Here is a 461373-nt window from a genome sequence, read left to right on the forward strand (position 1 = left end):
CGTTCACAAACGAACGTTGTCCGCAGCGTGTACCGTCCATAAGAATAGATTGATGAGGCACCAGTAAAATCTCGCATTTTACTGGTGTTTTTTTGTTTAAATATTTCTTAATTTCAGTAGAACGGACTTCCGGTCATTACCAAAATATGATAACTGTATAGGAGGAAGGAGCGTTCTAGTGAAAGAAAGAATACGATTATTAGATATTTTACGAGGTTTTGCCATACTAGGCACCTTGGGAACGAACGTCTGGTTTTTTGCGTATGCAGGGGATACCTTTGCGACAGATCAGATTGCGGATGAATATGAAAATGGTAGTTTTCTAGAAAGTCTTGTCTCCATGTTCGTTTATGGAAAAATGCTCTCGCTGCTCACGATCATGTTTGGTGTTGGATTGGAGCTGAAATACCAGCAGGCAAAAAGGAAGGACACGCCTTGGCCGGGTACTTATTTATGGATTCTTTTATTTTTATTTATCGAAGGCTTTGTTCATTTTACACTTGTGATGGAATATGATGTGCTCATGAGCTATGCCGTTACGGGGCTGCTTGTGGCTTACATTGTACGGGGAGGAAGCAGGCGCATCAAAAAGGGCATGGTGTTCTCAGGTGTGATTCATCTGCTCGTGATGTCATGTCTGATGCTGTACTCCCTCTCTGAAATGGAGTCAGCGACCGATGATCAAAGCGGTGAACCAGCGCTGGAAGAGCAGCTGCCAGAGACATGGATTTCGCAGGTTCAAGAACGGTTACAACACTTCTTCATGTACCGAGAAGAAGCGGTCTTTATTATTCCAATGAACACATTTCTGTTTTTATTAGGTGTGCGGATGATGAGAGCCGGTGTATTTTATGCAAATGAACGCGGACAATCTCTCCGGAGAATATTGTTCCGAATTGGACTGTGGGTTGGTCTGCCGCTGAATGCACTAGTCTTCGTTCCGAACGATCTAGTGGAATTTATGGTGCGCTACGCCTTTTCACCATTTCTCTCTATTTTCTATATAGCTGTCATTGCGAAGCTCCTCGCACGCACGGAGTCATGGTTCATGTGGAATTGGTTTGAATATGTAGGGAAAATGGCGCTTAGCTGCTACATTCTGCAAAATGTCATCTGCTCCATTCTTTTTTATAGCTGGGGATTGGGTCTTGGCGGTCAAATCAATGCGCCTCTTATTGTATTGGCATGGCTGTTGATTTCACTTCTGCAAATCGCGATTTCAGCATTTTGCCTAAAGGTTTGGAGAATTGGACCAATGGAATATATCCGTTCACGGGCACTTCGCAGGGTGACGATGAAACAAGCATCATAAAGGGGAGAGCACAATGTTTTTTAAAAAAATGACGAAAAGAGAACAAGCGAATGCACATAAAGCTGCTGTGCCGGCATTTGTCTTTTATCTTCTAGCATTAGGAGGGCATGCGCTGTACGCGTTTTTCCAAGGTGACAGACCACCGGTTACTTTTGTCATTCTCATGGCGGGTATCTTTGTTTTTTTCACCGCAGACTGGCTATATAATAAAAAGCGTTCATAAAAAAAGCCCTCATCGCGAGGGCTTTTTCCTTACTTCAGGCTTTTATATTGGCCTTTTAAATTTTTGCGGATGTACTGAATGATTTTGCGTAGTTCGTTGGCGTGCGGTCTGCCAAACGGACTTGTTTGTCTTTGCTGATAGAGCACTTGACCTTTTTCATTTAATAAGAAATAGGCGGGTTCACCGTGCACCCCGTGGTCTTCATATGGGGCATCTTCCCCGTGATAGTGGACTTCATATGCTTTTAATGACGTGAGGTCATGGTCATACATGATCGGGAAGGACAGTCCCTCTTTATCCGCAAATGCCTTCAAGTCATCAGGGTTATCCGTGGAAATCGCCATCAAGTGAATATCCTTGTCCTGAAAATATGATTGCTGCTGTTCGAGCTCTTTTAACTCTTCTACACATACCGGACACCAAGATCCTCTAAAGAAAACGATCAGGTGCCAGCTTTGATGCTCCTCTAAATGTTTGTCGAAATCAATGTGATCGCCCTGTATTGTTGGAAGTGAAAAGTTGGGCATTTTATCTCCTAATTTGAATGAACTCATACTGCTTCCTCCTTTTTCAATGACAATGTCACTTGTTTCATGTATAGCCATTTTTGAGCGGCCTGAAACGTGTCTATGTGTTTGAGTAGGCAGAAGACATCCGAAAAGGCGTATCTAATGAAGGCGGTTGCAGAAGTGGGAGCTTTGATAGGAGATATTTAAATCCGACACTTTTTTTAAAAAATGTCGAAAAACGTATTGCCATATGTAATTACTCTATGATATTATAAATCTCGTTGTTGCAAAGGTCTCTGAAACTTGTTAGGATGCGATGTTCCAGCTTTTTTAAAGCGATTGGTTTGGCGCAATACAGCTTCTTCAGATTCACTTTTCACAAACCGAGAGCCATTAGCTCAGTTGGTAGAGCATCTGACTTTTAATCAGAGGGTCGAAGGTTCGAGTCCTTCATGGCTCACCATGTATTGGCCCGTTGGTCAAGCGGTTAAGACACCGCCCTTTCACGGCGGTAACACGGGTTCGAATCCCGTACGGGTCATTGATTTACTTTAGCGTTAAGCTAATTTTTTCCTCACTTGCTTGAAGGAGCACCACGATTGCTTTTTCGGGCAAGTTACTGAGGTCCGGTAGTTCAGTTGGTTAGAATGCCTGCCTGTCACGCAGGAGGTCGCGGGTTCGAGTCCCGTCCGGACCGCCATTTATACATATTCATCTTTTTGATGATGGCTCGGTAGCTCAGTTGGTAGAGCAACGGACTGAAAATCCGTGTGTCGGCGGTTCGATTCCGTCCCGAGCCACTTCCAAACGCATCTGCAATCGCAGGTGCGTTTTTATTATGAAAAGAAGGCATAAAAAGGGAGAAGCCGGACCTAGGTAGGGCCCGGCTCCATAAGAAGAAGACGTTACATCTATATAGACGGCTGGTGATTGGAAAAGTTTCAATAAAAAAGGAAAAAGTCATCAATTTTTTCGGGCGGCGCCTTCCTATCCAACGTTTACTAGAAAAGAAAGCCGTTATTATTTTTATCTTTGCCACGTAAAACGTTATAATAGACAGTGAGCCTTTTTTTCATAAACGAAAAAGGCGTAATGATACATGCAAAATGGAATGACATAGATGCTAAAAATGCAGGAGGAAATCACAATGGAAAAAAAGATTCTTGTCGTAGATGATGAAAAACCGATTGCTGATATATTGGAATTTAATTTAAGGAAAGAGGGCTATGAGGTTCATTGTGCATATGATGGAAACGAAGCCCTTGAAATGGTAGAAGAAATCAAGCCGGACATTATTCTGCTCGACATTATGCTGCCGAATAAAGATGGTGTTGAAGTATGCCGTGAAGTGAGAAAGAAATATGACATGCCGATTATCATGCTGACAGCAAAAGACTCTGAAATTGATAAAGTCATCGGCCTGGAGCTTGGCGCAGATGATTATGTGACGAAACCTTTCAGCACACGTGAGCTGCTTGCCCGTGTGAAAGCGAATTTGAGAAGACAAACCGCTGCTCCGCAGACGGAGGAAGAATCTGAATCAAATGATATTGAGGTTGGATCACTTGTTATTTATCCAGATGCGTATGTGGTGTCTAAGCGCGAGGAAACGATAGAATTAACGCACCGTGAGTTCGAACTGCTTCATTACTTAGCGAAACATATCGGACAAGTCATGACACGTGAGCACTTGCTGCAAACGGTATGGGGCTACGATTACTTCGGGGATGTCCGTACAGTAGACGTCACAGTCCGTCGTCTTCGTGAGAAGATTGAAGACAACCCTAGCCACCCGAGCTGGATCGTGACAAGACGAGGCGTCGGCTACTATTTAAGAAACCCAGAGCAGGACTAAGATTCTTATGAGTAAAGTAGGTTTTTTCCGCTCGATTCACTTTAAATTGACCTTGATTTACGTGCTGCTGATCATCGTTGCCATGCAGATCATTGGCGTGTACTTTGTGAAGCAGCTAGAGCAGTCCTTAATTAATTCATATGATAATTCCTTGAATCAGCGAATCTACTCGTTATCGTATTACCTAGAACAAGATTCATCGAAGAGCAAGGCAGAATTAAAAGAGGATGCTCAAAAGATATTAAACGATTTTAACAACAAAGATGAGTCTAATGAAATCTCTGAAGTCAGCTATATTGATGAAAGCAGAGAGGTCATTGCCTCTGTCAATAACGGCAGCCAAGAGATTGCCGGAAAGAAAATCACTGATCAAATCATTAGCCGTATTTTTGCGGTTGGCAAAGACTATGAGAAAAAATTCTATGACCCTGAGTCAAATAAAAGGGTGCGTATTTCTGCGACAGCCGTAAAAAATGAGAACCAAGAGACCGTTGGTGTGATTTATGTTGTGTCTTCAATGGAAAGTGTGTTTAACCAAATGCGAACCATTAACACCATTTTAGCGACTGGGACACTGATTGCACTTGGGACGACTGCTCTACTTGGTATCTTCATCTTTAGAACGATCACTCATCCTATTTCAGATATGAGAAAGCAGGCGATCGAGCTTGCCAAAGGGAACTTCTCCAGAAAGGTCCGGAAGTATGGACATGACGAGATTGGCCAGCTTGCGACAACCTTTAACCATCTGACGAGAGAGCTGGAGGAAGCTCAGCTGATGACGGAGGGGGAGCGGAAAAAGCTTTCTTCTGTCATTGCCTATATGACGGACGGTGTCATCGCAACGAATCAAAACGGTGCGATTATTCTATTAAACAGCCCCGCATTAGAGCTGTTAAATGTTTCACGTGAAACAGCTTTAGAGATGCCGATCACGTCTTTGCTTGGCTTAGAGGAAACTCATACATTTGAAGATTTAGTCGAAAATCAAGATTCCATGCTGATAGAAATTGAGCGCGAAGATCAGCTGTCTGTATTGCGTGTTAATTTCTCCGTCATTCAGAAAGAGCATGGGAAAATTGATGGCTTAATTGCGGTCATTTATGACGTCACAGAGCAGGAGAAAATTGATGCGGAACGCCGTGAATTCGTCGCGAACGTATCGCATGAGCTGCGCACACCGCTGACGACGATGCGAAGCTATCTTGAGGCACTGGCTGAAGGTGCGATTGGTGATAAAGAGCTTGCGCCAAGATTTCTCAGTGTCACGCAAAATGAAACGGAGCGCATGATCCGGCTTGTCAATGACCTGCTGCAGCTGTCTAAGTTCGACAGCAAGGATTATCAATTCAATCGTGAGTGGACGAACTTTATCAGGTTTATCTCGCTCGTCATTGATCGTTTTGAAATGACGAAGGAGCAGCATGTCGATTTTATCCGCAACCTGCCGCAGCGTGAAGTATATGTAGAAATCGATCAAGATAAAATTACACAGGTGCTCGATAATATCATTTCCAATGCCATGAAATACTCACCAGAGGGTGGACATATCACGTTTACCGTTGATCTGGATGAAGAGAAAGGCCTTGTGTTATTCAGCGTCAAAGATGAAGGAATCGGTATTCCGAAAAAGGATATGGATAAAATCTTTGAACGTTTTTATCGGGTAGATAAAGCAAGAACAAGAAAGCTTGGCGGAACCGGCCTCGGTCTTGCGATTGCAAAAGAAATGGTTCAAGCTCATGGCGGAGATATTTGGGCTGACAGCATTGAAGGAAAAGGGACAACGGTGACCTTTACCCTTCCGTACAATGAAGAACAAGAGGATGATTGGGATGAAGCGTGAGACCTTTAAAACCATAATATTGACAATCCTAATTGCGATCAGTCTTGTATTTACGTGGAATATCTGGATGTTCCAGCCCGTCATGCAGGATCAGGCAGATACCGGCACAAAGGTCGTGGAAACGAAGAAGATTTCAAGCGACGAGCCTAGAAGTCTCATTGATGTCGTGAAGCCGCGCGAGATGTTCATCCATTCAAATGGAGAGCATTTTAAAGTGGATCAAAAGGAACTCTTTCAAAACTTTTGGAATGATGTGAGCCTTTGGGATGTCAAAGAGATTAATGATGTGTCAGATCAATATTCCGAGCAGAAATTTAAGAATTTCTTCTATGGACGCGAAGGACAAGGGAAGACATTGGATCTTGTGTTCAATGATCCGATTCCGATTGATATTTTCCAAGCGCTCTTTAAATGGCCGAACAAGTCCATTGAATACAACTCGTTTGATCGGATGATCGTGCCGTTCGCTCAGCAGGATAAGGCGAATAAAAAAGTATATTTGGTCTCATACAGCAAGGAGACGGTGCTTGAGCTGACAATTGAGTCCGCCAATTACCGTAATCTAATGAACAGTATCGCAGCGGCTCAAAACGAGATGCCGCGCTATGATCTTTATACATTCTCGACGAATTCTAAACGAGATTTCCTTCTTCCGAGAAAGCAAAAGCAGCTTGAAGCGAAGATGTTCTTTATCGAAACGATTAAGACAAACAAGTTCAAAGACGCTTTGTTTACGGACCCGAGCCTTGTCGGTGAGGAATCTAATTTAAACCGGACAGTGTACACAGATGGCACAAGCCGCCTTGAAGCCAATCAAAAAGACCACCGCATTCAATATCAGCACCGCAATATCAATTCCAGCACTGTTTTCCAAACGGGGGATTTGATTAAGCGAAGCGTGAAATATTTCAATGATACGGGAAGCTTTACTGATGACTATCAATATTTTGGTATCAACAGCAACCAACAGCTGTCCTTTAATATGTTTATGGACGGTCTGCCGATTGTGAACAGTACAAAGCATCCATTTGGGATGACCTCCCTTGAAGTTCAATGGGCGAATGATGACATTTTGAATTACAAGCGTCCAAACTATATTCTTGGCAATAAAGCGAGTCAAAGTGAACAGGTCAAGCTGATGAACGGGACAGAGCTGAAGGACTTGATCATCAAGCAGACGAAATATGATGATCTGGAGAAAATTGAACAGATTTTCCCTGCATATCAAGCTGCTTCAACTCCATCAGATCAAGATCAAGCGATGTTTGTCTGGCTGGAGCCTGTATGGTGCATGAAATATAACGGCAAAACCGTGATTCTATCGAATGATCTTTTGACAGAGGGGAGCGAGAATCATGGAGTGGAATAAGACCAAAACGATCTTTATCCTAGCTTTTCTCGTTCTCGATATCTTTCTAGGTTTTCAATACTTTGAAAAACGGTCAACCGATCATTTTGCGATTATCGAAAAAACGGATACGCTGGAAGAAATGAAGGCAGACGGGATCAAATATGGCAATCTATCAGATGAAGCGAAGATTGGATACCGCATTACAGCTGAAAAGAAGCAATATACGAAAAAGGATGTCGACGGATTAGCTGATCAAAAGGCGAAAAGCACATTCCCGAAAACAGAAAAAGATGATCCTGTCACGCTGCTTGAAATGACCTTCAACAAGCCAGTTGCCTTGCCGAAAAAGGATATTAAAACAGCGGCGACGAACCTTGTGAACCAGCGTTTGCTGGATGGGAAGAATTATAAGCTGTGGAATATAGATGAGGAGACAGGGAAAATCGTCTTTTTCCAAACGTATAAAGGGAAATACATCTTCCAAGAAGGCCTTGATGACACCGAAACCATCGGGCAAATCACCTTAAATCTCAATGATCAAAACGAAGTCGTCTCTTATCAGCAATCGATGGTGACATCGATTAATGAAGTGAGAAAAGAAACCCTTGTCCCAGCACTTGAAACCGTGAAGGACTTATATACGCAAAATATGCTGAGTCAAAACACGACCGTGAAAAAGGTAGAGCTTGGCTACTATACGCAATACCCAGGGGCAAGCACGCAAGTCATGGTTCCTGTATGGCGGGTGGAGCTTGAAGGCGTATCAGCAGGTTCAAAGAAAAAGACAGAGGAAGAATATTTGATCAATGCCATCGATGGCTCAACACTTGATCATATAGAGAAAGATGACAAATCTTCAATGGAGTGAGAGAACATGAGCTTGCAGTTCAGTGTACTAGCGAGCGGAAGTACGGGGAACGCTTTTTATTTAGAAACAGACGAGCATGCCTTTTTGGTGGATGCTGGTTTAAGCGGCAAACAGATGGTCGAGCTGCTTGGCCAAATCGACCGCAAGCCTGAGGACTTGGACGGCATTTTTGTGACACACGAGCACTCCGATCATATTAAAGGGCTTGGTGTCATGGCAAGAAAGTACAAGCTTCCTGTCTATGCAAATGCGAAAACATGGAAGGCGATGGAATCTCATATCGGAAAAATTGATACAGAGCAGAAATTCCATTTTGATATGGAGACCGTTCAATCCTTTGGCGGCCTTGATGTCGAGTCATTTGGCGTCTCACACGATGCGGCAGAGCCTATGTTTTACGTGTTCCATTATGGAGGGCGCAAACTTGCCCTCATGACGGATACAGGCTATGTGAGTGACCGCATGAAAGGTATTATTAAGTCAGCCAATACGTTTGTGTTTGAGAGCAATCATGATGTCGGGATGCTGCAAATGGGCCGATACCCATGGAGCATTAAGCGCAGAATTCTAAGCGATGTCGGACATGTATCAAATGAAGATGCTGCTCTTGCAATGACAGATGTCATTGGAGATGCCACCTCACGCATTTATTTGGCTCACTTGAGTCAAGACAACAACATGAAGGATTTAGCCCGTATGGCGGTCCAGCAGACGCTTGAAATGAAGGGCTTTGTTGTGGGGGACGGCTTTGATTTATTTGATACGGACCCGAAAAAAGCAACCCCGCTTTGCGCCGTATGATTTTTATAATCGTATGATTAAGATAAGAGCTTCTTACCAACACTATATACATCATCTATTCACTGAAAGGAAGGAAACATAGTGGATTATCGCGATGTAGAGTGGAAGCCGAGACGAAGCAGAAAAGGATATTTTCTTTCTGGTTTGATCGGTGTATTGGTAGGAGCTTTTTTAATGGGATTCTTTTTCCCCTATGTATCTGGACAGAGCGGCAGTCCCTTTGGATGGCATCAGAACGGTGATGGGCAAGCATCACAGGGTCCTTTAAAGACGGTGAATGTAAACGTCAATGATGCTGTCACGAAAGTGGTGTCTAATATGTCAGATACGGTGGTCGGCGTCATTAATATCCAAAAGTCGAGCTTTTGGGAGGAAGGCGGAGAAGCAGGCAGCGGGTCAGGTGTGATCTATAAGAAAAAGGGTGACACGTTTTATATTGTCACAAACCATCACGTCATCAAAGGCGCCAACCAGCTTGAAGTGAGCCTCCATGACGGGACAAGAATTAGTGCCAATCTTGTCGGCAGCGATCAGCTCATGGATTTAGCTGTTCTCACTGTCAAAAGTGATAAAATCAAGAAAACCGCAGCCTTCGGTAACTCAGATCATGTGAAGCCGGGTGAGCCAGTCATCGCCATTGGAAATCCATTAGGGCTTGAATTCGCAGGCTCTGTCACACAAGGAGTCATTTCAGGCACAGAGCGTGCGATCCCTGTTGACTCAAATGGAGACGGACAGACGGATTGGAATGCAGAAGTACTGCAAACAGACGCTGCCATCAATCCTGGAAACAGCGGTGGTGCTTTGATCAATATGGACGGAAAGGTGATCGGCATCAATTCAATGAAGATTGCTGAATCAGAGGTAGAAGGAATCGGGCTGTCTATTCCAGCGAATCTGGTCATTCCTGTCATAGAGGATTTAGAGCGCTACGGAGAGGTAAAGCGTCCGTATCTTGGCGTCGGCATGAAATCATTAGCGGATATTGCGAGCTACCACTGGCAGGAAACATTGAAGCTGCCCTCCAAGGTCACATCTGGGGTTGTTGTCATGAGTGTTGAGCCTTTATCTCCAGCAGGAAAAGCGGGACTAAAAGAGCTGGATGTCGTGACCTCCTTTGATGGCAAGAGTGTACAAAATATCGTAGATCTTCGTAAGTACTTATATCAAAGGAAGGTCGGCGACAAGGTAAAGGTGCAATTTTACCGAAGCGGGAAGAAAAAATCAGCAGAAATCAAACTTTCTCAAACCGACCGATATGGCGGCTAACCAGTTCCAGTAAGGGACTGGTTTTTTTTGCATGCTCATCATATGATAATGGAGAGGGGGCGGTACGATTGATTACACTACAACGGATGTCACAAACTGATTACGATGTATTGATGGAGAAAGCCATTCAGCGGTATGCGGAAGAAAAGGTACTCGCAGGAACATGGAAGAAGGAAGAATCACTTGCGAACGCAGAAGAACAATTTGACAGGCTTCTTCCAGAAGGACTTCAGACAGAGCATCATGAGCTGTGGAATTTCTTAAACGGAGATGAAGCGATTGGCTGGGTTTGGCTTTGTTATGACCCGAATCACCCGCAGCATGAAGGATTTATTTATAACTTTATTTTGTTTGAAGCTTATCGAGGAAAAGGTTTTGCAAAGCAGGCCATTGCTGCATTAGAGGAGCAGGCAAAGTCATTAGGTGTGCAAAAACTCTCGCTCCATGTCTTTGCTCACAATCAAATCGCCCGTTCGCTGTACGAGAAAACGGGATTTGCAGAAACCGGTATTTATATGAGTAAACCTTTATAAAAAAGAAGAAGTACCGTGCAGAAAGCGTACGGTACTTTTTTATGAGGACATCATGGCATCCTGAGCCGTGACTCTGTATAAATCGACTTTACACTTCACGAAAGCGCGAATGATCGCTGGAACTTGAGCTTCTGAACGAATTAACAATGAGGTCTCGTCATCACTGATCACAAGATCTGTTCCGACAGTTTGTAGGTACTGCGTGAGAACAGGTTTCACCTCATCATCAATCCATGCATGCTTGAAGGTTGCACGTATGTTTGAGGATGTGATGGTTTTCTCTTGAGGATGAGTATGTGGGGACACTAATTTTCCTTCAGAAATGAACGCCGTTTTGGTACAAATACTATTGGTGAACCTTGGGCGGTCAGCTGTTAAAAAGACGGTTTTCCCTTCATCCTTTAATGTTTCAATGACCCGCTGAATGTGGAAAATCGAATCTGCATCAATATCGGCAAAAGGCTCGTCGAGTAAAATAAATTCCGGCTGATGGGCAATGGCCTGCGCCATTCCAAGCCGCTTTTTCATACCAGGTGTGAAGGCACCGACCTTCTCCTGATGATCGTGATGTAAGCCGACAAATTCGAGCAGTTCTTCATAATCACTCGTCTTCTGGCGTGTTCCGGTGATTTTTGATAAGTAAGCAATATGCTCAAGAGCCGTAAGACCTTCATATAAATCCGTATATTCAGGCAGAACACCGATATGCTGTCTCACTTTTTTTAGCGAAGGCATATTCATCACTGTAAACGTACCAGAGGTAGGGCGGGAGATGCCGGTAATGATATTGAAAAACGTCGTCTTACCAGATCCCTTTGGTCCAATGAGGCCGAAGATATCGCCCTGATTGACATCAAGATTAATATGATCTAATGCGACTTTTGTACGATATTTTTTTGTGAGCCCTTTTGTATGAAGCATCTACACATCCCTCCTTTGAAACAATAGTGCAGTTCCAATGAGTAAGATAACGGTCAATGCCGTGTTCATTAGGACATAGGTCAGCGGTTCACTCCAGCGCGCATAATAATAAGGCGTCATATATTGGAACCAATGAATCATTCGTTCTGAAGAAAGAACAGAAATCATACTGACGATTGGGAAAAGAAAGGAAAATAACATACCGACAAACATTGATTTCTGCGGTGTTGGAAAGAGCATGGACAAAAATAAAGCACATGAGATACCGACACTGATAAAGGTTAAGATTTTTAAGGCATCTGAGAACAGAAAACGGTGTGAAATCACCATATTCAGCACATATGTCGTCATAATACAGCTAAGCCAAAACAGCATCAGTCCAAGATATTTCCCGATGATAATGTTCAAACGGGTTGTTTTACTGACGAGAAAACGAATGGTTTTCAAATGAATTTCGCGGCTTAAAATATCATGAGACAACAAAAAAATAAGGAAGAAACCAAATAAAGACATCACCAGTTCATTCCCAATAGAATAAGGATCCTTTGCCAGCTCCCATTGTTCCTGATGAGCAGCGATAAACGGAAGACTTGAAACAAAAGTAGATAAAATGAAAATAATAACAATTGTTAAAATAGATTTTGTGCTTTTGAAGAGCTGCTTAAACTCATTCATACAGATGGTCCACACACGCTGTACCTCCCTTCACCTTTATTATACCCCTAGAAAAGAAAGACACCATATCTCGCTCTTTAACATTTGTTTAAATTTCATAAAAAGAAGACTCTTCCAGCACCAGTTGACTCATTTTTAAAAATGTTCAGAAAAATATCTTGATTTATGAAAAAACATCATGTATGATAGCTTTAATTCAAGATAGTTATACAGGCAATGACGAGAGAAAGTACAATCATCAATTTTTTCACAGAGAGCTTCGGCAGCTGAAAAGAAGCAAAAATAATGATTCGAAAAATGGTCTCTGAGCCTCGTGCTGAACATATCTATGATATTAGTAGGTGACGACGAGAGTTGGTACTCGTTATCAAAACCACAGTATATGAGCCAGATTGGAGCTTTGTACTTGTAGAGGCTGTTTAGCGCGAGCAAACAGTAAATAAAGGTGGTACCACGAGACAAATACCTCGTCCTTATGATTCAAAGATAAGGATGGGGTATTTTTTATTGTCCACTTTTTTCATACAATTGTTCAAATGTTCCACGTGAAACACCACATCCATTTTTTCAAATGAAAGGGAGATTGACATGAGTGAACATGCATTGGTTTTACAATCAGATTTCGGCATTGATGATGGAGCTGTCAGTGCAATGTACGGAGTGGCAAATACGGTCAGCAGCAGCATCCGTATTTTTGATTTAACACACAATATTCCGCAGTATGACATTTGGGAGGCTTCTTATCGCTTGCTTCAAACCGTCACATACTGGCCGGAAGAGACGGTATTTGTTTCCGTCGTTGATCCGGGCGTTGGATCAGAGAGAAAAAGTCTTGTCGTCAAAACGACAAGCTCACACTATATCATTACCCCAGATAACGGGACACTCACGCACGTTGCCCAGGATATTGGCATTGTGGAAGCCCGTTATTTAGATGAAACCATTAACCGGCTGCCAAAGTCGGGAAAATCACATACATTCCATGGGAGAGATATTTACGCTTATACAGGGGCGAGAATTGCATCAGGTGTGATTTCTTTTGAAGAGGTTGGGCCAAAGGCGAATATTGATGATATTATCCATCTTCCAGTCGTTCAGGCCTATGCCGAAGAAGATGTGATCACAGGCACGATTGATATTTTAGATGTGAGGTTTGGAAACCTATGGACAAACATTCATCACACGCTATTTGAACAGCTTTCAATTAATTACGGCGATGCAATAGAAGTTACCATTGCCAACGGGCCGAAAAATGTGTATAAAAATATCATGACCTATGGACGATCTTTTGCCGACTTAAAGGTAGGCGAACCACTCGTATATGTCAATTCACTCGACCATTTAGGCGTGGCGATCAATCAAGGGTCATTTGCAAAGGCTTATAACATCGGTACAGGCACAGGCTGGCGCCTTTCGATTCGCAAAGCTCCGCGCATTATATACGAATAAGAGGAGGATACATCATGGCAGGAAAACAACTTTCAACGAAAACTGTCGTTGCCATTGGAATTGGCGCAGCCGTCTTTGTGATTCTAGGACGATTCGTCTCCATTCCAACTGGTATTCCGAATACACAAATTGAAACCTCATACGCATTCCTTGCATTAATGGCCGTGCTATTTGGTCCTGTTGCAGGCGCACTGATTGGTTTTATTGGCCATCTCATTAAAGATGCGACCACATTTGGCCCTTGGTGGAGCTGGATTATTGTATCGGGTGTCGTTGGTTTATTGATCGGCTTTATTTCTAACCGTTTAAAAGTAGAAGAGGGCGACTTCGGCTGGAAGAAAATCACGCTCTTTAATGCCGTACAAGCAGGCGCCCAGGCATTAGGCTGGTTTATCATTGCTCCTGTACTCGACATTGTGATCTATGCAGAACCTGCGAACAAAGTGTTTGTTCAAGGCATCGTGGCAGGGATTTCAAACATCATCACAGTTGGTGTACTAGGAACCATCATCATTGCAGCTTATGCGAAAACGAGAAGCAAAAGCGGCAGCCTATCGAAAGAAACATCATGAAGCAAGGTGGAACACATAAATGAAGAAACCGATGATTCAATTCGAACATTTCGGATTCAAGTATCGCAGTCAGGCAGAACCAACATTAAAGGATATCAACCTGACCATCTATGAAGGAGAAAAAGTTCTCATCGCAGGCCCGTCTGGATCGGGAAAAAGCACACTAGCCCATTGTATCAATGGGCTAGTTCCTGCGTCTTATAAAGGTTCTATGGAAGGAAGTCTTCACATCGGCGGGAAAAATGCAGAGAAAGAGAACATTTTCTCCCTCTCACAGCTTGTCGGAACGGTGCTTCAGGACCCTGATGGACAATTCATCGGGCTGACCGTTGGAGAAGACATCGCATTTACACTTGAAAATGATCAAGTCACACGCGAAGAAATGAACACACGTGTCGAGGAAGCTGCCAGATTAACAGAGGTAGACGGAAAGCTGGCATCGTCCGTGCATGAGCTGTCAGGCGGGCAAAAACAACGTGTCGCCATTGCGGGTGTACTTGTCAACGATGTCGACATTTTACTGTTTGATGAACCACTTGCAAGCCTTGATCCCGCAACAGGTAAAGAAGTCATCGACCTCATTGACCGGCTGCAAAAACAAACGAAAAAAACCATCGTGATGGTTGAGCACCGATTAGAGGACGTCCTCTTCCGTCATGTGGACCGCATTATCGTTGTCAATGAAGGAACGATTGTAGCGGATATGACACCAGATGAATTGCTCGCCTCAAACGTATTAGAAGCGGCGTATTTACGTGAGCCTTTATATGTAAAGGCGATGAAATATGCAGGCATTCCGGTTGCGCCAGGAGATCAAATCGCTGATTTACAGCGTCTCACCTTAGACGACGAGGCAAAAGAGAAAATCGAGCAATGGATGGAAGCATCTGAGCCATCAGTAGAGCAGATTGCAGCACAGGATTTACTAGAAGTGCGCGAGCTGTGCTTTGACTATCCAACAAGACCAAACACGCTGAGCAACATCTCTTTTACCGTCAAAAAAGGAGAAATGATCAGCATCGCAGGAGCCAATGGAGCAGGCAAGACAACATTGTCTAAGGTGCTTTGTGCATTTGAAAAGCCAACGAAAGGGTCAATTCTTTTAAATGGTGATGACATCACAGGAGATACGATCAAACAGCGCTCCGAACGAATCGGTGTTGTTATGCAAAACCCCAATCAAATGATTTCAAAACAAATGATCTTTGATGAGGTGGCACTCGGGCTCGTTTTAAGAGGCGTAAAGGAAGACGAGATCAAGGAACGGGTGGAGCGGGTCTTGAAAGTGTGCGGACTGTATCCATTTCGGAACTGGCCGGTCTCAGCCCTCAGCTTTGGACAGAAAAAACGCGTCACCATCGCGTCTATTCTTGTTTTAGAGCCAGAAATACTCATCCTAGACGAACCAACCGCAGGACAGGACTTTAAACATTACACAGAGATGATGACGTTTTTAGAGCAATTAAACCAGCAGGGTGTCACGATTTTCATGATCACCCATGATATGCACTTGATGCTTGAATACACAACAAGAACCATTGTCATTTCAGATGGAGAAAAAATCGCAGATGATACACCAGCCAAAGTGCTGACAGATCAGCTGCTTGTTCAAAAGGCGAGTTTAAAGGAAACGTCGCTGTATGAACTGGCGCTGAAAGCAGACTGGCCAAATCCAAATGAACTCGTGGATCGCTTCATTGAGGTTGACAGAAAGGAACGAATGACATGGCTGTAGACATGCTGTCCTATATCGATCGCCCGTCGCCGATTCACCGGCTGACAGGTGCAACCAAACTCATTTGCTTTATCCTCTGGTCATCCGCAGCGATGCTCACGTATGATACAGGCGTTTTAGTGTTTATGCTAGTTGCTAGTATCGTGTTCTTTCAGCTATCGAACGTACGATTTCGTGATATTTCCTTCGTGGTGATTGTCCTGGCGATTTTCCTACTGATCAATAACATCGCCATTTACATCTTTGCGCCCCAGCAAGGTGTCGCCATCTACGGAGCGAAGCACGAGCTATTTCATATTGCCGGCTGGTACAATGTCACACTTGAACAGCTTTTCTATCAGTTGAATATTACGCTAAAATATGTGACCGTGATGCCAGCAGCGCTTTTATTTATTGTGACAACAAATCCAAGTGAATTCGCCTCATCTCTCAGCCGAATTGGGGTCAGCTATCGGATTTCGTATGCGGTAGCGATTGCTCTTCGTTATATTCCAGATATTCAGCGGGATTTTCGCACGATCGCGATTTCTCAGCAAGCAAGAGGCATTGATTTATCGAAGAATGAAAAACTTGGGAAACGAATCAAAAATGCGCTATCGATTGTGATGCCGTTGATTTTCTCCAGCTTGGAGCGGATTGAGACGATTAGCAATGCGATGGAGCTGCGTGGGTTTGGAAAGCATAAAAAGCGCACATGGTTTACGGCAAAAGACTTTCAAAAAGCAGATTATGCGGCGTTATTGTTTGTTGGTGTGGTGCTGATCGTGTCGCTAGTGATTACATTTGTTAGAGGAACGAGATTTTATAATCCATTTTTATAGAAAGAAGCCTTCACAGGAGTGGAGGCTTTTTTTGTTTGGTTTGTGGATAAAAGATGTGGGAAATGGTAAAAGACTATTAACATGTGAATAAATCGGTTATATTGGACAATGAGCGAAACACTTGTGAATAACCAGAGAACTTATTGGAGGAATCAGAAACTTATGAACAAAACATTTTATGCGTGTGCAGAACACATAGAAACCGTATTAGACATGTACATAGATGATCATGAAACGCCGCCGGAATTCAGAAAAATCGAACATACACACAGTTTATCCACAACCTGTGAATTGTGCGATGAACCTGCAATATATATAGTGGGGAACGAATGATCGGACACAAAATACACAAATTTTATCCACAATTGTTGATAACTTATATGAATAACTTGTTCTTAAGGTGGGGATGACCTGTGAATATATCAATTATCACAGTAGGAAAATTAAAAGAGAAATATTTAAAGCAAGGCATAGCCGAATATACAAAACGATTACAGGCTTACGCAAAAATCGATATCATTGAGCTCGCGGACGAAAAAGCACCCGAGAATCTCAGCGATCAAGACATGAAAATCATCAAAGACAAAGAAGGCGAACGCATCCTAAGCAAAATCAACCCCGACGCCCACGTCATCGCCCTCGCCATCGAAGGAAAAATGAAAACTTCCGAAGAATTAGCCGATACAATAGATAAGCTGGCAACATACGGAAAAAGCAAAGTATGTTTTGTTATAGGCGGATCCCTTGGCTTAAGTGATGCCGTCATGCAGCGCGCGAATGAGAAGTTGTCGTTTTCGAAAATGACGTTCCCGCATCAATTGATGAGGTTGGTGTTGGTGGAGCAGATTTATCGGGCGTTTCGGATTGTTCGGGGGGAGCCTTATCATAAGTGAATGAGGTTTTATTTACAGTTTTTAGAAAAATAAAGTGGCTATAAAAATTAAACAATAACTTGAAACTTATAAGGACGGTGTTAAAAATGTCTGAAGTGAATTATGAAGAATTTGAAAAATATGAAGAAGAAAGTGAAGAAGATTTAAAAACAGTTCCTGAAGCTTTTTCAGAAGCAGTAATTTGGGGAACAGATTGGACAGTAGAAACTATTAATTCTCAACTAAGCAAAGGTAATATTGATTTAAACCCTAAATTCCAGCGTAGAGACGCATGGAGTGAAGTGGAGAAATCAAGACTAGTAGAGTCATTAATGCTGGGAATTCCTGTTCCGCCAATAATTCTCGCTGAAAAAAGAGACCGTAGAGGTAAGTATATAGTAATTGATGGAAAGCAGAGACTCCTTGCGATTAGACAATTTTGCGTAGACGAAGAAAGTGGTTTTGACAAGCTAAAGTTGAAGAGACTTCAATTTCTAGAAGAACTAAATGGAAAAACCATTGAACAAATTGAAGGCGATTATAGCTATGTTGATTACAAAAATCAATTTGAAAATCAAACAATTCGAACAGTTGTTATAAAAAATTGGCCAAATGAGGAATTCCTATTTACAGTCTTCCTTCGATTAAATACAGGAAGTAAAAAACTTTCGCCACAAGAGTTAAGACAAGCACTTCATCCGGGGCCATTCTTAGATTTTTTAGATGATGCAACTGCAAATAGTCGAACATTCTGGGAACTCCTTAATAATAACGAACCTGACTCCCGTATGCGTGATGTAAAACTTGCATTAAGGTATTATGCTATTAAAAATAACTTAGAAAGTAATGTAGGTAACATAAAATCGTTTATAGATAATACTTGTCTGTTATTAAATGAAGATTGGGAGAAAAGGGAGTATGAAATCAAGGAAAACTTTAAGGAGTTAGAAAAAGCCATCAATCTATGTATTGATATTTTTGGTAAAAGTGCTTTTAGTAGATTTAACGGAAAGAAGTACAATAATAGATTCAATAGACCTTTATTCGAAGTATTTACTTTTTACCTATCGAATATGGAAATATATAAAGTTGTTAAAGAGAATAAGGAAAGCTTTAAAAAAGAATTTGAAAACATTAGTACACATGATGTTAATTTCAATGAGTCCATTTCTTCTTCTACTAAAGAGTTATCTAGGGTTGAATATAGGTTTAATAAGATTGCTGATATAATATCAGCCTATACAGAATTTCCTATCTTAAAGTTAAAGAAATCTGATGGTTTTTTGAGAAGAGTGATGGAGGAATAATGGTGGAAGATGTTAAGACCTATTCCGTTAGATATTATAATTTAGAAAGTAGATTAAATGATTTAGAAAATCATTATGTATCACAGTTGTACGAAAAGTCTTTCTTAGATTTAAATCCTAAGGAATTAGACATGTGTAGAGGTTATAGAGTATTATGTCACGCTGAAGTGGAAAGTTATTTAGAGGACAGAGCTTTAGAGTTGTTAAACCACTCACGAAGTAACTGGTTTCAGCATAATAAGATTAAAACAAGTCTATTGTCTTTGTTTGCTCATTACAAATTTCTTGATAATCCTGAAATCAACGGGTATAGGGATGTAGGTGAAAGAGGTAATAATAGAAAATATATGAAGTTAGACGAGAAGATAGGAAAGCTATGTGCAGATTTTAAAGAAGAAAAGATTAAAATGAATCATGGACTTAAACAAAAAAACCTCATCAATCTGCTTGTTCCATTAGGGATAGATGTATTTGAATTAGATACAGCATGGCTCAGTACTATGGACTCTTTTGGCTCTAAAAGAGGAGAAACAGCGCACACTTCGGTACATACCCAGCAGCCGATAGATTTAACTACAGAGAAAAGTGATTTAGAAATAATCAAGCATGGATTAAGGGAACTGGATGAATTAATTGATAATATGCTAGAAGAGTAGTCTGAAGGAATGTGCTATTATGCTTATTCCTTTTCCCCTTTTTTAACAGAGTTTTTATGTGATATAGATATGACCGAGATGATTATTTCCCAAAAAAGGGGGTGATCAAACGCAAGAACACTGACTGAACTTATGCAGCTTAAAAGATGATATGAAATAGGACACAGTCGAATTCAGTGAAAACTTAAAAGGCACAAAAGGCTGCACAGCTTTAGCGTGTAGCTTTTGCTATTTTTGATAATAAACTCGAAATATTCCAATTGATAGAAGAATGGTAAAATAATACATGGTGAACTAAATAAAAGGTGGTGACTTTCCCTGAATAAAATACTTGATGCAAAAGTACTTATAAATGCTAATGATACAAGAGCAAAACACTACCGGGAACTCCGCTAACAAAATGGTAAATTTAAAAAAGGCACTATGGGGAGTATTTTGCTATAGGAGAGCGATTAGGTATTCATTAAGAATGGGAAGTATGGGTAAGTCTACAATTATTTCAGTTATGTCTTGATGAATGGATTAAAATAGGATGAATGATGAATTAAGCCTATGAATAATTAAATTTGTGAAGAACACTAAATTCTATTAGAGACAGATTTAAATCTACAATTCTTAAAATTCAGGGACCGTATAACGGATAGAAATATAAGGAGATGGATAAATGAGTGTATTTTCAACGGCATGGATTGATGGGAAAATTGAAAATATTGATAAATTAATACAGGAAAATGATGATAGAGAATTTATCTTTATTTTAGACACAAATTTTGCAATCATGGCCAGATACTATATTACAGATAGAAAAGGTTTTAATAGACATTATGAAAAACAAAAAGGTGACTTTGAAAAAAGTAATTAAGACAGTTAAGAATAATGCTAAAAGAATTATATATGCACTCGCATGTGAGGAAGCATCAAGATCAAAAACTACAGGTAATTTAGACTTTGAAAAGTATAAAGTAATGGTAGATTGTATAGGTGAATTATTTAATATGGATTTTAGAAGCGATTTATTATCTACTAATGAATTGCTGACTGTGGATATAAGATTTAGTAAAACACCGCTCTTACTTAAAAATGGTCTGTTTAAAAAGCAAGCAGTGATAACTTATACAACTATATTAAAAGCATATTTATTAAAACATTTTGATGATAGAGATAAGAAAACGAAAATTAAAGAAATGTTCCACTTTATGGCTGATGAAATAAATGTAATCTCACCCATTGGTACATCTTTTGTTATTCACTATTTAGGAGAAGAACCAAATATATTAAAAAAACTAGTCCTTCTATAGGGATAGAGAAAATTTTAAATAAAATATATGCAGCGTCAATTGATATGCTTCTGCCAACTCAAGTTTCCCAACTGGCGGAAATATCCAATTATCGAGAAGTACCAATTTTTGTTACTTTCGATAAAGGTATAAAGTTGTTGTTTGATTCATTACTTGTAATGGGAGAAAATCAATTAGCAAATGGAAAGAGAGTTCCGGAGTATTCAACCAAGATTTTTTATAGTTCAGGTTGGAAGGATGCAGATATCTATGAATTATGTGAGTATGTCTTAAAAGTTCAAAGGAGTAAGAGAAAAATAGTTGATAATCAGGAAAATGAGTTGATTAGAATTAATCATTTGGCAACTAAACTTGAAAAAGTATTAATGGAAAAGTTAAAATATAAATCGCATTTAGACTAGTAACGATGAGTTTTATCATAAGAACGATAGTTTTTTAAAACCTATTTCTAAAATAATAACTAGTTAAGGTACAGAGAATTTCCTGTTTTCTATAGATTTATTATTTAAAGATTTTCTTAGTTAAATATCGAATTATATAACATGAAAACAAATATTCAAAAATATGAAACCACAACAAGAAAAAGGGGTTATTTGAGATACAGATACTGATCATATGCAATCCATCCATACTTAAAGGAGACTTTCATGGGTTTTAAAGCTGACTTTAAACGTGAAATGCGTAACGTAGTAAAAGATGTAGAAAAAGAAATACATAAAACGTGGAAAATTGATTACAAAGGGCATTCTATAGAAATTATAAACCAAATAAAAGAAGAACAACTAATCATTGATGGTGTGACAGTTGATAGAAAACAACGAAAAAGTGTATTGTCTCATATAATTCCATATTCAAAATTGTCGGGGATATTGGAGCTTCAAGATGGTACAAAACACAAGGTGTCCGTTAAACTTGGCGGGTATGTACGATTTCGTTGTATTGTGAAAGTAGATCATGAAAAGGTTTTAGATGATTCAATGAAGATAGACTTTCTACCGTGGGATCATAAAGAGAAAATCGTCCCCTTTATTCAACAACAAATTCGAACACATCATAAAATAGTAGACGACCGTTTACCTGATGAAGATTATTTATTTTATGAAAATGAACCACGATTTGCTCCCGGTTTATCTGATTATTATGTAGATGAACGACCTGCCCCTTTTTATGTGACGAAACTATTGAAGCTTTTTGAAAAACAACTGAATCATCCTACAAATGAAACTAGAAAGAAGACTTACGAAAAAATCATTTCTGACAATATGGCGAGCCGCAGTAGTGAATTAATCGAACGATTTCAGCAAACACAATGGGATGAGTCTCTTGTACAGCAAGAAGCGTTATGGCTTCTTGAACACGCAGCACATCGGGAGGTTGTAAAATTTGCGGTCACGATACTAGGATGTACGACCTGCGAAAAATACAAAGAGCTCTTATTCACAATAGGTATGCACGAAGAATTTACTTCTTATGTCGCGTTTGCATTGAAGAATGGCACAATTCAAGGAAACGAACATGTTTGGCGTCTTGCAAAGTCCGTCGATGGATGGGGAAAAATTTCGGCTGTTGAGCAATTGGAAGCATCGACGCCAGAAATAAAACGATGGTTATTAACAAAGGGCTGCGAAAATACAATCATGAATGAATACTTAGCCTATACTTGCGCTCTTAATGGTGATCTGGAAACAGCTTTATCCGAAGATGAAATTCCTAAAGAATTATATGATGGAGCGAGTCTCATCATTCAAGCACTACTAGAAGATGAGGTTTCTATCTACGGAATCGAAGAGTATCCAAATGCATGCTCAGTTCTCTGCTGTTTTATTCACCATGCTCATAAGCACTGCCAAGCAATTGAGGACTTTTATCCAATATTGAAAATAAGTGAGTTTTTAAATGATAATCAAGATATTTGGGGAGAGCGTTTGAATGATTCATGGAAACAGGACGATTATAGGGCTATCCAGGAAGCTGTTCAACCGTTTATCAATGACAGTAGATGGCCAAAGCTTGCAATCGATGCGTTACAACAGGGTTTTAGCTCCCAAGCACTTAAAGTCGCTCTCTTTTATCGTTTAGATGTGATTGAGCATCTATTTGCCTTACTTGAGAAAGATCCGGCAAATAGTGAAATATACTTTGCTGTGATGGACACCAATTATCCCCAGTATATTAGAAAGCTTTGCACATTTGCAGAAACACATTTTACGTTATCAAGTCTTTCAGATGATGAAGTGGCTTGTCTACAATATATTGTGCAAGATTTATATGAACACGAAGGTGTAGGATTACCATTGATTCAAGCCGCACTTAGATCAGATGATGGAAATTTACAGTATCATGCTTTAAGTGTATTAAAGGAATGGTCTCCTTCGTATTCGCAGCAAGCGGCCACAAGGGAATTGATTGAACATATTTCCATTAAGACGGATGATAAAGAAGATCGAAAGTTAGCCAAACATTTGTTAAAGAAATAATATTTGATTAACTAGCGCATAACAATTCAACGGGGATAAAACATAAAAATATTAGAAAGCAGGCACACCATGCACACAATCAAAAAAATAGGCCAAACCTTCTCCTACATCACACCAGTATCACTCACTGACCGCCCCATCCTAGGTATGTTCGTAAGCAATAACAAAACATTAATGATCGATGCTGGTAATTCAGAAGATCATGCGAACTATTTCATCCAAAAAACCTTAGGAAACGAGAACGCTTCGCCCGATATGGTTGTCCTCACGTATTGGCATTGGGATCATATTTTTGGTCTGCCGGCGCTGCCTAATTCGGTTTCGATTGCTTCTGCAAAGACCAGAAAGGAAATGGAGAAGCTTCTTCCGTTTTCGTGGTCTGATGAGGCGATTGATGAACGGGTGAGGGAAGGAACGGAGATTGAGTTTTGCGCAAAGGCGATAAAAGAAGAATATCAGGATTATCGAGATATTCAGGTAGTTTTACCGGATGTGACGTTTGACCATCGGATGGAGATTGATCTTGGCGGGGTTACTTGTGTCGTGCAACATGTTGGAGGCGATCACGCTATCCAACATAAAATAATATTCTAATAACCTTGGTAGATAATAACCTCATTTAAAGGCATCACGGTGAGCCTTATCATAAGTTAGTGAGGGGTGAGAAGGCTAAATTTAGCTGTACAAGCAGCAAAAAAGTACTCTAATCCTTTTCCATCAAACATCTCCATTGCACTGAAATGGAAGATATAACCACTCTGCAAAAAACCGATTAAGCCTAAAGCGGCGGGAGTGATCTAGTAAAATAGAAAGTTTTATGGGCTCTCAAACAACACATGTTGACATATCGTTATTTATCAATATAATGGTTTGTATGGAGCCAATAGAAGTTTTCAAAGCCTTATCCAATGAATCAAGATTGCAAATTTTACAATGGCTAAAGGAACCTGATCGTCATTTTACACCCCATGAAGGGATTGATATGAATACTACAGGGGTATGTGTTAGTCAAATAACAGATAAATTGAAAATGACGCAATCAACAGCATCTCAATACCTTTCAATTTTATTACGAGCTGGATTAATTACGACAGAGCGTATAGGTAAATACACGTATTATAAAAGAGATGAAAATGCCATAAAAAAAATTGCTGAGATTCTAGAAAAAAATATTTAATAAATGAACTGAATTCATACATCAGAATTCAGTTTCATTTATTAAATACAAATCGACTTATCGTAATATGTTTTTTTGTCTATACATATTAACAATTCTAGATATGTGAATGTATTATATATAAGGAGTGATTTACATTGTCAAACACTGTAAAGATTTACATTTTAGCTATTGTCAGTTTTTTAGTTGGTACATCAGAGTATATTATCTCTGGTATTTTGGATAATATTTCTGAATCATTAGGGATTACGATAGCTGCAGCTGGCCAGTTAATTACGATTTTTTCTCTTGTGTATGCCATCTTCACCCCAGTATTAATGGCTTTAACATCGGGAATGAATAAACGCAAGTTAATGTTATTTTCACTTAGCGTTTTTATTTTAGGTAATATTCTTGCATTCGTCCTCCCTGGGTATCAATTATTTATTGTGTCAAGAATTATTATGGCTCTTGGAGCGGGGATGGTCGTAGTTACTGCATTAACAATTGCTGAAAAAATTGCACCAAAAGGTAAGCAAGGTACCGCTATTGCTACAGTAGTAATGGGATTTACAGCATCATTGATCATTGGCGTTCCACTGGGCAGAATGACTAGTGATTTCTTTGGTTGGAAAGCTGTATTTGGAGGAATAGCCTTACTCGGATTATTAGCCATGGTGATCATTTCTCTTACGATTCCAAAAATCCAAGGGGATAAACCTGTACCTTTAATTCAACAACTCGCTCTTTTTAAAAAACCAAAAGTAGTGTTGGGATTAGCCATCACCTTTTTCTGGCTCGGTGGTTATTCAATTGCCTATACCTATCTATCCCCTTACCTTTTAAATATATCGGGTGTAAGCAGCAAATTGCTGAGTGGAGTTCTCCTTGTATTCGGGATTGCTAGTCTAGTTGGGTCAAAGTTTGGTGGATTTAGTACCGATCGATGGGGTGTGAATTTTACTCTGATTAGTGGAATGACATTACATGTCATCATGCTCATATTGCTCTCACTAGTTACGCATTCTTATGTTGGAGTATTACTCATTTTAATATTATGGTCATTTGCTGCATGGTCTTCTGGTCCGACTCAACAATATCACTTAGCTACAATGGAGCCAGAGTCATCAGGTATACTATTAGGTCTCAATCAGTCAATGATGCAATTAGCGATGGCTGCAGGTGCAGCTATTGGAGGTATCTTTGTAGAGAGGGTTTCTCTATCTTCTGTTACTTGGGCAGGTGCTTTAGGCGTTGCAATCGCGATCATTGTAACAATATTGGCTTCGCGTGCTACTTCGAGTAATGAAATTCGATATACTTAAACAGTAGAACGATGGGAAAAAACGTGATTTTAAAAAATAATGACAGAAAGTAGGAAGCACCTTTGCACTCAATTAAAAAAATAGGTCAGAGTTTTTGGTACATCACACCAGTAGCACTCACCGACCGCCCCATCCTAGGCATGGTCGTAGGCAATAACAAAACATTAATGATCGATGCCGGTAACTCAGAAGATCATGCCAAATACTTTATCAAAGAAACCTTAAAACACGAGAACGCCAAGCCCGATCTCGTTGTCCTCACGCATTGGCATTGGGATCATATTTTTGGTCTGTCAGCGCTGTCTGATTCGGTTTCGATTGCTTCTGCAAAGACCAGAAAGGAAATGGAGAAGCTTGTTCCGTTTTCGTGGTCTGATGAGGCAATCGATGAGCGGGTGAGGGAAGGAACGGAGATTGAGTTTTGCGCGAAGGCGATAAAAGAAGAATATAAGAATCATCGAGATATTCAGGTGGTTTTACCGGATGTGACGTTTGACCGTCGGGTGGAAATTGATCTTGGCGGGGCTACTTGTGTCGTGCAGCATGTTGGAGGCGATCATGCGGCAGATTCCGTGATCGTGTATGTGAAAGAAGAGAAAATTCTTTTTCTTGCTGATTGCATTTATCCAAAAATGTATGCCGAAAAAGTACATTACACGGTGAAAGAAATATTGCGTCTTTTAGATGAGTTAGAAACTTTTGATGCAGAAACGTACATTCCTTCACACCAAAGACCGTGGAGAAAAGAGGAGTTTCGTCAGGAAACAGACAAACTTCGGATGATAGCGAAATTCACTGATCAATGTGGTGGAGATAAGCAGAAAATCACGAAAGAATATCAACATTACGTGAACAGAGAACTGAAAGAAGAGGAATTAGAAACCATTGATTACTTTGTAAATGGTTATTAAATAATCACTAAAAAAAGTCTCATTTGAGTAATTTCCCTCAAACGGGACTTTTTTTGCATCATGTATTGTGACAGACTTATTTTTGGCATTGATCATAAAAACAATCCCCAAGTAGGCTTGAGTTTTCCTTATTAGGAGGTAAAAAACAGATGGACAAAATAACTGACCCTTACGACACTTTCAAAACCAAAATATCCAAGTATCCAATCGAACAAAATCATTGGCAAGCCTTCAAAGAAGGAACAACGATTAAACAATTAAAAGCAGGTACATGTATGATCAAAGCTGGCGATCCGGTGAAGCATGCTTATTTTTGCATAACGGGGCTCTTCCGTCTGTTCTATTTGTTACCGGATGGAAGGGAGTACAATGTGGCTTTTACGTTGGAAGATGATTTTGCTACTTCTTATGCAAGTATGATCAACGGGCAGCCTTCTCCTTATTCGATTGAAGCGATGGAGGATTCGATCGTGATTGAAATTCCGTATGATCTGCTTCAAATGTTGATGGATAGAAGTCATATGTGGGAGCGCTTTGTTCGGGTTAGTGTAGAAAGGCTGTATACGAGAAAGGAAGAGCGTGAGAGGGAACTGCTATATTTGCCCGCAATTGAGCGATATCAGGCGTTTTTATTGAAATATCCTGGGTTACATCAACGTATCGCTCAATATCATATTGCCTCATATATTGGCATTTCTCCGGTTTCGCTGAGCAGGCTGCTCCATACAGCTGAACATTAACCTATGTTAATGCATACTCCCTAGATCTGACGTACAATCATCACATCATAGAAGAATCGGGGGTATGATGATGAAATATATGATGGTTGTTTTATTAGAGTTCTATCCATCTTGGCTTGCTTTACCACGAGAGGAGCGAAGAACCCATGCGGCTTCGCTGCAAGAGTTGATGCAGAAATATGAGGAACATGTGAAGGTGCGCTTTTTTGATGCTGAAGCTCTTCCGGGTAAGGATTACACAGATTTTGTGATGTGTGAAACGGATGACCTGAAATTCTATCATTTTATGTGGGAAGAGATTAGAGATTCTATTCCTTACACAAGTGGTTATGTCAAAATTAAAGAGGTCATCATGGGAATGGAAAATGCTTTTCAAACATATGAAAAGGAATCTCTGAAAATGAATCAGTAATAGAAAACCACCTGCTATCAGGTGGTTTTTTGTACATTCTTTTTTTTGGTATAATCAGAGGTAATGTTAGAACGGATAAATTTTTGAACTGAATCGGAGGTATATATGAAACAGCTTTACATGAAGCAGAAAGTATTTAGCCTGAGCGGCAGGTTTACGGTAAAGGATCAACAGGAGAACGATGTATATGTGGTCGAAGGCAGCTTTATGAAGATGCCGAAGACGTTTACCATTTTGAATACAGAACGAGATGAAATCGCTGTGATTACGAAGAAAATGTTTACCTTTTTACCGAAGTTTCTAGTAGAAGTTAATGGTCAAGAGGTATTGACGATTAAAAAAGAGTTTACGTTCTTTAAAGCAAAATATTCAATTGATGCTGCTGGGATCGAAGTGCAAGGTAACTGGTGGGATATGAATTTCCAGGTGCTCCAGAACGGCGAAGTGATTGGTCAGGTGAAGAAGGAATGGTTTACTTGGGGTGACAGCTATAAGGTTGATATTTTGAAAGAAGAAATGGAGCCTGTGATGATTGCGCTCGTTGTTGCGATTGATTGTGTGAAAGCTGATGAAGCAGCGTCTAGGTCTTCGTCGTCGGCGACGACGAATTAGTAAGAGAATATCAATAAAGCCTCGAAGAGCTTAAAGTTCTTCGAGGTTTTTTATTTTATTGAATCTTATTATTCATAAATTATGAATTTTTTAGGTTATGCTCTATTATTTAACTTTAATGTTATAATAATCAAATAAATTGATTAAGGAGTTTGAAGAATGAAGAAAAAGACGTTATTCATTATCGGTAGTAGTGCAGTTCTTTTACTTATTATTATCTTTTTGGTGGCTGGACGTTCAACAAACCCAGCAGATTTGGCGAAAGAATTTAAGGAAAAAGTGGAAAATGGAGATGCAAATGGCTTAGTTAAATTAGTAAAGCTTCAAAAAGAGGAGATGTCATGGGACAAGAAGGATGCCGAAAGCATTATTAACTATCTAAAAAATGAAAATAAAGAATTTGAAAATCAAGTAGAGTTATTAGAGTATCAAGCAAAGTATTATAATTCAGACGGTAAGGATGGTACATTTACTGAGAGTCTATTTGGAAAAGCTTTTTTGTCTATGGGTCCATTTTTTATAGAAAAAGAGAAAGGTCTATTTGGGCGCGAGAAATATACACTTAAGGCAAGAGCTTATAAGGTAGAAATAGAAGCCATGAAAGGGGCAGAGCTCTCTTTTAATGGTGAGAAAATCAATTTAGAAAACAACCATTCTAAACTTCTGGGCTATTATGGACCAGGTGTGTATAAAGTAAAAGGAAAAAAGAAGTTTAACTATACAACAGTAAATGATGAGGAGGAAATCACACTTTTTGATGCTGATTCTTTTGAAAAAACAGTGAGTCTTAATTTTTCAGGCGATAATGTAAATGTTTCATCATCAATGCCTAATACTGAAATAGTGGTAAATGGAAAAGGAACTGGAGAGGAAATAGAAGAAGGTACTACGTTTGGTCCTGTAAAAGATGGGATAACCCTTCAAGGTAAAGCTGAATTTCCTTGGGGAGTGGGCAAGAGTAAAGAATACGAAATAAAAGTTGAGGAAGATACTGACTCATCTTCTTTTGGTGGATCAACGAATCAATATGATTTAACACCTAATCCAATTATTGATAAAACATTTAAAGAAAATATTAAACAAGTAATAAATGATTTTGCAAAACAGAGGGTTGAAGCTAAAAATTCAAAGGACGCAAATAAGTTAAAAAATGTGTCTGATAATCTTAAAAAAGATTATATAGAAGTGATTGCTGATTATGATTCAAATAATTATTATGAAGGAAAGGCACTAGGAACTAGAATTGATTTTTCTAAAGCAACCTATGAATTAGGAAGTGGCGGTTCACATTTGATACATATTCCAGTGGAGTTTCATGTTAAAGAAAGAGAAGTGCTTGAATATGTTGACAGTGAAAGCGAAGAAAGATTTTCAGAAGTTGAACTTACCTTGGAATATATTGAAGATAAAAAGACCTGGTTAATTAGCAGTGTTGAAGATGATTATTCAGCTGATGATGAATATATGACTAGCTCAGAAGTAGAAAAAACAAGTTTTTAGTTTGATCAAGGAAAAAATCATAAAATAATTATGATATTTTAAAGAGAGTCATTCTGTGATTATCTAATTGAAGAAGAGTGCTTCAAAGCACTCTTCTTCAGTTCTATTTAGAACAAATCACAATTCTTACAAATACTAATGGAAACTAAAAATGAAATCTATAGACGAAATAAAAACAACGAGGTGAGCACACTGATCACATTCCAATACAAAGTATTTCTAACAGTCGTCGAATGCGGTAGTTTTACAAAAGCCGGGGAGAAGCTTGGGCTGACGCAGTCTGGGGTGAGTCATAATATTGCGAAGCTTGAGTCGGAATTAGGGATTGTGCTGCTTCGGCGGAATCGAAACGGGCTTTCGTTAACGGACGCAGGTGAGCGGGTGATGCCGCATATCCGGCAAATCATGCATCATGCGGCATTGCTTGAGCAGGAGGCGGCGCTGATTCAAGGGATGGAAGTAGGGAGCATCAAGATTGGGACATTCCCCAGTTTTTCTTCAAATGTCCTTCCACGCCTTATTCATCGTTTTACGCAAAGCTATCCGCATATCAAGCTGGAGTTATATGAAGGCGGTTATGAGGAGATTGAGGAATGGATTGCTTCAGGGACGGTTGATGTTGGTTTTTTAACGCAGTCATCGAGGGAATTTGAGACCGTTCCACTTTTTCAGGATGAGTTGGTGGTGCTCATACAAGAGAATCATCGCTTTCATACGAAGAAAGTGATTGAAGTGGACTCGCTACATGATGAAGCCTTTATCATGCCGAAAGCGGGCTGTGACATACTCGTTAAGAAGCTGTTAAAAGAAAGAGGCGGCGTGAAGCCTCATGTTCTGTTTGAAATTGAAGACAACAATACGCTCATTTCTATGGTGCAAGAAGGGCTTGGGATCACGATCATTCCCAAATTAGTGTTGCCGCCGCACATACCTCATACGAAAGTCATTCCACTGGAGACGAGCGTCTTTCGTGAGGTCAACTTGGCGCTCAAATCATTCAAAACAGCTTCCCCATCGGCCAAGAGGTGGATCGAAACGGTCAAAAATCATTTTAAATAGAATCAGCTTGAACAGGAAGTCCCCATTCAAGCTGATGTTTTATAAAGTCAACACGCCGCGGATCGTGATGACAGCTGCGCCTGCCACTTTGATCACCGGCTCTGATTCATTTGGAATGACTGTGATACGAAGCAAGCCAGGTCTGCCGATGGCATCCCCTTGGGCAATGTTCAGGTGAGTGATTTCTTGCTGAGAAATGATACCCTCCAAATAAAGATATCCAGCCAACGCCCCATTTGCTGCCCCCGTCACAGGATCTTCGGGTATACCAATCCCAGGTGCAAAATCCCTCGTATAAAGATCGCATTCTTTTGAGGGGTGAAACGTATAAAGGTGGGTTGTCGAGATGCCATGCTCTTTATTCATTCTAGCTAAAGCCGCTAAGTTTGGTGCCGCTTGATCAATGTCCTGTTGGTCCTTCATCGGAACAAGAAGATGCCAGTTACCGGTGTTTGCTAATTTGATAGGATAGGAAGGATCAAGGCGGTCACTGCTCACACCAAGCATGTCACTAAGCTCTTCTAAATCGATGACAAAATCTTGCGTCTTCGGTGTCACCTGCGTCATTTCCACATTAACGACTTTGCCGTTTTCTTCATTCCATACAACAGGAACATTGCCGATCTTTGTTTCTAACACAACCCCTGATCTCTCTTTAGCCAGTCCTAGCTCCGTAGCCAGAAGCCAAGTCAATCCAACAGTCGCATGCCCGCAGAAATTGACCTCTTCCGTCGGGGTGAAGTATTTGACACGATAATCGGCTTCCTGATCATGGGCAGGCAGCAAGAAGACCGATTCCGGTAAATTCAACTCCTTGGCGATGCTCTGCATGTCATCTTCTGTTAAAAATTCACCATCCAACACCACCCCAGCGGCATTTCCTCCAAATTTCTCAGTTGTAAACGCATCGACATGATACACTCTAATGTCTCTCATCTGACGAACCCTCCTATACACTCTTGTTACGTTAATCATAAGTTTGTTTGATGCATTCGTAAAATGAATCTTTTTGATAGTTTAAATCGGAAGTGTTCATGTAAGAAAGGAGGGTTCCCTGTACCTATTAAATTGGTATTTTGATAAGTCTTTAGTCATGTTATTAACTCTTGTATCTATACTAGATGAAATGTATAATATTTGTATATAAAAACATTAATAGGAAAAGTGAGGATATATTTATGAAAATGGTCCTGAAATTAGTAGCTTCTATTCTATGTGTGATGATGTTGAGTTTTCATATACAAGAAAGTGTGAGTGCCACAGAGGGTGGAACGAAAACAACGGTTGATCGTTATCAATATGGTGATAATTATCTGACAGGTAAAACAGCGCCAAACGCAATCGTTGCATTCGCAGATTGGGGTGTTCCGAGTAACTGGAAATCTAAATATATGCACTACGCAAAAGCAGATAGTGCCGGAAACTTTAAGTTGTTTTCTTGGAACTTTAGTTCAGGCCAAACGTTTGAGTTAGATACATATGACCAAAATGGAACAATGCTTTCTTCAAACAAAGTGTATGTTTTCAAGGAATCTTTTAGCTCATTAGATCCGATATATGATACTTCTCAGGAGTTAACTGGGAAAACTGTGAAGAACACAAAAGTAGAGGTCATGAAAGATGGCAAAGTGATTGCCTCAGGCACATTCAATGATGCCATTCATTTAAAGCTGCCTCCCCTAAATGCAGGTACATTCCTAACAGTGAAAATGACGACTGGCAGCAATATTGACGTTTACAAAAAAATTGTGAATCCTAAGAAAATCTCACTTATTCCTACGACAAAATGGTCTAAATCAGTGAAAGGCCAAACAGGAATTCCTTATGCAAAGATCGTCTTTAAAAATCAAAAATCAAGTGACATCATTCAATCGATGACTGCAGATGGTGATGGCAACTTTGAATTGAGTTTAGACAAAGACACAATAAAATTATTAAATCAAAGTAAATTTCAAGTGTTGGAACCTTCTTATGATAATGCTTTGTATGAGACCACTTTCCAACTGAGATCAACCGCTCCAACTATTGATCCATTTACTCAGCTTTCAACTTCAGTGGGCGGAACTGCAACTCCTAAAAGTATGATCAATATTTTAGATGGAGAGGGAAGAGTCATTGGGGAAGGTCAGACAGACTCTAATGGCGTCTATGATGTTCCTGTTTCAAAGTTAATCGGTGGTGACTTAGTTACAGTCAAGTCGTTCATGGCTGATAATCCGAGTGAAACGGATCAATCTCAGGAAGATGTACAGAAAGTTTTTGTGGAAGAAATCGATGATTCAAGTGATACCATTAATGGCATGAGTACGTTTGGCGATCAAGCTATTGTAGAGGTGCAATCTGATTCAGCGAATAACACAATAAAAACAATGTCGAAACTCAGCGCTAGCACAACGAAAAAGAAATTTGGACCATTCAACATTACGCCGGGCAAAGATTTTAAATTGAAAACGGGGAAATTACAACAAGGGTCTAAGGTAACAATCACGTTGCAAAGTGGAAAGAGAAAGGTTTCCCTCCCAGCTTTCACCGTCAAAAAAGTCGTCACCTCTCCACTTGCAGCATCCCAAGTGAAGGTGACGAACAACAAAGGGAAAAATGATACAGTGACGATAAAAGGAATCAAAAAGCAATCAGTCATCAAAATATTTAAACAAGCCTCTGGCGGTAAAGCGATTGCCCAGCAGACTGCTTCAAGTTCGAACATGGCAATTTCCATCAAACAATTGGGCCAAACAAGTGGAACGCTTTATATCAGTATGAAAGAGCCTGATTTAAAAGAAGGAAATCGAGTACCAATTCGTTATCAGGGTGAAAAGTCAGACGTTTTAAAAGCCAGCCAAGTCAAAATCAATAATCTTAAAAATAAAAATGACATCATTACAGTCAGTAAATTGAAGAAAAAAGATGTGATTAAAGTCTACTCAGCAGGCGGGAAATTACTAACCACATCAAAACCAGCTAACAGTTCATCCATCAAATTGTACGTCAAACAAGTAGGAACTAAGAGCGGTAAAGTGTTTGTCACGCGCAATAGTGATAAGATGCTGGAAAGCGGAAAGCAAGCTATTTCTTTTAAAGGTGAGCCGTCTGCTTCGTTAAAAAGCAACCAAATCAACATCGTGAACAATAAAAAGAAAAAAGACGTGGTCACGGTCAGTAAACTCACAAATCAAGATGTTGTTAAAATCTATCATTCTTCAGGAAAGCTTATTGGGAAGTCAACAGCTACTAAAGGCAAAGTTGTAAAAGTCACTTTCAAACAACTAGGTGCTAAGGGAGGAAAACTATACTTCACCGTCACTGGGAAAGGCATGTCGGAAAGCAGTAAAACGGTAAAGGCGTTTAAAGCTGAAAAGTAGAGTTTAATCTTACAATTTTAAAAAATCGTCATTCATTTCTAGGATGACGATTTTATTTTTAATAGCCAAACATTTAAATTTCAATGATTGGAGAGTGTTTATATTGAAAAAAGTACAGTGTTTTATCCTAATGGCTGTCATCCTTTGCAGCAGTATGTGGTCCGCGACTGTTCAGGCACAATCCGGATATTTCAACACGTATACAACGTATTCTGCAATGTCAGGTTCTGGGTTCTATACTTCTATGCAAGGGATGGCTGTAGATCGTAATAATAATATGATTTATGCTGCAAAAATAAATACGTCAAATCACTTGACGCAATTGTACGCCATTAAAATGAACGGCTCGTCAAGCAATAGAACTTTGAAGCTCCTTAAAAACTCTGACACCAACAGTACTAGCAATGACTTAGGACATGCCAATGACTTAGCTGTGAAAGCTCAAAAAGGTGATGATCAAGTTAGCTTATATGTAGCGCCTATGACCGATGGTGTAAAGTATGTAAAAAAGATAGTGAAGTTAAGTGTGAACACGAAGAAAAATACGTACAAAGTGGCTAAATCCTATGTCCTTCCATACCAAGGGGCGAATTTATCAATTAGCGGTATCACATATTCTGTTGGAGCGGACAAGTTTATTGTAAGGTCTGGCAATCGCTTTTTTATTGGGAATTTTAATGACCAAAAAGGACAATTTGAATATGAGGCAACGTTTACATTAAATTATACGAAAGCGATTGTAAATCAATCAGTGGTTGATGTTTCTAAGTACATTCTTCAAGGTATTTCTTTCTACCAAGGAACATTATATGTACCATTATCTAAGCCAGACTCCAATGGCGGAGCTTCTAATGTGAGTGTCATTCTCACATACCCGTTAAATATCAATCAAATGCTGAAAGAGCAAAAGGAAACACCTGCAAAAGATTTTTCAAAAGAGTTGTTTACTAGAAAAGACCTTTCATTCCGAATTACGAGCAGTGCATTTACTCTTTTTGAAATAGAAGCTGTTGATTTCGATGACGGAACGTTATATTTTAATACCAATCGCGGGAAGAATGGCACACAAGAAGATATGATCGCAACGTTCAATGATTATAACTATTACAAGTGATAGGTTATTTGCAAAAAGCCCCTCAGCTTATGAGGGGCTTTTTCCATCTATCACCCATAATAATTATTCGCTTGAATAAAAAATTGGGACTGCATGTAGTTATAGGTGATTTTCGAGAAGTCGAAGGGCTGGCCGTTTGTGAGATGAAAGACCGTCTCGACGCGGAGGGCGGGATCGTCTTGTTTGAGGCCGAGGTGTGTCGCTTCGGTTTCATTCAATTTGCCTACTTGTAAGTACATATCGGAAAAACCGACTTTGAGCCCCAAACCTTCACTGACGAATTTAAAAACAGAGTCGGCAGCAATTTCTGTGTTGAGATAAGGAATGATCGTTTTTCGGTAATAGGATTCTTCTAAACATAAGGTTTGTCCATTGATGTAACGAATTCGTTTTAGATAAAAAACATCCTCTTCTTGTTCAATGTTCAAATTAAGTGCAGCTTCTTCGGACGGCTTGATGGTATCTAGCATTAAAACCTCTGATGTCAGTTGAAATTCCTCTAAATCTTTTTTAAACCCTTGGTTGGATAAAAGGCTGATGTAGCCCTTGCGCCGGTGTCTTCGAACAAAGATGCCGCTGCCCCTCACTTGATAGATAATTCCTTTTTTTTCGAGTAATTCTAACGATTTGATAATGGTACTTTTGCTCACAGCAAATTGGCTCATGAGTGTTTCGAGTACAGGGAGCTTATCCCCTTGCTGCAGCTCATGGGTGACAATATATTTTTCAATATCGCTCGCAATTTGTTGATACTTTAACATGGCCATTCCTCTTTGTTTTCACGATTTATTGTTCTTGTATTATAGCACATACCAAATTTCCTTTGATATGCTATTTGAAATTATATATGTATTGATAAATTGTACCGGTATAATTATAATGTACATATACTAGCAGTGATAAAGGGGGGGGTTTATATGTCAAAAGTGAGGGATTATCAAAAGCTTGCAGAAGACATCTTAGAGGCAGTTGGCGGAGAAGAAAATGTGGTGAGTGCTGCAAGATGCGCCACGCGGCTGCGTTTGGTTCTGAAACGTTCGAATCCAAAGGCAAAGGAAGCAGTTAATGCAATGCCTGGCGTCATTACCGTGGTGGAAAACGGCGGTCAATTTCAGGTCGTCATCGGTCAGCATGTTGGTGAGGTATACGAGCATTTTTCCAGCCTTGTTCAGCTGCAGCCGTCTGATGATGATCAGGTAAATGAAAACAAGGGAACGGTACTGAATCGTGTCATCGCGACCATGTCTGCTGTGTTTGCACCATTTGTGTATATTTTGGCCGCCGCTGGTATTTTACAAGGTGCACTTATCCTTATTAATTTATTATTTCCAAGCTTCTCGAAAACCGGAACGTATGAAGTCTTTAGCTTTATTTCATGGGCGCCGTTTACGTTCTTGCCTATCTTTATCGCCATCACAGCAGCCAAGCATTTTAAAACGAATATGTATATCGCCGTAGCGTGTACAGCAGCGCTTGTCAGTCCATCTTGGACGGAGATTGCTGGACGCGTAGCATCAGGGGAAGGCGTTACTTTTTTAGGCATAGCGTTATCTGAAACGGTTTATACGTCATCTGTTTTGCCGCCGCTATTCTTGGTATGGATCCTTTCATATGTAGAGAGATTTTTAAACAAACGTATTCACGAGGTGGTCAAACCGTTATTTGTCCCATTTATTTGTATGGTCGTCATGGTTCCGTTAACCATTCTATTAATTGGTCCACTTTCGACAGCCGGTGCAAATGGGATTGCAAACGGATACAATTTCTTAGCAGAACATGTCCCAGCTTTAGCAGGTGCCATTATCGGAGGTTTCTGGCAAGTGCTTGTCATTTTCGGTGTTCACTGGGGCATCACGCCAATGGTGCTCGCCAACTTTGAACAATATGGACGTGACTCCTTCCAGGCATATCAAACCATCGCTGTTATCGCTCAGGTCGGCGCAGTGTTAGGGGTTATTTTAAAAGCAAGAAACCGCGAAACACGAAAAGTCGGGGTTTCAGCGGGAATTACAGGTCTCTTTGGAATTACTGAGCCTGCGATTTATGGGGTCACCCTCCGTTTCAAGAAACCATTTATTTTCGGATGTATATCTGGAGCGATCGGGGCCATTGCTGCCAGCTTCTTTACGCCTTATTACTTTGCGTATGCGGGGTTGCCTGGTCCACTGACGATTGTAAACGGAATTAGTTCAGATTATCCAACATCGATCATCGGCATATTGATTGGTGTCGCAATTGCGCTGATCTTACCAGTTGTGCTCATTCAAATGTTTGGTTATGGGGAAGATACAGTGGAACAGACAGCCGGTGCAACGTCTGATAAAGATCAAGTTGGAGAAAAAATGAATGCTTCGATGAATAATGAAGAAACAATCCCTGCACCGCTTGCAGGGAAAGTGATCCCGTTATCTGAAGTGCCTGATGCCGTATTTAGCTCGGGGGCGATGGGTAAAGGGTTTGCGATTGAACCGACAGACAACAAACTGTATGCACCGTTTGACGGCAGTGTCGTCATGCTTGCGCCAACAAAGCATGCAATTGGACTGCGTTCAGAATTCGGAGTGGAGTTACTAGTTCATGTAGGAATTGATACGGTTTCCCTAGATGGCTCAGCATTTACTCTTCATATCAAAGAAGGCAGCAAGGTGAAGAAGGGTGACTTGTTAATGACATTTGATCAAGAAGCCATTGAAAGCAAGGGATTAAAAACAATCACACCCGTCATCATCACCAATACACAAGCGTATGAAGATGTGATTGTAGAAGAACAATCGACATGTCAGCCAACAGACGTCATGATCACAATTGTGAAATAGGAGGAATGAATAATGACATTACCAAAAGATTTTCTATGGGGCGGAGCATTAGCTGCACATCAATTTGAAGGTGGATGGAATGAAGCAGGAAAAGGCCCAAGTGTTGTAGATGTGATGACAGCAGGTGCTCACGGAGTACCGAGACAAATAACTGAGACGATAGAAGAAGATAAATTTTATCCGAACCATGAAGCGATCGATTTCTACCATCGTTATAAGGAAGATATCGCGATGTTTGCCGAAATGGGTTTGAAATGCTTACGTACATCGATCGGCTGGAGCCGGATTTTCCCTAAGGGAGATGAAGCGGAACCGAATGAAGCAGGTTTACAGTTCTATGATGATGTTTTTGATGAACTGCTCAAGCATGGCATCGAGCCTGTGATTACGCTGTCTCACTTTGAGATGCCGCTCCATTTAGCAAGAGAGTACGGCGGGTTCCGCAGCCGAAAAGTCGCTGAGTATTTCGCGAAATTCGCAGAAGTGTGTTTCAATCGATACAAAGACAAGGTCACATACTGGATGACATTTAATGAAATCAATAACAAAATGGATGTCAACAACCCACTATTCCTTTGGACAAATTCAGGGGTATCAGTCAAAGAAGGCGAAAATGCCAAAGAAGTCATGTATCAAGCAGGACACCATGAATTACTTGCAAGTGCATGGGCAGTAGCCAAAGGAAAAGAGATCAATCCTGATTTCCAAATTGGAGCGATGGTGTCTCACGTGCCAATCTATCCATATTCCTCAAATCCAGAGGATGTCATGCTCGCAGAGGAATATATGAGACAGCGCTATTTCTTCCCAGATGTACAGGTGCGCGGCTACTATCCGAGCTATGCATTAAAAGAATTCGAACGCGAAGGCTATCACATTCCATTTGAAGAAGGCGATGAAGAAAGCTTAAGAAAAGGGAAAGTGGATTATCTAGGCTTTAGCTACTACATGTCGACAACGGTTAAAAGTGATACGGTGTCTGATCACAACGGAGACATTGTCAACGGAGCCCTGCCGCATGGTGTAGATAACCCTTATATCAAATCAAGTGACTGGGGCTGGTCCATTGACCCGACAGGCTTAAGATATACATTGAATCGTTTTTACGATCGCTATCAAATCCCGTTATTCATCGTAGAGAATGGATTTGGTGCAATAGATCAAGTGGAAGAAGACGGTTCTATTCACGATCCAGAAAGAATTCAATATCTCGCTTCTCATATCGAAGCACTAAAAAAAGCGATTGAATACGACGGTGTGGACCTTATTGGCTACACACCTTGGGGCATCATTGATATCGTGTCATTCACAACAGGCGAAATGAAAAAACGCTACGGCATGATCTACGTTGACCGCGACAACGAAGGAAACGGCTCAATGAAGCGCCTTAAAAAAGATTCGTTTACTTGGTATCAAAACGTCATCGCAACGAATGGTGAAGAAGTGTAATAAAGGAAAATAGAAGCCCGGACGAGCGTGTATTCGCTTGTCCGGGTTCTTCTGTTTCTTTCGACAAAAATGGTGAGTATATCCTTTTGTTCACAAGAAATAAGTCTTATAATTTAGTAAGAATATTTATGGGATGGAATAGGAGAGATCGTAAATGACGAAATGGTGGATGGTTCGTGCAGGTGACCAAAATGAGTTAATTTCAATATGGGAAAAGGAAGGTATTGCATCGATTGGGTGGCCGAAATTAGGTAATCCAAAACAATATCAAACAAAGCAAGAGATGAATGATCGAGCTGATGTCATATTCGCCGAGAACAAACCGTTTACAAGGAGAAGCTGGGTTAGTCAGATATGGAGGTTCAGTAGAGAAATTAAAAAGGGAGATCGAATCATTACATATTTAAAAGAGAGTCGTGAATATCGAGTAGGTACGGTGACTGCTCCGCATTTTTTTGATGAAGCAACTGGAGATAAAATGTATCCAAATCATATTAAGGTGAATTGGGAGTCAACCGCCGTTAAACGAGATTCCCTCAGTCAACCAGCTAAGAACAGCCTCGGTTCTATATCAACTGTTTTTCGTGTAGATGATTGGGGGCAAGAGATTGAACATTTACTAAAGAACCCTACTTCTATTGCAGTATACGAAGATGAAACAGCAGAAGATGAAATTATTGAAGATTTAGTCAGCAAAGCAACTGTTATGATTGCAGATAAGGTAGATAAACTGGATCCGTGGCAGATGCAAGATCTAGTCGGGGGCTTACTGCAAGCCATGTCATATAATGTTCGCGTAAGCCCAAAAGGGCCTGATGGTGGTGTTGATGTATTAGCTTATAAAGATGCATTTGGATTTGAAAAACCTATTATAAAAGTACAAGTTAAGCATCGGCAAACCTCAGCTAGTTCCCCAGAAGTACAACAATTATTAGGGGCTAATCCCATGAATGCAAACAGTTTATTCGTTTCTACTGGTGGATTCACTTCAAATGCCAAAGCTGTTGCGAAGCATAATGAAGTTCACCTAGTGGATTTAGAAGAACTTGTAGATCTTATTGTACATTGGTATGAGCATATGCCAGCTGAGACAAGATCTTTATTACCTCTGAAAAAAGTGTATGTACCTGAGTGATTTTTTATTGCCTACGCTTCAATAACGCCTGAATACAAAGGAAAAAGAGGATAATAACAATAAAATAGTTCATTGGGTTTTGAAAGATATTGATGTTCAAGGATAATTGTAGAAAAATCCAAAAGCCGAAAATCACCATAATTGCATAAATGATTCCTTTATACACTTTGATTCTCCTTTCGTTTTAGTTGGCATTATCTCATATCACTGAAAAGATTGAACAGGGATTAATGTTCTAATAGTTCTATCACATAGTCTGGTATAAAGGCCAACTAATGTTTATAAAATAGTATAAAGTAAGGCTAGACAGAGCAAAGTGCATTGTCTAGCTTTATTTTATTTGACCGTTAAATAGAGAGTCTATTCCATTTTTTATGTCATTTAGTCTATTTTTCCGTTTTGAAGGTCACGATAAAATAGACTTTATGATCAATAATGGAGGGAGTGACTTCTTCTGGGCAAGATACTTGATGCAAAAGCACTAACCAGTGCCATGGACACAAGGGCAAAACACTATCAGGAACTCCGCGAACAAATGGTAGATTTAAAAAAGGCATTACAAGGTGTGGCCAATCTCGGTGATGATTTCACTGGGAAAGGTGCAGATAATATTAAAAGTTTCTATAAAGAGCTTGCTGGAAATGTAGACATGTTTATCAGCTTCATTGATAAACAAAAAGCCTTTCATGAAGGTGTTTCTGGGACACTGGATGATACGAGCTTTGGCGGCGATACCTTTGTAGAAGAACACTTTTTAGACAACGCAGTACATATGGGCATCAAGAATGCCAAAAGCATTGTGAAGGATCAAAAAAAGGCACTCAAAACGATTTTTCAAGACATTGATGACCTCATTTCCCTAGAGGTATTTGATAGCCAAACCTTTGATGAAAAAATAGAAGATGCGGAAGATGAACGAAAAAAGACGGTCAAAGAACTAAGAGAGCTTGATCAAAATTTAAAAGATGAATATGCTTTGTCAGAGACAGAGCAGCAAGCTACAATGGCATTGTACGCTGAAATGATGAATTCGACAAATGACGGAAAAGCGATTTCGCCTATGAATTTTGATAAGAAAGCATATCAAAATAGCGACATCTACAAGGCAAAGAGCGATATTGAGAAGCAAACTTCTGAATATCTGAAAATCAAAAAAGAACAAGAAGAAGCCCGAAAGATTGCGAAGGAACAAGAAGCGCTCGCCAACCGCCCTTGGTATGAAAAAGCCCTAGATTATGGCGGAACCATCGTGAATGAACTGACCGGCGTGAACGATGCAAAACGTGCCGCAACAGGCGTTGATCCAATCACAGGCGAGGAGCTCACGGCAGGACAGCGAGTCGCCGCAGGAGGCATGGCAGCCGCAGGCTACATCCCAATCGTCGGCTGGGCAGGACGCATTTTCAAAGGCGGGAAAGCAGTCTATAAAACGACCCAAGCCACATCAGCCGCAGTCAGGGCAGTCGACATCTACAAGACATCACAAAAATCCTTTGACGCCCTAAAAACATCTCAAAAAGGCTTATATGGACTCACCGCCACCAACGGCTTCAGCGAAGCGATCACAGGCCGAGACATGTTTGGAAACAAGATCTCAAAAGAACAGCAGGAAGCGAGTATGAATGCGGCGCTGGGGATGCTTTTGCCGTTTGGTAAAAAGAGCATCAGTGGTAGTCTGAGGATCGGTGAACAAAAAGTTGCTGAGAAAATTATAGCAGAAAGAACCAAGGGATTAGATTTAAGGAAGCACCCTATACAAAGAAAGCAGTTAAGCGCTAAGAAGATGAAAGAGTTGAAAGACAAATTTGAGAATAGGACGATTACGAAATTAGAATACGAAAATTATAAATGGAATAAAAAGTTTGCCAAACATAGAAACACTGGTGTGAATGAGTTTTGGTATCAGGAACGTCAAAGGATTTTGAATAAAGAGGAACCAACCAGAAACTGGGATAAGCAGCAATTAAGTGATATTCTAAATGGTAAGAAGCCTAAAGTAGATGGAAAAACTGTGCAAGGTCACCATTCTTACAGTGCATCACAATATCCACATTTAGCGAACAAAGGTGAAATTATATATCCAGCTACACCAAATGAACATTTTAATGGTTGGCATGGAGGTAATTGGAAGAACAGTCTGCCTGGAGAAAGAATTAAACCTATTGACGATTTCTAAACTATGGAGGAGAAAATAAATGCCTAAAATGAAAATGCGAATAGAGAAAGATGATAATCAAATCAAATATATCTCGATTCTAAGAAAACATACAGATAAAAGTATTTCTGAAATAAAAGAAGCAATAAATAAAAATGATTTTATTTTATCTTATAATTTATTAGATATTGATGAATTAAAAGAGATGAAAAATATGATCAGTTTACTAGAAAAAGCTGGAGCTAGAATGCATATTTATGAAGATAGTCGAGAGGTTAGTGTTGAATTTTTAGATAATCTTATTGAATCTTATTTGGATACAGAAAAGTATCTAGAAGAAGTTGACGAGCAAATAAATGAAGATTAAATTTTGTGGCTTTGAAACAGATGACGAGTTGGACTGTATAAATTAGTCACTATAAACCCTTAGTATGAATGTATTAACTTATATGAAGTATTCATATGAATTTAAGGAAAATCAATTTGGTAACTTAGCAATAATACTCCCAGAAGAAATGAGTATTTTCGCAGATTTTATACAAGATATTTCAACAGTAGAAGAAGCGGATGAGTATTTAGGATATATTCAAAATGTTACAGATGGAGAATACGAAAACTTTGAAATTACATTGAATGCTACAAGTGTAATTATCAAAAAAAAAATGAAACAATAGTTGAACATCATTATAGGATTGAAGAACCTCATGAAAATAAAATTGAAACGAAGGAATTCATAGAGCTTTTGTTGATTTGGAAAGAGAAGATACCAGAAATATTTGAAGATTAAATATTGCTATTGACGAGTAGAAACATAATGATTCAATCACTTGATTAGTCCTTCAGGCTACAAGTGCTTTTGTTTAATTAGAAATCTGAAGATGTTTGAATACAAAAAGTACGGTAACCCTAAAATGGTGATTTCTATGAATAACAACAGAAAATCAAAAATCAAAACCTTAAAAAGAAAAAGCAGAAGAAAACACTTAATAAACGAATTAAGCTATATGACACTTCCAGAACACCCCTTTTTAGATATTGAAGAAAATCAATTGTTTTGTCAGAAGGTATTTGCTTTCCTTCAATCGAGAGAACATAAAATCCAAATACATGGAGAACACTATCGAGAGCATGAAATTGAAGCACTTAAAGTGAATGTGAATGAAGTCTTTATTCATTTAAACCGCCTTCTTGAGCAAACAAAATTTTCAAGTGGGTATGGGGATTTTATTTTTAGCAGAATATTTCCGTTTTGGATTATGCATCGAGAGAACAGAATATTTTTATGAGCTAAGTATTTGGGGGCTGCGATGAACAGAATTGAGACATCATTTAAGGAGTGGCAGTTAACCACTCCTTTTTTCTATCGATGGTGTCATACGCTTGATCAATGAATTCCCTTCAAATTTAAGCAATTCACTATCTTTACCTTTCGCATTCGTATAAAATAAGAGCAGTGAAAAATTGAAGAAATGCTTGATACATGAAGGGCGTGTAAGCTGTGAGCTGCATGACATGATGAGATGTATGAACGTGAAGGCTGCAAAGCTGTTCTTCCTCACATATGAGATCTTGTAAGCGTAACCTTTATTTGTCACTTCATTGCGATGGTGTTAAGGGGTGTGTCAGGATGAGGAATCCGTATGTGAGAACGGCTTCTAGTCTGTATATTAATTATTTTTTATTAGGTATGGTCAATATTATTTTGGCTTCAAATATGCCATTTTTAATCAAACAATTAGATACCAATAGTGCGGGAATTAGTTATATGATTTCGGCGCTTGGCATTGGCAGGGTACTCACGTATGGGTTATCAGGCGTACTGTCAGATCGTTTTGGGCGGAAGCCGGTCATTTTGGTTTCTGGTGTGCTGATGGCGGTGTTCCTCATCGGAATCCCATTGTCTCCGAATTATCAAATCGCGTTTGCGTTTGCGATTTTGGCAGGGGTCGCGAATTCGGCAATGGATGCAGGAACGTATCCTGCGTTAATGGAGGCTTTTCCGCAAAACTCGGGATCTGCGAATGTGATGGTGAAGGCCTTTATCTCCATTGGGGCAACCATTTTGCCACTGGCGATTTTCTTTTTAGCAGAGCATGATTTGTTTTATGGAATGGCATTTTTTGTTCCTGCTCTGATCTATCTTGTGAATGTCTTGATGCTGTGGACCTTGCCATTTCCGAATCATCGCAAGGTGGAGCAAGTCCAGGTAACGGAGCATGACGGACTTCCGCGCTTCTCGACAGAGCCTACATTTTGGAGAGAAGGGATCGCGCTCATTGTGATCAGCTTTACGTCAAATGGACTGTATGCGCTGCCGCAAATTTGGCTTCCTACGTACGGTGAGGCCATCTTGGGGATGACATCGGGCAGTGCTGTAAAACTGCTCAGTTACTATAGCATGGGCGGGCTGCTGTCTGTCGTGATGCTCGCGTTTCTGCTGCGCCGCTTTGTCCGGCCGGTCACTGTACTGCTGATCTATCCAATCATTACACTTGTTTCCATTTGTGTGCTCTTGGTCGTGAAATCACCAGTTATAGGAACCGTCAATGCTTTTGTATTGGGATTTTCAACGGCAGGAGTTTTTCAGCTGACGTTAACTGTGATGGCTGAATTCTTCTGGAAAAACAAAGGGACGATGACTGGGATTATCTCTACAGCGGGCGGCGTGTCGGCTATCGTCATCCCGGTCGTAACAGGTTTAATTCAGAGTCACGCGTCCATTTTACAAATCTTTATGTTCGATGCAGTGGTGGCTGTTGCGGCCATTATCGGCGCACTGTATATCCTGTATCGATACCGCCAAGTCATGGCACATGATTAAAAAAAGACGACCTCCGCAGGAAGTCGTCTCAGCGTGTAGGCAAATCCTCGCATCCTTTGTCAGGCCTCTGCGCCGGTACTCACGAATGTTAAATCCGTTCCTATCACGCTGAAAATAAAACAAAGGGCTAAAATGGTGATCATTTTAGCCCTTTGTCTTTTTTATTTTAGAAACGGTCATTTTCAAAAAGAATTTGTTTTACTTGATCAACTGGCATATCTTCACCAGTAAAGAGTTTGTAAGCAAGTGCACCTTGCCACAGCATCATTCCAAGACCGTTAATGGTTTTGGCGCCAGCTTCCTGTGCTTGTGCAAGAAGCTTTGTTTTTTGCGGGTTGTATACCACATCTGTCACGATCAAATCTTCACGAAGTACATCAAGTGTATCATCGATAATGCTGAGTTGATCTAGTGGTTTCATGCCAAGGCTTGTCCCGTTTGCCAGGATCGCACTTTCTGCTACTTCACGGCGGAACGCGTCTTTGTCTTCAAGTGGGAAAATGTTTGCTTTGACACCGAAAGATTTCATTTCGTTGTTGATGTAATTTACATTTTCTTCTGCTTGAACAAAGTATTGGTCATTACGAGCAAAAATGCTAATTTCACGAATGCCGGACTGTGCAAGCTGAATCGCAATCGGAGTTGCTGCGCCGCCAGAGCCAACGAGTGTGACCTTTTTGCCGGCTAATTCAACGCCATGTTCAATTAAGTTTCTCACATATCCAAGACCATCTGTGTTGTAGCCGATGAGCTTACCATCTTTGTTTACTACAGTGTTACTTGCACGTGTATATCTTGCAGAATCATCTAGTTCGTCTAAGTAATCTAGTACTTTCATTTTGTTCGGCATAGAGACGTTAAATCCAGCTGCACCCATTGCTTTCATACCGTTTACGGCTGCTTCTAGTTCATCATTCCCTACTTCAAATGCAAGGTAAGCATAGTTGATACCTGTTAATGTATAGCCAAGGTTATGCATACGTGGTGAAAGGCTGTGCCCGATTGGTGTAGCAAGAAGACCGACTAATTTTGTTTTTCCATCAATATTTCGTTCATGTATGTTTGTCATGATTGACATCTCCTTTAATTATCTAAATAATTTTTTCATGCGTCCAAGAACAAAGACCGCTAGTAATACGCTAATAACCGCAATGATTATATCGAAAAATAACGTCATTTTAATATCGTACGAGCTGACCAATCCACTTGTAATGAGCGGCACGAGAATAAACGCTGAGCTTGCCGCAATGTTGACGTAGGATGAAGCCGTTGCTTTATTTGTCGGGAACAATTTCATCATAATACTCATCGCCAGCTGGAAGATTCCCGCTGTAAATAGTCCTAAGAAGAAGGTGCTGACAATGACAATGCTGTACGTTTCGATTTGGAAAAGTGAAAGCATTGCAAGGAACGCCCCAATTGGATAAATGATCGCCACCATAATCGGTGAAATGAATTTATCTAAGACGACCGAAAGCAATAGAACAGATACCAGTGCACCAATACTAAAATAAGAAAGAAGCTGTGTGGCTTGTTCTGTGCCAAGTCCGATTAATTTCAACCCGAGCTGCGGAAGCCATGTCTGCCATACGACAAACAATGCAGTCGATGTGAATCCCATCAGTACAACAGCTAAGCCTTCGCCAAGCATTTTTGGTTCTTTCTTCAGCTGATCCTGTACTGGAAGAGCGTCTTGTGAAGAAACTTGCTTATGGTTCGGGAATGGCATAAAGATTAAGTAAATCCCTACGAGTAAATAAAGAAGCCCTAGTCCAAAGAACGCCCAGCCCCAGAAGATGTCATGTGCCACTAGGAATGCCAAGATAAATGGAAGAACAGTCGCCCCAATGGATACAGACGCTTTTACTAAAACAGAAGCCGAACTTGCTTTTTTAGGAAATGACTCTGACAAGGCAGGATAGGTTCCTGAATCAAGCAGTGAGTTGGCAATACCTGCTGAAATCGCAAAGATAAATGCCAGTGTATAACTTGTTGTCGTTGGAATACCGATTAAGAATAATAAGTAAAGAAAATTTCCTGTAATAATGACAGGCTTACGTCCCCAGCTGTCGGCTAACCGGCCTGAGAAAAAGAGCGCAATGAGTTTACCAATTCCGATCGCCGATACAAGCAAGCTGATTTTCGGAATATCTACATGGTAGCGTTCAGATAAGCTGTCCATGTTGGAAGCTACAATAATGTTGATCATGCCAAGCATGAAGTAATTTAAATACATGCCAAGTGACGATTTTATATAAGGATTTTTCATGTTCCCACTCCTATATTTGAAACCCCTTTAAGGTCAAATTCTTTGTATACCCTTTGTTATTGTTTCCTTCAAAATGAATAATATGAAGCCCATCACAACACCCCTTATGTGATTGATGAAAAAATAATGAATATTCATCTGTTCTTCAATCAAGTACATCGTTCTACTAAAATGTAAAAAATAATAACAGCTTTGATTAGGAAGTGAAACTTCATGATTTGATCAGAATCATAAAAAACCACTTTTAACTGTTTTTTGATAGAAATAATGATATGACGAAATAGGTATAACGATATACTAAAAGAAGCAACGAGATAAATATACTCCTGCATTTTAAATGTGTCAAGTTTATGACTTTGTGATTTAAAAAAAGAAAAATGAAACAAAGAAATAGTTGACTTGATCAATAAAAAAAGAGAACTGCTGCACACAATTCTCTTTTTCATCATGATGGAGAGGTTTCTCTAATATGAAGTTGAGGCTTTAAAATCAATCGCTGCAGCTCTTCATCCTGTTCGTTCATTTTATGATATAAAAGGTTCGCTGCTTTTACCCCGATGGATCGGGGGAAGGAGGATACAGTGGTGAGCGGCGGATGGTACATTTCCGCTTCAGGAACATTATCGAATCCAACGACATCGATATCTTCACCAGGCTGGATGCCCCGTGCTGACAGTGCTTGAATGACTCCAAAAGCGACTAAGTCACTAAAGCAAAAAATAGCAGTAGGGGGCTCGGGCTGATCCATCGCTTGGGCGAGTGCTTCTTTCCCGCCTTCGCGAGTAGGTACTATATCAATAATAAGCGACTCATCAATCGTCACATTTTCTTCGTCATGAGCTCTTTTGAAACCTTTCATCCGCTCAATCCAAGTCGAAGAGGTCTTAATGCCGCCTAAAAAAGCGATGCGGCGATGTCCCTTTTGAAGAAGATGATGAACCGCCATCCAAGTACCTTGTTCATAATCAACACCGACATAGTCACATTGCACGTCTGATAATTCACGATTTGCCAGTACTTTTGGGGTGCGAATTTGATTTAATTGTTTGACCGTTCGAGCAGAGCTTTTCGAAGCTGGGTTTAAAATAATCCCGCCCACTCGGTGCTCTACCATGGTGGAAATGAGCCGCTCCTGTTTATCGACACTGTCAAAGGTTGTACCAAGTAAAACAGTATAGCCCAGCGATTCAAGTGTGGTCTGTACGCCAATTAAAAACTCCGAAATAAAGGTGTTAGAAATATCCGTCACAATCACACCAACGATATTTGAGCTTTTTGACCGCATGTTAGCAGCAACGCGGTCGTATACGTATCCTAAGTCCTCCATGGATTGCAGTACTTTGTTTCGAGTGGCTTCAGAGATTCTAGGATTATTTCGAACAACGAGTGATGCCGTTGAAGTCGAGACACCGGCATGCTTGGCGACTTCCTGTAATGTAACACGCTGTTTGTTCATTTTTTTCATTTATCTTCACCAACTTCCATGGATTGCTTAACTTTGTTCATGATCAAGAGGGATTTCTCCATCAAACGAGCCGAACATCTTTTGATTTATTATACATGAATCAGGGGGGATTGATGAAGTGAAGACATATGCGTACCGCCGTAAATCATAAAAGATTACCATTGACAGCTTTCTGAATGAGGCGTAAAATATAAAATTATTCAGAAATAGCAACATTTTAATTAAATAACGAAGGCTATGAATGCTGTGGGTCACACTATAGCAGGAGCAGCTTCTGGAGAGACCGCATGTGTGTGCGGCGCCGAAGGGTTCACAATCTCAGGCAAAAGGACAGAAGAGTACGAAATATTGTATTTGTGGTGCATGGATGATGCCGTGTATGACTTTTCTCTATTTTGCTATTCTTTTATGACCGTGAGATTGGAGCGCATCCAATCTCTTTTTTTATGGACTTTTTTAAAGGGTTCATTATTTCAGTATAAGATCGTGTCGTAGGAGGGTGTTAGCATTGGCACAACAAGAATTAAAACGAGATTTATCAAACCGTCATGTGCAATTGATTGCCATTGGCGGAACCATTGGAACAGGGTTGTTTTTAGGATCTGGAAAAGCTATTCAATTGGCAGGTCCATCAATCATTTTTGCTTATTTAATTGTCGGAATGGCCATCTTTTTTGTCATGAGGGCACTTGGAGAATTGCTTTTATCGAAGGCAGGCTATCAGTCATTAACCGATATTGCAGAGGACTATCTCGGCCCGTGGGCATCCTTTGTGACAGGGTGGACATATTGGTTTTGCTGGATTATGACAGCGATGGCGGATGTCATTGCGGTCGGGGTGTATGTGCAGTATTGGTTTGACATCCCGCAGTGGATTCCTGCCATCATTTGTTTGTTGATTTTACTCGGGTTGAATTTGTTGACGGTAAAGCTTTTCGGAGAAATGGAATTTTGGTTTGCACTCATTAAAGTAATTACGATTCTATTACTGATCGCTGTTGGAATGGTTCTTTTAATCATTGGTTTTCAAACAGATGCTGGACCGGTGACAGTAACGAATTTATGGTCTCATGGCGGGTTATTCCCGAATGGTGTCACAGGTTTCTTATTGTCATTCCAGATGGTGATTTTTGCGTATGTGGGAGTTGAACTGGTCGGTGTGTCCGCAGCAGAAACAGCCAATCCGCAAAAAAACATCCCTTCTGCGATTAATAAGATTCCATTAAGAATCCTATTTTTCTATGTGGGTGCGATCTTTGTTTTACTATGTATCAACCCATGGACTGAGCTCAGTGCATCAGAAAGTCCTTTTGTGAAAACCTTTGGACTCATTGGGATACCAGTAGCAGCAGGGCTCATCAACTTTGTCGTCCTGACATCTGCGGCATCAGCTTGTAATAGCGGTATGTTCTCGACAAGCCGCATTCTGTATAATCTCAGTCATCAAAAGCAGGGTCCAGCTTCCTTCGGACGTTTGAACAAGCATGCTGTCCCAAGTAATGCGCTATTCGTTTCGACGATTGTGGTATCGGTTGGAGCTCTTTTAAGCAAGCTGATTCCCGAGCAAGCTTTTGGTATTGTTACCACGATCAGTGCCATTTGTTTCATTTGGGTATGGAGTATTATTTTAATTTGTCATTTGAAATATAAAAAAACAAAGCCTGAACTGCATGCAGCATCTACCTTTAAAGCACCGTTCACACCTTTTGTGAATATATGTGTTTTGGTTCTCTTCGCTGCGATTCTAGTGATCATGCTGTTTGCAGATGCAACACGCCCCGCGCTCTTATTAACGCCGGTCTGGTTTTGTTTCTTACTATTGATTTATGCACGAAAGAAACGCCGCGCGTCATAATGAACGGAAAAAGCACAGCCTTTGCATGAGGCTGTGCTTTTGTTCATTTAACGATTTCTAATCTTTAGCACATAATTTGCATTCAAAATGATTAAAACAAGTCCAATGACCATGATTGAGAACAGCTGAGAGTGATTGGCTCCAAGGGAATACACAATCAAAATAAACATGGCGCTGGTCAATAGGATATTCATCATTTGATACGTATGAAACAGTCCGTCAAGCATCACATGCTTTTCGCCTTCGTCCGAAATGGCGAGCAGCTTTTTACTGTAGTCTTTGTCAGATGGACTTGGCAGGTTCCGATTAGGGTAGACAAGCTTTAGAACAGATATCGATATATATGAAATGATAACGGTGACGATAAATAAAGCAGCATTGACGAGAATCAGCCAGAGTGGCTGCTCGGTGACGATCGCGATACCGATGGCAACAATGGAAAAAATGGTACTTACCGTATTGGCTAAAGTCAAATCAGTAAAGGTCCGATATTGTTTTGCTTCCAGTTCATCCTCCTCATCTCCAGAGACCGAAAGAGACACTCTTTTTTTCATACGTGAAATCCCTGAAAAACAATAAATAATCAATAAAATCGTCAATCCACTGATGACAAGAGTCGCTTCAAATGCAACATCAAGAAGTGTCATCTCAAATTCGGCTGCCAGCAGACAGTAAGCGCCGAGAAAGCCAAGGAGAGCACCTAAGAGCATTTTGTATACAGTTTTCATGAGAGTTCATCCTCCTCGAATAGAAAAATACGTTCAATGGGTTCCTGAAAAATTCGTGAAAGCTTAACCGCGAGCAAGAGAGACGGCATTAACTCATCTCGTTCCATTAAGCTGATGGTCTGACGAGAGACCTTTGCACGCTTTGCCAGCTCAGTTTGGTTTAAACCATCACGCGCACGAAGCTCTTTTAACCGATTTTTCATTCTGTCACCTCAATTTTGCTTGAAATCTTTCCTTGATTGTAAAGCATTATATTCATTTTGACAAGTGAAGTTGTCAAAATGATAAAAATAATTGTCAGAAGGATCATCTTTATTCAAAAGGAGAACCATGATACGCTAAAGGAAAGAGAAACAGAAAACAGGTGATGTCCGTGTTCATTGATCAATTAAAAAATGACTTACATCAATCACAGCCGTTGTTCATTGGAGAAGAGACAGCGTTCAAAGCAGCAGTCCTTATCCCTTTGGTGCAAGTAAATGGAGAATGGCATATATTATTTGAGGTACGATCGCTCACCATGAGAAAACAGCCGGGGGATATTAGCTTTCCTGGGGGCAAGCTTGACGGCAGCGAAACTGCACAGGAAGCTGCACTGCGAGAAACACATGAAGAGCTGGGCATTCCGCCAGAATCGGTCGAGATCCTTGGACAGCTTAGTCCTTATATCGCTTCTCCATCCTTCGTGGTATACCCATATGTTGGTATCATTGATGAGCAAAAAGTGAAACACTCCTTTAATCAAGAAGAAGTAGAGGAGACTTTTACCGTGCCTCTATCATGGCTCAGCCAATATGAGCCGTACTTGCATCATGTATCCGTTCAGCCAACACCAGGCGAGGACTTCCCTTATGAAAAAATCATGAATGGTGAAAAATACAGCTGGGGAAGCCGTTCGATTGAGGAATGGTTTTATGATTACAAAAACTACACCATATGGGGATTAACAGCCCGCATATTAAAGCATTTTGTGACCGTTGCAAAAAGAAATTCCTAGAGAATCGCTCTCTAGGAATTTGTTGTATTCAGGCGTTCCTTCGCTGTTTGTTGTCCTTTACTTATTGAAATAGGGGATTTTGCTTGGCTCAGTCCATAGGAAGGCATGTTCACGTAGATGGATTCATACGAGCCAGCTTGAATTTGGTATGTCTCATGATAAATTCCGACCGCGTCATTATTTCGTGCTCTGTGGTTAAATTCTTTCCAAGCAGCCAAATGCTTCTTCATCTTGGCATAGGCAAGGAGGTCATCGGTTGATTTCCAATATTGAATCATCGCTGTCGTGCGTAATCCGAAGTAATTCTCTGTTCCAAGAAACCCAAGCTCATCTTGATGGGTATACAGCTCCTTGATCATGCCAGGCATTGCCATGAACACAGGCAGCCATTGATGAATGGCCCAGCGTTTGTTGATTCTCATTCCGATGATGAACACAACAATCGAATCAGAATTGTCCGTTGTAAATCTGCCAGCACGTATGTCCTTTTTCATTCATTTACCCTTCCTTCTTCATCGAATGGAATGTGTCCACGCACCAATCAATTCCTGCTTGAGCCACTCTTTTCCCATAATCTAAAGTAAACAGCCAATACTTCGCATCCGCTTCATCTGGATAAAGCTCTTGAATGTTTTGTTCAATTGAAACATAAGTTTCATAACGAATACGGAGCTGCCGCTCATAATCCTGTAAAAGCACCAATTTTTTCTCAAACGAAAGATATTGACCGAAGAATAACTTTAATAACACCTCATTACGCTCTGTTGGTAACTGATCGAGCGGCTGCGCCAGCCACTCTCTTAACGTATTCAGTCCTTTTTCAGTCAAATGATATTCCCGCTTGTCTGATCGGCCAGAAGTAGCAGCAGGTGAAACTTCCGCAAGGCCTTCCTCGACTATTAACTTTAAAGCTGGATAAATTTGTCCATAACTGATTTTCCAAAAATGATGCAGGCTTCTATCAATTAATTGCTTCACTTCGTATCCTGACTTACAATCAGTCGTTAAAATACCTAAAATCGCATACGTCGTATCATTGTATTTTTTCATATCAGCACACCTATCTAAAAGATATATCATTTAGATATATAATATGCGATATCTACTGGTGATACAAGAGGTTTTAGAAAAAATCCAATGAAGGAGGTGAAGAGATCGCTAGGAGATGCATCACAATATATTGATAGAAAAAATAAAAATCCGTCAGATCAATGATCAGAGGAGGTATGTATGAATAGATCAAAAATCTGGATCGTAGGAATTTTAGCGGTACTAGTCATCGTTGCTGTCAGCTGGATAGCATACCAAGCAAATGCAAAAAAGAGTGTATTGAACAACTCTTACGCCTTTGTATATAAGACAAGGGATCAAGTGAACTGGTTCAAGGTAACGGAGAGAAAAGGGAAAGTCACTGGTTATCTGAATGAAACCATTTTGGAGGAAAACCCAAAAAGACACTTTGATCCCAACCTATTTATCAACAAATATAAATTAACTGGTAAAACTGTTGAAAACGGTTACGAATTTCAAGTGAAGCAAGAGAAAGAGACGATCACATATAAAGTTCACCTTGATGAAAAAGATCTTTCTGTGAAAAAACAAGGTGAAAAGCAAAGCATCACCTATAAAGCAGTTGATCAAACAAAACTACGTGCTGTTCAAAAGGACATTCATGACCGATATGATGAATTGATGGAGGACTCTGAGAATAGATTCCATGATTATGTAAGAAACTTTATTAAGAAAGTAACAGGCGCTTATGGTTATCTATATACAGCGGAGGATGGTTCATACCAGCTATTTCTAAAAGTAAAACGGATGTATATGCAGTCTGAATGGGCAGGTTCTTTTTTGATGAGAACGGTCCCAGGAGATGGTGGTGAACCATATAAAGAAACGAAACATACAGCCGGTGGTGTTTCAGATGGGATAATGTTTGATTTGAGTACTTATCCTGCAATTGAAAAGGGGTTTATTTTAGGGGAAACTGATCGAGATGCAACATCAATTAAATTTCCTTTTAAAATGGCAGGCGGTACAATAGAATTTAAAGCTGTCACGAAAGAGGAATATCAAGAACAAACGGAAGCATTCAAAAAGCAGGCTGAAGAAAAGAAAAAATAGATGATGATAAACCAGATAAGTCATTTTAAACTTATCTGGTTTTTAGATGGAAGTAGTTTTTGGTGAGTGATAAAAGGATATTTATTGTATAAAAAAACAGGAAGGTTACTTCAACAATGAAAGAAGAGTAATTTGGGTATAAAGACCTTAATAATTTTTAGAAAAATAAATGTTGACGCTTTCATATAATCAATATATACTAAAAACAAATCCAATATGAATAAATTAGACATGTGACTGGTCATGCAGGCAGGATCTAAAAACGATGAATTTCTTTTATTTGTCGTTTTAGATCCTTTTTTTGTTGCCAAAATATAGGTCTCGTGTATGGGAAAAGGGGGAGAAGAAAAAATGAATTACACACAAGTTGCCAAAGACGTTTTACAGCATGTAGGCGGCAAAGAAAACATTGCGCACCTTGAACACTGTTCAACAAGGCTTCGCTTCACACTAATCGATCAGAAAAAAGCAGATGTACCAGCACTAGAAAAAACACCAGGTGTTATAGCTGTCAGAATGTCAGGACAATGCCAAGTAGTCATTGGGAATGATGTCATTGAAGTGTATCAAAAGGTAACTAGTTTAATAGGCAGCACCTCATCAAGCCAAGACGTGCCATCCAACCAGCCAAAAGAAAAAAGAAAAGCAGGCACAGTTCTGTTAGATTTCATTGTCGGTGTCTTCCAACCGCTTGTACCAGCTATCGCAGGCGGAGGAATTTTAAAATCATTTCTTCTCCTTTTCTCTTTATTAGGCTGGATGGATGCAAAGGGACAAACCTATCAAATACTGAACATGGTAGGTGATGCACCACTTTACTTTCTGCCTTTACTAGTTGCTGTAACGACGGCGAATAAACTAAAAGTAAATCCACTGGTCGCTCTATCAGCAGTCGGTGCGCTCCTTCTGCCGAACATGACGGCGATGCTTACAGAAGGTGCGCAATTACTTTCATTCGATGTAAAAAATATAGCTTATGCATATCAAGTGTTTCCGGCAATCCTTTCTGTATTGCTTTACGCGAAAATGGAAAAATTCTTTACACGGTTTTCACCAAAACCAATTCGGATTTTCTTCGTTCCGATGATGTCATTGGTCATTACTGTACCAGTTACGCTACTTCTGTTAGGACCGATTGGTTTTACAGCGGGGCAAGGCTTTTCATCTATTATTCTTGCGATGTTTAATACGGTAGGCTGGGTAGCTGTCGCAATTTTAGCAGCGGTCCTCCCATTCATGGTTGCTTCAGGCATGCACAAAGCAATGGTCCCTTATGCAGTCACAACGATGGGAACCCTTGGGAAAGAAGCACTTTATTTACCGGCATCACTTGCGCATAATATCGCGGAAAGTGGAGCGTGTTTTGCTGTGGCACTTCGAACAAAAGACAAGGTACTCAGATCAACAGCCATTTCGGCAGGAATATCAGCCTTTTTTGGCATCACAGAGCCGGCGCTGTATGGTGTGACACTGCAAAATAAGCGAGTCCTTGGAAGTGTTATGATGGGTTCGTTTGTTGGCGGGATTTTCATTGGTTTAGTTGGTATACAAGCCTTTGTGCTTGTTGGCCCTGGGTTAGCAAGCATGTCGATGTTTATATCAGATGAGCTCCCGCGAAATTTGATGTTTGCTATCATTGGAGCGGTCATTTCGTTTATTGTCGCCTTTATCGCTGCTTTTGTATTAGGTAAAGATCGAACTGTAGAAGAAAAGACAAAGGACCAAGCTGGGTTTGCTGAAAAAATTGGAGCAGGAGAAACATTCAAAAGCCCTGTGATTGGTCAAATGATCTCTCTATCTGAAGTGAAAGATGATATTTTCTCTTCAAAGGTCATGGGAGAAGGAATTGCCATTGTACCTTCAAAGGGAGCACTTTATGCACCAGTAGATGGAGAGGTAACCTTACTGTTCGAAACAAACCATGCACTTGGTATGAAGACGGACCATGGAGTTGAAGTATTATTCCACATCGGCATTGACACCGTTCAGTTGGAAGGACAGTATTTCCATCCAAAGGTGCAGGCTGGAGATCGTGTTCAAGCGGGTGATGTATTGATTGAATTTGACCTAGAAAAAATCATGGAAGCAGGGTATGATCCAGTAACTCTTGCTGTAGTCACAAATACAGATCAATATGATATTAAGGTACAGCCATTACAAGAGGTCAATCGTCAAGATACATTGATGGTTGTTACACAATTAGGAGGATAATCATATGAAAAAAATCAAAGGTTTTCCAAAAGGATTTTTATGGGGCGGCGCCATTGCTGCTAACCAGGCAGAAGGCGCCTGGAATATAGATGGAAAGGGACCGTCTGTTGCAGATATTGCAATGTACCGTTCCAACTTGAGTGTAGAAGATTATGAAGGTCATCTTGCTGTTACCACTGAAAATATAGATCGTGCGATGAAAGATCCAGACGATAAAAAATACCCAAAGCGCAGAGGTGTTGATTTCTATCATCACTATAAAGAGGATTTGGCTCTCTTTGCTGAAATGGGATTTCAAACACTTCGCATTTCTATTGCATGGAGTCGTATCTTCCCTACTGGAGAAGAAGCGGAACCGAATGAAAAAGGGTTGCAATTTTATGATCGTGTATTTGCAGAAATGAAAAAACACAACATAGAACCGATCGTGACACTCTCTCATTATGAAATGCCATTAGCCCTTAGTGTGAAATATAACGGCTGGGTTGAAAGAAAAGTAATCGACCTCTTTGTGAAGTTCGCCAATGTTTGTTTCGAACGTTATAAAGATGATGTGAAATATTGGCTCACCTTTAATGAAATTGATAGTATTCACCGCCACTCTTTCATTACAGCGGGAATTATTCCTGATCGCTGCCCAGAAGGAAAAGTAGAAGAGACGGTGTACCAAGCACTTCATCATCAATTTGTCGCATCTGCTCTTGTAACAGCAGATTGCCATCGTATCATCCCAGGCAGCCAGGTAGGATGTATGCTGACAAAATTGACAACGTATCCGCATACGTGCCACCCGAATGATGTGGAACAAGCTTTGAAACAAAACTTAGAAAACTATTTCTATGCAGATGTTCAAGTATTTGGCGAGTATCCACCAATGATCAAGCGCATGCTTGAGAGAAAAGATATTCATATTCAAATGGAAGCAGATGATCTTATCATTTTAAAAGAAAATACAGTAGATTTTATCTCATTTAGCTACTATATGTCTTTAACGGAATCAGCCCAAGAAGGATTAGAAGAGACAGAAGGGAATACCATTCGTGGAGTCAAAAACCCTTATCTTCCTTCAACTGACTGGGGCTGGCAAATTGATCCGGTTGGTCTAAAAATTTCTTTGATCGAATTGTATGATCGCTATCAAAAACCTCTTATCATAGTCGAGAACGGCATGGGTGCAAAGGATGTAGTTGAAAATGATGGCTCAATCCATGACGACTATCGTATTAACTATTTTAAAGAGCATTTCCGTCAAATGAGAGAAGCCATTGAAGAAGGCGTCGATCTCTTTGGATATACGAGCTGGGGCTCGATTGATATTATTAGTGCAGGTACATCACAAATGTCAAAACGTTATGGCTTCATTCACGTAGATCAAGATGATGACGGGAACGGGACATTAAAACGATCTCGAAAAGACTCATTTTATTGGTACCAAAAAGTCATTGAGACGAACGGAGAATCGCTTGATTGAACACCACAATCATGAAAACAGGTGATGACGATGTTTAAAATCAAAAAAGTTTTAAACTCGAGTGTGGTCCTGGCTGAAGATCAGAACCAACAGGAGATGGTTTTGTTCGGCCGAGGAATTGGCTATGGACAGAAACCAGGTCAAATGATAGAAGAGAAAAAAGCGGACCAAGTCTTTATGTCAGTCGATAACATGAGAGCAAAAGAATTTCTTCAACTGTTAGATTCAATGCCGCAGGAATTAATCGATTTAACTCAGCACATCGTCAAATATGCAGAAAAACGTTTAAACTCAAATTTAAATTCAGGTGTTTATTTTACCTTAATGGATCATTTGAATTTTGCAGTGGAACGTCAGAAAAAGAATATTAATATTACGAATCGCGTGTATTGGGAAATCAAAAATTACTATACAGAAGAATTTGAAGTAGGAAATTACGCACTTGAGTTAGTCAATGACACATTGGACATACAATTACCAAAAGAAGAAGCTGCCAATATCGCCTTTCACTTAATTAATGCATTAGGTGAAGAGTCCGAGTCGAAAGATGGTATGAAATACGCCAAGATGATCGGAAGTATTGTCAATCTTGTGCGCTATACGTTGAATATGGAAATGGATCAAGAGAATATTCATTACAGCCGGTTCATTACACATGTGAAATTCTTCGTAGAAAGATTTTATGCTGATAAATTATTATCAGATCAAGAAAATGAGTTATTTGAACAAATTGCACACTTATATCCTCAAGCGATGGATGTTGCTTTTAAAATCAAAGACTATATTAAACAGGTGCATAGTATCGTCATTCCTAATGATGAGCTTACTTATCTTGCGGTACATATACACCGCCTCATATCTTATCAGCAACTAAAATAAATGTGGAACCACTTGCCTTGATGAGGCGAGTGGTTCTTTGTATGACCAATGTTTATATTAAGTTCCGATAGGTCGTTCTGTTGTACTAGGATTGCCATCATTTAATGAATTGAAAGCCCCTGCTTGTCCTAAAACAACGATGGTCAAAGTGATGATCAATAAACTCATTTTTTTCATTAGAATTCCCCCAGTCAATGATAGGATGTTTCATGCAATCAGCTTCCTTTAAAAAGAGATAGGCTTGATGAATGGCTCCCAGCTCTTCAAAGTGTTTAGCAGCTAATGCACTTAATTCACAGACTCCTTCAGCATCTTTTAATTTTTTAAGAATGCTGATTTCATCGAAACAGGCTTGAGCTTTTTGAGCCATATCTTCAGTGAAATATAGATGGTAAAGCAAATTCATTTTTGCTGTATAGATGGGGCATTTCTCTGATTCATGTTTTTGGTTCACCAATTCGAAGTAATAGAGAGCTTGTGTCCTTTCATCGATAGAAAGCAACTCTTTCATTAACATGTACATGGAGTGATGAAAGTAACACGAAGAGAGATAGTCTTCATCACTAAGAGCCTTTTCTAGGGCATCAATACATTTTTTTGATTCGCCAGCTTCGGCGTACAAAATGCTGATATTATGATAAAGCTGTGATGTTAGAAAATGATCGTTGAGCCTGTCTGCGATGTGTAATGCTTTTTTGTAGTAGTCTTCTGCTCTTATAAAGTCACCAATGTCCATATAATTAGCAGCGGCGATGACAAAGACTGCAGCTAGTCTTCTCTCATATCCTTCATGACTTTTGAAAATATCAATAGCATTCTGAATATAGTGTAGAGAAATCAGGCTTTGACGAAGCAGCATATATAAGTTAGCGATTTTCGTATGAAATTCTGCTACTTCTATTTCATCAGGAATGTGTTGTAGTTTTTTCTCGGCAATTTTAAACAGTCCAATGGCTGATGCATAGTCTCTTTTATATGAAGCGTAAAGGGCTTTGTATAGGTAAAAATAGTATTCAATTAAGTCGTTTGTTTTAGAGGGGCAATCTGGCTCTGGCTGTTCCTTCAGTTTTGTACCTCTTCGTTCATATAACATGAGCTTATACTTGCCTTCTAGCAATGAGTAATAGGTCAAGACCTCCTGATTTTCTTCCATTTTTTGAAGTAATTCTTTTAATTCTGTATACATTGCTTTTGCACTGTGTACATCATGCTTGCGAATTGCAATTCTCCAATCATTTAAACGATTCCCCACCTGTTCAGCAGAAATGATAGCCATGGAAATTTCACCTCTTTAAGATCCTTTCACCTGTTTCATAAAAAACGATATCACAATTTTTGGTAAAATATAATCGTTTCTGCGAAGTGATTGACAAGAGGTAATAAAAAGGACCTAAGGTCATGTGATGTACGATATTGTAAGGGTGATTGCTTGTTAGCACAAATGAATAAAATCTCTTTTTGGAAATCTAAAAAAGGGATATATACAATGGATTTTATGATAATGAACGAAAATATCGCTCGTATATTTGAAATAAAGAAGTTTTAGCTATTTCAGAGGGAAAATGGAAGGTCGATCTAGGAAAGAAAATCATGTATGATGTTGCTAGATCATGAGATAAGAAACTGATAGATGCAGCCAAATGTAAGTATTAAACACAAACTCAGCCCTTTAGAAAGGATGTTGAAATGAAAAAAAGATTTCAAAGTTAAATAGACAAATCACAGTCATTATTGCGACTCTGTTACTTGTTTTAGTGACTGTTTATATGTCAAAGAGATACTTTTATAGCAAAGAAATTGGGCTGCTGACAGAATTTTGTCAACAAGCTGGCGGCAAAATCATCTTAGAAACAAATAGTTTGTCTATGGATTACTCCTTTGAGTGCCAGAAAAAGTAGAACAGGCAGTTTCCTGCCTGTTTGTACTCAAATTAAAAACCTAAATCTTGCAGCCATTGATTTAATCTCATTTCTCGTTTCTCGGCAGTTGAAAGGTCATATCTTCCTAATTGTAAACTGTCTGCAATTTCTCCGTCATTCATAAACATGATTTTTTCAGAACGAAGAGCCACCTTGGGGTCATGTGTGACAAGCAGCAGTGTTGCTCCTTCAGCGTGTACTCTTGAAAAAATATTCATCACTTCCTTCGTTGTACTGGAATTAAGAGCACCTGTTGGTTCATCAGCAAAAAGTATGTCTGGTTCATTCATGAGCGCTCGGCAGATAGCGGCTCTTTGAAATTGTCCTCCCGATACTTCTGTCAAATATCTATTTGCCAAATGATCAATATCAAGTTTTTCCATTAAATATTGAGCTCGTTCATTCAATTCTTGTCTTGGCTTTTTTTTTGCTAAATAAGCTGCAGCAATGATGTTGTCAAATAGATTAAGATTTTTTAATAAGTGGCTGTGCTGAAAGACAAACCCCATCTCTGTTAAGCGCAGGGCACTTAACTGTTTGTCTGTCATTTCTGATAGTGATCGGCCTTTATATTTGATCTCTCCTGTTGAAGCTGTTTCTATGCCGCTAAGCTGATAAAGTAAGGATGTTTTCCCACATCCAGAAGGTCCCATAATGGTTACGAATTCCCCACGCTTTATCGATAAATGAATATTCTTAAGAATGGTTTGTTTTTCTCCTTTTAATGAATCGATATGCAATGACAATCGCTTCGTTTCAATCAAGTGTTCCATGTGAAACATCTCCTTATAAAAGTGTTTGCCTTGTCGTTGGACTGGAAAAAAACGTCTTCAATAACCAGGTGGTCAAAGCTAAATTGACAATAAATAGTGTAACGGGGTACACAACTGACACCCATTGCGGTGACAGCCACTGAAGGCTCGACGCCCCTAATGTTGCTCCACCTATACTCATCAAAGCAGGACCAATGGTATTGACCGCGATTGTTCCAATAAAGGCGCCAAAACACAGAACAACGATAAAACTCGTTATATATTGTGCTGTTATATCTGTTATAGAAAATCCAATTGTTCTTAGCATATGGTTTCGGCTCGAATCTTTCGCCTTTAACATGTGCAGGAACATGAATAGCATTAAGCTGGCTGTTCCAAGGGCAGCTAATGCAGCAAAAAATGCAATGACTTTTACAATAGCTGCTGTGCTGCCGATCGTTTGATGAACGTATTCTTTCATATCTGTCACTTTTGCAGGAGATACCTTTTTTTCAAATATTGTCTTTTTCTCTGCAATATTTACTCCTGGCTTTAGTTGGATTTGAATGGTTTGCCAAAGAGCTGTTTGAGGAAATGGCTGTGATATTGCTTTTGCTGTTTTGCCCCCATTGGTTACGTCCTGATAAATACCTGTCACCGTTCTTTGGATTTCATGCCCATTATTTACGAGAGTGATTCTTTCTCCTATCTTTTTCTGAAGTGAATCTGCATTTAATACGGATAAGGCAATTTCTTCATTCTTTAAAGGCTGACGCCCTTTTAAATAGGTGAGAGGAAATGCTGAGAGCTCACCTGTTTCTAAGTAGAGCGTTTCTAATGTGTTCTCCTTTGATTTCACCTGAAGAGAAGTAGTTTTATAGATGGCTGCTGTTTGTATGCTCTGATCTTGACGAATCATTGATTCTAGTTCGTTTGTATTTTTCGCTAGATGATTTCCTTGGCGTATATCCATTCGAAGGTCACTTTTACCAGAGCCAAGGTATGTGATGAAATCCGGTGATTGTAAGGTATGCCATAGCTGAATAGGCATGAGCATTAAAAATGTACAGAGTGCAATAATACAAGAAATCGTTGTGTACAACTTCTTTCTTGATATCAGATCTTTTAAACCAAGCCAAATATTGATTGGTATGAACCTGCTTTTCTTGAGGTGCATAGGTATTTTTTTCTTATGATTCGGTGAATTAATAACGCCTTGAAGTGCTTGAGCAGCTGATATTTGACCAAACTTTCTTAGGACAGCATAGCTGCAAGAGATGACGATTATTGCCGTCGCAATAGAAACAAAAAGCGGGATTAACCAATGAGCAAAAGAAGGCTGATTCCCCATGTAACGGTGAATATTGGTTGTAAACATATCACCAAATATAAGCGTTAACACATATCCTGCTATACACCCTGCACAAGCAAGCGCGGCATACTTACCAACGTATAATTGCTTGATTCTTGTTAAAGGGATCCCAAGCACCTTCAGTATGCCAATTTCACGTTCATCCTCTTCTATTGAAGCCGTCATAGCAAGATGGAGTGAGAGAAGGGCTATACTGATGAGCAGTAGGCAAACAAGCAGGAGAATGGCAATGACCATTCCATCTGTCAATGCATTCAGCATACGCAGTAAAGGTAGTGTGACAGATGGACCTTGTTGTGGCAGTTGTGATGATTGATAGATTGCTTGAAAGGTATCTGTCTGAGCGGCATCATGTAGTAAAAATTCGATTAAGTACTCTTTGTGATGAAACACTTGATTTATTGCATCCCAATCCTCGTTATGAAGAAGAAATCTTTTTGAACTGACAAGACTGGGGTTCATTTGTGCATCTCGCAAGAACGCTTTGATGCGAAAGGGGAATTGATTAGCTCCTTTCTCAATCAGTAACGTTTCACCTATGTTGAGCTGATACTTTTGTTGAAAATAAATTGGGACAGCCACTTCACCTTTATTGACAGTGAGCTTTTCGTTTTGTTCATTTAGAAGAAAATCAAAGTTGCGATTTTGCTTCACAAATAAATGATCCATCACACCTGCTTTGGCAGGCTCATGTCCGAACCTGATGTTTGCATGTTCAATTGGTATCATTGGGACGATTTGATGGGCTTTTACCATGGATTGCTTGCTCGAAAATGCTTCAATGTCTTTTTCATTTAGGTCGCCGTCATGCATTTGGACAAAGTCTGGCGCTTTGGCAGAATGGAGCAGGTTAGAAATGGAACCATTCAGCTGTACAATCATTTGAGCTGCACTTGCTGCGAGAAATGAAGTCATCATGATGCAAATGGTTAAGCCGATTGAAATGAGACGGTGTCGGGTTAAGTCTTTCTTTATAAACGCTAATCTCATGAGGCTGCTTCTCCTTCATGCTGAAGCATATTTTTTGTTAAGCAGGCTAGTGCAAACATGAAAGTACTGACGATGAGCACCGTCACATACATGGTGGCTGAAAACGTATTGAACAAAAATCCATACATCATTTGGCCAAGCGGAGCAGCACATTGAGAAACCATTGTCAGATTGGCCATCACTTTTCCTAATTGATGATTTGGTGTTTTCTTTTGAACATGTGAAATCACAACGATTGAGATTATAGTTAGCAGCATAGCAATTGGAAGACATCCTGCTAAAAAGAGAAAATAAGCTGGATAAGTACCAAATTGAAGAGCTGTTTTAGATGTTGAGAACGCCACAGGCAGCAAGATGACTGCGATGACAAGAAGCCAGCGATATAAAGTAGGAATGCGCCAATGCTTCGCTACAAGTCCAACTAGCAGAGCCCCTGCGATGACAGCGAACTCAATCAAGCCCATGCCTATTCCATACATGATGTCACTGCTCTTCATTGTGACCCTTAAAATGATTGGCCCCCCAACAATAAAAAATGGTGTAAGGATGAAATTTAACATTGCAGCAAGCAGCATGGCTCTTTTTAAAAATGGCTGGCTGCCAATATAAGAAAATCCTTGTTTCATATCTTTTATGAGCACTTTGCCCGTAGACTCTGTCAGCGGACTAGGGGAGAAGGAAATGTTTAACCTTAAAAGCATGCAAGCTGATAGAAAAAATACGATGGCACTTGCACCGATAATGGATTGGCTTCCAATCATTCCGTATAAAACTCCTCCGATAATAGGTGCGAGAACACCTGAAAGTGCCTGAACGCCATTGACAATGCCGTTTGCTTGTTCTAATTGCTCTTGTTTCACTAGCTGTGGAATGCTGGACATGACAGCGGGAGCATAGAACGTACTCATCACGCCAAGCAGTATCATGACAGCTCCGATCATATAGAGTGAATCATTTCCCGAAAATAACCAAAAATAAAAGGCAAGAATCATCATGCCGGTGAGGACATCAAATAAAATCATTAAGTTCCTTCTGTTAAACCGGTCAGCGATTGCACCAGCTAACGGGGAGAGAAGGAGCGGGATATTGGATAAAGCGAAAAGTAAGGCATATAAATCAACTCGATGCGTCATATCCAATACGTGTAAAGATAGAACAAACCGAATGAGAGAAGATCCGAAAACGGAAATAATCTGTCCGAGAACGAGGTAGATAAAGTGGGATGACCCTCTTTTGGATAACAAAGACATGAATATCACTCTCCTTTTAGACCGACCGTCAGTCTATAATGTATGCAGGATTGGTATTGAAGTGACCAATCACTGATTATTTTCATCCAGCTCTCCAGATAATCGCTTTAGCAGGAATGAAAAGCTCCCCTTTTCTGCATGCAATGAGGACTCGAGTATATCAATAAAAGCTAAAGCGCGTTGTATACTTTCTTCGGCTGTCCATTGAAAAAGGCCTTCATCAAATATGACCTGTGCAGAAGCAAGAAGAAATTCAACCGTCTCTTGCGGATACTTCGTTTTGAATGTCCCTTCCTCTACACCTTGCTGAATGACATCTGCCAACACTGGTGATAGTTCTTTAATGGCTTTGATTAAGCTTTTTTGATGCATTTCTGCATTAGAAGGCTGATGGAACTGATCGATCATGCCCTGTTTATGACTTCCTTGCTGAGGTGATTGCGCCATGATGATACGAAATAGTTTGTCAACGACTGGAAGGTCTGGCTCATCTGCAATACGCTTTGCTACGATGATATCTTCTTTGATGATCCTGTCAATAATGGCATCCATTACTTCTTCTTTGGATGCAAAGTAGTAATAAAAGGTTCCTTTTGCGATGCCAACGGCTTTTAATATGTCAATAATCGTTGTCTTCTGATAGCCTTTGGTTGAAAAAAGCGCTTCGGCTGCGTTTAATATGTCATTTTTACGTTCCTCAGGATGTTTAACGGTTCTCATAAAGCCATCCTTTCTTTTAACTAGACTGTCGGTCGGTCCTTTGATTTGATTAAACACTTTTCAGGGTGTCTTTGTCAATGGCTGGTTTTTAAACACTTTGCATTTATTGTTCAAAGACACTATGATACATTGAATGAAAAAAACCTTCAGGGGAGATGACAAATGCAATTTTTGACCAGTGAATTGGCTCAAGAAATGGTTGAACGTACGATGCATATTTTACATAAAAACATCAATGTGATGAATGCAGATGGTGTCATTATTGGTTCTGGTGAACGAAACAGGATTGGCCAGAAACATGATGGTGCACGGCTTGTACTGACAAGCGGGAACAGTGTGGAAATTGACCAGGAGACCTCTTTGCGCTTAGAAGGGGTGAAACCTGGGATTAACTTGCCTATCTGCTTCCATGAACAAGTAGTTGGTGTGATTGGAATTACTGGTGAACCAGAGGAGATTCGGCATCATGCCGAGCTGGTGAAGATGGCAGCTGAACTGGTGTTAGAGCAATCTTTTCTGCTTGAGCGGGTTCAATGGCGTCATCGAATAGAGAGTGAAATTGTCAATCAGTTGATTTCATATTCTGATGTTGGGGATCATCAGCTGAAAAATCGAGCTGCTTGGCTGGGGATGGATTTAGACAAGCGCCGAATGGCTATTGTTTTTCAGCCAGTTCCATCCTCAGAGGATGCTGTTCATAAATTGATGCATGCGATTCAATATGATAAGAATGCGGATGATTTACTTGGCATGACCTTTTGTCATGAATTGATTCTTTTAAGTCAGCCCATACCTGAACATCGAGTAAAGCAGGCGGCAGGTCATCTGCAAAAAACAATGCAAAGAGCAGTAGGAAGCCAAGTGTTAGTGGGGATAGGGACTGTCGCTGAAGACATCAGCCAGCTGCCAATTTCTTTTCAGCATGCGAGAGAAGCCCTGAGGTTAGGGAAGGCTCTTGATCCGGAAGAAAGTATGTATTTCTTTGAATCGTATCAGCTGGAAAGCTTATTCATGAAGGTGGGAATTGCTGAAAAGAACAGTCGATGGACTGACTTTTACAAGCCTTTGACACATGAAGCAGAGCTCGCCCATACATTAAGGGTTTACATTGAAGAGGGCGGTGATTTGCAAAGAATTGTTGATCGTTTATTTATTCATCGGAATACATTGCGTTATCGTTTAGACAAAATTCAAGGATTGACCGGAAAAGACCCTCGTCATGTAAAACAGTTAATCGAGCTTTATATGGCGCAGCTAATGACTCAACTATCTTGATTGTGCAAATGCACAATTCGGAAGAGTGGTCAGTTAAAAAAGTTCATCCAGATTCACAACACAATCCCTTAGGGTAAACGCTTACAATTGGAGAAAGATATTTTTAGGGGGATTGAGAATGGGTGGAGATGTGACGGTAAGTACTCTGGGAGCCATGGCGGCGCTTGTGATCGCGATTGTTCTCATTCTAAAAAAAGTATCACCTGCTTATGGCATGCTGGCTGGTGCATTCATAGGCGGATTGGTTGGCGGGGTAGACATTGTTCAGACCGTCAACGTTATGATGGAAGGAGCTAAGGACATGATTCCGGCTGTCCTTAGAATTATGGCCGCAGGTGTACTGGCTGGTGTTCTCATTGAATCAGGTGCAGCGTTATCTATCGCTGAGGCCATCGTGAGAAGGCTTGGTGAGGCGAGGGCACTATTAGCACTCGCTCTTGCAACGATGATTTTAACAACAGTGGGCGTTTTTGTAGATGTTGCGGTTATCACGGTAGCGCCCATCGCACTTGCCATTGCCAAACGCGCAAAGCTCTCAAAAACGGGAATACTCCTTGCTATGATTGGAGGCGGGAAGGCAGGAAATATCATGTCACCGAATCCGAATGCCATTGCCGCTTCAGACGCTTTTGGTGTACCTCTGACTTCAATGATGGCAGCAGGTGTCATTCCAGCTGTGTTCGGGTTGGCTGTTACATATGTATTAGCTAAAAAGCTTGCAAACAAAGGGACACCCGTTCTTGAAGAGGAAACTGGGCAATGTAAAGTTCAAATACCTTCTTTTTTTCAAGCACTGGCTGGTCCGCTGGTGACCATTTTATTGTTGGCTTTAAGGCCGCTTTTTCAAATCAATATAGACCCAATGATCGCTTTGCCGATTGGAGGAATTGTAGGCGCTCTTTTCATGAAAAAAGGGAAATTTCTCAATGATTATGCGATGTCGGGGCTTCATAAAATGTCAGGTGTCGCAATCATGTTATTAGGGACAGGTACATTAGCAGGAATCGTATCAAATTCTTCCTTAAAAGATGTGTTTATTCAGATACTTGATGCATCGGGTTTACCTCCATATTTACTTGCGCCAGCTTCAGGGATATTTATGTCAGCCGCGACCGCTTCGACAACAGCAGGAACAGCGGTAGCGAGTGGTGTGTTTAGCGGAACACTGATTGGGCTTGGTGTATCTGCTCTTTCAGGGGCAGCCATGATTCATGCTGGCGCAACAGTGCTTGACCATATGCCGCACGGGAGCTTTTTCCATGCAACAGCTGGAAGTGTTCAAATGGATATTAAAGAGCGTTTGAAGCTCATGCCTTTTGAATCGTTAATCGGTTTGACGTTAACCGTTGTATCAACCATTATTTTTGGCGTTTTCCAGCTGTTTGGCTGAGGACATGACAAGAAAAGAGGGGCTTTAGGATGAAAATTGTGATCGCACCAGATTCATTTAAAGAAAGTTTATCTGCTTATGAGACAGCATGTGCCATTGAACGAGGATTTCGTTCTGTTTGGCCAAACGCAGAGTATATCAAACTGCCGATGGCAGATGGAGGAGAGGGGACCGTTCAATCGTTGGTTGATGCGACGGGCGGGCACATTGTCAATCAAGTGGTCACGGGCCCGCTTGGTGAGCCAGTGAATGCCTTTTTTGGCATGTTAGGAGACGGTCAGACTGCTGTCATAGAGATGGCTGCAGCCTCTGGTTTACATCTTGTACCCCGAGAAAAACGTAATCCATTATGGACGACATCAAGAGGAACTGGTGAATTAATACTTGCAGCGCTGGATAAAGGAGCGAAGCACGTGATCATTGGGCTTGGCGGAAGTGCAACAAATGATGGCGGCGTTGGAATGATGCAAGAATTAGGTGCAGATTTCCTTGATAAAACAGGACATTCCCTGACGTCAGGCGGCGGGGCACTTCATCAATTAGCTTCAATTGATTTATCTGGACTCGATCCAAGACTGCAATCCGTCCGTCTGGAGGCGGCTTGTGATGTGGATAATCCTTTAACGGGTGAGAGAGGAGCGTCTGCTGTTTTCGGTCCTCAAAAGGGAGCAGATGAAGAAATGGTTCAAGTGTTAGACAAGAATCTGGCTCATTTTGCACAAGTAGCTGAAAAGCAGTTCAATGTCTGCTTTGGAGATGCAGCAGGGGCAGGAGCGGCAGGAGGGCTTGGTGCGAGTTTATTAGGCTTTTTAAAAGCTGATTTGCAAAGAGGAATCGATATTGTGCTGAAGGCTGTTCATTTTGATGACGTCATCAAGGAGGCAGACCTTGTCATTACGGGAGAAGGCCGAATTGACCGGCAGAGCATTTATGGAAAAACCCCAATCGGCGTAGCCAAAGCAGCAAAGCAGTATAATCTGCCTGTGATTGGTATTGCAGGCTCTCTTGCAAACGACAGTGGAGTCGTACACGATCATGGAATTGATGCACTGTTTAGCATTGTTCCAGGTATTACCTCTCTTTCTGAGGCGATACAAGATGCGGATATTCATGTAGAAAGAACAGCTCGGAATATCGCGGCTGTGTTAGAAATTGGAATAAAAAAGTAAATGATGAAAAATGTTTCCTTTTCTATCACAATCCTTTCTATCGAAATGTGGTAAAATTGTTATAAATGATGTAGAAAGTTGGAGGAAACAAAAATGTCTAATCTACCAAATTGTCCTTCGTGCAGCTCACCTTATACTTACGAGGACGGCAGTCTGCTGGTTTGTCCTGAGTGTGCGCATGAATGGTCACTTGAACAAGAACAAGCGGCAGAGGAACAGCTTGTGGTCAAAGATGCGAATGGGAATCTGTTAAGTGATGGGGACACGGTCTCTGTCATTAAAGACCTAAAAGTAAAAGGTTCTTCATCCGTTTTGAAAATAGGAACGAAGGTCAAAGGCATTCGTTTAGTTGAAGGCGACCATAACATTGATTGTAAAATTCCTAGCTTCGGCGCAATGAAATTAAAATCAGAGTTTGTGAAAAAGATATAATGTATGAAAAGAGGCTGTAAGAGGGTCTCTTTTCTTTATTTATAGGTGAAAGGAATAATCTCAAACAAAATTCCATACATATATACCTGTTGAAAAAGGTTCATTTTTTAAAAAATCAAGCCTCTTTTCACATAAAAATCCGCAGTTTTCTTAACTCTACCTTAAAAAAGGCAGATGATTCGCTAAATTTTGGCTAATCCCCTTCACAACTTTTGGGCATTGCTGTACCATATGGAAGTGTTCTTCTATTTTTGACGGATCATGGTGTTTATCAGGAAATAGAATGATAGATGATACTTAGACAAAGAAGGAGAGGTAACGTGACGAACGTTTTAGAACTGCATAATGTATCTAGACATATTAGCGGGAAAAAGATTGTTCAAGACTTGAGCTTTTCTGTCCAAGCGGGCGAAGTCTTTGGCTTCTTAGGACCAAATGGTGCAGGGAAAACAACAACCATTCGTATGATGGTCGGTCTTTCTCCCATTACATCTGGTGACATTCTGATTAATGGTCATAGTATTCAAACATCCTATCAGCATGCCATCCAACATGTCGGTGCGATTATTGAAAATCCAGAAATGTATAATCATTTAACGGCAAGACAAAATCTTGTTCACTTTGCCCGAATGAATGGGAAAGTGGATGAAGCGCGAATTGATGAGCTGTTAGAGCTAGTCAGCTTACAGCATGTGAAACATAAGCGTGTGCGTACATTTTCATTAGGAATGAAACAGCGATTGGGCATTGCGCAGGCACTCATACATAGACCGAAACTGCTAATCTTAGATGAGCCGACCAATGGACTTGATCCTGAGGGGATTCGAATGATACGAGATTACTTGAGAAGGCTTGCGAAGGAAGAAGGGCTGGCTGTGATTGTTTCAAGTCACCTCATGTCAGAGATGGAATTGATGTGTGATCGCTTTGCAATTATCCAAACCGGAAAGCTGATTGCGATTGAGGATCAGCGTGCTGAGACGAAGCAGGATGATTTGGTTAATTATCGAATGAAGGTAGCAGCCGGGGAGCTTGAAGGAGCACAGAAGCTCATTGATGCATTTGAGGAAGGCGTCACTGTAAGAGAAGAGGAGCAGTACTTATTTTTCTCTATGCCAGAACAAAAAATGCCAGAATTAATCCGTCATTTGAGCAGCGCGTCTATTCATTTGTACGAGATCAAAATTGAAAAACAAACCTTAGAAGATAAGTTCTTAAGCTTAACAGGTAAAAAGGAGGCAGACGTATGATTCGCCTCATTCAAAACGAGTGGATGAAAATCAGTTATCGTGTTGGAACTTGGATTATGGTTGGGCTTCTTGTGTTAGGTATGGTTGCCACGCTGATCTTTGTAGTGAAAACAAATGACAAAGATCATGCTTCAGGTGATTGGAAAACCCAGCTAGAAATGATGAATAAGGAAAACAAGAAGGAGCTCAAAGAGACAGAGAATGGTTTCTTTAAAAGAGAGCTTGAAAAAGAGATCGCTATTAATGATTATCGAATCAAGCATAACTTGCCGCCGGCTGATCAGTTTAGCCACAGTGTATGGGATTATGTGAAAACAAACGCCAATTTACTTCAACTAGTCGGTGTGTTTGTGATCATTATTGCTTCCACCATTGTGTCGGCTGAATACAAGCATGGTACAATTAAATTATTATTGATTCGTCCACCATCAAGGCTAAAGATCCTAATATCTAAATATATTACGGTGCAGCTGTATGCTCTTTTACTTGTTGTGGTGCTATTTATTTTGTCATTCATATTGGGTGCTATTTTCTTTGGACTTAACACTGATTATGTGAATTTGGTGTATCAAAATGGTGAAGTGATTGAACGTTCGCAGTTTGCAAATATGGTCTATTATTATCTTGCTCATTGTGCAATGTTTGTCGTTTTGGGAACCCTTTCGTTCGCCATTTCTACAGTGTTTAGAAGTGAAGCTATCTCCATTGCCATTAGTGTGTTAGCGTATATTGTGGGTGGATCAGTCACAGGTATTTTAATGCTCTTCTTTGATTGGTCAAAATATCTGTTATTTGCAAACGATCCATCCCAATACTTTATGGAACAGGTTACTCTTATCGAAGGTATGTCTCTAGGATTCTCACTAACCGTCCTAGTCATCTATTGGGCTATTTTCTTAGCTATTGCCTTAATCGTCTTCCAAAAACGAGAAGTAAAAACAGGTTAATTTAATTTTTTAGGAGGTTTACACATGATTAAACGTAAAGGTGAAAAAATTATGGGGATTATTAGTATTGTCCTCAATGCCATTGGTGTCGGGTTTGGGGCATTAATCCTTTCTGTGGGTCCATCATTTTATGATGAAATCAATGAAGTGTTAAAAGAGGAAGGGGAAACATTGCCGATTGAAACGCTTCAGGCTTCGGTTCATGCGTTTGGTACTCAGTTCATGGTCGTTTCCGCCATTGCGGCTGTGCTTTCGATTGTAGGTGTGATTTTCTTGAAAACCGACCGTCGTGCCGTGCTTTCAGGTATTCTTTTCTTGGTTTCTGCTGTGACTCTTTTAATTGGAACAGTTGGCCTTGCATTCGCTCCAATGGTTCTATTGTTTATCATTGGATTAATGTCTCTTATTAGAAAGCCGAATGCAGACATTCACACAAGTGAATATCCTTCATAATGAAAAAAGACATGCGTCGCTGTGCGCATGTCTTTTTTATTTAAATAATGCCTATCAGTTTGGCAGCGATCAATAAAACAATACTGAATCCCCACATCCAGAAGAAAGAGTAGCGAATATGTTTCCCCATATCGACTCCTGCAAGACCGATCGCAAGCCATACGGCTGGAGCGAGAGGACTGACAAAGGTTCCTATGATGTTTCCGATCATCATGGCATACGCCGCAGAAGTGCCCGTCACGCCGACCTCAGATGTGATTGATTCGACAATTGGCAGAAGTGCATAATAATAAGCGTCTGTACTTGTCAGCATATCCAGTGGTACCCCAAACAGCCCGACAATGATATGTAAAAATGGAAGCAGGAAAGCAGGTAGAATCTGAATGCTGTCCACAGCAATAGCTTTTAGCATTCCCGTTCCTTCGAGAATTCCTAGAAATGAACCTGCGGAGAAAATAACAGCGGCCATCATGAGTGCACTAGGTGCATGCGCCTTGATTCTCTCCATTTGTACATCCACTTTCGGATAGTTAATTAATAGTGCAAGAGAAAGACCAATCATAAACATATAACTAGCCGGAATCACGTTGAGCACAAGAAGGACAACTACGGCTATAAACAGAATGAAATTCACCCAAATCAAGTGATAACGTTTTAAAGCGGCATCACCTGTCTCGCTAATGGATTGAATAGCCCGGTCCCAATCTGCGCCTTCTAATTGAACAGCAGCGATTTCATTTGCGGCGATTTTCACCCGAATGCGTTTTTCTTCCCTTTTTCCTAAAATAAATGCCATTCCTAATACGAGAACGACCCCAATGAGCTGAATGGGAATGAGCGGCACCCATAGTTCAGATGGGTCCATATTCAACACACTTGCTGCCCGCCCTGTGGGGCCTGCCCACGGCACCATATTCGTTAAGCCAGCACTTGTCCCGATCAATAACAGCAATAAGTACGGACTCATATGTAATTTTTTATAAAGTGGAAGCAGTGCAGGTACAGTTAATAAAAATGTAGTCGCTCCTGCTCCGTCTAAATGAGCGATGACTCCTATTAGAGCTGTCCCCATCGCAACTGTGACCACATTTCCCTTTGTCAGTTTAATCAGCGTTTTTATTACAGGTTCAAAGAACCCTGTATCTTGCAAAATACCAAAAAATAAAATGGCGAAGATAAACATGGTCGCCACCGGCAATACTTTGATAATCCCTTCCTCAAAGAAGGTTTGAATGTCATTGATCCCAAATCCCGCAATGAGCGCCCCTATTAAAGGCACCATGACCATGGCGACAATTGGACTTGCTTTCCCCCAAATCAGCAGCACAACAATCGTTAAAATAATCATCAATCCAACAAACGTTAACATAAGCCCCTCCCCCTACAAATAAAACGTTTACATTTGTCTATACTTTTCATCCAATGCATTCCCACAGGTGCATTGAAAAAAAAGGGTATCAAATTTATGAGTATTAAGCAACCGCTTTCATACCTATACAATGGTAAAAAAGGATGGAGGGACCAGTCGTGGCGCGGCATCAAATATTGTAAAAAAATTTAGATAAAAATAACGATTAAAGTTCACAATAATTAATATGGGTATTTAGACTTATTAAATTAAAAAGCGTCCATTAAATGGACGCTTCTTTCAACGATTTTTCAGGATGACATACTCGTAAGGATCAAGTTGAAGCTGCTCAGGCACTTGCTGTCCAGTCAGCATATTCTCATAGCTTGCCTCTGAATCTAGTGACATGTTCTGCTGCTCTTCTGTAAAATTCATCAAAAACACATAGTCCTGCGACCCGTCTGTTCGTTTTTGTACACTGACTCCTTCTGGAATTGCAGTGGATAGGACGGGCTGTATGCCAATACCTGCGATAAGGTCTTCGTAAAACTCATCATAAAAAGACTGCTCATTTTCTGAGGCTATATAGTATGCTTTCCCTTTTTCTAATGAACGGACAGTCAGGGCTGGCTGTCCTTCGTAGCAGCCATTTTCAAAATGCCCTAACACAGAGGCCGTTTCAGGATGTACAGATTCGCAATATTGTCCGACATGATAGGTGCGTCCATTCCCTGTGGTCATTAACACATGTTCATCAGGCATCAATGTGTTGATTTCCTCTGCCCAAATGCCAAGTACATGGCGGAGAGGGCCAGGAAAACCGCCGAGGAAACAGAGATCATTTTCGTCGACTATGCCGCTCCAGTAAGTCGCGATAAAAATGCCGCCCGCTTTGACAAAGGCTTCAATTTTTTCTGCAACGCCTGGTTTGATCATGTAGAGCATTGGCCCAATGAGCACACGATAGGATGAGAAATCCTTTTCCATCCCGATTATGTCAACAGAGATACCCTTTTTCCAAAAGCTTCGATAGTGAGTTTGACAAGCCTCTACATAGCGTTTGTTTGTATTATTTAAGCCTTGCGCATCATCAATGGCCCAGTGATTTTCCCAATCATAAATGATGGCGACCTCTGGCTGAACGGATGTGCCCGCAATTGGGTGCAGCTGCTCCAGTTGTTTCCCTAGATCAGCTACCTCTTGAAACACGCGCGTATGTTCATGACCAGAATGATCAACAACGGCACCGTGGAATTTCTCAGAGGCGCCTCGGCCTTGCCGCCACTGGAAATAAAGCACGGAGTCTGATCCGTGGGCAATTGCCTGCATGGCAGAAAGGTGTGCCATGCCTTTATGTTTGACCTTGTTCACTTCATGCCAGTTCACAAGGCTCGGCGTACTCTCCATGACGAGAAACGGCTGTCCGTCCTTTAAGGAACGGTACAAATCATGTACAAAGGCAACGTTCGATGCTAATTCGGCCGTTGTTTCTCTGCCGCTGTGCCAAGCAGGATAGCTATCCCATGAGATCACATCGACCTCTTTTGCAAATTGATGATAATCCAGCCCAAGAAATGGACGCATATGCGGATAGTCGCCCATAAAGTTCGTGGTTACTGGGATATGAGGCGTCAATTCCCGCAGCGGCTTAATTTCATTTTGATAAAAATTGATCGTTTGTGCTGTGACAAAGCGCTTCCAATCCAGGTTCATGCCGTGAATCATGTGCTCCCCGTGTGGTGCGGGTGATTCGATTTGTGACCAATCACTATACGTGTGGCTCCAAAATCCCGTCCACCATGCTTGATTCAAAGCCTCAAGATCGTGGTTGTATTTGTCCTTCAAATAGTCTCGAAATGCTTCCTGGCACAGCTCGCAATGACACTCGCCGCCGTACTCATTCGAAATGTGCCACATGATCAGTGCTGGATGATCCTTGTAGCGTTCCGCAAGCAGCCGGTTGAGTGTATTCGTTTTTTCTCGATAAACCGGAGAGGTGAAGCAATGATTATGGCGCAGTCCATGTAAGTTACGCTGACGATTCGCTTCGACGCGCAATACTTCTGGATATGTTTGTGACAGCCAAGCAGGTCTTGCTCCACTTGGCGTTGCGAGAATGGCGTGTGCCCCCTGTGCTGCCAAGCGTTCCATGATGTCATCCAGCCATGCAAAGTCATACTGACCCTCTGCTGGCTCTAGCTTACTCCATGCGAAAATGTTGATGGAGAATGTTTGACAGTGTGCAAGCTTCATTAATCTAAAATCTTCGTCTATGATCTCTGGCATATGGAGCCATTGATCTGGATTGTAATCGCCACCATGCAAAAAGCCTTTCACATTTGGGTGAACGAGTGGATAACGCTTTCCCATTTTGTCACGTCCTATCCTTTTAGTTACGGTGTCATTTGTTTAAATACATCAAGAGAAGGCAGTGCTTTTCCGTTGAAATCAAACATCGCTTGATTTTCCCACGCATTTCCGATAGTCCCGGTTGTTTGGATATAAGCGAGCCCGTATTGACTAGACCACGGAGCGCCTTTTGCTGGAATCCAAAGCGGCTCCCAATAAAAGAACCCCTTCCCGCGGTTGTTGTTTACTTGTGAAATTTTTTCGGATAGATCTCGTATAAAAGATGCCTGACCTTGAGGTGAGGCTGGATAACCGGCTGTATTGACAGAGTCTTGGTTAAATGAGTTATCTAGGTTGTCACCGTTTGCTGTTGTAAAGCCGTAAGCAGTTTCTACCACGATGACGTCTTTGTTATAGCGGGCACTAATATCATTCATATTGGACGTAAGCCCGCTAAAGCCGCCGTCCCAATACGGGTAATAAGATAAACCGATCGTATCGAAGGAGACGCCTCGTTTTGTGATTTCATCAAACCACCAGCGGGATGCACCATTGTCTCCGCCATGTGCAAGGTGAAGCATGATTTTGATGTTTGAATCGACAGAGCGGACGGCATTTGTGCCAGCTTTTAGCAGAGCAGCGAGCCGGTCAAATTCACCACCGCCTTCACCCCAGCTTTTTCCGTTTGGCCACAGCATACCTGAGTTCAACTCATTCCCGACCTGAACCATATTCGGCAAGGCATTTTGCGCTTTCATCGCTTTGAGCACATCACCAGTGTAAGTGCCGACCGCTTTTTCTAAATCGCTTTGTGAGAGGGATGCCCACGCTTTCGGTTTGAATTGTTTACCGGGGTCAGTCCAGAAATCACTGTAGTGAAAATCAAGCAGCACTTTCATGTTTTGTGCTTTTGCACGTTTCGATAAAGCGATGGCTGTATTGAGATCATTAGTGCCGCCGTTATAAGCACGGCCTTGATTGTCATATGGATGGTTCCACAGTCTGATACGCACATAGTTGACGCCTTTATCCTTTAATAGCTTGAGCGGATCAACCTGCTGTCCGTTCTGGTTGTAGTATTTGCCGCCGCTTTTCTCCACTTCTGCAAGCATCGAGATATCGGCTCCCTTGATGAAATCACCTTGCAGTCCATTGATCGGTTTCACAGAAATCGTATCGGCCCTTGCTTCAGGCAGAATACCTAATCCCATCAGAAAGAAAACGACAACAGTGACAAGCAACCATTTCTTCATCAAATCTCCCCTTATCCTTTTGTCCCGCCTTGTGTGAGACCGGACACAAATTGTTTTTGTAAAACAAGGAACAATAAAGCGACTGGAATCGCAATGAGTAAAGCCCCGGCTGCAAAGGTCGTGTAGCTTGCACCCATTTTGTCTGACACAAGATTGTACAGACCGATTGGGAGCGTATACATTTCGGGTGAGCGGACAATGACACTGGAAATGATGAAATCACCCAGCGGACCTGTAAATGAGTTGATTGCGACAACAGCTAAGATGGGCTTAGCGAGCGGCATAATAATTTGGATGAAAATCCGGAAATGCCCTGCGCCGTCCATTCTGGCTGATTCATCGAGATCCTTTGGAATCGCATCAAGATAGCCTTTCATTAAATACGTATTCATCGGAATTTGTCCACCTGCATAAATCAAAATCAGGGCAAGGTGGCTGTTAATGAGTCCAAGCATTTGAGCAAGAACAAAAATCGCTATCAGCGCTGAAAATTGAGGAATCATTTGCAGCAGCAAAAAGAGCATCAGCCCATTTTTCCGTCCTTTGAAGCGGAATCTGGAAAAGGCATAGCCTGTAAAACTGACAAGAACGAGCGTTAAAACCATTGTGGCAATACTGATCTTCATTGAGTTCCAATACCATTTTGCATAAAGTGCCCCCTGACCGAAGAACAGCTCGGTGAAGTGGCTGAACGTTGGATTCTTCGGAAACATGCTTGTACTCATGAGGCTGTTCCCAGGGTTAAAGGAAGCACCGATCGTCCAAAGCAGTGGATATAGAATACAAATGGAGGCAATGAAAAGGATAAAATAAGTGATGCTCAGGCGAATGAGCTTGTTTTGTTTTGATCCCATATCACATCATGTCCTCCTCTTTGAATGAATTCGTTCTCTTAAACTGCCAGAGTGCAATGGCGATGACAAAGATTGAAAGTAAGATCGTGACAGCGGCAGCGAGTGCATATTGAGAAGACTGCATCGTGAGTTTGTAAATCCAAGAAACCAAGATGTCCGTTCCCCCAGCAGTTGAGCCAGCGACAGGCGGTCCTCCGCCATTAAATAAGTAGATGATATTAAAGTTGTTAAAGTTAAACGTATATTGCGTGATTAATATAGGCGCAATGGAATAAAGGACAAGCGGTAATGTGATGGACCGGAATTTCTGAAAGAAGTTTGCCCCATCAATGGTCGCAGCTTCGTATAGATCCTCTGGAATTGCTTGCAAAACACCGGTTGTCATAATGAAAACAAAAGGAAATCCAAGCCAAGTCTGCATCGCAATGAGGGCAATTTTGCTCCAAAATGGATCTGTCAGCCATGGTTTTGGATCAATTCCAATCGATGCAAAAAGTGTGTTGTTAATGGCTCCAAATGTATCGTTGAACAGTCCGGCAAACACCAAAATGGTCACAAAACCCGGAACAGCCCAAGGAAGAATCAAAATCGTTCTAAAAAACCTTTTTCCTTTTAAATCCTTCTGATTAAGCAGAACCGCTAGAAAGATGCCGATGGCACATTGAAGGGTGGACGCAGCCAAAGTCCATACGACGGTCCAGCCAAGTACATCAATGAAGGTGTCTCTCCAAATATCAATTGAAAAGATATTTTGAAAGTTCTTGATCCCTACCCAATCGATCAGATTGGCAGGAGGCGAGTGGTATAAATCGTAGTTCGTAAAGGCAAGCGCAAAGCTGAACATAATAGGAAAGACAACAGAAAAAAGAAGTAAAAAGAAAGCAGGAGTGCTCATTAAGTAAGGAAAGCCTTGGTCGATAAGCTGATGATATTGAGCTCGGATGGAATGAAGCGGAACCCCTTGATCACGTTTCTTTCCGTTCATAAAAGCATCACGCATCATGAGTACGTAAAAACCGATACCAAAACCAGCTGTTAACAGGGCAATTATCCCTTTTGCCAAAAGGAAAACAGAATTGTCACGAGGCAGCATCGTACCAAGTGTGAACAGCCCCCAAAAGCCAATATTGAATAAATCATAAAATACGATGAAAAAAGAGACGCCGAACAGGAAAAAAAGTGCCCCTTTGCCGTACTGCTTGTTGTATATCTGCCCCATCCCGGGTATTAAGGAGAACATTAGCGCCCGTCTCCGGTGTGTCTTTGATTCCACTATGTGTGTGCGGTCTAGTTCAAGGTTACCCGTCACGTCTAACACCTACTTCATATGAAATTAGATCAAATACGGGCAGCTTGATAGACGTAAAGGCTACCCGTGTTTGATGATTATTTAGAGTGATTTGCTTTAATTTGAGAGTCGATTTGATTGACGGCATCATCAAATGCCTTTTTCACATCTGTCCGGCCGGTTGCAATGAGACCTAATGCGCTGTCAATCGGCTTCCACACTTCTGCCATTTCTGGGTTGTTCGGTGTCAGTGTGGCATATTTCGTTTGTTTTGAAATAGCATCTGCATTGGCGTTTTTAGTAATGATTGGATCTTTCATCAGCTTTTTCACTGGTGGAATTTCCTCTGTCACTTCGAATCGCTTCTTCGAATTTTTTTCATTCGTGATAAACTCAACAAATTTCTCAGCAAGTTCTTTATTTTTAGAATAAGAGGAGACGTTGTAGCTCTTTACACCTAAGAATGAGCTCATATGCTTTCCGTTCGGGAGTGTTGGCAGCTCTGTTACGCCATAGTCAATTCCAGCTTCTTTATATGGACCAAATGACCATGGACCAGAAATGACAGCTGCCGCCTTTTTCTCTGTGAATAAGGAGTTGAGGACATTGATTCCTTGTTCACCAATGATGCCTTTTGGGAAAAGTCCTTCGCTAAAGAATTTTTGAATGTATGCTCCGCCTTCGATGGCGCCATCGTTGTTCAGACCAATGTCATTGACATCATAAGAGCCGTCGCTTTTCTGTTTGAAAATATAGCCCCCTGATCCGCCTAACACACTTTGTGCATAGTAAATTTCATCCCATTTCGCAACAAAACCGTATTTCCCGTCTTTTGTCAGCTTTTTCGAAAGGTCATACCAGCCATCAAGTGTAGTTGGTGCCTTTTTGACAAGGTCTTTGTTATAGAAAAGCACTGTCGTTTCAACGGATTTAGGAAGGCCATACAGCTTGCCGTCTATCGTTTGTGATTGAATGGATTCGTCTGTGAAGGAATTGATCACTTTTTGATCAGGTTTGATTTCCTGTAATAGTCCTTCAGTGACGGCTGATCCAATTTGATCGTGAGGCATCGTGATGACGTCTGGGCCTGTCCCAGCTGCTCCATCAAGGCGGAGAGCTTCGATTTGGTCGGCATACGCTTTTTCGACCACTTTGATTTTCACATCGTTTTGTTTTTCGAATTCTTTTACAGCGTCTTGAATCCCATCAGACTTTTTGACATCCTCCCATACTAGCAAGGTCTTTGTACCTGTAGATGCTGGCTGAGTCCCGCTTGAATTGTCATCTCCTGGCCCGCATGCTGAAAGCAGAAGCACAGCAGTACCGACAACTGCTGATAATGTCGCCCATTTTCCCTTTTTCATTGGTAATCCCCTCTCGTTCTTTTTTCACAGATGATAAGAAAACGCTTTCTTAATGTGAGAATATCAACTTAAGTAAAAAAAGTAAACATATTTTAATAAATTTATTAAGTAAAATTTTTTACTCATATAGAGAGAAAAGAAGCCCTCCACATTAGGAGGGGCTTCCAGTTGATTATATGGTGCTTTTCCGAAAGACAGGTTCTGAGGCAATTAGCACAGTTTTAGGTAGTGTTCTGCCGTCCACAAGTCTTTCTAAAAGTAAATCGATCGCTGTTTCACAAAGTAATGACGTATGGATATGATACGTGGTGAGCGGCGGCGACACATATTGAGACACATGAATATCGTTGATACTAAAGACGCTGACGCGATTCGGCAGAGAAAATCCTCGCTCATTTAATGCTTGTAAGCAGCCGATGGCAAGAGGGTCACTAGCGACACAAAAAGCGGTGGGCAGATCATCACCGAGCTCGTCAATCGCCTTCATCATCAGCGAATAGCCTTCATCTACTGAGAAATGGTGACCGATATAGACCAATTGCTCATCAAGCACATTGCGGGTCATCATGTATTCACGGAAAGTCGTTTCACGAATATCTGGAATATGCACATTCGTATTCAGATCAAGGTCTGTGCCGCCAATGAACCCAATAGATGTGTGCTCTTTTTCGATAAAAGAATCGATGATCCTTTCAACAATTCGTTTCAGGTTCGGCTTTACAGAATCAAAACGGTCTTCATCTGGTGTCGTATCAATAAAGACAATGTGCGGAGTGATTGCATGTAATTGGTCAAGTTCTGACGTTTTAAAGCGGCCGATGGCGATGATTCCTTCTGTAGCAGAATCAATGGAATGTAGCCCATCAGACGGATTGTAAGCGGTCACATTTAAGCTCCGAGTATTGGTGAGTTCCTCAATGCCGAGTCGAATGGATTTAAAATAAATATCTTCAAGCTCTTCCTTTTCAGTCATCCAATAGAGAAAGGCGATTTTTTTTAATGAATGTTTGAATGTCTTCTTTTGGTAGGACAAAGCTTCTGCGGCGGCATATACTTTTTCGCGTGTTTGATCGGTGACAGATAGGTTGGGATCTTGGTTCAGTACGCGAGATACCGTTGCAATGGATAAGCCTGCTTTTTCTGCAATGTCCTTTATTTTAGCTGCCAAATCAGCACCTCCTATAGAAAATATCTCCTCTTAGTATAGAGTCTTTAAAAAAATTAGTAAATATTTTTATTAAATTGTTTTCGTTTAGGCGGTTCTTTACGTGCTGGAAAGGAATTAGTAAGATATATATAGGTAAGGTGTTGGATTAAGATTTCTGATAGGAGAGGGACCGATGTATTACGATGCACTGAAGACATTTGTGACAGTGGTGGAGGAGAAAAACTTTACAAAAGCAGCCCAAAAGCTGCGAATTTCTCAGCCAAGTGTCAGTCTTCATATTAAGAACTTGGAGCAGGAATTCCAGACCGTTCTGCTGAATCGTTCACCAAAGCAATTAACCGTTACACCAACTGGGGATATGCTGTACCATCGATCAAAACAAATCATTCGTCTGTATGAACAGGCGAAGCAGGACATTTATGAGCATCACCACCTGGCAAGAGGAAAGCTGACCATCGGGGCGAGCTTCACCATTGGTGAGTATGTGCTGCCGCAAATATTGGCGGAGTTTCATCAGCTCTATCCGCATGTTGATATTGAGGTGGTCATTGATAATACAGAGGCGATCGCTAGACATGTCCGTTTATTCCATGTTGACATTGGTTTGATCGAAGGACAGACCAATGACAAAGAGCTTTCTGTAGAAACTTTTCTAGAGGACGAGCTTTATATTGTGGCGCCATTAGATCATCCTTTTGCCAAGAGAAAAGATGTCACCATTGATCAATTACAAAACGAAACATGGATCACGAGAGAAGAGGGATCAGGGACAGGAGAATATTTACAGCATGTCCTGAAATCAAATGGACTGAAAGCGCGAACCTTTGTAACCTTTAGCAGCAATCAAGCGATTAAAGAAGCTGTGATCCATGGAATGGGTCTTTCTGTTTTATCTAAATATGTCCTCCAGCGAGGCAGCATTGGCGGTGAATTGGCTGTTATTTCTGTCAGAGGCATGGATTTCAAACGAAAGTTCTCCTATGTCGAGTCACCGATGACCGGGGGAAATAAAAATAAGGAATTGCTCGTTGAATTGTTAAGGAAAGAGAAAAAGGACGCTTCTCCTCAGTAGGAGAAACGTCTTTTTTTATAACCCTTTAATTTTGATTTCATCGACTGGAAGGAAAATCTCACCTGTATCTGTATATTTCATGGTGATCTGATCGCCCTCTTTTAAATAAATGACGAGAGGTTCTTTTTCAGATGACATAGTGTAGCTTTTCCCATCGTCTAGCAGGAAGGTGACGGTTGTATAATCACCGGTCTTTTCTTTGTAGACTCGTTTGACCTTCCCTGCCACTTCTTTCTTTTCTTGCTTAGAGGAACTGTTAACAGTACCGCCGCCTTTTTGAAGAGCTGTCTTATAGGCTCTTAGTGCTTCGTTTGGTGTAGAAGCGTACGCGGCGATTTCTGGATTGGCTGCAGAAACGATAAAGTAGTTTTGCAGGAATCCATTTGAATCGAGAACAGGTGTGAGCCAGCTGGCTTCCCCATAGAAATTATAGAGAATTGGCATGCGGCCTTTCCATTTCTTCTCGATGAATCGTTTCTCAATAATTTGCAGAGCGCCCTGAGAATCCATGTAGGATTCTTCAAGATTTCCGGTATAATAAGTCGCTTTTCCTGTTCGGGCATTTGTCAGGGCATATCCGAGCATGGAATCAACGCCCTCTTTTGGACTTGTGAAATCTGTGAAGTAATACATATCTCCTTTTGAATCAAATACCGGGCTCACATTGGCTTCCGTTCCTTCATCGGAAGGCAGCTTGACATCTGACTTTCCAAACATACTGTTCCAGAACCCGTGAATATAGTTTCCGAAATAGCTGTTTTGCAGACTGACCGCCTCTGGTGAAACAGCACCGTCGATAAAGGCAGGTACTTGATCTAGAGCATATTTCTTCGTCGCACCTGTTTTGGCATCAACAACGACGACACCGGAAGCTTTAAAGCCGTTTCGGGCAGAGATGAAATCGCCATACGTTTGAATGTAATAAGGCTTGCCGTCATCATTGATTTCCAGCTGTGTGCCGCCATAGAAAATCAAATCTGGGTACTGGAGACGGATATGCCGCTCAATTTCTTTGTTGAAATAGGAGGAAGGCGTATAGACCATCTCCGTCTTCACGAACTTTGGATTAGCAGAGGAGTCGGTCGCACTTAATGTAAAGTAACCCGGCGTGCTGCCTGCACGAATCCATTTAAAGAAGTCCGAGAACTCCACTGGAGCGATGTATACATACTCACCGTTGACCTTCTGAATTTGCAAGCTGCCAAGCTCATAGTAGCTTGTGTTTGGCACCTGTCCGAACGATTTCTTCATTTTGTTCCGGGCAAATTGAGGCGGCACACTCGCAGGTGTTTCTTTTTCATCAAATGCTTTGATTTCTACTTTTTGCTCCATTTTGGAGACATCGAATTTCTCATTCGCATTGAATAGAAAAGCTGTCGCCATGTAAACACCGAGCAGCAATAGAATAAGAAACAGCACGCCTTTGATTTTACGCTCCAATCCCACTGACAAAAAGGCGCCTGCTGCTGTCACAACAAGTCCAATCAGCCATAGAGATGAAGGGTTACGGTCTAAATTGGTAATGTAATAGAAAACAAAAATACCGATCATGAACAGCAAAGCAAGGCCAGCAATCCACATGAGCGGCACCTGCTGTTCTGTCCCTTTCTTTCTAACGATCAACCTGAGTGGTGTGAGCAAAAGGGTCAAGACAAGACCGATCACAACCGAAAATAACAAAATATATCCCACAAACAGATCTCCTTTCAAATCAATCACTCTTTTAGTATATACGAGTGAGGCAGGGAAAAGATTCATCGGATGGAAGGTTCATCTAAATGCCAATCGAGTTGATGGCAGATTGAACATCTTCTTTCAGTTCGTAAAATTTGAGTCTTTGTTCAATTTTTTCTATTAAGGTGTCTATGGCTTCACCTGACATGTGCGTATGGATGCGCTGTTGCTGTTTATACACTTTGACCAGAAGGTCGTCAATTAGATCTAAAATTTTTTCCGCTTCTTGGCGATCTTCTGCAAATTCATTTTGAAGCTGATGCCGGATGGCTCTGATAAGTGCCGTTTTCTGTTCTTCTTTGATCTTTGCTTTCAAAGCTGCCAGCTCTGCTGGTGTCATGTCTTCCGTGTCAAAGTTTGCTTTTGAGAAGATGGAGCTTGATGTATGCGTATCTGTCATTCTTTGCAAAAAACGATCTGCATCTGTTGGTTGTTTCTTTGAAAATTCCATTTATCGTACTCCTTAAGAAATACCCATGTTCTTCGCCAGGGCTGTATCTGCATCGTGGTATTGTTTTCCTAGCTCGCTCATATCGTCTGATATTGAGTCCAGCCATCTTTTTAAATTCATAGCGTTATCAATCGCTGTATCATACTTTTTGACCGAATAGAACTCATTCTCAAGACCCTCTGTTTTTAAGTGGCGAATCACAGCATCCACATCTGAAGCCGTCAGCTGATCATAAGAACCAAAGCCAACAATTTGTTTATACCTTGAGCGTACCCGTTCTACAGATTGATCCACTTTGTCATCGAGTTTCTCGATTTTACGAATGATTTGCTGCATATGGTGATCGGCATATGTCGAGAATTTACGCCCTGTGTTCATGAGAACGTGGGACTTAATTAAAATCGCCACCACACTATGAGGATCAACATTTGATTGACTCAACTGATGTAACATGGCCGTGGTAAGTGAAGGGTTTTTTCTCAACATATCATCAATGGTTTGAACGGAGCCGTCTGGCGAAAAGGTATAACGATCTAAGCCATGGCTGCCAGCGATTGCTTCAAGGAATAAATTCGCATCCAGTGAAGGATTCACACTCATTGCCCGATTGAGGAGGTCTTTCATGAATTGGACGGCTTTTGAGGAGTCCTCGGAGTAATCGACACCTTCGGGGAGAGCGGCATCATACATCACTTTCACTCGACCGATTTCTGTCGTATGCCGATTTAAAAGAGAAAGCCCGTCATTGAGATTGATATATTCTGTTAATCTACTGCGGTAATCGCCTTTTAATGCTTTAGCCTGTAGACCATCTGATAGATTTGGATAAATATTTGGATTCTCAAATGTGACCCCGCCTTGAATAAAGTCGTTTTTGACAAGAACATAGGAAGCATTTGACCCGCCGAGTGAATGACCTGTCACATACATTTTGGCATTCGGCATTTTCTTATGTATTTCTTTCGCATATCGATCCGCTTGAACCATTTGATTCTCTGCACCATGCTCAAATGGAATATTTTTAATCAGATACTTTGTATCTGAAACCATCCAATCCTGAACAATTTCATTTGTATAGGCGGTTGTGCCTGTTGTCAGCTTAGTCGTCACTTCCTGTGAACCCTTCGATCGACTAAAAGGAGGCAGCTTCGTCAAAATGGTAGAAAGAAGATCATCTGACTCTTTTTTTCCATGTTTTTTAATGGTATCTTTATATTGGTCTGCACCAATCGGTTCAGAACCACGGTATGCGATGACGGCGTTTTTGATTTTGGTGAGGTCTTTGCCTTTACCGGATCGAATAAAGTCATCCATTGATACCAGAGTTAATGAGTTAAGTCCTTTTTCTGTTTCTCTATAGTCAACGACATACATTTTTCTACCATTGCTAATTTTTATTTCTTTAGATTTTTTATAGTTTTCTATACTATAAGATCTTGAAGAAATTAAATTATAATCCTCATCTGTTAGTGCATATGACCTTAACTTAGACAAAGTCGTCACTCCTGTAATTAATATATTAACAACAATGTAAATTATAATATACTATGGGATAAATATCTATTTTAAGTGGAAAAAATATTTAACTATGATTAGAGGTAAATTGAAGTTGAAAAGGTGGATATTATAATATGAAAAGCCTTAAAGTTTTTTTGTCTGTTTTTATCATTATCATTATTATTATTTCAGCCGTTTTAATTATCCAGCATAAACGAGACCAACCCGATGATGCAGGAGGGAATAACAGTATGCAACAAAAAGAGAAAAGCGACCAAGAAAGAGCAGAAGAGTATGCAAAGAAGATGAAGCCAAAAATTGAAGAGGATTTACGTGAGTCTGATATTCACGGATTTATAAAAAAAATCACCTTCAAAAATCAAGTAACGATCAATCCGATGGGGCACATCATTATTAGAGGATATATCAATGATGAACCCGAGAGATTTAGTTTCGAAGCATTGTTGAGATATGAATCTGGTAAGGTTGATTCAATGAGTTATGACCCTGATTTATCAGACCGCTTTATAGATTGGGAAGAATATAAAGATGAGCCGGAAGTGAAAGAAAATTACCTTAAAAGTTTTACTAAGGAGGAACGTGAACAGTATCTGAGAGACATTGGAGAAAAAAAGTAAAACAGGTATTTATGTACCTGTTTTTTTATGTTTCATTCATAAAAAGGTGGAAGTGCTAGATATGAAAAATACAATAAAACTTGTTGCTGTAATAGTTGTGATCATTCTTGTCTCAGTGATTTCGTTAATCGTTCAGCACAATAAGCAAAGTCAATCAAATGTAAATGTAGAGGTAAAAGAAAAAAGCGACCAAGAAAAAGCAGAAGAGCTTGCAGAGGAGATGAAACCTAAGATTGAAGAGCATTTACATAAAAGAGACATTCATCATTTTATTAAAACCATAACGTTTGAAAAAGATGTGACCATCAATCCTATGGGGGATATTACAATCGATGGATATATAAATAATGAACCGGAGAAGTACGGATTTTCAGCTTCTTTACAATATAGAGCTAAAAAAATAGGTTCAATGAGTTATGATCCTGATTTATCAGATCGCTTTGAGAACTGGGATGACTTTGATCCTCAAGTAAAAGAAGATTTTCTAAATAGTCTTTCAGAAAAAGAACGGGAACAGTATCTTAAGGATATCGGAGAAAAAGAGTAATAAGATCAACCTGCTAATATTACCCAAATAGTTGAAGCAGGCATATGCTATCATTCACCTAACAACACTATTAAAAGGGAGAGATTTCACCCATGGCAAATACAAAGAAATTGATCTTAGATGTAGATACTGGAATCGATGATGCGATTGGGATTTTGCTGGCAGTGAAAAGTAAGCAGTTTGATATTTTGGGGATTACGACGGTATGCGGGAATGTGTCTGTCGATGCGGCTACATTGAATACGTGTAAAGTGCTTGAGCTGGTTGAGGCAGATAACATTCCTGTCATCAAAGGTTCAGCAACCCCTCTTTTAAGAGCGCCTCATTATGAACATCGGGTACACGGAGAGGATGGAATTGGCGGGGCTTTAAAGGATGTCCAGCCAAAGAAAACAGCAGATGCTGGTTTTGCGCCTGATTTTATCATTGAACAAGTGCTGCAGTATTCGGAGCAGGTCACGCTTGTGTTGACAGGGCCTTTAACGAATTTAGCCCTTGCGGTGAAAAAATGCCCTGAGCTGATTCATCATGTGAAAGAAGTCATTTTTATGGGTGGTGTCGTGAAGGGGCAGGGAAACGTCACACCAGTTGCGGAATTCAATACATATGCAGACCCAGAAGCAGCGAAATTGGTGCTGGATGCTGGGTTCCCTTCGTTGACTCAAGTGGGGTTAGATGTCACGAGACAGGTCTTGTTAACGGATGAGAGAATCGATGCCATTCAAAATGAAACGTTGGCAGCTTATATCAGAGAGAGTACAAGCATTTACCGACAGCGCTATTTTGAGCGCAATGGTGTGTGGGCGTGTGCCATGCATGATCCGCTTGCTGTAAGTCTTGCCATTAACAAGGAGCTTGTAAGCACACAGGCTTTTCATGTAGAAGTGGAGACGAAGAGTGAGTTTTGTGACGGTCAAATGATCTGTGATTTTCAGCACCAATGGGAGAAAGAGCGCAATGTCCAAGTGTGTACAGATGTAGATGCTGAAGCTTTTTTTGATTTATTGATCAAAACGATGAATTCATAAAAAAGAAGTCTGTGCAAACAGGCTTCTTTTTTATAATATGGAAACATGAGGAACATGATTAAGGAAGGAGTGAAGTCAATTGGCTTCTGTCAGTTTAAGTAGTATTGAAAAAATACGCGCAGCAAGCAGAGGATTGCCGCCAAAGCTGAAAGGAATTGCAGAACATATTACGAGTGAACCTGGCGATATTATTCATTTGTCTATTGTCGAGCTTGCCAAAAAGACAGCGAGTTCAGAGGCAACGATTTTTCGTCTTTGTAAAAGGCTTGGATTTGAGGGTTTTCAAGATTTGAAGATTGCAATTGCCCAGGAAATAGATCAAACAAAGCCTGATTATGTAGATGAAGAAATGAGTCTTGATGATGATACGGCCGTTTTTATGCAAAAGGTTTTTCAGGCAAATATATCTGCATTAAAGGATAGCTTTCAATTACTGAATCCAGAGGATGTAGAAAAAGCCATTCAAATCATTCATGAAGCAAAGCGCTTAGAGTTTTATGGGAGTGGCGGGTCCGGACTCATTGCAACAGACGCTTTTCATAAATTTATGAGGACAGGCATCAACTGTATTGTTCACACCGATTCCCATTTTCAAGCGATGTCTGCCGGTCTTCTCGACCAGCACAGTACAGTGATTGGTATATCTCATTCTGGCCGGAATAAAGATTTACTCGATGCAATGAAAACAGCAAAGGAAAAAGGAGCGAAAACCATCGGTATCACAAGTTATCAGCGCTCTCCATTGAGCCAGCTTGCCGATGTCACCTTGTATACTTCGACGCAAGAAACGGCTTTTCGAACAGAAGCGATGTCTGCAAGACTTGCTCAGCTCACTGTCATTGACGTACTATACTTTGCACTTGCTCACTTAAGACAGCAGGAAACTTTAACGAATTTAAAACAAATGAGAGAAACCATTTCACAAAAAAGGGTGTAATGGTTTCAAAAATAAATTTTTCTATTAGTGAAAAATGCCGTTGTGGTAACGATTTTGAGCTTTTAAGTGAAAATAATTTTCTTTTTAGTCGTTGAATGTCGAAAAAATTATTCCTATAATGGGATTTAACAGGTATATCAAAACAATAAAATATGATTTCAAATCAATGATTGGGCGTGATACAGATGAAGGGAAACCAGGCGGTAATTGGTTTGGATATTGGAACAACAAGTACAAAGGCGGTTCTGTTTGGACCACAGGGGAAAGTGATAGCAAAGCATTCGGTTCCTTATGATCTCATTCAGCCCCAGCCAGCATGGGTTGAACAGGACCCTGAACATATATTAGAAGCCGTCATTGCAAGTGTAAGAGGTGCGTTGACGAAAGCAGCATTTGATGCAAAACATCTCATAGGCGTCGGGATTAGTACAGCGATGCATTCCTTGATTGTGATGGATAAGGATGGCAAGGCGTTAACGAACAGTATCATTTGGGCAGATAACAGAAGTGCAGAACAAGCGAAGCGAATCACTTCAGACATGGACGGCTTCCAAGTGTATAAAAGAACCGGTACACCGATCCATCCAATGTCACCGCTTTCAAAAATACGGTGGATCAAGGAAATGGCACCTGATGTCTTCAAGAAGGCAGCGAAATTCATTTCTATCAAAGAATATATTCTTTATCATTTCTTCGGTCAGTATGTCGTCGATTATTCAATCGCTTCAGCAACGGGACTGTTCCGTTTGGAAACGCTTCAATGGGATGAGCAGGCGCTGCGTATTGCTGGAATTGAGGCTGATCAATTGTCTGAACTTGTTCCCACGACGTATCAGCTGAGAGGGCTTCAGCCAGAGATCGCCCTGCGAATGGGCATTGCGGAAGATACACCATTTGTTGTTGGTGCGAATGATGGGGTTCTAGCGAACTTAGGTGTGGGAGCGATTGGAAAAGGTGAGGTGGCTGTCACGATTGGGACAAGCGGTGCAGTCCGTACGGTCGTGGACAAACCAATAACAGATGAACAGTCAAGAACGTTCTGCTATGCGTTGACTGATAAGCATTGGGTGGTTGGAGGACCGACGAATAATGGCGGGATCATGCTGAGATGGCTGAAGGATGAATTTGGATCCTCGGAGGTAGAGGTAGCAAAGCGTCTTGGAGTGGACCCTTACGACCTGATGATTGATATTGCGAAAAAAGTTCCAGCCGGCTCAGAGGGACTGCTGTTTCTGCCATTTTTAACAGGTGAGCGTGCACCTTATTGGAATCCAAATGCGAGAGGCACTTTCTTTGGGATCGGTCTTCAGCATAAGCGGGAGCATTTTATAAGAGCTGTGTTAGAAGGCGTCATTATGAGTGTGTTCTCAATCGGTGTTGCCTTAAGGGATTTAACCGGTTCAGCAAAGGATGTCAGGGCGTCGGGCGGATTTGCGCGATCTCCGTTGTGGCGGCAAATTTTAGCGGATACGATGGGCAGGGAAGTACTTGTCCCAGAAAGCTACGAAGCATCAGCACTTGGGGCGGCTGTGCTCGCACTTCATAGTTTAGGTTATATGGAAGAGATAGAAGAGGTTCAAGATTGGATTCGAATCTCTGCCCGTCATGAACCAAATATGGAGAACAATGAAACATACATAGAACTGTTTTACTTATATGAGCGTCTCTATGACAAACTCAAGGATGAATTTGATGTCATTAGTGCGCTTCAATTAAAACAAAATCATTAAACATCAGGGAAAAGGTGGGAGAGCATGCTTTTATTCATCGTGATTGCCGCAATTGTCCTTTTACTCATCCTCATAACAGTTGCTAAGTTGAATCCGTTTGTGAGTTTAATTATTACCTCTATGTTAGTCGGTTTTGCCACAGGGATGGACCTGCAGGAAATCATTCAATCCATCAAAACGGGGTTAGGCAATACGTTATCATTGCTGGCCATAGTTCTAGCGCTTGGAACCATGCTTGGGAAAATGATGGCTGAATCAGGTGGAGCTGAGCGGATCGCTCACACATTAATCGGCCGGTTTGGGACAAAAAATGTGCATTGGGCGATGATGTTTGTTGCCTTTATTGTGGGAATACCTGTCTTTTTCCAGGTCGGATTCGTTCTTCTCATTCCTTTATTGTTTACGATTGCGATTGAAACGGGCATCTCGCTCGTGACAATTGGGATTTCGCTCATTGCTGGCTTGTCTGTCGTTCACGGTCTTGTGCCGCCTCATCCAGCTGCCATGGCAGCTGTCGGCATCTATCATGCCAACGTGGGGAAAACCATTTTCTTTTCCATTATTGTCGGTTTGCCGACAGCTATTATTGCTGGGCCGCTGTATGGAAAGTGGATTGGAAAGCGGATTCATAAACCAGTTCCAGAGCTGCTGAGAAAGCAATTTACTGAACGCAATGAAGATCGAAAACTTCCCGGCTTTGCAAATACGATGTTTACGATTTTGGTGCCAGTGATTTTAATGCTTCTTGCCACACTGGCGGATATTATTTTACCAGAGGACAATATTTGGTATCAGGTATTTAAGTACATCGGAGATCCAATTACAGCACTGCTGATTGCAACGGTGTATTCTTTCTTCAGCCTTGGCTTTGTGCAAGGGATGAGCCGTGACAGGGTGCTTTCCTTTAGTAATGAGTGCTTAGGACCGATTGCTTCTATTCTGCTTGTCATTGGAGCAGGCGGGGCTTTCAATAATGTGCTCATCGATTCGGGTGTTGGTGATTATATTGCAGATTTAGCAAAACACTCGCCGATCTCGCCAATTTTGCTTAGCTGGCTGATTGCTGCGGTTATTCGTGTAGCAACAGGATCTGCTACGGTCTCCATGATGACTGCAGCTGGTATTGTCGCACCAATTGCTGCATCTATGCCGGATGTGAGCAGAGAGCTTCTAGTGTTAGCTACAGGGGCGGGTTCATTGATTTTGTCTCACGTCAATGACTCTGGTTTTTGGCTGATCAAAGAGTATTTTGGTATGACCATTAAAGAAACGTTTTTGACATGGACGGCTATGGAGACGATCATTTCTGTTAGTGCCATTGCACTTATTATGATCATTAATATGTTTATATAGTGAAACGCAACAGCCTGATTCTTCGGAATAGGGCTGTTTTTGCTTTTGGCAATACCACCTTTGTCAGATTGGGGTAAAATAAAGATATTGAGAAGCGGGAGGCGGACACGATCGAACCATTAAAACACGTTTATCATGAATTATTTATTGAAGAATTAGCGGAGAAACTTGCACAAGCGTCGACTGGGTTTGATGCTGGAGAATTCCAGCGGCTTGTGTTTCAAAAGGATTGGCAGCAGCTTGAGTTAAAAGGCAGAATGAGAAGAGTCACTGAATCGATGCATGCCTGTCTGCCTAAGGATTATGAGCAGGCAATTGAGGTGCTGCGTCAGACAGCCCCGCATTTTTCAGGACTTAGTGCGCTTGTATTTCCAGACTACGTCGAAACATATGGCCTAGCGCATTGGGATATCTCGATCAAGGCGCTCGAATTCTTTACGCCTTTTTCCACTTCTGAATTTGCCGTTCGGCCTTTTCTGATTCAGGGTCAAGACAAAATGCTGGCGCAAATGCTTGTATGGTCACAGAATCAAAATGAGCATATTCGGCGGCTGGCGAGTGAAGGATGCAGACCACGTTTGCCATGGGGATTAACTGTTCCTGCACTTAAAAAGGATCCTTCGGTTACGCTGCCTATTTTAGAAAACTTGAAGTCGGACCCAGCGCGCTATGTGCAAAAAAGTGTAGCGAACCACTTAAATGACATTTCAGCGATTCGGCCTGATCTGATGAAGAAGACGGCTAAAAGCTGGTATGGAACGAATGAACATACGAACTGGATCATCAAACATGCATCTCGTACCTTACTAAAAAAAGGCGATCCAGATATCATGGCTTTGTTTGGCTATGGGGATGATCCATCTGTTCAAGTAACAGATTTGAAGGTAGTGCAAGACCCTATTCGTATTGGAGAGAAAATGACCTTTCAATTTACACTTCAGGCGGCTAAGCCACTAAAGCTGCGTGTAGAGTATGCCATAGACTATGTCAAAGCTCGGGGTACCCGCAATCAAAAGGTATTTAAAATCACAGAGTTTGAAACAAGTTCAGCGTTACATAGAGAATTTATCAGGTCTCAGTCCTTTCAAAATATGACGACGAGAAAGCACTATGAGGGAACCCATACTTTAACGATTATCATCAACGGCATTCCAAAAGCGTCGATTGATTTTGAGGTAACAGAAGATAGCAGCTCATAAAAAAACCCGCCATTTCGGCGGGTTTTGGTATTTAAGCCTTCTTTTTCATTAAGAATGAAGCGATGATGGCAGCGACTAAGAAACCGATGCTGATAATGGAGCTAGGCAGGTTTTCTTGTCTGAATAGGAACAAAACAAAGCTCAAACTGAGTACAAGACCTGCAAATAAAGTTAGATACGGAAACAGCCACACCTTGAAATACGGCTCCTGTGGATATTTTGGACGCAGCTTCAGATGTGCCATACAAATGCTGATCCAAATGAGTGAAACAGCAAAACCAGGAATAGCCAGCATGTAGCTGAAAATTTGGTCTGGATATAAGTAAGCAAAAAATGTTCCAATGAGAAGAAATAGAACGGTAACCCATAAACTTAAAATGGGTACGCCTCTTTTGTTGACCTGTGCCAGTTTTTTCGGACCGCCGTCTGATTTAGAAAGAGAATGAATCATTCTCGTCGTTCCATAAATTCCAGAATTGGCCGCAGATAGAACGGCTGTAATCAAGACAAAATTAATGAAGTGAGAGGCGCCCTGCATACCAGCAGCAGAAAAGACTTGGACAAAAGGACTGTTATTTGGGTCAATTTGATTCCAAGGAATGAGTCCGCAGATGATCAAAATCGGCAATGTGTAAAATAAGATAATCCGCCACATCATACTTTTGACTACTCCAGGCAAGACCTTCTCCGCATCCTTTGTTTCAGTAATGGTCAGCCCGATCAATTCAGAGCCTCCATAAGAGAAAATAACCACTAAAAGTGATGCAAAGATCGCACCCCATCCATTCGGGACGAAGTTTTGATAGTTGGTAAGCGCTGGTGTGCTTTGTTCGTTTGGAATGATCCCAAATAATAATGCTGCACCGAGAATAATAAAGACAATAATAACGAAAATCTTCATTCCAGCGAACCAAAACTCAATTTCACCAAAGTATTTTACATTATTTAAGTTAATTCCGATGACTAAGAGTGAGCAAAGTAAACAGAGTGACCATAACGGCACGTTCGGCAGCCAGTATTGAAGCAGACTGCCAGCTGCAATAATCTCAATGACACATACAGTGAGCCACATAAAACAGTAAACCCACCCGACGACAAATGAAAAACGTTGACCAAGCGCAATTTGTATAAGGTCGCGAAGATTATTTCCCGGATACACAATGGCCATTTCGGCTAATGCTGCCATTACAATGAGGAGCAGCAATCCGGCAAATACATAGGAAAAAATGACCCCAGGGCCTGCTAAACCAATTGTATCGGCACTTCCTTTAAAGATTCCTGTACCAATGACCCCGCCCATCGCAATCATGCGAATGTGACGCGGTGATAAAAGCTTTTTTAATTCTTGTTGCTCCTGATTCGCGCTCATGACGTTCTCCTTTTTTAAAAATGCTTATGTTCCATTTTCTTTTTTCAAGACGTCAGTGTCAATATAAAAAAAGAGATTTTTCAGACAAAAATAGAGGTTGATTCTATCAAAAAATATATTTATATCCATAATTAACTTATTTTATACATATCTAAAAACGAAACTTCAAATAAATGAACATTTGCCTTATTTATTACATAAACAATTTTCAGTTTTTGTCGATATATCATTTGTATTACTAAAGTCCTAATAAAGAATTGTTTATAACTGTAAAATATTTCAAGAATGTTAGAGTTGAAAGGAGTTATGAAAGATGTTTAAGAGAAAAGCAAATGATTCATCGGCTGAAGTCCTTCTGAGTGAAAGCAGCCAATTAATAGAACGAATTGAAAAGGGAGACTTTTCAGCAAGATTAGATACTGCTGCATTTTCTTCTAGCCAAACGATAGAAGCAGTGGCACAAATGAATGAAGCTTTGCAAAAGATGCAGGATGCCAATGAAAATATTCAAATGCGGATGGATTTAGTGACAAAAGCCATTCAAGTTGGCTTATGGGATATGGTCGTCATCGCTGGAGACCCGGTCAACCCAAAGAATGAATTCACATGGACGGATGATTTCCGCAAAATGCTCGGCTTTCAAAATGAGCACGATTTTCCAAACCTATTAGACAGTTGGGCATCTCGAATTCATCCGGATGAACAAGAATATACATTAGATGCATTTGCTTCGCATTTATTGGATCATTCAGGGCGTACGCCGTATGATATTGAATATCGCTTAAAGTTAAAAAACGGGGATTATCGCTGGTTCAAAGCAACTGGAACGACCGTTCGTGACCGAAATGGTGTCCCTCTTCGTGTGGCGGGAGCTCTTTTTGATATTCATGATCAGAAATTGAAAGAAGAAGAGATGCAAGCATTTGTCACAAGATATGACTTAATCAACCGTGCGCTTGTCGAAGCTCCTTGGGACATGGTGGTAGAGGCCGGCGATCCAGTCAATCCAAATAACGAATTCTGGTGGTCTCCGCAGTTCAGAACAACTCTTGGCTTTACAGACGAAAAAGATTTCCCGAATGTTCTGAGCAGCTGGAGCGACCGTCTGCATCCTGAGGATCAAGAAATGGCTTTACAAGCCTTTGCAGATCATTTAAATGACCACTCTGGACGCACACCGTTTGATATTGATTACAGATTGCAACGCAAAAATGGTGAGTACCGCTGGTATCATGCAGGTGGTGAAACCATCCGTGATGAAAAAGGTGTGCCTCTTCGTGTGGCAGGAACCATTCGTGACATCACGTTAGAAAAAAACAAAGAGAAAACAGCAGATGAAATGGCTTCACAAGTAGAACAGCTTTCAAGTTCTATTAGTGAGATGGTTTCGGGCATTAGCTCTGTGACAAATCAAGCACAGGAGCTGGCTGTCGCTCAAGAGCAGTCAACGTCTGCCGCACACTTAGCAAAAAATAGTGCAGATGAGACAAAAAATATTTCTGACTTAATCAAAGAAGTGGCAAACCAAACGAACCTGCTTGGTCTAAATGCTGCGATTGAAGCAGCTAGAGCTGGTGAACAAGGCCGCGGATTCTCTGTCGTTGCAGATGAAGTACGAAAGCTGGCGCTGCATAGTGCCAATGCAACGGAAAATATTGAATCTAGTTTAACGGATATGAAAACACAAATTGATGAAATTCTTGAAAATATCTCGAATATGACAGCTCTTACGCAAACTCAGGCTGCTTTAACAGAGCAAGTGAATGCTGCAGTCGATGAAGTGAATCACATGTCTCAGCGTCTTGTGGCGTATTCAAAGAGTATTTAATGAAAAAAACCGCCCTCTCATAGAAGGCGGTTTTTTTCATTAAATTTGATCTGCTGGGAAAACAATACCTGCATCTTTTCTTGCGGCATCAAGAACTTTCATCACGGAGAGACTTTCATCAAGCCATGCATAGCACTGTTCATGATTTTTTGTTTCAATGATCTGCTGGAAAGCTTCTGCTTCATAAAACAGACGATTTGGATTCGTTTGTGCATTGAGTGAGATGACCCTGTCATCAACATGCAGCAGCACTTCCTCGCACCCATTCGCCCCATTTTTCACATGAATAAAGCCTTTTTCTCCTTGAATCAATGCAAAGTTCATGCTGCTTGTATCCTTACTGCCGACACTTGTCGCAATAAAATCATTGTAAGTGAACGTCAAAACACCAGATGTGTCAATACCGTTTGGATGGCGGTTTGCCTGATATCGGACTTGCTCTGGTGATCCAAAGAGGTTCATGATGAAATGGACATTATAGATATTAATATCCATCAGCGCTCCCCCAGAGAACTCAGGGTTAAAGACATTTGGCGTTTCGCCGGCTAGCAGCTGATTATATTTGCTTGAATATTGACTATAATTGCATTGAACCAGTTTGATTTTACCTAATTGATGAAGGTGTTTTTTGATCAAATGATAGTTTGGCATATGAACGGTCGTAATGGCTTCAAATAGGAGAAGCTGCTTTTCCTTTGCGAGAGCGATTAAGGCTTCCAGCTCTTTCACATTAGAGGTGAAAGGCTTTTCGCATATCACATGTTTTCCGTGTTTCAATGCAGCGGTTGCATGCTCGCTATGTAAACGATTCGGTGATGCGATGTAAACGGCTTCTACGTGAGGATCTTCTAGCATAGCAGTTAGATCCGTATAAGTTGTCTGCACCCCAAATTTGTCTGCGAGCTTCTTTGCCGTTGCTTCCTTTCTTGAATAGACAGCGTGACAAGAAGCACCGTCGAGCTGTTCAATCGCTTGCAGGAAGCCTTCCACAATGATACCTGTTCCGATGGTTGCGATGTTCATTCTCAAAACCCCTTCCACTCGTTAAGCTGACTCTAGTATAACCGATGTTTTCATTGAACGTGTACTGAGATACCTGAGCGAAGGTGTGCCAGTGATCAACACCGGCACACCTTTGGCAGCCCTTACAATCAGCTGATATTTGCTAATGTTTGCTTTGTTAACAATTGAATAGCTGCCTTCCTTTTTTTTAACTCTTGAATAGAGTGCTGGATATCTTCGACTTTTTGCTCGAGCAGCTGTTCAGCTTCTGTTTTTGACTTTTTTTCGAAAAGTGATTTGATAATTTCACGAATTTCTTTAAGTGAGAAATCTAGCTTTCTCGCTTCGGTGATAAATGACAGCATGAGTACATATTTTTTATCATATAGACGATAGCCGTTATGCGCTCTTTTGGGCTCTGGGAGCACCCCTTCATTTTCGTAAAAACGAATGGTTTCAATATGTACTCCAGACATTTTTGACAATTTACCTCTCGTAAACGTAATCATTCCCTGCACCTCCTTTCTTTGCTATTCATCATACAATTAGATTTGCTCGTTTCAAAACATTCTATAGTGGTGGACAATTTTTCTATTTTACTTGTTTCAAATGGGTGATCAGCACGATGAATAGAATGCGTTATAATAGAGTAGACTCATGTGATATTTGTTACAGATAAGAACAAGTAGACAGCGTGAAGAAAAAACGATAGGCTAAAATAGGTAAATAGTAATGAAATAACCTGTCATCATCGTAATGGTGGCTCAAAATGGTGACAGCACGTTTTTGCTGAGAAAAGGGGACCAGTGAATGTATAAATTAGTCGCAATTGATATGGATGGTACGTTATTAAATGATCAACATATGGTGCCGGATGAAGTGTTTGAAGCCATTCAACAGGCTAAGGCAGAAGGGATTAAAATTGTTTTATGTACAGGCCGGCCAATTGGCGGGGTAAATCGCTATTTAGCTGATCTTCAGCTTGATCAAGAGGGAGATTATGTGATCGCCTATAATGGAGCGCTTGTTCAAAACAGCCATACAAATGAAGTGGTGTCAGAGCTGACATTATCCTATGATGACTTAACTTCGTTATATGAATTGAGCCGTCAGCTGGACACGCCGATGCATTATTTCGATTCAGCCAATTTATACACACCGAATCGCGATATTAGTGAATACACAGTGCTTGAATCCTACTTAACAAAACTGCCGCTGAAATATATGCCTGTTGAAGAGGCAGATTCATCGATGAGACTTCCAAAAATGATGTATATTGATCAGCCAGAACGTTTGGAAAAAACGATACAAGCCATTCCATCTGAAGTGAAGGAAAAATATATGATGGTAAAAAGTACAGATTTCTTCCTTGAAATCCTGCATCCTGATGTGAGTAAGGGAAATGCCGTGAAGCTTCTAGCGAAGGAGCTGGGAATTCCTCGTGAAGAAGTCATGGCTATTGGGGATAACGGGAACGACGTCTCAATGCTAGAGTTTGCGGGCTGCGGCGTCGCTATGGGAAATGCCATTGAAGATGTTAAAGCCGTAGCAGATGTTGTAACAAAATCTAATAATGAAGCCGGAGTAGCACATGTCCTGCATGAGCTGGTTTTAGGAAAATAAGAAAAGAGCGGTCTGCCAGTGCGGTAGCCGCTTTTTTATATATTGGAGAAAAAGTAAACAAGCATACGTCTGCTGCTTAAATTCGTCTTTTGCAGCATCGCTTTCACATGATCATGAACGGTATGGGGTGAAATATATAACGTACTCGCAATTTCCTTTGTCGACTGGCCCTTTAATAAGCAGTCGAGGACGTTCATCTCTCTTTCTGTCAGCCTGTACGTTTTCGCTGCATAAGGAAGAATATCATTTGTTTGGGCTCGTTTGATGTGAATCATGACAGCCTCCTCCTGCCTGTCAGCCTGCGCCAATCGAAAGGCTTGAAGGGAAAGAAAGGCCCCCGTAGGCATTCTTGTGATGCTTGCTGCTGTTTGATCGGTGCCGCCGTATAAAAGTTTAGCGCCTAATGCTCTGAACGGGCGGGGCATGACGGCTTGGTCATGGATTTGTTCAAAGGCTTGAAATGTACGAAGCCAATGGAGCCCTGTCTCATTTCCATAAAGAAGCTTGTAATGAGTTGAAAGAATGAGAAATCCTTGCTGCTCCGCCGCATCATCATCTTCAATGTCTCTTTTTTTGAAAAGCTCATCTCTCAGCTTGGCTGCAAGTGCCGGTGTTAGATCGATGACTGCTTGTATATCTCGCTTCTGAAAAGATTCCTTGCCCTTTTGACGATAAAGGCTGGCGATACCCCAGCATTCTCCTTGAATCACAAGGGCTGCCCGCAATTCATCAGACCAACCGTTAGGTAACAAAATATGCTGATAGCGCTCGCTGTTCAAATATGCCCCACTTTGGATGAGACTCGCAGCATGAATAGGGCCTGTGGCTAGAAACTCATGCTGATGCACGTCCCTTTTTAAAAATTCATTTTGAAAGAGCTGGTCATGAATTTCTTCAATCGGTTCATCAGTGTAGGAACCTGTCGAGAGGAGAGTGGCTGGATCGATGGTTGTGATACAGACGGCATCAAAATCAATGACAGCAGCAAGCTCGTCCCGAATGTGCTGCCTTATCTGCTGAAAATGAGTGGCTGGATTGACCACATGATCTCCTCCTCAAAAACCCCCACTTTTAGGGATCGTTTTTTCTTGTGCCTCTTTTTACAATAAAGACGTCATATCGTTAGTGTACAGGAAACGATGGAAAGCGGAAAGGAACTGGAGGAGAATCATATGAAAGGAAACCAGCATTGGCACGACCCTGTTGCTGAATCATACGCAGCAACGATTTCACATAAAGTACCCGGCTATCACCTTTTGCATGAGTTATCAGTAGATGTATTAGAAACTGAAATAAAGGGAGCGGCCTCTCGTATTCTAACTGTCGGAGCGGGTGGGGGCGAAGAGGTCATCAACATGCTTCAGAGAAAAGAAGACTGGCTCATCACAGGAGTCGATCCGTCTGCATCTATGCTGGATATGGCGAAACAGCGGGTTTCACAGCTCCATATGGAGGCGCGTGTCACCTGGTATGAGACCACATTAAACAAGGTGTCTGCTAAAGCTGTTTACGATGCCGCAGTGAGCCTGCTCGTGATTCATTTTGTAGAAAATCGGCTGCCATTTTTACAGGAGATTGCCCGAAGGCTTCAACCAGGGGCCCCGTTTGTACTCGCATTTATACAAGGAAAGATGAATTCCAGCGCATTTCAGCAAGAGCTTCATATGCTGTCTCTTTTCATGGAGCGGCAAGGTCTAGGAAAAGAAGTGTTTTCGTCCTTTAGTGACAGGGTGGGACGTGCAACATATCCTGTGCCTGAGGAGGAGATGAGAGGACATTTAATTGAGGCGGGGTTTCGAGACATCAGACCTTATTTTCAGGCAGGAATGATCAAAGGGCTTGTTTGCAAACGAGGTCGTAGAGAGGCGGATGAGAGATGAGATCACAGGTGATGGTAATTGGCGGCTATGGACATGTCGGACAGCAAATATGTCTTCAGTTAAGTGAAGTGTATCCAGGGCAAATTGTTTCGGCGGGCAGGAGCTATGAGAAGGCCGAACAATTTTCACAGCAGACAAAAAGAAGAGTCCGTCCTTACAAACTAGATGTTAGTCAGCCATTACATTCTGACTGGATGGATGAAACAAAGCTGGTGATCATGTGTCTCGATCAAGATGACACGTCATTTGCTGAAACCGTCCTGCGGGCAGGTATTGATTATATCGATATTTCTGCAAAGGGGGCGTATATGGAGCAAATGGCACAGCTGGATCAGCAGCAAATCAGTGCCACGGCTTTGCTCAGTGTAGGCCTCGCGCCCGGTCTTACAAATTTATTAGCTGCGAAAGCGGCTTCTATGCTTTCATCAGTGGATCAAATAGATATTGGGATTATGCTTGGGTTGGGGGATCAGCATGGAAAAGCCGCGATTGAATGGACGATTGATCATGTCCATACTGAATATGAACTCACTGAGCATGATCAGCGGAAAAGAGTGAAAAGCTTTACTGGAGGCAGACAGGTCAACTTTGGTGAACCGCTTGGAAAGCGGTATGCCTATCGATTCCCCTTCTCTGATCAACAGACATTGCTTTCCACACTTCATGTGCCATCTGTGACGACAAGGCTTTGTTTTGATTCACGTCTCGCGACGGGTGCATTGGCCTTCACAAGGAGCCTTGGACTGACGTCGTTTCTTACACTGCCGAAGATGAAGGACAGAGCCATTTCAATGATTCAATCTTCTCAAGCGGGTACAGATCAATATGCAGTCAAAGTGGAAGCGGCAGGGACGGATGGGAAAAAGGTTCATCATGCAGCGCTTGGTATAAAAGGACACGACGAGTCTCAAGCAACAGCTCAAGTCGCCTGTGCTGCGGCCCTGCATTTATTGAACAGGCGGTTTCAGCCAGGAATTTTTCATATTGAAGAATTATTTTCACTAACATTTGAGAACGTTTATTTTGCTTTGATGGATCAAAAAACAAAGAAAGAGCAGGCATTAGCGATAAGAGCCAGCCTTTTGACAGCATAAAAGCAGCGTGCAGACAAACCCTCGCATTCGGTGTCAGGTCTGCGTGCCGGTGCTCACGAATGTCAAATTCGCTCCGCGCCGGTACTCGCCCTTCCTCGACTGCAAAGGTTTTCTATCACGCTGAAAAAAAGACTAGCATTCTGCTAGTCTTTTTATGATGACGTCGACACATCCCCTTTTTTCTTAATGCTTGCTGTGATGAGCTGTGTCAATGTGTCAGAACCTTTTTTTGAAAGGTGGACACCATCAGACTGAAAATAGGATGGCTGGCCAGTAGCGGCTGAATGCCAATCGACTAAGGTGACGTTTTGATCTTGATCAGCCACTCGCTGAATGACCGCATTCACATCATTTTCCCATGACCTTGGAACCCTCGTATTCACTAGGAAAATATGTGCCTTTGAAAAGTTTTGAATGAATGCTTTCAGCGTGTCCTCAGTAAAATAACCATTTGTGCCAAGTTCAATGATAACAGCGGCATCAGATTGATTAAATGATTTGTATTGAGGGGCGATGCTGACGGCTTCGTTCATCTGTCTGCCAACTTTCCCATCGATGGTGATTTGTTTATATGCTTTTTCAAGATTCGGCGCAATGTCTAGCATGACAGAATCACCAATGGCAAGAATTTGGTGAAATTGTTTTTGATCAACCGCTTTTTTCTCGTGCTTTTCTTTCTTTTTCTTCGCTTTTGATTCCGATGGTTCGGCTGTTTTTTTCGGTGCGGTCTTAATTTGCGTCACTTCCTTCACATGTGGGGAGGAAGTGGACGAGTTAGACATGCCAATGATAAATAAGATCAAAAGAGCTGCGGTGATTCCAAGGAACACCTTATTAGATGTAGACCACTGTTTGATTCCTTTTTTCCAAATAGACCAAGAGGAAAAATATTGTCTGAAGCCATGCTGGCGGATCGGTTGTTCGATGAAGCGATAGGAAGCTTCAGCAACTAGTAAAATGGTGATGAGCTGCATTGTGACACGCGCTATGGAAGGCTGTCCAATTTCAATGACCGGTGTGGTCAGTACGATAATGGGATAATGCCACAGATAAATACCATAAGACCGCTTACCTAGCCAGACGAGTGGCTGAAAGGACAGCCATTTCCCTATAAGACTTGCAGGGTGGCAGACGCACGCAATTAAGATGGCCGCATTCAGACAGAATAAAAGCATGCCGCCCTGATAGAGAAAGGCATCGAAATCGTCCACTGCATAAACACAAAGAAGGAAAATCGCAAACGAACCGAACCCGGCAATATGTAAAATACGTCTGCCAACAGGAAGTAATTTTTTGCTGGATAGTCTTTGCATAGGCCACACAAATGCCAGGCTACATCCAATCAGGAGCGCAAATGCACGAGTATCTGTTCCATAATAAACCCTGCTTGGATCGGTATCTGGTGAATAAAGAATCGCCATCCATAAGGCAGAGACAAGTGCAAGTCCAAAGGTGATCATAGGAAGATGCGATCTGTTTTTTACCCATTTCAGCCCTGCAATCAACAGTACCGGCCAAATGATATAAAATTGCTCTTCTATTGCCAGAGACCACAAATTTTTCAGTGGAGATAGGGCATTGAAGCTATCAAAATATGAAAGCTGATGAAAAATGTACCACCAGTTACTGACATAAAAAAAGGACGATATGGCATCGCCACGAATGGACAATAATGCGTTTGATCCAGCAATCGCGCACCAGCTGACGGTTATAAAAATCATGATGTAAGCGGCTGGAAGAAGCCTCCTGATCCGTCCCATCCAAAATGGCAAAAGCTCTTGATAGCCTAAATCCTGCTTATGTAACAAGATCGTTGTTATCAAGTAACCAGAAATGACAAAAAATAAATCAACGCCAAGAAACCCGCCGCTTGCGGGTCCGATATGTAAGTGATAAGCAATGACTGCCAATACAGCAACGGCTCTTAGTCCATCTAATCCTAAAATATAACGAAAACGATTTTCCTTGCTGTTCATGAAAATGAATCCCCCATCAATTGAAAAAGAACCTGTATTTAATAAAGGTTACTCATATATTGTATATATAATAGACGTTAACGCATAATATTTAGTTTGAATTTATTCAATAAATTTTTATTGTAAACCAGCATATATTAATATATAACATTTTTGGTTTTATATTGACTTAAAACCATAATATAGAATAATATATGAAAAAAAAGGAGTGGTGTTGAATCAATAGTTTGATAAAAAGATTTTTGATAATATTAATAGTTCTTTTAATTTATTTTAAGTGTTTTGAATTGCACTCAAAAAATTTAAACTTCACTATTAATATTCATCAACAGATTCCATGGGGCACAAAGTTAACAAAAAAATATGTGGAAAATAATAGAGGAGGAGAAAGTGTACGAATAGCAATAATTGATAGTGGGATAGATGGGACACATCCTGATTTGGTAGGTAAAGTTAAAAAAGGACTAAACACAATTGGCACAGGAGGAGAACAAGAGGACAGTTTAGGGCACGGTACTGCTGTAGCTGGAATAATCACAGCTAATGATAATGAAATTGGACTTGTGGGTATAACGCAGAATGTAGAGTTATATCCTGTTAAAATTCTAGATTCAACAGGCAAGGGTTCAATAAAAAATTTTGTCAAAGCTGTTCAATGGTGTATTGATAATAAAATTGATGTTATCAATGCTAGTTTTGGATTAATGAAAGATGATCCAGCTGTTAAGAAGATTATAGACAAAGCAATACAAAAAACATAATTATAGTAGCTGCTGTTGGTAATAAGTATGGAAGAAAAATGGATTACCCAGCTGCTTATGAGAATGTTTTTTCTGTAACCGCTGTGGATAAGCATAAGAAGGTAGCTGAATTTTCATCTAAAGGAAATTACGATTTTGCTGCTCCGGGTGTAGATATACCAGTTCTTAGGCCTCATAACAATTATGCAATTGAAAGTGGCACCTCTTTAGCGAGTGCCCATATTACAGGTGTAGTAAGCTTAATTTTACAGTACCGGGAACGTTTTAATATTAATTCTGAAGAAAGTTTAAACCAACAAATATATAAAATCTTAAAAAATGGTATTGAAGATTATTTAAATAAAATTGTTTTTTAAAACAGGAAACTCGGAGGTATAGTTTAGGATGAATAAAATAAGTAAGTTAATCTCAATTGTTATATGTCTATCGCTGGTTATAACTTTGTTTTTCCAATTTCCAAATAAAACAGAGGCTGTTACCACAAAAGATTTTCATGTTTTAGAAGATAGCAATGAAAAATATGTAATTTCACAGGAACAAGAGGGAGTAACTGGTATTCTAACTCTAAATAAAAAAACAGCAGAAATCAGTTATCAAACTGAAGAAATTGGTAGTGAAGGTGAAAAGGTTTCAAAGGATTATGAAGTTGACTTGCAGACACTTTTAAATGATAATTTAGATGTTACGTTTAAAGATACAAAAGATGATAAGAAATATGAAGTGAATTCTGAAGATATTCAAGCATCTTTTGCATTTGTTATTCCTATTGGTATTGCTATTGGGGCAGTTCTATTAGAACATTTATTAGCTTTGGGACTTGCAGTAACAGTAGTAGGTGTTACCTATATTGCTTATTCTGAATTTATAAAAAGGAAAGACAATAAACATAATCACTTTATTGCTTATCGAGACAAAGATAAACCTCATTTATTTATTGGAAAAGGTGTAAGTCGTGCAAACGCTGTAAAAAGATTAGCTCAGAAAAAAGATACATGGTCTACTTCCAAAAGCAATGCACAATCTATTGCTAAAGCAGCCAGTCCGATTGGAAAAGTAATAGGTGCGGAAATTGACAAAAAAGGAAAAAATAAACACTATCACTATCATCCAGTTTATAAATTAAAAGGTAAATATGAAAGAACTGGAGCACATGCTTTTTTTGGCGCTCCTAGATAAGAAGTCCAGATAGAGGAGGTTTTCGATGATTGTCCTTAATCGTCAACCAAAAAAGAAGGAATACAATGCGCTCATCGATTTATGTTGTGAAGTATGTGATGAGTTCCAATTAGTTTTTAGAAAAGATTTTGCTGATTTTGCTGATTATCGTGAAATTCTAGATAAACTTTCTCCATCTCTTAAAGAAATGAAGGAAGAGTCTGAATGGGCTACCACGATTCTAGGAGATGGTCAAACAGCATATGTTTATTATTATTATGCCAATGAACACACAAAAAATCTGTTGAAAGAACTTTCGAACTCTCTATACGGGTGGATTCACCCTAATTTACTGGAGGATTTATCATTCTTCAAAAATGGGAAAGAGTGGCTGGTTTCAAGCTCACATGAAGAGGAGAGCTATATTTTTCCTGAAAACGAAGAAGAAATTGAGAGTTTAAAACAAATCAAAGGCCTTAGATGGACTATACAAGAAGATGATGAATAAGTAATTTTAACGGCTTTTCCCTAGAAGGGAGAAGTCTTTTTTATTCTAACGAACTCTTTTATACTCAAAACCAAAATCCCTGTCATAATAAAAGTAGAAGGAAAGGGGATGTATTGAATGAAAACGATTGAAAATGATCAGTTATTGGTTCAGATTCATGAAAAAGGAGCGGAAGTCAGGGAGGTGCTTGACAAGGAAAGCGGGCGTCACTATATGTGGTCTGGTGATCCAGCTTATTGGGGCAGGGTGTCGCCTGTCTTGTTTCCGATTGTTGGGCGATTAATGAATGATCAATACAAGATTGACGATCAAACCTTTGAGCTCACACAGCATGGGTTTTTACGTGATGTCAATTTTGATTTATATGAAGAAACGGAGCATACGGTGACCTTTCAATATGAATCAAGAGGCCGGCACGTGAAGCAATACCCGTATGAATTTACAGCGCGAATTCGTTATGAACTATTGGAAAATGGACTGAAGATTTCCTGGGAAATTGATCATGACGGAGAGGATACGATGTATTTCTCCATTGGAGGACACCCAGCATTTCGTATTCCGCTTGTTGAAGGTGAGCAAACACCAGATTATTCACTCACATTGACACCTTCCACTGAACATCTCCCTGTGCAATATGAACTGCGGAATTCACTTGTCAGGGAGAAAGAAAAAGGCATTCAGCTTGAGCCGATCCAGCTTCGCCCAGAGCTTTTTCAGCATGATGCGATGATCTTTAGCCATATCAATCGAGTGTCATTGACTTCAGGGGCAGGTCACGGAGTTGAGGTCGATCTCACTGGCTTTCCTTTCGTTGGCATTTGGTCGCCTTATGATCAAGAAAAAGGAACGATGGCTCCTTTTGTTTGTATTGAGCCGTGGTATGGCATCGCCGATAGGGAAGGGACGAATGGACAGTATAAAGAGAAGTTTGGCATTCAAACATTAGAAAAGAATGAGACCTTTCATGCCGCTTATACAATTTTCTTTAAATGAACATTTGTGCATGATGAGGTGAACAATTTGTTATGATAGAAGAAAAAAGGGGGCGTATGAATGGATCGAGAGAAACAACAGCTGAGTATTGAAGCGGCAAGGCTTTACTATTTGTCTGATTACAGCCAGCAGGAAATTGCCAAGCAGCTCGACCTGTCGAGACCGACCGTATCTCGGCTGCTTCAATATGCGAAAGAGAAGGGATACGTCCAGATTACGGTGATGGATCCGTTTGAGGATTTAAATGAGCTTTCTTCACTGCTCAAGGAAAAATATGATCTGCTCGAAGCTCATGTGGTATTTTCGCCAAAGGACGACTATCCAACCATCACCGATTATTTGAGCCGATTTGGTGCAGATTACTTGCAAGAGACGGTGAAAGACGGCGATATCGTTGGCGTGAGCTGGGGAACGACTATGTATCAAATTGCACAAAAGATGCAACCTAAACAGGTAAAAGGTGTAGAGGTTGTCCAGCTCAAGGGCGGAATCAGCCACTCTCATGTGAATACATATTCTGCGGAAACCATCCAGTTGTTTGCTGAGGCCTTTCAAACAGCACCGCGCTATTTGCCGCTTCCTGTTGTATTTGATAGTGCTGCCGTCAAGGAGATGGTTGAGCAGGACAGACATATTCAGCGAATTATTGAAATGGGCAAGCAGGCAAATATCGCTGTGTTTACTGTTGGAACGGTAAGAGATGAAGCACTTTTGTTTAGACTAGGTTATTTCCGTGAAGAAGAAAAAGCGCTCCTCAAGGAATCCAGTGTTGGAGACATTTGCTCGCGTTTTTATGATCAAGATGGACGCATTTGCAGTGAAGCCATTAACAACCGCACAATTGGCGTGGAGCTAGATGATTTAAGGACAAAAGAACGATCCATTCTTGTCGCTGGCGGTCATCGAAAGGTGGCTTCTATACACGGTGCACTAAGAGGGAAATATGCCAATGTATTGATCATCGATCAGCACACAGCGAGGGCTCTTTTAAATGTCACAAAATAGATGAACAAAATTTCATAACCATGTTTACAATTGTTCATTCGTCATATATGATGAAAGTATCATAATTAAAAGGAAGTGTGAAGCATGACGATAGCAAAGCTCATTGATCATACAGCACTAAAACCAGATACAACTAGAGCTGCAATTATGCAGTTACTTGAAGAAGCAAAGACTCATCAATTTGCATCTGTTTGCGTAAACCCAACTTGGGTATCTCTAGCGTCGAAAGAACTAGCCGGAACAGGTGTTGATGTATGTACAGTCATCGGTTTCCCGTTAGGCGCAAACACAACAGCAGTGAAAGCATTCGAAACAAAGGATGCCATTGAAAACGGTGCAACAGAAGTGGACATGGTCATCAATGTTGCGGCATTGAAAGACGGCGAATATGATGTGGTTGAACAAGATATTCGTGCAGTTGTAGACGCAGCAAAAGGCAAAGCATTAGTGAAAGTCATTATTGAAACATGTTTACTTACTGATGAAGAAAAAGTCAAAGCTTGTGAGCTTTCAGTGAAAGCGGGCGCAGATTTTGTGAAAACATCGACTGGATTTAGTACGGGCGGTGCAACGGCTGAGGACATTGCATTAATGCGTAAAACAGTAGGACCTGACATCGGTGTGAAAGCATCAGGCGGCGTGAGAACAAAAGAAGACGTTGAGGCAATGACAGCTGCAGGTGCTACCCGTATTGGCGCAAGTGCAGGCGTTTCCATTATCAAAGGGGATCAATCAGCTCCTTCGAAAGACTATTAATTCATACGATCCTATGGTAGGATAACATTCATGACTCATAAATGATGAAAAAGTCATATGCGGAAGGAACTCACTTCTGGGAATTTCTTCCGCGTTTTGTTTGCGAAATAGGGTTTGTTCCATACAAGCGCATTAATGTAAACGAATTCATTCAAGGAGGAAAAACATGAAATACGTGATTGGTATCATCGGTTTGCTAGTGATTCTCGCCATTGCATGGCTGGCTAGTAATGGAAAAAAACGAGTGAAATTCCGTCCAGTAATTGTCATGATTGTACTGCAATTTATTTTAGGTTATATTCTGCTCAATACAGGTGTTGGAAACTTTCTAGTCGGAGGCTTTGCAAAAGGATTCCAAATGCTTCTAGGCTATGCCGGCGAAGGAATCAACTTTGTATTTGGCGGGTTAATGAATGATAATGCGTCCACTTTCTTCATCAATGTTTTACTGCCGATCGTCTTTATCTCGGCGTTAATCGGTATTCTGCAGCATTGGCGTATTCTTCCGCTTATCGTACGCGGAATCGGATATTTGCTTAGTAAAGTGAACGGTATGGGGAAACTAGAATCTTACAATGCAGTAGCGTCTGCGATTTTAGGTCAATCAGAAGTCTTTATTTCTATTAAGAAACAGCTTGGATTATTACCTCAGCAGCGTCTTTATACATTATGTGCATCTGCAATGTCGACGGTATCGATGTCGATTGTTGGTGCGTACATGCAAATGATTAAACCAGAGTACGTGGTTACAGCACTTGTGCTGAACCTATTTGGTGGATTTATTATCGCATCAATCATCAATCCATATGAAGTGTCTAAGGATGAAGACATGCTTGAAGTCGTTGAGGAAGAAAGACAATCCTTCTTCGAAATGCTTGGCGAATACATTATGGATGGTTTCAAAGTAGCAATTGTTGTTGCTGCAATGTTGATTGGATTCGTTGCATTAATTGCGATGATTAATGGTATCTTTACAGCAGTCATCGGTGTTTCTTTCCAAGATGTACTTGGATATGTCTTTGCTCCATTTGCGTTCCTTGTCGGTGTACCTTGGAGCGAAGCAGTACAAGCAGGAAGCATTATGGCAACCAAAATGGTATCGAACGAATTTGTTGCGATGCTCGCTCTATCTGGAGACGGCCTGCATTTCACTGCTCGTACAGAAGCGATTATTTCTGTATTCCTTGTATCATTTGCGAACTTCTCTTCTATCGGTATCATTGCTGGAGCAGTCAAAGGCTTAAACGAAAAGCAAGGGAACGTTGTCGCACGCTTTGGATTAAAGCTGTTATTCGGTGCAACTCTTGTCAGTTTCTTAACAGCAGGCGTTGTCGGTTTGATTTACTAATTTAAAAAAAGGAATGGTGAAAACAATGAGAATGGTAGATATCATTGCGAAAAAACGTGACGGAAAAGAATTATCTTCAGAGGAAATTTCTTTCTTTGTCAAAGGTTATACGGACGGAACAATTCCTGACTACCAAGCAAGTGCCTTGGCTATGGCGATTTTCTTCCAAGATATGACGGATCAAGAACGTGCAGACTTAACACTCGCTATGGCGAACTCAGGAGATACAATTGACCTGTCTGCCATTGACGGTATTAAAGTAGACAAGCACTCAACAGGCGGTGTAGGCGATACAACAACGCTTGTACTCGCTCCTCTTGTTGCGGCACTAGATGTACCTGTTGCGAAAATGTCAGGGCGCGGTCTTGGGCATACAGGCGGTACAGTGGACAAGCTTGAAGCGGTCAAAGGCTTCCACGTAGAAATTACAAAAGACGAATTCATCGAGCTCGTGAACCGTCATAAAGTAGCAGTTATTGGCCAATCAGGCAACCTGACACCAGCTGATAAAAAATTGTATGCTCTTCGTGATGTGACAGGAACGGTTAACTCAATTCCGCTTATTGCAAGCTCCATTATGAGTAAGAAAATCGCTGCTGGTGCAGATGCGATTGTACTTGATGTAAAAACAGGTGCTGGTGCTTTCATGAAAACACCAGAAGACTCTGAGAAGCTTGCAAAAGCCATGGTGCGCATCGGAAACAGCGTAGGCAGACAAACAATGGCGGTTATCTCTGACATGTCTCAGCCGCTAGGATTAGCGATTGGAAATTCCCTTGAAGTGAAAGAAGCGATTGACACACTCCGAGGCGAAGGTCCTGAAGACTTAAACGAGCTTGTGCTCACATTAGGAAGTCAAATGGTCGTTCTTGCGAAAAAAGCAGACACACTTGATGAAGCAAGAGAAAAGCTGATTGAAGTGATGAAAAACGGCAAAGCACTTGAGAAATTCAAGGAATTCTTAGAAAACCAAGGTGGAGACAGCTCAATTGTGGATCAGCCTGAAAAACTGCCGCAAGCACCTTACAAAATCGAAGTACCTGCAAAAGAATCAGGTGTCGTAGCTGAAATCGTCGCGGACGAAATCGGTGTTGCAGCGATGATCCTTGGAGCAGGACGCGCAACAAAAGAGGACGATATTGACCTATCTGTCGGCATCATGCTGAACAAAAAAGTGGGCGATCGTGTTGAAAAAGGAGATTCACTTGTGACTCTCCATGCGAATCGTGAAGATGTTGCAAATGTCATGGAGAAAATTTATGACAACATCCGCATTGCTGATCATGCTGATGCACCAACTTTGATCCACACGGTCATTACTGAATAAAGAAAAAGGACAAAAGTGATTCGTCGCTTTTGTCTTTTTTTATGCTTGTCATTTTCTATTGAAATAAAAAAATTCACTTTATGAAACAAACCTCTTGCAATCATCAAACAATGGGTGTATATTAATTGACGAGTCAATGATTGATATATCAAGTAATTGATTTCTGAATAGAAAAGAGGGGATGGCATTGACTGCATTTTGCTCTGAAGAGGCAGAGGTATTATATCGTTTGCAGTGCGTGAACCGTATGATGGGCGTGAAGTTCGAAGCATGCACGGGCATCAGCCAATCAAGACTTGAGTTGCTATCGCTGTTATTCCAAGCCGATGAAATCAGCCAATCAGATTTGCAGAAAAAAGTAAATATTGATAGTGCAGCTGTGACGCGTCATTTAAAACAGCTAGAAACAAAAGGAATGGTCACACGCAGAAGAAAACCAGAAGATAATCGAGTCACACTTGTCCGCTTAACAGAAGAAGGCAGAACGAGAATCGAAGCTTCTAAAATAGAAAAAGAACGATTTATCTCAGAAATGCTTGAAAACGTAAGTGAAGAAGAACGAAGGCTTCTCACTGATGTGCTCATCCGTATACAACAAAACATCGAAAAGATTCAAACAACCTAAAGGAGTGTTACACATGGCTACAACATTAAAAACAAACGATTTTATGGAAATTATGAAAGGGCGCCGCTCTATTCGTAACTATGATCCAGCTGTGAAAATCAGCAAAGAAGAAATGACAGAGATTTTAGAAGAAGCAACAACTGCACCATCATCAGTAAATGCACAGCCTTGGCGCTTCATGGTTATTGACAGCCCAGAAGGAAAAGAAAAGCTTGCACCACTTGCAAAATTCAACCAAACTCAAGTGTCAACATCAGCAGCTGTCATTGCAGTATTTGCAGATATGAAAAGCAATGAATACTTAGAAGAAATTTATTCAAAAGCAGTAGAGCATGGCTACATGCCGCAAGAAGTGAAAGAAAGACAAATTGCTGCATTAACTGCACACTTTGAGGTTCTTCCGGAGCAAGTGAACCGCGAAACCATCTTAATTGACGGTGGGATTGTGTCTATGCAGCTTATGCTTGCTGCACGTGCACACGGTTATGATACAAATCCAATTGGCGGATATGATAAAGAAGTCATCGCTGAAACATTTGGATGGGATAAAGAACGTTATGTACCAGTCATGCTGCTATCAATTGGGAAAGCAGCCGACGAAGGCTATGCATCTTACCGCTTACCGGTTGATCGTATTGCTGAGTGGAAATAATATCTTTTCAAAAGGAGACGATCAAATGATTATTATTCATGCAGGGATGACCATTCATCCAGAAAAAGAAAACGTATTTTTAGAAGAAATCAATGAGTTAATGAAAGCTTCACAGGCTGAAGAAGGCAATGTTTCCTACAAGCTGTTCAAGGATACAGAAAAGGAAAATACCTTTTTAATGGTAGAAGTGTGGAAAGATGACGCTGCGGTTCAGAGCCATAATGCAAGTGCTCATTTCCAGGCTTTCGTCGCGAAGGCAAAAGAATTCTTAGCCGCTCCACTTGACGTGGTTGCATTTCAAGGCCAGCAGCTTTCATAGAAAAACAACAAACACCCTAGGCGGTTAACGCCTAGGGTTCTTTTATTTTCGACAAATGGTTCCACCCCTTTCATTCACGTATTGTGCATTTTCCACAAAATTTCTGAAAATAAAATGTTTTTCGACTTAACTATATTGGAATATGCTAGAATTAGATATTATTTATTACCAAAATAGGGAGGAACCAATATGAAAAAAGGGAAATGGACGAAAATTGCACTAACCGCTGTCCTAAGTTTAGGCACATTGACAGCTTTCAGCACCCCTCTATCTGCCCACACCACAGAAAAATCAACATCCTCTGATGGCGGTCATTATTCAGGTATTCCATTTGACTCAAGTGTCGTGAATGAAGACCGTCTTGTCAAAGCCTTGAAAAAACAAGGAAAGATCAAAAAGAATGCCAATGAGGCAGAAACCCAAAAAGCATTAAAGAACTATCTAAAGAAAAAAGAAGAATCAGCAATGAAACAAAGTGCCAGCACCTTAACAGAAGAGCCTGAATTCCTGAAAGAATACAAACAAGAGGTACATAACAAACTTGCCAAAAAGAAAAAATTAAAGAAGCATAAAGGAAAAGAAAGCAATCAAGTAAAACCGGTCAAAAAGGAAAAGTATAAAGGTGACGTCCGCAATGATAAAGTATTGGTTTTATTAGTAGATTTTAAAGATTATAAGCATAATAGTATTAAAAAAGAAGAGACTGATATGTACTATGACAAGTACGATCAACAGCACTATCAAGATATGCTTTTCGGAAAAAATGGCTACATCGGTCCTGATGGGAAACGGAAAGTATCCATGAAGCAATACTATGAAAAGCAGTCCGGCGGGAGTTACACAGTCAGTGGAACAGTTGCAGGATGGTATACAGCGAAGCATGAAGCAGCTTATTACGGCGGGAACGTACCTGACGATTCAGGCAGTGACGGCAGACCGCGCGAATTGGTGAAAGAAGCACTCGAAGCAGCAGCAAAAGATCCGAATATTGATCTAAGCGAGTATGATCAATGGGACCGCTATGATATTGATGGCGACGGTGTTTATAACGAGCCAGACGGCATCATTGACCATCTGATGGTCGTTCACGCCGGCGTAGGTGAAGAAGCAGGCGGCGGACAACTTGGCGCTGATGCGATTTGGTCACACCGCTGGTCACTTGGTGATGTATTTGAAATTCCGGATACTGAATCGGAAGTTGGTCAAGGCGGGAAATTAGGCGCATTGGATTACACCATCGAGCCTGAGGATGGCGCAGCAGGTGTGTTCACACATGAATTCGGACATGATCTTGGTCTTCCTGACGAGTACGATACACAGTACACAGGCAGAGGAGAGCCCGTTTCTTACTGGTCGATCATGTCAAGCGGAAGCTGGGCAGGTAAAGTTCCTGGTACGGAACCAACAGGCTTTAGCCCATATGCGAAAGAAATGCTTCAAAATCTGCATGGAGGCAACTGGCTTTCTGGACAAACCATCGATGGTAAAACATTAAAGAAAAGCAAAACAGTATTAATTGATGAAGCAGCAACAAAAGGAACGAACCATGATGCCGTTCGAGTCGATTTACCAGATAAAGAGATTGTCGTTACGACACCTGCTCAAGGGAAATATTCGTATTTCAGCGGAACGGGTGACAATTTGAATGCAACCATGACGACAACAGGTATTGATTTGTCAAAAGGAAGCAAAGCAGAGCTGACATTTAAAGCATGGTACGATATTGAAGAAGATTATGATTATGCGTATGTCGAAGTGCGTGAAACAGGGACTGATCAATGGAAGACCATCGCGGGTAACATCACGAATGATCGAAATGAAGCAGGTGCAAACGAAGGCAATGGCATCGACGGAAAATCAGACGGCTGGGTAGATGCAGCTTTTGACCTGTCTGCTTACGCAGGGAAGAAAATCGACCTGCAATTCCGTTACACAACTGATGCAGGCTATTCACTTCCAGGCTTATTCGTAGATGACCTGAACATCACGGCAGATGGAACGAAAGTATGGTCAGATGATGCCGAGGACACGCCTACTTTTACCTTTAATGGATTCTCAAAATCTAATGGAAAACAATATGCAGCACAATACTATTTACTAGAGTGGCGCTCTTATGCTGATGTCGATAAAGGCTTAAAGCATATTAAACGCGGGGCAAGTCTGATGAGCTATAATAACGGGTTGGTCGTTTGGTATGTCGATCAATCATACAGTGATAACTGGGTAGGAAAACATCCGGGGAACGGCTTCCTTGGCGTAGTAGATGCAGATCAGCAAGTATTAAAATGGAGTGACGGTTCCATTGCCGCAACAGGGTTCCAAGTACATGATGCAGCATTCTCTTTGAATCCAAGTACGAAGCTGAATATAGATTATACAGCAACAACGGGCTTAACTTTGCAAGATCGCTACATTCGCCCGGCTCGTACATTTAGTGATAAAAAGAACTATGTGAATCCAAACAACCCAGATGCAGGACGCGATGTACCGACATATGGGTTATCCTTTAAAGTCGTTGGACAAAGTAAGGATCGTTCTGTTGGAAAGGTGTTAATTTCGAAAAGTAACTAAATAGAAAGCCGGATTCTACCATTGAATCCGGCTTTTTGATATATAAGAAAAGGATTGTGAGGGCACGATTGTTTTTTAAATCGAATGTCTGTTCTTTTTTATTTTGATATCCGAATGAAACCATTATATAATAGACACTGGAAGGTTTTTCTTTCAACCATGATTCTTTTTAGCTGTTAAAACAAAGGAAAGGATGAGCGTTACCAATGAGTTGTGTCACTGCCAAGCAATTAAAGGTGATTCGAGGGACGATGCAGACTTTTTGCAGCCATTTGGAGTATGCTGGCCACGGTAAGCTTCATATCAATACCATCATGGCTTTTATTAAAAAGGAATTCGGCGTGAGAAAAATGAAAGACATTCCACAAAGTCGCTTTACAGAAGCGCTAGAATTGATACAAGACTTTGATTTATACACGGACAAAATAGAGATTCGTGAACGTCTACCAGAAAGGAATTAACTAAATTGAATATTTTAGCAATGATTTTAGTAGGAATTGTCGCTTTAGAACACATTGTCATCATGTTATTAGAAATGTTTTTTATGGAATCAAAGATGGCGAAGCGGTCTTTTAAGCTGCCAGAACACTTGCAAAAAGATCCAAATGTCAAAGTGATGTTTGCCAATCAGGGGCTTTATAACGGGTTTTTAGCTGCAGGACTCATTTGGGGGCTCATTCTTGGATCGAATACCGTTGGATATATGATTCAGCTGTTTTTCATTCTTTGTGTGCTCATCGCAGCAGTATTTGGCGGTGTAACATCCAATAAATCAATTATCATCAAACAAGGAGTACCAGCACTGCTTGCACTCATTGCACTGATGCTGGCGATCTAATCTTAAATAAAGCCGCCCCTAGTGAGGGCGGCTTTTATCTTTTTCGAAGACCCATCAAACGAATAATGGATGTTAGACAAAGGGCTACGGCAACGGCCAAAATGATTTTTCCGTACATGACCCCCGTTAGGTTCATCAAAAAGACGGCCAATATAATACAGAGCGTGATGATGATCATCACAATCGAATAGGTTTTCATCTCTTTTTCACTCCTTTAAAAATCCCTCATGTGACGAGAGAACTGTCAATCTTTCCTCATATTATATCACTCAATGACAATTTTACATGAAATTCCCTACCAATAGAATGTGACATATTGATTAGATTTGGAGTCATACCATAATTTTTAGAAAATCGGATATAACATAATGAGCTGGTCTAAAGTCATATTGCTTGATATTTAATTGTGCAAAATATAAAATAGCCACAGGATAAATCGAAAGGATGATCAAGATGAGTAAGAAAGTGTTATTAGTATCAACAAGCAGCCCGGAAATGAATGGACACCCAACAGGTTTATGGCTAGAAGAGTTAGCAGAGCCATTTCATATTTTTAAAGAAAATGAACTAGAAGTACAAATTGTTTCTATTCAAGGTGGCACTGTACCAATTGACAAAAATTCAATTCCTGAAGGTGTCCCAGCGCAATATCAAGATGTATATGAATTACTTCAAGACACAAAGGCGCTTACAGATGTGAATCCCGCTGATTATGACGGAATTTTCTTTGCTGGAGGGCACGGGCCTATGATCGACTTTGCGTCTAATCAACTGGTAGCGGATGCGATCTTAGCGGTTTCAGATAAAAATGGTGCGATCGGAGCCGTTTGTCATGGTGTTTCAGCATTCGTTGATGTGAAGGACCAAAATGGCAAATCATTTATCGAAGGCAAAAAAATCACAGGCTTCACAAACGAAGAAGAGGAAGCCGTTCAGCTGACATCAAAAGTTCCATTTTTATTGGAAACAAAACTTCGTGAGCAGGGGGCAGCGTTTGAAAAAGGAGATGCCTTTGCGCCATTTGCTGTTGTTGACGGACAAATCATCACTGGACAAAACCCGGGATCAAGTGCAGAAACAGCACGCTTGTTTGTCAAAACCATTGCATAAAACGATCAAAACCAGTCGTAACTCATGTGGCTGGTTTTTTTGTTATAAAAATGTCCCAAAAAAGACCAAAACAATTATTAGAATAATGGTAAAATAATCACAGGGTAAAAAACCCAAATGAGGAAAAAGGGGATGTTCCTGTGAGAGCATTTTATGTCAAAATCACTGCAGCTTTACTGTCTGTTTTACTCGTCGCAACAGGTTTGTTTTCACCAGCATTAAAAGCAGAAGAAGCACCGAAATCAGAAGGGAAAATATCACCACTGACGGAAAAAGCGATTCAGCAAGTGCAAGAATCGTTTTTGAAGCAGGATGAAGGAATCGCTATTCAACAGAAGCAAGTGAAAAAATCATTTAAAGTGAATAAGAAGAAAGGAATCAGTATCAAACGAAAAGCTGCTAAAGAAGGCAAAATGCGCACGTCTGCCGTTCGCTCCATTGATGGACTAGCTATTAATCAATCGGCTGTCTTAACAGAGGACGACCCAGTTGATTTATGGTTTTTAAGCACATCTTCACCTCAGGCACTCATCAGCCGGATTACCTCTTCAAACCCTGATTATTTTGTTCAATTATTTGTTGTTGATTATGAAACAGGACAAGCCTACCCGACAGATTTAATTCAACCGGCAGGCAGCCTGCTTGGATTGACCAATTTACCAGCAGGTGATTATGCATTCGGTATTACAAGCGGCGGAGAATTTGGAGACTCCTACACGATACAAGTGAATGCAAAAAACCCGCCCAATTTCACGGGGGCTGTATCCCTTTCGTCCACCTTGCAATATTTTGTAGCTGAGTATGCAAACGGTGATGTTTTCGCAAATGGTACAAAAGTGTACAATAAGCAAACAAAGACCGCCGATTATAAATGGGAGCGTGTGTTTTACTTCTCATATGATGGAAAATATGAACAGAGAACTCATTCTGTTGACAGTGTAAAAGTGAAAAGTATTTCGGCACCAGTGTCGTACTCCGCTCCATATGCAAGTTCCTCTGAGGCCATTCTCGTCTACTTAGATGTGGAGACTTTATTTATGTATCATGAATCATCGTTTGCTAGCGGGCAGTACTACCATAGTAGCTTTGTTGATACACTCGGGAAGACAACACCAAGACGCTTAGATATTGATGATATGACAAATTACGGTGATCATATTTTAGCTGTAGATTTAAAAACAGGAAAGCCGATTGATTTCTTCAGTGTGCTGAATTTCTACTATGCTGCAGGGATCGAGAAGCTGCCAACAATCAGAACGTTGAATTAAGAAAGGCGGTTGACATCAAATCGCCACATGTGTAGAGTAAAGATAATTAAATGACAAAAGTCCACTAGGGGAGTCATGTATGACTGAGACAAGAGAAAATCTTGGACCCTTTGAACCTGATCTAGTTCGTACTAGCGGAGGGAAGTGGAGCTGGACCTTGTCTTATTCATGATTGAATCGATAAGAAGGCCGCTCCATTTGGGGTGGCTTTTTCATTTATTCAACTGAAGAAGAGGAGGCTTTTTTTATGACATTTTCTACGCAATTAAGGAAAGAAGCAGAACCGTTATTTGAAGCCATTTATCAGCATCCGTTCGTCAGAGGCCTGGCAGCAGGAAAGCTGGAAAAGGAACAAATCATTCATTACGTCAAACAAGATGCAGAATACTTACAAGCATTCATTAAAATTTATGCAGCAGCGCTCAGCAGATGTACAGACAGGGAGGATATTGCGTTTTTCCATCAGCAGATTGCGTTTGTACTAGATAGTGAGACGCACCCTCATCAAAACCTTTGCCGAGTGGCAGGGGTAGCATATGATGAGCTCCAAGGTGCTTCTTTGGCTCCGAGTGCTCACCACTATATTCATCACATGCTGCAAGTTGCGCAAGAAGGTACGCTTGGTGAAATCATCGCTGTCCTGCTTCCATGTCCTTGGACATATTGGGAGATAGGGAAACGAATGCTCACAGATGTGCAGCCAGACCCTTCACATCCGTTTTATGAGTGGATCACGTTTTATGGAGGATTAACTGATTCTGTTACAGGTGAGCTTTGCAAGCGGCTCGATCAGTTGGTGGAAGCAGCAAGTGAGAAGGAAAAGGAAAAAATGAAACAGCACTTTATCTTAAGCTGCCAGCTCGAGTACAAGTTTTGGGAAATGGCCTTCACTGTTGAAGAGTGGCCAGTTCAACTGGGGGTGCATTCATCATGACATGGAAGATGAAAGAAGTCGTCCTTGCGGTGATTTTATCCGTTGCGTGCGGTGTGATCTATTTAGGATGGTCCACGCTATACTTACCGATTACAGCACTTGTTGGCCCAGCAGGAGGCAACATCATGTTTGGAATATGGGTCATTGCAAGTCCAATCGTTGCATATATCATTCAAAAGCCGGGGGCTGCTCTGATTGCAGAAACAGCCGCCGCTGCTGTGGAATTATTGACCGGCAGCCACTTCGGACTTTCAGCTCTGTTAATTGGTGTATGCCAAGGACTCGGAGCAGAAATCGCCTTCGCTCTTTTTGGTTATAAACGATATCGCATGTGGACACTGATGCTCTCTGGTGCCTTTGCCGCTATCGGAGCGATGGCGTACAGTCTCGTGGCAAATGGCTTTGGTTATTACACGCCTCAAGTTTTACTTATGACCCTTGTGACTCAAATGATCAGTGGAATGATACTTGGCGGCTGCCTTGCGAAAGTGGTGGTAGACGCACTATCCAAAACAGGTGTACTGAATCAATATGCCATCATGAAAGAAAAACGAAACAAAGGTGAACAGCATGAATTCATTTCTCGCGTGCAATGAACTCTCTGTCCGTTTTTATGAACAGCCTAAGCCCGTTTTGCATCAAATCTCCCTTACGATTCAAAAAGGGGAAAAGGTGCTTATTTTAGGACCGAGCGGAAGCGGGAAATCTACGCTCATTTCGGTTCTGGCTGGAATCATTCCAGAGCATGTGGAAGCAGACATGCAGGGGGAAGTGGTGCTGCAAAGACATACAGGCGTCATGTTTCAAGATCCAGACTCTCAGTTTTGTATGCACCGCGTCAATGAAGAAATTGCCTTTAGCTTAGAGAACCGTTCCGTCCCTCGTGAAGAGATGGATGACATCATTCAGCAGCTCATGCAAAAAGTCCAACTGGATGTCGATCCGCATACAGAGATTCACACTTTATCTGGCGGCATGAAGCAGCGATTGGCACTTGCTTGTTTACTCGCATTACAGCCGGATGTTCTATTCTTTGATGAACCAACCGCACAGCTTGATCCGGCAGGTAGAATGGACATATTTCAACTGCTGCAGCAGCTTGCAGCCGATCAGCAGCAGACCATGATTTTTGTAGAGCATGTGCTTGACGGTGTCATCGAATGGATGGACCGGGTGATTTTATTAGATGATCAAGGCAGCATTTTAGCAGATGGAGCTCCAAAAGATGTGCTCACGGCATATGAGGAAGAAATGAAAGAGGCTGGAATTTGGCGGCCCAAATTATTTCCCGAGAAATGGTCCACGATCATTCAAGATCCATTTCATCCACTGAGTCAAACCTTTATGCAAACCTTTAAAGCACGAAAAGAGCAGCATGAAAAGGTGCCATCAATCGAACGAAAGACAATGATTCGTACAGAAAATCTTCAATTAAGCTACGGGAAAAAAAGGATTATGAGTGATCTCCAGCTTGATATCAAATCAGGGGATTGGGTGGCGATCATTGGGGAAAATGGAAGTGGAAAAAGCACACTTCTCAAACATTTGGTTCGTTTAGAGCCAACGAAAAAAGGCCACATTTTCTTAAAAGATACACTCCTAAAAAAGTGGTCAGACCGAGAACTATATGAAAAAGCAGGCTTTGTGTTTCAAAATCCGGAGCTTCAATTTATACAAGACACAGTATTCGATGAAATTGCCTTTGGCGGCAGACAGCGAAACTGGCCAGAATCAGTCGTACAAGAAAAAACGGTTCAGCTGCTGAAAGAGTTCGGTTTAGAGAAGCATGCAAAAGCACATCCCTTCACCTTAAGTTTAGGGCAAAAAAGAAGGTTAAGTGTTGCCACAATGCTCCTTTTTGATCAAGATGTATTGCTGTTAGATGAGCCGACTTTCGGGCAGGATGAAAAAACGGCGAAGGAATTGATGAGGCGTTTAAAACAGCGTCAGCGCCAAGGCACGACCATTGTGATGGTCACACATGATATGGAGCTTGTCGATGAGTGTGCCGATCAAGTGCTTCTGTTTCATCAAGGGAGGCATGTGTATGATGGCACCCCTTATGATTTATTTTCAAATCAAGAACTTGTCGATGCTTATCAGCTGAGAGCTCCTTTACATTATCGCTATGTGGCAGAAAGAAAGGACGTGCTGACGATTGCAAAGTAATCACTCCTTTCTTTCTACTGTGAATCCAGTCATGAAATTACTCGCTCATCTGCTTGCGATGTGCTGTCTCATGGCGATTTCTGACCCTAAAACTACCTTTATCATTTGGCTGTTTGCTCTCAGCATTGGAGTTGTTTTAGGTGGATGGAATATGAAGTATCTCGTTACAAGGCTTGTCCCTTATCTGCTCTTTTTTATTCTGGTGTTTTGGATGATGGCGGCCTTCGGCAAGGGGGATCATACCGTTTGGAAGTGGGCGTGGTTTCATATCACAGAGGAGAGTTTAAGAAATGGGCTTACCATCGCTTTTAGAATGCTGGGATTTGTGACATTTGGTCTCCTTTTTACGTCCACAACAGATTTGACGGCATTTATGATGAGTCTGATTCATCAATGCCGAATGTCCCCAAAATGGGCGTATGGCATGCTTGCCGGTTTCCGGTTTATTCCGTTATTTCAAAGTGAATTAAAACAAATGAAAGCTGCACACAAAATCAGAGGCTACAAGCAAAAAAACAGCTGGAAAGCCTTTATGCGTTATGCATTGCCCCTTTTTACGCAAGGCGTACGAAAATCAGAACGCTTAGCGATTGCAATGGAAGCCAGGGGCTTCACAGGGACGAGAGAGCGAACGTATTATCATATCATCAGCACCTCATGGATTGACTATATGTATCTTTTTCTCATCGGTATCAGTGTCTTCATGTGCATTTACTTTGTTTAAAAAACACCCACATTCTCTTGATAGAATGTGGGCTTTTTATATGTCTTAGGTCATTTGATTGATATTAGTACACATTACAGGCTGTAATAGATCATATAACGAACCGATAAAGAAGGTGTACTGAGAAAAAGAGAGGATGAACGTAAGCGAATGTCACAGAGAATTGATAACATAATAGACGCTTTACCAATCATTGGACTTGCTATGAGAGAGCAGCTAACCTTTTCTGTCTTAGGGAAAGAGAAGGTTCTTTATTATCAGCAGCATGGGAATATTGATTTAGGATTTAAAGCTGGTGATACAGTAGATGCTGGATTCCAAAACTTTGCCATGCTGAAAAATGGAAGAGAACCATCGTTTATCCAAATTCCGAAAGAAGTATACGGGATTCCAATGGATATCGTAGCCGTTCCAATTAAAGATGAATCAGGTCAAGTGGTTGCTGCCTTCTGTGTGGCATATGACCAAACAAATCAACAACGATTAGAGCACATCATGACGGAGAGCAACGAAGCTTCCGAAAAACTAGTCGCAATGGTACAACAGGTTGCCGCACATTCAGAGGAACTACAAGCGACAAGTGAACAAATTCTACAAAATACGAAAACCACTGTCGAAAATTCCTCTAAAATCAATCAAGTGTCCAATCTCATCAAAGGTATCTCTGATCAAACGAACTTACTTGGACTCAACGCATCAATAGAAGCTGCAAGAGTGGGGGAAGCAGGAGCAGGCTTTGGAGTGGTCGCAACAGAAGTGAGAAAGCTGTCAACTCACGCGAAACAGGCGACAACTGATATTGAAACAGCCCTAAAAGACGTGCAGGGGTCAATCAAAGGAATGGAAGAGGAAATTGCGCAAATTGTCGCTTCCTCTGAGCATCAGGCAGAACTTGTTGGCACTTTTACAAAAATTATTGAAGGCCTTCATGAAACAAACGAAACAATGAAATCATTGGCAAACGACTTAGTGAACTATCAAGTGAAATAAAAGAGCGATAAAACCTCCAGCTGAATCGGAGGTTTTTTTATCATTTCAAGGTGAGAAACTTGTTAGGATTATGACCGTTTTATCGCTGACAGGCAGGATACACTTCTGTATGATAGAAAAAGAGAGACTAGTTTTGTCATTAGACCTATTCATAAGGAGGAAGATCATCGTGACACAATCAGCGAAGCTGAAAGAAATACTTGCACCCTACCGTCCATTGTTAGATGAAACGGAAAAACCAATGATTCAATTGCAGATGAAACAAGGAAAAACAGGACCATACGACAGCAAAATAGCTGGTGATCCTTATTTCCCAAAAAACGACGAATATCCAGTTGACGGCGAAGGACATCCTATGAAACTTTTGGCACAAATTAATTTCGGCCAGCTACCGAAGCTGAAGGATTATCCAGAAACAGGACTTTTGCAAGTTTTTATTTCTGTGCATGATGATCTTTTTGGGATGAATATTGACCATAAAACAGAGCAAAAAGATTTTCGCATCAAATTTATTGAGGAACCTTTCTTGGCAGAAGAAGAGTTAATGACTGATTTTTCTTTTGTGAAAATTCCAGACGATTTTTATTTTCCTGTAACGAAGGAAGGCGCAATTACAGGTGAATTAGCAAGCGAAACGATCAGTGTAGGAGATTTCCGCTTTGAAAAAGTCACAGGAAAGAACAGCTGGGATCTATTCGAAGATGCAGATGGTGTTAATGGCGATGAAGCAGATGCCCTGCTGGATGAATTTTATGAAACAGCGAGTGGCTTTGGTCACAAATTGGGCGGGTATCCGGGGTTTACACAAGAAGATCCGCGTACCTATGTAGATCAAGAACATACCGTTCTGTTATTACAAATTGACTCAGATGATGAAGTAGATTTGATGTGGGGAGATTGCGGTATTGCCAACTTTTTTATCAAACCAGAAGACCTTAAACGAAAAAATTTCGAGAATGTCGTCTATAATTGGGATTGCTCCTGATTTTGTAAAAAACACACTTTAAACACTCTTTTTAGAGTGTTTTTGTGTATGTTTTTAGACTTTTTTGCCCCTATTTCGTCATTTTTGAGAGGTAATATGTCATTCTTTCTAGTTGACCGTATCAAAAAAAAATGTAAAATCATCTTAAAGTCCTCTTTTTTGAAAATAATAATAACATGACATATGAATCAACGATAAAATGCTCGAAAAAGCGGAATGTACTGGGGGGTATCAATTGATCATTTCTAAAGTAATCAATAATAATGTTGTCAGTGCGTATGATGACGAGCAGCATGAGCTGGTCATTATGGGCAGAGGGATCGCGTTTCAAAAGAAAAGCGGAGACCCGATTGACGAAGAACGAATCGAAAAAGTATTTTCTATTCAAAATAAAGATATATCAGAAAAATTCAAAACCCTGCTTTATGATATTCCAATCGAGTATATGCAAGTGTGTGAGGCGATTATTGAGCATGCGAGAACAACCCTTAACAAAAATTTAAATGACAGCATCTATGTGACGCTGACGGATCATATCACCTTTGCCATTGAACGTCATCAAAAAGGAATGGACATCAAAAATGCCTTGCTCTGGGAAATCAAACGGCTGTATAAAGATGAGTTCAGATGCGGTTTAGAAGCTATTCGGATCATTGAGGACAAGCTGAGCATCCATCTTCCTGAGGATGAAGCAGGCTTTATTGCCATGCATATTGTCAATGCAGAGCTCAATGAAGAAATGCCAAACGTGATTCAAATCACCAAACTCATTCAAGACATTTTAAACATCGTTAAGTATCACTTTCAAATTGATTTGGACGAAGAATCATTAAATTATTTCCGTTTTGTGACGCATTTGAAGTTTTTTGGTCAGCGTCTGTTTAACGAAACACAAATGGAAAATCAAAATGAGTTTCTGTATGAAGTGGTAAAAGAGAAAAACACCGCAGCTTTTCAATGCGCAGAAAAAATTAACGAGTATGTTCAAAAAGAATACAACCGAAGTCTCATAGAAGATGAAATGCTATATTTAACTTTGCATATAGACAGAGTAATAAAAAGAAAATAAATTCAAAAAGAAAGCGTTGACATCACAAAATTAACATGATAATTTATAAATATAAACTAAATAACCCACAATCTTTTAGGATTGTTACTGGTCAAGCAGGCAAAACCTAAATCATTGTCCCTATCTTTGATAAGGCGTGATTTAGGTTTTTTTATATCTAAAGACTTATAAAAATTAAATAACGATCAATCGCTATGAAGGATTGTTACTGGTTAAGCAGGCAAAACCTAAATATCGATTAATGTCTGAATCGCTATTTCTCGGACATTAATGGATGTTTAGGTTTTTTCTATATCAAGATGAAATCAACGATTGGAGGGTAACACAATGAACCACAAACAAACAGCAAAAGAAGTGCTAGAACTTGTCGGCGGTGAAAAGAATGTTAAACACGTCACGCATTGTATGACAAGACTTCGCTTCAACTTATACGATGAAAGCAAGGCAGATAAAGAGAAGCTGCAATCAACAGACGGCGTCATGGGCGTGAATCAAAGCGGAGGCCAATATCATGTCATTATCGGCAATGATGTCTCAAATGTCTATCAAGCGATGGTCGCTGATTCAGGTCTATCATCTGATGTAAAGTCAGGCGGTACAGAAGAAGCGTCAAAACAAAATGTGATATCAAAGCTTTTCGATTTTATCTCTGGTGTCTTCACACCGATTCTTCCAGCCATCGCTGGGGCCGGTATGATCAAAGGGATTTTGGCACTGATGCTCACATTCCAGTGGATATCAGATAAAAGCAGTACGTATGCGATTTTAACAGCCATTGGAGATGGAGCCTTTTACTTCTTACCGATTTTGCTTGCTGTAAGCGTAGCCAAAAAAATTGGCACAAATCAGTATATCGCGGCTGCCATTGCAGCAGCAGCACTGCACCCGCAGTTAACCGCTTTACTGGGCGCGGGAAATACAGAATTTCTAGGCTTGCCAGTGGTTGCCGTTGTGTACTCTTCATCGGTGATTCCAATTCTACTCACCATCTGGCTTGGTTCATATGTTGAAAGATTCGCAGAAAAATATAGTCCGAAATCATTAAAGATCATCCTTGTTCCAACAGTCACACTTCTAGTCGTTGTACCAGTTATGCTCATCGCGGTTGGACCGCTTGGCGGGATTATCGGAAGTGGCCTTTCAGGTGGAATTGATTTATTGTTCAAACATGCAGGTCTTTTGGCAGGACTCTTGATCGGCGGATTCATGTCACCATTGATCATTACGGGCATGCACTATGCACTGCTTCCAATCATGATCAACAACATTACGTTAAACGGTTTTGACTACATTCTTCCAATGATGTTTGTAGCGAATATGGCACAAGCAGGCGCAGCATTCGGTGTCTTCTTAAGATCAAAAAACAAAACATTCAAATCATTGGCGATGTCTACAAGTATCACAGCCTTAATGGGTATTACTGAACCTGCTATGTATGGTGTGAACATGCGATTGAAAAAACCGTTCCTTGCAGCCCTTATTGGTGCAGCAGCAGGCGGCGTGTTCATGTCAATCTTTAAAGTAAAATCATATGTGATATCTGGATCAGCAGGCCTTCCAGGTCTCCCAACATTCATTGGACCAACATTTGTCTACTCAATCATCGGTTTAGTCATCGGATTTGTTGTAGCAACGATCATGACACTTGTTCTAGGATTCAAAGATGTACCAGTGAAAGATGATACAAAAGCAGACAAACCAGAAGAAAAGAAAGATACAGCAGCACTTCAAAATGAAGTGGTACAAAGCCCGCTTGAAGGTCAACTAAAGCCACTCAATCAAGTAAATGATGCAACATTTTCTAATGAAATTATGGGTAAAGGTGCAGCCATTGTACCAACAGCTGGGCGTGTTGTAGCACCGTTCAACGGCAAGGTTGAAACCATTTTCCACACAAAACACGCCATTGGCTTGAAGAGTGAACAAGGTACAGAACTTCTCATTCATGTCGGGATTGACACGGTAAAACTTGGCGGAAAGTATTTCACAAGTCATGTGCAGTCAGGTGATCTGATTCAAGCAGGAGATGTACTCATTGATTTTGATATCGAGGGCATTCAGCAAGAAGGCTATGATGTCACCACACCTGTTATTGTCACCAACACAAACGATTTTGCACAAGTTGATGCGAAAACAGATGGAACGATTACAGTGAAAGAGACACTGCTTACAGTCAGTGTAGAAGAAAAAGAGGAGGGTATTCAACATGAACAAGTTAGAAAAAACATTTCCTAAAGGTTTCTTATGGGGCGGCGCTGTTGCAGCCAACCAAGTTGAAGGCGCATATAATCAAGATGGAAAAGGCTTATCGACAGCTGATGTATCACCAAATGGTATTATGCACCCATTCGATGAATCAATGAAAGACCTTAACTTATATCATGATGCAATCGATTTCTACCATCGCTATAAAGAAGATATTGCACTCTTTGCAGAAATGGGATTCAAGTGCTTCAGACTATCCATTTCTTGGCCGCGTATCTTCCCAAATGGCGACGATGCGGAACCGAATGAAGCAGGCCTTGCTTTTTATGAAAAAGTATTTGATGAACTGCATAAGCACGGAATTGAGCCAGTTGTCACCATCTCTCACTATGAAATGCCGCTCGCACTTGTGAAAAACTACGGCGGATGGAGAAACCGTAAGCTTGTCGATCTTTATGAAACATACGCGAAAACATTGTTCACTCGCTTTAAAGACAAAGTGAAATATTGGATGACATTCAATGAAATCAACGTTGTATTACATGCGCCTTTCACTGGCGGCGGACTTGTATTTGAAGAGGGTGATGACGAGAAAAGCATTCAATATCAAGCAGCGCATCACCAATTTGTTGCAAGTGCTTTGGCTGTCAAAGCAGGACACGAAATCATTCCTGATGCGAAAATCGGCTGTATGATTGCAGCGATGACAACTTATCCGTACAGCTCAAGACCAGAAGATATGTTTGCTGCAATTGAGCAAGACCGTAAAACATTGTTCTTCTCAGATGTACAGGCAAGAGGTTATTACCCAGGTTACATGAAACGTTATTTCCTTGAAAATGACATCAACATCGAGTTCCAAGAAGGGGACGAAGACATTTTAAGAAACCATACAGTGGACTATATTGGCTTCAGCTATTATATGAGCTTTGTGACAAGTACAGATCCAGAAATTCTTGGACAAGTGACTGGCGGTAACCTATTTGAAGGTGTGAAAAACCCTTATCTAGAAGCAAGTGATTGGGGCTGGCAAATTGATCCGAAAGGACTTCGTACAACACTGAATCAGCTGTATGACCGCTATCAAAAACCATTGTTTATCGTAGAAAATGGATTGGGTGCTGTCGATCAAGTAGAAGAAGACGGATCCATTCAAGACGATTACCGAATTGATTACCTCAGAAGCCATTTGCTAGAGGCGAGAGAAGCGATCGCAGACGGTGTTGACCTGATCGGTTATACAAGCTGGGGCCCAATTGACCTTGTCAGCGCATCAACGGCTGAAATGAAAAAACGCTACGGCTTCATTTATGTTGACCGTGATAATGAAGGAAACGGTACATTAGATCGAAAGAAAAAGAAAAGCTTCGATTGGTATAAACAAGTGATTGCGACAAATGGTGAACATTTGGATGCATAAAAAAGAAAAACCACTCATGCCTTGAGTGGTTTTTCTTTTTTGGTTGAATTTAACAATTATGCTGAAAAGTATGATATTTTTGTGAAAATTGTCGTAATATGTCGACTAGTAATGGTTGATATGAATTTGGAAATATAGGATAATTATCCCTGTTGTGGAATAACTGTATCGAGAAATCGGGGGAAAATATGTCTAAAATTAAATTTTTATATGTAGCTATTATTTTTGTAGTTGCATCATCATTATTTTATGTTCAAGATGCTCAAGCTTATAGAGCAGTGAAAACTATTTCTAAGGTAACGGCTAAAGCGGATTTACCATATTGGTCTGATTTTAAAGGTTGCGGTAAATTTAAAGCCCAAAGTCAGACAACACGTACAGGCTTTAAGAAGCTTCACCATGATGTCAGTTTCTATACTGTTGGTGGAAGTGTTTCTGCTCCAGGAACGGGAGCTTCAGGAAGTGCTTCAAGTAAGTCTTATAGTAAGTCAACGAAAGGTAAAATCTACACTACTTCAGGGAACGTTTGTGCAGGTGGATTAGCTATTTATCTAGGTATGTATACGACAACTGAAGTAGATCAAAATAGCAGCAGAACTTATACAGCTACAGCTAAAATCTAAATCTAAAAGTTTATTCGATTCAGTTATTCCGCATTTATTTTAATATTAGGAGAATACATCATGTATAGAATACTAATATTTATCGTCTCAATTATATTGATTGTAACGGGGTGTAGTCAAAAGAGAATATGTCTATGCAAAGAAAGATATATAACAAAGACTTTGTACGTACCATCCACTCCTATATGAAGAGTGAGTCAGGAGGTCAAGTCTTTGAGGTCAACAGCCAACAACAACAACCATCTGAACTAATTCATAACACACTAGCACTTTATCAAAAAACTCACGGGCACAATAGTAAACCAGTAGAATGTAGGGAAGAAAAAAATCAATTTTTCTGTAAGGTGGCACTTTCTCAAAATGTGAATAAAAGTAAATTTTCCGAGAAAGATATCACCGGTATGGATTCCTATTTAAATTTATTCTTATTATATGATACTTTTACTAAAATAAAGGATTCTAGCGGTGTTAAACTAGTCAAAGAAACCTTCTCCAAATTGGATAAGCCGTCTCCGCAAGATAAAATAGAGTACGATTATTTTCTAATCTTGACATCATATTTTGATCATAAGATACCTTCATTTTTAGAAAAAGAAATTCAATCTGATTTGGAACAATATACAAGTCTTTCTCTATTTGATTATGACGAACCTATCATTCTTTATGCATCTCTTATATTGGCGAATATGGTAGAGATAGAACCTAATGTCAAACATTTAACGAATATTTATTTTAATGAAGATAACCAAAAAACCATTTTGTTTAGAGATGAAATTACATATTGGTTTCATTTTCAAATCATTCAGTTATTACAGGATATGAATCATAAAAAAAAAAGAATGAGCTTACTTTTAACATTCCTTCAAATTATAAGCCTTTTCCTTCATTATTTTACTCATTAGATTCTTTAAGGAATCTTTATCTAATGTCAAACATTTTTTCTAGTGCTGATCTTGATCAAGCAGAAGAATTTAGGAAAATTCTAACTAATCGATATGAAGGGTTACTAGAAGAAAAAGACCAAATAAGCAGTTATCAAAATCAGTTCTTTGCAAAACAAATCACGAACGAATTAGGCTTATCGTTTGACGAAACATTGATTCCTAGTGGTACATGTCAAAACATAGAGAACAGTAGTGAAATGTACTATTGCTTTAAGCTTAAAGGAGAAAAAGCTGATAAAAGTACTGTGCAGTGGAGCGATTCAGATGATTTATTAACAACACTTATGAAATATGATATTGTAGATATAACTCAAGAAGATAAGAATAAATTGGTAGATATGTTTAATGAAGTTATTTCTTATCAAGGAAATAACTATCACATTATTCTCAATCTATATACAGATCTTTTATTACGCTATAATCTGGATGTGCCAAAAGTTCAAATTAAGAAAAAAGTTAAAGCCTCGCAATGTGGCTTAGGTTATTGCACATCTAAAGGAAGTTACGATTTTGAATTAGGTGTTTATGGAAATCACACACTTAATTTATTAGAGGGGATTGAGATGGCTAGTGAACTTAGATAATAAGGGAGATACGTCGATTTTAAAAGTCGACAATCTCGGCTTTCAATATGGGAATGCAACCATCTTGAAAAATTTGTCTTTACATATTGAAGGCCCTGGCCTTTATGCCCTACATGGAGAAAGTGGTAGTGGGAAGACGACATTTATTAACATTATTGCATTGATTCAAAAACCGAGTGCCGGGAAGATGACTTTGTTCAATCAGTCCATTGATTTTACAAATCAAGAACAGATTGATAAATACCGTAAGAAAATTGCCTATTTCTTTCAAGATTTGAACTTAATAGAGTCTTTAACTGTCAGAGAAAATCTACATGTCATCTCTTTAATTAATGAACAAGAAATCTCAAATGAAAGATTAACAGAACAAGCTAAGAAACTTAAAATGAGCGAAAAACTTGATGTCATCGTGAGTAATCTATCAGGTGGAGAAAGGCAGCGCGCTGCTTTTTTGAAAATCATGCTGTTTAATTATTCATTGATTCTACTAGATGAACCAACAAATAACCTTGATAAAGATAATATTCAGATGATGCTTGGTATGTTATCTGAATTGAAGAAAACGAAGACCATTTTAGTCGTTACACATTCTGATACCGTTGTGCAACATGCTGATGTTGTCCTTCGTTTTGAAGACTTGAATAAAAAGGACCCATCCATATGAAAACATCATTCGTCTTTGAGTATTTAAAAAAGAAACATCGATCGACCCTGAGAAAATTAGCTGTTTTGAATTTTGTTTTACTGATGTTAATCTTTTTCTCTATATTTACTATCCTGATCTCAGCTGATAATATTTATAAAAACGTATTGACTAATGATCGTCTATCAATGGTTTTAATTAATGGATATTCGAAAACTGGTGAGTATCAGTACGATACAGATAAAATTAAGCGTATGCCGAATGTCAAAGACATTGTCTATGAATATGACGTCTCGTTATCTATTGAAGCAAATGGAGAAACGGATATATTGTCGGCTTTATCATTCAATCCGACAACAAAAGAGGCTGTGAGTTATGAAGGAGATCTAAAAGAAAACACTATCCTGCTTCCAGAAAGATTTAAAGGTAAAAAAGTAAAAGTTTATGATGGTGAAGTAGAACCATTAAAAGCGAATATTGAGTACTACAAAGGAGAAGGGAACTATTTCTTAAAAGATTACAGTTACCTATCACGTGATCTGTATAAAAAGCTGAGTAATCAAATTAAGATTGGTGAGAACTACGATGGTGTTAGAACACTCATTGTTAATTTAAATAAAACCGAGGATATTTATGAATTTGTGAACCAGTTCGATCGGATGTTTGATGAAGAGGATGTTTTTGTATACTACCAAGCACAAGGGTTAGAAAAGCTAGTTGCTAATTCAAAATTGTCATTTTTGCTGCTTGTCGTATTTCAGATCATTTTATTTGTGGTGATTGCATTTATTTATCGAGGTCAGATGCATACACTGATTAGTATTTTGAATCGAGATTTGTTGTCCTTGTATTTAAATGGGATGTCACCAAAGGATATTATCAAGCAATTCTACCGTAGTATAGATAAAATGAACCTAAAAGTGTATATTATTGCGTTGTTATTCATTGCTGTCTTGGGAGCTTTCCTGCTTGGACAATTACCGGGAGAGATCATTCTATGGATTGGCGGAACAGCAGTTGGACTTCTAATTGTCTTGGTTCTATTAAATAAATGGTTTGTGCGATACATTATCACAAAACGTATGAAGAAAGAACTATCACAAGAAAATATCGTATCTAGATTACGTAACTAAAAAAGAACTGCATTGGCAGTTCTTTTTTTAACCCCTAAGCTTAGAGAGCTTAGAACAAGATGTTTTATTTCCACACTTGATCAGCAATCTCAATCACATGACGCAGCTTTTCCCATTGCTGCTCTTCTGTTAACAGGTTGCCTTCCTCTGTTGAGGCGAATCCGCATTGTGGGCTCAAACAGATTTGGTTAATGTCTACATATTGAGCCGCTTCCTCAATGCGTTTTTTAATCTGTTCAACTGGCTCAAGCTCTCCGTATTTTGAAGTGACAAGGCCTAGTACGATTTGAAGGTTTGGGTTCTTCACATATCGAAGGGGCTCAAATCCGCCAGAACGATCGTCGTCAAACTCTAAAAAGAGACCATCAAGATCTAAGCCGGCAAAAATTGTTTCTGCCGCTGCTTCGTAACCACCTTCAGCTGCCCAAGTTGATTTAAAGTTACCTCGGCAAATGTGCATCGTGATCACCAAATCCTCTGGGCGGTCGGCAACAGCTTCATTGATTGTCTTCGCAAACGATTCACGAAGTTCATCTTCTTCTCGGCCAAAGGCTTTGATTTGTTCGTGGCCTTTTTCGGAAAAGAACACTGCCCATGCCGTATCATCCAGCTGCAAGTAGCGGCAGCCTGCATCATAAAAAGCACGGATGGCTTTCTTATACGCTTGTGCCACATCATGGTGGAATTCCTCTAAGCTGTCATACACTCCTTCTTCAAGCTTTCCACGGAAAAAGAGCATATTCGGACTTGGAATCGTCATTTTAGCCGTATGATCACCAGCGATGCTGTGAAGGAAACGATAATCCTCCAGCATTGGATGATCTGTAAAATCGATCTTGCCTGTTACCTTGATCCCTCTAGCTTTTGTCGTTGTGTTATGGAATTGAATGCCTTGATCTGCTTCAAATCCTTCAACTCCATCGAGTCCTTCAAGAAAGTCAAAATGCCACCAGGCACGTCTGAATTCACCATCTGTGACAACCTCTAACCCAATTTCTTTTTGCTTCTCTACAATACGTGTAATTTCTTCGTTTTCAATTTGTCGGAGCTGCTCTGCTGTCAGCGTACCGTCTGCTTTTTGCTTGCGTGCTTCCTTAATGCGCTCTGAACGAAGTAAACTTCCTACTTGATCTGCGCGGAATGGCGGTTTCGTTGTTTTCTTTCCAATGGTTTGTACTTGTGTCATGCTGAATCCCTTCTTTCTTCAGGTTAAAAAATCAAATAAAAAAGCTCTTCCTTAGATAAGGAAGAGCATCATATACTGTGAGAACTCTGCCTTATCTTCAAACAAGCATTTGCTTGCTTAAGGAATTAGCACCATTCTGTTCCTAGGAACAGCGGTTGCCGGGTTTCACAGGGCCAGTCCCTCCACCACTCTTAATAAGGTTACCTTTTGATTCAATTTTCTTAATAAACACAATTATTCAACGTTTTCAGGGAAAAGTCAATGGTTTTTACAATTTAATTTCCTACATGAACAAATCAGCGACAAGAACACCAGCTAGTCCGACAAGTGAAAGCACGGTGACCATCAATGTCCACGTTTTAAAAGTTTGAGCCATTGATAGGTTAAAGTATTCTTTATAAATCCAGAAACCCGCATCATTCACATGAGAGAACGTGATACTGCCGGCACCTGTTGCGATCACCATTAATTCAGGGCTGACACCCGTCAGGCCAATCAGTGGTGCAGAAATGCCAGCCGCCGTGAGACCGGCGACAGTGGCTGATCCTAAAGAGACACGAAGGACAGCAGCAATGAGCCAAGTCAGAAGCAGGGGAGAAAGTGTGCTTCCTTGCATGATCCCTGCAATGTATTGATCGACACCGCTATCAATGAGCACTTGTTTAAAGGCACCGCCGCCTGCAATAATTAATAGAATCATAGCAATAGAGCCGATAGAATCCGTGATGGACTTCATTACATCCTGCATGCTCTTTCCTCTTCCAAGCCCAAACGTGTAGATGGCAAGCAGCACTGAGATTAATAGTGCAATCGCCGGTTCGCCTAAAAACTCAGCAGTTGGCAGCAATGGGGAGGATGGGAAGAAAATTTCTAGAAATGCTCTGAATGTCATAAGCAATACAGGCAAAACAGCGGTGAAAATGCTAATGCCGAAGCTAGGCATTTCTTCTTCTGTGAATTCCTTTGGATTAAATAAGTTCTTTGGGATATGTGCGTGCAACTGATCTTTTTTAAATAGTTTCGTAAACAGAAGTCCGCCTACTAAAACAGCAGGAATCGCTAAAATAATCCCAACCAATAAGGTTTGTCCCATGTTTGCCTGAAAGACATTCGCAATGGCAGTCGGTCCTGGGTGAGGAGGGAGGAAGCCATGTGTGGTGATGAGTGCAGCGACGAGCGGCATACCCACATACAGCACAGGAAGTCTTGCAGCTTGAGCGATTGTAAAGACTAATGGAATTAAGATAATGAATCCGGTTTCATAAAATAGAGCAATTCCAATCACAAACCCAGTCAGCATCGTCGCCCATTGGATTTTTCCGATGCCAAATCGGTCAATGAGTGTCATCGCGATACGCTGAGCACCGCCAGAATCAGCCATCAATTTCCCAAGCATCGCTCCAAAACCGAGAACGAGTGCCAGGTGTCCGAGCGTACTGCCAAGTCCTTTTTCGACAGAAGCAATCGCTTCTAGTGGTGTCATCCCTTCTAACACAGCAACAATTAAAGAAACAATAATCAAAGAAATGAAAGCGTTTAACTTAAAGACAACCATGAGTAAAAGCAATAACAAAACGCCAAGTCCAATAAACACTAACGACATGATCTTTCCTCCTTTGTGGTGCATAAGGGGGCGCAAACACCCCCTATGCCTTATCCTTCAAGTATGTCTACAGCTTCTTTTAACGTATCCTTTGACCCAACATTTCCCGGGAAAATCACATAAGACATGAAAGGGAATTTACTTTCTTCTCCTGTTTGCCAAACGGGGATACCTGGTTTGATTTGACCTGCCACGGTCGCACGTTTCACGCTAAGTCCTCTTGTCCCAATATCGCTGGAGGTAATTCCACCTTTGGCAATAAGATACTTAGGACGAATGGTGAGACGCTGGACAATACTTGTCACAGCATCACTAATCTCTACAGAGAGCTTTAGTTCTTCCTCTTGGCGATCATCCCCAAGATCAAGCCGTTCTCTTCTTGTATAAACAGCCACAGATTGACCACCTGCCAACAGTGTTTCAGTTTGCTGAATAACGCGGTTAATTTCTTCGCGAAAGGCATCAGGCTCTAACACGAGGTGGGTATTAAATTCAATAAAAGCCATCTTTTTATTTTGTTGCAGCGCTTTTAATTGTTCTGTTGTTTTTTTTACATGAGAACCGATCATAATGAGACCACCATGCGGGCTTTCTTCTTGTATCAAGGCATCTTTTGTTAATAAGGCTTGATCTCCTATACCGCCAAGTACTTTTGTGAGCGCCGCCGCACTTCTAAACATCAGCTGCTGTCCTGCTTGAATGGCTTCAATGAGAGCGGTGACAAAGACTTTGACATCGTCATAATCCACCGCGTTTACAACCACCTTTTTGAAATCCTTCACACCCCTGAGCTGATGTTTGATTTGATCAATGCGTAAAGCACGCAGATCAGCTAATGAAATGTAGGTCGTGTTCTCTTTTGTGAACATTCCTTCTGACTTTTCTTCAATCCATTCTCCAAGATGAGATGATTGAAAGCCGAATGTACGGTCTCTTGCAAATTCTGTGTCACCAGCAGGAATTAATTCATGTCCTTCCTGTACGTAATGAATATTGTCGATCGTAAAGCGTCCACCTTCTTGGAAAAAAGGAAGAAGGATTTCACCATCGAAATGGCGGGAGCTTTGCTGTTCAATGGTTATTTTGAGTACTTCGGTTTCAAGCGGAAAGTGTCCGCGAAGAGTAGAATCCCCTCGGCTGACAATGACGAAGTCCTGATTAAGACGTTCAGCCACCTTTACAATGGTTGCAGCGATTGTTTCGTGCACAGCGGCAGTTTCTTTCTCTGTCATACTGCGAGAATTGGTCAAAATAAAGAACATGCGGCTATCTTCAAGAAAACCAGCCTCAATGCTTTCTTCTGACCAATCGGTGAAAACAGAGACGCCATGTACGGTTTGAATCCCTGTTGGATCATCGTCTAATACAATAACTTTATGCTGAAAGCTGCTCAGTGCTTGTTCGTATGCTGATTGAATGGCCTTTGAATCTGCTTTCGGAATGGCATTCAGTATGTCAGTGCTTTGTTTCATGACCATCTCATCCTTTCTTTACTTCGACATGAGCCATTTTTTCGTAATATTGAACGATGCCGCCATGATCAAGCCCGGATTTTCCGTCCGCTTTGAGGGCGTGGAAGATTTCGAGCAGCTGACTAGAAAGCGGAAGAGGAACACCGATATCGTGAGCAGTTTCCATGACATTGGTTAAATCCTTCAAGTTGATGTCGATGCGTCCGCCAGGTTCAAAATTTCGTTCTAAGATGAGAGGAACTTTTGCATCGAGCACGGCACTTCCTGCCAGTCCGCCGCGGATCGCTTCATACATCTTATCAATGGCAATGCCTGATTTAGCAGCTAGAACGAGCGCCTCGGACATGGCCGCAATATTTAAGTTGACGATGATTTGATTGGCAAGCTTCGCTGTTGTCCCGCTTCCATTTGCCCCAACTAATACGACCTCAGTGCCCATCGCAAGCAGGACATCCTTCACTTGCTCAAAGATGGATTCTTCGCCGCCAGCCATGATGGCGAGTGTTCCGTCTATTGCCTTCGGTTCTCCGCCGCTGACAGGTGCATCGATAAATTCCACCTGCTGCTGTTTGGCAAGAGCAGCTAAGGCCCTAGAGGTGACAGGAGAAATTGAGCTCATATCTACGATGACAGTGCCAGGTGCAGCTGTCGTTAAAATGCCTTGATCACCTGAAACGACTGCCTCTACATGCTCTCCTTTAGGAAGCATTGTGATGATGATATCGCTTTCAGAAGCTGCCTCAGCTGCTGAAACAGCACCTTTTGCTCCGGCTTCTTGTAACGATCGAATCGCTGCCTCATTTAGGTCAAAAACTGTCAAAGTATGACCAGCTTTTAATAGATTGAGTGCCATAGGTTTCCCCATAATACCTAGTCCAATGAATCCAATCTTCTTTGTCACGTTGTCCGCCTCCTATATAGAAAACCCTTACAAAAAGCGCTTTCTTTTCATTTTGTTAGTATATATACTATCTTTTAAATTTTATAGTAGTAAATAAACTATTGTTCATTTAATGTACATGACGTGATAGGAACGTGTCAACGGAAAATATGAAAAAAGTCACAAAAAAAGACCGGAATCAGCTCCGGTCTTTTGTGTTTATGTTTTATTTTTAGCTACGGCTAAACGAGATAGTTTCACGTTTTCAATGGCATTTGATCCTAGCTCTAAAACAGCGGTGACGTATAGTACATCAATGATCACAAGCTGGTTGATACGGGAGATCATGGAGTCTGAACGATAGGTTGTCTCTCTTGAAGAGCTAAGCAGATGAAAGTCAGACCGCTTTGCGAGCTCAGATTTCGGATAGCTGGTGATAGAAGCAACCTTTGCCCCTTTTTCTTTTGCAAACTGTACGGCGTCAAGAATTTCTCTGCTCTCTCCTGAATGGGAGATTGCGACGATAAAATCGTGTTCCGTGGCGTGTGTTGCAATCATATTCATCATATGCGGATCACTGCATAGGCTCACTTCAAAACCAAGCTGCAGGAACTTATGATAAGCATCCCCAGCAATAAAGCTGGACGCGCCTGCTCCAAAAAAGACGGTTTTATGTGCCTGTTTCATGTGTTCAATGAATTGTGTGACGGCATGATCTTCTAAAATATGCTTCATATCTTGTATAGAGTTTGTTGTTAACTCTATGACCTTATGTTTAATGTCAGCTACACTATCGGTTGCCTCGATCTCACCGTATATGGATTGAGGTGTATTGGTCGCGATATCCTGTGCGACATGGACACGAAACACTTGATACGATTCATAGCCAATTTTTCTTAGAAACCGAAAGATCGTCGTTTCACTTGTGCTGCATTCAGCAGCGAGTGCACTTATAGAATGAAGCACAACTTTCTGAGGGTTTTGTAAAATGTAATTGGCAATCTTTTTCTGGGTTGGGGACAAACTATGAAACGTTGTCCGAATGTGACTAAAAATATTCTCTTCTATGATAAACACCACACTTCATCTAGCATTCTACATTAAGCATACAGGAACTTATGAAAACGGTAAACAAACCCGATGTGGAAAAATGAAGAATAATATGGAAAAAATACTTCTTTTGGTTCTTTTGTCATGGTATACTCATTTGGTAATAGACAAAAATGGGGGTTTTTACTATGACAATGAAAAAAGGCCTAACGATCAGCCTGCTCATTTTCTCACTGATTGTTTCCTTGTTTGCGCCAGTTGGATCTGCTGATGCCAAACAAGCAAAAAAAGCAAAAGTAAGTACACACTATTATAAGAAGAAAAAAACATTCAAATATGCACAGGTGAAAAATCTAAGCAAGACGCATATGAAAACCATCAATCGTGATTTAAAAGAAGATATCGCCTTTTCTTATTCTACTTACTTGTACTTAAAGGACGAAGCGAAAAAAGAAGGCTACGGGAAGGTCACGTATGAGAGAACGTATAAAACGAAATTTAACAATGGTAAGAAACTGAGTATCTTAAACTATGATTACATGTATAACGGTGGAGCGCACGGAGACACGATGGTTTCCAGCATGAACTATGTGTTAACAAAGAAAAAAACAAAGCAGCTGTTCTTGACAGACGTTGTGAAAACAAAGAAAAAGCGTACGAAAGTAAGAGATTATATTTATAACTACACAAAGAAACATAAAAGCAAATTCTACGCGAACCTGAAAAAAAGCGACATTGAAATCAACTACAATACGCAGTATTACTTCACGAAAAAGGGAATTGCTGTTGTCTTCCAGCCATATGAAATTTCACCTTATTATGTTGGAATTCCTATGATTCAAGTGCCTGCGAAGGTATATAAATAAAAAGAAAAACGACCAGATTCAGTGGTCGTTTTTTGCTGTTTATTCAACAAAAGAGCCCCCTCATGAGGCTCTTTTATTTGGATCTATACTTGTTTAGGTGCATCGTTTAGTGGGTGACGGCGTTTTCCGTTGTAGTGGCGGCGCATACGAAAGATTTCAAACTCCGAAAGCTCTGCGCTTTTTCTTTTTTGGGTGCGGTTATCTTTTTTGAAAGAGAATAGTAAGTAGCAGCAAAGTGAAGCGATAATCAATAAAATCATCATATGACATTCCTCCAATTCATCCTATTCTTTAAGTGTAGACAGGGTGAGTGATGTTTATAACTGAAAATAAGCAGCAGACTTGGTTTAGTTCTTAAGGTTCATTCAATCTGCTATTTTAGGTCTAAAATACTGGTTGTTTTTAACTATTATATTTCCAGTTATTTCACTCGTCAAGAAGAATTTTTTCTGGGGTTGTCTCTATTAGTACGAATAAGTGTCATAAAAGTTTCAGAAAATTGTAAACTTTTATTAAAAAACCGTTCCCGAACAGGAACGGTTGTAAACATGTCTATGCTTTTTCTTCAAATAAACGGGCAATTTCAACGATAACTTCGGTTGCTTTCACCATGTTTTCAACGGAAATAAATTCATATTTACCGTGGAAATTTTCCCCGCCAGTAAAGATGTTTGGCGTTGGTAGACCTTTATATGAAAGCTGGGAGCCATCTGTGCCGCCGCGGATTGGTTCAATGACCGGTGTTACTGAGCGATTTTCCATGGCTTCATGAGCAATGTCCACAATATGTTTCACCGGCTCAATTTTTTCTCTCATATTATAATATTGATCCTGAATGCTGAGGGTGATGCTGTTTTCTCCGTACGTGGCTTTTAAGTCATTTGCTATTTTTTCAAACAGTGCCTTGCGATTGTTGAATTTCTGTTTATCAAAATCACGGATAATATATTGCAGCTCAGCTTCTTCTACTTCCCCTACAAATTTCGTTAGGTGGAAAAAGCCTTCGTAGCCTTCTGTATATTCTGGAGATTCTTCAGAAGGAAGTTTATTGTGAAAGAGCATCCCAATTTTCGCAGCGCTGACCATTTTGTCCTTTGCTGTTCCTGGGTGGACGTTGTTTCCTTTAATGGATACTTTCGCGCCTGCTGCGTTGAAGCTTTCATATTGCAGCTCGCCAAGCGGTCCGCCGTCAATTGTGTACGCATAGGAAGCGCCAAAGGCATCAACATCAAACTTGTGAGGCCCTCTGCCAATCTCTTCATCTGGCGTAAAAGCGACGCGGATTTTCCCATGCTTGATTTCTGGGTGTTCGATGAGGTAATGCATAGCTGTCATAATTTCTGCGATACCAGCTTTGTTATCTGCACCAAGCAGGGTTGTGCCATCTGTTGTAATCAGCGTATGTCCTTGGTACTTTTGTAAATTTGGAAACTGTTGTGGAGATAAAACGATATGTAGATCTTCATTTAAGGTAATGTCGCCGCCTTGATAGTTCTCATGAAGCTGCGGTTTTACATTTTTTCCGGTGAAGTCAGTGGCTGTGTCGATATGAGCCAAAAAGCCAATGGTCGGCACGTCTTTGTCTGTGTTAGACGGGATTGTTCCCATGACATAGCCGTTTTCATCCATAGTCACTTCTTGAATCCCGATGGATTTCATCTCTTCAACAAGCTGTCTCGCCAGGTTCAATTGTCCTTCAGTAGATGGGCAGCTTTCCTTTTCTGCATCTGACTGCGTATCTACCTTCACATAACTTGTGAAACGCTGAATCATTTCCTCTTTCATCTATACGTCACTCCTTTTGTAGAATACGTCCATTTTATCACGTCTTGAATGCGCTTCATAACAAGAAAGGCTTTCTCTGGCAATTAGAGAGGAAAAAGGCCTACTTTCATTAGGTAATGTGCTGAATGGTTCTTTAGGGTGATTTTTTCGGGTGTCTTTTTATTTATAATGAGGACATATAAAATCATCCATTTGTACGTTAAATTGGGAGAAAGGGGTGCGAAAGTTGGATTCTAGTCAAACGCTGGCACTCGCTCAAAAGTTTCAGGAAGCGGCTGATGAGATTCGGCAGTCCAAGCAGCTGCTGGAAAATCGGCTGAAGGCAGTAGGATCAGGCTGGCAGGGAGAAGCAAGGGATAAATTTGATCAAAGCTTTGAAGAAACAACGGCACGCTACGATCAATTTGAAAAAGATTTGCTTGAAACAAGTCAGGAACTGCGGGATGCAGCAGTCAAAATTGAGGAGCGTAAAGCTGAAATTGCCAGAATGGAAGAGCTTGAGCGAAAGAGACGAGAAGAACGGAGAGAAAGAAACCGAGAAGGGAGATGATGTGATGGCACGTGACATTGTGGTTGATCCAGATCAGCTGACTGGGCTGGCGAATGATTTTGTAGGCGAGCTGTCAGCCATTGAAACGAAGCACCGCGATTTACATAGTGAACTGGACGGGCTGATTTTAGGCTGCGATCCTCGGTATAGAAGCTGTTTTTCTGGTGTCGGGGATGCATGGGGAGCAGGACAGGCATTAATCAGCAAATTGAGCAGTGATGATATTGCCATTCGACATGCAACGGATAAAATGGTCGAAGCAGATGATATATTGCGGAAATTGTACAGTATCTATGATCAATATGGTACACTCACGAGCTTAGCTGGTATCGTGATGATGCAGGCGAAATATTACGGGCTTGGGATGACGACTTTCATTAAAGAGAATGGCCGATATGCAGCGCAGCATTCAAAGCTGCTGCTTGATCTGACCAGCCGGGTAGAAGGAACGAGATTTGACCGGTTAGCAAGGATTTGGCTGAGTAAAAAAGAATTATTAAAAAGATCGAACTGGCCGATGGCTGACTTGGTCCATAAGAAATTCACAAAATTTTATCCTGACGATACAGTTGCGTTCACAAACAGTGTCCGTGATTTTACAAAAGGAAGTATTAATTGGAAGGACACGGCTGCGATTAAGTCTGTTCTGAAAAATGGTGCAAGATTTGCGAAAGGAAATGCCATCATTGCAACAGTTGTCACTGGTGCAACAGAAACGGTTGGCTGTGGATTGAAAATTGCCGAGAACTATGCAGAATTCGGTGATCAGCCAGAAGTTCTTAAGCGTGAAAATGCAAAGGCTGTTGGAAATGCAGTGAACAATACGGTCTTTATCGCTGGCGGTTCTGTCGCAGGTGCCGTTGTCGGCGGTGCTCTTGGAAGCTTTGCAGGTCCGATTGGAACCGTTGTTGGGGGAGCCATTGGTTCAGCAGTAGGTGGATTTATTGGAGAAAAAGTCGCCAAGCTGACATCCGGTTTTGCTGAACAGATGGCAGTGAAATTAAAGGACCCGATTCATGCAGTCGTGGATAAAGGGAAAAAAGCATTCGAACTGGCGGGTCAAGGTGTGAAAGCAGTGAATGATACCATTGATCAGGCAAATCAGGTGATACATAAAGGGATAGAAAAAACAAAAGAAACCGCAGATTCGCTCATAAAGGGTGCAGGCGATTTCTTTAAGGGTGCATTTTCTTTTGGATAAGGAGAGATCAAGTTGGATCAGCTAAGTCTAAGTATTGAGGAACTCATCTTTAGTTTTTACAGTGAAGGCTATTTTGAACAAGGGATGTCCTTAAAGGAGGCCTATTATCCTGAAGTAGAGGACGAGCGCTTGGGGTTTTTATTTGAAATTGCGTGCCGCTCTTTGCTTGCAAAAGGTGTACTGGAATTTCGAAACAGACAATACCGTTATAAAGCGGAATACCGTCATTTCATCCAGGCGATGAATGATGCCTCTCACACGATCAAGGCATCTAAATTTGGAGACACAGATGAAGAAGTCAGCACCTCTTTTCACACAACACAGGCGGGTGTATATGCGCATCATACGCTTTATGATCAACAAGTGCATCAGATTCGCAAACTAGGCAGCGATCAGCAGGCAGAGGAGCAAGTGACAGCCTTTTTCAACATACAGATGAATGATCACCCTGAACCTGTCATCAGCCTGCAGGCAGAGGAATTTGAAATGCTGTTAGAACAGGCAAGCGAAGCGAAAAATAAGTGGCCATCTTTCCTGAATAAAGCGGAGAATCAAGAGCTCGTGAAGGCATTTGTTTCTGATGTACAGACGAGAAAAGGAAAGATGGACTCTCTCATGAAGGTCGTCTATGACAAAAATAATACGCCTGATGTGGAGTCGATGATATTTGTAATTCCAGGTGAGAACCAATCGTGGCTTGTATCAGGAATAAAAGAAAATCAATTTCGCATTGAGACGGCTCATCAAGACGGGTTACGTTCTATATTCTAATGGAGAAAAGGAGAATGACGCTTGAATCCAAGTGAAGTAATAGAAGTAAGGAGCAGACCTTTTTTAAGAGTATGGGCATTCTTAGCAACGGGCGGCTTCGGTATCATCGGTATTTGGTTATTTTCGGAAGCTCTTACATTTGAATCGAACTATACATTGTTTTTATTTTTAGGCGGACTATTAGGTATTGTCTATGGCTGGATCTCCTTTTTGATGATTTTGCCTGCTTTTACGAAGAGGGGAAATGTGATTTTTCGCATTCAGCGCGGAGAGAATGGCGCTGTGCTGCACCGGGAGCGAACGATCTCTTTTCAAGATATTCAATCAATTGACATGCGCAGGCATCGTTACAGTATAAGAGGATTTCTTTTCATGGATGTGCTCATTCGGAAAGTAGATGGGAAATTGATCAAAATTCCGGCGTACAGCATTTTAGATGAAGAAGTATTTGAGCAGAGCGTCAAACAGGAGATCTATCCATATTTACATCAGACAGCCCAAGAAAATTGGAGACAGCAGCATGGCCAAGGAGAAGAAAAGACCGACTAAGCTGTTTTTGTCAGAATTCTATAGGATGAGGCGCCACTTTTTCGAAGAAATCGTGTATGATGTCAGTAAAGACTGAACACTCGAAAGAGGTGATGAGAGATGGATAAAGAGATGGTAATCGACCTCGTCACAGAACAAATGGCACGGATTCGAAAAGAAAAGGATTATACGCAGGATCGTATGGCGGAGGTACTTGGTCTATCGAAACGGCATCTACAGCAGGTTGAAAAAAACAGGCTGCGTCTCAACTGGACGCAATCCGCGGCCGTATGTGCATTATTCAGAGATAGTGACATTTTGAAAGGGACCCTAGGGGATGACCCGCTCGAGATTTTGGAAGTTGTGGCACATGATGAATTACATCTATCAGTAGAGCGTACGATTGGCGGCAAGGTTTGGTGGAGGACGTCTGTCAAAAAAGGCACGTTTCGCCTTCAGCAAAATGTACTTAGTCAGCATTACCGCATCTTAGATGAGGAGAATTATCGCTATTATAGTTCGTTTAATAAAGAAGAAGCGAAGCGGCGGCTAGAGGAATTAAGCCAGCTGTCTTCTCCATATTGAGATTGAAAAGGAAAGAGAGGCACCTGTATATAAGGTGCCTCTCTTTTCTGTGTTTATACTTTTAGAGTGTTTTTCGCCCGAATAAAGGCAACAAGCTGTTTGATTTCTTCATCATTTAGGGGAACGCCGTCTACATAAATGGTTCCTTCTTTTGCTTCCGTCAGTTCAATTTTGATATCAGAGATTTTGCGTTGTATCTCTGGCTCGTCCGTTCTACCAAGTAAAAAATCAATGGACGTATCATACAAATCAGCCATCAGCTTCACTGCTTCAAGCGAAGGTCGTCGGTACCCAGATTCGTAACCGGCATAGGTGCTTTTGGCGATACCTAGGCGATCTGCCGTATGCTGGAGAGACCATTTTTTCTTTTTTCTAAGGGTGGTTAAACGATCGAGTATCATACATGAACGCTCCTTTATTTACAACAACAGTATATCATATTTTGACATAGAATGTACGCGTTATGCGTAACAATTTCTTGATTAATTCGCGTTATGTGACTATAATGGCAATGAAGGTACGCGTAAAGCGTATATTATAGAATAGCACAAGCTAGCTTATAATATGTGTGACAAACGAAGTAATTTTACGAAAGAGGTGGACCTGTTGAAGAAATTATTGCTTTTAACGACTGGTGGGACGATTGCATCTGTAGAGAGTGAAAATGGTTTAGCTCCAGGTGTTAAAGCTGAGGATCTTTTGAGCTATTTAAACGAAATTAATGCAGAATATACAATGGACACAAAGTCCCTAATGAGTATAGATAGTACAAATATGCAGCCTGAATACTGGGTTGATATCGCAACAGCCATTTATGAGAATTATGATCAGTATGACGGATTTGTCGTTACTCACGGAACCGATACAATGGCCTATACATCAGCAGCGCTGTCTTATATGCTGCAAAATCCTGATAAGCCGATCGTGATTACAGGTTCACAAATTCCGATTACTTTTAAGAAAACAGATGCGAAGAAAAACATCACAGATGCAATTCGCTTTGCATGTGACGGTGTTGGCGGCGTGTATGTCGTGTTTGATGGCAGGGTCATCCAAGGAACACGTGCGATCAAACTAAGAACGAAAAGCTACGATGCATTTGAAAGCATTAACTACCCATATATTGCATCGATTGAAAACCATCAAATTGAATACAATAGCAAAGTAAAAAGATCGTCAATGAAACCGCTTAAATTAGACGCATCCTTAAACACCGACGTTTGTCTTTTGAAATTGCATCCAGGTCTAAAGCCTGAATTCTTAGATGCAATCAAAGGTGTATACAAAGGAGTCGTCATCGAAAGCTACGGCAGCGGCGGAATTCCTTTCGAAGGAAGAAACCTTTTAGAAAAGATCAACGAATTGCTGGAAGAAGGCATTTCTGTTGTCATCACCACTCAGTGTCTTGAAGAAGGAGAAGACATGAGTGTGTATGAGGTAGGACGCAAGATCAATCAAGATTTGGTGGCACGTTCAAGAAATATGAATACAGAAGCTATCGTGCCGAAACTGATGTGGGCACTAGGCAAAACAACAGATCCAAGAGAAGTCAAAAAAATTATGGAAACGCCAATCGCAGAAGATTTAGTGATTTAACTATTCTATAGAAAGCAGGTCATAAGAGATGGTTCAAGCAACTTATCGCTATGAGAAGGATTTTCTTGGTGAAAAAGAAATTCCAGCAGACGTGTATTATGGGGTTCAAACCCTCCGTGCAAAAGAGAATTTCCCGATTACAGGATATCGGATGCACGAGGAACTAATCAGAGCCTTTGCCATCGTGAAAAAAGCAGCAGCTCAAGCCAATATGGAAGTTGGACGTTTATATGAGGGAATTGGAAATGCCATCGTTCAAGCGTCTGATGAAGTCATTGAAGGCAAGCTGCACGAGTACTTTATTGTCGATCCAATTCAAGGCGGCGCAGGAACGTCCATGAATATGAATGCCAATGAAGTGATTGGAAACAGAGCACTAGAAATCATGGGACATCAAAAGGGAGAATACATTCATTTAAGCCCAAACACACATGTGAACATGTCGCAATCAACGAATGATTCATTCCCAACGGCAATCCACATTGCTGTGCTCAAGCAGTTAGACATTCTGCTTGAAACGATGCAAGTCATGCAGGACGTCTTTCAAAAGAAAGCGAAAGAATTCGATCATGTGATCAAAATGGGACGTACGCACCTTCAGGATGCTGTTCCAATCCGTTTGGGACAGGAATTTGAAGCTTACAGCCGTGTGCTGAGCCGTGATATTAAGCGAATCAACCAATCAAAACAGCATTTATATGAAGTCAATATGGGTGCAACAGCTGTTGGGACAGGCTTAAACGCAGATCCTCGTTATATTGAGATCGTGGTGAAGAAGCTCGCTGATATATCTGGTCTTCCTCTTGTAGGCGCAGAGCATCTCGTGGATGCAACGCAAAATACAGATGCTTACACAGAAGTATCCGCCGCTTTAAAAGTATGTATGATGAACATGTCTAAGATTGCCAATGACCTTCGCTTAATGGCATCTGGTCCGCGCGCAGGTCTTGCTGAAATCGCATTGCCAGCCCGCCAGCCTGGATCATCCATCATGCCTGGGAAAGTCAATCCAGTCATGGCAGAGCTCATTAACCAAATCGCATTCCAAGTCATTGGGAACGACCACACGATCTGTCTTGCTTCTGAAGCAGGCCAGCTTGAGTTAAATGTGATGGAGCCTGTTCTGGTCTTTAACTTGCTTCAATCTATTAGTATAATGAATAACGGATTCCGCTCATTCACAGATCATTGCTTAGCGGACATTGAAGCAAATGAAATACGTTTGAAAGAATATGTAGAAAAAAGTGCAGGCGTGATCACTGCCGTGAACCCTCACTTAGGCTATGAAGCAGCCGCTAGAATTGCAAGAGAAGCCATTTTAACAGGACAATCGATCAGAGATCTTTGCTTGCAGTACGATGTTTTAACGGAAGAAGAACTTGATATTATCTTAAATCCATTTGAGATGACAAAGCCTGGCATTGCGGGTGCAGAGCTCCTAGAGCGATAATAATATCAAAAATTTTATTTTATTAATATGTGGAATTGCCTGTGAAAAAGAGAAAAACAGGCAATTCACTTCTTTCGAATTGACACACTTTTTTCACAATATTTTGAAAACGCTTAACGCACGCACAAAGGGAGGAAACACAATGAAATCACCACGTCTACCATCTATTTTAGAAGTCGTAGCTGTACTTGGCTTGTTTTTAGCGATTGTTTTATCATTTACTCTTTACTTCAAATTAGATATTCAGTTAGCATTGTTTATCTCATGGTTTATGGTTATTGCTTTAGGTATTCGATTGGGGCATTCATATAAGGATCTCCAAAATGCGATTACAAAAGGGATATCGAATGGGTTAGAAGCCATTTTAATCTTAATTGCAGTAGGTGCACTTGTTGGAACATGGATTGCAGGTGGAGTTGTTCCTACGCTCATCTACTATGGTTTAGAATTTATTCATCCTAATATATTCTTATTAGCTACACTTGTCATCTGTGCAATTATGTCCGTTGCAACAGGAACTTCTTGGGGTACGGTTGGAACGGCTGGGATTGCGATGATCGCAATTGGTGAAGGCCTAGGTATTCCACTTCCGATCGTTGCTGGGGCCGTCCTATCTGGTGCTTATTTCGGAGATAAATTATCCCCATTATCAGATAGTACAGTGCTCGCTTCTTCTCTTTCAAAAGTGGACGTGCTGGCGCATGTTCGAGCAATGATGGTTTTATCCATACCAGCCTTTGTGATTACAGCGATTATGTTTACGGTTACAGGCTTTATGTATGGCGGACGCAACATTGATCAAGGTAAAGTAGAATTTTTGAAAGATGCCCTTCATGATACATTCACAATCAACATTTGGATGATCATCCCAGCAGTAGTGGTTGTATTACTGCTCGTATTAAAGAAACCTTCAATGCCTGTTATAGCCATTGGTGCTCTTTTAGGATCTATTTGGGCGATGGCTTTCCAAGGAATGAATCCAGCTGATGCGATTGGTTCAGCATACAATGGCTTCTCTATTAATTCAGATGTAGATTTCTTAAATACGCTGTTAAATCGCGGCGGTATTGTGAATATGCTTGGATCTCTAGTAGTCATTATTCTCGGACTTGGTTTTGGTGGAGTACTTGAATATCTCGGCGTCTTAAAAGTGATTGTCGCTACTTTCGAGAAGAAATTATATAATGCAGGGAATGTCACCCTATCTACACTGGTTGTTGCGTTCTTCGCAAACATTTTTGGCTGTGCGATGTATGTTTCATTAATCCTTACACCGAAAATTATGGAAAAAAGCTATGATAAATTAAAAATAGACAGACGCGTTCTATCTAGAAACGCTGAGGTCGGGGGAACAATGACGTCTGGTATGGTCCCTTGGTCAGATAACGGTATTTACATGGCAGGAATTCTTGGCGTATCGACATTCTCTTATTTACCATTTATGTGGTTGAGTTTTGTTGCCATTGGTCTTGCAATCATTTACGGATATACAGGTAAATTCATTTGGTACGTGAAAGATCAACAAGAAAGAGAAGAATCGGCCTCATAAGCCGTTTGCAAAAGCCGCTCCTGAATGGGGCGGCTTTGTTTGTCCTAGGACCGTGAGACTATATGTGACATATAGCAAACGAACAGGAGTTTAGACCTCCTATAAATGAGGTCGAAAGGGGTAGTGTGAAGCAGAATGAAAGCATATTTATCCCATAAAAAGGGCACAAATCCCTATTCAAACATGAGTCTTTGAACCTTATAATAACAATATTGGAAAAAGTGCTATTCACCTTGCGCTCGTTTAGAGAGACTCTAAGCAGCGTTTTTATTTTTTGACAGGAGGAGGAACCCATATGAGCTTATCGGATATGCTGTCTGCCCTTAACGGTGGCATTTCAAATAAAAAAGCAGAAATTGAAGAGAAAATCGCTCGACTCAAAAAGGCGAAAAGCAAGGTTGAACGTGAACAAGATGCGGCAGAAACAGATTTAAAGCAAATCAAGCAGCCAAAGCTTGGGACCTCTTGGAAAGGTGAGCGAAGCCAGGATTTCAAAACAGACCGAAATGAAGCACATGATGCGCTGCAAACGATCGTGAACGACCAATACCCACGCTACGTGAGCCGTATCGAATTCAAAATCAGTACATTAGAAGCAGAACAAGCTGCGTTATCCTTTGCCAGTTCCTTAGCTGGAGACGCCGCACGTCTTGCTGAAAAAGGAGAAGACGCAGTAGAGGACGCAAAACGCTTGATCTCAAAAGCATGGAGCAGCTTGTAAACGAGTTTCATGCTGAACAAATCTGGAGGATATCACAATGGGACAAATTAAGTTAAACTACCAAACAGTTATGGATAAACTAGATGAAGTCTCCCAAGCCGTCGAAGCTTTAGCGATGAAAAAAGCAGCAGATAAAGCGGGTGAAAACAGCCTTGAATTTGTAACCAAGTGGACGGCACGTGAAGCAGAAGTGAGCGAAATGGTCTCAAGCTTTAAAGAAGCCTTAATTAAAAATGTTCAGGATACACGCTCTAACGTGAAAACATTAAAAGAACAAGACGAAGCGATTGCTGCAAAATAATCAGCACAATCGCTTTTATTTATGGGTACCATTGACATAATGCGATTGTGGTATTAAAGTCTCATATAAAATTCAGGGTGTAAGACCTTGTATTATTCCGTTTTTCTTCCAAACGGGTCGCTAAAAGGACACCTTTTCCCTATTTAAGCCTGAGGCTTTTCGCCTTATACTATACTTAATGAAAGCAGAACGATAGAAATGTCAGGATTGGAAAAATCAAGTGAGTCGATGGTTTCCAAAGGCGCTCACGCCGTGCTTTCGTATGAGGTCAGATAGAGGTGGATGACATGAGTTTATCCGAGATGCTGCACCATCTGCATATGGGAATTGAGAACAAACGTGCAGAATTTGACGAAATGATCTCTCGGTTAAAGACAGCCAAAAGTAATATTCGAACAGAACAAGATCTTGCCCAGTCAGATATCAAAGAAATTAAGAAGCCTGCACTAGATTCGTCATGGAAAGGCGAGAGAGGAACCGACTTTCATCGCCACCGGAAAGATGCTTACAGCGTGATGCACGACGTCGTCAACAATGAATATGAAAAATATATAACAGAGATTGATCAAAAAATCTTACACTTTGAATTGAAAAAAATGGAGCTGGCTGTTGCCAGTAACTTTGCAGGAAGAGCTCAGGACGTGATGGAAAAGGGCGAGGATTTTGCAAAGGATGTTAAACATTTGATTGAACGGGGCTGGAAAGCTCTTTAAAACCATAAACGAAACAGCCGTCTCTTAAAAGGCGGCTGTTTTTTTGTTTAGTCACATCCACCACCGCCGCTGTCACCTGAATCACTCCCACAGGAGGCTTCAGAAGCGTGATGGGTATACGAATCAGTATAAGTGCTCGTCGTTGAGCTATGATGTGCAGAACGCTTAGCAGATGCACGTTTATCATTTGATGCGAACAAGCTGGCAATGATGGCTCCTAAAAAAGCTAATATGATAATGACAACAAACATAAAAGCATCCCTCCTCTAGTTTCATATTCATACGAATGAGCCATATCAAGGTTCCCGATTTGAAAGAAATACTGGGCAAAGAGTTCTATTTTCGTTTATGATGATAGGCAAAAGTAAATGCCAAGGGAGGAGAGCCCATGCTATCTCTACGTCAGGAGGAGCTTCTGAAACGATTGATGCAAGCGGAGCAGGAACTGACAAGTGAAGAAATTGCACGTGTGATCGGAGTCACATCACGAACCATCCGCACAGATATGAAAGCGCTTAAAGTGATCTTAGAAGAACATGGTGCCGCACTGCATATTAAACGCGGGGCAGGGTATACATTGAGCGTTGAAGATTATGGAGCATTTCGTACATTTTTGAAAACCTCACTGAGAGAAAGGAATGAGAAGAAGGAACCGTCCATTCCCAATCAGCCTGAGGACCGTGTGGCTTATCTATTAAAAAGGCTGCTTCTGTCAGAAGACTATATCAAATTAGAGGGATTGGCAGAGGAATTATTTGTGAGTGAATCTACAGTGAAAAATGATTTGAAAGCTGTCAGGCACTTGTTTTCATTGCATGGACTTTCTATATCGCACCGGCCTAAATATGGCCTTCGTCTGACAGGCGATGAAATGAAATTAAGATATTGTATGGCAGAGCATGTGTTTCAGCAGGAGCATGCGAATGCTGCATTGTTACCTGAAGAAACGTATCAATTGATTCAGGACATCGTGCGTTCACGTACAAAAGCTACCGGACTTCATCTATCAGAAATCGGTTTAAGTAATTTAGTGACCCACATTGCCATCGCATGCAAACGAATTGAAGAAAAAAAGCTGGTCAAGATGCCAGAAGCGGAATTGAAAGAAATTCAAGGGCAGCCAGTTTTTCAGGTAGCTCAACAAATGGCAGAAGATATTCGCCGCGTATTAGCGATTGATTTTCCGTTATCTGAAATGGCGTACATTGCGATTCACTTAATGGGAGCAAAGATGATGGCATATGGAGAGGCTGGCCATACGCTATTTCATCTGCTGGACGAAGACCATTTTCGTTTCACTCACCAATTGCTTGCTTATGTAGAGGAGCACATGTCACTTGATATTCAGTTTGATAAGGAGCTGATCGTTGGATTAAGTCTTCATTTGCGTTCTGCCATTCATCGCTTTAGATACAATATGAACATCCGAAATCCTTATTTATCAGACATTAAAAGGCATTATCCCATTGCGTTTGAGGCGGGTGTTTATATGGGCAGATGGCTGAAGGAAAAAGAGGGTGTTGAGATTCCTGAGGATGAAATCGGATATTTGGCACTTCATATTGGGGCTGCAATCGAGCGGACAAAATCACAGCATGTAAAGAAGACATGTCTTATTGTGTGTGCGACGGGTGTCGCCAGCAGTCAGCTTCTTCTTCATAAACTCACGGCAGCTTTTAACGGAAGGCTGGAGATCGCTGGAACTGCAAGTGCCGGGGAACTTCCTTCGTATGATTTAAGAAGCATTGATTTTATTATTAGTACCATTCCGCTTCAAAACACGTTGCCGGTACCAGTCATTGATGTACATACGATTCTAAGTGACGATGATATTGTGCGGCTGAAACGATTTGTGCAGAATTCACAGGATACAGGAGTTTTGCGGTATGTGAGTCCGGCGCTGACATTTTTTCAGCAAGATCTCCAATCAAGGGAAGAGGTTCTTCAATTTTTTGTGAACGTGCTAAAGGAGCAGCATCGAATCCCAGAAGAGTTCGAACAATTATTGTTAGAAAGAGAGCAAGTATCACCCACATCTTTCGGTCATTTGATTGCGATTCCTCATCCAATTAAACCGGCAACAGATGACACGTTTTGTGCGATCTGTACGTTGAAAAAGCCGGTGCTGTGGGGAGAAGATCGAGTACAAGTCGTATGCTTGTTAAGCATCCAGAAGACGTATCAAAAAGAATTACAGTCGCTTTATCAATTTCTTGTGCGGCTGACAGAACGGAAGGAAGTGGTGGAACAGCTCATCAAAGCCGCTTCATTTGAAGAACTGACAGCTGCGCTTCAAGTATTGGAGTATCCAAATGAAAAAACGCGGCACCCATTTCCGCATCTGTGAGGAAAAAGATTAGATGTTAATGAAAGCGCTTTTAAAATAACATCAAAAAGGAGGATGATCACGAGTTTTTGCAAAGGGGGAGACGGATCATGAGCTTCAAGGAGAAAGCGGCAGATGTTATGGGGCATGTGGCTTATCGCATCACCAACCAGAAATATATTATGGCGATTAAACAAGCATTTGTAACACTGATGCCGATCATCATTACAGGAGCTTTTGCTGTACTGGTGGCGAATATGATCATGAGCCCGGAGACAGGGCTTGCTCATTTTGAGATATTCAGGTTTTTAGCAGAGCTTCAGCCTATTATGAAGGCAATCAATTATGCCACGCTGAACTTTTTAACCATTGGGGCTGTGTTCCTCATTGGGATTGAGCTTGGGAAAATCAACGGTCACAAGTCTCTGTTCCCAGGATTGATGGCATTGATTTCATTTATATCTGTTATTCCAACGACACTTCTTCTTGAAGTCGATGGATCGATGCGTGAGGTTGTTGACGTGTTGGCAAGACAATTTTCTGATCCAAAAAGCTTATTTTTAGGGATGATCATTGCGATCGTATCTGTGGAGATTTTTTGTAAGCTGACCGAGGTGAAATGGCTGCAAATCAAGATGCCGGATTCGGTTCCGTCGAATGTGGCAACATCTTTTTCGTCACTTTTCCCATCGATCATTACAATTACAATCATTAGTTCATTCGGCTTTGCATTTCATCGTGTGACAGGCATTTATTTGCATGAAGCAGTGTATAACGTGGTGCAGCGTCCGTTAGAAAGTGTTGTACAGGGGCTGCCTGGGATTTTAACGTTGATGTTTGTGGCGCAATTCTTCTGGGTGATCGGCATCCATGGCAATCAGATGATTAAGCCGATCCGGGAGCCGCTCTTATTAGGATCGATTGCAGTGAATATGACAGCCTTTCAAGAGGGGAAAGAAATCCCGAATATCATCACGATGCCGTTTTGGGATGTGTATATGAGCATCGGTGGTTCAGGTGTGACCATTGGCCTTTTAGTTGCGATTTTTATTGCTGGGAGAAGGGAAGAGATGCGAAGCATTGCCAAGCTCTCATCAGGACCCGGACTGTTCAACATCAATGAACCCGTTATTTTTGGATTACCTGTCATGCTAAACCCTGTGATGGCGATCCCATTTATCGTCACGCCGCTTGTGACAGGTACGATTGGGTATATTGCAACGGCTACAGGATTCGCTGGAAAAGCGGTCGTGATGGTGCCATGGACGACACCGCCGCTTGTAAATGCATGGCTGTCCACCGCTGGCAGTATGGGCGCTGTCATCACACAGCTTATCTGTATTGTGGTGGCTGTTTTCATCTATTTACCGTTTGTTCTCTTGTCTAACCGCAAGCCAGAAGCAGCACCAGATTCAGAATAAACATTCAGACGAAGAAAAGGGAGGCGGCGACATGAACAGAATTGAGATTCCAAGTGATTTTATCCTAGGTGCTGCGGCTTCTGCTTGGCAGACCGAGGGATGGAAGGGAAAGCGGGCGCATCAGGACTCGTACATCGACTTATGGTATAAGGAAGGATATCATGTGTGGCACGAAGGCTATGGTCCTGCTGGTGCGACAAACTTTTACGAGCGCTACCCTGAAGATGTAGCCTTAATGAAAGAGATTGGGCTGACACATTACAGGACATCGATCAACTGGTCGAGGTTTCTCATAGATTACGAGAATGGGATAGTGGATGAGGCATATGCTCGTTACATTGATGATCTGATCAATGAATTAATCGCAGCAGGTGTAGAACCAATGTTTTGCTTAGAGCACTATGAGCTTCCTGCCGTTTTGTTTGAGAAGTACGGCGGATGGTCATCAAAGCATGTTGTCGAGCTGTTTGTTCTTTATGCAGAAAAGGTGTTTGAGCGCTACGGAGACCGGGTCAAGCATTGGTTTAGTTTTAATGAACCGATTGTTGTCCAGACACGTGTTTATCTAGATGCCATCCGATATCCGTTTGAGCAAAATACGAAGAAATGGATGCAGTGGAACTATCATAAAGCTCTGGCAACAGCAAAAGTGGTGAAGCTGTTTCAGGAGATGGGGTTGAAGGAATCGGCAGGAGCCAAAATCGGCGTGATTCTCAATCCAGAAGTGACGTATGCAAGATCGTCTGCCCCGCATGACCAAGAAGCGGCACGTATGTATGACTTGTTTTTTAATCGAGTGTTCTTAGATCCTTCCATCAAAGGGGAGTATCCAGAGGAACTGATCGATGTGTTGAAAAAGCATGATATTCTTTTCGATTCCACAGAGGAAGAGCTTCAGATCATCAAGAATCATACGGTGGATGTCGTTGGGCTTAACTTGTACTATCCGCATCGTGTCAAGGCACCGAGTAAGGCTTGGAACGAAGGAACACCTTTTCATCCATCCTATTATTACGATATGTTTGAGCTTCCAGGGAGAAAAATGAATCCTTTCAGAGGCTGGGAAATCTACCCGAAGATTGTCTATGATATGGGGATGAGAATAAAAGAAGAATACGGAAATATTGAGTGGTTTGTGGCCGAAAATGGCATGGGTGTCGAAAAGGAAGAACGGTTTAAAACAGAAGACGGTATCATTGATGATCAGTATCGCATTTCATTTATCAGCCAGCATTTGAAGCGGGCACTTCAAGCGAAAGCAGAAGGATCAAATTGCACAGGCTATATGCTTTGGGCATTTACAGACAATGTCTCACCGATGAATGCCTTTAAAAACCGCTACGGATTAGTCGAAATCCAGCTGGAGAATGAACGAAATCGTCAGCTGAAAGCATCTGCGTATTGGTATCAGACATTAATCAAAACTAGGGAACTGACAGTTGAAACAGAAGTCATTTATCAATAGGAGTGATGAGAAATGAAACGAATCATTCTCGCTTGTGCAGCAGGAATGTCAACGTCCATTGTGGTGTCCAAAATGAAGGCTGCCGCAGAAGCTAAAGGACTGGATTACTATATTTATGCTATACCTGAAGGAGCCATTGCGGATGAACTAGAAGAGCATGGAGAGGATGTACAGGCGATTTTACTTGGACCGCAAGTTAGTTTTATGAAAAAAGCAGCAGAAAAAACAGCGGCACCTTATCAAATCCCTGTCGATGTCGTCAATGTGAGATTATACGGAACAGCAAACGGAGAAAAAATTCTAGAGCATGCACTGAAACTAGCAAATGAATCTTAAGTAATTGGAGGAGAAGCAGATGACGGTATTAGAGGAAATGCAGGGAGCAGCCTTTCAAATCATTGCCCATGCAGGCGAGGCAAGAAGTCATTATGTAGAAGCGATTCGTCTAGCAAGAGCTGATGATTTTGAAAAAGCGCAGCAGTTGATCGAAAAAGGGGAGGAAGCGTTTCGAAGCATCCACAACCTGCACTTGTCGCTGATTCAAAAAGAAGCGGCAGGTGAACAGCTTCCGTTTTCTTTACTGCTGATACACGCAGAAGATCAAATGCTCACAACAGAGACCATCCATCTGCTTGCCATCGAAATGATCGAAATGTGTAAAAAAATGAATACTCTGTCAAAATAGTTGTCAATGAATAACCAATTTCTGTTATAATCATTCGGTAGATAAAGAGAAAGCAGGATTGGTGAATGAAGAAAACATGTATGCTGATGACGATTGGTCTTATGCTGCTGCTCATTTCGGGCTGTATGGGAATGAAGGAGCAGGCGGAAGGAAGCCAGCAAGTCGTCAAAGAGGAAAAGGGTCCATTACAAACAAAAGAGATTCAGCAGAAAAAAGAAACGGCAGTGATAGAGGCAAAAACCTGGATGGAGCAAAAGGAGCCGGTCGAGCTTCCGATTTTGATGTATCATAGTATCTCAAGCGGCAACTCGTTACGTGTGCCAAAGAGCGAATTTGCATCTCATATGAAATGGCTGAAGGACAACGACTATGTCACACTGTCGCCAGAAGAGGCGTACCGCGTTTTCACAACAAATTCGATGCCAAGTAAGAAGAGTGTCCTCATTACATTTGATGATGGATATACGGATAACTATACAAAGGCATTTCCAATTTTAAAGCAGTATGGAATGAAAGCAACGATTTTCATGATTGAGCAATCCATTGGCCGTCCAAATCACTTAACGGATGAGCAAATGGATGAGATGATGGCACATGGGATATCGATTGAGAGTCATACGATTCATCATTTAGAGCTCAATCGATTATCAAAGCAGCAGCAGGAAGATGAGTTAAAAGGATCAAAGACATTCTTCGATCAGCGGTTTTCTCAGCGTACGAGAATGGTCAGTTATCCTGTCGGGCGCTATAATGAAGAGACGTTGAAGCTGGCGAAGGAAGCTGGATATCAAATGGCTGTCACCACTGAACCAGGACATGCGAAGAAGGAACAAGGCATGATGTCCTTGCACCGCGTCCGCATTTCACCGGGACTTTCACCAGAAAGCTTTGGCAGGCTGGTCGAAGGGAAGTAACGATCAATGTTTCACATGAAACATTTTACGACAAGTTTCACCAAAATGAATCACCGCCCATACACCTTGACATGATATGTCTTGGTTTCAACTGTTATTATAAGAGACACTTAGATAGACAGAACTTTCATGACCAGGGGAGTTCTGTTTTTTAAAATTGTCATTCAAACCCTACATCGTAAGAAACACCTCAATGAAAGACTCAAAGTATCAAGCCCGCCAATGAAGTAACAAACAAATTTGCTCAGCAACGCAAAACTTAAGAAATCCTACATAGAAAAACCAATTGAGAAAAGAAAGGGAGAGGGGAATATGTCAAACTTTTTTGGAATCGACCATGTTCAACTAGCTGCTCCAAAAGGCAGTGAAGAGAAAGCTCGTTTGTTTTTTGGCGAAATTTTAGGGATGAAAGAAATACCTAAGCCTAGTAATCTAGCTAAACGCGGAGGTGTCTGGTTCCAATGCGGTCATCATCAGCTTCACATTGGCATTCAGGAACATTTTCAAGCTGCAAAGAAAGCTCATCCCGCTTTTCTTGTAAAGAGTCTATCGGAATTAAAAGAGGCATTATTGAAGCATCATATTCGTATAAGTGAAGATGAGCCATTGGAGGGAGCCAATCGGTTTTATGTAGAAGATCCTTTTGGGAATCGAATTGAGTTTTTAGAGAGAAGAGACTAGAAGACAAAAAGAAGGCTGTCGAGGAAATCTCGACAGCCTATTTGTTATTGATAAACGGGATAGCCCGTCATTTTGATATCTTTTCCGAGTGGTTCTACGGCGAGTTGATCCAGTTCAATGGCATCACTCATGAGGCGAATGCCCTCGCCTCCAAAAAAGGAAGGGGAAAGTCGTCCGCCAATGAGCTTAGGCGCCATATAGATGATCAATTTGTCTACAAGCTGCTGTTCTAAGAACGAGGCGTTAATCTGGCCGCCGCCTTCAATCATGAGAGAGGAGATATTTTTTTCTCCCAGCACTTGAAGCACTTCTTGCAGGGGCACCCGCGTGTCGCTGTCTGTCATGAAGACACGTACGCCAGCTTCTTCTAAAGCCGCTCGTTTTTTCTCATCGGCTTGCTTTGTTGTAAAGATCCATGTAGGTGCCATCTGATCGGTGACGATCTTTGCTGTCAGTGGTGTTGACAGCTTAGAGTCTAAGACAATTCGAATCGGATTGTTCCCATTTGGAATCCGCGCAGTTAATGAAGGATCATCGTGAATGACGGTTTGAGCACCGACCAAAATCGCATCATTGATACTGCGGATATGGTGAGCGTCATAACGGGATGTCTCAGATGTAATCCACTTGCTGTCAGACGTGGCAGAGGCGATTTTTCCATCTAAGGTAATGCCTGCTTTGAGCGTCACGAAAGGTGTTTTTTTCGTAATAAAGTGGTTAAACACTTCATTCATCAGAATGGATTCCTGTTCAAGTACGCCCGTGATGACTTGGATACCCGCGTCTTGTAAAATGGCAATCCCGCGGCCAGCGACAAGCGGGTTTGGATCAAGTGCCGCCACGACAACGGTTTCGACGCCGGCTTTTACAAGTGCTTCCGCACAAGGGCCTGTACGTCCATGGTGGGAGCAGGGCTCAAGGGTCACATAAATCGTGGCTCCTTTTGCCTTGTCCCCGGCCATGTTAAGTGCATGAATTTCAGCATGCGGTTCACCGGCTTTCATATGAGCGCCGACTCCAACAATTTCATTCTCTCGCACAATCACAGCCCCGACGAGCGGGTTCGGAGATGTCTGACCTTTCATTGCCCGTGCATTATCAAGGGCTAGCTTCATATATCGCTCATGATGTGGCAATCGTACGCACCTCTTGCTCCGCCTTCATGTGACCTGAGCGGTTGATTTTTGTCTGCAAGTATTTTTCGTTAAATTCAGAGACATCTCCCCAAAGCGGAATGCGTCCAGAAAGAGATAAACCTGCATGGCTGATCGCATCTGTCTTTTTCGGGTTATTGGTAATAAGTCTGACCGGCTTTGTACGAAGTGTTTGAAGAACGGCAATGGCTTCTTCGTATTGACGTGTGTCATCTTCAAAACCAAGTGCTTCGTTCGCTTCTACTGTATCGTAGCCGTTTTCTTGAAGAATATAAGCCATGGCTTTACTGAAAAGACCAATGCCGCGGCCTTCATGATTGGCTAAGTAAAACAGGGCTCCTGCTCCATTGTCCTCAATCATTCGCATAGACTGCTTCAATTGGAATCCGCAGTCGCAGCGCTTGCTTCCGAAAATATCGCCTGTGTGGCAAATGGAATGCATGCGGATAAGAGCTTCGTCAGCGTGCTCGAAATCCCCATATACAAGAACGCTTGACTGCTGATGATCAGCAAGCTGGCGGGACGAGAGGCTTTCAATTAAAGCTTCATCCGACAATGGCTCTTTTCCATCATCTTTTAACCATGAATACCAGTTAAACATGACGGTTCTGCCGTCTAAATTCACTGGCAGTTTAATGGGTCCAGTGATATATATATACCCGTCTTCTTGCTGTACTCGTTTGATTTTATCTTTTAATATGGCTGTTTTAAGCTCTGTGTGTTTGTCCATATTCTGCACCTTCTTTTTAGTCTGTTTCTTCAATCTGTAAACGAACGAGAACGCCAAATGGATCAACAAATTCGCTGCTTTTTCCTGTCGTGTTGACTTGAGTGCCTGCTTTTGTCAAGCGTTCGATGACGGATTGTCTGTCTGCTTCTTCTGGGAAAACCAGTGTATAGCTTCTAATTCCTGAGAAACGTGGATCAATGGCTCCTTTTCGTCCGCGTCCCCATGCATTAAAGGCAAGGTGGTGGTGGTACACACCAGCGGCGATAAATAGGCTTGCTGGTGGAGCCATTCGGATATGAAAACCGAGCGTATGGACATAAAAGGAATCTGCTTCTTCTGGGTTGAGATGGAAATGCAAGTGTCCCATCACTGTGCCCGCAGGGAGTCCTTCCCATGTGGTATCAGCGGCTTCCTGCAGGAGTCCATCTCCATCAAGCGGTGCATTTCCGCCACCTTTCAGTTCTCCATGCTCACCTACCCAAATGTCCTGAGGACGGTCCGCATAAATTTCTACGCCAATGCCGTCAGGATCACTTAAATAAATGGCTTCACTGAAAAAGTGATCGCTTGCTCCAATTAAAGGATAGCCTTTTTTGATCACATGTGCCAGCCATGTGCCCAGGTTTTTTCTGGTAGGTAATAAAACAGCAAAATGATAAAGTCCTGGCTCATGATCAGGCTTTTCTTTGAGCTGTGCATCTTCTTTTAACAAAAGAATCGGTTCCTTTGCATTGCTGCCAAGTGTCACCGTGGAATCGGTCTTTTCTAATATAGTAAATCCTAAAATGTCTGTATAAAAAGGTAAAGAACGATCAAAGCTGGACACATGTAATTCTGTCACACCCAACCTTAGCTGCTCAATTGTCTTCAAGCTCGGTCATCTCCTTCATGGTATATGCATCGGCATGTTCAAATGTTTTTGAAAATCTATAAAAAATGAATACCTTGTTACTTTTAGTAACTAAACTATATAATAGTTAGTGACTTATTTCAAGTAATTAATTATGTTATAATGAAAAAAAGATAAAAAAGCAGGAGGGAGTAAGATATGGCTCAAGTAGATGGCTGCCCAATTACAGATGCCATGGAGATTCTAGGCAAGAAGTGGGTCATTCTCATCATCAATCAGCTTCTGACAGGGCCTAAGCGTTTTTGTCAGCTTGAAAATGAAATGAACATCAGCGGAAGATTACTATCAGAAAGGCTGAAGGATCTAGAAGCTGAGGGGCTTGTTGAGAAAAAAGTATACCCCGACATTCCAGTGCGGATTGAATACGAATTAACGGTGCAAGGGAAGAAAATTGAACCGATTATTCGTGAAATGTATGCTTGGTCTTTAGAGCGTAAAAACAGCAAAATAGAGGAACATGTTCCTTCTTAATCCATTTCGATCAGTGTGTCTGATCGAAATTTTTGTGTGTGATTTTCCAGAAAACTAAGACAATAGTATGAAAAATGATATTGACAATTATTTCACCCATTATATAATATCAAGGAGAAGAGGGTTCTTTTCCCTGTAATGGAATGGAGGTTATGCCATGGTATTATGAATGGGACAGATTGCCTAAAACTCTTATCAATCCATCATTTAGAAGCAGACATCTTTGACTTTAGGAAGCAAAGATTTATTTTTTCAACTCAATTGATAATGATTATCATAATCATCTATAAGTGTGTTCCAGCACTTATGAAGGTTATTTTTTTTTATTGTCTATTGAGAATAATTATCAATATCATTTAGGAGTGATCACATGAAAGTCATTCGTTCAACATCACCCGTATTATTATTCCTTAGTTTTGTTCTATTATTTGCTCTAGCTCCTGTTAGCTCAGCCTCAGCAGCTGGCTTAGCAGATGGTCAATATTCAGCGCAATATGTGGTATGGAAGGCTGATAGCGATTCGACTTCAACAGCGAATACGTATTTCGAAAAACCAGCCAAGCTTGTCGTAAAGGATGGAAAAATCAAAGCGCAAGTCACGTTAACGAATAGCTCTTGGATTACAAGCTTTAAGACGCTCGATCAAGGTGTCTACAAAGATGCGAAGGTGATTAGTACAAATACAGCTGCGAATAAGAGGACAGTAGAATTCAATGTGAACAGCCTGACTGAGGTCGTACCAGCAAAAGTGAGTGTGACTGTACCGGCTATCGGATATACAGGCAATTACGACATTCGTCTCAAGTTTGATGCGGCATCTGTTCAATAAAAAGGGAGGAAATTCGCTTGATGAAAAAAAGAATGAGGCTGTCAGTCTTCATGGCGGTTTTTTTACTGGCACTTATGCTGCCTTTTTCAAACGCACAGGCTGCCGCATTAAAGGATGGTACATACTCCGTCAATTATACAGTGCTGAAAGCTGAAGGAAATGCGGTCTCAATGGCAAATGATTACTGGCTGAAGCCAGCAAAAGTGATAGTGAAAAATGGGAACCTGACAGTGCAAATGACGATTAAAAATAGCAGCTGGGTAACGGAATTTAAAGTACCAGGAAATGGCGGCTATGTCGATACAACCGTTCTCTCAACAAATAAAAAAGCCAATACAAGGCTCGTTCAGTTCCAGGCTCAAAGCTTGTCTAAACCAATCACGTCAAAAATTCATGTCACTGTGAAATCTGCTGATTATGATCATGATTACACCATTCAGCTGAAATTTGATGAAAGCAGCATCAAGTCACTTTCGTCTAACAGTGCAAAGCAATCAGCGGGTGCAGCAGAAAGTCAGCAGCCATCAAAAGAATCAACGAACAAAGCTGATTCATCCACAACGAAACAAGAAGAAAATCCTCAAACTGGTGATACAAGCCAAATAGGGTGGCTCCTTGTGCTTGTCTTATGTTCAGGCGGGTTTTTAGCAAGAAAGTGGATCATCAAGCATTAACGGAAGGAAGTGTCACCATTTGAAACGTCTTTTTCATCTAAAGGCAGCCATTCTGCTCGTTTTATTCAGTTTGTTGACTGCGTTTCAGATTCCTCAAGGAACAGCTCAAGCGGCATCATTTGTTGATGGTGAATACACAGTCGGATTCACCATTTTAAAAAACGGCAGCACAGAAGCGTCCATGATGGATACCTATACAGAAAAGCCAGCTAAGCTGATTGTGGAAAATGGCAAGAAAACAGCCTATGTCACACTGAAGCAAAGCAAAGAAATAACAGATTTCAAGGTCGAACAAAATGGTGCTCTCGTTACCACTGAAACGGTCAGTGAGGACGAAGCAGCCAATACACGCGTGATCAAATTTACTGTCGACGACTTATCAGCGAAATTAAACGGCTGGGTGAAAATTTACTGGGATTTAGGCGGCTTTATTTATGACGAAGCATATGACGTACAGCTTGCATTTGATCAAAGCAGCCTAACACTCGTTACGCCTGCAAAACCAGACGATAATGAAACAAAGCCAGATGACCAAAACAGTACAAAGCCAGATGGTAACGAAACAAAACCAGATGACCAAAACGGTACAAAACCAGACGATCAATCGACAACACCAGGCAATAACAATGGCACAAAACCAGATGATTCTGCGCAAAATCAATTAAAAGATGGCGTATATCGTATTAATTACAGTGTGCTAAAAGGGGATACGGATGAGGCATCTCGAATGAGTGATTACTTCTCACACCCTGCATCCTTAACTGTCAAAAATGGAAAGCAAACCATTTCCTTTACGGTGAAGGACCATAAGTCTGTCGCTTCTTTAAAAACAGAGAAAAACGGTTCTTATCAAGAAGCCAAAACAGTCAGCAAGGATGAAGCAAAGAATACAAGAGTGGTTTCATTTGATGTAGATGATTTGAAAAACGAGGTCAAAGGAAAAGTACACATTGTAGTAGCAGCCGCTAACTATGACCAAACCTACGATATTCGTTTTCAATTTGATTCAAAGAGTATCGCTCCAGTGAAGGACGGGCAGGTGGTAGAGGAAGAAAAACCAGCTGCACCAGAAACACCAAAACCAAACACACCAACAACAGAAACAAATAACGGCGGAGCAAATCAAGAGACGGCTCAGCTAAAAGATGGTGTATACAAGCTTCCTTTCTCAATGAAGAAAGCAGATAAGGATGAGCTTTCTCGCATGAACGATTACGTTGTGAGTCCTGCGACACTGGTTGTAAAAAATGGCCGCCATTTCGTTTCATATACAGTGAAGAACAGCTCAGCCATCACGTCATTCCAAGTAGGAACAGGCGGAAAGTTTGAAGAGACTCTTGTTGCGAAAACAGATGAAAAAGCAGATACACGCGTTATTCAATATGAAGCAAAAAGTTTAAGTGGAGCTCAGGCTGCACGCGTAAAAATTGATATTCCAGCTGCGAACTACCATGAGCAGTATGATGTCAAACTTGTCTATGACACAAAAGGAATCGCTCCTGGTGAGGGAAGCGGAATTTCAACAGTCATTGGAGACGATGAGAGTATCGGCTTTGTCAAAAATCCAAATGATCACGATTCTCAAACAAATCAACTTAAGAATGCAGCACCTGAGGAAACGGGTGCGGAGCAGATGACATTTACGCCATCAGATGATCAAACCAAATCTGAGTCTGGACAGCTGAATCCGAAAACGGGAGATACCTCTCTTCTTTGGGTGTATATTCTTTTATTCGGCGCTTCGTTATTCGTACTCGTTAGAAAATATCAAACACGGACAAGATAGTTCGTTTTATTTTAAGTGAGATGCGCCATTTATGTCGGCGCATCCACTCTCTTTTTTCGAAAGGAGGCTTCTGTTTTTGAAGCATCGAATGTTATGTACCTTGATCGCTGCTCTCAGTGTGTGCGTGATCTTATCGGGCTGCTCACAGTCAGCAGAAAGCTCAGCAAAAGGCAAAAAAAGCGCTGAATCAAGTGAGCGCATTGTAGCAACGACTGTAGCTGCTGCGGAGATCATGGATGCTTTAGAGGTGGATCTTGTCGGGGTGCCAACAAGTCAAAAATCCTTGCCAGCTCGTTACAAAGGACTGCCGGAAGTCGGCAATCCAATGAGCCCGGACATGGAAATCATCCAATCACTTCAACCGACAGATGTCCTGTCTGTCACAACCCTTCAATATGATTTAGAGACACCCTTTCAGCAAGCAGGTGTCCCTGCTACATACTTAAATCTTGAGAGCATGTCCAACATGGAGAAGGCCATCACGAAGCTTGGAGATCAGTATGACAGAAAGAAGCAGGCTGAACGCATTGTGTCTGAGTTTGAGCGAAAAAAGAAAGACATTCAAGAGAGGACGAAAGGAAAACGCAAGCCGTCCGTTCTGATTTTGCTTGGTGTGCCAGGCAGTTATTTGGTGGCGACAGAGAATTCATATATTGGTGATCTTGTGCGTATCGCAGGAGGAAAGAACATTGTGGAAGGCGAGAAAATGGAGTATTTGGCATCCAATACGGAATATTTACAAAAAGCCAATCCAGATATCATTCTCCGGGCCGTACATGGGATGCCAGACGAAGTCGTCAAAATGTTTGATGAAGAATTCAAAACAAATGACATCTGGAAACATTTCAATGCGGTCAAACAAGACCGGGTGTATGACCTCGAAGAAAGCTTATTCGGGACAACAGGCAATTTAAAGGCAGCAGAAGCATTAGATGAATTGACTCGTATGTTGTATCCGTCATAAGCGGCGAATCTTAATGATAAAAGGACGTTCAAGATGAAAAAAACAGGGATTTTATTTCTGATAGTCAGTCTCTTACTGGTCTGCGTGTTTATTTATTCAGCCATTACTGGGAGCATTCATGTCACCCCAATTGAATTATTAGAAGGGCTCATCACCGGTCAACATGCACAGGTAGAAATCATTAAAGATTTGAGAATTCCCCGCATGCTTATCGCGATGTTTACAGGGGCCGCCTTATCTGTCTCCGGTGTACTGCTGCAGTCGGTCATGAGGAATCCGTTAGCTGATGCCGGCGTCATTGGCATTTCATCAGGAGCCAGCTTCTTTTCATTAATGGCGATTACAGCGCTTCCTCAATTTTATTTCTACTCTCCTTTATTTTCGGTATTAGGCGGAGCTATTGCATGTTTCCTCGTGTATGTTCTGTCTTGGAAGGGTGGTTTAAGCCCAATCCGCATGATCTTGGTTGGGATCGCCATCAATGCCATGTTTACTGGAATGGCTGAAGCATTTGTGACCATTTGCAGCTATTTCAATATCACGATTAATCAGTCGGGACAGTCGAATCTCACGATGAAAACGTGGGGAGATGTCCGTTTAATCGGTGTCTATGGTGTCGCCGGCCTTATCGTTGCACTCTTCTTCAGCAGGTGGTGCAACCTCCTGGCTCTTCAGGACAAGACAGCGAAAAATTTAGGATTGCGTGTGACCAGAATGCGCCTTTTGATTTCCATCACAGCCGTTTTACTTGCGGCGGTGACAGCTGCAGTAGCGGGCGTGATCGCCTTTGTCGGCTTGCTCATTCCGCACATTTCAAGAAGGCTTGTCGGCTCGGATCACCGGGTACTGATTCCATTTTCTGCGTTAAGCGGGGCTTTGCTTATTTTGACGGCTGATACGCTTGGCAGGACGCTTGTGGCGCCAAATGAGATTCCTGCTTCTACGATCATGGCCGTGATTGGCGGGCCGTTTCTAATCTTTTTATTAAGAAGGGGGGACCGTCTCCATGGACATTCGTGAGGTGTCATTCTCATATGACCAGCAGAAGGACATCGTTCAATCAGTCACAACAAAGATTGAAAAGGGGAAAATCACAACCATTATCGGTCCAAATGGCTCGGGAAAATCCACACTGCTTTCCTTAATGGCGAATAATCATTATCCAAATAAAGGGCAAATTCACTTAGACGGGCAAACGCTGAATACGTTCAAGCCAAAGGAGCTGGCAAAAAAGCTCGCTGTCGTCCATCAGCAAAATGAAGCGCCGCTTGATTTAACGATCGAACGGGTCGTGGCATTCGGCAGAACGCCGTACCAGACGATGCGCGGAGGAGACAAGGAAGAGGATGAGAGAGCGATAGAGTGGGCGCTGTCCAGTACAAAGCTAACAGACAAACGAAAGGTGCCGCTCGCCTCACTGTCAGGTGGAGAGCGGCAGCGTGTATGGATTGCGATGGCACTTGCGCAAAAAACACCGATCCTTTTCTTAGATGAACCGACAACTTATTTGGATATTTACTATCAATTTGACATTCTTGAGCTGATCCGTGAACTGAATGCCGTGCATGGATTAACGATTGTCATGGTGCTGCACGACATGAATCAGGCTGTCCGCTACAGCGATATTATCATAGCGATGAAGGATGGACAGGTTATCAGTGAAGGACAGCCAAACGATGTGTTAACAGAGGAAAACGTGCGTCACATTTATGATGTGTCCGTCACGATTAGACAGGATGCAGAAACAGGGATGTACATCGTGCCTGTTGGTATATAAGCTGGGCAAAAAGCAGGTGAGACAGTGTGAAACGAGGAAAACGGCTTTGGCAGCGGATGCTGACGATCGTTTGTTTAGGCGTATTGATTTATAGCGGGACAGCCATCGGCTTCGAACTTTTCGGTTATTATCAAAATCGCCAGGTGCTTGCAAAGGCACAGACGATGTATGGATATGAAGAAGATATGACTGAAAAACGGGAGCAGGGAAAGATCCGTTCGTCATTTGATGAGCTGCGGAAGGTGAATGAGGACATTGTCGGCTGGATCAATATGAAAGACACGATGATTCAGTATCCGATTGTTCAATCTCACGATAATGCGTTCTACTTAACTCGCAATTATTTAAAAAACGACACCCGGGCAGGCAGTATCTTTATGGATTATCGTAATGATGTCCTGCATGAAAGCCCAAATACAGTGGTGTATGGCCATCGGATGAGGGATGGATCCATGTTCGCTGGACTCACAAACTATCTAAAAAAAGATTTCTTCCAAGAGCACCGGACATTTCAGTACGATACGCTGTATCAAAGCTATGAAGCGGAGATTTTTGCTTTGTATGAAACGACGGTTGACTTTGACTATATTCAAACCGATTTTCAAGATCTTGGCGAATATGCGCACTACTTGCAAGCTGTGCGGAAGAAATCAATCTATCAAACGAAAACAGACGTGTCCACAGATGACCTCATCCTCACCTTATCGACCTGTGATCATGTGCTAGCACCTAAAAGCGGGCGTCTCGTGGTACAGGCAAAGCTAAAGGAAGTTTACTAGAAAAGGAGAGACAGACGGTTGAAATTTTCACATGTGATCTTAGCGGGACTCGTCATGATGCTTCTCCTCGGCGGATGCAGTCAGGCAGCACCTGTAGAGAAAGGGAGCGGGCAAGGAGCGCTGAAGATAAAGGATTTTACCGGAAGAACGCTGTCGTTTGATGAATCCCCTCAGCGTATCGTCGCATTGTCGACCGGGGACATGAGTATTCTGTACGCTTTAGGCGGTGAGGCGGTCGGCCGGCCAACCGCCGAGTTACCAGACAGCTTACAAAAGGCAAAGTCCGTACAAACGATTGGCACAACGCATCAATTTGATGTAGAGCTAATCACAAGCTTAAAGCCTGATGTGGTGCTTGGAAATGAACAATTAAACAGCAAGGACATCTCTACAATAGAAGGAATTGATTCACAGCTTCTTTTGACAAGCGCCAATTCAGTGAAGGACATCCAGCGTCAAATCTCGCTATTTGGGGAGTTGCTTGGGAAGCAGCAAAAGGCTAAAGCACTCAATGATCAAATTGATGAGCGGAAAAAGCAAGTCAAGCAGCCTAAGAAAAAAGTGAAAACACTCGTTGTGTACGGTGCACCCGGCACATATATGGCGGCACTTCCCCAATCCTTGAGCGGAGATTTGCTGCACATCGCCGGGGGCGCAAACATCGCTGAGAATGAACCGGCACTCGAAAAATTTCCTCAATACGCCCAAATCAATGCAGAAAAGGTGATCGAAGCCGATCCCGATCTCATTCTGCTCATGACACACAGCAATCCTGACGATGTGAAAGCGGGCTTTATGAGTGAAATGAAACAGAATGCAGCATGGCACGACGTATCAGCTGTCAAGAATGGCCGCGTGGAGATTCTGCCTAGTGATTTATTCGGGACGAACCCAGGCGCAGACGTTATAAAGGCGATTGATGAACTAGAGAAGAGATTGAAGCGATTGTCATCATGAAGGTGAATGCAGAGTTAGATTTTCAAAAAAGACAGTCGAGACGAAGATGGCTGATACCGGGACTGCTTTTCTCGCTAGGTGTGGGCATATGTCTAGGGCTTGCATTAGGTTCTGTTCAATTATCGCTGCCAGATTTGATCGCTGCTTTGACGGGATCAGGCCAGCCAGTCCATGAAAAAATCGTCATGGATTTACGTCTGCCTCGCGTTCTCATAGGTTTCATCGTCGGAGCCTGTCTTGCAGCATCAGGGGCCATTTTACAAGGAGTCGTCCGAAATCCACTCGCTGACCCCGGGATCATCGGTGTGACTGCTGGCGGTGGGTTAGCTGCTGTACTCAGCATGATTGTGTTTCCTCAATTCACATATCTGCTTCCAGCGGCTGCCTTCCTAGGGGCTTTATTAGCGGCACTTGTTGTGTATATATTGTCGTTCGATCAAGGGGTTTCACCACTGAAATTGATTCTGGCGGGTGTGGCAGTTAATGCCCTGCTTGGTGCAGTCATGAATGGATTTATGGTGCTTTATAGTGAGCGTGTGCAGGCCGTTCTGCCTTTTTTATCAGGAGGATTAAATGGACGGAGCTGGCATCATCTGAGCTTTGTGTCACCTTATGCGATTGCTGGATTGTGTCTTTGTTTTTTTGCGATCAAGCCAGCAAATCTTCTTTTGCTTGGTGATGAGTCAGCACAGCTGCTCGGCCTTAGAGTCGAGCGAACCCGATTTTTCTTAATTGCACTTGCGGCGCTTTTGGCGGGTGCAGCTGTAAGCGTGAGCGGTTTAATTGGATTTGTCGGTCTTGTCGTCCCTCATTTTATCCGCCTTTTAATTGGAGATGACTACCGTTACCTGCTGCCGATCTCAATGCTTGGCGGCGGCGTACTTGTGGTCTTTGCTGATACAGCAGCACGGGTATGGTTTACACCGGTTGAACTGCCTGTTGGTATTCTGCTTGCTTGTATTGGTGCACCTTTCTTCCTCTATTTATTAAAAAAGAAAGGGAGGGGTTAAGTTGGATGTGATTGCGATGGATGACGTGAGCCTCAGTCAAGGAGGCTTTCGATTGTCGTCTATTTCAGCAGTTGTGCCTAAAGGAAGTGTAACAGGAATTATTGGACCGAATGGGTCAGGGAAGTCGACGTTTATTAAAGCGGCCGCACGCCTTACGTCGATTGAAAGCGGCATGATTTATATTCACGATATACCGCAAAAAGAAATGACAGCACAGGAGATTGCACAGGAAATCGCCGTTCTGATGCAGACGAGAACGGCCATCCCATCGATGACAGTACGTGAGCTGGTCGCACTTGGACGAAGTCCGCATCGTTCGATCTGGAAAAAGAGCTCGAAGACAGATCAGGAAGCGATAGAGTGGGCGCTTGATGTGACAAATAGCCGCGTGAATGAAAACAGGATGCTGCATACATTGTCAGGCGGAGAGAGACAGAAGGCGTATATTGCCATGGCACTGGCTCAGAAGACAGAGACGATTATTCTGGATGAGCCTACCACTTACTTAGATATTGCGCATCAGCTTGATTTACTGGAGCTGCTCAAACAGCTGAATGAAACGCATGGGATCACCATTTTAATGGTTCTTCATGACCTGCAGCAGGCAGCAAAATATTGTGACCGCCTGATTGCAATGAAGCGTGGTCAGGTTTACCAAATAGGGACACCAAAGGAAGTATTAACAGAAAACTTTTTTAAAGAGGTCTTTGGGATTCAGGCAGAGGTTCACCTAGATGGAGAGCATCCGCTCATTATCCCAATCGCTTCGATCCAACAACAAAAGGGAGATGAATCAAACATGATCATTGTAAACAACCAGGTTAGAGTAGAAAAAGGCAGTGCAGACCACCTCGTCAAGCGTTTTAACAAGCAGGGACAAGTAGAATTCATGGAAGGATTTTTAGGCATGGAGGTCTGGGTCACACAGCAGACAACCGATTACGATGAAGTGACTATTCATACCCGCTGGAATCGAAAAGAAGACTTTGTGAACTGGACAAAATCTCAGGCATTTGGTGATGCACACGCTCATGGAAAAGCGAAACCTGAAGGCCTATTAAAAAACAAAATTACGTACTATGAAGTCCAAGTGACAAGACCTGCTTTACAGAAAAAAGCTTAAAATAGAAACAAAGCGCTGCGGCTCACATGCAGCGCTATTTTTTTGCAGTTGTTTATTTCCCGTCACATATTCTTGACAAAGTATTCAAACAACTGACACAATACCATCCAAATTTTAGGTAAAATTTACTTTATTTTTGAAGCGTATGGGTGTAAAGTACAGGTATAAATAACTAACCGAATGAAAATCAAGAGTAAAATTTCACCGAGTGAACCATTTCAAATGGACTTTTATTTGTGAAACATTGAACAAATAGTGAACATTTTGTGAAATGGTGAGCATGAATCGTTCGGCATGTAAAAGTAAGGGAGGATGTAAGGCTGTGAGTGAGCTGTTTTTAGCAAGATTTCAATTTGCTTCAACGACATTATTTCATTTTATTTTTGTTCCTATGTCAATAGGTTTGGTGTTTATCGTCGCATTGATGCAGACCCTTTATGTCGTCAAGAAAAAAGACATCTATAAAAAGATGGCGAAGTTTTGGGGTCACCTGTTCTTACTTAACTTTGCAGTAGGTGTGGTAACAGGGATTCTGCAGGAATTCCAGTTTGGGATGAACTGGTCAGATTATTCAAGGTTTGTCGGTGATGTCTTTGGTGCACCGCTTGCCATTGAAGCGCTTTTGGCCTTTTTCCTTGAATCTACATTTATTGGACTTTGGATATTCGGCTGGGATCGTCTGCCGAAGAAAATTCATTTATTGTGCATTTGGCTTGTTTCCCTTGGTACGATCTTTTCGGCGTTTTGGATTTTACTCGCCAACTCATTTATGCAGGAGCCAGTTGGATTTGCCATTAAAAATGGCCGTGCAGAAATGAATGATTTTGGCGCTCTTGTGACGAACCCGCAGCTTTGGGTTGAGTTCCCGCACGTTCTGTTTGGTGCGCTGGCAACAGGAGCTTTCTTTATTGCAGGAGTTAGTGCCTATAAAATGATCAAAAAACAAGAAATTGCCTTTTTCAAAAAATCATTCCAGATTGCAATGGTCCTCGCTTTAATTTCTGGTTTAGGTGTGGCGTTCTCTGGACATGATCAAGCGAAGCATTTAATGAAATCACAGCCAATGAAGATGGCAGCAAGTGAAGCCCTGTGGAAGGATAGTGGAGATCCAGCGGCTTGGACACTTTTTGCCAACATTGACACAGATAAAAAAGAAAACTCTGCGGAGATCAATATTCCGTTTGCCTTAAGTTATTTGGCTTATCAGAAGTTCAGTGGAGATGTTCCGGGCATGCTGACACTTCAAAAAGAATATGAAGCCAAGTTTGGCCCTGGAGACTACATTCCACCAGTGAAAACAACATTCTGGAGCTTTAGGATCATGGTCGGTGCCGGCATGCTGATGATTTTTGCTAGTATGATTGGCTTATACTTAAGCTTTAGAAAGAAACTCGAAACAAACAAATGGTATTTACGCTTCATGGTATGGATGATTGCGTTCCCGTTTATTGCGAACTCAGCCGGCTGGATCATGACTGAGATCGGGCGTCAGCCGTGGACCGTCTTTGGTATGATGACGACGGCTCAATCGATTTCACCGAACGTATCGTATGGCATGCTGTTATTCTCAGTCATTAGCTTTACGGCGATGTATCTGATTCTTGCTATTGTGCTCGCCTACTTATTCATTCGAGAAATTAAAAAAGGTGCACATTCTGAAGAAGATACAGATCAAAAGGATGAAACGGACCTGTCTACAGATCCATTTGATGGAGGCGCATATCATGGCATATCTTAACGAGATTTGGTTTATTCTTGTCGCAGTATTGTTTGTTGGTTTTTTCTTCTTAGAAGGATTTGATTTTGGTGTCGGGATGTCCATGCAGCTGCTTGGAAAGGACGCGCACGAGCGCCGCATTTTAATCAATACGATTGGTCCTTTCTGGGATGCGAATGAGGTCTGGCTGATTACAGCTGGCGGTGCTATTTTCGCTGCATTTCCTCACTGGTATGCCACGATGTTCAGCGGATACTATATTCCGTTTGCGGTTCTTCTCTTAGCGCTCATTGGGCGCGGGGTCGCCTTTGAATTCCGAGGGAAGGTTGAGAAAGCCTCTTGGATTAAGGCGTGGGACTGGGTGATCTTCTTTGGCAGTCTGCTTCCGCCGTTTTTGCTCGGTGTGTTATTCACGAGTATTTTACGCGGGATGCCAATTGATCAAGACATGAACATGTACGCTGGATTTACGGACTTTGTGAATCTTTACTCTGTGATCGGCGGGTTAGCTGTGACGGTTCTTTGCCTGCTGCATGGCTTGATTTTTGTCACACTTCGTACAGAAGGTGACTTAAGAGATCGTGCAAGAACACTGGGCCAGCGTGTCCTGCTCATTGCCCTCCCTGTTCTTGTTATTTTTGTCGGTGTGTCCATCATTGAAACAGACATTTATACCGTACGCCCGATCATCACCATTCCGTTAACTGTGCTGATTGTGGTTTGTTATATAGCTGCCCTTGTTTTGATGAGAAAAGAACGTGATGGCTGGACATTCTTATTTACAGGAGCAGGCATCATGGTGACGGTGGCCATGCTGTTCACTGCATTGTTCCCGCGCGTCATGATTAGTTCAATCAGCCATTCGTTTGATCTCACAATTCAAAACGCTGCATCTGGATCTTATTCACTGACGGTCATGACGATTGTTGCCGTTTCTTTGCTGCCCTTTGTGCTTGGGTATCAAATTTGGAGCTATTACGTCTTCCGTAAACGTGTAAGCGGTAAGGAGCCAATGACCTACTAATGGATAAACGTTTGCTTCAATTAAAAGGAATGAGAGGGCTCCTTGCCCTCTTAGGTATTGTGTCACTCATCCAAGGAGCAAGTATTATTTTCCAAGCACAGTGGCTGGCACATGCCATTACAACGCTGTTTGACGGGAAAAGCCTCTCGCAGGCAACGCCTTACGTCCTGCTGTTTCTTGCTGCCTTTGTTGTGCGGCACGGTCTCACCTTGATTCGGGAGAAGGTCATGTTTACCTACTCTTCCCGAATTGGAGCAGACGTCAGAAAGCAGCTGCTAGACCAACTCTTTCGATTAGGGCCTGCCTTTGTAAAGAAAAAAGGGACAGGAAAGCTTGTCACATTAGCAATGGAAGGAATTGCTCAATACCGTCAGTATTTACAGCTGTTTTTGCCGAAAATGGTGAACATGGCAGTGATTCCGGCGATGGTCCTTATCTATGTGTGGACATTAGATGAAACATCAGCCGTCATTTTAATTGTGACGCTGCCAATTTTAATTATTTTTATGATTTTGCTAGGCCTTGTTGCTCAGCGTAAAGCGGCCAAACAATGGAGATCGTATGAGAAATTATCCAATCATTTTACTGACTCTCTCCGCGGCCTTGAGACGCTTCGTTACTTAGGGATCAGCAAAAAACACTCCCGTAATATTGCGGAGGTGTCAAAGCGATATCGAAAAGCGACCATGAGTACGCTGAAGGTCGCCTTTCTGTCATCGTTTGCCCTCGATTTCTTTTCCATGCTATCGATTGCAACCGTCGCTGTTTTTCTTGGCTTACGTTTAATTGAAGGAGAGCTTCTGTTATTGCCGGCTTTGACGGCGCTTATGCTGGCACCGGAGTATTTCCTGCCGGTACGTGAAGTGGGAAATGATTATCATGCGACGTTAAATGGAAAAGAAGCGAATGAAGCGATGCAGGTCATTTTAGAAGAAAAAGGCTTCCGCGCTCAGGAGACACAATCTGTGCAGCTGAAAAAGTGGGATGAACAATCCGTGCTCACGCTGCAAGATGTTTGTGTTCAGCATGATGAACATGCCCCTTATTCCATTCAGGATGTAGATCTCACTGTCAAAGGGAAGAAAAAAATCGGCATCATTGGTGCCAGTGGTTCAGGGAAATCGACATTAACCGATGTCCTCGGCGGCTTTGTTGAACCGTCTTCAGGTCAAATTACGCTAAACGGCCAGCCGCTTGTTCATTTACAGATGAACGAATGGCAAAAGGAAGTTGTCTATATGCCGCAGCATCCCTATTTATTTCACATGACATTAAGAGAAAACATTCGTTTTTATGAACCGAATGCTACAGACGAAGAAGTGGAAAGAGCTGTGCATGAGGCTGGCTTATCTCAGCTGGTTACGCAGCTGCCAAATGGACTGGATGAGGTCATTGGAGAACAGGGAAGAGAGCTAAGCGGCGGACAGGCGCAAAGAATTGCGCTTGCTCGAACTGTGCTGGGCCAGCGATCCATTATGCTGTTAGATGAACCAACGGCGCATCTCGATATTGAAACAGAGTATGAACTGAAGAAAACAATGCTTCCACTGTTTGAACATAAACTTGTGTTCTTAGCGACACACAGGCTCCATTGGATGCCGGACATGGATGAAATCATTGTCATGGATCAAGGAACCGTCGCAGAAATGGGGACACATGAATCATTAATGCAAAGAAAAGGCGTGTATTATCAATTGGTACAGGAGCAAATGGGGGCGGTCACACATGGTCAGTAAAGGCTGGTTTATACTTTATATCAAGGAGAATCAAAAGCTGTTTGCCTTGGTTTTATTTTTAGGAGCCATTGCGGTATTCTCTGCTTCTATGCTGATGTACACGTCTGGATTTCTCATTTCAAAAGCTGCGACAAGACCTGAGAATATACTCATGGTCTACGTCCCAATCGTGGCTGTACGTACCTTTGGTATTTCGCGCTCTGCTGCCCGCTACGCAGAAAGGCTGGCAAGTCATCAGCTCATTTTGACAATGATTGAAAAAATGCGTGTACGCCTCTATGACATGGCTGAACGAAGTGCCAAACAGACAAAGCTGGGGACAGGTGAAATGCTTGGTCTCTTGTCAGATGATGTGGAGAGATTGCAGGACGCTTATTTAAAAACCATCTTTCCATCTATCGGTGCACTGCTTTTATATGCCGCATCCATTGGAGCACTTGGCCTTTTCTCATGGCCTTTTGCTGGACTGATGCTGCTTTATATGGCACTTCTCGTATTCGTTTTCCCATACGTCACAGTGCTTGTGAACCGGGCAAGACAAATTCAAATGAAAAAAGGCAGAAATGAACTGTACAGCCATTTAACAGATGCAGTCATGGGCGTTAGTGACTGGCTGTTCAGCGGCAGGCAGAAAGATTTTGTGGATGGATATGAACAGAAAGAAGCACAGCTGTTAGCACTTGAAGCAGCGAAACACCGATTTATCCGTGTGCGTCAATTTTTGGCACAGCTCTTGATTGGAGGAGCTGTCGTGCTTGTTGTGTATTGGAGCGGCTCGGTCGTTCAGTCAGGATCCATGTCACACACACTGATTGCAGCCTTTGTACTTGTGCTGTTTCCATTAACAGAAGCCTTTCTTCCGCTGTCAGATGCGGCAGGTGATATTCCCGTCTACCAGCATGCTGTCAGCAGATTGCATCATTATGAAAAGCAGTCATATGAAGGAGAAGCTGAGAGCAAGGCAGTGGATCAATCAGCCCTTTCTCACGATGAAGCTGTCTGTTTTGATCAAGTGTCCTTTCGGTATGACACGCATCAATATGTCCTTCAAGACCTGTCCTTTTCTCTGAAGCAAGGGGAATCACTCGCGCTTTTAGGAAAAAGCGGTGCAGGCAAATCGACCATTTTAAAATTGTTAGAAGGGGCAGTCGTTCCAAATCAAGGAGCGGTCAGCATTCAAGGGAAATCGGTTCAAAGCATTCAAGAGAAGGTGTCTGCCTATGTGTCTGTGCTCAATCAACAGCCTTATTTATTTGATACGTCTGTTTTAAACAATATTCGTTTAGGATCTCCAGAGGCGACAGAAGAGCAGGTGAAAGAAGCAGCTAGACAAGTGCAGCTGCATGATTACATTGAGTCTTTGCCAGAAGGTTATCACACAGGTGTTCAGGAGACAGGGGTTCGATTTTCAGGTGGAGAAAGACAGCGTATGGCGTTAGCTCGGATATTGCTGCAGGACACGCCGGTAGTTGTATTAGATGAACCGACCGTCGGGCTTGATCCGCGGACAGAGCGTGAATTACTTGAAACCATCTTCCGTGTGTTAAAAGGAAAAACAGTTATTTGGATTACCCATCACCTGACTGGCTGTGAGGCATGTGACCGCATCATGTTTATTGAAGACGGGCGCATTGAGATGCAGGGTCAGCATCAGGATTTACTGAAAGAAAACCCGCGCTATCAAAAATTGTATGAGATGGATCGTCCGTTTTCTACTATCTAAATAAATGACATGACAAGAACGTTCGGACAGGAAATCTCTGCCCGAACGTTTTGTGGTTTAAGGGTTTACTTTTCCAACACCGGCATTTGATACAACTTCTGATTTCACATTGTTCACGTTAAGCAAAGAGTAGTTATAAGGAGGGTTATACGTACCTGTTGAAGACGTAGGCAGACTGCCTGTGCTGTTAATATACGAGTTGTTGATGACATGCCATGTACCAACTTGACGGCTGTCCCAGCTGCCGATCGCATTGTTCGTATTTTCAAATACGTTGTGTTCAATTCTCATCTTCGCGCCCATACGCGAGTTGATCGCTGTCGTTTGGATGCCTTTATAGTAGTTGTTATAAACATGACCTTCCCCATAGCGCATAGATGGTACACGAGAGTTTAGATTTTCAAAGCGGTTGTTGTGGAATGTGATTTTCCGGTTGTAGTTGTCGTTATCAGAGCTGCCCATGAGCATTGTTTTCCAGCTGTCATGAACATAGTTCCATGAGAAGGTAATATAATCGGAATCATTTTTTACATCAAATAAACCATCATAATCATCTTTACCAGAGTTTAATGTATTGTACAGTTCATTGTGGTCAACCCATACGTTTTTAGCACCGCCTTCAATCCCGATGGCATCTTTGTCACCGATTTTGCTGTGGTGGATTTTCAAGTTGCGGATGATGATATTATTGGCACGCCATACTTTAATGCCAATCCCATTCAATTCGCCGTTCGTCCCTTTACCGACGATCGAGACATTATTCGTATCTTTCACATCGATTTTATTGGCTGATGTATTAGAAGGGGTAATCGTCCCGTCTACAACAATTTTTAATTTTTCGTTTGTTCCTTTATTTTTGAGGGCAGCCAATAGTTCATTTCCAGTTTTGACTGTGACGGTTTTACCGCCTTCACCGCCTGTTGTGCCGCCATTTAATGTGGAGAAGCCTTGTTGATTAAAGTTGGCCATAATAGAAGGACTTTCTGGATATTTGGCTGCTGCCTTTGCCTCCCCGTTTGGTGCAAATAACGAAGTGACGAGGCCAACAGCTAATACACCGGCTAACATTGGAACTTTTCTCTTCAAAGTCAACATCTCCATTCTATTTTATTTTAATGAAAACGTTTCCAAAATAAGCTGTGATTCAACCAATCCTCCTTCCTTCACAAGCATTGCTTCTTTCGGAATGTAGGATGAGCATAGCATGCAAAAAGGTATCATCGGCTAAGGATAGGCGCAGCGTATTCCATGATTTTCTAGGAAGCTAAGCCAATGATTATTTCATTTTCATCTTCATGAGATAAGGACCATTGTCGATAGGTATGAGGATGACATCTTGATTATGGAGAGGAGGCTCTCCGTTTCGTAGAAAATCAAGATGATTACGAACGCATCATTTTGTTAGAGAAGAAGGAATGCCATAATCATTACATAAGAAAAAATTGGATATAAAACGAGAATCATAGAAGATATGCTAAAAAATAAGGTCCATTTTAAACGATATTGTCATCCGTGTCGTCTCATGAGTAAGAGAAGAAAAGGAAGGAGGGGTGTGTTTGGAGCAGACAGAAGAGACATTATTGATTCAGCGGGCAAAACAGGGAGATGATGCCGCGTTTACAGCCCTTTATCGGCATCATTATTCCTTTCTTTACCGATATATGTTGAAGCTCACCCTTCAACAAGAGCTGGCAGAGGAAATCATGCAAGAAACGATGCTGAAAGCGTATATGAAACTTTCTTCATTTAGAGGAGATGCCTTATTTTCAACCTGGCTCATTTCGATTGCATCTAGGCAATTTTTAGATCACCAGAAGAAAAGAAAACGTGAACAAATGAGAGAAGGAAAAGCGAATCAGGAAGCCATACGCCGCTTTAAATGGGACGTTCAGCAAAAGGGGAACACATGGCATGACATGTGGGATGCTTTAAATGAATTAAAGGCTCAGGAGAGAGCCCCGATTATTCTCCACTATTATTATGGATTTACCTACCCAGAAATAGCTTTAATGCTCGGAATGAGAGAAGGCACTGTGAAATCGAGGGTCCATCATGGATTAAAGAAAATTCGAAAGGAGTGGGATTTATGAAGGAAGATCGTTTGACCGAACGTTTAAAAGAAGAGCTTAAGCAGCTAGACGAACAAATTGAAGTGGAAAAGCCAAGTGAGCTGGCTGTCATGATGATGCTGAAACAGGCGAAGGAACAAGAGAAAAGGCGTTTTAAACAAGAAGTGCTGGCATACATTCTGATCAGTTTGACCATTCTGGCACTCTTTGCAGCTGCCATTACCCATCTGCCTATCATCTTCATTCTTCTCCAAATAGTGAGCGTCCCCATCTGCTTTGTTGTTGGCTACAAGGAATATCAACATATCAAAGGAGGGTCTTCCTTATGAGTCAGACGGAAATGATCATCTTATTGTGCGTCTTGCCGTTATTGTTTGCACAGGGCTTTCTTTTATTTATGGATGCAAAGAAAAGAGGGCGTTACAAGTGGTTCTGGGGCATTGTCGGTCTCATTAACTTTCCATCGTCTTCTATTTTGTATTGGCTTTGTGTCGTGTTACCTGATCGAAAAAGAGGCGGGAAGCCCCGAAAAGATTGAGTGCATCCGATCAAACTTTTGACCCTTTTTTCGTTGGAAAACGAGCTAGAAATTTATCATGATTCATGTATTTGTCAAAGAAAACGGGACGAGAAACATTCGCTTGTTCGTTTCTAGCACATTAGTCATTCCTTGAGCGCTTATTTTTAATGACAATCGCTGCGGCTGCTTGATCTATCTCAATTCGGCATCATTTTCATCTGTTATCAATATTGATCAGATTTTACAATTGGTGTTAAATTAGTCTCAATATGCGTTAGAAAATCTAACAATTAAATGTGTGAAGATATCTACAAGGAGGCAGATGCGACATGTTGACCTTAGATCGAGCAGCACAAACAGCACAAAGCTACATCCACCGTGTGTTAGAAGAGGTGGAAAAACGAAATCCCGGAGAAGAGGAATTCCAGCAAGCCGTAAAAGAAATTCTGGAATCACTCGTCCCAGTTTTTGCAAAGCATCCAGAGTATGAAAAACAAGGCATTTTAGAACGGCTCATTGAGCCTGAGCGGCTTGTGGTATTTCGAGTGCCATGGGTAGACGATGAGGGCAAAGTACAAGTCAATCGAGGATTTAGGGTTCAATTCAATAGTGCCATCGGTCCTTATAAAGGAGGCATTCGCTTTCATCCAACCGTCAATGCAAGCATTATCAAATTTTTAGGGTTTGAACAAATCTTTAAAAATGCACTGACTGGTATGCCGATTGGCGGAGGGAAAGGCGGATCGGATTTTGATCCTAAAGGGAAGTCTGATGGAGAAATCATGCGTTTCGTTCAAAGCTTTATGAGTGAACTCGGCCGATATATTGGACCTGATCAAGATGTGCCAGCAGGTGATATTGGTGTAGGAGCACGCGAAATTGGCTATATGTTCGGACAGTACAAGAAAATGCGCGGTGCTTATGAAGCGGGTGTACTCACGGGGAAAAGCCCTGGATTCGGAGGCAGCTTAGCGAGAAAAGAGGCAACAGGCTACGGACTGGTGTACTTCATGGAGGAAATGCTGAAAGCACATGGTCTTCAATTTGAAGGACGTTCCGTTGTTGTGTCGGGCTCAGGAAATGTGTCTATCTATGCAATGGAAAAGGTAATCGAATTAGGCGGTAAGGTTGTGGCTTGCAGTGATTCAAGCGGAGCGATTTATGATCCTCAAGGAATTTCGCTTGAGACCATCAAGCAGCTCAAGGAAGTCGAGAATCAGCGGATTGGGGCATACATAGACATTCACCCGCATGCTGAATTAATTGAAGATTGCGAACAAATTTGGTCCGTTCCTTGTGATATTGCGCTGCCATGTGCAACACAAAATGAAATATCAGAGGCGCATGCACAGCAGCTTGTGGCAAATGGTGTCATCGCTGTAGGAGAGGGAGCCAATATGCCATCCACTCTTAAGGCGGTCAAAGTATTTGAAGAGAATCGTATTTTGTTTGCGCCAGCAAAAGCGGCCAATGCTGGCGGAGTAGGTGTATCAGCACTGGAAATGGCACAAAACAGTGCAAGAATATCTTGGACATTTGAAGAAGTAGATGCTCAGCTGAAACAAATGATGCAGTCTATTTATCGTCAGTGTACAGAGACAGCAGACGAATATGGACACTCAGGGAACATCATGGTTGGAGCAAATATTGCAGGATTTCGTAAAGTGGCAGATGCCATGATCGCACAAGGCGTGATTTAACTCCTGCTCTCCCGCACCTGTTTATTTCATGACAAGATGGGGAATCGTCTTTTAAGGATGACAATAAGGAGGCGCGGGAGAAATGAAAAAATGGCTGAAACAAATTGTCAAATGGGCACCTGTGATTTATCCATTGGTGAGAAAAATATATAAAGAGCGAAAAGCATCTAAACGTCGTAACGTATCAGCCGGATAATCCGGCTTTTTTTATGCAAACATACAGAGCCTGTGTACAGGGACATTTGATCATGCAGCAGGTACGCATGAAAAAAGATTGGTTGTCTTTACCCAGCTGATTTCTTCATAAAGAAGGCGGGTACACGATGGTGTACGCCTTTTTTTTCGTGGTTTTCGCAAGTATCTTTCAAAAAGATTCATAGGACATTAGATATGGTTAGTTGTATAAATAGGGGCATTTGTCATATATATGAGTTGGCAATTTTTATTTCTTTTCAGTAGAATATGAGTAATGAAGAGAACTGCAAGCGTATACAACTTGTCCAGACAAGGCAGATTCTCCACCCCTACATAAGGAGGCCGATCTGATGCTGAGTAAAAGACTGGCGCACATCTTAAGTCAGCTCATGGCAGCTGAGACCCCGCTCACAAGCGCTGCACTTTCTGCCAGTTTACAAGTGACAAGCCGCACCATTCGTACAGACATCAAAGAACTGAACGACCGTCTTGCCCCTTATCAAGCAGCTGTAACAGCTGTTAGAGGAGCCGGCTATGAGCTGCTGATCAACGATGAGAATGCCTTTCGCCGTTTTATGAAGGAGGAGGTCGAGCAGGAAGAGCCGCTTGCTGTGCTGCCAGAGGAGCGTGTTCGGTTTATTTTAAAAAGGCTTCTTTTGGCAGAATCCTATGTGAAGCTGGAGGATTTACAGGAGCAGCTGTTTATTAGTAAATCAACGATGAGCAACGATGTGAAATCGGTCAAACGTAAGCTGGAGCCCTTTGGTCTGAAGCTGGAAGCGAAGCCGGGCAAAGGCTGCCGAATCAAGGGATCAGAGATGAAAATCCGTTATTGTATGTCAGAATATTTATTCAATGAATGTCGTTCTTATCAAACGATGATGAACACAGCTGTTACCATTTTGCCAAAGCATGAACTCGAATTGATTCAGAAAACAATGATCAATTATATCAATGAGGAAGGTATGAATCTATCAGACATTTGCATGAATAATTTAATCGTTCATGTCGCCATTGCCTGCAAACGAATTAGACACGGAAACTATGTATCTGTTCTTCCAGAGGAAATCAACGACATTCCGCGGGCAAAAGAATACAAGGTCGCTAAAAAAATGGTGGAGCGTCTAGAAGGGCTGCTGGATGTCTCATTTCCACAAGAGGAAATTGTCTATATCACCATTCATTTGCTAGGAACAGCCAAAATGGTACAGTCCTTTTCCTCGAGCGGTCAAAAACAAATAGTAGATGATGACACGAGCCGGCTTGTACAGCTCATGCTGAAGACTATTGATCAAAAACTGCAGCTTGATTTAGCCGGTGATACGGAACTAATGATTGGATTGAGTCTGCACTTAAAGCCTGCCATCAACCGATGTAAATATGGAATGAACTTAAGAAATCCGATGCTTGATGAAATAAAAGCGGGGTATCCCCTTGCTTTTGAAGCGGGGATTATCGCCAGCAGGGTTCTTGAAGAAGAGGAAGGGCTGAGTATTCATGAGAACGAAATTGGATATATGGCGCTTCATTTTGGTGCGGCTTTAGAGCGGAGGAAAATGGAGATCCCGCCGAAGCGGTGTCTCATTGTCTGTGCGTCTGGTGCAGGGAGTGCAAGGCTGCTGCAGGATCGTTTGCGGTCACAATTTGGATCAAAGCTGACCATTTTAGGAACAGCAGAGCTATATTCGCTTCCGCATGTCTCTTTGCATGCCTTGGATTTGATTATTACAACGATCCCAATTCATATGGATTTACCGGTTCCAGTCATTCAAGTGAACACCATTTTGGGAGGCGGTGATTTTTTAAAAATTGAAGAAGCCCTGACGAGTGAAACAAGGGTGACATTGGCCTCTCAATATATGAAAAAGGAATTGGTTTTTACAAAACGCGCCTTTCAAACAAAGGAAGAGGTCATCACCTTTTTAACGCAAAAAGTCATCGATATGGGCTTAGCGCCAGCTGAACTCACACCATCTGTCATGGAAAGAGAAGAGGCTGCCCCTACCTCTTTCGGACATTATACAGCGATTCCGCACCCGATGACGCCGCTGACAGATGAGACGTTTTGGGCGATATGTACATTAGAAAAACCAATCATTTGGGGAGAGAAAAAGGTTCAATTTGTCTGCCTGCTTTGTGTCGAAAAAGAGAATGCCAAAGATTTAAAAGGCATGTACCGCCTGCTGGGGGAGCTTGTGCATAATGTGAAATTCATTCAGCATCTGATCGCCTGTGATACATTTGAAGACATGCTTGATATCATGTATAAAAAGGCTCCATCGTACAAGAACTAACTGTGTGATACTAACTTTTTCCGCTTCCTAAAGGAAAAAGTATGGGTGTTTATGAAAGCGGTTTCATAATAAGATGAATGTGTAAAGAATAGCTTCACACTTTGAAAAGGGGGCGTTTACACATGAACATCTTATTGGTTTGCGCAGCAGGTATGTCTACAAGCTTACTTGTCACAAAAATGGAGAAAAGCGCACAAGAACAAGGAAAAGAATATCGTATTTGGGCAGTATCAGGAGATTCTGCGAAAAATCATATTGATCAAGCCGATGTGCTTTTATTAGGACCTCAGGTTCGATATTTATTACCGCAAATGAAAAAGCTCGGAGAAGAAAAAGGAATCCCAGTAGACGTGATTAATACTGTGCATTATGGCGTATGTAATGGCGCTGAGGTTTTAAAATCTGCTGAACAGTTAGTGAACGGATAAAGGGGGCGGAGGGGATGAATGGATTCAACCGATTTCTAGAAGAGAAGGTCATGCCGTTTGCAGGGAAGATTGCCGCTCAAAGACATTTACAAGCATTGCGTGACGGAATTGTTTTAACCATGCCTCTCATTATTGTCGGTTCACTGTTTCTCATTTTAGCCAACCTTCCGATCCCAGGATACAGCGATTTTATGGCAAGTATCTTCGGAGCAGAATGGGCCACGAAACTATCCTATCCTGTGAATGCAACCTTTGACATTATGGCACTTGTTGCGACCTTCGGGATTGCTTACAGGCTTGCTGAAAAGTATGCCGTTGATGCGCTATCATCTGGTGCGATCGCTGTTGCGGCTTTCCTTTTGGCTACACCATATCAAGTACCTTTTACACCTGAAGGCTCAACAGAAGCTATCCTAGTAGGCGGGGGAATTCCTGTCACACTGATGGGCAGTAAAGGTTTATTCGTTGCCATGATTATTGCCATGCTTTCAACCGAAATTTACCGCTTCATTGTACAGCGGAACATTGTGATTAAAATGCCTGATGGTGTACCGCCAGCAGTCAGTAAATCGTTTATTGCACTTATTCCAGGTTTTGTGGTCATCACCCTGATCTGGGTCGCTAGACTTGTGATTGAGATGACACCTTTTGAGAGTATTCATAATATCATCACGGTCTTAATTGGCACACCGCTATCGATTCTTGGTGGCAGCTTAGGCGGCAGTATCGTTGCGATGGGTGTGCAAATGCTCCTCTGGGCATGTGGTATTCACGGAGCCACCATTGTCGGCGGCGTCATGGGGCCAATTTGGCTCGGTGCAATGGATGAGAACCGTCTTGCATTCCAAGCAGGAGAAGTACTGCCGAATATTTTCACAGCGCAGTTCTTTGAAATCTTCATCAACGTCGGCGGAAGCGGCGCAACGCTTGCTTTGGTGCTGACCATGATCTTACGCGCCAGAAGTAAACAAATGAAACAGCTTGGCCGCCTTGCCATTGGGCCAGCCATCTTTAACATCAACGAACCGATCATTTTTGGAATGCCGATTGTCATGAACCCAATGCTCCTCATTCCGTTTATCCTTACGCCAATCATGATGATCATCACCACATATATCGGAATGAGCACAGGGCTTGTGGCAAAACCAGCCGGGATCGCTGTCCCATGGACCATGCCGCCAATCATTTCAGGCTATCTCGCCACAGGAGGCAAAATCTCTGGTGCTGTCATGCAGCTGATTAACCTTGCGCTGTCATTTGCTCTATACTACCCATTCTTTAGAATGTGGGATAAGCAGAAATTGAAAGAAGAAAGTGAGCTAGAAACAAAAGCATCAACTGATGAAAATGTCGTCAGCATGTAATAGAGGGAACAAGGGGGATGCGGCCGATGGAAATGGAACAAATTGTGTTTCAACTCATCCTGCACGGCGGAAATGGCAGAAGCTCCGCGATGGAGGCCATTACATGTGCAAAACAAGGAAACTTTGATGAGGCGAAGCAAAAATTGCAGGACGCACAAGACGCGTTAAATGAGGCGCATCACGCACAGACAGAGCTGATCCAAGGAGAAATCAGGGGCGAAAAGACGGATATTAGCCTCTTAATGATTCATGCGCAGGATCATCTCATGAACGCAATGACCGTCAAGGAGCTCGCAGCAGAAATCATCGAACTCCATGAAAAAATGAAGCAACTCGGAGGTGTCAATTCATGAAAGAAGGAATCAAAATTGTCACAATAGGCGGTGGATCGAGCTATACGCCTGAGCTCGTCGAAGGGTTTATTAAACGATATCATGAATTACCTGTAAAGGAATTATGGCTTGTGGATATTAAAGCGGGTCAGGAAAAGTTAAACATCGTGGGCGCTCTGGCGAAACGTATGGTTGAAAAAGCGGGTCTGCCGATTGAGGTACATCTGACTCTTGACCGCCGGGAAGCCTTGAAGGATGCAGATTTTGTGACGACACAATTTCGTGTAGGACTGCTGGAAGCACGGGCAAAGGATGAGAGAATACCGCTTAAATACGGCGTCATCGGTCAGGAAACGAACGGACCAGGCGGTTTATTTAAAGGCCTTCGGACCATCCCAGTCATTCTAGACATTGTGAAGGATATGGAAGAGCTTTGCCCAGACGCATGGCTTGTGAACTTTACAAATCCAGCCGGCATGGTCACAGAAGCTGTTTTACGCTACACGAATCTAAAAAAAGTGGTCGGTCTATGCAATGTGCCGATTGGGATCAAAATGGGGATTGCCAAAGCGCTTGATGTGGACGTTGAACGCATCGAGGTACAGTTTGCCGGTCTCAATCACATGGTCTATGGATTAGACGTATATTTAGACGGGGTCAGCATTATGGATCAAGTGCTAGATGAACTAGGAAATCCAAACAGCCAGTGGTCCATGAAAAACATTGAAGCGAAAAACTGGGAGCCTTCTTTTGTGAAAGGATTAGGGGTCATCCCATGTCCGTATCACCGCTATTACTATAAAACGAAAGATATGCTGGAAGAAGAGCAAAAGGCGGCTCAAGAGAAAGGAACACGAGCAGAGGTTGTACAGCAGGTCGAACAGGAATTATTTGAGCTCTATAAAGATCCTGATTTGTCGATTAAACCACCACAGCTCGAAAAAAGAGGCGGGGCCTATTACAGCGATGCGGCCTGTAACTTAATCAGCTCCATCTATAATGATAAGCACGACATCCAGCCAGTCAATACAGTGAACAGAGGGGCGATTGCCAGCATTCCGGCTGAATCAGCGGTTGAAGTAAATTGTATCATTACGAAGGATGGACCAAAACCAATCGCGATAGGTGATCTGCCTGTAGCTGTGAGAGGGCTCGTTCAACAAATCAAATCATTCGAGCGTGTGGCAGCAGAAGCGGCTGTGACAGGAGATTACGAGACAGCTCTTGTGGCGATGACCATCAACCCGCTCGTCCCATCTGACGACATTGCAAAGCAAATTTTAGACGAAATGCTCGAAGCGCATCGTGAGCATTTACCGCAATTCTTCAAATCAGTCAATGCTTAACACATAATGGCCCCTTCATGGGGTCATTTTTTATGATTGCCCCATATGGAAACTGGAGAAAGAAGTGTATGATTAGAAAAAACAGCATGTATGGCTTCAAAGAAAGGACTGTTGGAATATGGTTGCAATTGGTTTAATGTTTTACGGGTTTGTCGTACAGCCTGTCATGAGTTATTGTACAGTAATCTTGTTTTTGTATGGTCTTATTGCTTCATTTGTTGGCCTCATTCGGCATAAGGAATACGTGTGGATCTATGTTCTCCGTCTGCTCGTTTGTTTTACCATTCCGGTGACCAATCTGTTGATGTATTTTGCAACGATTGGAGGAGATGCAAGAAAATTTGATTTCCAGCCAATGCCGCTTGTTTATTATCTTGTCTTTATCCTAGAAATCATGATCATCTTTTTGCCAGAGATCTTTTTACTGATCGAAAAAAAACGGAGCATCAAAAGGAAACAGTGGATATACACAGGGGCGATTGTTGGGGTGTCGGTCTTGTTTTGGTGCACGATTTGATGGGAAGCAGACGGGTCAACTAAGTCTATTTCGCCTTTTTTTCTGTAACTTCTTTCGTCTGACCTTCACAAAAGTAATGGAAAGAGCAAGGATAGAAATCCCAAGCGCCTTAAATAGAAACCGAGTGAGGAACGGTGAATCGTCGAAACCAGTGGCGACGATCATCGATCCGATGCAGATTCCAAAGAACGCTAGTAGATAAGTAAAAAACATACCATCACTCTCCTTATTCATGTGTATTTACCATTATAAGGGATGAAGGAGAGGTGGATAAACAAAAAAGAACCCTTCATGAAGGGACTGACCCCCGTTTTTGAGACAGGGATCAAAACACCTTTATACAGCCAATTGCCGATAGTTGATCGGTGATTGGTTGTTTAGTTTTGTTTGAATACGAATGTTGTTATAATAATAAATGTATTCTTTGACAGTGCGTTCTACGATGGTGGTCGTAGTTCGATCAATGCTGTTAAGATAGAACGTTTCAGACTTTAGCGAGGAATGAAACGATTCGATGGAGGCATTATCAGCGGGCGTCCCTTTACGGGACATGCTCATGGTAATGCCTTTTATATGAACAGCTTTCTGATACTCGTAAGATGTATACACAGAACCTTGGTCGCTATGTAACACACAGTTTTCAGGCAGTGCTGGGAGCTGATCAAGTGTGTTTAAAATAAAGTCTGTGTCCTGCTTATCACCAATCGTAAACGCAATCACTTCTCCATTATATAAATCCAATATACTGGAAAGGTACAATTGTTTCTGTCCATAAGGCAAATACGTGATGTCCGTTACTAGTTTTTCAAGAGGACGATCAGACTGAAAGTTCCGATCCAGTATATTACCGGCCACGGCATAGGGCTGCCCATTCTTCTTACGCTTTTTCATTTTAACCCGGCACTGCCACTGGTTTTTCTGCATGATACGTTGAACAGTTTTATGGTTAATACGCATTCTCACTTTTAGTAAGGCTGTGATTTTTCGGTATCCATATCGATACTTGTGCTCTCGGCACAACGTGCCGATTTGCTTCTCTAGTTGTTTTTTAGAATGATTCTGAGTCAGATCTTTTTTCCATCTATAGTACGAAGCGCGAGAGATGCTTAAATGGACACAAATGTCCTGTACTGTCATCATTTTGCACAATTCTTCTACTAGTTTGATTGACGTTTCCTTATCAACTTCCTTTCCAATTCGTTGTACTTTTTTAAAACTTCATTCTGTTGACTCAGATAGCGATTTTCTGCCTGCAGTCTCTCTAATTCGGAAGAGTACTCGGGACCCTTTCCATAGGTATATTGTTTTCCAACAGGCTGTTCGAACCGGTGTGTATCCCCAGCCTTATGCCACCTCACCCATGTCTGAACCTGCGTTTTATTTTTGATATTCAATTCCTGCATGATCTCTTTCATAGATACGCCTGCCAATCTCATGTCTACAGCCTTCTGCTTGACTTCAACCGGATAACTCACTCTTGTCCCCATAGAAAAAACACCTCCATGTTTTATTTCGGATTACAACGATCCGTTTTCAAACTTGAAGGTGTTTTTTATTTGTCTCATCTTATGGGGTCAGTCCCTGAATGAAAGGTTCTTTTATATGCTTATGCTTGCTTGACGACTGAGTCAACTTCAACTGTCCAGCCGAAGATGTCTGGCTGTGTCCCTTTTTGGATGCCAGTAATGGCTTCGTACAATTTCTTCGATACTTCGCCTGTTTGACCATTTTGGATCACATATGGCTGATCATGATAAATTAATTCTCCGACAGGAGAGATGACAGCTGCCGTTCCAGTCCCGAAAATTTCTTCAAGCTCGCCAGATTGATGTGCTTCAATTAACTCATCAATTGAAATTTTGCGCTCTGTTACTGGAATTCCCCAATGCTTTAACAGCTCAAGTACAGAGTTACGTGTGATGCCTTCTAAAATACTGCCGTTCAATTCAGGCGTCACGATTTCTCCGTTGATTTTAAAGAAGATATTCATGCTGCCGACTTCTTCAATGTACTTTTTCTCGACCCCATCAAGCCAAAGAACCTGTGAAAATCCTTTCGTTTCAGCAACCTGCTGTGCCTTAAGGCTTGAGGCGTAGTTTCCAGCTGTTTTGGCATTTCCTGTTCCACCCTTAACGGCACGGACAAACTCATTTTCAACTGCAATTTTGACCGGATGAATGCCTTCTTTATAGTATGATCCCACTGGAGATAAGATAATGAGCAGCTTATACGTGCTAGACGGTGCAACGCCTAAATATGGCTCAGTGGAAATAATGAATGGACGAATATACAAGGAAGTGCCCTCTGCATCAGGTACCCAATCCTTATCAATACGAATGAGTTCATTTAAGCCCTCTAATACTGTTTCTGTATCAATTTGCGGAATACACAGGCGGTCATTGGATCTGTTTAAGCGCTCCATGTTTTTTTCCGGACGGAATAAGAGAATTTTTTGATCCTCAGAAACATAAGCCTTCAAGCCTTCAAAAACAGATTGACCATAATGGTAGACCATCGAAGCTGGGTCCATTGGAATGGCCTGATAAGGGATAATTCTTGGATCGTACCAGCCTTTATCAACTGAATAATCCATCACAAACATGTGATCTGTGAAGATTTTTCCGAATTCAAGTTGATCAGATTGAGGTTTTGGTTTTTTTGTTGAACTAAGTTCAACGCGGATGGGTTGTTTTGGCATTGTAAATCTCCTTGCTGTTTGATTATTTGAAAATTCTAATAATATGAAATAATTATGATTCTATTCTATACCTTCACAAAATATTAGCAATAGGTTTTCTGGAATTCAGACAAGAAAAATCTGTTAAAGCGCTTTCCTTCTCTCTGCTGTCAGTTTGACTTCTGTCACCCCTTTTAAAAAAAGAAATAAAATCCAAATGCATTATTAACTGATTAATCTGACAATTTAAAAACGAATGGTTTTCCTGTAAGATATTCTTTCAACCATACACCTTTTGACTAGTACATTGCAAGGGACATCGTCATATTTTAATCCTCTTTTTTTTAACCGATAAAGGAAGAAGAGAAGAGAAAGGAGCAATAACAAGATGAAACGAGCGATACCAGGTATTTTACTCATTTTATTCATGACCGTGATCAGCTTTGGCTGTCAGGCGATGACAGATGAGGCTGGCGCTAAGCAAAGCACAGCCTATTACGTAGCGGTAAACGGAAACGACAAAAACCCGGGCACAAAGCAAAAACCTTTCCGCACGTTGAAAAAAGCAGCAAGTATGGCGAAGGCTGGGGCAACCATTTACATGAGAGGCGGTACATACAAAGAAAAATTGATTGTCCGCCATTCAGGAACAAAGAAAGCACCCGTTGTCTTTCAAGCTTACGGAAAAGAAAAACCTGTAATTAGCGGGGCTTCCCTTAAAGGAAATCAAGCCGATGGAGGACTTGTCACGATCGATCAAAAAAGCTACATCACCCTCAAAGGCCTGACTGTAGGACATCTTAAGACGAATCAAGAAGATTTGACACCAGTTGGTATTTTCATCAAAGGAAGCGGTAAAGGCGTCAAACTGCTTAATAACCGAGTGTATGACATTCAGACGAAACATAAAAATGGAAATGCACATGGAATTGCTGTCTATGGGACAAAAGCTCCTGCAGCGATTGAAGACATTGAAATCAAAGGAAATACCGTTGAAAAATTAAAGCTGGGCTTCAGTGAAGCGCTTGTGCTAAATGGAAACGTCAAAAAGTTCCGTGTGACACATAACACGGTCCGGCACACTGATAATATTGGTATTGATTTAATTGGTTTTGAGAACGTAGCACCCTCCAAAAAGTATGATCAAGTGAGAAATGGGGTCGTCTCTAGAAACAAAGTATATGAAATTACGAGTGCAGGAAACCCAGCCTATGGCAGCGACATCTCCGCTGGCGGAATTTATGTTGATGGCGGAAAAGACATTGTGATCGATCATAACATTTCACATCACAATGATCTGGGGATTGAAGTCACAAGCGAACATAAAGGAAAAATGGCAGACCACATCCGCATCGAACACAATCAAGTATATTTAAACCGTTATACAGGCATTTCTATTGGCGGCTATGATAAGAAGCGGGGCGGTACAACCAATACGACGATTTCACATAATATTTTGTACAAAAATGACACAGCCGGCTTAGAAGGCGGTCAATTGCTAATGCAGTATCAAGCAGTGAACAATCGAATCACGAATAATATCATGTCAGCTAGTGCCTCGCATTACTTGGTCGTGAATCTTTATCAAGTGAACCAAAAGAATACCTTCCAGAAGAACGTTTATGATGACCGCAAAGGTGCGAAAGCATCACAGTGGATTTGGCGCGGGAAATGGATGGAAGGCTACAAAACGTATCTCTCTAAAAGCGGTCAAGATAAAGGATCAGCACATCTCAACCCACAATTTGTGAATGAGAAAAAATATGATTTCCGTCTAAAGAAATCATCACCTGCGAAGAAAATCATCGGAAGCTGATGATATTTTAGAAATTTTCAAAAAAGTCATTGACATTGATGTGACATCACATTAAAGTAAAGAAGACATTTCAACGAAAACAAATTTCATAACGGATCTCTTATCAAGAGAGGCAGAGGGACTGGCCCTATGACGCCCAGCAACCGTTTCTATTTTAGAAATTGGTGCTAATTCCTGCAAAGCTGTTACAGCTTTGACAGATAAGAGAGGAAGACTTCCCGATACATGTTTCATGCAACGGTGATCAAGCCTCTCTTTCCAAGAGAGGCTTTTTTTCGTCTCTTTTTCGAATCAAATGCCTGTTTTACAGGCGTATTTCCACTTTTTTACCTAGTTTTCCGATGTGAAAAATAAAAACAACTTGAGGAGGAACAGCAATGAAGCGTAAGCATTTTACATCATTTCTTGTTTTATTAACGGCATTGACCGTCCTGTTAACAGGCTGCGGCGCCGGATCAAGTGCAGGCTCAAAGGCAAATACGAACGAAAAGGTTTCCTTTGACAATGTACCGAAGCGATTTGCAAAGGGACAGGGGGCAAAAATTAAAGTCATCCGCAAAATTGGAGGAGACGATCATACAGCTCAATTTTTAGCTGGAACGAAGGCGGAAGGTGAAGCACTCGGCTTTACGGTAGATGTCTACACCGCAAATGGTGATACAGCGAAATTCCATGATGCCATCTCTCAGGCGCTGGAAGAAAATTATGATGGCTTTATCATCTCTCACGGGGACGACGAGGCGACAGTCGCTGATGTGAAAAAGATCACAGCGAAAGGCATTCCGGTTGTAGCATTTGATTCGAATCCTAAGCTGAAGGACATCAAAGGGGTCACAGTGACGTCTCAAGATGACGAACAATTAGCAAAAAAATCATTAGACGCGCTCGTGTCTGATTTCAAAGGAAAAGCAAATATTGCGTACCTCTGGGTAGATGGATTCCCGCCAATGGTGAGACGAAATAAGGTCTATCAAGAAACGCTTAAACAACATTCAGGGATCAAGGAGCTTGACCGCTTTGGAATTGCCTCCTCTGATACGTCTGTTCAAACGCAAAATGCAGTAGCAGCCATGCTGAATAAGTATCCAAAGGGCAAGCTGGACGCTATTTTTGCCACATGGGATGCCTTTGCCATTGGGGCAGCAAGAGCGTTAAAGGAAGCAGGAAGAACAGAAGTGAAGATTTACGGAATTGATGTGTCAAATGCGGATCTTCAAGAAATGACGGCGAAGGACAGTCCGTGGAAGTACACAGCAGCGGTTGATCCGAAGCTCATCGGTGCAGTCGACGTGAGGATTCTTGCGAAGAAAATAGCTGGTGAGAAAACACCATCTTCCTATGACCTTGAGGCCTCTCTCATCTCGCAAAAGCAGCTTCAGCAAGCAGGAAAAGCCATTAACATGGTCAACCTTGCAGACGAAGTGAAGGGATTCGGTTCATCGACTGCTTTTGAGGAAGATTGGATGAAGACCTTGAAGAAGCATTATACAAAATAAGCGACGTGCACTCTCTTTTCATAGAGGGTGTTTCGTTTTTCAGATGATATCAAGAGAAGGAGGACACCTATGACAGCGCCGCTTGTTCGTATGAAAAATATTTCAATTGAATTCCCAGGGGTCAAAGCGTTAGATCAAGTGAATTTCACATTAAAAAAAGGGACGGTCCATGCACTGATTGGAGCAAATGGTGCTGGGAAGTCAACGTTAATGAAGGTTCTTTCTGGCGCTCATTCCCACTTCGACGGGACCATCCACATCAATGGCCAGGCGGCATCCATTCAAACCCCAAAGGATGCATCCTCATATGGTGTGCAGACGGTCCATCAAGAAGTGGATACGGCTCTTGTTCCCTACTTAAGTGTTGGTGAGAATATGATGATGCATGAGATTGAGAAAAAAACATTTGTCAGCTGGAAAGAGCTGCATCGCAAAGCGGCTCAGCTATTAAAAGAAATGAACATCGACATTTCCACAAAACGCCTTGTCAGCGATCTGACCCTTGCCGAAAAACAGATGGTGCTCATTGCCAAGGCCGTTTCCATTAAATGCAGCATTTTAATCTTAGATGAACCAACGGCTCCGCTTAGTCATGCAGAAACAAGCAAATTATTCTCAATGATTGATCGGTTGAAACAGAATGGGACGGGGATCGTGTTTATTTCTCACCGTATGCCTGAAATTTTCACCATCTGTGATGAACTGACTGTGATGCGAAATGGAACGGATGTCGCAGCTCACCTTGTCAAAGACATAAATCCGCAGCAGGTCATTGAAGAAATGCTAGGTGCACCATTAGAGGAGCAATTCCCGCCTCGCAGGCCACTGAAAGATGCACCAATTGTGCTTGAAGTGAAAGAGCTAAACGATCAACATAAATTAAACAACATTCACTTTTATGTCAAAAAAGGAGAAATTCTCGGGATCGCAGGACTTGTCGGTGCTGGAAAAACAGAATTGTGCAAAGCCCTTTTCGGTGCCTCAGAAAAAAAGACGGGGACCGTGCAGCTTCATGGTCAAACCATTCGCATCACATCGCCTCATCAAGCGGTGAGAGCTGGAATGGCTCTTGTGCCGGAAGAGCGGAGAAAAGAAGGGATTCTGACCGAAGAGAGCGTGGGGTGGAACTTAACGGCTGCAAGTCTTCACTCATTTTCACGGATATTCAGCTTCTTACATCGTTCGAAGGAAAAGCGGGAAGCAGGCGACATCGTCAAACGGCTTGGTGTCAAAACGCCGTCTCTTGAAGCAAAGGTGAAGCATCTATCTGGTGGAAATCAGCAGAAGGTTGCTATCGGAAAATGGCTGCTGGCTGAGGCAGATGTGTATCTCTTTGACGAACCAACCAAAGGTGTAGACGTTGGAGCGAAAAAAGATATTTTCACTTTGATTGCAGAGCTTGCCGCCCGCGGAAAATCTGTCATTTATGCGTCGAGTGAGCTGTCAGAGATTGCAGGTATCGCTGACCGAGTATACGTGCTGTATGATGGCAGCATTGCCCGGGAAATGACCGCACCGACGACTGAAGAGGAGCTTTTATATCATTCAACAGGAGGACAATCATGAGCGAACAACAAATTCCGGCCCCTGTGCAGCAAATCAAAAAACAGCGCCCATCCTTTCATCTGTTTGATTTCTTTTATCGATATGGCACAATCTTAACCATTGTCGTGTTGATTGTGGTATTTGCGGCATCGAATCCAGCGTTTTTGCAATCAGGAAATATCATCAATATTCTACGATCTATTTCGATAGTGACCATCATTGCGGTGGGCTTAACTATCTCATTGGCAGTAAACGGCTTTGATTTATCAGTTGGATCAGTCGCTACGCTATCAAATGCGATTGTCATTTCTATGTTCGTATGGTTCTCGCAAAACCCACTAATTGCAATCCTCTCTGCACTAGCGGCATCTATCATTGTTGGTTTGCTAAATGCATGGATGATCGTCAAAATGAAAATACCAGATATGCTCATGACATTAGCCATGATGTTTATCATTCAAGGGCTGGCTCAAACGTATACGAAAGGGGCGACTATTTCTGAAAATATGGTGCTTCCAGATGGCACGTTCTCAACGGGAACGATTCCAGCCTTTTTCAGCAAAATTGGACAGGTGCCATATATCATTCTGATTATGGCTGCCATTGTACTATTTGCGCATGTTTTCATGTCCTACACAAAGCACGGCCGATTCATGTACATCATCGGTGGGAATAAGGAAGCGGCTCGATTGTCTGGCATACATGTGAACAAATACAAAATTGCGGCCTATCTGCTTTCTGCTTTATTTGCAGCGATCGGCGGTATCGTACTGGCTTCAAGGGTCATGACAGCAGAAATTAATGCGGGTGCACCATATTTAATGGATGGAGTAGCGGCTGCTTTTATCGGATTTTCCGTCATGGGAGCAGGTAAGCCAAACGCATTTGGCACTTTTATCGGGGCTGTACTCATCGGTATTTTACAAAATGGGCTTGTGATGATGTCTGTCCCTTATTATGCAATGGATATTGTGAAAGGCTCTGTGCTGGCCCTTGCACTGGCGCTGACATATTACAAACAACGAGCCTAACTGCGTATTTTTTAAAACCATTCGAGTCCTCTCTCCGTCTAGTAAACGGAAAGCGGTGCAGCTGCCGTTTCCAAAAGGAGATGACAAAAAGAAAATGAATATGTCAGCAACTCATGTAGAAGATTTGAAAAATGTCATGGAAGACTGGAAAAATGAACTATTAGTATATAAATTTGCGTTAGATGAAATGGATACAAAGTTTTCAATTATCAGCCAGGAGTATAATTTAATCCATGGACACAACCCAATAGAGCATACAAAATCACGAATTAAATCCTTTGAAAGCATAGTGAATAAACTAGCAAGAAAAGGATGCGACATCACGACACAATGTGCCAAGGAGCATATCCATGATATCGCAGGTGTCCGCATCATCTGTTCTTTTATTCAAGATATCTATAACATTATGGATGTATTGAGGCAAAGAGAGGATTTAAAGATCCTTGAAGTGAAGGATTATATTCAATATCCGAAACCAAATGGCTACAGAAGCCTTCATTTAATTGTTGAGATACCAGTCTACTTAACAAATCGTGTGGAGCATGTGAAGGTTGAGATTCAGGTGCGGACCATTGCGATGGATTTTTGGGCGAGTCTAGAGCATAAAATCTATTATAAACTGCAAAACGATGTTCCTCATCAGCTGACTGATGAACTGAAGGAAGCCGCAGATATTGCCCATTACTTAGATGAAAAAATGCAGAATATTAAACGAGAAATTGATTAGCACATCAAAAAGCAGCTGTTTTGATCACAGCTGCTTTTTTTCATATTAAGGGTTGGTTCCACGGTCTCTCTTTTGAATAATATCTTGAGATTGTGCTGATTGACTGTCTTTTTGAATGGAAGTACCAACAGAAACACCTGTTATCAAGAGGGTTAAAATCGCACTTGTGATGAGCCATTTCTTCATCATATATCACTCCATTTTCTTAACAAGTTTTCAAGGACAACGCCTTGTTTCTAAAATAAGAGGATTCTTCATGAAGCCCAAGATCCGTTAAGTAAGCTGCTGCATCCTGACAAACAGCTTCAAGGTCAACAAGGAAATTCATTGATTCTAATTGATCGCAATAAGCCTTGATTTGCTCAATCATGTTGTCTGGCTGAATCATAAGTGTTTCTAAAATGGATAATTTAAGTGAAATGTTTCGTTGTTTTAAATTTTCTGCTTTTTGAAGTGAAAGCTGTACATAATAGTGGAACAAACCTGGCTTTTTCAGCTTAAATAGTGCTTTTGTGTAGGCGTACATGGCAAGTAAATAGCCGCCTGGAGAAGAAGTTTCGAATGATTCTATCATTAAAGCCTTTTCTAGGAGTGGCACAGCTTCACTGTATTCATTTCTAAGACTTTTAATAAAGGCTGCATTGCAATAGGCATGTCCAAGTAAATCTGGATCATCCATCTGTTCTAGTGAATGAATGACTTCTTCGAACAGCGATTCTGCCTCATCATATTTCGACTGATCCGCATAATTCAAAGCAAGCATCATTTGACAGCTGATTGATTTTTTCACATAACATGGATCTGCGTCGTAAATAGATGAAGCCATCTTTAAGTGGTGGATGGAGAGAAGCGTGGACCTAATATTATAGTAAAGACACCCTGTTTTATAATGAAATTCGGCTTTTTCAATGTCATCGTGCACGAGATCTAATTTATCCTCGGCCAATTTTAAATGGTGAAATGCCGTATCCTGATTGCCTCTGCGCATTTCATACATCCCTTTAAAGAAATAGAAATAATAGCTGAGCATATCATCCGTACGGATGGCATTTTCATCAACAAAAAGACTATGATCTAACGAAGCTGTATCTTCTATTAGATCTTTAAAACGGTACTCTAGCAGTTGATAGTAAAGTAAGACGTCCTGATTTTCTTCCATTCGATCAAACGCTTGAAGAATGTCTTCTTTTAACTGGATAGCACCTTGTATCTCTCTTTTTTTCATCATGACATACCAATCATTGAGCATATTCGCTACATCAACGGACGACAAAACACCTGCTTCTGCCAATTCATATCCTCCTTTCTTCATCTATCAGTCACCGTTCTTCTGAATCCACTTCCCATATTCCAGTATCTTCTTATATTTTAAGCTCTCTCGTGCAGTTTGTAAAACATGTTTTTTGATGTAAATTCAACCATTAGTGAAAGAAATAGGGAGCCAGTGCTCTTTTTGTATACGCTTACATTTTTTTAGGTAAAAAGAGGGTTTTGAAAAAAATATATTACAATATCAATAAAGAGAGGAAGCAAGTATTTGAGTTTGCCTTCGTATGCAAGGGAGAAACATCATTTATCCAGGCACTGCCTCGTTTTTTGTGAGATTATCTTACATCATAATTGTGAATGACTCTTCTTTTAGAATAAAATGAGTTATTCGCAAAAAAGTAAAATTTAAAGAGACTATTGATCTAGAATTGTATGGATCTTTGGTATTGATAAAAAATATCACACACTATAGCTTTAGCGTGGTATAGTATTATTGTTATTGCGAATATTTAGACAAAACTGACAATGGGGGTCGTGTTTTATGAAGAAATCGATGTTATTGATCATGGGACTAATTGTTGTGCTTGTCATGGCAGCCTGTGGATCAAAATCGGACAGTGGTTCGGGAGAAGGCAAAGGCACATATAAAATTGGGATAGATACAACTTATCCGCCATTTGAATTTGAAAAGGGCGGTAAATATGAAGGGATAGACGTTGATTTAATTAATGCAATCGCGAAAGACCAAGGTTTCAAAGTGAAGCTTGAAGCGATGGACTTCTCAGGCATCATTCCAGCGATGCAGGCAGGACAGCTTGATGTTGGAATGGGAGGAATGAGTATTACAGATGAGCGTAAGAAGAAAGTAGATTTTTCAGATCCTTACTTCGACGCTGGACTGACAGTTGTTGTGAAAAAGGACAGCAGCATCAAATCTATTAATGATTTAAAGGGGAAAAAGCTAGCTGTTAAAAATGGGACAACTGGTGCAAAATTCGCATCTGATAACGCTGATAAATATGGGTATGAAGTCGTTCAATTTAATGACAGCCCATCTATGTTCCAGGAAGTATCAAACGGAAATGCAGATGCCTTAATTGAGGATTATCCTGTCATTACGTATGCGATCGCACAACAAGATTTAAAATTGAAAACAGTTGGAGACCGCTTGAATGGAGACCAGTATGGTATCTCTGTCATGAAGGGGAAAAACCAAGACCTATTGAAGAAGATCAATAAAGGCCTTGAGAACCTAAAGAAAAACGGTGAATATGACAAAATTATTGATAAATATTTGAAGTCATAACACAAGCGAGGCGCGCTCCGAGCGCGCTTTCTTTATGTGTCAGCCGTATGTGAATTAGGGAGGGAGAAACGTGGATACTATTATTAATGCATTTCCGTATTTAATGAATGGTTTGCAAACCACTTTATATATCTTTGTTGTTGCCATCATTTTAGGGTTTATCATCGGGTTAATTGTGGCATTATTCCGTCTGTCACCATTTAAAATCTTAAATTTCATCGCACTCGTTTTTGTGAATGCCATTCGAGGTACACCATTTATCGTACAGCTATTCTTCATTTATTTTGGTTTAAATACACTTGAATTCATTTCACTTGATCGAGTGCCTGCAGGAATTATTACAGTAGCGATTAATGCAGGAGCTTATTTCTCAGAAATTATTCGTGCAGGGATTCAGTCTATTGATAAAGGACAAACAGAAGCTGCGCGCTCTTTAGGCTTTACAGGGGGGCAAAACATGCGCTTTATCGTCCTTCCGCAGGCATTCCGCCGCATGCTCCCAGCGATTACAAACCAGGCCATCATCAGCTTGAAGGATACATCTCTCTTATCTATTATCGGGATTGCCGATATTATGCAGCGAGGACAAGTTCAAGCATCGGCTACATTTGATCCATTGAATGTCTGGCTCATTGTCGGTGTCATTTATTTCGTGATCATTTATTTACTTTCTCTACTGGCTAGCTACGCAGAAAGGAGATTTGATATCAAATGAGTATGATTACGGTGAAAAACTTAAAGAAATCCTTTGGCGATCACGAAGTGTTAAAGGATATTAATGCAGTCATCGAGGAAAAGGAAGTAGTGTGTGTCATTGGTCCTTCTGGATCAGGGAAAAGCACGTTTCTAAGATGCCTCAATAAATTAGAAGATATCACGGCTGGAGAAGTCGTTGTCCACGGACACACGATTACAGATCCAAAGGTGAATATCAATAAAGTACGACAAGAAGTAGGCATGGTGTTTCAGCACTTTAATTTATTCCCTCATAAAACCGTTTTAGAAAACATCACGATTGCACCGATCAAGGTAAAAGGTATCGAGAAGAAGGCAGCAGTCGAAAAAGCGTTAGACTTGCTTGAAAAAGTCGGCTTAAAAGACAAAGCCAAAAGCTACCCTAACCAATTATCTGGTGGACAAAAACAACGTGTCGCCATTGCGAGAGCGTTGGCAATGGATCCGAAAGTACTATTATTCGATGAGCCGACATCAGCTCTTGATCCTGAGGTCGTAGGGGATGTATTAGCTGTAATGAAACAATTAGCTGTCGAAGGCATGACAATGATTGTGGTCACACATGAAATGGGCTTTGCAAGAGAGGTGGGAGACCGTGTCATCTTTATGGATGGCGGATATATTGTCGAGGAAGACAAACCAGAAGCTCTCTTTGGAAACCCGCAGCATGAGCGTACAAAATCATTTCTTAGTAAGGTGTTATAAAAAAGAGTAAGGGCATGTATATGCTCTTACTCTTTTCTTTATGAATAAGTGGAAGATAGATTTAGCGGCCCCATTTCCTAGGAAATATTAGCGCTGGAAGAATTCGATCCACTCTTGGTCTGGCCCTCTGAAAAAGAAGTAGCAATATCCATTTGGTAATGTCGTGATTTCTTCATCAATTAATTCAATTTGCAGCTTTTGAATACGATTGAATTCAGCATGAATGTTGTCTGTTGTGAAGGCAAGATGATGGACCTTCCCTTCAGATGGCAGGTCACTGCTGTAGCCTTGGATGAGCTCAATTTCGGTTTCGGTTTCATCTTTAAAACCGAGAAATGCAAGCTCAATCACTCCATTTGTATGAGTGATGCGGTCCTTTAATTTCATGCCCACCACTTTTTCATAAAAATCAATCGACTGATCAATATTCGAAACCATAATACCTGTATGATCTAAGCGTAATGTCGTCAAACGAAGTGCCTCCTCTATGTCATGTTGATATTTTTCTCCTCATCTTATCATAATAGAAGTAACGTATACATTCATATGGTAGGATAGAGAGAGTCAATTTAGGATAAGGATGACACAAATGAAAAAAATCTCATTAAAACAAACATTTGCGGAACAAGTGAAAAAAGGATATCCGCTCATTTCCAAAGATGCAGTATCGCATGTGAACGGTGTACGGGAAGGCGAGCTCATTGAATGGGTAGATGAGCGGGGCGCTTTTTTAGGAAAAGGGTATTATGGTGTACAAAATAAAGGAATCGGCTGGGTACTAACCTTTGATGCGAACGAAAAAATAGATCAAGCTTTCTTTGTCTCTAGGATTGAGCAGGCGGCGAAAAGCAGAACGCATTTATTTCGTGATGCACAGACGACTGCTTTCCGCGTCTTCAACGGAGAGGGTGATGGAATTGGCGGCGTCACAATTGATCATTATGACGGATTCTACCTCATCCAATGGTATAGCGAAGGAGTCTATACATTAAAGGAAGATGTATTGGCTGCACTTGAGCACGTGTATCCAGACTATAAAGGCATTTATGAAAAGAAACGATTTGATACGTCTGGACAGTATATAGAAGATGATGATTTTGTGAAGGGAGAGAAAGGTGAATTTCCTCTCATCGTGAAAGAAAACGGCATGAACGTGGCGGTTTACTTAAATGATGGCGCGATGACGGGTATTTTCCTTGATCAGCGTCATGTGAGAAAAGCGATCCGAGAGCGTTATGCAAAAGGAAAGACTGTGCTCAATACGTTTTCTTACACAGGTGCTTTCTCAGTGGCAGCTGCGCTTGGCGGGGCGAGCCGTACGACAAGTGTGGATGTTGCAAACCGCAGCTTGAAAAAAACATCTGAGCAGTTTGAAGTCAATGGTATTGATGTGGACGGGCAGGATATCAAAGTCATGGATGTCTTTAAATATTTTCCGTTTGCAGCGAAAAAAGGCTGGACCTATGATCTCGTCATCTTAGACCCGCCTTCCTTTGCACGAACGAAAAAGCACACATTCAGTGCGGCGAAGGATTATAAGAAGCTATTAAAAGAAGCCATCCAAATTACAGCTGAGAACGGCGTCATTGTGGCATCAACGAATAGCAGTGCATTTGGCATGAAGAAATTTAAAGGGTTTATTGCACAGGCTTTTAAAGAATCAGGGCAAACCTATCGGATACTTGAAGAATATACACTTCCTGAGGATTTCCGTACAACGAAGAATTATCCCGAAGGAAACTATTTAAAGGTTGTCTTCATACAAGCATAAGAAAAAGCCATTTCCGATAAGGAATGGCTTTTTTCTATAAGGCAAACGACATAAGGATAGGTGCTGCACATAATGTAATAATGGCTGAAATAATCATCGATACACTTGAGATCGTCCCTGAGACGGAGCTCATTTCAAAGGCCTTCGATGTTCCTGCACCGTGTGCACCTGTTCCAAGCAGGACGCCCATGGCAATGTCATTATCAATGCGGAAATAACGGATCACCATTGGACCGATAATCGACCCAAACAGTGCGGTTAAAATGACAAACACAGCCGTAACGGACGGCATGCCGCCGATCATTTCTGACACACTCATTGCTACAGGTGTTGTAACCGATCTTGGGACAAGGCTCTCAATAAGGCCTGTGTCCAGATGAAACAACTTGGCGATAAATGCCGTTGATAAGATCGCAATGACAGAGCCGCAAGCCACATTCAAAAGAATTTCCACTGCATGCTTCTTCAGGATATGAAAATACTTATATAAAGGAATGGCAAAAGCAACAGTCGCAGGCTGCAGCATATTCGTGAGCCATTTCCCGCCTTGATTATAAGCATCGTAAGGAATGTTGACGATTAACAGCAAGACGACAAGGACAAGCGGAGTCACAAGTAATGGGGAGACATAGACCTTCGGATGCCGTTTGTACACCGCTTTTGATCCGAGATATAAAAGAACTGTTAAAATCAGAAATAGTCCGCCAACTAACATAGTTTTTTCCGCTCCTTTCGTTTCGCAATCATTTGCGTCATGATACCAGTTGAGAGCATGACCACAAACGTACTAATTAAGACGACAAGAACAATACTTGTGCCAGATTGAGAAAGCAGTTTTCCATAATCAATGACACCAACTGCTGATGGAATAAAGAAAAGCAGCAGTTCTCCGAGCAGCCATACGGCGCCAAGTTCTATCCATTTTAATTGAATGATCTTAAAATGAAGTAATAAGAAAATGACAAGAATGCCTAAGATCGTGCCCGGAATTCTTAAATGCAAAAAGGCCGCCAGCACATTCATGAATTTCGCAAAAATAAACAAGGCCATAATCTGAAGGGCAGCAATCAGCGGCGTTTTGAGCAATTTCACTTTCTGTTCACTCCTTTTTCTATATAAATTGTTCAGTGTTTCACAAAAACATGACAACGTTCCAAGTGATGAGCTTACTTTAAAGTGTACAGCACGTTCAGTTATAGGTAAAATACATATATCGAATAGTAATTATTCCTTTTGTCTATAGGGAGGATGAATCAGGTGGACATCAGACATTTAACATATTTCTTAGAAGTGGCAAGGTTCAAGAGCTTCACGAAAGCATCGCAGTCCCTTTACGTATCGCAGCCGACCATTTCCAAGATGGTCAAAAACCTGGAGGATGAGCTGGGGGTGCAGTTATTTTACCGTAATGGCCGGCAGGTTGAAATGACAGATGCTGGCCAAACCATGTATACACAGGCGAGTGAAATCACGCAGTCATTTCAGAATTTAACGAATGAATTAAATGATTTAATGAATGTGAAAAAAGGGCATATTCGAATCGGACTGCCGCCGATGATTGGGTCAAGTTTCTTCCCGAATGTCATGGGGGAATTCCGCCAGCAATATCCAGATGTCACATTTCAATTGGTTGAGCACGGCTCCATTAAAGTAGAGGAAGGGGTCGAGGATGGGTCGCTTGATATTGGTGTCATTGTTCTGCCTGCAAATGATAAAATTTTTCATACGTACACCATTATTAAAGAGAACATGAAGCTCGTGACGCATCCATCCCATCCGATGGCTGGTCGTGAGGAGGTACATTTAGCTGATTTAAGGGAAGAGTCTTTTATTTTCTTTAGAGAAGATTTTGTTCTGCACAGCCGGATTTTGAATGAATGTATGAATGCGGGATTCCGGCCAAATGTCATTTATGAAACGTCTCAGTGGGATTTCATTAGTGAAATGGTAGCTGAAAACTTAGGGATTGGACTTCTGCCAGAACGAATCTGCCGTGATCTTGATCCTGAAAAGGTAAAGGTCATTTCCCTAAACCCGTCGATCCCGTGGCATTTAGGTGTCATTTGGCGTAAAGACCGCTATTTGTCGTTTGCGGCAAGAGAATGGTTAAAGCATACGAAATCCTATGTGTGGGATGCAGAGTAAAAGGGAGGACGATACGGATGAAAACAAGCTGCGCGTCTCATTTATTGGAGAAGGTTCGAGAAAAAAATCCACTCGTTCATAATATCACCAATCAAGTCGTGACGAATTTTACAGCGAATGGACTGCTTGCTTTAGGTGCTTCGCCAGTCATGGCAAACGCCAAAGAAGAAGTGGCTGAAATGGCGCAATTAGCGGATGCACTTGTGCTTAATATTGGCACACTGACTAGAGAGACGGTGGAAGCTATGATACTCGCTGGACAAGCCGCCAATGAAAAAGGTATACCGGTTTTGTTAGATCCTGTCGGCGTCGGTGCGACAACGTTTCGAGCGAATGCCGCTAAACAGCTGTTAAAGAAAGTGAAAATGACCGTTGTCAGAGGAAATGCTGCTGAAGTGGCTCATTTACTTGGAGTGGATGGCTGGGAGTCAAAAGGCGTTGATGCGAAAGCGGCGAATGGAGATGTATCGGCATTAGCCAAACAAGCGTCCATTGCACTTCAGACAATAGTGGTAATCACAGGAAAAATCGATGTGGTGTCAGATGGAGATGAGGTGCTGTCCATTCATAATGGACATGAATGGCTCACCAAGGTGACGGGAACCGGCTGTTTGCTGACGTCTGTCATTGGGGCATTTTGTGCAGCAGGTGAACAGCCGCTTCATGCGTCGGCCGCTGCATTGCTGTTTTATGGTGTCGCCGCTGAAAGGGCAGCTCTGAGCGCAAAGGATAAAGGACCGGGAACCTTTCAAATGGAATTGTTAAATGCATTATCACACACAACCGGCGAAGATGTGCTGACACTAGGGAAATTAGGGGGAGTTTCACATGACAAAGGCTGAGCAACAGCAAATCAAACAGCAATTATCGGTTTATTTTATTATGGGCACAACGAATACAACGAGGCAGCCGCTCGATGTTGTGAAAGAGGCCATTCAAGGCGGAATCACCATGTTTCAATTTCGTGAAAAGGGTGAAAAAGCCTTGCAAGGTAAAGAGAAGAAACAATTGGCTCGTCAAATTCAAGCGCTTTGCCACGAAGCAAATGTTCCTTTTATTGTGAATGATGATGTACAGCTAGCGATTGATCTTGATGCAGATGGCGTTCATGTTGGACAAGAAGACACAAACGCAAAAGACGTCAGAGAAAGGATCGGGAATAAAATATTAGGCGTGTCGACGCATAACCTAAATGAAGTGAAACAAGCCATGAAGGACGGAGCAGATTATGTCGGGATGGGCCCAGTCTATCCAACGGAAACGAAAAAGGATACACGCAGTGTCCAGGGTGTGTCTTTGATCACTGAAGTCCGCCGTCATGCCCTTCAAATTCCGATTGTAGGTATCGGAGGGATCACATACGAAAACGCTGCACCAGTGATACAAGCTGGGGCAGACGGTATAAGCATCATTAGTGCTATTAGCCAGAGCGCCGATCCAAAAAAAGCAGCAGAAGAGCTGAAATCACTTGTTGAAACAGAAAAAGCATCCCTTTAACCTGAAGGAGACATGGATTGGATCAATTCATGTCTTTTCTTATGTCTGGAAAAAAGACAGGAGAGAAACAATTGTGTACAATCACATTAGTTTGATTATTTTCGAAATGACAGGTAAATAAAGGAGAATGAACATGGAAGTGCTCGATACGTATTTTCGCCGATATGATGAAGCAGGAAAAGGGAAGAAGCAGCTGGATGAATTGCTGGCATTGTTTTCTGACGATGTCATGATTGTCTTAAATGGCGCCCAAAAGCCTGGAATTCAAGCGTTCACACAGTTTTTGAACACATTTTTCCACGTGCATGAAGACATTAAGCATATGTGGGATGGGTGGATGAAAAGAGAAGACGGAAAGTATGAAACAAACTGGGCCGTTTGCGGAAAGCTTTCGGATGGCCGTGTCTATACAGCAGAAGGAATTGATATCGCAGAGCTGGACGACCAAGGAAAGATCGTTTATTTAGAAAACGTTCCGAAAAACCCAGAGTTATTCCAGCGCTACTAAAAAGCCGGCTGAGCAGCCGGCTTTTCCTTATGAATCAGTATCCATATGCATGCCTGTATGTGCTTTTACTTGAATTTCTGTAAAGGTGTCTTCATCTGCTTTTTCAGAAGAGAATATCGTGCCTAAGTAGGCGGCAAGGAATCCGAGTGGAATCGAGATAATTCCAGGGTTCGACAGCGGGATGAGCGGCTCTCCTGTGAAGATGGCTGCTCCTGACGGATCCCAGACGCTTGGGCTGAGCGAGACAATGATCAGTGCGCTCAGAAGGCCTGTTAAGCTTCCTGCGATGGCACCCGTAGAGTTAAATCGTTTCCAAAAAACAGTGAAGATAATCAAAGGTAAGTTCGCACTTGCCGCCACTGCGAAGGCAAGAGACACAAGAAAAGCGACGTTTAAGGACTGGGCAAATAATGCAAGAATGATAGAGAGGATCGCCACGCCGATTGAAGCAAAGCGCGCCGCCTTCACTTGCTCCCGCTCACTCGCTTTTCCTTTGCGGATAATCTGACTATAAAAGTCATGGGCAAAAGCAGATGCGGCGGATAAAACAAGCCCAGTCACCACTGCCAATATGGTTGCAAAGGCGATAGCGGAAACAAAGGCAAATAATAAATCTCCTCCAAGGGCTTGTGCCAGAAGAGGTGCGGCCATATTCCCTGCTGTATCTGCTGCCGTGATCGCTTCTGTTCCAACAAAGGCAGCAGCGCCAAAGCCAAGGAAAACCGTCATTAAATAAAAAATCCCGATGATCCAAGTAGCAGAAAGAACCGATTTTCGCGCAGAAATCGCATCCTTTACTGTATAAAAACGGATCAAAATGTGCGGCAAACCTGCTGTTCCAAGCACTAAGGCGAGGTTAAGAGACAAGGTTTCTAAAGGCACATCATATTTATTTCCCGGGTGAAGAAACGATTCACCAAGCGGGGTTGCAGTTTTCATCTGTTCAAACATTTTCAGCAGACTAAAATCAAACTTTGCAAACACAAGCAGAGAAATAATGAGCGTCCCAAGCATGAGAAGCACAGCCTTTGTGATCTGTACCCAGCTGGTCGCAATCATGCCGCCAAACACGACATAAATGGTCATCAGGACACCCACGATCAGCACCGCGATCCAGTAATCAATGCCAAGAAGCAGCTTGATTAATGCACCTGCTCCAACGAGCTGTGCAATCATATAAAAAGTGGAAACTGTAATGGTATTAAAGGCGGCAACCCCTCGGATGGCAGGGCGTTTAAAACGTGCAGCGATCATATCGGCCATCGTATATTTCCCCAGATTTCGAAGCGGTTCAGCCACAACGTAAAGAACGACAAGATACGCTACTAGAAAACCAATGCTATAGAAAAAGCCGTCAAATCCGTTTAACGCGATCATTCCAGCAATCCCTAAAAATGATGCAGCAGACATATAGTCTCCAGCAATGGCAAGGCCGTTTTGAAACCCAGTCAGACCTCCGCCTGCTGTGTAAAAATCACTCGCATTGCTTGTTTTTTTCGCAGCAAAATATGTGATGACCAATGTGAGCCCTACGATCGCTACGAACAAACTAAAAGCGGTCATGCTCATTCGTCATCACCTCTTGATTCAGTTTTTAAAGCGCTTACATAATTGTCGAACTTAGCTGCTTTTTTCGCATAAAGTCCACATAAAACCCAGGTCATGACAAATTGTGTGAGGGCGAATAACCAAGCCCATGAGATCGCGCCAATTGCCGGCGTGTTCAAAAAGGTGAAGTAGGATGTAGCAACTGGAAGTGAAAAGTAAAAGAGAAAAAAGAAAATCGTCATCGGTACGATAAATCTGCGTTTTTCCTCAAGAAGTTTTCGAAAATCCTCTGAAGCGGCAACCTTCTTATAATGAACTTTTTTGTCTGCCATTGTTTCCTCCTTTGTACGAATTAGGGACAAGGTACTCCAATGCATATGAGACGATCTGGCTGTTTATGACAGTATATCATAAAAAAGGCACCCGAAAAGGGTGCTTTCTATCGATAATTTGCAAGAAATGTTTGTCTCGCTTTTTCATATGTTTCTGCGTCAAAATGATCTCCGCATTGATGAATACACCAAGGCTCTTCTTGTTTTGCAATCCCAACTTCATAGCCCTTCTGAGTGAATTCAAAGGACTGCGAGACATCATAAAAATGAAAGCCGTCAAAGAGGTCCTCACGCCACCTCACATCGTATTGTGTTGCCATGAATAGACCATCAATGGCCGCAGCTTTGATATAATCTTGCGCTTCGGGCTGCTGACGGTCTCTTTCAAACGAAAGCAGCTGATAGGTGTCGTGACGATATTCAATGACTTTTCCCCTGCAATCAGAACTCTCCCACCAAATTCCATTGTCAGGCACGTTTTCTGCTCCAATCACGCCAACCATGCCAAGTGATGGATTTTGTAAAAAAAGCGGGATGAGTTCAAGCAGCATATGCTGTTTGACAATCAAGGTATCCTGATGAAGATAAATTTTAAACTGAGCTGGATGAGTGATGGCTTCATTGTATGCAGAGGTCATACTTGATGCATGTCTGATTGGTAAGACCTCCACATGGTATCCATGAGGAGCTGGAAGTGAAGCGAGCTGCCGGAAGCAAGCTTGAAACATCGATTCATCATTCACACATAAAACAAACAGAATCGTCGGATTACTCATGAAATGGAACCGCCTCGACCACATATTGATAGGCTGTAGCAGAATCGTGAAAATCAGAACGAATGCCGTGTTTCATGAGTAATTCATGTAGATCATTCAACACGCTTGCATAGGAAGGATGCTGTACGAGTATGGCCTCGAATTCACGAATGCGAAAACCCGCTGAATGAAAGAGTGCATGTATTTCGTGAAGGGTGAAGAAACGTAAATGTGTTTGATCCATTAACCCTGCATCTGTATAAGTAAATCTGCCGGCTAGTAATTCTAAAACCGTTGAAATGTGGCCGATATTTGGAATAGATGACAGGATGGCACCCTCTTTTTTAAGGAAGGGCTTCACCTTTTTTAAAACGGCCCAAGGGTCCAATAAATGCTCGAGGACGTCTCCGAAAATAATGCAGTCAAATTGTTCATGTTGATAAGGGAGAGCCATCTGTTCAATATTACCGCAGAGAACATGATCCAGCTCTTGCTTAGCCTCTTTTGCTGCATCTTCAAATGACTCAATACCATAAATGGTCCGGCCCTTTTGTTTCAGGACTTTTCCAAGCTTGCCTGTGCCGCATCCGATATCCAATAAAGACGTCCATTCCGCGCGGATACGGCTGACGATGACCGGGTTTACCCCATGATAATACTGATCCTTTTTTTGGTGATAATACGAAAGGGAATCTGAACTCACGCTCTACCCACCTTTCTGCTTTCTCGTTGTTTTCATGCTTAATATATGGGTGAGCAGCTTGGTTTTATAACGTGAGAAGGACAATTTTCATGAATGGCGGTTAAAAAGGGATCATATAAAGAACAGGAAATGGACTGTCCTCCTAATATAGAAAGACAGAACCCCATTGAGTGAAGGGATTGGTATGGAGAGGTGTTCAATTATTGTAGCGTATCGTCATGAAAGGATTTTCAAAAGGTCAATTGACAGGTCAGAACTTATAGCCAAAGCAGTCTGAAAGACAAAGGATAACGGCGTTGATTTACGGTTTGTTTATCATCTTCTGATCACCGTTGGATGTTAAAAAAGCTTGTATTTCTTCGATGCCTAGTCCAATTTTTTTCGCTTCCTGAATCAAATAAACCCACTCTTCGTCAACTCTTCTTTTCACTTGCGTATCCATAATATCCTCCAGTTCAATAAGACATATTCACTGCAACCAATGACTTGAACAAACCGTCTAGTAACTGTACGTGTGGTTGAAAACAGCGCAAAATAAATTTTTGTCGAAAAATGATGACATTTAACCTATTTTGTAAAATCTATCACCTACCACGTCCCTAAAAAAATGACTAAAAAACCCATAAATATTGAAATCTTACTTCTAATAATAAACAATTGTAAAGTCAGTTGAAAGATTATAAATTAAAATAATGATAAAGACCTAAAACATTTGACTCATATAAACCAATTGCGTTGACATTTGCCATCGAGTAGAACAAATTTCATCTTTACAGGACATACATATTGTTCGTTTGGGAAGTTCTTCTCAAGATGGTATTCTAAAAGAAACAGAAACCACCAAGAAGGAATGAAGAAAGACATGTATAGCCTTTTTCAAAAGTATCAAGAAGTTGTCATGTATCTTGTGATGGGTGTGTGTACAACCATTGTCAATATCGTCAGCTTCTATTTATTCGTTGAGATGTTTTCCATGGATTACAAAACAGCTACGGTTGTTTCATGGGTATTTGCTGTTCTCTTTGCTTATATCACCAATAAGAAGTATGTCTTCAAGCAAAAGGCTCGTGACACAAAAAGCCTCATGCGTGAGCTTTCTTCATTTTTTAGTGTCCGTCTCATGTCTCTAGGTGTAGATCTGGGGCTGATGATTTTATTTGTGAGCCAATTGGCGCTCAATGAAACCGTCGCAAAAATTCTCGTCAACTTTGTGATTGTGGTGGTCAATTATGTCGCCAGTAAGTGGTTCGTCTTCAAGAAAACAAAAGAAGATGCGATTTAACACATAAAAAAAGATAGGTGATGTAAAATGAGCAGCAGGCCAGACGACTTATATGATGCCATATATCAACAAACAGAAAAGCAGCATGAACAAGTGCTGAGGCTAGTCAAAGAAATGACCGCACATCCAGAAGCGTTTTCGGAACAAGAAAAGGAAAAGATCAACCGAATGGACATTGCGCTTCAAACGGCAACGGACATTTTAGAAAATTTAATGACCCCTGATACGCAAATGACCATTGTTTTAAGACAAGGGAGAATTCATGTTGACCTGTCAAAAGCGTAAAAGAAGCAGCCTATGATGCAGCGGCTGCTTTTTATTATGCATCGCTTGTTTCCCGCAGTTGCTTTGGAGACATGCCGATTTTCTTTCGAAAGACTTTATTCAAGTAATTCGCATTTCGGTAGCCGCACTGTATGGCGATTTCTTCAATCGAGTATTTCGTTGTTTTTAGTAATGTTTCCGCCTTTTCTAACCGGATATTGGTTAAGTAGTGAATAGGTGTGAAGCCAGTGGCCTTTTTGAATTCTCTCGTAAAATGACTTTTGGATAAACGTGCCGCAGCTGCCATATCGTCTGGGCCAATTTCCTCGTGAAAATGATGGCTGGCAAACAAGGCCGCTTGGACGATGGGCTCAGGCCATTTCTCCATTTGTCCCTCAAGCTTTGGCAAATATGAATACAGTTCCATGACAAATTGATAAGCAAGGCTAGACCCCTCAAATGGATTGGTAATCCGTCTTTCACTGGCTTCATCATAAATTTTCTTCAGCAGGCGGATCGGTTTGGAATGAGGATGAAAACGCATGACCTGCTTTCCTTGATCTATAAATTGGTCAAAGCAAAGATTGCAGGCTTCCCCATAAAGCGTCAAATAGAGAAATTCCCAATGCTCACTGTCCTCTGGAAAATAATATTGATAGGCACTAGGGCTTTTCACAAGAAAGGCCTGCCCCGGCAAGACTTTGAACCGCTTCTGTCCGATTTCAATCATGCCATGTCCAGACAGTGTGAGCTGAAAGATGCACTTGCCCTGATCCTTCCGCTCCACGCCATTCCAGCTGTATAACGAAGATGATTGAACCTCCCAGCCAACAGACCATATTTGTGCCGGCAATGTAACATCAGAATGGTGAAAACGAAATGCAAATGCTTCCTTCTTCAAATTGGAAAACCTCCTTCGCAGCAAAAAACAACCTTTTTCTAATTTGAATCATGGTACACCTCATATCACATCGTACCATTCGCAGCAAAAAAAGGGTATTTTTTAACGATTTTTTTACCATTGAACTGACGCAGTTCACGCAACTAAAATAAGAGTATCAGAAGAGAAAAGGGGAATGGATATGATCGATATGTTACGCACGGCATTTCACCAACAATTTGGGGATAGAGAAGAAGAACTTCGCTATTTTTTTGCCCCGGGAAGAGTGAACTTGATTGGTGAACATACAGATTACAATGGAGGTCATGTATTCCCTTGTGCGCTCACTCTCGGTACATATGCAGCATGTGCAAAGCGGACAGATGGCCGCGTGAGAATGTATTCCTTGAACTTTGATGGCGATGGTGTGAAAGAATTCGACCTTTTTGAAATCGCTTACTTAGAATCGGATGGCTGGGCGAATTATCCGAAGGGTGTGTTCCATCAGTTTATCGAAGCAGGGATGAAGATAGAAGAAGGCTTTGACATTGTATACGGCGGCAATATTCCCAATGGCGCAGGCCTGTCTTCCTCTGCCTCGATTGAGCTTGTCACCGCCGTCTTCATCAATGAATGGCATTCATTCGGCGTTTCAAATGCCCGTCTTGCCCTCCTTTCGCAGCGTGCAGAAAATGAATTTATTGGCGTCAATTGCGGCATCATGGATCAGTTTTCAATTGCTCTTGGAAAAGAAGATCACGCCATTTTGCTCAATTGCGATACCCTTGATTTTCAATACAGTCCGTTTCGGCAAGAGGGACTGGCGCTTGTCATTGCCAATACAAACAAAAAGCGGACACTGGCAGACTCCAAATACAATGAACGCCGGTCAGAGTGTCAATCAGCTTTAAACGATTTACGAAAAGAAATCGATCTTGCCCACTTATGTGAGCTCACGGCAGATGGATTTGCCGAACATGCCCATTTGATTCAGGATGAAACATGCCGCAAACGTGCAAGACACGTAGTGACAGAAAACGAGCGGACCATAAAAGCAGTCAAATTTCTGAAAGATGATAAAATGGATGAAATAGGTGCGCTTATGAAGTCTTCTCATCTTTCTTTAAAGAATGATTATGAAGTGACTGGATTTGAACTAGATACACTTGCAGAAGCCGCTTGGCTCCATCCTGGAACGATTGGCTCTCGTATGACGGGCGCGGGTTTTGGCGGCTGCACGATCAGTATTGTGAAAGAAAAGCAGCTGGCATCATTTATAAAAGAAACGGGTGCGATTTATCAAGAGAAGACAGGCATTCAAGCCTCTTTTTACACAGCTGGAATTGGAGGCGGCGCAAGAGAACTCACGAAGGAGGAAGTGTAATGACAATTTTAGTGTGCGGGGGAGCAGGGTACATTGGCAGCCATGCAGTAGCGGCTCTTTTAGCGAAAGGTGAACAAGTGGTGGTAGTGGATAATTTGCAGACAGGCCACAAAGAAGCTGTTTTGAAGGGAGCTGTTTTAGAAGAGGGAGATTTACGAGATCAAGATTTTTTAAGACAGGTTTTCAAAACACATCAAATAGAAGCGGTGATGCACTTTGCCGCAGATTCACTTGTCGGCGAGAGTGTAACAGACCCGCTAAAGTACTATGACAACAACGTTGGAGGAGCGACAGCCTTACTTCAGGTGATGAATGAATTTGATGTGAAACACATCGTTTTCTCTTCAACCGCTGCCACATATGGTGAACCAAAGCGAGTGCCGATCGTTGAAACGGATGAGACGAATCCAACCAATCCTTATGGAGAAACGAAACTAGCCATTGAAAAAATGCTGAAGTGGTCTGAGCAGGCATATGGAATGAAATACGTTGTGCTTCGCTACTTTAATGTAGCTGGCGCTCATACAGAAGGACTTGTCGGAGAGGATCATCAGCCTGAGACACATCTCATTCCGATTATTCTGCAAGTGGCTTTAGGAAAACGAGATCAGATCATGATTTACGGTGATGATTATGAGACAGAGGATGGCACGTGTATTAGGGATTACATTCATGTCATGGATTTAGTAGACGCGCACATCTTAGCTGTTGATCGTCTGCGCGCTGGAAAAGAAAGTGCAACATATAACTTAGGGAATGGCACTGGTTTCTCCGTGAAGCAGGTAGTAGATGCTGTTAGAAACGTCACGGGGCATGCGATCCCAGCACAGGTGGCTGACAGACGCGCGGGAGATCCAGCAAAGCTGATTGCTTCTTCTGAAAAAGCGCTGCAAGAATTAGGGTGGACACCTCAATATGCTGACCTTCACACCATCATTCAAAGTGCGTGGGATTGGTTTCAGAAGCATCCAGACGGCTACCAGAGTAAATAACGCATAACAGGCAGGCAAGAGAGGGGACAGAGAGAATGGCGGTTGATATTTTTGAAAAACTGGAACAGCTGATTCAATACGGGATCAATCATGAGCTGATCACACGACTAGATATCGATTATACGAGAAATCGGCTGCTAGAGGTGCTTGGGCTGGATGAAGCTGAGCCAAGAACAGTCTCATGGGAGGCGGAGCTTGAAGACATCTTAATGCCGATGCTGGATTGGGCAGTTGAGACTGGCCTTATCCCTGAGGGGACGGATACGTATCGCGATTTACTAGATGCGAAAATCATGGGATGCTTGGTGGCGCCTCCAAGTGTCATCTACGCAAAGTTTGAAGAGAAACGCCAGCATGAAGGGCCAGAGGCGGCTACAAGCTGGTTCTATGAAATGCAGCAGCACGCACACTATATTCATACAGGCAGAATCGCCAAAAATGTGCAGTGGTTTACACCAACAGATGATGGCGTGCTGGAGATCACAATTAATCTATCAAAGCCGGAAAAGGACCCAAAAGCAATCGCTGAAGCCAAAAAGCTTAGTCAAAAGCAATATCCTCTTTGTCTCCTTTGTAAAGAAAACGTTGGGTTTGGGGGGCGGATCAACCATCCAGCGAGACAGAATCACCGGATTATTCCTGTGAAACTCACAGATGAATCTTGGTTTCTACAATTTTCACCTTATGTGTATTACAACGAGCACTGCATTGTGTTCAAAGGCGAACATGAGCCGATGAGCATCACCAAAAAGACCTTTGAACGATTGCTTTCTTTCATATATATATACCCGCACTATTTCATCGGATCGAACGCCGACCTTCCGATTGTCGGGGGCAGTATATTAAGTCATGACCATTTTCAGGGCGGTGCGCATGAATTTCCGATGGCGAAAGCGGAGGTGGAAGATGTCTTTTCTCTGAATGCCTTTCCGAATGTGAGGGCCGGGATTGTGAAATGGCCGATGTCTGTCATCCGGCTTCGAAGCAGCGACCGGCAGACGCTTGCAGACGCCGCAGACTTTATCTTAACCAAGTGGAAAATGTATTCAGATCAAGAAGTGGAGCTGCTAGCTCATACTGGAGAGACGCCACATAATACCATTACACCCATTGCACGCCGCCATGGCGATGACTATGAATTAGATCTAGTGCTGCGCAATAATCGTACAAACAAGCGGCACCCGGATGGAATTTTCCACCCGCACGAAGAAGTCCATCATATTAAAAAAGAGAATATCGGATTAATTGAAGTGATGGGTCTTGCAGTTCTTCCTGGTAGATTAGCAGAGGAATTAAGCCAATTAAAAGAAGCGCTCTTATCCAAAAACCCCCTTGAAGAAATCAAAGCCCGCCCTGCTATCACGAAACACGAAACATGGGCAAAGCGTCTGCTTGAAGAGAACACCTTTACAGAGGACAATACAGAAGCCATTTTACAAAAAGAAGTCGGTATGATTTTTTCTCGTATTCTCTCACAGGCGGGTGTGTTTAAAAGAACCGAGCAAGGGAAAACAGCTTTTAAACGTTTCATTCATACACTCATATAGGCAGGTGATTAGATGATTGAACAAGTAAGAACATTAATGGAAGAAAAACAGCTCGACGGTGTCTTGATTCAAAAGCGTAATAACTTCTCCTGGCTGACAGGAGGAAGAAGAAATCACATCGTGTTAAATACACCAGAGGGCGTGTGCAAGCTTCTCGTGTTAAAAGACGACATCGTCCTCATTGTGAATCAAATGGAAGAAAAGCGGATCATTGAAGAAGAGATGGCGTATATCGATCACCCATTTCAAGTGGTAACGATGGACTGGTTTGAGGATGATACGGCACACATTCAAACACTCACAAAAGACAAACGGATCGGATCAGACATTCAAATGGATGGATTCGAATGGATCGAGCCGGATTTGTCGCAAGTCCGATCCATTCTTTCTGCATCACAGCTCCGCCAATATGAAACTCTTTGTCATGAAACAGCAGTCATTGTAGAGAGTGTCTGTAAAGAAATCGTTCCAGGACAGACGGAGCACGAAATCGCTTCGCTTGCGGCTCAAAAAGCGATCGCGCAGGGAATGACGATAGAAGTACTGCTTGTGGCAACAGATGACCGAATTCATCAATACCGTCATCCAATTCCGACAGACAAAAAACTTCAAAAGCATGCGCTTGTTGTTCTTTGCGCTGAACGGCATGGACTCGTGGCGAATGTCACAAGGTCTGTTTACTTCGGTCAGCTTCCAAAGGGGCTTGAAGAGAACAAAGAGCGGCTTGCACGAATTGACACGGTCATGAATGCCGCCACGCGTCCTGGTAAGACATTGGGAGATGTATTGAAAGCAGGTATTGCTCAGTATGAAAAAGAAGGCTTCTCTGATAGCTGGAAAAAGCTTCATCAAGGGGGAAAAACGGGCTTTGTATCTAGAGAAATCATTGCAGTTCCCTCATCGAAGGAAGAAATTCAGCTGCAACAAGTGTTTACTTGGAATCCTTCATTGCCTGGATTGAAGTCAGAGGATACGATGGTCGTAGAGAAAGAGGGTAACCGCTTTTTAACCTATACAGGCAAGTGGACATACATTGACGTTGAGCATGAAGGGGACATCTATAGACGCCCTGATATTTTAGTAAGAGATGAATAACTGCAGAATGCCGGCGCTGAGCCGGTTTTTTGCTGGAATTGATTTAGCGGGATTCCACATATTCATCATGATTGCCAATTCTTACACCGTATAGTCAGAGGATCGATACTTTCTTTTCTTGTCAACTTGCGTTAAAATAAGTAAGGTTTTTGTTAAATGTGGGGATACCTATTTTGAAATTGTTTACCTAGATAAAATTTCATTAAGTTAAATTGAAATTTGACCAAACTTTTTATTGTGGTAAACCTAAATTTGACAAAGTTCTTGATTGTTTGTCCTTTGCCTTCAACTCTCAACTTTTCAAAATCCTAGAAATTTATTGTGTGTGCAATAATATAAATTTATGTCGAATTTATGACATTTTGAGAGAAATCTGTTGAAAAATAAATGAACTTTTGAAAAAAGGGAAGCTAACTCTAACAGATTTTGATAGCATTACAAAGGGAAGAAAAGTTTTCGAAGGCAGATGGCTTTTCACAATTATTCAGCAATTTATACATTATTTAAGGAAGGATGGTGATCTTCTTGTTCAGAGCCATTAAACCTATGCTTTTATTAGCGATGCTCGTGAGTGTTTTTGTATTAGGAGGTTGCAGCAATATCGCTGTTTTAGATCCTAAAGGACCAGTCGCAGCACAACAAAAAGACTTAATCCTTTTATCTATTGGATTCATGCTCTTTATCGTTGGTGCGGTATTTGTACTGTTTACCATCATTTTGGTTAAATACCGTGAGCGTAAGGACGTTGGAAACGCCTCTTATAACCCAGAAATACACGGGAATACGCTTCTAGAAGTTGTCTGGACAGTGATCCCAATATTAATCGTTGCTGCTCTTTCGATTCCAACTGTAAAAACAATTTACTCTTTGGAAGAGGCACCTCAAGCAACAAGCCATAAAGATCCACTTGTCGTTTATGCGACAGCTGTCGATTGGAAATGGATCTTCAGTTATCCAGAGGAAAATATTGAGACAGTGAACTACTTAAACATTCCAAAAGATCAGCCGGTTTTATTCAAAATCACTTCCGCTGATACAATGGCATCACTATGGATTCCTCAGCTAGGCGGGGAGAAGTATGCGATGGCTGGAATGGAAATGGAACAATATCTTCAAGCTGATGAAGTAGGCACATACCAAGGAAGAAACGCCAACTTCACAGGCCCGGGCTTTGCTCAGCAAAAATTCAAAGTCAATGCGATGACGCAGTCTGACTATGATAAATGGGTAAACAAAACGAAGAAAGAAGCACCAAAGTTAACGAAGAAAACGTATGACTACTTGATGCTTCCTGATGCTGCAGATGTGCAGACATTCTCATCAACACATTTATCCTTTGCGAAGCATGGAGAGGATTCTGAATATGCACTCCAAGCACGCAAACGTTTAGGTTATCAATCAGTTTCTCCGCATTCCAAGACAGATCCTTTCGAGAATGTGAAGAACTATAAAAGTAAACTAGAAAAAGAATAAACTGACTAAGGAAAGGAGGAGGCCGTTATGCATTTAAAATGGGATGAGTTTTTTGTAACTGGAGACCCATTAATTCTTGGTGCGCAAATTTCTATCGCTCTCACTTCCATTGCCATTGTGTTTGTTTTAACCTACTTTAAAAAGTGGAAATGGCTTTGGAAAGAATGGCTGACATCAGTTGATCATAAAAAGCTTGGAATCATGTATATCCTTGCTGCTGTGATTATGTTCTTCCGCGGTGGGGTAGACGGACTGATGATGCGCGCGCAGCTGGCGCTTCCTAATAATACGTTTTTAGATTCAAACCACTATAATGAAATCTTTACAACGCATGGTACGATCATGATTCTATTCATGGCGATGCCATTTTTAATTGGTTTAATCAACGTCGTTGTTCCTCTTCAAATTGGTGCACGTGACGTTGCATTCCCTTATTTGAACAACCTTAGCTTCTGGACATTTATGGTCGGAGCAATGCTGTTCAACATTTCCTTCGTTATTGGAGGATCACCAAGTGCAGGCTGGACGAGTTACATGCCGCTCGCCGGAAATGATTTCTCACCAGGACCTGGACAGAACTACTACTTGCTCGGGCTCCAAATTGCAGGTATTGGTACACTTATGACAGGTATTAACTTCATGGTGACCATCTTAAAAATGCGTACAAAAGGTATGACGCTCATGCGTATGCCAATGTTTACTTGGACAACATTGATTACGTCTGTCATCATCGTGTTTGCATTCCCTGTACTAACAGTTGCTTTAGCACTTATGACATTTGATCGTTTATTCGGTTCTGCATTCTTTACACTCGAAGCAGGCGGTATGCCGATGCTTTGGGCGAACCTTTTCTGGATTTGGGGACATCCTGAGGTATATATTGTTATCCTGCCGGCTTTCGGTATTTTCTCAGAAATCTTTGCGACGTTCTCAAGAAAGCAGTTGTTTGGTTACAAAGCGATGGTTGTATCGATTGTGGCAATCTCTGTTCTTAGTTTCCTTGTGTGGGTTCACCACTTCTTTACAATGGGGAACAGTGCAGCGGTTAACTCATTCTTCTCGATTACAACAATGGCGATTTCTGTACCAACAGGTGTGAAAATCTTTAACTGGCTCTTTACGATGTATCGAGGCCGTATCAGCTTTACATCACCAATGCTTTGGGCACTTGGTTTCATCCCGAACTTCGTAATCGGTGGTGTAACTGGGGTTATGCTTGCGATGGCAGCTGCGGATTACCAGTACCATAACACGTACTTCCTTGTATCCCACTTCCACTATGTATTAATCGCAGGTACTGTATTTGCTTGTTTTGCTGGTCTTGTTTTCTGGTATCCAAAAATGTTTGGTTACAAGTTAAACGAAAGAATCGGCAAATGGTTCTTCTGGGTATTCATGATCGGATTTAACATCTGTTTCTTCCCGCAGTACTTCTTAGGACTGCAAGGAATGCCAAGACGTATTTATACGTATGGACCAGAAGATGGCTGGACTGCACTAAACTTTATTTCAACGATTGGTGCATTTATGATGGGTATCGGATTCATCATCCTTTGCTACAACATTTACTACAGCTGGAGACACTCAAAACGTGAAGTGTCTGGAGACAGCTGGGGAGAAGGACGTACACTTGACTGGGCGACATCTTCTGCAATTCCGCCGCATTATAACTTTGCAGCACTTCCAGAAGTGACAACACCAGATGCATTCCATCATTGGAAGCAAAACAATGTGGACGTTCATCCTGAAAAAGAATTCAAGAAAATTCACATGCCGCATAATTCAGGCAGACCGCTGATCATGTCTGCATTCTTTGGACTTGGTGCATTTGGTCTTGTATTTGAATGGTACTGGATTGGCGTTATTGGCTTAATCGGTGTATTCGCAACGATGATTTTACGTTCATTCGAGTATGACGATGGCTACTATATTCCTGTTGAAGAAGTCATTGAAACAGAGAAAAAGAATAAGGAGGCGCAGAAGTAATGGGACATAATGATAGCAGCTATGCAAATGCACCGCTTGAATATCAGTCTGAAACCGGACGTTTAAACATCCTTGGTTTCTGGATATTCCTTGGCGCGGAAATCGTGTTGTTCTCAACACTTTTTGCGACCTACTTTGTTCTACATGGCAGAACAGCTGGCGGCGTTTTACCAGCTGAGCTGTTTGATATGAAGCTTGTATTGATCATGACATTCCTGCTATTGGTTAGTTCATTTACATGCGGGATTGCTGTTCATGAAATGCGCCGTGGAAGTACAAAAGGGGTTGTCATTTGGACGATTCTCACACTGCTTCTAGGTGCAGGCTTCGTTGGATTTGAGCTTTTCGAGTTCTTCCATTATGTACATGAAGGTGCGAGCATCCATACAAGTGCGTATTGGTCTGCATTCTTTGTACTTTTAGGAACTCACGGACTACACGTATCGATCGGTATCTTCTGGATTACCGGGATCTTGTTCCAAATTAAAAAGCGTGGATTAACTCCACAAACAGCAGCGAAGATTTTCATCTCAAGTCTATACTGGCATTTCCTTGATGTTGTATGGATTTTCATCTTCACAGCTGTTTACTTGATCGGATTAGGGGGGCTTTTGTGATATGGCTGGAAAAACACATTCCTCAGCAGAGCACGAACACTTCCCTTGGAAACACGTAGTTGGCTTTATCCTATCCATTGTGCTGACAGTCTTAGCATTCTGGATTGCGATTGGAGCTGAAATTGGCAGTTCCGCAAAACTATGGATTATCTTTGGTTTTGCGTTCATTCAAGCATTCTTGCAGCTGTTCATGTTTATGCACATGACAGAGAGCGAAAACGGAACTGTTCAAGTCGGAAATACTTTGTTTGGTCTGTTCTGTGCGATTATCTTCGTCATCGGATCTGTTTGGATCTTTGCGGCTCACTACAGCCACGGAGAGAACAGTAAAGACGGGTATTCACCGTCTGCGCCAAAGCAGTCTGAGCATTCAGAGAAATAATAAAAAAACCACTCATCTCTTGAAGGTGAGTGGTTTTTATCATGATGGTGATAACGCTTCCAATAGTTGGGCGATATCTATCTGCTGCTGAATCTCTTGCGAATGAATGGAAGTCCGTAGATGAGGAACGCTGCAATGTGAGCCAAAATCACGTTAATGGCAAAGAATGCGATCATGAAGGTGTGTCCTGCTGGAGATAAACTGCTTGTCATGTAAAGACCGAAGAAAATCCACATAATCATAATGGGTGGAATAGATGCTAATGCAATTTTTCTGTTTTCCAGCCATAAAAACAGGGGTGTAGCCGTTGCAATACATAGGTACGCAAAGAACATATCCATCGTATCCAACTCCTTTGTAAGTTGATATTCAAATCAAATGAGAGGTCAGGATGCAATTGTGTCTGTTTTTAGGATATATTGTGAACATTTTGTTACAAGTATTATACCACAATTGACTTTGAAGTAAACGTAATAATTGGAAAATGGGCCTTATTCCATACAAAATGGTTTTATTCCTCTTTCCTCAGTGCAGCTTATGCTCGTTTGATGTTTACTTGTTATATTGCCACATAGGTCATTGAATTTTCCCCTTAAAATCTGTAAAATAAACTTTTTAAAGGACTTGAGATCGATTGAATGAAAAGTGTATAGAGGGATTTTTTCCTATTGTTAGGATGAAAAGTATTTCATTTTTTGAAAATTGAATGGAACCTTTCGGATGTATCTTCCGTCATATTTAAGGTGAGTTGATTTTGTGAAAATTTCAATCTAATATAAATAAGGGCTTTTATGTTTTGTAATAAGGGTGGTTAGTTCATGAACAAGCAGAATACATCTCCTTACTATCAAGGAGATTTGATTTTTATATTTTTAGCCTTCTTTGCCATCAGTGTCATTGCGATTTATGCTGCGGGTCAATTTGGGCAGTACGGATCTAATGCATGGACCAGACAGATCATATACTATATGGTCGGAGTTATATGTATTGTTGCTATTAATTATTTTGACTTAGAGCAATTAGAGAAACTGAGCTTATATATATTTATAGGCGGCATTATGCTGTTAATTCTTCTGAAAATCGCTCCTGCACAAATCGGGGGTCATGATTTTGCCCCAATCAAAAATGGTGCAAAAAGCTGGTTTGTGTTACCTGGAATAGGGACATTTCAGCCTTCAGAGTTCATGAAAATTGGTTTGATTATGATGCTCGCATCTGTTATTGGAAAGTCTTCACCTAGAGGAAAAAGGACATTAGAGGATGATATTTTCCTTCTATTAAAAATTGCCGGCGTGGCAGCTGTACCAGTTGGACTGATCTTCTTGCAGGATGCAGGGACTGCGGCTGTTTGTATGTTTATTGTTGTGGTGATGGTGTTTTTATCAGGGGTGAATTGGAAACTGATTTCTCTCATCGGTTCAGTGGTTGTACTATTGGTTGCCGCTGTGTTAGCCGTCATCATTCTCTTCCCTGATTTTGCGAAAACAATCGGCATTCAACAGTACCAAATTAACCGGATTACCGCTTGGCTGCCTGATAGTTCTTCGGCAGCCAACCAAGCACAGACGCAGGATGCATCTGGATCTGATAAATATCAAGTAGAGCAGGCGATTATGGCCATTGGTGCAGGGCAGATTTTTGGGAATGGCATTAAAAACTTAAAGGTCTACGTTCCTGAAGCACAAACGGATATGATTTTCTCCATTATAGGTGAAGCCTTTGGCTTTATCGGCTGTGCGTTTGTTGTGATCATGTTCTTCTTCTTGATTTACCGGCTTGTCGTACTGATTGACCGTATCCATCCTTATAGCCGATTTGCGTCATTCTTCTGCGTAGGATATACAGCATTGATTGTAATCCATACGTTCCAGAATATTGGCATGAACATAGGCGTGATGCCGGTAACAGGGATTCCACTCTTATTTATCAGCTTTGGAGGAAGCTCTGTCTTGTCCGTTCTCATTGGATTCGGGATCGCCTATAACGCAAGCGTTCAATTAACGAAATATCAAAGTTATTTATTTAAATAAAACGAGTAAGGGCAGTCTAAGTATAGGCTGTCTTTTTTTATGCGAGTTTTAATTTTTGAAAAGCCCTATGTCTTTGCCTTATGATAGAAGAAGTGAAGGAGGTCTTCGAATTGAACAAAACGATAGAAACCATATTAAATCATCGATCCATTCGTTCGTTTACAGACGAGCGTTTGACAGAAGAAGAGGTGCTGACACTGATCAAAAGTGCACAGGCTGCTTCAACATCAAGCTACGTACAGGCGTATAGTATTATTGGAGTGACAGATCAGGAGAAGAAGGCCAAGCTTGCTGAACTGGCTGGGAATCAGCCATACGTTGAGAAGAACGGGCATTTCTTTGTCTTCTGTGCAGACTTGAAACGCCATGATCATATTGCAAAAAAAGCAGGGAAGAATCATCAGGAGGCGCTTGAGAATACGGAAGCCTTTCTCATTAGCGTCATCGATGCGGCATTGGCTGCACAAAATGTCAGTGTTGCTGCAGAATCAATGGGACTTGGGATCTGCTATATTGGCGGACTGCGTAATCAGCTGAGAGAAGTCTCTGAAGTGCTTGAAACGCCATCTTATGTGCTGCCGTTATTCGGTCTGGCTGTTGGCCATCCAGCTAATCAGTCGTCACAAAAGGAACGGCTGCCAGTTGAACTAATCTATCATGAAAATTCATATCAGCAAGATGAAGCGCATGTGGATCGTTATTTAAAAGAATACGACGATCGTATTTCCGCATATTATGAAGCACGAACAAACGGTGAGAGAAAAGATACTTGGTCTGAGCAGATGCTGCGGGGCTTCAGCCAGCCAAAGCGTGCCTTCCTTGGAGAATTTGTGAAAGAGAAGGGCTTTAATCGAAAATAAATAAGAAATCCCCCTTTCCATTAAGAGAGGGGGATTTCTGTAAGAGGTGCAGCATAATGAAATTAAGTATACTGGATCAATCTCCTTTGATAGGAGGCGCTACGCCTGCTGAAGCACTGAAGCAGACGGTTGAACTGGCGAAGCAGGCGGAGAAGTGGGGTTATCACCGTTTTTGGGTATCAGAGCATCATTTTTCAAACCGGCTTGCAGGATCGAGTCCAGAGGTGCTTCTCGGCCATTTATCAGCCGTTACGTCGCACATACGCATTGGCTCTGGCGGCGTTATGCTCCCGCACTACAGCGCCTATAAAGTAGCAGAGAACTTCAGGGTCCTCGAAGCGCTGGCTCCTGGCAGAATCGATCTTGGGATTGGACGTGCCCCTGGTGGTATGCCTATTTCCTCCATTGCCCTTCATCATGGGGAGCGAAAGCGTCTAGGCGACCAGTATCCTGAGCAGGTAGAGGAATTGAAGGTCTATTTACATGATCTAGCGGATGAATTTTACCCGCTGCCTCATTTGACTGCTTCTCCGAAGGTAGAGACCGCGCCAGAAGTATGGATGCTTGGTTCTTCTGGAGGGAGTGCAAGGCTTGCGGCGAAAGCAGGTGCAGGCTACACGTTTGCGCTTTTTATTAATGGTGAAGGCGGAGAAGACTCTGTGGAGCAATATATCAACCGATTTGAACCTTCAGTATTCGGTGATCAGCCGCGTGTCAGTCTGGCAGTCTTTGTTTTATGTGCCGAAACAGAGGAGCAGGCAGAAAAACTGGCTGTCAGCTTAGATTTATCTTTACTTGCCAATGAACAGGGGCTGAATCTTGAAGGCTTTCCTTCATATGAAGAGGCACAGTCGTATTCCTACAGTCCTTATGAACAAAAACGAGTGGCTGCCAATCGTCAAAGGATGGTCATTGGAACACCAGCATCTGTGAAAAAGCAGCTGACCACACTCGCGAAGGCTTATCGGACAGATGAATTGATCGCTGTGACCATCACACATCACATGCAAGACAGGCTCACATCGTATCGTTTATTAAAAGAAGCCTTTGATGCATAACGTATGTATATTTATCGCCTGCGGAGCCAGTACAAGGGGAAAAGGAGCATCATGGTGAGGAAGAAGGCGGCTGACACCAGCAGGCTGAGCGGATAGATACAGGAAGCATAAACAGTCAGCTCGCATGCTTGTTGAAAAGGACGAGGCTGCTTCGTATGTAAAAAGGTTAGAAAATAAACCAATGTGATCGTCAGAAAAAAAGCAGTAAAAAAAGAAACGATCCATAGCCATATCAACATGAGTTTCTCTTCCTCCATATATGATCGAAAAGCCTTGATGAGCTTATCCGCTCATACAAGGCTTTTCTTGTGATTCACATTTATTCAGGGTAAATTTCGAAAGGTTCTTTCGTTTGAACGGTATCTGATTTTCCTTTCAAACTTGCATACGCAAGCATTGTATACTCACCAGATTCAAGCTTCTGTCCTTGATTGATTGTGCCATTCCATTTTACGCGGTGCTCGCCTTTATCAACATGTTGATAAACACCAGCTTCACCTAAATACTCTCCATCTGTTGAGTAGACAAGGAATGCAAGGTTCTCAGCACCGCCAGGCAGGTAGCTGCTAATGACATAGCTTCCAGCACGATTGTCCGGCTCTACGGAAACAGAAGTGACGCGCGGATAATCAGGCTCTTTCACAATCAATAAAGTAGGGATTTCCGTGATCTTTCTGCCATTTTCGCGAATGGTGATGCTGCCTTGGTACGTCCCTTTTTTGGTTTTTCCGTAATTCACCTGGACTGCGGAAGTAAAGGATCCAGTGGAATTCCCTTTGACGGTGATTTTTTTCGTTCCGTTTGTACTAATGCCGCTGCCATTGAATTTGTAATCAATGGTATACGTTTTCGGTGCTTTTGAAAGGTTTTCTACCTTAAATTTCTTCGTTTTGATTTGAACGCCTTTTTCCTTTAAGAAAGTGCCGTATGAATAGCTCGCATCAGAAACGATAGAAGACGCTTGAAGTGATTCCATGATTCGAACGCTGCCTGTTCCTTGTGTGTTATGAGGGAATGGGCTGCCATTTGCGTCAAATAGTTTTTCTGCTGTATTCATCAGCAATGCTTTGATTTGTTCAGTTGTGTACGATGGTTTTGCTTGTTTGATGATCGCTGCAACTCCTGCCACATGCGGAGATGCCATACTTGTTCCTTGCTTAGAACCATATCCGTAAGGCTGAGAAGGATCATGCGTTGGGATCGTACTCACAATGCTGACACCGGGTGCTGATAAATCTGGCTTAATCATCCACGTATCCACAACCGGTCCGCGGGATGAGAAGTCAGCGACTTGCTCACTAAGTTCTTTGACAAATTGAATGGAGAAAGCCGTTGTATCGTTTCCAGCCTCAATGGCTTTGATAAGCGCTGTTCCTTCAGCTTTTGACAGCTTAATTGTAGGAAGTGCGAGACCTGGTACGTCGACTGGAATTTCTCCATCGGTATTGTTATACATCACAACGCCGATTGCACCAGCGGCTTTTGCATTGTCGACTTTATCCACAAAAGCAATGGCACCACGTTCAATTACGGCCACCTTTCCTTTCACATCGATGTCTTCAAATGCCTTTTCGTCACCGATTCCTGCTTGGACGAGTGTGACTTGTTTTTGGTCAAGCGCTTTTAAATCACTCTCTTGGTAGTATCCCATGACTTTTGCAGTAGAATAATTCGGGAATTTCACATTGTAAAGGCTGTACGGAAGCTGGGTTGCTCCGACAGAAATGGCTTCTCTTGACGTGCCGGGAGAACCGACAGTCCAGTTGTTAGGACCGCTGTTTCCATTCGAAGTAACAGCTACAACGCCTTCAGACATGGCCCAATCGAGTGCAATGCTCGTTGCATAATCAGGGTTATTGACACTGTTTCCAAGAGAGAGGTTCATGACATCTGCTCCGTCAGTAACAGCCCGGTCGATGCCTGCAAGAACGTTCTCAGTTGTTCCAGATCCACCTGGTCCAAGTACACGGTATGCAAGAAGCGTGGCATCCTTTGCGACCCCTTTAATTTGTCCATTTGCCGCAATCGTTCCTGCAACGTGTGTGCCGTGATCTGTGGATTCGCCTCTAGGATCTCCTTTAGGTGTCTCTTGCGGAGAATAATCATTATCAACAAAATCATAGCCTTTGTATAAACCGAAGTTTCCTTTTAAATCAGGGTGGGTATAGTCTACTCCAGTATCAATGACTGCGACTTTGACCCCTTTTCCAGAATAGCCGGCATCCCATGCTTTTGGTGCACCGATAAATGGAGCGCTCTTATCCATAAGCGGGGAGACATCTTCGTTTGGAAGCTGGATGCTTTCCTTTTTCACTTCATCGGTTTTATATGTAACATCCGGATAAACGGCTTTTACTCCATCAACTGCGAGCAGCTTCGGGATTTCGTTTGCAGGAAGTTTCATAGAGAAACCAGAGAAGACTTTTTCATATTCTTGACGAACACTCGCTTTATCTACCTCTTTGAGTGCTGCGTTCTTTACTTTTGTTCGAGATTTTTTGAGGGAGGCTTTTGTTTGTGATTTGCCTTCTTGCTTGGCTTCAACTAAGGATTTTTCCTTTAATTCAACAATGACAGTGGTTTGTTTTCTCGAGTTGACATTGATTTCACCGAAGATTTCTGCTTTTTCTAGTTCCATCTTTTTGTTAGATGGAGCAGCAGCCGCCTGTTGACCGGTAAAGAATGTGGATAAAATAAAAATAGTGGAGAACAATAGAACAGAAGAACGAGATATGACCTTTTTCATTAATTTTCCCCTTTCTAGCTGTGTTTTTAGGGAGATAGCCTTTCTTTTTGTGGATAAATAGGAAAGATTCACTGCCCGTTATTAAGTATTCAATACGTTGAAAACAATTCCTTTACTAAAATGGTCTTATTTTACATAGTTATAAAGAACTATTTTGTTTATAAAGTCGCACTTATTCACAAATGTCTGTTGATAACTCGATTATTCAGATACATATATGGAAAATAAAAAATTTGCATACACAAAATCTAGTGAGAGGGTGTTGATATGTGGATAAACCCTGTTGATAAGGTGTGCTTATCTTTGGGATAGCGTGTGTATAAAATTTTCAATGAAACATCCAGGCACATGATGATCTTCTGCACTTTTCAACAAAACTTCTGAAAACTAGTTGGTTTTTTCACCCAGATTGTGACAAACCTCTCTTTTTTCTCGGGATATGATAGGAGCAGTTGTTTTGCTAGAGCTGCTAGATTCTAAGAAAAGCGGAGGGATGTTCAGTGAAGAAATTAAAAAGCTGGTTGAGCGTATGGTTTGGTTTCATGATGAATGTGCTTGTGAACCCTGGTGTGATGATGAAGAATCAAGGGTTTCAGGCGGCCGCGGCGGATGCCGGATTCTTTCAAGTAGTGAAAGAGAGAGAGCTGGAGAAGCTGGCAGAAGAACATAAGAAGAAACGCAGGGCAGAGAAGCGGTTTACTCAAAGTCTGATGATGCTTGAAGAGAAGACGATGCGAGAGGCGCGTGCTGGTCCGCTCTTACCTTTACAGAAAAAGTGAAACAGGGTAAAATCCCACTTAAGAAATGTTATCTGCTGGGAGAGGATACCCCTTGAAGATATATAAAATATTGAATAACAACGCAGTGGTTGTGAAGGAGGGCGATCAGGAGAAAATTGTGATGGGACCCGGAATTGCTTTTCAGAAGGGGAAAAATGACGTCGTTCCTCTTCAAAAGATAGAGAAAATCTTTGTTGTGCGTGAAGAAAATGAGAAATTCAAACAAATTCTTGCCACATTGCCAGAAGCGCATATTGAGGTGGCAGAGCATATCATCAGTTATGCAGAGGGGAAACTCATGATGCCGCTCAGTGATCACATTCACATATCACTGACTGATCATTTGTCCTTCGCCATTGAACGCCTTCAAAAAGGCATTGTGCTATATAATAAATTGCTTGGTGAGATCAAAGTCTTATATAAGCAGGAATATGAGATTGGAAAGTATGCCATTCGTTATGTAAAGGAGCGGCTTGGGGTTGAACTGCCGGACGATGAGGCAGGATATGTGGCACTTCATATTCATACGGCCAAAATGAATACGGAGTCCATGAAAAAGACCGTGAAATATACAACGATGATTAAAGAAATGATCGAGCATATTGAAAGCTATTTTCAGCATTCAATTGATGAGGATAGTATTTCCTATCAGCGGCTTGTGACACATTTGAGGTATGCATTAGGCAGGTTGGAATCGAATGAGGCATTTCAAATCATGGACGAAGACATGCTGATTTTTATCCAAACAAAGTATGATACGGCGTACCGGTGTGCACTTGGACTCGCTGATTTGTTAAAAGATGAATATGGACTTCATCTCCCTGAATCGGAGATCGGCTACATCACGCTGCATGTCCAGCGTCTGCAGGAAGCCGAATTGGTTTAAAATGATCGTGCCTGCATGCAGGCTTTTTTTTATGCACACTACTCTTATTAGTGTATATGGGTCATTGGATTTGAAAAAAGAGGTTGACGCATGTCACAGTCTTATACTATGATGAAAGCGTCATCAAAAATTGATATCGCGGGATTGTGACTGTCAGGCAGGCAAGACCTAAAATTTGCGTAACGAGGGGACGTGTATGTCCTTTACTCGTTGGTGAATTTTAGGTCTTTTTTGCTTTAAAAAAGGAGGAGACATCATGGATTATCAAAAAACAGCTAAAGAATTAACGAAACTGTTAGGCGGCAAGGAAAATGTCATCAGTGCAACGCATTGTGCAACAAGACTCAGATTGGTGGTGAAAAATGAGGATTTGATTGACAAAGAGGCCATTGAAGAACTTGAAGGAGTGAAGGGGGCCTTCTCAAGTTCAGGGCAATTTCAAGTCATTTTTGGAACGGGATCTGTCAACAAAGTGTATGAACCATTTGTTCGTGAGACTGGTCTTGAGACTGGCGACGAGAATCAAAAGCCTGTCAGTCATGATGAAGCAGTGAAACAAAAAATGAATCCACTTGCGCGTTTTGCAAAGACGTTATCAAATATTTTTGTACCGATCATTCCAGCAATTGTGGCAAGCGGTTTGTTAATGGGTCTCTTAGGCATGATGAAAGCCTTCAAATGGGCTGATCCAAGCTCAGCGATCTTCCAAATGCTTGATATGTTCTCAAGTGCAGCCTTTATCATTTTACCGATTTTAATTGGGGTCAGTGCAGCGAAAGAGTTTGGCGGAAATCCGTATTTAGGGGCTGTCATTGGGGGAATTATGATTCACCCGAATCTGCTTAATCCGTGGGGATTGACGGAAGCAAAACCAGAGTATATGCATTTATTCAATGTTGATATTGCTCTTCTTGGTTACCAAGGGACGGTCATTCCAGTGTTATTGACCGTATATATCATGTGCCTTGTTGAGAAGAATTTAAGAAAAGTGGTTCCGAACAGTATTGATTTACTTGTGACCCCATTTGTGACCGTGATTGTCACTGGATTTGTGACGTTTATTGCAGTTGGACCGCTTGGAAGAATGCTTGGTACAGGAATTTCGAGTGCACTGACATTTATTTATGACCATGCAGGATTCTTAGCAGGACTCATTTTCGGCGGTGCTTACTCTTTAATTGTGCTCACAGGGGTTCATCATAGCTTCCATGCGATTGAGGCAGGATTGCTGAATGATATTGGGCGTAACTATTTGCTGCCGATCTGGGCAATGTCCAATGTCGCGCAAGGCGGAGCAGGATTGGCTGTCTTTTTCTTAGCCAAGCGTGCAAAGACAAAAGAAATTGCCCTTCCTGCTGCCTTCTCTGCTTTTTTAGGAATTACCGAGCCTGTCATATTCGGTGTAAACCTTCGCTATCGTCAACCATTTATTGCGGCGATGATTGGAGGCGCATTGGGCGGGGCATTCGTCGTTTTCACGAAGGTAGCAGCCAATGCTTATGGTTTAACAGGCATACCGATGATTGCGATTGCAGCACCATTCGGTCTTCAGAATGTGGTCAATTATGTGATTGGTATGTTAATCGCTGTTGCTGTTTCATTTATTCTCACTATCATTTTTAAAGTAAAAGAAGTCGAAAAATAATCAAGGAGTGGTCACAGTCATGACAACAACTGACGCAGCACTTCGTCAAAAGATAGCAGACCGTATTCGAAACTATGAGCATTTGGTCAAAAAGGATGTGTACCGGCAGCATTTTCATTTGATGCCGCCAGTCGGTCTTTTAAATGATCCGAATGGGCTGATTCAGTGGAAAGGAATTTACCACGTTTTTTATCAGTGGCAGCCATTCAAAACGGGGCATGGTGCAAAATTCTGGGGGCATTATACATCGACAGATCTAGTCAATTGGCAGCACGAAGAAGCCGCTCTTGCCCCAAGTGATTGGTTTGATCAAAACGGCTGTTATTCTGGCAGTGCATTTATAGACGATGGGCAGATGCATGTGATGTACACTGGAAACGTTCGGGATGAACAAGGGAACCGTGAGACGTATCAATGTTTAGCTGTTTCGGAAGATGGTATTCACTTTGAGAAAAAAGGTGTCGTGGCAACGCTCCCTGAAGGGTTCACAGCCCATTTTCGAGATCCGAAGGTATGGAAGCGAAATGGCCAGTGGTACATGGTTCTTGGTGCACAAAGCTTAGACCTGAAAGGACACCTTGTCTTATTTACCTCTGATACGTTAGATAATTGGACGTTTCAAGGCACGATTGCAGGCAGCGGAAAGAATGGTTTAGACAATTTCGGCTATATGTGGGAATGTCCAGATCTGTTTGAATTAGACGGCCGGGATGTATTGATCGTGTCACCACAAGGACTAGAGCCAGATGGCTTAAAATATCACAACACACATCAATCAGGCTATTTTGTTGGCACATTGGATGATCACTCGTATCAATATACACACGGAGCGTTTGAGGAACTGGACCGTGGCTTTGACTTCTATGCGCAGCAAACCTTTCTAGACGAATCAGACAGACGACTTTTAATCGGGTGGATGGGGGTGCCTGATCAAGGAGAAGAGCATCATCCGACAATTTCTTATCAATGGATACACTGCCTCACGATCCCGAGAGAACTCCGTTTAGATGAGGACGGACATCTGATTCAAAAACCAGTAAGTGAACTTCAATCCATGCGGACCAATGAACAAGAGCATGTTTTTCATATTAAACGTTCTGTTCATTCCATCCCTGTAGAGGATATTACGAGCGCAGAGGTATTCATTGATCAAATTGACACACAAAAAGGGTTTGAATGCTGTATCCGTGCAGCTGCACGCATCATCTATGATAAAGAGGAAGGGAAGCTGACATTAGAGCGGGATCGATTTGAAGATCGATCAAAGGAAGTTCGTGAAGCACTTATAGAGGAATTACACGACCTTCATATCTTTATTGATGCATCGTCGATTGAGATCTTTGTAAATGGTGGCCGAGAAGTTTTTACTGCACGTTACTTTCCTTCCCCGGGAAATAAATCGATCTCCATCAGTGGAAGAAATGAAACAAAGCTGAAACTGAAGACTTGGCATTTACAAAGAGAAGCAGGTTTTTGATCTGCTAAACAAGTAGAGAAAATGTCTACGTCTGCTACGCCTTGGTTAATTCCAAAGACAAAAAGAAGCCACTCCTAGACATTGATGTTTCAAGAGAAGAATTAGAGGAAACAGGTTGTCATCACGAGAGAGTTATCAAGATGTTGGATCGAGTAGACAATAAGAAAATGTACCTGTGTGAAAAAGAGACTAATACGAATAGTCTCTTTTTTAATTTAAAAATTCACTCAAAATTAACATGTCAATTCATTACATATTAAATATCCTTAAAATTCTATTTATGTTTACATAATCCATATTAACTAATATTATGGTAAATGTGGACCGCGCTAAAAAAGTAATTGGAGGTAGTAATACGAAAAAACGTAATGTTATTGTCACATCCTTGTTGTCAGCATCCGTGTTATTCACTGGGTTTGGATTGGGGGGAAATGCGCAAGCGAAAGAGGTATACCCTTCTATGAACACTGAAAGAGCCAAGCAAGAAATAGAAGAAATGAAAGCAGAGGGAATGACCTCTGAACAGATTAATGAGCTTTACGAGATGAGCAAAAAGGAATATGATTCTGTATCTACGGAAGCAAAAGCAGAAGCTATATTCGAAGAGTCGCAGAAAGATATCGATCAATACATCAAAGATGGAGTGATCGACGAGTATTTACCTAAGTACAATGAAGAGAAAGATAAGATGAATGTCAATGCAAAGTCCAAGACATTAGGAACTAAAGGAGATGTGTTGGTTAGCTACGACTTGGATTCAGGTAGTTCAGCGATTGGCTTTGGACATGCGGCTGTTGTGTCGAGAACTAAGACAAATACCGTAGAATCTTGGCACAAAAGTTGGAGTCCAATTAAACAGCATGGAGTTAGATTCTATAATAATACTTGGGGAAATAGAAAAAAGGTATATGGGCTGTGGGTGAAGAAGTCTAATAATACCAAATATGTAAATGCAGCTAAGTATGCAGAAAAACAAGCTAATCAAAAGAAGCCATACAATTTGAACTGGTTTGACAAGAAAACTACAAAAAAATTCTATTGCTCTCAATTAGCTTGGAGAGCTTGGAAAAATCAAGGTCACGATATCGACCATTATAAAAACGATTTAGTTGTGTCTCCAATGGAATTAGTAAACTCTAACAACACGAAGATTTTTTATCATAAAAAAAAGTAAGTTATTGAGCAGTCGGGGATTTTCCCCGATTGCTTTGCTTGTTTAAAATCGAAAGGAGATGATTGAATGAAATACTTTAAGTTATTTTTATTAGCTTGTGCCATAGCAGTTGTTTGTTCAGCATGTTCAAAGAAAGAAGAGGCTGTGGGAGACTCTTCTAAGGGAGAACTGAGCAATATGAAAGATAGTAAATTTGCTGTAATTCATTCAAAGATGATGGACAGAGGATGCGAGATAGTAAACTACAACGATACAGGGAGTAAGCTATCAAGCGTGTCATTAAAAGACTGCGTTGGATTTACTTCGTCTACTCAGAGTGATAATAATATGTACTTCTCATCTAATAGGTCTAATTATCATGTATTAATAGATAAGAATAATGGTGAGGTAAATCACCTACAAACAAAATCACTTTCAAAATCTACAGATGACGAGGGTGCATTCTTTATTAACTACTCTAATGGGTATGTATTACACGACATTAACGTTGGTTTTACAGAGAATGGCTTAGTAGGAGAATTAGTCTACTGGAAAGAAGATGGAGGCAATAAAAAACAGGTTGAACTTGAAGGATCGTTGACTTCAGCAGTATTTGAAGATGGGAAAATATATGCCGTTATTAATAATAATAACGATAGTGTTATAGCTTCTTCCATAGACTCAAAAAATCATAAAGAAAAACGAAAAGAGATAGACATGGCCTCGGTCTTCTTCCCTGACAACAATGAATCTTTGAAGTCATTAAACAATAAAGAATTGTTAGTTGCCGTAAATGATGCCGTTGATAGTAAGAAAAATTCTATGTTGGTTATACTTGACAAGAAAACTCTAGATACGAAAAGAAAGATTGTCATGGATAAAGGTTTCACTATCTACAAGATCAATGTAGACAAGGAGAGAGTTACGATAGTTTCCTATGAAGGAGAAGTCAAGACATTCAACAAAGACCTCAAAGAGATATCGTCTGAAAAAATTCCACTTCATTTTAAATCAGATGACGAACGTTTAGAAGAGGTCAAGATTTTAGGCGGCAAGATTTATGCATTGGTAAGAATGTTTGATAGAGATAAGGATGGAGTTATTGGCAGAATTATTGAATATAATATTGAAAGCAAAGACTCCAAAGAAATATCTCTAAAATCTGATAGAGATTGGGAAATGACAAGCATGGAAGTTATAAGATAGCTGTATAGGAGAGTGGAGTATATTAACTTACATTATCTTCAACCCATGGGTCTTGTGTTATTCACATTGCCGTTGTTGTATTTAACTTGGGGGGGTATTGGCTATTTAATTTTTAAGAAGGTTTATGTGGTTCTAATGATCACATTTATCACATCAACCATTTTCATATTTGCCTATACTGGTTTTGACATGTCAAATATGTATTGGGTAGGGATTATGACTTTTATATGCATGTGTACCACTGTAATTACAAAAATTATTCGAGACGTGTATTATGGCTATAAAAGAACATAGTAACCAGTCAAAGCTTGTGTTCACGAACATGAGCTTTATTTATTTTAACATTTGTATTAATTATTTTTTACATACTTGTAATAATGAAAATAAAGGGAAAATGATAGGGGGAGGTCTGTTTGGCAGAGAAAGTAGCAAGCCCACTTGTTGCTAAGATGATCGGTGATTGGAACGGAACAGGACATACTAAATGCAGAAAGTAAAAGAAAAGAGATTGTAATAGCCCGCAAAAATATGGAAGAAGACCAAAATGTCTTAATATACTTTAGCTTGATTGATGCCAGGTACAAAATGATGGTTCAGGAATAGAAAGAGGATAAACTCAATCGGAACTGTCGTTCATTTTTGCAAAAAATAAATGTTGCTTGTGAAAAAATGTTCGGATTATGGTAGGCTTTTTTTCATTAAAACACTTCATCATACTTACGCAAAAAATTTTAGAAAAACATGGATTTCTCTACAATCTAAGCAGATCAATGATCTGCTTTTTTCTAGTGAGATCAGCCTGTATCTTAAAGCCTATAACGTGTATATACAAGGTTGGCCTAAAGCGGTTTGATGACGTTTTACATATATGATAACAGGTGGAATTATGGTATCATTTTAAAATATATACAGCTGAGGCTGACGTTTATCCAAATGCGGTAGGACAAAAAAAGGGGTTGTTTACTTGAATTCAAAACAGCAGCCGACGACTAGAAAACGCTTGGAGACAATGGCAGATCATGTTGAAGATAAACGTGAAGAATATAAAGAATTGCTCATTCAAGTTCAATCTATTCTCGGTGAACCTTCTTTAGAGCAGGAAGAAGTGAAAGAGAAGCTGTCAGATACGTATAAACAAATGAAAGAATATGCTTTATTTGTTGAATCCATTGAAGCCTTTATTCGAAAAATGGCGAAAGAGTCCGATCAGCAAAAATAGGCATTCATGTATGGATAAAAGAGTGTACCTGCGTGCGGGTACGCTTTTTTGTATTATGTCTGATTATTCAGGAATTTAAATGAAAGCGTTGACATTTGTATTGTCATGATCAATAATAAATAAAAAATTCATCTGAGCATGTACAGGAGGAACGATATGAACCATACAACTAAGAAATGCCTGATCACCTTTATGATTGTCCTATTTTCTATGAGTTTTCTTTTTCCTTCCGTTTCTTCTGCCCGAAATCATACGTCGTATGCTGCATCAACTGCTTCAGTCCCATCTGGTCAATATTATCGTTCACAAGAGGTAGCTCTGCATTCTCACGTTCAAAAAGCTTCTCTTTATTACACAACAGATGGCAGCCAGCCGACAACTCAAAGTCAGTTATACAAAAAGCCCATTCATATCGAAACTGATACGACTTTAAAAGTAAGCGTTTACAAGAAAAACCGCCGCCTTTCCACGTCTACGTACAATTATCGCTTTGTCACACGAGAGGACATTGCATCATCTTTTTTATCTTTCGAATACAAAGGAATGCCTTATCGGCTGTATATTCCAAAAAACCATAAAAGGGGTAAAGCCTATCCTCTCGTCCTATTCTTACATGGAGGCGGGGAGAGGGGAACAGACAATCAAAAGCAGTTACTTGCGAATGATGGTGCAGTTTTATGGGCTTCTCCTGAAGTCCAAAAGAAACATCCTTCGTATGTACTTGCACCTCAGGCGCGAGATGCTGTCGATGGAGGCTTTGCTTTAACAAGAAATTTGCAAAATGAAATTGATCTGACGAACGTGTTTCAATTTTCACCAGATTTACACAAAGCTTATGATGTCCTTCAGCATGTGTTAACTTCTTATCAGATTGATCAGAAAAGAATTTATGCGACGGGTTTATCACAAGGTGGATTTGGCACGTACCAGTTGAACATCACATATCCTCGTTTGTTTGCAGCAATGATTCCTATTGCGGGGGGAGCAGATCCAAGCAAGGCAGGAATTTTAGCAAACAAGCCAATATGGGCATTTCATGCAGAAGATGATTCCATTATCCCTATCAGCTATGCAAGAAATACCATTCAAGCTATTCAAAAAGCTGGCGGCCAGCCGCTTTATACGGAGTATGCAAGTAAGTATGGATATGACCATGCATCATGGACGCCTGCTTATGAGACGCCAGGCTTAACAGATTGGCTGTTTGCACAGAGACGAAGCTTTCGATAAACAAAAACCGATTCACCTCCTAACAAGGCGAATCGGTTTTTTCTGTTTTATTTGTCAAAACGATGAGCAGAATGCTTTGTTGGTCCAATGTATTCGTTTAGCTGGAAAGAGCCTTTAATGGCAGCCGTGATGAATTCTTTTGCTGCATAAATGGCTTCTTTCACGTCTGATCCATTCGCTAGTTCAGCTGTGACTGCTGCTGAGAATGTGCAGCCTGCGCCGTGTGTGTATTCTGTGTCGATTTTATCTGTTTCAAGGCGTTCGAAGGTTTGTCCATCATAAAGCAAATCGATGGCTTTGTCTTCGCTTAGCTTACCGCCTCCAGTGATGACCACATACTTTGCACCAAGTTCGTGAATGCGTTTTGCTGCTTCTTCCATTTGTTCGATCGTTTTGATCTCGCCGATTCCGCTTAATTGACCTGCTTCGAAAAGATTAGGTGTGATAACGGTTGCGAGTGGCGTGAGCTTTTCACGCAGTGCTTCCGCGTGCTCTGGGTAAAGGACTTCGTTTGCACCCTTACAAACCATAACAGGATCAATGACGACATTTTTAAGGTCATATGTTTTGATGGTGTCAGCTGCAAGCTCAATCACGTCGACGGTAGGAAGCATACCCGTTTTCAGTGCATCTACACCAATGCCTTCTACAATGGTAGAGAGCTGCGCGCGAATTGTCGCCGTATCAATTGGAAACACCTGATGATCCCAATGATTATGTGGGTCCATTGCAACGACAACGGTTAAAGCTGTCATCCCGTAGACGTTTTTTTCTTGAAACGTTTTTAAATCTGCTTGGATACCTGCACCGCCGCTTGAATCCGAACCTGCGATGGTGAGTGCTTTATTCATAGACATAGTTGCTGAACCTCCAATGTGATGTGTAGCAGTTATTGTTCTATCCCTTATTATAATCAGCTTTTCCGTTTATCACAATGAAACGGCATAAAAAAGCGTTCCTCTCTTCGGAACGCCTCTCTTTCTTACCTTTTACAAATCACCAATTTCCCTTTTTTCATCTCGTCTAAAAGCGTTAAGGCTAACTCTTGATCGGCCCCAGTTGACATCATTTTGGCCATCAGTTCATCATCCCGGGTGCGAATGACATTGGCGACTTGATCCAAAATTCCTTGATCGACCGCTGTCATGCTTTTGGCGTCTGTATGCTCTGTTACGGTATCAGAGCGTTCTGGGTCGTAGGCAAAAACAAAAACAGCGTCCTTTGATGATCCCGATGAATGAATGTGGTCAATGGTCTGTTTTGCTTCTTTACTATTCTCCACCGTGATATATTCCATCATCATCACTCCTTTTCATCAAAAATTCCCATTTTCCCATCAAATCAAACCGCCTTTTATATCATGAGAAGTAAGTCAATTTATGTTTTAATGGAAAAAGACGAATCTATTAAAGGAGTAAGCTGCATATGAAGATTTCCTTATTAATTGTGACACATAACCGGCTCAGCGCACTGTGTGAGCTGCTTGAATCCATTACAAGACAAACCGTACCGCCTTTTGAAATTGTTGTCGTCAATGATGCAGGAGAGCGAGTCGACATCATTCAGGAACTTTACCCTGAGCTTCCGATCCGCTTGATTCATTTAGATGAGAATGTCCAGCATGTGAATGCCAGAAATGTGGGAGTGCGGGAGCTGACAGGCGACGTCATCATGCTGAGTGACGACGATGATTACTTCACACCTTGTCATATCGAACGCATGAGCAAGGCGCTGGAGGATGCCGATTTTGTCTTTTCTGATGCAGAAATTGTATCATTTGAAGAAAAAGGCGCGACCCGTTTTCCACTGTCGAGACGTTTGTTTGCTTATACAGCAGATATTGAGGATATGCGTGTCTTTTCTACATATGTTCCTTCAGGCAGTATGTACAAACGCTGTATACACGATGAGATTGGCTATTTTGATCCAGCGATGCATCATTATTGGGACTGGGACTTCTTTTTGCGTGTATCACAGCATGCCCGAGTGAAACGAGTGCCAGCTGCGAGCGTGATCTATGCGTTTTTTGACGGCGGTGGAAATCAATCTAGTGATCTTGGTGAAACAAGGAAAAACTACTTAGATGATTTAAGTGAAAAGCATGAACTGGGCGATCTGCCGACAGCGAACTTTGCGATATTATTAGAAGAACCAGCGATGAAAAAAAGAGAATCAGAGAGTGAGATTGTGTGGGATGGAAAACCGATGATCTCCAGACTAGCGCAGCAAGTAGAAGGAGGAAAACCACAATGAAGCCATTTTTAAATGATAGCTGGTGGGCTGTGATGAAAAGTGAATTTGAACAGCCGTATTATCAGGAATTACGTGAATGGATGAAGGAAGAATATCGCACGCAGACTGTTTTTCCAAAACCAGATGACGTGTATCGTGCTCTTCATTTGACGTCATATGAAAAGGTCAAAGTGGTGATTTTAGGACAAGACCCTTATCATGGCCCAGGGCAGGCACATGGATTAAGCTTTTCTGTTCAGCCGGGCGTCAAACATCCGCCATCTTTGAGAAATATTTTTCAGGAGCTAAAGGATGATCTTGGTTGTCCTGTTCCAAACCACGGCTCACTTGTCAGCTGGGCAGAGCAGGGTGTGCTGCTTTTAAACACTGTGCTGACTGTGAGAAAGGGCGAGGCGAATTCTCATAAAGGCAAGGGCTGGGAACGTGTGACAGACCGCGTGATTGATGTGCTGAATCAGCGTGAACAGCCCGTCGTTTTTGTGTTATGGGGAAGACATGCTCAAAACAAGAAAGAACGCATTGATCAAAACAAGCATTTTATCATTGAGTCACCTCATCCAAGTCCTTTTTCTGCAAGAAACGGCTTTTTTGGCAGCCGGCCGTTTTCAAAGGTAAACGCGTATTTAAAGCAAATGGGGATTGAAGAAATCAATTGGTGTATCAAGGATATTGAATGAAAATAGGACGAGGGGAGAGACCCTTCGTCCTGTTTATTTTAAAAATTTACGAACCAAGTCGAGTCCGTTTTTCGCATTTGGATAACGGAAGGAAAAATCGAAGCGATTGGTTTGCCGCAGGACACTTTTTTCATGCGTAAAAGTAAAGAAGCTGTCCTTCCCGTGATATCGCCCCATGCCGCTTTCGCCGACGCCTCCGAATGGCAGATAAGGTGTAGCGACATGCATAAGCGTGTCATTGATACATCCTCCGCCAAATGAGAGGTTGTCTAGAATATAGGTTTCTGTTTCTTTATTTGTTGTAAATAAGTAAAGCGCAAGCGGCTTTGGCCTTGCTTTGATCATATGAACTGCTTCATGCAGAGAATCAAAGGTCATGACAGGCAGAATCGGTCCGAAAATTTCCTCCTGCATGACAGGATCCTCCCATGTGATGTGGTCTAAAATGGTCGGAGCGATTTTGAGCTCCTGTTCATTGCGCTGTCCACCTGTGACGATCGTTCCAATTGAGAGAAATTGTGTAAGCCTGTCAAAATGACGCTGGCTGACATTTTTTCCAAAGTGCGGATGCGTTTCGGGATGTTCACCATAAAAGTCACGGATACAGGCTGTCATTTCTCGCAAAAGTTCCTCTTTGATGGATTCATGAACGAGCAAATAGTCTGGTGCAATGCAGGTTTGCCCTGCATTGGTGAATTTTCCAAAGGTGATCCGCTTCGCTGCTAATTTGATGTCGGCATCAGGCATGACGATGCTGGGACTTTTTCCGCCAAGCTCAAGTGTGACAGGGGTCAAATGTTTTGCGGCGGCTTCCATGACGACTTTGCCGACTGCCACACTTCCAGTAAAGAAGATATAATCAAAGGGCAGCTTCAGCAGTTCTGTACTGACTTCAACACCGCCCTCTACGACAGCCGCATGGTCTTCTTGAAATACATGTTTGATGATAGTGCTGATCACTTGTGAGACTGCCGGCGTCAGCTCAGACGGCTTTAAAATCACAGCATTTCCCGCAGAAATCGCGCCGACTAATGGAGAAAGGGCCAATTGGAAAGGATAGTTCCAAGGAGCAATGATGAGCACACTTCCATAGGGTTCCTTGATGATCATGCTTTTTGATCCGATATGAGTCAGCGGTGTTTTCACGCGAGTTGGCTTCGCCCATTTGTGAAGGTGCTTGAGGGTATGATTGATTTCTTCATACACTATCCCGATCTCTGTTGTATAGGCTTCCTGTTCGGATTTATGTAAATCATGGGCTAAGGCCTGTAAAATATCCTTTTCATGCTGTTTGATTGCTGCTTTTAAGTCTTGAAGAATGCGGATGCGTTCTTGAACCGCTGGCTTCTGAAAGACTTTTTGTTTCTGAAATAGAGCAGTGAGCTTGTCCATTATTCAATCCTTTCATAGACGATGTTGTTTCTTTTATTATGTGTGAATGAAGATGACGGGTCAAATAAGAGAGTCGTGAGCGCACTGCTTTGAAAAAATGAACCCATTTGGTTTGTTCATTTGGTAAAATAATGTTGAAAAGAGATTTTTTTAGATTGGAGGGTCTACCCTTGAATATTCATATATCAAGCCTGCTTCAAAAAATGGAGGAAGCGGTTCAAAAAGCAAAACAAAGTGGGAATGATGAAGAGGTGAAACGTCAAGTGGCGGCCATTTCTTCACTATGTGATGTCATTCTCGACGCACCATCACAGGTGCAAATGCCGCAGTCGCCGGTCATTTCACCACCTTCATCGATACATACACCATCAGCACCATCTGTGTCTGCAGATCAAGCCATGCTGGAGAAACTCATGGGCACAAGTGGCGCGAAGAAATTTCAGCAAAATGATGAGGGTCAAAAAGAGAAGAACGGGAACGGCGACTCTATTTTTGATTTTTAATGGTCTTGTCACGACAAAGGGAAGGTGATCGGTTTGAAACTATTTTTGGGCGCCATTCAGTGGATGGCATTTTTTATCGCAGCTTCTATTGCCGTACCAATTGCGATTGCACAAGCATTTGAATTGAACCAAGTGCAATCGGCGGAGCTGATTCAAAGTACTTTCTTTTCACTTGGTCTTGTTGCAATGGTGCAGTGTTTATGCGGCCATATGCTGCCGATTAATGAAAGTCCAGCAGGGCTTTGGTGGGGTGTGTATACCCTTTATGCCGGCATGACAGGTACAATCTTTGCGACGTATCCTGAAACCCTGCAAGCATTACAAGGGGCTTTAATTTTTAGTGCTGTTTTCTTTTTTATTTTTAGTCTATTTAAAATCATCAATTGGCTCGCGTCTTTATTTACGCCAGTCGTCACAGGCATTTACCTGCTGCTGCTTGTTGTGCAGCTAAGTCAGCCAATTATGAAAGGGCTGATGGGCATCGGCTATCGGGGAAATCAAGTAGACGGGCTTGTCTTTTGCTTATCGATCTTGATTATTATCCTCACCTTCATGATCAGCCGCTCAAAATGGCATTACTTGAGACAGTTTTCTGTGTTATTCGCACTTGCAGGCGGATGGCTGTTATTCGCTCTACTCGGATTGGCGAAGCCGGTTCGAATTCCAGAACAAATCATCGAGTTTCCGAAGCTGTTTCCATTCGGTATGCCGGTCTTTGACAGTGGATTGCTTGTCACGTCCTTTTTTATAACGATTTTACTCATTGTGAACATGCTGGCAAGTATTCGAATTGTGGAAAGCTCAGTGAAGGCATTTGGTGAACTGCGTGAGCGGAAAAGAGCACGTCCTGCCGGTTTTGTCGCAGCATTTGGCCATTTACTAAGCGGTCTGATCGGGGCGATTGCGCCTGTACCTATTTCTGGGGCAGCCGGATTTATCCAGACAACCAAAATTCCTTCGAGAAAGCCTTTTTTCATAGGAAGTCTGCTTGTTGTTCTTATTAGTTTGTTTCCCCTGCTCATGAGCTTTTTCTCTGCATTGCCATCACCTGTGGGGCTTGCTGTAAACTTTGTGGTCTTCTCTTCTATGATTGGGATTGCGATGTCGGAGTTTGATCAGTATGAGAAAGAAGAAATTCCGCGCATTCGCTTTGTTCTTGGGATTGCTGTTTTAGCAGGCGTAGGGGCGATGTTTGTGCCTCAGGGGGCCTTGAAAGGGATGCATCCTGTGCTCATTTCATTATTAAGCAACGGTCTTGTTCTAGGCACACTCATTGCGATCGTGGTCGACCAAGTCTTGTTACGAAAGAAAAAGAAATCCGACAATCTCGTGTCAACGTAAAGGGAAAGTTGAATGTCGCCCTTCACCCGCGCTATGATAAATATAATTGACGAGATAAGGAGAATGACGAATGAAACTATTTTTCATTTTAGGTGCCATTAACGCCATGCTTGCTGTTGGACTTGGAGCCTTCGGTGCGCACGGTCTAGAAGGGAAAATCCCTGAAAAATATATAGAAATATGGAATAAAGGTGTTCAATATCAGATGTTCCATGCGATAGGACTATTTATTGTCGCCTTTCTTGCAGATAAGCTATCAGGTGTTTCCCTAGTTCCAACCGCTGGCTGGGTGATGCTTGCAGGCATCCTTTTCTTCTCAGGAAGCCTTTATGTGCTGGCATTGACGCAGGTGAAGATTCTAGGTGCCATTACTCCTATTGGCGGAGTAGCATTTATCGCCTCTTGGATCATGCTTGTCATTGCAGCAGCAAAAAATTTATAAGCCAATAAACCGATGCTCTCATAGGGGCATCGGTTTTTTTCTTAACTCCAGTAAGGGGTATAGTTGGGCGGTGCTTGATAATATGGGACGTAGTGAGATGGAGGGACAGGATGCGTTTGAGACTCTTCCTCCCGGTGGCAAAATGGTCCGATAAACACACTTGGTTTCACAGGCTTTATCGCCTGCTTCCACTGTGTTTCGTTCATGCAATAAGTATGGGCCATGATGTGAGAAGGGGTGAGGGTGAGAAGGTCTGAGCCTAGGATCACTTCAGGTGTAGATGCGTTAAAAATAGCTAACAAATGAGTTCTGTCTTGGAGAGCGACTTCATAGTGCCACCAGCCTTGAGGCACGTTTGCCACCTGTCCAGGTGTGATGGTGTAGGTGTGCAGTTTTTTTGTAAATGGATTCAGCATCGATACGGCAGCAGAACCGGCTATACAATAAACAAGCTCTGCGGCATTTTGATGATAATGAGGCTCTACGACTTTGCTTTTACTCAAATATATATCCAGCAGGGACACTTGATCCAACGAGTTTAATTGTTTTTTTCCTAACACATTAATCAGGTTATGCTGATCGAATTTCACAAGGGGGCTTTGATTCAGGTCGTATGAAAATTTGACATTTGGTGATGTATAATCCAGCTCAACAGTCATTGATGTCACCTCTAGGCTTTTGATAAAAACTACTAGGCATTTTATGAGCAGCGCCCTAGAGGTGTGACAAAAACCTAGACAAAAGAAAAAAGCAAGGGCACCTGAGCCTTGCTTTTGCCATGCTTGACGTTATCTCGGAGAATATGTTGACATCGAATAAGGATAATCATATTGAATTTCTCCATCAAACGTAATGTAATCAAGATAGATTGTTAATAGTAAGTATCGTGTTCCTGTCTTATTATCACTAATGATAATGTGGTCACGCCCTGCAGCTTCTATGACGCCTCTAAAAATCTTCGAATTCCATTCCTTGCTCGCCTCAAACGTCATATAAATCGTGGCTACCTTGCCGCGGTTCAATCGTAAAATATTTTCAATATAGGACTGCTCAATAGGCAGCTGCCCGGTGACATTCTGCTGATAAACCGGTCCAGAAGGAATTTGATAGGGCTGACCGCCGCCCTGCGTTCCTTGGCCTCCTTGTGAAGTACCGGTTGACGGCATTGGTGAAAACCCCTGCTGCATTTGACCCTGCGTTTGGGGAGGGACTGAATAACCCATCTGCTGCGCAGGATACGGATTTGCTCCATATTGTTGCTGGCGGAAATCTTGACCTTCGAAACCCGAACCTTGCCCAAATTGATTTTTCAATTTCATAACGTTCCTCCTCTTTCCTCATGGTGTTCTAAACAGAAGGCGCTAAAGCACCTGTTGTTTCCATAGCATTCTTTCTCTCTTTCACACTATGAGACAGGAGGGGAGAATATGTACATTGAACGAAAAAAAGGAACTGCTATGCAATTCCTCAGCGTGAAGACAATCCCTCGTATTCTATCGGTACTCGTCCTGTTTACATGATCCAGTTTATCGCGTGCTGAATATCAAATAAAAGTGTCATGATGAGAAAAAACGCGGCGGGCGGTGTAATCACAATGATGAAGGCTTGCCATAATCTGAGCTTCATCACAGCGACAATGCCTAAAACAGCCATTCCCAATATCCACGTCTTAGCATATGCTTCCGTAAGAGGTAAAAGATCGAGATAATACCATACTTCATAATGCTGATCTAAATATGGTGAGATTTTAACAAACGTATACGGACCTAGCATCCCAACAGTGAAAATCCAACTAAGTGAAAATAAAGCAGAAGGGAAAAAGACCGTCAGTGTGCAGGCTTTGAGTATATCTCGATACGCCGTTTGACAGCCGAAAAAGAGACGTCCTAACCACTTGATGATGAGGACACCGAAAAATAGAATCATATTGCCTGCCAAAATACCATATCCCGCTCCTTGTAACAGAATAAAAGGGAATGGAATATGATTGCCCATATACTCGCTAAAATACCCTTCGTAGATCCAGCCCGTACCGGCGATACTTGCAAGGAGCATCATCAGCCAAATGGGAATATTGGAATGTTGATATGAGCGAATAATCGTTTTTGTCGCGACGAAAATTTTAAAAAATCGAAAAAATCCTTTTACTTCCTCTTCTTGGGAGTGATCATTCTTCATAGCTTCCAATGTTCTTTACTCCTTTAATACACACAAATGATTACTTATATTACCAAAAAGTTCGCATTTTTCAAAGATAGATCAATAAAAAAATACAATTTTATAAAAAATAGGTCACTCTACAGTCTCTTTAAGAGGAGACACATATGATAAACATAGTTTGAAAGAGACCGAGGTGAAAACTTTGACAAAAGTAACTGTCATTATGACGAGCTACAACAAGGCGGCTTACGTCGGCAGATCGATTGAAGCGGTCCTGCAGCAGACGCTGTCAGACTTTGAACTTTTTATCATGGATGATGGATCAAACGAAAAAACCCTTGCTGCTATTGAACCGTTTCGCAAAGATCCCCGCGTTCATTTTATCCAAAGCGGTGTCAAAACGCTGGAAGAGAGAACAGCGAAAACTCGCTACGCCGTGCTGATTAATCAAGCATTAGAACTGGCAAAAGGGGAGTATATTTCCTATGCCACAGATGACAATGTCTACGCCCCGGACCGTTTAGAGAAGCTCACTCATTATCTAGATGCCCATCCAGGTAAGGATATTGTCTATTCTAGTTCTAAAGTGATCTATTTAAATAGCAAAAAAGAGCCAGTGAAGGAAACGATTCGGCCGGCGCAAACAGTGCAATGGAATGCCCCCTGCGCCATAGATCATTGCTCGGTCGTGCATCGTACATCCATTTTATCAAAAATTCATGAGGAATTTGGGTCTTACTGGGACGAGAGTCCGCATTTTTATCGAATAGGGGATGCCCGTTTCTTTTTCCGGTTAAATCATTTTTATCCGTTCTATCCCTTTGATGAAATATTAGATACAAATTACATTACAGAACAGTCCATTCATTATCAGCTGGCAGAAGAAGAGAAAAGTGCCTTTATTCAAGCACTTCCCGAGCAGTCCACCTGCTGGGAGCTTCGCAGTATATTAAAACAAAGACATGGGAGGTGACCTGAAGTGACGCACTATATTCATCATTATTGGCAGGTGTATTTTGAGTATGTGAATCTGATGAAGGATTTGTCCTACAAGCAAATTCCTCTTGGGCTGATCAGTAATTTTTATCAATATATCAGTCCTGAAGTGAGGGAACGCATGGAAGATGAGGCATTCGGTCAAGAACTGACAACCGCTTGTCCATTACCGGAAGAGATTCAGCCATTTTTTGATCAGCATAAACAGCAGATCAAGCGTATTGATTATCGTCCGGCGAATGGAAAGGTATTGCTTCACTTTGAACACCTGCGTTTTACGGAACAAAATTACACGCGGTTCCATCCAAACCAAACGGTGGTGCTCGCTCGCTGGAAGAAGGCGGATTATTACGGATTACCCGTGATCAGTAAGCCGGAATTAGCCGGAGAGGTTAATAAAGAAGCCCACGCTGAATATATTGAAAAAGCAAATGCTCTTCTTAAACCTTACGCTCACCACCCTGTCTTTGGCAATGTCTTTTTTAGAGAAAAACTGCGAAAGGACATTGTGCAATTTATTGATGTCATTGACCAGATAGAAATGCTATTTCAAATGCAGCCGATTGCAGCTGTTATTGTTGGAACGACAGAGGATGTCTACAGCCGCGTACTCGCTTTGCAAACAGTGAAACGCCAGCTTACGAGTATCTGTCTTCAGCATGGCGCGCTTATGGGAGACGAAGCCTTTTTACCGATTTTTACGACTTGCCATGGGGTGTTTGGAAAGTATGAAAAGGATTGGTATGTAGACAAAGGCTGTCAGCCGGAACAGGTGGAAATCACAGGTCATCCGAGGTTTGATTTGGTGAAGGAGCGAACGCCGCTTCAACAGGATCTCATTTTTCGTAAATTGAATTTCAGTCCGGCTAAAAAGACTGTGCTTGTGGCAACGCAGCCGTTTTCTGAAGCCTTTTATGGCGATGTTCTTAAAACGATCGCCAAACGGAAAGACATTCAGCTGATCATGAAGCCGCATCCTTGGGAAATTGCTCGAAATCGATTAAATGACTATGTGTCTATTGAACGAGCGGGAAATCATGTGAAATTGATTAAAAAAGAAATTGATCTGTATGACCTGCTGCCATATGTGGATATCGTGATTACGCTCACATCCACAGTTGGTCTTGAAGCGATGCTTTTTGAAAAGAGTGTGCTGATCGGGAAAATGACAGAAGGCAGAAGATACCCATATTACGAGTCGCTTGGCAGCTATCATATGGAAAACCCTGTTGAACTAGCTGAGAAAGCCATTCGTATTTTGTCGGATGAACAAGAGATGAAACTGGCAAAGCAGCAAGGAGCACAGTTCATTAAACAGCATTATCCGCATGCGCGATCTATCGATGTTCTGCTTTCTCTGCTCAAAACAAAAACTGGTGTGGATTTTCAGAGATGAAGATAGGGGTGTGCAAGCGATATGGGAAAAAAGAGAGCACAATTTCTTCCTTATGCTCTGCCTTTCATTGAGCAGGAGGAAATTGATGAAGTCATTGGAACATTAAAGTCCGGCTGGCTGTCAACTGGACCAAAAGTAAGACAGTTTGAGGAAGAATTTCAGCAGCTGACAGGTGCAAAACATGCGATCGCTGTCAATTCATGTACGGCTGCTTTATTTTTAGCCTTAAAGGCAAGAGGGATTGGGACTGGGGATGAGGTGATTACAACCCCTCTGACATTCTGCGCAACAGCTAATACGATTATCCATACGGGGGCAGCGCCTGTATTTGTCGATATTGATCCAGCGACACTCAACCTGGATGCAGAGAAAATAGAAGCGGCCATTACACCACATACAAAAGCGATTGTTCCTGTTCACTTTGCCGGTCAATCGTGCGATATGGACCGAATTTTAGCGATTGCCAAAAAGTATGATCTATTTGTACTTGAAGATGCTGCCCATGCTCTTTACACAACGTACCACGGTCAGCCCGTTGGATCCATTGGTGATGCGACCGCTTTTAGCTTTTATGCAACGAAAAACCTAGCGACTGGTGAAGGCGGCATGCTGACAACAAATGATGATGCGCTTGCTGCTCGGATTAGAAGACTAGCGCTCCATGGGATGAGCAAGGGAGCGTGGAATCGTTATGGAGAAAAAGGAACGTGGTATTACGAGGTCGAGGAACCAGGCTATAAAATGAACATGTTTGACGTGCAGGCATCGTTAGGGCTTGTTCAGCTAAACCGTCTGGATGACATGCAGGCACGGAGAGAACAGATTGCAAAAGCATACAATCAGGCTTTTCAAAAAGAAGCGGGTCTGATCCTGCCGCCTGTGCATCAAGAAGGAAGACATGCATGGCATTTGTATGTACTGCAAGTGAATCCAAAAGAAGCATTCATCACGCGGGATGAACTGATTGATCAGCTGCAAAAGGAATATAAAATCGGCACGAGTGTTCACTTTATCCCTGTTCACTTGCATCCATACTATCAGGAAACATATCACTATTCACCAGAGGATTTCCCTGAGTCACTCGCATACTACAAGCAGACGCTCTCACTGCCGCTCTATCCAAGTATGAAAGATGAAGATGTGCAGGATGTTATCACAGCGGTGTTGTCTATTTTAAAAGAACAGAGGGCATCATCATGAAGGTCGTTCATGCTGTAGATGATCAGGTGCTCGCTGCTTGGCTGGAGAAATACGGTCAACAAGCGGAACAAATGAACGGCTTCAAGCAGTTTGCTCTTGTTAATGGCGCCCAGCTCAAAGCAGTCCTGTTATATGAATGGTCTAAATGGGAAAGCGGCATTTTTGATCAGCATATTTTTCATGTGAAGTTTGTAGAAGCGGAGTCAGCGTCTTCTTTTCAAGAATTGATGGAGCGTTTCATCAATTGGATGAGAACTGAAAAATGCGATTTTTTCTTTTTACGTCTTGAAGCGTCTGATCTTGTAAAAAACCGCATCGTTCAAAGGCTGTCACATGTGTACTATGTGGGCGGTCTCACTCGTCTTGAGTCGCCGCCTGTTCAAATGGAGCTTCCATCAACAGGTGAAGATGTGGTTATTAGTCTGCCAGATGAAAAGGATTACGATGAGGCGGTCTCACTTGCTCATCAGGCGTTTGGGAAAAGCCGGTACGCACTTGATCCTTTTTTAGATCAGAATGTCGTCCAGCATTTCTTTCAGGAATGGATGAGAAACAATTTACTCGGACGTGCAGATATCAATCTCACGGCAAAGGTGAACGGTGAAGTCATTGGATTGATCCAAGGTGTAACAAAGGGCGATGAACTAGTGCTTGATTTATTGTCCATTAGACCGGATGCACAAGGAAAAGGGATCGGAAAAAAGCTCGTGATGGCGATAATAAAAGCCTCTTATGAGAGAGGGCATCGGTTTATGTCTGCCGGAACTCAGATGCATAATACAACAGCGATTCAGCTGTACGAAAAGCTAGGCTTTAGAACAAAAAATGCCTTCTTGTATTACCATGTGTGGCCGAAAAAAGGAGAGAGGTAAGATGGCGCATTTCTATATCGGAGATCGCAAAGTAGGGGGTGGTGCGCCTGTCTTTATCATTGCAGAGGCAGGCATTAACCATGATGGAAAGCTGGATCAGGCGCTTGCTTTAATTGATGTGGCTAAAGAAGCAGGTGCCGATGCGGTGAAGTTTCAAATGTTTCAAGCTGATCGGATGTATCAAAAGGAACCGGGTTTGTACGAAACAGCCAAGGGGGAAGAGGTGTCTATTTTTTCTTTAGTGGAACAAATGGAGCTGCCGTCAGAATGGCTCCCGGTGTTATTGTCACGTTGCGCGGAAAAAGGGCTGATATTTTTAAGCACAGTGTGTGACGAAGAATCTGCGGATCTATTGAATCAAACCGATCCGCCGGCTTTCAAGCTGGCATCCTATGAAATCAATCATCTGCCTCTTATGCGTCACACGGCATCTTTTCAAAAGCCCATCATATTCTCAACAGCCGGGGCAACCATTTCGGATGTCCATGAAGCATACGAGGCGATTACAAGCGAGCAAAATCAGCAGATCGCTATCATGCATTGCGTAGCAAAGTATCCAGCACCTAGAGCTTACACGAATCTGCGCGTGCTTCAAACTTTGGCTGCGGCATTTCCCGACGCAGTCATTGGCTTTTCTGATCATAGTGAGCATCCAACTGAAGCGCCTGTAGCTGCTGTGAAGCTTGGGGCAGCAATTATTGAAAAGCATTTTACAGTCGATAAAACGTTACCTGGGGCTGATCATTCCTTTGCGCTTGATCCTGAAGAATTGAAGGAAATGGTTCAGCATATTCGAGCGGCAGAAAAGCAGCGGAATTTAAAAGAAGCTGACATTCATTCAGTGCCAGAAGAGCTCCTTGGCAGTTCTTATAAAACGACAACAGCTATTGAAGGCAAGATTCGTGAATTTGCGTATCGAGGTATTTTTACGACAAAAGGCATTGCGAAGGGCGAGACATTGACCGCAGAAAATCTAGCCGTGTTACGTCCAGGACAAAAAAGCCAAGGTCTGCATCCAAGGTATATGGCGGTTTTACTTGGCGCAAAGGCTGTCAGAGATATCCCAGCCCATACAGGGGTTTCGTGGAAAGATGTACTCATGAAGGAGACGCCAAATGATCAATGATGTCCTTTTTGTCATACAGGCGAGAATGGGCTCAACAAGGCTGCCAAAAAAGGTAATGAAACCGATCGGCGGTATGGCGCTGATCGACCTGATTGTTGAACGAGTAAAGCAATCAGATCATTACAATCACAAAACGCAGAATCTCATGATCGCCACAACAGTTGAGGCAGAAGATGATCTGCTGGCTCATTATTGTCTCTCCAAGGGCTATAAAGTATTTCGTGGCAGTGAGACGGATGTACTGCAGCGATTTGCGCAGATTGTCCGTCATTTTGAACCGCAAACCATTGTGCGTTTAACAGGAGATAACCCATTTATAGATCCAGTCCTTTTGTCGAAAATGCTTGAAAAACATAGACAAGAGAAGGCTGATTACACGTATACGGCTGGAACACCACTCGGTATTTCCGGGGAAATGATCGACGCACAGATTTTAAGTGAAATCGACAATTTTCCCCTTACGCAGCCAGAGCGTGAGCATGTCACGCTCTATATCAGAAAGCATCCTGAGCAATTTCACCTGCAATTATTCACACCGCCCAAAGAACTTGCATATCCTGCTTATCGATTCACGATTGATACAGAAGAAGATTATGTGTTTGCGACCCGTTTACTAGAGAAAGCTGGCGGCTCCATTGCTGTGCCTACGGCTGAACTCATCACCATTTGCGAACAAGACCCTGATATTGTTCGGTTGAATCAATTTGTGAAACAGAAGGATGCTGAATGAACAAGAAAATCATGATTGTTGTGTACGGTGGGTTTTTAAGAGGAATGGGGCATGTCGTCAGAATGAAACGGCTGGCAAATCAACTGTTTCAAGAAGGAAACGACATATCTTTCTATACAAATGAACAGATCTGTGTAGAAATGCTCTCAGGTCCAGATTGGCACGTTCATTTGGTGCAGGAGTCGAAGGCATTCCTTCAGATGGAGCAGGACATAAAAGAGCTGAATCCAGATCTTCTGCTGATTGATGTACTTGATTGTGACCTCCAATTTCTTCGATTGATCAAAGCGTCCTCCGGCTCTGCAAGGCTGGTTTTATTTGAAGAAATAAGAGCAGAAGCTTGTCAGCTTGCCGATGCTGTCGTGAACGGCATTTATGGCGGTCTGGACGAAAAGCACATGCAAGTAGATGGGACAGAATATTTTTATGGAACACCTTATTTATTGTTAGATCAAGAGATAAGCCGATTAAAAGACACATATGAGGTTCGAAAAGAATGCAAAAAGGTGGTCATCAGCCTTGGGGGCAGTGACCCGCGCGGATTGTTATCAAAGGCTGTATCAGCACTCCTCGAAGCTGACCACTTACACATCTTAGCGGTTACAGGAAAAGCCTCCCGCATTGAAAAACAAATAGAGGCTGAGCATATTCAATTCATTCGTCATACAGATCAATTACCTGCGCGCCTTTCGGAAGCTGATCTGGCAATAGTGGCTGGCGGGATGACGTTATACGAGGCAGTTTGTATCGGAGTGCCCAGTATTGTCCTTTCACAAGTCGACCACCAAGCAGTGACAGCCGCTCGTTTTGCACAAAAGGGAGCCTGCCGTCATCTTGGATTAGGTGAACTTGTGGATGAAAAAGATATACGATGTGCTGTGGAAAGGCTGTCCGGCAGCTATTTTCTCCGCAGGAGCATCCATCTCAATGGACGGACACTCATCGATGGAAAAGGAACTGAACGAGTGAAAAACATTCTTATACACCTCATGAATCATCACCAAAAAGAACATAAGGATGTGTAGATGTGAAGGGAGTTATTTTAGCAGGAGGAAAGGGATCACGACTGGCGCCTTTAACGAAGATTTTCAATAAACATTTATTGCCGGTTGGTCCATATCCAATGATTTATTGGTCATTGTTCAAATTGAAGGAAGCAGGGATTTTAGATGTGATGGTCATATCACAAGAAGAACAAATCCCGCTGTTTCAAAAGCTGCTTGAAAGCGAGCAGGAACTGGGGATGAACATCGTATATCAGGTACAGCCTGAAGCGTCTGGGATATCAGACGGCTTATCCTATGCAAAGCCCTTTGTCAAAGGGGAGAAGTTTGTGCTGATGCTTGGTGATAATGTATTTGAGGATTCGCTAAACCCTTTTGTTGAAGCCTTTCAGCGGCAAGATAGAGGAGCCAAGGTTTTGTTGAAAGAAGTGGCAGATCCAAACCGGTTTGGCATTGCAGAAATTGATGCCACGCGCCAACGGATTTTATCAATAGAGGAAAAGCCGGAGCATCCGCGCTCATCTTACTGCGTCACGGGCATCTATTTTTATGATCAAGAAGTCTTTCAATATATTGAGAGAATCTCGCCGTCAGATCGAGGCGAATTAGAGATTACAGACGTGAACAATCTCTATATCTCAAATAGCCAGCTGACCTATGATATGTTAAAAGGGTGGTGGATTGATGCAGGAACACATGAATCTCTCCACGAAGCATCTGCGAAAATGTTTGAAACGATGAAGAAAAAAGAGGGATCCGAATGACGAAGTCTTATTTAATTACAGGCGGAGCGGGTTTTATCGGACTGAATTTTGTGAAGCTGCTGCTTCAGGATACAAATGTCAGGCTCACCGTTTTTGATAAATTAACATATGCCAGTCATCCAGACGAGATGGATGAATTATTAAAGTTGTCTCATTTTCGGTTTATTCAAGGGGATATTACCCTTCAGCATGAGCTGGATCAAGCATTTGACGAAGTCTATGATGCGATCATTCATTTTGCGGCAGAATCGCATGTTGATCGCAGCATTGAATCGGCAGAGCCTTTTATTCAAACAAATGTCCTCGGAACGTATCGTATGCTTGAAGCGGTCTTAAAAGGAAAGGCGAAAAAGCTCATTCATATTTCAACAGATGAAGTATATGGAGATTTGGAGCCAGATGATCCTGCTTTCACAGAACAAACACCACTTTCACCGAATAATCCTTATTCAGCAAGCAAGGCGAGTTCAGACCTGCTTGTGAAATCCTATATCCACACTCACCAATTACCCGCGATGATTACACGATGCAGCAACAATTACGGACCGTATCAGCATGAGGAAAAATTAATACCGACCATTATTAGAAAAGCAGTCAATGGAGAGAAAATCCCGATTTATGGAGACGGCCGGCAAATTCGCGATTGGCTGTATGTAGAGGACCATGCGAGAGCTGTGAAGAAGGTGCTCGAAAACGGCACAGCCGGGCAGGTATACAATATTGGCGGCGGCAATGAGAAAACAAATCTCAATTTAACCAAAACGATTCTATCGCAGCTCGGAATCAGTCATGATCAAATTGCGTTTATTCAAGACCGAAAAGGACATGACAGACGGTATGCCATTGATGCCAGTAAGCTAAAAGGCGAGCTCGGCTGGACGCAGGAGACGTCATTTGAAGAAGGTATCGAAAAAACGATCAATTGGTATCGAACCAAATACGATCAAAGCGAAGAAGGGTGACGGATGAAAGTTTTAATCACCGGTGCAGGCGGCCAATTAGGGAAAGAAATGAGCAGACAGCTCAAAGAAAAAGACATGACCGTCATTGCCTTAACGAGGAACATGCTCAATATCACAGACCAACAGGCAGTTAGACATGCGATGAGACACTATCAGCCTGATATTGTTGTCAGTGTAGCAGCCTATACATCTGTTGATCAATGTGAAACAGAAACCGAAAAGGCGTATCTTGTGAATGGCATTGGCGCCTACTATACAGCCCTGGAAGCAAAGCGCGCAGGCGCTGATGTGTTACATGTCAGTACAGATTATGTGTTTGACGGGCAGGCGGACACCCCTTACCAAGTCGATGCACAAGCAGATCCTCAAACCATTTATGGAAAGAGTAAGAAGCTTGGTGAGGAATTGATTCAGCTTGTGTCAGACGAAGTGAAAATCATTCGTACCTCGTGGCTTTACGGACATGAGGGGCATAACTTTGTGAATACCATTCTTCGGCTCGCTGAAACGAAGGATCATTTGCGCATTGTGAACGATCAAATAGGGTCTCCTACTTATACAAAGGATGCAGCCGAGGCCTTGATTCATTTGTTTGATCAGAAGGCAGGCGTGTACCATGTCAGTAATCGAGAAAGCTGTTCCTGGTTTGATTTTGCGTCAGAAATTGTGATGAAAAGCGGCTTGTCCGCTACAATTGAGCCGATTTCCACTGAGGAGTACGGCTTCCAAACGCCACGTCCAGCCTATTCTGTCTTAGATCTTCAAGTGATTGAAGCCACAGGCTGGCAGCCGAGGCATTGGAAGGATGCACTTCACGAATATTTGCAGAAAGAAGGGAGATGGCAACAGCATGATTGATGGTGTTCAAACAAAAAAACTCATGAAACATTGTGATGACCGCGGCTTTTTTGCAGAGCTCATTCGAGATGATGAACCGATGCTGAAACGCTTTGGTCAGGCGTCCTGGTCGAAAAGCTTTCCAGGCGTAATCAAAGCCTTTCATTATCATGAAAAACAAGACGACGTTTGGTTCTTCCCGGCAGGTCATGCACAGGTCGTGTTATATGATTTGCGTGAGGACTCTCCCACAAAGGGGCAAACCGATGTGTATTATATGGGGGAAGACAATCCGATGCTGCTTCTCATCCCAAAGGGTGTCGCGCATGGCTACCGTGTACTAGGTGAGACGCCGCTGCAAATTGTGTATTTCACAACAGAATCGTATGACCCGAAAAACCCAGATGAAAAGCGAATCGCCTGGAATGACGAAACGATCGGGTTTAATTGGGAAACGACATTTAAATAGAGAACGGGGGCCTTTCGCAGGAGAAAGGTCTTTTTTTGTTGAAATACATTCTATATGTGTCATTTTATGTATATGTACGAAGCTGATAAGAAAAGGGATGTGGATGAGTTTGTCTAAAAGAATTGCGTTTGTAACAGGAGCAAGTACAGGGATTGGAAAGGCCATCGCCATAAAGCTTGCCGCTCAAGACAATGTAAAGATCATCATCAATTCTAGAAATCAATCCTCACTAGAAGAAGCGCAGCAGCACATTGGGCGTATGGCAGAAACAAAGGAGCCGGTGGCTATTTTCTGTGGGGACATGTCAGATGAAGGAGTGAGGGCTGAGGCTTTTACGAAAATAGAAAAAGAGTTTGGCAGACTGGATGTGTTGATTAATAACATTCCAGGGGGGAAGCCGGATACCTTTGATTCATGTGACAGCGAGCAGATGATGGTAGCATTTTCTCAAAAAGCCATTGCGTACATTGATACGATGAAGCGTGCGGCAGCGATGATGAAACGACATGAATATGGCCGGATCATTCAAATTGTCGGGAACCTATGGAAGGAGCCTGGTGACCAAATGTTTACGAACAGTATGATGAATGCAGCGATTATTAATGCTAGTAAAAATGCTGCCACACAGCTTGCACCTTCAGGGATCACAGTGAATTGTTTAAATCCGGGATTTATAGCTACAGATCGGTATGAACAATTTATCGGAAACATGATGCGTAAACAGGCATTATCGCGGGAAGAAGCTGTACAGGCTGTAGCGTCAGGAATTCCAATGAAAAGAGTGGGGTCAGCTTATGAAATGGCTTCATTGGCCGCTTTTATCGCATCAGAGGAAGCCTCCTATCTTACAGGACAACAAATATCCGTCGATGGTGGTTCGATGAAAAGTATATGACATCAAAAAACCCGCTATATGCGGGTTTTTTGATTAAAGCGAATCGGAAGGATGCGAAGCCGGTCGATAAACAGGGCAAGCTGTTCAATTGGAGCAACCATTGAGATGCGGACATGACGGCTTCCATGTGCTCCAAACACACCCCCTGGCGTGACAACAACATCAGTATGTTCGAGTAAATAGTCAGCAAATGCATGAGAATGTTCAAAATCATCAGGGATGGGAGCCCATAAATAAAAGGCGCCAGCTGGACGTTCGATGGACCATCCTAGCTGCTTTTCGGCCTGACGGATGAAGAAGTGAATTCGATCAAGGTAGACCTCTTTTAATGATTGTATGTGACTGTCATCACTTTGCAAGGCGACGGTTGCGGCTTGTTGAAATCCGCCATACATACTGACAAACACATGATCTTGGAAGGCGTTAATGGCTTGGATGATGTCCTCATTACCTACAGCAAAAGCGACTCTCCATCCTGCCATATTAAATGTTTTGGATAGAGAATATAATTCCACTCCTACGCTTTTCCCAAGAGGAGCGTTCAGAAAGCTTACTGGTTTTTGCTCATAATGAAATGAACCATAGGCAAAATCATGAATGACATGCAGTCCGTGAGCCGATGCAAAATCAGCAGCCTCTTCAAAAAATGCATCATTTGCCACAGCACCTGTTGGGTTATTCGGATAATTTAAGAAAAGAACCTTTGCCTTTTTAAGCACCTCCGGATCAATTGAAGAGAGATTTGGCAAATAGCCATTTTTCGATTCAAGTTTGATGCAGTAGGGCTTAGCGTCTGCCATCAAGATCCCAGAATGATATTCTGGGTATCCTGGATCGGGGATGAGGGCAACGTCCCCAGGGTCAAGCAGACACTGACTCATGACATAAAGGCCTGTTTTCCCTCCATTGAAAAGAGCAACTTCTTTCTGTGGGTCTATCTCAGTGCCGAACTCCTTTTTGTAGAAATCTGCAATGGCTTGCTTGAAAAAGTCGAAGCCTCTAAAAGGTGCATATTGCTGAAATTGCAAAGTGGCTGCTGCCTCTTGAAGGGCGCTTACGATATGTGCAGGAGTAGGAAGATCGGGATTTCCCTGACCAAGGTTTATGATGTTGGCTCCGTTTTGTGCTTTTTGCGCAATTTTCTCAAATACGGTTCCAAATTTCTGTTCTGGCAGCCGTTTAATCATGTTAGATGGTAAGATCTCCACCACGTTACCCTCTCTTTCTATCCCTTGACTAATTCATCCATTAAATGAATGGCAGCTTGCTTCTGTAAGTTGCGGATGGATGCGGCAACATCCTGTGAGGATGACCCTTTTAACTCAAGCGACACGATGCCGTTAAAGGCTTCAAATAAAGATAGATCGACAAAGGTGCCTTTGGACGGGACGGATTTATTGACGATCACAGTATCTCCAACTAAAGCATCCTGCGGAATATGGATATGATCAATGGTGATATGTGTGGCCTCTGCCGGTATGTGTCCGCTTTCTTTGAAATGCTGAGGGTATAAATGGCAGTCTGCTATATAATGCGTATGTCCAGAAAGCAGCTCTTTTGGCAGCGCCGCTTTTTTTCCATCGACTAATACATCGATCAGCAGCTTAGCCATATCCACCCCAAACACTTTTTTGATATTCGGAATCATATTCCAGCCAGCAAATCTAGCTGCGGATTCGATCAGTCCCGTTTCTCGATTTTTCATGAGCTTGATCTCTGTATGGGTCGCACAGTTTTCAAGGCCCAGCCCTTCATTTGCCTTCTTTGCTGCCTCAATGATAATTTGCTGGGCTTCATTGTCTAGGATCGAGGGAGTAATATGAGCCGTTTCTGTAAAACCGATTTGAGGGGTCTTGTCATGAATGACAAAAGGGATATATTCCCCCTCCACCACGAACCCTTCTACACTGACATAATCGGAATAGCCATCCTCCTGATACCAATCCTCGTAAGCGCCCTCTAAGTACGTTTCAGCGACAAATGGTGCTTCATATGTCACAGCGTTTGGGACGGGAATTGTTTGCAAGTAGGATTGTACGTTTAAAAAGAGATCATCACTGCCGGCTTTGTCATGAAAAAGGGTCACACCAATGGAGCTTGCTAAATATGTAGGCTTTAAAATAAGTGGTGTCCCGATATGTTCAATAGCTTGCTGGAAATCAGCTAAAGTCGTGACAGGCTGAGTTTTCACCGCTTTGACACCAGCAGCGTTAAATGCAGCCCTCATTTGGCTTTTATCACGTGCCATTTCAGCTGCTTTTACCCCAGCGCCGCGCAGCCCCAGCCGCTCAGCTGCTTTTGCCATTGGAGCAATGAATAATTCATTATTGGTGGTAATGGCATCAGCTTTGAAAAAGGAAGCCACACGGACTAGGTCATCTACCACTTCTTCCTCTGATTTCAAATAATCATCATGTGCCCAGTAAATAGAATCAGGGTGTTCAAAAGAAGGGTGTGTCTCAAAATAATCACGATCTTTGATGACGGCAATGGAGTATTTTTCGATTAGTTCAGCGTGACCCTTTGTAATGGCAAAGGGTCTCGGGATATAAGAAACGATATGATAAGATGCTGCCACGCTTTCATAAAACATATGGGGCGGGCATCCTCCTAAGTCAGCAATGACAAGTACGGTTTTTTTACTCAATGAAAGCACTCCTTTTTATCTAGCGGTGTATCCGCCATCTGCTGTGACAACACTTCCAGTCATATAGCTGGATAGATCAGAGGCGAGAAACAGCATCACGCCCGCAATTTCTTCGGGTTTTCCGAGACGAAGCAAGGGATTCACCTTTGCTTTTTCCTTTTTGACAACCTCAAGACTTTCTGAATGATTGTCTAAAAAGGATTTTTCATTTAATGGCGTATCAATGATGCCTGGGGCGATACAATTCACCCTGATTTGATGAGCGGCATAGTCGATCGCCATCGATTTGGTGAGCTGGATGACACCGCCCTTTGTTGCGTTGTATGCAGGAATGTCAGGCCAGCCAACGAGACCTCCGACAGATCCAGTATTAATAATACTTCCGCTTTTCTTCTCAAGCATATGCGGCAATGTATGCTTACTCATGAGAAATACACCAGTCAGGTTGACCTGTAGAATGTGGTTCCAATCCTCCAGTGTCATCTCGTGAATAGGTGAGACAATTTCGATGCCTGCATTGTTAATCAAAACATCAATTGTCCCGAATTGGCTCAGCACGGATTGAACGGTTTTTTGACAGTCAGACTCATTCGTAATATCTGTTTTGAAAAACGCAGCATGTTCATGAGGCAATGATTCAACGAGTTGTTTACCGCTATCTTCATTGATATCAGCCACTGCTACTTTTGCTCCGTGCTCAAGGAAAAGCTTGACGGCGGCAAGCCCAATCCCAGACGCACCTCCTGTAATCAGGACGATTTTTCCGGCAATGTTCATTTCTTCACCTTAGACGCTTTTGGCTTTAAGCGGTTATAGCGTGGAGGGAAGAAGAGATTAATAGACTTTGATGCTTCTGGCTTTGGATTAATGGCGCCGTGATCTTCTTTTGGATCACAGAAGTAAGTCGTGCCAAATTCCATCTTTTCTGTAAAGCCTTCAATTGTCATATCATACCCACCGCTAATGCAAATCCCGATTTGTTCATTACGGTGCTTATGAAAAGGCATTTCCCCGCCATTTCCCGGAATGTTGGCAATCATAAGCTCCATCCAGTCCTCTACAAAAAAAGTCACTTCCATACCAGGAAGTAAATCACGCGTTTTGAAAATGTCTAAGAAATAAGTAGGAGGAGCCGTATATTCTTCGCCATCTTTTAATCTCTTAATATCAATGGCGATCACTTCTTCATCTGTCAGATTCGATGCGCCGTGAGGAACGAATGGTGGTGCAATATAGGCTGATTCTAATGGGGTCAGCAATTGGGTCGATTGGCCAACCGTCATTTGAAGTTCGCCTTTTAATACGATGCCGATTTGTGCTTCTGGATGCTCGTGAGGTTCGATGATCGTGTGAGGAGGGACGTGTGAAATTAACACTTCCGTATCGCCTCTGACAGTAGAATATTGGATGACACCATTATCCCATTCTCGTTTTTTCGCTTGAGGAAAATATAATTCTTGCACCTTTTGTTCAGTTGTCATGTTACATCTCTCCTTTTCCGAATATAGACCAGCTCATAGGAATGCTTTTAAATGTTCGAATGAAGGTGAGCCCGTATGTAGCTCTTGCCACCTCATTGGTTAAAGCGAAATCAAATTCTCCGTCTCTTACTTTTTGTGCGGCTGTACTTGTAGAATTGACAAGCTCAAATTCAGCATTTTGATGAATAAAATATTGAATCAAATTCACAGGTGCAGGATGAGAAACAATTTTTAAATGGTGAAGCATTTGTTCTTGAAAGGGGAAATCTGGTCTGACAGCCAACCCATACATGGGCGTGTCACATCTGAATATTTGTAAAAGCTGTAGGTCAGGTCTCATGTAGAAGTGTTTGATTCCTTCGTATGCGTGTGGAACGAGAGTGTATTGGAGTGCGTTAGAGAGAGTATGTTCAATGCAAGTTTCGAATGTGTCGTAAAGGGATAGTTTCGTATGGGTGCCGAGTGTAGTGGTGGAATGAGAGATGAAATGTTTTGCTGCATATTCACTGCTTGTCCCCTTAGGGCCTAATGTATTGACTGTAAACATCTTAGGTGAAACGATGGGCTCTTCTTTGAAATGAAAAACATCATTCTTTAAGATCATGTTTACCATCCAATCTTTTTCAAATTTTTACTAGATTATAAAAAATAAAATTGGCAATTGTCAACAAAATTTATAAAAAATGTATTTTATGATGATATTAAAAATTGATCTAAAAAACTGCACATATCAAGATGTGCAGTGAAATGAGCTCACGTTTCAAATGTATTTTTATGTTTCTGCTGTAAAGTTTTTTCGCGTTTATAGCTGACGAAGCTGATGAGAAAACCAACAAGCGTAATGAGTGCACATACAAGCCCTACCGTATGATAGCCGAAATGGACATAAACAGGTCCCATCAGAGCTGATCCAAGCATAACGGCAAGATTGGAAGCAAGGCTGTAAAAAGCCATCACTTTGCCTCGGTGGGTTTGGGAGCAGTCGCTTAGGACGGTGCTCAAAAGCGTGACAGATAAACTTTGCATGGCACCCCAAATAAATAAAGCAAAAATGAGCAATGTCCATGAGAACGGTGCATAAGGAAGCAAGGCAAGAACGAGCGTAATGCCGCCCAGCACAAAGAAAAGTGAGCGTGTTTTGCCAAACCAATCTGCTAATTTCCCAGTAAACATACTCATGGAAAAGCCAACACCATAAGCCATGATCAGAAGTCCAGCTGTTGATTGCCCTCCGGAAAACAGACTTTGCAGGTAAGCTCCTAAAAATGAGTACATGCCATAAAATCCAAGCATGTTACAAAATGTCACGGTCAAATAGGCAGGAACACGTTCGATTTTCAAAGCCCCCCATAAAGCGCCTGATTTCTCCCTAGCTTGAGGTGCCTTCTTATCAGCTGCTGCGACTTGTTTTCGAGATTCAAGGATGACGAGCAGCAGGACAACGAGGCTCATCATGGCGAAAATCCAAAATGTCCAGCGCCAGTTCAAACTTTGACCGATAAAGGCGCCAATGGGCACACCAAGGACAAGAGAAAGAGACCAGCTCGATACAATGAGTCCCATCACTTTGCCGCGATATTCATATGGAACCCGGTCGCCCACGAGAGCATAGGCTGTTGGCACAAATACACCAGTCGCCAGCCCAGAAATAGCACGGCCTGCAAAAAACAAGGCCAAATTTGGGGCAGCAGCACACATCACTGTTCCAATCAAAAAGAAAGACAGCCCAATAATCAAACACAGCTCTCTTGAATACCGGTCCCCTAAAGGAACGAGCAGCGGAGCCCCAACCAGCACAGCTAACCCATAAATGCTGATGGAAAGGGCGAGAATATCAAGAGAGTGCTGAAAGGAGTTTGATAAATCAGGCAGCAGTGGTGAAATCACCAGCTCTTCCGATCCCGCCGCAAAAACGCCAAGTGTGAGTGCAATGGCAAGTGTGATGGGAAATGTTTTAGAAGCCTGGCTGTCTAAAGATTCTTTCATCAAGTGATCCCTCCATACTTGCTTTTTCATTCAATTCCGTTAAAATAAATTCTACCATTATTTAGTTTTATTTTACATTTCGCATCATAAGTATTATCATAAAATACTTTTCAAATGGAACGATTTTTGGACAGGAGAGGTACGAATGAAAATCACCGATGTAGATGTGCATATTTTAAATGAATTGAGAGAAGATGCCCGCTTATCCATGAGGGAATTGTCCAAACGAGTGAATTTATCAGCACCTGCGGTAGCAGAAAGAGTGCGTAAATTAGAGGATGCAGGGATTATCGAAGGGTATTCTGTTCAGGTCAATTATAAAAAATTAGGGCTTCTGATTGACTGCCTGCTGGAAGTTACGGTGTTAAATGGGGAGTATCAGCGTTTTGTGACTTTTATGAATGAGCATCCACGCGCCTTTTTTGCTTATCGAGTGGCAGGGCAGTCTTGCTTTTTCATTAAGCTGTCAGTTTCTTCTCTTGAAGAAATTGAAGCCTTTATTCAAGAAGTATCTGGATTTACAAAAACTGTCTCACATATTGTCTTGTCAGAGCAGTCTTTTTCTCATCCCATTCAGGAACGCTTGAAACAAATAGAAGAGCCAAAAATGACCGTGGTGAAATAAAAAATTTTCAGATTGTTGACAAAGGGCTAAAATGATTTTTATTTTAGCCTTTTGTATTCTTTTCAGCTTTTTATGCTGAAATATTTGTATAGTAATAATTTGAGATTAAAGGAGTTCATTCTTTTGAAGCTTTTAAAAGTAATAGATTACGCAGCATTAATGGATATGCACAGAACAAGAAGCAAAGAAAGTCACTATAATAATTTGCCTATTGACGTAGGTAATAGGGAACGTTTTTTTAGTGCTCAGCCAATTGATTTACAATTTCACATCGATAACCATACAGCAAACTTAGAAAGTGGAATATTTTCTTTTAATTCAAGCATCAAATCTGGTGAAGATAAGAATGACAAGGTTTCTGGGGAAGTGTTTTTACGAAAAGAGTCAAAGCACAAGCCTAATGTAATCTTTGTACATGGATGGAGAATGGATTCATACGACAGAATCAAGAAGATTTTTTACAATAAAATCGTTAAACATTATGATTGGAATATGTATTACTACACGCTGCCTTATCATTTCGATAGGGAACCACAAAATTCAACATATTCTGGTGAACACATGATTAGCGCCAATATAAGTCGAACAGTGCAATCCTCCCAGCAAGCTATTGTTGAACTTAGAGGGCTGATTAAATGGATCAAGGAAAATGAAGGTGGGGACATAATCGTAGTTGGTATGAGTTTAGGAGGATGGCTAACAAACTTATTAGCAACAGTCGAGAAAGACGTGAATATTGTTGTATCAGCTTTTTATGCGAACAATCTTGCGCATTCCATCTGGAACACTCTTCCTGGGAAGTATATACGAAGAGATCTGGAGGAACATGGGACAACGTATGAAGAACTCGACAAAGCTTGGGATATTATGAACCCTAGTAAAGCAAAACTTCTCGTAGACAAAGAAAATGTACTCTTAATATCAGGAAAATATGACATGTATATTGACATAAACGATGCTGATACTCTGTGGAATAGATGGAATCAACCTAAAAGGCACGTATACAGTTGTGGGCATGCTGGAATTGTACTATCTAGAAATAGAATAGCAGCTGACACACTTCAATTTATTGAAAGCAGGCTAAAGAAATAAAATGATGTTACTCCACACTGTATTGTTGTGAGTTAGGAGTTTTGTTTCTTACTTATCCTGAAAATGAAGATGTGATCACCTTTCTAAACAAATACATAAAAAAGCTTCGGAAAGATCCGAAGCCTTAAGAGTTTATCATACATGGAAATAAGACGCCAGCTGCTCGTTTGCTAATCGGTTTCCAACAAAGAATGAACCAAATTCGCCGTAGCGTGCACTGACTTCATCAAAGCGCATTTCATAAACCAATTTTTTAAATTGAAGCACATCATCAGAGAAAAGGGTAACGCCCCACTCATAATCATCAAAACCAACAGAACCTGTAATGATCTGTTTTACTTTCCCAGCATAGCTTCGGCCAATTAAACCGTGGCTTCTCATAAGAGATTTACGCTCATCCATGGAAAGCATGTACCAGTTGTCATTGCCAGAACGTCTTTTATCCATTGGATAGAAGCACACGTATTGAGAAGAAGGAAGCTCTGGATATAAGCGCGCACGTACATGCGGGTTCTCGTAAGGATCTCCGCCATCGCCGCCTCCTGCTAAGTAGTTGCTGAGCTCAACAACTGAAACATACGAATAAGCTGGAATCGTAAACTCTGCTAGTCGTGTTTTGTTGAATTCAAGTTCAATTTCACCTAGTTCTTCCATTGTCGGACGTAAAATCATGAGCATAATATCTGCTTTTTGGCCGACAATACTATAGATTGTTTGGCTTCCAGCTTTATCTTGCTCAGCTGTTTTCCATTTTTCCAATAGACCTGTGAATTCATGAATGATGGCTTGGCGCTCATCACTTGTCAGCAGCTTCCAAGCTGTCCAGTCGATTGTTCTAAAATCATGCAGCGCATACCAGCCATCTAGTGTTTGAGCTGCTTCATTTGTTGTATGTTGTTCGCTCATTTCTTTCACTCCTATTAACAGTTTTCCATCTGTTCCAACTATAACATAGTTTGTCCAAATGGAGATGTGATCAAAACTTGAACGAAGAAAACAGCTTTTCTCAAAATTGATTAAATTAGTTTGAAAAATAAGAATTTAATTTGTAAGCGCTATAATACAAGTTGGTAGTTTGAATTTAGGTAGAAGAAGAGTATGCTTAAAAGAGAACGCTTTTTTTGTAAAATCAAGGAGGGTATTGAAGTGGCAGATATTTTTTCAACAGTTCAGGAAAAGGTTGCAGGTAAAGGAGTAAAGATCGTTTTTCCTGAGGGAATGGACGAACGCATTCTAACAGCCGTTCAAAAACTAGCAGATGGCAAAGTATTGCAGCCAATTGTGGTAGGAAAAAAACAAGAAGTTGAAGCTAAAGCAAAAGAATTAGGTCTTACACTTGATGGTGTTGACGTGTATGATCCTCATACATATGAAGGTTTTGAAGAGCTTGTACAAGCTTTCGTAGAAAGACGTAAAGGCAAAGCAACCGAAGAGCAAGCAAGAAAAGCATTACTGGATGAAAACTACTTCGGTACAATGCTTGTTTATAAAGGTCTTGCAGACGGGCTTGTGAGCGGTGCGGCACACTCAACTGCTGACACAGTGCGTCCAGCACTTCAAATCATTAAAACAAAAGAAGGCGTAAAGAAAACATCTGGCGTCTTCATCATGGCTCGCGGCGAAGAGCAATATGTGTTTGCTGATTGCGCAATCAACATTGCTCCAGACAGCCAAGATCTAGCTGAAATTGCGATTGAAAGTGCAAACACAGCAAAAATGTTTGATATCGAACCACGTGTGGCAATGCTTAGCTTCTCTACAAAAGGCTCAGCAAAATCAGACGAAACAGAAAAAGTATCTGAAGCAGTTCGCATTGCAAAAGAAAAGGCACCTGAGCTTGTACTTGATGGAGAATTCCAATTCGATGCAGCTTTCGTTCCTTCAGTAGCAGCGAAAAAAGCGCCAGATTCCGTCATCAAAGGCGACGCCAGCGTATTTGTTTTCCCTAGCCTCGAAGCTGGAAACATTGGCTACAAAATTGCACAGCGCTTAGGTAACTTTGAAGCTGTAGGTCCTATCCTTCAAGGTTTAAACCAGCCAGTAAACGATCTATCAAGAGGCTGTAATGCCGAAGACGTTTACAACCTTGCGCTTATCACAGCAGCTCAAGCACTATAATGATCTCGACAAAGGCAGCCAGTACGATAGATTCGTGCTGGCTGTTTTTTTGATGACAAATGTGTACAATATAGGGGAAAAGAAAAAATTTTGATCGTAGATAAAGCCGATAGAATGGGCAGGTGCTATAATGGACGATTTCATACATAAGCTTCAGCATAAGGTCGCGGGATTAACCGAGGCACAAAGGAGAATTGCAGATTATATCGTGCACAATCCGATGGAGGTCGCGTTTTTAACTGTAGATAAATTGGCGTCAAAAGTAGGGACGAGTACAGCGACCATCATGAGATTCTCTGCTGCTGTAGGGTATTCCGGTTTCTCCGAGCTTCAAAAAGAGCTTCAATCAAATATGAAGCATAAAGCTGCCCCTCAAACGAGACTTGAAGCGAACCTCAAACATTCAAATAAAAGTAAGCTCCTGCATAATCATGTAGAGCTGCAATTTCAAAATATCCAGTACGCTTTAGACAATATCACAGAAGAAACCTTTCAGCATATTGTTGAAAAAATAGCCAGCTCCCGCCAGGTTCTGTGTACAAGTGTCCGAAGTGGAAGACCTGTTGGTGAGTATCTGTCATTTGGAATCAATCGGCTCTTGGGGAACTGTCAATATATTGATGCGGACAAAAGCGACTGGGTCGATGAACTCGTTCATTTTCAATCTGATGATTTCATTATAGCGGTCAGCTATCCTCGCTATGCAAAGCGTATAAAGGACTTGCTGGAGGCAGCGAAGTCATATGGGGTGGAAGTGCTTTTAATTACAGACAGCTACAGCTCTCCACTAACTAAGTATGCACAATATGTATTACCGTGTTCCTCAGCAAGTGCGGGCTCTCATAACTCTGTCGTATCTGCTATCTTTATCGTAGATTACATTTTAAGTGCCTTAGCCATTAATGATCCTGAAAGGACAAAACCTCGTTTAGATCAAATCAATCATATGTTAACGAAAATGAGTTATCACACAACACATTAGTCGTGTGGTGACTCATTTTTTTTATTTTAAAATTTTCTGAAAGCGCTTTACTAAATAAAAATGAGATGGTATGATCTTATCACAAAAGTAATATATATTACTTTATATAAAAATAAATGTAATGGATATAACTCAAAGGGGATGATGGAAACAATGGGTACTGTTCAATTCGTGTCAAATGATCTAATAGATCGGGCAAAAAAACTGAACTCGACCTTGCTGGCAGATGTGATGGGAAGCACCGGCGCAATGGATCATCAAATCAAACCAGTTGCAAGAGGCATGGATATAGTAGGTACAGCTTTTACCGTCAGCTTACGGCCAGGGGATAATTTATTTCTTCATCAAGCGATCTATTCTGCGAAAGAAGGAGATGTACTGATTGTTGATGGAAAAGACCATAAGGGTCATGCATATTTAGGGGAATTGATGGCAGGTGTAGCAAAGGCTGCAGGAATAGAAGGAATCGTGATTGACGGGCTTGTTCGTGACAAACTCGCTTTAGAAGAACTGGCTTTTCCGATATACAGTAAGGGGTTTATGCCAAATGGACCTTTTAAAGATGGTCCTGGGGAATTGAATCAAATCATCTCGTGCGGCGGTGTCAAAGTAGCACCAGGTGACTTAGTCATTGCTGACGATGATGGAGTCGTCATCGTTCCAAAGGAAAAGGCGGAACACCTGCTGACACTAGCGGAAGAGAAACAAGCGTATGAAAATCAAAGATTACAAACGATTCAACAGTATATGAACGAAGGAAAGCAAGACATCAGTCTCTTAGCACCGGCATGGCTGGAAGGCAGAATGAAAAAATATCAGGGATAGGGGAATCTGTGATGAAGATAGGCTTTATTGGATATGGAGAAGCTGCATATGAGTTATCAACAGGATTGAAAACAGAAGGATTAGATCAATTTTATGCGTATGATGTACTATTACAAAACGAGAAATTGGCTGGCGCGTTGAAGGAAAAAGCATCGCAGACAGGAGTTCAATTAACCAGCAGTATTAGTGAAGTCATTGAGAAATCTAATATTGTCATTGCTGCTGTGCCAGCGAATAAAACCTTAGAAGTGGCCCAATCCGTATCGGGAAGTTTGAAAGAGAATCAATTATATGTAGATGTATCGGCATCAACACCAGACATCAAAAAACAAGTGGCAAACGAAATTGAAAAGCAAAAAGCTCTATTCGTAGATGCTGCCATGCTAGGGCCTCTTCCAGTTAACAAACACAAGGTTCCGATCACGGCAAGCGGCAGTGGAACTGACCAATTCATGAAAGTAATGAATGCTTATGGCATGAATATTAAAAAAATCAGTGACCAGCCAGGAGATGCTTCGGCCTTGAAGCTGATCAGAAGCGTTTATATGAAGGGGATCGTTGGTCTCATGGTTGAATTTTTGGAAATTTCAAAAAAGTACAACGTGGAACATCAAGTGATTTCTTCACTAAGCGATACAATGGATAGCAAAAGTTTTGAAGAGACCATGAACCGTCTTGTGACAGGGAGTGCACTTCATGCGAAAAGACGCGCGATCGAGCTTCTTGGCTCGATTGAAATGTTGGATGAAGCAGAGGTTGATGCCAGTATGTCTCGGGCAGCACAACAGAAGCTAGAGAGATTAGCAGACTTTCAATTCGCTGAACGGTTTAATGGGAAAAAGCCGGCCAGCTGGGAAGAAGTCATTGACGTGATGCAGCAGGGGCAATAAATTGTAAGCGTTTTATTTAACGAAGGGGAGGCGAAAAAACGATATGGGTTTTATTGCGTTGATTGTATTCATAGCTGTCATCATTATATGGAATGTCGTCGTGAAGCGGAATATGGGAGAAGCCATGCTATTAGGCTTTATTGCAACCACATTATTTGGCGGATTGGATGCATTAAGACTTTTCTGGGATGGATTAAAATTTGCATCCACATATGAGGTGCTCTATGCAGCTGTTGCATTTGTATTCATGGCCTATTTAATCGAAAAGCTGGAATTAATTCATGCACTCTTGCGAATCTTAAATTCGGTTGTAGGAAAACTTCCCGGTGGAGCGGCTTATATGAGTACGTTAGGTTCAGCAGTCTTAGGTGCACTTTCAGGTTCAAATTCTGCAAACACAGCGGCCACTGGCTCTATCACAGCCTCTTGGATGATTAAATCAGGCTGGAGCCGAACGCATACAGCGACCATTTTAGCAGGGAATGGCGGACTTGGGGCGGCACTGCCTCCGAACTCTTCAATGTTTATCATGCTGGGGTTTGCACCAATTGCAGCCCTTGTATCTGAGGGAGATTTATATATTGCCCTATTAATAGGAGGGCTGTATCAAGTCGTATACCGTTTTATTCTTGTGTATATTCTGGTGAAAAAGAATAAAATTCAGGCCATGCCGCCAGATGATATTCTTCCTTTTAGGGAAGCTGTGAAACAAGGGTGGAAGTCGATCTTTATTTTTTTCGGTGCCTTGATTCCTATCATTGTCACGATAGGTCCGCTGGCAAACTACTTGAAAAGTAATCCAAACATTGGACCAGAGGCAATGGATCAAATTTCTTTAATTACGTGGATTCCGATTCTCATGATGTTGATTAGTTTAACAATTGGGAGAAAAAAGGCGTCTGCACTAGATTGGTCTCAGTTTTTCAAGTCGGCTATACCTAAGTTTACAACGATCGGTGCCTTGATGCTGTTTGCTGTTGCTGCTAGTCAGGTGCTTGCTGAATTAGGATTGGCAGAAGATTTGACGCAAATCACATCAGTGCTTACCATTCCGAAATGGCTCATGGTGCTCATTGTGGGTATTCTTGTCACGCTGGTGGCTGGACCATTATCTTCTACAGCCACATTAACAGCTGTTGGACTTGTCTCATTTTCAGCTTTAGTCTCAGTCGGAGTGGATCCAGTTGTGGCTGTTGTCGCCATTCTTGCTTTTTCATCAACAGAAGGCGCTTCCCCGCCGGCATCAGGATCAATTTTCATTGCTTCTGGTCTTGCAGGAGCCAGACCGGAGAAAACGTTTATACCGCTGATTCTCTACTATATGCTGCCGATCGTAGGAATTGGCTGGCTCATCGGAATGGGAATACTTCCAGTATAGAAAGGAGAAACACATGAGAGCATTGATGGAATTTTTATTTAAAGTGCTGCTTGTCCTGTTCTTAACGTCAGGAGCCCTGTTGGTATTCGGTCAAATACTAGGGATTCTTTTGCAAAAGGGAGATATGATCATTGCAAGTACGAACCTATTCAAAAACCCAACATTGGTGCTAAGTGCCTTTTTTAGTCTTGTTGGTTTCTCTCTCCATTATATTCCTGAAAAGAAAGACACCTCATTTAGCGATCATCCATCAGCATCAGCATCAGCAGGTGAATCGCTCAAATAAGCAATAAAAAGCTGGATTCAGTAAATGGATCCAGCTTTTTGTGCGCGGGAAATAGGTATTAAAACCCAATACATACGATTCATTTTTTGGTAAATTCACTTTCAATCATATGCCTCTTGTGATAGTAAATGGTAACATAACGGAGGACTATTTAAGGAATAGAGGTGTTTGACCATATCTGGAGCAATCATCGGATATAAAGCAGCCTTGTATTCATTAAAGGCAGATATATCTATCAAAAAAGAACAAATCATCGAACTCAATATGTGCCGAAAAGAAATCAAAGAGGCAAAATGGGCCCTGTCAGATGCCAGCAAAAAAATCACTCATCCAGACCTGACATCACATACATGGTTTGGCCATTTGGCAGACACGTTTGATGACATTCGAGACGAAATGGCTTCCGCTAGTCAGGAAATAAAAGGTGTACAGCTAACCAATCTATTAAATCGAATCAATGAGAAAATCAGTGATTTAACATCGGATATCCATTCGTTAGAACATGAAATTCATTCGGTTGAAAGAAAAATAGAGAAAGAAAAGCAGAAACAACTGGAAGAAAAAAGAGGGTAGTCACATGACGAGAGAAATTAAAATAGATGCCAGTCAGGTCAAACAAGTATTACAGCATGCAAAGCAATCAGGCGCTCAAATGAATGCAGCCCTTCCAACCACCATCAAAGGGAGAAATCATCTCCTGACGGCAGACACATTAGAAAAGATCAATCAGCAGCTGAACGAATTAAGTACATCCTATATAGGCATTCTTCAGAAACAGCTTGTACAAACAGAACAAGCGGTGAACACCATGATTGAAACGGACAAGGCGCTTGCTTCCAGCAGTAAAAGAAAATAAAGGAGAACGCAATGAAAACCCTTGACGCCTTTGCGCTAATAAACGGAATAGATCAAACGCTGAATGCGTTAAAGCAGCAGTCACAGCAAATCAGCTTCCTAGAAAAACAAATCAATCACATCATCTCACTCGATGGCGCACTAAAGGGAGAGGCGGGACAAGCCATCTGCGCCTTTTATACAGAATGCCATATTCCTTTCCTGCAATTCTTCCAGGCCGTCATTGAGGAATATAGCGCCGCATTGAAAAACACAAAGCAGACTCTTCACGCACTAGAATCAAATGAGCACGGCTATATATCACAAGCATTTATCGAACATGATCTTGATCAAGGCTTAAAAAAAGCTGAACGAACGATTTCTGAAATTGTATCAGAGGTAAACCATGCCATCGGCAGAGTTGGTCATATTGTTCATTTGCCAAATGTAGACGAATCAGTGTTTCAGCAGAACTATCAAAAGGCATGGCTTGAGACATCAAGAACTATTGGTTTGCTTCATGCATTTGACAGGGAGCAGACAAGTGCTTTACATGAAACCAAAAGCTCCCTTCAAACAATGAAGCAATACATAGATACCTTAAGTACCATGTTCACCGGCCCAAAAATCGACATCACGAGCTATCAAAAGGGTTCTATTTTCAAAGATGGAAAAGAAGAAAAAGTAAGCAGTACCATCAGTGGATTGAAAGATAAAATAGACAACCCAAAAGACAATCCATTGATGATCATGCTGAAGAAACTGAAAGAGAAACAACAGGCGAATGTGGAGACGGTTGTTCGGAATGACAACCATAAAAACATCAGTAAACAAGTCACAGCAAACGATCCATCGCTTACGACATTACAAAAGGAAGCTGTGAACGGGAAAAACAAGATTCATAGAGATATCAGAGTCATAAATGGTAGACTATACAACGTAAAAGACATTAAAAAGTTAAAAGAATTCGACATCGCAGATGAAGTCGTCACGGATCCGTCGGATATTGATTTTATTGGTGGAAGATACACCGTTTATGCCAATAAACAAATCATCCGAACGTATATCGCAAACGGCGAAATAAGAATAGAAGAAGTCGACCAAATTCCAGAAAGCCGCAGCCGTGGCAACGCTAAACGCATATTAGACGGTGAAGTCGTCTCAACCACCGAAAACATCATCTTAGAATACAGCGGCATCTACGACGGCTACCGAGCCGTTACTGGCAAAGACCCAGAAACCAGCCAAAATATCAGCAGCACAGACCAAGCACTATCCGCCGCCTCTATCATCCCAATAACGAAAATAGTGAAGGTTGGGAAATATGTTTTTAGGTTGGAACAAGGGAAGAATGTGAAGAGGGTTAAAACACCTACTTACGGTAAACAATCCGTACCAAAAGGACCGTACCGTGAAGTAAATGGTTTCCCTGCAAAAGTAAAATCAGGAGCTCAAGAAAAACATATTCCAGAAACACCAAATTATAAGCAAGAAATAGCAAATGGAAAAAAGAAAAGCATTTTTTACGGAGATAATAAAAAGGCACAGGAATTGCTGGATAAATATGCAGGGACAGGCAAAGAATTGGGTAAGAATAAAGAAAGGATAGACTTTGGCCAAGCGATAGGAAAATACTATAATATTGATACTGGAAAGTATGAAGAGACTAATAAGGGAATGATACATTATGGGAAAGATGGTGCTCACATCGTACCAGCGAGGCCTTAAAATGATGAATTGGAGGTAAAAAATGGGTTATGATTCTTTGATTGGAACATTAATAAAGTATGAGAAAAAAGATATGATATTGGAATGGAAAAGTGGATTGAAACTCTTAGGAAAACTAGATACAGTTTTTGAAACAAATAATATGTTAGATGAAGATGATATTCATTTTACAGAATATATTGCTGCTGCATTCCAAGTAAATGATATTCTATCTCATCCTAATGAAAACAGTGGCAGTGTATACGATTGGTTAATTCAAGAGAAAAGCTCTTTAGTTGAGATATCTCTTTATGATGATCCACCAAATAAGATTTTGGTAGATGGTCAAATAGTATGGGAATTGGCAGATGAGTAACAATTGACAAGCCCTCGGTAAGAGGGCCTTTTTATTATTTATGAGTTAGCGAAATATGCTTCAAGTTGATCGTTGGCAAAACCGGTTTCTGTAGGTTCATAACTGGGGCAGTTTGGGCTGAAATATGATAGCGCATGTGTATCATCAAAGATCAATAAATATTATTAACAGTAAAGTACCATTGAATGATTTAAATAAAACCTTGAAAATAGGAGCGTTCAATGAACAAAAAACAACAACTAACGAAACAAATCCAAACAGTCATTAACATCCTAGAAAAAGAATATCCACAAGAGATCAATCAAGGTGTTCTCCAATTAATATACAAAAGATATAAAAATGCACAAAGGATCATTCAGAACAATGAAGATCTCCAAAAGATTTTGATCATTGGCGGGGTGAGAGCTTATTTGGATAGTTATAATGATTATCTAAACCCCTTTCTAGATGAATTACATAAAGCAGAGAGTTTGCTTAAAGAAATGCTGTCATAGATAGGACGGTTGTCTGTAGTACTGGAATCAAGTCTTGTATCGGGCAGCAAAACAGAGAAAGGAATGACTATGGAACATAAACAAAACAAAAAAACATCCAACTGGCTATTAAGTATCAGTGTTCTGATTGTTATAGGAACAGCTTTGCTGAGAGGAGTTTCTTACTCAGATGCTGATTATCGCGGTTTCCCTATTGATTGGCTAGTTCTGCACGGACATCATGCTTTTGAATTTCTATTGTGGGGTTTTATACTTGACGTGGTCATTTTCTATTTTCTTTTAAAAATGCTTCTTCGTTTGTATAAAAGGGTGATGAAAAAATCAGCAACTTAAAATAGAGGAGGCCTTAAAAATGATCAATTTACCCCAAATCCCACATCTGCACGTGAACAAACCAGCCAGTGGCATACATATCAAAGAGGCAGAATCCCAGCTAAACATGCTGCTGCCCCATTTTTATAAGGAACTGCTGAAATATACAAATGGATGTTCCATTGGCGGTGAGGTGCTGCTATACGGCACTGAGGACATTGCGGAACGCAATGCAACATGGGAGGTTCAGCAATATGCGAGCGGCTATGTGGCGATTGGCGACGATGGTGGCGGACGAGTACTTCTCATGCGGCTGGCTGAAGAGGAGAAAAAGGTATGGATCGTGGATGCTGGTGTAATGGACCCTCAGCATGCAGAGCTCCTGACCGAAAACTTTCTGAAATGGGTGAGTGAGGGCTGTATCATAGAAGTGTAATCTCATAAAGGAGATGTTCACATTGCCTTGGAATCCATGGATTACTGCTGGTTTTGTGGTTATGATATCTCTGTATATTTCAACATGAAAAGCAAGAACAAGAAAACCAAATCATCCAACTGAAACGCTCTGTGACGCCAAATGTCATAGAGCTTTTTGCATTCTCCCTCCATTCATCACATGTTATAATAAACACAGTTTATGTACGAGAGGATATGCAGGAGATGAAAAATGAACCTATTGAGTTACTGACACAGCCGAAATGGCGGATTATCGATCAGTCGAGTCTTGGTCTTTATGTGGACCCGAAGCAATCCTTTGCGATGGATGATACGCTTTGCGCGTCGGTGGGGAAGGGCCTTTCACCAGCGACAGCCCGTTCTTGGGTGCATCACAATACGATTGTGCTTGGGATTCAGGATACAAGACTTCCATTTCTCCAAGATGGCGTAAAGCTGCTTGAGGAAGAGGGATATCGAGTGATTGTGCGCAACTCAGGCGGTCTTGCTGTGGTGCTGGATGAAGGTGTACTGAATGTGTCTTTAATCTTTGCGGAACAAAAGAAGGGCATTGATATTGACCGCGGATATGATGCGATGGTGGAATTGATTCGCCGGATGCTGTCTATGTATGATGTGGACATTGAAGCCTATGAAATAGTCGGCTCTTATTGTCCAGGCAGCTACGATTTAAGTATCAATGGAAAGAAATTTGCAGGCATTTCTCAGCGTAGATTACGCGGTGGGGTTGCTGTGCAAATTTATTTGTGTGCAGATGGAAGCGGGCGTGAACGTGCCGACTTGATCCGCCGTTTTTATGACGCCGCCTTAAAGGATAAACGGCAAGAAGTGAAGGCAGTATTTCCTGATATACAGCCGGATACGATGGCATCCTTATCAGAATTAATCGGTGAACCAATTGATTGTACGCTTCTCATGCGTTTATTACTAGAGGAGCTTCAAAAGCTTAGTGATCAGCTGACATCCTCGGGCCTGAACGCAGAAGAACAGCTGGAATTTGAGAAAAACATGACGCGGATGATTGAGCGGAATGAAAAGGTGTTTTCATAAATATCAGCCTTTTCATCTTGAAAAGAGTAGAGGTGAAGTGATGGAAACAAAGCTTGAAAAAGCCATTGAACTTCGAAAAAGTGGACATCTTCAAGAATCAAATGAAATGCTGTCTCATCTTGCAGAGGAGTATCCAGACGATGCCTCTATTCATTATCAATGTGCCTGGAGTTATGACCTGTTAGGAGAGGAAAGGCAAGCTGTCTTTTTTTATGAAAGGGCCATTGAGTTAGGATTGTCTTCAGAAGAACTAGAAGACGCTTTACTAGGGTTAGGAAGTACATACAGAAATTTAGGAGAATATGAAAAGTCAAAACAGATATTCCTAAAAGGGATGGAAACTTATCCGGGCAACAAAGCCATTCAAACGTTCTATGCCATGACTTTGTATAATTTAAAGGAACATAGCAAAGCGATGGAAATATTACTGAACTGTTTAACTGAAACGACAAAAGATCCTGCTATTTTAAGTTATCGAAAAGCGATTGATTTTTATTCAAATCAGTTAGATAGGATATGGAAATAATAGTTGATTTGGCTGCTTGAATAGATTTGGAGGGGCAATGTGATGAAAAAATCCCCTCCTTTGTTATGAAATTTTATATGTGATAGTCATTTATGGCGTAAGAAAGAAGGTAAATTTGTTGTCGTTATTCACCACGTATTACCCGCTGTTGATGCTTTGTGTTTTGTCTGTGTTGTATGTGATGTATCGTATTCAGCCGCTGGCCTCTACTGTTAAAAAAATCATCATTGTGCTCTGTGTGTTAACAAATGCTGCCTATATTTGCTGGCGTCTCTTCTTTACACTGCCGCATGAAGGTACATTTAATATGATAATGGGCATCTTGCTTGTAGCCTGTGAATGTATTGGATTTTTACAGCTGCTTGTGTTTTATACACTTGTTTGGAAGCCTTCAAATCGAAAACAAGTCATGATCAGTGATTTGGACAGGCTGCCAACAGTTGATATTTTCATAGCTACATATAATGAACCAATTGAAGTGCTGAAACGCACGGTGGCAGGCTGTTTGAATCTGTCTTATCCAAAAGGCAGCGTCCACATTTATTTATGTGATGATGGCAAGAGGGAGTCTGTGGAGCAGCTTGCATCTGAGTTTGGCGTTCATTATCTGACAAGAACAGATAACAAGTTTGCTAAGGCGGGTAATTTAAACCATGCGATGTCTCAAACGAATGGGGAGCTGATTCTCACACTTGATGCTGATATGGTCCCCCTTCCTGCCTTTTTAGAAAAGACAGTGCCTTACTTTCATGATGGAGCGACTGCGTTTGTTCAAGTTCCACAGGCGTTTTATAACGAAGATCCTTTCCAATATAATATGTTCTCGAAGGATCGAATTCCAAATGAACAGGACTTCTTTATGCAAACCCTCCAAGCTGGTAAGGATCGGTTCAATGCGGTGATGTATGTCGGGAGTAATACTGTATTTAGAAGAACGGCCTTAGAGGAAATTGGCGGATTTGCTACTGGAGTGATTACAGAAGACATGGCGACCGGAATGCTTCTCCAAGGGAAGTTCAAATCTGTGTCTGTCGGAGAAGTATTAGCCGTCGGTCTGGCACCTGAAAGCTGGCTTGATCTGTTAAAGCAGAGAGACCGGTGGTCGAGAGGGAACATTCAGTGCGCCCGTAAGTTTAATCCATTGAAGGTTCGCGGCTTAACGCTTATGCAGCGAGTTCTTTATTTAGATGGCATTGTGTATTGGTTTAACGGTTTGTTTAAAATGATTTACATTCTTACACCAATATTGTTTTTATTATTTGGTATTCAAAGTTTCTGGGCAGATTTCCAGTCCATTTTTATGTTTTGGCTGCCGGCGTTCTTTAGTTCGTATTTAGCGTTTAAACTGGTGTCGAATCAAAAAAGAAGTATGTTTTGGAGTCATATTTACGAAAGCTCTATGGCATTCCATCTGGCTGGTGTAGCTTTAAGTGAGCTGTTTTTGAAGAAGAGGGTTGAATTCCTTGTCACGCCGAAGGGAATTCAAACGGACAAGAGACATTTTCATTTGAAAACGATGATTCCTCATTTGATCTTCTTGCTGCTCTCATTGCTTGTCCTTGTGAAAATAGGATACGATATGAAGGTAAATGGGACGATGAATGCTGATCTCACGTTGATTAATATTTTTTGGGTGCTTTATAACGGTGCAGGTCTATTCATGGCACTGATTGTGGCGTTTGATCGTCCGCGTTATCGAAAATCAGAGCGGTTTGTCATAGAAAAAGAGGGGCAGCTCTGTTCTGATCATCAAGATGAGTCGATTGCTTGTTTTCTACTAGATATGAGTGATTCAGGTGCGCGTCTATCCATTCCATTGGATCAAGCTTCTTCTTTAAATCAAGGACAAATGCAATTGTTCTTTTCAGAGGATCAAAGTGTGGCGTGTGATGTGGTTTGGAGCCATCCAGATGGAGACAAGCTGATGGTTGGTGTTGCTTTTACTGATACAGAAAAATCAGAGTATCTATCACTGATCCGCTTCTTATTCACACGAGAGCATGTATCGATAACGGATCGTGAGAAAAAATCCTATGCTGTTCGGACATTTCTCCGCTTTGTAAGAGAAACGGAGAAAGTACCAAGGGCTATAAGGCGCAAATGGGTGAGAAGACCGTTGCAAAGCGTGACAGGCACGCTGTCCTATGAGGGCCGGTTAGAAGAGAAGGTGCCGGTGAACATACATGATATTAGTTTATCTGGGTGCAAAATCGAGTCTGAAGCTTCAATTGAATTACATGAGAAAGTGCTGATCACCATTGACACAGAATCTCTCACAGATCAGCCGGCGATTGCAGTCTGGACATCACAAAGACGCGGCCGCACAATGGCCGGACTCAAGTTTGTTCAGCCTGAAATCAAGCAGATAGAAGAAAGAGAGGGAGTGGTTTCTTGAAATCCAAAAACGGCGGTTACCTCTATTTACTATGGCTTCCTGTCATCATGGGAGCCGGCTACGGCATTTCGCTTTTAGTGCCATTTCTTCAGCCTGTCCTGACACTTGGCATCGCAGGTCTTTATATTTTTATGTTTGGTGATTTTCAGGTAAGGCAGGTCAGATATATTTTTATGTTCGTGTTTTTGATCAATGTCCTTTTTAGTATGATGCTATTTTTGGGCATTTAAAAAAGTGCTTCCCGAGGCGGGGAGCACTTTTTGTTATTCTGCCATTTTTTCGAGGTTGCCGTTCCGGTCCATTTTAAAGGTTGGTGCGGCACTATCGTCCTCTTCAAACAAAACTAGTTTTCTTGCACGGTTCATGATTTTCACGAGTGTTTCATAATCTTCTTGAATCGTGAGCTGATCCTTTTCAAGCTTTTTCACTTCAGCTTCTAGCTGCGAGACTTTATGAGAAAGCTCATTGTTTTCTCGTTTTAAGCGGCTGTTTTCCATACGTAAGGCAGTGGATTGCTGACCATCGCCTTCATAACGGCGTAAGAAATCAATGATATCGTCCATGGTTAATTCTTGATGCTGCCTAAATGGATTTGCTTCCGGCTTTTTCTCTGCGGTATTTGGGGCAGGAGCAGCCTGTGACAATAAATGTGATAAACTAGCTAACTCTTCATTGTAGCTTTGATCCACAAACTGAAGCTGTTCGGCTGTTTCAGCAGCTGGTGCAAATGTTTCTTCCTTTGCTGGCTCCAATTCCTGTGAGAATTCCTCTTGAGTGACCGTTTCTTCTACTTGCGGCTGATAAAGTAATCGTTTTTTCGCAGGCTGGCCATTGCCAAGTGCGCGCATCCGTTGTTTTCGTTGTTTTTTGGCAAGTGCCAGCGCTTTTTCATATTGGTGCCTGACGACAGCATTCCATCTAAAACCGCATGCCGCTGAGGTGCGGTTCAACTTGTCTCCTACTTCTTCAAACGCATTTAGCTGCGTACTGCCCTCTCTGACGTGACGTAAGACGGTTTCTGCCAGGAGGAGATCATTTTCCTCTGACCAAGCATCTTGTCTTTGTTTTGACATGTGTTTAAACCCCCATATGATTTGATGGTATTAGATTAGCCAAGTTCAAGAAGGTTTATACAAGTTTGCTAAAAGGATAGTGGAAAATACTAGCTTTTATGTAAGCGGATGATTGGGGTGGCAAAGCGTCTTGCAAGTCCAGCCGCTTCGATGTACAATGTTGGGTGGTATATTATTCACGATTGGCTGTCCAACTGTTTCATATAGAATGAAGTATCATCATTGAAAGGAAGCGTAAGACCATGGCTAATGAGTTTCGCGTATGTGACGATTGTGATGCGACGAACCTAAAGACGTTATTGCCTCGACTCAAATCGGTTGATCCTGATGCAAAAATTGAGATCGGCTGTCAATCCTATTGTGGTCCAGGACGAAAAAAAGCTTTTGCGTTTGTGAACAATCGCCCATTATCCGCACCAACAGAAGATGAATTACTCGAAAAGGTTCAAAAAAAAGTCAAATAAATGTCACTGAATGTGTTCAGTCGACCTAAAAAGAGGTCCGTCCCTGTCAGGTCGGGCTTTTTACGTCCGTGCAATCTTTGAGAACACATTCACCAGCAAATTCAAGGATGTTTTCGGGAAAAGTTACCCGATATAATAGAAACACGTCTTAAAAAAAGAGGGACGAAACGATGGCGTATCCAAAAGGGAAATTATCTGAGGAAAAGGTATTTAAAGATCCTGTGCACCGTTATGTTCACGTAAGGGATGCATTAATATGGGATTTAATAGGAACAAGAGAGTTTCAGCGCCTGAGACGAATTAAACAGCTAGGAACTACTTATTTGACGTTTCATGGTGCAGAACACAGCCGATTCAATCATTCACTCGGTGTATACGAGATTGTGAGACGAATTGTGGATGATGTGTTTAAAGGGCGGCCTGAATGGGATGAAGGGGAGCGCGAGCTTGTACTTAGTGCAGCCTTGCTTCATGACCTCGGACATGGTCCATTTTCTCATTCCTTTGAAAAGGTCTTCCACTTAGACCATGAATCGTTTACAAGAGATATTATTTTAGGGCAGACGGAAGTCAATGAAGTGCTCTGCCGGGTGAGTGATGATTTCCCGAAGCATGTGGCTGAAGTCATTGCCAAAACGTATCAAAACAAACAGGTGGTCAGTTTGATCTCAAGTCAAATTGATGCCGACCGAATGGACTATTTGCAGCGTGATGCCTACTATACAGGCGTCAGCTACGGCCACTTTGATATGGAACGTATTTTACGTGTGATGCGCCCGAGAGAAGATCAGATTGTGATGAAGCAGAGCGGGATGCATGCGGTTGAAGATTATATTATGAGCCGCTATCAAATGTACTGGCAAGTCTATTTCCACCCAGTGACACGCAGTGCGGAAGTGATTTTAACGAAAATCCTTCATCGGGCAAAAGAGCTGCATGAAACGGGTTATATTTTTACACATGCCCCCGTTCACTTTTATTCAATCTTTGAGGGGAATGTCACCACAGAGGACTATATTAAGCTGGATGAATCCATTGTCTTATTTTATTTTCAGGCGTGGGAAGATGAAGAAGATCACGTGCTGGCTGATTTGTGCCGCCGTTTTATGAACCGCCGTTTGTTCCAATATACAGAGTTTAATCCAAATGAAGAAATGACGAAATATTTCAAGCTGACCGCCTTGTTCAAGGAGGCAGGAATTGATCCTGACTATTATTTAGTGGTCGATTCTTCCTCTGACTTGCCCTATGACTTCTACAGACCAGGGGAGGAAGAAGAGAGGCTGCCAATCCACCTTTTGACGCAAAGCGGTCATATTAAAGAACTGTCGAGACAGTCGGATATTGTTGACGCCATTTCCGGTAAACGAAGAACCGATCATAAACTTTATTTCCCGATGGACTTAATTGTAGATATGTCGGAAAAAGCTGAAGAAAAAAAGGCGATCATGAAGCTGCTTGGTTTGGGATAAGGAAGTACTGAAAAAGGAGATGTCGGGAATTTGTTGAAAGAGCATGCAAAGTTGATGAAGGTATTCTCTGAATCAGGGGAAATCGTTGGTCGGAAGAAGCTGCAAAAGATGATTTACATAGCAAAAAAGCTAGATTTGCCTTTTTACGAGAAATACGATTTTCATTTTTATGGCCCCTATTCAGAGGAGTTGACGCTCAGAATTGAAGAGCTGTGCAACCTTGGATTCTTGGACGAAATGAAGGAAAAAAAGGGCGGATACTATCAATATCGCTATTCGCTGACGGACAATGGGAAAGAGTTTCTCGATCAGTGTGAAGTGGACATGCCTGACCTCAAAGCGCTGACGCAGCAGATGAACGAGCAATCATCCCGTTTCCTAGAGCTTGTCTCAACGATTTTATATTTTGATAACCTGCCAGAAGATGAGGTGAAGGAAAAGGTCTTCACCATTAAAAGCAAGCAGCGCTATACGGACGAAGAATTTGAGGCGGCCCTTGCTTATATTGATCAGTTGAAGGAATTGAACTAGTTGAACAAAAGCCCGACTTTTAGGGCTTTTTTTGTTTTGTAAGACCCAGACCAAAAGCGCTATTTTTCGATGAAATGTGTGTCAAAATATCCGAAAAATTAGTGAAAATGACGTAATTCGACTTTCTTCCTGTGCATCTAATTCCCTGTTTTTGACTGAATAGAAGGAAAATGGTGAATTTTCAGTGAATATATAACCTTGTGAAAAACAAAGGAGGGATAGGAATGAAAAAGCGTTCAGTCTTTTTGTCATTTTTATTGGTAGGTAGTTTGTTACCGGGGGTAAGTTCAGCTTCAGCACCAGTAGCGAGTGCAGGTCATGGGCATGATCATGGTCATGCGCCGTTCGAAACCCATATTAGTGAGGGGTTGCCAAAAGCAAAAGATTTTAAAGATTTGACGACAGCACCTCCAATTGAACGAGATGTGACAACAAAGGTATTAGATGAGTCTGGTAAGCAGGTAGGCTCGAGAACCTTTAAGGCCAATACAGGAGATTCTATTTCAACAAAAGCAAGCACAGGCAGTCAGAAGGTCACTGTCTATGCGGTCGCTGATGCGCAGTATCGTGCGAAATATAGTGACTGGCAAACACGGATTGTCAGCATCATCGAGCAAGCAGATGTCACGTTTAACCGTGATCATGATGTGGACTTTGTCGTACAAGCCGTAGGATCTTGGACGTCTTCGGGATCAAATTCATCACAAATCCTTTCCAACCTTGCGCGCAGCTTTGATGGCAGAGGATACGATTTTGTCACTGGATTTACAGCAAATCCAAACTTTGATGCTGGCGGAATCGCTTATGTCTACAATAGTGCACCAAGCGGAAGTGCATTCGCCGTTAACCTTGATCAAGGAACAGCGAACACTGCAAAAGCGGCTACGCATGAATACGGTCATAACTTTGGCTTACCGCACGACCCTCAAGGAAGCGGCATTGTCTGCTTAATGAATTATGATTATTCCTACACAGTCGATTTCTTTGATGCGGCTCATAAAAATCAAGTGAATCGTAATAAAGCTTGGTACAGATAAATAAAATAAGAGACAAAAGGACAAACACCCATGTGCTTGTCCTTTTTTTATGCTTACAGGTCGCTGATGCGTTTTCCTGCTACGGCATAGTGTTCTTTTTTCATTTCTTCAATAATAACAGAGACTTTTTCTGCCCCTGCGCCTGTTGTTTCTACAACGGCATCAGTGACTTTCTCCACAAGAGCTCTTTTCTGCTCGTCTGTTCTTCCTTCAAGCATTTGAACGGTGACAATCGGCATGGCGAAAACCTCCTTTTTCCTTTAATGCTACGCTTCCCTTTAGTTTAAGGGACTTCTTATAGTATACTGAATGAAGTAAATCATTGTATAGAAAGAAAGAGGGATTCATGCCTTTGAACCAATTTCTTGTTTATCCATTAGAACTTATTCCATATGTCGCCATTACGCTTGTTGTTGCATTTACGATGCACGAGCTGGCGCATGCATATGTTGCGTACCGATTCGGAGACCCGACGGCTAAGAATCAAGGGAGACTGACGTTAAATCCACTGAAGCATCTCGATGTATTCGGAACGATTTTGATCTTTGTGGCCGGGTTTGGCTGGGCGAGACCTGTACCGGTGAATCGTTACCATTTTAAAAAACCGCGCTTAGCAGGGATTTGTGTCTCCATTGCTGGGCCATTAAGTAACTTGGTGCTGGCGTTTTTGGGCTTTTTTGTGTATGTGCTTCTTCAGAAATTTGGCGGGGAGTGGATCATGCGCTTTGAGCCGGGAGTCGATAATTTCTTTTTAATCTTTATTAACTTAAACGTCATCTTGTTCCTATTTAACTTATTACCACTTCCGCCGCTGGATGGGTATCGAATTATTGAGGACGTCGTCAGCCCCCGTATCCGGGCGAAAATGACGCAATTTGAACAATATGGGATCATTATTTTTCTCATATTCGTGATCACACCGCTGGGACAGTTTGTGTTTGGTCCATTGATCGAAATGCGGAATCAAATCATACAATTGTTTAATCTTATTTTGAAGCCGCTGCTTTAGGAGGTTTAATAAATGGAAGGTAAAAAGAAGAAACCAATTGGTTTTAACATCATTAAAAAAACAGATGCAACCGACGGACATGGAGGCTTTGGGGCAGGTGCACTCAGCCTTGATAATATCTCGCCAGTCATCATTGATGTAGAGGAAAAGGAAGCTGTCATTGATATTGGTGCCATGCATGCAAGAAGTGCCGTCGAAAAAGGAATTAAATTTTTGAAAACAAAAGAAGAGGTGCCGAACGGAAAACCGTATTGGCTTGTATGGGTGACGATTGACCGCAGAGAAGAAGGGCCTTATTATGCAGGTGTGACGGCTTGTGAAATGACCGTTGACCGTTCGATCCGCCGCGGGTATAAGTCACTTCCAGAGCATGTGAATTTAATGGATAAATCGATGAAGCGAAAAATTGTCGTTAGTCATATGGATGACGTTTCCAAAAAGGTGCTGGCTGATTTCTTAAAAGGTCATAATCAAGCGCTATGGGACGCATCAACAGATGAATTAAAAGAAGGATTGGCTGTCCCTGAATAATTGTGAAATTTTTGTGAAGATTGGCGGATGGCTACCAATTCTCTCCGGTTTTTGAGTAAACTGGTGTTAAAGCTAGGACATGGAGAATCCCGAGATGCAGATCTCGGGGTTTTTCATGCCTTTTTTAACGTTTCAGCCACTTTTCCCACCATTTCTTTGGCTTTTGATCTTGAACTGGTTCCTGCTCAGAGGCTTTGTTCTCAGCACCATAGCAGACCCCTGTCGGCTCCGTTCCTTCTATAAAATAGGTGAATACCTTTGATTCACATCCTGGACCTGCGAGGTCGCCGGTTTTTGGATTAATATATACTCCTTTGACACCGTCTGGCGGCATGAAGGAGGAGGCTGGCTGCTTCGAGAGAGCTGATTCCATAAAGGAAGCCCATATTTTTTTCGCATAGGCCGTTTCTTCGACTGAGTCAATGGTGCGGCCTTTATCATAGCCTGTCCATACACCTGTGACGAGCTGGGGAGAGAAGCCGATCATCCAGCTGTCGGCGCCTGTAGTCCCTGATTTTCCTCCGTATGTTCTTGTAAGATCCTTTATAATGGTGCGGCCAGTGACACTTGTATAACCGTTTAATTGATCATTGAACATGCCTGACATCATGTCGGTGGTGACAAATGCTGCTTTTTCATCAAGGATTTGTTCTCGTTTTTGTTTCTCTTCAAAAAGCACATTGCCTTTTGCGTCGGTTACTTTCGTAATAAAGGTTGGTTTGACGCGTTTTCCGCCATTGACCAGCATGGCGTATGCATTGGTCATTTCAATTGGTTTCACAGGAGACGTGCCCAGGGCAAGAGAGGGGACTTGATCTAGTTTTTCCTTGATTCCAAATGTCTTGCCAGCACGTACAAGCTGCTCCATTCCTAAAAATAGATGGGTCTTTACAGCGTAAATATTATCAGACAATGCTAAAGCTTGAAGCATTGTAATGCCGTCATTGGCGTAATAGCCGTGATAATTGCTTGGTGAATAAGCGGCATTGCTGCCTTGATCATCCAGTTCAAACACCGTTTCCTCACTGCGCATGACGGTTGCGGGTGTAAACCCGTTTTGCAAGGCAATGTAATAGAGAAGGGGTTTCATGGTTGAACCGGGCTGTCTTTTTGCTTGTGTCACCCGATTGAATGGACTTTTCTCATAATCTCTCCCGCCTATGAGGGCAAGTACATGCCCTGTTTGGGGATGGATGGCGGCAAAGCCGATTTGGATTTCTGATTTGGAATTCATCGTATTTTTTAACGTCTTTTCTGCGATTTTCTGTAATTCTGGATTGAGAGTCGTTTGGATATGAAGCCCATAGGTTTCAATCTGTTCCTCTGTTAATCCCAAGCTTTGTTTCAACTCTCGAATCACATCGTCATAAAAATACGGGGCTTGCTTTGCTTGCAGCTGCTTCTTTTGCAAAGGGCGATAGGACAGCTTTTCTTTCGCAGCGTCATCGGCTGCTTTTTTCGTAATCATGCCATCCTCGTGCATTTGTCTCAAAATCATATTCTTTCTTGCGCCGGCTTTCTCCTCATTCACATAAGGGGAATAGAGAGAAGGCCCTTTTGGGATACCGGCAAGAAGGGCAGATTCAGCGAGGGTTAAGTTCTTTGCTTTTTTCCCGAAATACAGACGTGACGCTGCTTCCACACCGTACGCTCCGTGACCATAATAAATGGTGTTCAAGTATCCTTCTAAAATCTCATCTTTTGTATAGTTTTGTTCTAAACGAATCGTGTAAAAGGCTTCATTCCACTTCCGCTTCCACGTTTTATCATGATCTAAATACAGATTTCGTGCATATTGCTGGGTGATCGTGCTGGCACCTTGCACCTTAGCCATGGCACGAATATCGGCCACCGCAGCACCTGCCATCCGTTTCACATCAAAGCCATGATGCTCATAAAAGGTTTTATCTTCAACAGCGACAACTGCCTGTCTGATATGAGGAGACATCTCCTTTAATGGCACCCAATATCTCTTTTCTCCAAAGCTGGATTCTCCAAGCTTTGAGCCATCAGCTGCATAAATGGTCGTGGATTGGGGAACTTGAACAGAAGGGGCACCTTGCCATTTAGCTATTAATAGAAACGTCAAAAAGACGGTACCTGCAAATAGAAAAGCGAGCAAGCCGATAAAAAAACAGGCTCGAATCGTTTTCACGGTCATGCGGATTTTTTTATTACTCATGATTGTGTCCATGCAAAGCCCCCATTTTGACGGTTTTTTATCAGTATGGAACAAAGAAAACCGTTTTAAACAAGCGATTGCAGGAGCGCTTTAAAAAATGAAGAGAACTCATGCGGTTCTTTACAATTTGATATGAATCCACTATACTTTTTTCTTGGACAATCGATATAGTCAAAGCCGATAAAAGGCGCTAACAATAGATGTTTGTTTATTATTGGATGAGAGGAAGATGAACAATGAGCGAACTTTGGTATACAGAGAAGCAAACGAAGAATTTTGGTATTACATTGAAGGTGAACAAAACCCTTCACACAGAACAAACAGACTTTCAGCATTTAGAAATGGTGGAAACAGAAGAGTTTGGCAATATGCTGTTTTTAGACGGCATGGTGATGACGTCTGAGAAAGATGAGTTTGTATACCACGAAATGGTGGCACATGTTCCTCTTTTCACTCATCCAAACCCGGAAAATGTTCTTGTTGTAGGCGGAGGAGACGGCGGTGTCATTCGTGAGATCCTCAAACACCCTAGTGTGAAAAAAGCGACACTTGTTGATATTGATGGAAAGGTCATCGAATACTCGAAGAAATTCCTTCCTTCTATTGCTGGGAAACTAGACGATCCTCGTGTAGATGTGAAAGTAGGAGACGGTTTTATGCACATTGCTGAAGCTGACAACGAGTATGATGTGATCATGGTTGACTCGACTGAGCCAGTTGGACCAGCTGTGAACCTGTTCTCTAAAGGATTTTACGCAGGAATCGCAAAAGCACTCAAAGAAGACGGTATTTTCGTTGCACAAACGGACAACCCTTGGTTCACACCTGAGCTGATTACAAATGTACAGCGTGATGTAAAAGAAATTTTCCCAATTACAAAGCTTTACACAGCGAATATTCCAACGTATCCAAGCGGTCTTTGGACATTCACCATCGGTTCTAAAAAATATGATCCACTTGCTGTAGAAGACAGCCGTTTCTTTGATATTGAGACGAAATATTACACAAAAGAATTGCACAAAGCGGCATTCGTTCTGCCGAAATTTGTGAGCGACTTAATCAAATAAATCAAGCGAAATGGACATGCGCAAATGACGGTTTGCGCATTTTTTGAAGCGTAAAAGGAGGAATCTTGCATGAGATTCGACGAGGCTTATTCAGGAAAAGTGTTTATTGGAAGTCATCCGACATGGGAAGATGCAAAGGTCATTTTATACGGCATGCCGATGGACTGGACAGTCAGCTACCGCCCAGGTTCACGTTTCGGTCCGAACCGCATTCGTGAAGTATCGATCGGTCTAGAGGAATACAGCCCTTATTTAGATCGTGAGCTGCATGAGGTGCCATTCTTTGATGCGGGTGACATCCCACTTCCTTTTGGGAATGCACAAAAGAGCTTAGATTTAATTGAAGAGTATGTCGACAGCATTTTAGAAAAAGGGAAGTTTCCATTAGGAATGGGCGGCGAGCATCTTGTGTCTTGGCCGGTTTTCCGTGCGATGTATAAGAAATACCCTGATTTGGCCATCATCCATATGGACGCACATACAGATCTTCGTGAGGAATATGAGGGTGAGCCGCTCTCACATTCAACACCGATTCGTAAAGTTGCAGGACTGATTGGACCTGAAAATGTATTCTCTTTCGGCATCCGTTCTGGGATGAAAGAAGAATTTGAATGGGCAAAAGAAGCGGGTATGCACATTTCTAAATTTGAAGTACTCGAGCCATTGAAGCAAGTATTGCCAAAGCTAAAAGGGCGTCCAGTATATGTGACGATCGATATTGATGTACTTGACCCAGCACATGCACCTGGTACAGGAACGGTAGATGCTGGCGGTATTACATCAAAAGAGCTGCTTGCATCCATTCATGCGATTGCAGGATCTGACGTCAAAGTCGTTGGGGCAGACCTTGTCGAGGTAGCACCTGTATATGATCACTCTGACCAAACAGCGAATACAGCGAGTAAACTTTTACGCGAAATGCTGCTTGGATTTGTGAAATAATCAGTTGATAGAGGAGCTTGTCATCTCATGTGGACAAGCTCTTTTTTTACATTGGTCAAAAAATAAAGGAGGGAGCTCATGTTTTCGTCAATATTGATGGTGTTCCTCGCTTTATGTGTGTTAGGGGCAGGCTTTCTCACATTGAAACGAGAGCTCGCAGCTGATCCGCCTGTTTTTGCTTCAAAGAAGGAAGCAAAGGAAGAGATGCTGGGGCTGTTTCACGATCGAGGCTTTTTCTATCTGACGGCCATTGCGTTATTCATGCAGGTGGTTTTTAAAAAGGATCAAATTGCACCATTTGATTTTTTTCAGGCATTTTTGGCAAGTTCAGGCATACAGGCTCTTTTTTACTTAATGAAAAGAAAAGACTTAGGTGTAAAGGCTGGACTTGTCGTAGTGGTCAGTTGTATTTTTCTTTTTTTCTAAAGGGATGGCTGAAGATGAAAAACGAAGTTTAATCGCCATGAAGAAGAGAAATGATGGTATGATAGGCGATCATGATTATGGTATACTATTTTAGTTAAACGGGTCTTAGCAAAGGAAGTGCAAAATGACACAAAACCAAATTTCAATTCATGTAAAGTCAGTGATGAAACCAGAGACGGAGCCGGCTGAAACGATCGAATTCCGCACGACTGGAACGTACCAAGAGAAGAATGACAAAACGTATCTCACTTACCATGAAGAACATGAAATGGGTCAAGTAAAAACCGTTGTGAAAATGAGTGAAAAAGAAATTTTTGTGATGAGATCAGGGGCTATTCAAATGAAGCAGCGCTTTCTCATTGGAGAAACGACCGTCACACATTACACGATGCCATTCGGTACACTTCAGCTAGATGTGCACACACATGGTATTGATCTCGATGTGGACAAGGGGCTGCTGCACATTACGTACGATATGCTGACAGGAGAAGATCAAAAGCATTTACATACATTATCGATTTCGTATAAGGAGGATTTACGTTCATGAATATCGCAGAACAGGTCAAAGATGCGTTAAAAGAAGAAATCATAGCGGCAGTTGTCAAAGCAGGACTTGCCGATGAAAGCCAGGTGCCAGATGTCCTTTTAGAAGTGCCGAAAGACAAAACTCACGGAGATTACTCTACCAACATGGCGATGCAGCTTGCCCGCATTGCGAAAAAAGCACCTCGTCAAATCGCAGAGGACATCGTCAATGCGTTTGATAAAGGGAAAGCTTCCATTGAAAAACTGGATATCGCGGGTCCAGGATTCATTAACTTTTATATGAACAATCAGTATTTAACAAAGCTCATTCCAGCTGTTCTTGAGGCAAAAGAAGCTTATGGCGAAACGAATACAGGCGGCGGTCAAAAGGTGCAAGTCGAATTCGTCTCAGCCAACCCAACAGGTGACCTTCACCTTGGACATGCCCGCGGTGCAGCTGTAGGAGATTCCCTTTGCAATATCCTTGATAAAGCAGGGTTCGATGTGAGCCGTGAATACTATATCAACGATGCAGGGAATCAAATCAATAACCTCGCTTTATCTGTAGAAGTACGTTATTTTGAGGCGCTCGGTCTTGAAAAAGAAATGCCTGAAGACGGCTATAGAGGAGAAGACATCAAAGGCATCGGACAAAAGCTTGCGGATGAATTTGGTGACCGTTTCGTACATGAACCGGAAGAAGAGCGGATGAAGTTCTTCCGTGAATACGGCTTGAAATACGAATTAGAGAAATTACGTGTAGATCTTGAGAATTTCCGTGTACCATTTGATGTATGGTATTCAGAAACCTCTTTATATGAAAACGGAAAAATCGAACCAGCGCTGGAAACACTTCGTGAAAAAGGCTATGTCTTTGAAGAAGACGGCGCAACATGGCTGCGTTCAACTGATTTTGGTGATGACAAGGACCGTGTGCTGATTAAAAAAGACGGCAGCTTCACTTACCTGCTTCCAGATATCGCATATCATAAAGACAAATTGGACAGAGGCTTTGACCAGCTCATTAACATTTGGGGAGCGGACCATCACGGCTATATTCCTCGGATGAAAGCGGCGATCCAAGCACTTGGATATCCAGCTGACAAGCTTGAAGTAGAAATCATTCAGCTTGTGCATCTTTACAAAAACGGCGAAAAGATGAAGATGAGTAAGCGTACAGGAAAAGCCGTCACAATGCGTGATCTGATTGAAGAAGTCGGCTTAGATGCGACTCGTTATTTCTTTGCGATGAGAAGTGCGGCGACACATATGGACTTTGACCTAGATTTAGCGATTTCTACGTCTAACGAAAACCCTGTGTACTATGCACAATATGCACATGCGAGAATTTGCAGCATGCTGCGTCAAGGTGAAGAAAAAGGCTATGAACCGAACCTTGAAAAAGCCGATTTCTCTCACATTCAATCGGAAAAAGAATACGATCTTCTAAAAATCATTGGCAGCTTCCCAGAAGTTGTAGCAGAAGCAGCTGAAAAGCGTATTCCGCACCGCGTGACGAACTATATTTATGACCTTGCATCAGCCCTTCACAGCTTCTACAATGCCGAGAAGGTCATTGACGCAGAAAATGAAACAAAAACAACAGCACGTCTTTCACTCATGAAAGCAACACAAATTACGCTTGCGAATGCATTAAAACTAATTGGTGTATCGGCTCCGGAAAAGATGTAATGAAATGAAAGAAAGCCCCACTCTATTGAATGAGTGGGGCTTTTTCGTATAAAACCCCGCTATCCTCAAGAGATAGCGGGGTTTTGAAAATTATCCAAGCGTATTAATTATGTTTTTTACATCTACTTAACGAAGGGAATGAAGGGTTGGATCACTTTTTCTAAAAAAATTTTAAAAAAGATAATGGCATAGAAAAAAGCCCCGCCTATTCGGGTGCTTTTTGGCCTTAAGTTATGAATGAATGCGCAGCTTCACGTCTCCATTTTTACACGTTAGCTGAACGTTTCCGCCAATTGGGAAGGTGAAGACTGGCTGTGTATGTCCGATATCGACGTCGTAAATCACTGGGATGTGTTTGAGCATTGGATGCTTATCTAGGATGAATCTTAAATGTTCCTCTGTCATGTTGGATTTCTTCTGAAAGCGCCCGATGATCAACCCTTTGATTGATTGTGCATGCTGTAAGAGGGAGGTAAGGTCTCTGGCGAACATTTCAGGGAACACCAACTCATCATCCTCCACAAATAAGATCGCATCCTTTACATTCGGCATAAACGATGTCCCTTGCAGTAAGTTCAGTGTACAAAGGTTTCCGCCAAACAAGGTGCCTTCAGCTGTTCCTTCCTGATATATGTTCCATTTCGTCGGATGAAACTGTCTGTTCGCTTGATCGAGATACCACGCGTCATCACTCCATTTTGTCGAAGGATTCACATCAAACGGTTCGCTGCCGTTCATCAAGCAAGCTTGAAACATAGCGGTCTGCTCCTCCTGTCCCTGTTCCATTTGAAAGCTTGAGAAATGGGGGCCAGAATATGTCACCATATCACATTTCGCTGTAATGGCGTTTGCAAGTGCAGTGATATCACTATAGCCGGAAAGGACTTTAGGATGCTGACGGATCAGGTCGTAGTCAATATAAGGCAAAAGTTCATTGCAGTTAAAGCCTCCGATGGCTGTCAAAATACCATCAACCTCATCATCTTTGAACGCCTCATGGAGATCAGACAAGCGGTGTTCAATAGATGATGAGGAATGAAGGTCACATTCAAACACGTGCTGTCCAAAAGAGACAGTGAAGCCTAAAGGCTCTAAACGTTTTTTCGCTTGAGCAATTCCTTCTTCTGATAAAATGCTGGCACTTCGGCTTGGGGCAATGACACGTATATGGCTCCCTTTTTTAAGAGGTGAGGGGGTATGCATAAACAGATCTTCCTTTCCATCACATATTTCTTTATTATATCGGATCAAATAGCGAAAGTCTGTAAAGGCTAGGAGAAAGGAATGGGTCGTGCGTTTCATACAAGCTGTGCAAAGGGTATGGAAGAGAAAAAGACAGAATGAGGGCGGAGAATGTGAAAAAGAGAAGACTGGAATTTTTATTTTTATATTTTATGATATTCGGGGCATATGTGGTGTATTGGTGGACTGTGCCGGCGTGGAGCGTTCAGCTGTACGCAGCGATTTATATCGCCATTATTTTATTTAGTATCATCTCACTCATGCTGGAGAACCGTACATCACAGCACACGTTGTTATGGATATATGTGCTCATTTTTTTCCCGATCATTGGCTATATGTTCTATCTGTTCTCAGGGCAGCTCTATGTAAAGGGTCATTTATTCAAATCAAAGAGAATGTATAACCGCGAGAAATTACGCAGAATCTCTGAGCTTGAGAGTAAGCCGAATGAGTCACGTTTAACCGATAATCAGCGTGCTTTTTTTCATTACACAGAAAAAGCAACAGGTATGCATGTGAACACAAATAGTGATATGGAGATTTTAAAGAATGGGGAGGAGACGTTCCCCAGAATTTTTGAAGAGTTAAAAAAGGCAAAATCGTTCATTCATATTGAATATTACATGTTCAAATCCGATTTCCTCGGCCACCGGATGATGGAGATTTTGATTGAAAAAGTGAAAGAAGGGGTAGAGGTCCGTTTCATATATGATGCGGCAGGCAGCATCCGCTTCTCCCGAAAAGATATTAAACGCTTGAAGCAGGCAGGGGTCAAGGTTGCTCCTTTTCTACCTTTAAAATATGGATTCTTTAATCAAAAATTCAATTTCAGAAATCACCGAAAAATCGTCATTATTGATGGAGAGACAGGGTTTGTCGGGGGGTTAAATGTCGGCAAGGAATACGTAGGACGAGATGAAAAGATCGGCTTTTGGCGTGATACGCATGCCATGTTAAAGGGTGAGGCTGTTCAGACCCTTCACTCCGTTTTTATGCTGGATTGGGAGTATGTATCAGATGAAGTATTAATTGATGATCCAAAGTATCATACGCCGCATTCTGTGACAGGCGATGATGTCATTCAGGTTGTACCAACTGGACCTGATATGAAAGAAAGTATGAGTGATTTATATGATGCTCTTATTTCTAATGCGAAACAATTTGTCTGGATTGCCACACCTTACTTTGTACCAAACGAATCGATTCGCACTGCGCTCAAAATCGCTGCCACAAGAGGAGTGGATGTACGGGTGATGGTACCGGAGATCAATGACGGTTTTCTCACGCAATATGCCACACGATCCTATTTTTCTGAGCTTCTAAAAGAGGGCATCAAGGTGTATCACTATCAAAAAGGGTTTATGCATCAAAAGGTGATGATTGCTGATGGAGAACTCGCCTCCGTCGGTACCGCCAATGTTGATATGAGAAGCTTTCAGCTCAATTTCGAGGTCAATGTCTTTACAGCTGCGAAAAAGCCAATTGAACAATTGATGGCCCACTATGAGGAAGATATGAAGGAATGTGAGCAAATGGGTCCTGTACATTTTTATAAAAGAGGCTTAAAAGAGCGGTTGAAGGAATCATTTGCCCGATTGTTTTCTGGCGTATTATGAGGATTTCCAGTCGAAGAAATCATTTCCTGATCTAGTATTTTGCAGAGGATTCCTCTATAATTGAAAATGATTATCAATTATAGAGGAAATGAGGTCCTTTTACATATGCTAAAACGTTTTTTCGCCTATTACAGGCCCTATCGCGGTCTGTTCTTTTTAGATTTCTTTTGCGCTGTCGCAGTTGGATTAATGGAACTTGGTTTCCCGCTAATCGTGAACTACTTCATTGATACGTTATTACCAACAGGGAACTGGACAGTCATTGCCTGGACCGCACTTGCTCTGTTTATCATTTATGCCCTCAGCTCGGTTATGCAATTTATTGTGTCGTACTGGGGACACATGCTTGGCATCAATATTGAAACAGATATGAGGAAGAAGCTGTTTGATCATTTTCAGCGTCTCTCATTTAAGTTTTTTGATAACAACAAAACGGGTAAGCTTATGTCTCGGATGACAAATGACCTCATGTACATTGGGGAGGTGGCTCATCACGGACCTGAGGATTTGTTTATTGCGATTATGACGATTCTTGGCGCCTTTGCTGTCATGCTAATGATTAACTGGCAGCTTGCTATTTTAACCTTCCTGATCATGCCTGTCATCATTTGGCTTGCCCTTCATTTTAATAAAAAGATGACACAGGCGATTACACAGCTGAACAATGACATTGGAGACTTTCATGCAAGGGTTGAAAACAATATCGGCGGTATTCGTCTTGTTCAAGCCTTTGCCAACGAACATTTTGAGAAAAAGCGTTTTGCTGAAAACAACAACCGCTTTCGGAAAGCGAAGCTTCTTTCATATAAAATCATGTCGGTTAACGGCTCAATCAGTTACATTCTGACACGTCTTGTGACACTGTTTGTCCTTCTAGCAGGGACATGGTTTGTTCTGCAGGGTCAATTAACGGCAGGTGGATTTATCGCGTTTGTTCTGATTACAAACGTCCTATTCAGACCGATTGATAAGATCAACACAGTGATTGAAATGTATCCAAAAGGAATTGCAGGCTTTAAAAGCTATGTCGATTTACTTGAAACAGAGCCAGATGTGAAGGATACAGAGGGAGCTCGTGATGTATTTGGGCTGAAAGGTGAAATTGAATATCGAAACGTGACATTTGGCTACGATGAGCACAGTCATGTGTTAAAGGATATCGATTTGAAGATCAAACAAGGAGAAACCGTTGCGTTTGTCGGGCCTTCAGGAGCCGGAAAATCGACGATCTGCAGTTTGCTGCCACGTTTTTATGATGTGGATGAAGGGGAAATTACGATTGATGGCGTGAGTACAAAATCGATGACCCTCTCTTCTTTAAGACAGCAGATCGGCATTGTGCAGCAGGATGTCTTTTTATTCTCAGGCACCATTCGAGAAAACATTGCGTACGGCAACCTAGAAGCCAGCGATGCAGAGATTTGGGAGGCTGTACGTCGTGCGCATTTAGAGGAACTTGTTCAGCGTTTCCCAGAAGGATTAAATACGGTGATAGGCGAGCGCGGCTTCAAATTGTCAGGCGGTCAAAAGCAGCGCTTGTCAATTGCGCGGATGTTCCTAAAAAATCCTTCGATTCTTATTTTAGATGAAGCCACATCAGCACTTGATACAGAAACAGAAAAAGCCATACAAGATGCACTAAGCGAACTGGCTGTCGGCAGGACAACACTCGTCATTGCCCACCGCTTGGCAACAATTAAACACGCCGACCGTATCATCGTCGTGACAGAGGAAGGCATCCAAGAACAAGGCCGCCACCAAGACCTCATCCAAATGGGCGGCGTGTACAGCAGACTGCATGAAGCGCAGTTTGGTCATTGAAGAGAAAGCCCTTTTGATAAAGGGCTTTTTTTGTTAGGATAGAAAAAATGCGTGTAGGAAGGATCTGATGGGATGAAGAGGCTTCGGCGATTACAAAAGGGCGATAAGATCGGTATTTTTTCACCTTCCAGTCCTGCATCAGCGACCTCGCCTCTTAGGTATCAGCGGGCGAAGAAGTGGCTTGAGCAAAAAGGATTCATTGTGGTTCCAGGATCATTAACAGGGAAAGAGGATCACTACCGTTCCGGTACAATTCAAGAACGAACTGATGAGCTGAATGAGCTGATGGCTAGAGAGGACTTGGCGTGCATCATGTCAATGATTGGCGGTACGAATTCAAATAGTTTGCTGCCTTATCTTGATTTTGAGCTGCTGAATCAACATCCAAAAATCATGATCGGTTATTCAGATGCGACAGCGATTCTACTAGCGGCGTACGAAAAAACGGGCCTGCCTGTTTTCTACGGGCCTGCGCTTGTTCCTTCTTTTGGCGAGTTTGAACCGTTTGTCGATTATACATATCAGTCATTTGAGGACATCTTGATGTTTCCTCAAAGCATTCCTTATCAGATTGAAAAACCGCCTTTTTGGACAGATGAACGAATCAATTGGGAAGAAAAGACGCGTGACAAAAAGCAGCGTCCGAATGATTGGCTGTGCGTCATAGAGGGACAGGCAGAAGGCAGGTTGATTGGTGGAAACCTGAATGCGATGTACGGCATTTGGGGAAGTGAGTTCATGCCAGCCATCCAAAACGGAGACATCCTTCTCATTGAAGATTGTATGAAAACCGCGTCAGTTGTAGAAAAGAACTTTTCTTTATTGAAAGTAAATGGAGTGTTTGAACGGGTGTCAGGGATTCTTTTAGGAAAACATGAGCTGTTTGATGATGAGGGTACGGGCAAAGAGCCTTACGAGATTTTACTTGAGGTGCTCGGAGAGACGAAGAGACCACTCATCGCTGATTTTGACTGTGCCCATACGCACCCAATGCTTACGATGCCAATCGGGGCACAAGTGAAAATAGATGCAGCTTCTAAACAAGTTTGGCTGACAGAAGAGTGGATATAGCAAAAGAGCAGCCCGCGGCTGCTCTCCCAGCATGTAGACAAACCCTCGCATTCGGTGTCAGGCCTGCGTGCCGGTGCTCACGAATGTCAAATTCGCTCCGCTCCGGTACTCGTCCTTCCTAGGCTGCAAAGGTTTTCTATCACGCTGAAAAGAAGACAAAGGGCTAAAATCAACATCATTTTAGCCCTTTGTCAACCAATCTGAAAGAGCAGCCCGCGGCTGCTCTTCTTTATGAAACCGTCTCTTTTTCAAACGGCTGAAGGAGATCTTGCGCTTTTTTCCCCTCTACGACAATTAAGTAGTCAGATTCTAAATGAGTGAGCCTGAAAGTTTCAAGCTCTACGATGTTCTTAATGCTGCACATTGTTTTTTTAGAATACACATATATACGATGCTGAGCCTGCTGGCACTTTTCATAAAGAGAAATAAGCTTATGTAAATTCAACGCTTTCGCAGCGATTCGGATTGAATAGATTTGAGACATCTTCATATCCTCCTGTTAATTACTTTCTCACAATAGCTTTGTTACCCCCATTTGCACAAAGGTAAACCTTTCTTTATGATTTCCACTCAATGGTTCCTCCGCCCGTCCGCCGATTGCCCCTTATCGCAGACAGCTCTTCGACTAGACGGAGCAGAGCCTGATCCTTTAATTTTGCTTCAATCATGAAATCTACATCCCGGCCATACGGTTTTAATGCTTGGAAAAGCGGTAAGACAAAATTCATATCTACTCCATCTGCATGACTGCGTATAGCTTTTTCTGATTTTGGTGAAGACAAATGGATTTTGGGCGGAATGTCAGTGTTTGTCCACGTGTCGAACATTCTTGGCAGGATGTCATCGAGTGCGGCATCGTCATCTTTATTTGCCACGTGATGATGGTAATCAAAAACAAACGGAATATCATGCTTTTCACATACACCAAGCGTTTCGAGCGACGTATATGTTTTGTCATCGTTCTCAAGTGTCATTCTCGCTTTGATATGAGCTGGAAGCTGTTTGATATTTTCATCAAAGCGTTGAAGAGCCGATTCTTTATCGCCGTACGCCCCGCCTACATGAATGTTCATGTAGCCTTCCTTATCCAGCTTCATCGCCTCAAGCATCTGATAATGATACGTCATATCGATGACGGCATTTTCTGTAATGGAAGGTTTGGGGCTAGTAAACAAGGTGAATTGATTGGGGTGAAAGCTGACCCGTAAGCCGTGCCGTTTCACCAGCTTGCCGATCTCAAGAAATTCTTTGCGAAGAGGTGTCACAAAGTCCCAGAGCACCTCTGGATGGGTCGCGAGCGGGACGATCGAGCTTGAAAAACGGTAAAGCGGGATATCATGAGCAATGGCGAAATAAAGCGTTCTTAATGTATTCACGAGATTGGCCTTCGTTGTTCGCAATAAAGCTTCTTTTCTTTCTTCCTTAGCGAGCTTGCTGTATCTTGCAAAGGTCAGCGACTTGGCAGGAGAAGCTTCCCACAAGGTGACGGCATTGGATACATAACCAAATCGATAACGCATAGGTCATCTCCTTTATAAAAAATACGAGAACATGGCGGCAACCCACTCAAGCGGCCGAGTGAAAAGCGGGCGCTTTGACAATGTTTCTTCTGTCAAGATCTCAGAAACCTCCATATGCTCCCGAATCTTTTCTTCTACGTGTGCAGTAAAAGCGGGATCATCAATGGCTACATCTACTTCTTCGTTTAAAAACAAGCTGCGTTTATCAAAATTCGCGGTACTGATCATACAGCGGCTGTGATCAATCAAAATGGCTTTCGAATGATAAAACCCTTTATAAAAACGATAAACAAGACATCCAGAGGCAATGAGGTCCTTCAAATAATGAAAGCCAGCCTCTTTGACAAGTGGATGATCCGCTTTCATTGGAATGATGATTTCAACTGTGACGCCCCGCTTTCGTGCATCAAGCAGCGCCTTTAGAAGAGGGGCTGATGGAATAAAATAAGGCGTACAGATGATGATCTGTTTCCTTGCCTGCTGAATATCTTGGAGAAATAAAGCTTCTAAAGAAAAACCGGCAGTCGCGCGTGTTGTGCATTGTAATGTTCCCGGTTCCAATGCAGGGAAAACCTCATATTGCAGCTGATGAATGCCAGACGAACGGTACAAATCATTCAGAAATACATGCTGTAGATCTGCGACAACCTGTCCAGTCATCCGCAAATGATAATCCTTCCAAATGCCAAACCGGCCTTTCTTCCCAACATATTCATCGCCTATATTAAATCCGCCAATATAGCCAATTTTCCCATCAATCACCGTAATTTTACGGTGATTTCTCATGTTTAGACGGTAAATCAAAAAAGGAAAACGAGGCTTATTTAAAAAGTAAAATTGAATCCCGCTTCTTTCTAGCATGTCAATCGCCTTTTGATCAAACGGATAGGAGCCTAATCGGTCGGTCAGCAAAAAGACGGAAACGCCTTGCTCTGCTTTGGCTTTCAATGCTTGTAAGACCCTTTGACCAATCTTGTCGTTCTTTACAATAAAGAACATCATATGAATAGAAGAAGAGGCCTGCTGTATATCGGTAAGCAGCTGCTCGAAAAATGGTTCGCCATCATGATAAAAGGTGGCATCGCCGGTTGTTTGGTCAAAAGACCGTTCAAATGCATGCGTAGAAAAATATTTCTTTCCCATATAAAGGTCTAACATGACGAGCAAAACGATGGCAATGAGTACGAGTAGGATGATCAATGCGATCATGAAACTTCCTCCTTTTTTGCATATTTCAATAGTGTACCCAAACGCGCAAAAAATATTGACTGAATACTCATTCATTATTTATGATAGAGGTACAACATGGAAACGGAACAAAGTGGGTTTTGGGGAATGAAAGGGGGAGCAAGATGAATAGCCTTTTAATCATCAACTTGATCGCATTTGCGGCGGTGACCGCTTACGCAGTGTATTTGTTTGTTTATCTCATTCGAACACGAGCGGCGTATATTCGTCTTGGTAAAAAAGAAGAGTTTCAACAAGACATGAAGAAACGCTTAGAGCGTGTTTGGGTCAATGTATTTGGGCAAAAGAAGCTGTTAAAGGACAAGAAGAGCGGCATCATTCATGTGCTGTTTTTCTACGGATTTATCCTTGTACAGTTCGGAGCCCTTGATTTTATTCTGAAGGGGCTTATTCCAGACAGCGGGCTTCCTTTAGGTCCGGTGTACGGCGTCTTTACGTTTTTCCAAGAGATTGTCACACTTCTCATTTTAGTGGCCGTTGTATGGGCGTTCCATAGAAGATACGTGGAGAAGCTTGTTCGTTTAAAACGAGGCTTCAAATCGGGTCTAGTGCTTTTATTTATTGGCGGCTTAATGCTGACAGTGTTACTTGGGAACGGCATGAACATCATCTGGCATGGACACTCTCTATCACCAACTGAGCCAATCGCTTCTAGTATTGCTTTCTTGCTGGGCGGAATTTCACCTCTGGCGGCTGCCATTGTTTTTTATGCCGCATGGTGGGTGCATCTTCTTATTTTGCTGACATTCTTAGTATATGTTCCGCAGTCAAAGCACGCCCATCTGATTGCAGGGCCTGTGAACGTATTTGTCAGCAGATTAGACCCGCCAGGCAAGCTGCAAAAAATCGATTTTGAAGATGAGACACAAGAGACCTTCGGTGTGGGGAAAATTGAAGACTTCCGTCAGTCTCAGCTCATCGATCTTTACGCTTGTGTGGAATGTGGGCGCTGCACGAATATGTGCCCGGCAACAGGGACAGGGAAGATGCTGTCTCCGATGGATTTGATATTAAGGTTAAGAGATCATTTAACCAATAAAGGGGCCGCTATTACATCAAAGACACCTTGGGTCCCGCAGCTAGCCTTCAAGCAGACAACAGGAAACCAGCTGGCACTGCAGGCGAGAGGAGCAGGTGCGGAAGAGTCGGCTGCCAGCTCGATATATCATCCTTCTCTTATTGGAGAGGTCATTACAGAAGAAGAAATCTGGGCATGTACGACGTGCCGAAACTGTGAAGACCAATGCCCTGTCATGAATGAACACGTTGATAAGATTATTGATATGCGCAGATATCTTGTGCTGACCGAAGGGAAAATGGACGCGGATGCACAGCGTGCCATGACAAGCATTGAGCGCCAAGGGAACCCGTGGGGGCTGAACCGGAAAGAAAGAGAAAATTGGCGTGAACTGAGAGAAGATGTGCATGTGCCGACAGTGAAAGAGCTGAAAAAAGCAGAGCAAACCTTTGATTATTTATTCTGGGTTGGGTCAATGGGGGCATATGACAATCGAAGCCAAAAGATTGCGCTTGCCTTTGCGAAGCTACTCAATGAAGCGGGGGTCTCCTTTGCGATCCTAGGCAATAAAGAGAAGAACTCAGGTGATACACCAAGAAGACTCGGAAACGAATTTTTATTCCAAGAGCTTGCTGCAAAAAACATTGAAGAATTCCAGAAAAACGGCGTTACAAAGATCGTCACGATTGATCCACACGCCTATAACTTATTTAAAAATGAATATCCAGACTTCGGACTTGAGGCAGAAGTGTACCATCATACAGAATTACTCGCAGAGTTAGTGAAAGAAGGGAAAATAACACCTGTACATGAAGTAAACGAAGTGATTACCTTCCACGACTCTTGCTACCTAGGCAGATATAACGAAGTGTACGACCCGCCAAGAGACATTTTAAAAGCCATTCCTGGTGTGACGCTGAAAGAAATGGAGCGCAATCGTGAAACTGGTATGTGCTGCGGAGCAGGCGGGGGCTTAATGTGGATGGAAGAAGAGACGGGTACCCGGATTAACACTGCACGAACGGAGCAGGCGTTACAGGTACAGCCGTCCATCATCAGCTCAGGGTGTCCTTATTGCTTAACGATGCTGGGAGATGGGACGAAGGCGAAGGAAGTAGAGGAGCAGGTAGGCACATTTGATGTCGCCGAACTTCTTGAAAAATCAGTGTTTGGTGAGCCTGGAAAGCAGGTGTCGTAAACATGACAGGCCGATGAATAGGATGTTCATCGGCTTATCCATGGCGCTGTTTCATCAGCTGCCTAAATGATATGTAAGCGGTAACAAATGGGGAGGGGCATATATGAGTACGACGGTCATTGTATCTGGAGCAAGAACACCATTTGGAAAACTAGGCGGTGCTCTCAGTGGTTTGACTGCCGCAGAACTAGGCGGTATAGCGATCAAGGCTGCACTGGAAAGAGTTTCGGGTTCTCATGAAATAGATGAGGTCATCATGGGATGTGTGTTACAAGGAGGGCAAGGGCAGATTCCTTCAAGGCAAGCAGCAAGATATGCTGATCTTCCTTGGTCTGTTCCAACACAAACCATCAATAAAGTCTGTGCATCCGGAATGCGCAGTGTGAGCACGGCAGATCAAATCATTCGAGCCGGAGATGCTGAGGTCATCGCAGCGGGTGGTATGGAATCCATGTCTAACGCTCCTTATCTGCTAAAAAAAGCGCGATGGGGCTACAAAATGGGAGATGGTGCAGTACAAGATGCGATGATTTTAGATGGGTTAACCTGTTCGTTTACAGGCGTTCATATGGGTGAGTATGGAAGTACGGCTGCAAAGGAGCTCGGCATCATGCGCGAAGAGCAGGATCTGTGGGCACTCAGAAGTCATGAACGGGCCATCGAAGCGCAAAAAAACGGCTTTTTTCAACATGAAATCACCCCCGTCACCGTCAAAATAAAAACGGGAGAACGGCTGATCACAGAAGATGAGTCTCCGCGGCGTGATACGTCATATGAACGGCTGTCAAAGCTCATGCCTGTTTTTGATCAGAAGGGGACCATCACCGCTGGAAATGCACCAGGTGTCAATGATGGTGCAAGTGCGCTCCTTTTAATGAAAGACACGTATGCTGCACGGCATGACGTAAAGCCAATGGCAGTCGTTCTCGGTCATGCTCAGGTTGCTGTAGAGGCGAAGGATTTTCCGAAAACACCAGCCTTTGCTATCGAGAAGCTTTTAAAGAAAACAGGAAAGCGCCTAGAGGATATTGATTTGTTTGAAATCAATGAGGCCTTTTCAGCTGTGGCTTTGGCATGTGAAAAAATAACCGGGCTCGACCGGCGGAAAATGAATATCAACGGGGGGGCTGTCGCACTCGGTCATCCGATTGGGGCAAGCGGAACACGCGTCATATTGACATTGATTCATGCATTAAGACAAAGAGGCGGAGGCATTGGCATTGCGGCGATTTGCAGCGGAGGCGGTCAAGGAGACGCCATCATGATAAAGGTAGATGAAAAGGGAGGTGTTTATTGATGAGTATAGAAGAGACCGTTATGGTCGTTGGGGCTGGTCAAATGGGATCAGGCATTGCCCAAGTGTTTGCTCAGTCAGGCTATACAGTCCTGCTCCATGATGTATCAGAAAAGCAGATTCATCGAGCGATTTCCTCCATGACCAAACAACTGACGAAGCGGGCAGAAAAAGGAAAGCTGGCACATCAGGCAGTCCGAGATATTACGCAGCGGCTTGCCGTTTCCACAGATTTAAAAGACATGCAGCAGGCTCATTTAGTCATAGAAGCCGCATCAGAACAAATGAGTGTGAAAAAACAAATCTTTGAAACACTTGATCAATTTGCAGAGGCTGAGGCCATATTTGCGACAAACACGTCTTCCTTGTCGATCACAGAATTAGCAGCTGTGACGAGCAGACCGGAGAAAGTGATTGGCATGCATTTTATGAATCCGGTTCCTGTCATGAAACTGGTTGAAGTCATTCGAGCACTGCAAACGAGTGATGACACATATCAAGTTGTTTATGAAACAGCGAAGACATTAAACAAAACCCCAATTGAAGTGGAAGACTTCCCGGGGTTTGTATCAAATCGCATATTGATGCCAATGATCAATGAAGCCATTTACACCCTGTATGAAGGCGTAGCAGATGCAGAAAGCATTGATGACGTGATGACACTTGGGATGAATCATCCAATGGGGCCGCTTCGTCTAGCTGATTTCATCGGACTTGATACATGTTTATTTATTATGAATACCCTTCACGAGGGACTTGGAGACAGCAAATATCGGCCTTGTCCTCTTTTGAAAAAATACGTGAATGCAGGCTGGCTGGGCAAAAAAACAAAGAGAGGTTTTTACACATACCACGACCACTCATAGGGGGAGTCAAGATGGATGTTTTGCTTACGGATAAACAGCGTCTCTGGAGAGAACAGACAGCAGAATTTGCACGCCAGCGTATATTCCCTGAAGTAGAAGCCATGGAACAAGGCCGGTTTCCAAAAAACCTTTTAAGTGAAATGGGACGGCAAGGCTATCTTGGGATTCCAATACCAGCTTCGTATCAAGGCTTAGGAGCAGATTTTACAACGTATATCATCGCAATCCATGAATTATCGAAAGTGAGTGCGACCATCGGTGTCATTGTGTCCGTTCATACATCTGTTGTGACGATGCCTATTTTGACTTTTGGAACGAAGGAACAAAAAGAAACTTATGTGCCGCCGCTTGCATCCGGGAAGAAGCTGGGCGCCTTTTGTTTGACTGAACCAAAGGCTGGATCAGATGCCTCCAGTATTCAGTTAAGAGCAGAGCGTGTGGGCGACGATTATGTATTAAATGGGACGAAAATCTTTATCACAAGCGGCGGAGAAGCAGAGATATATCTTGTCTTTGCGGTGACTGATCCGGCTTCTGCGAGAAAAAATATATCGGCGTTCATTGTCGAGAAAGATACGCCGGGATTTACGATTGGAAAAGATGAGAAAAAGATGGGACTGCACGGTTCAAAAACAGTCACGCTTCATTTTGATGGCGTGCGGATTCCAAAAGATCAGCTGCTCGGTGCAGAAGGAGAGGGCTTTCAAATTGCCATGTCCAGCCTAAATGCAGGGAGAATCGGAATTGCGGCTCAAAGCCTTGGCATTGCAGAAGCCGCTTTAACCGAGGCAGTGGTCTATTTAAAGAAGCATCCAGCAGGTCTTGAAACGACCATTCGGCTGGGCGATTTGGCGGCGAAGCTTGAGGCGGCCAAACTGCTCGTCTATCAAGCGGCTTCTTTCAAAGAGGCAAATCGACCGGTCACAAAGGAAGCATCAATGGCAAAGCTATTTGCGTCAAAAACGGCGGTAGAGATCAGTACAGAAGCGATCCATTTGCTAGGCATGGATGGTTATACGAATCGCTATCAAGCAGAACGTTACTTTCGTGATGCGAAAATTTGTGAAATCTATGAAGGAACAAGTGAAATTCAAAGGCTGGTCATCTGTAAACAGCTAATATGAAACGAGGTGGCTCACGATGCAGTTCCAATTAAGTGATGAACATGAAATGATTCAAAAAATGGTGAGAGACTTTGCGAAAAATGAAGTTGAGCCAACAGCAGCAAAGCGAGACGAAACAGAGACATATGATCCATCTATTTTTCGCAAAATGGCGGAGCTCGGTTTGACGGGTATCCCTTGGCCGGAAGACGTGGGCGGAATTGGCAGTGACTATTTAGCCTACGTCATAGCAGTTGAGGAGCTTTCAAGAGTGTGTGCCTCTACAGGTGTCACTCTGTCCGCTCATACATCTCTTGCTTCATGGCCAATCTATACTTTCGGAACAAAGGAACAAAAAGAGAACTACTTAAAGCCGCTTGCAGAAGGACAGAAGATAGGAGCATACGCGCTTACTGAGAGCGGTTCTGGTTCAGATGCTGGCGGAATGAAGACAATGGCCGTAAAAGCAGGCAGTGAATATGTCTTGAACGGGGCGAAAATTTTTATTACAAATGGGGGCATTGCAGATTATTATATTGTGTTTGCCGTAACAGACCAAGAAGCTTCGTCTCGAAATACAACTGCTTTTATTGTAGAAAAAGAGACACCTGGTTTTTCCGTTGGCAAAAAGGAAAGTAAACTGGGCATACGTTCTTCGCCAACAACTGAAATTCGATTTGAAGATTGCCGAATTCATGAAAGGAACCGGCTCGGTCAAGAAGGAGAAGGGTTCAAAATAGCCATGATGACACTCGATGGCGGCAGAAACGGCATTGCTGCACAGGCGGTTGGGATTGCTCAAGGCGCTCTTGATGCGGCGATTGATTATGCCAAGGAGCGTAAACAATTTGGCAAACCAATCATTCAGCAGCAAGGGATCGCCTTTAAGCTGGCTGATATGGCAACAGCGATTGAAGCATCAAGGCTGCTTACTTATCAGGCGGCATGGCTTGAAACGAAAGGCCTCCCGTATGGAAAGGAATCAGCCATGTCCAAGCTCTTTGCCGGTGATACAGCGATGAAGGTGACGACAGAAGCGGTTCAAATCTTCGGCGGGTACGGCTACACAAAGGATTATCCAGTCGAACGATACATGCGTGATGCGAAAATCACTCAAATTTATGAAGGAACACAGGAAATCCAGCGTCTGGTCATCTCAAGGAAACTGCTAGATATGTAGAAAACAAGCAAAGACCGCCTGAACGTGAGGTGGTCTGTTTTCGTTCGTCATCAGTTTTCAAATGTAAGCGCATTGTCAATGTTCATCCATATCATCATCGTGTTATGTTAAAATTAGGGAAAATATCAATATGGAGGTTATGAACTCAACAATTATGGGCATTTTGGCAATCGTCACGATGGTGATCTGGATCATGGTGTCCGCGGAGCTTTCGAAATCTCCAAAAAAGCAGGAAGAAAAAGAAAACAGCCGCAGAAAACTAATCGTACTCATGTCTGCTGGAATGTTATTCACGATTCCTATCGTTGTCTCACTCATTCAGAACATCCCATTTTAAAACAGACGAGAAAAAACTGAACGACAAAAAGCATGCCGTACACACTCTAGGTGCTCCCCGTGAGAAAAATCAAAAATTAACATCAATAAAGGTGGCATAAACTCCCCTAATTTGTTTATAATGAGAGGTATGGTTTGTCGTAAGAATAAGGTATAAATACTTATTATTTCACTGATAAATGGATACATACATGTAATAGAAAGGGAGTGTCTGACCTTGAGTTTGAAAGAATACTCACAGGAACAGCTCAAACAAATGTCTTTAGTTGAACTTGCTTATGAAATTTTCAGAGACAGCAAAACACCAATTACGTTTTCCGAGTTAATAGATGAAATTGTCCGTTTGCAAGGAATACAAAAATCCGATCTTGATGATCGACTTGCTCAATTTTATACAGACTTAAATATAGATGGCCGCTTTATTTCGTTAGGTGATCAGAGATGGGGACTTCGCAGCTGGTATCCAGTTGATCAAATCGAAGAAGAAGTTCAGCCAGCTGTGAAAACAAAAGCGAAAAAGAAAAAATCAAAAGCAGCTGTCGTTGAAGACGACTTCGATGAGATCGAAGAGGAAGAAGAAATCGACGAGCTTGAAGAAGACCTTGATCTTGTTGAAGACGACGATGATCTCGACCTAGACGATGATGAAGAAATTGAAGAAGATCTTGAAGACTTCGACGAAGATGATGATGAAGATGATGACGGCTTAACGGAGATTGATGAAGACGATTTAGACGATGATGAGGAAGAGAAATAACCCTCTCAAACCGGTCCTCAAAACAGGACAAAACCGTCTTGACTTTCCTGAGCGAACTATGTAGTATGTATTTTGGGCTCTCTAAAAAAGAGTACGTAAAGATACGTTCATTTACGCTCCCTTTCATTTATTTGAAAGGGAGCTTTCTTATTTTTCAAGAGATTTAGGGATACACTCTAAAAAGGATGAAGCTGTGCATGTGTAGACATGCAAGGGTAAAAAAGAGAGGAGCATACGAAATGACAAAGTATATTTTTGTAACAGGAGGAGTTGTTTCCTCACTTGGAAAAGGAATCACGGCTGCATCGTTAGGCCGCCTTCTGAAAAATAGAGGGATGGATGTTACCATTCAAAAATTCGATCCATACATCAACGTAGACCCAGGGACAATGAGTCCATACCAGCACGGTGAGGTTTTTGTCACAGATGATGGTGCGGAAACAGACCTTGACTTAGGTCACTACGAGCGTTTCATTGATATTAACTTAAACAAGTACAGCAACGTCACAACTGGTAAAATCTATTCTACTGTTCTGAAGAAAGAGCGCCGCGGTGATTACTTAGGTGGAACAGTACAGGTCATTCCCCACATTACAAATGAAATCAAAGACCGCGTGTACCGTGCCGGAAAAGAAACGGGTGCAGATGTGGTCATTACAGAAATCGGCGGAACAGTAGGAGATATCGAATCCCTTCCATTCCTTGAAGCCATTCGGCAAATGAAGAGTGACATCGGCCGTGAAAACGTGATGTACATTCATTGTACCCTTGTTCCTTACATCCGTGCAGCGGGTGAATTGAAAACAAAACCAACACAGCATAGTGTAAAAGAGCTTCGCAGTCTTGGTATTCAGCCAAACGTCATCGTGGTCAGAACGGAAATGCCAATGACGCAAGATATGAAGGACAAAATTGCGCTATTTTGTGATATTGATACAAAAGCTGTTATCGAATGTCAGGATGCAGACACGCTATACTCCATTCCGCTTGATTTACAAAAACAAGGGCTGGACAAGCTAGTATGTGAACATATGAAACTTGACTGCCAAGATGCGGACATGACGGAGTGGACAGCGCTTGTTGATAAAGTGCAAAACCTTTCGAAACAAGTCACAATTGGTCTTGTAGGGAAGTATGTTGAGCTGCAAGATGCTTATATTTCAGTCGTTGAATCACTTCGTCATGCTGGTTATGCGTTTGATGCAGATGTTCAAATTAAATGGATCAATGCAGAAGAAGTGACAGCAGAGAATATCGCTGATTTCGTACAAGATGTTGACGGTATTATTGTTCCTGGAGGCTTCGGAGACCGCGGAGTAGAAGGGAAAATCATTGCTACACAATATGCCCGTGAAAACAAAGTGCCATTCTTCGGAATCTGCTTAGGAATGCAAGTGGCATCTATCGAATACGCAAGAAACGTACTAGGCCTTGAGGGAGCTCATTCAGCGGAAATTGATCCTGAAACAGCATTCCCAATCATTGACCTTCTTCCAGAACAGAAGGATGTAGATGATCTAGGCGGAACACTTCGTCTCGGTCTATACCCTTGTAAATTAAATGAAGACTCAAAAGCATTTGCTGCATACAATGACGAAGTGGTCTACGAACGCCACCGTCATCGCTACGAGTTTAATAACGAATACAGACAGCAAATGGAAGCAGCAGGCTTTGTCTTCTCAGGTACAAGTCCAGACGGACGTCTTGTTGAAATTATTGAGCTGAAGGATCACCCTTGGTTCCTTGCTTCTCAGTTCCACCCAGAATTTGTTTCAAGACCGACAAGACCACAGCCGTTATTTAGAGATTTCGTTGGTGCTTCACTTCAAGCATCTGAATCAAAATAAAACAAAAAACTGCCGAGAATATCACTTCTCGGCAGTTTTTTTATTCATATTCCTCGACGATTTCCTTCACAGTAAACGATAGAGCGTGGTAGACGTATAAGCAGGTCATTAAAGCAGGATAACCAAACCTTGTCCCATCTTCAGCGGGCACAAGCGGTTTCTTGAGCTGGAAATCAATGTGGACATCACAATGCTCTTCAATCGTGGACGGCTCCTTTTGTGCCGGTCCTACACCAACAACGGGCGTACCTTGTTCGTGCAGTTCTTTGACAAGAGATTGAATTTCTGGATCTTCTGGGTCTGAATAAAATAGCAGCACCCTGTCACTTGGATGAAGTAAGCTGCGCTCCTTTTGATCGAGCGGCAGTACCTTCGCACCGGGAAATGGCTCCTTGCTTTCAGATGCCTCTAGGGCGACAGCAGCCAGTTCATTCTTTCCGTGAAAATAAACGGCATGTCCACTGACCACAGCCTGTGCAAGAAGGCGTGCACCGTCCTCAATCGCTTCAGCCTGTTTTTCTCCAATACGTGAAAAAATACCTGATAACTGGGTCGTAAAAATTTTTAACAAGACTCATTTCCTCCTTCGGTCAGATCATTTTATAATAGAATATAAAGAGAATATTAGGAAAAATGCTCAGAAAATGTCGTAAAGTAAACTATTATAATTAAAGGAAATGTGAAAATCAAACAGAATTATTTAACAACAGCTCTTTTTATGGCGAAAAATGAAAGTAATGGGGTGTAACAGATGAATGAGAAAATTTTAATTGTCGATGATCAGTACGGTATTAGAATATTATTGAATGAAGTGTTTCATAAAGAAGGCTATCAAACCTTTCAAGCTGCCAATGGACTTCAGGCATTAGATATTGTGAAAAACCATAGACCGAACCTTGTCCTGCTTGATATGAAAATTCCCGGAATGGATGGTATCGAAATTTTAAAACGAATGAAATTAATTGATGAAGACATTCGTGTCATCATTATGACAGCCTATGGAGAATTAGATATGATCCAAGAATCCAAAGAACTCGGTGCATTGACGCACTTCGCTAAGCCTTTTGATATTGATGAAATCCGAGATGCTGTTAAAGAATACCTGCCGCTTGAAACAAATGGCTAGATGGAAATGATTGAATCGAGTCATTCTGTTGCCGATTTGTCGAATAATTGGTATTCTAGAAAAGAAGAAGAAAGCGATCTGACTTTGAAAGTTTACATATGGCGAGAAATTCTGGTCATGCTAGGGTGGAGAGCTTTTTTTAGCAAGCAAATTAGCTACATAGGGAGGATTTTTCATCATGCCTTTAGTTTCAATGACAGAAATGTTGAAAGACGCAAAGGAAAAAGGTTACGCTGTTGGACAGTTTAACTTAAATAACTTAGAATTCACGCAAGCGATTTTACAAGCTGCTGAGGAAGAGAAATCTCCTGTTATCTTAGGAGTATCTGAAGGAGCAGGACGCTACATGGGCGGCTTCAAAACAGTTGTCGCAATGGTTAAAGCGTTAATCGAAGAATATAATGTAACAGTTCCTGTTGCGATTCATTTAGATCACGGTTCAAGCTTTGAATCTTGTGCAAAAGCGATTCATGCAGGATTTACTTCTGTCATGATCGATGCTTCTCACCATCCATTCGATGAGAATGTGGAAACAACTGCGAAAGTCGTTGAACTTGCACATTTCCATGGTGTGTCTGTAGAAGCTGAACTTGGAACTGTTGGTGGGCAAGAAGATGACGTCATCGCTGAGGGCGTTATTTATGCTGATCCAAAAGAGTGCCAAGAGCTCGTAGAACGCACTGGTATTGACTGCCTTGCACCTGCATTAGGTTCAGTACATGGTCCATACAAAGGTGAACCAAACCTTGGTTTCGCTGAAATGGAAGAAATCGGTAAAACAACTGGTCTTCCACTTGTTCTTCACGGCGGAACAGGTATCCCAACTGCTGACATCAAGCGTGCAATTTCACTTGGTACAGCAAAAATCAATGTAAACACTGAAAACCAAATTGCTTCTGCGAAAGCAGTACGCGAAACACTTGCTGCAAAAACAGAAGAGTATGATCCACGTAAATATCTTGGACCAGCTCGTGACGCAATTAAAGCGACTGTTATCGGCAAAATGCGCGAATTTGGTTCTTCTAACCAAGCATAATTTGATGAGAACCGAAAGCCGCCTGAGTCACAGGCGGTTTTCTCCATATCTTGAGAAAGCGCAATCAAATTTACATTTCAGACAATTTATTGATAGGAGAGTGGCACAGTTATGTTATTTTTCGTAGATACAGCGAATATTGAAGATATCAAAGAGGCGCACGAGCTTGGCATTTTAGCAGGCGTCACAACAAACCCTAGTTTAGTAGCGAAAGAAAAGGACGTCTCATTCCACGACCGCCTTCGCGAAATCACTGATGTGGTATCAGGTTCTGTCAGTGCAGAAGTGATTTCCTTAAAAGCAGAGGAAATGATTGAAGAAGGAAAAGAGCTAGCTGCCATCGCACCGAATATCACGGTCAAAATTCCAATGACTACAGATGGCCTTAAAGCTGTCAAAGCATTAACAGACCTTGGAATTAAAACAAACGTCACATTGATTTTTAGTGCAAACCAGGCACTTCTTGCAGCTAGAGCTGGTGCGACGTATGTTTCTCCATTCCTTGGCCGCTTAGATGACATTGGCCAAAATGGTCTTGATCTCATCAGCGAAGTGAAAACTATTTTTGATGTTCATGGATTAGATACACAAATCATTGCTGCATCTATTCGTCATCCGCAGCATGTGACAGAGGCTGCGCTTAGAGGTGCTCATATCGGCACAATGCCGCTGAAAGTCATCAAGCAGCTGACGAAACACCCATTAACGGATGCAGGCATTGAGCAATTTTTAGCAGACTGGAATAAATAAATGATTGTGGCAGGCGGGATCGTCTCTCGTTTGCCGCAGTTTTCCTTATAAACGCTAAGAAATGTTTTGTGCAAAGAAGAGAACATCACAGCCTCGCAAAGCTTCGATTATTTTTCTTCCGACAAATTTCGTTTAACCTGTATTCTTTCTCTTGATATTGGCTAAATTTTGGACAAGACCTTTTAAAGCGCGACATCCACAAACAGTATAACTCCAACAGTGATCTTCTTTAAGAAGGGAGACAAATATGGAAAAGTTAAACATTGCCGGCGGTGATCCCTTGCGCGGGACCGTACATATTAGTGGTGCGAAAAATAGTGCTGTGGCACTGATTCCTGCCACGATTCTTGCTGATTCTCCAGTAACCATTGAAGGCCTTCCGCATATATCAGATATCGACACATTACGTGATCTGTTAGAAGAAATTGGCGGAAAGGTCACTTTTGAAAAAGGTGAAATGGTTGTGAATCCTGTTTCCATGATCAGTATGCCGCTTCCTAATGGAAAAGTGAAAAAACTGCGTGCATCCTATTATTTAATGGGGGCCATGCTGGGCAGATTCAAGCAGGCTGTCATCGGACTGCCAGGAGGATGCCACTTAGGACCTCGGCCGATTGATCAGCATATCAAAGGTTTTGAAGCACTTGGAGCCGAGGTGACAAACGAGCAGGGTGCGATTTATTTGCGCGCTGAAAAATTAGTCGGAGCTCGGATTTATCTTGATGTTGTCAGTGTAGGTGCGACGATCAACATCATGCTGGCAGCCGTACTGGCTGAAGGAAAAACGGTGATTGAAAATGCTGCAAAGGAACCCGAAATTATTGATGTAGCGACACTGCTTGCAAGCATGGGAGCCAAAATCAAAGGTGCGGGTACCGATGTCATTCGAATCGAAGGTGTAGAATCTCTTCATGGCTGTAAGCATTCAATCATCCCTGACCGCATCGAAGCAGGAACATTTTTAATAGCTGGTGCAGCGATGGGAGATGAAGTTGTACTTGATAATGTGATCCCAACTCATTTAGAATCAATTACGGCGAAACTTAGAGAAATGGGGTTCACCATTGAAACGAGCAACGATCAGATGCTGATCGTTGGCAGAAACGAAGGACTCAAGCCTGTCGATATCAAAACCCTTGTGTATCCGGGCTTTCCGACTGACCTTCAGCAGCCGATGACGGCGCTGTTAACAAAAGCAAAAGGCACGAGTGTGGTCACAGATACGATCTACTCAGCCCGCTTTAAGCACATTGACGAATTGCGTCGAATGGGTGCAAACATGAAGGTTGAAGGAAGATCTGCTATTATTACCGGACAAACACAGCTCCAAGGAGCAAAGGTCAAAGCAAGTGATCTGCGTGCAGGCGCTTGTCTTGTTGTCGCAGGGTTAATGGCAGACGGTGTGACCGAAATCACAGGGCTTGAACATATAGACAGAGGATATAGTTTGCTTGAGAAGAAGCTTGAAGGCTTGGGTGCAACCATCTGGCGTGAAAAGCTGAATGACCAAGAAATAGAAGAACTTCAAAATTCATAAGGCTTTGACTGTGAGAGGAGATTTGGACAAAAATGGAAAGAAGTTTATCGATGGAACTAGTACGGGTGACAGAAGCAGCTGCATTAAAATCTGCCCGTTGGATGGGAAGAGGATTAAAAGACGAAGCGGATGATGCTGCAACAAGTGCAATGCGTGATGTATTTGACACCATTCCGATGAAGGGAACAGTGGTCATTGGCGAAGGAGAAATGGACGAAGCACCAATGCTTTATATTGGGGAAAAGCTTGGGAACGGATATGGACCTCGCGTGGATGTCGCTGTTGATCCATTAGAAGGAACAAACATTGTGGCAAGCGGCGGCTGGAATGCCTTAGCTGTCATTGCAGTTGCAGATCATGGCAACCTGCTGAATGCACCTGATATGTACATGGATAAGATCGCAGTAGGTCCAGAAGCGGTAGGCTGCATCGACATTGAAGCGCCTGTCATTGATAATCTTCGCGCTGTTGCAAAAGCAAAAAACAAAGATATTGAAGATGTGGTTGCAACGATTTTAAACAGAGATCGACATGAGAAAATTATTGCTGAACTGAGAGAAGCAGGAGCAAGAATTAAACTGATCGACGATGGTGACGTTGCAGGAGCCATTAATACAGCATTTGATCACACAGGTGTTGATATTCTATTTGGTTCAGGCGGAGCGCCTGAGGGTGTCCTTTCTGCTGTTGCGTTAAAGGCACTTGGTGGTGAAATTCATGGTAAGCTTCTTCCTCAAAGTGAGGAAGAACTGAGACGCTGTGAGAAAATGGGGCTGGATGTTGGGAAAGTCCTCAGAATGGAAGATCTCGTAAAAGGAGATGACGCCATTTTTGCAGCGACAGGTGTAACGGACGGAGAATTACTTAAAGGTGTTCAATTCAAAGGCTCTGTTGGAACAACACATAGTGTTGTCATGCGTGCGAAATCAGGTACGGTTCGTTTCGTAGATGGCAGACACAGCTTAAAGAAAAAACCGAATCTTGTCATTCGTCCGTAATCTGAAAGCGGGTATTCATTACCCGCTTTTCATATAGGTGTCAAATGTATATCATTTTCTTTTAAAAGTTGAATATTCTCTGCAAATGAGGTAAAACTAAAGAGTGCTGCGAAATTTTCTGCGAATTTACTTCTTTTAAGCTTCAACAAGTTTAAATACTGCCGCATCATGACGATATACTCATTATCCTTCTCTATGTTGACAAAGCTCTATTTCACATTGTTCCTATCTTTCACGATAAAACGAGTGGGAGCGTTACCATCAGAGCGAGGTCATTCCAACAACAACGGAATTAAAAGCTAATCAAATACAATGGTCATGCATTTGTAAAGAAATACATTGACTAGAAAAGTGTGGTGTCCATATTGAAAGATGTATCGATTTCATCTTTGGAAAATATGAAATTAAAAGAGCTGTATGAGTTAGCAAAACGATACAAAATCTCTTATTACAGCAAACTAACAAAAAAAGAATTAATTTTTGCCATCTTAAAGGCGAACGCTGAGCAAGAGGATCTCTTATTTATGGAAGGGGTTCTTGAAATTATTCAGTCTGAGGGATTTGGTTTCTTAAGACCGATTAACTACTCCCCAAGTTCTGAAGACATTTATATTTCAGCTTCACAAATCAGACGCTTTGATTTACGAAATGGAGATAAAGTGTCTGGAAAGGTACGACCTCCAAAAGAGAATGAACGCTACTATGGCCTCCTTCATGTAGAAGCGGTAAATGGGGACGACCCAGAATCAGCAAAGGAACGTGTTCACTTTCCTGCACTCACACCGCTATTTCCTGACCGTCAAATGATTCTTGAAACACAGCCTAATCACCTGTCTACTAGAATTATGGACATGATGGCGCCAGTTGGATTTGGACAGCGTGGTTTAATCGTTGCACCGCCTAAGGCTGGGAAAACCATTTTGCTTAAAGAAATTGCCAACAGCATTTCTGAAAATCACCCAGAGGCAGAGCTGATTGTCCTTTTGATTGACGAACGCCCAGAAGAAGTAACAGATATCGAACGTTCTGTTGCAGGGGATGTTGTTAGTTCAACCTTTGACGAAGTACCGGAAAACCACATTAAAGTAGCAGAGCTTGTCTTAGAGCGTGCGATGCGTCTTGTTGAACATAAGAAAGATGTCATCATCTTAATGGACAGCATCACAAGGCTTGCTCGTGCATACAACCTTGTGATTCCGCCAAGCGGCCGAACGCTTTCAGGCGGTATTGATCCTGCGGCTTTCCATCGCCCAAAACGCTTCTTTGGTGCTGCGCGTAACATTGAAGAAGGCGGAAGCTTGACGATTTTAGCCACTGCACTTGTTGATACAGGATCACGTATGGATGACGTAATTTATGAAGAGTTTAAAGGAACTGGGAACATGGAGCTTCATTTGGACCGTTCTTTGGCCGAAAGAAGAATTTTCCCTGCGATCGACATTCGCCGTTCTGGTACGAGAAAAGAAGAACTGCTTGTGCCAAAAGAGCATCTTGATCGTTTATGGGCGATGAGAAAATCGATGTCAGATACACCTGACTTCGCTGAGAAGTTCATGCGCAAAATGAGAAAAACAAAGACAAACCAAGAATTTTTCGATATTTTAACGCAAGAATGGAAACAAGCCAATATGTCTGCATCAAGAAGATAGCTTCTCTGAAAAAATACATTTGCAATCATAGACTCACACTGTTATAATTTTATCATGTGCGTTTCAGAATTTATTTCTGAGATATTAACTCTGTTTCCGAATTGGATTCAGGGCGGAAGGAGATGACAGTAGATGAAAACAGGAATTCATCCTAACTACAAAAAAGCTACAGTCAAATGCGCTTGTGGAAATGAGTTTGAAACTGGATCAGTAAAAGAAGAGGTACGCATCGAGATTTGCTCTGAGTGCCATCCTTTCTATACAGGCCGTCAAAAATTCGCTTCTGCTGATGGACGTGTTGACCGCTTTAACAAAAAATACGGTCTTAAGTAATAATAGATACAATAAACAGGCAGGAATCCGTTCTTGCCTGTTTTTTTACGTGGATTGATGGAACTTTAAAACGGGGGAGAAGACCTTATGTATGTGATGAAACAAAGCGGTTGGCTTGAAGTCATCTGCGGCAGTATGTTTTCTGGAAAGTCGGAAGAATTGATTCGGAGAGCCAAAAGGGCCACCTTTGCCAAACAAGAAGTAAAAATATTCAAACCAGCGATTGATAACCGATATAGTACAAGCTCAGTTGTGTCACATAACGGTTCATCATTAGATGGGATTGCAGTAGCCTCACCAAAAGACATAATAACGCACATATCAGAAAGAACCGATGTCATTGGCATTGATGAGGTGCAATTTTTTGATGAGACAATCATTGACATTGTCACTCAATTGGCTGACCAAGGCTATCGAGTCATTGTTGCAGGCCTGGATCAAGACTTCAGAGGAGAGCCATTTGGTGTTGTTCCGCATTTAATGGCATGTGCAGAGCTTGTAACAAAACTTCAAGCAGTTTGTTCGGTATGCGGCTCCCCAGCGAGTAGAACACAACGCTTGATCGACGGTAAACCCGCATCCTATGATGATCCTATTATTTTAGTAGGTGCGCAGGAATCATACGAAGCACGATGCAGACATCACCATGAAGTACCAAGACTTGATGTTGGTACAACACTTGACAAATAAAAAAATAGCAAATGCCGCTGTGTTTCGTTTTTCGAGATTTTGGCTGAACACCCATCATTTGTACTTAAATAAATTAAATAACACTACGATTAAATTATCTAATTTTCAACGCTTGCGTTTTGTCATAAGCAGGCATAAAATGACTAACTGTAGTGTAAAGCATTTAAACGAAAAGTTCGATTTCTTGTCATAATTTTTTTGATTAAGGATTTTTCTCCTTAATCGTTCTTTGGATTAATAGTTCACTTTATTTATATTTTAGAAAGAGGGTAGTTTTTGATGAACAACGTGAAGAAAACAAAAGAAGGGTACCTCGAAACCACTTTGACAGGTAAAGATGTATTATCGATTCCAACGTTGAACAAAGGCGTTGCTTTCTCTGAAGAAGAAAGACAAGAGCTTGGACTAGAAGGCTTACTTCCTCCAACGGTTCTAACTTTAGAACAGCAAGCGGAAAGAGCGTACAAGCAGTTTCTAGCTCAGCCGGATCGTCTTCGTCAAAACGTATACTTAAGTGATTTGCAAAACCGTAACGAAGTATTGTTCTACAAGCTTCTAACAGAAAAGCTTCGTGAAATGCTTCCAGTTGTGTACACACCAACTGTTGGTGAAGCGATTCAAGAATACAGCCATGAATACAGAAGACCTCATGGTGTCTATCTTTCAATCGACGACATTGACGGAATCGAGAAAGCATTTGAAAACTTGCACGCAACTGCTGGAGATATTGACCTCATCGTTGCAACTGACTCTGAGAGTATTCTTGGAATTGGTGACTGGGGTGTTGGTGGTATCAACATCGCAATCGGTAAATTAGCTGTTTACACGGCTGCAGCAGGTATTGATCCTAGCCGCGTGATTCCAGTTGTATTAGATGTTGGAACAAACAATGAAAAATTATTGAATGATCCATTATACATTGGGAACCATCATAAACGTGTACAAGGTGAAAAATACGAAGAATTCATTGATGCTTATGTGAAAGCAGCACTTAAATTCTTCCCGAAAGCATTGCTTCACTGGGAAGACCTTGGAAACAAAAATGCGCGTAACATCATGAAAAAATACAACGATAACATCTTAACGTTCAACGATGATATTCAAGGTACTGGTGCCATTACTTTAGCGGGTGTTCTTGCAGCTGTCAAGAAAACTGGTACTCAATTGAAAGATCACCGTGTTGTCATCTTCGGAGCTGGATCAGCTGGTATTGGAATCGCAGATCAAATGCGTGACACAATGGTTCTTGAAGGTCTAACAGAAGAAGAAGCAAACAATGCATTCTGGACATTAGACTACAGAGGATTGCTAACAGATCAATTTGAAGATGAAGTGCTTGATTTCCAAAAACCATACCTGCGTACTTCTGATGAAGTAGAAGGTTGGGCACGCGATGAAAAAGGGCAAATCTCATTTGCTGAAACTGTTCGCAGGGTGAAGCCGACCATCCTTATCGGTACATCAGGTCAAGGCGGCGCATTCACTGAAGAAATCATTAAAGAAATGGCAGCTCATACAGAGCGTCCAGTGATCATGCCAATGTCTAACCCAACACCGCTTGCTGAAGCTGTGCCAGAGGATCTATTCAAATGGACTGACGGCCGTGCGCTTATTGCAACAGGAAGCCCGTTCGAAAACGTTGAGTATAACGGAATTGAACATGAAATCGGACAATCAAACAATGCGTTCGTTTTCCCTGGACTTGGTCTTGGTTCAATCGTAACAGAATCAAAAATCATCACAAAAGGCATGTTCGTTGCTTCTGCGAATGCAATTGCTGAAATGGTTGATCATGAGAAACCAGGTGCTGGTCTTCTTCCAAGTATTGATAAATTGCAAGAAGTGTCAATTCATGTAGCTGTTGAAGTAGCGAAAGCAGCAATTGAAGATGGTGTCGCAAGAAAAACGCCTGACAACATCGAACAAGCTGTGAAAGACGCAATGTGGATTCCTGAATATAAAAAAATTGTAAGAGCATAATAAAATGTGTAATGCGGCATTGCTTCGGGTAATCTAAGCAATGCCGCAATAAATAAGAAACATGTAAAGGATTTAAGGAGGAAGAGTAAGATGGACTTTTTAAATATTTTGATCCTCCTAGCACCGATTTTTTTCGTTATCGCGCTGGGTTGGTTCGCAGGGAACTTCGGCAGCTATGACGCTAAATCTGCAAAAGGTGTAAGTACACTTGTTACAAAGTATGCTTTACCAGCGCACTTTATCGCCAGTATTCTGTCAACACCAAAAGATAAATTCTATAGTCAAATTCCATTTTTCGTTGCATTGATTTTCGGAATCGTTGGTTTTTATATCATTATCCTTTTAGTTACGAAATTTGCTTTTAAATATGATTTAACAGATTCTTCTGTTTTCTCGTTAAACTCAGCACAACCGACCTTTGCATTTATGGGGATTCCGGTCTTGGGCAGTTTATTTGGAGCTCAAGAGGTTGCAATTCCGATTGCGATTACCGGAATAGTTGTAAATGCATTGCTTGATCCAATTGCTATTATTGTGTCAACTGTCGGTGAAAAAACAAAAGGAAAAGCCAAAGAAGGCGAAAGCTTCCTAAAAATGACGACAAAAGCAATTTTGCACGGTTTATCAGAGCCGCTTGCACTTGCACCGTTAGCCAGTATCATTCTTGTTCTTTTAGGATTTAAACTTCCTGCAATCGGACATGAAATGTTAGAGGAAATTGGCAGCGTCACATCAGGGGTTGCGTTATTCGCAGTCGGTGTCACTGTTGGTATTCGCAAAATTAAATTAAGCTTGCCAGCCTTCAGTATTGCATTGCTAAAAGTAGCTGTACAACCATTACTTATGTATTTTATTGCTGTTCTTATGGGTCTTTCGGCTGATGAAATTACAAAAGCTGTATTACTTGTAGCCTTCCCAGGTTCAGCTGTTGCAGCAATGATCGCAACACGATTTGAAAAACAAGAGGCGGAAACTGCATCCGCATTTGTGATCAGTGCCATCATGTCACTCATCACATTACCGATCATTATTGCACTTACCGTATAATATAGTAGAAAGGCTGCCAAACGAGGCAGCCTTTCTTAGCGAAATGAATGAAACAGAGGGAAGAGTACACGCTTTTTTTTGATGTCGGGGTGTGCGATTTCCTTTTTTTCTTCTACTTGTGACGGTTGTTTCAAGGCTGCGGCGAGGCGGTCAAATTTTGTGGATAAGTCTTCAATTTCTCTGCGGTGCTGAAGCAGCTGATACGATACACCTTCATCTGCCTTTTTAGCCAATTTCCGTTCAAGCTCTTGCAGGCGGTCTTCTACATCAGTGACATGTAATTGCTGCTGAATGAGCGCTTTCACTTGTTTTTCTAATGCTTCAATCCGCTGTATAGAGACATCAGCTTCGGCAGCAGGTGCTGATTGACGAACGGTTTCCTTATGGATTGGCAGTTGAATATCTTGGAGGATCACACCTTCACTCATTTGGTGTTTGACCTCTTTGAGCAGCTGTACAATATCATCATGAAATTCATAATGTCCAAGTTCATTCCGGGCGACAGGGATGTTGAGCTGTTTGACCCAGCGCTGAATCGTCTTTGAAGAAACACCAATTTCCTTTGCAACCTCATTTGTATTCAAACCAAATGCCCTCCCTTTTTTCAATTACAAGTACCATTCTCTTTAAGGAGTTCCTGTTCCTTCACGTTAGACAAAACAAGTAACCAATCGCCAAAGATCGTGTTTTCTAGCGAAAAATTGCAGGAATTCAATTGTTTTGGAAATTTTTTTGACTGTCATACCCCGCTATACTATAATTAGACTGTTACGCACAAAACAGAGGTGAAGACCATGTTAGACCGTTTAAAATCAATTGAAGAACGCTATGAAAAGCTAAATGAATATTTAAGTGACCCTGAAGTGGTGAACGACCCTAAGAAGCTTCGTGAATATTCGAAAGAACAATCCGATATTCAAGAAACTGTTGAGGTATATAGACAATATCGTGCGGCATACGACCAGCTGAATGATGCGAAAGCAATGCTCGAAGAGAAGCTGGATGCCGAGATGCGCGACATGGTCAAAGAAGAAATTTCAGAGCTCACGGAAGAAACGGAACGTTTAGAAGACGAGCTGAAAATCTTGCTGATCCCGAAAGATCCGAATGACGATAAGAACGTTATTGTGGAGGTTCGTGGTGCAGCGGGTGGAGAAGAGGCTGCTCTTTTTGCGGGAAATCTTTACCGTATGTACAGCCGTTATGCTGAAATGCAAGGCTGGAAAACGGAAGTTATGGAAGCAAGTGTCACTGGCACAGGCGGTTATAAAGAGATCATCTTTATGATCAGCGGGAAAGGCGCATACTCCAAACTAAAGTTTGAAAATGGTGCACACCGCGTGCAGCGTGTTCCAGAAACAGAATCAGGCGGACGGATCCATACATCTACTGCGACAGTCGCTGTATTACCTGAGGCTGAGGAAGTTGAAATTGATATCCATGAAAAAGATATCCGTGTGGATACATTTGCATCAAGCGGACCTGGCGGACAAAGTGTCAATACGACCATGTCTGCTGTTCGATTAACTCACCTTCCAACAGGTGTTGTTGTGTCCTGTCAGGATGAGAAATCACAAATTAAAAACAAAGAAAAAGCCATGAAAGTACTTCGTGCGAGAATTTATGATAAATTCCAGCGAGAAGCACAGGCTGAATATGATCAAACACGTAAATCTGCGGTTGGAACAGGGGATCGTTCAGAGCGTATCCGTACGTACAACTTCCCGCAAAACCGTGTAACAGACCACCGCATCGGATTGACGATTCAAAAGCTTGATCAAATTTTAGAAGGAAAACTTGACGAGGTCATTGATGCACTAATTATGGAAGACCAAGCAAGAAAGCTTCAAGATGCAAAATAAAGAGCGAACAATCTTCGAAGCCCTTAAATGGGCTTCTTCTTTGTTAACGGAAGCTGGCAGAGACCAAAATGCAGCAGAACTCCTGTTGATGCATGTGCTCGGCTGGAGCAGAAGTGAGCTTCTTGCACGATTTCATGATGCGCTGCCTGAGGAGCAAGATCAACTGTTCAGCAAATTTGTGACACAGCATAAGGCGGGTGTTCCTGTTCAGCATTTAACGGGTATTGAATTCTTTTACGGACGTCCTTTCGAGGTGAACAAGCATGTTCTTATTCCTCGTCCTGAAACGGAAGAAGTTGTTCTGGCGGCGCTCAATTTGGTAGGTGACGTTTTCCCGCCCGATCAGCCGCTCAAAGCAGTTGACGTTGGCACAGGAAGCGGAGCCATTGCGATTACGCTGGCTCTTGAAAAAAAATCACTATCTGTCACAGCAACTGATATCTCACAAGAAGCGCTTGCGGTAGCAAAACGCAATCAACAAGCGCTCGGTGCAGACGTTCATTTTTTACATGGAGATTTGCTTGAACCGGTTATAGCTCAAGGCATTAAAGTAGATGTATTTATTTCCAATCCACCTTATATTGCGGCGGAAGAAATGGACAGTCTGTCTGAGGTTGTGACGAAGCATGAGCCGGTGAATGCGCTGACGGACGGACGCGATGGCTTGTGGTTTTATCAGCGTCTCGTTCATGATCTTCCCAGCGTGCTGAGTGATCAAGCAGTTGTTGTCTTTGAAATTGGACATACGCAAGGTCAAGATGTCACAGCGCTACTTGAGCAGGCATTTCCTAAAGCGGATGTCTGCATCGTCAAAGATATTAACGGAAAAGATCGAGCTGTTTGCGCACACATTCAAAACGGAAAGTCCGGCTGAAGAAAGCCGGACTATTTTATTATGTAAAGATGAAACTTATGGTAAAAGAGAAACGTATATATAGAAGAATGAACATTCTGATCATGATTTTTTACATAAATTTGTTTTGAAGGAGCGAATGGTGTGAACAAAAGGTATGCGATGGTGTTGGTCATCGTCAGTGTACTATTGATTGTGAGTGCTTGTGGTAAACCGAGCTTTAAAAAAGAGGCAGCAGCATTTGGAGAAAGCTATAAAAAAGCACAATACACAGTGAATCGAACGGATGACCTATCTGACATGAAAGAGAAGCTGAAGGTTTATTTAACCGAACATGAATATCAAGAATATACACAAGACAGCATGTTCCCGAGCATATTAGAAGCGGCGAAGGATCAGGATTGTCAAATTAAGCTGAAGAAAATTATGTTTACGCCTTCAGATGAAAGCGATGACAGAATTGAATTTAACTATGAAATGGTGATCCAATTTATCGATCAAAAAGGGAAAGTCAAAAAAGAAATCGAGAAAAAAGGAGCCATGACTGTCATTAAAACAGAATCTGGTTTAAAAATCAGTCGAGATTGGGATGGGAGACTATATCCTTCTGACTACCAATCCTCACTCAAAAGTCGTTCTTAATGAGAACGGCTTTTTTGTTTTGACTCATAATCTATTAAAAAATTCATATTGACTGTTTATGAAATGAGTTTCCTGGACACAATGTTTGTAGCGAAGAGAAAAAGTGGGGGGAACACACAATGTTGAAAAATAAAACGATGATTTGTCTTTATATGTTTCTATTATTATGCGGTGCTTTTGCAAACCTTGGCAAGGAGGAGACAGCCGCTGCTTCTGCAAATCAGCCTGTTGTCATACCAGATGAGGCGATTCGATTACGCATTTTAGCAAATAGTGATCGTTCAGCGGATCAGGATGTGAAAAGAAGTATTCGTGACGAGGTCAATGCGAATATGACGGAGTGGGTGAAAGACCTCACATCCATTGAAGAAGCAAGACGTGTCATTCGATCAAAGCTGCCAGAAATCAATCGTATTGCTAAAGCGAAATTGAAGGAACAGCACATTGATCAATCCGTATCGGTCAGTTTTCAAAAAGCTTCATTTCCAACAAAGCTCTATGGAAATTTCGTCTACCCTGCTGGGAAATATGAAGCCATTTTAATTACGCTTGGAGAAGGAGACGGTGCCAACTGGTGGTGTGTGTTATTTCCACCGCTCTGCTTTATCGATTTTTCAAACGGAGAAGCCATCGCCTCACCAGAAGGGGATGATGATAAACAAGTGACAGCGAAGCAAACGAAAGAGTCTGTTAATGAAGTGGTGAAAGAAGAGGAAGAAGAGACAGGTGAAGTAAAGTTCTTTTTGTTCGAATGGGTCTCTAGTCTTTTCTCTTAAAAAAGGTATAAATCGGTTTTTGCCTCATAGAGTTGAAGTAAGAGATCAAAAAGAGGTGAAAGCATGTATTATCAATTAAGAATAGCCACAGAAGAAGATGTCCCGGCGATCAATGCTTTTCTTGAAAAGGGACAAGCAAAAGGCGGAGTAACACTTGCGGAGCGAACGGCATTTGTAGTGATGGAAGATGCGGATGGTCAGCTGGCAGGCTGCTTAGGTCTTGAACAGCTCAATGAACAAGAGGGATTGCTGCGGTCTCTTGTCATATCAGATAAGCTCGGTCAGGGACACATTGTCTCTTTGTTCCAAAGTGTTCAAACGCTCGGTGAAAAAATGGGTGTGGATACTTTTTATGTCGTCGCAAACCATTCCTCTTCCCATGATTTTTTGGCATTAATGGGCTTTACGCCTTTAAAGGAAATTCCAGAAAGCATATGGAGCTCTGCACATGCGAAAGAGACATTGGGGAAAGAACAGGCTGTGGTCCTGCAAAAAAAAGGCAGTTAATCACAAAATGATGGACTTATACACATACTTATCCACTACAAAACAAGCGTTATCCACAAATTGTGGACAACGCTTGTTTTATTGATCATCATCTTTTATACTTTCAAAAGGATAATTGAGATATATCAACAGTTTTATCTTTTTTAAAAGGAGTTTGTAGGATGTTAAATACAAAAAGGTGGTCTGTGGATTTAGAAAAGGATTTATCCACATACTATCCACAAATTAAACAGGCGGCCGATCTGCTGCAGCAAAATGAAGTGGTTGCTTTCCCGACGGAGACCGTTTACGGACTCGGGGCAAATGCGAAAGAGACAGAAGCCGTTATGAAAATTTATGAAGCGAAAGGGCGTCCGAGTGATAATCCGTTGATTGTTCACATTGCGGAGGTTCAGCAGCTTCACGAATTTGCACATATAGAAAGTGAAAAAGCGAAGGCGCTGATGGATGCCTTTTGGCCGGGCGCCTTAACCATCGTTCTTCCGTGTAAGCCAGGCACTTTATCAAAGCAGGTTACAGCAGGTTTATCCACAGTAGGTGTGAGAATGCCTGACCATCCCATTGCGCTTGAGCTGATCCGAGCAGCGGGTCTGCCAATTGCTGCACCAAGTGCCAATTGTTCGGGAAAGCCTTCACCAACTCAAGCTGACCATGTAGCCAGTGATCTCGAAGGAAGAATCGCTGGGATTGTGGATGGCGGTTCAACAGGTATTGGCGTTGAGTCAACGGTTGTATCCTGTATCGGTGAGACCCCAGTGATTTTAAGACCAGGCGGAATTACAAAAGAAGCATTAGAAGAGGTCGTGGGGACGGTGAGTGTGGACCCAGGGCTGACAAAAAAGGACGAAGCGCCTGTATCGCCGGGAATGAAATACACACATTATGCACCTGAAGCCAAGATGTATATCTTTCATGGAAGTGATGAAGACATGCAGTGTCACATTCAGAAATACAGAGCTGAAGGTTTAAAAGTCGGAGTGCTGACAACAGAAGAAAAGAAATCGCTGTTTGCGGCAGATGTTGTGTACAGCTGTGGATGGAGAGAAAAACCTGAAACGGTTGCTGCAAACCTTTATCGTGTACTGAGACAATTTGATGAAACAGATGTAGACTTGATCATTTCAGAAGCCTTTTCAGAGCAGGGAGTCGGTTCTGCCATTATGAACCGTCTGCAAAAAGCCGCAGGAGGGCGTACACTCCCTTCGTTCCAATAGTTCTAACCTTTCTTGGACAAACATAGGTTAAAGAAGAATGTGTGTCCAAGGGGGATTTACATGAACGAACTAGCTGGCGAATTGCTGACACTCAGCATCATGGCTTTTGCACTTGGGATGGATGCTTTTTCGGTTGGACTTGGTATGGGAATGATTCAGCTGAGGTTCCGCCAGATCATTTATATTGGACTTGTTATTGGGATATTTCATATGTTTATGCCGCTTTTTGGCATGCTGACAGGTCAGCTCTTATCTGGATGGCTTGGTCTTCTTGCCACCTATATTGGCGGGGCGCTGCTTTTGGTGCTGGGACTGCAAATGATTGTTGCTTCTATCCGCAAAGAGGATAAGCCCTTTATCGCACCAGTTGGGGCTGGTCTCGTTCTTTTTGCGACAAGTGTAAGCCTAGACAGCTTCTCCGTTGGTTTAAGCCTCGGAATTTACGGTTCCCAGGTGTGGATGACTATATTATTGTTTGGTTTTTTTAGTATGCTCCTCACATGGCTCGGATTATTACTCGGTAAACAGGTTCGGTCATGGGTTGGTTCATATAGCGGTGCGCTTGGCGGAATCATTTTACTAGCCTTTGGTATCAAATTATTATTTCCGCTCTAGCCAGTCTCCTTACATAACATGTAGAATGAAATGCTATATAATAGAAGAAAAGGAGGGCGAAAGATGAAAATCTTATTTGTTTGTACGGGAAATACATGCAGAAGTCCAATGGCTCAAGCCCTTTTTGCTTCCATTGCAGATGAAAAAGGTTTAGAGGTCACTGTAAAATCAGCGGGCATTTTTGCCTCCGATGAAGGGAAGGCTTCTCCTCAAGCGATCGAAGCATTATTTGAGAAAAGCATTCCACTGAATCACTCATCATCAAAATTGACAGAGGATCTTCTGCGCGAAGCTCATTACGTCTTCACGATGACGATGCAGCATAAACAGTTGATTGCAGAGCAATATGCGCATGCAAAAGGCAAGGTCTTCACTTTAAAGGAATTTGCGACAGGAACAGAAGGCGATGTATCCGATCCGTTTGGAGGAAGTCTTTCTGTTTATCAGGAAACTCGAGATGAACTAGAAGCCTTACTGTATCAGCTCGCTGAGAAGCTGAAAAAAGATCATCATAATAGATAACCTGTAAAACCGTTGCCTCAACGGTTTTTCTGCTATTGTTTGCAAATCACTAGGTAGAGGTTAAAATATAACTGTGAATAAAGAATGAATGTAAGACATAACAGATCAACTCACCCTTAGGAGGAATTGCCCGATGAAAGTAGCCATTGCATCCGATCACGGCGGAACGAATATTCGTGAAGAAATCAAACAACTGATGGATGAATTGAAGATTGAATACATTGATATGGGTTGTGAATGCGGATCAGGTTCTGTAGACTACCCAGATTATGCTTTCCCTGTAGCCAATATGGTGGCAAACGGAGAAGTCGACCGCGGCATTTTAATTTGTGGGACAGGCATCGGCATGAGCATCTCAGCAAATAAAGTAAAAGGAATTCGCTGTGCATTGGCTCATGATACATTTAGTGCGAAAGCAACGAGAGAACATAATGATACGAACGTTCTTGCAATGGGAGAGCGAGTGATTGGACCAGGATTAGCACGTGAGATTGCGCACATTTGGCTGACGACAGAGTTTACAGCAGGACGCCATGCTGTGCGGATTGGCAAAATTGCTGATTACGAAGAAAAGCACCTATAAGGAGCGCTTAACATGAACATTGGTCAAGATTGGCTTGAAATGTTAAAAGAGTTTCATCAAACAGTTGAATTGCGTGCCGGGCAAATCTTAGTCATTGGCTGCAGTACGTCAGAAGTGGCTGGTGAGCATATTGGTACTGCAGGAAGTGAGCAAATTGCTGCCTCTATCTATCAAGAATTGGATCAGTTAAGACGAGAGACCGGGATTGAACTCGCCTTTCAATGCTGTGAACATCTAAATCGTGCCCTTGTTGTTGAAGAAGAAGTGGCTTTCCGTTTTAACCTGGAGATCGTAGCTGCAGTACCTGTCCGTAAAGCGGGTGGTTCGATGGCGGCTCATGCATATCAGCAAATGGAACATCCTGTATTGGTCGAATGCATTGAGGCACATGCTGGTATTGATATCGGCGATACGTTAATTGGGATGCACTTAAAGAGAGTCGCTGTACCTGTCCGCCTCAGTCGTCATCGATTAGGACATGCACATGTGACTTTTGCGAAAACGCGTCCGAAGCTGATTGGCGGAGAACGAGCCGTTTATACAAGATCATAGCTTCGATATATTTCTAATATAATGTTGAATGATGAAGACGCTTTACCACTTGAATATTCGGGTTTTCATAAAAAAGAAGTCGATTTTCCAAAAAAAACTTTTACATTTTACTCAAAAACCGTGTACAATGAGATGGTGAAAACATCGAATGGAAATAGATTGGAGAGGATTTCGCTGATGAAACATTTACCTGAGCAAGACGCACAAGTATTCAAAGCAATTCAACTAGAGCGGAAACGCCAGCAGGACAAAATCGAATTAATTGCATCAGAAAACTTCGTAAGCGAAGCAGTCATGGAAGCACAGGGCTCTGTATTAACAAACAAATACGCTGAGGGCTATCCTGGTAAACGCTACTATGGCGGCTGTGAACATGTAGACGTTGTGGAAGATATCGCACGTGACCGCGCAAAAGAAATTTTTGGCGCTGAGTATGTGAACGTACAGCCTCACTCAGGTGCTCAAGCGAACATGGCCGTATACTTTACAATTCTTGAGCATGGCGATACAGTACTTGGCATGAACTTATCACATGGCGGGCATTTAACACATGGAAGCCCTGTAAACTTTAGTGGTGTACAGTACAACTTTGTAGAATATGGTGTAGATAAAGAAACTCAGCATATCGACTATCAAGATGTACTTGAAAAAGCACGTGAACATAAGCCGAAACTCATCGTTGCGGGTGCAAGTGCATACCCACGCCAAATTGATTTCAAAAAGTTCCGTGAGATTGCTGATGAAGTCGGTGCTTACTTTATGGTCGACATGGCTCACATTGCTGGTCTTGTTGCAGCAGGTCTTCATCCAAATCCAGTTCCTTACGCAGATTTTGTGACAACAACAACTCACAAAACATTACGCGGACCTCGCGGCGGAATGATCCTATGCCGCGAAGAGTTTGGTAAAAAGATCGACAAATCGATCTTCCCTGGTATTCAAGGTGGACCACTCATGCATGTCATCTCTGCAAAAGCTGTTTCTTTCGGTGAAGTATTGAACGGAGATTTCAAAACATATGCACAAAACGTCATTGATAATGCAAAACAACTAGCTGAAACACTTTTATCTGAAGATATTCAGCTTGTATCTGGCGGAACAGATAACCATCTTGTTCTCATCGACTTGCGTTCTCTTGGCATCACAGGAAAAATTGCAGAAAACGTTCTTGATGAAATCGGTATTACAGTGAACAAAAATGCCATTCCTTATGATCCAGAGAAACCATTTGTCACAAGCGGTGTACGTGTAGGTACAGCAGCAGTAACAAGCCGCGGTTTTGATCAAGAAGCGATGAAAGAAGTCGGTTCCATTATTGCACTTGCGCTAAAACATCATGAAGATGAAGCGAAATTAGAAGAGGCGAAAAAGCGTGTATCTGATCTTACGGCCCGTTTCCCTCTATATAACGAATTAGATTATTAAAAAACAGACCCATTTGCCTATTTTTGGCATGTGGGTTTTTTTTGTAGGATTTGCGAATCATATTGAAAGATGATGTCTTTTTATGTAGAATTGTAGGAAGTGTGCAAAGTTCACCGGAAGATGACAGAAAAGGAGTTGTAGCAAGCAATGGCAAAGGTTTATGTATTTGATCACCCGCTTATTCAGCACAAACTTACATATATTCGTGACGTTCATACAGGAACTAAAGAATTTAGAGAGCTAGTGGATGAAGTCGCAACATTAATGGCATTTGAAATCACAAGAGACTTACCGCTTGAAGAGGTAGATGTAGAAACACCTGTACAAGTAGCGAAATCAAACGTGATCTCAGGGAAGAAACTCGGGGTTGTGCCAATTTTAAGAGCAGGTCTTGGAATGGTAGACGGGATTTTGAAACTCATTCCAGCTGCTAAAGTGGGACATGTCGGTTTATACCGCGATCCGAAAACATTAAAGCCTGTTGAATATTATGTGAAGCTTCCATCAGATGTGGAAGAACGTGAATTTATCGTAGTAGACCCAATGCTTGCAACTGGCGGTTCAGCAGTCGAAGCGTTAAACAGCTTGAAAAAACGCGGTGCGAAAAACATTCGCTTTATGTGTCTGATTGCTGCCCCTGAAGGTGTAGAAGAAATGCAAAAGCATCATCCAGATGTTGATATCTACATTGCAGCATTAGATGAGAAACTAAACGAAAAAGGTTACATCATCCCAGGTCTTGGTGATGCTGGTGACCGTATGTACGGAACGAAATAAGAAAGTCTTAATAAAAGCCCACATGCAAACGTGCATGTGGGCTTTTTGAAATATATGACAAACGGTTGATACCGTTCTTAGAAAAATCAATGTATACTGAACATTGGCTGTTTTTTTCAATGAATGTCACATCTCTCCTAAAGTTTGATGAAATTGTGAACATTTTGTGTGCTCTATCAGTATAGAAAAGTTTTTTAACTTTCAACCGATTGACACATCATAGACGCTATTGTATGCTAAACGAGGGTATTATGGTAAGGTTTTCATAGCCTATAGCACTCTACTAATCCTCATTGTGAACCCTTTAATAATCAGGGTTTGTATCAACGAATGAAGCAGCATCCCATAGATCTAAAGATTTCAAGTCTGATTGTGCAATTAGACCGATGGGTGATTGATTTTTTTCGAATAGGACGGCTTATCATCAGCGTCTTCTACGCAGTTTTCATCACCATTTATCACCTTTTTTACAATACTTTTCATCGGGAGTCAGATGAATGAACGATCCAAACGCGATTTTCCGCAGACAGAGTAAATACATGTTCTATCTATTGGCAATTTTTGTGTTTGGCTATGCCATGCCTGGTTTTAAACCACTGTTTCTTGGTTTCATTATCGGCACAATTTTTGCTTTCTTTAATTTATTCCTACTTATACGGAGAATGCACGCTTTTGATCGAGCGGTTAAAAAAGGAAAATCCATTCGTTCAATGGGAAGTACAGCCAGGTGGGCCAACGCGATTCTCGCAGTAGCGATTGCTTGGCGTTACCCTAATGAAGTTCATCTGGCAGGTGTTGTTATAGGATTAATGACAATATATCCTGTCATTATGATAGATTCCTTCATTCAACTTAAACGTTCTACTATGGAAGAGAGGTGAATACTCTTTGGGTCACAGTTCAAAAACTACAGAATTTTTAGGGTTAACGTTCAACTTATCCAATGTTCTCATGATTACGATTGCTAGTATCATCGTTCTTCTCATAGCGGTGCTGACTACTCGTGTTCTGTCTATTCGTCCGACTAAGGCGCAGAACTTCATGGAATGGATCGTTGATTTTGTTCGAAATATCATAGGTAGTTCGATGGACATGAAAACAGGAGCCCCATTTCTAGCGCTTGGCGTTACATTACTCATGTACATATTTGTTTCAAACATGCTTGGACTGCCGTTCTCGATTACGGTCGATCACAACTTGTGGTGGAAATCACCAACTGCTGATCCTGCAATCACAATGACACTAGCAATTATGGTCATGGGACTTACACACTTCTACGGTGTCAAGGCAAAAGGAGTCAAGGAATATACAAAAGACTACTTTAGACCAATTCCACTTTTAGTACCATTGAAACTTATTGAAGAATTTGCAAACACGCTAACACTTGGTTTGCGTCTTTACGGAAATATTTTCGCTGGAGAGATTCTTCTTGGGTTACTTGCAGGACTTGCAACCAATTTCTACACGCAAAATATTGCGCTTGGTATCGTTGGTACATTAGGTGCCATCGTGCCGATGATTGTATGGCAGGCATTCAGTTTGTTTGTCGGAACAATCCAAGCATTTATCTTCACCATGCTGACAATGGTGTACATTTCCCATAAAGTCAGCGACGAACACTAAAAAATTGAGAGTCCAAAAAGGACGTTATTTTAAAGGAGGAGCTTTTTAATGAATTTAATAGCAGCAGCAATTGCAATCGGTTTAGGAGCACTAGGAGCAGGTATTGGTAACGGTCTAATCGTATCTAAAACAGTTGAAGGAATCGCTCGTCAGCCAGAAGCTGGTAGAGAACTAAGAACACTTATGTTCATCGGGGTCGCTTTAGTTGAGGCACTTCCAATTATCGCTGTCGTTATCGCATTCTTGGCATTCTTTGGTTAATATGTGAGAAGCGTTCTAATATGAATTTTAATGGCGAAGATCAGATTAGTTCGAAACTTCGCCATTCCTTTATGTTTTGTTTCTTAACATATTATTTAAAGAAGGGAGTTGCCGTACTAAATGTCTCAGTTACCAGTGGTTTTAGGAGCAGGGGGCTTAAGTTTCAACGCCGGTGATATGTTATTCCAGCTTATCGCTATGCTCATCTTGCTTGCACTTTTAAAGAAATTTGCGCTTAAACCTTTATTAGGTATTATGAAGCAGCGTGAAGATTATATAGGAAATGAAATTTCAAGTGCTGAACAAAAGCACGTTCAAGCTGAAAAGCTTCTTGAAGAACAACGTGTCTTATTGAAAGAAGCACGCGAAGAATCACATACACTCATCGAAAATGCGAAAAAGATTGGTGAGAAACAAAAAGAAGAGATCATTCAAGCAGCACGTCAAGAATCAGAGCGCTTGAAAGAGTCTGCTAGAACTGAAATCGTGAAAGAAAAAGAACAAGCTGTGGCTGCACTGCGTGAGCAGGTTGCATCACTATCTGTGCTGATTGCATCTAAAGTGATTGAAAAAGAACTTGATGAGCAGGCACAAGAGAAATTGATTCAAGAGTACCTTAAAGAGGCAGGCGAAAGCCGATGAGCGTAACTATTGTCTCTAAGCGTTACGCTTCTGCTCTTTTTGACATCGTTCTTGCTTCTTCGGCAGTAGACGAAACTGAAAAAGAGCTGAATGAGATCAAAAAAGTTCTAAAGACTGATCAAGAACTCAATGACTTCCTTGTTCATCCAAAGATTACAGCAGACAAAAAGAAACAGTTGATTGCTGAAGCTTTCAAAGGTGTTTCTACTTATGTATTGCACACAATGTATTTACTGATTGACCGCGGACGCACGAATATTTTCTCTGAAATGACGTCTGAGTTTGTGAAACTTGCAAACCGAACGAAACAAATAGACGATGCGGTCGTGTATTCAGTGAAACCGCTGAGCGGTGCTGAAATTCAATCTTTATCTGAAGTATTTGCCAAAAAAGCCGGAGTCACATCACTGCGTGTTGAAAATGTGATTGACAAGGATCTAATAGGCGGAGTGAAAATCCGTATCGGAAACCGCATTTATGACGGCAGTGTGAGTGGAAAGCTTTCCCGCATTGAACGTCAGCTTGCAGGCGAAAATCGTTAGAAGGGGTGAAACCTTAGTGAGTATCAAAGCTGAAGAGATTAGCGCGCTGATAAAGCAGCAAATCCAAAACTATCAATCAGAAATTGAAGTAAAAGATGTCGGTACAGTCATTCAAGTAGGGGACGGTATCGCGCGTGTACATGGCCTTGACAACATTATGGCAGGAGAGCTGGTTGAGTTCTCTAACGGTGTAATGGGTATGGCTCAAAACCTTGAGGAGTCTAACGTAGGTATCGTTATTTTAGGACCTTACAAAGATATCCGTGAAGGTGATGACGTAAAACGTACAGGTCGTATCATGGAGGTTCCAGTAGGTGAAGAATTAATCGGACGTATTGTGAACCCGCTTGGTCAGCCTGTTGATGGACTAGGTCCAATTTTAACAAGCAAAACACGTCCAATCGAAAGTGAAGCACCTGGTGTTATGGATCGTAAATCTGTACATGAGCCGCTTCAAACAGGAATTAAAGCAATTGATGCCTTGATTCCAATCGGCCGCGGACAGCGTGAATTGATCATTGGTGACCGTCAAACAGGTAAAACATCTGTTGCAATCGATACGATTCTAAACCAAAAAGATCAAGACATGATCTGTATTTATGTAGCTATCGGACAAAAAGAATCTACGGTTCGTGGTGTTGTTGAAACACTTCGTAAGCATGGTGCGCTTGACTACACAATCGTTGTCACAGCTTCTGCATCACAGCCGGCTCCACTTCTTTACCTTGCTCCTTATGCAGGTGTAACGATGGGTGAGGAATTCATGTATAACGGCAAGCACGTACTTGTTGTCTATGATGACCTTTCTAAACAAGCGGCAGCTTACCGTGAGCTTTCATTATTGCTTCGTCGTCCTCCAGGTCGTGAGGCATTCCCTGGTGATGTTTTCTATCTTCACTCTCGTTTATTAGAACGTGCAGCGAAGCTTAGTGACGAAAAGGGTGGCGGTTCTATCACAGCATTGCCTTTCGTAGAAACGCAGGCTGGCGATATCTCTGCATATATCCCAACAAACGTTATTTCCATCACAGATGGACAGATTTTCTTACAATCTGACCTCTTCTTCTCAGGCGTACGTCCAGCGGTAAACGCAGGATTGTCTGTATCCCGTGTAGGTGGTTCTGCACAAATCAAAGCGATGAAAAAGGTAGCAGGTACACTTCGTCTGGATCTTGCTTCTTATCGTGAGCTTGAAGCATTCGCTCAGTTTGGATCTGATCTAGACCAAGCCACTCAAGCGAAATTAAACCGTGGTGCAAGAACAGTTGAAGTCTTAAAACAAGACTTGAACAAACCGCTTAAAGTTGAAAAACAAGTAGCGATTCTTTACGCACTAACAAGAGGATACTTAGACGATGTAGCCATTGCTGATGTTAAACGTTTTGAAGCTGAGTTATTCTTGTACATTGAAGAAAACCATAAAGGCTTGTTTGACACAATCTCTCAAACAGGAAATATGCCTGCTGATGAAGAGTGGAAGACAGCAATCGAAGGCTTTAAACGTACGTTTGCACCAAGCAACTAATTAGTAATCTTTCCGAGAGAAAAAGATTCTCTTTTTCTCTCTTTTCACGTAAATGAACACGGATTCCTGAAAAAAGGTGGTGAAATCTTTGGCCTCATTACGCGATATAAAGTCAAGGATCACGTCAACGAAAAAATCGAGTCAGATCACAAAAGCGATGCAAATGGTATCAGCTGCGAAACTGAATCGTGCTGAAAACAATGCGAAGTCTTTTGTTCCTTACATGGAGAAAATCCAGGAAGTGGTTGCTGCAATCGCAACTGGAACAAGTGCTAAGCACCCAATGCTTCTTTCAAGACCTGTCAAAAAAACAGGGTATCTCGTTATTACATCTGATCGAGGGCTTGCAGGACCTTTTAACAGCTCGATTTTGCGTGCCGCTTACCAAACCATTCAATCTCGTCATCAATCCGCTGATGAATATGCGGTGATTGTCATTGGTAAAATCGGACGCGACTTCTTCAAAAAGCGTGGTATTCCAGTTATTTCTGAAGTAACAGGGCTTGGAGACGAGGTAGCGTTTGCTGATATTAAAGAATTAGCAAGCAGTACAGTTCAAATGTTCTCTGATGAAGCGTTTGATGAACTTTACATGTTCTACAACCACTTTGTCAGTGCGATTTCACAAGAAGTAACAGAGAAGAAATTATTGCCGCTAACGGACCTTTCGGCCGCAGCGACACCAAATAAACGTTCCGCATCTTATGAGTTTGAGCCTTCTGAAGAAGAAATTCTTGAAGTTCTCCTTCCTCAATATGCAGAGAGTTTGATTTTCGGTGCGCTTCTTGACAGCAAAGCAAGTGAACATGCTGCAAGAATGACAGCAATGAAGAGTGCAACAGACAACGCAAAAGAATTGATCGACAGCCTGACACTCTCTTACAACCGTGCTCGTCAAGCAGCGATTACACAAGAGATTACAGAAATTGTCGGCGGAGCAGCTGCCTTAGAATAGAAATAATTGTCAGGAGGGAATGCAATGAAAACAGGACGCATCAGTCAGATCATGGGACCAGTCGTAGACGTTCGTTTTGAAGACGGTCACTTGCCTGAGATTTATAATGCGATCAAAGTTTCGCATAAAGCGGAAAGCGAAAGTGAAGTTGATATCGACTTAACTTTAGAAGTAGCACTACATTTAGGTGACGATACAGTGAGAACCATCGCAATGGCATCAACAGACGGTGTGAAGCGCGGTATGGAAGCTGTAGACCTTGGAAAACCAATTTCAGTACCAGTTGGTAACGTAACACTTGGACGTGTATTCAACGTACTGGGAGATAACATTGACTTAGATGAGCCACTTGGTGTGGAAGCTCAAAGAGATCCAATCCACAGACAAGCGCCTTCTTTTGATCAACTTTCTACAGAAGTTGAAATTCTTGAAACAGGTATCAAAGTTGTTGACCTGCTTGCTCCTTACATCAAAGGTGGAAAGATCGGTCTATTCGGTGGAGCTGGTGTAGGTAAAACCGTTCTGATTCAAGAATTGATCAACAACATCGCACAAGAACACGGCGGTATTTCTGTATTCGCTGGTGTTGGAGAGCGTACACGTGAAGGAAACGACCTTTACTACGAAATGAAAGATTCTGGCGTTATCGAAAAAACAGCCATGGTCTTCGGTCAAATGAACGAGCCACCAGGTGCACGTATGCGTGTTGCCCTAACTGGTTTGACAATGGCAGAGCATTTCCGTGATGAACAAGGTCAAGACGTATTGTTCTTCATCGATAATATCTATCGCTTTACACAAGCAGGTTCTGAAGTATCAGCCCTTCTTGGACGTATGCCTTCAGCGGTAGGTTATCAGCCGACACTTGCAACAGAAATGGGTCAGCTGCAAGAGCGTATCACGTCTACAAACGTAGGATCGGTTACATCGATTCAAGCGATCTATGTACCTGCGGATGACTACACGGATCCAGCTCCTGCAACGACGTTCGCTCACCTTGATGCAACGACAAACCTTGAGCGTAAGCTGACTGAAATGGGTATTTACCCAGCAGTTGATCCTCTTGCTTCAACATCTCGTGCACTTGCACCTGAGATTGTTGGTGAAGAGCATTATGCGATTGCGCGTGAAGTGCAGCAAACATTGCAGCGTTATAAAGAGCTTCAAGATATTATTGCCATTTTAGGTATGGATGAATTATCTGAGGACGATAAGCTTGTGGTACACAGAGCGCGTCGTATTCAATTCTTCCTATCTCAAAACTTCCACGTAGCAGAGCAGTTCACTGGCCAAAAGGGTTCTTATGTGCCATTGAAAGAAACTGTTAAAGGCTTCAAGGAAATCTTGTCTGGTAAATACGATCACCTTCCAGAAGATGCATTCCGCCTAGTTGGACGCATTGAAGAAGTGATTGAAAAAGCCAAAGAGATGGGTGTAGAGGCCTAATCTGGTCCTTAGGAGGGTAAAAGCATGAAGACCGTTCAAGTCAATATCGTTACTCCCGACGGCCCAGTGTATCAAGCGGATGTGGAAATGGTCAGTGTAAGAGCAGAAAGCGGTGAGCTTGGTATTTTAGCTGGCCACGTTCCAATGGTTGCTCCGCTAAAAATCGGTGCAGTTCGCTTAAAACATAGTGGATCAACTGAATTGGTTGCAGTAAGTGGCGGATTTGTTGAAGTCCGCCCTGAACAAGTAACGATTCTTGCTCAGGCCGCTGAAACATCAGATAAAGTTGATGTCGATCGTGCTAAATCAGCGAAACAGCGTGCTGAAGAGCATTTGAACCACCCGAATGAAAGTGATGTACGCCGGGCGGAACTCGCATTAAAACGGGCGTTAAACCGTTTAAATGTAGCAGGGAAATAAAACAGAAAATCCTTCTTATCACTGTGATAAGAAGGATTTTTTTAGGATGACATGAGAGATTGGTACATCGACACATAAGGATGAGATGCTTGCTTTTCTAGATATAAGTGCTCGCAAAATTGCGTACTACAATGCCATGTTTTATTGTTTCTGCGTAAGCCAAGCGTATATTTATGCGGAGAATCCATATAAGGCCGCACCACCCAGTCAGCATCTGAATGATGACGGATGACAACCTCTCCTATATACACACTCATCATCGCTTCTAATGCATCTATTGGCATTTTCCACTCAGCGAACAGCTGCTTGGACAATGCATCAAAGTATAGTGATTCTAACTGATACAGGCTTTCCTCAGAGTAATCCAAAGAAATGTTATGAAAATGACACAATTGTGCTAATTCTTCTAGCTGTGTCTGTCTATAATCAAAGTAGAAAGCAATGGCCTCCCATTCATGATCAAATGAGGGAACCAATTCTCCGTACAAATCAACAAAGTCAGGAAAAGAATCTTTCAATGTGTTCAGCTCCTTCCACACGCAGTATATCATCTCCTTGGCATCAGGATAAGAGGGGATTTACACTAAATGTAGCTCTTTTTTCCAAATGATTCATCTTTCCGATTTTCGAGGATATAATGAAAGGGAGTTTTCCTTTACAGAAATAAATAAAAGGAGGATTCAACTGTATGGAAGACGTAGGACAACAAGCAATCGTGGGCATTGTGATCCACCTATTTTTTATCGCGGTTACATGGTGGGCACTGCTTGCTGTAAATATTGATCCACTCATTAAAAAAGGGAAAATCGTTCAAGCAAGGCTGCTGATGATGCTCATTACCATTGCTATCGCATCTGCGGTCAGCAATTTCTTTCTTGATTACTTAAATTTCTCGAGACAAATTCCTTATATGTTCTAACATAAAAGGTTTGGTCACGGCCTTCTGCGGGAACGTAAAAAGAAGGGTCAAAAGGCTCGCCTTTTGTTGACTTTTCCACGTATGCATTGCCCTCCTTGCGGCAACACTTGTAGCAAGGGGGAATGACAAGTGAGAAAGTATTTGAAAGGTTGGCCATTATTTGCGTTTATTCTTTTTTTTGTTCTGATGATTCAAGGTGTTCGTGCGGAAGAATCTTCTCCGCTCGCTCAAATAGCAGAAGGTCTAAAAAACCAGCAAATCGAAGTCGATGGGTGGACCCTTCATGCCAAAACAAATGTAGATATTTCATCCGAACAATTTTCAAAAAAAGTGAAACGTTTGAAAGACGAACTACGACAGTATGAGTGGACCGAAAAAAAAGAACAACATGTCACCAAAGTCACAGGAATTTACAAAGATGAAAAAAATGATACAGAATCGAAAATTTTACTCGTGAAGACCGACACAAAATCAAATCAAAAGTCGTATTTATTATATGAGCAAAAAGGTGCTCGCCCACTGAATACCTGGGAGCATACATATGATCAGTTCGTACGTCATGCAAAAAGCATATTACAAGAGAAAATTGTAATTTTTACTTGTCTCGATGGTCATGTAAATGGTATGATGGATGTTGTTTTGCAAAAAAAAGCTGAAATGTTAGCAAATGAATTTCAAGCAAAACCAGTTGAGTATCTCGTTGAGTCTAATTTTGTGTCGCTTTCCGCTTACACAGATAAGTGGGAACAGTTCATTATGACTTCAAATGATAAAATGAATGTTCAAATTGCCATCAGAAGTTCGGAAATGAACGAAAATCATACGATTACGGTTGGCACACCAATCGTAACGACTGAATATTAATATAGAGAATTTGGGACGCGGAGGGGAAGACCTTGGAAAAAATCATCGTCCGCGGCGGTCAAAAGTTAAACGGCACAGTTAAAGTAGAAGGCGCAAAAAATGCCGTTTTACCAGTTATCGCTGCATCTTTGTTAGCAAGTACAGAAAAAAGCGTAATTTGTGATGTACCTACGCTCTCCGATGTATATACAATCAATGAAGTGTTACGTCATTTAGGAGCAGAAGTACATTTTGAAAATAACGAAGTATCAGTTGATGCATCTCATGCACTAGAAACTGAGGCTCCGTTTGAGTATGTCCGTAAAATGCGAGCATCCGTGCTTGTCATGGGACCACTTTTAGCAAGAACAGGTCATGCAAGAGTTGCATTACCTGGAGGCTGTGCGATTGGTTCAAGACCAATTGATCAGCATTTAAAAGGCTTTGAAGCAATGGGAGCTAAAATTCAAGTAGGTAATGGTTTCATCGAGGCTGAAGTAAAAGGCCGTTTAAAAGGTGCAAAAATCTATTTGGATTTCCCAAGTGTAGGGGCAACTGAAAACATCATCATGGCAGCAGCATTAGCTGAAGGAACGACGATTTTAGAAAACGTAGCAAAAGAACCTGAAATTGTTGATTTAGCAAACTACATCAATGCCATGGGCGGTAAGGTTCGCGGTGCTGGTACTGGTACAATCAAAATCGAAGGTGTGGAAACACTTCACGGTGCAAAACACAACATCATCCCTGACAGAATTGAAGCAGGTACTTTCATGGTGGCAGCAGCCATTACAGAAGGAAATGTTCTTGTAAAAGGCGCAGTGCCAGAGCACATGACATCACTTGTTGCAAAAATGGAAGAAATGGGTATTCAGATCATTGAAGAAGAAGAAGGTTTAAGAGTCATTGGACCATCTGAGCTCAAGCCAATCGATCTAAAAACAATGCCGCATCCTGGGTTCCCAACGGATATGCAATCTCAGATGATGGCGCTATTGCTTCGTGCGAACGGAACAAGCATGATCACAGAAACGGTGTTTGAAAACCGCTTTATGCATGCTGAAGAATTCCGCCGCATGAATGGCGATATTAAAATTGAGGGTCGCTCTGTCATTATCAATGGGCCGGTTCAACTTCAAGGTGCTGAAGTGGCAGCGACTGATTTAAGAGCAGGAGCAGCACTTGTACTTGCTGGATTAGTGGCAGAAGGTCATACACGTGTCACTGAGTTGAAGCATATTGACCGTGGTTATGTGAACTTCCACCAAAAGCTTGCAGCAATCGGTGCAGATATTGAAAGAGTTAACGATGAATCAGCAGATGTGACACAAGAACAAGTTGTATCAGATCTGAACGCTTAATCATGAAAGAAATCAGTGTGTCCATTGGGGCATGCTGATTTTTTTTTTAGAATCATAGAATGCCTCATTTCACGAAGCTTATCATTAGTGTATCCAACCATCTTAAATTTTATTCATACAGACGAACAGTAAAATCCATTCTAAGAACAGGCCCATACCTTTCATAAAAGACTTGTCCACTAAATGAAAGAAGCTGTCATATTAGCTTGTCCCTGCCCATAGGATAAAAGAGATTCAATGACAAATGGGGGCAGCCAAATATGAAACCAATGATATGGACAATCGCAGGAATATGCATCATTATTTTAATGATTCCAACATTACTTGTGTTGCCGACGTTCCAAGGGAAACCGGCGGCCAGCCAGCACGTAGCAGCAGAACCATCAGTTAAAAAAGAAGTGAAGGGTTCAGTCAAATTGAAGCAATCACCCGTCGCTATCCCCGTCTATCGCTCAGCTCATCAGCAGGTAGAAAATATCCCCTTAGAAGAGTATGTGATCGGTGTCGTAGCATCTGAAATGCCAGCTGATTTTGAAATGGAAGCACTCAAGGCACAGGCGCTCGCAGCAAGAACATATATCGTCAGACAAATGATCAGTGATAAGACTGTCAAATCACCTAAGGGCTCTCTTGTAGATGATACCCAAATGTTCCAAGTTTACAAAAACAAACAGGAACTCAAGAAAATTTGGGGGAAAGCGTACAATTGGAAATTAAAAAAGGTCACGGAAGCTGTCGCCAGCACACAAGGAAAAGTGCTGACTTATGACGAGAAACCAATTGATGCTTCATTCTTTTCAACAAGTAACGGAAAAACGGAAAATGCCGAAGCCTATTGGAAAAACGAAATCCCTTATTTGAAAAGTGTCTCGAGTAAATGGGACGAAAAATCGCCAAAATTTCAAAATAAGAAAACCATCTCGGTCAGTGAATTTCAGCAAAAATTAGGTGTGACACTCACTCAGCAGGCTCAGGTCGGACAGATTGTAGAACGGACACCAGGAAACCAAGTAGCGAAAGCCGTGATCAACGGTAAAACACTGTCAGGCCGAGACATTCGGGAATCACTAGGCCTTCATTCAGCGGACTTCACATGGGAACGCCAAGGCCAGCAGATTGTGATTACAACAAAAGGATATGGTCATGGTGTAGGCATGAGTCAATATGGTGCACATTATATGGCGCAGTCAGGCAAGAAAGTAGATGCCATCGTGAAACATTATTATAAAGGAATTCAAATCGAATCAGCCGATCGTTTTCTCAACACGTATATGGCTAAAAAATAAATCAACGGTGCCTCAGAAATGAGGCATTTTTTTTGTGTACAAAGAGGTTTGAACAGAATGTGACAAATTGTGACTTAAGACGCACCGAAGGAAAACTTAAACATTTACGTCCCGATAAGAACCGATGGCCGATACAAAGTCCCTCGAAAGACAGAGAAAACGAGAGGATAATGGGTGTGTTAGGTGAAAATATCTAGACATCTGACAGAATTTTAGTGATTTTGATGAAAGAGAAAAAGGGACCGAGTCCTATACCATTCCAAGACAGAATAATTTACGATTAAGGTGTTTCAATTAAATACATAAGGAGGAAGGAAAATTATGTTGAAAAAAGTATTCTCACTCGTAACCTTAGCTGTATTGACATTATCTATGTCAATCTCTTCACCAGTATTTGCAGAAGCATCTACAGTTAAAAAACATAACAAAGATGTAAGAGTGACAATCTTACTTGATGCAAGCGGAAGTATGGCAAGAAAAGTAGAGGGAGAGCGCAAATTTGATCTCGCTAAACAAGAGGTATTTAAATTTGCTCAGTCACTTCCAAAAGACGCTAAAATTCGTATGAGCTTGTTTGGTTCTGAAGGAAACAACAAAAATTCAGGTAAAGCTCAATCATGTGAAGTCATTAGAGGCGTTTACGGCGTACAGCCTTATGAAAAAGACAGCTTTGAGAACTCTTTAAACGGACTTGGGCCAACTGGCTGGACACCAATTGCACGTGCACTTGAAAATGCAAAGCAAGCGGATGAGCAGCTTACTGAGGGAACAAAGCATATTGTGTACTTAATCACTGATGGTGAGGAAACTTGTGGCGGAGATCCAGTAAAAGTAGCAAAAGAATTGCATAACTCAAAAGGGTCAACTGTTGTAAATGTGATCGGGTTAGACTTTAACGATGGCTATGAAGGTCAATTGAAGCAAGTAGCCAAAGCTGGTAAAGGCCATTACTACCAAGCAAGCACAGGTAAAGAAATGGGATCTATCTTTTCAGCAGAATCATTAAAACTACACGAATAACTTGCTGAACAAAAGGGAAACGATTGATTCATGCTTTCGTTTCTCTTTTTCTGTACAAAAGTAAAAAAGGGAGGTCTTTATTGATGAAAAGAAATATCGTATTAACCATTTTGGCTAGCCTTGTCCTGCTCCTTTCTTCACCAGCTCATGCTGTAACAAAACAGGAGCCGCCTGCTCATGTGGTAATATTACTCGATTTAAGCGGCAGCATGGCACAGTCAGTTGAAGGTGAAAAGAAAATTGAAATCGCCAAACGGTCTATTCAAAGCTTTGCGAGTATTTTATCAGAAGATACACAAGTTCTACTTCGTGTGTTTGGTCATGAAGGAACCAATAAAAATGCAGGGAAAGCCGTTTCTTGTTCAAGTTCTGAAGCCGTTTACGGATTTGGATCATATGAGCCATCAACATTTCAACAAGCACTGAATGTGTATAAGCCAACTGGCTGGACACCACTTGCAAAAGCATTAACGGATACGAAACAAGATTTTGAAGATCACCAAGCTGAAGGGAAAAATATTGTCTATGTTGTCAGTGATGGTGAAGAAACTTGTGGTGGAAGCCCTTCAAAAGCAGCAAAGGAATTACATGAAGACGGAATAGATACAATCGTCAATATCATTGGCTTCGATGTGAATGAAAAGGAAGCAAAAAGTCTTAAATCTGTTGCAAAAGCGGGTGGAGGACAATATCAACCGGCTGCAAATGCCGAAGAGTTGAACCATATTCTTCAACAGGAAGCGAGCGCTTTTGGTCGGTAGAGAGTGAATGGCAGCTGGGGAAAACAACCCCAGCTGTTTTTAAGTTGACGATTAATTCAAAGTCGTTTCTAATTCATCAATTCGTTTCTCCACATAATGCTGATCCTTTCTTGCATGGAAGGTTTCGGCTTTTTCTAATATGGCTGCTGTATTATACTCGGGAATCTGTGAGTAGCTCTCATACACACCTTTAGGAATTAAAACGTTCCCTTCCGGCCAATAAACTGCGATATTGCCGCGTCTCAACTCTCCGAATTGAGCCACTCCTTGATAGGATCCATATTGATTAAAGAGAACAACTGGATCACCTTCTTGGACGTAAAGCTCTTTTGCATCTTCTTCATTCATTAGGATAGAATGACGTTTTCCACCATTAAAGGCGTCCTTTTCACTGTAGATCATGGAGTTGAATTGCTTTCCTCTTCTTGTCGTGATATTGAAATGTCCTTCGGTTTTTCGATATTGAGGCAGCTGGGCAGGAAGAAGATGTCCCTTGCCGTCTGGTGTTGGACACACGCCATCTTCACAAAGCCATGCGCCTCCCCATTGAAAAACGTCTCCCTTGTGACGTAAATGCTGGATGCCATCATAATTTCGGTTGGCGACCGCAATCTCACGACGAATGTCTTCAGCTGTTTCAAAATGTATCAGCTCGGCATCTTCTGGCCGGACTCTTTTCGCAAGATCAACATAAATGTCCCATTCCGCTCTGGCTTCCTCGATACGAGGTCCTTCAATTTCTGGACTGAAATATACCATGCGTTCCGTACTGGTTGATGTGCCGCCGCCTGGTTGTTCATACCTTGTCATAGCAGGCAGCACAATCACCGCCTCTTCAGCGTCTACCAGCGTAGAGGTATTCAAAATGATATCTTGGTGAACACGGAGTTCAAGTTCAGATAATGCTTTTTCGATCGCTTCCGGATTTGGCATCGTCTCTAAAAAGTTTCCGCCACTCGTAAACAGCATTTTGAGTTTTTGCGGATGGTCTTTTGGGAGAGTCATCTTCTCAAAGGATTGCCCAATGGTGTCACCATGCCATTTAGGAATGTCAAACCCCCATATACGTTCGATTCTTGCAATATTCTCTTCATCAAAATCACTACCCGGCAAAACGAATGGATCAGCACCCATTTCACCAGAACCTTGGACGCCGCTATGCCCTCGAATTGGCATGACACCACAATGTTTTCTGCCGATAAATCCGCGCAGCATGGCAAGGTTGGCAACCTGTGATATATTATCAGTTGCAAAGCGGTGCTGAGTAAGGCCCATACTCCAAATAAAAACGCCTGAATTAGCATTGGCAAGCAGTGTCGCAAATTCCTTCATTCTTTCTTTTGATAAACCTGATGATGCTTCTAGGTCTTCCCACTTCAATTGTGCGACATGCTGCTTTAAATCCTGTATGCCTGTTGTATGTTTTTGAATAAATTCGTGATCAAGAGCCGAATGGGGAGCATGCTGCTCCATGTCAAACCAATGCTTGATGACGCCGTTCATAAACGCAATATCTCCGCCTATATTGACTTGGTAAAAATCATCTGCAATTTTTGTACCGAATAAAGCACTCTCTGGAATAGAAGGAACCCAATACTTTTCCATAGCAGGCTCTTTATACGGATTGATGACGATAATTTTTGTTCCCTTCTTTTTAGCAGCGTACATATATTTAGTGGAAACAGGCTGATTGTTTGCTGCGACAGATCCCCAAAAAATTAATACATCCGTTCCAATCCAATCACTGTAATTACAGCTGGAAGCACCGATGCCAAGGGACCGTTTAAGAGCAGTTTTACTTGGTGAATGGCAAATGCGAGAAGCATTATCAATATGATTCGTCCCTATAAATCGAGCAGCCTTTGCAGCCGTATAATAAACTTCATTTGTAATTCCTCTAGCGGTTAAATAGAAAGCAAGCTGCCGTTTATCAATTGATTGGATTTTAGCTGCGATTTGATCTAGTGCATCATCCCAAGAAATACGTGTAAAGGCATTGTCACCTTTTTTTCGAATCAATGGATAAGGAATCCGACCAAGCTTGCGAAGAGAGGTGCTGTCCATTTGCTTTAGCTGCTGAATATCTTCAAACCATTTTGGATCAATAGCTGGCATTGTGTTAAGACGAAGCACATTTAGTCTTGTGGTGCATATATGAGGTCCTGCGAGCGTTTGATCATACAGTCCTGAGACGCCAAGGGCACAGCCGTCACAAACACCCTGCGTTAAAATACGGTACGCGTAGGGAAGGTTATCTTTGTTCTCCCATGCCACTTTCATCGTATCTCGAATGTGTTTCGGTTTCACTTTGCCAAGCCCCATTGGTACAAAAGAGGCCCATAGCTTTGGTGAGGGTTTTTTATTGAGTTTAACAGGCCCCTTATGTTTTGTTTTCCCCATGAGATCATCACCCTCCTATTACTTTGTAAAGCGTTTTCATATCTAAAAATTACCTTTAGATTGTGATTCTGTCAAATTCAAATTAAGATCGGGCTGAGACAGAGGAAGCAGCAGTTAGGTTTTTTTCTCTTAGCTGCTGAATATCCTTTCGAATGAGAAGTGATATGATAAAAGCAATGAAAAATAAGCCAGAGAACACCATAAGGCTTTGTGTATAATTACCTGTTATATCTCGGATAAAGGATGAAAATAGTGGTCCTGCTAATCCCGCAGCGGCCCAAGCAGTCAAAATATAACCGTGTATGGCACCAAGCTGCTTTGTACCAAACAAATCCCCAATATAGGCTGGAATTGAAGCAAATCCTCCTCCATAGCACGTATAAATGATCGCCATAACGATTGAAAAGATGAGCGGTTCTTTTAAATAGGGGAGTAATGGAAAAGCAATGAGCTGGATACTGAAAAAAATCGTATACGTATTCGGTCTTCCTATATAATCTGAAAACGATGCCCAGCCAATGCGCCCTAAACCATTAAAAGCACCTAAAATGCCCACAAGAGTAGCTGCAGCACCTGCAGTGAACCCAACACTTTCTTGGGCAAGAGGTGACGCTACTGAAATAATAGCGATTCCGCATGTGATATTAATAAAAAGCATAAGCCACAAATAATAAAAACGTCTTGTTTTGATCGCTTCATTTGCTGTAAGCTGTGATAAATCTTGAGGGATTTTTCTTTTCTTTGTTTTAAAGACGTCAAATTGTTTGACGTCATCAGACGTTGGTGGTGATAAATAAAGAGATGAGATCACCATGATGATAAAATAGGAGATTCCAAGAATATAAAAAGTATTTGCGATATTCACTTTTTCAATGAGATATTGAATAATTGGGCTGCAAATAAGAGAAGCAAATCCAAACCCCATAATGGCTAAGCCGGTTGCAAGACCTCTTCGATCCGGAAACCATTTGACTAGAGTTGATACAGGTGCAATATAGCCTACCCCTAAACCGATTCCAGCGAGTACACCATAAAATAAATAGAGGAGAGGCAGTGAGGACAAGTGGACAGCGAATCCTGACCCAGTCATTCCGATGCCGAAGAAAATAGCTGAGAAGAGCCCCGATGCCCTTGGGCCATACCTTTCAACGAAATGTCCCATAAAAGCAGCAGATAAACCTAAAAATAAAATAGCAATACTGAAGGTGAGACTTATTTCTGTTAATGACCACTGAAAGGCTTCATGTAAAGGATTCGTAAAAACACTCCAAGCATAAACAGACCCAATAGATAAATGAATTCCTACAGCACTTGCTGCGATGAGCCAGCGATTTTTCGATTTGTTCATTTTGTTCCCCCCATATAAAGCAATCAAGAAGTTTGATAAGATAGAAATATGTTACATTTTTATGACTTTTTAAAATAATATCACAATTTGGTTGGATCATATAACTAAATTTGCATTGAAAGGAAGATCATACAATGAATTCTTCTGTTAAAAAGAAACGAGTCATACACCAATACCGTGAAGGCCAGTTTACCTGCAAAACTGATGAAATTGTAGAAGAATATCCTTTAACTGTGATGGTGAATGGAGAAGAATTTGTGACACTTGTTTGTTCCCCAGAGCACCTGAAAGAATTGGTTATCGGCTTTTTGGCTTCAGAAGGGGTCATTCGATTTGAAAATGAGATTAAAAGGTTTACAATAGATGAAAGTATGGGTTTTGCCTATGTTGATTTAGTTCACTCAAGTGGATTTGATTCATCAGATTTTACAAAACGAGTGATTGGTTCATGCTGCGGGAAAGGAAGACACTTTTATTTCCTTCAAGATGTGAAGACGGCAAAAACGGCCATTGATCGAATCAGTATTTCTGCTGAAACCTGTATGCATCTCATGAAGTGTTTGCAAGAAGAAAGCCAATTATTTCAACATACTGGTGGAGTGCATAATGCTGGACTGTGTGACACAGAGAAGCTATTCATCACTAGAACTGATATAGGAAGACATAATGCTTTAGATAAAATTTATGGATATTGTTTACTTCAGCGTATTCCACTTAGAGATAAAATCCTTGTTTTCAGCGGCCGGATATCGTCAGAAGTTCTATTGAAGGCAGCAAAACTAGGAGTGTCTATCGTCATTTCAAAATCAGCACCTACTGAGCTGGCGCTTAAAATGGCAGAAGAATTAAATATTACGACAGTTGGATTCGTCAGAGGGAAATCCTTTAACATTTACACGCATCCTCAGCGTATTACAGAATAGGAGGCAAAGTATGGTCAGTATTTTAGATAAAAGACATCGGCCATTGCGCGATTTAAGAATATCAGTAACTGATCGTTGTAACTTTAGATGTACGTACTGTATGCCTGCTGAAATTTTTGGACCGGATTATCCTTTCTTGAAAAAAGAAGAACTGCTTAGTTTCGAAGAAATTGAACGACTTGCTACCCTTTTTGTAAAGAACCTAGGTGTGGTAAAAATACGCATCACGGGCGGAGAACCTTTAATGCGGAAGGATCTGCCTGTCTTAATAGAAAAGCTCGCAAACATTCCAGGGATTGAAGACATTGCGATGACAACCAATGGAACGCTTTTACCTTTATATGCTGATCAGTTGAAGAGAGCTGGTCTTAATAGAGTCACCATTAGTTTAGATTCATTAAATCCTGACCGTTTTAAGCAAATGAACGGAAGGCATATTTCTATCCAAAAAGTGTTTGATGGTATTGAGGCTGCAAAAAAGGCTGGACTTGCTATCAAGATTAATATGGTGGTTCAAAAAGGTGTGAATGATCAGGATGTCTTACCAATGGCAGCTTACTTCAAAAAAGAAGGACACGTTCTCAGATTTATTGAATTTATGGATGTCGGTAATACGAATAAATGGAATCTAGAACATGTCATGACAAAGAAAGAAATAATTGAATTAATTGATTCAACATATCCTATCAAACCAGAACCTCCTCAATATACAGGTGAAGTAGCCAAACGATTTTTTTACAAAGATGGTTCAGGAGAGATAGGCATTATTTCTTCCGTTTCAGATGCTTTTTGTGGAACATGTAACAGAGCAAGGCTGTCTGCACGGGGGGAATTATTTACATGTCTGTTTGCATCATCGGGTTTTGATCTGAAACAGATGATTCGTACGACAAAAGATAATGAAGAATTAACGAACAGGTTAAAGGAATTATGGTCGAATAGACATGACCAATATTCAGCCGAGAGAGAGCAGAAAAAAGATCAGAAAAAGGTTGAGATGTCATACATCGGTGGGTAGTGACAATAAAGTATCATGATCATGTATTTTTGAAAAGAAGAGAAAATGTCATAATCGTGGTTGAAAATCCTTTTTTGAAAACAGGTCTTTTTATCTTATGAACTCGGTCACTATAAAAAACCAGCAGAATCTCTGCTGGTTTTTAAATTGCTATTTTGCACCTCAAAAAGATTGAGATAAGATTGGAAAATAGATTTTCCCTCATTGTGTGCGGCTTTACTTTTACGAGTGCTGTGATAAGATCAAATCATTCTTTACCAGCTCGATTTTTTCACTCCAGGGATATGACCCTTATAGGCAAGCTCACGAAAAGCAATCCTAGACATTTTGAATTTTCGTAAATAACCTCTGGGACGGCCCGTTAATTCACAGCGGTTTTTTAAGCGGGTAGGGGAAGAGTCTCTAGGTAATTTTCGTAAAGCTTCATAGTCACCTTTTTCTTTTAACTCTTTCCTTAATTCTGCATATTTCAATACAAGCTGCTGTCGTTTTTTTTCTTTAGCAATCTTAGATTTCTTTGCCAATTAAAACCCTCCTGGCCTAATTTTGTATTTTCCATTGAAAGGGGTCCTCAAATGTAGTCCAATCTTGATCAAATTCCTCAGGTGTGAGCAAGCATTGATCAAGAGTACGAATGATTTCTGCTTTAGGCAAATCTACACCGATAAACACAAGTTTTGTATGGCGATCACCAAACTCTGCGTCCCACTCATCTAGAAGCTCTGGTTCCTGATTTAATATCCGTGCTTTTTCTTGTTCAGGCAAAGCAGCAATCCAGTATGCAATTGGTTCAATCGCAACAGATTTCCCAGCTTGTGAAATTAAAATGGTTAAATCATGATGTGTGGCAAGCCAAGTAAAACCTTTCGCACGAACGATCTGCTCAGGCATTTGATCTAACCAAGCATTCAGTCTGCCGGTATGAAAAGGGAGTCTTCTTTCGTAAACAAAAGATGAAATTTGGTATTCCTCTGTTTCCGGTGTATGCTGACCATGTCCTGCGTTGATTTCTTTGATCCACCCAGCAGAAGCACTTGATTTTTCAAAGTCGAATAAACCAGTATTCAAAATGTCATCTGGCTGTACTATACCTTTTGAGGTTTTGATGATAGATGCTTCTGGTTGTAGTTTGTTCAGCACATGCTCAAGTCGATCTAATTCAGAGGGAGATACTAAATCACATTTATTGATAATAAGAACGTCACAAAACTCAATTTGATCAATGAGTAAATCGGAAATTTCTCGCTCGTCGTCATCGGAAACCGCTTCTTTACGATCTAATAAACTCTCTCCTGACTGGAAATCAGTCCAGAAACGATTTGCATCTACTACTGTGACCATCGTATCTAGACGGCAAAAGCGGGTCAAATCTATACCCATTTCTTCATCAATATAAGAAAACGTTTGAGCGACGGGAATTGGTTCACTAATTCCGGTTGATTCAATGACAATATAATCAATATTACCCGCTTTACAAAGGCGTTCTACTTCGATTAACAAGTCTTCTCTCAAAGTGCAGCAAATACAGCCGTTAGATAATTCAACGAGTTTCTCATCTGATCGAGAAAGCTCGCCGCCTTGTTTGACTAGTTCTGCATCAATATTAATTTCACTCATGTCATTGACGATCACAGCCACTTTTAATCCTTTGCGATTTTGAAGAACATGATTTAATATCGTTGTTTTTCCTGCTCCTAAAAAGCCGCTTAATACTGTAACAGGTATACGCTTATTCATTTGTTTTTGTCCTTTTGAAAACGATCATTTTGTTTTCCGCCTCACTTAAAAAGTAATCATTACGATTTATAATCTAAAATTCTATTTTGTTTCTCTATGAAGGGTATATTTCTTTAATCGAGGAGAATATTTTTTTAACTCCAATCGGTCAGGATTCGTTCTTTTATTTTTTGTTGTGATGTAGTTTCTGTCACCTGTTTCAGTACAGGCCAACGTAATATTCACGCGCATAAGTAATAGGATCCTCCTTTAATTCGTAATAGTTACGATTTGTATTTTAAAATGATCAAGACTGAATGTCAAGCATAGGAGAATGATCCAAGTCAAATGATACAAACAAAAGGGGTATCGAATGACTATTGATACCCCTCTCCATTAATAAAAGTCACCGAGTTCTTGTTCGTAATCACCTTCATACTGCTGGACATCATAAGGAATTTCTTGAAGGAAGGCTAACCCGCCTAGTATAAGTATCAAAACGATAGCAATGAATGAAAGAATAACTGCGGCAATACTTGAAATGGCAAACAGTGTTTGCATTTTCATCATCTTAGCGTACTGTTCTAATAATTCTTCATAAGAAGTATCTGGAGCCTGAATCAAGTGTTCAGCTACTTTTACAGATTTTTGTACATGAATTCCCATCATAATGAGGAAGACGCCAAGGGCTGCAGGAAGAACAAGCCAAAAACCAATAAGAATAGCCAGACCGCCTGAAATATAGAGAAAGATACTACCAACCTTTCCCCACTTTACGATTGAATGAAGAGATTGAATGATTTTCTCAGTTTGTTGCAATGGTGTTCACTCCTTTATGTATTCACTCTTTATCATACTTGAGTAAGTAGTGCTTTAGGAAGAGTGAATGTTGATTGATTAAATTGTTTCTCTCTTCACTTCACTTTTTACAGCTGTGACTTGCGCTATAAAAAAGCGTCTCTTTTTCAGGGAGACGCTCGTTTTATAATTCTTTTCCTAGGATATCTAAATCGTACCTGCTGCCGTCCATTTCTGCGATGCGTGGCAGGTGGCCCCATGTCTCAAAGCCGTGCTTTTTAAATAGTCGAATGCTGGCTTCGTTGTGCCCGAAAATAAAGGCAAGTAACGTTCGAATGCCTAATGAGGGTGCTAAATCAATGGCTTCTTGCAAGAAAAGTGATCCTAAGCCTTTTCCTCGATAGTCTTGGTTTAAATAGATACTCATTTCAACGGTCCCGTTGTATGCAGGCCTTCCGTAAAACGTTTCAAAGCTCAGCCAGCCGTATATATTTCCATCCTCATCTGTTTTCACATAGAGAGGTCTTTTCTCGGAATGATTCAAAAACCATTGCCGGCGGTCCTCGACAGAAACTGGTTCTGTATCAGCGGTCACTTCTCTTGAAGCAATGGTTGAATTGTAGATATCAACGATCGCTTTGAGGTCATCTTCTGTTGCTATACGGTTGAAAGTTTTCACAATTAAGTCTCCCATCTTTTTTTCATTTATCATACATATTATTGATGCGATTGCGCAAAATAAAAAGAAAAATGATTTCGTGTGTATATATTTTTTGAAAAGTGTTCAGAATGTTGCTGAGGTGATGAAAAATGAGAGAGGAAGAAAAGAAACGTACTTCCAAAATCACAAAAGTTCAGCAATTTTTCCGTAAGCGCTGGGTATTCCCTGCTATTTACTTGGTCAGCGCAGCGGTCGTGTTAACAGCCGTTCTTTGGTATCAAGCTGTATCAAAAGATGTGAAAGACCAACTATCTGATGGAAATCAAACAGGGCAAGAACAGCGCGATGATGCCGTTGAAGTTGGAAAGCCAATTGAAAATGTCGCAATGCCGGTCCAGAATTCTGATAATGTTTCTGTCGTGAAAAAGTTCTATGAAGCAGATGCTGACCAAAAAGAGAAAGAAGCAGCACTTGTAAACTATAATAACACCTATACCTTGAGCAAAGGTATTGATCTTGCAGATAAAGATGGCAAAGTGTTTGATGTCACAGCTGCTCTTAGTGGAACAGTGGTTCAAGCGAAAAAAGATCCAGTTCTTGGTCACGTTGTTGAAATTGAACATGAAGATGGATTATCGACTGTTTATCAATCGTTGTCACAAGTGAGTGTCAAAGAAGGCGATGAAGTCAAGCAGAATGATGTCATCGGTGCTTCTGGTAAAAATCTATATGGTGCTGAAAGCGGCAACCATGTGCATTTTGAAATTCGTATGGAAGGTTTAGCGCTTAATCCACTTAGCTTCATTGACAAGCCTGTTTCTACAATTGAAAAAGCAGCGCAAGAAGTGACGGAACAAGCAAAAGAACCTGCTCAGCCAAAGACTGAGGAAAAAACGAAAGAACCTGCTGCTGAAGATAAAGCCAAAGAGCCAGCTGGAGAAAAATCTGAAGAAAAGTCTGATGAGAAGGGTAAATCCTCTGATCAAGAAAAGTCTTCTGATTCCTCTAAAGACAGCAGTCAGTCAGAAGAAACAAAACAATCTTAATGTCTTACAAGGTCCTCTGTGTATATGAATATGCAGAGGTTTTTTCTGCTTAAAAAGATCCCCCGCCACTCGGCGGAGGATACACTATAGGGCGGCAGGTCCTTCTTCACCTGTCCGGATGTTGATTGTATTCGCTACCTCATATATAAAAATTTTCCCATCCCCTGGTTCGCCTGTACGAAGTACCTTTTGAGCTGTTTCTACGACCTGTTCGACAGGTACTTTGCTTAGGACGATTTCGATCTTTAATCGTTCGTACACGTTGCTTTCCTTTTTGACGCCGCGGTATAGCTCTGTATGTCCCTTTTGTAAGCCGCAGCCGTGTACATTTGAAAAGGTAATCGAGGTGACACCAATCTTTCCAAGCTCCACCTTTAATGTTTCAAAATTAGCTGGACGTGTGACAATCTCCACTTTATACATTTTGCTCATAGAGACACCCCTTTTCTTTAATCTTGATAAGCTTTTTCACCGTGCATGGTTAAATCAAGACCCACTGATTCTTCTTCTTCGGTTGCACGAATTTTGAAGAAGACATTGACCACTTTGATGATCACGTATGTCACAACGGCAACAAAAGCGTACGTAGCAACAATCGCGACCACTTGCTTCCAAAGTAAGCTAGGATCTCCGTAAAATAAGCCATTGGCTCCGCCGTCATTGACAGAAGTTGTGGCGAAAAGTCCTGTTGCAATTCCTCCCCAAGTACCGCCAATTCCGTGAAGGCCGAATGCATCTAGTGCGTCATCATAGCCAAATTTGGCTTTGAGTGAAAAGACTCCCCAGAAACAGACGATCCCGCCAATGATTCCTATTATAATAGAAGCAAACGGTGTAACAAAGCCTGCGGCAGGTGTAATGGCGACAAGACCTGCGATGGCTCCAGAGATCGCGCCGAGCATGGTTGGTTTTTTGTTGATCATCCACTCTACTAACAGCCAGCCGATGATTCCTGCAGCAGCAGCTGTATTGGTGTTAATAAAGGCAAACATGGCCACGCTGTCTAATGTAAGAGCACTACCCACGTTAAAACCAAACCAGCCAAACCAGATGACTGCTCCGCCAAGAAGGGTGTAGATCAAGTTATGCGGAGAAGAGCTTGCCGCTTCTTTACGCTTCCCGAGCACAATTGCCACGACAAGACCCGCAACACCGGATGAGATGTGAACCACGTTTCCGCCTGCGAAGTCAAGCGCACCCATTTCGCCAATCCAACCGCCGCCCCATACCCAGTGTGCGACTGGAGCATATACAAATGTGACCCAAAGGAGTGTAAATACAACGACTGCTGAGTAGCGAATCCGTTCAGCAAAGGCTCCTGAGATGATGGCTGTTGTTAAGACGGCAAAGGTCATTTGGAACATCATGAACAATGAATGTGGAATGGTCTCACTATAGGAACCAGGCTCAAAACCTACGCCTTTCAGGCCCACCCAGTCTAATCCTCCGATCCATGCATTGCCTGGTGCAAAAGCTAAGGAATAACCGAATACGATCCATACGATTGAAACGATCGCTAGTGACGTTAAGCTGTGCATGGTTGTGCTTAACACGTTTTTACTTCTCACGAGTCCTCCGTAGAATAAAGCTAAACCCGGTGTCATTAACCACACGAGTAGTGCGCAGAAGAACATAAATACTGTATCACCCATTTGCATGCTGCATTCCCCCGAATCATTCAGAATTATTGTTTTCTTAATTCTTCATTATAGAGAGAAAAGTCATATATAACATATACATGTAAGTTTATCTGACATGGTTTTTTGGTTAAGTTCAATATAAATGGATGAAAAGTTCGTAAAAAATGAGCAAAAACGTAAGTTAAGCACTAAAAATGAAGGGCGTTTGACCTATAAAATGGAGCTAAGAAACAGTTTTGTACGTTCCTCCCTAGGAGAATCAAACAATTCCGAAGGGACGCCTTCTTCGACGATACGGCCTTCGTGCATATAGACGACACGATCGGCAACTTCTTTCGCAAAGCCCATTTCATGTGTGACAATGACCATGGTCATGCCTTCTTTTGCGAGGCTTTTCATCGTTTGCAGCACTTCGCCTACAAGCTCTGGATCAAGGGCAGACGTAGGTTCGTCAAATAACATGACATCAGGCTTCATGGCGAGAGATCTGGCTATGGCTACACGCTGTTTTTGGCCGCCTGATAGTTTAGAAGGATATACGTTGGCTTTATCCGCAAGTCCGACTTTTTCTAGCAAGGCGCTGGCTTCAGCGATGGCTTGCGCTTTCTTTGTTTTTTTCACCATAACAGGCGCTTCGATGATATTTTCAAGCACAGTTTTGTGCGGGAAAAGATTAAAATGCTGAAACACCATCCCTATTTTTTGTCTCATTTCGTTTAATTGATCTCGCTTTGGATGAACAGGGCTGCCATCAATGATAATATCTCCATCATTTTTTATTTCTAAAAAGTTCATACAGCGGAGCAGGGTGCTTTTTCCAGAACCGCTTGCGCCAATTAAGACGACCACATCATTTTCATAAACAGTGAGATCGATATCTTTTAAAACATGAAGCTCTCCAAAATATTTATTGAGTTTTTCAATACGAATGATTTCCTTTGATTCTGTCATGCTTCTCCTCCTATTGGTCACTGGCTGATAGTTTCTTCTCAAAGGTTTGGACAGCGAATGTTAAGAGCAGGACAAGAACTAAGTAATAGACGGCGACAACAAGTAAATACGTCATATTATCAAAACTGTTGGAGCCTTGCGTGGTGGCGACGTTAAATAGTTCATTGACACTGATAAATGCGGCGAGTGATGAATCTTTTAAGCCGATAATGAACTGGTTGCCAAGAGGGGGGAGGGCGCGCCGCATCGCTTGAGGGAGAATGATGCGTCTCATTGTTAAAAAACGACCCATCCCAAGAGATCGTCCTGCCTCTTTTTGCCCCTGATCGATGGATTGGATGGCACCTCTAAATATTTCCGCTATATAGGCCCCATTATGAAAGGCGAGCGCAATGGAAGCAGCCCAGAAGTCGGGTATATTCAATTCTGTGAGGCCGAAGTATAGGATGAAAATTTGAACAATAAGTGGTGTTCCGCGTACAAGAAAGATATACGCATTGGCGATATAACCGAAAACGGCTATGCGGGATATTTTCAATAAAGCAAAGAAAAGCCCGATGAACATACCGATGAAGATGCTGATCACCGTCAGCTGTAAGGTGATCAGCATTCCTTCTAAGAAAATACCTCTAGAATCAATCAGTGTCTGAAAAAAGTGTGATAGGGTAGGCAAAACAATCATCTCCATTTGAAGAAAGTGCGCCTATAAAAAAGGCGCACAATCGTGGTTTTAATCTTGTTTGACCGTGATGTCTTCATCAAAGTACTTTTCGCTAATTTGTTTTAATGTTCCGTCTTTTTTTAGTGCGTCAATCGCATCGTTGATCTCTTTTATGAGCTGTTCATTTTCTTTTGATACAGCAATTGCCTGCTCACTTTGTCCGAGTCTTTCCTGCGCTGTGATGTTCAATTTTTTCTTCATCGCTTCTGCACCTGTGGCGAAATCTGTTACGACTGCATCGTGTTTTCCTTTGGCCAGTGCTTCTAAGGCGACGACATCACTATCATAATATTTTGGTTCTTGCCCGCTATGTTCCTTAGCAATATCAGCGTAGGACGATCCTTTGGATACAGCAATTTCTTTGTCTTTTAAGTCATCAGCATGCTGAATGTCTGATCCGGGTCTTGTGAAAATTTGCGGACCAGAGTAGTAATAGGGCTTAGAAAAAAGGACGTGTTTTTTTCGTTCCTCATTGATGGTATGACTTGCAACTGCCGCATCAAATTTACCTGCTTTCACGCCTTCGACGATGCCTGCGAATTTATATTTTTTCTGTATAGGTTCGAGACCTAGTTTGTCACTAATCGCATTGCCTACATCGATATCAAAGCCGGACATCTGATTTCCATCCATGTAACTAAACGGATGAAATTCACCTGATGCTGCAAAAATAAATTTTCCATCCTCCAAAATTGGCGACCCTTTTGCTGTAGAATTACGTTTATCTCCGTTCCCATTTGTTTCATTTGAACCACACGAAGACAGAAGTAATACTGCAACCGAGAAAAGGGCTGGGACCCAAAACCGTCTTTTTTTAATAATAAGCTTCTCCTCCTTTTCAGCCGGTCTCCATATAAGGAGAAAGTAGGCTTTTAAATATGTGTAGCATCTTACCATTTGTTCCTCATATTCTCAATTTTATATGTGTTATTCCAACAATCGTCCTTTTTAGAATGTATGTCTTGCTTTTCTAAGAGAGAACTTGAATTGATTAGGGTAAAAAAGGGAAATGAATCTCATAATAACGAAAGGGTTGCAAAAAGGAGGTCAGTGTATGAACAAGTGGAGAGACAATCGAAAAGTTTTTTTAACCGCTATTGCCTTTGGAACGATGTTGAATCCGCTGAATTCATCAATGATTTCTTTGGCCTTGCATCAAATTCAGCATGAATTCGGTTTGTCGTTTACGACCGTATCTTGGCTTATTTCTTCTTTTTATTTAGCCAGTGCAGTAACACAGCCAGTGAGCGGCCGGATTGGGGATCATGTGATGAGCCGGAGAACCTTATTTTTATTCGGTCTCGTTCTTGTCGCAGTCTCAGCCATTTGCGCGCCGTTTGCCCCAACGTTTGCGGTGCTGATTGTGATCCGTTTGTTACAGGCGATTGGAAGCAGTGCCATTTATCCTTCTGGGGTCGGACTCATTCGGGATCATATTCAAGAAAGACAGGCTTCGGCGTTAGCGGTATTATCCATTTTTGCTTCAGCGATGACGGCGCTTGGACCGACGCTTGGCGGATTTCTGATGACCATTGGCGGCTGGCCGGCTATCTTTTTAGTGAATCTGCCGTTTATTTTGATCAGTTTCTTTCTCGGTTTATTGTTGTTTCCGAAAGAGCAGAAAAAAAGAAAGCTGCGCATAGGCGAAACTGTGCGAACACTCGATTTGCCAGGGATGCTTCTTTTTACCGTCTGCATTGTTCTCCTGCTTTCATTTTTATTATCACTGGGTGATGGCATTCAATATGTTCAAGGCATTCTTTGTCTCCTGAGTGCAGGCGCTTTTATCTGGTGGGAGTATCAGGTGGATGAACCGTTTATTCAAATACGGATGTTCAGAGAAGAGCAGCGGCTGTCACTTGTGTATGTGCAATTTATCATTTTAAATATCTTTTTCTATTGTCTCTTTTTTGGTTTGCCGAGTTATTTTCAGGATGAGTTAGGCTGGCGTGTGGAGATGACGGGTCTTTTTATGCTGTGTATGTCAGGGGTGAGCATTATTGTATCGCCGCTGACAGGAAAGTGGGTGGATCGCGGGGATGAACGCCATCCAGTTTTAGCGAGTGCTGTATTGATGCTAGCTGGAGCGTCTGCCATGACTTTCTTTTTTATTCCTGCGCCATTATGGGGAAAAGGATTGGTTCTGGCGCTGCTTGGGCTCAGTTATGGGATTGGGAATGTCGCGCTTCAAGCTGCGATGCTCAAGGCAAGCCCTCAGCAAATGATTGGCACGTCCTCTGGACTTTTTCAAACATGCCGCTACCTTGGTTCTATTCTGTCGTCTGCTGTGCTTGGTATGCTGTTTGGGGATGAAATTGCTGGTGCTCATTTTGCGCAATTAGGCTGGACGTTGATCATCATTTCTCTTATTGGCATTGGCGTCAGTCTTTATTTTTCAAATATGGTTAGAGGGAGACAGCCAATAAAAAAAGCGGCGCGATAAGTGAGAGAAGAATCTTCATCACGTTATCGCAAGGCCGCTTAAGAATTGGACAGGTCTGAGCCCTGATCCTTTGTCTTCCTTCTGAAAATTTTCCCTACAATTGTCTCGTAAAATGTCACGATACGATCGATAGGAGAGTCAAAGAACTTCCATAATTTATTCATGATAAAGACAACCACAATCGATACGACCAAGCTGCCTAAAACATCAAATGGATAATGATGACCGACCCAGATGCGGGAGAATCCTGTAAGTAATCCAAAGACGAGCAATATGTTGCCGAGCTTTTTATTACGGGATCGAATGGCTAGTGAAAGAGCCAATGCACCTGTTGTATGGTCACTTGGGAAGGAAGCGTCTGCTGAATGCGGGATGAGTGTGTCGACTTTATGCGCCACAAACGGCCGCTCTTCATAATGAAACAATGTAATGGCAAAGTTGACGATAAGTGCTGCAATGCCTGTTACACCGGAAAAGAAGACATGCTTCTTAAATTTGTGATTCCCTAAAAACCAGCAAATCAATAAGACAAGGGCGTACACAAGAATGGCCTTTTTCGTAATAAAGATCATGGCCTGATCTAAAAACTCAGAATGGTGAGCCATCCCGTGTATGACTTTAAACAATTCGTAATTCAAAACATCACCTATACTTTCGCTTAATGCCAACTATTTTTCAAAAAAGCCTGTATGCTCTATATGAAATATCCTATATTTTAGCATGTTTCCGGCGAAGTTTAAAATAGTATCCTTTTATTCTGAAAGGGAGACCTTTTGTGCATTTGCTTCCTGGGGTTTTCGTTCGCTCCAATAAAAGACGCCCATACTCAGCAAGACAACAATGCCTGCAATGAGGTACACATTTGAAAAGTCTGTGAAACTGACAAGGAGTCCAAAGACAAATGAGCCGGCAGCAATACCTGTATCATACAGAGTAAAGAAAGTAGCCGTCGCATACCCCGTACGGTGAGCTGGTGAGTGCTGAATCGCAAGTGTTTGTAAACATGGCACGAGCGAACCATAGCCAAGTCCAATCACAGCGCCTGATAGAAGAAGCATTGTGGCTGAATGTGTCGCTGTCAGCATCCATAAACCAATAGCAAAAAGGGCAATCGAAGGATAGATCACAACGTGAGCTCCAACTCGGTCAAAAAGTCTGCCTGTAAATGGACGTGATCCAAGCATTGCAGCCGCAAACACAATGAAGAAATAACTGCTTGCACCCATCAAATGGAGTGAATTGGCATATACTGAAATAAATGAAATAATCGGCGAATAACAGAAAGAAATAATAATACCGACGGCCGCTGTTTTTAATGCGCCTTTTTCAAACAGGTGAGAAAACGTGAATCGGAAGACGATGCTTCCGCCGTTTTCAGGCTCTGGCTGTCTAATTAGCATTGTAAAAGCGGCTCCGATCGTCACGATAATGGAAAAGAGAAGAAATAAGGAATGAAATCCTATTTTTCCTACTTGGTTTAGTGCGATAAACGGACCGATGACAACAGCGAGGTTCATGGACATCACAAAGTATCCGAGTCCTTCCCCGCGTTTATGTTTCGGGATCATATCAGCCGCAATGGCACTGGCGACTGTCGTCAAAATACTAAAAAAGATTCCTTGTACGAAACGCAGCACAAGAAGCGTTTGGAATTGATCAATCGGAATGTATAAATAAGTGAGTAAGGCAAAGGCTGTAGAAGAGAAAATCGCCATCCGTTTTTTGCCGAATTTCTCAATAATGGCGCCAGAAAAAGGTCTTGTCACAATAGCAGATAATAAGAAGACCGTCACAAGGAGACCGCCCTGTGATTCTGTTCCATTTAGTTTATCCATTGTGTAAATGGGCAGTAATGTCAAAAGGGCATAAAAAGAGGTGAACGTAAATAAATTCACCAGGACAATCATGATAAAATCTTTTGTCCATATGCGTTCGTTCATGGTGTATATCACTTCCTATTCAGTAGATAATTTGTGTAAAAGTGTATGGAGGAGTTGTTTTTCTTCGTAGGTAAAATCTGAAAGACATTCTTCTTCAAATTGTTCCATCGTGCGTTTGATTTCTTCAAATCGGGCTTTTGCATCATCTGTCATCACGATCAGATTCTCACGTTTGTCTTTGCCTTGTACACGTTTTACCCAGCCGTTTGCTTCTAAGCGGGTGACGGTTCTGGTAATGGTCGGTGCTTCGACGTTTAAATATGTCCAGATGTCTTTTTGGGTTTTTGGGCCGAATGTATCCAAACAAAAAAGCACAGTCCACTGTGACATGTACAAGTCATAAGCAGCAAGCGCTTCGTTCGCCTTTTTAGACAGCAGCCGTGCGCCTTGATGTATTTGATGTAAACACTCTCTATTTAACGTATCCATATGCTCACCTTTTTTAAATATTTAGCTAGGTAAATAAATTCACCTTTTCTATTTTACGTGCTGAACCCTTTCTTGTAAAGTGGAAATTTTCGCGCCCCGAAATGATTTTTTGTTTTGCCTTTTCTGATAAATCCCTTGTCCCATCTTCATTTTTAGCATATTCCCTATTCAATGCTAATACACTGTTACAAACCTGACAAAGAGAGTGTTTGAGGTGAGGGATCGTGTTTGGCATTTACTACCTAATGGATGAGAAATTACGACGAACAAGCGCCGCTGAAAATGGATAATCTTCATACGGATCTCATTTCACACTTCTCACATCCATTTTAGGGAGGTCGAGTGGTGTGCACGATTACATCAAAGAGCGAACAATCAAGATAGGAAAGTATATCGTGGAGACAAAGAAAACCGTTCGTGTTATTGCGAAAGAATTTGGAGTCTCTAAAAGTACTGTACACAAGGATCTAACAGAAAGACTGCCAGAAATTAATCCAGATCTGGCTAATGAAGTGAAGGAGATACTGGATTATCATAAATCAATCCGCCACTTGCGAGGAGGAGAAGCCACCAAGTTAAAGTATAAAAAAGAAGAAATTCTAGAAGGCGAACCTGTGAAACAGTAAGCTTAGTTCTTTGTTCATAAACATGATATATATATCTTCCTCATATCGGTAGTTTCTAACCACAAATTTTGTAAAGACTTTTGTAAAGAAATATCTTTTTTTCTGCAAATTATGATAGAATATATAATTAGGGCAGAATGTGGTATTTGCTATGGAAACAGATTTTCAAGGAGGATATATATAGATGTTTGCTAGGGATATTGGAATTGATCTTGGTACTGCAAATGTACTGATTCATGTCAAAGGAAAAGGAATTGTGTTAAATGAACCATCTGTGGTAGCTCTTGATAAAAACAGCGGGAAAGTTTTGGCTGTTGGAGAAGAGGCTAGACGTATGGTTGGACGTACGCCTGGGAATATTGTTGCGATTCGTCCATTAAAAGACGGCGTAATCGCTGATTTTGAAGTAACTGAAGCGATGCTCAAGCATTTTATTAACAAATTAAATGTGAAAGGGCTGTTCTCTAAGCCGCGTATGCTCATCTGCTGCCCGACAAATATTACATCTGTTGAGCAGAAGGCGATCAAAGAAGCTGCTGAAAAAAGCGGTGGTAAGCATGTATTTCTTGAAGAAGAGCCAAAAGTAGCAGCGATTGGTGCTGGTATGGATATTTTTCAGCCAAGTGGAAACATGGTCGTAGATATTGGAGGCGGAACGACAGATATCGCTGTCATCTCAATGGGTGACATTGTAACCGCCTCTTCTATTAAAATGGCTGGAGACAAATTTGATCTGGAAATTCTAAACTACATTAAAAAAGAGTACAAGCTGTTGATTGGTGAGCGCACGGCTGAGGATATTAAGATCCAAGTTGCAACGGTATTCCCAGACGCACGTCACGAAGAGATTTCGATTCGTGGACGAGACATGGTGACAGGATTACCAAGAACGATTACCGTCACAAGCAAAGAAGTAGAAGAAGCATTGCGTGAATCTGTATCTGCGATTGTTCAGGCTGCGAAACAAGTTCTTGAAAGAACACCGCCTGAATTATCAGCTGATATTATCGATCGCGGCGTCATCATTACAGGTGGCGGAGCTCTTCTAAACGGGCTTGATCAATTGCTTGCAGAAGAGCTGAAAGTACCAGTTTTCGTTGCTGAAAATCCAATGGACTGTGTAGCAGTTGGTACGGGCGTGATGCTTGATAATATGGACAAGCTGCCAAAGCGTAAACTCAGCTAATGATTTCCCTCATTCTTTTTAGAAAGAATGGGGGATTTTTATTAAAGAACCCTGCTAATCAGCCGATATATTTCATAGAAGATTGTGTTTAGGTCATGTGAAAGAATTTGAATGAGGTGAGCACGTGTTAAAAGGACTATACACCGCAACATCTGCCATGATCGCTCAAGAGCGGCGGACAGAAATGCTTTCAAATAATATCGCAAATGCGAATACCCCAGGATATAAAGCGGATGAAGGGGCAATGCGTGCATTTCCAGAAATGCTGCTGAGCCGAATGGAATCAGGACGATTCCAAACATCCTCAGGCAAAGGCTTTAGTGTTCCACTGCAATCGCCGATTGGTGGAATCAATACTGGGACATATATGCAGGAATTAATCCCTCAATTTACACAGGGAACTTTAAAAACAACAGATCAAACAACAGATGTAGCACTAGTTGAAAATAATGTGCCGATCAATCCGGAGACCAATCAGAAATCAGCGCTATTTTATGCGGTCAACACACCAGAAGGCGTTCGTTATACGAAAAGCAGCTCCATTACATTGAACGCACAAAATCAGCTGACCATTAATGGCCGCGCTCTTCTTTCCGTGACGGGTCAGCCGATTACGGTTCAGAGTGAGAACTTCAAAGTGAATGCAGATGGTACTGTGTCTGAAAATGGCCAAAATCTTGGTCAAATCGATGTACGTGTTGCGATGGATACAAGAAACCTAGCGCGTGAAGGAAATGATTTATACCGTACAGCTGATAACCAGCCCCTGCCAAGTGCAGTCAATAACGGTCAAATGTCCTATACGTTAAGCCAAGGCGTATCGGAGCTGTCGAACGTGGATGTGACGAAATCATATACAGATATGACAACGGCTTACCGAGCATTTGAAACAAACCAAAAAGTGGTTCAGGCGTATGATAAAAGCTTAGAAAAAGCAGTGAATGAAATTGGCAGAGTGTACTAATCAAGAAATGAAAAAGAAAGGAGGAAAATTATGCTTAGAACGATGATAAATGCAGCTGTATCGATGAATGAAGTGCAAAAGCAGCTTGACATCATCAGCAACAACATCGCGAACAGTGAAACAACAGGATACCGTGCGAAAAATACCCGTTTCTCAGAGCTGATCAGACAACAGTTTAATCAGGTAGATGAAAAAAATGAGCAGGTGGCAAACAGTCGTCTGACACCTGCTGGGTTAAGGCTTGGAACGGGTACAATGGTCAATGCGTCCATTAACTCGCTGCAAGGCTCGATTAAAGAAACAGGACGTGATCTTGATGTTGCCTTCGGAGCGCCGTCGCAGTATTTGCAGGTCAACGCCGGCGGTAATATCCGTTATACAAGAGATGGCTCACTTTACTTACAGCCGGGCAATAACCGTAACCAAGTGCAGCTTGTCACGAGCGAAGGCTATCCGATTCTTGATGAAAACGGAAATGCAATCGTCTTAAATGCGAATTTCCGTGATATTTCAATTGATAAAAATGGACGGCTTACGGCGATTTCAAGAGATAATCAACCGAATCAGCAAGTGAATCTAGGCGTTGTACAAGTCAATAATTCGTCAGCACTTGTCTCTGAAGGAGATAATTTGTTCTCGGTCGACGGAACTTATCAAGGCGCATTAACAGCACTAAATGGAGCAAACCGAGAGGCGATTCAGCTTCAGCAAGGTGCACTGGAAACGTCAAATGTGGACATGTCGAAAGAATTAACAGACCTCATGACAACACAGCGTTCCTATCAGATGAATTCTAGAACGATTACGATGGGCGATCAAATGCTGGGATTAATTAATACAATTCGATAATCAGCAGGCTGGTATCAGCCTCTCATGATAAAAAAGGCGGCTCGCTCAAAGTCGCCCTTTTTTTTATAAAAATCTGAGACATCAGCAAGCAGATCCTCAAGATCAATCCAGGCTTCTTTTCGTTCAAGACATGTGACGAGCGTGGCGATCTGCTCATCTGCCTTTGGCGTTTGGCTGTAGAGAAGAGATAAGATTTGAAACTTCATTCTTAATATATCAAACTGGGAAGCAACGGCTTCTTTCAGTCCTTTTTGAATATATTTCATCCCTTCATCGGTTAAATTTTCTTTAAAACAGGAACGCACAGTTTCGTATAGGCACGATACATAGGAGTGTGCTGACTTTCGGTATGCTGGAAGACGAAGTGCTTTTTTGAAGTATTCTAGCGCTTCCTTATGACGGTTTTGTCTTGACTGAATAAAGCCAGCATCATAGTAAACGATACCGAGCAGCTCTTGATCATCAATCTTTTTCACATAATCAATAATTTCAATGAAAATATCTTCCGCTTCCTTATATTTTTTTTGGTCGCTATAGTTAAGAGCGAGCACAATTTTACACCGATAGATGCTATGGATATCTCCGTGCTTTGCAAAAATATCCATGGCTTTTTGAATATGACGAATCGATAACAACGAGTAACGGTTGTTATAATAAACACCGCTTGTACGGAAATGGAACTCTGCTTCCTCCAGCTCATCGTTAAGTAATGGCAGTCGTTCCTCTGCCTTTTCGAGATAATGAATCGCATCATTTTGATCACTTTTTAAAGATTCATATAATCCGAGAAAGAAATAAAAATAATATTGCAGTTCTTCGTTCATTTCATCTTTGTGGGGCAGCAGTTCATGTTTGAGTTTTTCTAAGTCATCTGTCTGATTCATCCAGAGCTGATGACGGAAAAGCATCAGCTGATAATGGAAATAGAGTTCCTGTTTTTTTGATAATTTGCGTTTATATTTTAGCAGTGTTTTTTTGATTTCTTCAGCCTTCGAAAAATGTCGATGCTTTAGCATTGTATACCAGGAATGGAGAAGTTTTTTTATGGATTTATCGCTCATAAAATTCATTTTTACCCTCTTATTCAATCAATGTTGTAATATATATTACCATATTTGTGAAAAAACAATGAGTGTAGTGTGGATTATATTTGATGACAATTGGTAATGGTAGATTCTATTTTTTACCATATGTATAAGGCGAATATTGAAAAATGCCAGCATTCATAATATACTTCTATAGGAATCAAATGAAGATAAGCGATATAGAAAAGAAGGAGAGATCAAGATATGCTTGATGCTCAGCAAATTCAAGACATTATTCCACACCGTTATCCATTCTTATTGGTCGACCGTATTCTAGAGGTTGAGGGAGAAAAAAGAGCGGTTGGAATTAAAAATGTCACAGTGAATGAAGAATTTTTTAACGGCCATTTCCCTGGTTACCCAGTCATGCCTGGTGTGCTTATAGTAGAAGCACTCGCACAGGTTTTTGGTGTGATTATGTTAGGCAAGGAAGAAAACAAAGGAAAGATTGGTTTGTTTGCAGGGATTGACGGATGCCGCTTCAAAAGACAGGTCAAGCCCGGTGACCAGCTTCGTTTAGAGGTTGAAGTGACGCGCCTCCGCGGGCCGGTTGCAAAAGGAAAAGCAGTAGCGACAGTAGATGGCGAAGTTGCATGTGAAGCAGAACTGACATTTTCTATCGGTCCTAAAGTATCATGATTTTCCTGGCGGTTCATCAAGCATGAATCGCTTTTTTATTTAAAAACGTTCAGTTAGAACGGACAAGGACTTGCAATTTTGACAAAAAAACGTCATATTAGACACAAAAAGATGAAGGTGATAAAGGATGCTGAAAGAATTTAGAGAATTTGCCGTCAAGGGAAATGTCATTGACTTGGCTGTAGGTGTCATCATTGGGGGAGCATTTGGCAAAATTGTCACTTCTCTTGTGAATGATTTAATTATGCCGCTTGTCGGTATTATTATTGGAGGGCATGATTTTAGCGGTCTATCCATTAAAATCGGAGCGGCTCAAATTTTATATGGGAACTTTATTCAAACAGTGGTTGATTTCTTAATTATCTCGTTTTCCATTTTTATCTTTATTCGTTATTTGAATAAGTTAAAACGGAAAAAGGTTGAGGAAGAAGAGGTTGTGGAAACGCCGGATCAAACGGAAGTTCTGCTAACTGAAATTAGAGATCTATTGAAAAATCAAAGCCAGTCTAAAGATGTGCAATAGAAAAAGAGCGGCTGATCCCGCTCTTTTTTATGTGTTTTGTTTAAAAGCATCCAGTAGTTTTTCTCCTGACAGCCCCTCTTTGACGAGGTCTTTTAATACTTCTTCAGTTTCTGTTCTGTAACGATTTGTAATCATTTTACCATCGAGTAACACAGAAATGTTTTCTTCTAAGGCAACGATGTTTTTGACTTGGACAGATAGATGAACAGGGCGGTTGTTTTCTTTAGTGATCGTTACAAGAATCTTCACTTCTGTGTGCTGCTGAAAGAGCACCTCAAACACCTGTCTATGTTTCTTTGGAATGAGTGCTTCGATCATCCAGTGATTTTCACCGTCTTCTTTATTAATGATTAAACCGTCACGAAGGGGAATGCTGGACATTTTATCTTGCTGTGGATCAAGTTCAATTTTTAAATCAATCAGCCTAAAGGTTTTCATATTTATCACCTCACAAGCGTTCATTATTCGTAAGTATCATTATAGCATACAACATCTGTATAAATGAAACCGCTGCCTGCTTAGAACTAACTGCACATGAGTGAAAGGAGATGTTTTATGGAGTCCTATCAATTGAGAAACATTCATATTGGCTACGACAAGGCAAAGAGTGATATACGTGTTTATTCGTGGGGAGACATTCTTTCATTTTGTGATGTGTATATGGAAGAAGGAGAGTCACTCACGTTTCAATATGTCACCGAGGATCAAATGGACTGTTTTGAGTTTCAGCTGTCGGTTCATGATGGCCGACTTTGTTTTTATTGGTTTGCGTGGGACGGATCTGATTATATTCACATGCCTTCTAGTAATTGGATTCATTCAGATATTTTTTATCAATTTATGAAAAATAAGTATTTCATCAAACAAAACAAGATGATGTTTTATACGCAAGCGGTAAAAAACAGAAATTAATGAGGATATAGAGAATTTAAAGGCCTATTTTGCTATTTTCCTGTTTTGTCACATACGGTCTTTCTCCGTAGACTAGGGGTAGCTGAAAGGAAAGGAGGCAAGTCCCGAATCAAAAGGTAACGTCTATCATCTGACAGCCCCCCTCTAGCTAAAGCTGATAGATGCTGCCTTGTGCATATGAACACTGCGTAATATAGAACCAATGCTTCTTTGTATAGGTCATGTGTCCCCTTGTGAATCCCCTTTGTGTGTATCCGGTCATGTTTGCGTGGCCGGATACCCTTTTATTCACTGTTTAACCGATCAGCTCTTGCAAATAGTGGATACTCATTTCATAATGATGATGGATTTTGTTACGGTATGTCGGTTGAAAATAAAGACAAAAAGGAGAGAACGATGACAAACATTCAATTAATCGCAACGGATTTAGATGGAACTTTATTAAACAGTGAACACAAAGTGAGTCAGGAAAACGAGCAGGCATTAAAGGAAGCAGCTGCGAATGGAATTGAGGTTGTCGTGTCAACAGGGAGAGCGTATTTTGATGTGAGGTCTATTTTTGACCAGCTTGGTATGAATACATGGGTGATTAGTGCCAATGGAGCTGTGATTCATGATCCAACTGGACAAGTGTACCATTCAGCTGCTTTACAAGAAGAAAAGGCTAAACACATCCTGTCATGGCTTGAAGAACGTGATTATTATTATGAAGTCTTTACAAACGAAGCCATTTTCACACCGAATCGCGGCAGAGAGCTTCTTGCGATTGAAATGGACCGTTTAAAAAGTGCAAATCCAGAAACGGATCAGAATGTCTTAAAGAAAGCGGCAGAAGTTCAATACAGCCAGTCGGGTTTTTCTTATATTGATACATATAAAGAATTGTTTCGTGAGGATCGAAAGCTTTCATTTTACAACATCTTAGGTTTTTCTTTCTTTCAAGACAGATTGAAAGCCGGATGGGATGAGTTTGGTGATGATTCAGATTTAACATTGGTCAGTTCGGCTGATCATAACTTTGAAATTGGTTCAAAGGACGCGTCTAAAGGGCAGGCATTAACAAGGCTGGCAGAAAGACTAGGTATTCCTTTAAGTAGGGCAGCGGCTGTAGGAGACAGTTTAAACGATGAATCGATGCTTCAAGCAGCTGGTGTTGGGGTTGCGATGGGAAATGCGAGACAGGATATAAAAGAAATCGCTGATCACGTGACGTTATCAAATGATGAACACGGAGTCGCGCATATGATCCGGCACCTTTTGAAATAGATGAATTAGATGTCGTGGTATAAATCACATAGGATGAAGCGCATTCTACAAAAGAGGAATTCAGAACCACTTCTATTTACACATGATGTGGAACATCATATAATTTAATTATGAATAAAACCCACTTGTAAGGAAATTAAGGAGACTAAACGAATGGCGCTGGAATCTTATAAGTCCGAAAATCTGCATTTAATCAAGGAAGCCTTGGACTATACTCAGGTTGGCCTGACGGTGACGGACCCGTCTTTACCTGATAATCCTTTAATATATGTGAATAAGGGCTTTTTAGATATGACAGGCTATCAAGAACCCGAAGTATTGGGGAAGAATTGTCGTTTCCTTCAAGGAGATGAAACTGAGCAAATCGCTCTCAAGCAAATTAGAACAGCCATTGAGAACAAAGAGGCTGTCACGGTTCAGCTGAAAAATTATAAAAAATCTGGACAAATGTTTTGGAACGAGTTAAGTGTCGCTCCTCTTTGGATTGACGAAAAGGAAGGAAAACGTCTTTATTTCGTTGGTCTGCAAAAGGATGTCACGAAAGAGAAGGAACAGCAGGAGCTTCTTGAGCAATCAATTGATGAAGTGCTGAATATTTCTGTCCCCATCGTTCCGGTGAAAGATGGTATCTCTGTGTTACCGATCATTGGTACGTTAACAGCGCCTAGATTTGATAAGATCATTTCAACGGTCTCCACCTATATCTCTCAATCCAAGGATGATTATTTTATTGTCGATCTGTCCGGATTATTAGAAGTGGATTCATTTGTGGCAGATGCGATCTTTAAGCTGAACGATTTGATTTTAATGACAGGTACTGAACTCATTGTGACAGGAATTAAACCGAATCTTGCAATGAAAATGGGAGAAATGAGAGAGGACTTCCGTGAATTAAATACGTTTATGAATGTGAAATCTGCATTGAAAAAACTGAACATTTAGCGTACGTTTATATGAAACAAAAAAGAGGACTTTTCATTAGGCTTGAGAAAAGTCCTCTTTTTGCTGTGATTAAGATGATTGAGCGGCGGCACTTAAGGTAAATAAGTCTTCTAGTTCGTTTGTCGATAGCTCTGTAATCCAGCTTTCGCTTTGGATAATTTGATCATTTAATGTTTGTTTTGTTTCGAGCATTTGATCGATTTTTTCCTCGATTGTGCCCGTTGTGATCATCTTATGGACGTGAACAAATCGTTTTTGTCCAATCCGATAAGCTCGGTCTGTCGCTTGGTTTTCCACAGCAGGATTCCACCATCTATCGTAGTGAATGACATGGTTTGCGGCGGTTAGGTTGAGTCCTGTTCCTCCTGCCTTTAAAGAGAGAATTAAGATGTTGAATTCTTTCTTCTGGAAGCGATCCACCATTTTGTCCCGCTCTTGTTTTGAGAGGCTGCCATTTAAAAATTGGACTGGTTCTCCAAACATCTTTTCTGCCAGCTGCTTGATCATGTTGCCCATTTCAATATACTGCGTAAAGATGAGACAGCTTTCTCCTTGCTCATGTATCGCTTTTAACAGCTCTGCGAGTTTATCCATTTTTAACGAACGTTTCAGCAGTTTCACATCTGTACCGCTCTCTTTTAAATAGAGTGCAGGGTGATCACAAATCTGTTTGAGTCTGCCAAGCATACTTAAAATAATGGCTTTTCGCTGCATCCCTGTTAATGATGCCATATGTTCAAATGTATCCTTCACGAGCTGTTCATATAAAGACGCCTGCTCAGCGGAGAGCGGAATGAATTCTTTTTCTTCGAGTTTCTCAGGCAGGTTCAGGGCAACCTCTTCATCTTGTTTTGTTCGTCTTAATAAAAATGGTTTGATCAGCTGCTGGAGCTGTTCAATTCTTTTTTCTTCACGGTCTTTTTCAATCGGAAGGACGAACTTTTTATGGAAGCTGGTCAGGCTGCCGAGATATCCTTTGTTGACGAAGTCGAATATGGACCAAAGCTCTGTCAAACGGTTTTCCATTGGTGTCCCGCTGAGGGCAATGTGATGCTGTCCTTTGAGCTGTCTAATCGCTCTTGATTGTTTCGTATGGGCGTTCTTGATGTTTTGGGCTTCGTCTAAGCAAATGGTATTCCACTTTGCTGCCGTTAATTCATCACGATCAGAATGTGAGAGTCCATAAGACGTCAAGACAATATCTGTTGACTCGTATGCTTTTGTGAAGTCCTCTCCCTGTGGACGCGATGGGCCATAATGCAGGGCAACCTTCAAATGTGGTGCGAATGTTTCGAGCTCTCGCTGCCAGTTTCCTAAAACAGAGGTCGGCGCAATGATGAGAGATGGAGCGGCATTTTGCTCCTGCTCCTTCAAATACGTGAAATACGCGATCATTTGAATCGTTTTTCCAAGTCCCATATCATCTGCTAAACAAGCCCCAAATCCATGAGATCTTAAAAATAAAAGCCAATTCACGCCATGCTGCTGATACGGACGCAGTGTGCCTTTGAAGGACTCACTCATTTCGTAAGAAGGCAGCTCGTGCGAATCATTTAATTGGTGGACAAGCCCTCTTAATTGCGATGAAAGTTCAAATTGAATATGGGCAAATGCTGAACTGTCTAGCAGTTCTGGAATCGATTCAGAGGAAGCTTCTTGATCTGCCAGTTCGCGTGACAAAATATCAGACATGTGAAGCCCTTCATTTTCGGCACGCTCCATCCACTTTTTCATTTGCTGGATGAAGGTCGGATCTATTTTGATCCATTGTCCTCGAATATTGACAAGACGTCGTTTGCTTTGGACAAGTTCGTTGAACTCATCTTCTGTCAGTTCAATGCCGTTTGTAGCAAAGCGCCAATTAAAGTCCATTAATGCGTCCATTCCGACATGCGATTCGCCTCGCGGTGTAGAAGAAATCCTTGCTTTTAACATCATCGTGCTGTCTTTAACAATTTGCCACCATGATGGGAGCAGAATCTCAATGCCCATATTGACAAGTGTTTCACTTGCTTCAGATAGGAAGAGCCATGCTTCTTCTTCTGACATAAGTGTGGTACCAGATGTGAAAGAAAGCCAAGGCACAATTTGACTGAATCGTTCCAGCTCTCTTGAAATTTTATCTTGATACGGGTGCCAAGACCTTTTCAATGAACGAATGCCTTCAAAAAAGTGAAGGTCGCTGTTTTTCTTATCACGTAAAAACAATTCGATTTTCCAATCATCACCGTCAAAATCAGGCTCGTTTAAGCGCAAGCCGACAGTGAACGGCGTCTCGTCATCAATCCAGCCAATCGTCTCCAGGAAATCCTGCTCATCTAAAAAATGTCCTTGGAAGGATGAGAGCGCAGGCGATTGTGCAGTCATACGGTTCCATTTGTGCTGCAAGGCATCATCATACTGAATGTAATCTTGTACAGCAAAGGAGAACCAATCAGCCGTATAGCCGTCTAATAGGCCTTCTTTATCTTTAAAACGAAGCTCGCCTTTTGTCCACGCCTCATAATCGGGAACGAAATCTTCGTCCTCGATGAATTCGTAAATGGTGGAGGCTGTCTTCATCAGTGGTTCCGTTTCATCCGTTAATGTCACATGACTAAACGTATTAAATGAATTTTTTCCTAGCAATTCAACGGTCATCCAAGGGCTTAATAGAAAGGCAGGAGTGCCAATAAAGCTGACATCTTCTAAAAATGTTCCGTAGAAAGAAGATTCGTGCCATTGGAAAAGCTGCCTCTTCATTTCATTAAGCGGAACAGGGTGTCCGTCCTCTGCTTGCGCTGAAATGGTGAAAGAGAAATCTTCAGTTTGTTCTGCATGAATGACAATTTGTTTATGGCGTGTCATCAATCAATTTTCCTTTCTTCATTTCCTCTTGGAACGCACGCAGCCGTTTTGTTGAATCTTGCAGCTGCTTTACATACCTTTCCCAGATCGCGGTTTTTTTCGTTTTATGATAAAGCGTGCGCAGTTTTTTCAGCATTTTTACAGACTCTCGATAAGCACTTCGATTCTTTTGATCGAGAAGCAGTGAGATTTCACGGTGGTACGATGGAATGAGGGCTTCTGGCTCCTCTTTTGCAATCTGTTTGATCAAATCCTTCTCCAGTTCACTAATGGAGAAACCAACAAGGCTGTGAATCTCAATCCATTCCGCATAACGCTGCTGTGCATACAAGAGCTGACTGTATTCTGTAAACGCATAGGGCATACAGATTTGGAGATAACGTTCATATAAATGATGATCCTTCGTCTGCTTAAAGTATGCATCTAAATAAAAGAAGAAATCACTGACGGCTCCCCGCAGTTCTCTGTAGGAAAGGTCGAGCTGGCAATATTCCTCTAATATATAGGTGATTTCATGATACCAGAGCTTGAGCCGCTTCCAGTCCTTTCGGTTTGTGAGATCCTTCAGCCAATTGAGCACATTTGGCAGCATATCCGCATTGAGCAGCTGTAATTGCTGAAAGAGGCTTTCGTCTTCTTTCAGTAAATAATCCATGTGCATCAGCCCGATGGTACGTTCAACCGTTTGTTCTTTCTTCTGGGCGTTCTTTAGTAATTCTGTTTCTTTTTTGACCCATTTCCCTCTATTTAATATGGTGCCCCAAATCTCCATAAAGACCGCTACTCGTTCATGCTGGAAAGGTCCATTGATTTGAAGAAGTGTGCGAACGGCAGTTGGTGTGTTTTCAAGAAACGGATCGAGGGAAAAGGAAAGGGCGTATGTCTTCAAATGATCCACTGAATCGAAAATGGTGTTCATGAGCTGTTCTACATAGGGATTCATGGAATAAAAGTCTTTTTCGGCATCAAGCCGGCCGAGGTCGATGAGTTCATGAAGCCTCAGCCATACATCGATCGACGTATGAATCGCATACAAGCTCTTGAATTCAGGTGAAGCAGGTGCGTGTTTTTTTAGGATCGATAAATAGCCGTAATATAAATGTTGCGGTGTTTGCTGGTGCTTCGGTGTCCGTTTCAGCCAGAGGTTAAATTCCTCTTGGAAAAAAGTCAGCCAGCTTTGGAGTGATTGTTCGTCTGGGCGCTTCACTTGGAAGTGCTGGCGAATCAGTTCTTTGCTGCGCTGTAATTCATCCTTTTCTGACCAATGTTCTGTAAATCCGGTCACACTCTCTACTTGAGCGTATAGCGAAAAGAAGACAGCGAGAATGTGTTTACAAAGTCCATCTGCTGGACATGAGCAGCTGCTTCTCACAGGAAACAGCACATGAAGGTGGACTCTTGCTGCCACGACATCATGTACATAAGCTGACCATTCGGTATCAGACTCTTGCTTGAGCCGATATACGCTGTCCTGTCTATAAGTAATCAATGCTTTTTTGATGAGTTGTTTGTTTTCATCTGTTGCAGGAAGAAGTTCTTTGATCTGTTCGGCTGTTTGTTTGATTTCTTCTTCGTTGATGTTGTGCTGAAGCATTTGATCCGCTCCTAACCAAGTAAAAGATTCCAATTCTTTTATTATAGCTCAATGGGGATTTATAAAAAAGTTTTTCATGAAAATGGTCATAAATTTCAAAAGCTGTCGAATGATGTAATAGAGTATTGCATAAACCAACCTTACAGCATATAATAATGAAATTAGTGGAATCGAAAGGATACAGACATGGATAATAAGGGTTTAAATCAAGAAGAGTTTTTAAAGATTTTGATGTACGCTCATGATATTGGTGAAAATTCAAATGATGTCACAACAAAAGAAATGCTTGAAAATCTGATTGCTCATATTCGAAATGGTCTTGTTTCATAAAAGTGACCCCCTGCTAGTGATGGCAGGGGGTTTTTGTATGCTTTTAAGAATGGAATGAACGCTCCCGGCATACGATGTCATTACAAGCATAAGGAGTATGGGGAGCTGATGGAGTCATGAATATTGCGATTGCAGGCTGTGGGTATGTGGGGCTTGTGACAGGTGTGTGTTTAGCGGAGGCAGGTCATGATGTGGCGTGTATTGATATTGACCGCCGAAAGGTCATGCAGCTGAAACAGGGAACCCCCCCAATGTATGAGCCCGGGTTAAAAGAGTTATTGAAACGCAACCTTGAGCAGGGACGAATTCATTTTCACATAAATGGAGCGGAAGTCTACCCGCGGGCTGATGTGTTAATGATTGCAGTCGGCACCCCGCAGCAGGCAGATGGCCAAGCTGACTTACAGTATGTGTTTCAGGCTGCAAAAGAGATGGGTTTAAAAGCAAAGTCAGGGGCGATTCTTGTGGTGAAAAGTACGGTGCCTGTCGGAACGGGTGATCAAATCGATCAGTTGATCCATCAAGAATTAGGACGGAAGGAGCCACTAGCGATTGCATCTAACCCAGAATTTTTACGGGAAGGCTCTGCCATTTCAGATACATTGAGGGCGGATCGGCTAGTGATTGGAGCTGAAACAAAAGCCGTATTAGATCAGCTGGAGGACATGTATGCTGATTTCCACCTTCCGTTGGTGAAAACAGACCGTAAAAGTGCTGAAATGATCAAGTACGCATCAAATGCATTTCTTGCGACAAAAATCAGCTTTATGAATGAGATTGCCTCCATTTGTGAAAAAACAGGGGCTGATGTTGAATGGGTGGCGCAGGGAATGGGGCTTGATCAGCGGATTGGTTCTTCCTTTCTCAGAGCGGGCATTGGCTACGGAGGTTCTTGTTTTCCAAAGGATACAAATGCACTTGTCCAAATTGCAGGGCATGTGTCCCATGATTTTGAGCTGTTAAAGGCTGTCATCAAAGTAAATAATGAGCAGCGTGCAGGTTTTATCCGAAATATTGAGGAGCGGCTGGGGGCAGCTCTTGAAGGGAAGCGAATTGCGCTTCTTGGTCTTTCCTTTAAACCGAATACAGATGATATGAGGGAGGCGCCATCTATTCCGATCGCTCATGAGCTCCATCAATTAGGTGCGGAGCTTGTGGCATATGATCCTGTTGCTGCCCGGCATGCAGCTCGCAAGCTGCCGGATCAAGTCTTATTTGCTCAAACGATTGAGGAAGCGATCAAGGATGCCGATGCGGTCTGTCTATTAACGGAGTGGGCGGATATTCAGTCGTTTCCACTCGCTTCCTATAAGAAATGGATGAAGCGGCCGCTTATTTTCGATGGACGAAACTGTCATACACTTGAAGCGGCAGAACAAGCGGGGGTCGAGTATCATTCGATTGGGCGCAGATCAGTTTCTCCAATTTATATCTAAAAGAAAACCGATAACAGTGAATGTTATCGGTTTTTATGAATGCGGCAGAATGAATCCGCCATATAAGAAAGCAGCCACAATAAGAAAGGCAGGGTGCAGCTTGAATTTGGTCATCAAGAAAAAGGAGATCGCAGCAATGGCGAGCGATTGCGTCCAGCCGATGGCTTTCACAGCATCTCCGCCGATTTCCCATGTTAATAAAAGCATCATCATCGCAATGACAGGCTGAACGGATAAGGTCATGCCTTTTACGACGGGAGATTGACGAAAGCGGTCAATCAGTTTGAGCAATAAAATCAGCCCAACAGCGGATGGCAGGACAGTTGCAAGCAGTGCCACGATAAAGCCTGGCCAGCCCATGACGTCATAGCCGACATATGCTGCAATCTTCGTAGCGATTGGCCCCGGCAGTGCATTGGCTAAAGCCAGCATATTGGAGAATCCTTCGTTCGTCATCCAATGAAAATGATTGACGATTTCTTCATAATTGAGCGGGATGGATGCAGGGCCACCGCCATATCCTAATAGATTGGATAAAAAGAATGCCCAGAATAAAAAGAGAATCAGCATCATGAAGACACTCCTTTCTCTTTATTTGGCCGATTCCAGCGATTTTTCAGTTTAAAATGAAAGGCGCCATAAAGTAAAAAGATCATGACAATAATTCCTGGATGAATGGACAGCACTTGCAGCCCAATAAAGGCAAGAAGGAATAGAGCGACCCCGAAGATCATGCCGAAGCCTTTCAGCGCTTTTTGTCCAAACTCATATGCCATGATACCTAAAAGAACAGCAATGACTGGGGTCACAGCGCCAATCATATTTTGAATGATTTGTGAGGAGCTTAAGACGCTGACAAGTGTGACAAGGGCTACCATGGCGAGACATGTTGGTAAAATATGAGCAGCTGTGGCGACAATTGCGCCAGATACGCCCTTTAATCGATAGCCGAGGTATGCTGACATTTTTGTTGCGATCGGGCCTGGTAATGCATTGGCGATGGCGAGTGTTTCTCCGAATTCGTCATCGTTGATCCATTGGTATTTCACCACCGCTTCATGGCGAATAAGCGGTATCACGGAAGGGCCTCCGCCAAAACCGAGAATACCGGTTCGCACCATAGCGATAATGAGTTCGATATATGATTGCAAGTGGTTCAACTCCTGTCTACAATTTCATGCCCATGCGGCTTTTGTATCGTTTAATGAGCATTTGGCAGTCCACACTGACAACGCCTTCTAGCGGGTATAGCTTTTTTGTCAGGAAAGTCTCCATTTCCTGTTCATGTTGAAAAATGCCATGCATATGCAGCTTGCTTGGTCCTGTCATGTGATAAAGGCTTGTGACAGCCGTTTCCTTTTCAAGCTGAAGGGCAACCGCTTCTAAAAATTTCGGCTCTACCTCTACATTAAAGAAGACAGAGACATGAATGCCGACCTTCGCGGGGTTAATTACAGCGGTGAATCGTTCAATGACCCCTGCTTCAACGAGCTGCTGAATGCGGGCTTGTACGGCAACACGTGACAGACCGACCTGTTTGCCGAGATCTGTATAAGACATGCGCCCGTCCTCGTGTAATAGGGATAAAATTTGTTTATCTCTTTCGTCTAATGTTAGGTTTGGAATGCTATAGTCTTTTGACACCGTATAACCACCTTTCTTCTGTTGATATTCTATCATATTTATTACGAATAGAATGGATGAATTATCATTTGCTATCGAAACGAAAACATTGTATGCAAGAAATTATCTTTATGCATAAAAAAACACCCCGATCTCATCGGGGTGTTTTCATTTATTGATCCGGACTGCTTTCTGCACTTGCAATTTGCTGTGCAAGGTCAGCTCTATCAATGTCTGCTTGGAAGAATTCCTGCGTATTTGGCAGATGTAAATTCATATGGCGTTTTTGAGAAATGCGGATGGTGACTTGATCAACGGTGTAATCAAATACGTGTCCGCCAACACTTCGATCTTCATCAATAAAATGAAGATGATATCCACTCACCGCAATACCGTGTGCGTATTGCGGTGTACGGAAGCCTGCGATCGTACCTTGAATATCCTCAAAGTCAAAAATAGGCTGAGACTTGACTGCTTCTACCATCGGAACGTAAGGTTTTTCCTGTTTTTCAACCGTACGTGTTTGAACCTTTTTGAATGATCCATCAATGCGGACCGCATAAAAGATATTTTTACTTGGTAAAATGCGATCGATTTCTTCTTCAAGTTCTTTGGACGTCATAGGTGCATCAATTCGATGAACGATATCTGTTTCAAAGAATGCTAGAGAGCAGAAAGGTGAATAATCTTGATTGGTGACCGGTGTCGCTGTTCCATCCGAGCGCAGCCGGTAGAATGCGCCGTCAAAGCCGATCAGCTCTCCATCTAATTGATTGAATGTACCGATGCCAAAATCACCGTGTTCAGGAATATGTGCGAGGGAGAAATCTCCATCATATACGGCTTCCAGCAGGGAGGTCATTGTCGATACTTGATAGACCTCTTGCTGTTTGTCATGCTGTCTTGTGTCATTCTGTTGATTCATTGGGTGCATCATACCCATAACCGCTCACTCCTTTAATGTAATGTATCGAAGTCTTATCTGACGTTCATTGCATGTTTTTTGCGAAAGACTTCTGGCCATTTTTGACTGGCGAGGTCAGGGTTGTCTTGATAGTCAATCGGAATATCAATAATCACAGGTCCTTCTATGTTTATACCCTTTTGAAGGACGGTTGAAAGCTCCTCAGGTGAGTTGACTCTTAGTCCAGTCGCTCCAAAGCTTTCCGCATATTTCACTAAATCGATCTGCCCGAATTTAACGCAGGATGTACGCTCATATTTCATTTCCTGCTGGAACGCGACCATGTCGTATGTGCTGTCGTTCCAAACAAGGTGAACGAGGTTTGTTTTCTTGCGGACAGCTGTTTCTAACTCCATTGCGGAGAAGAGAAAACCGCCATCACCTGAGACCGAGATAATCTTTTCATCTGGATTCATGATAGAAGCCGCAATTGCCCATGGTAATGCGACGCCTAATGTTTGCATGCCGTTACTTACCAGGAATGAATTCGGTTCATAGACGCGGAAGTGACGGGACATCCAAATCGCGTGAGATCCGATATCACACGTGACCTTCGTGTCATCAGGAATCAGACGTCTCAATGTATGAATGACATCCAGAGGGTGAGATCGATGACTTTCTCTTTCTGGTGTCTTTTCGATGTCGCTTAATAGTTCCTGTAATTCAGTGACGAATTCTATGTTCTCTTTGCTTAGAGAAAGGGGAACACTGTCATGCGCTAGATGTTTGACGGTTTCAGAAATATTGCCTACAAGCTCAAGCGCTGGCTCATAAAAATGGTCAATATCTGCCTGCATGTCATCAACATGGATGATCTGACGCTGCTGCGGCTGAAGATTCCAAAGCTTCGGATCATATTCGATTGGATCAAAGCCAATGGTCAAAAGGACATCTGCATGTTCAATGAGAAGGTCACCCGGCTGATTACGGAATAAGCCGATTCTGCCTACATATTGAGACTCGAGCTCTCTTGAGAGAACGCCGGCTCCTTGGTACGTTTCAACAAATGGGATACCAAGTGTTTTTAATAATGCTCTTGTGGCATTTGCAGCAGCTGGACGACTAGCTTTCATTCCCACAATCGCAATAGGTAAGTGTGCATTTTGAATTTTGGCGATAGCCGAACTGATGAGAGCATCTGGTGCAGGACCTAATTCTGGAGAAGGGTGAGCAGACACTGGTGTTTGTGTGGTGTGTTCTGTCACGACATCTTGTGGAAAGCTGATAAATGCTGCTCCAGCCTGCCCTTTTTGTGCCGCGCGAAAAGCATTCGTTAACGCTTCTGGTATATTATGAACGTCTTGTACTTCAACGCTATATTTTGTGACTGGTTTGAATAATGCCGCATTGTCGAGTGATTGATGTGTTCGTTTCAGACGATCTGCACGAATGACGTTTCCGGCGATTGCGACAACAGGATCACCTTCTGTATTGGCTGTTAATAGACCTGTTGCTAAATTAGATGCACCAGGACCTGATGTGACAAGACAAACACCTGGTTTGCCGGTTAAACGTCCAACAGCAGCTGCCATAAAGGCTGCATTTTGTTCGTGTCTGCATAGGACAAGCTCTGGACCTCTGTCTTTTAATACATCAAATACAGCGTCAATTTTTGCACCTGGAATCGCAAAAACATGGGTCACACCTTGAGCAATCAGCGTATCAACAATCAACTCTGCTCCTCGTCTTGTTAGGGGTTGTGCTTGAGATTTCATTTACCCCGCACTCCTTTCGGCAAGTAAAATTTTTTATGAAAATATATTTTCATGATATGATTTACTATACATTTCATAAAATAAATTTTCCAATATATGTTTAACGTGGTTTTGATATGTTTCACGAATAAGTGTGTGAGGAGTGAAAGGATGGAACTGAGACATTTGCAGTATTTTGTCACAGTAGCGGAGGAGCTGCATTTTGGCAGAGCAGCCGCGCGGTTGAATATGACACAGCCTCCACTTAGTCAGCAAATTAAGCAGTTTGAGGAAGAATTGGGTTTTCCTTTATTTCACCGGTCGAAGCGGGTAGTGGAGCTAACAGCAGCTGGAAAGGTCTTTTTACATGAGGTTCGGGGAGTGCTGCAGCAGCTTGATAAAGCCGTTGATCATGCCCGTCATACAGCAAGAGGAGAGCTGGGGAAAATCATCATAGGTTTTGTTGGAACGGCGACGTATGATATTCTGCCGCCTGTTGTACGTGAATTCAGGGAGCTGTATCCTTCTGTCAGTATTGAGCTGCAGCAGCTTTCTGTTCCGCAGCAGCTAGAGGCACTTTTAAATGGTGAGATTGATATCGGTTTTTTACATCCTACACCGCCGCATGAAGAATTAGTGAGTCGTTTGATGAAGCAAAGTGAATGTATTTTTGCGATTCCAAAAAATCATCGATTGGCTCAACAAGAGACGGTCACGATTGAAGATATCCGGCATGAACCAATTATTTCTTTATCACAGGAATCATGGCCGTCTCTTTATCAGCACTTTGTCCTGCTATGTGAAAAGTACGGGTTTTCTCCAAATATCGTGCAGGAAGCGGCGGAATATCAAATGATCATTGGCCTCGTCACAGCAGGGATCGGTATTGCAGTGATTCCAAAATCAGCCCGGCGTTTATTTAATCTGGATGTTGTATATCGGGCCATTGAGGATGAACAACTTCTGGCGGAATGGACGATTTCCTATAGACGGGAAAATCATAATCCTGCTTTATTTCATCTTGTTCACCATATCCTGCATCGCACCGAGCTGGAATAAGAGGTATAGGGAACGGGTTATGGTATGATGTCGTTACATTAAAAGGAGGCGTACCTGAATTGATTACATTGCAAATGGATCAGCTGTCACGAAAAGAGGCATATAAATTATTATCTGGTTCTATCGTTCCAAGACCGATAGCGTTTATTACAAGTCTGTCTAAAGAAGATGTTGTCAATGCCGCACCATTTAGTTTCTTTAATGTCATCAGCGGACACCCGCCGCTCATTGCGATTTCTATCGGACGACGTGATGGTCAGATGAAAGATACTGCGCAGCATATCATTGACAGGGAAGAGTTTGTCGTCCATGTGAGTGATGAAGACATGATAGAAGATATTAATGAAACAGCTGCTACATTGCCTCGGGAAGAGAGTGAGCTGGATCGCACCGGACTTCATCAAGTAGAGAGTCATGTCATTTCAGTGCCGGGAATCAAGGAAGCGCGCATTCGTTTTGAATGTCAGCTGGAAAAACATCTGACCTTTCAAAATGATGAAGGGGAGATCACAGTTGATCATATCATTGGCCGGGTTGTATGTGCACATTTAGATGAGGGTGTTTATGATGCAGAAAAAGGCTATGTTTCTACTAATGAACTGAAACCAGTCGCTCGCCTAGCAGGTAATGATTATGCCCATTTAGGCACGTCATTTGTGCTGAAAAGACCACAGTAATAGGAAAACCCCCGAGGGAATTCGGGGGTTTTCTGTTTATTTCTTCTGTTCTAGTTTGAGTGGAGCTGCGATATTCTTTTGTACTTTTTTCCCTTTTAATACGTCGTTTGCAGCACCGACTGCCAGTTGACCGATCAGCTCTGGCTGCTGCGCAACTGTTGCAGAGAGCTTTCCTGCTTTGATTGAGCTGAGTGCATCTTCGTTTCCGTCAAAGCCAACGACAAGAATGTCTTTTCCAGAACTTTGAATCGCTTCTAGTGCGCCAAGAGCCATTTCATCATTGTGGGCAAAAACGGCTTTGATGTCAGGGTTTCCTTGAAGGAGGTTTTCCATGACATTCAGTCCTTTTGTCCGGTCGAAGTCAGCAGCTTGTTTTGCTGTCACTTTTAGATCTTTATCCGCTATTTGATGGAATCCTTTTCCACGCTCACGTGTAGCGGAAGCGCCTGGTACGCCTTCTAATTCAGCGACTTTTGCTCCTTTGCCAACCTTGTCAATGATAAATTTAGCTGCCATTTCTCCGCCTTTGACGTTATCTGAGGCGACAAGTGCTTCTACCTTTCCACTTTCGGCTGAGCGGTCTAATGTGATGACAGGTATATCTGAAGCGTTTGCTGATTCGACAGCGGTTGATATGGCAGATGAATCCGCTGGATTGATAAGCAATGCGTCGACGCCTTGCTGAATAAGGTCTTCTACATCACTTGTTTGTTTAGCTGAATCATTTTGTGCATCTGCAATCACGACTTCAATGCCTAGCTTTTTCGCTTCTTTTGTCACACCGTTTTTCAGAGAAACGAAGAATGGGTTATTTAACGTCGAGATCGACAGCCCAATTTTGATGTCTTTTTTCTTGCCATCCTTTGATGACTTGGCCCACTCCGGCGGTTCAAGTGAGCAGGCAGAAAGCATGAACAATGAGAGAGTCAGGATGAGAATAAGATATTTTTTCATAGCGGCTGCCTCCTTAAGCAGATTTCTTTCTGTCTAATAGGACTGCAATCAAGATGACAATCCCTTTCACAACAGATTGATAGAATGATGAAACGCCAAGTAAGTTCATACCATTGTTCAGGACACCGATAATGAGCACCCCGATGAGTGTGCCGACAATTCTTCCTCTTCCGCCGGACAGGCTTGTCCCGCCAAGTACGACGGCAGCAATGGCATCAAGCTCATAGGACGTACCAGCTGTTGGCTGCGCTGAATTTAGGCGAGATGTTAAGATCGCACCTGCTAAGGCAGACATGAAGCCTGCTAATGAATAGATCATAATTTTCACGCGTGGTACTTTGATTCCTGAGATGAGAGCCGCTTTTTCATTCCCGCCGATGGCATATGTTCTTCTGCCGAAAGGTGTTTTATGAAGCAGTACCCAAAGTACGATAAAGGTGAGAAGCATCGTAATCGCTGGAACAGGAATGCCTAAGAAATATCCGCGGCCGAATAACTGAAAGGCATAGTTAGAGCCAAGCCCAGTAATCGGATTTCCGTCTGTATAAACGAGTGTCAAACCTCTGAAAATCGTCATCGTGGCAAGCGTTGCGATAAAAGGAGCCATTTTTCCTTTTGTAATTAAAAGACCGTTGATCATCCCAAGAACGGCACCGATGATACAGCCGACGATAATGGCTAAAATCGGGTCCATGCCAGAAACGATAAAGCCGGCAGTCAAGGCACTGGATAGTGCGAGAATGGCACCGACAGATAAATCAATGCCTCCAGTTAAAATAACAAACGTCATGCCAAAGGCAATGAGGGCATTAATGGAGATTTGTCTTAGTAAGTTTAAGATGTTTAATGGCTCTAAAAAGGCCGGGTTTAAAATAGAAACAATGGCGACAAGGATGATGAGTCCTAAGAATGGCCCAAGCTTTTGCATGATGTGATCAAATCGTCCATTTGAAGTAAGTGGTTTCATGTTACTTCCCTCCTGTAGCTAGTGTCATAATTCGTTCCTGCGTTGCTTCTGCTTTGTCTAATTCTCCGCTGATGGTTCCTTCATGAATGACGAGCACCCGGTCGCTCATCCCGAGTATCTCTGGGAGCTCAGAGGAGACCATTAAAATGGCAACGCCTCGATCGGTCAGCTCATTCATTAACTGATAGATTTCTCGTTTCGCTCCGACGTCGACTCCTCGTGTTGGTTCATCTAAAATCAAGACCTTCGGCTGTATGCCGATCCATTTGGCGATGACGACTTTTTGCTGATTTCCCCCAGACAGGCTTCGGGCAGAGATGTCAGAGGAAGCCGTTTTAATCGTCAGTCGTTTGATGAGAAGGTCGACAAAATCCTGTTCTGTTTTCTTATCAATCAATCCCTTTGGAGAGAAGCTTTTTAAGTTTGGCAGACCGATGTTTTCTCGGATGGATGCATCAAGCATCAATCCTTCATCCTTGCGATCCTCTGTGATAAAGCCGATGCCGAGCTTGACGGCATCACTTGGTTTTTTAATAACAGCCTTTTTTCCATGAACCCATATTTCTCCTTGATCAAGAGGATCAAGGCCAAAGAGCGACCGCATCATTTCGGTCCGGCCAGCACCCATTAAGCCTGCAACACCAACGATTTCTCCAGCTTTAACTGAGAAGCTGATATCTTGAAATTGTCCTTTTCTCGTTGCTTGTTTCACCTCAAGGACAATGTCTCCTGTAGAAGGCGTTCGCTCAGGATATCGATCTGTCAATTCACGGCCGACCATTTTTTTGACGACTTCATGGAAATTCGTTTCAGGTATGGCCTTCGTATCGACCGTTTTCCCATCACGCATGATCGTAATCCGGTCACAGATGGCAAAGATTTCCTCCATACGGTGAGAAATATAGACTATGGAAACGCCTTCTTTTTTGAGAGATTCAATGACCTGGAAGAGCTTCTCGATTTCCCGTTCCGTAAGAGCTGCTGTCGGCTCATCCATGATGATGACCTTTGCATCGGTCATTAATGCTTTTGCAATCTCAATCATCTGTTTTTGTCCAACAGAACAGCTGCCTGCCTCTTGTTCAAGTGAGAGATTCACAGACAAACGGTCCAGCTGCGTTTGGGCGAGGGTCTTCATTTTCTTAGTATCTAGCAGTCCGAGTTTCGTATAGATTTCTTTCCCGATGAATAGATTCTCCAAGACGGTCATATCCGGCCATATGTTGAGCTCCTGATGAATGAAGGCGATGCCGTGCTGCTCCGCTTCCTTCGGATTTTTGAAAGCGGTTTCTTTTCCGTCGATTTGTATCGTTCCTTGATCTAAAGAATAAAGACCTGTAAGCAGATTCATTAAAGTTGATTTTCCCGCACCATTTTCACCCATGAGTGCGTGGACTTCACCTGTGACGAGGTCAAAGGAGACCCCGGAGAGAACGGTGTTTTTTCCAAAAGCCTTATGGATGTTATGCATTTCTATGTTCATATCTGGCTCCTCCTTTTAAAAGATGACACCGGCATGAAGAATGCAGTTTGCGTATGGGGTGGCTTCACCCGTTCGAATGACTGCTTTTGCCTGTTTGGTCATGTCTTTGAACGTCTCGTGGTCTACTTCATGTAACGATTTTGAGAGCGCTTTCTTAAGAAATAAATGATCTCGTTCATTGGCTTCTTTGATTTCACTAGCTACAGTGATGTTTTCAACGGCCATTTCCTGAAGAAGGAGGGAGGTGACCTCCTGAAAGGATGGTGTGCCGATTGATAATGCTAGGTCAATTTTGACTGGACCTTCTGGGATAGGAAGACCACAGTCTGCGATGACGATTGTATCTGTGTGGCCAAGGTCAGCAAGCACCTTGGCGATATGGCTGTTTAGGATGCCGTTTTTTTTCATTTCTTTTTCTCCAATTCTTCTCTTGTTGGCATGCCGCCTTGTGCGCCAAACTTTGTGACGGACATTGATGCTGCAAGGTTGGCAAAGGCAAGTGCGTCATAGAGGGATTTGCCTTCTGTTAGAGCGACAGCCAAGGCTCCGTTAAAGGTATCGCCAGCTCCTGTTGTATCGACTGCTTTGACAGGAACGCCTGGAACCAACACGTCTTTCGTTCCATCAAAGTATCGAACCCCATTTTTTCCTTCTGTGACTAGTAATTTGTTAGGGTATTGACGCAAGGCATCTCTGGTTGGCAGACCATCAAACATCAGAACAGCTTCATGTTCATTCGGTGTAATGTAAGCAGCCTGATCTAAAACCTGCTTCGATACTTTACGGGCTGGTGCAGGGTTTAAAATGACAGGGATTTCTTTTTCACTGCAAATGGCGCAGACCGCTTCGACCGTTTCTTCAGGTATTTCCTGCTGGATGAGAACCATCCCAATATCATCAATTGTAGAAAGAGCATTACTTACATAGTCAGGAGTAACCTCGTCATTTGCCCCTTTGACCACTACAATGCTGTTATCACCTTCTGCTAAAATGATATGAGCTGTGCCGCTCTCCATTTCGGTAACCGGTTTCATATATGAGGTACGGACACCTTGTGCTTGTAAATTGCTGAGAATATCATGGCCATAAGCGTCATCACCAACTCGGCCGACCATATATACATCGGCACCGAGTCTGGCGCTTGCGACTGCCTGATTGGCACCTTTCCCGCCTGGGACCGTTTTAAACGATTCGCCTAAAACCGTTTCACCGGCATTTGGCCGTTTATCTGAAGTGACGACTAAATCCATTGAACAGCTTCCTACTACAACAATATGACTCATTGTGAATCCACCTTTCTTGTGGTCTCTCGTTCAATAAAAGAGACGGGCATTTGAATAACTGGTTGATCTATCGGTTGTTTCTGAATCGCTTTGATTAACAGCTGTGCCGCTTCTTTTCCCATCTCATAGGCGGGCTGCCTTATGGTCGATAAGGAAGGGAAGAGCAGCTCACTTTGCGGAATATCATCAAATCCAATGATTTGAACGTCTCCTGGAATCGCTTTTCCGATTCGAAGCGCTTCATGGATGACCGCTGTTGCGACGATATCATTGCTGGCAATGATCCCATCTGTTTCTGGGTACAGCTGGAAAAGGGCCTTGGCACTTTTTCGAGCTTCTTGAAAGGAAAAGGAAGCATTAGACATCACATGAAAGTCGACACCTGTTTCCGTGAGAACATCGAGTGCGCCTTTGAATCGCTGCCGCGCTGTTTGCAGATGGGCAGGTCCTTTTAACAGTGTGATCTGCCGGCTACCGCGTCTGATTAATTCCATTGCCGCCATTTTCCCGCCAGCTGCAGCATCTGCAAAAACAGAAGGTGCATGTGGAACTGTTCGATCTAAAAACACAACAGGCAGATCATCATCATTGTATATATCTGACTCAGGTTCATTTGTGACCGCGATGACACCGACCACTTGATTTTGTTTAAAGGTTTGCAAGTATGCCATTTCTTTCTCTCGATCTTCATCACTGTTTCCGAATAATAACCGAAAACCGTGCGCATGAATCTCATCCTCAACGCCTCTAGCAAGCTGAGGAAAGAAGGGGTTTGTGATATCAGGCAAGATTAAGCCGATTAAGCGTGATTCTCTTTTGAAAAGGGATCTAGCCACTTCATTGGGAAAGTAGTTCAACTCCTGCATCGCTTGCGTCACGCGAGTTTTCGTATCTGAATGAACATATCCAGTATCATTGAGCACGCGTGAAACAGTGGCAACAGACACTTGTGCAGCTTTTGCGACATCTTTAATTGTAGCCAATGGAGAGCCTCCCTTCATGAATGTGTAACCGTTTACACACATAGATTATCACGAAAGCATCGAAATGACAATCTAAAAAAAATAAAAAAAGAAAAGAAAGAAGGCTTCTTCCTTTTCTTAACTAATAATACCTGTTTGTGTAATGTTCACTTTCACTTTTGGAATGATTTTCACCTTCGGATAATCGGTGACCCAGTTCATTTTCATATATTCATCATAGTGTTTTACCCTATATTTTCTGCCAAGGCTTAGGACGTCAGAATTTGCTTCTTGCAGGGCCGCAATGACTCTTTCGGCATCTTTAGTCAAAATAGCTGACAGCCTTTTATTTAGCATTTCAATTTTCTTGTCTGTATCTAAATTATCTTTCGGATATTCAATAACAGAGGTATTGAATTCAAACTCAAGAGAGAAGGTTACGTTTCGATGATCAGGATTGACGATTTTAATGTCTCTTTTTGTATCGGTAACTTGAATGCTGATGTAATTGTTCTCCTTTGATTTCATATCACTTCTTACTTTTTTTGTGAAGTTTGCATAACTGCCCATTTTTCCATCCATGATGGTGAGCAGAATGGCATCTTGCGCATAAAGTTCTCCTTTCATTTTCTCATTATCAAATAAGGCGACCCCCCTTACACTCGTTAACTTTTTTGATTTATCGTAGTAGAGTAATGGCAGTGTGAAATCCTCGCCGGTTTGCAGCATTTTGGACCGGATATTTTGAATGTTCTTAGGTGCAACTTGTGAGGAGCGTGATGCAGAAGTGATCAGGTTGTTTAAATAGTCGCTCACAATGAGTTTTTCCTTGAGCAGAGAATTGATTAAGTCCACACAACTCCCGCCTTGCACCACTGCCAAGTTTGCGAGCAAAGGGCTTTTGGGATCGCGATAAAACATATCTAAGTAAGGGAGCAGCCGGTTTTGGGCAAATTCATCACCGATCAGCAGGACCCTCATTTTAGACATATCAATTTTTTGGTCTACACTCCGGCTAAAGTTGCTTCTTGCTTTTCTTAAAGTAGGCGCATCGGTTGTGAGAACAGTGGTTAAATAGCTGCCTGAATTCCCTTGCTGCATACTTTGAGACTGCTGCACCTTTCGATAGGTAATCGAATATCTCGCATTGTCATCCTCTCCTTGATCAACAGCTGAAGTTAATACGAGAGAGATGTCTTTTAATAGGTTTTGATCCCAGCAGCCAGGCATGAAAATGAGGGAAACACACATAAGCAGTGTCAATATGTACCTATGATGCATGTGATTTCACCTTCTTTTTGCGGTGTTTGATAAAGATGATAACGGCCATCATGATCGGAAGTGTGTATATAAATGAATATTGTGCAGCGGTAGTAAAGTCATTGAAGCGCTGAATTCTAAAGTTATCAGTTGAAAGAAAACAGCTTGCAGCATAAATCAAAATGGCAAAATAGTAGACATATTTTTTGTGATTTTTTTTCTTCAGCATACTGGACACACCATTTGCACAAAAGTACAGATAATTACTCAGTGTGGCTAAAATGACAAAGACCCAAAAGCTTAGAAAAATTAAATCCGTGCGCTCAATGACACCGAATGTAATGGTTTTTAATAGATACAAAACAGGATTCGGGATAACATCAAGCTCAGCTGGGCTGAAAAACATAAAACAAATTAATGTAATAAATAGGTAGTAAAGCGTCGTGCATATATTTGAAATGGTCATCACTTTATATCGTTCCTTAATGGTGCCCTTCATCAGTGGAGAGATGATTAAAATCATCTCAAATCCATTCATTGACAGCACCACGTCCTTCAATCCAAGCTGAAATTGAGAAATATCTGTTTGGAAAAAGGGCAGAAGGTAATCAATATTGGTTCCTTTCAATGAATAGAACATCAATAGAGAGAGCATGAGCAAAAAGGGAGTTAAGATAAAGTTAAACCTGACAATGGCTGTAATTTGCTCCTTTGCGATATAGACAATGCATATCATCAGTAATAGGTTAATCACCCAGTTTGGTGTGAGCGGGAGCACCCATATGCCAAGAATCCTTGTGAATATAGAAAGGACTACGATGCAGACTGAGGCAAAGTATACCGTATAGAGCACGACCAAGGTGCGTCCAATCCATTTTCCAAAGACCTCAATCAGCGCTTGGAAAAATGACGTTTCTGGATACTTGTAGATGATATAAAGAAAAATGGTATTGATGATTTGGATAAAAAAACACGCGACAATTATTGCCATCCAGCCATCGTGTCCCATGTCTTTCATTAGCAAATGGGGGAGCGCTAAAATACCAACACCAATTTGAGATTGGATGATAAAAAAAACAGCTTGAGGTGGAGATATTTTATTTTTCATTTTTCTTTTTCCACCCTCTCAGTTGTTCAATTTGTTTGTTCTTTTGCGGATTTAAATAAACAGGGCGGTTTTTGTACATCCACATTGGGAGTCGAACCACAGTATCTTTTAAGTCCTGCCAGTTAAATGGAGTAACAGGTGATAAATATGGCACCCCTAGTGATTCTAGGCGGCATAAATTCATGAGAATAATGGCGAGCCCAAATGAAATGCCAATAAATCCAAACATCGATGCCATAAACATGAGCGGGAAACGAAGCATCCTGATGGTGGACGTCATTTCAAACGACGGAAGTACAAATGAAGCGACAGCCGTCACAGCGACTACAATCACTTGGACATTCGAAATAAGTCCTGCTTGTACAACCGCATCCCCAATAACCAAACCTCCTACGATGCCAATGGTCTGCCCGATCGGTTTAGGCAGACGCACCCCAGCCTCACGTATAAGTTCAATTGTGATCTCCATCAGCATAGCCTCAATCAATGGAGGAAAGGGAATGCCGATAATAGAGTTCTTCATCGTAATAGCTAGTTCATCTGGGACAACCTCATAATGAAACGCAATAACCGCAATATAAAAAGATGGCAATATGACTGCGATGATGCAGGCAAGATAACGAAGAATACGAATAAACGTAGCAGGAATCCAGCGGCTGTTATAATCATCCGGCGACTGAAAAAAACTAAAGAACGTGATAGGCAGAATGATGGCCATTGGACTGCCATCCATGAGTACGACTATTCTGCCTTCAAGAATCGCAGATCTTACCTTGTCCGGACGTTCTGTATCAATCAGCTGCGGGAAAATAGAATATGAATCTTCCTCAATTGCCTCAACGATAGAGCCAGGACTTATCAGTGTGTCTACTTTAATAGAAGAAATCCGTCTGTTGACTTCTTCGACCTTTTCTTGATTGGCAATATCAGATATATAAACCGTTGCAAGCTTTGTTTCCGATTTTGTACCGACCTTATGATATTGAATGGCGAGTTTCCGATCATTTAAATGCGAACGCAGTAAGTAGATATTGGTATCAAGACTTTCAACAAACCCGTCATGTGCACCTGCGATAATACTTTCAGAAGACGGTTCAGTAATAGAGCGCAGCGGCGGCTGTCCGACAGCAAACAGCTTGATTTGCGAGGAGTTTTCATCAAGAAAGGCAATACTTCCCGCAATAATACTGTCTGTGATCAGCGTCAAGTCGCCTGTTTCAAGTGTGCTAAGAGACTTTATATAATTCTGCTTTCCAGGAGAGCCTAATAAGTTACCGATAATGAAATCATTTAATTTGCCTTCATCAATTCTTGTTTTAATAAAGAACAGCACAGATTTTGTTTCATTCACCATTAACTCTCGGTATTCAAAATCGCCGCTTTGCTGAAATGTTTTTTTTAGGATACGGATTTTTTCCTCGAAGCTGCCTGATAAAAAATGCAGGCGTGTCTGCTCATTGGTGTTTGGCATCTTTAGCCTCCTCTCACAGATTTTTTACCCATAGTGTAAGCGGAGAAGCGGATTTTATTCGTCTCCTTTGGGGAAAGCATGACATAAGCTGACAACTTTCAACTAAATTCACATTAAAAATGTTAAGAAATGATGAATCTTGATAAAAACAAATGAATAATGTTTCATTGTTTAGGTCATAAGGTGCGAATATCGTAAAGAGAAGGTACACCGAAATGATCAAATATTTACATCTTATCCCAATTTTTTGTGACCTAAAAATAAGCATATGACTTGATTTTTTTAGAGGTGACCTTTGTCATAGGTCAACACATAGCAATCTGACCAATGAGGATGACTTTCTAACCTGTTCGTTCAAAAATATAAAACATTCCAAAACACGCACTATTCATTTAAAGCGCTGATATGACTGATGTTATAGAGAAGAGCGGGCTTTAAAACATTGATTCAAAATACATCTTAATAATTGTCAAAAAATTTAGGGAGAAAAGGACAAAAGATTTTCGGATCATTGATGGTAACGCTTTCTCATGAATTCAGCAGAAATTCAGATTGATTTTTGTCCGCCTTTTGGCCTTTTCATTTAAAGGATGGGTAGGCAAAAAAGCCTTCTGATTAGAGGAATTTGGCATACGAGGAAGTGAAAGATTATGTTACATAATACCGATTGTGATTTTATGCTGAACAGATATACTGTTGATTGAATTTACATATCACACTCATAAAAAAAGGAGATGTAGATAGCGATGTGGTTAATCGTTATAGCCTGTGTCATCATGTTAGGGATTGGCTTTATTGAAAAGAAGCGTCATCAGAAAAATATCGATGCCCTGCCGGTGCGCGTCAATATTAATGGTATTCGCGGAAAGTCTACCGTCACAAGATTGACAACCGGTATCTTAATGGAGGCAGGTTATAAAACTGTCGGTAAAACAACGGGAACGGATGCAAGAATGATTTATTGGGATACGCCAGAGGAGAAACCGATTAAAAGGAAACCGCAAGGACCGAATATCGGAGAGCAGAAAGAAGTTATGAGAGAAACAGTTGAAAGAGGAGCAAATGCCATCGTCAGTGAATGTATGGCGGTAAATCCAGATTACCAAATTATCTTTCAGGAAGAGCTGCTTCAAGCAAATATTGGCGTGATCGTAAACGTTCTTGAAGACCATATGGACGTTATGGGGCCGACACTTGATGAAATAGCAGAAGCCTTTACAGCGACAATTCCTTACAATGGACACTTGGTTATTACGGATAGTGAATATACAGATTTCTTTAAAGAGATTGCGAAAAAACGCAACACAGAAGTCATTGTTGCGGATAATTCCAAGATTTCCGATGAGTTTTTGCGGAAATTTGAGTACATGGTTTTCCCAGATAATGCTTCACTTGCACTTGGTGTTGCCCAAGCATTAGGGATTGATGAAGATACGGCATTCAGAGGAATGTTAAATGCGCCGCCTGATCCAGGAGCGATGAGAATTCTCCCATTAATGGACGCGAAAACACCTGGACACTTTGTAAATGGATTTGCGGCAAATGACGCAGCATCTACATTGAACATTTGGAAGCGTGTGAAAGAAATTGGATATCCAACAGATGAACCGATTATTATTATGAACTGCCGTGCGGATCGGGTAGATAGAACGATCCAGTTTGCGGAGGATGTACTTCCATATATTGAAGCAAGTGATCTTGTCTTAATTGGTGAAACAACTGATCCAATTGTGAAGGCATATGAGGAAGGGAAAATTCCGGCTGACCACTTACACAACCTTGAATATCAATCTACAGAAGAAATTATGAATATGCTTGAGAAAAAGCTTCATAATCGAGTGGTTTATGGAGTCGGCAATATCCATGGTGCCGCTGAACCGTTAATCGAAAAAATTCAAGAATACAAAATTAAGCAGCTTGTCAGCTAGGAGGAAATATAGAAAATGTTCGGATCAGATCTTTATATCTCGTTAATTTTAGGTGTTCTACTTAGTTTAATCTTTGCAGAAAAAACAGGAATCGTACCAGCTGGACTTGTTGTCCCGGGTTATCTGGCGCTCGTATTTAACCAGCCAGTCTTCATTTTAGTCGTCTTATCTGTCAGCTTGCTTACGTATGTGATCGTTCGCTTTGGCTTATCAAAATTCATGATTTTATACGGACGCAGAAAGTTTGCAGCGATGCTGATTACAGGGATTGCCTTAAAGCTGATATTTGATTTCTTCTATCCAGTGGTCCCATTTGAAATAGCAGAATTCCGCGGAATCGGAATCATCGTCCCTGGATTGATTGCAAATACGATTCAAAAGCAAGGTCTTACAATTACCCTTGGAAGCACGTTACTTCTAAGTGGTGCAACATTTGCCATCATGTATGTTTACTATCTATTTTAAGATAAGGTGTGTCCAATGATGAATAAAAAATTGAGCTTTCAGGAAAAGCTGCTGAAAATCACAAAGAATCAAAAGAAAAAGACGAATAAACACGTATTAATTGCTTTACCGATCGTCATTGCTTGTACATTTCTATTTACGTTTATCGGGAAAGCACAAGTGCCAACTGTACAAAAGAATCCAGAAAACATCCTGACCGCTTCGTTTGTCGGTGACATTATGTTTGGAAGAAACGTAGAGAAAGTAACAGACCGCTATGGAAAAGAGCATCTCTTTCGTTATGCCAAGCCATATTTTGATGTGTCAGATTATGTGACAGGTAACTTTGAGCATCCCGTCGCATCAGATAAGGAACAGGCAGCCCAAAAGAATATTCATTTAAAAACAGATGAAGATTCTGTCCAAGCGTTGAAGGATTTAAATTTCTCTGTCTTAAACTTTGCGAATAACCATGCGGCAGACTATGGTGAAAAAGGGCTGAACAACACGATCAATGCCTTTGAACAAAATGGTATGGATTATACAGGTGCAGGCCGTAACCTCCAAGATGCGAAGCAGAACATTTCGTATAAAGAAGTAAATGGTGTCAAAATTGCTACACTTGGTTTTACAGATGTGTATGGGAAAGATTTCAAAGCAACGAATCGCCAGGCGGGTATTCTGCCAGCCGATCCATCTATCTTTATTCCGATGATTTCGCAGGCTGCTGAAAAGGCAGATCTCGTCGTTGTTCATGCTCACTGGGGACAGGAGTACAACAATGAAGTAAACGACAGACAAAGAGAATTGGCAAGAGCGATGTCTAAGGCCGGAGCTGATATCATTATCGGTGCTCATCCGCACGTCCTTGAACCAATGGAAGTCTATAACGGAACAGCGATTTTCTATAGCCTAGGCAACTTTATTTTTGACCAAGGCTGGTCAAGAACACGTGATTCTGCACTTGTTCAGTATCATCTGAATGAAGATGGAAAAGCGACATTTGAAGTTGTCCCAATGTACATCAAAGAAGCAACACCTGCTCCAGTAAAAGCAGGATCTCTAGAATCAAAAGCCATTATCCGTATGCTGACCAATGGAACGAATGCAGATTGGAAAGAAAAAGACGGACACATTTTCTTTGAAGTAGATCACGCTGATAAAGTTAAAAACTTAAAAGAAAACGGAGGGAAAGAGAAGAAATGAAATTCCTAAAAGCAAGCTGGCCGTTTGTTGCGTTAATTTTAGTCTTTGTCTTTATGTCTGCTTTTAAATTTAGTGACAGTCTGACAGATCACGAAAAACAAAAGATTTCGGTTGAAATGCAGAAAATTGAACAGCAAAAGCAGTCAAAAGCGGAAGCAGGTAAATAACCTAAAAAGGATAAAGGGCACGCACATCGCGTGCTCTTTTTTTGTCGAAAAAGGGTGTAAAATGAAAGGTATCATGCCGAAACTATAGAAGATTGGAGGGAAAAGATCATGAAATGGAAAGGAATATTGATAGGAGGGTGTGCGCTTGTAGGGCTGATGTTCATGTCTCAATCAGCGGTATCTGCTCAAACACCATCTCTTTTGGAGCAAGCAGAAAAGCTGATTGGAACACCTTATCATAAAGGAGGAACCGATCCAAAAACGGGCTTTGATGCATCTGGGTTAATTCAATATGTGTACAAGACATCCGAAACATTTGATTTGCCGCGGAAGGTAATCGACCAATATCAGATTGGAAAAAAGGTATCATGGGATAAAGCGCAGCCCGGTGACCTTGTGTATTTCCGAAGCCTTGAAGAAACAAAGGATATCCCAACACATGTGGCGTTGTACGCTGGGAACAATCAGGTCATCCACATCACGCTTAGTCAAGGTGTGGTGAAAACGGATGTCAGCAAAAGCAAATATTGGACAGACCGATTTTATGCGGTCAAACGCCTGCCCGGCACGCAAGAAATTTCTGATGACCCTCTTGTGAAAGATGCGCTGACCTATTTAGGAATTCCTTATGAATTTGGAGGAGCAGATCCAAAGACTGGATTCGACTGCTCAGGATTTTTACAGTATTTATTTGAAAAATCGCTTGGGATTTATTTACCTCGAAGTGCTGAACAGCAGTGGATCGTTGGAGAAAAAGTATCATTAGACAATATCCGCCCTGGGGATTTTGTCTTTTTTAGCAACACATATAAGCCTGGAATTTCTCATGTAGGTATGTATATTGGAGGCGACCGCTTTATTCATGCGAGCCGTTCTGAAAGTGTGACAATTTCTTATTTGTCTGAATCGTATTGGCGCGAAAAATGGACAGGTGCGAAACGGTTAACAGATCTGGAGCTTGCGAAAGAGGACCCTATCGTATCAAAAGCCGCTACGTATATTGGTGAAGTCCCTTATGTCAAAGGCGGTACGAACCCAAAGGAAGGATTTGATACAGCAGGGTTCACGCAGTACGTGTATCAAAAAGTGCTTGGCATTGAGCTGCCCCGCTACGCATCAGGTCAAGTCAAAGCAGGTACACCTGTGAAACGTTCTGAGCTTCAGCCGGGAGATCTTGTCTTCTTCAGCGGAACATCATTGATGCCGGCGATATATGCAGGATCCAATCAAGTCATTCATGTGACTGTCTCAAACGGTGTTGTCTTAACCAATATGAAAACAAGTACGTACTGGAAGGACAAATATGAAACGGCTGTTAGAATCAAAAAATAAAGAAAAAGCCCGATCAATACTTGTATCGGACTTCTGGACTTCTCTCTAGGCGCTGATCAGACAAGCGTCTTTTTTTCATGGAATTGATTTTGTAAAAGAAGATCAATAAAATAAGCGACACCGTCTTCATGATTTCCTTTTGTGATGAAGGTGCTCTTTGCTTTAATGACATCAACAGCATTCCCCATTGCAATGCGGTGGCCTGCTTCTTCAAACATAGAAAGGTCGTTTGGGCTGTCACCAATTGCATAAATATGTGAGCGGTCTACACCATAATGGGCTGCGAGCTTTTTCAGGGCATGTCCTTTTCCAGACTCTTTTGGCAGCACCTCAATAATATGTTTTCCAGACGAGGTCAATGAAAGCTCAGGCATGTCTGCCAGAAGATTTCGTGCTTCGTTCAGTTTGTTCATATCAAAAGAGAAGCAGAGTAATTTATAGGTCGGTTCGTTCGACTCAAAAATCTCACGGATATCATCCACTGGTTTGATGCCAAATTGTTTAAATTGCGTCATGGCTCCTTCCCATAGATCAGCGAGATCCTCATTTGGGTTTGCGCTTTTGATCAGATCAAATTCTGCTTTCAGCTTCTCTTTTCCATCAAAAGGAGAGAGGAGAGCATCATCTGTATAGACTTCAAAGTAAATGTTTCGTTCCACTAATGCCTTTGCAGCCCGCTTGCCTGCTTCTTGATCCAGTGTGATTCGGCTGAAGAGCTCGTATCCTTCTGTATGGACAGTCCCGCCGTTTGCCGCAATAATGGGGATGTCCAAATCGCCAAGCAGCTCCTTGACATCAAAAGTTGCCCGCCCTGTACAGATCGTCACAATATATCCAGCTTCCTTCGCACGAATCAATGCCTCTCGGTTTTGAGCGGATATTTCACTTTTTGTATTTAAGAGTGTACCGTCTAAATCAATCGCAATCATTTTTTTCATCGCTGTCAAATCCTCCTTCATTCATGCAATAGCCTCTTCAAAGTATGTACGATTTTCTTCATTCTCATAAAAAAGGATGGTTGATTCCTCACTATCAAGGCTAAACAAAAATGAGTGAATGATCAAGGAAATAAGAAAAAGCGCCCCAAAGGGACGCTTTTATTTATGATAATTCAAGCTGCTTCTTCAATTCAGTTTTCACTTCGTTCAGCTGGTTTTGATCCAATTGGAAATAATAAACCCCGTTTGGCTGATAATCAGATCCTTTAAGCTGAATGGTATCAACCGATTTCAATGAAGTCAGAAGCGGGAAAAGACCGACTAACTCCTTCATAGAAAGGGTGGTTGACACATTATCACCGAGAGTATCAATGATATTGTCGTATGACGGAATAGACGTTAATGATTTTGATTTATCAAAAATGGCTTTTAATACTTCCATTTGTCGCTGTCCACGCATTAAGTCACTATCTGCTTTTCTCGTTCTCACATATGCGAGCGCTTGATCACCATCTAGTGTATGAGTTCCAGTTTGAAGCACAACCTTGCCTTTTGTATCCTTTTTAATCTGTTTCACAAGATACTCATCCTTGATGTTAATAGGAACACCGTTTAATTCGTTGACGATTTCTTTAAACGCTACGAAATTACTTTGGATGACAAAATCGACCGGAATATCTAGTAAATCTTCAACTGTGCTCACTGTTAAATCTGCACCGCCAAATGCGTGTGCGTGAGTAATTTTATCAAAACCGTGGCCTGGAATATTAACGTATGAGTCCCTAGGAATGCTTAATAATTTAACGGTTTTATTTGTGCGGTTAATGGTTGCCAAAACCATTGCGTCACTTCGTGCTTGTTTCACTGTTTCGCCCGGTCTGCTGTCAATTCCAAGCAGCAAGACAGAAAAGCTGTCTTTTCCTGGATCGAATGCTTCAATCCGTTTCACAGATTGTGCGCCGCGATCAAGAGATACTTGAGCCTTTTTGGCAGCATTTGTTATTTTATAGTAGGCATAGCCTGTGACTGAAGCAGTTGTCAGTAAAAGAATACTAATAATAAAAAGAGTGACTTTCACCCATGGTTTTAAACGCTTTTTCCCTTTGCGTTTACTTCGTGATTGATCCATATATTTTAAACCCTCGCTATGATTTTATAGTAAAGATGTCCTTCTTTCTGCTTACAAACTAAAACAAATATACCTTAAAACGGGATATAGTGCGACATTTTTTTCACTAACGCTTAATTGACGTTTTCTTCTCGTAAAAAGTTTCAAAGATACACAAATGAAATATATTTGTCATAAAACATCGAAATGTTTGAAATGACAGGAAGTGAGGAAAATGACTTTTCATAAGAGTACAGAGACAAAAGTGGGGTTATGTATATGAAAAATCGGAATGGATGGCTTTATTTCTTCGGCGCCCTTGGCGGTGCTTTATATGGCTATGATACAGGTGTCATCTCTGGCGCCATCTTATTTATGAAAGAGGATTTAGGTTTAAATGCGTTTACAGAGGGGCTTGTCGTCAGCTCGATTTTAATCGGGGCGATGCTCGGTTCCTCTCTTTCTGGAAAGCTGACAGACCAATTTGGGCGAAAAAAAGCCATCATCGCCGCAGCTATTTTGTTTATTATCGGCGGATTTGGTACAGCTCTTGCACCGAATACAGAAGTGATGGTCTTATTCCGAATTGTGCTAGGGCTCGCTGTCGGGTGCTCGACAACGATTGTTCCATTATATTTATCTGAACTTGCGCCAAAGGAATCACGAGGGGCACTGTCCTCTTTAAACCAGCTCATGATCACATTTGGTATTCTTCTTGCCTATATTGTGAACTACGCTTTAGCGGATGCAGAGGCATGGCGCTTGATGCTTGGAATTGCGGTTGTTCCTTCTGTTCTATTATTATTCGGGATTTTGTTTATGCCGGAAAGTCCCCGCTGGCTGTTTGTTCACGGACAGGCTGACCGTGCGAAGAAGATATTATCTCAACTCAGAAAAAGTCAGCAAGAAGTGGAAGAAGAAATTTCAGATATTCAAAAGGCGGAAAGTGAAGAGAAAGGCGGTTTTAAGGAATTATTTGAGCCGTGGGTACGCCCAGCATTGATTGCCGGTGTCGGCCTAGCCTTTCTGCAGCAGTTTATCGGTACAAATACGATCATTTACTATGCACCAAAAACATTCACAAGTGTTGGCTTTGGGAATTCAGCAGCGATTTTAGGAACTGTTGGAATTGGTGCAGTGAATGTCATTATGACGTTTGTTGCCATTAAAATCATTGACCGTGTAGGGCGTAAAGCGCTGCTCCTATTTGGGAATGCAGGAATGGTCCTTAGTTTAATTGTCCTGTCAGTGGTCAACCGATTTTTTGAAGGTTCAACAGCTGCAGGATGGACAACCGTTATTTGTTTAGGTCTCTTTATCGTCATCTTTGCTGTCAGCTGGGGGCCAGTTGTTTGGGTGATGCTCCCAGAGCTATTCCCAGTACATGTCAGGGGAATCGGTACAGGTGTCTCGACCTTCCTTCTTCATACAGGAAATTTAATCATCTCGCTGACATTCCCAGCTTTATTAAGCGCGATTGGTATCAGTAATCTTTTCCTCATCTATGCGGTCATTGGCGTAGGCGCCTTCTTATTTGTGAAATACTTGGTGACCGAAACGAAGGGGAAAAGTCTTGAAGAAATCGAAGAAGATTTAAAAAAGAGAAATCGTGCCGTCGCAAGTGGCGAAGGAAAAACGGTATGAACAAAGGCCAGCTGCCGTGTGCAGCTGGTTTTTCTATGTTAAACAAACGTTTAATCAAGAAAGGACATTCCCTCATCTTCTGAACGTGCTGCCTATCACATACATATGGAACAGGCGGGAGAAAGGTGGAAATGAGATGAAAGGGAAAACAAGCATTGTCATGCTGACGTACAATGAACTGCATTTGACGAAAAAATGTATCGATAGCATTAAACAGCATACGGATAGCGACCAATATGAACTCATCATTGTCGATAATGCGTCAACTGACGGCACGAAGGAATATGTAAGAGAGCTGGATGATGTGATTTTCATTGATAATGAAAAGAATGAAGGTTTTGCAAAGGGATGTAATCAAGGAGCAAAAAAAGCTTCAGGAGACAGCATTCTCTTTTTAAATAATGACACGATCTTGACGGAAAATTGGCTTCCTCCATTAAAAGAGGCGTTATTTGCATCAGAGCGGATTGGGATGGTGGGGCCCGTCTCTAATTATGTGAGCGGCCCTCAGATGGTCCAGCCATCGTATACAGATGTGAAGGAGCTCCCAGCCTTTGCTAAGAAGTATACGTCTAAGAGAAAAGGTCAGAGAACTTATGTGCACCGGCTTGTAGGGTTTTGCTTGCTTGTGAAAAGAAAGCTGATCGAGGATGTGGGATTATTTGATGAGCGGTTTGTATATGGATCATTTGAGGATGACGATCTATGTTTGCGGTCATTACTAAAAGGATATCAGCTGCAAATTGTGCATGATTCCTTTGTGCATCATCATGGTCATGCTACCTTCAATGCCAATCAAGAAACGAACATCTCTACACTGTTTACTGAGAATCGACTTCGATTTTTAGATAAGTGGGGCATAGATCTAAATTTGATCACCCCTCATCCGTACTTTGCGGAATTACTCCCTGAGGACGCTGCTCGCGTGCTGGATGTTGGGTGCGGCGCAGGGGCTACCGGGCTTGAACTAATGAATCGTCAGTCAGTACACATGTACGGGGTAGAGGTGGATACGGTAAAAGCAGCGGTCGCAAAGGCGTATTATGAAGAAATCATCGAGGCAAATGCAGATGAATACCCATGGTCAGAGAAAGAGGCCTTTTTTGATGCGGTCATTTTTTCAGATGTTTTAGAGCATGTGTCAGAACCTTGGCACATCATTGAGCAAGCCCACGCATCTTTAAAGCCAGGCGGTGTCATCATTTGCTGTTTGCCTAACATGATGCATGCAGAGGTGCTTCTTCCTTTGATGACAGGGGATTTTACGTATCAAGATGTAGGAATTTTAGACCGAACCCATATACGGTTCTTCACACCAAACACGATGCGTGCGCTTTTTCCAGACCCATTGTTTGAACGCGTGATCGAGCAGCCGATCAATGTACAGATTGATCAAAACGTCCAATTGTTTTTTGACGAGGTGGCAAGAATAGGCGCGTCACTTGGCTTTCAAACAAACGCGTTGTCTGATCAAGTGACGCTATACCAGCTTCTAATCGTTGTGCGTAAAAAAGGCGGTTCCCCATCGGGATAACCGCTTTTTGGCACTACCATTTGAAGCTTTTTGTTGCGCCTTCTGCGCCAAAGTTCAAGATGCTCACTTTGATGTCATACGTTATGTCTGCTTCTTGAAATAGTTTGTCCCATTCATCTCGATGCTGATCCCAATATTCAGGATACTTAATACGAAACTGCCGGCTTAAAAAAATAGGATCAACACCTACTTCATGTTGCATATGACTGACCGTTTTTTGTATGCGCTCTTTAATTTTACGAGAAAAAACCTTCTCAAATCGTTTGATGTACTGTTCATCGTATGAGTTTTCAGGGGGATATTGATCTTCTGACAATTTTCCATTTGTTTGTACGCTAATTTTAAAGGAAACCTTTCCATCTTTCAGATAGGGCTCGACCTTCGTTTTAGCTTTTTTTATTTCATACGTTATCGGGTAACCTTTGTAGGTGGCAGGTACAACTCCGCCTGAGATCCGATTCGTTACCCAGTTTAAATATTGGACATCCTTTGAAGAGATGAAACCGATCAACTTTCTTGTTTTTCCGTGAATGATACCTGCCCCATCATAAATAAGTTCACCGTCTACCGCATCTACACTTTGCACAAGGAAGCTAACGCCCATCTGAAAGTAATCAGACGCCCGGCCAATACGTGTTGGCAGTGCGATTTTTCCGTTAAAGCTTCGGTTTTTGGATGTTTCGAAGATATGTTCAACCGGAACCTTTTGCTGTGATTTCAATTTTTGGTTGATGACTTTTGACGCATCTCCTCGTGACACGAGGAGATAGCTGCTGCGCCGAACCTCATCATCTCGAATAAAATGATTGAGTGTTCCTTGAATATCGTGATGCTCAGCCTGGTTTTTGCCGAACAAAAAGATTTTCAGGTGATCACTATAGATCGGCGGGTCCTTTAAGGCGACATTACTGACAGCCTCTAACACATTTTTTCCCTTCGAGACGACATTCACATAGCCGGGAGAATCGGCTTCTTGTGTTCCACCCGTTTTCGGTACAAGGTTTTGGTAGGTCAGCTTAACCCCATTCTCTTCTTCCTCATCTATGCCAACACCGCGTACAAACGATAGTTTTTCAATATCCTTTAAGTCCCAGCAGCCTGCTGATAAAAGGATAAGACAGCAGGAAAAAAAGAATAACAGTATACGCCTTCTTTTCATGCAGAACGACCTCCCCATTTTTTGCGTATCATCAGCAGGATAGCAGTAATAAAAGGAATGGCTAAAACCGCGAACAATGCGTAGCCGAGTAAAGTAGAATAGTAAAAGACTTCATTAATATTTTTAGGGAAAAGTGAGAGGGCTGATGTAATCAAAAATAGCAGCCATAACAGTCTCGTTAAATTGGTTGTTTTAAAAACGGTGAAACAGCCTTTAATTGCAAACTGGAAAAAGCCCAGCATACAAATGAACTGCTGACACGTCCAGATCGTCAGTAAGAAAATATCAAATCGTTCGATAAACACCCCTTCAATTTCAAGCGCTTGAATGAGGGACACGGTTGGCCAAGTGAGAGATTTCGTTTCACCCACGGTCATGGAGCCAATCACTATAAAGAGTGTGAGGGAGTACACGAGAGACGTAATGCCAACGCCGATGGCAGCTGCCCATTTTGCCTTCGACCATTTGTCTTTATAAATGAGTGGCACGACAAACAAAATCACTTCAAAGCCTGTAAATTGAATAAAGGTTTGAGAGAACAGCTTACTAAAATCTTTAAAACCATGCGCCATCACAGGACGCAAATAATCAAAATCAAATATTTTCAAACAAAACAGCATGAGCGCTATGTAAATGACCATGGTGATCGGATAAATATAGGTCACCATTTTGACAACTGGAAAGATACCGCTTTTCAAATGATAGATCGCCACAAGTAGAAAAATCATTACAATCACTGCCATGGGAGTCGATTGCAGGAGGAAAAACTGGACCACTTCGCCGAGAACACGTGCCTCAAAGCCGACAATGCCTAGTAAATAGGCGACCAGCATTAAATTAAAGATCGTCCCGAAGAATGCCCCTGCTCCTTTTGTATTTGACTCAAAAATGGTGTCTGGTGCATTTTTTTCGGCAATCCACCCCAACAAAAAAGCAACGAAAGCAAAGATGACGCCCTGTATTAATACAATGATCCAGCCATCAGGGTATCCTGAATTGGCAGAACTGCGTGGAATGGTTAAAATTCCAGCGCCTATCATTGTAGAGCTGCAGAGGATGGTGACTTGTAACAATGATAGCCTTTCAGGTCTGTACATCGTTTAATCTCCTTGTCTTTTGAGATTTTTTATTTTTGCTGTTTTTGGTCTGGATTTAAATAGCCCGATTGGTAAACGAACGTACGTATCCTTTAGATCTGAAAACGGTGAAGACAACACTGGTGTGAAATAGTCAAAACCAAATGTCTTTAATTGCATCAAGTGACAAAGCACAAATAAATAACACATGATTAAGCCGTATAATCCAAACAATGCTGAACTAAATATCGCCATAAACCGCAAAATACGCAGTGGGAAACTAAAGTCATATGACGGTGCCGTGAAGTCAGCCAATGCAGTCAGTGACACAATAATCACCATTAAGGCACTGACGATATTAGCTTGGACAGCTGCCTGACCAATAATTACGCCGCCAATGAGCCCAATTGTCTGTCCGATGGCTCTTGGAAGCCGTAGTCCAGCTTCACGCAGCAGCTCTATCGTAAAAGACATGAGAATGGCTTCGACAACAGGAGGGAAGGGAACATTCTGCCTGCTGCCTGCGATGGTGAGTGCCATTCTTGTCGGTAATAAACCGGGATGATAAGAGACAAGTGCAATGTAAAGCCCGGGTAAAAAAATCGTGAGGAGCACGGCAATATAACGAAGTAAACGCAAAAGAGTCGCGCTTGTCCACCTCTGATAATAATCTTCCGGAGATTGCATTAAAGCTGTAAGTGTCATAGGTAAAATAAGGGCAAAAGGAGTCCCATCGAGCAAAATGGAGACTTTTCCTTCAAGCACAGATGCAATCACCCGGTCAGGACGTTCTGTGTTTTGAATTTGTGGAAAAATGGAGATGTGACTGTCCTCAATCAACTGTTCAATATAGCCGGTTTCAGGGATGTCATCCATTTTGATTTCGGTCATGCGTGATAGAACATCTTCTACTAGTTTAGGATCAGCAATATCGCGAACATACACAAGAGCAGCGGATTTTTTATTGCGAGTACCGATACTCACCTTTTGAATCACAAGATTTGGGTCGTTTGCCCGTTCACGGAGTAAAGCCGTGTTTTTTTCAAGATTCTCAATAAATCCGATCCGTGGTCCTCTCACTAGAACTTCAGATTGCGGCTCTTCTACTTCCCTAAATTGAAAAAGATTTGTATGGAGCGCAAGCGCTTGAGCCGCTCCATCTACAAATAAAATAGCCTTGCCGCTATATAACTGCTCGATGGCAAGGTTCATATCATCCAGCACATCATTTTGAATGCCAAAGAACGTTTTTGAAAGGGAGGAAAGTGTAGTAGAACCAACCTCAGTGATGTCGAGTTCCTTTTGCATTGGTGAAATGATTTGCTTAGAAAGCATCTCAAATTCTGTGAGTCCTTCAACGTACACGAGACATGCAGAAATAGTGGAAGGACCAAATGAAAAAGAGTGGAACACGATATCATCACTTCTTCCGGCAAAGCTTTTGACACGCTTAATGACGGACGCTATATCTTGTTCAATACGACTTTTCATAATACCTCACCCTCATCACATGTTTTTTATAGAGTGACTCGGAAGGTGGAGAATTATACAAATAGAAAAAAGAGAATCCTGGATAGGAATTCTCTCGTTTGTTTATCTTGCAAGCCATCCGCCATCAACAGCTAAAATGTGGCCGTTCATATAATCAGAAGCTGGTGAGCTAAGGAAAACAGCAGCACCGGCTAGATCCTCAGGCTTTCCCCAGCGCCCGGCGGGAATTCGTTTCAGAATCTCTTCATTTCGATTTTCATCGTCACGAATGGCTTGTGTGTTATTAGTCGCAATATACCCAGGCGCAATCGCATTCACTTGAATATGCTGGCTTGCCCATTCGTTGGCAAAAGCTTTCGTCAGCCCAGCGACAGCATGCTTACTTGCTGTATAAGCAGGGACAAAGACGCCGCCTTGAAACGATAGAAGGGAGGCGATATTAACGATTTTCCCTTGCCCATTTTTCAGCATCTGCTGTCCAACCTTTTGCGTGAGGAAAAAGAGACTGTTGATATTCACATCCATGACCGTATGCCAATCTTCCTCTGAATAGTGAGCCGCCTGCTCTCTTTTAATGGTTCCAGCATTATTGATTAAAATATCAATCGTATGCTTCTTTAATATGGCATCGACAGCCTGCTTTGCAGACTGAGGATTAGAAAAATCAACCTGAACCGCATGAAATGATCGGCCTGCCTGTTCGACTAGCGCCTTTGTTTCTTCAAGCGGTGTGTGATGGTACGTACCGATGATATCTGCACCTGATTTGGCAAGCGCCACGGCAATGCCTTGCCCAATACCGGTTCCGGGGCCTGTCACAAGGGCTGTTTTTCCTTCAAGGGAAAAGAGGGACGCTGCATATGAAGTTGTCATCATCCTCGTTACCTCAGCTGATCCATTGGGACAAAGTCCATATCTTTGAACGTATAGTTTTCGCCCGCCATTGCCCAAATAAATGAATAATTCGCTGTTCCTGAGCCTGAATGAATGGACCAGGCAGGTGAAATGACTGCTTCCTCATTTGCCACCACAAGATGTCTCGTTTCAGATGGCTCCCCCATAAAATGAAAGACCCGTGCATCCTCTTCGATATCAAGATATAAGTACACTTCCATCCGGCGATCATGAATATGAGCAGGCATCGTATTCCATGTGTTATTGGTTTCAAGCTGAGTGATGCCCATCATGAGCTGACAGCTTTGGATGCCGTCTGCATGGATGACTTGATACAGGTTTCGTACGTTGGAAGCAGCTGCTTCCCCTAAGTGGTTTGGTGTTAATTCAGCGATGGCTGCTTTTTGCGTAGGGTACGCCCTGTGAGCCGTGGCTGATACTAAATAGAACTTGGCCTGCTCGCCTGATGAACTAGTAAACTGTACATCTTCGTGACCAAGGCCAATATATAAGAAATCTTTATGCTCCAGCACAAAGGCCTCACCATCAACAGTGACCGTTCCTTGGCCGCCGACATTCACAATCCCGATTTCTCGTCTTTCAAGAAAATACTCCGTCCGTAAAAAGTCTCCGGCATCTAGTGTGATCGGCTCAGCTGCCGGCATCGCTCCGCCAATCACCACGCGGTCCTCATGCGAGTAATAGAGCTTTAATTCACCACTGACAAACAGCGTAGGAATATGAAAATGACGACGAAGTTCCTCTGTTGTAAAACGTTTGACCTGCTCAGGATGTACAGCATAACGATTTTCCATTTGGATAAGCCTCCCTTTCCATCTGAAACAAATATTGATATTTTATTTGGTATCGGTTTCAAGGAAAATTTTAGAGGAAAAAGAGAGCGCCGTCAACTGTTATTTTGAAATCGCTTTCTTTTACTCTGATTAGACAAATTCTTTCTATCATCATGCAAAAAAACCTTCTGAAATGCGTTCAATTATGATATGCTCTTTTTAAGTTTATTTGAAATCGGTTTCGAACCAAATGAGAAGATCAATTGTGGGAGTTTTTTTGAATGAAAGAGAAAAAGCAAACGAAAGTCACCATAAATGAAGTTGCAGCATATGCAGGGGTCTCAAAATCAACTGTATCCAGATATATCAATGGCAGAACAAATGAAATTTCTTCAGAAAAGGTAAAAAAAATCAAGAAAGCCATTGAAGAACTCCATTATCGTCCGAGTCAGCTTGCTCAAGGATTGAAGGTCAGAAAAAGCAAGGTCATTGGGTTTATTGTAGCCGACATTACGAATCCATTCTCTGTGGCAACACTTCGCGGGGTCGAAGAGATTTGTGATGAAAATGGATACAGCATCATGGTGTGCAACACAGATAATCGTCCAGAAAAAGAACGGGAAATGCTCCTAAAGCTGAATGCACATTATATTGAAGGGCTCATCATCAATACGACAGGACAGAACAATGACATTCTGGAGGATTTTAAGAAAAACGGTGTACCGATTGTTCTTGTGGACCGGAAGCTGCCTGAACTGAAAGTAGACACAGTGACCACGAACAACCGTGATATCACCATCCGGCTGCTTCAACAAATGTATGAGAAAGGCTATGATCACATCGCTTTCTTTACTGAGCCTGTCGATGGAATCAGCCCTCGTGAAGAACGAAAGGAAGCATATGAACAGACAGCTTTGAGTAAACATAAGAAGCCGATCATTGCAGAAATTGATTTAAAGCAAAAGGAACAAATGCGTGAAGAGATTGTCCGTTTTTTACAATCAAACGAACAGAAAAAAGCGATTTTAGCCGGTAATGGATTACTCATGCTGAAGCTGATTAGTGAACTTGTAGAGCTTGGGGTGAAGATACCTAAAGAGATAGGCATTGCAGGGTTTGATGATACAGAATGGTATAAGCTGATTGGACCTGGAATCACAACGGTTGCCCAGCCATCTCATGAAATGGGGAAAGCAGCCATGCAAAAAATCAAGACGCGGCTAGAAGGGGATGAAAGTGCGCCCCAAACGATTCAGCTTGATGGAGAAATCATTATGAGGAAATCTTTATAAATGATAGGCAGAGAAGAGTATACATACGTGCATGCTCTCTCTTTTTCAACCAATTTGAAACCGGTACCAAGAAAGGGGAGAAATGAGTGAAAGCGTTGGATGCGGTCACATTTGGGGAATCAATGGCGATGTTTTATGCAAAAGAAGTTGGAGAGCTTCATCAAGTGCATACATTCCAAAAGGCACTTGCTGGTGCAGAGAGTAACGTGGCTGTCGGCTTGGCGAGGCTGGGCTTTCATGTGGGCTGGGTGAGCAAAGTCGGAGCAGATTCACTTGGCACATTTATTTTAGAAGAGCTTCAAAAAGAGGGTGTCGATACAAGTGCAGTGCTCCGTTCAAATGATGGGTCTCAAACGGGAATCTTACTTAAATCTAAAGTGACGGAAGGAGACCCTGACGTCACGTATTATCGGAAAGGCTCTGCTGCGAGCACAATGAGTCCAAGCGACTTTCCCGCCGCTTATTTCAAACAGGCAGGCCACCTTCATATGACTGGTATTCCGCCTGCCTTATCTAGTGAAATGAGAGCGTTTTCTTTTCATGCCCTTCAAGAAATGAAGGAAGCGGGCAAAACCATTTCATTTGATCCAAACCTAAGGCTTCAGCTATGGAAAGAGGAGAAAGATATGATTCAGACGGTGAATCATATCGCCTCACAATCGGATTGGTTTTTTCCAGGGCTTGCAGAAGGGCAAAGGCTCACAGGTTATCACGAGCCAGAAGAGATTGCAGATGTTTATTTGCAAAAAGGTGTCAAGCTAGTGGTCATTAAGCTAGGGGCAGAAGGTGCCTTTTATAAAAGTGCAGCCGGTCAGGGAATTGTGAATGGGTTTTATGTGCAGGATGTCGTAGACACAGTTGGAGCTGGTGATGGATTTGCAGTGGGGGTCATCAGCGGCTTGCTTGACGGCTTATCACATGAAAAATCCGTGACAAGAGGCAATGCGGTCGGGGCACTTGCAGTGATGTCACCTGGCGATAAGGACGGACTGCCAACCCGGAAGGAGCTTCAGGCTTTTATGAAAGAAGCCAAGCGATATCAAAGGCGGGAGTACATGAAAGGGGATGAGAGATATGGGAAAGTCAGCAAGTTTGAGCGTTAAAAAGCAGCTCGCGTCTTGTAAATTGATCGCAGTTGTGAGAGCGGGTAGTGAAGCAGAAGGTATTGAAATGATTGAGCGTTTAAAGAAAAAAGGAGTTCGTGCCATTGAAGTGACGTATACCACGCCAAATGCTGAACGCATCATCGCATCCTTTCAGGAGGAGCAGGACCTCATAGTAGGAGCGGGAACAATTACGACGCTGGAGCAGGCGCAATCAGCCATTGAGGCAGGTTCGCAGTTTATCGTTAGTCCAGGATACCTTCCTATGATTGGAGAACATCTTTCATTTTACGACACACTCTATGTACCAGGGGTTCTCACCCCGAGTGAAATCATGCAGGCAAAAGCAGATGGCTATTGCTTGCTCAAGCTTTTTCCGAGCGGCTCTTTCGGTTTATCCTATATGAAAAACTTACAAGGTCCATTTCCAGAGATTGAATTTATTCCTACGGGCGGCATTCATCCAGCTGATGTTCCAAAGTGGCTCAAAGCAGGCGCGGTGGCTGTTGGTATCGGAAGTCAGCTTGAAAGCAGTACAGCAGAGGAATTACAAGCCGTTCTTTCTTCATAAATACTTGTCAAACGAACAAACAACTGGCTCGTTGATGCCGGTTGTTTGTTCGTTTATCTGACATAACAGCAGATGAAATTTCAACTCTTCACGTACAATGATCGTGAAGGAGTGATGGAAATGTACATTCTACAAGATGAACTCACGGATGGACGAATTGACCAGCTGATTACCGCACATATAGAAGAGATGAAGGAGCATTCGCCGCCAGAAAGCATTCATGCCCTTCCATTAACTGATTTAAAAAAGCAAGATGTCACCGTGTGGAGTGTGCGAGATGGAGAGGAGCTTCTTGGCTGCGGAGCGTTAAAGCAACTGTCAAGTGAACATGGGGAAATCAAATCGATGAGAACCGTAGCCCTCCATATGCGAAAAGGTGTAGCGAGATATATGCTGAATCATCTTCTCCAAGAGGCAAAACGGCGCGGCTACACACGTGTCAGCTTAGAGACAGGCGCAATGGCTTTCTTTGAACCAGCAAGAAAACTATATGAGAGCGCTGGGTTTCAGTATTGTCCGCCTTTTGGTACATATCAAGAAGATCCAAACAGTTTATTTATGACAAAGGAATTATAGAGGTCGAGAGAGTATGCTTATAAGCAGCTCTTTTTTTTATGCGGGAATAGTGGAAAGGAGGAGGACTCGGTGAAATTATCTAAGTGGATTGGAATGAGCGCATTTCTCACATTTTGTGTGGTATCTGTCATCTTCTTAACGTTATTAGGTCAAGATTTATTTAAAATTGAAAGCGCTTCCGATAAAGCGGAGTCAACGTATCAATATCATTTTGTCCTTGTACCGGAGGAACTTGATAATGAATATTGGCAGCTTGTACAAAAGGGAGCTGCGGATGCGGCAGACGTTCATCACGTGTATCTAGAATATTTGGGCCCAAAGCAAGCGGATGTAGACGATCATCTGAAAACCATTGATATGGCAATCGCTGGACATGTTGACGGCATTATGACACAGGGACTTGAGGCGAAAAAATACAAACCGCTTTTTCAGAAGGCGAGGGAAAAAGGAATTGATGTTGTCACCGTCGATACAGATGCAGAGGGGAGCAAACGTCAAGTGTATGTAGGAACGGACAATTACTATTCAGGCTTTATCGCAGGACAGGCACTCATTGCAGATACAAAAGGTGAACAGTATGTAGGAATTGTCACAGGCAGGCTGGATGCCATTCATCAAAAGCTGCGTGTCAAAGGCTTTCGAGATGCCGTCTCCGCTGAAAAACGCATTCATATTGCTGGAATAGAAGAATCAGCCATTACGAAGTCAGGTGCCTCAGGTGCCGCTTATAAACTATTAAACGATCATGCGAAGCTCACCGCATTTTATGGCACAAGTGCATTAGATGGTGCAGGCATCATTCAAGCAATCGCACAGTATCAATCATCCACTGATTTTTATGTGCTTGCATTTGACACATTGCCTGATACGATTCAGGCGCTTGATGATGGAACGATTGATGCCGTGGTCGTGCAGCATCCTTATGAAATGGGCTATCAAGCGGTTGAATCGCTTGTTCGTTTGCAAAAAGGTGAAAAAGAAGAACCGCTTCAGTACACGGGAACGAGTGTGATCCGGCGCGGGGATCTGCCTCTTCAGCAAACAGACAGAAAGCAGGGGGTGCAGCCATGAGAAGGATTCGAAGTAAGCTGTTATTGGCATTTTTAATCCTTGTGCTTCTTGGCAACGTAGCCGCTTTTTTTGTCTACTGGAGCAGTTCAAAAATCACATTAGAATATAGCCGGAGCTTTCGTTCTTTTCTCCTGCTCAATGATATATCGACAGAGGCGAAAACGATGTATGAAAAGGTCAATGCCTATGCCATTGAAAAGGATCGTAAGTTTGCCAAAGAATATCTTACGTCAAAACAGAAAATGAAATCATACGATCAAGCGCTGCGAAAGGATGCCGGTCTTCATGCGGCAATTCCTTCTATTGAAAAATATCAATATATGATGCGGACGCTCATCAATGAAAGTGATGCGACCATGACACATGTAAAAGAAGGGAAAATCGAAGAATATGCTGCAAGTGTGAAGGAAGTGAGAACCGTCTCTTCCTATATACAAGAGCAGACGATGACCCTGCTTGATGATGAATTATCTGAGTATCAGATACTCTATCAATCTCTTCAAAAAAGGCATCAAACCTATGCGCTCTTTACCTTATGCCTGTTTACGTTATCAATCGGGGTCGCCTTATGGATGGCCTATATGATTGCTGGCGGGATCTCAAGACCCATCGTTCATCTGTCCCGAAGCGTAAAAGAAGTATCAGAAGGACATTTTGATGGAGCAAATTTGCATGTCACCTCAAAGGATGAAATCTCTGTTTTAAATGAAGCCTTTCAGCGAATGCGACAAGAGATGAAAATGATGATTGAAGAGATCAAACAAAAGGCAGCATTGGATCAAAAAATCAAAGATATGAAGCTAAAAACGCTGCAAAACCAAATGAATCCGCATTTTTTATTTAACACATTAAACATCGTTTCACGTATGGCTTACTTAGAATCAGCAGAAGCCACATCGAGGTTGATTCAATCCGTTTCCACGCTGATGCGGTATTCGCTGTCTGCTCTTAGTACATCCGTTACATTGGAACAAGAAGTGAAAGTGGTGAAAGAGTATTTTCATATACAAGAAACGAGATTTGCCGATCGAATTACGTGCAAAACGTCCATCGATGAATCGTGTTTATCTGTGCATATCCCAAGTCTTACCTTACAGCCGCTTGTTGAAAATGCCTTTATTCATGGCGTCGAGCCAAAGGAGGAAGAGGGACTTGTCGAGCTCTCGATCTATCAAGAAGGCGGCTATGTGATGATTCGGATTCGGGACAATGGGATGGGCATCAATGAACAGGAGAAAAGAAGATTGCTGTCAGAAAAAGAAGAGGAAGATTCGAACATATTGAGTAAAGGCCACTCGACAGGAATCGGTCTTCGAAATGTAATGTCAAGACTGCGCTTGTTTTACGGGGTGCAAGATGCCCTTCAAATTGATTCAAAGCCAAACGAAGGCACCACCATACAATTGGCTATTCCGATGAAGGAGGGACCGGCATGCTGAACGTGCTGATTGTCGATGATGAAAAAATAGAACGGCTAGCGATGCGGAAGTTCTTAACCGAATGGGTTCCAGAGTGTCATATAGCAGGAGAAGCGGAAAATGGAAAGAAGGCGGTTGAATTCGTGCGATCTGAGTCCATTCATCTTGTGCTCATGGATATTCAGATGCCTGGCATGGATGGACTGACAGCGATCAAACAGATCAAAGCAATCAGCCCTCATACAAAATTCATTATGCTGACAGCCTACGATACATTCGATTATGCCAAGCAAGCGATGCAGGAAGGGGTGAAACAATACCTCGTCAAACCAGCTGACAAAGATGAAACCATCGCAGCCATTCGATTTGTAGCAGCAGAGATTCAGCAGGAGGCGACTCTGCGGCAGGCGGCAGCGGCCGATCAGCAGTCAAAGTGGCTTGAAGCGCATGTCATGAACGGTCAATCTTATACATCCATGGAGTTTCAACAACTATTCTCCGAATATGAAGCAGGTCTTATCATCGCTGTGCAGCGGACAGAAGGAGATCAGCTGTTGATCGATTTACAGAAATCTGCACGATTTCATACGGTGCCTATTCAGATGGGGGGAGAACTGTTTACATGCCTCATTTATAGTCAGCAGGGACCAGGTCCGCTAAAGGCAGAGGTGCTGCAAGCCATTCGAGCTGCCATGACAAACGGTCAGCCTTCACCTGTCGTTGGCATAGGGCACCCAGTCTCAAACCCGCTTCATCTTCAGAAAAGTGCAGCAGAGGCGAAGCTTTCCTATTATCAGCGAAAAAAGAGTGGCGGCGTTGTTCGTTATGGCTTTTACCAAACAGAGGTGAAGCCCGGTCCATTGATTCATCTGCCGGAGCTTGCAGACAGCATGATGCAAGCGCTCGAGGAAGGGAGAAGAGAGGATGCGCTGGCTTTATTTGATGCCTTTCAATTAGAGGGGGCGACGATTTCGCAGGTAAAAGAACTGCTGATTCTCTTCAAATCACGACTCCGTACAGACCTATCGATATTGACAATCAGCACCGCAGCTGAATGCCGCCAGTGCTGTGAACACCTATTTGATGTGTATGAAGCGAGAACCCAGACCATCAATGACATCGAGCGGGCAAAACGTTACATCAAAACATATTATTGTGAACAGATCACGCTTGAGCAAACGGCCGCTTATGTTGATTTAAGTCCCACCTATTTCACAAAACGATTTAAAGATGAGACGGGTCTGACATTTAAAGAGTATGTGACAGCCTGCCGGCTGGATAAAATCAAAAAGCTCCTCAAAGACAGCACGCTTAGCTTAAAAGAAATTACCTTTCAGGCAGGATATACAGATCCTAATTACGTCAGCCGTGTGTTTAAGAAGATGGTCGGCTGTTCACCGAAGGAATATCGAAAACAGGCCGTAAAAAAATGAAGAATTTCATAAAAAAGTGAAGAAGTTTGCCTGAAAAAAAGCAAGGATCTGCCATTATACTTATTTTGATAACGCTTACAAAATGGGGATAGGGGGATCAATTATGAAGTTCAAATTAGGCTTTACACTGCTGGCACTCTGTATGCTTATCGTCACTGCCTGTAGCTCATCGACGAACTCAGAGGCAAAAAAAGAAGGCGGAGCGGAAAAACTCGAAATTTTCTCTTGGTGGACAGGAGCAGGTGAGGAAGACGGGCTGAAGGCACTCATCCAATTGTTTGAAGAGAAGAATAAAGACATTCCAATTGAAAATGCAGCCGTCGCAGGTGGTGCTGGTACGAATGCAAAGGCTGTCCTGACTAGCCGTATGCAGGGAAATGACCCGCCTGCTACGTTTCAAGTGCATGGCGGGGCGGAGCTGAATGAGAGCTGGGTCGCGGCAGGCAAAATGGAGCCGCTGGATGATTTATATGAAAAAGAAGGCTGGAAAGACAAATTTCCAGAATCACTGATTGACCTTGTCAGCAAAGATGGGAAAATCTATTCCGTGCCAGTGAACATTCACAGGGGCAATGTGCTTTGGTATAACAAGAAGGTATTTGATGATGCAGGCTTAGAGCCGCCAACGACATTTGATGAATTTTTCAAAACAGCAGATGCATTAAAGAAAAAAGGAATCACACCACTTGCACTTGGAGATAAGGAGCCTTGGGCAGCGACTCATTTGTTTGAAAGTGTCTTGCTGGGTGTATTAGGTGCAGATGGTTATCAAAAACTTTGGGCTGGCGACATGAAAATGGATGACCCGAAAGTGAAGGAAGCGGCAGACATCTTTGGACGTATGCTCGAATACGTCAATGACGATCACAGTTCACGTAACTGGCAGGATGCCTCACAGCTCGTGGCAAAAGGAGAAGCGGCAATGAATGTCATGGGCGACTGGGCGAAGGGGTACTTTGTGAATGATCTTGATTTGAAGGTGAATCAAGACTTTGGATACGCGGCGACTCCTGGAACGGAAGGAAGCTTTATGGTGATCACCGATACATTTGGACTGCCAAAGGGTGTGAAACAGCCAGAAAACGTGAAGAAATTCTTATCCGTTTTAGGATCTGTGGAAGGACAGGATGCGTTTAATCCGCTAAAAGGATCGATTCCAGCACGTGTGGATGCAGATGTATCAAAATATGATGAATACGGAAAATCGGCGATGAAGGCATTTAAAGAGTCAAAACTGGCGCCGTCTCTTGCTCATGGCTCAGCTGCTGAAGAAGGGTTTGTGACAAAAGCGAATCAAGCCGTCAATATCTTCGTGACACAAAAAGACAGCAATCAGTTTGTTTCATCTTTAAAAGATGCAATGAAATAAAGACGAAGGAGGCGGCGGCTAGGCACCGCCTCTTTTTTAAAAAGGAGTGTAGCTTCATGCGCATGGACACATCGCCGATGACAAAAACACCTGTGCACAAAGTTAAACGTATGCGGAAAAAATGGAATGGAGACCAGCTGCTGGCGCTGCTCTTTTTAGCCCCGTCAGCGGTTTTATTATTCATCTTTGTTTACGGTTTTATTGGCTGGACAGGATATGTGTCATTATCAAACTGGACCACGCTTGTTCCTGATTTCTCTTTCGCAGGTCTTCGCAATTATGTCATGCTGTTTCAAGATTTCCGCTTTCAATCAGATCTTCGAAACACGGTCTTTTTCACTTTATTTTTTATTGGAGCGGTCATTGTCTCTGGTCTCGCACTTGCGATTTTACTAGACCAGAAGATCAAGGGGGAATCTCTTTTTCGGAATTTATTCTTCTTTCCGATGGCCCTTTCCTTCGTTGTCACAGGAGTCGTATGGCAATGGATTTTAAACCCGTCAACTGGGGTGAATTTATTTTTGAAAACGCTTGGTATCCAGCCTAAGTGGTATACGGATACGAACATATTGGCCGGATTTGTCTGGGGGAAAATTGAGTTTGGTGTACCTGCGGCCATGATTGCTGTTGTGATTGCAGCTGTTTGGCAAATGACAGGCTTCTCTCTGGCGATGTATTTGGCGGGTCTGCGAGGAATTCCAGAGGAAGTAAGAGAGGCTGCTAGAATGGATGGCGCAACGGAGTGGCAGATTTACTGGAAAATCATCTTCCCTCTTTTAAAACCGATTACTGCAAGTGTTGTCATCATCATGGCTCATATTTCTTTAAAGATCTTCGATTTGATTTACTCGATGACAGGACCGGGTGCGAATTTTGTCACGGATGTTCCGGGCGTGTATATGTTTGAAATGACCTTTAGAGGAAACCATTATGCAGGCGGTGCCGCCATTGCGGTTGTCATGCTGATCTCTGTTGCGGTCTTTATCGTGCCATATCTCCTGTCGAGCCGGAAGGGGGCTTCATCATGACAGCCAGATGGTTTGTCCGTCCAGTTCTTTATGCTTTATTGATTTTGTGCAGTCTCTTTTTTCTGATGCCTGTTTATGTCATGCTCGTCACAAGCTTGAAGCCATTAGGTGAAGTCACCCTTGAGCGAATGTGGTCGCTGCCATCTACTATCGATTTTTCAAGCTATCAAATCGCGTTTGAAAAGCTGGCGCCCAATTTAATGAATTCTCTTTATCTTGTCATTCCTGCTACTTTATTGTCCGCTGTTTTAGGTGCAATGAATGGCTATGTCCTATCAAAATGGCGTTTCAAAGGGTCAGAAATCGTCTTTACGCTGATGCTCTTTGGGATGTTTATTCCATATCAAAGTATTCTGATCCCGCTCATTCAATTTTTGCGTGAAGTCGGATTGTATAATTCAATTCCAGGGCTTGTGCTTGTCCATGTCGTATATGGACTTCCGATCACAACGCTCATGTTTCGAAATTTCTATGTGAGCATCCCAGATGAAATGATTGAATCGGCGAAAATGGATGGTGCAGGATTTATCGGGATTTTCAGACATATGATTCTTCCGCTTTCGATCACAGGATTTGTTGTGGTGGCTATTTGGCAGTTCACAAATGTGTGGAATGAATTCTTATTTGCGGTCACGATGACCACTGCGGAGCATCAGCCGGTGATGGTTGCCTTGCAAAATCTATCAGGCAGTCAAATTGTGCAATGGAACGTCCAAATGGCAGGAGCGATATTGGCTGCGCTGCCGACACTACTCGTCTATATTCTTCTTGGGAAATACTTTGTCAAAGGGCTTCTTGCTGGCTCTGTCAAAGGGTAAAATATTTTTTGTGTTATCGTTTTCATTCGTTGTACTGAAAGGATTGACTTCTCTTTAGATAGCGTCATAATAAAAGTTGAGACTTACTAGTTTTCATCAAGCTAGGTAAGGATTATCAAAGGGTAGCAAAGGGAGGAGTCATCCTGAATGAAGCAGTCACCAATTTTTTTACTGCCTGAATTGAAGGAGAGAATATGGGGAGGTACAGCCTTAAGGGATCAATTTGGCTATGATATTCCTTCTGATCAAACGGGAGAATGCTGGGCAATTTCTGCTCATCCAAACGGACCAAGTATCGTGCAAGACGGTCCATATAAAGGGAAAACGCTGATCGAACTTTGGAACAATCATAGAGAATTGTTCGGGGGGATAGAAGGCGACCGCTTCCCGCTGTTAACTAAAATATTAGATGCAAACCAAGACTTGTCCGTTCAAGTTCATCCAGATGATGATTATGCGGAAAGACATGAAAATGGCGAGCTTGGAAAAACAGAGTGCTGGTATATCATTGACTGCAAAGAAGGAGCAGAAATGATCTATGGGCACAATGCAAGAACAAGAACTGAGCTAGTCACCATGATGAATAGTGGAGATTGGGAAGGTCTTTTGCGGCGGGTGAAGATTAAGCCTGGTGATTTTTATTATGTGCCAAGCGGTACCATCCATGCGCTTTGCGAAGGAACGCTTGTCCTTGAAACGCAGCAAAGCTCAGATACAACCTATCGCGTATATGATTATGAACGAAAAGACCAGGATGGCAACGAACGTGAACTTCATTTTGCGCAAGCGATTGATGTCACAACAGTTCCTCATGTAGACGGGTATGCAGATGAATCAGTTGAAACACGGCGGGGAGTGACCATTCGTACATTTGTCGAAGCAGAATATTTCTCTGTGTATAAATGGGAAATTGATCAAAAAGTAGAGCTTACGCAGGATTATCCGTTTTTGCTATGCAGTGTGATTCATGGAGAAGGGTCTTTAGAGCATGACGGACACACATATCCACTGCCAAAGGGCGCTCATTTTATTCTGCCGGCTGAAACAGGAAGCTTCTCAATTGAAGGATCTTGTGAACTGATTGTGTCGCACATATAAGGAAAAGAGGACTTCGAGGGGGTCCTCTATTTTTCTATTGCATAAATGACTTGAAAGAGTACTTGTTTTTGTCGATAAAGAGATTAGTAGACTATTATGCAAAGTTAAGAGAGGGACAGGGAACGTGAAAAAAACCATCAAGATTATGTTACTCGCAGCTGCCTTTGGTATGACATTACACACGGGTAAAGAAGCGCAAGCAGCCTCCTATGTCGATCAATCCATTTATACGATGAACACCTCAAAGGTATTTACAACAGAAGCAGAAGTGAAAAAAGCAGTGGAAACACTAAAGAAAGACAAAAAGTGGACAGCCACTTATCAAACCTCAGGAACTACGTCGACCTATCAGCTCACTGCTTCAGGATATGAGTCGCAAGCAGCAGCGAATGCAAGTGCAGCTGCATTAAAAAAAGAAGTGGGCATGAGTGGTACGGTGTCTCCAGTAGGTGACCGCCTTCCTTTACAAAAGGTCGTATCTGACCCAGTCAATGATGAAAGTCAGGCGAAAAAGCTCTCACTTGAGCTAACAAAAACATCAGGGCTCAATAGCTCCTATGAAGTCATCAATCAAAGCAAACCTTCTTATCAGGTCATATCAGGAACCATTGATTCTGAAACGAAAGTGAAAAATATTCAAACTGAGCTGCAAAAGCAGGCAGGTGTCACCAGTACATACCAAACCGAAACGAAAGCTGGCACTGTGTATCAGCTGATTTCAAGCGGTATTGTTGGACAAAGTAAGGCGAATACCATTCTGCAAGGCTTTCAAAAGGCATCCGGCTTAACAGCAGTGCTTCAAACGGTGACAGCGGGTAAGCCGTATTACATCGTCACATCCGCTGCACAAGCGAACGAGTCGAAAGCACAGACGCTCCTTACTCAGCTGCAAAAAGAAGCAAAGATCAGCGGGAAGATTCAAAAGACTGGTGCCTTAAAAAATGTCTACAGCTTGGAATCAGGCTATTTTAAAGACAACAAACAAGCAGCTTCAGCTGCAGCTCAGATTAAGAAACAAACCGGTGCTGCAGGTGCTGTCCAGCGAGTGGGAAAAACAAAAAATTATATCGTGAAGCTCAATCAATTGAACGATACAGCTTACGGCAAAACGGTAGCCTTTTTCAAGAAAAAGAAATGGCGCTACACCTCCAAAAAGATTTCTTCCACACAGCCATATCAAGTCGTGACGGGAAACCTTTTAGGAGATGACCAAGCGAAAAAAGCAGCGGCTTTCTTCCAAAAGAAAAAAGTATCTGCGACAACGAAAAAAACAGGCAAGGTATCAGACAGCACATATCGACTCGTCGTCAATCAAGCAGTGGACCAAGCGAAAGTGAATAAAGGTGCCGCCTACTTAAAAACGCAGAAGCTGACAAGCAGCATCAAGACAAGTAAGGGACAAGCTGTCAGCAAAACATATAGTCTTAAGACAACACCTGTATATGAACAAACTAAAGTGAAGCAGGCTCAAGAGATTATCAAGAAAAATGGCGTTCCCAGCAGTACAAAAACGCTGACAGAAGCGGTCAAGCAATACCGTATCATGACAGAGCCGACAGTGAATCAGACAAAACTGAATCAAGCACTCAGCTATTTAACGAAACAAAAAATGAAGGCTGTTGCACAAAAAACAGGCGCAGCCGATTATGCTCAATATCAGATCAAAACAGGTGTCATCTCAACCGCTGCACTGCGTGACCAAGGCTTGGCATTTTTCAAAAAACGGAATGAAACCGCTGTGTATACAACAACAACGAAACCAACTTACAAAATTAACATTACGCAGCAATTTACAGGATTACCAACTGTAAATGAAGCCATTGCATTTGTGAAAAGCCAATATGGCTGGACTGCCACAGCCGTAAAAATTAAAAATGGCCCAATGGTCATGCAAACGAACTACAACCTTACTATCAATGAGATGGTCAACAAACAAATGAAGGTATCACCACAGACAGATGGTGCGGCCTATGTTTATGCAGCATATGTAGACCAAGCCACATCGACAGTGAATACGGATGGTTTAAATGTCCGTTCTACACCTGATTCGAGCTCTGCAAGCAACATTGTGGCACAGCTCAATAAAGGAGCAAAAGTGAAACAGCTTGGGAAAGAAGGGAACTGGATCAGGATCAACCTCGGCTGGAGAAATGCAAGTGCAACAGAGGTGCAAAAATATGTAGATCCAGCTAATATTGCCGAAGGCACGCAATCTTATTTTCAATTTCTGAAACTCTCTGAAGCTGCGAATCTCAATCCAGCAGAGGTCAATTCAAAGATTTTAGCAGGAAAAGGGATTCTTGCGGGTAAAGGACAAGCCTTTATTACAGCAGCAAAAACGTATCATATCAACGAAATTTATCTTATTTCTCATGCGTTGCTTGAAACGGGTAACGGAAGTTCCATTTTAGCGAATGGTACATTGTATAATGGAAAGAAAGTTTATAACATGTATGGCATTGGCGCATATGACAGCAATCCAAATTATCTTGGTGCAAAGTATGCGTATGAACAACAATGGTTCACGCCAGAGGCGGCCATTATTGGCGGAGCAAAATTCATTGGCAACAGCTATATCAATAATGCCACATACAAGCAAGATACAATTTATAAAATGCGCTGGTCGGCTGCAGCGACTCATCAATATGCAACAGATATTGGCTGGGCTTCTAAGCAAGTCACTCGCATGTATAGTTTGTATAACCTGCTTGATGACTATACACTGTATTATGATATCCCGGTGTATAACAAATAAAAAAACGTCCGTGCTTCCTAATGAGAAGCCGGACGTTTTTTGTGTAGGAGCAGCTGCTGTTCAATAAATGAGAGGAGCTGCTGACTGGATTGTCCCTTTGAATATTGGTTCCATTCCTCAGCAAAGGTTTTAATTCGTTCTTTATTGGTTGATCCGTTTAGGTGTAAAAGCTCCTGCAAGAGCATGTCTTGAGTGACGCAAGCCTTACCAGGGATGATATCTTCATACCGATCGACTAAGCCGCGTTTCTCTCGATAAGTGTCTAAGTCATACGTGAAGAACAACACAGGCTTTTCGAGCAGTGCATATTCAAACACAATCGATGAATAATCTGTCACCAGGACATCACAAGCACAAAGCAATGGATAGAGCGGCTGATCGGACACATCAAATATCCATTCACCGTCTGTTTCTGCTTTCGCTAAATGTTTGACCGCAGGATGAAGCTTGACGAGCAGAATGTAATCGCCATTCAGATCAGTTTGTAACTGCTCTTTTGAAAAAGGCAGCACAAGACCGTCCATTGCAAAGTCTCGATAAGTTGGTGTATAGAGCAGGATCTTTTTCCCTTTTGGAACATTATTTAGCTTCAAGGAAGGCTGGTGCTGTTCGTAGTACACATCAGTCAGTGGTACACCAGTTGGTAAAAAGCGTTCATCATTGACCCCAAACGAGGTCTTGAAAATCTCACGCATGTGATCTGAGCCTGTCACAATGTAATCGAAAGACGCATAGACACGTTTGAAGCGTTCGATGTCACGGGGACTTCGTTCAGAATTTGAAGCATCTTCGAGCCCGAATTTTTTCAAAGCCCCATTGGCATGCCATACTTGAATACAGGTGGTAGAAGGCCGTTTTCTGAGCACACTCGTCATGAGAAAATAATTATCTGTCACGACAACCTTGCTTTTAAACATCGTATACAGACATTGAATGAGATGGAGAGGATTTTTTTCATGAAAATAGCGAAATGACAGATGAGGCTCGTCCTTTTCTATCGCAGAAGCATGCTTCGTATAGAGGACAGTAAGCTTCATTGTCATATTCGCCTGGTGTTGATAAGTATGAATGAGAGCAGCCGCATTCTCTTGGAATGAAACAAGCAGCGTCACCTGGTTTTCACGAGGCTTCACGCTGCTCATCAGCCATCCAATGAAAGAAATAAAAGCTGCGTAACATGAAATCATCATTGAGCGTATATTCATCATTTATCAGTCTCTCACAGCTGCTTCGTCTGATCCTTTACCTGCTCAGGATAGTAACGTTTTTTTCCTTTGCTTTCCTTTAAGACGGCAAAAGCGTACTTAGGAATATTGAGCATTCGTTTCCATCTCCATGGATTCACAATCAATCTGTACAGCCATTCTGTATTTGTCTTAATCATCCAGCGTGGTGCACGCTTCACCGTTCCGCTAAATACATCAAAGCTTCCGCCTAAACCGATGCAAACAGCCTGCGGGAATAAATGGCGGTATTCGTAAATAAAGTTCTCTTGGTTTGGATAACCTAATGCAACAAACACCATATCAGGTTTCGAGCGCGCGATTTGCTTCGCAACGAAACGTTTATCGGCTTGATAGCCGTCACAGCTTCCGGCAAGGACCACATTTGGATATTCCGTATCAATTCGCTGTTTCACAGCCTCAAGCACTTCTTTTTTCGCACCATATAAAAAGATTCTTTTAGACTGCTTGTTTGCTAGATCAAGCATAGACATGAAGACATCAAAGCCGGCAATTCTAGACTTAAGCGGACTTTGGGTCATGCGGGACATCAATACGACGCCTACGCCATCCGGCAGTACATAATCCGCAGATGAGACGACTTGATGGTACGCATGATCCTTCATGACGGCATAGCCTATCTCTGGATTGACAGTCGCAATCATGGCGCCTCTTCTCTGAGAAATATGATGCTGGTTCATATAGCTGATAAATTCATCTAAGTCGCCGTTTACATAAGAAAGATTAGAGACCACTTCTGTTTGCATTGTTTAGACCTCCTTTTTAACTTGTTATCTATGAACGTTCATTGTAAATTCATTCTTCGCCTACTCATCATTTTATCACAGATGCTCCATGAAATATTAACAATAACTTTACAAACCTTTAAATTTCATGACATTTTCATCAATTCAAATGGACGATCCTCTGTGAAACATTGATTCCTCGGACTTTTCCTCCTGCGCCCAATAAATTGGAAATAGTTTGTCTTTACATTTTCTTAACCTTTCATAGGCGTTGTGATATAATGAAGTTCCAAAGAGCGAAAAAATGATCGATGATAATAAGATTACGGATAACATTACTGCTTAAAGCAGACGAATAAGGATGAAAGAAAGGAGTTTATGTTTGCAATGAAGAAAGTTATTACTTACGGTACATTTGATTTATTACACTGGGGGCACATTAAGCTGCTAGAACGTGCAAAGCAGCTTGGAGATTACTTAGTGGTGGCTATTTCTACAGACGAGTTTAATTTACAAAAATCAAAAAAAGCTTATCACAGTTACGAGCATAGAAAGCTGATTCTTGAAACCATTCGTTATGTTGACGAAGTCATTCCAGAAAACAGCTGGGATCAAAAAATTCATGATGTGCAACAGCATGATATTGATGTGTTTGTTATGGGAGATGACTGGGAAGGCAAGTTCGATTTCTTAAAAGAACATTGCGAAGTCGTATACTTGAAGAGAACAGAAGGCATCTCGACAACCCAAATTAAAGAAGAAATTGCTGGACTTTAATAGATCAAAAAAGTACTTCTTATCTTTTGGTAAGAAGTACTTTTTCATGTAAAATACAATGAGTAAGTCAACAATATTATGAAGGAGAGCTTCCTTTGTTTCAAAATTGGATGAAGAAAAAAGTTGAAGACACATTGGATCAACCTGAACAACATGAAACAATGACATCAGTTGACATGCCTGATATGGACTACTATTTTATTATGGGTGATGTACCAAAAGAGGATGAGAGCTTAACTGAGTCTTTAAAAGCAAGAATAAAACCATTAGCTGATCAACACAAACGTACTGCAATTTTAACTTTGAATTATGATGCAAATGTAAAGGAAAGTATTCACCGCATGGAAGAGATCTTTTCTTCTGATGTTGACATCTTGAATGTGTATGAACACTATATTCTACCGGAAAGCGGTAGTAAGAGACGTTACTCGGAATTTATTGTCAGTGAATCATCGCATTCGATCAATGAAGCAGTGATTCCGGCAGATGAACCCACGATTCAGGTGACGAGATATGAACGATCTTCTTCTCCCATTTGTTATATTGAACAATATAATGAAGAGCAGCAATTGGTGAAAAGGGAAGAATATAATTGGCAGGGCGTTTTATGCAGAGTACAAAGCTTTGTTCCCCATACAGGTGCACTATACTTAGAGGAATTGATCAATGACGATGGCAGTATTTATATGGAGTTCATCTACCATGGAGAAGTAAAAAAGAATCCAGTCCGGCATATTAATTGGTATAAAAAAACAGGAATTCAAACATTTACAAAGAAGACGGATATTAAACAATTATGGTTATCCAGCATTCAATCACAAAATAACCGTTTGAAACTGATGATCACAGAGGATCGTGATCAGGACCGCCACCTGTTTAAAATCGATCAGCCTGAAACAACCTATTACGCTGCATTTGTGCATCACGCACATTATGAGGAAGATCTGCATCAAATCAATTCTCAATATGGAGAATTATTTAAACAAATAAGAAAACAGCAAGTGGATGCTGTCTTTTTTGGGGATACTAAACATAAAGAAGATGTCGAAAAACTATTGGGGGAACAAGCCTATTTTTATCTTGTTCCTTCTGACGAAGAGACTGTTTGGAATACGGCGATTCATCATATGCTCGAAAATCGTGAGCATAAAGATGAACTGAGAGGGATCGTTGACAGCATGAAATGGGTCTTGCGTGATCTAAGCTCTGAGCATCATGTTCTTCACCTTCAACTCGAGTTAAAAGGTGAAATGAGTCATGCGGATCATGTGCAAATTGATTTCGCAGGATATGATCGAGTGAATGGAGCTGAAATCATCTCTCAAACAATCGATGAGAACCATCAAGTCAGCTTCCCAATCGGCCATTTTCAAACAAAGAAAAACATTGAAATCAACCAAACGAAATTTGTGGATTTTTACATTCGTTTTAAAACAGAAGAACTTCAAGAGGTTTTGCAGCGTCTAGAAATAGAAGGTGAGCTGCTTACGAATAAACCATCGTCCATCGATGGATGGTCATATCAAACGAAACAAGGCAACTATTCTTGGAAAGTGAAATAGTGATATTACACAACGGTAAGATTTCTGAACAGAGGAGATTAACGATTAATGATTGAAGAGGGAATTCATAAGAAGAGTGTCGTTGAAGGGTTAAAAAATCACCATGAGAAACTAGAAATGCTGATTCGCATCAACGATGACATGCCATTAACAGATAGAGAATTTTATTTGTTTATGAGGGAGAGAGTTTCGAAACAAGAACTTTTCCTTCCGCTTGTCCATCAAGAAGAGAATCTATTCAAATTGGTATTGAATGAAGCATCGCTGCCGCTTGCGTTAGAGCAAGGCCAGACATATAACTTGTATGTCACGGACTATTTGAGCACAAACAAAGAAGAGGATGAGGACGAGCTTGAGGACTCAGCTTATGATTCTGATTCCGAAGAAGAGGAAGAAGAAGTAAAAGAAGAGGGTATCAATACAGATATTGAATCTGAAGAGAAAACGTCAAACTATAAACGCCGTTTAAAAATGGAAATAGAAAAGCCTGAGCTGACCTTTTTAGAAAATAAAGACGCCATGCTGTGTATCATTCCATACCGTACAGACAAAGGGAATGCTTCTTTGAAAATCAAGCGTGAGCTAAAGGTTGTGAAATTCAATCATATCGATCTCAACAAAGGGTGTATGTTATCTCTATCCGGGTATGCAGGCGTATTAAGTGCAGAACATCCGTATGAGATCAAAGAAGCAAAGCTGCTATTGAAGAAAAATGGTGAAGAACCAATTGAGCATCGTTTTCCGGTCAATATCACCCATATAAAAGATGAAGTGATCGAATACCGTGATGATCAACGTGTACCACAGCTTTATCAATTTTTAGCAGAGGTTCCTTTAGAGGAATTGACCTATTCCTTGAACAAACGACTTGTATATCGCTTCTATCTTGAATTTATCTGCGATGTGAACGGAGCAGAGGAAACATTAACAACCACTTCTTTAGTGCTTGGAGACCGCTCGAACAAACTTAAAGGACTTGTTCAAATTCATAAACGAAACGATGTACCGATTCGATATGAAGTGTACCGAAAGAAAAAGAGACAAACACTTGGCATTCGTATTAATGATTACACAATGAAAACACGTGCGAAGTATTACGTCAAAAGCAAATGGAAGAAATTCAAAAAGCAGATCGGCAAAATCAGAAAAGTCCGTAACCGCCTTGTGACAAGAACGTTTAAAACGACCTTTAAGCTGGCGAGTAAGCTGTCTGTGAAAAAGAAAACCGTTGTATTTGAAAGCTTTAATGGAAAACAATTCAGTTGTAACCCGCGTGGGATTTATGAGTATATGAAAGAACATCACCCTGAATATACGCTGATATGGAGCGTTAAAAAGGGTCATGAAGCACCGTTTAAGGAAAAAGGCATCTACTATATCAATCGTCTGTCATTGAAATGGATCTTTGCGATGGCAAGAGCCGAGTATTGGGTCGTAAACAGCCGTTTGCCGCTATGGGTTCCAAAGCCAGATCACACAACATACTTGCAGACTTGGCATGGTACGCCGTTAAAACGGCTGGCAATGGACATGGACGAGGTGCATATGCCTGGAACAAACACGAAGAAATACAAAAAGAATTTCACAAAAGAAGCCTCGAATTGGGATTATCTCATTTCTCCAAATGCCTACTCGACTGAAATCTTTACACGTGCGTTCCAATTCCAAAAGACCATGATTGAGTCAGGATATCCGAGAAATGACTTCCTTCACAATCAAAACAATGAAGAAACGATGAGAGCACTGAAACAAAAAATGAACCTGCCGCTGGATAAAAAGTTGATCTTATACGCACCGACATGGAGAGACGATCAATTTTATAGAAAAGGGCAGTACAAATTTGATTTAGACCTTGATCTGCATGAACTGAGAGCTGCAATCGGAGATGAATATATCATCATTCTGCGTATGCACTATCTAGTTGCTGAAAACTTTGATTTAGGACCATATGAAGGCTTTGCCTATGACTTCTCTCATTACGAAGACATTAGAGACCTTTATATGATTTCTGATCTGCTCATCACAGATTACTCATCTGTGTTCTTTGATTATGCAAACCTCAAACGTCCGATGCTGTTCTATGTGCCAGACATTGAAACATATCGTGACAAGCTTAGAGGCTTCTACTTCGACTTTGAACAAGAAGCACCTGGACCACTTGTGAAAGAGACAGAAAGTGTCATTGACTGGGTGAGAGAAACAGAACAGCCAGACTTTACACTACCAGCTTCATTTGCACCGTTTTATGAGAAATTCTGTTACTTAGAGACTGGAGAATCTTCGAAGCGGGTCGTTGAAGTAGTTTTTAATTCACAACGCTTTTGATTGTTTTCTTATAGATGGAAAAACACCTTTGGAAGGTATCAAGTTCAATACTTGACCATTATCCAAAGGTGTTTTTTAATACATATAATTTTATTCTATATAAGTGGTTAATTAGTTTTTGTACAGACATTTTTGTAGAAGAGATCTAGCGCCTCGCTATTATACTTTTCGTAATCAAAGGATTTTTGTTCCATACTATTCTGGATAAAATCAGACATACCATTAAATAGCGCAGTTTCATTATTATCAACTAATAATCCATATCCACCCTCTAAGACGGAATGTACTCCAGTTACATCGGTAGCTATAATTGGTTTCTTTAAAATCATTGCTTCCATGAGAACCAAGCCTTGCCCTTCATAATCTGAAGATAAGACAAAACAATCACATTCATCTAGTAAAGAAAATGGATTTTCGAGTTGTCCAACAAAAAACACACAATGTTCTAGATGTAACTTTTTTGTGTGATCCTTTAATTCTCTTTTTAAAGGCCCTTCACCCACAATATACAATACAGCTTTTGGATAATGCTTGTGTAATTGTGAGAAAGCAGAAATTAATTTCTTTTGCCCTTTTTCAGGAGATAATCTTCCTATAGTTATAAAGTTGATATACTCCTTATTTGGAAGTGGAATCCCAGATAGATTAAGACCGATGGATTCGTTTTTATCATTTTGATAAGTAATTAAATATTTCTCATTATTAAATTCTATAATCTCTTTATTTTCTTTCATTTGAAGGACTTTGTTAGGCGAGATTACATTATTAACAAAAACCATTTTCTCTAAAGCATTAGGAATATAAGGGCTTAAGTTCAAGTGATTTTCTATGTTAGTCGATTCGGCAACTGAAACAATTCTATCGAAGAACTTGTACAGTGAGAAAATTACTTTTAGGTTACCACGATGTTTATATTTGTGATTCACTTTCTTGTTATACTCTTTCATCATGTCGGCATGCAGGAAAATACTTTTGACTTTAAAATCTCCGAATGCGAAAAGAAGAGTCCAAAATTTGTTATATCCTCCAAAATCTATTCCTACATCAAACTTCGTATTACCAATAATTCTCTTTAATTCTCTCTTGTATGAGTTTACTGGAGTGTATTTTAACATTTTGTTATTGTATAAACCACGACGGAAAATTAGATTCTGTTTATATGTTTCTTTTAATGTTCTATTAACAAAACCTGGTCTATAAATAATATGAACATTAGGATGAAGCTTTTGTATGTTCATCCATTTATCTTTATGATAATTTGAGTTATCAATGACAACAACTTCATATTTGCTGTAATCAATCTGATCAAATAAATTAGTCGCTGAAACGGTTATACCATTATTGTAGAAGCCCCCACAATAAAAAAGTAATTTTGTTTATTGCTTTCAACCTTGATTAATTCATCTTGATTTTTCCCTTTAAATATTATGTCAATGAGTCGATCAGTAGCATTTCCGTCATCATAAGAGCAGTATTCATCTAAAAACTCTTTGTATTGACTTTCAAACTGTTTATTGAAGTTATTTAAACTGTTTAGCTGGCCTAAGCTGTCAATTAAATCAACTATATTTTCACAGATAGGTCCTGGAAGTTTTGTTATATCTAAATAAAAACCTCTTTCTGATTCATATTCACGTAAGTCAGGCATATAGAAAAAGACAGGTCTTTTTAAAGGTAGGAAATCGAAAAGATACTTGAATAATCTGTAATCAAAATGTCTATAGCTGATAAAAGTTCATTTGTATCAATCCAGTTTGGAACACAAAGATGTTCAAGACCACTCTGTTTAAAAAATTTATAAGAAAAGTAATGAGATTTTAAAAGTACTAAGTAATCATCACCAAGCGCCTGCTGAATTTTCACCACTTCACTATGCAATGTATAGCAAGTATCCTCTTCGGCACCTATTGTTCCTCTCCATGTTGGAGCATAAAGTACAATTTTTTTATTAAAAGGTAAGTCTAATCTTTCTTTAACACTTTCACTGTTAGTGTTTAATGTTAAATCTACTCTAGGATAACCGATATTTGCAATTTCCCCGGCAAATATCCCAAATACATCATTTGATTTTAGTAATTTTTCATACGTAAAAGTATTCGGGCTAATAAGGTAATCACAATGAAGCAAATTTCTTTGGATATTTTTATGACCAGACATTGATCTTTTATTAATATCCTTCCCTAAAGTTTTTAAAGGAGTTCCATGCCATGTATTGATATATACTTGCTCTTCTCTTTTAATAAAGTAAAAAGGAAATGACGTATCATTAACTAAATATTTTGAAGTTGCTAAATATTTTAGATATTCGTTGCTATCAACTTTAACAAAGGAAATATTAGAAGTTTTCTGCTTTAATTCTGCAATCATTGGATCATTGAAATCATTAATGACCCAAACATGATGTAAATCTTTAAAAGTACTATCTTTCATCAAGCCTAGAAAAATTGCGTAACAATTTCCAGAAATACTTTTGCCATGATAAGCTTCATATAGAATATAATTACTTCTAACCGGATTTTTCTCTAAATAGGAGGTGTATTTACTTCTAATACGAAGTCGTGAATCTCTGGAAAACTCAATTAGTGGATTTAAAATAAATTTAATCTTTCTTGTAACGATTTTTTTTGAATTGCTTGATTCTCATTAATGTTAAGCCCCTTCATGTAATATATATAATAGGAAAATGATATTTATTTTGGAAATGCAATTATCCTGATAATTATATTCTAATGACAATTATAAAGCAATGATATAATAAGGTAATTAGTAACCTAGAATAGCTGAATATACCAGTGTTTATTTTGATCAAATTTCCCTACTATTTAATATACTCATTCGCTTTGAAAAGTGAAATATTTCTCAACATCTGTTACAATTATGAGCGGTGATTTTTTTAAAAGAGGCAATCCCAAAAACTTATATCTAAGGAAGATTAGAATGAACGCATTGTTTACAATATTAAGAGAGCAAATCAGCTCACTTCCGCTGATTATGCGACTTGCTGTTTATGAAACAAAATCAAAATATCAGATGAATTATTTGGGTGTTTTATGGCAGTTTTTAAATCCATTAATGCAGATGCTGGCTTACTGGTTTGTTTTTGGTATGGGCATTCGCGGAGGACAGCCAATTGCCATTGGAGACATGGAGGTTCCATTTATCATCTGGATGCTAGCCGGTTTAATCCCGTGGTTCTTCATTAGTCCGACCATTCTTGATGGATCAAACAGTGTGTTTAAACGCATTAATATGGTATCGAAAATGAATTTTCCGATTAGTGCGCTGCCGTCTGTGGTGATTATGTCCAACTTGTTCAGCTACTTTGTTATGATGGGTGTCTATCTAATTGTGCTGATTTCCTATGGCATCTATCCTGACGCACATTGGCTGCAATATATATACTATCTTATTTGTATGATCGCGTTTATGTTTTCGTTTAGTTTGTTTAATTCCACGATTAGTGTACTCGTGAGAGACTATCAATTTCTTTTACAATCTGTGACACGATTACTTTTCTTTTTGCTGCCGATTTTTTGGAATATCTCAGAGAAGCTCACTGGAGACAAAGCGTGGATTGGGGACATATTAAGACTGAATCCTCTTTTCTATATTATTGATGGTTTCAGAAATAGCTTATTAAAGGGAGAATGGTTCTTCCATGATGTCAAATACACACTTTATTTTTGGCTGATCACGCTTCTTCTTTTAACTATCGGTTCATTGCTTCATATGAAATTCAGGGATAAATTTGTCGATTTTCTTTAAAAAGTAAGGAGATTATACGATGAAACTAAAGGTTTCGTTTCGAAACGTATCCAAGCAATACGTCCTATATAAAAAGCAGTCGGATAAGATCAAAGGGCTGTTTTTACCTAATAAAAATGAAAAAGGTTTTTTTGCTGTTCGTGATGTGTCCTTTGATGTATATGAAGGCGAGACAATTGGTTTTGTAGGGATTAATGGATCTGGGAAATCGACAATGTCGAACCTTCTAGCGAAAATCATTCCACCGACAAGTGGTGAAATTGATATGGACGGCCAGCCTTCGTTAATTGCCATTGCAGCAGGGCTGAACAACCAATTAAGCGGGAAAGACAACATTCGCTTAAAGTGCTTAATGATGGGACTGACGAATAAAGAGATAGACGAGCTTTATGAAAAAATCGTTGAGTTTGCGGATATTGGCGACTTTATTGACCAGCCGGTTAAGAGCTATTCAAGCGGAATGAAATCACGTCTTGGCTTTGCCATTTCAGCGCATATCGATCCGGATATCCTCATTATTGATGAAGCGCTGTCTGTTGGAGACCAAACCTTCTATCAAAAATGTGTGGACCGCATTACAGAATTCAAAGAACAAGGAAAGACGATCTTTTTTGTCAGTCACTCTATTAGCCAAATCCAAAAAATCTGTGATCGGGTGGCTTGGATGCATTATGGTGAGCTTCGCATGTTTGATGATACGAATAAGGTCGTAAAGGAATATAAGGAGTTTGTTGACTGGTTTAACAAGCTTTCTAAGAAAGAAAAACAAAAATACCAAATGGAACATAAGGAAGGCAGAAAAGGCATACAAAAGACAGAAAAGGTGTCTCGTTATCAAGAGAACGGAAAACGCCGCTCATTGTTCGGACCCGCATTTCAAGTGACAGTTTTAGCGGTCTTAACGTTATTGCTAGCCTTATCGATGTTTTCAGATCGCCCGCTTCGTACATTGGCGACATTTGGTGCAATCCCATCAGATAAGACAGAAGCGCCTCAGTCGAAGCATCCGCAGACCAAGGGAGCGCCCGATATGAAAAAGGTGGATCAACAGCTGATAGTCACGGCAGATCCACTTACGGTTTACAAAGACCAAGCCATGAAAAAAAAGGCCGATATCACTTTGGTATTTGGACAAGAAGTACAGGCTGTGGCTGAAAATAAACAAAGCGTTCAAATTAAAACTGCGTCAGAAACGTATTTTGTTAAACCTGCTGCGCTTCAAAATGCAGAGGATTTAAAGTCATTATCCATTGGACCAGGACAGTTTAATTCCTATGTATCACCTGCATCGGCAGGTTCGTATGAGTATTTACTGTCTTTCCTTGGAAAAGAAGAATCTGTGCTGAAACAGAGAATGCAAACGCTGAGTTCAGTGAAAAATGATCAAGGAGATACGATTGAGCGATTGACCACAGAGAAAACCGACTATGTCATTCAAAATGGTCAGGCAAACACGATTGTGTTTCGCGATATTATGCCAATCTCTCCTTCCACACTTGGGCTGACAGAACAAAATGTCTGGATGAATGAGAAACGAACAAAGTTCGCAGTGAAGGGCGAAAACAACCTGTTTGTCATTGATAATGAACAGCATACACTGACTATTTCAGTCATTAAATAAAAAAGCTGCCGATGCCGGCAGCTTTTTTTAATTCACTTCTTCTTTTTCAAGAAGCTGTTTCATAAATGGAATGAGTTTCTTTTTCAATTCTTCATCCTGAAGAGCAAACTCAAGCGTCGTTTCAATGAAGCCTTGCTTCTCGCCGACATCATATCGTTTTCCTTCGAAATCATAGGCGAAGACGCGCTGGATGTCATTTAGCTTTTGAATGGCATCTGTCAGTTGTATTTCTCCGCCTGCACCAATCTCTTGCTGATCGAGGTACATAAAGATCTCTGGTGTGAAAATGTAGCGCCCTAAGATGGCTAGGTTCGATGGTGCTGTTCCTTGCGGCGGTTTTTCAACAAAGTTTTTGACTTGATAGCGGCGTCCTTCTTGTGTAAGTGGGTCGATGATCCCGTAGCGATGCGTATCGCTGTCCGCTACTTGCTGAACCCCGATGACAGATGAAAGGGTTTTTTCGTATTCGTCCATTAGCTGACGCAGTCCAGGTGTTTCGGCTTGAACAATGTCATCACCTAATAAAACAGCAAAAGGCTCATCACCGATAAAGTTACGTGCACACCAAACAGCATGTCCGAGTCCTTTCGGCTCTTTTTGACGTATGTAATGGATGTCAGCAATGTTAGAGGATTTTCTCACTTTCTCTAAAAGCTCGCTCTTTCCCTTTTCCTCAAGATTGCGCTCTAACTCTGGTGCAAAATCAAAATGATCCTCAATGGCTCTTTTCCCTTTTCCAGTGACGATAATAATGTCTTCGATTCCTGATTCAACAGCTTCTTCAATAATATATTGAATGGTTGGTTTATCAACGATTGGGAGCATTTCTTTAGGCATTGCTTTTGTTGCAGGGAGGAAACGTGTCCCAAGACCTGCAGCTGGTATAATGGCTTTACGTACTTTTTTCAATGAACTTTGCACCTTCCTTACATATAAAAAAAATGATTTGGCTTCATTTTTCATCTTTCATAAAGTGTAACTTACAAATGATAGAAATGACAAATGATTTACGATAAATGCATGATCTGATTCATTATCTATTGTAAAGAGTTTGTGTAAATTTTTATGTTGAAAAGAGTAAAGGAGATGTAAAAATTGAAAATAGAATGATTAGGATTCGTTCCTATTCTTTTGTATAATACACTTATGATAAATGAGAAGGAAAGAGGCATCGACTATTGAAAACATTACATGTAATGACTGTATTCGGGACGAGGCCTGAAGCGATTAAAATGGCACCCCTTGTCCTTGAACTGAAAAAACATCCGCAAATCAAATCCTCAGTCACTGTGACTGCACAGCATCGGCAAATGCTTGATCAAGTGTTGAAAGCCTTTAACATTCGTCCGGATCATGATTTAAATATTATGAAAGAACGCCAGACATTATCCGAAATCACATCAAATGCACTCTTGAAACTAGATCAACTATTCCAAGAGGAAAAACCTGATATTGTCCTTGTTCATGGAGACACAACAACAACCTTTGCAGGAAGCTTGGCCGCATTCTACCACCAAATTTCGGTTGGTCACGTTGAAGCGGGTTTAAGAACACACAATAAATACTCGCCGTTCCCTGAAGAATTGAACCGACAAATGACAGGCACTATTGCTGATATTCATTTTGCTCCTACAAATGAGGCAAAGCAGAATCTTTTAATTGAAAATAAAAAAGAAGAGACGATTTGTGTGACGGGGAATACTGCGATTGATGCGTTGCAAACAACGGTTACAGAGCAGTATCAACACCCTATTTTAGAGAAAATAGGCACAGATAAAATGATCTTGTTAACGGCTCATCGCAGGGAGAATCTCGGCCAACCGATGAAAAACATGTTTAGAGCGATTAGACGTATTGTAGAAGAGTTTGAAGATGTTCAGGTTGTATATCCTGTACATTTAAACCCTGCTGTTCGTGATGCGGCTCAAACAGAATTCAGTGATCTTGATCGTGTGCACTTAATTGAGCCGCTTGAAGTCGTTGATTTCCATAACTTCGCTGCTGCCTCACACTTTATATTAACGGATTCTGGCGGTGTACAAGAGGAGGCGCCTTCTCTAGGGAAGCCAGTATTAGTTCTGCGAGATACAACAGAACGCCCTGAAGGTGTGAAAGCTGGCACGCTTAAGCTCGCGGGTACAGATGAAGAGACCATTTACAACATGGCAAAACAGCTGTTAGTTGATCAGAAAGAGTACGACAACATGTCGAAGGCGTCTAATCCATATGGTGATGGACAAGCGTCAAAACGAATTGTCGAAGAGCTTCTCCACCGTTTTGGATTAAGTGAAGAAAAACCAGTTCCATTTCAATCATAAAAAAGAAGACTACATTTCTGTAGTCTTCTTTTTTACTGCTCCAAACTTTCCTTCAATTCCTTCTTCACATTCGCAAGGCTGCTGTCATCAAGCTGGTAGTAATAAATGTTATTGATACGTGTGCCTGATCCTTTCAACTCGTGCTGCTTCACATGCTGTCTTGCATCACGATAATCATTCATCATCGTCCACATATCATCAAATGACATGTTTGTCTTCATATTATTTTCTACGACTTTGAACATATCGCCGAATTTCGTAATAGATGAAATGTTGGCACCTTTTGCAATGATGCCTTCAATGACCTGACGCTGTCTTTGCTGACGTCCGAAGTCACCTTTTGGATCTTGCTTTCTCATTCTCGTATACGCAAGGGCTTGATCCCCATTCAGGTTAATTTCGCCTGTACCAAATGAATGGCCGTCATAACTAAATGCAAACGTGCTATTTACTGTAATGCCGCCAAGTGTATCAACAATATCCTTGAAGCTTTCCATGTTCACTTTGACAAAGTAATCAACAGGTACATCAAGCAGTTCCTCTACAGTATCTGCTGCCATTTGTGTACCGCCGAATGCATAGGAGTGGTTGATTTTATCCATTGTGCCTTTTCCGACAATCTTCGTATACGTATCACGCGGGATGCTCACCATCTCGGTCGTTTTCGTTTTGGGATTTACTGTCATGTATATTAATGTATCTGCACGGCCTCGGTCATTTTTTCGTTCATCGACACCCATGACTAAAATAGAAATCGGGTCTTTCTTACTTAAATCGACATCTTTGTCACGCTTATCTGACTTCTTTAAATTCTCCTGAATGCCTGCGACGGTCGATGCTGCTGTGTTCCAAAGATGATATGCGTATCCGCCAGTTGCTAATACGAATAAGCCAATAATCGATAAAACAATCCAAAGAACCTTTTTCTTCTTTCTTTTTCTTTCAGCTCTCATAATGTCCCTCACCTTTTCTATGATTCTTCCATGATTATAGGTTTACGAATCTTGATAAACAAGTTATTTTTTTACTCTGAACCTAGATATAGACGTTGTAACAAAAAAAAGGTTTCAAAAAACCTTAAATTTACCTTAAAATAATAACTTATAAGACGATACAAAGACATGAGGTGAAAAAAATGAAGAAAATCGTCGTTTTACCGTTCTTAATACTGCTACTAGGTATCGTGCTCACAGCATGTGGAACGGCTGAGCAGTCCTCAGGAGAAAACAAGACAAGCAGTTCAACTCCTCAGGTACTGGAAGAGAAAGCTGAATTTATTGGAATGGCTGATGCACATACAGTCGAAGTGAAAAAAGTGAATACGACCCTAAGCTATGAATTTACGGAAAATTTTAAAGATGTGTTAAATGAATTTAAACCAGGAGACACAGTAGAAATCTCTTACTTTATTAATGACAATGGTCAAAAGGAAATCCAGAAGATTGAAAAACAGAAGTAAAAAAGATGGGCGGGATGAACAAAATTGAAGAAAACAGGCGTTACACTAATCGTTCTCATGATACTGACTCTACTAGTTGCACCCTTTCAGTCTGCCATGGCAAGCTCGGCAATTTCAGTGAAATTGTCTAATTATATCGGAAACAAAACAAGCATGGATATCTCAACAACTGGGGAATACAAGCTATCAGGATCAAATGTTGCTGTGACGAAAAGATATGACGGCAAAAATAGATACGAAGTAGCCAACAGCATCGCATCTGCTGGCTGGAAAAATCCATCAACTGTTGTCATTGTCAGTCGTGATGCATTTGATCATGCAATTTCTGTATCACCGTTAGCATACAAACTGGGCGCACCTATTTTGTATACGAATATTGAAAAACTGACGAAAACAACAGAAAACCAGCTCAAGAAAATGAAGCCGGATAACATTCTGATTGTCGGAAATACGAAAAGCATTTCAACAGCTGCTGAGAAGTCTATTAAAAAGTATGGCAAAGTCAGACGTATTAGTGGAAAAGATAAGTTTGAAATCTCCCAAAAAATCGCTAAAGAAATGGGTAACTATAAGCAAGCTGTCGTTGTCGGCGGGAACTCATTTATGAATGGGATTGCCATTGCATCCTACGCATCGAGAAAGGGATACCCTATCCTGTTAACAAAAAAAGATTCCATTCCGTCTTATAGAATGCCAAGTAAAGTGATCATCATCGGCAGTACGAAAAGTACTGGACAAAAAGTTGAAAATCAAATCAAAAAAACCTCACAGGTGACAAGAATCAGCGGTGCCAATCGCTATGAATTATCTGTGAATATTATAAAGAAATTAAATATTAATGCAGATAAAGTTTATTTGGCAAAAGCCTCTAGCTATATTTATGCGATGCCGCTGTCGCAATTGGCTGCAAAATCTAACAGTACCGTTGTGTATGTGAAACCCGATTCTGTCACAGCGTCTTTAAAAGCACTGCTGAAGGAAAAAGGTACATATGCTTATCATCTTGCTGGCAGCACAAGTGCAATTAAAGATAGCTTGAAAAACTCATTAGCCAAACAAGTCTATCTGAAAAAAAATCAAAACTACCAATTGAATATTTCTAACGGAAAAATTTCATTAAAAGGCATAAAGACGTATAACACAGTAAGAGTTGTTCCTGAGAAATATTCAACGAAAAATGTCCTTCAAATTGCAGGAAAGCCGTACTTGGGCAGTGTAAACTTTGCAATTGAATCAGGGTATATCAGGCCAACTCTCGAACATATTCCATTTGAAGACTATTTAAAAGGTGTAGTGCCAAATGAAATGCCTGCAAGCTGGAATGTCGAAGCGTTAAAAGCACAGGCGGTTGCTGCTAGAACGTATTCGGTGAAAAGTATTGGGAAAGTCGTCCCTGATACAACAGCCTTCCAAGTATATGGAGGATATAACTGGTATACAAATTCGACAAAAGCTGTCGATGCCACAAAAGGAAAGGTTCTGAAATATAACAATCAGCTCATTTCAGCAACCTATTACTCTAGCAACGGCGGTTATACAGAGGCAAGTGAAGAAGTATGGGGAAATGCACTGCCATACTTAGTGGCCAAAAAGGATCCAAAAGATCCAGTCAATCCATGGACACTGAAACTCTCTAAAAAACAGCTAGGCACGACATGGACTGCTAGCACAGCAGCATCTGAGTGGTCTAAAGCAAAAGAGACAAATGCAGCTGACCTTGCCGGCTTGAAATCATGGCTGCTCAAAAACAAAGAAACTGCTGCATCTGATATGAAAATCGCATCGATCTCAAGCCTGACGTTCTCAGGGAAAACAAAAGGACAGCGTGCGAAGACGGTATCGATCAAACTGACATACCATCTGAAAAACAAAACAGGCACATATTCGGTAAACAAAAGCACAACGGCAAGTATGAAGATGACCGAGTTTCGATCAGTCATGGGCGCAACAAAGGTGAAAAGCACGTTTGCGTCAGTCAAAAACAACACAAATGACTTCACGATTTCAGGAAAAGGATATGGCCACGGCATTGGTATGAGCCAATACGGAGCCAAAGCGAGAGCTGAATCTGGAAACTCATATTCTTCCATACTCTCGTTCTACTATCCAGGTACAAAACTAACAAACTATTAAAGGGTAAAAGGAGGACATAGAAGATGCGCTCAATGATGAAAACAGCCATCCTCAGCCTCATCGCCATTTTCGTTATCGTTCCAACAGCATTGGCAGACAATTCAGTCTCAAGAATTGATGGCGGGAGCAGATATGCTGTAGCGGCAAACGTAGCGAAAAAAGGATGGGGAACTGCAAGTACAGTCGTTTTAGTAGGGAAAACTGCGTATGCAGATGCAACAGCAGGAATTCCACTTGCATATCAAAAAAATGGACCAGTTCTTTACACAAACAGTAAAAGTCTTTCGGGTGATACAAAGAAAGCCTTAACTTCATTAAAAACAAAGACGGTGATCGTTTTAGGCAGCACATCAAGTGTGTCAAATAACGTGGTCAACCAAGTGAAGAAAATGGGCATCTCCACACAGCGTATTTCAGGAAAAAACCGATATGAGCTATCTGCCAATATCGCGAAAAAAATGAAAAAGCCAGCAGGCGTCGTTGTCGTTGAGGGTTCTTTCTATGCACATGGGATTGCGATTGCACCTGTAGCAGCTCAAAAAGGATTCCCAATTCTATATACAGATAAAAAGGGACTTCGTTCTGAAATCGCTTCTGTTGCAAAAGCAAGCAATGTGAAACAAACCATTGTAGTCGGCGGAGAGAATTACGTCACAAAAGCAGCTTATAACCAATTGAAATCACCAACACGGATCAAAGGCTCGACTCGTTATGATGTCGCGGCAAATATTGTGAAAAAGTACAATATGAGTGTCAATAATACCTATGTAGGAAGAGGATTTGGTTATGCCACTTCATCTTCTGCTGCAGGCATTGCAGCGAAGCAAAACAAAGCATTGCTTCTAACGAATGAAAAGACACTGCCAAAAGTAACAAGAGCAACAGTGAGCAGTAAGAAAATCACCAAATTTACTGTCGTAGGCAGTACAAATACAGTGACACCAACTGTTGTGAACCAGCTGAAAAACCCGGCTGTTGGGAAAAAAGTATTCATTGATCCAGGTCATGGTGCGCATGATTCAGGAGCTGTAGGATACGGATTATATGAAAAGAATTTGAATTTAGATGTAGCAAAGCGTTTAAATACGAAATTAAACAACGCTGGTGCACTTGTGACCATGTCAAGAACATCAGACACATTTGATAGTCTTCAAACACGAGTGAGCAAAGGTGCGTCAGCAAATGCAGATATCTTTATCAGTGTCCATGCGAACTCAAACGATAACAGCAGTGCAAACGGAACAGAAACGTATTATGACAAAACCTATGCGGCTGCAAACAGCCTGAAGCTGGCGCAAAACATCCAGCCTAAAATGGTCAGCGCACTAGGTACAAGAGACCGTGGTGTGAAAACAGCTGGCTTCTACGTCATTAAATATTCTAAGATGCCGAGCGTTCTTTTGGAAACTGGTTTTGTTTCCAGTCCAGTTGATTCAAACATCTTGAAATCTGCTACGTATAAAGATCGATTAGCGTCAGGCATTTCAAGCGGTGTGTCAGGTTATTTTAGATAAGAAAACACAAACCTGAGGGGTGCCTCAGATACTCCTCTTAGGCTGCTCGAGAACGTACTCGGCAGCCTTTTTTCAAAAGTCCATGAAGCATCTTTGGTGAAGGGTTCAAACCAAGGAGGTTGACTTCATGCGTTTTGATATCAAATGTATGTTACTGATTGCTATTTCACTATGTTTATATACACCATCCGTTTTTGCTCAGCACACTGTATCGAGGATAGAAGGAAGCAATCGATATGAGGTGGCTGTAAATACCGCGAAAAGGGGCTGGAAGGAAGCGCCTGCCGTTGTTCTTGTGGGCGGTGATGCTTATGCAGATGCCCTGAGTGCTGTGCCTTATGCTTACCAGCAAGGGGCCCCAGTTCTGATAACGAATGCTGGCAGTCTTTCAGGTCCTTTAAAGACAGGGCTGCAGCAGCTCAAAACGAAGCGGGTAACGATTCTTGGAGGGACTGCGAGTATTTCTGAAAACGTCGTGAAGCAGCTAAAAGCAATGAATCTATCTGTTTCCCGTATTCAAGGAAAGAACCGCTATGAATTGGCGGCAAATGTGGCGAAGCACATGAAGAGTGCTAGTGCGGCAGTCGTCGTGAATGGTTCTGCTTATGCTGATGCTGTCGCGATTGCTCCATACGCTGCTAAACAAGGCTATCCCATTTTATTAACAGATGCGAAAGGACTGCGCGAGGAAACAGCCAATCTATTAAAAAACAAAGCAGTCAAGCGGACCATTGTGATTGGCGGAGAAGCAAGTATCAATAAAACGGCTTTTCAAAAGCTTCCATCACCAGTCAGAATAAGCGGAGCCAATCGGTATGAGGTGGCTGCCCAAATTGCTAAAACGTATCCAATGAAGACAAGCCAAACATTTATAAGTTATGGGTATGCCTATGCAGATGCAGCCGCTGCGGCAAGTATAGCAGCGAAACAGGGCCAAACCCTTCTTCTTACAGACGCTCAAACGGTGCCGGATGCTATCAGAAAAGTCATCGGAGCCAAACAGATGTCAGCTTTTTCTGTTGTAGGCGGAACATCAGCCGTTCAAACGAATGTCATCACGCAGTTGAAAAATGCGGTGTTAGGTGAAACGATTTTTATTGATCCAGGTCATGGTGCGCAGGATGCTGGAGCGGTAGGGAATGGGCTGCTTGAAAAGAATATCAATTTAGAAGTAGCATTAAAGCTGCGGTCAAGGCTTCACCAAGCGGGTGCCCTTATTGTCATGTCGAGAACTTCTGATACATTTGACTCCTTGCAGACACGTGTCAGTAAAGGAGCCCAGGCAAGTGCTGATATATTCATCAGTATCCACGCCAACGCAAATGATAACAGCGGTGCGAATGGAACAGAGACGTATTATGATACGACATATGCGGCTGCTCATAGTATCAAGCTGGCACAACAGGTTCAGCCTCGAATGGTCAGTGCCCTTGGAACGAGGGATCGAGGAGTGAAAACAGCAGGGTTCTACGTCATCAAATATTCTAGAATGCCCAGTATTTTGCTAGAAACCGGCTTTGTAACAAGTCCAATCGATGCGAGTATTTTAAAATCTATCGCTGCAAAGGATCGGCTGGCTTCTGGAATTGCAACTGGTGTGTCCAATTACTTTGATGCCAAATGAACCGATAAAAGAAGTGTCAAGTTAAAAATACATTTCATTTTTGGTTATGTTTGTTATAATTGAAACATAGAAGGTGAATGGTTTACACATAAATCTTCAAACGACAGCAAACCGACAAATCATGAAGAGGTGACGATTTTGAAAAAATTAATCACAATGCCGTTTCTAGTATTGCTTCTAGGTGTATTGCTCACAGCGTGCGGCACAACAAATCAATCAAGCGATAACAAAAAAGAAGACAGCAAAAAAGAAACAACCGAAGCAGCCGATCAAAATAAAGATAAGGCTGCAGACGAAAAATCAGAAGATCAATCATCAAAAAATGAAAAATCAGATGATCAAAGCAAAGAAACAGCTGCTCAAACAGAAGAGCCAGCAAGTCAATCTGATGAAGAGGCAAAAGACAGCTCAAGCAAAGAAATCACAAAAGAAGAACCTGCTAAAGACCAATCAAAAGCTGACTCAAAAGGTGAATCTAAAACAAAGAAAGAATCAACAACTAGTAAGAAAAATGAAGTCACCAAAGAAGGCACATATGTTGGTTTGGCTGATGGACATACAATTGCTGTCAACATTGATGGAAAAGAAGTAGCTATTCAATTCGGAAATACATTTTCTAAACAAGTGAACAGCTTAAAAGAAGAATCAAAAGTAAAAGTAACCTATACAAAAGATGCAAACGGAACACTTCGATTAAAAACGATCGAATCTGTAAAAGCAAAATAAAGAAAAGACCCGGAGACCCGCAGAATTGCGGGTCTTTTTTACGTTGAAAAGGGCATAACTTGATATAAGTGCACATTCTTAACACAGTTTTACAAGACTTAACAGCGCATTTACATTTGCTTAATGTTGCTCTGCTAAACTGACTTTCATAGAACATCTCTTTACACAACAACTACTTTGAATGGTGAGGTGCAGGTCAGTGAGTGCAGAGAAAGCGATGAATCTTTACAGAGAATATGAAGTGAGACGAAATCACTCTTTTGCCTTAACAGAACATATGGTTCGTTATTTATTTGCAAAACGTTTCATAGATTTAATGTTCTCGTTCATCGGATTGATGTTGAGTACGCCAATCATTTTGCTGTTTGCTCTTTTGATTAAGCTGGAAACACCAGGGCCAGCCTTTTATATGCAGGAAAGGGTCGGGAAAGACGGTGTTTACTTTAAATTATGGAAGCTCAGATCGATGAGAATTGACGCAGAAAGCGGAGGAGCGAAATGGGCGCAAAAAAATGACCCGCGTATCACCAAAGTGGGGGCATTCATCCGTAAAACAAGAATTGATGAACTTCCGCAATTTATCAACGTGTTAAAAGGAGAAATGAGTATCGTAGGTCCTCGTCCAGAAAGACCGATGTTTACCGCAGAATTTAATCGGACGATTCCAGGCTTCACAAAAAGATTGGCGGTAAAGCCGGGGCTGACAGGTCTTGCTCAAGTAAATGGCGGATATGAAATGAGTCCAAGTGAAAAATTAACACACGACTTACAGTATATTCAAAACTTGACATTTTCTCTCGACACGAAGATTATGGTAAAAACGTTAAAAGTCATCATGACTGGTGACGGAGCCAGATAAGTAAAGTAGGGAAGAGAAATGGCAAGTATGAAAAAAAGCATGCTAGGCGGGGCAAAATGGACAAGCTTGTCCGCATTGATCATCACCATCATCCAAATTGCACAGTTCGCTTTTTTAGGGAACGTGATGTCACTCAAGGAGTTTGGACTCGTTGGCATGATCACAACTGTCACAATATTTACGCAGATTTTACTTGATCTAGGAATTGGGGCAGCAATCATTCAAAAGGAACAAACGACAGAACGTCAATTATCTACATTATATTGGATCAACCTGCTCACAGGGATTCTCTTGTTTTGTCTGCTCATCCTGCTAAGCCCAATGATAGCCGCTTTTTATAACCGGCCAGAGCTAGAGGGTCTGCTCAAGCTATTATCGATTATGTTTCTGATCGCACCGATTGGCCAGCAGTACCAGTATATGATGCAAAAAGACTTAGCCTTTAAAACATTAAGCACCATTGAAGCCATTGCGACCATCATATCGCTGCTCGTTTTACTCGTTTTCGCCTTCTTCATGAATCCGATTGTCGCCTATGTCATTTCTCAAGTGCTGCTGCAATCAGGAAAAGGTCTCATGTATGCAGCGGCTTATTGGAAGAAGTGGCGTCCAGCACCTGTATTTGCATTAGGAGAAGTGAAGGAATTTTTCTCATTCGGTGCATTCCAGCTCGCATCCAGACTGGTCAACCGAGCGGGATCAAACATCGACATGATTTTAATCGGCCGGTTTCTTGGAGCGGAAGCGTTAGGTATTTACAGCTTGGCGTATCAAATTGTGACAATACCCGTGCTGAAGATAAATCCGATTGTGACGAGAGTGGCTTTCCCGGTTTTCGCAAAAAGTCAGCGGGATCACTCCATGCTGCGAGAGGGCTTCCTAAGTATGACGAATATGCTCGCATTGGTTAGTTTTCCATTATTAATCGGCCTTGCTGCGGTGTCAGACAGCTTTATAGAAGTCGTGTTTGGAGAGAAATGGCTAGTAGCGGTCCCGGTTTTAAATATATTGTGCATTGTCGGCCTGCTGCGTGTGCTGATGAATCCAAACGGTTCAATCCTTCTTGCAAAAGGGAGAGCGGACTTAGCCTTTTATTGGGATACGGGAATGCTCATCGTGTATGGCTGCGCATTATATGCAGGTGTCACTACAGGCAGTCTGCTCACAGTAGCTTGGATCTACTCAGGTGTCAGTCTGCTCAACTTTATTGTCGGCAGATGGCTTATGGCATATGTCATTCAGCTTGATATGAAGGTGTATTTAAAATCACTTGGAAAACCTGCTGTCATGACGCTGCTCATGGCGGTCTGTGCGGTAGCTTTACATCAAGGGATGAAGCTGACGTCAGCAGATATTTCACTTCAATTACTACTGACTGTTTGTGTCAGTGCTGCATTGTATGGCTTGCTGCTCATCAAAATGTATCCGCAGGCTGCTGGCAAATTATTGAGAAGAGGTCGTTCGTCATGAAGGTACTATGGCTGACAAGTGTATATCCTAGTGAAAAACATCCGAGTGAGGGCGTATTTCATGAAACGCAAGTACAGGAGCTGTTCAAACAAGGAATAGAAGTGACTGTCATTTGTCCTAATCCAGTGAATCCGCCGGTTTTACGGATGCTCAAGGCATCCTATCGGCAGAAAAGGGATCTGCCTGAACAGGAAGTGAGGAACGGAGTGAAGGTTTACAGACCGCCTTATCCAGCGCTCCCTGGACAGCTGAAATGGGCGCAGCCGAGTAAACGAATAGCGGCTTCCGTTCTCAGAGCAATGCAGCGTCATCAGCTGTCACCAGATTTTATCCATGCGCACTTTGCCATGCCGTCTGGCGGAGCGGCGGCTGTTATTCAGAAAGAAACGAAAATCCCTTATCTTCTGACCTTGCACGGCAGTGATGTGAACGTATATCCGAACTATAGCAAAGGGGCGAAGGCAGCCTTTGAAACGGCGGTGAGGCAGGCATCTGCTGTTCTGACAGTGAGTGAGGAGCTGGCTAAAAAGACAAATGAGATGACGAAGGTAGAAGCAAAATGTCTTCCGCTTGGTATTCCGCTCCGATCATTTTCCAGAACGGAAGAAGGTCAAGAAGGCATCAGAAAACACTTACGTTTACCGCTTCAAGATAAGCTCGTTGTTTTCGTCGGGCGTTTAGTGAAAGAGAAGGGCTTGCTTGAATTAGCTGATGCTGTCAGCAGCATGGATGGAGTGAAAGCAGTCTTTGTTGGAAAAGGCCCCCTTGCAAAGGAACTCAAGGAACGGGCGGGAGCATCTATTATACTCCCAGGGCAGGTGCCGAATGAGCAGGTGAGAGACTACTTAATGGCAGCTGATCTGTTTGCACTCCCTTCCTACAGTGAAGGAATGCCAACCGTCGTTCTAGAAGCGCTCGCTTTAAAAGTACCTGTCATTGCAACCCGGGTTGGTGGTCTCCCATCCTTATTTTCAACCTATCAACACCTGCTCGTTGAACCACGTTCGACGCGTCAGCTGAAAGAGGCGATTCACGCCTGTCTTTATGAAAATAGATGGAATGAAGCAGTGAAGAACGATCTTCATGAAATGGTTCATACAGAATATTCATCAGAACATAATGCGAAACATCTCATTCAGCAATATGAGAAGGTGCTCAATCAATCAACATCCATCGTTTAAACAAGATGAAATGTGCAAAGAATGATAGATAGATAAACAGCTTGGAACGGACAATATGCTTTTACTGAGAGGATGAAAAATGTTGAAGAAAATTGCTGTGATTGGAACAGGTTATGTCGGGTTAGTATCGGGTACTTGTTTTGCTGATATCGGAAATCGTGTCATCTGCTGTGACATCGATGAATCAAAAATCAACAGCTTAAAAAGTGGTGTCGTTCCCATTTATGAACCAGGTTTAAAAGAATTGATTGAAAAGAATACAGAAGAAGGAAGACTGTTTTTTACAACGAATATTCCTGCCGCTATTAGGGAATCAGAGATTATCTATATTGCCGTAGGGACACCGATGACACCGCAGGGGGAAGCAGATTTAACGTATGTGAAGGCTGTCGCTCAAACGATCGGTGAACAAATGAATGGCTATAAAATCATTGTCAATAAAAGCACAGTGCCCGTTGGAACAGGCCGTCTCGTTCAAGCCATTGTGGAAAAGGCATCGCGCAGTAAATATCCTTTTGATGTCGTATCCAATCCAGAGTTTCTCCGAGAAGGCTCAGCGATTCAAGATACGATGAATATGGAGCGGGCGGTCATTGGTTCGACCAGCACTCATGCCTCTAGCATCATCAAAAGACTGCATGATCCGTTTCAAACAGAGGTTGTAGAGACCAACTTAGAAAGTGCAGAAATGATTAAGTATGCTGCAAATGCCATGCTTGCCACAAAAATCTCATTTATTAATGACATTGCAAATATTTGCGAAAGGGTAGGCGCTGACGTTGAAAAAGTCAGTGAAGGAGTTGGATTAGACAGCCGAATCGGGCATAAATTTTTAAAAGCAGGCATTGGATTTGGAGGTTCTTGTTTCCCGAAAGACACGATGGCTCTTCTCAAAATTGCCGAAACATCCGGATACCGGTTCAAGCTGATTGAATCTGTCATTGAAACGAACAACAACCAAAGAGCCCACCTGGTCAGCAAATTGATGAGTGTGTTCGGTGATATTAAAGGAAAAACCATTTCTGTCTTAGGCCTCGCCTTTAAACCGAATACGAATGATATGCGTTCAGCGCCTGCACTAGATATTATCCCAATGCTGAGAGAGCTGGGGGCTTTTGTGAAAGCCTATGATCCGATTGCTTATGTAGAAGCTGAACGTGAGCTTGGCCCGCAGGCGGTTTTCAGCAACGACCTGTACGAAACAGTAAAAGATACAGATGCCTGTCTCATCCTAACAGAATGGGATGACGTACAGAAGATGGATAAAGATCAGATCAAGCAGCTGCTTCGTTCGCCGATTGTAATTGATGGAAGGAATTTGTTTGATCCAGCAGAAATGAAAGAGAGAGGATTTATTTACCAGTCTATCGGCCGCCCAAGTGTATGGGAAGCAGAATTGGTATCGAAGGCACAATAACAGGGGGAGCTTGGATGAAGAAAGTATTGGTTACTGGGGGAAGCGGATTTATTGGATCACATACGGTAGAGGCTTTACTAGAAAAAGGCTATGAGCCCATCGTTCTTGATAACTTTTCGACTGGATCACGAGAAAATATTGCTCATCTTTCCGTGCAATGCATGGAGGCAGATATCACAAAGCCAGCGACGATTGATTTGATCAAACAAATCGCACCGGATTATATCATTCATCTTGCAGCACAAGTAAGTGTAGCCGTTTCCGTTCAGGATTTCGTATATGACGAAGAGGTCAATATCAAAGGATCTCTGCACGTCATGAAAGCTGCGGCTGAAGCAGGAGTGGAAAAAGTCATCTTTGCCTCATCAGCAGCTGTCTATGGAGACCCGGTGTATCTGCCAGTAGACACCGCTCACCGGCTGAAGCCTGGTTCACCTTATGGCTTAGCAAAATTGACAGTAGAGCGGTATTTAGAAATGGCAAAATCACTCTATGATGTGGACTATTGTATTCTCAGGTACAGCAATGTATATGGTCCGCGCCAAGATGCACTTGGCGAAGGCGGTGTTGTCTCTATTTTCTCTGATAAGTTTGCAAAGGATGAGGCTCCTTTTATCTTTGGAGATGGGGAACAAACAAGAGACTTTATCTATGTGGGTGATCTAGCGGCAGCAAATGTTGCAGCTTTAACAGCCCAATCAAACGTTTGTTTAAATATTTCGTGTGGTGATTCCATCACTGTGAATGAACTGTTTCAAACGATGAAACGGGTAACGAGATCACAGCTTGAACCGATTTACAAGCCGCAGCGTGCAGGAGATATCGTGCATAGTACATTGGCAAATGAGGAAACGAAACAAGTCTTAGCATGGGAGCCTGTTGTGAGTTTACAGGAAGGTTTGGCTCGTACCATTTCCTACTATAAACAGGAAGTCAAGGCTTAATCCCTCAAATCGGATGGGTTGCTTAGGAGGAAAATGGGTATGAGTGTGAAACAAACAGCATGGCAAATCATGATCGGATTTATATTATTTGCAGCAGGGCTAGGACTTGTACAATTGGCGTCTGCGCAGCCCGCCGGGTTAAAAAAGATCGTCGCCATTCCGGTCCTGCTTTTAGTCCTGACGGCTTTCCTCGTGTTAATGAAGCTATACATGAATGGTGAGCAAGTGTTCATGTCAGCCATATATCTTTTAATTGCATTGACCTTTCTCAACAACGCTTTCTTTTCAATTAGTGCCGGGTTCTTTAGTCTTTTTCTCTACCGTATCATGCTCATTGCCGCCTTTGCTTTATTCATATGGCGGATGAGAGATAAGGGGACGTACATATCGCAGTGGCAGCAGATTCGTGTAAAAGGCATTCTTGGTTTTTTCGCTGCATGGTTTCTTTACGGGCTCATCTCACTGCTGTGGGCTCATTCGGTGACAGATGGTCTTAAATATATGTCCCTGCTTGCTATGGGGATGGGTTTTGTCTTTCTTGTGGTCATGTACATTCAGCGAATGGATCAAGTGGTCACCTTTTATAGCATTTGGCTCATCATGACTGTATTTGTCATGGGGATAGGGTTTTATAATCACTTTACTTTGAACCATTTACCGAACACTTCATTGTATCTTGGGCCGGCGTATAAACAGCACTATCCTACAGCTGTCTTTTTTAACCAAAATGACTTTGCGACGTTTTTATCGATTAGCTTTTTCTTGTATTTAGCGTGTATGCGGCAAATGAAAAATGGTTATATCAAAGCATTTGGATTATTTGGCGCCATCGCAGCACTGTATCTCATTTTGTTAACAGAATCCCGCGCCAGCCTGCTTGGCATATTTGCAGGAGCGGCCATTTATGTGTGGCTTCTCATGCCGCGCTTTCTCAAAAAGTGGTCACTCATCACAGCCGGCGGACTTGGTGTCATCTGTATCGCTGTTTTTTCAGCCAAGATTTATTCAGTCTTTTATGACTTGTTTCTCGCTTCTCAGGTCGCGCATTCTTTTAGTGAACCACTCCCATCCAACATTGCGAGAGCGAATTTGATCAAAAATGCATGGCATTTCTTTACGGATTCATACGGGTTTGGTGTCGGAGCGGGGAATGTGTCTTACTACTTAGCCCACTTTTCGATCTTTGATACAGATCAAGTCGTTGAAGTGCACAATTGGCTGCTGGAAGTGATGACGAACTTTGGATTTGCGGTCATGCTGGGCTATATCTCCGTCTACGCTTATCTCATGTTCACGCTGTATAAACAATACCAATGGGCTGACACAAGATCAGCAAAAATGATCATTGAAGGTTTGTTTGCTGCCATGCTGAGCTTTCTCGTTTCAAGTATCAGTCCTAGTTCTGTCTCGAATTTATATTTCCACTGGGTCTTTTTAGGACTCGTGATCGCAGCGGTGAATATGTTGAAAAACAAACAGCGCTTGGTAAACCGTGTGTGATGCTGCGCTGGTATGGCTACACTAATGAAAAAGCAAATACGTCAATGTTGGGAGAATGAACATGTCTGGTTTCATATCTAGAATAGGGAAGCGAATCAAAAAGTATATTGTATGGCTTGTGCTGCTGCCTGTCGTATTAGGCGCTTTTGGATTCTTTTTTGCCAAAGGAACAGTGCAGCAGTCTAGTTACACAGCTGCCGTTACGCTTACACTTGGTAAATATGATGACGGAGTGTATAACAATATCGCAGAAGTGACATCTCTATTAAAAAGCGATGCATTTTTAAATGAAGTACTCAGTGATGTGAAAGAAGAAGAAAGGCAGGATGTGAAAAGCCGCCTCATCCTCACCAATCAATCAGATACACAATTACAGCTGTCCTTCACAGATGCTGATAAGGATCATGCTTTAGCTGTCGTGAAGCAGGTGTCGGATACATTTCTGAAGCAAGACAAAGCATTATTTACAAAAAGGCAGCAGGTGATTGAAAGTAGATTATCTGCTCTAGAAGACGAATCTGTCAGCAACGATTCCAAAGTAGATAAAGAGCGATTTTTATATGAATTGGAGTCTACAAAGCTTGGAATGAAGCAGGCGAAGATTGTTGATCCTGCTCAAGTTCTTGATGAAGGCAATAAAGGCATGTCAGCGAAAAAGCGAGCACTGCTTGGACTTGTCATTGGCTTTAGTATCTCGCTCATGTTTGTGGTCTTACCCGAAGTATTCAAAGAATCTTAATGATGAACTGGAGATGAGTCTTAGGTGAACAATCAACCGTTAGTATCAATCATTACACCGGCCTATAATGCGGAACGCTATTTAACGGATACAGTTCATTCCGTCCTTGCCCAAACCTATTCTAATTGGGAACTGATCATCGCAGATGATTGTTCAACAGATGGAACAAGGAAGCTGCTTGGGGACTTAAGTGAAGCAGACGACAGAATCCACGTCATTTATTTAGAGCAAAATGGGGGAGCCGCCATCGCTAGAAACGCAGCCATCAAACAGGCAAAAGGCCGCTTTATTGCTTTTTTAGATAGCGATGATAAGTGGAAAGAAACGAAGCTTGAACAGCAGGTAGACTTTATGCTGACAAACGATTATGCCTTTACATTCACGGCATATGACATCATTGCAGAAAATGGAGAACCTTTAGAAAAAACTGTCACTGCACCAGCAAGATTAACTTATGATGAAGCTTTGAAAAATACCATTATCGGCTGTTTAACGGTGATGCTTGATGTAGAGAAGATCGGACATGTAGAAATGCCGAACATCCGCACAAGACAGGATTTAGCTACGTGGCTGTCCATATTAAAAAGAGGATTTACAGC

The 461373-nt window shown here is 41.8% G+C and carries 452 protein-coding genes, 4 tRNA genes, 6 pseudogenes, 4 riboswitches and 1 other annotated feature (2 of these 467 only partly in view); of the genes and pseudogenes, 332 read left to right on the forward strand and 130 right to left on the reverse strand.

Going from position 1 to position 461373, the window contains the following annotated elements:
- The 3 genes from JJ692_RS02445 to JJ692_RS02455 all read left to right on the forward strand — a co-directional run.
- Positions 1-42: the 3' end of an adenylosuccinate synthase gene (locus JJ692_RS02445; RefSeq protein ID WP_024424032.1), read on the forward strand. 1248 nt of this gene lie to the left of the window's left edge; 42 of the gene's 1290 nt are visible here — the last part of the coding sequence; the start codon falls outside the window, past its left edge; the stop codon is at positions 40-42.
- 136 nt (positions 43-178) lie between these two features.
- The gene (locus JJ692_RS02450) at positions 179-1312 is read left to right on the forward strand and encodes a DUF418 domain-containing protein (RefSeq protein ID WP_198457321.1); all 1134 of its coding nucleotides are present in this window, start codon (positions 179-181) and stop codon (positions 1310-1312) included.
- Between the two features lie 13 nt (positions 1313-1325).
- Positions 1326-1535 (forward strand): hypothetical protein, encoded by a 210-nt coding sequence (locus tag JJ692_RS02455; protein ID WP_073208146.1) that lies wholly within the window; start codon positions 1326-1328, stop codon positions 1533-1535.
- Between the two features lie 29 nt (positions 1536-1564).
- On the opposite strand, the gene JJ692_RS02460 is transcribed toward JJ692_RS02455, so the two are convergent.
- On the reverse strand, positions 1565-2089 hold the full coding sequence (locus JJ692_RS02460) for a peroxiredoxin family protein (protein WP_024424031.1): 525 nt from the start codon (positions 2087-2089) through the stop codon (positions 1565-1567).
- Between the two features lie 342 nt (positions 2090-2431).
- Between JJ692_RS02460 and JJ692_RS02465 the strand changes: the two genes are divergently transcribed.
- The 11 genes from JJ692_RS02465 to JJ692_RS02515 all read left to right on the forward strand — a co-directional run bounded on the left by JJ692_RS02465 (position 2432) and on the right by JJ692_RS02515 (position 10567).
- Positions 2432-2507, forward strand: a tRNA-Lys gene (locus JJ692_RS02465).
- A gap of 6 nt (positions 2508-2513) precedes the next feature.
- Positions 2514-2585: transfer RNA gene (locus tag JJ692_RS02470), tRNA-Glu, on the forward strand.
- Between the two features lie 82 nt (positions 2586-2667).
- Positions 2668-2744: transfer RNA gene (locus tag JJ692_RS02475), tRNA-Asp, on the forward strand.
- A 27-nt stretch (positions 2745-2771) separates the two neighbouring features.
- Positions 2772-2844, forward strand: a tRNA-Phe gene (locus tag JJ692_RS02480).
- 347 nt (positions 2845-3191) lie between these two features.
- Positions 3192-3899 carry a response regulator YycF gene (yycF, locus tag JJ692_RS02485; protein WP_024424030.1) on the forward strand — a complete coding sequence of 236 codons (708 nt, stop codon included), beginning with the start codon at positions 3192-3194 and terminating at the stop codon, positions 3897-3899.
- A 7-nt stretch (positions 3900-3906) separates the two neighbouring features.
- A complete protein-coding gene (gene walK / locus JJ692_RS02490; protein ID WP_024424029.1) occupies positions 3907-5745 on the forward strand; it encodes a cell wall metabolism sensor histidine kinase WalK in 1839 nt (612 codons plus the stop codon).
- A complete protein-coding gene (yycH, locus tag JJ692_RS02495; RefSeq protein ID WP_024424028.1) occupies positions 5735-7114 on the forward strand; it encodes a two-component system activity regulator YycH in 1380 nt (459 codons plus the stop codon). The genes walK and yycH overlap by 11 nt, the downstream gene beginning before the upstream one ends.
- Positions 7101-7964, forward strand: a complete 864-nt coding sequence (locus JJ692_RS02500; RefSeq protein WP_024427621.1) for a two-component system regulatory protein YycI — start codon at positions 7101-7103, stop codon at positions 7962-7964. The genes yycH and JJ692_RS02500 overlap by 14 nt, the downstream gene beginning before the upstream one ends.
- Positions 7965-7970: 6 nt before the next feature.
- On the forward strand, positions 7971-8765 hold the full coding sequence (locus JJ692_RS02505; protein ID WP_024424026.1) for an MBL fold metallo-hydrolase: 795 nt from the start codon (positions 7971-7973) through the stop codon (positions 8763-8765).
- A gap of 78 nt (positions 8766-8843) precedes the next feature.
- On the forward strand, positions 8844-10034 hold the full coding sequence (locus JJ692_RS02510) for a S1C family serine protease (RefSeq protein WP_481747507.1): 1191 nt from the start codon (positions 8844-8846) through the stop codon (positions 10032-10034).
- 68 nt (positions 10035-10102) lie between these two features.
- Positions 10103-10567 (forward strand): GNAT family N-acetyltransferase, encoded by a 465-nt coding sequence (locus tag JJ692_RS02515; RefSeq protein WP_206534170.1) that lies wholly within the window; start codon positions 10103-10105, stop codon positions 10565-10567.
- 39 nt (positions 10568-10606) lie between these two features.
- On the opposite strand, the gene JJ692_RS02520 is transcribed toward JJ692_RS02515, so the two are convergent.
- Positions 10607-11488 carry an ABC transporter ATP-binding protein gene (locus tag JJ692_RS02520; protein WP_122632109.1) on the reverse strand — a complete coding sequence of 294 codons (882 nt, stop codon included), beginning with the start codon at positions 11486-11488 and terminating at the stop codon, positions 10607-10609.
- Positions 11489-12178: an ABC transporter permease subunit gene (locus JJ692_RS02525; RefSeq protein WP_122632108.1), complete on the reverse strand. Its 690-nt coding sequence runs from the start codon at positions 12176-12178 to the stop codon at positions 11489-11491.
- 192 nt (positions 12179-12370) lie between these two features.
- Positions 12371-12641: a binding site (T-box leader), on the forward strand.
- 110 nt (positions 12642-12751) lie between these two features.
- Between JJ692_RS02525 and JJ692_RS02530 the strand changes: the two genes are divergently transcribed.
- The 21 genes and pseudogenes from JJ692_RS02530 (at position 12752) to JJ692_RS02630 (ending at position 31065) form a co-directional block, all read left to right on the forward strand.
- Positions 12752-13612 carry an SAM hydrolase/SAM-dependent halogenase family protein gene (locus JJ692_RS02530; RefSeq protein WP_024427616.1) on the forward strand — a complete coding sequence of 287 codons (861 nt, stop codon included), beginning with the start codon at positions 12752-12754 and terminating at the stop codon, positions 13610-13612.
- Positions 13613-13626: 14 nt separating this feature from the next.
- Positions 13627-14184, forward strand: a complete 558-nt coding sequence (locus JJ692_RS02535; protein WP_024424020.1) for an ECF-type riboflavin transporter substrate-binding protein — start codon at positions 13627-13629, stop codon at positions 14182-14184.
- 19 nt (positions 14185-14203) lie between these two features.
- Positions 14204-15919, forward strand: coding sequence for an ABC transporter ATP-binding protein (locus JJ692_RS02540; RefSeq protein ID WP_176967100.1), 1716 nt, complete (start codon positions 14204-14206; stop codon positions 15917-15919).
- A complete protein-coding gene (locus JJ692_RS02545; RefSeq protein WP_206534171.1) occupies positions 15910-16740 on the forward strand; it encodes an energy-coupling factor transporter transmembrane component T family protein in 831 nt (276 codons plus the stop codon). The genes JJ692_RS02540 and JJ692_RS02545 overlap by 10 nt, the downstream gene beginning before the upstream one ends.
- 162 nt (positions 16741-16902) lie before the next feature.
- The gene (locus tag JJ692_RS02550; RefSeq protein WP_065215011.1) at positions 16903-17073 is read left to right on the forward strand and encodes a CxxH/CxxC protein; all 171 of its coding nucleotides are present in this window, start codon (positions 16903-16905) and stop codon (positions 17071-17073) included.
- A gap of 80 nt (positions 17074-17153) precedes the next feature.
- A complete protein-coding gene (gene rlmH, locus JJ692_RS02555) occupies positions 17154-17633 on the forward strand; it encodes a 23S rRNA (pseudouridine(1915)-N(3))-methyltransferase RlmH (RefSeq protein WP_101677485.1) in 480 nt (159 codons plus the stop codon).
- A gap of 86 nt (positions 17634-17719) precedes the next feature.
- A complete protein-coding gene (locus tag JJ692_RS02560) occupies positions 17720-18919 on the forward strand; it encodes a DUF262 domain-containing protein (RefSeq protein ID WP_206534172.1) in 1200 nt (399 codons plus the stop codon).
- A gap of 2 nt (positions 18920-18921) precedes the next feature.
- Complete coding sequence (locus JJ692_RS02565) at positions 18922-19575, forward strand: HEPN domain-containing protein (RefSeq protein ID WP_155518478.1); 654 nt, start codon at positions 18922-18924, stop codon at positions 19573-19575.
- A 664-nt stretch (positions 19576-20239) separates the two neighbouring features.
- Positions 20240-20437, forward strand: coding sequence for a hypothetical protein (locus JJ692_RS02570; protein WP_206534173.1), 198 nt, complete (start codon positions 20240-20242; stop codon positions 20435-20437).
- On the forward strand, positions 20421-20873 hold the full coding sequence (locus tag JJ692_RS02575) for a hypothetical protein (RefSeq protein ID WP_206534174.1): 453 nt from the start codon (positions 20421-20423) through the stop codon (positions 20871-20873). The genes JJ692_RS02570 and JJ692_RS02575 overlap by 17 nt, the downstream gene beginning before the upstream one ends.
- Positions 20874-20917: 44 nt before the next feature.
- Positions 20918-21274: a hypothetical protein gene (locus JJ692_RS02580; RefSeq protein WP_206534175.1), complete on the forward strand. Its 357-nt coding sequence runs from the start codon at positions 20918-20920 to the stop codon at positions 21272-21274.
- Positions 21275-21520: 246 nt separating this feature from the next.
- Positions 21521-23350: a hypothetical protein gene (locus JJ692_RS02585; RefSeq protein ID WP_206534176.1), complete on the forward strand. Its 1830-nt coding sequence runs from the start codon at positions 21521-21523 to the stop codon at positions 23348-23350.
- Between the two features lie 69 nt (positions 23351-23419).
- Positions 23420-23941, forward strand: a pseudogene (locus JJ692_RS02590) (MBL fold metallo-hydrolase); the annotation flags it as partial.
- A 283-nt stretch (positions 23942-24224) separates the two neighbouring features.
- The gene (locus JJ692_RS02595) at positions 24225-24527 is read left to right on the forward strand and encodes an ArsR/SmtB family transcription factor (protein WP_025093701.1); all 303 of its coding nucleotides are present in this window, start codon (positions 24225-24227) and stop codon (positions 24525-24527) included.
- A gap of 137 nt (positions 24528-24664) precedes the next feature.
- Positions 24665-25831: an MFS transporter gene (locus tag JJ692_RS02600; protein ID WP_025093702.1), complete on the forward strand. Its 1167-nt coding sequence runs from the start codon at positions 24665-24667 to the stop codon at positions 25829-25831.
- A gap of 62 nt (positions 25832-25893) precedes the next feature.
- A complete protein-coding gene (locus JJ692_RS02605) occupies positions 25894-26742 on the forward strand; it encodes an MBL fold metallo-hydrolase (RefSeq protein ID WP_103132544.1) in 849 nt (282 codons plus the stop codon).
- A 149-nt stretch (positions 26743-26891) separates the two neighbouring features.
- A complete protein-coding gene (locus JJ692_RS02610; RefSeq protein ID WP_151863308.1) occupies positions 26892-27482 on the forward strand; it encodes a Crp/Fnr family transcriptional regulator in 591 nt (196 codons plus the stop codon).
- 70 nt (positions 27483-27552) lie between these two features.
- The gene (locus JJ692_RS02615) at positions 27553-27894 is read left to right on the forward strand and encodes a darcynin family protein (protein WP_151863309.1); all 342 of its coding nucleotides are present in this window, start codon (positions 27553-27555) and stop codon (positions 27892-27894) included.
- Positions 27895-27999: 105 nt separating this feature from the next.
- Entirely contained in the window at positions 28000-28506 is a 507-nt protein-coding gene (locus JJ692_RS02620) for an LURP-one-related/scramblase family protein (protein WP_135033117.1), read from the forward strand.
- Between the two features lie 159 nt (positions 28507-28665).
- Positions 28666-30006, forward strand: coding sequence for a TcaA 3rd/4th domain-containing protein (locus JJ692_RS02625; RefSeq protein ID WP_103132547.1), 1341 nt, complete (start codon positions 28666-28668; stop codon positions 30004-30006).
- Between the two features lie 138 nt (positions 30007-30144).
- Positions 30145-31065, forward strand: coding sequence for a LysR family transcriptional regulator (locus JJ692_RS02630; RefSeq protein ID WP_241258014.1), 921 nt, complete (start codon positions 30145-30147; stop codon positions 31063-31065).
- Positions 31066-31104: 39 nt separating this feature from the next.
- On the opposite strand, the gene JJ692_RS02635 is transcribed toward JJ692_RS02630, so the two are convergent.
- Positions 31105-32001, reverse strand: coding sequence for a PhzF family phenazine biosynthesis protein (locus JJ692_RS02635; RefSeq protein WP_206534177.1), 897 nt, complete (start codon positions 31999-32001; stop codon positions 31105-31107).
- Positions 32002-32243: 242 nt separating this feature from the next.
- Here JJ692_RS02635 and JJ692_RS02640 point away from each other — a divergent pair, with 242 nt between their 5' ends.
- Both JJ692_RS02640 and JJ692_RS02645 read left to right on the forward strand, forming a co-directional pair.
- A complete protein-coding gene (locus tag JJ692_RS02640; RefSeq protein WP_206534178.1) occupies positions 32244-34427 on the forward strand; it encodes an Ig-like domain-containing protein in 2184 nt (727 codons plus the stop codon).
- Positions 34428-34557: 130 nt separating this feature from the next.
- The gene (locus JJ692_RS02645) at positions 34558-35541 is read left to right on the forward strand and encodes a hypothetical protein (protein WP_481747508.1); all 984 of its coding nucleotides are present in this window, start codon (positions 34558-34560) and stop codon (positions 35539-35541) included.
- A gap of 50 nt (positions 35542-35591) precedes the next feature.
- Here JJ692_RS02645 and JJ692_RS02650 read toward each other — a convergent pair whose 3' ends face one another.
- Complete coding sequence (locus tag JJ692_RS02650; protein ID WP_073208095.1) at positions 35592-36302, reverse strand: GntR family transcriptional regulator; 711 nt, start codon at positions 36300-36302, stop codon at positions 35592-35594.
- Positions 36303-36458: 156 nt separating this feature from the next.
- Here JJ692_RS02650 and JJ692_RS02655 point away from each other — a divergent pair, with 156 nt between their 5' ends.
- From JJ692_RS02655 to JJ692_RS02690, 9 genes and pseudogenes are all read left to right on the forward strand, one after another.
- Positions 36459-38357, forward strand: coding sequence for a beta-glucoside-specific PTS transporter subunit IIABC (locus JJ692_RS02655; protein ID WP_024423997.1), 1899 nt, complete (start codon positions 36459-36461; stop codon positions 38355-38357).
- A 9-nt stretch (positions 38358-38366) separates the two neighbouring features.
- The gene (gene bglA / locus JJ692_RS02660; RefSeq protein WP_095409990.1) at positions 38367-39806 is read left to right on the forward strand and encodes a 6-phospho-beta-glucosidase BglA; all 1440 of its coding nucleotides are present in this window, start codon (positions 38367-38369) and stop codon (positions 39804-39806) included.
- A 154-nt stretch (positions 39807-39960) separates the two neighbouring features.
- Entirely contained in the window at positions 39961-40941 is a 981-nt protein-coding gene (locus JJ692_RS02665) for a restriction endonuclease (protein WP_044335734.1), read from the forward strand.
- Positions 40942-41434: 493 nt separating this feature from the next.
- Positions 41435-43117 carry a T7SS effector LXG polymorphic toxin gene (locus JJ692_RS02670; RefSeq protein ID WP_206534180.1) on the forward strand — a complete coding sequence of 561 codons (1683 nt, stop codon included), beginning with the start codon at positions 41435-41437 and terminating at the stop codon, positions 43115-43117.
- Positions 43118-43136: 19 nt separating this feature from the next.
- Positions 43137-43463 (forward strand): hypothetical protein, encoded by a 327-nt coding sequence (locus JJ692_RS02675; RefSeq protein ID WP_044336021.1) that lies wholly within the window; start codon positions 43137-43139, stop codon positions 43461-43463.
- An 82-nt stretch (positions 43464-43545) separates the two neighbouring features.
- Positions 43546-43883 (forward strand): annotated as a pseudogene (locus JJ692_RS02680) (tRNA-Val4).
- Positions 43884-44100: 217 nt separating this feature from the next.
- Positions 44101-44244 (forward strand): annotated as a pseudogene (locus tag JJ692_RS19235) (YxiF family protein); the annotation flags it as partial.
- Positions 44245-44311: 67 nt separating this feature from the next.
- On the forward strand, positions 44312-44407 hold the full coding sequence (locus JJ692_RS19240; protein ID WP_423231207.1) for a YxiF family protein: 96 nt from the start codon (positions 44312-44314) through the stop codon (positions 44405-44407).
- 316 nt (positions 44408-44723) lie between these two features.
- On the forward strand, positions 44724-45917 hold the full coding sequence (locus tag JJ692_RS02690; protein WP_024423991.1) for an MFS transporter: 1194 nt from the start codon (positions 44724-44726) through the stop codon (positions 45915-45917).
- 166 nt (positions 45918-46083) lie between these two features.
- On the opposite strand, the gene JJ692_RS02695 is transcribed toward JJ692_RS02690, so the two are convergent.
- From JJ692_RS02695 to JJ692_RS02705, 3 genes are all read right to left on the reverse strand, one after another.
- A complete protein-coding gene (locus tag JJ692_RS02695) occupies positions 46084-46986 on the reverse strand; it encodes a shikimate dehydrogenase (protein WP_024423990.1) in 903 nt (300 codons plus the stop codon).
- A gap of 18 nt (positions 46987-47004) precedes the next feature.
- Complete coding sequence (locus JJ692_RS02700) at positions 47005-48186, reverse strand: MFS transporter (protein WP_206534181.1); 1182 nt, start codon at positions 48184-48186, stop codon at positions 47005-47007.
- A 445-nt stretch (positions 48187-48631) separates the two neighbouring features.
- Positions 48632-49651: a LacI family DNA-binding transcriptional regulator gene (locus tag JJ692_RS02705; protein ID WP_206534182.1), complete on the reverse strand. Its 1020-nt coding sequence runs from the start codon at positions 49649-49651 to the stop codon at positions 48632-48634.
- A 264-nt stretch (positions 49652-49915) separates the two neighbouring features.
- Positions 49916-49995: riboswitch (glycine riboswitch) on the forward strand.
- 164 nt (positions 49996-50159) lie between these two features.
- On the opposite strand from JJ692_RS02705, the gene JJ692_RS02710 reads away from it, so the two are divergent.
- On the forward strand, positions 50160-51506 hold the full coding sequence (locus JJ692_RS02710) for an amino acid permease (RefSeq protein ID WP_206534183.1): 1347 nt from the start codon (positions 50160-50162) through the stop codon (positions 51504-51506).
- 47 nt (positions 51507-51553) lie between these two features.
- Here JJ692_RS02710 and JJ692_RS02715 read toward each other — a convergent pair whose 3' ends face one another.
- A complete protein-coding gene (locus JJ692_RS02715; RefSeq protein ID WP_197202731.1) occupies positions 51554-52234 on the reverse strand; it encodes a DUF3169 family protein in 681 nt (226 codons plus the stop codon).
- Entirely contained in the window at positions 52231-52437 is a 207-nt protein-coding gene (locus JJ692_RS02720; protein ID WP_003215336.1) for a helix-turn-helix transcriptional regulator, read from the reverse strand. Before JJ692_RS02720 ends, JJ692_RS02715 begins: the two co-directional genes overlap by 4 nt.
- 170 nt (positions 52438-52607) lie before the next feature.
- Here JJ692_RS02720 and JJ692_RS02725 point away from each other — a divergent pair, with 170 nt between their 5' ends.
- Positions 52608-53231 (forward strand): NUDIX hydrolase, encoded by a 624-nt coding sequence (locus JJ692_RS02725; RefSeq protein ID WP_073208080.1) that lies wholly within the window; start codon positions 52608-52610, stop codon positions 53229-53231.
- A gap of 11 nt (positions 53232-53242) precedes the next feature.
- On the opposite strand, the gene JJ692_RS02730 is transcribed toward JJ692_RS02725, so the two are convergent.
- On the reverse strand, positions 53243-53725 hold the full coding sequence (locus tag JJ692_RS02730; protein WP_206534184.1) for a DUF4188 domain-containing protein: 483 nt from the start codon (positions 53723-53725) through the stop codon (positions 53243-53245).
- 4 nt (positions 53726-53729) lie between these two features.
- Positions 53730-54281, reverse strand: a complete 552-nt coding sequence (locus JJ692_RS02735; RefSeq protein ID WP_025093728.1) for a PadR family transcriptional regulator — start codon at positions 54279-54281, stop codon at positions 53730-53732.
- A 180-nt stretch (positions 54282-54461) separates the two neighbouring features.
- Between JJ692_RS02735 and JJ692_RS02740 the strand changes: the two genes are divergently transcribed.
- The 4 genes from JJ692_RS02740 to JJ692_RS02755 all read left to right on the forward strand — a co-directional run bounded on the left by JJ692_RS02740 (position 54462) and on the right by JJ692_RS02755 (position 59916).
- Positions 54462-55355: a hypothetical protein gene (locus JJ692_RS02740; protein WP_206534185.1), complete on the forward strand. Its 894-nt coding sequence runs from the start codon at positions 54462-54464 to the stop codon at positions 55353-55355.
- 351 nt (positions 55356-55706) lie between these two features.
- Positions 55707-57566 (forward strand): beta-glucoside-specific PTS transporter subunit IIABC, encoded by a 1860-nt coding sequence (locus tag JJ692_RS02745; RefSeq protein WP_206534186.1) that lies wholly within the window; start codon positions 55707-55709, stop codon positions 57564-57566.
- A gap of 4 nt (positions 57567-57570) precedes the next feature.
- The gene (locus tag JJ692_RS02750; protein WP_206534187.1) at positions 57571-59037 is read left to right on the forward strand and encodes a glycoside hydrolase family 1 protein; all 1467 of its coding nucleotides are present in this window, start codon (positions 57571-57573) and stop codon (positions 59035-59037) included.
- Positions 59038-59067: 30 nt separating this feature from the next.
- The gene (locus JJ692_RS02755) at positions 59068-59916 is read left to right on the forward strand and encodes a PRD domain-containing protein (RefSeq protein ID WP_206534188.1); all 849 of its coding nucleotides are present in this window, start codon (positions 59068-59070) and stop codon (positions 59914-59916) included.
- 97 nt (positions 59917-60013) lie between these two features.
- On the opposite strand, the gene JJ692_RS02760 is transcribed toward JJ692_RS02755, so the two are convergent.
- The 5 genes from JJ692_RS02760 to JJ692_RS02780 all read right to left on the reverse strand — a co-directional run bounded on the left by JJ692_RS02760 (position 60014) and on the right by JJ692_RS02780 (position 66919).
- Positions 60014-61192, reverse strand: a complete 1179-nt coding sequence (locus JJ692_RS02760; protein ID WP_206534189.1) for a Rap family tetratricopeptide repeat protein — start codon at positions 61190-61192, stop codon at positions 60014-60016.
- 654 nt (positions 61193-61846) lie between these two features.
- Positions 61847-62608, reverse strand: a complete 762-nt coding sequence (locus tag JJ692_RS02765; protein WP_206534190.1) for an ABC transporter ATP-binding protein — start codon at positions 62606-62608, stop codon at positions 61847-61849.
- A gap of 13 nt (positions 62609-62621) precedes the next feature.
- Entirely contained in the window at positions 62622-64949 is a 2328-nt protein-coding gene (locus JJ692_RS02770) for an FtsX-like permease family protein (protein ID WP_206534191.1), read from the reverse strand.
- Positions 64946-66199 (reverse strand): MFS transporter, encoded by a 1254-nt coding sequence (locus tag JJ692_RS02775; protein WP_206534192.1) that lies wholly within the window; start codon positions 66197-66199, stop codon positions 64946-64948. The genes JJ692_RS02770 and JJ692_RS02775 overlap by 4 nt, the downstream gene beginning before the upstream one ends.
- A 69-nt stretch (positions 66200-66268) precedes the next feature.
- Positions 66269-66919 carry a TetR/AcrR family transcriptional regulator gene (locus tag JJ692_RS02780; protein WP_206534193.1) on the reverse strand — a complete coding sequence of 217 codons (651 nt, stop codon included), beginning with the start codon at positions 66917-66919 and terminating at the stop codon, positions 66269-66271.
- Positions 66920-67081: 162 nt separating this feature from the next.
- Here JJ692_RS02780 and JJ692_RS02785 point away from each other — a divergent pair, with 162 nt between their 5' ends.
- The 7 genes from JJ692_RS02785 (at position 67082) to JJ692_RS02815 (ending at position 73835) form a co-directional block, all read left to right on the forward strand.
- Positions 67082-68194: a CdaR family transcriptional regulator gene (locus tag JJ692_RS02785; RefSeq protein WP_206534194.1), complete on the forward strand. Its 1113-nt coding sequence runs from the start codon at positions 67082-67084 to the stop codon at positions 68192-68194.
- 118 nt (positions 68195-68312) lie between these two features.
- Positions 68313-69584 carry a GntP family permease gene (locus JJ692_RS02790; protein WP_172881577.1) on the forward strand — a complete coding sequence of 424 codons (1272 nt, stop codon included), beginning with the start codon at positions 68313-68315 and terminating at the stop codon, positions 69582-69584.
- A 29-nt stretch (positions 69585-69613) separates the two neighbouring features.
- Positions 69614-70753, forward strand: a complete 1140-nt coding sequence (locus JJ692_RS02795; RefSeq protein ID WP_206534195.1) for a glycerate kinase — start codon at positions 69614-69616, stop codon at positions 70751-70753.
- A gap of 93 nt (positions 70754-70846) precedes the next feature.
- On the forward strand, positions 70847-71185 hold the full coding sequence (locus JJ692_RS02800) for a zinc ribbon domain-containing protein YjdM (protein WP_024423969.1): 339 nt from the start codon (positions 70847-70849) through the stop codon (positions 71183-71185).
- Between the two features lie 320 nt (positions 71186-71505).
- Complete coding sequence (locus JJ692_RS02805) at positions 71506-72435, forward strand: ABC transporter ATP-binding protein (protein ID WP_024423968.1); 930 nt, start codon at positions 71506-71508, stop codon at positions 72433-72435.
- Complete coding sequence (locus tag JJ692_RS02810; RefSeq protein WP_024423967.1) at positions 72432-73382, forward strand: ABC transporter permease; 951 nt, start codon at positions 72432-72434, stop codon at positions 73380-73382. Before JJ692_RS02805 ends, JJ692_RS02810 begins: the two co-directional genes overlap by 4 nt.
- A gap of 24 nt (positions 73383-73406) precedes the next feature.
- Positions 73407-73835 carry a DUF4064 domain-containing protein gene (locus JJ692_RS02815; protein WP_024423966.1) on the forward strand — a complete coding sequence of 143 codons (429 nt, stop codon included), beginning with the start codon at positions 73407-73409 and terminating at the stop codon, positions 73833-73835.
- A gap of 40 nt (positions 73836-73875) precedes the next feature.
- Here JJ692_RS02815 and JJ692_RS02820 read toward each other — a convergent pair whose 3' ends face one another.
- From JJ692_RS02820 to JJ692_RS02850, 7 genes are all read right to left on the reverse strand, one after another.
- Positions 73876-75204, reverse strand: a complete 1329-nt coding sequence (locus JJ692_RS02820; protein ID WP_206534196.1) for a CitMHS family transporter — start codon at positions 75202-75204, stop codon at positions 73876-73878.
- Between the two features lie 279 nt (positions 75205-75483).
- The gene (locus JJ692_RS02825; RefSeq protein ID WP_206534197.1) at positions 75484-77553 is read right to left on the reverse strand and encodes a beta-galactosidase; all 2070 of its coding nucleotides are present in this window, start codon (positions 77551-77553) and stop codon (positions 75484-75486) included.
- Between the two features lie 23 nt (positions 77554-77576).
- On the reverse strand, positions 77577-78785 hold the full coding sequence (locus JJ692_RS02830; RefSeq protein WP_098677068.1) for a glycoside hydrolase family 53 protein: 1209 nt from the start codon (positions 78783-78785) through the stop codon (positions 77577-77579).
- 11 nt (positions 78786-78796) lie between these two features.
- Complete coding sequence (locus JJ692_RS02835; protein ID WP_024423962.1) at positions 78797-79639, reverse strand: sugar ABC transporter permease; 843 nt, start codon at positions 79637-79639, stop codon at positions 78797-78799.
- 1 nt (position 79640) lies between these two features.
- Positions 79641-80879 (reverse strand): carbohydrate ABC transporter permease, encoded by a 1239-nt coding sequence (gene ganP, locus JJ692_RS02840; RefSeq protein ID WP_095409952.1) that lies wholly within the window; start codon positions 80877-80879, stop codon positions 79641-79643.
- Positions 80880-81025: 146 nt separating this feature from the next.
- Positions 81026-82291: a galactooligosaccharide ABC transporter substrate-binding protein GanS gene (gene ganS / locus JJ692_RS02845; protein ID WP_206534198.1), complete on the reverse strand. Its 1266-nt coding sequence runs from the start codon at positions 82289-82291 to the stop codon at positions 81026-81028.
- Positions 82292-82463: 172 nt separating this feature from the next.
- Positions 82464-83459 carry a LacI family DNA-binding transcriptional regulator gene (locus tag JJ692_RS02850; RefSeq protein WP_206534199.1) on the reverse strand — a complete coding sequence of 332 codons (996 nt, stop codon included), beginning with the start codon at positions 83457-83459 and terminating at the stop codon, positions 82464-82466.
- Between the two features lie 172 nt (positions 83460-83631).
- Here JJ692_RS02850 and JJ692_RS02855 point away from each other — a divergent pair, with 172 nt between their 5' ends.
- Positions 83632-84531 carry a LysR family transcriptional regulator gene (locus tag JJ692_RS02855; RefSeq protein ID WP_024427566.1) on the forward strand — a complete coding sequence of 300 codons (900 nt, stop codon included), beginning with the start codon at positions 83632-83634 and terminating at the stop codon, positions 84529-84531.
- Positions 84532-84546: 15 nt separating this feature from the next.
- Here the strand turns inward: JJ692_RS02855 and JJ692_RS02860 are convergent, their stop codons facing one another.
- The 3 genes from JJ692_RS02860 to JJ692_RS02870 all read right to left on the reverse strand — a co-directional run bounded on the left by JJ692_RS02860 (position 84547) and on the right by JJ692_RS02870 (position 88219).
- Positions 84547-86223, reverse strand: coding sequence for a hypothetical protein (locus JJ692_RS02860; RefSeq protein WP_206534200.1), 1677 nt, complete (start codon positions 86221-86223; stop codon positions 84547-84549).
- Positions 86224-86305: 82 nt separating this feature from the next.
- The gene (locus tag JJ692_RS02865) at positions 86306-86716 is read right to left on the reverse strand and encodes a hypothetical protein (protein WP_198456680.1); all 411 of its coding nucleotides are present in this window, start codon (positions 86714-86716) and stop codon (positions 86306-86308) included.
- 12 nt (positions 86717-86728) lie between these two features.
- Positions 86729-88219, reverse strand: coding sequence for a lipase family protein (locus JJ692_RS02870; protein ID WP_206534201.1), 1491 nt, complete (start codon positions 88217-88219; stop codon positions 86729-86731).
- A 128-nt stretch (positions 88220-88347) separates the two neighbouring features.
- Here JJ692_RS02870 and JJ692_RS02875 point away from each other — a divergent pair, with 128 nt between their 5' ends.
- The 7 genes from JJ692_RS02875 (at position 88348) to JJ692_RS02905 (ending at position 95645) form a co-directional block, all read left to right on the forward strand.
- Positions 88348-88851, forward strand: coding sequence for a DUF1433 domain-containing protein (locus JJ692_RS02875; RefSeq protein WP_151862738.1), 504 nt, complete (start codon positions 88348-88350; stop codon positions 88849-88851).
- 61 nt (positions 88852-88912) lie between these two features.
- Positions 88913-89398, forward strand: a complete 486-nt coding sequence (locus tag JJ692_RS02880) for a DUF1433 domain-containing protein (protein ID WP_206534202.1) — start codon at positions 88913-88915, stop codon at positions 89396-89398.
- A 92-nt stretch (positions 89399-89490) separates the two neighbouring features.
- Positions 89491-90426, forward strand: a complete 936-nt coding sequence (locus tag JJ692_RS02885) for a nucleoside hydrolase (RefSeq protein ID WP_172881136.1) — start codon at positions 89491-89493, stop codon at positions 90424-90426.
- Between the two features lie 79 nt (positions 90427-90505).
- The gene (locus JJ692_RS02890) at positions 90506-91363 is read left to right on the forward strand and encodes a MurR/RpiR family transcriptional regulator (protein WP_024423955.1); all 858 of its coding nucleotides are present in this window, start codon (positions 90506-90508) and stop codon (positions 91361-91363) included.
- A 185-nt stretch (positions 91364-91548) separates the two neighbouring features.
- Complete coding sequence (gene gntK, locus JJ692_RS02895) at positions 91549-93093, forward strand: gluconokinase (protein WP_024423954.1); 1545 nt, start codon at positions 91549-91551, stop codon at positions 93091-93093.
- A gap of 24 nt (positions 93094-93117) precedes the next feature.
- Positions 93118-94446, forward strand: coding sequence for a GntP family permease (locus JJ692_RS02900; RefSeq protein ID WP_197173033.1), 1329 nt, complete (start codon positions 93118-93120; stop codon positions 94444-94446).
- 110 nt (positions 94447-94556) lie between these two features.
- Positions 94557-95645: a DNA alkylation repair protein gene (locus JJ692_RS02905; protein WP_029706442.1), complete on the forward strand. Its 1089-nt coding sequence runs from the start codon at positions 94557-94559 to the stop codon at positions 95643-95645.
- A 31-nt stretch (positions 95646-95676) separates the two neighbouring features.
- On the opposite strand, the gene JJ692_RS02910 is transcribed toward JJ692_RS02905, so the two are convergent.
- A complete protein-coding gene (locus tag JJ692_RS02910; protein WP_024423951.1) occupies positions 95677-97014 on the reverse strand; it encodes an amino acid permease in 1338 nt (445 codons plus the stop codon).
- 313 nt (positions 97015-97327) lie between these two features.
- On the opposite strand from JJ692_RS02910, the gene JJ692_RS02915 reads away from it, so the two are divergent.
- A complete protein-coding gene (locus JJ692_RS02915; protein WP_151039599.1) occupies positions 97328-98842 on the forward strand; it encodes a methyl-accepting chemotaxis protein in 1515 nt (504 codons plus the stop codon).
- 39 nt (positions 98843-98881) lie between these two features.
- On the opposite strand, the gene JJ692_RS02920 is transcribed toward JJ692_RS02915, so the two are convergent.
- Both JJ692_RS02920 and JJ692_RS02925 read right to left on the reverse strand, forming a co-directional pair.
- Complete coding sequence (locus JJ692_RS02920; protein WP_151039601.1) at positions 98882-99865, reverse strand: Gfo/Idh/MocA family protein; 984 nt, start codon at positions 99863-99865, stop codon at positions 98882-98884.
- A gap of 128 nt (positions 99866-99993) precedes the next feature.
- Complete coding sequence (locus tag JJ692_RS02925; protein WP_024423948.1) at positions 99994-100353, reverse strand: MerR family transcriptional regulator; 360 nt, start codon at positions 100351-100353, stop codon at positions 99994-99996.
- A 301-nt stretch (positions 100354-100654) separates the two neighbouring features.
- Between JJ692_RS02925 and yidA the strand changes: the two genes are divergently transcribed.
- Positions 100655-101467, forward strand: coding sequence for a sugar-phosphatase (gene yidA / locus JJ692_RS02930; protein WP_151039602.1), 813 nt, complete (start codon positions 100655-100657; stop codon positions 101465-101467).
- Positions 101468-101502: 35 nt separating this feature from the next.
- Here yidA and JJ692_RS02935 read toward each other — a convergent pair whose 3' ends face one another.
- Entirely contained in the window at positions 101503-102510 is a 1008-nt protein-coding gene (locus JJ692_RS02935; protein ID WP_185853971.1) for a helix-turn-helix transcriptional regulator, read from the reverse strand.
- A 129-nt stretch (positions 102511-102639) separates the two neighbouring features.
- On the opposite strand from JJ692_RS02935, the gene JJ692_RS02940 reads away from it, so the two are divergent.
- Both JJ692_RS02940 and JJ692_RS02945 read left to right on the forward strand, forming a co-directional pair.
- A complete protein-coding gene (locus tag JJ692_RS02940; RefSeq protein ID WP_206534203.1) occupies positions 102640-103347 on the forward strand; it encodes a class I SAM-dependent methyltransferase in 708 nt (235 codons plus the stop codon).
- Positions 103344-104441, forward strand: coding sequence for a saccharopine dehydrogenase family protein (locus JJ692_RS02945; RefSeq protein ID WP_151039606.1), 1098 nt, complete (start codon positions 103344-103346; stop codon positions 104439-104441). Before JJ692_RS02940 ends, JJ692_RS02945 begins: the two co-directional genes overlap by 4 nt.
- A gap of 152 nt (positions 104442-104593) precedes the next feature.
- Here the strand turns inward: JJ692_RS02945 and JJ692_RS02950 are convergent, their stop codons facing one another.
- Positions 104594-106417 carry an acyltransferase family protein gene (locus tag JJ692_RS02950; protein WP_206534204.1) on the reverse strand — a complete coding sequence of 608 codons (1824 nt, stop codon included), beginning with the start codon at positions 106415-106417 and terminating at the stop codon, positions 104594-104596.
- 287 nt (positions 106418-106704) lie between these two features.
- Between JJ692_RS02950 and JJ692_RS19210 the strand changes: the two genes are divergently transcribed.
- From JJ692_RS19210 to JJ692_RS03025, 15 genes and pseudogenes are all read left to right on the forward strand, one after another.
- On the forward strand, positions 106705-107178 hold the full coding sequence (locus tag JJ692_RS19210; protein WP_206534205.1) for a S8 family serine peptidase: 474 nt from the start codon (positions 106705-106707) through the stop codon (positions 107176-107178).
- Positions 107179-107216: 38 nt separating this feature from the next.
- Positions 107217-107534, forward strand: a complete 318-nt coding sequence (locus JJ692_RS19215; protein ID WP_346986672.1) for a S8 family peptidase — start codon at positions 107217-107219, stop codon at positions 107532-107534.
- Between the two features lie 28 nt (positions 107535-107562).
- Complete coding sequence (locus JJ692_RS02965) at positions 107563-108354, forward strand: SAR2788 family putative toxin (protein ID WP_024423942.1); 792 nt, start codon at positions 107563-107565, stop codon at positions 108352-108354.
- A 25-nt stretch (positions 108355-108379) separates the two neighbouring features.
- Positions 108380-108841: a hypothetical protein gene (locus JJ692_RS02970; RefSeq protein ID WP_024423941.1), complete on the forward strand. Its 462-nt coding sequence runs from the start codon at positions 108380-108382 to the stop codon at positions 108839-108841.
- Positions 108842-108958: 117 nt separating this feature from the next.
- Positions 108959-109834, forward strand: a complete 876-nt coding sequence (locus JJ692_RS02975; protein WP_206534206.1) for an aldose 1-epimerase family protein — start codon at positions 108959-108961, stop codon at positions 109832-109834.
- A 60-nt stretch (positions 109835-109894) separates the two neighbouring features.
- The gene (locus tag JJ692_RS02980) at positions 109895-110839 is read left to right on the forward strand and encodes a DNA-binding transcriptional repressor DeoR (RefSeq protein ID WP_024427553.1); all 945 of its coding nucleotides are present in this window, start codon (positions 109895-109897) and stop codon (positions 110837-110839) included.
- Between the two features lie 84 nt (positions 110840-110923).
- A complete protein-coding gene (gene deoC, locus JJ692_RS02985; protein ID WP_024423938.1) occupies positions 110924-111595 on the forward strand; it encodes a deoxyribose-phosphate aldolase in 672 nt (223 codons plus the stop codon).
- A 166-nt stretch (positions 111596-111761) separates the two neighbouring features.
- A complete protein-coding gene (locus JJ692_RS02990; RefSeq protein ID WP_017368363.1) occupies positions 111762-112943 on the forward strand; it encodes a NupC/NupG family nucleoside CNT transporter in 1182 nt (393 codons plus the stop codon).
- A gap of 25 nt (positions 112944-112968) precedes the next feature.
- Positions 112969-114270 (forward strand): pyrimidine-nucleoside phosphorylase, encoded by a 1302-nt coding sequence (locus JJ692_RS02995; RefSeq protein WP_103131804.1) that lies wholly within the window; start codon positions 112969-112971, stop codon positions 114268-114270.
- A gap of 140 nt (positions 114271-114410) precedes the next feature.
- A pseudogene (locus JJ692_RS03000) lies at positions 114411-114895 on the forward strand (MarR family winged helix-turn-helix transcriptional regulator).
- A gap of 13 nt (positions 114896-114908) precedes the next feature.
- Entirely contained in the window at positions 114909-115547 is a 639-nt protein-coding gene (locus JJ692_RS03005; protein ID WP_024423934.1) for a nitroreductase family protein, read from the forward strand.
- Positions 115548-115572: 25 nt separating this feature from the next.
- A complete protein-coding gene (locus JJ692_RS03010; RefSeq protein ID WP_024423933.1) occupies positions 115573-115866 on the forward strand; it encodes a putative quinol monooxygenase in 294 nt (97 codons plus the stop codon).
- Between the two features lie 189 nt (positions 115867-116055).
- Positions 116056-118437, forward strand: coding sequence for an immune inhibitor A domain-containing protein (locus tag JJ692_RS03015; RefSeq protein WP_024423932.1), 2382 nt, complete (start codon positions 116056-116058; stop codon positions 118435-118437).
- Between the two features lie 206 nt (positions 118438-118643).
- On the forward strand, positions 118644-118898 hold the full coding sequence (locus tag JJ692_RS03020) for an ORF6C domain-containing protein (RefSeq protein WP_024423931.1): 255 nt from the start codon (positions 118644-118646) through the stop codon (positions 118896-118898).
- Positions 118899-118903: 5 nt separating this feature from the next.
- On the forward strand, positions 118904-119275 hold the full coding sequence (locus JJ692_RS03025) for a DUF1304 domain-containing protein (protein WP_024423930.1): 372 nt from the start codon (positions 118904-118906) through the stop codon (positions 119273-119275).
- Positions 119276-119309: 34 nt separating this feature from the next.
- Here the strand turns inward: JJ692_RS03025 and JJ692_RS03030 are convergent, their stop codons facing one another.
- On the reverse strand, positions 119310-119474 hold the full coding sequence (locus tag JJ692_RS03030) for a hypothetical protein (protein ID WP_003214630.1): 165 nt from the start codon (positions 119472-119474) through the stop codon (positions 119310-119312).
- Positions 119475-119728: 254 nt separating this feature from the next.
- Here JJ692_RS03030 and JJ692_RS03035 point away from each other — a divergent pair, with 254 nt between their 5' ends.
- The 16 genes and pseudogenes from JJ692_RS03035 to JJ692_RS03110 all read left to right on the forward strand — a co-directional run bounded on the left by JJ692_RS03035 (position 119729) and on the right by JJ692_RS03110 (position 136076).
- Positions 119729-120385 carry a type 1 glutamine amidotransferase domain-containing protein gene (locus JJ692_RS03035; protein WP_024427546.1) on the forward strand — a complete coding sequence of 219 codons (657 nt, stop codon included), beginning with the start codon at positions 119729-119731 and terminating at the stop codon, positions 120383-120385.
- A gap of 140 nt (positions 120386-120525) precedes the next feature.
- Positions 120526-121653: a hypothetical protein gene (locus JJ692_RS03040; protein WP_133744376.1), complete on the forward strand. Its 1128-nt coding sequence runs from the start codon at positions 120526-120528 to the stop codon at positions 121651-121653.
- Positions 121654-121709: 56 nt separating this feature from the next.
- Positions 121710-121813, forward strand: a riboswitch (TPP riboswitch).
- Positions 121814-121900: 87 nt separating this feature from the next.
- Positions 121901-122587, forward strand: coding sequence for a thiaminase II (gene tenA, locus JJ692_RS03045; RefSeq protein ID WP_206534207.1), 687 nt, complete (start codon positions 121901-121903; stop codon positions 122585-122587).
- Positions 122584-123183: an ECF transporter S component gene (locus JJ692_RS03050; RefSeq protein WP_024423927.1), complete on the forward strand. Its 600-nt coding sequence runs from the start codon at positions 122584-122586 to the stop codon at positions 123181-123183. The genes tenA and JJ692_RS03050 overlap by 4 nt, the downstream gene beginning before the upstream one ends.
- Complete coding sequence (locus JJ692_RS03055; protein ID WP_044334945.1) at positions 123158-124756, forward strand: ABC transporter ATP-binding protein; 1599 nt, start codon at positions 123158-123160, stop codon at positions 124754-124756. Before JJ692_RS03050 ends, JJ692_RS03055 begins: the two co-directional genes overlap by 26 nt.
- Complete coding sequence (locus tag JJ692_RS03060) at positions 124746-125480, forward strand: energy-coupling factor transporter transmembrane component T family protein (RefSeq protein WP_044334942.1); 735 nt, start codon at positions 124746-124748, stop codon at positions 125478-125480. Before JJ692_RS03055 ends, JJ692_RS03060 begins: the two co-directional genes overlap by 11 nt.
- A gap of 651 nt (positions 125481-126131) precedes the next feature.
- Positions 126132-126470: pseudogene (locus JJ692_RS19245) on the forward strand (methyl-accepting chemotaxis protein); the annotation flags it as partial.
- Between the two features lie 169 nt (positions 126471-126639).
- Positions 126640-127455: a YwqG family protein gene (locus JJ692_RS03070; RefSeq protein WP_103131798.1), complete on the forward strand. Its 816-nt coding sequence runs from the start codon at positions 126640-126642 to the stop codon at positions 127453-127455.
- A gap of 235 nt (positions 127456-127690) precedes the next feature.
- Positions 127691-128524, forward strand: coding sequence for a BglG family transcription antiterminator LicT (gene licT / locus JJ692_RS03075; protein ID WP_024423922.1), 834 nt, complete (start codon positions 127691-127693; stop codon positions 128522-128524).
- Between the two features lie 327 nt (positions 128525-128851).
- Positions 128852-130759 (forward strand): beta-glucoside-specific PTS transporter subunit IIABC, encoded by a 1908-nt coding sequence (locus tag JJ692_RS03080; RefSeq protein ID WP_044334936.1) that lies wholly within the window; start codon positions 128852-128854, stop codon positions 130757-130759.
- Positions 130731-132149 carry an aryl-phospho-beta-d-glucosidase gene (gene bglH, locus JJ692_RS03085; protein WP_034281371.1) on the forward strand — a complete coding sequence of 473 codons (1419 nt, stop codon included), beginning with the start codon at positions 130731-130733 and terminating at the stop codon, positions 132147-132149. Before JJ692_RS03080 ends, bglH begins: the two co-directional genes overlap by 29 nt.
- A gap of 188 nt (positions 132150-132337) precedes the next feature.
- Positions 132338-132772 carry a hypothetical protein gene (locus JJ692_RS03090; RefSeq protein ID WP_087977903.1) on the forward strand — a complete coding sequence of 145 codons (435 nt, stop codon included), beginning with the start codon at positions 132338-132340 and terminating at the stop codon, positions 132770-132772.
- Between the two features lie 134 nt (positions 132773-132906).
- Positions 132907-133674 (forward strand): hypothetical protein, encoded by a 768-nt coding sequence (locus JJ692_RS03095; protein ID WP_206534209.1) that lies wholly within the window; start codon positions 132907-132909, stop codon positions 133672-133674.
- A 23-nt stretch (positions 133675-133697) separates the two neighbouring features.
- Positions 133698-134300, forward strand: coding sequence for a hypothetical protein (locus JJ692_RS03100; protein WP_206534210.1), 603 nt, complete (start codon positions 133698-133700; stop codon positions 134298-134300).
- Complete coding sequence (locus tag JJ692_RS03105; protein WP_226340797.1) at positions 134287-134964, forward strand: ATP-binding cassette domain-containing protein; 678 nt, start codon at positions 134287-134289, stop codon at positions 134962-134964. The genes JJ692_RS03100 and JJ692_RS03105 overlap by 14 nt, the downstream gene beginning before the upstream one ends.
- Positions 134961-136076, forward strand: a complete 1116-nt coding sequence (locus tag JJ692_RS03110) for a hypothetical protein (protein WP_087977900.1) — start codon at positions 134961-134963, stop codon at positions 136074-136076. The genes JJ692_RS03105 and JJ692_RS03110 overlap by 4 nt, the downstream gene beginning before the upstream one ends.
- A gap of 64 nt (positions 136077-136140) precedes the next feature.
- Here the strand turns inward: JJ692_RS03110 and JJ692_RS03115 are convergent, their stop codons facing one another.
- From JJ692_RS03115 to JJ692_RS03135, 5 genes are all read right to left on the reverse strand, one after another.
- On the reverse strand, positions 136141-137262 hold the full coding sequence (locus JJ692_RS03115) for a 5-methyltetrahydropteroyltriglutamate--homocysteine S-methyltransferase (RefSeq protein ID WP_024423919.1): 1122 nt from the start codon (positions 137260-137262) through the stop codon (positions 136141-136143).
- A gap of 88 nt (positions 137263-137350) precedes the next feature.
- A riboswitch (SAM riboswitch) is annotated at positions 137351-137463 on the reverse strand.
- 82 nt (positions 137464-137545) lie between these two features.
- Positions 137546-138865: a gluconate:H+ symporter gene (locus tag JJ692_RS03120; protein ID WP_024423918.1), complete on the reverse strand. Its 1320-nt coding sequence runs from the start codon at positions 138863-138865 to the stop codon at positions 137546-137548.
- 50 nt (positions 138866-138915) lie between these two features.
- Positions 138916-140337 (reverse strand): four-carbon acid sugar kinase family protein, encoded by a 1422-nt coding sequence (locus JJ692_RS03125; protein ID WP_206534211.1) that lies wholly within the window; start codon positions 140335-140337, stop codon positions 138916-138918.
- A 7-nt stretch (positions 140338-140344) separates the two neighbouring features.
- Positions 140345-141238 (reverse strand): 2-hydroxy-3-oxopropionate reductase, encoded by an 894-nt coding sequence (gene garR / locus JJ692_RS03130; RefSeq protein WP_206534212.1) that lies wholly within the window; start codon positions 141236-141238, stop codon positions 140345-140347.
- A gap of 198 nt (positions 141239-141436) precedes the next feature.
- Positions 141437-142294 (reverse strand): MurR/RpiR family transcriptional regulator, encoded by an 858-nt coding sequence (locus JJ692_RS03135; protein ID WP_206534213.1) that lies wholly within the window; start codon positions 142292-142294, stop codon positions 141437-141439.
- Between the two features lie 161 nt (positions 142295-142455).
- On the opposite strand from JJ692_RS03135, the gene JJ692_RS03140 reads away from it, so the two are divergent.
- Positions 142456-143133: a DUF3298 and DUF4163 domain-containing protein gene (locus JJ692_RS03140; protein WP_025093777.1), complete on the forward strand. Its 678-nt coding sequence runs from the start codon at positions 142456-142458 to the stop codon at positions 143131-143133.
- Positions 143134-143216: 83 nt separating this feature from the next.
- Here the strand turns inward: JJ692_RS03140 and JJ692_RS03145 are convergent, their stop codons facing one another.
- Together JJ692_RS03145 and pepT are read right to left on the reverse strand one after the other, a co-directional pair.
- Positions 143217-143396, reverse strand: coding sequence for a hypothetical protein (locus JJ692_RS03145; protein WP_008345664.1), 180 nt, complete (start codon positions 143394-143396; stop codon positions 143217-143219).
- A 289-nt stretch (positions 143397-143685) separates the two neighbouring features.
- Complete coding sequence (gene pepT, locus JJ692_RS03150) at positions 143686-144918, reverse strand: peptidase T (protein WP_206534214.1); 1233 nt, start codon at positions 144916-144918, stop codon at positions 143686-143688.
- A gap of 226 nt (positions 144919-145144) precedes the next feature.
- Here pepT and JJ692_RS03155 point away from each other — a divergent pair, with 226 nt between their 5' ends.
- From JJ692_RS03155 to JJ692_RS03175, 5 genes are all read left to right on the forward strand, one after another.
- On the forward strand, positions 145145-145468 hold the full coding sequence (locus JJ692_RS03155) for a WXG100 family type VII secretion target (protein ID WP_024427532.1): 324 nt from the start codon (positions 145145-145147) through the stop codon (positions 145466-145468).
- Positions 145469-145472: 4 nt separating this feature from the next.
- A complete protein-coding gene (locus JJ692_RS03160) occupies positions 145473-146669 on the forward strand; it encodes a DUF6861 domain-containing protein (protein ID WP_024427531.1) in 1197 nt (398 codons plus the stop codon).
- Between the two features lie 12 nt (positions 146670-146681).
- Positions 146682-147440 (forward strand): hypothetical protein, encoded by a 759-nt coding sequence (locus JJ692_RS03165; RefSeq protein ID WP_197173026.1) that lies wholly within the window; start codon positions 146682-146684, stop codon positions 147438-147440.
- 21 nt (positions 147441-147461) lie between these two features.
- Complete coding sequence (locus JJ692_RS03170) at positions 147462-147989, forward strand: YfjD family protein (RefSeq protein ID WP_206534215.1); 528 nt, start codon at positions 147462-147464, stop codon at positions 147987-147989.
- Between the two features lie 99 nt (positions 147990-148088).
- A complete protein-coding gene (locus JJ692_RS03175; RefSeq protein WP_024423909.1) occupies positions 148089-148553 on the forward strand; it encodes a helix-turn-helix domain-containing protein in 465 nt (154 codons plus the stop codon).
- A 53-nt stretch (positions 148554-148606) separates the two neighbouring features.
- Here the strand turns inward: JJ692_RS03175 and JJ692_RS03180 are convergent, their stop codons facing one another.
- Positions 148607-148954 (reverse strand): helix-turn-helix domain-containing protein, encoded by a 348-nt coding sequence (locus JJ692_RS03180; protein ID WP_044334362.1) that lies wholly within the window; start codon positions 148952-148954, stop codon positions 148607-148609.
- Between the two features lie 205 nt (positions 148955-149159).
- On the opposite strand from JJ692_RS03180, the gene JJ692_RS03185 reads away from it, so the two are divergent.
- The 6 genes from JJ692_RS03185 to JJ692_RS03210 all read left to right on the forward strand — a co-directional run bounded on the left by JJ692_RS03185 (position 149160) and on the right by JJ692_RS03210 (position 154883).
- Positions 149160-150149, forward strand: a complete 990-nt coding sequence (locus JJ692_RS03185) for an asparaginase (protein WP_206534216.1) — start codon at positions 149160-149162, stop codon at positions 150147-150149.
- A 28-nt stretch (positions 150150-150177) separates the two neighbouring features.
- Positions 150178-151599 carry an aspartate ammonia-lyase gene (aspA, locus tag JJ692_RS03190; RefSeq protein ID WP_024423908.1) on the forward strand — a complete coding sequence of 474 codons (1422 nt, stop codon included), beginning with the start codon at positions 150178-150180 and terminating at the stop codon, positions 151597-151599.
- A 142-nt stretch (positions 151600-151741) separates the two neighbouring features.
- Positions 151742-153148 carry a Na+/H+ antiporter NhaC gene (gene nhaC, locus JJ692_RS03195; protein WP_206534217.1) on the forward strand — a complete coding sequence of 469 codons (1407 nt, stop codon included), beginning with the start codon at positions 151742-151744 and terminating at the stop codon, positions 153146-153148.
- Between the two features lie 295 nt (positions 153149-153443).
- Positions 153444-153869, forward strand: coding sequence for a YwqH-like family protein (locus tag JJ692_RS03200; protein WP_024423906.1), 426 nt, complete (start codon positions 153444-153446; stop codon positions 153867-153869).
- A 37-nt stretch (positions 153870-153906) separates the two neighbouring features.
- Positions 153907-154170, forward strand: a complete 264-nt coding sequence (locus JJ692_RS03205) for a YwqI/YxiC family protein (RefSeq protein ID WP_024423905.1) — start codon at positions 153907-153909, stop codon at positions 154168-154170.
- A gap of 287 nt (positions 154171-154457) precedes the next feature.
- A complete protein-coding gene (locus JJ692_RS03210; RefSeq protein WP_024423904.1) occupies positions 154458-154883 on the forward strand; it encodes a YwqH-like family protein in 426 nt (141 codons plus the stop codon).
- A 47-nt stretch (positions 154884-154930) separates the two neighbouring features.
- Here JJ692_RS03210 and JJ692_RS03215 read toward each other — a convergent pair whose 3' ends face one another.
- Positions 154931-155134 carry a hypothetical protein gene (locus JJ692_RS03215; protein ID WP_024427523.1) on the reverse strand — a complete coding sequence of 68 codons (204 nt, stop codon included), beginning with the start codon at positions 155132-155134 and terminating at the stop codon, positions 154931-154933.
- Between the two features lie 137 nt (positions 155135-155271).
- On the opposite strand from JJ692_RS03215, the gene JJ692_RS03220 reads away from it, so the two are divergent.
- The 7 genes from JJ692_RS03220 (at position 155272) to JJ692_RS03250 (ending at position 162375) form a co-directional block, all read left to right on the forward strand.
- The gene (locus JJ692_RS03220; RefSeq protein ID WP_024423902.1) at positions 155272-157230 is read left to right on the forward strand and encodes a BglG family transcription antiterminator; all 1959 of its coding nucleotides are present in this window, start codon (positions 155272-155274) and stop codon (positions 157228-157230) included.
- A gap of 89 nt (positions 157231-157319) precedes the next feature.
- On the forward strand, positions 157320-158630 hold the full coding sequence (locus JJ692_RS03225; protein WP_024423901.1) for a PTS sugar transporter subunit IIC: 1311 nt from the start codon (positions 157320-157322) through the stop codon (positions 158628-158630).
- A 31-nt stretch (positions 158631-158661) separates the two neighbouring features.
- Entirely contained in the window at positions 158662-160095 is a 1434-nt protein-coding gene (locus JJ692_RS03230; RefSeq protein WP_073207956.1) for a glycoside hydrolase family 1 protein, read from the forward strand.
- Between the two features lie 12 nt (positions 160096-160107).
- Positions 160108-160431, forward strand: a complete 324-nt coding sequence (locus tag JJ692_RS03235; protein WP_024423899.1) for a PTS sugar transporter subunit IIB — start codon at positions 160108-160110, stop codon at positions 160429-160431.
- Between the two features lie 19 nt (positions 160432-160450).
- Positions 160451-160780 (forward strand): PTS sugar transporter subunit IIA, encoded by a 330-nt coding sequence (locus JJ692_RS03240; protein ID WP_024423898.1) that lies wholly within the window; start codon positions 160451-160453, stop codon positions 160778-160780.
- A gap of 65 nt (positions 160781-160845) precedes the next feature.
- The gene (locus JJ692_RS03245; protein WP_206534218.1) at positions 160846-161694 is read left to right on the forward strand and encodes a polysaccharide deacetylase family protein; all 849 of its coding nucleotides are present in this window, start codon (positions 160846-160848) and stop codon (positions 161692-161694) included.
- A gap of 312 nt (positions 161695-162006) precedes the next feature.
- Positions 162007-162375 (forward strand): VOC family protein, encoded by a 369-nt coding sequence (locus JJ692_RS03250; RefSeq protein ID WP_151039646.1) that lies wholly within the window; start codon positions 162007-162009, stop codon positions 162373-162375.
- A gap of 44 nt (positions 162376-162419) precedes the next feature.
- Here JJ692_RS03250 and ribD read toward each other — a convergent pair whose 3' ends face one another.
- The 3 genes from ribD to JJ692_RS03265 are packed head-to-tail and all read right to left on the reverse strand — an operon-like array spanning position 162420 to position 165130.
- Positions 162420-163511 (reverse strand): bifunctional diaminohydroxyphosphoribosylaminopyrimidine deaminase/5-amino-6-(5-phosphoribosylamino)uracil reductase RibD, encoded by a 1092-nt coding sequence (gene ribD, locus JJ692_RS03255; protein WP_073207947.1) that lies wholly within the window; start codon positions 163509-163511, stop codon positions 162420-162422.
- Positions 163498-164259: a GTP cyclohydrolase II gene (locus tag JJ692_RS03260; RefSeq protein WP_024427515.1), complete on the reverse strand. Its 762-nt coding sequence runs from the start codon at positions 164257-164259 to the stop codon at positions 163498-163500. The genes ribD and JJ692_RS03260 overlap by 14 nt, the downstream gene beginning before the upstream one ends.
- Before the next feature lie 16 nt (positions 164260-164275).
- On the reverse strand, positions 164276-165130 hold the full coding sequence (locus JJ692_RS03265; protein WP_206534219.1) for a VOC family protein: 855 nt from the start codon (positions 165128-165130) through the stop codon (positions 164276-164278).
- A gap of 177 nt (positions 165131-165307) precedes the next feature.
- Between JJ692_RS03265 and JJ692_RS03270 the strand changes: the two genes are divergently transcribed.
- The 15 genes from JJ692_RS03270 to cydC all read left to right on the forward strand — a co-directional run bounded on the left by JJ692_RS03270 (position 165308) and on the right by cydC (position 181739).
- The gene (locus JJ692_RS03270) at positions 165308-165640 is read left to right on the forward strand and encodes a winged helix-turn-helix transcriptional regulator (RefSeq protein ID WP_024423893.1); all 333 of its coding nucleotides are present in this window, start codon (positions 165308-165310) and stop codon (positions 165638-165640) included.
- Between the two features lie 370 nt (positions 165641-166010).
- Positions 166011-166469: an NEAT domain-containing protein gene (locus JJ692_RS03275; protein WP_044334343.1), complete on the forward strand. Its 459-nt coding sequence runs from the start codon at positions 166011-166013 to the stop codon at positions 166467-166469.
- A 20-nt stretch (positions 166470-166489) separates the two neighbouring features.
- Positions 166490-167143, forward strand: coding sequence for a heme uptake protein IsdC (gene isdC / locus JJ692_RS03280; RefSeq protein ID WP_206534220.1), 654 nt, complete (start codon positions 166490-166492; stop codon positions 167141-167143).
- Between the two features lie 19 nt (positions 167144-167162).
- On the forward strand, positions 167163-168929 hold the full coding sequence (locus JJ692_RS03285) for an NEAT domain-containing protein (RefSeq protein ID WP_206534221.1): 1767 nt from the start codon (positions 167163-167165) through the stop codon (positions 168927-168929).
- Positions 168930-169005: 76 nt separating this feature from the next.
- On the forward strand, positions 169006-169893 hold the full coding sequence (gene isdE, locus JJ692_RS03290; RefSeq protein WP_024423888.1) for a heme ABC transporter substrate-binding protein IsdE: 888 nt from the start codon (positions 169006-169008) through the stop codon (positions 169891-169893).
- Positions 169894-169926: 33 nt separating this feature from the next.
- Positions 169927-170913 carry a FecCD family ABC transporter permease gene (locus tag JJ692_RS03295; protein WP_024423887.1) on the forward strand — a complete coding sequence of 329 codons (987 nt, stop codon included), beginning with the start codon at positions 169927-169929 and terminating at the stop codon, positions 170911-170913.
- Positions 170900-171670, forward strand: coding sequence for an ABC transporter ATP-binding protein (locus tag JJ692_RS03300; protein ID WP_151039659.1), 771 nt, complete (start codon positions 170900-170902; stop codon positions 171668-171670). The genes JJ692_RS03295 and JJ692_RS03300 overlap by 14 nt, the downstream gene beginning before the upstream one ends.
- 26 nt (positions 171671-171696) lie before the next feature.
- Positions 171697-172449: a class B sortase gene (gene srtB / locus JJ692_RS03305; RefSeq protein ID WP_151039661.1), complete on the forward strand. Its 753-nt coding sequence runs from the start codon at positions 171697-171699 to the stop codon at positions 172447-172449.
- 18 nt (positions 172450-172467) lie between these two features.
- The gene (locus tag JJ692_RS03310) at positions 172468-173406 is read left to right on the forward strand and encodes an ABC transporter substrate-binding protein (RefSeq protein WP_206534222.1); all 939 of its coding nucleotides are present in this window, start codon (positions 172468-172470) and stop codon (positions 173404-173406) included.
- Complete coding sequence (locus tag JJ692_RS03315) at positions 173403-174416, forward strand: FecCD family ABC transporter permease (protein ID WP_185853943.1); 1014 nt, start codon at positions 173403-173405, stop codon at positions 174414-174416. Before JJ692_RS03310 ends, JJ692_RS03315 begins: the two co-directional genes overlap by 4 nt.
- 7 nt (positions 174417-174423) lie before the next feature.
- Entirely contained in the window at positions 174424-175539 is a 1116-nt protein-coding gene (gene isdG, locus JJ692_RS19100) for a heme oxygenase (RefSeq protein ID WP_270128139.1), read from the forward strand.
- A 322-nt stretch (positions 175540-175861) separates the two neighbouring features.
- On the forward strand, positions 175862-177277 hold the full coding sequence (locus tag JJ692_RS03325; protein ID WP_041087626.1) for a cytochrome ubiquinol oxidase subunit I: 1416 nt from the start codon (positions 175862-175864) through the stop codon (positions 177275-177277).
- A complete protein-coding gene (cydB, locus tag JJ692_RS03330) occupies positions 177264-178280 on the forward strand; it encodes a cytochrome d ubiquinol oxidase subunit II (RefSeq protein WP_151862770.1) in 1017 nt (338 codons plus the stop codon). Before JJ692_RS03325 ends, cydB begins: the two co-directional genes overlap by 14 nt.
- Positions 178280-180016 (forward strand): thiol reductant ABC exporter subunit CydD, encoded by a 1737-nt coding sequence (gene cydD / locus JJ692_RS03335; protein WP_206534224.1) that lies wholly within the window; start codon positions 178280-178282, stop codon positions 180014-180016. The genes cydB and cydD overlap by 1 nt, the downstream gene beginning before the upstream one ends.
- Positions 180006-181739, forward strand: coding sequence for a thiol reductant ABC exporter subunit CydC (gene cydC / locus JJ692_RS03340; RefSeq protein ID WP_206534225.1), 1734 nt, complete (start codon positions 180006-180008; stop codon positions 181737-181739). Before cydD ends, cydC begins: the two co-directional genes overlap by 11 nt.
- Before the next feature lie 57 nt (positions 181740-181796).
- On the opposite strand, the gene JJ692_RS03345 is transcribed toward cydC, so the two are convergent.
- On the reverse strand, positions 181797-182807 hold the full coding sequence (locus tag JJ692_RS03345) for a pectate lyase family protein (RefSeq protein ID WP_481747509.1): 1011 nt from the start codon (positions 182805-182807) through the stop codon (positions 181797-181799).
- A 488-nt stretch (positions 182808-183295) separates the two neighbouring features.
- On the opposite strand from JJ692_RS03345, the gene sigY reads away from it, so the two are divergent.
- The 11 genes from sigY to JJ692_RS03395 all read left to right on the forward strand — a co-directional run bounded on the left by sigY (position 183296) and on the right by JJ692_RS03395 (position 192504).
- Positions 183296-183829: an RNA polymerase sigma factor SigY gene (gene sigY, locus JJ692_RS03350; protein WP_024427501.1), complete on the forward strand. Its 534-nt coding sequence runs from the start codon at positions 183296-183298 to the stop codon at positions 183827-183829.
- Positions 183826-184137, forward strand: coding sequence for a YxlC family protein (locus JJ692_RS03355; RefSeq protein ID WP_024427500.1), 312 nt, complete (start codon positions 183826-183828; stop codon positions 184135-184137). Before sigY ends, JJ692_RS03355 begins: the two co-directional genes overlap by 4 nt.
- Entirely contained in the window at positions 184134-184346 is a 213-nt protein-coding gene (locus JJ692_RS03360) for a hypothetical protein (protein WP_024423874.1), read from the forward strand. Before JJ692_RS03355 ends, JJ692_RS03360 begins: the two co-directional genes overlap by 4 nt.
- A gap of 311 nt (positions 184347-184657) precedes the next feature.
- Positions 184658-186028, forward strand: coding sequence for an NADP-specific glutamate dehydrogenase (gene gdhA, locus JJ692_RS03365; RefSeq protein WP_024423873.1), 1371 nt, complete (start codon positions 184658-184660; stop codon positions 186026-186028).
- 82 nt (positions 186029-186110) lie between these two features.
- Positions 186111-186224: a hypothetical protein gene (locus JJ692_RS18905; RefSeq protein ID WP_223251037.1), complete on the forward strand. Its 114-nt coding sequence runs from the start codon at positions 186111-186113 to the stop codon at positions 186222-186224.
- 349 nt (positions 186225-186573) lie between these two features.
- The gene (locus tag JJ692_RS03370; RefSeq protein WP_206534227.1) at positions 186574-188517 is read left to right on the forward strand and encodes a BglG family transcription antiterminator; all 1944 of its coding nucleotides are present in this window, start codon (positions 186574-186576) and stop codon (positions 188515-188517) included.
- Between the two features lie 122 nt (positions 188518-188639).
- Entirely contained in the window at positions 188640-188945 is a 306-nt protein-coding gene (locus JJ692_RS03375; protein WP_024423869.1) for a PTS sugar transporter subunit IIB, read from the forward strand.
- 14 nt (positions 188946-188959) lie between these two features.
- Positions 188960-190309, forward strand: coding sequence for a PTS cellobiose transporter subunit IIC (gene celB / locus JJ692_RS03380; RefSeq protein WP_024423868.1), 1350 nt, complete (start codon positions 188960-188962; stop codon positions 190307-190309).
- 26 nt (positions 190310-190335) lie between these two features.
- On the forward strand, positions 190336-190662 hold the full coding sequence (locus JJ692_RS03385) for a PTS lactose/cellobiose transporter subunit IIA (protein ID WP_024427495.1): 327 nt from the start codon (positions 190336-190338) through the stop codon (positions 190660-190662).
- Positions 190659-191987, forward strand: coding sequence for a 6-phospho-beta-glucosidase (locus JJ692_RS03390; protein ID WP_073207892.1), 1329 nt, complete (start codon positions 190659-190661; stop codon positions 191985-191987). Before JJ692_RS03385 ends, JJ692_RS03390 begins: the two co-directional genes overlap by 4 nt.
- A 118-nt stretch (positions 191988-192105) precedes the next feature.
- Complete coding sequence (locus JJ692_RS03395) at positions 192106-192504, forward strand: hypothetical protein (RefSeq protein ID WP_206534228.1); 399 nt, start codon at positions 192106-192108, stop codon at positions 192502-192504.
- Between the two features lie 336 nt (positions 192505-192840).
- Here the strand turns inward: JJ692_RS03395 and JJ692_RS03400 are convergent.
- Positions 192841-193991, reverse strand: a protein-coding gene (locus JJ692_RS03400; RefSeq protein ID WP_206534229.1) for an IS3 family transposase whose coding sequence is annotated in 2 segments (ribosomal slippage) — positions 192841-193718 and positions 193718-193991 — 1152 coding nt in all. Because the reading frame shifts where the segments join, the coding sequence is not laid out codon by codon here.
- A gap of 119 nt (positions 193992-194110) precedes the next feature.
- Entirely contained in the window at positions 194111-195202 is a 1092-nt protein-coding gene (locus JJ692_RS03405; RefSeq protein WP_024426445.1) for a branched-chain amino acid aminotransferase, read from the reverse strand.
- A gap of 367 nt (positions 195203-195569) precedes the next feature.
- Here JJ692_RS03405 and JJ692_RS03410 point away from each other — a divergent pair, with 367 nt between their 5' ends.
- The 5 genes from JJ692_RS03410 (at position 195570) to ywaC (ending at position 201796) form a co-directional block, all read left to right on the forward strand.
- Positions 195570-196997, forward strand: a complete 1428-nt coding sequence (locus JJ692_RS03410) for a DUF1565 domain-containing protein (RefSeq protein WP_151039683.1) — start codon at positions 195570-195572, stop codon at positions 196995-196997.
- 97 nt (positions 196998-197094) lie between these two features.
- Positions 197095-197204, forward strand: a riboswitch (SAM riboswitch).
- A 170-nt stretch (positions 197205-197374) separates the two neighbouring features.
- Positions 197375-198493, forward strand: a complete 1119-nt coding sequence (locus JJ692_RS03415; protein WP_206534230.1) for a sugar ABC transporter substrate-binding protein — start codon at positions 197375-197377, stop codon at positions 198491-198493.
- A gap of 69 nt (positions 198494-198562) precedes the next feature.
- Complete coding sequence (locus tag JJ692_RS03420; RefSeq protein ID WP_206534231.1) at positions 198563-200059, forward strand: sugar ABC transporter ATP-binding protein; 1497 nt, start codon at positions 198563-198565, stop codon at positions 200057-200059.
- Positions 200056-201069: an ABC transporter permease gene (locus JJ692_RS03425; protein WP_206534232.1), complete on the forward strand. Its 1014-nt coding sequence runs from the start codon at positions 200056-200058 to the stop codon at positions 201067-201069. The genes JJ692_RS03420 and JJ692_RS03425 overlap by 4 nt, the downstream gene beginning before the upstream one ends.
- A gap of 94 nt (positions 201070-201163) precedes the next feature.
- Entirely contained in the window at positions 201164-201796 is a 633-nt protein-coding gene (gene ywaC / locus JJ692_RS03430) for a GTP pyrophosphokinase YwaC (RefSeq protein WP_024423859.1), read from the forward strand.
- Between the two features lie 45 nt (positions 201797-201841).
- Here the strand turns inward: ywaC and JJ692_RS03435 are convergent, their stop codons facing one another.
- Both JJ692_RS03435 and JJ692_RS03440 read right to left on the reverse strand, forming a co-directional pair.
- Positions 201842-201982: a hypothetical protein gene (locus JJ692_RS03435; RefSeq protein ID WP_162860197.1), complete on the reverse strand. Its 141-nt coding sequence runs from the start codon at positions 201980-201982 to the stop codon at positions 201842-201844.
- Between the two features lie 19 nt (positions 201983-202001).
- Positions 202002-203087: a Rap family tetratricopeptide repeat protein gene (locus tag JJ692_RS03440; protein ID WP_087977841.1), complete on the reverse strand. Its 1086-nt coding sequence runs from the start codon at positions 203085-203087 to the stop codon at positions 202002-202004.
- Positions 203088-203606: 519 nt separating this feature from the next.
- On the opposite strand from JJ692_RS03440, the gene JJ692_RS03445 reads away from it, so the two are divergent.
- From JJ692_RS03445 to JJ692_RS03455, 3 genes are all read left to right on the forward strand, one after another.
- Complete coding sequence (locus tag JJ692_RS03445) at positions 203607-204371, forward strand: transporter substrate-binding domain-containing protein (protein WP_024423857.1); 765 nt, start codon at positions 203607-203609, stop codon at positions 204369-204371.
- 70 nt (positions 204372-204441) lie between these two features.
- Positions 204442-205086, forward strand: a complete 645-nt coding sequence (locus JJ692_RS03450) for an amino acid ABC transporter permease (RefSeq protein ID WP_151862781.1) — start codon at positions 204442-204444, stop codon at positions 205084-205086.
- The gene (locus JJ692_RS03455; protein WP_103131778.1) at positions 205083-205811 is read left to right on the forward strand and encodes an amino acid ABC transporter ATP-binding protein; all 729 of its coding nucleotides are present in this window, start codon (positions 205083-205085) and stop codon (positions 205809-205811) included. The genes JJ692_RS03450 and JJ692_RS03455 overlap by 4 nt, the downstream gene beginning before the upstream one ends.
- Positions 205812-205898: 87 nt before the next feature.
- Here JJ692_RS03455 and JJ692_RS03460 read toward each other — a convergent pair whose 3' ends face one another.
- A complete protein-coding gene (locus JJ692_RS03460; protein WP_024423854.1) occupies positions 205899-206282 on the reverse strand; it encodes a glyoxalase GlxA in 384 nt (127 codons plus the stop codon).
- A gap of 118 nt (positions 206283-206400) precedes the next feature.
- On the opposite strand from JJ692_RS03460, the gene JJ692_RS03465 reads away from it, so the two are divergent.
- On the forward strand, positions 206401-207582 hold the full coding sequence (locus JJ692_RS03465) for a class I SAM-dependent rRNA methyltransferase (protein ID WP_073207871.1): 1182 nt from the start codon (positions 206401-206403) through the stop codon (positions 207580-207582).
- 34 nt (positions 207583-207616) lie between these two features.
- Here JJ692_RS03465 and JJ692_RS03470 read toward each other — a convergent pair whose 3' ends face one another.
- Positions 207617-208297 (reverse strand): CidB/LrgB family autolysis modulator, encoded by a 681-nt coding sequence (locus tag JJ692_RS03470; protein ID WP_073207868.1) that lies wholly within the window; start codon positions 208295-208297, stop codon positions 207617-207619.
- On the reverse strand, positions 208291-208674 hold the full coding sequence (locus JJ692_RS03475; RefSeq protein WP_024423851.1) for a CidA/LrgA family holin-like protein: 384 nt from the start codon (positions 208672-208674) through the stop codon (positions 208291-208293). The genes JJ692_RS03470 and JJ692_RS03475 overlap by 7 nt, the downstream gene beginning before the upstream one ends.
- Positions 208675-208839: 165 nt before the next feature.
- Between JJ692_RS03475 and cidR the strand changes: the two genes are divergently transcribed.
- The 4 genes from cidR to JJ692_RS03495 all read left to right on the forward strand — a co-directional run bounded on the left by cidR (position 208840) and on the right by JJ692_RS03495 (position 211732).
- Positions 208840-209727 (forward strand): cidABC operon transcriptional activator CidR, encoded by an 888-nt coding sequence (gene cidR / locus JJ692_RS03480; protein ID WP_073207865.1) that lies wholly within the window; start codon positions 208840-208842, stop codon positions 209725-209727.
- Positions 209728-209744: 17 nt separating this feature from the next.
- Complete coding sequence (thiM, locus tag JJ692_RS03485) at positions 209745-210569, forward strand: hydroxyethylthiazole kinase (protein ID WP_044331091.1); 825 nt, start codon at positions 209745-209747, stop codon at positions 210567-210569.
- Entirely contained in the window at positions 210556-211224 is a 669-nt protein-coding gene (gene thiE / locus JJ692_RS03490; protein ID WP_073207863.1) for a thiamine phosphate synthase, read from the forward strand. Before thiM ends, thiE begins: the two co-directional genes overlap by 14 nt.
- Before the next feature lie 133 nt (positions 211225-211357).
- Positions 211358-211732: a nuclear transport factor 2 family protein gene (locus JJ692_RS03495; protein WP_024423847.1), complete on the forward strand. Its 375-nt coding sequence runs from the start codon at positions 211358-211360 to the stop codon at positions 211730-211732.
- A 27-nt stretch (positions 211733-211759) separates the two neighbouring features.
- On the opposite strand, the gene JJ692_RS03500 is transcribed toward JJ692_RS03495, so the two are convergent.
- The 5 genes from JJ692_RS03500 to JJ692_RS03520 all read right to left on the reverse strand — a co-directional run bounded on the left by JJ692_RS03500 (position 211760) and on the right by JJ692_RS03520 (position 215512).
- Positions 211760-213301 (reverse strand): solute symporter family protein, encoded by a 1542-nt coding sequence (locus tag JJ692_RS03500; protein WP_122631591.1) that lies wholly within the window; start codon positions 213299-213301, stop codon positions 211760-211762.
- On the reverse strand, positions 213298-213612 hold the full coding sequence (locus tag JJ692_RS03505; protein WP_024423845.1) for a DUF485 domain-containing protein: 315 nt from the start codon (positions 213610-213612) through the stop codon (positions 213298-213300). Before JJ692_RS03505 ends, JJ692_RS03500 begins: the two co-directional genes overlap by 4 nt.
- Positions 213613-213719: 107 nt before the next feature.
- A complete protein-coding gene (locus tag JJ692_RS03510; protein ID WP_122631593.1) occupies positions 213720-214388 on the reverse strand; it encodes a glycosyltransferase family protein in 669 nt (222 codons plus the stop codon).
- On the reverse strand, positions 214381-215070 hold the full coding sequence (locus JJ692_RS03515; protein ID WP_073207858.1) for a class I SAM-dependent methyltransferase: 690 nt from the start codon (positions 215068-215070) through the stop codon (positions 214381-214383). Before JJ692_RS03515 ends, JJ692_RS03510 begins: the two co-directional genes overlap by 8 nt.
- 301 nt (positions 215071-215371) lie before the next feature.
- Entirely contained in the window at positions 215372-215512 is a 141-nt protein-coding gene (locus tag JJ692_RS03520) for an anti-repressor SinI family protein (protein WP_008345506.1), read from the reverse strand.
- A gap of 456 nt (positions 215513-215968) precedes the next feature.
- Here JJ692_RS03520 and JJ692_RS03525 point away from each other — a divergent pair, with 456 nt between their 5' ends.
- Both JJ692_RS03525 and JJ692_RS03530 read left to right on the forward strand, forming a co-directional pair.
- Positions 215969-216352 carry a GtrA family protein gene (locus JJ692_RS03525; protein ID WP_180992577.1) on the forward strand — a complete coding sequence of 128 codons (384 nt, stop codon included), beginning with the start codon at positions 215969-215971 and terminating at the stop codon, positions 216350-216352.
- Between the two features lie 27 nt (positions 216353-216379).
- Positions 216380-216637: a hypothetical protein gene (locus JJ692_RS03530; RefSeq protein ID WP_024423842.1), complete on the forward strand. Its 258-nt coding sequence runs from the start codon at positions 216380-216382 to the stop codon at positions 216635-216637.
- Positions 216638-216671: 34 nt separating this feature from the next.
- On the opposite strand, the gene JJ692_RS03535 is transcribed toward JJ692_RS03530, so the two are convergent.
- Positions 216672-217517, reverse strand: coding sequence for an AraC family transcriptional regulator (locus tag JJ692_RS03535; RefSeq protein WP_122631594.1), 846 nt, complete (start codon positions 217515-217517; stop codon positions 216672-216674).
- Positions 217518-217698: 181 nt separating this feature from the next.
- Here JJ692_RS03535 and JJ692_RS03540 point away from each other — a divergent pair, with 181 nt between their 5' ends.
- The 8 genes from JJ692_RS03540 to qoxD all read left to right on the forward strand — a co-directional run bounded on the left by JJ692_RS03540 (position 217699) and on the right by qoxD (position 226972).
- Entirely contained in the window at positions 217699-218880 is a 1182-nt protein-coding gene (locus JJ692_RS03540) for a galactokinase (protein WP_044331124.1), read from the forward strand.
- Positions 218880-219872, forward strand: coding sequence for a UDP-glucose 4-epimerase GalE (galE, locus tag JJ692_RS03545; protein ID WP_122631595.1), 993 nt, complete (start codon positions 218880-218882; stop codon positions 219870-219872). Before JJ692_RS03540 ends, galE begins: the two co-directional genes overlap by 1 nt.
- A 35-nt stretch (positions 219873-219907) precedes the next feature.
- Entirely contained in the window at positions 219908-221419 is a 1512-nt protein-coding gene (gene galT, locus JJ692_RS03550) for a UDP-glucose--hexose-1-phosphate uridylyltransferase (protein WP_206534233.1), read from the forward strand.
- A gap of 12 nt (positions 221420-221431) precedes the next feature.
- Positions 221432-222514, forward strand: a complete 1083-nt coding sequence (locus JJ692_RS03555; RefSeq protein WP_073207852.1) for a M24 family metallopeptidase — start codon at positions 221432-221434, stop codon at positions 222512-222514.
- A 516-nt stretch (positions 222515-223030) separates the two neighbouring features.
- Positions 223031-223987, forward strand: coding sequence for a cytochrome aa3 quinol oxidase subunit II (gene qoxA, locus JJ692_RS03560; RefSeq protein WP_206534450.1), 957 nt, complete (start codon positions 223031-223033; stop codon positions 223985-223987).
- Between the two features lie 27 nt (positions 223988-224014).
- Positions 224015-225973, forward strand: coding sequence for a cytochrome aa3 quinol oxidase subunit I (gene qoxB, locus JJ692_RS03565; RefSeq protein WP_024423835.1), 1959 nt, complete (start codon positions 224015-224017; stop codon positions 225971-225973).
- On the forward strand, positions 225973-226590 hold the full coding sequence (qoxC, locus tag JJ692_RS03570) for a cytochrome aa3 quinol oxidase subunit III (protein ID WP_024423834.1): 618 nt from the start codon (positions 225973-225975) through the stop codon (positions 226588-226590). Before qoxB ends, qoxC begins: the two co-directional genes overlap by 1 nt.
- A gap of 1 nt (position 226591) precedes the next feature.
- A complete protein-coding gene (qoxD, locus tag JJ692_RS03575) occupies positions 226592-226972 on the forward strand; it encodes a cytochrome aa3 quinol oxidase subunit IV (RefSeq protein WP_012011667.1) in 381 nt (126 codons plus the stop codon).
- A 77-nt stretch (positions 226973-227049) separates the two neighbouring features.
- Here qoxD and JJ692_RS03580 read toward each other — a convergent pair whose 3' ends face one another.
- Positions 227050-227313: a spore morphogenesis/germination protein YwcE gene (locus JJ692_RS03580; RefSeq protein ID WP_008345491.1), complete on the reverse strand. Its 264-nt coding sequence runs from the start codon at positions 227311-227313 to the stop codon at positions 227050-227052.
- Positions 227314-227790: 477 nt separating this feature from the next.
- On the opposite strand from JJ692_RS03580, the gene JJ692_RS03585 reads away from it, so the two are divergent.
- The 3 genes from JJ692_RS03585 to JJ692_RS03595 all read left to right on the forward strand — a co-directional run bounded on the left by JJ692_RS03585 (position 227791) and on the right by JJ692_RS03595 (position 230920).
- Positions 227791-229002: an FtsW/RodA/SpoVE family cell cycle protein gene (locus tag JJ692_RS03585; protein ID WP_024423833.1), complete on the forward strand. Its 1212-nt coding sequence runs from the start codon at positions 227791-227793 to the stop codon at positions 229000-229002.
- 110 nt (positions 229003-229112) lie between these two features.
- Entirely contained in the window at positions 229113-229862 is a 750-nt protein-coding gene (gene nfsA, locus JJ692_RS03590) for an oxygen-insensitive NADPH nitroreductase (RefSeq protein ID WP_039182366.1), read from the forward strand.
- A 56-nt stretch (positions 229863-229918) separates the two neighbouring features.
- Positions 229919-230920 (forward strand): LLM class flavin-dependent oxidoreductase, encoded by a 1002-nt coding sequence (locus tag JJ692_RS03595; RefSeq protein ID WP_172880414.1) that lies wholly within the window; start codon positions 229919-229921, stop codon positions 230918-230920.
- A gap of 319 nt (positions 230921-231239) precedes the next feature.
- Here JJ692_RS03595 and JJ692_RS03600 read toward each other — a convergent pair whose 3' ends face one another.
- Positions 231240-233666 (reverse strand): S8 family peptidase, encoded by a 2427-nt coding sequence (locus tag JJ692_RS03600; protein WP_206534234.1) that lies wholly within the window; start codon positions 233664-233666, stop codon positions 231240-231242.
- Between the two features lie 500 nt (positions 233667-234166).
- On the opposite strand from JJ692_RS03600, the gene JJ692_RS03605 reads away from it, so the two are divergent.
- From JJ692_RS03605 to JJ692_RS03650, 9 genes are all read left to right on the forward strand, one after another.
- Positions 234167-234445 carry a hypothetical protein gene (locus JJ692_RS03605; RefSeq protein WP_024423829.1) on the forward strand — a complete coding sequence of 93 codons (279 nt, stop codon included), beginning with the start codon at positions 234167-234169 and terminating at the stop codon, positions 234443-234445.
- A gap of 52 nt (positions 234446-234497) precedes the next feature.
- Positions 234498-235331: a PRD domain-containing protein gene (locus JJ692_RS03610; protein ID WP_024423828.1), complete on the forward strand. Its 834-nt coding sequence runs from the start codon at positions 234498-234500 to the stop codon at positions 235329-235331.
- Positions 235332-235587: 256 nt separating this feature from the next.
- Complete coding sequence (locus JJ692_RS03615; protein WP_206534235.1) at positions 235588-236976, forward strand: sucrose-specific PTS transporter subunit IIBC; 1389 nt, start codon at positions 235588-235590, stop codon at positions 236974-236976.
- A gap of 19 nt (positions 236977-236995) precedes the next feature.
- A complete protein-coding gene (locus JJ692_RS03620; RefSeq protein ID WP_073207835.1) occupies positions 236996-238453 on the forward strand; it encodes a glycoside hydrolase family 32 protein in 1458 nt (485 codons plus the stop codon).
- A gap of 460 nt (positions 238454-238913) precedes the next feature.
- The gene (locus JJ692_RS03625; RefSeq protein WP_225315501.1) at positions 238914-239627 is read left to right on the forward strand and encodes a septation ring formation regulator EzrA; all 714 of its coding nucleotides are present in this window, start codon (positions 238914-238916) and stop codon (positions 239625-239627) included.
- Between the two features lie 66 nt (positions 239628-239693).
- Positions 239694-240812 (forward strand): hypothetical protein, encoded by a 1119-nt coding sequence (locus JJ692_RS03630; RefSeq protein ID WP_073207830.1) that lies wholly within the window; start codon positions 239694-239696, stop codon positions 240810-240812.
- A 456-nt stretch (positions 240813-241268) separates the two neighbouring features.
- Positions 241269-241415 (forward strand): response regulator aspartate phosphatase, encoded by a 147-nt coding sequence (locus JJ692_RS19105; protein WP_206534236.1) that lies wholly within the window; start codon positions 241269-241271, stop codon positions 241413-241415.
- A gap of 361 nt (positions 241416-241776) precedes the next feature.
- Positions 241777-242031, forward strand: coding sequence for a hypothetical protein (locus JJ692_RS03645; protein ID WP_024423823.1), 255 nt, complete (start codon positions 241777-241779; stop codon positions 242029-242031).
- Positions 242032-242187: 156 nt separating this feature from the next.
- Positions 242188-243261 carry a chitobiase/beta-hexosaminidase C-terminal domain-containing protein gene (locus tag JJ692_RS03650; protein WP_206534237.1) on the forward strand — a complete coding sequence of 358 codons (1074 nt, stop codon included), beginning with the start codon at positions 242188-242190 and terminating at the stop codon, positions 243259-243261.
- Positions 243262-243308: 47 nt separating this feature from the next.
- Here JJ692_RS03650 and JJ692_RS03655 read toward each other — a convergent pair whose 3' ends face one another.
- Positions 243309-244118, reverse strand: a complete 810-nt coding sequence (locus JJ692_RS03655) for a bifunctional hydroxymethylpyrimidine kinase/phosphomethylpyrimidine kinase (RefSeq protein WP_024426411.1) — start codon at positions 244116-244118, stop codon at positions 243309-243311.
- 125 nt (positions 244119-244243) lie between these two features.
- Positions 244244-244558 carry a YflT domain-containing protein gene (locus tag JJ692_RS03660; RefSeq protein ID WP_206534238.1) on the reverse strand — a complete coding sequence of 105 codons (315 nt, stop codon included), beginning with the start codon at positions 244556-244558 and terminating at the stop codon, positions 244244-244246.
- A 128-nt stretch (positions 244559-244686) separates the two neighbouring features.
- Between JJ692_RS03660 and JJ692_RS03665 the strand changes: the two genes are divergently transcribed.
- The gene (locus JJ692_RS03665) at positions 244687-245514 is read left to right on the forward strand and encodes a glycosyltransferase family 2 protein (protein WP_206534239.1); all 828 of its coding nucleotides are present in this window, start codon (positions 244687-244689) and stop codon (positions 245512-245514) included.
- Complete coding sequence (locus JJ692_RS03670; protein WP_024426408.1) at positions 245511-246191, forward strand: uracil-DNA glycosylase; 681 nt, start codon at positions 245511-245513, stop codon at positions 246189-246191. Before JJ692_RS03665 ends, JJ692_RS03670 begins: the two co-directional genes overlap by 4 nt.
- A 33-nt stretch (positions 246192-246224) precedes the next feature.
- Here the strand turns inward: JJ692_RS03670 and JJ692_RS03675 are convergent, their stop codons facing one another.
- Positions 246225-247583 carry an aldehyde dehydrogenase gene (locus tag JJ692_RS03675; RefSeq protein WP_206534240.1) on the reverse strand — a complete coding sequence of 453 codons (1359 nt, stop codon included), beginning with the start codon at positions 247581-247583 and terminating at the stop codon, positions 246225-246227.
- A gap of 170 nt (positions 247584-247753) precedes the next feature.
- Between JJ692_RS03675 and JJ692_RS03680 the strand changes: the two genes are divergently transcribed.
- The 3 genes from JJ692_RS03680 to JJ692_RS03690 all read left to right on the forward strand — a co-directional run bounded on the left by JJ692_RS03680 (position 247754) and on the right by JJ692_RS03690 (position 249869).
- Positions 247754-248086, forward strand: coding sequence for a YwdI family protein (locus tag JJ692_RS03680; RefSeq protein WP_171464771.1), 333 nt, complete (start codon positions 247754-247756; stop codon positions 248084-248086).
- A gap of 33 nt (positions 248087-248119) precedes the next feature.
- Positions 248120-249427 (forward strand): purine/pyrimidine permease, encoded by a 1308-nt coding sequence (locus tag JJ692_RS03685; protein WP_024426406.1) that lies wholly within the window; start codon positions 248120-248122, stop codon positions 249425-249427.
- Between the two features lie 70 nt (positions 249428-249497).
- Positions 249498-249869, forward strand: coding sequence for a DUF423 domain-containing protein (locus JJ692_RS03690; protein WP_003215282.1), 372 nt, complete (start codon positions 249498-249500; stop codon positions 249867-249869).
- 41 nt (positions 249870-249910) lie between these two features.
- Here JJ692_RS03690 and JJ692_RS03695 read toward each other — a convergent pair whose 3' ends face one another.
- The 3 genes from JJ692_RS03695 to JJ692_RS03705 form a co-directional block, all read right to left on the reverse strand.
- Positions 249911-250528, reverse strand: a complete 618-nt coding sequence (locus tag JJ692_RS03695) for a cupin domain-containing protein (RefSeq protein WP_024423814.1) — start codon at positions 250526-250528, stop codon at positions 249911-249913.
- 129 nt (positions 250529-250657) lie between these two features.
- Entirely contained in the window at positions 250658-251188 is a 531-nt protein-coding gene (gerQ, locus tag JJ692_RS03700; protein WP_024426405.1) for a spore coat protein GerQ, read from the reverse strand.
- 193 nt (positions 251189-251381) lie between these two features.
- A complete protein-coding gene (locus JJ692_RS03705; RefSeq protein WP_241258043.1) occupies positions 251382-252047 on the reverse strand; it encodes a YIP1 family protein in 666 nt (221 codons plus the stop codon).
- 184 nt (positions 252048-252231) lie between these two features.
- Between JJ692_RS03705 and JJ692_RS03710 the strand changes: the two genes are divergently transcribed.
- From JJ692_RS03710 to JJ692_RS03765, 12 genes are all read left to right on the forward strand, one after another.
- Positions 252232-253002: a glycosyltransferase family 2 protein gene (locus tag JJ692_RS03710; protein WP_024423812.1), complete on the forward strand. Its 771-nt coding sequence runs from the start codon at positions 252232-252234 to the stop codon at positions 253000-253002.
- 6 nt (positions 253003-253008) lie between these two features.
- Positions 253009-254421, forward strand: coding sequence for a capsular polysaccharide export protein, LipB/KpsS family (locus JJ692_RS03715; RefSeq protein WP_133744430.1), 1413 nt, complete (start codon positions 253009-253011; stop codon positions 254419-254421).
- 21 nt (positions 254422-254442) lie between these two features.
- Positions 254443-255621 carry a DegT/DnrJ/EryC1/StrS family aminotransferase gene (locus JJ692_RS03720; protein ID WP_073207815.1) on the forward strand — a complete coding sequence of 393 codons (1179 nt, stop codon included), beginning with the start codon at positions 254443-254445 and terminating at the stop codon, positions 255619-255621.
- Positions 255618-256493 carry a GNAT family N-acetyltransferase gene (locus JJ692_RS03725; protein WP_206534242.1) on the forward strand — a complete coding sequence of 292 codons (876 nt, stop codon included), beginning with the start codon at positions 255618-255620 and terminating at the stop codon, positions 256491-256493. The genes JJ692_RS03720 and JJ692_RS03725 overlap by 4 nt, the downstream gene beginning before the upstream one ends.
- 1 nt (position 256494) lies before the next feature.
- Positions 256495-257619 carry an N-acetylneuraminate synthase family protein gene (locus tag JJ692_RS03730; RefSeq protein WP_172880433.1) on the forward strand — a complete coding sequence of 375 codons (1125 nt, stop codon included), beginning with the start codon at positions 256495-256497 and terminating at the stop codon, positions 257617-257619.
- The gene (locus JJ692_RS03735; protein WP_029707507.1) at positions 257609-258349 is read left to right on the forward strand and encodes a cytidylyltransferase domain-containing protein; all 741 of its coding nucleotides are present in this window, start codon (positions 257609-257611) and stop codon (positions 258347-258349) included. The genes JJ692_RS03730 and JJ692_RS03735 overlap by 11 nt, the downstream gene beginning before the upstream one ends.
- Positions 258346-259374: a PseG/SpsG family protein gene (locus tag JJ692_RS03740; protein WP_103131749.1), complete on the forward strand. Its 1029-nt coding sequence runs from the start codon at positions 258346-258348 to the stop codon at positions 259372-259374. Before JJ692_RS03735 ends, JJ692_RS03740 begins: the two co-directional genes overlap by 4 nt.
- A 2-nt stretch (positions 259375-259376) precedes the next feature.
- A complete protein-coding gene (locus tag JJ692_RS03745) occupies positions 259377-260117 on the forward strand; it encodes a sugar phosphate nucleotidyltransferase (RefSeq protein WP_103131748.1) in 741 nt (246 codons plus the stop codon).
- Positions 260114-261079, forward strand: a complete 966-nt coding sequence (rfbB, locus tag JJ692_RS03750) for a dTDP-glucose 4,6-dehydratase (RefSeq protein WP_122631611.1) — start codon at positions 260114-260116, stop codon at positions 261077-261079. Before JJ692_RS03745 ends, rfbB begins: the two co-directional genes overlap by 4 nt.
- A gap of 3 nt (positions 261080-261082) precedes the next feature.
- The gene (gene rfbD, locus JJ692_RS03755) at positions 261083-261937 is read left to right on the forward strand and encodes a dTDP-4-dehydrorhamnose reductase (RefSeq protein WP_122631612.1); all 855 of its coding nucleotides are present in this window, start codon (positions 261083-261085) and stop codon (positions 261935-261937) included.
- Positions 261930-262385 (forward strand): dTDP-4-dehydrorhamnose 3,5-epimerase family protein, encoded by a 456-nt coding sequence (locus tag JJ692_RS03760; RefSeq protein WP_024423802.1) that lies wholly within the window; start codon positions 261930-261932, stop codon positions 262383-262385. The genes rfbD and JJ692_RS03760 overlap by 8 nt, the downstream gene beginning before the upstream one ends.
- A 103-nt stretch (positions 262386-262488) precedes the next feature.
- Positions 262489-263280, forward strand: coding sequence for an SDR family oxidoreductase (locus JJ692_RS03765; RefSeq protein WP_277602653.1), 792 nt, complete (start codon positions 262489-262491; stop codon positions 263278-263280).
- Positions 263281-263294: 14 nt separating this feature from the next.
- On the opposite strand, the gene JJ692_RS03770 is transcribed toward JJ692_RS03765, so the two are convergent.
- The 6 genes from JJ692_RS03770 to JJ692_RS03795 all read right to left on the reverse strand — a co-directional run bounded on the left by JJ692_RS03770 (position 263295) and on the right by JJ692_RS03795 (position 269394).
- Entirely contained in the window at positions 263295-264488 is a 1194-nt protein-coding gene (locus JJ692_RS03770; protein WP_044331122.1) for a pyridoxal phosphate-dependent aminotransferase, read from the reverse strand.
- Between the two features lie 17 nt (positions 264489-264505).
- Positions 264506-265927 (reverse strand): alanine--anticapsin ligase, encoded by a 1422-nt coding sequence (gene bacD / locus JJ692_RS03775; RefSeq protein ID WP_024423799.1) that lies wholly within the window; start codon positions 265925-265927, stop codon positions 264506-264508.
- Between the two features lie 15 nt (positions 265928-265942).
- Positions 265943-266704, reverse strand: coding sequence for a glucose 1-dehydrogenase (locus tag JJ692_RS03780; RefSeq protein ID WP_151039724.1), 762 nt, complete (start codon positions 266702-266704; stop codon positions 265943-265945).
- Entirely contained in the window at positions 266701-267408 is a 708-nt protein-coding gene (gene bacB, locus JJ692_RS03785; protein WP_041115460.1) for a 3-((4R)-4-hydroxycyclohexa-1,5-dien-1-yl)-2-oxopropanoate isomerase, read from the reverse strand. Before bacB ends, JJ692_RS03780 begins: the two co-directional genes overlap by 4 nt.
- A 1-nt stretch (position 267409) precedes the next feature.
- Positions 267410-268012 (reverse strand): type 2 periplasmic-binding domain-containing protein, encoded by a 603-nt coding sequence (locus JJ692_RS03790; RefSeq protein WP_024423797.1) that lies wholly within the window; start codon positions 268010-268012, stop codon positions 267410-267412.
- A 149-nt stretch (positions 268013-268161) separates the two neighbouring features.
- Entirely contained in the window at positions 268162-269394 is a 1233-nt protein-coding gene (locus JJ692_RS03795; protein WP_206534243.1) for an MFS transporter, read from the reverse strand.
- 145 nt (positions 269395-269539) lie between these two features.
- Here JJ692_RS03795 and JJ692_RS03800 point away from each other — a divergent pair, with 145 nt between their 5' ends.
- Both JJ692_RS03800 and JJ692_RS03805 read left to right on the forward strand, forming a co-directional pair.
- Positions 269540-270019, forward strand: coding sequence for an Lrp/AsnC family transcriptional regulator (locus JJ692_RS03800; protein ID WP_122631615.1), 480 nt, complete (start codon positions 269540-269542; stop codon positions 270017-270019).
- Between the two features lie 123 nt (positions 270020-270142).
- On the forward strand, positions 270143-271111 hold the full coding sequence (locus tag JJ692_RS03805; RefSeq protein ID WP_133744443.1) for an alpha/beta hydrolase family protein: 969 nt from the start codon (positions 270143-270145) through the stop codon (positions 271109-271111).
- Positions 271112-271246: 135 nt separating this feature from the next.
- Here JJ692_RS03805 and hemQ read toward each other — a convergent pair whose 3' ends face one another.
- Positions 271247-272017 (reverse strand): hydrogen peroxide-dependent heme synthase, encoded by a 771-nt coding sequence (hemQ, locus tag JJ692_RS03810; protein WP_024423793.1) that lies wholly within the window; start codon positions 272015-272017, stop codon positions 271247-271249.
- A 240-nt stretch (positions 272018-272257) separates the two neighbouring features.
- Between hemQ and pta the strand changes: the two genes are divergently transcribed.
- The 17 genes from pta to JJ692_RS03895 all read left to right on the forward strand — a co-directional run bounded on the left by pta (position 272258) and on the right by JJ692_RS03895 (position 285970).
- A complete protein-coding gene (gene pta, locus JJ692_RS03815) occupies positions 272258-273229 on the forward strand; it encodes a phosphate acetyltransferase (RefSeq protein ID WP_024423792.1) in 972 nt (323 codons plus the stop codon).
- A 130-nt stretch (positions 273230-273359) separates the two neighbouring features.
- Positions 273360-274211 (forward strand): MurR/RpiR family transcriptional regulator, encoded by an 852-nt coding sequence (locus JJ692_RS03820; protein ID WP_044331000.1) that lies wholly within the window; start codon positions 273360-273362, stop codon positions 274209-274211.
- Positions 274212-274364: 153 nt separating this feature from the next.
- Positions 274365-275036, forward strand: coding sequence for an RraA family protein (locus JJ692_RS03825; RefSeq protein ID WP_206534244.1), 672 nt, complete (start codon positions 274365-274367; stop codon positions 275034-275036).
- A gap of 11 nt (positions 275037-275047) precedes the next feature.
- Positions 275048-275926, forward strand: coding sequence for an NAD(P)-dependent oxidoreductase (locus JJ692_RS03830; protein ID WP_206534245.1), 879 nt, complete (start codon positions 275048-275050; stop codon positions 275924-275926).
- Between the two features lie 43 nt (positions 275927-275969).
- Complete coding sequence (locus tag JJ692_RS03835) at positions 275970-277304, forward strand: TRAP transporter large permease subunit (protein ID WP_024426389.1); 1335 nt, start codon at positions 275970-275972, stop codon at positions 277302-277304.
- Between the two features lie 13 nt (positions 277305-277317).
- Positions 277318-277590, forward strand: a complete 273-nt coding sequence (locus JJ692_RS03840) for a hypothetical protein (RefSeq protein WP_073207778.1) — start codon at positions 277318-277320, stop codon at positions 277588-277590.
- A 174-nt stretch (positions 277591-277764) separates the two neighbouring features.
- Positions 277765-278163, forward strand: coding sequence for a YwqH-like family protein (locus JJ692_RS03845; RefSeq protein ID WP_024426388.1), 399 nt, complete (start codon positions 277765-277767; stop codon positions 278161-278163).
- Between the two features lie 4 nt (positions 278164-278167).
- The gene (locus JJ692_RS03850; protein WP_024423785.1) at positions 278168-278446 is read left to right on the forward strand and encodes a YwqI/YxiC family protein; all 279 of its coding nucleotides are present in this window, start codon (positions 278168-278170) and stop codon (positions 278444-278446) included.
- A gap of 11 nt (positions 278447-278457) precedes the next feature.
- Positions 278458-280152, forward strand: coding sequence for a T7SS effector LXG polymorphic toxin (locus tag JJ692_RS03855; protein WP_073207776.1), 1695 nt, complete (start codon positions 278458-278460; stop codon positions 280150-280152).
- A gap of 22 nt (positions 280153-280174) precedes the next feature.
- On the forward strand, positions 280175-280507 hold the full coding sequence (locus tag JJ692_RS03860) for a hypothetical protein (protein ID WP_073207773.1): 333 nt from the start codon (positions 280175-280177) through the stop codon (positions 280505-280507).
- A gap of 221 nt (positions 280508-280728) precedes the next feature.
- Positions 280729-281001 (forward strand): hypothetical protein, encoded by a 273-nt coding sequence (locus JJ692_RS03865; RefSeq protein ID WP_024426384.1) that lies wholly within the window; start codon positions 280729-280731, stop codon positions 280999-281001.
- 69 nt (positions 281002-281070) lie between these two features.
- Positions 281071-281334 carry a hypothetical protein gene (locus tag JJ692_RS03870; protein WP_103131738.1) on the forward strand — a complete coding sequence of 88 codons (264 nt, stop codon included), beginning with the start codon at positions 281071-281073 and terminating at the stop codon, positions 281332-281334.
- Position 281335: 1 nt separating this feature from the next.
- Positions 281336-281749: an SMI1/KNR4 family protein gene (locus JJ692_RS03875; RefSeq protein ID WP_277602659.1), complete on the forward strand. Its 414-nt coding sequence runs from the start codon at positions 281336-281338 to the stop codon at positions 281747-281749.
- A 224-nt stretch (positions 281750-281973) separates the two neighbouring features.
- On the forward strand, positions 281974-282819 hold the full coding sequence (lipL, locus tag JJ692_RS03880) for an octanoyl-[GcvH]:protein N-octanoyltransferase (protein ID WP_151862813.1): 846 nt from the start codon (positions 281974-281976) through the stop codon (positions 282817-282819).
- Positions 282820-282859: 40 nt separating this feature from the next.
- Positions 282860-283345 carry a tetratricopeptide repeat protein gene (locus JJ692_RS03885; protein ID WP_206534247.1) on the forward strand — a complete coding sequence of 162 codons (486 nt, stop codon included), beginning with the start codon at positions 282860-282862 and terminating at the stop codon, positions 283343-283345.
- A 118-nt stretch (positions 283346-283463) separates the two neighbouring features.
- Positions 283464-285740, forward strand: coding sequence for a glycosyltransferase (locus JJ692_RS03890; protein ID WP_206534248.1), 2277 nt, complete (start codon positions 283464-283466; stop codon positions 285738-285740).
- On the forward strand, positions 285737-285970 hold the full coding sequence (locus tag JJ692_RS03895) for a DUF5970 family protein (RefSeq protein WP_206534249.1): 234 nt from the start codon (positions 285737-285739) through the stop codon (positions 285968-285970). The genes JJ692_RS03890 and JJ692_RS03895 overlap by 4 nt, the downstream gene beginning before the upstream one ends.
- 33 nt (positions 285971-286003) lie before the next feature.
- Here JJ692_RS03895 and JJ692_RS03900 read toward each other — a convergent pair whose 3' ends face one another.
- Entirely contained in the window at positions 286004-286813 is an 810-nt protein-coding gene (locus JJ692_RS03900) for an RsfA family transcriptional regulator (protein ID WP_025093853.1), read from the reverse strand.
- Positions 286814-287055: 242 nt separating this feature from the next.
- On the opposite strand from JJ692_RS03900, the gene JJ692_RS03905 reads away from it, so the two are divergent.
- The 4 genes from JJ692_RS03905 to JJ692_RS03920 all read left to right on the forward strand — a co-directional run bounded on the left by JJ692_RS03905 (position 287056) and on the right by JJ692_RS03920 (position 290317).
- The gene (locus JJ692_RS03905) at positions 287056-287277 is read left to right on the forward strand and encodes a YuzB family protein (RefSeq protein WP_003215259.1); all 222 of its coding nucleotides are present in this window, start codon (positions 287056-287058) and stop codon (positions 287275-287277) included.
- A 170-nt stretch (positions 287278-287447) separates the two neighbouring features.
- Positions 287448-288749, forward strand: a complete 1302-nt coding sequence (locus JJ692_RS03910) for an HD domain-containing protein (RefSeq protein WP_044330970.1) — start codon at positions 287448-287450, stop codon at positions 288747-288749.
- 30 nt (positions 288750-288779) lie between these two features.
- Positions 288780-289280, forward strand: a complete 501-nt coding sequence (locus JJ692_RS03915) for a YwgA family protein (protein ID WP_024426378.1) — start codon at positions 288780-288782, stop codon at positions 289278-289280.
- A gap of 224 nt (positions 289281-289504) precedes the next feature.
- Positions 289505-290317 carry a zinc-dependent metalloprotease gene (locus JJ692_RS03920; protein ID WP_103131736.1) on the forward strand — a complete coding sequence of 271 codons (813 nt, stop codon included), beginning with the start codon at positions 289505-289507 and terminating at the stop codon, positions 290315-290317.
- 53 nt (positions 290318-290370) lie between these two features.
- On the opposite strand, the gene JJ692_RS03925 is transcribed toward JJ692_RS03920, so the two are convergent.
- Entirely contained in the window at positions 290371-290556 is a 186-nt protein-coding gene (locus JJ692_RS03925) for a 2-hydroxymuconate tautomerase (protein ID WP_012011601.1), read from the reverse strand.
- A gap of 113 nt (positions 290557-290669) precedes the next feature.
- On the opposite strand from JJ692_RS03925, the gene JJ692_RS03930 reads away from it, so the two are divergent.
- Together JJ692_RS03930 and JJ692_RS03935 are read left to right on the forward strand one after the other, a co-directional pair.
- Complete coding sequence (locus JJ692_RS03930; protein ID WP_225315513.1) at positions 290670-291326, forward strand: site-2 protease family protein; 657 nt, start codon at positions 290670-290672, stop codon at positions 291324-291326.
- A 12-nt stretch (positions 291327-291338) separates the two neighbouring features.
- Entirely contained in the window at positions 291339-291857 is a 519-nt protein-coding gene (locus tag JJ692_RS03935) for a YwhD family protein (protein ID WP_024423769.1), read from the forward strand.
- Positions 291858-291981: 124 nt separating this feature from the next.
- Here the strand turns inward: JJ692_RS03935 and JJ692_RS03940 are convergent, their stop codons facing one another.
- The gene (locus tag JJ692_RS03940) at positions 291982-294051 is read right to left on the reverse strand and encodes a transglycosylase domain-containing protein (RefSeq protein WP_206534250.1); all 2070 of its coding nucleotides are present in this window, start codon (positions 294049-294051) and stop codon (positions 291982-291984) included.
- A 224-nt stretch (positions 294052-294275) separates the two neighbouring features.
- Here JJ692_RS03940 and speE point away from each other — a divergent pair, with 224 nt between their 5' ends.
- From speE to argS, 5 genes are all read left to right on the forward strand, one after another.
- The gene (gene speE, locus JJ692_RS03945) at positions 294276-295106 is read left to right on the forward strand and encodes a spermidine synthase (protein ID WP_025093862.1); all 831 of its coding nucleotides are present in this window, start codon (positions 294276-294278) and stop codon (positions 295104-295106) included.
- Between the two features lie 69 nt (positions 295107-295175).
- Positions 295176-296048 (forward strand): agmatinase, encoded by an 873-nt coding sequence (gene speB / locus JJ692_RS03950; protein ID WP_103131732.1) that lies wholly within the window; start codon positions 295176-295178, stop codon positions 296046-296048.
- Between the two features lie 78 nt (positions 296049-296126).
- Entirely contained in the window at positions 296127-296474 is a 348-nt protein-coding gene (locus JJ692_RS03955) for a hypothetical protein (RefSeq protein WP_034621833.1), read from the forward strand.
- A gap of 124 nt (positions 296475-296598) precedes the next feature.
- Positions 296599-297021, forward strand: a complete 423-nt coding sequence (locus JJ692_RS03960; protein ID WP_003215400.1) for a YwiB family protein — start codon at positions 296599-296601, stop codon at positions 297019-297021.
- Entirely contained in the window at positions 297018-298691 is a 1674-nt protein-coding gene (gene argS / locus JJ692_RS03965) for an arginine--tRNA ligase (protein WP_024426363.1), read from the forward strand. Before JJ692_RS03960 ends, argS begins: the two co-directional genes overlap by 4 nt.
- A 231-nt stretch (positions 298692-298922) precedes the next feature.
- Here the strand turns inward: argS and JJ692_RS03970 are convergent, their stop codons facing one another.
- The gene (locus JJ692_RS03970; RefSeq protein WP_206534251.1) at positions 298923-299894 is read right to left on the reverse strand and encodes a S66 family peptidase; all 972 of its coding nucleotides are present in this window, start codon (positions 299892-299894) and stop codon (positions 298923-298925) included.
- A 137-nt stretch (positions 299895-300031) separates the two neighbouring features.
- On the opposite strand from JJ692_RS03970, the gene cls (JJ692_RS03975) reads away from it, so the two are divergent.
- The 3 genes from cls (JJ692_RS03975) to JJ692_RS03985 all read left to right on the forward strand — a co-directional run bounded on the left by cls (JJ692_RS03975) (position 300032) and on the right by JJ692_RS03985 (position 304441).
- Positions 300032-301549, forward strand: a complete 1518-nt coding sequence (gene cls, locus JJ692_RS03975; RefSeq protein WP_263479664.1) for a cardiolipin synthase — start codon at positions 300032-300034, stop codon at positions 301547-301549.
- A 105-nt stretch (positions 301550-301654) separates the two neighbouring features.
- A complete protein-coding gene (locus JJ692_RS03980; protein WP_206534252.1) occupies positions 301655-303370 on the forward strand; it encodes an ABC transporter ATP-binding protein in 1716 nt (571 codons plus the stop codon).
- Between the two features lie 72 nt (positions 303371-303442).
- Positions 303443-304441 carry a S66 family peptidase gene (locus JJ692_RS03985; RefSeq protein ID WP_206534253.1) on the forward strand — a complete coding sequence of 333 codons (999 nt, stop codon included), beginning with the start codon at positions 303443-303445 and terminating at the stop codon, positions 304439-304441.
- Between the two features lie 229 nt (positions 304442-304670).
- Here the strand turns inward: JJ692_RS03985 and JJ692_RS03990 are convergent, their stop codons facing one another.
- From JJ692_RS03990 to cls (JJ692_RS04000), 3 genes are all read right to left on the reverse strand, one after another.
- On the reverse strand, positions 304671-304925 hold the full coding sequence (locus tag JJ692_RS03990) for a hypothetical protein (protein WP_024423759.1): 255 nt from the start codon (positions 304923-304925) through the stop codon (positions 304671-304673).
- 73 nt (positions 304926-304998) lie between these two features.
- Positions 304999-305961: a UV DNA damage repair endonuclease UvsE gene (gene uvsE, locus JJ692_RS03995; RefSeq protein WP_206534254.1), complete on the reverse strand. Its 963-nt coding sequence runs from the start codon at positions 305959-305961 to the stop codon at positions 304999-305001.
- A gap of 12 nt (positions 305962-305973) precedes the next feature.
- A complete protein-coding gene (gene cls, locus JJ692_RS04000) occupies positions 305974-307170 on the reverse strand; it encodes a cardiolipin synthase (protein WP_206534255.1) in 1197 nt (398 codons plus the stop codon).
- A gap of 143 nt (positions 307171-307313) precedes the next feature.
- Here cls (JJ692_RS04000) and JJ692_RS04005 point away from each other — a divergent pair, with 143 nt between their 5' ends.
- The 8 genes from JJ692_RS04005 to pyrG all read left to right on the forward strand — a co-directional run bounded on the left by JJ692_RS04005 (position 307314) and on the right by pyrG (position 316808).
- Complete coding sequence (locus JJ692_RS04005) at positions 307314-309425, forward strand: heterodisulfide reductase-related iron-sulfur binding cluster (protein WP_206534256.1); 2112 nt, start codon at positions 307314-307316, stop codon at positions 309423-309425.
- A 103-nt stretch (positions 309426-309528) separates the two neighbouring features.
- Positions 309529-310722: an acetyl-CoA C-acetyltransferase gene (locus tag JJ692_RS04010; protein WP_206534257.1), complete on the forward strand. Its 1194-nt coding sequence runs from the start codon at positions 309529-309531 to the stop codon at positions 310720-310722.
- Positions 310722-311585: a 3-hydroxybutyryl-CoA dehydrogenase gene (locus JJ692_RS04015; RefSeq protein ID WP_024423755.1), complete on the forward strand. Its 864-nt coding sequence runs from the start codon at positions 310722-310724 to the stop codon at positions 311583-311585. The genes JJ692_RS04010 and JJ692_RS04015 overlap by 1 nt, the downstream gene beginning before the upstream one ends.
- Before the next feature lie 11 nt (positions 311586-311596).
- Positions 311597-312709, forward strand: coding sequence for an acyl-CoA dehydrogenase family protein (locus JJ692_RS04020; protein WP_024423754.1), 1113 nt, complete (start codon positions 311597-311599; stop codon positions 312707-312709).
- A 16-nt stretch (positions 312710-312725) separates the two neighbouring features.
- Positions 312726-313868: an acyl-CoA dehydrogenase gene (locus JJ692_RS04025; protein WP_151039757.1), complete on the forward strand. Its 1143-nt coding sequence runs from the start codon at positions 312726-312728 to the stop codon at positions 313866-313868.
- Positions 313869-314007: 139 nt separating this feature from the next.
- A complete protein-coding gene (locus tag JJ692_RS04030) occupies positions 314008-314205 on the forward strand; it encodes a hypothetical protein (RefSeq protein ID WP_197172998.1) in 198 nt (65 codons plus the stop codon).
- 216 nt (positions 314206-314421) lie between these two features.
- Positions 314422-314961 (forward strand): DNA-directed RNA polymerase subunit delta, encoded by a 540-nt coding sequence (gene rpoE / locus JJ692_RS04035; RefSeq protein WP_044330927.1) that lies wholly within the window; start codon positions 314422-314424, stop codon positions 314959-314961.
- A gap of 239 nt (positions 314962-315200) precedes the next feature.
- Entirely contained in the window at positions 315201-316808 is a 1608-nt protein-coding gene (gene pyrG, locus JJ692_RS04040; RefSeq protein WP_024423750.1) for a glutamine hydrolyzing CTP synthase, read from the forward strand.
- A gap of 40 nt (positions 316809-316848) precedes the next feature.
- Here the strand turns inward: pyrG and JJ692_RS04045 are convergent, their stop codons facing one another.
- Entirely contained in the window at positions 316849-317379 is a 531-nt protein-coding gene (locus JJ692_RS04045) for a DUF2529 domain-containing protein (protein ID WP_024423749.1), read from the reverse strand.
- A gap of 180 nt (positions 317380-317559) precedes the next feature.
- Between JJ692_RS04045 and JJ692_RS04050 the strand changes: the two genes are divergently transcribed.
- The 10 genes from JJ692_RS04050 (at position 317560) to JJ692_RS04095 (ending at position 327954) form a co-directional block, all read left to right on the forward strand.
- Complete coding sequence (locus JJ692_RS04050) at positions 317560-317934, forward strand: response regulator (RefSeq protein WP_003214681.1); 375 nt, start codon at positions 317560-317562, stop codon at positions 317932-317934.
- Between the two features lie 178 nt (positions 317935-318112).
- Positions 318113-318970 (forward strand): class II fructose-bisphosphate aldolase, encoded by an 858-nt coding sequence (locus tag JJ692_RS04055; protein ID WP_024423748.1) that lies wholly within the window; start codon positions 318113-318115, stop codon positions 318968-318970.
- 111 nt (positions 318971-319081) lie between these two features.
- A complete protein-coding gene (fsa, locus tag JJ692_RS04060; protein ID WP_024426351.1) occupies positions 319082-319720 on the forward strand; it encodes a fructose-6-phosphate aldolase in 639 nt (212 codons plus the stop codon).
- Between the two features lie 247 nt (positions 319721-319967).
- Positions 319968-321257: a UDP-N-acetylglucosamine 1-carboxyvinyltransferase gene (locus JJ692_RS04065; protein ID WP_024423746.1), complete on the forward strand. Its 1290-nt coding sequence runs from the start codon at positions 319968-319970 to the stop codon at positions 321255-321257.
- Positions 321258-321289: 32 nt separating this feature from the next.
- Positions 321290-322255, forward strand: coding sequence for a class II fructose-bisphosphatase (glpX, locus tag JJ692_RS04070; RefSeq protein ID WP_012011567.1), 966 nt, complete (start codon positions 321290-321292; stop codon positions 322253-322255).
- A gap of 365 nt (positions 322256-322620) precedes the next feature.
- Positions 322621-323904, forward strand: a complete 1284-nt coding sequence (gene rho / locus JJ692_RS04075; protein ID WP_008354975.1) for a transcription termination factor Rho — start codon at positions 322621-322623, stop codon at positions 323902-323904.
- A 132-nt stretch (positions 323905-324036) separates the two neighbouring features.
- Positions 324037-324237 (forward strand): 50S ribosomal protein L31, encoded by a 201-nt coding sequence (gene rpmE / locus JJ692_RS04080; protein ID WP_003215407.1) that lies wholly within the window; start codon positions 324037-324039, stop codon positions 324235-324237.
- 87 nt (positions 324238-324324) lie between these two features.
- Positions 324325-324927, forward strand: a complete 603-nt coding sequence (locus JJ692_RS04085) for a thymidine kinase (RefSeq protein WP_024423745.1) — start codon at positions 324325-324327, stop codon at positions 324925-324927.
- 279 nt (positions 324928-325206) lie between these two features.
- Complete coding sequence (gene malS / locus JJ692_RS04090) at positions 325207-326907, forward strand: oxaloacetate-decarboxylating malate dehydrogenase (protein WP_206534258.1); 1701 nt, start codon at positions 325207-325209, stop codon at positions 326905-326907.
- A 90-nt stretch (positions 326908-326997) separates the two neighbouring features.
- A complete protein-coding gene (locus JJ692_RS04095; RefSeq protein WP_024423743.1) occupies positions 326998-327954 on the forward strand; it encodes an AEC family transporter in 957 nt (318 codons plus the stop codon).
- Positions 327955-327989: 35 nt separating this feature from the next.
- Here JJ692_RS04095 and racA read toward each other — a convergent pair whose 3' ends face one another.
- Positions 327990-328538, reverse strand: coding sequence for a chromosome-anchoring protein RacA (gene racA, locus JJ692_RS04100; protein WP_206534259.1), 549 nt, complete (start codon positions 328536-328538; stop codon positions 327990-327992).
- A gap of 210 nt (positions 328539-328748) precedes the next feature.
- On the opposite strand from racA, the gene prfA reads away from it, so the two are divergent.
- The 21 genes from prfA (at position 328749) to JJ692_RS04205 (ending at position 345696) form a co-directional block, all read left to right on the forward strand.
- A complete protein-coding gene (gene prfA / locus JJ692_RS04105; protein ID WP_024423741.1) occupies positions 328749-329816 on the forward strand; it encodes a peptide chain release factor 1 in 1068 nt (355 codons plus the stop codon).
- Positions 329806-330690 (forward strand): peptide chain release factor N(5)-glutamine methyltransferase, encoded by an 885-nt coding sequence (gene prmC, locus JJ692_RS04110; RefSeq protein ID WP_151039759.1) that lies wholly within the window; start codon positions 329806-329808, stop codon positions 330688-330690. The genes prfA and prmC overlap by 11 nt, the downstream gene beginning before the upstream one ends.
- A gap of 141 nt (positions 330691-330831) precedes the next feature.
- Positions 330832-331311, forward strand: coding sequence for a hypothetical protein (locus JJ692_RS04115; RefSeq protein WP_024423739.1), 480 nt, complete (start codon positions 330832-330834; stop codon positions 331309-331311).
- A gap of 122 nt (positions 331312-331433) precedes the next feature.
- Positions 331434-332087 (forward strand): stage II sporulation protein R, encoded by a 654-nt coding sequence (gene spoIIR, locus JJ692_RS04120; RefSeq protein ID WP_225315514.1) that lies wholly within the window; start codon positions 331434-331436, stop codon positions 332085-332087.
- Between the two features lie 63 nt (positions 332088-332150).
- Positions 332151-332594, forward strand: coding sequence for a GNAT family N-acetyltransferase (locus JJ692_RS04125; RefSeq protein ID WP_044330897.1), 444 nt, complete (start codon positions 332151-332153; stop codon positions 332592-332594).
- 161 nt (positions 332595-332755) lie between these two features.
- Positions 332756-333808 carry an L-threonylcarbamoyladenylate synthase gene (locus JJ692_RS04130; protein WP_151039763.1) on the forward strand — a complete coding sequence of 351 codons (1053 nt, stop codon included), beginning with the start codon at positions 332756-332758 and terminating at the stop codon, positions 333806-333808.
- 60 nt (positions 333809-333868) lie between these two features.
- Positions 333869-334423, forward strand: a complete 555-nt coding sequence (locus tag JJ692_RS04135; protein ID WP_024423735.1) for a manganese efflux pump MntP — start codon at positions 333869-333871, stop codon at positions 334421-334423.
- Positions 334424-334486: 63 nt separating this feature from the next.
- A complete protein-coding gene (locus JJ692_RS04140) occupies positions 334487-334945 on the forward strand; it encodes a low molecular weight protein arginine phosphatase (RefSeq protein WP_024423734.1) in 459 nt (152 codons plus the stop codon).
- A gap of 133 nt (positions 334946-335078) precedes the next feature.
- Positions 335079-335528, forward strand: coding sequence for a ribose 5-phosphate isomerase B (gene rpiB / locus JJ692_RS04145; RefSeq protein ID WP_003214714.1), 450 nt, complete (start codon positions 335079-335081; stop codon positions 335526-335528).
- Between the two features lie 12 nt (positions 335529-335540).
- Positions 335541-336080 (forward strand): TIGR01440 family protein, encoded by a 540-nt coding sequence (locus tag JJ692_RS04150; protein ID WP_024423733.1) that lies wholly within the window; start codon positions 335541-335543, stop codon positions 336078-336080.
- A gap of 177 nt (positions 336081-336257) precedes the next feature.
- Positions 336258-337505, forward strand: a complete 1248-nt coding sequence (gene glyA, locus JJ692_RS04155; protein ID WP_034281450.1) for a serine hydroxymethyltransferase — start codon at positions 336258-336260, stop codon at positions 337503-337505.
- 147 nt (positions 337506-337652) lie between these two features.
- Positions 337653-338282 (forward strand): uracil phosphoribosyltransferase, encoded by a 630-nt coding sequence (gene upp, locus JJ692_RS04160; RefSeq protein WP_003214553.1) that lies wholly within the window; start codon positions 337653-337655, stop codon positions 338280-338282.
- Positions 338283-338779: 497 nt separating this feature from the next.
- Complete coding sequence (locus JJ692_RS04165; protein ID WP_024423731.1) at positions 338780-339163, forward strand: ATP synthase subunit I; 384 nt, start codon at positions 338780-338782, stop codon at positions 339161-339163.
- Positions 339164-339170: 7 nt separating this feature from the next.
- Positions 339171-339905, forward strand: a complete 735-nt coding sequence (atpB, locus tag JJ692_RS04170) for a F0F1 ATP synthase subunit A (RefSeq protein WP_024426341.1) — start codon at positions 339171-339173, stop codon at positions 339903-339905.
- 48 nt (positions 339906-339953) lie between these two features.
- Positions 339954-340166 carry a F0F1 ATP synthase subunit C gene (atpE, locus tag JJ692_RS04175; RefSeq protein WP_003214968.1) on the forward strand — a complete coding sequence of 71 codons (213 nt, stop codon included), beginning with the start codon at positions 339954-339956 and terminating at the stop codon, positions 340164-340166.
- Between the two features lie 120 nt (positions 340167-340286).
- Entirely contained in the window at positions 340287-340808 is a 522-nt protein-coding gene (gene atpF / locus JJ692_RS04180) for a F0F1 ATP synthase subunit B (RefSeq protein WP_008354935.1), read from the forward strand.
- Positions 340805-341350 carry a F0F1 ATP synthase subunit delta gene (locus JJ692_RS04185; protein ID WP_151039765.1) on the forward strand — a complete coding sequence of 182 codons (546 nt, stop codon included), beginning with the start codon at positions 340805-340807 and terminating at the stop codon, positions 341348-341350. Before atpF ends, JJ692_RS04185 begins: the two co-directional genes overlap by 4 nt.
- Positions 341351-341366: 16 nt before the next feature.
- A complete protein-coding gene (atpA, locus tag JJ692_RS04190; RefSeq protein WP_024423728.1) occupies positions 341367-342875 on the forward strand; it encodes a F0F1 ATP synthase subunit alpha in 1509 nt (502 codons plus the stop codon).
- Between the two features lie 88 nt (positions 342876-342963).
- A complete protein-coding gene (locus tag JJ692_RS04195) occupies positions 342964-343830 on the forward strand; it encodes a F0F1 ATP synthase subunit gamma (RefSeq protein ID WP_024423727.1) in 867 nt (288 codons plus the stop codon).
- Between the two features lie 24 nt (positions 343831-343854).
- Entirely contained in the window at positions 343855-345276 is a 1422-nt protein-coding gene (gene atpD, locus JJ692_RS04200) for a F0F1 ATP synthase subunit beta (protein WP_024423726.1), read from the forward strand.
- 24 nt (positions 345277-345300) lie between these two features.
- The gene (locus JJ692_RS04205) at positions 345301-345696 is read left to right on the forward strand and encodes a F0F1 ATP synthase subunit epsilon (RefSeq protein WP_003214592.1); all 396 of its coding nucleotides are present in this window, start codon (positions 345301-345303) and stop codon (positions 345694-345696) included.
- A gap of 41 nt (positions 345697-345737) precedes the next feature.
- Here the strand turns inward: JJ692_RS04205 and JJ692_RS04210 are convergent, their stop codons facing one another.
- On the reverse strand, positions 345738-346214 hold the full coding sequence (locus tag JJ692_RS04210; protein WP_151039767.1) for a hypothetical protein: 477 nt from the start codon (positions 346212-346214) through the stop codon (positions 345738-345740).
- Between the two features lie 170 nt (positions 346215-346384).
- On the opposite strand from JJ692_RS04210, the gene JJ692_RS04215 reads away from it, so the two are divergent.
- From JJ692_RS04215 to JJ692_RS04240, 6 genes are all read left to right on the forward strand, one after another.
- Positions 346385-346615, forward strand: a complete 231-nt coding sequence (locus JJ692_RS04215) for a DUF1146 family protein (RefSeq protein ID WP_024423724.1) — start codon at positions 346385-346387, stop codon at positions 346613-346615.
- Positions 346616-346744: 129 nt separating this feature from the next.
- The gene (locus JJ692_RS04220) at positions 346745-347479 is read left to right on the forward strand and encodes a YwmB family TATA-box binding protein (RefSeq protein WP_024423723.1); all 735 of its coding nucleotides are present in this window, start codon (positions 346745-346747) and stop codon (positions 347477-347479) included.
- Positions 347480-347511: 32 nt separating this feature from the next.
- Positions 347512-348819 (forward strand): UDP-N-acetylglucosamine 1-carboxyvinyltransferase, encoded by a 1308-nt coding sequence (gene murA, locus JJ692_RS04225; RefSeq protein ID WP_024423722.1) that lies wholly within the window; start codon positions 347512-347514, stop codon positions 348817-348819.
- Positions 348820-349079: 260 nt separating this feature from the next.
- Positions 349080-350105: a stage II sporulation protein D gene (gene spoIID / locus JJ692_RS04230; RefSeq protein ID WP_073207712.1), complete on the forward strand. Its 1026-nt coding sequence runs from the start codon at positions 349080-349082 to the stop codon at positions 350103-350105.
- A gap of 321 nt (positions 350106-350426) precedes the next feature.
- Positions 350427-351125 carry a VWA domain-containing protein gene (locus JJ692_RS04235; RefSeq protein ID WP_034622539.1) on the forward strand — a complete coding sequence of 233 codons (699 nt, stop codon included), beginning with the start codon at positions 350427-350429 and terminating at the stop codon, positions 351123-351125.
- 83 nt (positions 351126-351208) lie between these two features.
- Positions 351209-351886, forward strand: coding sequence for a VWA domain-containing protein (locus tag JJ692_RS04240; protein WP_206534260.1), 678 nt, complete (start codon positions 351209-351211; stop codon positions 351884-351886).
- A 51-nt stretch (positions 351887-351937) separates the two neighbouring features.
- On the opposite strand, the gene JJ692_RS04245 is transcribed toward JJ692_RS04240, so the two are convergent.
- Together JJ692_RS04245 and JJ692_RS04250 are read right to left on the reverse strand one after the other, a co-directional pair.
- Positions 351938-354286 carry an FdhF/YdeP family oxidoreductase gene (locus tag JJ692_RS04245; protein ID WP_073207709.1) on the reverse strand — a complete coding sequence of 783 codons (2349 nt, stop codon included), beginning with the start codon at positions 354284-354286 and terminating at the stop codon, positions 351938-351940.
- Positions 354287-354368: 82 nt separating this feature from the next.
- Positions 354369-355634: an L-lactate MFS transporter gene (locus JJ692_RS04250; protein ID WP_073207707.1), complete on the reverse strand. Its 1266-nt coding sequence runs from the start codon at positions 355632-355634 to the stop codon at positions 354369-354371.
- Between the two features lie 134 nt (positions 355635-355768).
- On the opposite strand from JJ692_RS04250, the gene fdhD reads away from it, so the two are divergent.
- Together fdhD and moaA are read left to right on the forward strand one after the other, a co-directional pair.
- Entirely contained in the window at positions 355769-356557 is a 789-nt protein-coding gene (fdhD, locus tag JJ692_RS04255; protein ID WP_044330874.1) for a formate dehydrogenase accessory sulfurtransferase FdhD, read from the forward strand.
- A gap of 10 nt (positions 356558-356567) precedes the next feature.
- Entirely contained in the window at positions 356568-357575 is a 1008-nt protein-coding gene (gene moaA / locus JJ692_RS04260) for a GTP 3',8-cyclase MoaA (RefSeq protein WP_029707486.1), read from the forward strand.
- Positions 357576-357829: 254 nt separating this feature from the next.
- On the opposite strand, the gene rpsN is transcribed toward moaA, so the two are convergent.
- From rpsN to JJ692_RS04285, 5 genes are all read right to left on the reverse strand, one after another.
- The gene (gene rpsN, locus JJ692_RS04265) at positions 357830-358099 is read right to left on the reverse strand and encodes a 30S ribosomal protein S14 (protein WP_025093900.1); all 270 of its coding nucleotides are present in this window, start codon (positions 358097-358099) and stop codon (positions 357830-357832) included.
- A 16-nt stretch (positions 358100-358115) separates the two neighbouring features.
- Positions 358116-359312: a GTP-binding protein gene (locus JJ692_RS04270; RefSeq protein WP_024423714.1), complete on the reverse strand. Its 1197-nt coding sequence runs from the start codon at positions 359310-359312 to the stop codon at positions 358116-358118.
- 81 nt (positions 359313-359393) lie between these two features.
- Positions 359394-359543: a 50S ribosomal protein L33 gene (rpmG, locus tag JJ692_RS04275; RefSeq protein WP_024423713.1), complete on the reverse strand. Its 150-nt coding sequence runs from the start codon at positions 359541-359543 to the stop codon at positions 359394-359396.
- Between the two features lie 144 nt (positions 359544-359687).
- Positions 359688-360110, reverse strand: a complete 423-nt coding sequence (locus tag JJ692_RS04280) for a hypothetical protein (protein WP_024423712.1) — start codon at positions 360108-360110, stop codon at positions 359688-359690.
- Between the two features lie 163 nt (positions 360111-360273).
- Positions 360274-360783 carry a GNAT family N-acetyltransferase gene (locus JJ692_RS04285; RefSeq protein ID WP_029706351.1) on the reverse strand — a complete coding sequence of 170 codons (510 nt, stop codon included), beginning with the start codon at positions 360781-360783 and terminating at the stop codon, positions 360274-360276.
- A 116-nt stretch (positions 360784-360899) separates the two neighbouring features.
- On the opposite strand from JJ692_RS04285, the gene spoIIQ reads away from it, so the two are divergent.
- On the forward strand, positions 360900-361796 hold the full coding sequence (gene spoIIQ / locus JJ692_RS04290) for a stage II sporulation protein SpoIIQ (RefSeq protein ID WP_034281210.1): 897 nt from the start codon (positions 360900-360902) through the stop codon (positions 361794-361796).
- An 84-nt stretch (positions 361797-361880) separates the two neighbouring features.
- Here the strand turns inward: spoIIQ and JJ692_RS04295 are convergent, their stop codons facing one another.
- The 5 genes from JJ692_RS04295 to JJ692_RS04315 all read right to left on the reverse strand — a co-directional run bounded on the left by JJ692_RS04295 (position 361881) and on the right by JJ692_RS04315 (position 366005).
- A complete protein-coding gene (locus tag JJ692_RS04295) occupies positions 361881-362228 on the reverse strand; it encodes a P-II family nitrogen regulator (RefSeq protein WP_024423704.1) in 348 nt (115 codons plus the stop codon).
- A gap of 17 nt (positions 362229-362245) precedes the next feature.
- Entirely contained in the window at positions 362246-363454 is a 1209-nt protein-coding gene (locus JJ692_RS04300; RefSeq protein WP_024426325.1) for an ammonium transporter, read from the reverse strand.
- Between the two features lie 192 nt (positions 363455-363646).
- On the reverse strand, positions 363647-364387 hold the full coding sequence (locus JJ692_RS04305) for an amino acid ABC transporter ATP-binding protein (RefSeq protein WP_044333374.1): 741 nt from the start codon (positions 364385-364387) through the stop codon (positions 363647-363649).
- A gap of 10 nt (positions 364388-364397) precedes the next feature.
- Complete coding sequence (locus JJ692_RS04310) at positions 364398-365075, reverse strand: amino acid ABC transporter permease (RefSeq protein ID WP_080652918.1); 678 nt, start codon at positions 365073-365075, stop codon at positions 364398-364400.
- Between the two features lie 42 nt (positions 365076-365117).
- The gene (locus tag JJ692_RS04315; RefSeq protein WP_073207704.1) at positions 365118-366005 is read right to left on the reverse strand and encodes a transporter substrate-binding domain-containing protein; all 888 of its coding nucleotides are present in this window, start codon (positions 366003-366005) and stop codon (positions 365118-365120) included.
- Between the two features lie 157 nt (positions 366006-366162).
- Here JJ692_RS04315 and JJ692_RS04320 point away from each other — a divergent pair, with 157 nt between their 5' ends.
- The gene (locus JJ692_RS04320) at positions 366163-367551 is read left to right on the forward strand and encodes an MFS transporter (RefSeq protein ID WP_073207701.1); all 1389 of its coding nucleotides are present in this window, start codon (positions 366163-366165) and stop codon (positions 367549-367551) included.
- 38 nt (positions 367552-367589) lie between these two features.
- Here JJ692_RS04320 and JJ692_RS04325 read toward each other — a convergent pair whose 3' ends face one another.
- The 3 genes from JJ692_RS04325 to JJ692_RS04335 all read right to left on the reverse strand — a co-directional run bounded on the left by JJ692_RS04325 (position 367590) and on the right by JJ692_RS04335 (position 369920).
- Entirely contained in the window at positions 367590-368189 is a 600-nt protein-coding gene (locus JJ692_RS04325; RefSeq protein ID WP_024423699.1) for an undecaprenyl-diphosphatase, read from the reverse strand.
- Positions 368190-368303: 114 nt separating this feature from the next.
- Positions 368304-369491, reverse strand: coding sequence for an MFS transporter (locus JJ692_RS04330; protein WP_073207698.1), 1188 nt, complete (start codon positions 369489-369491; stop codon positions 368304-368306).
- A 15-nt stretch (positions 369492-369506) separates the two neighbouring features.
- A complete protein-coding gene (locus JJ692_RS04335) occupies positions 369507-369920 on the reverse strand; it encodes a MarR family winged helix-turn-helix transcriptional regulator (protein ID WP_024423697.1) in 414 nt (137 codons plus the stop codon).
- A gap of 347 nt (positions 369921-370267) precedes the next feature.
- Between JJ692_RS04335 and spoIIID the strand changes: the two genes are divergently transcribed.
- From spoIIID to JJ692_RS04355, 4 genes are all read left to right on the forward strand, one after another.
- Complete coding sequence (spoIIID, locus tag JJ692_RS04340) at positions 370268-370546, forward strand: sporulation transcriptional regulator SpoIIID (RefSeq protein ID WP_008343327.1); 279 nt, start codon at positions 370268-370270, stop codon at positions 370544-370546.
- 184 nt (positions 370547-370730) lie between these two features.
- On the forward strand, positions 370731-371732 hold the full coding sequence (mbl, locus tag JJ692_RS04345; protein WP_007497573.1) for a cell shape-determining protein Mbl: 1002 nt from the start codon (positions 370731-370733) through the stop codon (positions 371730-371732).
- 124 nt (positions 371733-371856) lie between these two features.
- A complete protein-coding gene (locus JJ692_RS04350; RefSeq protein ID WP_061110178.1) occupies positions 371857-372696 on the forward strand; it encodes a flagellar hook-basal body protein in 840 nt (279 codons plus the stop codon).
- A 30-nt stretch (positions 372697-372726) separates the two neighbouring features.
- A complete protein-coding gene (locus JJ692_RS04355) occupies positions 372727-373545 on the forward strand; it encodes a flagellar hook-basal body protein (RefSeq protein WP_034281197.1) in 819 nt (272 codons plus the stop codon).
- 14 nt (positions 373546-373559) lie between these two features.
- Here the strand turns inward: JJ692_RS04355 and JJ692_RS04360 are convergent, their stop codons facing one another.
- The gene (locus tag JJ692_RS04360) at positions 373560-374615 is read right to left on the reverse strand and encodes a tetratricopeptide repeat protein (RefSeq protein WP_151039776.1); all 1056 of its coding nucleotides are present in this window, start codon (positions 374613-374615) and stop codon (positions 373560-373562) included.
- A 219-nt stretch (positions 374616-374834) separates the two neighbouring features.
- Here JJ692_RS04360 and fabZ point away from each other — a divergent pair, with 219 nt between their 5' ends.
- Both fabZ and mscL read left to right on the forward strand, forming a co-directional pair.
- Positions 374835-375269, forward strand: coding sequence for a 3-hydroxyacyl-ACP dehydratase FabZ (gene fabZ / locus JJ692_RS04365; RefSeq protein WP_012011512.1), 435 nt, complete (start codon positions 374835-374837; stop codon positions 375267-375269).
- A gap of 127 nt (positions 375270-375396) precedes the next feature.
- Positions 375397-375792, forward strand: a complete 396-nt coding sequence (mscL, locus tag JJ692_RS04370) for a large conductance mechanosensitive channel protein MscL (RefSeq protein ID WP_024423693.1) — start codon at positions 375397-375399, stop codon at positions 375790-375792.
- 27 nt (positions 375793-375819) lie between these two features.
- Here mscL and JJ692_RS04375 read toward each other — a convergent pair whose 3' ends face one another.
- Positions 375820-376230: a YwpF-like family protein gene (locus JJ692_RS04375; RefSeq protein ID WP_024423692.1), complete on the reverse strand. Its 411-nt coding sequence runs from the start codon at positions 376228-376230 to the stop codon at positions 375820-375822.
- Positions 376231-376347: 117 nt separating this feature from the next.
- Here JJ692_RS04375 and JJ692_RS04380 point away from each other — a divergent pair, with 117 nt between their 5' ends.
- From JJ692_RS04380 to ytvA, 3 genes are all read left to right on the forward strand, one after another.
- Entirely contained in the window at positions 376348-376704 is a 357-nt protein-coding gene (locus JJ692_RS04380; RefSeq protein WP_151039778.1) for a hypothetical protein, read from the forward strand.
- 405 nt (positions 376705-377109) lie between these two features.
- A complete protein-coding gene (locus JJ692_RS04385; protein ID WP_225315516.1) occupies positions 377110-377970 on the forward strand; it encodes a Cof-type HAD-IIB family hydrolase in 861 nt (286 codons plus the stop codon).
- Between the two features lie 153 nt (positions 377971-378123).
- Positions 378124-378912: a YtvA family blue-light photoreceptor gene (gene ytvA, locus JJ692_RS04390; protein ID WP_151039781.1), complete on the forward strand. Its 789-nt coding sequence runs from the start codon at positions 378124-378126 to the stop codon at positions 378910-378912.
- A 69-nt stretch (positions 378913-378981) separates the two neighbouring features.
- Here the strand turns inward: ytvA and JJ692_RS04395 are convergent, their stop codons facing one another.
- On the reverse strand, positions 378982-381759 hold the full coding sequence (locus JJ692_RS04395; protein ID WP_056765594.1) for a DEAD/DEAH box helicase: 2778 nt from the start codon (positions 381757-381759) through the stop codon (positions 378982-378984).
- Entirely contained in the window at positions 381746-383353 is a 1608-nt protein-coding gene (locus JJ692_RS04400; RefSeq protein ID WP_151039783.1) for an SWIM zinc finger family protein, read from the reverse strand. The genes JJ692_RS04395 and JJ692_RS04400 overlap by 14 nt, the downstream gene beginning before the upstream one ends.
- Positions 383354-383539: 186 nt before the next feature.
- Between JJ692_RS04400 and JJ692_RS04405 the strand changes: the two genes are divergently transcribed.
- Both JJ692_RS04405 and JJ692_RS04410 read left to right on the forward strand, forming a co-directional pair.
- On the forward strand, positions 383540-383683 hold the full coding sequence (locus tag JJ692_RS04405) for a YwzD family small protein (protein WP_003214884.1): 144 nt from the start codon (positions 383540-383542) through the stop codon (positions 383681-383683).
- A 116-nt stretch (positions 383684-383799) separates the two neighbouring features.
- A complete protein-coding gene (locus JJ692_RS04410) occupies positions 383800-385119 on the forward strand; it encodes a UDP-glucose dehydrogenase family protein (protein WP_024423687.1) in 1320 nt (439 codons plus the stop codon).
- Positions 385120-385152: 33 nt separating this feature from the next.
- On the opposite strand, the gene chrA is transcribed toward JJ692_RS04410, so the two are convergent.
- The 5 genes from chrA to alsS all read right to left on the reverse strand — a co-directional run bounded on the left by chrA (position 385153) and on the right by alsS (position 389421).
- The gene (gene chrA, locus JJ692_RS04415; RefSeq protein WP_024423686.1) at positions 385153-385689 is read right to left on the reverse strand and encodes a chromate efflux transporter ChrA; all 537 of its coding nucleotides are present in this window, start codon (positions 385687-385689) and stop codon (positions 385153-385155) included.
- Positions 385689-386270, reverse strand: coding sequence for a chromate efflux transporter ChrB (gene chrB, locus JJ692_RS04420; protein ID WP_122631650.1), 582 nt, complete (start codon positions 386268-386270; stop codon positions 385689-385691). Before chrB ends, chrA begins: the two co-directional genes overlap by 1 nt.
- Positions 386271-386286: 16 nt before the next feature.
- On the reverse strand, positions 386287-386763 hold the full coding sequence (gene chrS / locus JJ692_RS04425; RefSeq protein WP_024423684.1) for a chromate efflux transcriptional regulator ChrS: 477 nt from the start codon (positions 386761-386763) through the stop codon (positions 386287-386289).
- Positions 386764-386914: 151 nt separating this feature from the next.
- Positions 386915-387685 carry an acetolactate decarboxylase gene (gene budA / locus JJ692_RS04430; protein ID WP_024423683.1) on the reverse strand — a complete coding sequence of 257 codons (771 nt, stop codon included), beginning with the start codon at positions 387683-387685 and terminating at the stop codon, positions 386915-386917.
- Positions 387686-387720: 35 nt separating this feature from the next.
- On the reverse strand, positions 387721-389421 hold the full coding sequence (gene alsS / locus JJ692_RS04435) for an acetolactate synthase AlsS (RefSeq protein ID WP_206534261.1): 1701 nt from the start codon (positions 389419-389421) through the stop codon (positions 387721-387723).
- 150 nt (positions 389422-389571) lie between these two features.
- On the opposite strand from alsS, the gene alsR reads away from it, so the two are divergent.
- Positions 389572-390459 carry an acetoin biosynthesis transcriptional regulator AlsR gene (gene alsR / locus JJ692_RS04440; RefSeq protein WP_133744483.1) on the forward strand — a complete coding sequence of 296 codons (888 nt, stop codon included), beginning with the start codon at positions 389572-389574 and terminating at the stop codon, positions 390457-390459.
- Between the two features lie 74 nt (positions 390460-390533).
- The gene (locus JJ692_RS04445; protein WP_426501795.1) at positions 390534-391136 is read left to right on the forward strand and encodes a flavin reductase family protein; all 603 of its coding nucleotides are present in this window, start codon (positions 390534-390536) and stop codon (positions 391134-391136) included.
- 36 nt (positions 391137-391172) lie between these two features.
- On the opposite strand, the gene rbsB is transcribed toward JJ692_RS04445, so the two are convergent.
- The 9 genes from rbsB to JJ692_RS04490 form a co-directional block, all read right to left on the reverse strand.
- Positions 391173-392090, reverse strand: coding sequence for a ribose ABC transporter substrate-binding protein RbsB (rbsB, locus tag JJ692_RS04450; protein ID WP_024423679.1), 918 nt, complete (start codon positions 392088-392090; stop codon positions 391173-391175).
- 13 nt (positions 392091-392103) lie between these two features.
- Entirely contained in the window at positions 392104-393057 is a 954-nt protein-coding gene (gene rbsC / locus JJ692_RS04455) for a ribose ABC transporter permease RbsC (RefSeq protein ID WP_024423678.1), read from the reverse strand.
- Position 393058: 1 nt separating this feature from the next.
- Positions 393059-394540 (reverse strand): sugar ABC transporter ATP-binding protein, encoded by a 1482-nt coding sequence (locus JJ692_RS04460; RefSeq protein ID WP_056765604.1) that lies wholly within the window; start codon positions 394538-394540, stop codon positions 393059-393061.
- Positions 394541-394555: 15 nt separating this feature from the next.
- Positions 394556-394948, reverse strand: a complete 393-nt coding sequence (gene rbsD / locus JJ692_RS04465) for a D-ribose pyranase (protein ID WP_034281179.1) — start codon at positions 394946-394948, stop codon at positions 394556-394558.
- Entirely contained in the window at positions 394945-395823 is an 879-nt protein-coding gene (rbsK, locus tag JJ692_RS04470) for a ribokinase (protein ID WP_151039786.1), read from the reverse strand. The genes rbsD and rbsK overlap by 4 nt, the downstream gene beginning before the upstream one ends.
- A complete protein-coding gene (locus JJ692_RS04475) occupies positions 395820-396806 on the reverse strand; it encodes a LacI family DNA-binding transcriptional regulator (protein WP_024423674.1) in 987 nt (328 codons plus the stop codon). Before JJ692_RS04475 ends, rbsK begins: the two co-directional genes overlap by 4 nt.
- Before the next feature lie 117 nt (positions 396807-396923).
- Positions 396924-398066 (reverse strand): Ger(x)C family spore germination protein, encoded by a 1143-nt coding sequence (locus JJ692_RS04480; RefSeq protein ID WP_151039788.1) that lies wholly within the window; start codon positions 398064-398066, stop codon positions 396924-396926.
- Positions 398056-399153, reverse strand: coding sequence for a GerAB/ArcD/ProY family transporter (locus tag JJ692_RS04485; protein ID WP_024423672.1), 1098 nt, complete (start codon positions 399151-399153; stop codon positions 398056-398058). The genes JJ692_RS04480 and JJ692_RS04485 overlap by 11 nt, the downstream gene beginning before the upstream one ends.
- Positions 399143-400624, reverse strand: coding sequence for a spore germination protein (locus JJ692_RS04490; RefSeq protein WP_206534263.1), 1482 nt, complete (start codon positions 400622-400624; stop codon positions 399143-399145). Before JJ692_RS04490 ends, JJ692_RS04485 begins: the two co-directional genes overlap by 11 nt.
- Positions 400625-401370: 746 nt before the next feature.
- Between JJ692_RS04490 and pgsB the strand changes: the two genes are divergently transcribed.
- From pgsB to JJ692_RS04515, 5 genes are all read left to right on the forward strand, one after another.
- On the forward strand, positions 401371-402552 hold the full coding sequence (gene pgsB, locus JJ692_RS04495) for a poly-gamma-glutamate synthase PgsB (RefSeq protein ID WP_024423670.1): 1182 nt from the start codon (positions 401371-401373) through the stop codon (positions 402550-402552).
- A gap of 15 nt (positions 402553-402567) precedes the next feature.
- Complete coding sequence (gene pgsC / locus JJ692_RS04500; protein WP_007497520.1) at positions 402568-403017, forward strand: poly-gamma-glutamate biosynthesis protein PgsC; 450 nt, start codon at positions 402568-402570, stop codon at positions 403015-403017.
- Between the two features lie 18 nt (positions 403018-403035).
- Positions 403036-404202, forward strand: a complete 1167-nt coding sequence (locus tag JJ692_RS04505) for a CapA family protein (protein WP_024423669.1) — start codon at positions 403036-403038, stop codon at positions 404200-404202.
- A complete protein-coding gene (edmS, locus tag JJ692_RS04510; RefSeq protein ID WP_087976066.1) occupies positions 404199-404369 on the forward strand; it encodes an extrachromosomal elements maintenance protein EdmS in 171 nt (56 codons plus the stop codon). Before JJ692_RS04505 ends, edmS begins: the two co-directional genes overlap by 4 nt.
- Before the next feature lie 108 nt (positions 404370-404477).
- Positions 404478-405701 carry a C40 family peptidase gene (locus JJ692_RS04515; protein ID WP_206534264.1) on the forward strand — a complete coding sequence of 408 codons (1224 nt, stop codon included), beginning with the start codon at positions 404478-404480 and terminating at the stop codon, positions 405699-405701.
- A 56-nt stretch (positions 405702-405757) separates the two neighbouring features.
- Here the strand turns inward: JJ692_RS04515 and JJ692_RS04520 are convergent, their stop codons facing one another.
- Both JJ692_RS04520 and JJ692_RS04525 read right to left on the reverse strand, forming a co-directional pair.
- A complete protein-coding gene (locus JJ692_RS04520; protein WP_206534265.1) occupies positions 405758-406639 on the reverse strand; it encodes a Cof-type HAD-IIB family hydrolase in 882 nt (293 codons plus the stop codon).
- 163 nt (positions 406640-406802) lie between these two features.
- Positions 406803-407768 carry an LCP family protein gene (locus JJ692_RS04525; protein WP_025093927.1) on the reverse strand — a complete coding sequence of 322 codons (966 nt, stop codon included), beginning with the start codon at positions 407766-407768 and terminating at the stop codon, positions 406803-406805.
- 258 nt (positions 407769-408026) lie between these two features.
- On the opposite strand from JJ692_RS04525, the gene JJ692_RS04530 reads away from it, so the two are divergent.
- A complete protein-coding gene (locus tag JJ692_RS04530; RefSeq protein ID WP_103131702.1) occupies positions 408027-409391 on the forward strand; it encodes a sugar porter family MFS transporter in 1365 nt (454 codons plus the stop codon).
- Between the two features lie 136 nt (positions 409392-409527).
- Entirely contained in the window at positions 409528-410925 is a 1398-nt protein-coding gene (locus tag JJ692_RS04535; protein WP_206534266.1) for a bifunctional glycosyltransferase family 2 protein/class I SAM-dependent methyltransferase, read from the forward strand.
- A 13-nt stretch (positions 410926-410938) separates the two neighbouring features.
- On the opposite strand, the gene JJ692_RS04540 is transcribed toward JJ692_RS04535, so the two are convergent.
- The 5 genes from JJ692_RS04540 to kduI all read right to left on the reverse strand — a co-directional run bounded on the left by JJ692_RS04540 (position 410939) and on the right by kduI (position 416360).
- Positions 410939-412084, reverse strand: coding sequence for a Ger(x)C family spore germination protein (locus tag JJ692_RS04540; protein ID WP_133744485.1), 1146 nt, complete (start codon positions 412082-412084; stop codon positions 410939-410941).
- The gene (locus JJ692_RS04545) at positions 412081-413181 is read right to left on the reverse strand and encodes a GerAB/ArcD/ProY family transporter (protein WP_024426294.1); all 1101 of its coding nucleotides are present in this window, start codon (positions 413179-413181) and stop codon (positions 412081-412083) included. The genes JJ692_RS04540 and JJ692_RS04545 overlap by 4 nt, the downstream gene beginning before the upstream one ends.
- A gap of 3 nt (positions 413182-413184) precedes the next feature.
- The gene (locus JJ692_RS04550; protein ID WP_024423661.1) at positions 413185-414651 is read right to left on the reverse strand and encodes a spore germination protein; all 1467 of its coding nucleotides are present in this window, start codon (positions 414649-414651) and stop codon (positions 413185-413187) included.
- 102 nt (positions 414652-414753) lie between these two features.
- The gene (gene kduD, locus JJ692_RS04555; RefSeq protein WP_024426292.1) at positions 414754-415527 is read right to left on the reverse strand and encodes a 2-dehydro-3-deoxy-D-gluconate 5-dehydrogenase KduD; all 774 of its coding nucleotides are present in this window, start codon (positions 415525-415527) and stop codon (positions 414754-414756) included.
- A gap of 5 nt (positions 415528-415532) precedes the next feature.
- Positions 415533-416360: a 5-dehydro-4-deoxy-D-glucuronate isomerase gene (gene kduI / locus JJ692_RS04560; RefSeq protein ID WP_024423659.1), complete on the reverse strand. Its 828-nt coding sequence runs from the start codon at positions 416358-416360 to the stop codon at positions 415533-415535.
- Between the two features lie 260 nt (positions 416361-416620).
- Between kduI and JJ692_RS04565 the strand changes: the two genes are divergently transcribed.
- From JJ692_RS04565 to JJ692_RS04620, 12 genes are all read left to right on the forward strand, one after another.
- A complete protein-coding gene (locus tag JJ692_RS04565; protein ID WP_206534267.1) occupies positions 416621-417631 on the forward strand; it encodes a LacI family DNA-binding transcriptional regulator in 1011 nt (336 codons plus the stop codon).
- Positions 417632-417717: 86 nt separating this feature from the next.
- Complete coding sequence (locus JJ692_RS04570) at positions 417718-418734, forward strand: sugar kinase (protein ID WP_103131699.1); 1017 nt, start codon at positions 417718-417720, stop codon at positions 418732-418734.
- A complete protein-coding gene (locus JJ692_RS04575) occupies positions 418706-419305 on the forward strand; it encodes a bifunctional 4-hydroxy-2-oxoglutarate aldolase/2-dehydro-3-deoxy-phosphogluconate aldolase (protein ID WP_133744488.1) in 600 nt (199 codons plus the stop codon). The genes JJ692_RS04570 and JJ692_RS04575 overlap by 29 nt, the downstream gene beginning before the upstream one ends.
- A gap of 120 nt (positions 419306-419425) precedes the next feature.
- The gene (locus JJ692_RS04580; protein WP_151862832.1) at positions 419426-419881 is read left to right on the forward strand and encodes a GNAT family N-acetyltransferase; all 456 of its coding nucleotides are present in this window, start codon (positions 419426-419428) and stop codon (positions 419879-419881) included.
- Positions 419882-419950: 69 nt separating this feature from the next.
- Positions 419951-420952: a sugar-binding protein gene (locus JJ692_RS04585; protein ID WP_151862833.1), complete on the forward strand. Its 1002-nt coding sequence runs from the start codon at positions 419951-419953 to the stop codon at positions 420950-420952.
- Positions 420949-422391 carry a sensor histidine kinase gene (locus JJ692_RS04590; RefSeq protein WP_206534268.1) on the forward strand — a complete coding sequence of 481 codons (1443 nt, stop codon included), beginning with the start codon at positions 420949-420951 and terminating at the stop codon, positions 422389-422391. Before JJ692_RS04585 ends, JJ692_RS04590 begins: the two co-directional genes overlap by 4 nt.
- Positions 422385-423803 carry a response regulator gene (locus JJ692_RS04595; protein WP_024423653.1) on the forward strand — a complete coding sequence of 473 codons (1419 nt, stop codon included), beginning with the start codon at positions 422385-422387 and terminating at the stop codon, positions 423801-423803. The genes JJ692_RS04590 and JJ692_RS04595 overlap by 7 nt, the downstream gene beginning before the upstream one ends.
- Before the next feature lie 103 nt (positions 423804-423906).
- A complete protein-coding gene (locus tag JJ692_RS04600) occupies positions 423907-425172 on the forward strand; it encodes an ABC transporter substrate-binding protein (RefSeq protein ID WP_103131694.1) in 1266 nt (421 codons plus the stop codon).
- A 56-nt stretch (positions 425173-425228) separates the two neighbouring features.
- Positions 425229-426200, forward strand: a complete 972-nt coding sequence (locus tag JJ692_RS04605) for a carbohydrate ABC transporter permease (RefSeq protein WP_103131693.1) — start codon at positions 425229-425231, stop codon at positions 426198-426200.
- Positions 426197-427018 (forward strand): carbohydrate ABC transporter permease, encoded by an 822-nt coding sequence (locus JJ692_RS04610; protein ID WP_044333316.1) that lies wholly within the window; start codon positions 426197-426199, stop codon positions 427016-427018. The genes JJ692_RS04605 and JJ692_RS04610 overlap by 4 nt, the downstream gene beginning before the upstream one ends.
- 147 nt (positions 427019-427165) lie before the next feature.
- Entirely contained in the window at positions 427166-428116 is a 951-nt protein-coding gene (gene manA / locus JJ692_RS04615; RefSeq protein ID WP_133744494.1) for a mannose-6-phosphate isomerase, class I, read from the forward strand.
- Positions 428117-428240: 124 nt separating this feature from the next.
- A complete protein-coding gene (locus JJ692_RS04620) occupies positions 428241-430871 on the forward strand; it encodes a glucosaminidase domain-containing protein (RefSeq protein WP_206534269.1) in 2631 nt (876 codons plus the stop codon).
- 17 nt (positions 430872-430888) lie between these two features.
- Here JJ692_RS04620 and JJ692_RS04625 read toward each other — a convergent pair whose 3' ends face one another.
- Both JJ692_RS04625 and JJ692_RS04630 read right to left on the reverse strand, forming a co-directional pair.
- On the reverse strand, positions 430889-432079 hold the full coding sequence (locus JJ692_RS04625; RefSeq protein ID WP_277602654.1) for a CDP-glycerol glycerophosphotransferase family protein: 1191 nt from the start codon (positions 432077-432079) through the stop codon (positions 430889-430891).
- An 11-nt stretch (positions 432080-432090) separates the two neighbouring features.
- Positions 432091-432861: a WecB/TagA/CpsF family glycosyltransferase gene (locus JJ692_RS04630; RefSeq protein ID WP_024426277.1), complete on the reverse strand. Its 771-nt coding sequence runs from the start codon at positions 432859-432861 to the stop codon at positions 432091-432093.
- A gap of 366 nt (positions 432862-433227) precedes the next feature.
- On the opposite strand from JJ692_RS04630, the gene tagD reads away from it, so the two are divergent.
- The 3 genes from tagD to JJ692_RS04645 all read left to right on the forward strand — a co-directional run bounded on the left by tagD (position 433228) and on the right by JJ692_RS04645 (position 437504).
- Positions 433228-433617, forward strand: coding sequence for a glycerol-3-phosphate cytidylyltransferase (gene tagD, locus JJ692_RS04635; protein ID WP_034624575.1), 390 nt, complete (start codon positions 433228-433230; stop codon positions 433615-433617).
- A gap of 95 nt (positions 433618-433712) precedes the next feature.
- Positions 433713-435179 (forward strand): alpha-glucosyltransferase N-terminal domain-containing protein, encoded by a 1467-nt coding sequence (locus JJ692_RS04640; RefSeq protein ID WP_206534270.1) that lies wholly within the window; start codon positions 433713-433715, stop codon positions 435177-435179.
- Positions 435180-435227: 48 nt separating this feature from the next.
- Positions 435228-437504, forward strand: a complete 2277-nt coding sequence (locus JJ692_RS04645) for a CDP-glycerol glycerophosphotransferase family protein (protein ID WP_206534271.1) — start codon at positions 435228-435230, stop codon at positions 437502-437504.
- Between the two features lie 107 nt (positions 437505-437611).
- On the opposite strand, the gene JJ692_RS04650 is transcribed toward JJ692_RS04645, so the two are convergent.
- Entirely contained in the window at positions 437612-438742 is a 1131-nt protein-coding gene (locus JJ692_RS04650) for a glycosyltransferase (protein WP_206534272.1), read from the reverse strand.
- 92 nt (positions 438743-438834) lie between these two features.
- A pseudogene (locus JJ692_RS04660) lies at positions 438835-440123 on the reverse strand (CDP-glycerol glycerophosphotransferase family protein).
- Between the two features lie 318 nt (positions 440124-440441).
- Between JJ692_RS04660 and JJ692_RS04665 the strand changes: the two are divergent.
- The gene (locus JJ692_RS04665) at positions 440442-441269 is read left to right on the forward strand and encodes an ABC transporter permease (RefSeq protein ID WP_044335380.1); all 828 of its coding nucleotides are present in this window, start codon (positions 440442-440444) and stop codon (positions 441267-441269) included.
- 19 nt (positions 441270-441288) lie between these two features.
- Complete coding sequence (gene tagH, locus JJ692_RS04670; protein ID WP_206534273.1) at positions 441289-442890, forward strand: teichoic acids export ABC transporter ATP-binding subunit TagH; 1602 nt, start codon at positions 441289-441291, stop codon at positions 442888-442890.
- Positions 442891-442917: 27 nt separating this feature from the next.
- Here tagH and galU read toward each other — a convergent pair whose 3' ends face one another.
- Entirely contained in the window at positions 442918-443799 is an 882-nt protein-coding gene (gene galU / locus JJ692_RS04675) for a UTP--glucose-1-phosphate uridylyltransferase GalU (protein WP_008343198.1), read from the reverse strand.
- 269 nt (positions 443800-444068) lie between these two features.
- On the opposite strand from galU, the gene wecB reads away from it, so the two are divergent.
- Positions 444069-445208, forward strand: a complete 1140-nt coding sequence (gene wecB, locus JJ692_RS04680) for a non-hydrolyzing UDP-N-acetylglucosamine 2-epimerase (RefSeq protein ID WP_024423642.1) — start codon at positions 444069-444071, stop codon at positions 445206-445208.
- 32 nt (positions 445209-445240) lie between these two features.
- Here the strand turns inward: wecB and tagU are convergent, their stop codons facing one another.
- The gene (tagU, locus tag JJ692_RS04685) at positions 445241-446161 is read right to left on the reverse strand and encodes a polyisoprenyl-teichoic acid--peptidoglycan teichoic acid transferase TagU (protein WP_024423641.1); all 921 of its coding nucleotides are present in this window, start codon (positions 446159-446161) and stop codon (positions 445241-445243) included.
- Between the two features lie 182 nt (positions 446162-446343).
- On the opposite strand from tagU, the gene JJ692_RS04690 reads away from it, so the two are divergent.
- The 13 genes from JJ692_RS04690 to tuaG form a co-directional block, all read left to right on the forward strand.
- A complete protein-coding gene (locus JJ692_RS04690) occupies positions 446344-446667 on the forward strand; it encodes a hypothetical protein (RefSeq protein ID WP_025093953.1) in 324 nt (107 codons plus the stop codon).
- Positions 446668-446691: 24 nt separating this feature from the next.
- Positions 446692-448800, forward strand: coding sequence for a SpoIID/LytB domain-containing protein (locus JJ692_RS04695; protein WP_206534274.1), 2109 nt, complete (start codon positions 446692-446694; stop codon positions 448798-448800).
- A gap of 23 nt (positions 448801-448823) precedes the next feature.
- Positions 448824-450314: an N-acetylmuramoyl-L-alanine amidase gene (locus tag JJ692_RS04700; protein ID WP_024423639.1), complete on the forward strand. Its 1491-nt coding sequence runs from the start codon at positions 448824-448826 to the stop codon at positions 450312-450314.
- A 127-nt stretch (positions 450315-450441) separates the two neighbouring features.
- Complete coding sequence (locus JJ692_RS04705) at positions 450442-451938, forward strand: N-acetylmuramoyl-L-alanine amidase (RefSeq protein WP_206534275.1); 1497 nt, start codon at positions 450442-450444, stop codon at positions 451936-451938.
- A gap of 138 nt (positions 451939-452076) precedes the next feature.
- The gene (locus tag JJ692_RS04710) at positions 452077-452664 is read left to right on the forward strand and encodes a prolipoprotein diacylglyceryl transferase (RefSeq protein ID WP_098677696.1); all 588 of its coding nucleotides are present in this window, start codon (positions 452077-452079) and stop codon (positions 452662-452664) included.
- Positions 452665-452863: 199 nt separating this feature from the next.
- Positions 452864-453523, forward strand: coding sequence for a sugar transferase (locus JJ692_RS04715; protein WP_024423636.1), 660 nt, complete (start codon positions 452864-452866; stop codon positions 453521-453523).
- Positions 453524-453541: 18 nt separating this feature from the next.
- Entirely contained in the window at positions 453542-454993 is a 1452-nt protein-coding gene (gene tuaB, locus JJ692_RS04720) for a teichuronic acid biosynthesis protein TuaB (protein WP_206534276.1), read from the forward strand.
- Positions 454990-456174, forward strand: a complete 1185-nt coding sequence (gene tuaC, locus JJ692_RS04725) for a teichuronic acid biosynthesis protein TuaC (RefSeq protein ID WP_206534277.1) — start codon at positions 454990-454992, stop codon at positions 456172-456174. The genes tuaB and tuaC overlap by 4 nt, the downstream gene beginning before the upstream one ends.
- 79 nt (positions 456175-456253) lie before the next feature.
- Positions 456254-457591, forward strand: coding sequence for a UDP-glucose 6-dehydrogenase TuaD (gene tuaD, locus JJ692_RS04730; RefSeq protein WP_098677693.1), 1338 nt, complete (start codon positions 456254-456256; stop codon positions 457589-457591).
- A 14-nt stretch (positions 457592-457605) separates the two neighbouring features.
- Positions 457606-458535: an NAD-dependent epimerase/dehydratase family protein gene (locus JJ692_RS04735; RefSeq protein WP_098677692.1), complete on the forward strand. Its 930-nt coding sequence runs from the start codon at positions 457606-457608 to the stop codon at positions 458533-458535.
- Positions 458536-458574: 39 nt separating this feature from the next.
- Positions 458575-460035 carry a teichuronic acid biosynthesis protein TuaE gene (gene tuaE, locus JJ692_RS04740; RefSeq protein ID WP_206534278.1) on the forward strand — a complete coding sequence of 487 codons (1461 nt, stop codon included), beginning with the start codon at positions 458575-458577 and terminating at the stop codon, positions 460033-460035.
- 61 nt (positions 460036-460096) lie between these two features.
- Positions 460097-460774 carry a teichuronic acid biosynthesis protein TuaF gene (tuaF, locus tag JJ692_RS04745; protein WP_206534279.1) on the forward strand — a complete coding sequence of 226 codons (678 nt, stop codon included), beginning with the start codon at positions 460097-460099 and terminating at the stop codon, positions 460772-460774.
- A gap of 24 nt (positions 460775-460798) precedes the next feature.
- Positions 460799-461373, forward strand: the 5' portion of a protein-coding gene (gene tuaG / locus JJ692_RS04750) for a teichuronic acid biosynthesis protein TuaG (protein ID WP_024423629.1). The gene runs 181 nt beyond the window's last position; only the first 575 of its 756 coding nucleotides appear in the window; its start codon is at positions 460799-460801; the stop codon falls past the right edge of the window.

The organism is Bacillus sp. 3a, from assembly GCF_017161885.1.
GTDB lineage: Bacteria > Bacillota > Bacilli > Bacillales > Bacillaceae > Bacillus > Bacillus safensis.

What these genes read in the sequence shown, in the direction of transcription:
- JJ692_RS02770 (WP_206534191.1), bottom strand. Translation starts at nt 64,949, where the DNA reads ATGAGATTAGCGTTTATAAAGAAAGACTTAACCCGACACCGTCTCATT.
- glyA (WP_034281450.1), top strand. Translation starts at nt 336,258, where the DNA reads ATGAAACATTTACCTGAGCAAGACGCACAAGTATTCAAAGCAATTCAA.
- JJ692_RS02945 (WP_151039606.1), top strand. Translation starts at nt 103,344, where the DNA reads ATGAGATCACAGGTGATGGTAATTGGCGGCTATGGACATGTCGGACAG.
- JJ692_RS04205 (WP_003214592.1), top strand. Translation starts at nt 345,301, where the DNA reads ATGAAGACCGTTCAAGTCAATATCGTTACTCCCGACGGCCCAGTGTAT.
- JJ692_RS04480 (WP_151039788.1), bottom strand. Translation starts at nt 398,066, where the DNA reads ATGCATCATAGGTACATATTGACACTGCTTATGTGTGTTTCCCTCATT.
- JJ692_RS03670 (WP_024426408.1), top strand. Translation starts at nt 245,511, where the DNA reads ATGAAGCCATTTTTAAATGATAGCTGGTGGGCTGTGATGAAAAGTGAA.
- cydC (WP_206534225.1), top strand. Translation starts at nt 180,006, where the DNA reads ATGGTCAGTAAAGGCTGGTTTATACTTTATATCAAGGAGAATCAAAAG.
- JJ692_RS03355 (WP_024427500.1), top strand. Translation starts at nt 183,826, where the DNA reads ATGAAGGAAGATCGTTTGACCGAACGTTTAAAAGAAGAGCTTAAGCAG.
- upp (WP_003214553.1), top strand. Translation starts at nt 337,653, where the DNA reads ATGGCAAAGGTTTATGTATTTGATCACCCGCTTATTCAGCACAAACTT.
- JJ692_RS02730 (WP_206534184.1), bottom strand. Translation starts at nt 53,725, where the DNA reads ATGAAAAAGGACATACGTGCTGGCAGATTTACAACGGACAATTCTGAT.
- JJ692_RS04235 (WP_034622539.1), top strand. Translation starts at nt 350,427, where the DNA reads ATGTTGAAAAAAGTATTCTCACTCGTAACCTTAGCTGTATTGACATTA.
- JJ692_RS03555 (WP_073207852.1), top strand. Translation starts at nt 221,432, where the DNA reads ATGATTGAACAAGTAAGAACATTAATGGAAGAAAAACAGCTCGACGGT.
- JJ692_RS03315 (WP_185853943.1), top strand. Translation starts at nt 173,403, where the DNA reads ATGAAGGTGAATGCAGAGTTAGATTTTCAAAAAAGACAGTCGAGACGA.
- JJ692_RS03435 (WP_162860197.1), bottom strand. Translation starts at nt 201,982, where the DNA reads ATGAAGAAATGGCTCATCACAAGTGCGATTTTAACCCTCTTGATAACA.
- JJ692_RS02665 (WP_044335734.1), top strand. Translation starts at nt 39,961, where the DNA reads ATGACGAAATGGTGGATGGTTCGTGCAGGTGACCAAAATGAGTTAATT.
- JJ692_RS03835 (WP_024426389.1), top strand. Translation starts at nt 275,970, where the DNA reads ATGGGTTTTATTGCGTTGATTGTATTCATAGCTGTCATCATTATATGG.
- malS (WP_206534258.1), top strand. Translation starts at nt 325,207, where the DNA reads ATGAACAACGTGAAGAAAACAAAAGAAGGGTACCTCGAAACCACTTTG.
- JJ692_RS04125 (WP_044330897.1), top strand. Translation starts at nt 332,151, where the DNA reads ATGTATTATCAATTAAGAATAGCCACAGAAGAAGATGTCCCGGCGATC.
- JJ692_RS02650 (WP_073208095.1), bottom strand. Translation starts at nt 36,302, where the DNA reads ATGTTAAAGTATCAACAAATTGCGAGCGATATTGAAAAATATATTGTC.
- JJ692_RS04360 (WP_151039776.1), bottom strand. Translation starts at nt 374,615, where the DNA reads ATGAATTTTATGAGCGATAAATCCATAAAAAAACTTCTCCATTCCTGG.
- JJ692_RS02740 (WP_206534185.1), top strand. Translation starts at nt 54,462, where the DNA reads ATGAATAGATCAAAAATCTGGATCGTAGGAATTTTAGCGGTACTAGTC.
- JJ692_RS04515 (WP_206534264.1), top strand. Translation starts at nt 404,478, where the DNA reads ATGAAATGGAAAGGAATATTGATAGGAGGGTGTGCGCTTGTAGGGCTG.
- JJ692_RS02545 (WP_206534171.1), top strand. Translation starts at nt 15,910, where the DNA reads ATGGCTGTAGACATGCTGTCCTATATCGATCGCCCGTCGCCGATTCAC.
- spoIID (WP_073207712.1), top strand. Translation starts at nt 349,080, where the DNA reads ATGAAACCAATGATATGGACAATCGCAGGAATATGCATCATTATTTTA.
- deoC (WP_024423938.1), top strand. Translation starts at nt 110,924, where the DNA reads ATGACGATAGCAAAGCTCATTGATCATACAGCACTAAAACCAGATACA.
- yidA (WP_151039602.1), top strand. Translation starts at nt 100,655, where the DNA reads ATGTATAAATTAGTCGCAATTGATATGGATGGTACGTTATTAAATGAT.
- alsS (WP_206534261.1), bottom strand. Translation starts at nt 389,421, where the DNA reads ATGAAATCTCAAGCACAACCCCTAACAAGACGAGGAGCAGAGTTGATT.
- JJ692_RS03910 (WP_044330970.1), top strand. Translation starts at nt 287,448, where the DNA reads ATGGCGTATCCAAAAGGGAAATTATCTGAGGAAAAGGTATTTAAAGAT.
- fdhD (WP_044330874.1), top strand. Translation starts at nt 355,769, where the DNA reads ATGAATTCTTCTGTTAAAAAGAAACGAGTCATACACCAATACCGTGAA.
- JJ692_RS03495 (WP_024423847.1), top strand. Translation starts at nt 211,358, where the DNA reads ATGGAAGTGCTCGATACGTATTTTCGCCGATATGATGAAGCAGGAAAA.
- JJ692_RS03520 (WP_008345506.1), bottom strand. Translation starts at nt 215,512, where the DNA reads ATGGATACGCAAGTGAAAAGAAGAGTTGACGAAGAGTGGGTTTATTTG.
- nhaC (WP_206534217.1), top strand. Translation starts at nt 151,742, where the DNA reads ATGAAATCACCACGTCTACCATCTATTTTAGAAGTCGTAGCTGTACTT.
- JJ692_RS04020 (WP_024423754.1), top strand. Translation starts at nt 311,597, where the DNA reads ATGGATGTTTTGCTTACGGATAAACAGCGTCTCTGGAGAGAACAGACA.
- JJ692_RS04055 (WP_024423748.1), top strand. Translation starts at nt 318,113, where the DNA reads ATGCCTTTAGTTTCAATGACAGAAATGTTGAAAGACGCAAAGGAAAAA.
- JJ692_RS03540 (WP_044331124.1), top strand. Translation starts at nt 217,699, where the DNA reads ATGATCGATATGTTACGCACGGCATTTCACCAACAATTTGGGGATAGA.
- JJ692_RS02995 (WP_103131804.1), top strand. Translation starts at nt 112,969, where the DNA reads ATGAGAATGGTAGATATCATTGCGAAAAAACGTGACGGAAAAGAATTA.
- JJ692_RS02910 (WP_024423951.1), bottom strand. Translation starts at nt 97,014, where the DNA reads ATGAGCGCGAATCAGGAGCAACAAGAATTAAAAAAGCTTTTATCACCG.
- JJ692_RS02760 (WP_206534189.1), bottom strand. Translation starts at nt 61,192, where the DNA reads ATGGCTATCATTTCTGCTGAACAGGTGGGGAATCGTTTAAATGATTGG.
- JJ692_RS03970 (WP_206534251.1), bottom strand. Translation starts at nt 299,894, where the DNA reads ATGCATACCCCCTCACCTCTTAAAAAAGGGAGCCATATACGTGTCATT.
- JJ692_RS04245 (WP_073207709.1), bottom strand. Translation starts at nt 354,286, where the DNA reads ATGGGGAAAACAAAACATAAGGGGCCTGTTAAACTCAATAAAAAACCC.
- JJ692_RS03980 (WP_206534252.1), top strand. Translation starts at nt 301,655, where the DNA reads ATGCTAAAACGTTTTTTCGCCTATTACAGGCCCTATCGCGGTCTGTTC.
- JJ692_RS03180 (WP_044334362.1), bottom strand. Translation starts at nt 148,954, where the DNA reads ATGATACTCGATCGTTTAACCACCCTTAGAAAAAAGAAAAAATGGTCT.
- JJ692_RS03735 (WP_029707507.1), top strand. Translation starts at nt 257,609, where the DNA reads ATGATCAATGATGTCCTTTTTGTCATACAGGCGAGAATGGGCTCAACA.
- JJ692_RS04445 (WP_426501795.1), top strand. Translation starts at nt 390,534, where the DNA reads ATGGATCAGCTGTCACGAAAAGAGGCATATAAATTATTATCTGGTTCT.
- JJ692_RS04215 (WP_024423724.1), top strand. Translation starts at nt 346,385, where the DNA reads ATGGAAGACGTAGGACAACAAGCAATCGTGGGCATTGTGATCCACCTA.
- tagD (WP_034624575.1), top strand. Translation starts at nt 433,228, where the DNA reads ATGAAGAAAGTTATTACTTACGGTACATTTGATTTATTACACTGGGGG.
- JJ692_RS03800 (WP_122631615.1), top strand. Translation starts at nt 269,540, where the DNA reads ATGAAAATCACCGATGTAGATGTGCATATTTTAAATGAATTGAGAGAA.
- cydB (WP_151862770.1), top strand. Translation starts at nt 177,264, where the DNA reads ATGGCATATCTTAACGAGATTTGGTTTATTCTTGTCGCAGTATTGTTT.
- JJ692_RS02560 (WP_206534172.1), top strand. Translation starts at nt 17,720, where the DNA reads ATGTCTGAAGTGAATTATGAAGAATTTGAAAAATATGAAGAAGAAAGT.
- JJ692_RS03300 (WP_151039659.1), top strand. Translation starts at nt 170,900, where the DNA reads ATGGACATTCGTGAGGTGTCATTCTCATATGACCAGCAGAAGGACATC.
- JJ692_RS03885 (WP_206534247.1), top strand. Translation starts at nt 282,860, where the DNA reads ATGGAAACAAAGCTTGAAAAAGCCATTGAACTTCGAAAAAGTGGACAT.
- JJ692_RS02830 (WP_098677068.1), bottom strand. Translation starts at nt 78,785, where the DNA reads ATGAAGAAATGGTTGCTTGTCACTGTTGTCGTTTTCTTTCTGATGGGA.
- JJ692_RS02865 (WP_198456680.1), bottom strand. Translation starts at nt 86,716, where the DNA reads ATGGAATTTTCAAAGAAACAACCAACAGATGCAGATCGTTTTTTGCAA.
- JJ692_RS03820 (WP_044331000.1), top strand. Translation starts at nt 273,360, where the DNA reads ATGGACGATTTCATACATAAGCTTCAGCATAAGGTCGCGGGATTAACC.
- prfA (WP_024423741.1), top strand. Translation starts at nt 328,749, where the DNA reads ATGTTAGACCGTTTAAAATCAATTGAAGAACGCTATGAAAAGCTAAAT.
- JJ692_RS03530 (WP_024423842.1), top strand. Translation starts at nt 216,380, where the DNA reads ATGAGCAGCAGGCCAGACGACTTATATGATGCCATATATCAACAAACA.
- JJ692_RS04410 (WP_024423687.1), top strand. Translation starts at nt 383,800, where the DNA reads ATGAATATTGCGATTGCAGGCTGTGGGTATGTGGGGCTTGTGACAGGT.
- JJ692_RS02720 (WP_003215336.1), bottom strand. Translation starts at nt 52,437, where the DNA reads ATGAAAAATCGGTTAAAAGAGCTTCGTGCGCGTGATGGTTTAAACCAA.
- JJ692_RS02900 (WP_197173033.1), top strand. Translation starts at nt 93,118, where the DNA reads ATGCTTTTATTCATCGTGATTGCCGCAATTGTCCTTTTACTCATCCTC.
- JJ692_RS03295 (WP_024423887.1), top strand. Translation starts at nt 169,927, where the DNA reads ATGAAAAAAACAGGGATTTTATTTCTGATAGTCAGTCTCTTACTGGTC.
- JJ692_RS02550 (WP_065215011.1), top strand. Translation starts at nt 16,903, where the DNA reads ATGAACAAAACATTTTATGCGTGTGCAGAACACATAGAAACCGTATTA.
- JJ692_RS03005 (WP_024423934.1), top strand. Translation starts at nt 114,909, where the DNA reads ATGGCTACAACATTAAAAACAAACGATTTTATGGAAATTATGAAAGGG.
- galE (WP_122631595.1), top strand. Translation starts at nt 218,880, where the DNA reads ATGACAATTTTAGTGTGCGGGGGAGCAGGGTACATTGGCAGCCATGCA.
- spoIIQ (WP_034281210.1), top strand. Translation starts at nt 360,900, where the DNA reads ATGAGAGAGGAAGAAAAGAAACGTACTTCCAAAATCACAAAAGTTCAG.
- JJ692_RS04305 (WP_044333374.1), bottom strand. Translation starts at nt 364,387, where the DNA reads ATGACAGAATCAAAGGAAATCATTCGTATTGAAAAACTCAATAAATAT.
- JJ692_RS04250 (WP_073207707.1), bottom strand. Translation starts at nt 355,634, where the DNA reads ATGAACAAATCGAAAAATCGCTGGCTCATCGCAGCAAGTGCTGTAGGA.
- JJ692_RS04630 (WP_024426277.1), bottom strand. Translation starts at nt 432,861, where the DNA reads ATGCAAACAGAAGTGGTCTCTAATCTTTCTTATGTAAACGGCGACTTA.
- JJ692_RS02520 (WP_122632109.1), bottom strand. Translation starts at nt 11,488, where the DNA reads ATGCTTCATACAAAAGGGCTCACAAAAAAATATCGTACAAAAGTCGCA.
- mscL (WP_024423693.1), top strand. Translation starts at nt 375,397, where the DNA reads ATGCTGAAAGAATTTAGAGAATTTGCCGTCAAGGGAAATGTCATTGAC.
- JJ692_RS04595 (WP_024423653.1), top strand. Translation starts at nt 422,385, where the DNA reads ATGCTGAACGTGCTGATTGTCGATGATGAAAAAATAGAACGGCTAGCG.
- JJ692_RS03840 (WP_073207778.1), top strand. Translation starts at nt 277,318, where the DNA reads ATGAGAGCATTGATGGAATTTTTATTTAAAGTGCTGCTTGTCCTGTTC.
- speB (WP_103131732.1), top strand. Translation starts at nt 295,176, where the DNA reads ATGAGATTCGACGAGGCTTATTCAGGAAAAGTGTTTATTGGAAGTCAT.
- JJ692_RS03250 (WP_151039646.1), top strand. Translation starts at nt 162,007, where the DNA reads ATGTCAAACTTTTTTGGAATCGACCATGTTCAACTAGCTGCTCCAAAA.
- JJ692_RS03675 (WP_206534240.1), bottom strand. Translation starts at nt 247,583, where the DNA reads ATGGACAAGCTCACTGCTCTATTTCAGAAACAAAAAGTCTTTCAGAAG.
- JJ692_RS02735 (WP_025093728.1), bottom strand. Translation starts at nt 54,281, where the DNA reads ATGAAAAAATACAATGATACGACGTATGCGATTTTAGGTATTTTAACG.
- gntK (WP_024423954.1), top strand. Translation starts at nt 91,549, where the DNA reads ATGAAGGGAAACCAGGCGGTAATTGGTTTGGATATTGGAACAACAAGT.
- JJ692_RS03140 (WP_025093777.1), top strand. Translation starts at nt 142,456, where the DNA reads ATGACAATGAAAAAAGGCCTAACGATCAGCCTGCTCATTTTCTCACTG.
- JJ692_RS04330 (WP_073207698.1), bottom strand. Translation starts at nt 369,491, where the DNA reads ATGAACGAACGCATATGGACAAAAGATTTTATCATGATTGTCCTGGTG.
- JJ692_RS03595 (WP_172880414.1), top strand. Translation starts at nt 229,919, where the DNA reads ATGAAATTAAGTATACTGGATCAATCTCCTTTGATAGGAGGCGCTACG.
- JJ692_RS02595 (WP_025093701.1), top strand. Translation starts at nt 24,225, where the DNA reads ATGGAGCCAATAGAAGTTTTCAAAGCCTTATCCAATGAATCAAGATTG.
- JJ692_RS04050 (WP_003214681.1), top strand. Translation starts at nt 317,560, where the DNA reads ATGAATGAGAAAATTTTAATTGTCGATGATCAGTACGGTATTAGAATA.
- JJ692_RS03990 (WP_024423759.1), bottom strand. Translation starts at nt 304,925, where the DNA reads ATGTCTCAAATCTATTCAATCCGAATCGCTGCGAAAGCGTTGAATTTA.
- rbsD (WP_034281179.1), bottom strand. Translation starts at nt 394,948, where the DNA reads ATGAAAAAAAACGGCATCCTAAACAGCCATATCGCCAAGGTGCTTGCT.
- JJ692_RS02775 (WP_206534192.1), bottom strand. Translation starts at nt 66,199, where the DNA reads ATGTCTTTGTTATCCAAAAGAGGGTCATCCCACTTTATCTACCTCGTT.
- JJ692_RS04580 (WP_151862832.1), top strand. Translation starts at nt 419,426, where the DNA reads ATGTACATTCTACAAGATGAACTCACGGATGGACGAATTGACCAGCTG.
- JJ692_RS02690 (WP_024423991.1), top strand. Translation starts at nt 44,724, where the DNA reads ATGAGGAATCCGTATGTGAGAACGGCTTCTAGTCTGTATATTAATTAT.
- JJ692_RS03470 (WP_073207868.1), bottom strand. Translation starts at nt 208,297, where the DNA reads ATGTTAGTTGGCGGACTATTTCTGATTTTAACAGTTCTTTTATATCTC.
- JJ692_RS02625 (WP_103132547.1), top strand. Translation starts at nt 28,666, where the DNA reads ATGAAGAAAAAGACGTTATTCATTATCGGTAGTAGTGCAGTTCTTTTA.
- JJ692_RS02670 (WP_206534180.1), top strand. Translation starts at nt 41,435, where the DNA reads ATGGACACAAGGGCAAAACACTATCAGGAACTCCGCGAACAAATGGTA.
- budA (WP_024423683.1), bottom strand. Translation starts at nt 387,685, where the DNA reads ATGGGTATGATGCACCCAATGAATCAACAGAATGACACAAGACAGCAT.
- ganP (WP_095409952.1), bottom strand. Translation starts at nt 80,879, where the DNA reads ATGTTCTCCTTAATACCCGGGATGGGGCAGATATACAACAAGCAGTAC.
- JJ692_RS04600 (WP_103131694.1), top strand. Translation starts at nt 423,907, where the DNA reads ATGAAGTTCAAATTAGGCTTTACACTGCTGGCACTCTGTATGCTTATC.
- JJ692_RS03935 (WP_024423769.1), top strand. Translation starts at nt 291,339, where the DNA reads ATGGAAGGTAAAAAGAAGAAACCAATTGGTTTTAACATCATTAAAAAA.
- JJ692_RS02835 (WP_024423962.1), bottom strand. Translation starts at nt 79,639, where the DNA reads ATGGGATCAAAACAAAACAAGCTCATTCGCCTGAGCATCACTTATTTT.
- JJ692_RS02785 (WP_206534194.1), top strand. Translation starts at nt 67,082, where the DNA reads ATGCAATTTTTGACCAGTGAATTGGCTCAAGAAATGGTTGAACGTACG.
- JJ692_RS03245 (WP_206534218.1), top strand. Translation starts at nt 160,846, where the DNA reads ATGAAGAAAACATGTATGCTGATGACGATTGGTCTTATGCTGCTGCTC.
- JJ692_RS03390 (WP_073207892.1), top strand. Translation starts at nt 190,659, where the DNA reads ATGAAAGAAGGAATCAAAATTGTCACAATAGGCGGTGGATCGAGCTAT.
- JJ692_RS03110 (WP_087977900.1), top strand. Translation starts at nt 134,961, where the DNA reads ATGAAAACATCATTCGTCTTTGAGTATTTAAAAAAGAAACATCGATCG.
- tuaC (WP_206534277.1), top strand. Translation starts at nt 454,990, where the DNA reads ATGAAGGTACTATGGCTGACAAGTGTATATCCTAGTGAAAAACATCCG.
- manA (WP_133744494.1), top strand. Translation starts at nt 427,166, where the DNA reads ATGAAGCAGTCACCAATTTTTTTACTGCCTGAATTGAAGGAGAGAATA.
- tagU (WP_024423641.1), bottom strand. Translation starts at nt 446,161, where the DNA reads ATGAGAGCTGAAAGAAAAAGAAAGAAGAAAAAGGTTCTTTGGATTGTT.
- glpX (WP_012011567.1), top strand. Translation starts at nt 321,290, where the DNA reads ATGGAAAGAAGTTTATCGATGGAACTAGTACGGGTGACAGAAGCAGCT.
- JJ692_RS03120 (WP_024423918.1), bottom strand. Translation starts at nt 138,865, where the DNA reads ATGTCGTTAGTGTTTATTGGACTTGGCGTTTTGTTATTGCTTTTACTC.
- ywaC (WP_024423859.1), top strand. Translation starts at nt 201,164, where the DNA reads ATGAATATGTCAGCAACTCATGTAGAAGATTTGAAAAATGTCATGGAA.
- ganS (WP_206534198.1), bottom strand. Translation starts at nt 82,291, where the DNA reads ATGAAAAAGGGAAAATGGGCGACATTATCAGCAGTTGTCGGTACTGCT.
- speE (WP_025093862.1), top strand. Translation starts at nt 294,276, where the DNA reads ATGAGCGAACTTTGGTATACAGAGAAGCAAACGAAGAATTTTGGTATT.
- JJ692_RS02610 (WP_151863308.1), top strand. Translation starts at nt 26,892, where the DNA reads ATGGACAAAATAACTGACCCTTACGACACTTTCAAAACCAAAATATCC.
- ytvA (WP_151039781.1), top strand. Translation starts at nt 378,124, where the DNA reads ATGGCGCTGGAATCTTATAAGTCCGAAAATCTGCATTTAATCAAGGAA.
- aspA (WP_024423908.1), top strand. Translation starts at nt 150,178, where the DNA reads ATGGTTCAAGCAACTTATCGCTATGAGAAGGATTTTCTTGGTGAAAAA.
- JJ692_RS03425 (WP_206534232.1), top strand. Translation starts at nt 200,056, where the DNA reads ATGAGCGAACAACAAATTCCGGCCCCTGTGCAGCAAATCAAAAAACAG.
- JJ692_RS04150 (WP_024423733.1), top strand. Translation starts at nt 335,541, where the DNA reads ATGAACATTGGTCAAGATTGGCTTGAAATGTTAAAAGAGTTTCATCAA.
- JJ692_RS04405 (WP_003214884.1), top strand. Translation starts at nt 383,540, where the DNA reads ATGGATAATAAGGGTTTAAATCAAGAAGAGTTTTTAAAGATTTTGATG.
- JJ692_RS04140 (WP_024423734.1), top strand. Translation starts at nt 334,487, where the DNA reads ATGAAAATCTTATTTGTTTGTACGGGAAATACATGCAGAAGTCCAATG.
- JJ692_RS03625 (WP_225315501.1), top strand. Translation starts at nt 238,914, where the DNA reads ATGAACACTGAAAGAGCCAAGCAAGAAATAGAAGAAATGAAAGCAGAG.
- JJ692_RS04240 (WP_206534260.1), top strand. Translation starts at nt 351,209, where the DNA reads ATGAAAAGAAATATCGTATTAACCATTTTGGCTAGCCTTGTCCTGCTC.
- JJ692_RS02750 (WP_206534187.1), top strand. Translation starts at nt 57,571, where the DNA reads ATGAAAAAAATCAAAGGTTTTCCAAAAGGATTTTTATGGGGCGGCGCC.
- atpD (WP_024423726.1), top strand. Translation starts at nt 343,855, where the DNA reads ATGAAAACAGGACGCATCAGTCAGATCATGGGACCAGTCGTAGACGTT.
- JJ692_RS02970 (WP_024423941.1), top strand. Translation starts at nt 108,380, where the DNA reads ATGATTGTCCTTAATCGTCAACCAAAAAAGAAGGAATACAATGCGCTC.
- pgsB (WP_024423670.1), top strand. Translation starts at nt 401,371, where the DNA reads ATGTGGTTAATCGTTATAGCCTGTGTCATCATGTTAGGGATTGGCTTT.
- JJ692_RS04300 (WP_024426325.1), bottom strand. Translation starts at nt 363,454, where the DNA reads ATGCAAATGGGTGATACAGTATTTATGTTCTTCTGCGCACTACTCGTG.
- tuaD (WP_098677693.1), top strand. Translation starts at nt 456,254, where the DNA reads ATGTTGAAGAAAATTGCTGTGATTGGAACAGGTTATGTCGGGTTAGTA.
- JJ692_RS03655 (WP_024426411.1), bottom strand. Translation starts at nt 244,118, where the DNA reads ATGTCTATGAATAAAGCACTCACCATCGCAGGTTCGGATTCAAGCGGC.
- JJ692_RS04270 (WP_024423714.1), bottom strand. Translation starts at nt 359,312, where the DNA reads ATGAATAAGCGTATACCTGTTACAGTATTAAGCGGCTTTTTAGGAGCA.
- JJ692_RS04005 (WP_206534256.1), top strand. Translation starts at nt 307,314, where the DNA reads ATGAATAGCCTTTTAATCATCAACTTGATCGCATTTGCGGCGGTGACC.
- JJ692_RS04355 (WP_034281197.1), top strand. Translation starts at nt 372,727, where the DNA reads ATGCTTAGAACGATGATAAATGCAGCTGTATCGATGAATGAAGTGCAA.
- rbsK (WP_151039786.1), bottom strand. Translation starts at nt 395,823, where the DNA reads ATGAGTCATATTGTTGTAGTAGGAAGCTGTTCAATGGATTTAGTCGTC.
- JJ692_RS19240 (WP_423231207.1), top strand. Translation starts at nt 44,312, where the DNA reads ATGGGGATTTTATTTTTAGCAGAATATTTCCGTTTTGGATTATGCATC.
- JJ692_RS03585 (WP_024423833.1), top strand. Translation starts at nt 227,791, where the DNA reads ATGAACAAGCAGAATACATCTCCTTACTATCAAGGAGATTTGATTTTT.
- JJ692_RS02875 (WP_151862738.1), top strand. Translation starts at nt 88,348, where the DNA reads ATGAAAAGCCTTAAAGTTTTTTTGTCTGTTTTTATCATTATCATTATT.
- rpmE (WP_003215407.1), top strand. Translation starts at nt 324,037, where the DNA reads ATGAAAACAGGAATTCATCCTAACTACAAAAAAGCTACAGTCAAATGC.
- JJ692_RS03920 (WP_103131736.1), top strand. Translation starts at nt 289,505, where the DNA reads ATGAAAAAGCGTTCAGTCTTTTTGTCATTTTTATTGGTAGGTAGTTTG.
- JJ692_RS02640 (WP_206534178.1), top strand. Translation starts at nt 32,244, where the DNA reads ATGAAAATGGTCCTGAAATTAGTAGCTTCTATTCTATGTGTGATGATG.
- JJ692_RS03420 (WP_206534231.1), top strand. Translation starts at nt 198,563, where the DNA reads ATGACAGCGCCGCTTGTTCGTATGAAAAATATTTCAATTGAATTCCCA.
- rpiB (WP_003214714.1), top strand. Translation starts at nt 335,079, where the DNA reads ATGAAAGTAGCCATTGCATCCGATCACGGCGGAACGAATATTCGTGAA.
- JJ692_RS03780 (WP_151039724.1), bottom strand. Translation starts at nt 266,704, where the DNA reads ATGAACATTGCCGGAAAAATCGTCCTGATTACAGGAGGTGCGTCTGGG.
- rbsC (WP_024423678.1), bottom strand. Translation starts at nt 393,057, where the DNA reads ATGAAACCACTTACTTCAAATGGACGATTTGATCACATCATGCAAAAG.
- JJ692_RS04115 (WP_024423739.1), top strand. Translation starts at nt 330,832, where the DNA reads ATGGTGTTGGTCATCGTCAGTGTACTATTGATTGTGAGTGCTTGTGGT.
- JJ692_RS04530 (WP_103131702.1), top strand. Translation starts at nt 408,027, where the DNA reads ATGAAAAATCGGAATGGATGGCTTTATTTCTTCGGCGCCCTTGGCGGT.
- JJ692_RS02695 (WP_024423990.1), bottom strand. Translation starts at nt 46,986, where the DNA reads ATGACAAACATACATGAACGAAATATTGATGGAAAAACAAAATTAGTC.
- bglH (WP_034281371.1), top strand. Translation starts at nt 130,731, where the DNA reads ATGAACAAGTTAGAAAAAACATTTCCTAAAGGTTTCTTATGGGGCGGC.
- JJ692_RS03960 (WP_003215400.1), top strand. Translation starts at nt 296,599, where the DNA reads ATGACACAAAACCAAATTTCAATTCATGTAAAGTCAGTGATGAAACCA.
- JJ692_RS02815 (WP_024423966.1), top strand. Translation starts at nt 73,407, where the DNA reads ATGATTAAACGTAAAGGTGAAAAAATTATGGGGATTATTAGTATTGTC.
- JJ692_RS03505 (WP_024423845.1), bottom strand. Translation starts at nt 213,612, where the DNA reads ATGGCAGACAAAAAAGTTCATTATAAGAAGGTTGCCGCTTCAGAGGAT.
- gerQ (WP_024426405.1), bottom strand. Translation starts at nt 251,188, where the DNA reads ATGAAATTGAAAAATCAATTTGGGCAAGGTTCGGGTTTCGAAGGTCAA.
- JJ692_RS02705 (WP_206534182.1), bottom strand. Translation starts at nt 49,651, where the DNA reads ATGAAAAAAATGAACAAACAGCGTGTTACATTACAGGAAGTCGCCAAG.
- qoxB (WP_024423835.1), top strand. Translation starts at nt 224,015, where the DNA reads ATGCATTTAAAATGGGATGAGTTTTTTGTAACTGGAGACCCATTAATT.
- JJ692_RS02990 (WP_017368363.1), top strand. Translation starts at nt 111,762, where the DNA reads ATGAAATACGTGATTGGTATCATCGGTTTGCTAGTGATTCTCGCCATT.
- JJ692_RS03510 (WP_122631593.1), bottom strand. Translation starts at nt 214,388, where the DNA reads ATGAGTAATCCGACGATTCTGTTTGTTTTATGTGTGAATGATGAATCG.
- JJ692_RS02675 (WP_044336021.1), top strand. Translation starts at nt 43,137, where the DNA reads ATGCCTAAAATGAAAATGCGAATAGAGAAAGATGATAATCAAATCAAA.
- JJ692_RS04310 (WP_080652918.1), bottom strand. Translation starts at nt 365,075, where the DNA reads ATGGAGATGATTGTTTTGCCTACCCTATCACACTTTTTTCAGACACTG.
- JJ692_RS04025 (WP_151039757.1), top strand. Translation starts at nt 312,726, where the DNA reads ATGCAGTTCCAATTAAGTGATGAACATGAAATGATTCAAAAAATGGTG.
- JJ692_RS03900 (WP_025093853.1), bottom strand. Translation starts at nt 286,813, where the DNA reads ATGTCAAAACAAAGACAAGATGCTTGGTCAGAGGAAAATGATCTCCTC.
- JJ692_RS03665 (WP_206534239.1), top strand. Translation starts at nt 244,687, where the DNA reads ATGAAGATTTCCTTATTAATTGTGACACATAACCGGCTCAGCGCACTG.
- JJ692_RS02635 (WP_206534177.1), bottom strand. Translation starts at nt 32,001, where the DNA reads ATGAGAGACATTAGAGTGTATCATGTCGATGCGTTTACAACTGAGAAA.
- rbsB (WP_024423679.1), bottom strand. Translation starts at nt 392,090, where the DNA reads ATGAAAAAATATCTTATTCTCATCCTGACTCTCTCATTGTTCATGCTT.
- JJ692_RS04295 (WP_024423704.1), bottom strand. Translation starts at nt 362,228, where the DNA reads ATGAGCAAAATGTATAAAGTGGAGATTGTCACACGTCCAGCTAATTTT.
- JJ692_RS04735 (WP_098677692.1), top strand. Translation starts at nt 457,606, where the DNA reads ATGAAGAAAGTATTGGTTACTGGGGGAAGCGGATTTATTGGATCACAT.
- JJ692_RS03660 (WP_206534238.1), bottom strand. Translation starts at nt 244,558, where the DNA reads ATGGAATATATCACGGTGGAGAATAGTAAAGAAGCAAAACAGACCATT.
- JJ692_RS03725 (WP_206534242.1), top strand. Translation starts at nt 255,618, where the DNA reads ATGAAGGTCGTTCATGCTGTAGATGATCAGGTGCTCGCTGCTTGGCTG.
- alsR (WP_133744483.1), top strand. Translation starts at nt 389,572, where the DNA reads ATGGAACTGAGACATTTGCAGTATTTTGTCACAGTAGCGGAGGAGCTG.
- JJ692_RS04400 (WP_151039783.1), bottom strand. Translation starts at nt 383,353, where the DNA reads ATGCTTCAGCACAACATCAACGAAGAAGAAATCAAACAAACAGCCGAA.
- JJ692_RS04535 (WP_206534266.1), top strand. Translation starts at nt 409,528, where the DNA reads ATGAAAGGGAAAACAAGCATTGTCATGCTGACGTACAATGAACTGCAT.
- JJ692_RS04130 (WP_151039763.1), top strand. Translation starts at nt 332,756, where the DNA reads ATGTTAAATACAAAAAGGTGGTCTGTGGATTTAGAAAAGGATTTATCC.
- JJ692_RS03035 (WP_024427546.1), top strand. Translation starts at nt 119,729, where the DNA reads ATGAGTAAGAAAGTGTTATTAGTATCAACAAGCAGCCCGGAAATGAAT.
- JJ692_RS04605 (WP_103131693.1), top strand. Translation starts at nt 425,229, where the DNA reads ATGCGCATGGACACATCGCCGATGACAAAAACACCTGTGCACAAAGTT.
- fsa (WP_024426351.1), top strand. Translation starts at nt 319,082, where the DNA reads ATGTTATTTTTCGTAGATACAGCGAATATTGAAGATATCAAAGAGGCG.
- JJ692_RS02500 (WP_024427621.1), top strand. Translation starts at nt 7,101, where the DNA reads ATGGAGTGGAATAAGACCAAAACGATCTTTATCCTAGCTTTTCTCGTT.
- JJ692_RS03855 (WP_073207776.1), top strand. Translation starts at nt 278,458, where the DNA reads ATGAAAACCCTTGACGCCTTTGCGCTAATAAACGGAATAGATCAAACG.
- JJ692_RS02915 (WP_151039599.1), top strand. Translation starts at nt 97,328, where the DNA reads ATGTTTAAGAGAAAAGCAAATGATTCATCGGCTGAAGTCCTTCTGAGT.
- JJ692_RS04135 (WP_024423735.1), top strand. Translation starts at nt 333,869, where the DNA reads ATGAACGAACTAGCTGGCGAATTGCTGACACTCAGCATCATGGCTTTT.
- JJ692_RS03445 (WP_024423857.1), top strand. Translation starts at nt 203,607, where the DNA reads ATGAAGAAATCGATGTTATTGATCATGGGACTAATTGTTGTGCTTGTC.
- JJ692_RS04690 (WP_025093953.1), top strand. Translation starts at nt 446,344, where the DNA reads ATGAAGAAAATCGTCGTTTTACCGTTCTTAATACTGCTACTAGGTATC.
- tuaB (WP_206534276.1), top strand. Translation starts at nt 453,542, where the DNA reads ATGGCAAGTATGAAAAAAAGCATGCTAGGCGGGGCAAAATGGACAAGC.
- JJ692_RS03055 (WP_044334945.1), top strand. Translation starts at nt 123,158, where the DNA reads ATGAATTCATTTCTCGCGTGCAATGAACTCTCTGTCCGTTTTTATGAA.
- JJ692_RS04520 (WP_206534265.1), bottom strand. Translation starts at nt 406,639, where the DNA reads ATGAAAAAAATGATTGCGATTGATTTAGACGGTACACTCTTAAATACA.
- JJ692_RS03410 (WP_151039683.1), top strand. Translation starts at nt 195,570, where the DNA reads ATGAAACGAGCGATACCAGGTATTTTACTCATTTTATTCATGACCGTG.
- JJ692_RS02700 (WP_206534181.1), bottom strand. Translation starts at nt 48,186, where the DNA reads ATGAAAAATCCTTATATAAAATCGTCACTTGGCATGTATTTAAATTAC.
- JJ692_RS03630 (WP_073207830.1), top strand. Translation starts at nt 239,694, where the DNA reads ATGAAATACTTTAAGTTATTTTTATTAGCTTGTGCCATAGCAGTTGTT.
- pepT (WP_206534214.1), bottom strand. Translation starts at nt 144,918, where the DNA reads ATGAAAGAGGAAATGATTCAGCGTTTCACAAGTTATGTGAAGGTAGAT.
- JJ692_RS03580 (WP_008345491.1), bottom strand. Translation starts at nt 227,313, where the DNA reads ATGGATATGTTCTTTGCGTACCTATGTATTGCAACGGCTACACCCCTG.
- kduD (WP_024426292.1), bottom strand. Translation starts at nt 415,527, where the DNA reads ATGATGACAACTTCATATGCAGCGTCCCTCTTTTCCCTTGAAGGAAAA.
- JJ692_RS03830 (WP_206534245.1), top strand. Translation starts at nt 275,048, where the DNA reads ATGAAGATAGGCTTTATTGGATATGGAGAAGCTGCATATGAGTTATCA.
- JJ692_RS02535 (WP_024424020.1), top strand. Translation starts at nt 13,627, where the DNA reads ATGGCAGGAAAACAACTTTCAACGAAAACTGTCGTTGCCATTGGAATT.
- JJ692_RS19215 (WP_346986672.1), top strand. Translation starts at nt 107,217, where the DNA reads ATGGATTACCCAGCTGCTTATGAGAATGTTTTTTCTGTAACCGCTGTG.
- JJ692_RS03985 (WP_206534253.1), top strand. Translation starts at nt 303,443, where the DNA reads ATGAAGAGGCTTCGGCGATTACAAAAGGGCGATAAGATCGGTATTTTT.
- JJ692_RS04395 (WP_056765594.1), bottom strand. Translation starts at nt 381,759, where the DNA reads ATGACACGCCATAAACAAATTGTCATTCATGCAGAACAAACTGAAGAT.
- JJ692_RS03790 (WP_024423797.1), bottom strand. Translation starts at nt 268,012, where the DNA reads ATGATCTTAAAGAATGATGTTTTTCATTTCAAAGAAGAGCCCATCGTT.
- gdhA (WP_024423873.1), top strand. Translation starts at nt 184,658, where the DNA reads ATGTTGACCTTAGATCGAGCAGCACAAACAGCACAAAGCTACATCCAC.
- atpE (WP_003214968.1), top strand. Translation starts at nt 339,954, where the DNA reads ATGAATTTAATAGCAGCAGCAATTGCAATCGGTTTAGGAGCACTAGGA.
- JJ692_RS03100 (WP_206534210.1), top strand. Translation starts at nt 133,698, where the DNA reads ATGTCAAACATTTTTTCTAGTGCTGATCTTGATCAAGCAGAAGAATTT.
- JJ692_RS04665 (WP_044335380.1), top strand. Translation starts at nt 440,442, where the DNA reads ATGAACGCATTGTTTACAATATTAAGAGAGCAAATCAGCTCACTTCCG.
- JJ692_RS03825 (WP_206534244.1), top strand. Translation starts at nt 274,365, where the DNA reads ATGGGTACTGTTCAATTCGTGTCAAATGATCTAATAGATCGGGCAAAA.
- JJ692_RS03620 (WP_073207835.1), top strand. Translation starts at nt 236,996, where the DNA reads ATGACAACAACTGACGCAGCACTTCGTCAAAAGATAGCAGACCGTATT.
- hemQ (WP_024423793.1), bottom strand. Translation starts at nt 272,017, where the DNA reads ATGAGCGAACAACATACAACAAATGAAGCAGCTCAAACACTAGATGGC.
- JJ692_RS02820 (WP_206534196.1), bottom strand. Translation starts at nt 75,204, where the DNA reads ATGTTAACGTTTGTTGGATTGATGATTATTTTAACGATTGTTGTGCTG.
- yycH (WP_024424028.1), top strand. Translation starts at nt 5,735, where the DNA reads ATGAAGCGTGAGACCTTTAAAACCATAATATTGACAATCCTAATTGCG.
- galT (WP_206534233.1), top strand. Translation starts at nt 219,908, where the DNA reads ATGGCGGTTGATATTTTTGAAAAACTGGAACAGCTGATTCAATACGGG.
- thiE (WP_073207863.1), top strand. Translation starts at nt 210,556, where the DNA reads ATGACAAAGGCTGAGCAACAGCAAATCAAACAGCAATTATCGGTTTAT.
- pyrG (WP_024423750.1), top strand. Translation starts at nt 315,201, where the DNA reads ATGACAAAGTATATTTTTGTAACAGGAGGAGTTGTTTCCTCACTTGGA.
- bacB (WP_041115460.1), bottom strand. Translation starts at nt 267,408, where the DNA reads ATGACAACTGAACAAAAGGTGCAAGAATTATATTTTCCTCAAGCGAAA.
- JJ692_RS03200 (WP_024423906.1), top strand. Translation starts at nt 153,444, where the DNA reads ATGAGCTTATCGGATATGCTGTCTGCCCTTAACGGTGGCATTTCAAAT.
- JJ692_RS03740 (WP_103131749.1), top strand. Translation starts at nt 258,346, where the DNA reads ATGAACAAGAAAATCATGATTGTTGTGTACGGTGGGTTTTTAAGAGGA.
- JJ692_RS03275 (WP_044334343.1), top strand. Translation starts at nt 166,011, where the DNA reads ATGAAAGTCATTCGTTCAACATCACCCGTATTATTATTCCTTAGTTTT.
- JJ692_RS04645 (WP_206534271.1), top strand. Translation starts at nt 435,228, where the DNA reads ATGATTGAAGAGGGAATTCATAAGAAGAGTGTCGTTGAAGGGTTAAAA.
- JJ692_RS03955 (WP_034621833.1), top strand. Translation starts at nt 296,127, where the DNA reads ATGTTTTCGTCAATATTGATGGTGTTCCTCGCTTTATGTGTGTTAGGG.
- JJ692_RS02570 (WP_206534173.1), top strand. Translation starts at nt 20,240, where the DNA reads ATGAGTGTATTTTCAACGGCATGGATTGATGGGAAAATTGAAAATATT.
- tuaE (WP_206534278.1), top strand. Translation starts at nt 458,575, where the DNA reads ATGAGTGTGAAACAAACAGCATGGCAAATCATGATCGGATTTATATTA.
- argS (WP_024426363.1), top strand. Translation starts at nt 297,018, where the DNA reads ATGAATATCGCAGAACAGGTCAAAGATGCGTTAAAAGAAGAAATCATA.
- tuaF (WP_206534279.1), top strand. Translation starts at nt 460,097, where the DNA reads ATGTCTGGTTTCATATCTAGAATAGGGAAGCGAATCAAAAAGTATATT.
- JJ692_RS03860 (WP_073207773.1), top strand. Translation starts at nt 280,175, where the DNA reads ATGGGTTATGATTCTTTGATTGGAACATTAATAAAGTATGAGAAAAAA.
- JJ692_RS03125 (WP_206534211.1), bottom strand. Translation starts at nt 140,337, where the DNA reads ATGAAACAAAGCACTGACATACTGAATGCCATTCCGAAAGCAGATTCA.
- JJ692_RS03215 (WP_024427523.1), bottom strand. Translation starts at nt 155,134, where the DNA reads ATGTTTGTTGTCATTATCATATTAGCTTTTTTAGGAGCCATCATTGCC.
- JJ692_RS18905 (WP_223251037.1), top strand. Translation starts at nt 186,111, where the DNA reads ATGAAAAAATGGCTGAAACAAATTGTCAAATGGGCACCTGTGATTTAT.
- JJ692_RS04625 (WP_277602654.1), bottom strand. Translation starts at nt 432,079, where the DNA reads ATGATGAATATACGCTCAATGATGATTTCATGTTACGCAGCTTTTATT.
- JJ692_RS04010 (WP_206534257.1), top strand. Translation starts at nt 309,529, where the DNA reads ATGAGTACGACGGTCATTGTATCTGGAGCAAGAACACCATTTGGAAAA.
- JJ692_RS03095 (WP_206534209.1), top strand. Translation starts at nt 132,907, where the DNA reads ATGCAAAGAAAGATATATAACAAAGACTTTGTACGTACCATCCACTCC.
- JJ692_RS03210 (WP_024423904.1), top strand. Translation starts at nt 154,458, where the DNA reads ATGAGTTTATCCGAGATGCTGCACCATCTGCATATGGGAATTGAGAAC.
- JJ692_RS02825 (WP_206534197.1), bottom strand. Translation starts at nt 77,553, where the DNA reads ATGGGAAAGCGTTATCCACTCGTTCACCCAAATGTGAAAGGCTTTTTG.
- JJ692_RS03050 (WP_024423927.1), top strand. Translation starts at nt 122,584, where the DNA reads ATGACATGGAAGATGAAAGAAGTCGTCCTTGCGGTGATTTTATCCGTT.
- atpF (WP_008354935.1), top strand. Translation starts at nt 340,287, where the DNA reads ATGTCTCAGTTACCAGTGGTTTTAGGAGCAGGGGGCTTAAGTTTCAAC.
- moaA (WP_029707486.1), top strand. Translation starts at nt 356,568, where the DNA reads ATGGTCAGTATTTTAGATAAAAGACATCGGCCATTGCGCGATTTAAGA.
- JJ692_RS03455 (WP_103131778.1), top strand. Translation starts at nt 205,083, where the DNA reads ATGAGTATGATTACGGTGAAAAACTTAAAGAAATCCTTTGGCGATCAC.
- JJ692_RS03090 (WP_087977903.1), top strand. Translation starts at nt 132,338, where the DNA reads ATGTCTAAAATTAAATTTTTATATGTAGCTATTATTTTTGTAGTTGCA.
- JJ692_RS02755 (WP_206534188.1), top strand. Translation starts at nt 59,068, where the DNA reads ATGTTTAAAATCAAAAAAGTTTTAAACTCGAGTGTGGTCCTGGCTGAA.
- yycF (WP_024424030.1), top strand. Translation starts at nt 3,192, where the DNA reads ATGGAAAAAAAGATTCTTGTCGTAGATGATGAAAAACCGATTGCTGAT.
- JJ692_RS03145 (WP_008345664.1), bottom strand. Translation starts at nt 143,396, where the DNA reads ATGATGATTTTATTGATTATCGCTTCACTTTGCTGCTACTTACTATTC.
- JJ692_RS04575 (WP_133744488.1), top strand. Translation starts at nt 418,706, where the DNA reads ATGGGAAAGTCAGCAAGTTTGAGCGTTAAAAAGCAGCTCGCGTCTTGT.
- JJ692_RS04540 (WP_133744485.1), bottom strand. Translation starts at nt 412,084, where the DNA reads ATGAAAAGAAGGCGTATACTGTTATTCTTTTTTTCCTGCTGTCTTATC.
- rfbD (WP_122631612.1), top strand. Translation starts at nt 261,083, where the DNA reads ATGAAAGTTTTAATCACCGGTGCAGGCGGCCAATTAGGGAAAGAAATG.
- JJ692_RS04545 (WP_024426294.1), bottom strand. Translation starts at nt 413,181, where the DNA reads ATGTACAGACCTGAAAGGCTATCATTGTTACAAGTCACCATCCTCTGC.
- JJ692_RS04505 (WP_024423669.1), top strand. Translation starts at nt 403,036, where the DNA reads ATGAATAAAAAATTGAGCTTTCAGGAAAAGCTGCTGAAAATCACAAAG.
- JJ692_RS03650 (WP_206534237.1), top strand. Translation starts at nt 242,188, where the DNA reads ATGAACCATACAACTAAGAAATGCCTGATCACCTTTATGATTGTCCTA.
- JJ692_RS02925 (WP_024423948.1), bottom strand. Translation starts at nt 100,353, where the DNA reads ATGATTACGTTTACGAGAGGTAAATTGTCAAAAATGTCTGGAGTACAT.
- fabZ (WP_012011512.1), top strand. Translation starts at nt 374,835, where the DNA reads ATGCTTGATGCTCAGCAAATTCAAGACATTATTCCACACCGTTATCCA.
- JJ692_RS02620 (WP_135033117.1), top strand. Translation starts at nt 28,000, where the DNA reads ATGAAACAGCTTTACATGAAGCAGAAAGTATTTAGCCTGAGCGGCAGG.
- JJ692_RS03175 (WP_024423909.1), top strand. Translation starts at nt 148,089, where the DNA reads ATGGATAAAGAGATGGTAATCGACCTCGTCACAGAACAAATGGCACGG.
- JJ692_RS03705 (WP_241258043.1), bottom strand. Translation starts at nt 252,047, where the DNA reads ATGAAGAATGATCACTCCCAAGAAGAGGAAGTAAAAGGATTTTTTCGA.
- JJ692_RS02920 (WP_151039601.1), bottom strand. Translation starts at nt 99,865, where the DNA reads ATGAACATCGCAACCATCGGAACAGGTATCATTGTGGAAGGCTTCCTG.
- JJ692_RS02530 (WP_024427616.1), top strand. Translation starts at nt 12,752, where the DNA reads ATGAGTGAACATGCATTGGTTTTACAATCAGATTTCGGCATTGATGAT.
- JJ692_RS02460 (WP_024424031.1), bottom strand. Translation starts at nt 2,089, where the DNA reads ATGAGTTCATTCAAATTAGGAGATAAAATGCCCAACTTTTCACTTCCA.
- JJ692_RS03240 (WP_024423898.1), top strand. Translation starts at nt 160,451, where the DNA reads ATGACGGTATTAGAGGAAATGCAGGGAGCAGCCTTTCAAATCATTGCC.
- JJ692_RS03205 (WP_024423905.1), top strand. Translation starts at nt 153,907, where the DNA reads ATGGGACAAATTAAGTTAAACTACCAAACAGTTATGGATAAACTAGAT.
- qoxD (WP_012011667.1), top strand. Translation starts at nt 226,592, where the DNA reads ATGGCTGGAAAAACACATTCCTCAGCAGAGCACGAACACTTCCCTTGG.
- JJ692_RS03235 (WP_024423899.1), top strand. Translation starts at nt 160,108, where the DNA reads ATGAAACGAATCATTCTCGCTTGTGCAGCAGGAATGTCAACGTCCATT.
- isdC (WP_206534220.1), top strand. Translation starts at nt 166,490, where the DNA reads ATGAAAAAAAGAATGAGGCTGTCAGTCTTCATGGCGGTTTTTTTACTG.
- JJ692_RS03795 (WP_206534243.1), bottom strand. Translation starts at nt 269,394, where the DNA reads ATGAAAGAATCTTTAGACAGCCAGGCTTCTAAAACATTTCCCATCACA.
- JJ692_RS02580 (WP_206534175.1), top strand. Translation starts at nt 20,918, where the DNA reads ATGCTTCTGCCAACTCAAGTTTCCCAACTGGCGGAAATATCCAATTAT.
- JJ692_RS03415 (WP_206534230.1), top strand. Translation starts at nt 197,375, where the DNA reads ATGAAGCGTAAGCATTTTACATCATTTCTTGTTTTATTAACGGCATTG.
- JJ692_RS02745 (WP_206534186.1), top strand. Translation starts at nt 55,707, where the DNA reads ATGAATTACACACAAGTTGCCAAAGACGTTTTACAGCATGTAGGCGGC.
- JJ692_RS02800 (WP_024423969.1), top strand. Translation starts at nt 70,847, where the DNA reads ATGTCTAATCTACCAAATTGTCCTTCGTGCAGCTCACCTTATACTTAC.
- JJ692_RS03360 (WP_024423874.1), top strand. Translation starts at nt 184,134, where the DNA reads ATGAGTCAGACGGAAATGATCATCTTATTGTGCGTCTTGCCGTTATTG.
- JJ692_RS02585 (WP_206534176.1), top strand. Translation starts at nt 21,521, where the DNA reads ATGGGTTTTAAAGCTGACTTTAAACGTGAAATGCGTAACGTAGTAAAA.
- JJ692_RS04030 (WP_197172998.1), top strand. Translation starts at nt 314,008, where the DNA reads ATGAACTCAACAATTATGGGCATTTTGGCAATCGTCACGATGGTGATC.
- JJ692_RS02790 (WP_172881577.1), top strand. Translation starts at nt 68,313, where the DNA reads ATGGGTGGAGATGTGACGGTAAGTACTCTGGGAGCCATGGCGGCGCTT.
- JJ692_RS04650 (WP_206534272.1), bottom strand. Translation starts at nt 438,742, where the DNA reads ATGAACATACAAAAGCTTCATCCTAATGTTCATATTATTTATAGACCA.
- JJ692_RS03615 (WP_206534235.1), top strand. Translation starts at nt 235,588, where the DNA reads ATGGATTATCAAAAAACAGCTAAAGAATTAACGAAACTGTTAGGCGGC.
- JJ692_RS03600 (WP_206534234.1), bottom strand. Translation starts at nt 233,666, where the DNA reads ATGAAAAAGGTCATATCTCGTTCTTCTGTTCTATTGTTCTCCACTATT.
- cls (WP_206534255.1), bottom strand. Translation starts at nt 307,170, where the DNA reads ATGATCGCATTGATCATCCTACTCGTACTCATTGCCATCGTTTTGCTC.
- JJ692_RS04085 (WP_024423745.1), top strand. Translation starts at nt 324,325, where the DNA reads ATGTATGTGATGAAACAAAGCGGTTGGCTTGAAGTCATCTGCGGCAGT.
- JJ692_RS03015 (WP_024423932.1), top strand. Translation starts at nt 116,056, where the DNA reads ATGAAAAAAGGGAAATGGACGAAAATTGCACTAACCGCTGTCCTAAGT.
- cls (WP_263479664.1), top strand. Translation starts at nt 300,032, where the DNA reads ATGAGGGCGGAGAATGTGAAAAAGAGAAGACTGGAATTTTTATTTTTA.
- JJ692_RS03230 (WP_073207956.1), top strand. Translation starts at nt 158,662, where the DNA reads ATGAACAGAATTGAGATTCCAAGTGATTTTATCCTAGGTGCTGCGGCT.
- JJ692_RS03940 (WP_206534250.1), bottom strand. Translation starts at nt 294,051, where the DNA reads ATGGACACAATCATGAGTAATAAAAAAATCCGCATGACCGTGAAAACG.
- JJ692_RS04525 (WP_025093927.1), bottom strand. Translation starts at nt 407,768, where the DNA reads ATGGATCAATCACGAAGTAAACGCAAAGGGAAAAAGCGTTTAAAACCA.
- JJ692_RS03010 (WP_024423933.1), top strand. Translation starts at nt 115,573, where the DNA reads ATGATTATTATTCATGCAGGGATGACCATTCATCCAGAAAAAGAAAAC.
- JJ692_RS02975 (WP_206534206.1), top strand. Translation starts at nt 108,959, where the DNA reads ATGAAAACGATTGAAAATGATCAGTTATTGGTTCAGATTCATGAAAAA.
- JJ692_RS04490 (WP_206534263.1), bottom strand. Translation starts at nt 400,624, where the DNA reads ATGCCAAACACCAATGAGCAGACACGCCTGCATTTTTTATCAGGCAGC.
- pgsC (WP_007497520.1), top strand. Translation starts at nt 402,568, where the DNA reads ATGTTCGGATCAGATCTTTATATCTCGTTAATTTTAGGTGTTCTACTT.
- JJ692_RS03720 (WP_073207815.1), top strand. Translation starts at nt 254,443, where the DNA reads ATGGGAAAAAAGAGAGCACAATTTCTTCCTTATGCTCTGCCTTTCATT.
- JJ692_RS03465 (WP_073207871.1), top strand. Translation starts at nt 206,401, where the DNA reads ATGAAAAAAATCTCATTAAAACAAACATTTGCGGAACAAGTGAAAAAA.
- JJ692_RS02615 (WP_151863309.1), top strand. Translation starts at nt 27,553, where the DNA reads ATGAAATATATGATGGTTGTTTTATTAGAGTTCTATCCATCTTGGCTT.
- JJ692_RS02455 (WP_073208146.1), top strand. Translation starts at nt 1,326, where the DNA reads ATGTTTTTTAAAAAAATGACGAAAAGAGAACAAGCGAATGCACATAAA.
- JJ692_RS04315 (WP_073207704.1), bottom strand. Translation starts at nt 366,005, where the DNA reads ATGGTAAGATGCTACACATATTTAAAAGCCTACTTTCTCCTTATATGG.
- qoxC (WP_024423834.1), top strand. Translation starts at nt 225,973, where the DNA reads ATGGGACATAATGATAGCAGCTATGCAAATGCACCGCTTGAATATCAG.
- JJ692_RS03370 (WP_206534227.1), top strand. Translation starts at nt 186,574, where the DNA reads ATGCTGAGTAAAAGACTGGCGCACATCTTAAGTCAGCTCATGGCAGCT.
- JJ692_RS04335 (WP_024423697.1), bottom strand. Translation starts at nt 369,920, where the DNA reads ATGGATACGTTAAATAGAGAGTGTTTACATCAAATACATCAAGGCGCA.
- JJ692_RS03765 (WP_277602653.1), top strand. Translation starts at nt 262,489, where the DNA reads ATGAGTTTGTCTAAAAGAATTGCGTTTGTAACAGGAGCAAGTACAGGG.
- edmS (WP_087976066.1), top strand. Translation starts at nt 404,199, where the DNA reads ATGAAATTCCTAAAAGCAAGCTGGCCGTTTGTTGCGTTAATTTTAGTC.
- JJ692_RS04590 (WP_206534268.1), top strand. Translation starts at nt 420,949, where the DNA reads ATGAGAAGGATTCGAAGTAAGCTGTTATTGGCATTTTTAATCCTTGTG.
- tenA (WP_206534207.1), top strand. Translation starts at nt 121,901, where the DNA reads ATGACATTTTCTACGCAATTAAGGAAAGAAGCAGAACCGTTATTTGAA.
- JJ692_RS04705 (WP_206534275.1), top strand. Translation starts at nt 450,442, where the DNA reads ATGCGTTTTGATATCAAATGTATGTTACTGATTGCTATTTCACTATGT.
- JJ692_RS03525 (WP_180992577.1), top strand. Translation starts at nt 215,969, where the DNA reads ATGTATCTTGTGATGGGTGTGTGTACAACCATTGTCAATATCGTCAGC.
- JJ692_RS02765 (WP_206534190.1), bottom strand. Translation starts at nt 62,608, where the DNA reads ATGGAACACTTGATTGAAACGAAGCGATTGTCATTGCATATCGATTCA.
- JJ692_RS04320 (WP_073207701.1), top strand. Translation starts at nt 366,163, where the DNA reads ATGAACAAGTGGAGAGACAATCGAAAAGTTTTTTTAACCGCTATTGCC.
- JJ692_RS03760 (WP_024423802.1), top strand. Translation starts at nt 261,930, where the DNA reads ATGATTGATGGTGTTCAAACAAAAAAACTCATGAAACATTGTGATGAC.
- JJ692_RS03115 (WP_024423919.1), bottom strand. Translation starts at nt 137,262, where the DNA reads ATGACACAAGTACAAACCATTGGAAAGAAAACAACGAAACCGCCATTC.
- JJ692_RS04285 (WP_029706351.1), bottom strand. Translation starts at nt 360,783, where the DNA reads ATGGGAGACTTAATTGTGAAAACTTTCAACCGTATAGCAACAGAAGAT.
- JJ692_RS02780 (WP_206534193.1), bottom strand. Translation starts at nt 66,919, where the DNA reads ATGAGAACCGTTAAACATCCTGAGGAACGTAAAAATGACATATTAAAC.
- chrA (WP_024423686.1), bottom strand. Translation starts at nt 385,689, where the DNA reads ATGCTGATTCTCTTTTTATTCTGGGCATTCTTTTTATCCAATCTATTA.
- JJ692_RS04550 (WP_024423661.1), bottom strand. Translation starts at nt 414,651, where the DNA reads ATGAAAAGTCGTATTGAACAAGATATAGCGTCCGTCATTAAGCGTGTC.
- JJ692_RS03080 (WP_044334936.1), top strand. Translation starts at nt 128,852, where the DNA reads ATGAACCACAAACAAACAGCAAAAGAAGTGCTAGAACTTGTCGGCGGT.
- JJ692_RS04460 (WP_056765604.1), bottom strand. Translation starts at nt 394,540, where the DNA reads ATGAACATAGAAATGCATAACATCCATAAGGCTTTTGGAAAAAACACC.
- rfbB (WP_122631611.1), top strand. Translation starts at nt 260,114, where the DNA reads ATGACGAAGTCTTATTTAATTACAGGCGGAGCGGGTTTTATCGGACTG.
- thiM (WP_044331091.1), top strand. Translation starts at nt 209,745, where the DNA reads ATGAAAACAAGCTGCGCGTCTCATTTATTGGAGAAGGTTCGAGAAAAA.
- JJ692_RS02630 (WP_241258014.1), top strand. Translation starts at nt 30,145, where the DNA reads ATGGAAACTAAAAATGAAATCTATAGACGAAATAAAAACAACGAGGTG.
- JJ692_RS03345 (WP_481747509.1), bottom strand. Translation starts at nt 182,807, where the DNA reads ATGTTAGCCGGTGTATTAGCTGTTGGCCTCGTCACTTCGTTATTTGCA.
- JJ692_RS03225 (WP_024423901.1), top strand. Translation starts at nt 157,320, where the DNA reads ATGAGCTTCAAGGAGAAAGCGGCAGATGTTATGGGGCATGTGGCTTAT.
- JJ692_RS03500 (WP_122631591.1), bottom strand. Translation starts at nt 213,301, where the DNA reads ATGAGCATGACCGCTTTTAGTTTGTTCGTAGCGATCGTAGGGCTCACA.
- JJ692_RS02965 (WP_024423942.1), top strand. Translation starts at nt 107,563, where the DNA reads ATGAATAAAATAAGTAAGTTAATCTCAATTGTTATATGTCTATCGCTG.
- JJ692_RS03160 (WP_024427531.1), top strand. Translation starts at nt 145,473, where the DNA reads ATGGCACGTGACATTGTGGTTGATCCAGATCAGCTGACTGGGCTGGCG.
- JJ692_RS02655 (WP_024423997.1), top strand. Translation starts at nt 36,459, where the DNA reads ATGTCAAAAGTGAGGGATTATCAAAAGCTTGCAGAAGACATCTTAGAG.
- uvsE (WP_206534254.1), bottom strand. Translation starts at nt 305,961, where the DNA reads ATGCGTTATCGATTTGGTTATGTATCCAATGCCGTCACCTTGTGGGAA.
- JJ692_RS02540 (WP_176967100.1), top strand. Translation starts at nt 14,204, where the DNA reads ATGAAGAAACCGATGATTCAATTCGAACATTTCGGATTCAAGTATCGC.
- JJ692_RS03260 (WP_024427515.1), bottom strand. Translation starts at nt 164,259, where the DNA reads ATGGACAAACACACAGAGCTTAAAACAGCCATATTAAAAGATAAAATC.
- kduI (WP_024423659.1), bottom strand. Translation starts at nt 416,360, where the DNA reads ATGGAAAATCGTTATGCTGTACATCCTGAGCAGGTCAAACGTTTTACA.
- JJ692_RS03270 (WP_024423893.1), top strand. Translation starts at nt 165,308, where the DNA reads ATGGCTCAAGTAGATGGCTGCCCAATTACAGATGCCATGGAGATTCTA.
- JJ692_RS04375 (WP_024423692.1), bottom strand. Translation starts at nt 376,230, where the DNA reads ATGAAAACCTTTAGGCTGATTGATTTAAAAATTGAACTTGATCCACAG.
- JJ692_RS02885 (WP_172881136.1), top strand. Translation starts at nt 89,491, where the DNA reads ATGGCAAATACAAAGAAATTGATCTTAGATGTAGATACTGGAATCGAT.
- JJ692_RS04380 (WP_151039778.1), top strand. Translation starts at nt 376,348, where the DNA reads ATGGAGTCCTATCAATTGAGAAACATTCATATTGGCTACGACAAGGCA.
- cydD (WP_206534224.1), top strand. Translation starts at nt 178,280, where the DNA reads ATGGATAAACGTTTGCTTCAATTAAAAGGAATGAGAGGGCTCCTTGCC.
- JJ692_RS02645 (WP_481747508.1), top strand. Translation starts at nt 34,558, where the DNA reads ATGGCTGTCATCCTTTGCAGCAGTATGTGGTCCGCGACTGTTCAGGCA.
- JJ692_RS03695 (WP_024423814.1), bottom strand. Translation starts at nt 250,528, where the DNA reads ATGACTGTTGAGCTGGATTATACATCACCAAATGTCAAATTTTCATAC.
- JJ692_RS03375 (WP_024423869.1), top strand. Translation starts at nt 188,640, where the DNA reads ATGAACATCTTATTGGTTTGCGCAGCAGGTATGTCTACAAGCTTACTT.
- walK (WP_024424029.1), top strand. Translation starts at nt 3,907, where the DNA reads ATGAGTAAAGTAGGTTTTTTCCGCTCGATTCACTTTAAATTGACCTTG.
- JJ692_RS02950 (WP_206534204.1), bottom strand. Translation starts at nt 106,417, where the DNA reads ATGAACAGCAAGGAAAATCGTTTTCGTTATATTTTAGGATTAGATGGA.
- lipL (WP_151862813.1), top strand. Translation starts at nt 281,974, where the DNA reads ATGAAAAATGAACCTATTGAGTTACTGACACAGCCGAAATGGCGGATT.
- JJ692_RS04700 (WP_024423639.1), top strand. Translation starts at nt 448,824, where the DNA reads ATGCGCTCAATGATGAAAACAGCCATCCTCAGCCTCATCGCCATTTTC.
- celB (WP_024423868.1), top strand. Translation starts at nt 188,960, where the DNA reads ATGAATGGATTCAACCGATTTCTAGAAGAGAAGGTCATGCCGTTTGCA.
- JJ692_RS04485 (WP_024423672.1), bottom strand. Translation starts at nt 399,153, where the DNA reads ATGAAAAATAAAATATCTCCACCTCAAGCTGTTTTTTTTATCATCCAA.
- JJ692_RS04165 (WP_024423731.1), top strand. Translation starts at nt 338,780, where the DNA reads ATGAACGATCCAAACGCGATTTTCCGCAGACAGAGTAAATACATGTTC.
- JJ692_RS02810 (WP_024423967.1), top strand. Translation starts at nt 72,432, where the DNA reads ATGATTCGCCTCATTCAAAACGAGTGGATGAAAATCAGTTATCGTGTT.
- JJ692_RS03850 (WP_024423785.1), top strand. Translation starts at nt 278,168, where the DNA reads ATGACGAGAGAAATTAAAATAGATGCCAGTCAGGTCAAACAAGTATTA.
- JJ692_RS03905 (WP_003215259.1), top strand. Translation starts at nt 287,056, where the DNA reads ATGGCTAATGAGTTTCGCGTATGTGACGATTGTGATGCGACGAACCTA.
- JJ692_RS03870 (WP_103131738.1), top strand. Translation starts at nt 281,071, where the DNA reads ATGGAACATAAACAAAACAAAAAAACATCCAACTGGCTATTAAGTATC.
- JJ692_RS04185 (WP_151039765.1), top strand. Translation starts at nt 340,805, where the DNA reads ATGAGCGTAACTATTGTCTCTAAGCGTTACGCTTCTGCTCTTTTTGAC.
- JJ692_RS04065 (WP_024423746.1), top strand. Translation starts at nt 319,968, where the DNA reads ATGGAAAAGTTAAACATTGCCGGCGGTGATCCCTTGCGCGGGACCGTA.
- JJ692_RS03030 (WP_003214630.1), bottom strand. Translation starts at nt 119,474, where the DNA reads ATGAAAACCTATTCGATTGTGATGATCATCATCACGCTCTGTATTATA.
- prmC (WP_151039759.1), top strand. Translation starts at nt 329,806, where the DNA reads ATGCAAAATAAAGAGCGAACAATCTTCGAAGCCCTTAAATGGGCTTCT.
- JJ692_RS03925 (WP_012011601.1), bottom strand. Translation starts at nt 290,556, where the DNA reads ATGCCGATTGTCACCGTTCAAATGCTTGAAGGAAGAACAGACGAGCAG.
- JJ692_RS02980 (WP_024427553.1), top strand. Translation starts at nt 109,895, where the DNA reads ATGGATCGAGAGAAACAACAGCTGAGTATTGAAGCGGCAAGGCTTTAC.
- JJ692_RS02795 (WP_206534195.1), top strand. Translation starts at nt 69,614, where the DNA reads ATGAAAATTGTGATCGCACCAGATTCATTTAAAGAAAGTTTATCTGCT.
- JJ692_RS03395 (WP_206534228.1), top strand. Translation starts at nt 192,106, where the DNA reads ATGGTTGCAATTGGTTTAATGTTTTACGGGTTTGTCGTACAGCCTGTC.
- JJ692_RS02715 (WP_197202731.1), bottom strand. Translation starts at nt 52,234, where the DNA reads ATGAAAACTGTATACAAAATGCTCTTAGGTGCTCTCCTTGGCTTTCTC.
- JJ692_RS04095 (WP_024423743.1), top strand. Translation starts at nt 326,998, where the DNA reads ATGGACTTTTTAAATATTTTGATCCTCCTAGCACCGATTTTTTTCGTT.
- JJ692_RS04610 (WP_044333316.1), top strand. Translation starts at nt 426,197, where the DNA reads ATGACAGCCAGATGGTTTGTCCGTCCAGTTCTTTATGCTTTATTGATT.
- JJ692_RS04015 (WP_024423755.1), top strand. Translation starts at nt 310,722, where the DNA reads ATGAGTATAGAAGAGACCGTTATGGTCGTTGGGGCTGGTCAAATGGGA.
- JJ692_RS04565 (WP_206534267.1), top strand. Translation starts at nt 416,621, where the DNA reads ATGAAAGAGAAAAAGCAAACGAAAGTCACCATAAATGAAGTTGCAGCA.
- JJ692_RS02855 (WP_024427566.1), top strand. Translation starts at nt 83,632, where the DNA reads ATGTATTACGATGCACTGAAGACATTTGTGACAGTGGTGGAGGAGAAA.
- JJ692_RS03020 (WP_024423931.1), top strand. Translation starts at nt 118,644, where the DNA reads ATGAGTTGTGTCACTGCCAAGCAATTAAAGGTGATTCGAGGGACGATG.
- rpmG (WP_024423713.1), bottom strand. Translation starts at nt 359,543, where the DNA reads ATGCGCGTGAATATTACGTTGGCCTGTACTGAAACAGGTGACAGAAAC.
- JJ692_RS03730 (WP_172880433.1), top strand. Translation starts at nt 256,495, where the DNA reads ATGGCGCATTTCTATATCGGAGATCGCAAAGTAGGGGGTGGTGCGCCT.
- JJ692_RS02505 (WP_024424026.1), top strand. Translation starts at nt 7,971, where the DNA reads ATGAGCTTGCAGTTCAGTGTACTAGCGAGCGGAAGTACGGGGAACGCT.
- JJ692_RS02940 (WP_206534203.1), top strand. Translation starts at nt 102,640, where the DNA reads ATGAAAGGAAACCAGCATTGGCACGACCCTGTTGCTGAATCATACGCA.
- mbl (WP_007497573.1), top strand. Translation starts at nt 370,731, where the DNA reads ATGTTTGCTAGGGATATTGGAATTGATCTTGGTACTGCAAATGTACTG.
- JJ692_RS03690 (WP_003215282.1), top strand. Translation starts at nt 249,498, where the DNA reads ATGAAACTATTTTTCATTTTAGGTGCCATTAACGCCATGCTTGCTGTT.
- JJ692_RS02880 (WP_206534202.1), top strand. Translation starts at nt 88,913, where the DNA reads ATGAAAAATACAATAAAACTTGTTGCTGTAATAGTTGTGATCATTCTT.
- JJ692_RS03865 (WP_024426384.1), top strand. Translation starts at nt 280,729, where the DNA reads ATGAACAAAAAACAACAACTAACGAAACAAATCCAAACAGTCATTAAC.
- JJ692_RS03405 (WP_024426445.1), bottom strand. Translation starts at nt 195,202, where the DNA reads ATGCCAAAACAACCCATCCGCGTTGAACTTAGTTCAACAAAAAAACCA.
- JJ692_RS03385 (WP_024427495.1), top strand. Translation starts at nt 190,336, where the DNA reads ATGGAAATGGAACAAATTGTGTTTCAACTCATCCTGCACGGCGGAAAT.
- JJ692_RS03220 (WP_024423902.1), top strand. Translation starts at nt 155,272, where the DNA reads ATGCTATCTCTACGTCAGGAGGAGCTTCTGAAACGATTGATGCAAGCG.
- tagH (WP_206534273.1), top strand. Translation starts at nt 441,289, where the DNA reads ATGAAACTAAAGGTTTCGTTTCGAAACGTATCCAAGCAATACGTCCTA.